This window comes from Citrobacter sp. RHBSTW-00570 (assembly GCF_013739755.1).
Classification (GTDB): Bacteria; Pseudomonadota; Gammaproteobacteria; order Enterobacterales; family Enterobacteriaceae; genus Citrobacter; species Citrobacter braakii.
Genome location: NZ_CP056399.1, coordinates 345,645 through 807,017 on the forward strand (window position 1 = coordinate 345,645; position 461,373 = coordinate 807,017).

Sequence of the window (461,373 nt, forward strand, 5' to 3'; positions counted from 1 at the left end):
CCTGGCGTACCCAGATTTGCTGCCCGGTTTGCACCACATCAGTCACTTTGCGCGGCGTCGGGCCTTGCTGGGTATCCGAGCGGTAAGGACGCGCCCAGCGCATGCCTTCCATCCGTAATGACACTGACGTACCATCCGCTAGCGCGGCAATGGCTTCCTGCGGATTGGCGCTGGTAACAACCGCCGGTAGCAGGGGACCATAAGTCGGTAGCGCTTTCAGCGTATCGGTGATTTTCTTGCTGTCCCAACTGCTTTCGCCCACTTTCCACAGCACGTTCGACGGGCCGCGGTAACCGTGGCGCATGTCGTAATCCATTACGTTGTTACGTACTGCCTGCTGAGCCGCCTGCTGTACTTTGCGCGTAATGGTGGTGGTGATGCGATACCCGTCCTCATAGGCTTTCTCGCCATAACGGTTATACATCTCCTGGCGCACCATCTCAGAGAGATACGGCGCGGAGAAGGCGATTTCCGGCGCGTGGTAGTTGGCGTCAATGGCTTCGCCGCGCGCCTGATCGTACTGGGCCTGCGTGATGTAGTTTTCGCTCAACATACGCGACAGTACGACGTTACGTCGCGCGGTTGCCCTTTCCATCGAATAGAGGGGGTTGAAGGTTGACGGCGCTTTTGGCAGACCGGCAATCACCGCAATTTCACTTAAGCTGAGCTGATCAACCGTCTTACCGAAATAGACCTGCGCGGCAGCACCTACGCCATAAGCGCGATACCCCAGGTAAATCTTGTTCAGATACAGTTCGAGGATCTCATCTTTACTCAGCAGTTGTTCAATGCGGATCGCCAGGAACACTTCTTTGATCTTACGCATCAGCGTACGTTCCGGGCTCAGGAAGAAGTTTCTCGCCAACTGTTGGGTGATGGTGCTGGCCCCTTGTGAGGCATGGCCGGAGAACAGCGCGACGCTGGCAGCACGGAAGATCCCCACCGGGTCTACCCCGTGGTGCTCATAAAAACGACTGTCTTCGGTAGCGATAAAGGCTTTAACCATTACCGGCGGCATCTGATCCAGGGTGACCGGGATTCGACGTTTCTCGCCATATTGCGCGATCAGCTCGCCATCAGCGCTGTAAACCTGCATCGGGATCTGTAAACGCACATCTTTGAGCGTCGCGACGTCAGGTAATTGCGGCTCAATATAGCGATAGAGGCCATAAATCGAGCCTGCTCCCAGCAGGATGCAACATACTGCAAGGATTAATAAATACTTTACGAACTTCACTGGAGATTTCCCATTTAGTGGCATTTGGGCAGTTTATAAACAAACGCGCGGTAGTATAAAGGCAAGCCAGACGCATTGATATACCCGTTAAAGCAACGGGTGATAAGGAGATCATCAGCAATGGCTTTCAATATCTGGAAAATTGGTCTGCATATTCAGCAACATGAAGCGCTGGCTGTCGCCGCAGTTCACGACGCATCCGGGTGGTTTCTCCAGCGCTGGTGGCGTATACCGCTGACGCCTCAGGTTATCGTCGATGGCCATATTCGCGAGCCTGAACAGCTTGTCGCAGCGCTACTGCCGTGGAGCCGGGAGCTTCCTCGCCGACACCATATTCATCTCTCTTTTCCTGCCAACAGGACGTTACAAAAAAAGTACCCTCGTCCGGAAATGATGCTGCGCGAGCCGGAGCAAGCCGCATGGTTATCCGGTTCGATGGCGCGTGAGCTGGATATGGCGCCGGATGCGCTGCATTTTGATTATAGCGAAGACACGTTAAGCCCGGCGTTTAACGTCACTGCCGCGCAAAGCAAAGAGATTTCAGCGCTTCTGACGCTTATCCAAACGTTGAAGGTACAGGTTACGGCGATTACGCCGGATGCCAGCGCGTTACAGCGATTTATACCTTACCTGCCAGAACGTCATCAGTGTCTGGTATGGCGTGATGACACCCAGTGGCTATGGGCGACCCGTTCGGCATGGGGGCGTAAATCAACGGGCGATATTGGCTGTATCGACGAGCTTGCCGCGACATTATCGCTTTCCACGACAGCCATTGCGCTATGCGATCCCAGCGGCTTCGATCCTTTAAGCGTGGTGTCTGTACGCCAGCCGCCAATTCCAACGCAAAGCCATCGCTTCACCATTGCACTGGGACTCGCTATGGGAGTCACATGTTGATGATAGCGACCATCAATCTTCTGCCCTGGCGCCAGACGCGACGTCGCGCCTGCCTACGCTTCTGGAGTGTTTTATTTGGCGCTTCGCTACTGCTTAGTAGCGGCGTGTTGTTGCGCTATTACAGCGTTTTGAGCGTAGAAAACCAGGTCGAATTGTTGTTAGCGGATGCCGAAAAGACGCGGGCCGAGGCTTTAATGGCGCTAAAGCCGCGTGTGCAGCAGCGCCAGCAACGATGGCAACAGGTTCAAGCGCGGAACAAACAGCGTAAGCAGACCCGAAGCTGGCAGCGGGTTTTGCAAGGGTTGGCGGAATTACTGCCAGAGCAGGCGTGGTTAACAAAAATAACCTGGCAGCAGGATACGCTGGAACTGACGGGAAACACGCTGAGCTTTGCCGCGCTGAAGGCGCTGGAAGCGCAATTACGCCAGCTGCCGCTGTTTAAATTGGGTAGCCCTGGCGAAACGCAGCAGGATGCGCAGGGACGCTGGCAATTCCACTATCGACTGATGCGGAGCGGTGCGCATGAAAACGCTTGGTGATAGCTGGTTAGCGCAGTCGCCGCGCTTTCGGCTCATCTGCGGCTGTGGCTGGATGCTGGGACTGCTCATCGTCGTCATGTTATGCCTCAGCTCCACCGCGCAGAAACGGGTTATGCAACAAGAGGCGCTAAATCAGCAACGAGCGGCCATTCAGGCGCAATGGCGAAATTTATATCTGCTGGCGGCATCGCCAGAAGAGCCTGAAGAGACGCTGATTCCGTTCTCCCCACTGCTGTTTCAGACTCCTCTTGCACATCTTATCCACTGGCAACCCTCCGCACAGGGAGGAGAAATGACGCTGAAGCCAGGCTGGGATGCCATCCCGCCGATGTTTGACCAATTGGCGGAGCAAGGGATGAACGTCAGCCGGTTTTCTCTTTACGCAGAAGGTGCAGAGCTGCTGTTAACACTACAACTGGAGCGCCTGAATGATGGTTGAACGCTGGCTGTTGGCGTGCGTAAGCGTACTGATACTCACCGGTATGCGTAATCCCTTCCTGCCGCCGGAGGACCGTTGCCAAATTGCTGAGCTGTCGGCATGGCGCTATCAGGGAATATTGAGCCAGGGCGCACGACCCATTGGCATTGTTCAGGATAGCCAGAAAAAATGGCAGCGGGTTGAGCGAAATGATGTCCTGAAAAACGGTTGGACTGTTACGCAGATAACGGCCCAGAGCGTAACCCTCGACACAGGGAAAAACTGCGAGCCGTCGCAGTGGCAGTGGCAACGACAAGGAGCGATAAATGAAGCGATGGATGGCATGGATAGTACTCGTACTGGTGGTCGGGATTCAGAGCGTACTGGCGGCGAAATCACAAAACGTGACGCTGGTGGTCGATGATGTGCCGGTTGTGCAGGTATTGCAGGCGCTGGCCGAACAGGAAAAGAAAAACCTGGTAGTTTCACCGGATGTCAGCGGTGTGCTGTCACTGCATTTGACGGATGTGCCCTGGAAGCAGGCATTGCAAACGGTGGTGAAAAGCGCCGGGCTGGTATTACGCCAGGAAGGCAACATTCTGCATGTGCATTCTGTTCAATGGCAGAGTGAAAATGCGGCTCGTCAGGACAATGAGCAGGCACGGCTTCAGGCCAGCCTGCCGTTGGAACATCGCAGTATCATTTTGCAATATGCTGATGCCTCCGAGCTGGCAAAAGCCGGAGAAAAGCTGCTCAGCGCCAAAGGAAGCATGACGGTGGATAAACGCACCAACCGCTTACTGCTGCGTGATAATAGCGTTGCGCTTAACGCACTGGAAACGTGGGTGGCGCAAATGGATCTGCCGGTTGCACAAGTCGAACTGGCGGCGCATATCGTGACGATTAATGAAAAAAGCTTGCGTGAGCTGGGGGTGAAGTGGTCGCTGGCTGACGCACAGCAATCGGGGGCGGTGGGGAACGTCACAACGCTTGCCAGCGATCTTTCTGTATCCACAGCCACATCCCGTGTGGGATTTAACATTGGCCGTATTAACGGTCGTTTACTCGAGCTGGAGCTGTCTGCGCTGGAGCAAAAACAGCAGTTGGACATCATCGCCAGTCCACGCTTACTGGCTTCTCACCTGCAACCTGCCAGTATTAAGCAGGGTAGTGAGATCCCTTATCAGGTCTCCAGCGGTGAAAGCGGCGCGACATCCGTCGAGTTCAAGGAAGCTGTATTAGGGATGGAAGTCACGCCCACCGTATTGCAGAAAGGACGAATCAGACTAAAACTGCATATCAGCCAGAATGTTCCCGGGCAGGTGCTACAGCAGGCGGATGGCGAAGTTCTGGCTATTGATAAGCAGGAGATTGAAACTCAGGTCGAGGTAAAAAGCGGCGAGACGATTGCGCTGGGCGGGATTTTTTCACATAAGAATAAATCCGCAGCCGACAGCGTGCCGCTGTTAGGCGACATCCCCTGGCTTGGCTCTCTCTTTCGTCATGATGGTAAAGAAGATGAACGGCGTGAATTAGTGGTTTTTATTACGCCCAGACTGGTTTCAACGCAATAACTTATGCATGAAAAGCCGTTGTTTTTGCACTGAACACGTTTCAGAGATTTGACGTGCGGGTGTATTTAGCATACAAGGAGTACCGATTTGAGTGTCGGTACTTTTCTTTACTTATGCGGCAGTAAATACGCTTTGCCTTTCTGGTGGTGTGTCATAGGCTTATTTGGTGTCATTTGGCTGCGCGATACGTCGCCAGGTCTGATGTTTGCAGGGTAGCATGCCTGCCACGACCAGAAATGCGTAAGGTTTGGTGATTTATTCAGTTGCCAAACCCGCTTGAGTATTGAGATAATTTTCAGTCTGACTCTCGCAATATCTTATGAGGTTTCAGTTCATGTCCTGCTGCGCTGAGTGTCTGCGAAGCGGGTTTACCATTAACGAATAGTCTTAGTAGTACCGAAAAAATGGCAGAGAAACGCAATATCTTTCTGGTTGGGCCTATGGGTGCCGGAAAAAGCACTATTGGGCGCCAGTTAGCTCAACAACTCAATATGGAATTTTACGATTCTGATCAAGAGATTGAGAAACGAACCGGAGCTGATGTGGGCTGGGTCTTCGATGTAGAAGGTGAAGACGGCTTCCGTGATCGCGAAGAAAAAGTCATCAACGAGTTGACGGAAAAACAGGGTATTGTGCTGGCAACTGGCGGTGGCTCTGTTAAATCACGTGAAACACGTAACCGTCTTTCCGCGCGTGGCGTCGTGGTCTATCTTGAAACGACAATTGAAAAACAACTTGCGCGAACTCAACGTGACAAGAAACGCCCGCTGCTGCAGGTAGAATCGCCGCCTCGTGAAGTTCTGGAAGCGTTGGCTGACGAACGCAATCCTCTGTACGAAGAGATTGCTGACGTGACCATTCGCACCGACGATCAGAGCGCAAAAGTCGTAGCAAACCAGATTATTCATATGTTGGAAAGCAACTAATTCTGGCTGAATACACACTCGTCTGCGGGTACAAGTAACTAAGGTGGATGTCGCGTAATGGAGAGGATCACAGTCACTCTCGGGGAACGTAGTTACCCTATCACCATCGCGGCTGGTTTGTTTAATGAGCCAGCTTCATTCTTACCGCTGAAATCGGGCGATCAGGTTATGTTGGTAACCAACGAAACCCTGGCTCCCCTTTATCTCGATAAGGTTCGCGGCGTACTTGAACAGGCGGGTGTTAACGTTGATAGCGTTATCCTTCCCGATGGCGAGCAGTATAAAAGCCTGACGGTTCTGGATACGGTTTTCACTGCGTTACTGCAAAAACCGCACGGTCGTGATACCACGTTAGTCGCACTTGGCGGCGGCGTGATAGGCGATCTGACCGGTTTTGCGGCAGCCAGCTATCAGCGTGGTGTTCGTTTTATTCAAGTCCCGACAACCCTGTTGTCGCAGGTCGACTCCTCCGTTGGCGGCAAAACCGCCGTAAACCATCCCCTCGGTAAAAACATGATTGGCGCGTTTTACCAACCGGCGTCCGTTGTGGTGGATCTCGATTGTCTGAAAACGCTTCCTGCGCGTGAGCTGGCATCGGGGCTGGCGGAAGTGATCAAATACGGCATCATCCTTGACGGTGAATTTTTCAGTTGGCTGGAAGAAAATCTGGATGCGTTATTGCGTCTGGATGGTCCGGCGATGGCGTACTGTATTCGTCGTTGTTGTGAGCTGAAAGCAGAAGTTGTCGCAGCGGACGAGCGTGAAATGGGCTTACGTGCTTTACTGAATCTGGGACACACGTTTGGCCATGCGATCGAAGCTGAAATGGGTTATGGCAATTGGTTACATGGTGAAGCCGTTGCAGCAGGTATGGTAATGGCTGCTCGTACGTCAGAACGTCTTGGACAGTTTACCTCCGCTGATACGCAGCGCATCATTACGCTGCTGCAGCGAGCGGGCTTGCCGGTCAATGGACCGCGTGAAATGTCCAGCGAGGCTTATCTGCCGCACATGCTGCGAGATAAAAAAGTGTTAGCGGGAGAGATTCGTTTAGTGCTTCCGCGGGCTATAGGGAAGAGTGAAGTGCGCGGCGGAGTGTCGCACGAGGTGGTTCTTAACGCTATTGCTGATTGCCAGCCGGCGTAACAACAAGAAAGGTCTGGCTTGCGTTGCGAAACGTAGGTCTTTTAGCTTCAGGTTATGTGCAAAGTCGTAAGCATTAACCTTTGAGTGGGGTGTTAAATGGATGAATTCAAACCAGAAGACGAGCTGAAACCCGATCCCAGCGATCGTCGTACTGGTCGTTCTCGTCAATCGTCTGAACGCGATAATGAGCCGCAAATCAATTTTGATGATGTTGATCTGGATGCTGACGATCGCCGTCCTGCGCGCGCACGTAAAGAGCGTGAAGAAGAACGGGACATTGAAGAAGAGTATGAATCTGATGACGATGATGTGGATGAAGAGCGTGTAGAACGCCGTCCGCGCAAGCGTAAGAAACCCGCCAGCAAGCCTGCCTCTCGTCAGTATATGATGATGGGTGTCGGTGTCCTGGTGCTGTTGCTGCTGATCATCGGTATCGGTTCTGCGCTGAAAGCCCCCTCATCATCTCCCAGTGAGCAGGCTGGATCTGGCGAGAAGAGCATCGATCTTTCTGGCAACAACGCGACGGATCAGGCGAGCACGACTACGCCTGCAACAGGCGCTGAGCAGACCGCTGGCAATACCCAGCAGGATGTTTCCCTACCGCCGATTTCCTCTACCCCAACTCAAGGTCAGACACCTGCGGCAACTGAAGGCCAGCAGCGTGTTGAAGTGCAGGGCGATCTGAACAACGCTCTGACGCAACCGCAAGGCCAGGAGCAGGTTAACAATGTAGTGGTTAACTCTACGCTGCCGACCGAACCGGCGACCGTTGCGCCAGTTCGTAATGGTAATGCTGTGCGCCAGACTGCGAAAACGGAAACGGCTGAACGCCCTGCTGCGACACACCAGGAACGTAAACAGGCCGTTATTGAGCCGAAGAGCAAACCGCAAACTACGGTGAAAGCGACGCAGACAGAGCCGAAACCTGTTGCTCAGGCAAAACCAACTGCAACTGCGCCGACGACTACAACCAAAGCACCTGTGGTTACCGCTACGCCGAAGGCGACCGTTGAGCCGAAAGCAACCGCGACTACAACGCCTGCGCCAACTGCGACGGCAACAACGTCAACACCTGTTGCTGGTGGAGCGAAAAGTGCAGGAAATGTCGGAGCGTTAAAATCTGCGCCGTCCAGCCATTACACGCTGCAGCTCAGCAGTTCTTCTAACTACGACAACCTTAACGGTTGGGCGAAGAAAGAAAACCTGAAAAACTACGTGGTGTATCAGACGACGCGTAACGGTCAACCGTGGTATGTTCTGGTAACAGGCGTGTATGCGTCTAAAGAAGATGCGAAACGTGCAGTGTCTACGCTACCCGCCGATATTCAGGCGAAAAATCCGTGGGCAAAACCGCTGCACCAGGTTCAGGCCGATTTGAAGTAAGATAGGATATGTTCTGCAATGGTTTGCTGTTTCGCCCAATTGCGGGACAAAGACTAAAGCGCAGGATGCTGTCGGAGCTTTCTCCACAGCCGGAGAAGGTGTAATTAGTTAGTCAGCATGAAAAAAAATCGCGCTTTTTTGAAATGGGCAGGGGGAAAATACCCCCTGCTTGATGATATCAAACGGCATTTACCTCAGGGTGAATGCCTGATTGAACCTTTCGTGGGTGCCGGGTCGGTGTTTCTCAACACCGACTTTTCTCGTTATATTCTTGCCGATATCAACAGCGACCTCATCAGTCTCTATAACATCGTGAAGACACGTACCGATGAGTATGTGCAGGCTTCGCGTGAGCTGTTTATGCCTGAAACTAATCAGGCTGAGGTGTACTATCGGTTCAGAGAAGAATTTAATGCCAGTCAGGATCCGTTCCGCCGTGCAGTGCTGTTCTTGTATCTGAACCGCTTTGGTTACAACGGATTGTGCCGTTATAACCTGCGCGGCGAGTTTAATGTACCGTTTGGTCGTTATAAAAAACCTTACTTCCCGGAAGCCGAGTTGTACCATTTTGCTGAAAAAGCGCAGAATGCGGAGTTCCATTGTCTCTCCTATGAAGAGTGCATGGACCGTGCGGATAGCAACTCTGTGGTCTATTGTGACCCGCCTTATGCACCGCTTTCGGCGACGGCAAATTTCACCGCGTATCATACCAACAGCTTTAGCCCAAAAGAGCAGGCACATCTGGCCGAGATGGCAGAAAAGCTGGTCAGTAAGCAGATCCCGGTGTTAATTTCGAACCATGACACGCCCGATACCCGCGAATGGTACCGATCGGCGAAACATTTTCAGGTCAAAGTGCGGCGCAGCATTAGCAGCAATGGCGGCACGCGTAAAAAGGTGAACGAACTGCTGGCACTGTATAAACCAGGAGTTGTAACGCCTGCGAAGAAATAATTCTCAAGGAGAAGCGGATGAAACAGTATTTGATCGCCCCCTCAATTCTGTCGGCTGATTTTGCCCGCCTGGGTGAGGACACCGCGAGAGCGCTGACTGCCGGTGCCGATGTCGTACACTTCGATGTCATGGACAATCACTACGTACCGAACCTGACCATCGGCCCGATGGTACTGAAATCGCTGCGTAAATATGGCATTACTGCCCCGATTGACGTTCATCTGATGGTGAAACCGGTCGATCGTATTGTCCCGGACTTCGCCGCCGCCGGCGCGAGCATCATTACCTTTCACCCGGAAGCCTCCGAGCACGTCGATCGCACTTTACAGCTGATCAAAGAGCATGGCTGTAAAGCGGGCCTGGTGTTTAACCCGGCAACACCGCTGAGCTATCTGGACTACGTCATGGATAAGCTCGATGTGATCCTGCTGATGTCCGTTAACCCAGGCTTTGGCGGGCAATCCTTCATCCCACAAACGCTGGATAAGCTGCGCGAAGTGCGTCGTCGTATTGATGAATCTGGCTACGATATCCGCCTCGAAGTGGACGGCGGCGTCAAGGTGAACAACATTGGTGAAATCGCGGCGGCGGGTGCAGATATGTTTGTCGCAGGCTCTGCTATTTTCGACCAACCAGACTACAAAAAAGTCATTGATGAAATGCGCAATGAACTGGCGAAGGTAAGTCATGGATAAGTTTCAGGATATTCGGGGCGTTGCCTTTGACCTCGACGGTACGCTGGTCGACAGCGCGCCGGGATTAACCGCAGCGGTGGATATGGCGCTGTATGCGCTGGAACTGCCGATTGCCGGTGAAGAACGCGTTATCACCTGGATTGGCAACGGTGCAGATGTACTGATGGAGCGCGCGTTGGCGTGGTCGCGTCAGGAGCGCGCCACACTACGTAAGACAATGGGTAAACCGCCCGTTGATGATGATATCCCAGCCGAAGAACAGGTGCGTATTTTGCGTAAGCTGTTCGACAGATACTACGGCGATGTCGCAGAAGAGGGGACATTCCTGTTCCCTGATGTTGCCGACACGCTGGGCGCGATGCATGCGAAAGGATTGCCGCTGGGTCTGGTGACCAACAAACCAACCCCGTTTGTCGCGCCATTGCTTGAGGCGTTAGATATCGCCAAATACTTTAGCGTGGTCATCGGTGGTGACGACGTGCAGAATAAAAAACCGCATCCGGATCCGCTACTGCTGGTAGCAAGCAAGCTTGGCATCAAGCCTGAGCAATTGCTCTTCGTAGGGGATTCACGTAATGATATTCAGGCGGCAAAAGCTGCTGGCTGTCCGTCCGTTGGTCTGACTTATGGCTACAACTACGGCGAGTCGATCGCGCTGAGCCAACCCGACGTTATTTACGACCGTATTAATGAACTACTGCCCGTTCTCGGGCTTCCGCATAGCGAAAATCAGGAATCAAAAAATGACTAAGCCCATCGTTTTTAGTGGCGCACAGCCCTCAGGTGAATTGACCATTGGCAACTATATGGGTGCGCTGCGTCAGTGGGTGAGCATGCAGGATGACTACCATTGCATCTACTGCATCGTTGACCAACATGCCATCACCGTTCGTCAGGATGCTCAGGAGCTGCGTAAAGCAACGCTCGATACGCTGGCGCTGTATCTGGCATGCGGTATCGATCCTGAAAAAAGCACCATTTTCGTCCAGTCTCATGTACCGGAACACGCACAATTAGGTTGGGCGCTGAACTGCTACACCTATTTCGGCGAGCTGAGCCGTATGACCCAGTTCAAAGATAAATCCGCACGCTATGCGGAGAACATCAACGCCGGTCTGTTTGATTATCCGGTGCTGATGGCGGCAGACATCCTGCTGTATCAGACCAACCAGGTACCGGTTGGCGAAGATCAGAAACAGCATCTGGAACTAAGCCGCGATATCGCCCAGCGCTTCAACGCCCTGTATGGCGACATCTTCAAAGTGCCTGAGCCGTTCATTCCTAAATCCGGTGCGCGCGTGATGTCGCTGCTGGAGCCGACGAAGAAAATGTCCAAGTCGGATGACAACCGCAACAATGTGATCGGCCTGCTGGAAGATCCGAAATCCGTGGTTAAGAAAATCAAACGTGCGATGACCGACTCCGAAGAGCCGCCTGTTGTACGCTACGACGTGCAGAATAAAGCGGGTGTTTCCAACCTGCTGGATATCCTCTCTGCCGTTACCGGCCAGAGCATTCCGGAGCTGGAACAGCACTTTGAAGGCAAGATGTATGGTCATCTGAAAGGTGAAGTCGCAGAGGCCGTTTCCGGCATGCTGACCGAGCTTCAGGAGCGTTATCACCGTTTCCGTAACGATGAAGCTTTCCTGCAGCAGGTGATGAAAGATGGCGCGGAAAAAGCCAGCGCACGCGCGTCTGTTACGCTGAAAGCGGTTTACGAAGCGATTGGTTTTGTCGCCAAGCCGTAATGCGCTCTGCGTTGCTGAAGAAACCGGGTTCTACCCGGTTTTTTTTCGCCTGTTCGCTGGTGAATCTCAAAAAATATGAAGCGCCTCGCCGTTTGCATATTTCCTTATATCAATCAATTTAATGAAGATATAAATATTCAATTTACTGAGAATATAAAATGCGTCGGATATTTATCAAGAGAGAGGAGGGACTGACAACCCTGGCCCGCTACTTGCTCGGCGAGAAGTGCGGTAACGTGTGAATGAGCATTTAACCTATAAATATAAAAACCGGGGATTTCCCGGTTTTTTTGTATTTGCGCAATCGCTTCTGTTACAGATCTGCAGCCGGGCCACAGCCACCAATAATTTTAGAAATAGAAATTGCCGGATGCAGGAAGTAATCGTAGGTGCAGTTATCTTTTTTGTTATCGACATGACCAGTACACGCGGTCAGCGTAGCCAGAACACCAGCAACGATAGTGATTTTTGCAAATTTCAGCATGTTAAAATCCTTGTAAGATATCTATTTTTAAATGGATGAAATCCATTTCTCGGCGGTTAAGATATCAACTAAAATAAACTTAAAGTAGTCCGGATTAGGACATAACAAGTTTTATATAAAATATGCTTTCAATAAATTTAAATGTTTTAAAAATACATTTAATTAATGATTGACGGTCGGGCTACTGAGGCGAGTATATAGCGTGTATCGGTTTTTGATTTATTTCTATCGGAAGATAAATAAATGCCCTGAATATGAACTGTCCAACTTTATGGGGGCAGTCCAACATCAGGGCATTTTTCAGCGTTAAATTAATGGTTCGAGAACCAGTTCAGCTTATCGCGTAGTCCAACCACGCGGCCGACGATAATCAGCGCCGGGCTTTCAACCTGCTGCGCCAGTTCGCCGAGTTGCGAAAGCACCCCGTTAACAACGCGTTGCTTCACGGAGGTACCGTTTTCTACCAGCGCGACAGACATATCGGGTTGCATGCCAAATTCGATCAGTTTTTCCTGGATAGTCGCCGCCTGATTGAGGCCCATGTAGAACACCAGCGTCTGTTTCTCTGCCGCCAGGTTTTCCCAGTCCAGCTCGCCGCCGGTTTTCAGGTGCCCGGTGACCAGACGTACACTCTGGGCGTAATCACGATGGGTCAGTGGAATGCCGGAATAGGCGGAACAACCGGATGCTGCGGTAATACCTGGCACAACGGAGAATGGAATACCGGCATGGCACAGGGTTTCCAGCTCTTCGCCACCACGGCCAAAGATGAACGGGTCGCCACCTTTCAGGCGTACGACGCGTTTGCCCTGTTGCGCTTCACGCAGCAGGATCTGGTTAATTTCTTCCTGCGGTACGCAGTGGTAGCCCGCGCGTTTACCGACGAACACCCGGTCGGCATCGCGGCGTACTAGGTTCATGATGTCGTCGGATACCAGACGGTCATAAACCACGACATCCGCTTGCTGGATCTGCTGTAGACCTTTCAGCGTCAGCAGCCCGGCATCGCCAGGACCGGCGCCAACCAGCACTACTTCGCCTCGATGGTCCAACGGTTCGCTGAGCAACTGCTCGGTGGTTTCCTCGACGGCTTTCTGGTCACTGTTCGCCAGCGACTGCGCCAGGCGGTCATTCACGAACAATTTTTCCCAGAAGCGGCGACGTTCACCCATGCTGGCAAACTGTTCTTTCACTCGGGCGCGTAACTTGCCTGCATATTGCGCGACCTGGCCCAGATGCTGAGGCAGCACAGATTCAAGTCTTTCACGTAGCAGACGGGCAAGCACCGGCGATGTACCGCCGGAGGAGACCGCCACCATCAGCGGCGAGCGGTCGATAATGGAGGGCATGATAAAACTGGCTGCTTTTGGCGCATCGACCACGTTGCAGAAAATACGACGTGATTCTGCGGCGGTGCTGACGCTTTGGTTGACGGCATCGTCATCGGTGGCGGCAATAGCCAGCCAGCAGGTGTCGAGCAGGGACTCGTCGAACGGTCCCTCAACCAGCGTCAGCATGCCTTCATCTGCCCATACGGTGAACTGCGGAATAAACGCCAGCGCATTAACCGTTATACGGGCGCCCGCTTCCAGCAGTAACCGCGCTTTGCGTTCTGCGACATCACCACCGCCGACGATCAAGCAGTCGCGGTCACGTAGTTGACAAAATATAGGCAAATGATCCACGACATTACCCCTTAATTATTGGCAGTAGCCTCTGGCTGGTTGATTTTTGCCGGAGCAGGACGCTCCGATTTTGGCGTAGCATACCAATAACCCAATCCCATGAATACGACACCGGACAAAGTATTACCGAGTGTCACCCACAACAGGTTATGACCAATTCCTGACAGGGTATAGGCTTCGCTGTGGTGACCGAACCAGGAGAGGGCAAACAGCGTCATGTTGGCAACCGAGTGCTCGTAACCGGAAGCGATAAACGCCAGCAGACACCACCAGATAGCGAGGAATTTTGCTGCGCCCTCGGTACGAATTGCCATCCAGATTGCCAGACAAACCAACCAGTTACACAGTGCGCCTTTAAAGAACAGCACCGTTGCTGGCGCGGTAGTTTTTGCCAACGCTACCGAATGGACGATACTGGTATCGACCGGCAGCAGGCTACCGCCGCCCCAACTGTAAAGCAGAGCGACAAACACGGAACCGACCAGGTTACCCAGGCAGGTTTTTGGCAGGATTGCCCACATCTGACCGTGACTGATGGTGCCCGCTTTAACGCCAAGCGTCAGGAACATCGTGTGTCCGGTGAACAGTTCAGAACCGGCGATAATAACCAGCGTTAAGGCAATACCAAAGGTTGCACCCATTACCAGAGGACGTACGGACGGGTCGAGCAGATTACCGAGGGTGAAAATAAGAATGATGCCGAGACCCACATAGGCTCCTGCCATTGCCGAACTGATCCAGAATCCGAGCGGGTTATTAGCCGAGAGGCGTGCGATGCGCGCAGCGTTAGCCGCACACTTATTAATAGTGTCTGTGAACATGTGTTGATTATCCTTGAAGTACAAACAATAAAAAGAAATCGTAACCGTAGGCCGGATAGCGCTACGCTTATCAGGCCTACAAATAAAAGACCTACAAATACGTCAAAAAAGGGGAGGCGTTGCGCCTCCCAAAAAGTTATTAACCGCGCAGTTGCACCGTGCCGTCTTTCACTCGGGCTTCGTAATGTTTCACGGAGAACTGTTCGTCTTCCATGCACAGACCATCGCTTAAGCGAAAGCGCTGTTTTTTCAGCGGGCTGGCGACCCACAATTCGCCCTGATGTTCAGCAATCAGCCCACGAGAAAGCACGCTGGATTCAAAGAACGGGTCGATGTTGCTGATCGCAAACACCTGGTCGCTGTGATACGGGCGGAAAATCGCAACTTGCTCGCTACCTAACAGGGCGCAGACGCCTGTTGCAGGCAGAATGTCATCGATTTTGCAGATGTTTTTCCACTGGCTCATGCGTTTTCCTCCACCAGAGTCACCGGGATACGCTCATAGGGCGTGGCCGGACGATGTTGTTCACGTTCAGGCACAACCTGGACATTTGGATCGCGTTGATCGCTGTTGATAAAGTGTTTGAAGCGAACCTGTGCGGATGGGGTGTTAACCGTCTCTGTCCACTCGCAGACCACCGCTTCACGCAGACGGGCCATCTCTTCTTCCAGGTGCTGGTTCAGCCCCAGTTTGTCGTCGATGATGACCGATTTCAGATATTCGATACCGCCTTCCAGGTTGTCTAACCATGGTGCGGTTCGGGTCAGTTTGTCGGCGGTACGGATGTAGAACATCATGAAACGATCAAGGTATTTGAGCAGCGTTTCGCGGTCGATATCCGCTGCCAGCAGGTCTGCATGACGAGGTTTCATCCCGCCGTTACCGCAAACGTACAAGTTCCAGCCTTTCTCAGTGGCGATGATACCCACGTCTTTGCCTTGAGCTTCCGCACATTCACGGGTACAGCCGGAGACGCCGAATTTCATTTTGTGCGGGGTACGAATGCCTTTGTAGCGGTTTTCCAGCTCCACGCCGAATCCGACGCTATCGCCGACGCCATAACGGCACCAGGTACTGCCTACGCAGGTTTTCGCCATACGCAGGGCTTTGGCGTATGCGTGACCGGTTTCAAAGCCCGCTTCAATCAGCTGACGCCAGATTTCCGGCAGGTCATCTTTTTGCGCGCCGAACAGGCCGATACGCTGAGAACCGGTGATTTTGGTATACAGGTTAAATTCACGCGCGATACGGCCCACGGCCACCAGGCCTTCAGGAGTAATTTCTCCGCCCGCGGAGCGCGGGATCACGGAGTAGGTACCGTCTTTCTGGATGTTCGCCAGGAAGTTGTCGTTAGTGTCCTGCAGCGGCGTGTGCTGTGGTTTGAGGATGTACTCATTCCAGCAGGAGGCCAGCAGGGAACCTACGGTTGGTTTACACACTTCACAGCCGTAGCCTTTCCCGTGTTTTGCCAGCAGCTCTTCGAAGGTTTTAATTCCTTCTACACGGATCAGATGGAACAGTTCCTGACGCGAGTACGGGAAGTGTTCACACAGGTTGTTGTTAACTTCGATCCCCTGTTTCGCCAGTTCAGCGTTCAGGACCTGCGTTACCAACGGGATACACCCGCCGCAGCCGGTACCAGCTTTGGTTTCAGCTTTCAGCGCCGCAACGGTGTGGCAGCCTTTGTTGATAGCGGCGATCAGCATGCCTTTGGTGACGTCGAAGCAGGAGCAAATCTGCGCGCTGTCCGGCAGTTTATCGACACCGATAGACGGCTTACCGCTGCCCGCGTGAGCTGGCAGAATCAGTGAGTCTGGGTTTTCCGGCAGTTCGATGGCGTTCAGTACCAGCTGCAGCAGGTTGCCGTAATCGCTGGTGTCACCGACTAAAACCGCCCCGAGCAGGGTTTTGTTATCTTCGCTAACGATGAGGCGTTTGTAGACTTCTTTGCTTTCGTCGAGATAGACGTAGCTACGGGCGCCCGGCGTGCGCGCATGCGCGTCGCCAATCCCGCCGACGTCAACACCGAGCAGCTTCAGCTTGGCGCTCAGATCCGCGCCTTCAAAGGCGTTTTCGGTTTCGAGAATATGGTCAACGGCAACCTGCGCCATTTTGTAGCCTGGAGCGACCAGACCATACACGCGGTTGTTCCAGCTGGCGCATTCGCCGATGGCATAAATGTCCGGATCAGAAGTCTGGCAGGTATCGTTAATCACAATACCACCGCGCGGCGCAACGTCGAGGCCGCATTGGGTGGCCAGTTTGTCGCGTGGGCGAATACCGGTAGAAAAGACGATGAAATCGACTTCCAGTTCGCTACCGTCGGCAAAACGCATGGTTTTGCGCGCTTCGGTGCCTTCCTGGACGATCTCTTTAGTGTTTTTGCTGGTGTGGACACGCACGCCCATGCTTTCAATTTTGCGACGTAACTGCTCGCCACCCATGTGATCCAGCTGTTCGGCCATCAGCATCGGGGCAAATTCAATCACGTGGGTTTCAACGCCGAGGCTTTTCAGCGCACCGGCGGCTTCCAGGCCCAGCAGGCCACCGCCGACGACGGCACCACGTTTGCTACGGCGCGCGCAAGATTCAATGGCGTTGAGGTCTTCGATGGTGCGGTAAACGAAGCAGTCTTGGGTTTCCGAACCTTTAATCGGTGGGATCCACGGATAAGAGCCTGTCGCCATGATCAGCTTATCGTAATAGACCGTACGACCCGCGCTGGAGTGGATCACCTTCTCCTGGCGGTTGATGGTGATTGCGCGCTCGCCCACTAACACCTTAACGCCATGCTTCTCGTAGAATCCTTCACGCACCAGAGAAAGTTCTTCGGCGGTGTGGTGGGAGAAGTAGGACGACAGGTGGACACGGTCGTACGCTTTGCGGGGTTCTTCACAGAAGACGGTAATATCAAAATTGGCAGCGTCGGATTTATCAAGAAGATCCTCAATAAAGCGATGGCCGACCATACCATTACCGATAATAGCGAGTCTGACTTTGCTCATTTTTGCCTCGATTTCTTTTCTATTACTGCCTACCTTAACGATTCAGCAACCCCGCTTATTGATGCAAATCAAATTCGCCTTTATATACTCCTTAAGAGGTATATAGCTGATTTAACTGCATTTTTATAAGTTACGGAATTAACAGGCTTTTCGTATTTGTATAAATAGCGTACAAATTAAGGGGTTTTTGTAAGAATTGGCCTACAGCATCAGAGAAAGAAGAGGGCGCGGGAATAGGCCGGAGGGCGTCTGCGCCTTATCCGGCCTACAAACAGCTTGTCTTGTAGGCCGGATAAGATGCGTTAGCATCGCCATCCGGCACTCAGATTAATGTGTTGCGGGTGCGTTATGCTGGCGATGACGCGTGACGAACCCAAGAATAAAGCACATCACGAATACGACCGCATACAAGCCGTTAGCCGTCTGCAATGCCGCCAGCGGACCGCTGTGCGCCACGATAGGGCCTGTGACCACGAAGGTGAGCATAGTACCGATGGTGCCACAGGTCAGAACGAAGTTAACCAGTTTAGGTGATGCGACCTTCGTCTGCTGGGAGCCGAGGGTAATGATGGTGGTATAAATCGCGCTGGAGAAGAAGCCCAACGTCAGAATGAACCACGGCATATGCTCCGGCGTACCGGTGATAAACAGATACATCAGGACGGTAGCCACACCCGCCAGTACGGTCAGGATGCGCTGCAAATCGAAGAAACGCAGGATAAAGCTAAATGCCCACATGCCAACCATGTAAGACATCCAGAAGTCGCTGACCAGTTTACCTGCGTCGTTCAGGCTCATGCCCAGACTTTTGGCGTATTCCGGCACCCAGGAGATAAAGCCCAGCTGACCGAGGATGTAGCACAGCGCGGCGATCGCCAGGAACAGCACGCCAATGCCCCATTTTTCTTTTACCACTGGCGCGTCCGGTTGCTGCGCGTGTTTACCCAGCGCCGGGAATTCGCAGCCGAAGGTCAGCAGGAAAATGGCGACGTATACCAGGCCGATGCAGGCATAAACCCAATACCATTCGATGCTGCGCGCTAACAGGAATGCTGCCACCATCGGGAAAATCATGCCGGCCATGCTGAAGAAGGAATCAGTAAACAGCAGGCGGGAACCGCGCTGGCGACCTTCGTACATCTGAGTCACCAGGAACGTACCAATCGACATGGTGATACCGCTCACCAGACCCAGTACAAACATGGCGGCTGAGAACAAGGCCAGGCTATGGCTGAGCATCAGTCCGGCGACCGCCAGAACCATCAGGATAAAGCCAAAGCGCAACTGGGTTTTCAGTGGCACAATTTCCATCAGCCATGCATTCAGAAAAATAGAGATCAGAATGCCGGCATTCAGAAAGGTGAAGGTGTTACTCATACTGGAAACGGGCAAATGGAAGTAATCTGCGATGTTTCCCATCACCATCCCGGTGACAATTACCAACGCGCCTGTCAGGGCGTAGGAGAGAAAGCTAATCCATGTGAGCTTGATGCGATTGCTGTTAGTCATGACTGGCCTGTATAGAAGTGTTAGGCGCATTGACTGCGCCGTGAGCGGGCAGATTTTAGGCGCTTTAGTGATGCATTTAAATGTTTATTGGTAATTACTTGCTACGTTACATTTTTTTATGTGATCTAGATCGCATTGAATCTTGAGGCTATAAGGTTACATTTGTTTCAAGTACGTAAAATTAAGTAAAGGGATGGCCTTGTTCTTGAAGGCTCTTTAGAATCAATTCACTTGCTTCATTTCTGCTCTTGTTAAGGAATTCTCATGCTCAAATCGACTCTGGCGGCTGTTGCAGCTGTTCTCGCTCTTTCTGCTCTTTCTCCCGCAGCACTGGCAGCAAAAGGTGACCCGCATGTCCTGCTGACAACCTCTGCCGGTAACATTGAGCTGGAGCTGAACAGTCAGAAAGCCCCAGTTTCAGTGAAAAACTTTGTCGATTATGTCAACAGCGGTTTCTATAACAACACCACGTTCCACCGCGTGATCCCTGGCTTCATGGTGCAGGGCGGCGGTTTTACCGAGCAGATGCAGCAGAAGAAACCTAACCCGCCAATCAAGAATGAAGCTGATAACGGACTGCGTAATACCCGCGGCACGATTGCCATGGCGCGTACAGCAGATAAAGACAGCGCGACCAGCCAGTTCTTTATCAACATTGCAGACAATGCGTTCCTCGATCACGGCCAGCGCGACTTTGGGTACGCGGTCTTCGGTAAAGTTGTGAAAGGTATGGATGTCGCGGATAAGATCTCTCAGGTGCAGACCCATGATGTTGGTCCTTACCAGAATGTCCCGTCAAAACCGATTGTTATCCTGTCTGCCAAAGTCCTGCCGTAAACGTCTTTTGCGCGGGCAGTTCCTGTCCGCGTTCTTCCCCTTCTCTGCGTAACCTGAAATTGCCGCTTATACTTGTGGCAAGTGTCGGCTCATTCAGGGAGGTCACGTGAAAAAACTCACCGATAAACAAAAGTCCAGACTCTGGGAACAACGGCGAAATGCCAATTTCCAGGCCAGTCGGCGGCTGGAAGGCGTGGATATTCCACGGGTGACTCTGAGCACGGAAGACGCCCTGGCGCGTCTTGAAGAGTTGAGGGGGCACTATGAGCGATAAATTCGGTGATGGACGCGATCCCTATTTGTATCCGGGCTTGAATGTCATGCGTAACCGTCTGGGGATTCATCAGGCGCAGCGCCTGGCGCAGGCGGCGTATGAACTGACGGCGCTGCGTGCGGCCACTATCGAATTAGGCCCGCTTAAACGGGGCTTGCCGCATCTGTGCGCCATTCATCGCCAACTGTATCGGGATATTTTTGACTGGGCGGGACATCTGCGAGAAGTGGATATTTACCAGGGCGATACCCGCTTTTGTCATTTCGCTTATATCGAGAAAGAGGGCAATGCGCTGATGCAGGACCTGGAAGACGAGTCCTGGTTGGTGGGGTTACCGGAAGATAAGTTTGTGGATCGTCTTGCGCACTATTATTGCGAAATCAACATGCTGCATCCGTTTCGTATTGGCAGCGGTCTGGCGCAGCGAATTTTCTTCGAACAGTTAGCGATTCATGCCGGGTATATATTGAGCTGGGATGACATTCCGGTTGAGGAGTGGAACCTGGCTAATCAGAGTGGGGCGATGGGTGACCTGTCTGCGCTTCGGGCGATATTTCGTAAAGTGGTAAGCGAAGCCCCGGAAACTGAGTAGAATAGCGCGGTTCTTATGTACCGGAGCCGCCATGATCCTGCTTATCGATAACTATGATTCTTTTACCTGGAACCTGTACCAATACTTCTGCGAACTGGGCGCTGATGTCCTTGTCAGGCGCAACGATGAACTGACGCTGGCGCAAATCGACGCGCTAAGCCCGCAAAAAATCGTAATATCCCCTGGCCCCTGCACGCCGGATGACGCTGGGATCTCATTGGATGTTATTCGTCATTTCGCGGGCAAGACGCCCCTGCTGGGTGTTTGTCTGGGACATCAGGCTATGGCGCAGGCCTTTGGCGCGACAGTGGTTCGGGCAGCTAAAGTGATGCACGGTAAAACCTCGCCAATTACGCATAACGGGCAGGGTGTTTTTCAGGGGCTCGCCAACCCATTAACGGTGACGCGCTACCATTCTCTGGTGGTTGCCCCCGCGACGCTTCCTGACTGCTTTGAGGTGACGGCCTGGAGTGAAACGCAGGAGATTATGGGCATTCGTCACCGCGAGTGGGATATGGAAGGTGTGCAGTTTCACCCGGAGAGTATTCTCAGCGAGCAGGGGCATCAACTGCTGGCTAATTTCCTCAACCGGTGATTTGTGGTTGCTATTCAGTGATTTTTTATTCATATTTTGTGATTATAATTTCACTAACATTTCTGCTTAACAGGGTGGCAATGACATGGCAACTGAACAAACTGCAATTACGCGCGCGACATTCGATGAAGTGATTCTGCCGATTTATGCACCGGCTGAGTTTATCCCGGTAAAAGGAAAAGGGAGTCGAGTCTGGGATCAACAGGGCAAAGAGTATGTTGATTTCGCGGGCGGCATTGCAGTTACTGCACTAGGGCATTGCCATCCGGCCCTGGTGGAGGCGTTAAAAACCCAGGGTGAAACCCTGTGGCATACCAGCAACGTTTTCACCAACGAACCGGCGTTGCGCCTGGGCCGTAAAATCATTGATGCGACCTTCGCCGAGCGCGTGCTGTTCATGAACTCGGGTACCGAAGCTAACGAAACCGCCTTTAAGCTGGCGCGCCACTATGCCTGCGTGCGCCATAGCCCGTTCAAAACCAAAATCATTGCCTTCCATAATGCGTTTCACGGTCGTTCGCTGTTTACCGTATCCGTCGGCGGGCAGCCGAAATACTCTGACGGCTTTGGACCAAAACCAGCGGATATCATCCATGTACCGTTTAACGATCTGCATGCGGTCAAAGCGGTGATGGACGATCACACCTGTGCGGTGGTGGTTGAGCCTATTCAGGGGGAAGGTGGCGTCACTGCGGCAACGCCGGAATTCCTGCAAGGTTTGCGTGAACTTTGCGACCAACACCAGGCGCTATTGGTATTTGATGAAGTGCAGAGCGGGATGGGCCGTACCGGCGATCTGTTTGCCTATATGCACTACGGCGTGACGCCGGATATCCTCACCAGCGCGAAGGCTCTCGGCGGCGGCTTCCCGGTGAGCGCGGTGCTGACCACCCAAGAGATTGCCTCCGCATTTCACGTGGGTTCGCACGGTTCCACTTATGGTGGCAATCCGCTGGCCTGCGCAGTTGCGGGGGCCGCGTTTGATATCATCAACACGCCGGAAGTGTTGGAAGGTATTCAGGCCAAACGTCAGACGTTTGTCCAGCATTTGCACAAGATTGATCAACAGTTCGACATTTTCAGCGAGATTCGCGGGATGGGGCTGCTGATTGGCGCCGAGCTGAAGCCGCAGTTTAAAGGCCGGGCGCGCGATTTCCTGTATGCCGCCGCGCACGAAGGGGTGATGGTACTCAACGCCGGACCGGACGTGATGCGTTTCGCGCCGTCGCTGGTAGTTGAGCAGGCGGATATCGATGAAGGGATGCAGCGTTTCGCACAAGCGGTAGCGAAAGTCGTTGCCTGATTACCTGTTGCCGGATAAGCACAGCGCATCCGGCAGTCGATCTTAACCTTTCATGTCCCGCAGACGGCGGCTCAGCCAGATTCCGTGGTGCGGTCGCTGACGCCACGCTACCGACGAAATGGTGTGCATGGTGTTCAGATGCCCCAGTATCCGTTGCAGATGCTGCTCAAGGGTGCTTAACGGACCGTGGGATAGCATCTCTGGCGCTTCGAGAATATTCACATCGCCTGAGCTTCCCGGTCCGTCATATTCCAGCCGCTGCTGACAGCGCTGGAGCGCAATTTCACAGGATTCCAGATACCGCTGCGCTAAATCCGGCGTCAGCATTGTGTGTTCCCTTGCCAGTGTGGTCATCGCGTTGATGTGCTCGACGATGAACTGGCTGTGCGTGACCCACAGTTTCATGTCCGCCAGGTAGTGCGAGTTGAATCCTGGCTCCTGCATCGCCTGGTTCAGTGAGTTGAACAACGTGTTATGCGCCTGATTGACCCGCATGCGTTGGTACGCCAGCGGCGTGGCCTGCGGATCGTTGCTGAGGATCAGGCGAATGGCCTCCTGATCGGCTTCTAACGCATCATGGGCGTTCTTACGCAGCAGGCCGCTCTGCCACTGCGGCCACAGCCAGAGTGTACCGCCAAAGGCGATTAAGCAGCCAATAACCGTATCGACAAACCGCGGCACGATAAACTGTTCTCCGTTCAGCGTCAGCAGTTGCAGGGTGTATACCGCCGTGACCGTAAAGCCGACGGTAGCCCAGCCGTAGTTTTTGCGCATGATCAGATAGCTACCCAGGGTAATCAGCAGCATGCCTGCCAGCGTGTAACCTTCCTGAATATGAAAGTGCAGGGTGACCCCGGCAATGACCAGTCCAACGAGCGTTCCTGCTGAACGGTGTAAAATACGTACCCGGGTTGCTCCGTAGCCATTTTGCGTGACGAACAGGATCGTCATCAAAATCCAGTAAGGCTTTGGCAGGTGTAAAGCGCTGCCCATCAGGCTGGCGATACTTAGCATGACACTGATGCGTCCGGCATTACGCAGCGCCGGTGATTTCAACGACAGATAGTTTTTCAGGGCCGGGATCAGCGGCAACCGACGCTGCTTGTCCGCCATTAAATCTCGGGCGTACAGCGGTCGCTGGGTGCGTAGCACGCGGGCAATACGGCTGAAGTGCCAGTAGCAAAATTGTCCCACCGGATTGTCCGGGTGCTGGTTGGCGATTTTCTCCAGCGTGCCAATCTGCTTGTCCATCGAGAAACGGGTCGGCAAGCGGTGATACAAAATATCATCGGCCAGTACCCGAAGGCGTTCGGCGACGGTGCGCGCATTCCAGCGAATCACCTGTTCGGCGTGGCTACGTTCGACCAGCTTTTGCACCTCTTCCGGCTGGTGGAGGCTGACGGAAATATGCTCCTGCAAGTCCAGTGCCTCCTGAAAGGCACGCAGCAGGCGCTTGTAATCGTTGTTGCGATGCGCCGACAGCATATGCATTTGCTGGTAGCACTGGGTAATCAGATCCACCGCTTTCTGCTGGCGAACCAGCAGGGGAGGTAGCGCTTTTTCCGGATCGGCATGCTGGGTCAGCAGGCTGTACTTGGCCTCACAGTAATCGGCTAATTCACGGTACAACAAGCTGAGCGATTCACGGAGCGGCTGCTCGCGCCACATCCAGAACCAGAACCAGTTGAACAGGCCGTACCATAACGTGCCCAGCGCATAGATCAGCAACGGTTCCCAGACGGGCATGTTCCCGACCAGGCTTAGCGTGAAAATCGCGGCGATAAGTGAGGCCGGTAACAGTCGGGCATGCAGAGGGCTTAGCTCGGCGGTTACGCCAAGAATCAGCGTCAGTCCGGTGAGGATAAGCGGCAGCGGTATGGCCTGTGCCAGCAGCACCTGCATGATCAGACTGCAACCGGCAAACAAAGACGCGCCAATAGCTAAACGTTTGAAAAAGCGCTTATGCGGGGTATCAAGGCCGGCAATGTTGCAACAGGCAGGGACCAGGGAGAAGAGGAGCCCCAGATGAAGCTGACCGATGATCAGACCAACAGCCACAGGTAAACATAGCACCAGCGTCTGCCGTAGTGCGTAGTTGATCTCTGGGTGGTATATCAGTCTTCGCCACATCAGTGTAAACAAAAGTGGCGCATCACTGAGTAACGCGCCACTTCGATGGGGTTAACGGGTGCCGTAGACGACGATGGTCTTACCGTGTGCGGAGATCAGGTTTTGATCTTCCAGCATCTTCAGAATACGACCAACGGTCTCACGGGAGCAGCCAACGATCTGGCCGATTTCCTGACGGGTGATTTTAATCTGCATGCCGTCCGGGTGGGTCATCGCATCAGGCTGTTTCGCCAGATTCAGCAGAGTCTGCGCGATACGACCCGTTACGTCGAGGAAGGCAAGGTTGCCGACTTTTTCAGACGTGACCTGCAGGCGACGAGCCATCTGTGAAGACAGGCGCATCAGAATATCCGGGTTGACCTGGATTAATTGGCGAAATTTTTTGTAGGAAATTTCAGCGACTTCACATGCGGTTTTGGCACGTACCCAGGCGCTACGTTCCTGACCTTCTTCGAAGAGGCCTAATTCACCAATAAAATCGCCCTGATTCAGATAAGAAAGGATCATTTCTTTCCCTTCTTCATCTTTGATCAGCACTGCCACTGAGCCTTTAACGATGTAATACAACGTTTCCGCTTTTTCACCCTGGTGAATCAGCGTGCTCTTCGATGGGTACTTATGAATATGGCAATGAGACAAGAACCATTCGAGAGTCGGGTCTGTTTGCGGTTTGCCAAGCACCATGCGCGGTTATCCTCTGTTATAAGCTGTCTCCAGAGCCAGAAAACGACGCTGCCTCTGGGTTTGCAAAAATATGCTTCCCGCTACCTGGGAAAGGGGCTGTCAAAAATTAACTGCAGCCTGTAATGTGATGTCCTCTGCATACATGCAGTACGTCAATGTATTACTGTAGCATCCTGACTGTTTTAGCATAGCTTTCGCCGTGTGTCTCCTGGTGTCTCGCTTCAGCATGACGCAGGTCGCCTTCCGTTGCGAGAATTGTTATGTACGCGTAATCTGTCAGGAAAATTGAAACATTGGAGTTACGAAATATGCAAGCGCGTGTAAAGTGGGTTGAGGGGTTAACCTTCCTCGGTGAGTCCGCCTCTGGTCACCAAATTTTGATGGACGGTAACTCCGGTGATAAAGCGCCGAGCCCGATGGAAATGGTATTAATGGCTGCGGGTGGTTGCAGCGCAATTGATGTGGTTTCGATCCTGCAAAAAGGTCGTCAGGATGTGACCAACTGCGAAGTGAAACTGACCTCAGAGCGTCGTGATGAAGCGCCGCGCCTGTTTACCCACATCAACCTGCATTTCATCGTAACGGGTAACGATCTGAAAGATGCGTCCGTTTCGCGCGCAGTCGATCTCTCTGCGGAAAAATATTGCTCTGTGGCGCTGATGCTGGAAAAGGCGGTGAACATTACCCACTCCTATGAAGTGGTTGCTGCTTCGTGATGTGATGCCTGATGGCGTTTCACTTATCAGGCCTACAGGATATAAACGCGTAGGCCGGATAAGGCATCAGCCGCCATCCGGCAAAATAACACCTTACTCTATCTTTTTGCCTTCCATCAGTCGCTGGACCAGCGGCAGCATAATCAATTCCATTGCCAGACCCATTTTCCCGCCCGGAACAACCAACGTATTGATATGGGAAATGAATGATCCCTGCAGCATGGCCAGTAGCCACGGGAAGTCGATCCCTTCCAGGTTCCGAAAATGAATCACGACAAAGCTTTCATCCAGTGATGGAATACTTTTGGCGGCAAAGGGGTTGGAGGTATCAACGGTCGGTACGCGCTGGAAGTTAATATGCGTACGGGAAAACTGCGGCGTAATGTAATTGATGTAATCGTCCATTGAGCGCACCACCGAGTCCATCACCGCTTCGCGCGAGTGTCCCCGCTCGCTGGTATCGCGGGTCAGCTTCTGAATCCATTCCAGGTTCACGATCGGCACTACGCCAACCAGCAGATCGACATGCCGGGCCACGTTTTGCTGTGGGGTTACGACGCCGCCGTGCAGTCCTTCATAGAACAGGACATCCGTCGGTTCAGGCAGCGGCTGCCAGGGCGTAAATGTACCCGGAACCTGATTCCACGGTACGGCCTCATCGTAAGTGTGCAGATATTTTCGCGACTGACCTTTGCCCGTCTGGCCGTATTCGATGAAGGTTTGCTCCAGCAGACCGAAGTCATTAGCTTCGGGGCCGAAATAGCTGATATGCCGCCCGGCATCGCGCGCTTTGCGAATCGCCATGTCCATTTCCGGACGGGTATAACGATGAAAACTGTCACCTTCCACCTCGGCGGCGCGCAGATTTAACTGCGCGAAAATTTTACGAAACGCGAGGCTGGTGGTGGTGGTCCCCGCGCCGCTGGACCCTGTTACCGCAATCACCGGATGTTTGGCAGACATAACAACTCCATGAATAGGTTGAATTTTTATTATAGTCGGCCGTCGGTTACGGATTACTCGTGAATCTGCTTCCTCGGCATAATGTTGACCGTTTCATGCAGTTCTGACCATACCAGCACGGCTTCACCAGATTGTAGTTGGCGTTTGACGTCGGCGACTTTTTGTTCGAGCGAGCGTTCATGTTCACCATAATCGGTGCCTTCGCGCAAGACAAAGCTTTCAATCAGATTGTCCAGCGCGTCCGGGGAGATGTCTTGCCAGGGGATGATCATGATGATGCCTCCAGATACGTTGTCAGCCAGTCCGGGATTCTGGATTCCAGCCACATCTCAGGACGGCGCACCGTGCCGCCAATGAATCCGACGTGGCCGCCGTGTTCCGTCAGTTGATACTCTACCTGTGAGGGCAGATTTTCCGGTTTAGGGATCACGTGATGATCCATAAACGGATCGTCCTTGGCATGGATAATCAGCGTGGGTTTGGCGATCTGGTTGAGCAACGGCATAGCGCTACACTGACGGTAATAGTCTATAGCATCGGCGAAACCATGGATTTTGGCGGTGATCAGATCGTCAAAATCGCGAATGCGACGCAGAGATTTCAACTGGCCCAGACTCACCGGCAGCGATCCTGGATACGCCTCTAGCTTGCGCGAGGCATTGGCTTTCAACAGGTTTAGCAGGTAGCGCTGATAGACCCGGGAGAATCCCTTGTCCATATGGTAACTACAGGCTTCCAGCACGAAAGGCGCGGAAACGATAACCGCGGCATCAATTGGAATCTCATTACCTTCTTTTGCCAGCAGACAGGCCAGCATGTTTCCACCGAGCGAATAGCCTACCGCCGCGGTCGGCACGCGACCGAACTCACGTGCCAGCCAGTGTAAAAACCAGGTGCCATCTTCTGTCTCACCGGAGTGATAAATACGGTTCAGACGATTGGGTTCGCCGCTGCAGCCGCGAAAATGCATCACCACGCCCAGCCAGCCGCGCTTTTGCGCTGCTTCAATCAAGCCATGTGCGTACGGGCTGTTCAGACTGCCTTCCAGACCGTGAAAAACCACCAGGCGCGGTTTATGTTTCGCCTGTTGCGGATCTTCACTCCATGCCAGATCGACAAAATCACCGTCGGGCAATTCCAGACGCTGCCAGTGGGCGTCGAACTTCACCTTGCGGCGAATTAAACGCGGCAGCATCGTCTGCAGATGGCGGTTACTGATACCGCGCATCGGACGGAATTCTCGAGAATCGTCGGTAGGTGGAGTTATTTCTGTGGACGTGATTTCAACCATAACACCAGAGCAATTAATAATCGGAAAGAATAACTATACCGCGCACAGCGCGTGCGGGTTAGCCAATATGTGATTTTGTCGCGAGTCAGTCAGCAGGCAATCATCGGCTATAGTGCCGGATGGCGGCTTCGCCTTATCCGGCACTCATGATTACTCGGCCAGCATCTGCTCAAGCTGTTCCTGAGCCTCCAGCCAGGCCATCTCGCACTCTTCCAGTCCGGATTTCGCACTGGCCTGCTGCTGCAAGCATGCCGTGAGTTCGGCTTTGCGGCTTTGGTCGTACAGTTCGCTATCGCCGAGTTTTTCTTCCGCCTGTGCCAGCTGTGCGTGCAGTTTCTCCATCTCTTTTTCCAGACGGGTAATCTCTTTACGTAGCGGTTGCGTCAGGGTGCGTAGTTCAGCTTCGCGACGCTTCTGGTCTTTACGTGCCTGGGCGCTGTTAACGCTCTCTTTTGCCGGTTCGTCGCTCTGGTTTTCCTGTTTTTGCACATCGCTCAGCCACTGCTGATAATCCTCAAGATCGCCATCAAACGGCTCGACTTTCTTGTCGTGCACCAGATAGAGGTCATCGGTAGTAGAGCGAATCAGGTGACGGTCGTGCGAGACCACAACCAGTGCGCCTTCGAAATCGATCAGCGCTTCGGTCAGCGCCTGACGCATATCCAAATCCAGGTGGTTGGTCGGTTCATCAAGCAGCAGCAGGTTCGGGCGCTGCCAGACGATCAATGCCAGCACCAGACGCGCTTTTTCACCACCGGAGAAGCGGCGAGTCTCTTCGCTGACTTTATCGCCCTGGAAGCCGAATCCGCCGAGGTAGTCTCGCAGTTTCTGCTCCAGCTCCTGCGGTGCCATGCGCGCCAGGTGCTGAATAGGTGATTCATCGGCGCGTAAAAACTCCAGCTGGTGCTGTGCGAAGTAACCCAGCTTGATGCCTTTTGCCAGGCCAATCTCGCCGCTGATGGGGGCCAGTTCGCCGGCCAGCAGCTTAATCAGCGTAGATTTACCCGCGCCGTTGCGTCCGAGCAGGCCGATGCGAGACCCCGGCACCAGATTCAGTTTGATCGAATCGAGAATGACGCGATCGCCGTAGCCGGCGCTGACCTTTTCCATCTTTAACAGTGGGTTAGGCAGGCTTTCCGGCTCGCGGAAGCTGAAGTGGAACGGGTTGTCCACGTGTGCAGGGGCAATCAGCTCCATGCGTTCCAGCATTTTGATACGGCTCTGCGCCTGCTTTGCTTTGGTGGCTTTGGCGCGGAAACGATCGATATAGCTTTGCAGATGCGCCACGCGCTCCTGCTGGCTTTCGTACATTGCCTGTTGCTGTGCGAGGCGGGTCGCACGCTGGATTTCAAACGCGCTGTAGTTGCCGGTGTACTCGAACATCGTTTGCTGTTCGATATGAATAATTTTATCCACCACCGGGTCGAGGAAGTCGCGGTCGTGGGAGATCAAAATCAGTGTGCCCTGATAGCTTTTCAGCCATCTTTCCAGCCAGATCACCGCGTCGAGATCGAGGTGGTTGGTCGGTTCATCGAGCAGCAGCAGGTCTGAACGGCAAATCAGCGCCTGAGCCAGGTTGAGACGCATACGCCAGCCACCGGAGAAATCGCTGACGGGACGTTCAAGCTGTTCGTTGGAGAAGCCGAGGCCATGCAGCAGGCTGGCGGCGCGTGAGCGCACAGTCCAGGCGTCGATGGCATCCAGCTTGCCATGGACGGTGGCAATGGCGTGTCCATCGTTACGTTCGTTGGCATCGTTCAACTGTGCTTCCAGTTGACGATACTCGCGGTCGCCGTCAATCACATACTCCAACGCCGGCTGTGGCAACGCAGGCGTTTCCTGATTAACCCACGCGAGCTGCCAGTTTCCCGGATAGGTAAATCCTCCGGCGTCGGCGCTGAGTTCATTTTTCAGCAATGCCAGCAGGGTAGATTTACCGCAGCCATTTTTACCTACCAGGCCAACTTTCTGCCCTGGATTAATGGTGGCCGTGGCATTTTCCAGCAAGACGCGCACGCCGCGACGAATTTGTAACGATGAGAAAACAATCATAAGGCGCCGTATGTTCAGACTATGTTAATTTATCATTATGATAATGTAATGTGTGGGCCATTTGCCGCACCGAGGCGCAATGGTAGCCCAAAACGTCGAAAATAGACAAAAGACAAAACCGGGAGGGGGATGATGTTCCAGCCAGCGAAAGTCTTGCTGCTGTATGCCCATCCGGAATCTCAGGACTCGGTCGCGAACCGGGTACTGCTTAAACCGGCTATGCAGCTCAGCAATGTTACCGTGCACGACCTGTACGCGCACTATCCTGACTTTTTTATCGACATTCCGCATGAGCAGGCGCTGCTGCGCGAGCATGATGTGATTGTTTTTCAGCATCCGCTCTACACCTATAGCTGCCCGGCATTGTTAAAGGAGTGGCTTGACCGCGTACTGAGTCGAGGATTTGCCAGCGGCCCCGGGGGGAATCAACTGGCGGGAAAGTACTGGCGGAGCGTTATCACTACCGGAGAGCCGGAAAGCGCCTACCGCTATGACGCGCTAAACCGTTATCCAATGAGCGATGTACTGCGCCCTTTTGAGCTAACGGCCGGTATGTGCCGCATGCACTGGATGAGCCCTATCATTGTCTACTGGGCCAGACGGCAAACGAAACAGGAGCTGGACAGCCATGCGAAAGCGTATGGTGACTGGCTGGCGAATCCGATCCCTGTGGGAGGCCGCTGATGGAAGGTTCTGATTTATTGACTGCCGGCGTGTTGTTCCTCTTCGCGGCGGTGGCTGCCGTTCCTCTGGCCTCAAAACTGGGTATCGGTCCGGTGCTGGGTTACTTGCTGGCGGGGATTGCTATCGGCCCATGGGGATTAGGGTTCATCAGCGATGTGGATGAAATCTTACACTTTTCCGAACTGGGCGTAGTTTTTCTGATGTTCATCATTGGGCTGGAACTTAATCCAGCCAAACTGTGGCAATTGCGGCGTTCAATTTTTGGCGTCGGCGCCGCGCAAGTGATGCTAAGCGCGGTCGTGCTGGCAGGGCTACTGATGCTTACAGCGTTCTCCTGGCAGGCAGCAGTGGTTGGCGGCATTGGTCTGGCGATGTCATCGACTGCTATGGCGCTACAGTTGATGCGCGAAAAAGGCATGAATCGCAGTGAATCCGGACAACTGGGCTTTTCGGTGCTGCTATTTCAGGATCTGGCGGTGATCCCCGCGTTGGCGCTGGTTCCGCTGCTGGCGGGGTCTGCTGACGAACATTTTGACTGGATCAAAGTAGGGATGAAGGTGCTGGCCTTTGCCGGCATGCTGATTGGCGGGCGCTATTTGCTGCGTCCGGTTTTCCGCTTTATTGCGGATTCTGGCGTGCGGGAAGTGTTCACCGCCGCCACGCTGCTGTTAGTGCTGGGTTCTGCTTTATTTATGGATGCGCTGGGTCTATCGATGGCGCTGGGGACCTTTATCGCAGGTGTGCTGCTGGCGGAAAGCGAATACCGACATGAGCTGGAAACGGCAATCGATCCGTTTAAAGGCCTGTTGCTTGGCCTGTTTTTTATCTCCGTAGGTATGTCGCTTAACCTTGGCGTGCTCTATACCCATATTTTGTGGGTGGCGGCGAGCGTGATGGTGCTGGTGGTCGTAAAAATGCTGGTGCTGTATGTACTGGCGCGTCTTAACGGCATGAGAAGCTCAGAACGGATGCAGTTTGCCGGGGTTTTAAGTCAGGGCGGTGAATTCGCTTTCGTGCTGTTTTCAACGGCCTCTTCCCAACGGCTGTTTCAGGGTGACCAAATGGCGCTGTTGTTGGTGACCGTCACGCTGTCGATGATGACCACGCCGCTGGTGATGAAGTTGATTGATAAATGGCTCTCCCGCCAGTTTAACGGCACGGATGAAGAAGATGAAAAACCCTGGGTGGAAGATGATAAACCGCAGGTGATTGTGGTGGGTTTCGGGCGCTTTGGTCAGGTTATTGGTCGTCTGTTGATGGCCAATAAAATGCGTATTACCGTCCTGGAAAGAGATATCAGCGCAGTGAATTTAATGCGCAAATATGGCTATAAGGTCTATTACGGTGATGCCACGCAGGTGGATCTGTTGCGTTCCGCGGGTGCAGAAGCCGCACAGTCTATTGTTATTACCTGTAATGAACCTGAAGACACTATGAAGCTGGTGGCGCTGTGCCAACAGTATTTTCCGCATTTGCATATTCTTGCGCGTGCGCGCGGACGTGTAGAGGCGCATGAGTTATTACAGGCTGGTGTGACGCAGTTTTCCCGCGAAACGTTTTCCAGTGCGCTGGAGTTAGGGCGAAAAACGCTGGTTACGCTAGGGATGCATCCGCACCAGGCTCAGCGCGCTCAGCTGCATTTTCGGCGGCTGGATATGCGCATGTTGCGGGAACTGATCCCCATGCACACGGATACGGTACAAATCTCCCGAGCCAGGGAAGCCCGGCGCGAGCTTGAGGAGATTTTCCAACGAGAGATGCAGCAAGAGCGACGTCAGCTGGATGGCTGGGATGAATTTGAGTAGAGGTAACCATGGCAATTCGTAAACGTTTTATCGCAGGCGCAAAATGTCCCTCCTGCCAGGCGCAGGATACGCTGGCGATGTGGCGCGAAAATAATATCGATATTGTTGAGTGTGTTAAGTGCGGTCATCAGATGCGGGAAGCCGATAAAGAGGCGCGCGAGCACGTTCGCAAAGAAGAGCAAGTGATCGGGATTTTTCATCCGGACTAGCGATATGGCGCAGCTTTTTTTAAGCTAGAGGGTACACGGGTGCAGAATTCCGCTACAATCTGCGCCACTATTCTTTCCATGCTCAGGAGATATCATGAAAGTAGCAAAGGACCTGGTGGTCAGCCTGGCCTATCAGGTACGTACAGAAGACGGTGTGTTGGTTGATGAGTCTCCGGTGAGTGCACCGCTGGACTACCTGCATGGTCACGGTTCCCTGATTTCTGGCCTGGAAACAGCGCTGGACGGTCATGAAGTTGGCGACAAATTCGATGTTGCTGTTGGCGCAAACGACGCATACGGTCAGTACGACGAAAACCTGGTGCAGCGCGTTCCTAAAGACGTCTTCATGGGCGTTGACGAACTGCAGGTTGGCATGCGTTTCCTGGCTGAAACTGACCAGGGTCCAGTACCGGTAGAAATTACCGAAGTGGAAGACGACCACGTTGTGGTTGACGGTAACCACATGCTGGCTGGCCAGAATCTGAAATTCAACGTAGAAGTTGTCGCTATCCGCGAAGCGACCGAAGAAGAGCTGGCTCACGGCCACGTTCACGGTGCGCACGGTCACGACCACGATCATGACCACGGTCATGACGGTTGCTGCGGTGGTCACGGTCACGACCATGGTCACGAGCACGGTGGCGAAGGCTGCTGCGGCGGTGGCGGTAAAGGTAACGGCGGCGGTTGCGGTTGCCACTAATCGTTATACGGCATAAAAAAAAGCGGGAATATCCCGCTTTTTTTATGTCTCAATAATGTGGCGGCGGGGTCTCTTCAGACTGCGACGCGATGTGGGACGGCTGCGTTGCCTTGAGCTTCTCCGTCAATAAACGCAGATGGTCGCGGAGTTTTGCCATTTCCAGTTCATGCGCGGTCACCGTCACGTTGAGCTCTTCAATGGTTATCTCCTGAAATGCCAGGCGACTTTCCAGTTCAGCCAGGCGAGTTTCCATTGTTGTATCCTGCATGATTCACCTCTTTCTTTTTTCTCCGGCAGATCGCGGACTGCGGCGAATTCTACTTAACTTTGCCTGTTTGCACAGCACTCAATCTTCGGTCACGAAACTAATTTAAACAAAAAGAGTCTGAAAAGTGGTGATAATAGGGCGTGCCCGTATGTTGATTTGTTCTGCAACGCTTTATAGTACATTTTTATGTTAGCTAACCTTGGGGTGAGATGCCCCGGCCCTGGAGATATGGATGAAATCACTGTTTAAAGTAACGCTGCTGGCGACCACAATGGCTGTTGCTCTGCATGCCCCGATCACCTTCGCTGCTGACGCTGCGAAACCAGCCGCTACTGCTGACAGCAAAGCAGCATTCAAGAATGACGACCAAAAAGCCGCTTACGCGCTGGGCGCGTCCCTGGGTCGTTATATGGAAAACTCTCTGAAAGAGCAGGAAAAACTGGGCATCAAACTGGATAAAGATCAGCTGATCGCTGGCGTTCAGGATGCGTTTGCAGACAAGAGCAAACTGTCTGACCAGGAAATCGAACAAACTCTGCAGGCGTTTGAAGCACGCGTGAAGAGCTCCGCTCAGGCGAAAATGGAAAAAGACGCGGCTGACAATGAAGCCAAAGGTAAAGTTTACCGCGAGAAATTTGCTAAAGAGAAGGGCGTTAAAACCTCTTCTACTGGCCTGGTCTATAAAGTAGAGAAAGAAGGTACCGGCGCTGCACCGAAAGATAGCGATACCGTGGTAGTCAACTACAAAGGTACGCTGATTGATGGTAAAGAGTTTGATAACTCTTATACCCGCGGTGAGCCGCTCTCTTTCCGTCTTGACGGTGTTATCCCAGGCTGGACCGAAGGCCTGAAAAACATCAAGAAAGGCGGCAAAATCCAGCTGGTTATCCCGCCGGATCTGGCTTACGGCAAAACCGGCGTACCGGGCATTCCGGCTAACTCTACGCTGGTCTTTGATGTTGAACTGTTAGACATCAAACCGGCACCGAAAGCCGATGCGCAGCCAGATGCTGCACCGGCAGCTAAAGCTGCGGACAGCAGCAAAAAGTAAGTAACCAGATACCGCCGCCCACAGGGCGGCGGTTTTTTATTATCGACAGGATATAATTAATACTGGAAAGCGCCTTGTGCGCTGTATTACTTTAGATGCCCCTATAATAGTGATGAGCCTGCCCTGACAACATAACGACAGGCTCCTGAAAAGGAGTGCTTTTTTTCATGTCCAGGTCGCTTTTAACCAACGAAACCAGTGAGCTAGATTTACTGGATCAACGTCCTTTCGATCAAACCGATTTCGATATCCTCAAATCCTACGAAGCGGTTGTGGACGGGTTGGCGATGCTCATTGGTTCCCATTGTGAAATCGTATTGCACTCTTTGCAGGATTTGAAATGCTCGGCCATCCGCATTGCTAACGGTGAACACACGGGCCGCAAAATTGGCTCGCCGATTACTGACCTTGCGTTGCGTATGCTGCATGATATGACGGGTGCGGATAGCAGCGTGTCGAAGTGTTACTTCACACGTGCGAAAAGCGGTGTCTTGATGAAGTCGGTGACGATTGCCATTCGCAACCGTGAGCATCGCGTGATTGGTCTGCTGTGCATCAACATGAACCTTGATGTTCCATTCTCGCAGATAATGAATACCTTTATCCCACCGGAAACCCCGGAAGTGGGTTCTGCCGTTAACTTCGCTTCTTCGGTGGAAGACCTGGTTACCCAAACGTTGGAATTCACGATTGAAGAAGTGAATGCCGATCGTAATGTTTCCAACAATGCCAAGAATCGCCAGATTGTCCTGAATCTGTATGAGAAAGGTATCTTCGATATTAAAGATGCCATTAACCAGGTCGCCGATCGGCTGAACATCTCCAAGCACACGGTTTACCTCTATATTCGTCAGTTCAAAAGCGGCGATTTCCAGGGGCAAGACAAGTAATGCGTTTTGCCATTATGGTGACGGGGCCAGCTTATGGCACGCAGCAGGCGAGCAGCGCGTTGCAATTTGCTCATGCGTTACTCAAAGAAGGGCATGAGCTATGCAGCGTCTTTTTCTATCGTGAAGGTGTGTATAACGCCAACTTCCTGACTTCACCTGCCAGTGATGAATATGATCTGGTGCGGGCCTGGCAACAGCTGAACCAGCAGCATGGCGTGACGCTGAATATCTGCGTAGCTGCGGCGTTGCGTCGCGGCGTCGTTGATGAAACAGAAGCGAAGCGACTGGGACTGGCAGGGGCTAATTTACAATCAGGTTTTAACCTCAGCGGGCTGGGTTCGCTGGCTGAGGCATCCCTGACCTGCGATCGCGTGGTGCAGTTTTAATGAAACGTGTTGCTTTTGTCTTTTCTACCGTGCCGCATGGCAGTTCGTCTGGCCGCGAAGGGTTAGATGCCTTACTGGCGACATCGGCATTAACGGAAGACCTCGGCGTATTCTTTATCGGCGATGGCGTTTTTCAAATCCTCCAGGGACAACAACCGTATGTCGTGCTGGCTCGCGACTATATCGCAACCTTCAAGCTGTTAGGGTTGTACGATATCGATCAATGTTGGCTTTGTGCCGCCTCATTACGCGAGCGAGGCCTCCAACAGGGGGATAATTTTGTGGTCGATGCGACAGCGTTGGAACCGGAAGATTTACGCCGTGAGCTAGGCAACTATGACGTCATTTTAAGGTTTTGAGATACTCATGCTGCACACATTACATCGTTCCGCGTGGCTTACCGATTTCTCCTCTCTTCTTCGCCTGATTGGTAAAGACGATGAACTTTTATTGCTTCAGGATGGCGTGACCGCGGCAATAGAAGGAAGCCGTTTCCTTGAAAGTCTGCAAAATGCCTCCATTAAGGTCTATGTACTGGAAGAAGACATTAAAGCTCGCGGCTTAGGTGGTCAAATTTCAGACAGTGTCGTCAGGGTTAGCTATACTGACTTCGTCAGACTTACGGTGAAGCATCCCAGCCAGATGTCCTGGTAATTGTGGGATCGTTGTATATTTCTTGACACCTTTTCGACACCGACCTAAAATTCTGCGTCCTCATATTGTATGAGGTCGTTTTATTACGTGTTTACGAAGCGAAAGCTACAACCAGGAGCTATTTAATGGCAACAGTTAACCAGCTGGTACGCAAACCACGCGCACGCAAAGTTGCAAAGAGCAACGTGCCTGCACTGGAAGCATGCCCGCAGAAACGTGGCGTATGTACTCGTGTATATACTACCACTCCTAAAAAACCAAACTCCGCACTGCGTAAAGTATGCCGTGTGCGTTTGACTAACGGTTTTGAAGTGACTTCCTACATCGGTGGTGAAGGTCACAACCTGCAGGAGCACTCCGTGATCCTGATCCGTGGCGGTCGTGTAAAAGACCTCCCGGGTGTTCGTTACCACACCGTTCGCGGTGCGCTTGACTGCTCCGGCGTTAAAGACCGTAAGCAATCACGCTCCAAGTATGGCGTGAAACGTCCTAAGGCTTAATGGTTCTCCGTTAAGTAAGGCCAAACGTTTTATATTAATGTCAAACTAAACTCGTAGAGTTTTGGACAATCCTGAATTAACAACGGAGTATTCCCATGCCACGTCGTCGCGTCATTGGTCAGCGTAAAATTCTGCCGGATCCTAAGTTCGGATCAGAGCTGCTGGCTAAATTTGTAAATATCCTGATGGTAGATGGTAAAAAATCTACTGCAGAAACCATCGTATACAGCGCGCTGGAGACCCTGGCTCAGCGTTCTGGTAAAGATGGCCTGGAAGCTTTTGAAGTAGCCCTTGAAAACGTGCGTCCGACTGTCGAAGTTAAGTCTCGCCGCGTTGGTGGTTCTACTTATCAGGTTCCAGTTGAAGTCCGTCCGGTTCGCCGTAATGCCCTGGCAATGCGTTGGATCGTTGAAGCTGCTCGTAAACGCGGTGATAAATCCATGGCTCTGCGCCTGGCGAACGAACTTTCTGATGCTGCAGAAAACAAAGGTACTGCAGTTAAGAAACGTGAAGACGTTCACCGTATGGCAGAAGCCAACAAGGCGTTCGCACACTACCGTTGGTAATCCCTTCGGAGTTTTAGTCACCAGGCGGGCGCTTCTAGTAAGCAGCCCGCTTTGGGCTACTTAAATTGAACGCCTAAAAGATAAACGAGGAATCAAATGGCTCGTACAACACCCATCGCGCGCTACCGTAACATCGGTATCAGTGCGCACATCGACGCCGGTAAAACCACTACTACCGAACGTATTCTGTTCTACACCGGTGTAAACCATAAAATCGGTGAAGTTCATGACGGCGCAGCCACCATGGACTGGATGGAACAGGAGCAGGAGCGTGGTATTACTATCACCTCCGCAGCGACTACTGCATTCTGGTCTGGTATGGCTAAGCAGTATGAACCGCATCGCGTAAACATCATCGACACCCCGGGGCACGTTGACTTCACTATCGAAGTAGAACGTTCCATGCGTGTGCTTGATGGTGCAGTAATGGTTTACTGCGCAGTTGGTGGTGTTCAGCCTCAGTCTGAAACCGTATGGCGTCAGGCAAACAAATATAAAGTTCCACGCATTGCGTTCGTTAACAAAATGGACCGTATGGGTGCGAACTTCCTGAAAGTTGTTGGTCAGATCAAAACCCGTCTGGGCGCGAACCCTGTTCCGCTGCAGTTGGCGATTGGCGCTGAAGAAGCGTTCACCGGTGTTGTTGACCTGGTGAAAATGAAAGCCATCAACTGGAACGAAGAAGATGCAGGCGTAACCTTCACTTATGAAGATATCCCGGCTGACATGCAGGAACTGGCTGAAGAATGGCACCAGAACCTGATCGAGTCCGCTGCGGAAGCTTCAGAAGAGCTGATGGAGAAATACCTGGGTGGTGAAGAACTGACTGAAGAAGAGATCAAAAAAGCTCTGCGTCAGCGCGTTCTGAACAACGAAATCATCCTGGTAACCTGTGGTTCTGCGTTCAAGAACAAAGGTGTTCAGGCGATGCTGGATGCGGTAATTGATTACCTGCCATCCCCAGTCGACGTACCTGCGATCAACGGTATTCTGGACGACGGTAAAGATACTCCGGCTGAGCGTCATGCTAGCGATGAAGAGCCGTTTGCTGCACTGGCATTCAAAATCGCTACCGACCCGTTCGTGGGTAACCTGACCTTCTTCCGCGTGTACTCTGGTGTGGTTAACTCCGGTGACACCATCCTGAACTCAGTGAAAACTGCACGCGAGCGTTTTGGCCGTATCGTACAGATGCACGCTAACAAACGTGAAGAGATCAAAGAAGTTCGCGCGGGCGATATCGCTGCTGCTATCGGTCTGAAAGACGTGACCACTGGTGACACTCTGTGTGACCCGGATCACCCGATCATTCTGGAGCGTATGGAATTCCCTGAGCCGGTAATCTCCATCGCGGTAGAACCGAAAACCAAAGCTGACCAGGAAAAAATGGGTCTGGCTCTGGGCCGTCTGGCTAAAGAAGACCCGTCATTCCGCGTTTGGACTGACGAAGAATCTAACCAGACCATTATCGCCGGTATGGGTGAGCTGCACCTCGACATCATCGTTGACCGTATGAAGCGTGAATTCAACGTTGAAGCGAACGTCGGTAAACCTCAGGTTGCTTACCGTGAAGCGATTCGCGCGAAAGTTACCGATATCGAAGGTAAACACGCTAAGCAGTCTGGTGGTCGCGGTCAGTACGGTCATGTTGTTATCGACATGTACCCGCTGGAGCCGGGTTCAAACCCGAAAGGCTACGAGTTCATCAACGACATCAAAGGTGGTGTAATTCCTGGCGAATACATCCCGGCCGTTGATAAAGGCATCCAGGAACAGCTGAAATCTGGCCCGCTGGCTGGTTACCCGGTTGTTGATCTGGGCGTGCGTCTGCACTTCGGTTCTTACCATGACGTTGACTCCTCTGAGCTGGCGTTTAAACTGGCCGCTTCTATCGCCTTCAAAGATGGCTTTAAGAAAGCGAAACCAGTTCTGCTTGAGCCTATCATGAAGGTTGAAGTAGAGACTCCGGAAGAGAACACCGGTGACGTAATCGGTGACTTGAGCCGCCGTCGTGGTATGCTTCGTGGTCAGGAATCCAACGTCACTGGCGTTGTTATCCATGCTGAAGTTCCGCTGTCTGAAATGTTCGGATATGCAACCCAGCTGCGTTCTCTGACCAAAGGCCGTGCTTCTTACTCCATGGAGTTCCTGAAGTACGACGATGCGCCGAACAACGTTGCTCAGGCCGTTATTGAAGCCCGTGGTAAATAAGCCACAGGATTAAAACCTAAGTCCCGTGCTCTCTCCCCAGGGGAGAGCACTATAGTAAGGAATATAGCCGTGTCTAAAGAAAAATTTGAACGTACAAAACCGCACGTTAACGTCGGCACCATCGGCCACGTTGACCACGGTAAAACTACCCTGACCGCTGCAATCACCACCGTACTGGCTAAAACCTACGGCGGTGCTGCTCGTGCATTCGACCAGATCGATAACGCGCCGGAAGAAAAAGCTCGTGGTATCACCATCAACACCTCTCACGTTGAATATGACACCCCGACTCGCCACTACGCACACGTAGACTGCCCGGGCCACGCCGACTATGTTAAAAACATGATCACCGGTGCTGCGCAGATGGACGGCGCGATCCTGGTTGTTGCTGCGACTGACGGCCCGATGCCGCAGACTCGTGAGCACATCCTGCTGGGTCGTCAGGTAGGCGTTCCGTACATCATCGTGTTCCTGAACAAATGCGACATGGTTGATGACGAAGAGCTGCTGGAACTGGTAGAAATGGAAGTTCGTGAACTTCTGTCTCAGTACGATTTCCCGGGCGACGACACTCCGATCGTTCGTGGTTCTGCTCTGAAAGCGCTGGAAGGCGAAGCAGAGTGGGAAGCGAAAATCATCGAACTGGCTGGCTTCCTGGATTCTTACATCCCAGAACCAGAGCGTGCGATTGACAAGCCGTTCCTGCTGCCTATCGAAGACGTATTCTCCATCTCCGGTCGTGGTACCGTTGTTACCGGTCGTGTAGAGCGCGGTATCATCAAAGTTGGTGAAGAAGTTGAAATCGTTGGTATCAAAGAGACTGCTAAGTCTACCTGTACTGGCGTTGAAATGTTCCGCAAACTGCTGGACGAAGGCCGTGCTGGTGAGAACGTTGGTGTTCTGCTGCGTGGTATCAAACGTGAAGAAATCGAACGTGGTCAGGTACTGGCTAAGCCGGGCTCTATCAAGCCGCACACCAAGTTCGAATCTGAAGTGTACATTCTGTCCAAAGATGAAGGCGGCCGTCATACTCCGTTCTTCAAAGGCTACCGTCCGCAGTTCTACTTCCGTACTACTGACGTGACTGGTACCATCGAACTGCCGGAAGGCGTTGAGATGGTAATGCCGGGCGACAACATCAAAATGGTTGTTACCCTGATCCACCCAATCGCGATGGACGACGGTCTGCGTTTCGCAATCCGTGAAGGCGGCCGTACTGTTGGTGCGGGCGTTGTTGCTAAAGTAATGAGCTAATTATTGATTAATTAGCTTTGAGCTTAAAAAGGGCGCTTCGGCGCCCTTTTTGCTGTCCGCGATTTAGCAGTTGTCATATTTATTCGCATTTTTCATTCATTCTCCCGCTGCGTAAATAGCGTTGTGCTATTGTAATCATAACTATTCTCATTTACACTTTGCGCAGAAATTGAACGGGAGCGATCATGTACGTTTGTTTGTGTAATGCGATAAGTGATAAAAAAATACGTCAGGCTGTTCGCCAGTTTCATCCTCAGTCCTTTCAGCAATTGCGTAAATTTATTCCTGTTGGAAATCAATGCGGTAAGTGTATTCGTGCTGCCCGCGAAGTCATGCAGGATGAATTAACGCAAATGCCAGAATTTAAAGAGATCGCCTAAGTCACACTCTTTTTTTTGACATCCCTGTAGCCCCATCTACGCTCTAAGAGTGGAAGCGGAGGGACTATAAAATGAAAGGTGATGTTAAAATCATAAATTATCTCAATAAACTATTGGGAAATGAGCTTGTCGCAATCAACCAGTATTTTCTCCATGCTCGTATGTTCAAAAACTGGGGACTGACTCGCCTCAATGATGTTGAGTACCATGAATCTATCGATGAGATGAAACACGCTGATAAATATATCGAGCGTATTTTATTCTTAGAAGGGCTCCCAAACTTACAGGATCTTGGTAAGTTGGGTATAGGCGAAGACGTTGAAGAGATGCTGCAATCCGATCTTCGACTCGAACTCGATGGGGCTAAAGATTTACGTGAAGCCATTGCCTATGCCGACAGCGTCCATGACTACGTTAGCCGGGATATGATGATCGAAATCCTTGCTGATGAAGAAGGTCACATTGACTGGCTGGAAACGGAGCTGGATCTGCTCCAGAAGATGGGACTCCAGAACTATCTTCAGGCACAGATTCGCGAAGCGTAGACGCAAACTTTGCAGAGCGGCAGGCCTGCCGCTCCTTTCAGTACCCGATAACACCTGAGCTTTGCGCGCTGAAAATCAACCAGCCTGCCAGTCCAAGCCACGGACCGAACGCAATAAGCGGTATCGACGTCCTTCGGGTAAGGCGTAGGATCAGCCACCAGACAATGCCCAGCAACGATGCAGCGAGTAAAATGGGCGGTAGCGCTGGCCATCCACACCAGGCACCCATCGCCGCCAGTAGCTTAGCGTCACCCAGGCCGATGCCCTCTTTTCCCGCGAGTATTTTGCATCCCCACCAGACCAGCCATAGCGTCAGATAGCCAGCGACAGCGCCGTACAGCGCGTCGGGTAACATCTCTCTGTCGTAAACGCTGTGATATAGCAGACCGAGCCAGAGCAGCGGCTGCGTCAGCACATCCGGCAGCAGGTACGTCCGGAGATCAATTTGCGCCAGGGCGAAAATAAACCAGAACAGCGTCATGATGGCAATCGCATCTGATATTGAAGAGACAAACGCGGCGCTAAGCGCAAAAACACAAGAACACGCCAGTTCAGTCAGTAGGTAACGCCATGAAATGGGCTGCGCGCAGTCCTGGCAACGCCCCCGCTGCCACAGCCAACTGAATAGTGGAATAGTGTTACGCACCGATAGCCTGTGCTGGCAGTGCGGACAGTGCGACGGAGGCCTGGCGATATTCCATGTTTCGCTGTGCCGATGCTCAATCATGATCGGCAGTCGATAAACCACTACATTCATAAAGCTGCCGACTATCAGCCCGACAAATGCCATTGCTGCAATATTAATGAGTTCCGTCATTTCCCCACCGGATAGAGTTCAAGGGCTTCCACCGCAATCTCCCCGGCGACCGGGCGGGCGCTAAACGTGAGTTGCGAAACCTGTATTCCCTCATTTTGTAGGGTATTAAGCCACGCAAATAATGGTTCGGTTTTGACAACGGGAAGCGAGATCGCAAAATGATCGGGAGTGGATGTCACAACGCTGATATTCAGACCTGCCTGCTGCGCGCTATGTTGTATCAGTGCCGGATCGGTCTTTGTGCCCGGTCTACTGGCAACTAATCCGCGACGCTGAATCGCCTCATTTACCCACAGGATCTCACTCCTGAGACGATCATTTTCCTGCCTCTGCTGTGCAATAGCGTTATCCAGGGGCTGAACCACGCCGTACCAGAATCCCGCCAGCAGACAGAAAACGGCGAGGAATATCAGACTGCGTTGCTCTCTGCCGTTTTTTTCGCTCCACCAGCTATTCATATTCATTTGCGCTCCTTCAGGGTCAGCCGGACGCTATCTGTCGTCCCTTCTGGCGGTTGAGTCAGGATAAATTCGTCGTTTGTCTGCACCATAAAGCGGCGAAGATGTTCCGGATCGCGAACGTTGAGCGTCAGGGTAAAAAGGCGTTGTTCGAGCCGGTAGTTGACCTCGCGGATGGTAAGCCCCGGCAATGTGCTTAATCGGGTCTGAAGCTGAGTCAGTAACGTCAGCACATCCGGATAGCGATCCCTCGCGGACGATTCGAAGAAATATTTAAAATTGCTGTTGCGGTTATCACCTGGGAAATAGCGGTTCCACAGGGTGGCACCTTCCGCTGAGAGTGCCTGTTTCTGTTGATGAAGCTGCCAGAGCATCACCCCTTTCAGCCCTGAGAAGAGCGCTATTGCCAGGGCAAATGTTGCTATGGCGGCATATTTCAGCAGACGCGGGGTCGGTTGTGTCGGAGGCAAAGGGCGGAAGCTGCCGTGTAATACGTTAATGTCCTGAATATTATCACCATTGCAGGCGCACACCAGCGGTGGCTGCCAGTCAAGGTATTCGACATAAGCGTGAGGCACAGGAAGCGGGCTGGCGCTGATGATTTTCTGCTCTGTATGGCTGGCAAGTAAATGCATGAGCAGTGCCTCACTCAGCACGCCTGTTTTCCACGTGTCGTAACGGATTAACCATCGCTCATCTTGTTTTAGCAGACTCCAGCTATCCGTGACATACGGCAGCCAGAAACCATCCGGAACGATATACGTCAACGTCACGCCAGCTGTGTGGAAAGTCGTCAATAGATCGTTCAGCGTGGTCCTGGCGATCCCGGCGAGATGGAGCGTGTTTTCTTCTCTGGTGAGAACCGTCCAGTGCAGGCTGTCTGTATCACCGACAACGGCGTCCTCCACCAGCCAGCCCAGCGTTTGTTCACTGATTTTGTAGTTTTCCGTCGGTAATTCGACGCGACGAAAACAGAAATAATCAGGTGACAGGAACAGGCAGGCGTTACCGGCATCCGGCAGGTCGGTCAGCGCGTTCGGCTGGAGGTAATCCGCCTGTTCAACAATAACCGGAGGCTGCGCCTCGTTGGGGCAGCACCATTCCAGTTTTCCCGGCAGCGGACGTAGCAGTAATGTGTCTGGCGTCATTTAGTTCCCTTTAATGGTCGCGCGCCACGCTTTTGCGGGCTGTAATAAACAGAGCCTTTCTTTTGGGATCGTATTCCAACTGGCTGATGGTGCTCCCGGCGCTATCGCCCTGTTCGATAGTCGTTTCAAGTCGGAAGTAACGACTGGTCGCCACCGCAATGCTTTTGAATGTGGACTGCGACAGCTTATGAGCTGGATTATCCTTATCGAATGTCTTTAACAGCGTCTCAATGCTGATTTTTCGTCCTTTGCGCGGGGTATCAAAAAAGCGCTCAATCTCGCGTGGCGGGACAGCATTATTGATCATCGCCGCAAGCAACGGTGCATCCCGGCGCGTCAGGGTGTTGATGTTGATTTTTAGCTCATCATCAGGCAGCGCGCAGAGTAGCGGGGAGATTTGCTGGTAAAGAGAAAGCGTCATCCCTTTGATTTGTTTGAGCTCACTGATTGACCAGATACGTCGTCCGCCAATGGTGTGGGGGTCGTTACTTGTTTGGTAATACTCATTTTCGGCACCGGAGGCGCGTGGGATATCGTCGTTATCGATGTAGTCGGCGATAGCATCAACCAGCGCCTCAGCTTGGGCATTGGTGACGCCAACGTTGTCCAGCAGCGCGAGAAAGACGCTCACGCTGGCGGGCGGCTCTTTCATTCGATCGGTCGGGGCGTTAATCAGCGCATTAATGTTGTAACAGGCCTGCTCGTCAGATATCTGCCAGCTAACAACATCGCCGCTGGCGAGCTGAATACGCTGCGGCTGCGCCCAGAGCTGCTCGTGAGTGAGGTATTTCTCATTATCCCGCAGGTCCTGTTCAAGAATACGCATGGCTTGGCTTTCAGCCAGCTCTGCCAGCCAGTTTTGCTGTAGCCGCATCCGGGTGTAGCTGGTGCGTTTGAGGTTGATCTGGTAGCGCACGGTCATTTCGCTGGCCAGCGCCGCCATAATTGCTAGGATCATCAGCACTACCAGCAGCGCCACGCCCTTTTGCCGGGTCATTGCTGTTCTCCTGGCTGGCGGTTCTCTGGCAACAGCGTCAGACGAGTTATCGTGCCGGAATCAGCAAGTTTGAGAGTGACTTCCATCGCGCCAGGAGATGGAATTTTCGCCGTGTCCGTCCACGCTTTCTCTTTACCGTTGTAATAACGCAACGTGAAGGTGTTCACACCATTGAGCATCGGCTGAGTGATGGCCGGGGTTGTATCTTCCGGGTAGCGCCAGAGCGTGCGGTATAAAGTATGATCCTGCAGATACCACTGAACTCGCTGGATATCGGGCGCGCAGCAGGCGCCAGGATAACTGTTACTGCTGGCTGTCGTCAGCATCAGCGTCTCTTTTTCGCCCTGCAATTGGGTTACTGGCACCCGCTGTCGGATATCTTTATCCAGCAAATTGACAGTACGCACGATAGCGGAAAAACGCTGCTGATGCTTTTTGGTCTGCTCGTTACTGTCAATTGTCGTCGTCAGCATCTGCGCCGTCAGCAGGCTGAGCATGGCGAACAGGGCAATAGCCAGTAAAACTTCCAGCAGGGTAAAGCCGCGCTGTTTCTCAGGGCGGGGACACATTTTGCGGTCCTCCTTGCGGCGAGGGGATAAAGCGCTGCAGGCGGATCTGCTGTTTGTCCTCAAGAGCGACGTCTGCTGTCCAGGTGCTGAGGCCAGAAGCATCGGCGGGTGAGACTGTCAACGACCAGGCCCAGCGGCGTTTACCCATTATGCTGCTGCCCGTGGCGGTTTTAGCGGGGCTCTGCCCGGCCAGTTGATAGGTTTTGAGCACATTATCCGCTACCCAACCGGCAAGCACCTGTTCTTCCATTTTTGCGGTGGCGCTAACCTGACCGTGCAGGCTGTTGAGTAGCGCGAGGGAGCAGGTGGCGAAAATGAATATCGCCAGCAGCACTTCCAGAAGCGTCATTCCTGATTGCCTTTGGCTCATCGGCTTTCGCCTCGGGTGAGCACCAGCGGCAGCCCGCCGGTGCTGGCGAGCGTGAACAGCAGCCTGTTATTTTTACGGCTGCGGATGTGTAGCGTAAACGGCGTAATTTCACCGTCCGGGTGAATCAGAATTTGCGGCGTGCCGACGGATTGCCTGGCGAGCGACGCCGGGAACAGAGCCACCTGCCAGTCATTTTCCCACTTGCCCTCGGTCGCCAGGCGATAGAACTGTGTTGGCGTCTGCCAGCGATTGCCAATCGGTGTGACGATGCGCCAGCCTTGTTCGCGGATCTCAATACCGGTACTGCGGTCCTCCATGGTTGACCAGTCAGCGGCATATTCAGTCAGTGCCGCCAGCTGTTCGGCTGCGGTAATCGCTTTCGCGGTATCATTTTGTCGCCCGTAGGTCATCATCACCAGCGAGGCGCCAAGCGCGATAATCGTCAGCACCAGAATGACTTCCAGTAGCGTGAATCCCTTCTGCCTCATTCCGATTATTTCGCTTTACCCAGTTCCCAGTTAGTAATGTCGTCAGCGGTGCCGGGTTCACCGTCCTGACCTGCGGAGAGAATATCGTAATCGCCGTGTTCACCAGGGCTAACCAGCAGATACTCATTACCCCAGGGATCCTGTGGCAGACGCTTGATATATCCCTTCGCGTTGTAATTTTCCGGGATTGGGCTGGCGGTCGGTTTTTCGACCAGCGCCTTTAACCCCTGTGCCGTCAGCGGATAGCGATAGTTATCCAGTTTGTACATATCCAGCGCATTCTCCAGCGCCACGATGTCGCTGACGGCTTTCTGGTGATCGGCTTTGTCTTTATTGCCCATTAAACTGGGGACGACCAGGCTTGCGAGGATGCCCAAAATAACCAGCACCACCATCATCTCCAGCAGCGTAAATCCTCGCTGCTTATGTGCATCACTATTCACGTTTTATCCTTAACTTACCAATGAGTTGAGTTGCAAAATGGGTTGCAGAACCGAGACGATGATGAACAGCACAATCATCGCCATCGTAATAATCAGCGCGGGTTCAAACAGCGCCAGCGTCAGCGCTATGCGGTTTTGTAGCAGTGTTTCCTGCTGGTCGGCGGCGCGCGCCATTAGCTCGCTGAGCTGGCCGCTTTTTTCCCCGGAGGCAATCATGTAGAGCATCATCGGCGGGAATAGATCGCATTTTTCCAGGGCGAGATGAAAGCCTGAACCCTGGCGCACGCGCTCCGCAGCCTGACCCAGCCGCTGACTAATTTCTCGGTTACCGATGCCTTCGGTTGCCAGCGTCATCCCTTCCAGCAGCGGAACGCCGCTGATATTAAGAATGCTCAGGGTGCGCAAATAACGGGCGCAGTGGATAGCGCGCAGCAGGGCGCGACTGAGTTTGAAATCAAGAAGCCAGCGGTCAAGCAGATGCCGTTTGCCGGGGCGGGTGAGCCAGTGGCGAAACAGGAAAAAGGCAATCAGCAGCAATGCGATTACCCACAATCCGTAGTGGCGCATGGCATCGCTGATTGCCAGCAACACGCGCGTGGACATTGGCAGCGCTTCTTTCATATGCAGAAACTGCTCCACGATTTTGGGCACTACGGTGGTGAGCAGGATAGCGACGACGGCGATCGCCACGCTGGTCAGCAGGGAAGGATAAATCAGTGACTGGATGAGTTTACTGCGTGTTGCCTGTCGTAACTCATTGTAGTCAGCCAGCTTTTCCAGTACACAGCCGAGTTGTCCGCTTTTTTCACCGGCTTTCACCAGCGTGCGGTAAACGGTATCGAAGATCCGCGGCCAGGCGGCCAGCGATTCGGAAAGCGTATGTCCGGCGAGGATCCGTTCGCGCAGGTCGCGTAGCACCAGCCCCAGTTTATTATTTTTGTTCTGCCGACCAATAACGAACAGCGCCTCTTCAAGCGGTAGCGAAGCGTTGGCCAGCGTGGCGAGCTGACGGGTGAACAGCGCCAGTTCACTGCCGCTAAGCCGTAAACGAGGCGTTTTTTTTACCGTCCGTAACAGCGAAATGACCTTTTTCTCATTTAACACCAGCGGGTGCAGACCCTGGGCGCGCAGCGCCTCGCGCGCCTCTTTGCTGCTGGCGGCATCCAGCGTTCCACGGTGAGTCGTGCCGCTGTCATCCATTGCCTGCCACTGATATTTCATCGTGTATCCTCTTGGGCAGAGGTGACGCGCATGACTTCCTCAAGCGTGGTCTCGCCTGCCAGCACGCGCAGCAGGCCGTTCTCCCGCAGGCTCCGGCTTTGCTGGCGCAGGCACTGCTCCAGGGCGTGTTCATCGGCGTCGCGATGGATGATGCTGCGCATAGTTTTATCCACCAGCATAATTTCATGAATCGCCAGTCGCCCCTGATAGCCTGTTCCCCGACATTCGCCGCATCCGCAAGCCTGCCAGATTGTCTGAGCGGTGGGATCGAGCGCGTGCAGGAGGGATTTCTGAGAGTCAGGAATGGGAGCATGCACGCGGCAGGCTGGACAGAGGCGACGCACCAGGCGTTGGGCGATAACGCCGCTTAGCGATGATGAGAGCAGGAACGGTTCGACACCCATATCCCGTAATCGGGTAATTACACCGCAGGCGCTGTTAGTGTGCAGGGTGGAAAGCACCAGGTGTCCGGTGAGCGATGCCTGAACCGCTATCTGCGCGGTTTCGGCGTCACGAATTTCGCCGACCATGACGATGTCCGGATCCTGGCGCAGGATGGCGCGCAGTCCCCTGGCGAAAGACATATCCACCCGGCTGTTTACCTGGGTTTGTCCGACGCCTTCCAGCTCGTACTCGATGGGATCTTCGACGGTCAGGATATTACGCTGGGGGGAATTCAGCTCGGCGAGAATTGCATACAGCGTGGTGCTTTTTCCCGACCCCGTCGGGCCGGTGACGAGAATGATGCCGTGCGGCTGCTGTACTAAACCCTTCAGCCGCAGGCTATCCACCGCCGATAGCCCCATATTCTCCAGCGTCAGGCGCAGACTGTTTTTATCCAGCAGACGCAATACAGCTCTTTCGCCGTACTGCGAGGGCAACGTCGAAACGCGGACGTCAATATTTTTGCGTCCAAGGCGCAGGGAAATACGCCCATCCTGCGGCAGTCGTTTTTCGGCAATATCCAGCCGCGCCATGACTTTGATACGTGAAATCAGCAGCGGCGCCAGTTTTTTAGCGGGCTGAAGGACTGGCTTGAGGACACCATCGATACGAAAACGCACCACCAGCGATTTTTCGAAGGTTTCGATATGCACATCCGACGCGCCTTCCCTCACGGCTTCATGAAGAACCGCGTTGATCAGGCGGATAACCGGTGCGTCGTTTTCATCACTGAGCAGATCGGCGTTGTCGGGTAACTCCTCGCTCAGCGCCGTCAGGTCGATCTCCTGATCGATATCCTGGGCAATCTGCCGGGACTCTCCGGCGCCGTGCTGGAAAAGTTGATCCAGGTGGTCGTCAAATTGTGCTGGCGTCAGGCGGCTGAAGCGCTTGCAGGCAACGCTGGCCTCCAGTACGTTTTCCAGCGGCGTGTCGGTGCGGTAGAACAATTCATCCGCCGCGACCGCGATACCAAATTTTTGCCCCTGCGCGTAATTAAGCAGCAGAGGATGCTGGGGAGGAATGCGCGTCCATAAGTCAGTCATGTTGGATCATTCCCGGAAGGGATTGCGCGATGGCTGGCCGTTGGGCGCGTTGGTCGGCACATCGAAATTCAGCTCTTTAAGCATCGGGCGTTCTTCGTCCTTCACGCCGACCAATCCACTGGATTGCTTATCAATACGCTGCTGCTGTAACTCACGAAATCGGGTGTACTTATCCTTTGAGAGCGAACGATAAACCTCGTCGTCGCGAATAATGGTCGGCCTGATAAAGACCATCAAATTACGCTTCGCATTTTCCGTTGAGGTGTAGCGGAATAGCTGTCCGAGAACAGGGATATCGCCCAGCAGCGGTACTTTGGAAACCTGCTCTTTGCTTGAATCATCCAGCAGGCCACCCAGCACCACGGTTTCGCCGCTTTTGACCAGCACGGCATTCTGGATAGTGCGGGTGTTGAACGTTGGGCCGAGATCGCTGGCGTTACCGGAGGCGGTATCGACGCTCGACACCTCCTGCTCGATCTCCATCAGCACCGCGTCGCCTTCGTTGATTTGCGGTGTGACCTTCAGTTTGGTGCCGACGGTTTTACGTTCGACCGTATTAAAGACGTTGTCGCCAGAGGTCGTTTGCGAGCCGGAAAGCACCGGCACATCCTGGCCGACATTAAACGACGCTTCTTTGTTATCCAGCGTCACAATGCTGGGGGTGGCGAGAATATCGTTTTTGTTGTCGGAGGAGATCGCGGTGAGCAGGACGCTCCAGTCCCCCTCAAAGAAGCCCGTCGCCAGGCCGTTAAAACTGCTTAACGCGCTGGCAATAGGGTTGTCGCTGGTCATCGAACCATTTTTATCAAACTGGCGCGCGCCTCTTGAGGCGTCGAAAATCGGCAGCCCCGTTTTGGTAAACTGCTGACCGCCGACTTTGCTGTTGGCCCACTGCACGCCAAGATTCAGGCCGTTGCCATCCTGGACTTCCACAATGATGGCTTCAACCAGTACCTGTGCGCGGCGAATATCCAGACGAGCGATGACTTTTTCCAGCTCCTGCATGGTGCTCTGGTCTGCGGTAATGACCACCGAGTTGGTTTGTTCATCGGCGTTAATCGAGACATCCCGGGAAGGGGTAGCCACGCTCTGCGAAGACGACTGCTTGTCTTCCGTCAGTTTGGTTGACACGCCGGTCAGCACTTCAACGATTTTAGTGGCTTTGGCGTATTTCAAATAGAACACGCGAGTATTGCCCTGCGTGGTCTGTTCGATATCCAGTTTAGCGATTAAAGATTTCATCCGCTGGCGCACATTGTCCGGCCCGCTGATAAGAAGGGCGTTGGTGCGCTTGTCGGCGACAATTTTAGGCAGCAGGATCTGCGTTGGGTTTTCCTTTGACTCTTCGCGAATCAGGCTGTTAATTACGTCAGATAAATCAACTGCCGAGGCGTAGCGCAGTTTGATAAGCTCACGTTCCTGAGTACCGATAACATCGACCCGTTTCACAACCTCAAGGATGCGATTGACTATATTGGCTTTACCGGTGATCAACAGCGCATTAGAAGGATCATAATGTACGACGTTGCCGATGCCGCCGCTGTCCATCATCTGGCGTAATAGCGGAGCCAGATCGCGTACCGGGACATTTTTCAGCGCCACGACACGGGTGATAAATTCATCGCCGACCGCCGGTTGCGACTGTGCCAATACTTTTCCCGGCGCGGTCTTAAGCGTTGCGGAGCGAACAACCTTCAGCAGGCCGTTATCCAGGGTGATAACCAAGTAGCCGTAGATATCGAGAACGCTGAGAAAAAACTGGTAGTATTCCTCCTCGTTGAAACTGTCAAAGCTGCGAACGGAGATTTTTCCCTGGACGGACGGATCGATCAGAATGGTTTTGCCCATTTGCTTACTGACCGAGGTAATAAACTCCCGGAGATCCGCATCCTGGAAGTTTGCCGAATATTGCGCTGACATGGTTTGAAATGGAAAGGCGCAAAACTGTAGCGCCAGTATCCATGCAGCCGTTTTTTTTATTCCTTTGCGCAATTTTGTCGTCCTTAAGGTTAATCATTCTCAGTAACAGATACATTCACCAACGCTTCCTGACCGTTTCGTATTACGGTGAACTGGGCAGAGTTTAAGGTAACAAATTCCTGTAGTGCCGCTTTTGCTGACGCTTCCAGAGTTAGCGGATGGTTGTTCATTTTGATCGCAATATCGTCTGGCCTGAGTCCGGTTGCTATAAAACGTTTAATCGGACCACGGGCGTTTAATCTGACGCCCTGTAGCGCTTCCTGCTGATAGATAAAGTTGGTAATAATGATGTCGCTGAGGGAATGTGGCGCGCTGTCATGTGGCAGCGATGGTGCCGGCACCCTGGAGGATATATCAGGCTCATCAATAAAAACGATGTGTTGCCGGGTGCCATTGTTATCAATCGTCACGCTATTATTATCAATATCCGTAATTTTTACGTCAGGGAGATCGTCAAGCTTATCTCCGGTACTGTAAAATCTTGCTTTCTCATTAATGGTGATAATAGCCTGTGAACGTGTTTTTAGCGTGCTCGCAATAATGCCATTTAGCTGGAGATTGAGCATTGAATTTTTAATTGAAACATCTTCTTTATTATCAGTCGCGTTTTCCCTACTGTTTTTCGGTAAATTCATTGGCAGCCTGAGGGCAACGGACGTTATTGAGTGACTGGTTTTGTTTTTCGTATTGGTAGAATCAATAAATAATCTATAGGCATATAACGAATGAATAATAAAAATGGCACCGACAAAAAACATAACGCAGTACAGCACATCGTTACGCTTTCTCTTAAATATAAAGGTAAATTGCTTTGCGATAACATCCATTGTTAATAGCATGCCTGTTCTTTTCGGGAGAAGCATGATATAGGCTTACTTTCAGGTTTTCAATTTAATCGTCGGAACATGTCGTTTAATTCAAATATAAAAAATTGATGATATTTACCTGACATATAATGAGTTAAATGCCCGCATCAATTACTGGAACTTATCGATGACTGAACGCGAATTACCGTATGCAATTTACTCTTTTTCGCAACATACCCTTATCAAGAATATCTTTATTCATGAGCTGGGCGCTGGCGATGTGGGCGTATTATGCGGCAAACCGGGGTGTGGTAAATCGACGCTTATTTATCAGTTAGGTAAGAATTTTCCCGGCAGGGTAGTGGTGTTTACCGCCACCGGTTTCTCTGGTTTCTGTCAATTGACACACACGGCGTGTACGCACGGAAAACTCCAGCCAGACTGGCGAGATGTGAGAATTAGCCGTTTCTGGTCAACGCTGATGCCTGCCCTTAGTCCGGCAACGCAACCAATAATAATTGTCATTGATAATGCTGACGCACTCGCCAGACATCTTCCGGCATTTGTCGATAATTTCCGTCATCTGGCGGCTTCATTTGCCGCTGGCGCCAGCTTGCTACTGGTGGGGGGCGAAGCGATCAGGCGTAACCGACGACTTAAACGGCGTGTTACGTTATCGGCGATCATCGCTGCGCCGACGGACGATGAATATCTTGATTTTATGCATCAACAGCAACTGTGTGAGGCGGATGGCGAGCCTGTGCGCATGCGTCATGAATTTGTGCGCAAAGCGGTTCGGGCAGTGCAGGGAAACCTGGCGTTGCTGAGGCGCATCGCCCGGGCGGCGAGAAAAATGGCAACGGACAGGCAAGCGGATGTGTTAACCGCTCAACAGGAAAAATTGTTGCTGGAAACATTTACTCTACGCTCTTGCGTATTGCGCAAGGGAATATTGCCCGGACTTTACGCTGCGCTGGCTTTGACGTTCGGCTGGCTGGCGGTCGATGTTTTTCCCCTTCAACTTCCTGTGCCCGCCGGGTTAACGGTGGCGATGACGCAAAAAAAGGAAAACCTGCCGGATATTGGCGACGCACGGGGAGGATTACGCGATGCCATGCAGCAATTATTCAGCGTCTGGGGATTCGACACAGCGCATGACGAGGCATGGTGTGACCAGGCCGATCGCGCTGAGTTGGTGTGCGAAAGCGGCAAGGAACGTTTAGATAACCTCATCAGGCGCGGGTTGCCGTGGATCGCGCATTTGAATATCGATAAACAACCGGTCTACGGTGTTGTGATGCGTGTATCAGGAAACGAGCTGGATCTTATCATTGATAATAAAACCTGGATCGTCAGTCAGGAGTGGCTGGCGAAGCACTGGCAGGGAAATTATACCCTGATGCTCAATTTAACGCCTGACAGGAAAATGCAGATCGGTGAAAAGAGTCCGGCGGAAACTATCATCTGGTTTGATACGATGCTGAGCCGCGCGCTGGGCGTTCCCGGCGATAAATCAGGCTCATGGACGCCATGGTTAATCGAAAAGGTCAAAGCATTCCAGCAGCGGGAGAATTTGCCTGTGGATGGTAAGCCGGGAAAAGAGACGCTGATAAGGCTACGTCAGAGTCTTGGAGACGCGCCGGTATTAATCAATGAGGCGGCACCTGTGCTAACACATGTGTCATCTAAGGAGCGTGTGTGATGATGCACATCTATCAACCCATTGATGCGAAAACAGTGTTGAGTTGCCGCTGGCGGCAGGCGCTGCGTTCCTGTTGCTGGCTGTTGTGGGTCAGCCTGATGCTAATGTGCGGCTACTACGGACATTATGTCTGGTTGGTGCGCCATCCGACAACCGCCACGCAGGGAGTGCCCGATTCTCAGGCGTATCGACTCTCGGATGTGCATTACATTTTTAAGCGGAAGCCTCTGCCGATACGCATCGATTTACCCACCCAGAACGAAGAGGGTGACAGTATGTTGGAAGAGATACCCTATGATGAAGCGTCCGGGCAGGAAGCGCCGGATGGCGAAGTATTGCGCTCACGTGTGCAACAAGCGCTGAGAGAAATCGATGGCAAATAGCCATAATCACTTGCATCCGTACTGGCTATACGTATAATACGCCAGCCTGTCAAATCTGACGGGTAGTTCGATATGAACTGTGACGGTTTACCGTCAACAACGCTCCCAATCAGGGGGCTACGTAAGAACGGTTACACTCTCCCATCAATCGTAATGGGTTTGAGGAGTAACTATTTCGTCTATAAAATAATTGGAGCTCTGGTCTCATGCAGAACCAAAGAATCCGTATCCGTTTGAAAGCGTTTGATCATCGTCTGATCGATCAATCAACCGCGGAAATCGTCGAGACTGCCAAGCGCACTGGTGCGCAGGTTCGTGGTCCGATCCCGCTGCCGACCCGCAAAGAGCGTTTCACCGTTCTGATCTCCCCGCACGTCAACAAAGACGCGCGTGATCAGTACGAGATCCGTACTCACAAGCGTCTGGTTGACATCGTTGAGCCAACTGAAAAAACCGTTGATGCTCTGATGCGTCTGGACCTGGCTGCCGGTGTAGACGTGCAGATCAGCCTGGGTTAATCAGGTCATCGAGCGATTGAGAGGTTGATACAATGATTGGTTTAGTCGGTAAAAAAGTGGGTATGACCCGCATCTTCACTGAAGATGGCGTATCTATCCCAGTAACCGTTATCGAAGTTGAAGCAAACCGCGTTACTCAGGTTAAAGATCTGGCTAACGATGGCTATCGCGCTGTTCAGGTTACCACCGGTGCTAAAAAAGCTAACCGCGTAACTAAGCCGGAAGCTGGCCACTTTGCTAAAGCTGGCGTAGAAGCTGGCCGCGGCCTGTGGGAGTTCCGCCTGGCAGATGGTGAAGAATACACCGTTGGTCAGAACATTAGCGTTGAACTGTTTGCTGACGTTAAAAAAGTTGACGTAACCGGTACCTCTAAAGGTAAAGGTTTCGCTGGTACCGTTAAGCGCTGGAACTTCCGTACCCAGGACGCTACTCACGGTAACTCCTTGTCCCACCGCGTTCCGGGTTCTATCGGTCAGAACCAGACTCCGGGCAAAGTGTTCAAAGGCAAGAAAATGGCAGGTCAGCTGGGCAACGAACGTGTAACCGTTCAGAGCCTGGACGTAGTACGTGTTGACGCTGAGCGCAACCTGCTGCTGGTTAAAGGTGGTGTTCCGGGTGCGACCGGTTGCGACCTGATCGTTAAACCAGCTGTGAAGGCGTAAGGGGATAGCAATGGAATTAGTATTGAAAGACGCGCAGAGCGCGCTGACTGTTTCCGAAACTACCTTCGGTCGTGATTTCAACGAAGCGCTGGTTCACCAGGTTGTTGTTGCTTATGCAGCTGGTGCTCGTCAGGGTACTCGTGCTCAGAAGACTCGTGCTGAAGTAACTGGTTCAGGCAAAAAGCCGTGGCGCCAGAAAGGTACCGGCCGTGCGCGTTCAGGTTCTATCAAGAGCCCGATCTGGCGTTCAGGTGGCGTGACCTTCGCTGCTCGTCCACAGGACCACAGTCAAAAAGTTAACAAAAAGATGTACCGCGGCGCGCTGAAAAGCATTCTGTCCGAACTGGTACGTCAGGATCGTCTGATCGTTGTCGAATCATTCTCTGTAGAAGCGCCTAAAACTAAGCTGCTGGCACAGAAACTGAAAGACATGGCTCTGGAAGATGTGCTGATCATCACCGGTGAGCTGGACGAAAACCTGTTCCTGGCTGCGCGCAACCTGCACAAGGTTGACGTACGCGATGCAACTGGTATCGACCCGGTTAGCCTGATCGCCTTCGACAAAGTCGTAATGACTGCTGATGCTGTTAAGCAAGTTGAGGAGATGCTGGCATGATTCGTGAAGAACGTCTGCTGAAAGTGCTGCGCGCACCGCACGTTTCTGAAAAAGCGTCTACTGCGATGGAAAAAACTAACACCATCGTTCTCAAAGTTGCTAAAGACGCGACCAAAGCAGAAATCAAAGCTGCTGTGCAGAAACTGTTTGAAGTCGAAGTCGAAGTCGTTAACACCCTGGTAGTTAAAGGGAAAGTTAAACGTCACGGACAGCGTATCGGTCGTCGTAGCGACTGGAAAAAAGCTTACGTCACCCTGAAGGAAGGCCAGAATCTGGACTTCGTCGGCGGCGCTGAGTAAGTCGGAGGAGTAATACAATGGCAGTTGTTAAATGTAAACCGACATCTCCGGGTCGTCGCCACGTTGTTAAAGTGGTCAACCCAGAGCTGCACAAGGGCAAACCTTTTGCTCCGCTGGTTGAAAAAAACAGCAAATCCGGTGGTCGTAACAACAATGGCCGCATCACCACTCGTCACATCGGTGGTGGTCACAAGCAGGCTTATCGTATTGTTGACTTCAAACGCAACAAAGACGGTATCCCGGCAGTTGTTGAACGTCTTGAGTACGATCCGAACCGCTCCGCGAACATCGCGCTGGTTCTGTACAAAGACGGTGAACGCCGTTACATCCTGGCCCCTAAAGGCCTGAAAGCTGGCGACCAGGTTCAATCTGGCGTTGATGCTGCAATCAAAGCAGGTAACACCCTGCCGATGCGCAATATCCCGGTTGGTTCTACCGTTCATAACGTAGAAATGAAACCAGGTAAAGGCGGTCAGCTGGCACGTTCCGCTGGTACTTACGTTCAGATCGTTGCTCGTGATGGTGCTTATGTCACCCTGCGTCTGCGTTCTGGTGAAATGCGTAAAGTCGAAGCAGACTGCCGTGCAACTCTGGGCGAAGTTGGCAATGCTGAGCATATGCTGCGCGTTCTGGGTAAAGCAGGTGCTGCACGCTGGCGTGGTGTTCGTCCTACCGTTCGCGGTACTGCGATGAACCCAGTCGACCACCCACATGGTGGTGGTGAAGGTCGTAACTTTGGTAAGCACCCGGTAACTCCGTGGGGCGTTCAGACCAAAGGTAAGAAGACCCGCAGCAACAAGCGTACTGATAAATTCATCGTACGTCGCCGTAGCAAATAATTTTAGAGGATAAGCCATGCCACGTTCTCTCAAGAAAGGTCCTTTTATTGACCTGCACTTGCTGAAGAAGGTAGAGAAAGCGGTGGAAAGCGGAGACAAGAAGCCCCTGCGCACTTGGTCCCGTCGTTCAACGATCTTTCCTAACATGATCGGTTTGACCATCGCTGTCCATAATGGTCGTCAGCACGTTCCGGTATTTGTTTCCGACGAAATGGTCGGTCACAAACTGGGTGAATTCGCACCGACTCGTACTTATCGCGGCCATGCTGCTGATAAAAAAGCGAAGAAGAAATAAGGTAGGAGGAAGAGATGGAAACTTTAGCTCAACATCGCCATGCTCGTTCTTCTGCTCAGAAGGTTCGCCTTGTTGCAGACCTGATTCGCGGTAAGAAAGTGTCGCAGGCTCTGGATATTCTGACCTACACCAATAAGAAAGCGGCTGTACTGGTCAAGAAAGTCCTGGAATCTGCCATTGCTAACGCTGAACACAACGATGGCGCTGACATTGACGATCTGAAAGTTACGAAAATTTTCGTAGACGAAGGCCCGAGCATGAAGCGCATTATGCCGCGTGCAAAAGGTCGTGCAGATCGCATCCTGAAGCGCACCAGCCACATTACTGTGGTTGTGTCCGATCGCTGAGACTCTGGAGACTAGCAATGGGTCAGAAAGTACATCCTAATGGTATTCGCCTGGGTATTGTAAAACCATGGAACTCAACCTGGTTTGCGAACACCAAAGAATTCGCTGACAACCTGGACAGCGATTTTAAAGTACGTCAGTACCTGACTAAGGAACTGGCTAAAGCGTCTGTATCTCGTATCGTTATCGAGCGTCCGGCTAAGAGCATCCGTGTGACCATTCACACCGCTCGCCCGGGTATCGTTATCGGTAAGAAAGGTGAAGACGTAGAAAAACTGCGCAAAGTCGTAGCGGATATTGCTGGCGTTCCTGCTCAGATCAATATCGCCGAAGTGCGTAAACCTGAACTGGATGCAAAATTGGTTGCTGACAGCATCACTTCTCAGCTGGAACGTCGTGTTATGTTCCGTCGTGCTATGAAGCGTGCTGTACAGAACGCAATGCGTCTGGGCGCTAAAGGTATTAAAGTTGAAGTTAGCGGCCGTCTGGGCGGCGCGGAAATCGCACGTACCGAATGGTACCGCGAAGGTCGCGTACCTCTGCACACACTGCGTGCTGACATCGACTACAACACCTCTGAAGCGCACACCACTTACGGTGTAATCGGCGTTAAAGTGTGGATCTTCAAAGGCGAGATCCTGGGTGGTATGGCTGCTGTTGAACAACCGGAAAAACCGGCTGCGCAACCTAAAAAGCAGCAGCGTAAAGGCCGTAAATAAGGAGCGTCGCTGATGTTACAACCAAAGCGTACAAAATTCCGTAAAATGCACAAAGGCCGTAACCGCGGTCTGGCGCAGGGTACGGATGTTAGCTTCGGCAGCTTCGGTCTGAAAGCTGTTGGCCGTGGTCGTCTGACTGCCCGTCAGATCGAAGCAGCACGTCGTGCTATGACCCGTGCAGTTAAGCGTCAAGGTAAGATCTGGATCCGTGTATTCCCGGACAAACCGATCACTGAAAAGCCGCTGGCAGTGCGTATGGGTAAAGGTAAAGGTAACGTGGAGTATTGGGTTGCCTTGATTCAGCCGGGTAAAGTCCTGTATGAAATGGACGGCGTACCGGAAGAGCTGGCCCGTGAAGCATTCAAGCTGGCAGCAGCGAAACTGCCGATTAAAACCACCTTTGTAACTAAGACGGTGATGTAATGAAAGCAAAAGAGCTGCGTGAGAAGAGTGTTGAAGAGCTGAACACCGAGCTGCTGAATCTGCTGCGTGAGCAGTTCAACCTGCGTATGCAGGCTGCAAGTGGCCAGCTGCAACAGTCTCACCTGTTGAAGCAAGTGCGTCGTGATGTCGCACGCGTTAAGACTTTACTGACTGAGAAGGCGGGTGCGTAATGACCGATAAAATCCGTACTCTGCAAGGTCGCGTTGTTAGCGATAAAATGGAGAAATCCATCGTTGTTGCTATCGAACGTTTTGTGAAACACCCGATCTACGGTAAATTCATTAAGCGTACGACCAAACTGCACGTACATGACGAGAACAACGAATGCGGTACTGGTGACGTGGTTGAAATCCGCGAATGCCGTCCGCTGTCCAAGACTAAGTCTTGGACGCTGGTTCGCGTTGTAGAGAAAGCCGTTCTGTAATACAGTAGGCATTCTCAACGAATAAACGGCTCAGCGATGAGCCGTTTATTTTTTCTACCCATATCGTTGAAGCGGTGTTATAATGCCGCGCCCCCGATATGGGGCTTTTTTAACGACCTGATTTTCGGGTCTCAGTAGTAGTTGACATTAGCGGAGCACTAAAATGATCCAAGAACAGACTATGCTGAACGTCGCCGACAACTCCGGTGCACGTCGCGTAATGTGTATCAAGGTTCTGGGTGGCTCGCACCGTCGCTACGCAGGCGTCGGCGATATCATCAAGATCACCATCAAGGAAGCAATTCCGCGTGGTAAGGTCAAAAAAGGTGATGTGCTGAAGGCGGTAGTGGTGCGCACCAAGAAGGGTGTTCGTCGCCCGGACGGTTCTGTCATTCGCTTCGATGGTAATGCATGCGTTATTTTAAACAATAATAGCGAGCAACCTATCGGTACGCGTATTTTTGGGCCGGTAACTCGTGAACTTCGTAACGAGAAGTTCATGAAAATTATCTCTCTGGCACCAGAAGTACTCTAAGGAGCGAATCATGGCAGCGAAGATCCGTCGTGATGACGAAGTTATCGTGTTAACCGGTAAAGATAAAGGTAAACGCGGTAAAGTTAAGAATGTCCTGTCTTCCGGCAAGGTCATTGTTGAAGGTATCAACCTGGTTAAGAAACATCAGAAGCCGGTTCCGGCCCTGAACCAACCAGGCGGCATTGTAGAGAAAGAAGCAGCTATTCAGATCTCTAACCTTGCTATCTTCAACGCGGCAACCGGCAAGGCTGACCGTGTAGGCTTTAGATTCGAAGACGGCAAAAAAGTCCGTTTCTTTAAATCTAACAGCGAAACTATCAAGTAATTTGGAGTAGTACGATGGCGAAACTGCATGATTACTACAAAGACGAAGTAGTCGCTAAACTCATGACTGAGTTTAACTACAATTCTGTCATGCAAGTCCCTCGGGTCGAGAAGATCACCCTGAACATGGGTGTTGGTGAAGCGATCGCTGACAAGAAACTGCTGGATAACGCAGCAGCTGACCTGACAGCAATCTCCGGTCAAAAACCGCTGATCACCAAAGCACGCAAATCAGTTGCAGGCTTCAAAATCCGTCAGGGCTATCCGATCGGCTGTAAAGTAACTCTGCGTGGCGAACGCATGTGGGAGTTCTTTGAGCGCCTGATCACTATTGCTGTTCCACGTATCCGTGACTTCCGTGGCTTGTCCGCTAAGTCTTTCGACGGTCGTGGTAACTACAGCATGGGTGTCCGTGAGCAGATCATCTTCCCAGAAATCGACTACGATAAAGTCGACCGCGTGCGTGGTTTGGATATTACCATTACCACTACTGCGAAATCTGATGAAGAAGGCCGTGCTCTGCTGGCTGCCTTTGACTTCCCGTTCCGCAAGTAAGGTAGGGTTACTGAATGGCTAAGCAATCAATGAAAGCACGCGAAGTAAAGCGCGTAGCTTTAGCTGATAAGTACTTCGCAAAACGCGCTGAACTGAAAGCTATTATCTCTGATGTGAACGCGACCGACGAAGATCGTTGGAACGCAGTTCTCAAGCTGCAGTCTCTGCCGCGTGATTCCAGCCCGTCCCGTCAGCGTAACCGCTGCCGTCAAACAGGTCGTCCGCATGGCTATGTGGGCAAGTTCGGGTTGAGCCGTATCAAACTGCGTGAAGCCGCTATGCGCGGTGAAGTACCAGGCTTGAAAAAGGCTAGCTGGTAATTACCAATTGAATCACGGGAGTAAAGACAGATGAGCATGCAAGATCCGATCGCGGATATGCTGACCCGTATCCGTAACGGTCAGGCCGCGAATAAAGCTGCGGTCACCATGCCTTCCTCCAAGCTGAAAGTGGCAATTGCCAACGTGCTGAAGGAAGAAGGTTTTATTGAAGATTTTAAAGTTGAAGGCGACACCAAGCCGGAACTGGAACTTACTCTTAAGTATTTCCAGGGTAAAGCTGTTGTAGAAAGCATTCAGCGTGTCAGTCGCCCAGGTCTGCGCATTTATAAGCGTAAAGACGAGCTGCCGAAAGTTATGGCTGGCATGGGTATCGCAGTTGTTTCTACCTCTAAAGGTGTTATGACTGATCGTGCAGCGCGCCAGGCTGGTCTTGGTGGCGAAATTATCTGCTACGTAGCCTAATCGGAGGAAAAAATGTCTCGTGTTGCTAAAGCACCGGTCGTTATTCCTGCCGGCGTTGATGTAAAAATCAACGGTCAGGTTATTACGATCAAAGGTAAAAACGGCGAGCTGACTCGTACTCTCAACGATGCTGTTGCAGTAAATCATGCAGATAATGCACTGACCTTCGGTCCGCGTGATGGTTACGCAGATGGATGGGCTCAGGCTGGTACCGCGCGTGCCCTGCTGAATGCAATGGTTGTCGGTGTTACCGAAGGCTTCACTAAGAAGCTACAGCTGGTTGGTGTAGGTTATCGTGCAGCGGTTAAAGGGAATGTAGTAAACCTGGCTTTAGGTTTCTCTCACCCTGTTGACCATCAGCTGCCTGCGGGTATTACTGCAGAATGTCCGTCTCAGACTGAAATCGTGCTGAAAGGCGCTGATAAACAGCTGATCGGTCAGGTTGCAGCAGATCTGCGCGCCTACCGTCGTCCTGAGCCTTATAAAGGCAAGGGTGTTCGTTACGCCGACGAAGTCGTGCGTACCAAAGAGGCTAAGAAGAAGTAAGGTAACACTATGGATAAGAAATCTGCTCGTATCCGTCGTGCGACCCGCGCACGCCGCAAGCTCCAGGAGCTGGGCGCAACTCGCCTGGTGGTACATCGTACCCCGCGTCATATTTACGCACAGGTAATTGCACCGAACGGTTCTGAAGTTCTGGTAGCTGCTTCTACTGTAGAAAAAGCTATCGCTGAACAATTGAAGTACACCGGTAACAAAGACGCTGCTGCAGCTGTAGGTAAAGCTGTTGCTGAACGCGCTCTGGAAAAAGGCATCAAAGATGTTTCTTTTGACCGTTCCGGGTTCCAATATCATGGTCGTGTCCAGGCACTGGCAGATGCTGCCCGTGAAGCTGGCCTTCAGTTCTAAGGTAGAGGTGTAAGATGGCTCACATCGAAAAACAAGCTGGCGAACTGCAGGAAAAGCTGATCGCGGTTAACCGCGTATCTAAAACCGTTAAAGGTGGTCGTATTTTCTCCTTCACAGCTCTGACTGTAGTTGGTGATGGTAACGGTCGCGTTGGTTTTGGTTACGGTAAAGCGCGTGAAGTTCCAGCAGCGATCCAGAAAGCGATGGAAAAAGCCCGTCGCAATATGATTAACGTCGCGCTGAACCACGGCACCCTGCAGCACCCGGTTAAGGGTACTCACACGGGTTCTCGTGTATTCATGCAGCCGGCTTCCGAAGGTACCGGTATCATCGCCGGTGGTGCAATGCGCGCCGTTCTGGAAGTCGCTGGAGTTCGTAACGTTCTGGCTAAAGCGTATGGTTCTACTAACCCGATTAACGTGGTTCGTGCAACTATCGATGGCCTGGAAAATATGAAATCTCCGGAAATGGTCGCTGCCAAGCGTGGTAAATCCGTTGAAGAAATTCTGGGGAAATAAACCATGGCAAAGACTATTAAAATTACTCAAACCCGCAGTGCAATCGGTCGTCTGCCGAAACATAAGGCAACGCTGCTTGGCCTGGGTCTGCGTCGTATTGGTCACACCGTAGAGCGCGAGGATACTCCTGCTGTTCGTGGTATGGTCAACGCGGTTTCCTTCATGGTTAAAGTTGAGGAGTAAGAGATGCGTTTAAATACTCTGTCTCCGGCCGAAGGCTCTAAAAAAGCGGCTCGCCGCCTGGGTCGTGGTATCGGTTCTGGCCTCGGTAAAACCGGTGGTCGTGGTCACAAAGGTCAGAAGTCTCGTTCTGGCGGTGGCGTACGTCGCGGTTTCGAGGGTGGTCAGATGCCTCTGTACCGTCGTCTGCCGAAATTCGGCTTCACTTCACGTAAAGCAGCGATTACAGCCGAAGTTCGTCTGTCTGATCTGGCTAAAGTTGAAGGCGGTGTTGTAGACCTGAACACGCTGAAAGCAGCTAACATTATCGGTATCCAGATCGAGTTCGCGAAAGTGATTCTGGCTGGTGAAGTCACTACTCCGGTAACTGTTCGTGGCCTGCGTGTTACTAAAGGCGCTCGTGCTGCTATCGAAGCTGCTGGCGGTAAAATCGAGGAATAAGTAGCAGATGGCTAAACAACCGGGATTAGATTTTCAAAGTGCCAAAGGTGGCTTAGGCGAGCTGAAACGCAGACTGCTGTTTGTAATCGGCGCGCTGATTGTGTTCCGTATTGGCTCTTTCATTCCGATCCCTGGTATTGATGCCGCTGTACTTGCCAAACTGCTTGAGCAACAGCGAGGCACCATCATTGAAATGTTTAACATGTTCTCTGGTGGTGCTCTCAGCCGTGCTTCTATCTTTGCTCTGGGGATCATGCCGTATATTTCGGCGTCGATTATTATCCAGCTGCTGACGGTGGTTCATCCAACGCTGGCAGAAATTAAGAAAGAAGGGGAGTCTGGTCGTCGTAAGATCAGCCAGTACACCCGCTACGGTACTCTGGTGCTGGCAATATTCCAGTCGATCGGTATTGCTACCGGTCTGCCGAATATGCCTGGTATGCAGGGCCTGGTAATGAATCCAGGCTTTGCATTCTATTTCACCGCTGTTGTAAGTCTGGTTACAGGGACGATGTTCCTGATGTGGTTGGGCGAACAGATTACTGAACGTGGTATCGGCAACGGTATCTCAATCATTATCTTCGCCGGTATTGTCGCGGGACTCCCGCCAGCCATTGCCCATACTATCGAGCAAGCGCGTCAAGGCGACCTGCACTTCCTCGTGTTGCTGTTGGTTGCAGTATTAGTATTTGCAGTGACGTTCTTTGTTGTATTTGTTGAGCGTGGTCAACGCCGCATTGTGGTAAACTACGCGAAACGTCAGCAAGGTCGTCGTGTCTATGCTGCACAGAGCACACATTTACCGCTGAAAGTGAATATGGCGGGGGTAATCCCGGCAATCTTCGCTTCCAGTATTATTCTGTTCCCAGCGACCATCGCGTCATGGTTCGGGGGCGGGACTGGTTGGAACTGGCTGACAACAATTTCGCTGTATTTGCAGCCTGGGCAACCGCTTTATGTGTTACTCTATGCGTCTGCAATCATATTCTTCTGTTTCTTCTACACGGCGTTGGTTTTCAACCCGCGTGAAACAGCAGATAACCTGAAGAAGTCCGGTGCATTTGTACCAGGAATTCGTCCGGGAGAGCAAACGGCGAAGTATATCGATAAAGTAATGACCCGCCTGACTCTGGTTGGTGCGCTCTACATTACCTTTATCTGCCTGATCCCGGAGTTCATGCGTGATGCAATGAAAGTACCGTTCTACTTCGGTGGGACCTCACTGCTTATCGTTGTTGTCGTGATTATGGACTTTATGGCTCAAGTGCAAACTCTGATGATGTCAAGTCAGTACGAGTCTGCATTGAAGAAGGCGAATCTGAAAGGCTACGGCCGTTAACAGTCGCCCGAGAAGTTACGGAGAGTAAAAATGAAAGTTCGTGCTTCCGTCAAGAAATTATGCCGTAACTGCAAAATCGTTAAGCGTGATGGTGTCATCCGTGTGATTTGCAGTGCCGAGCCGAAGCATAAACAGCGCCAAGGCTGATTTATTCGCATATTTTTCTTGCAAAGTTGGGTTGAGCTGGCTAGATTAGCCAGCCAATCTTTTGTATGTCTGTGCGTTTCCATTTGAGTATCCTGAAAACGGGCTTTTCAGCATGGTGCGTACATATTAAATAGTAGGAGTGCATAGTGGCCCGTATAGCAGGCATTAACATTCCTGATCAGAAACATGCTGTGATCGCATTAACTTCGATCTACGGCGTCGGCAAGACCCGTTCTAAAGCCATTCTGGCTGCCGCGGGTATCGCTGAAGATGTTAAGATCAGTGAGCTGTCTGAAGAACAAATCGACACGCTGCGTGACGAAGTTGCCAAATTTGTCGTTGAAGGTGATCTGCGCCGTGAAGTTAGCATGAGCATCAAGCGCCTTATGGACCTTGGTTGCTATCGCGGTTTGCGTCATCGTCGTGGTCTCCCGGTTCGCGGTCAGCGTACCAAGACCAACGCACGTACCCGTAAGGGTCCGCGCAAACCGATCAAGAAATAATCGGGGTGATTGAATAATGGCAAAGGCACCAATTCGTGCACGTAAACGTGTAAGAAAACAAGTCTCTGACGGCGTGGCTCATATCCATGCTTCTTTTAACAACACCATCGTTACCATTACTGATCGTCAGGGTAACGCACTGGGTTGGGCAACAGCCGGTGGTTCCGGTTTCCGTGGTTCTCGCAAATCCACTCCGTTTGCAGCTCAGGTTGCAGCAGAGCGTTGCGCTGAAGCCGTAAAAGAATACGGTATCAAGAATCTGGAAGTTATGGTCAAAGGACCGGGTCCAGGTCGCGAATCTACTGTTCGTGCTCTGAACGCCGCTGGTTTCCGCATCACTAATATTACTGATGTGACTCCGATCCCTCATAACGGTTGTCGTCCGCCGAAAAAACGTCGCGTATAACGCTGTCGTTTCTAGGATTGTTGGAGAAAGAAAATGGCAAGATATTTGGGTCCTAAGCTCAAGCTGAGCCGTCGTGAGGGCACTGACTTATTCCTTAAGTCTGGCGTTCGCGCGATCGATACCAAGTGTAAAATTGAACAAGCTCCTGGCCAGCACGGTGCGCGTAAACCGCGTCTGTCTGACTATGGTGTGCAGTTGCGTGAAAAGCAAAAAGTTCGCCGTATCTACGGTGTGCTGGAGCGTCAGTTCCGTAACTACTACAAAGAAGCAGCACGTCTGAAAGGCAACACCGGTGAAAACCTGTTGGGTCTGCTGGAAGGTCGTCTGGACAACGTTGTATACCGTATGGGCTTCGGTGCCACTCGTGCAGAAGCACGTCAGCTGGTCAGCCATAAAGCAATTATGGTAAACGGTCGTGTTGTTAACATCGCTTCTTATCAGGTTAGTCCGAATGACGTTGTTAGCATTCGTGAGAAAGCGAAGAAGCAGTCTCGCGTGAAAGCCGCTCTGGAGCTGGCTGAGCAGCGTGAAAAGCCAACCTGGCTGGAAGTTGATGCTGGCAAGATGGAAGGTACGTTCAAGCGTAAGCCGGAGCGTTCTGATCTGTCTGCGGACATTAACGAACACCTGATCGTCGAGCTTTACTCCAAGTAAAGCTTAGTACCAAAGAGAGGACACAATGCAGGGTTCTGTGACAGAGTTTCTAAAACCGCGCCTGGTAGATATCGAGCAAGTGAGTTCGACGCACGCCAAGGTGACCCTTGAGCCTTTAGAGCGTGGCTTTGGCCATACTTTGGGTAACGCACTGCGCCGTATTCTGCTCTCATCGATGCCGGGTTGCGCGGTGACCGAGGTTGAGATTGATGGTGTACTACATGAGTACAGCACCAAAGAAGGCGTTCAGGAAGATATCCTGGAAATCCTGCTCAACCTGAAAGGGCTGGCGGTGAGAGTTCAGGGTAAAGATGACGTTATTCTTACCTTGAATAAATCTGGCATTGGCCCTGTGACTGCAGCCGACATTACCCATGATGGTGATGTCGAAATCGTCAAGCCACAGCACGTGATCTGCCACCTGACCGATGAGAATGCATCTATTAGCATGCGTATCAAAGTTCAGCGCGGTCGTGGTTATGTGCCGGCTTCTACCCGAATTCATTCGGAAGAAGATGAGCGCCCAATCGGCCGTCTGCTGGTCGACGCATGCTACAGCCCTGTAGAGCGTATTGCCTACAATGTTGAAGCAGCGCGTGTAGAACAGCGTACCGACCTGGACAAGCTGGTCATCGAAATGGAAACCAACGGCACAATCGATCCTGAAGAGGCGATTCGTCGTGCGGCAACCATTCTGGCTGAACAACTTGAAGCTTTCGTTGACTTACGTGATGTACGTCAGCCGGAAGTTAAAGAAGAGAAACCAGAATTCGATCCGATCCTGCTGCGCCCTGTTGACGATCTGGAATTGACTGTCCGCTCTGCTAACTGCCTCAAAGCAGAAGCTATCCACTATATCGGTGATCTGGTACAGCGTACTGAGGTTGAGCTTCTTAAGACGCCTAACCTTGGTAAAAAATCTCTTACTGAGATTAAAGACGTGCTGGCTTCCCGTGGACTGTCTCTGGGCATGCGCCTGGAAAACTGGCCACCGGCAAGCATCGCTGACGAGTAACCGGATCACAGGTTAAGGTTTTACTGAGAAGGATAAGGTCATGCGCCATCGTAAGAGTGGTCGTCAACTGAACCGCAACAGCAGCCATCGCCAGGCTATGTTCCGCAATATGGCAGGTTCACTGGTTCGTCATGAAATCATCAAGACGACTCTGCCGAAAGCGAAAGAGCTGCGTCGCGTAGTTGAGCCGCTGATTACTCTTGCCAAGACTGATAGCGTAGCTAATCGTCGTCTGGCATTCGCCCGTACTCGTGATAACGAGATCGTGGCAAAACTGTTTAACGAACTGGGCCCGCGTTTCGCGAGCCGCGCCGGTGGTTACACTCGCATTCTGAAGTGTGGCTTCCGTGCAGGCGACAACGCGCCGATGGCATACATCGAGCTGGTTGATCGTTCAGAGAAAACAGAAGCTGCTGCAGAGTAATCTGTAGTAACGTAAAAAAACCCGCCTCGGCGGGTTTTTTTATATCCGTCATATCCCCACTTACCTACAATATCTGTACTCTTTTTGTTCATCACTGGAGTGTTGTATGTGGTTACTGGACCAGTGGGCAGAGCGCCATATTATTGATGCACAGTCTAAAGGTGAGTTTGATGGTTTGCCTGGTACAGGAGAACCGTTGGTTCTTGATGATGATTCCCACATTCCACCTGAACTTCGAGCCGGATTCCGTTTATTAAAAAATGCTGGATGTCTTCCTGCTGAGCTAGAGCAGCGCAGAGAGGCAATACAGCTGCTTGAAATACTTGCAGGGATCCGCAAAGATGATCCCCATTATCAGGAAGTGAGTCGAAGACTGTCACTACTGGAACTGAAACTTCGGCAAGCTGGACTCAGCACCGAGTTTTTACACGGTGAATACGCAGATAAGCTGCTACAGAAGATCAACGACGAATAGCGGAGATAGCATGTACCGTATTGGTGAATTAGCGAAACTGGCTGACGTGACGCCTGATACTATCCGCTACTATGAAAAGCAGCAGATGATGGAACATGAAATACGTACAGAAGGCGGGTTTCGTCTCTATACGGAAAGCGATCTTCAGCGTCTAAAGTTTATTCGCTATGCCCGTCAGCTTGGTTTCACTCTGGAATCGATCCGCGAACTGCTTTCGATCCGCATCGATCCCGAACACCATACCTGCCAGGAATCAAAAGGGATCGTCCAGGAAAGATTGCAGGAAGTGGAAGCGAGAATAGCTGAGCTTCAGGCGATGCAACGGTCGCTGCAGCGATTGAATGACGCGTGTTGTGGTAAGGCACACAGCAGCGTGTACTGCTCTATCCTTGAAGCACTTGAGCAAGGCGCCAGTGGATCACCATCAGGCTGTTGATTTATTGAACGGTCAGGTCTACACTCGCGGCGTAAATTACGACAACCGGAGGTATTATGAGTCGTTATCAGCACACTAAAGGGCAGATAAAAGATAACGCCATTGAGGCGCTTCTACATGACCCACTGTTCAGGCAGCGCGTTGAGAAAAATAAGAAAGGGAAAGGAAGTTATCTACGTAAAGGTAAACATGGTAACCGGGGTAACTGGGAGGCCAGTGGCAAGAAAGTCATTCACTTTTTTACCACTGGCCTTCTTGTTTCAGTGAGTGCTTAAGAGCGGTTATTCTGTTCTTTCAGCAGGTCACGAATTTCACTCAGCAATACTTCTTCTTTCGATGGCGCCGGCGGTGCTGCTGGCTCTTCCGCTTTTTTACGGTTCAGTTTGTTGATCAGCTTGATTGCCATAAAGATAGCAAACGCAACAATAACGAAATCAAAGATATTCTGAATAAATACACCGTAATGCATAACGACTGCAGGGATATCTCCCTGTGCATCACGTAGTGTTAAAGCAAACTGTTTAAAATCAATTCCACCAATTAACAACCCCAGCGGCGGCATGATGATATCGGCAACCAGTGATGAAACAATCTTCCCAAATGCCGCACCAATAATGACACCCACTGCCAAATCGACAACATTCCCGCGCATCGCGAATTCGCGAAATTCTTTAATAATGCTCATCTTATTCTCCCTATGCAGCTGACGTTTATAAGTTTAACAAATGTTTAGGCAATTTCCATTTATGTATTAACTAAATAGAAATTTATTAAACCATGAAAAATAAAGGGAAATAACTTAGGCGCAGTTTCAGCGCCCAAATTATTACAGGAAGAACGGACTTGGCTGGAATAGTCGCTCGACGTCGGTAATAAACTTTTTATCTGTCAGGAACATAATTACGTGATCGCCCTGTTCAATACGCAGGTTATCATTGGCAATCATCACATCGTTACCACGCACAACGGCGCCAATAATGGTTCCTGGTGGAAGTTTAATTTCATCAATTGAGCGACCCACAACCCGTGACGTCGTTTCATCACCGTGTGCAACGGCTTCAATGGCTTCCGCGACGCCACGGCGCAGTGAAGATACACCAACAATATCCGCTTTACGCACATGACTGAGCAGCGCAGAGATGGTTGCCTGCTGCGGTGAAATCGCAATATCGATCACGCTGCCTTGTACCAGATCGACGTATGCTCTGCGTTGGATCAACACCATCACTTTCTTGGCGCCCATCCGTTTGGCAAGCATCGCCGACATGATATTCGCTTCATCATCGTTGGTTACCGCAATGAACAGATCAACCTGATCGATATGTTCTTCCGCCAGCAGCTCTTGATCCGAGGCATCACCAAAAAAGACGATCGTATTTTGCAGTTTCTCTGCAAGCTCGGATGCGCGCTGTTGATTACGTTCAATCAGTTTGACGCTGTAATCTTTTTCTAGTCGCCGTGCCAGCCCGGCGCCAATATTACCACCGCCCACTAACATAATGCGTTTGTAAGGCTTTTCCAGACGCTGTAATTCGCTCATTACGGCGCGAATATGCTGCGAGGCCGCGATGAAGAAAACTTCATCACCCGCTTCAACAATGGTAGAACCTTGCGGACGGATCGGTCGGTCATGACGGAAAATCGCCGCAACGCGGGTATCGATGTGCGGCATATGCTCACGCATTGTCGACAGCGCATTACCAATCAGCGGCCCACCGTAATAGGCTTTCACCACGGCCAGGCTGACTTTTCCTTCGGCAAAATTCACTACCTGCAATGCGCCCGGATATTCAATCAGGCGATAAATGCTATCGATAACCAGTTGCTCAGGCGCAATCAGGTGATCGATAGGCACCGCATCAGATTGAAATAGCTTGTCCGCATCACGAACGTAATCCGGTGAACGAATACGAGCGATACGATTAGGCGTGTTAAACAGTGAATAAGCTACCTGGCAGGCAACCATATTTGTTTCATCTGAGCTGGTTACGGCAACCAGCATATCGGCATCGTCAGCACCGGCTTCACGTAGAACGCGGGGATGCGAACCATGCCCTTGCACGACACGGAGATCAAACTTGTCCTGCAGGCTACGCAGGCGCTCACCATTGGTATCGACTACCGTGATATCGTTGTTCTCTCCGACCAGGTTTTCAGCCAGCGTACCGCCAACTTGCCCTGCGCCCAGAATGATAATTTTCATCAGTCGCGACCCGTTATCTCATCACTTTTTGATTAGCTTAGCGTAAAAGAAGCCATCACCATCTTCCGCACTCGGTAAATTCTGACGTCCAGGTTTTTCCGGCGTACCAGTGACGCTTAATACCGCATCTGGCGTGCGTGCAAGGAAGGCGGCAATTTGCTGTTGGTTTTCTTCTGGCAGGATAGAGCAGGTTGCATAAACCAGCGTGCCGCCAGGTTTAAGATGTGGCCAGGTTGCATTCAGGATTTCAGCCTGCAACTGGGCAAGTTCAGCAATATCCCGGTCGCGACGCAGCCATTTGATATCCGGATGGCGACGGATCACTCCGGTGGCAGAACACGGAGCGTCCAGCAAAATACGGTCAAACTGTTGTTCACCGCACCACTGCTGTGGATAGCGGCCATCACCCTGTTTTACGGTTGCCTTCATACCCAGACGTTTTAGATTGTCGAAAACGCGCGATAAGCGTTTTTCATCAACATCGACAGCCATTACGTTAGCGTGCGGAGCAACTTCCAGAATGTGAGTGGTTTTGCCCCCCGGCGCACAGCATAGGTCGAGGATCTGTTCACCGTCCTCCGGCAACAGATAATTTATGCATCCTTGAGCGGAAGCATCCTGGACGGTTACCCAGCCTTCATCAAAACCAGGGAGGGCGTGCACAGGAGCTGGCGTTTCCAGACGCACTGCATCCGGGTAATCTGGATGCGGGAAACCGGTTAATCCCGCTTCGGTCAGCAGGTCCAGCCAGGCATCGCGCGTATGATGGTTACGATTGACACGTAACCACATCGGCGGTCGCTGGTTATTGGCTTCAAGAATGGCTTCCCACTGCTGCGGATAAGCGGTCTTAATACGTTTCACCAGCCAGGAGGGGTGTAAGAAACGTAAATCGCTTTGAGAGAATTCAGCCAGTAGCTCTTCTTGACGGCGCTGAAACTGGCGCAGCACGCCGTTGATCAGCCCTTTAAGCTGCGGACGCTTAATAACGACTGCACCTTCTACGGTCTCTGCCAAAGCAGCATGCGGTGGAATACGAGTATGCAGCAGTTGGTAGAAGCCCACCATGATCAGATAGTGAACAGTGCGCTGTTTGCCCGTCATTGGACGTTCCATCAACTGCTGGATCATCCACTCCAGTTGGGAGAGTGTACGCAACACGCCGAAGCAAAGCTCCTGCAACAGTGCTTTGTCTTTATCGGCAACTTTTTGCTGCATGGCGGGCAGCACGTTGCTTAATGATTGTCCCTTTTCGACAACTTGTTCGACGGCCTGGGCCGCCATACTGCGTAAATTAAGATGTTTTTTCATAAGCGCAAAAATAAAAATGCCCGGAGATACCGGGCTTAAAGAGATGAACCGTCATACCAGACGGTTACCGGGTACAAACCATTCCCGGCGCGAATTAAGCAGATCCTGCGCGCTCATGGCTTTTTTACCGGCAGGTTGCAAAGAGACGAGATTCAGGATGCCGTCGCCCGTTGCGACCTGGATACCCTGTTTTGTCGCCTCAAGAATAGTGCCTGGTGCGGCCTGTGTGTTCGCTGTAATAACCGTAGCTTGCCAGACTTTCACTGGCTGGCCGTCGATTTCAAGCCAACTCATTGGCCACGGGTTAAAGGCGCGGATGCAGCGTTCCAACTGAGCGGCTGAAAGCGACCAGTCGATACGGGCCTCTTCTTTGCTGAGTTTTTCTGCATGCGTAACCAGTGATTCATCTTGTACAACGGGTTTTATGGTGCCAGTCGCCAGCTGTTTTAGCGTTTCAATCAGCCCCTGAGGTCCTAAATCTGCCAGCTTATCGTATAACGAACCGCTGGTATCTTCTGCAGTTATCGGGCAGGACAGCTTAAGCAGCATATCACCGGTGTCGAGGCCAACATCCATCTGCATGATGGTCACACCAGTTTCGGCGTCGCCTGCCCACAGTGAGCGCTGGATTGGGGCTGCGCCACGCCAGCGTGGAAGCAGGGAACCGTGAACGTTGATACAACCCAGACGCGGCATTTCCAGTACGGCTTTTGGCAGAATCAGACCATATGCTACCACCACCATCACGTCTGCGCGTAAATCAGCAACCAGCTGCTGGTTTTCCTGAGGACGAAGAGAGACTGGTTGGAAGACCGGTATCCCTTTTTCTTCCGCCAGCACTTTTACCGGGCTGGGCATCAGCTTTTTACCGCGTCCCGCTGGGCGGTCCGGTTGGGTAAACACGCCAACGACGTTATGTCCAGAAGACAACAGCGCGTCGAGATGACGCGCTGCAAAGTCAGGTGTACCCGCAAAAATAATACGTAGTGAGTCTGACACGTTGATTCTTGTCCTTAAGCTCGGGCGTTCAGGCGGTCGAGTTTTTCAACTTTCTGACGAATGCGTTGTTGCTTCAACGGAGACAGATAATCGATAAACAGTTTACCGACCAGGTGATCCATTTCATGTTGAATGCAGATAGCCAGCAGGCCATCGGCTTCCAGTTCAAAAGATTTGCCGTTGCGATCGAGCGCACGAATTTTTACTTTCTCTGCGCGCGGTACTAACGCACGCTGTTCGGGGATAGACAGGCAGCCTTCTTCAATACCTGTTTCGCCGTCTTTTTCCAGCAGCTCTGGGTTAATGAGTACCAACTGCTCGTCGCGATTTTCAGAGACATCAATAACAATGATGCGCTGATGAATATCGACCTGAGTTGCTGCCAGACCGATACCTTCTTCGGCGTACATCGTCTCGAACATATCATCAACGATACGCTGAATTTCTGCATTCACTTCTTCGACCGGTTTTGCGACTTTGCGAAGGCGCTCGTCCGGAATATGTAACACTTGCAAAACTGACATAGTTATCCAGAGTTGTGTTCAGGAGTTGAAAAGATTATTACCTCTATTCTAGACAAAACCCCCTCTGATTGACAGCATCAGTGACCAATCGCAAAGATTGTCAGGACTGCTTGTGGCAGGGGAACAGGGATGACCAAAATCGAAATTTGGCTACGTTTAGCACAAGTGAATGAACTGTATGGTGATGAGATGGTGCGCGTTGCCCACTGGCTCAATACTCAGCCATGTATTAACAACGTGGTACTTCATCATGCTGGGCTCTCCCCCCGCCAGGCTCGGCGCTTTTTAACCTTTCCAGATCAGACGCTGGAAAAAACGCTGCGCTGGCTTGAACAGCCCAATCACCATTTTGTGGTTGCCGACAGCGAGCATTATCCGGCACAGCTCCGTGCAATTGAGGATTATCCTGGGGTGCTTTTTGTGGCAGGAAATCCCATATGCCTTAGCTCGTTTCAGGTTGCCGTCGTCGGTAGCCGACAGCACTCCTGGTATGGCGAACGCTGGGGGCGGCTGTTTTGTGAAAAGCTTGCAGCATGCGGCGTGACGATCACCAGCGGCCTGGCCCGGGGGATTGATGGTGTGGCGCATAATGCTGCGATAAACCGAGAAGGCACGAGTATTGCTGTGCTGGGAAATGGGCTTGAGACCATTCATCCACGACAGCATGTCAGTCTGGCTAAACGACTGATTGAGGCTGGAGGCGCACTGGTGTCTGAGTTCCCATTAGATACGCTTCCTTTGCCGCGCAATTTTCCCCGACGAAATCGCATTATTAGTGGTCTAAGTAAAGGAGTTCTGGTTGTAGAAGCTGCTCAGCGTAGCGGGTCACTGGTCACTGCGCGTTGTGCACTGGAACAAGGGCGGGAGGTTTTTGCGTTGCCTGGACCGATTGGGAGTCCGGGAAGTGAAGGTCCACATTGGCTTATTCAGCAGGGAGCCACGCTTGTGACGGCCCCAGAAGAAATTCTGGAAAATTTGCAATATGGGTTGCAATGGTTGCCAGATGAACCTGAAAAATCAATTTATTCGCCAGATCACGAAGAGGTGGCATTGCCATTTCCGGAGCTCCTGGCTAACGTAGGAGATGAGGTAACACCTGTTGACGTCGTCGCTGAACGTGCCGGCCAACCTGTGCCAGAGGTAGTGGCTCAACTGCTCGAACTGGAGTTAGCAGGATGGATCGCAGCTGTACCCGGCGGCTATGTCCGATTGAGGAGGGCATGCCATGTTCGACGTACTAATGTATTTGTTTGAGACATATATCCATAACGAAGCTGAGCTGCGTGTGGATCAGGACAAACTGGAACGGGATCTTACCGACGCTGGTTTTGATCGTGAAGACATCTACAACGCGTTACTTTGGCTGGAAAAGCTTGCTGATTATCAGGATGGTCTTGCCGAACCTATGCAACTGGCATCCGATCCTCTTTCTATACGTATTTATACCGCAGAAGAGTGCGATCGACTGGATGCAAGCTGTAGAGGGTTCCTGCTATTCCTGGAACAGATTCAGGTGCTAAACCTCGAAACACGAGAAATGGTCATTGAGCGCGTACTCGCGCTGGATACGGCAGAGTTCGATCTGGAAGACCTGAAGTGGGTGATCCTGATGGTGCTTTTCAATATTCCAGGTTGTGAAAATGCCTATCAGCAAATGGAAGAATTACTCTTTGAAGTGAATGAAGGTATGCTGCATTAATCAATCTTCATTCAGTATGAGTTGTTATGGCTAAATCAGCACTGTTTACGGTGCGTAAAAACGAGCCCTGCCCACAATGCGGGGCTGAACTGGTTATTCGTTCCGGGAAACACGGTCCGTTTCTCGGTTGTTCACACTATCCAGAATGCGATTACATCCGTCCGTTGAAATCTTCCGCGGACGGACATATTGTCAAAGTTCTGGAGGGTAAGCTTTGTCCTGCATGTGGCGCCGAGCTGGTGCTGAGACAGGGAAGATTCGGGATGTTTATTGGATGCAGCGATTATCCAACGTGTGAACACACCGAACTTATCGACAAGCCAGATGAAACAGCAATAGTCTGTCCTCAATGCCAGACTGGCCACCTGGTCCAGCGGCGTTCCCGTTATGGCAAAACGTTTTACTCCTGCGATCGCTATCCGGAGTGCCAGTTTGTCATTAACTTCAAACCGTTAGCCGGAGAGTGTCCTGAGTGCCATTATCCGCTACTCATCGAAAAGAAAACCGCGCAGGGTGTGAAGCATTTCTGTGCCAGTAAACAATGTGGAAAGCCGTTCTCGGCGGAATAAAAAAGTGAATAATAACCTGCCCACAGGCCCTATTGCTGCTGCGATAGCGGTTCTGAAACAAGAAAAAGTCATCGCCTATCCAACAGAAGCTGTATTTGGTGTCGGCTGCGATCCCGACAGCGAAACGGCTGTTACCCGTCTGTTGGAGCTAAAACAACGCCCAGTCGATAAAGGCTTAATTTTGATTGCGGCTAATTTTGACCAGCTTAAGCCCTATATTGACGATAGCAGCCTTACTGATGCTCAACGTGAGGCTGTGTTCGCTCGCTGGCCTGGTCCTGTCACCTTCGTTTTCCCTGCGCCTGCGACTACGCCCCGTTGGCTGACAGGTCGTTTTGACTCGCTGGCCGTGCGAGTCACCGATCATCCGCTGGTGGTTGCATTGTGCCAGGCTTATGGCAAACCGTTAGTCTCCACCAGTGCTAATTTGAGTGGCTTACCGCCTTGCAGAACGGTAGAGGAAGTCCGCGCGCAGTTTGGTACAGACTTTCCCGTAGTTGAAGGGGAGACCGGAGGGCGTTTGAATCCTTCGGAGATCCGTGATGCTCTGACCGGTGAACAGTTTCGACAGGGGTAATATGAAAGAAGCCTATGCTGTTTTTGGTAATCCGATAGCGCACAGTAAATCGCCCTTTATTCATCAGCAATTTGCAGAGCAGTTGAAAATTGATCATTCCTATGGACGTGTACTGGCACCTATCAATGATTTTGTGAATGCGCTGAATGCCTTTTTTGCTGAGGGCGGGAAGGGGGCAAATGTCACAGTGCCTTTTAAGGAAGAGGCGTTTGCGCGTGCCGATGAATTAACGGAGCGAGCATCGCTTGCTGGAGCGGTCAACACTCTTAAACGACTCGAGGATGGGCGTTTACTGGGAGATAACACGGATGGTATCGGCTTATTAAGCGATCTTGAACGTTTATCTTTCATTCGTCCCGGATCGCGAGTTCTGTTGATTGGCGCCGGTGGCGCATCCCGTGGGGTTTTATTACCTCTTCTTTCTCTGGATTGTGCGGTAACCATCGTTAACCGTACTGCTTCGCGCGCAGAAGAACTGGCGCAAATCTTCTCCCATACCGGCAGCGTGCAGGCGGTGGGAATGGACGAGCTTGATAATTACAGTTTTGATTTAATTATTAATGCGACATCCAGCGGAATTAGCGGTGAGGTACCTGCCATTCCGACATCGCTTATTCACTCATCTGTCTATTGCTATGACATGTTTTATCAGCAAGGGAATACACCGTTCCTTTCCTGGTGTGCTGAACATGGGGCGAAACAGTATGCCGATGGTCTGGGGATGCTGGTGGGACAAGCAGCGCACGCCGTTTTACTCTGGCATGGTGTATTGCCACAGATTGAGCCCGTCATCAAAAGCATGCAACAGGAAATGTCGGTATGAATCAGGCGATCCAGTTTCCCGATCGAGAAGAATGGCGGACGGATATTAGCGCCGTTGTTTTCCCTGCGTTGGTCCATGGTATGCAGTTAACATGCGCTATATCAGGGGAGACGTTGGCGTCCCGCTTTGGCGGCTGCACGCCTGAACAATGGCTGGAAATCTTTCAACAGCATCGCTGGGACCTGGAAGAAGAGGCCGAAGCATTGATCCAGGACCAGCAGGAAGACTCTCAGGGTTGGGTTTGGTTACTCTGATTTAAATACTCATCTTTCCATTTAACGTAGTTGTTAGCAGAGTATTTTAAGCCTGCTTTCTCTTCGTCACTTAATGGCCGGATCTGTTTAACCGGGCTACCCAGGTACAGATATCCACTCTCCAGGCGTTTGTTTTGCGGCACCAGGCTTCCTGCCCCAATCATAACGTCGTCTTCTACCACTACGCCGTCCAGTAAAATTGATCCCATACCGACCAATACGCGGTTGCCAACGATGCAGCCGTGTAGCATGACTTTATGACCGACCGTCACATCCTCACCCACGATCAATGGATTACCTTGCGGATTAGATGTGGATTTATGTGTGACATGGAGAACGCTGCCGTCCTGAATGTTTGTACGGGCGCCGATTTGTACATAGTTGACGTCGCCACGAATCGCAACCAACGGCCAAATCCCGACGTCATCAGCCAAACGAGTATCACCAATGACGACGCTACTGGTGTCGATCATCACGCGTTTTCCGATCTGTGGGAAAAGATCCTTATAAGGACGTAATACATCAGACATGTTTACCTCAACAAAAATAGAGCAGTAATGAAGACTTTGGTTGGATTATCGAGACTGTGCAAGTGATTTAGCTATCAAAAATCAGCCAAATTGTGCAGGAATATAGCGAAAGGGGTGAAAAACAAGCACTCAGCAAAAAAGATCCAAAAAATACTTGTGCTAAAAAATGGGATCCCTATAATGCGCCTCCATCGACACGGCGGATGTGAATCACTTCACGCAAACAGCCGGTTCGGTTGAAGAGAAAAACCTGAAAATGAGGGTTGACTCTGAAAGAGGAAAGCGTAATATACGCCACCTCGCGACAGAGCGCTAAAGCGCGTCGCAACTGCTCTTTAACAATTTATCAGACAATCTGTGTGGGCACTCGAAGATACGGATTCTTAACGTCGCAAGACGAAAAATGAATACCAAGTCTCTGAGTGAACACGTAATTCATTACGAAGTTTAATTCACGAGCATCAAACTTAAATTGAAGAGTTTGATCATGGCTCAGATTGAACGCTGGCGGCAGGCCTAACACATGCAAGTCGAACGGTAGCACAGAGGAGCTTGCTCCTTGGGTGACGAGTGGCGGACGGGTGAGTAATGTCTGGGAAACTGCCCGATGGAGGGGGATAACTACTGGAAACGGTAGCTAATACCGCATAATGTCGCAAGACCAAAGAGGGGGACCTTCGGGCCTCTTGCCATCGGATGTGCCCAGATGGGATTAGCTAGTAGGTGGGGTAACGGCTCACCTAGGCGACGATCCCTAGCTGGTCTGAGAGGATGACCAGCCACACTGGAACTGAGACACGGTCCAGACTCCTACGGGAGGCAGCAGTGGGGAATATTGCACAATGGGCGCAAGCCTGATGCAGCCATGCCGCGTGTATGAAGAAGGCCTTCGGGTTGTAAAGTACTTTCAGCGAGGAGGAAGGTGTTGTGGTTAATAACCGCAGCAATTGACGTTACTCGCAGAAGAAGCACCGGCTAACTCCGTGCCAGCAGCCGCGGTAATACGGAGGGTGCAAGCGTTAATCGGAATTACTGGGCGTAAAGCGCACGCAGGCGGTCTGTCAAGTCGGATGTGAAATCCCCGGGCTCAACCTGGGAACTGCATCCGAAACTGGCAGGCTAGAGTCTTGTAGAGGGGGGTAGAATTCCAGGTGTAGCGGTGAAATGCGTAGAGATCTGGAGGAATACCGGTGGCGAAGGCGGCCCCCTGGACAAAGACTGACGCTCAGGTGCGAAAGCGTGGGGAGCAAACAGGATTAGATACCCTGGTAGTCCACGCCGTAAACGATGTCGACTTGGAGGTTGTGCCCTTGAGGCGTGGCTTCCGGAGCTAACGCGTTAAGTCGACCGCCTGGGGAGTACGGCCGCAAGGTTAAAACTCAAATGAATTGACGGGGGCCCGCACAAGCGGTGGAGCATGTGGTTTAATTCGATGCAACGCGAAGAACCTTACCTACTCTTGACATCCACGGAACTTGGCAGAGATGCCTTGGTGCCTTCGGGAACCGTGAGACAGGTGCTGCATGGCTGTCGTCAGCTCGTGTTGTGAAATGTTGGGTTAAGTCCCGCAACGAGCGCAACCCTTATCCTTTGTTGCCAGCGATTCGGTCGGGAACTCAAAGGAGACTGCCAGTGATAAACTGGAGGAAGGTGGGGATGACGTCAAGTCATCATGGCCCTTACGAGTAGGGCTACACACGTGCTACAATGGCATATACAAAGAGAAGCGACCTCGCGAGAGCAAGCGGACCTCATAAAGTATGTCGTAGTCCGGATTGGAGTCTGCAACTCGACTCCATGAAGTCGGAATCGCTAGTAATCGTGGATCAGAATGCCACGGTGAATACGTTCCCGGGCCTTGTACACACCGCCCGTCACACCATGGGAGTGGGTTGCAAAAGAAGTAGGTAGCTTAACCTTCGGGAGGGCGCTTACCACTTTGTGATTCATGACTGGGGTGAAGTCGTAACAAGGTAACCGTAGGGGAACCTGCGGTTGGATCACCTCCTTACCTTAAAGAAACGTTCTTTGTAGTGCTCACACAGATTGTCTGATGAAAATTAGCAGTAAGAAAATCTCTGCAGGCTTGTAGCTCAGGTGGTTAGAGCGCACCCCTGATAAGGGTGAGGTCGGTGGTTCAAGTCCACTCAGGCCTACCAAATTCGCCTCCGTGCTGTGTTACGGCGATGCTCGCATACTTCAGTATGCTTCGCACCACCGCGCCTTGCCCGGAAACGAATTAGGGTACAGAGATTAGCATTTACGATGGGGTTATAGCTCAGCTGGGAGAGCGCCTGCCTTGCACGCAGGAGGTCTGCGGTTCGATCCCGCATAGCTCCACCATCCCTTACTGCAAAAACACAAGAAAACTTCAGAGTGTACCTGAAAAGGTTCACTGCGAAGTTTTGCTCTTTAAAAATCTGGATCAAGCTGAAAATTGAAACGACACACTGTTTCATTTCTCCGTAAACAAGAAATGAAAAGCGGTGTGTCCGAGTCTCTCAAATTTTCGCAACACTGAAGTGTTTTACGAAACATCTTCGGGTTGTGAGGTTAAGCGACTAAGCGTACACGGTGGATGCCCTGGCAGTCAGAGGCGATGAAGGACGTGCTAATCTGCGATAAGCGTCGGTAAGGTGATATGAACCGTTATAACCGGCGATTTCCGAATGGGGAAACCCAGTGTGATTCGTCACACTATCATTACGTGAATACATAGCGTAATGAAGCGAACCGGGGGAACTGAAACATCTAAGTACCCCGAGGAAAAGAAATCAACCGAGATTCCCCCAGTAGCGGCGAGCGAACGGGGAGCAGCCCAGAGTCTGAATCAGCATGTGTGGTAGTGGAACGGTCTGGAAAGTCCGGCGATACAGGGTGATAGCCCCGTACACAAAAGTGCATGTGTTGTGAACTCGAAGAGTAGGGCGGGACACGTGGTATCCTGTCTGAATATGGGGGGACCATCCTCCAAGGCTAAATACTCCTGACTGACCGATAGTGAACCAGTACCGTGAGGGAAAGGCGAAAAGAACCCCGGCGAGGGGAGTGAAAAAGAACCTGAAACCGTGTACGTACAAGCAGTGGGAGCCTCTTTATGGGGTGACTGCGTACCTTTTGTATAATGGGTCAGCGACTTATATTCTGTAGCAAGGTTAACCGAATAGGGGAGCCGAAGGGAAACCGAGTCTTAACTGGGCGTTAAGTTGCAGGGTATAGACCCGAAACCCGGTGATCTAGCCATGGGCAGGTTGAAGGTTGGGTAACACTAACTGGAGGACCGAACCGACTAATGTTGAAAAATTAGCGGATGACTTGTGGCTGGGGGTGAAAGGCCAATCAAACCGGGAGATAGCTGGTTCTCCCCGAAAGCTATTTAGGTAGCGCCTCGTGAATTCATCTTCGGGGGTAGAGCACTGTTTCGGCTAGGGGGTCATCCCGACTTACCAACCCGATGCAAACTGCGAATACCGAAGAATGTTATCACGGGAGACACACGGCGGGTGCTAACGTCCGTCGTGAAGAGGGAAACAACCCAGACCGCCAGCTAAGGTCCCAAAGTCATGGTTAAGTGGGAAACGATGTGGGAAGGCACAGACAGCCAGGATGTTGGCTTAGAAGCAGCCATCATTTAAAGAAAGCGTAATAGCTCACTGGTCGAGTCGGCCTGCGCGGAAGATGTAACGGGGCTAAACCATGCACCGAAGCTGCGGCAGCGACACTATGTGTTGTTGGGTAGGGGAGCGTTCTGTAAGCCGTTGAAGGTGGCCTGTGAGGGTTGCTGGAGGTATCAGAAGTGCGAATGCTGACATAAGTAACGATAATGCGGGTGAAAAACCCGCACGCCGGAAGACCAAGGGTTCCTGTCCAACGTTAATCGGGGCAGGGTGAGTCGACCCCTAAGGCGAGGCCGAAAGGCGTAGTCGATGGGAAACAGGTTAATATTCCTGTACTTGGTGTTACTGCGAAGGGGGGACGGAGAAGGCTATGTTAGCCGGGCGACGGTTGTCCCGGTTTAAGCATGTAGGCGGAGATTCCAGGTAAATCCGGAGTCTTGTTAACGCTGAGGTGTGATGACGAGGCACTACGGTGCTGAAGTAACAAATGCCCTGCTTCCAGGAAAAGCCTCTAAGCATCAGGTAACACAAAATCGTACCCCAAACCGACACAGGTGGTCAGGTAGAGAATACCAAGGCGCTTGAGAGAACTCGGGTGAAGGAACTAGGCAAAATGGTGCCGTAACTTCGGGAGAAGGCACGCTGATATGTAGGTGAAGTGATTTACTCATGGAGCTGAAATCAGTCGAAGATACCAGCTGGCTGCAACTGTTTATTAAAAACACAGCACTGTGCAAACACGAAAGTGGACGTATACGGTGTGACGCCTGCCCGGTGCCGGAAGGTTAATTGATGGGGTTATCCGTAAGGAGAAGCTCTTGATCGAAGCCCCGGTAAACGGCGGCCGTAACTATAACGGTCCTAAGGTAGCGAAATTCCTTGTCGGGTAAGTTCCGACCTGCACGAATGGCGTAATGATGGCCAGGCTGTCTCCACCCGAGACTCAGTGAAATTGAACTCGCTGTGAAGATGCAGTGTACCCGCGGCAAGACGGAAAGACCCCGTGAACCTTTACTATAGCTTGACACTGAACACTGGTCCTTGATGTGTAGGATAGGTGGGAGGCTTTGAAGTGTGGACGCCAGTCTGCATGGAGCCAACCTTGAAATACCACCCTTTAATGGCTGGTGTTCTAACGTAGACCCGTAATCCGGGTTGCGGACAGTGTCTGGTGGGTAGTTTGACTGGGGCGGTCTCCTCCTAAAGAGTAACGGAGGAGCACGAAGGTTAGCTAATCCTGGTCGGACATCAGGAGGTTAGTGCAAAGGCATAAGCTAGCTTGACTGCGAGAGTGACGGCTCGAGCAGGTGCGAAAGCAGGTCTTAGTGATCCGGTGGTTCTGAATGGAAGGGCCATCGCTCAACGGATAAAAGGTACTCCGGGGATAACAGGCTGATACCGCCCAAGAGTTCATATCGACGGCGGTGTTTGGCACCTCGATGTCGGCTCATCACATCCTGGGGCTGAAGTAGGTCCCAAGGGTATGGCTGTTCGCCATTTAAAGTGGTACGCGAGCTGGGTTTAGAACGTCGTGAGACAGTTCGGTCCCTATCTGCCGTGGGCGCTGGAGAATTGAGGGGGGCTGCTCCTAGTACGAGAGGACCGGAGTGGACGCATCACTGGTGTTCGGGTTGTCATGCCAATGGCATTGCCCGGTAGCTAAATGCGGAAGAGATAAGTGCTGAAAGCATCTAAGCACGAAACTTGCCCCGAGATGAGTTCTCCCTGACCCTTTAAGGGTCCTGAAGGAACGTTGAAGACGACGACGTTGATAGGTCGGGTGTGTAAGCGTAGCGATACGTTGAGCTAACCGATACTAATGAACCGTGAGGCTTAACCTTACAACGCCGAAGATGTTTTGGCGAAAGAGACATCGAAATTCAGCTTGATTACAGATTACATCGACAGACCTGAGAGGTGTGTTGATAAACAGAATTTGCCTGGCGGCTGTAGCGCGGTGGTCCCACCTGACCCCATGCCGAACTCAGAAGTGAAACGCCGTAGCGCCGATGGTAGTGTGGGGTCTCCCCATGCGAGAGTAGGGAACTGCCAGGCATCAAATTTAGTGTGCTGATATGGCTCAGTTGGTAGAGCGCACCCTTGGTAAGGGTGAGGTCCCCAGTTCGACTCTGGGTATCAGCACCAGTTTTTCGGTTAAAGTTTGGCACTTAGAAAAGAATTTGTCTGGCGGCTGTAGCGCGGTGGTCCCACCTGACCCCATGCCGAACTCAGAAGTGAAACGCCGTAGCGCCGATGGTAGTGTGGGGTCTCCCCATGCGAGAGTAGGGAACTGCCAGACATCAAATAAAAACAAAAGGCCCAGTCTTTCGACTGGGCCTTTTGTTTTATCTGTTAAACGCCAGTGCTGTATCCGGCGCATGGCTTTAATGGATAACCTGCGACAAAAACGCACGCGTGCGTTCAGATTTGGGGTGAGCAAAAAACTCATCCGGTGCTGCCTGTTCAACAATCTCGCCAAGATCCATAAAGATCACCCGGTCGGCCACTGTACGGGCAAAGCCCATTTCATGGGTAACACACAGCATGGTCATGCCTGATTGTGCCAGACCTATCATGGTATCAAGCACTTCTTTTACCATTTCAGGATCCAACGCTGATGTGGGTTCATCGAATAACATGATTTTGGGTTTCATGCACAGTGAGCGTGCAATGGCCACGCGCTGTTGCTGCCCACCAGAGATTTGCCCAGGATACTTATACGCATGTTCAGCAATGCGAACTCGCTCAAGGTAGTGCATTGCCAGAGCTTCAGCCTCTTTTTTCGGCATCTTTTGTACCCAGATTGGTGCCAGCGTGCAGTTTTGCAGGACCGTCAAATGAGGAAAGAGATTAAAGTGCTGAAAAACCATGCCAACTTCTTGTCTGACGCGCTCAATATTGCGGATATCTTCATTGAGTTCGATCCCATCCACCACAATACGTCCTTGCTGATGCTCTTCCAGATGGTTGATACAGCGGATAGTTGTCGATTTACCCGAACCGGAAGGTCCGCATAATACGATGCGTTCTCCCTGCTTTACCTTCAGGTTGATGTTTTTCAGGACGTGAAACTGTCCGTACCATTTGTTGACGTTTTCCAGCGTAATCATCGCGTCGGTAGACGGCATTAATAATTGGCTCATAAATTCCTCAGTGCGGTGTACGCCCGGTGTTAAAACGTTTTTCCAGATGTTGGCTGTAACGCGACATGCTAAAACAGAAGATCCAGTAAATCAGTGCAGCGAAAACATATCCTTCCGTCGACATACCCAACCATGAAGGGTCTACAGTTGCCTGCTGCACGCTACTGAAGAGATCAAACAGGCCGATGATGATGACCAGACTGGTATCCTTAAACAGGGCGATAATCGTGTTAACCAGACCCGGAATAACCAGCTTGAGGGCTTGCGGAAGAATGACCAGCCCTTGCGTTTTCCAGTACCCTAACGCCAGTGATTCAGCGGCTTCATACTGACCTTTTGGTAGGGCCTGTAACCCTCCGCGAACCACTTCTGCGACATACGCCGACTGGAAAAGAATCACGCCGACCAGCGCCCGGATAAGTTTGTCGATACTGGTCCCTTCGGACATAAACAGAGGAAGCATGACCGAGGACATAAAAAGGACGGTAATCAACGGCACACCGCGCCAGAACTCAATGAAAATGACGGATAAAATCCGCACGACTGGCATATGAGACCGACGTCCAAGCGCCAGTAAAATACCCCACGGAAGCGCGCCCGCAATCCCCACGGATGCAATGATAAGCGTCAGTGTTAATCCGCCCCACTGTCGGGTTTCTACGCGCTCAAGTCCGAAAAAACCACCGTACATCAACCACCAGACCACCACGGGATAAACGACGGCCCAGACGGCGATATAGCGGCCACGGTGAGGCATAGATTTCCAGAACATAGGGACGATAGAGGCCAGGCCAATGATCAGGGCCAGATTTACGCGCCAGCGCTGATCGTGGGGATAAAGTCCATACATGAATTGCCCAAAGCGTTCATGAATGAACACCCAGCAAGCCCCTGCTTTGGTGCAGTCTGCGCGGGTTGAACCGACCCAGTTGGCCTGAAAGAATACCCAGTTCAGCAGTGGCGGAAGAAATGACCAAATCAGCCAAATGCACAGCAGCGTGAGCAGGCTATTTGACCAACTGGAGAACAGGTTTTTACGCACCCAGAGTAGACTGCGGCTTGCCGGGTTACTGTTCTGACGCGAGGGGTGAGACAGCAGTGCTTTTGTCATCATGGCTCCTTAGCGCTCAATCAGTGCAATACGGCGGTTATAAATATTCATCAGCAGAGAAATGCTCAGGCTGATGATCAGGTACACCGACATCGTGATAGCAATGGTTTCAATGGCTTGCCCTGTTTGATTGAGTACCGTGCCGGCAAACAGTGAAACCATATCCGGGTAGCCAATAGCGGCCGCAAGAGAGGAGTTTTTGACGATATTCAGATACTGGCTGGTTAATGGGGGAATGATGACGCGCAGCGCCTGTGGGATGATCACCTGGCGCAGTGTCACCGGATTTGGTAGACCCAGTGAGCGTGCTGCTTCATGTTGGCCATAAGGAACGGCCTGGATTCCCGCTCGAATAATTTCTGCAATAAACGCCGAGGTATACACTGAAAGCGCCAGCGTCAGGGCAGCCAGTTCGGGAATAAGCACCATACCGCCACGGAAGTTAAAACCGCGAAGGGCGGGGATATCCCAGTGAAGCGCTGCGCCAAACAGCCACTGTGAGATCATCGGTAAAAGCACGATCAGCGCCAGAGCCGTGGGCCAGGTCCGGCGTAGCTGACCGGTTTTAGTCTGGTGCATTCTGTTGTAGCGAAATAGCCCGATAGTGACGACGATAGTGATAATTACAGCGCCGCAAAAGGCAAAAAATCCTTCTCCCATTTGCGGTGCCGGAATATAGAGCCCCCGGTTACTCAGAAACATCAAGTCCAGCGCGTTAACGGCCTGACGTGGGCCGGGCAGGTTACGTAATACGGCGAAATACCAAAAGAAGATCTGCAGCAGCGGCGGTATATTGCGGAACGTTTCGATGTAGATCGTCGAGAGCTTTCGTAATAACCAGTTATCTGACAGGCGTGCCAGTCCGAGAAAGAAACCAATAATTGATGCGAAAACAATACACAGTGCAGAAACCAATAGCGTATTGAGTAGGCCAACGATAAAGACACGGCCATACGTATCGCCTTGCTCGTAATCGATCAGATGCTGGACAATACCAAATCCGGCGCTGCGATCGAGAAAAGAGAATCCCGAGGTAATACCGCTATTGTTCAGGTTATTTATCGTGTTATGGATGAGATAGACCGCAATGCAGATGACCGCAATGACGGCAAGTATTTGAAATAACCAGGCGCGGACCGCAGGGTTAGAAAAGGATAACGATCCTTTTACGATTGAGCGGCGATGGAACATAAGAAAACCTCGGTAACTATGACTCTGGACTGAGCGCCGCAGTCGCGGCACCCGTTACATCACTACGCATTAGCGCACCGGTGGCGCATATTGAATGCCACCGTTATTCCAGAGGTTGTTCTGTCCACGTTTGATCTTCAGTGGGCTTTCCGATCCCACGTTACGCTCAAAGATCTCCGAGTAGTTACCTACCTGCTTGATAATGTTGTAAGCCCATTTGTTATCAAGCTTCAGATCCTTGCCATAATCCCCTTCTTTGCCTAACAGGTGTGCCATATCCGGCGTTGCAGGATTAGCCGCTTTTTCATCGACGTTTTTCGAGTTAACGCCCATTTCTTCCGCATTCAGCATGGCGAACAGCGTCCAGCGAACAATGGAGAACCACTCATCGTCTCCACGACGTACAACAGGTCCCAGCGGTTCTTTAGAAATAACTTCAGGCAGGACAATCCATTCCGCAGGGTTACTCAGCTTGATTCGCAGGGCGTACAACTGAGACTGGTCGGAAGCCAGCGTGTCGCAGCGTCCAGATTCCAGAGCTTTAGCTGATTCATCCGAGCGGTCAAAAGTGACAGGGGTGTACTTCATGTTGTTGGCTTTAAAGTAGTCAGCCACGTTCAGTTCGGTATCTGTTCCTGCCTGGATACAAACCGTTGCGCCATCCAGCTCTTTAGCACTCTTGAGACCCGCTTTATTGTGGGTAAGAAAACCAATGCCGTCGTAATACGTTACGCCAGTGAAAGACATTCCCATTCCTGCGTCACGAGAGGAGGTCCAGGTGGTATTACGAGAGAGCATGTCGACTTCACCAGATTGTAGTGCGGTAAAGCGTTCTTTGGCGGTGAGCGGGGTATATTTTACTTTGCTATCATCGCCAAATACGGCGGAGGCAACGCCACGACATACGTCGACATCAATACCTGAGAACTTACCGCTTGCATCGGCATAAGAAAAGCCAGGCAACCCGTCACTGATCCCACACTGCACAAAACCTTTTTTCTTTACGGCATCAAGTGTTGCGCCGGCATGTGCCTGATTTGCAACCGCAAGCAACACGCCGGCCGCTGCCAGGCTGGCTATTATCATCTTTTTCATAGAGCATCCTGTGTGGAGGAATTATTGTTATGGAAACGTTCTGAAAACGTCTTTTACCTGTCTGTGGCTATGGCCATACTCTTTTAAGCAAAGGTAGTGCCAGGTTTTTGCGCACGATTATTCGACGCAATATCCAGAGTGTAGACAGGAAAAAATAAATGCAGCGCCCTGAAGTGGTGCAAAATTGAAACGTAAGCCACATTTCGGCGCAAAAAATTTAAAAATCAAACCGGACGCGTGATAACGATTTCGTACGTTAATATTGATGACGTGAGAATAATGAAAAGAAAGGGCGCTGTTACGAAGAACTGAAAAAATGCTAATTTCAAATCGTGGATATGTGAGGCAAATCTATAATAATTTTATTATACGTTGAGTGCTATATACCAACGTTTTGTCTTATATGAAGATTTAATTCTTATTGCAAAAAGCGCGGTACCCACCGCGCTTTTAAGAAGATTTATTTGGTCAGGGCGACTATCCCAAGCGTCAGCCCGGCAACGGCTGCTGCGCCACCGGCGATGGCACCGGCTGTTTCCCAGTTATCCTGCGTGGTGCCTTTCATACAGGTATTGGTATGAACCAGGCGCCCCTGATCGTCGTATACAGGTACGCAAGGAGAATCGTGTGCACAGCCGGCCAGGAATGCGGTAAGCAATGCAACGGATATTAATCTTTTCATGGTGTTACCTCAAAAATAAGCGTTTCGCTAATTGAGCAAAGACAAACGCTAAGCCATCTGCGAACTCGGCGATTATTTTACCACTTCTTAAAAAAATACTGACATGAGGAATAATCTCAATTCATGTGGATTGTAAAAATAATGGATAAAAAGAAAGGTGATTCGCGATTTTTTCAGGAAGGGTTTATTAGAAATAAATGGCTATCTTATTAATAAATAAAGAGGGGCATCTTAGGTGAAAAAGGCGTCCGAAGACGCCTTAATTTTACAAATTAATTGTTGCGCCGACTAAAACGCCGTCTGACGACAACGAAGAAGACGGGGACGAAGAAGATTGCTAACAATGTCGCGGTCAGCATACCTCCCATTACACCTGTACCGACCGCATTCTGTGCCCCGCTACCCGCTCCGTGGCTGATAACCAGAGGCATAACCCCCAGAATAAACGCCAGGGATGTCATCAGGATTGGACGAAGACGCATGCGTGACGCCTCCAGTGTGGCTTCAATCAACCCTTTACCTTCTTTATCCATCAGGTCTTTGGCAAACTCCACGATAAGGATAGCGTTTTTGGCGGAAAGACCGATGGTAGTCAGCAGACCTACCTGGAAGTAAACGTCGTTATTCAGACCGCGTATGGACGCCGCCAGAAGCGCACCGACCACGCCGAGCGGTACAACCAACATGACTGAAAATGGAATAGACCAGCTCTCATACAATGCGGCGAGACACAGGAAGACGACGATTAACGAAATAGCGTATAACGCAGGTGCCTGATTGCCGGAGAGCCGTTCCTGATATGACATCCCCGTCCAGTCATAGCCGATACCGGTTGGCAGCTGTGCTGCCAGGTTTTCCATGAGCGCCATGGCTTCACCGGTGCTTCGACCCGGCGCGGCCTCTCCCAGTATTTCCATTGATGGCATACCGTTGTAACGCTCCAGGCGGGGTGAACCATAAATCCAATGCGACGAACTGAATGCAGAGAATGGCACCATTTCACCATTCCCACTACGTACGTAGAGATTGTTGATGTCGTTGGGTAACATACGGAACGGCGCGTCAGCCTGAACGTATACCTTTTTCACTCGGCCATGATCGATAAAATCGTTCACATAGGTGCCGCCAAGGGCCGTGGAAATCGTTTGGTTTATATCCGACAGACTTACGCCTAACGCCTGGGCTTTTTCCTGATCAATATCCAGCTTAAATTGCGGGGTATCTTCCAGACCGTTAGGGCGCACGCGCACCAGTAAATCTGGATGCTCTCTCACCATACCCAGCAACTGGTTCCGGGCTTTCGTCAGTTCTGTATGACCGAGGTTAGCCTGATCAATTAACTGAAAATCAAAGCCGGTCGCGGTACCCAGTTCAAGGATGGCAGGCATGTTGAACGGGAACACCAGTCCATCTTTAATCTGGCTGAACGCCCTGGTCGCACGTTCGACGATAGCCGTCACGCCGTTTTCATCGCCCGAACGCTCTTCCCATGGTTTGAGGCTAATAAAGACGATACCGGAGTTCTGTCCCTGGCCGCTAAAGCTGAAGCCATTAACGGTGAACACCGATTTTACGTTCGCTTTTTCCTGGTTGAGGTAGTAATTCTGAATCTGATCCAGCACCTGCTGTGTGCGCGTCTGTGTCGCACCGGCAGGAAGTTGCACCATTGTCATAAAGACCCCCTGATCCTCATCGGGCAAGAAGGAGGTAGGGAGGCGTAAAAACAGAACTGCCATTCCGCCGACGATAAGAACATATAGCAACAAGTAGCGTCCGGTTTTGCGCAGAATACCGCTGATACTATTGCTGTAATGCCCGACGCTTTTATCGAACAGGGCGTTAAACCATCCGAAAAAACCGCCTTTCTTTTCAACATGTCCGGCGGAAACGGGTTTTAGCAGCGTTGCGCAAAGCGCTGGCGTAAGAATCAGGGCGACCAGAACAGAAAGCGCCATCGCTGAAACAATGGTCAGAGAGAACTGGCGGTAAATGGCGCCGGTCGAGCCGCCAAAGAACGCCATGGGGATAAATACCGCCGAGAGCACCATCGCGATCCCGACCAGTGCGCCCTGGATCTGGACCATGGATTTCTGCGTCGCCTCTTTGGGCGGCAGTTTCTCTTCCGCCATGACGCGTTCGACGTTTTCTACTACCACGATGGCGTCATCGACCAGCAGGCCGATGGCCAGCACCATTCCGAACATCGTTAGCGTGTTGATGGAGAATCCGAATGCGGCGAGGATCGCGAATGTTCCCAACAGCACGACAGGCACTGCGATAGTTGGAATCAGCGTGGCGCGCAGATTTTGCAGGAACAGGTACATCACCAGGAAGACGAGGATGATGGCTTCAAACAGCGTTTTCACCACCTCGTTAATCGAGATTTTTACAAATGGTGTAGTGTCATAGGGGTAAACCACTTGCAAACCTTGCGGGAAGAAAGGTTGTAACTCAGCCAGCTTTGCTTTGACGCCTGCGGCAGTATCCAGCGCGTTTGCACCGGTCGCCAGCTTAATGCCCAGGCCTGTTGCAGGCTGACCATTAATTTTCGTCACCATGTTATAGTTTTCGCCGCCGAGTTCGATGCGGGCTACATCTCTGAGGTGAACCATTGAGCCATCCTGGCCCACCTTCAGCGTTATGCGACCAAACTCTTCCGGCGTTTTCAGGCGTGTCTGAGCGATAATGGAGGCATTAAGTTGTTGACCCTGGACGGATGGCGCGCCTCCCAGTTGGCCTGCGGCAATCTGATTGTTTTGCGTTCTCAGTTGATTGATAACGTCCAGAGGAGTCAACTGATATTTGTTCATTGCGTTGCTGTCGAGCCAGATGCGCATTGCGTACTGTGCACCAAACATCTGGACATCGCCGACACCTGCTGTTCGGCTTATTGCGTCTTTAACGTTAGACGCCACATAGTCGGAAATATCATCCTGCGTCAGATTGTTATTATCGGAGACAAAACCCGCCACCATCAGGAAACCGCTACTGGATTTCTCGACGCTGATCCCCTGCTGCTGTACTTCCTGTGGCAGTAAGGGCATCGCTAACTGTAATTTGTTTTGCACCTGGACCTGTGCGATATCCGGGTCAGTACCCGACTCGAAAGTCAGAGTAATGGTGACGCTCCCGGAGGAATCGCTGGTGGAGGACATATACATCAGGTTATCGATACCGTTCATATTCTGTTCGATAACCTGCGTAACCGTGTCTTGTACCGTCTGCGCATCCGCACCTGGGTAGGTGGCAGAAATAGCGACCGCAGGAGGTGCAATGGTCGGATACTGTGCAACGGGCAGTTGCATGATTGCCAGAGCCCCTGCCATCATCAGAATGATGGCCAGAACCCAGGCAAAAATAGGGCGATTGATAAAAAAGTTAGCCATGTCCGGTTACCTTATTGCGCAGTTTTTGCGGCTGGAGTTTCGGTATCGGTGGTTGCTTTAACCTTTACGCCGGGACGCGCTTTCTGCAATCCGCTGACGATAACCTTATCGCCAGGCTGTAAGCCCTCGCTGATTAACCACTTATCACCTATCGCCTGAGTAGCAACGACGGTGCGAGCCTCGACCTGACTCTTGTCATTGACAACCATCACCGTTGCATCGCCGCGTGGCGTACGCGTTACCCCTTGTTGGGGAACGAGAATGGCATTCGGCTGGACGCCTTCATCAATACGAGCACGCACAAACATGCCCGGCAGCAGCGTGTGCTGTGGGTTAGGGAATACGGCCCTGAGGGTGATGGATCCGGTACTTTCATCAACGGTGACATCAGAGAACTGCAACGCACCTTTCAGCGGGTACGACTGACCATTTTCCATCACCAGTTCGACGGTACTGCTGGCGCTGTCTTTATGCAGGCTCCCTTGCTCAACGGACTGTTTAAGGCGCATAAAGTCATTACTGGACTGTGTTACGTCGACGTAAATAGGATCAAGTTGTTGCACGGTAGCAAGTTCAGTTGCCTGGCTATTCGTGACTAATGCGCCTTCGGTGACGTTAGATTTACCGATACGTCCGCTAATGGGCGATGTCACTTTGGTGTAGGCCAGGTTTATACGAGCACTTTCGACCGCCGCTTTTGCCGCGATAACGGAGGCATCGGCCTGGCGAGCATCAGCAATGGCCTGATCGTACTCTTGCTGGCTGATGTACTTAGTGCCAACCAGCGGGACATAACGTTTTACCGTTAAATGTGCGATAGCTGCTGCCGCTTCACTCTTTGCCAGTTCGCCTTTGGCGCTGTCGTAGTCGGCCTGGTAAGTCGCAGGATCGATCTGATAAAGCGACTGACCGGCTTCAACATCGCTTCCCTCGGTGAAATTCCGTTTAAGTACAATCCCGCTGACCTGAGGACGGACTTCAGCAATACGAAATGCTGTTGTGCGCCCAGGTAATTCGGTCGTCACGGCTAAAGGCGCCTTTTCGACGACATGGACAGTCACCTGCGGCTCTGCGGGGTGAGCTTGTGTTTCTCCCTGATCGTTACAACCGGCGAGTAATACAGCGGACATGATGATGAATGAGGGCAGGAGTGAAAACCTGGCATTTTTCGTCATTTCTATTCCTTAAAAAACCGAACGCTCGTTATTAACCGGGTAACGCAGAGGCGATAACGCGCACAAGTAAAAATAATGGTTGGCTATCCTACAAATTATTAGCTTGCGATGTAAGCAATACTTATTTATGGGCGCGATACACGGCACGTAAAAACAAAAAAGGATTAATCTTCGGTTGTTTCATTATGGTTTTAATAGTAATGCAATGATGCGCATAAACACATATTGAAATAAGTATTTGGTTGGTGAATATATTGGTGGTTGTTATTTGTTTTGTTTATTCGTGTGCAATATCCATAATTAACTGTTTTAGAACTCGTCTAAATAAACGCTAAGTGATACATTTGTTCCGTTTAGCAAATATTACATAAGAAAGTTAATCATTCTCTACTTTACCTCAGACAGTCGAAACCATGGCCAGAAAAACGAAAGCTGATGCCCTCAAAACACGACAGCACCTGATAGAAACAGCGATTATGCAGTTTGCCGTGCGTGGTGTTAGCAATACGACGTTAAACGACATTGCGGATGCCGCCAGCGTGACGCGGGGGGCGCTCTATTGGCATTTTGAAAATAAGACGCAATTGTTCAATGCGCTATGGTTACAACAACCTTCATTACGCGATCTTATTCAGGATAAACTTATTGGTCGTTGGGGTGATAATCCTTTACAGCGACTGCGTGAAAAGTTTGTGGTGGGATTACAATATATTGCACAGAATCCTCGCCAGCAGGCATTAATGCAAATTTTATATCATAAATGTGAATTTCATAACGATATGATATCAGAACAGACCATTCGCGATAAAATAGGTCTCAGTCATCAAAGCATTCGTGATTCACTGCAAAAATGCGTGGATGAAAATCTGATTGCTACCAGTCTGGATTTAGATGTCATCATCATTATTCTGCACGGTAGCTTTAGCGGAATAATAAAAAACTGGTTAATGAATCCAGTGAGTTATGATTTGTATGGGCAAGCACCAGTATTAGTTGATAACGTATTAAAAATGTTAAGCCCAGATGGCTGTGTAATGCAATTAATGCAGAGTGAAAATCAGCCAGGGTAGTTTTAGCCGCCAGGGCCTGACGGCTGTCGATGTATTTTTCGTCGTGCTATTCGAGGTCGACGCAGTTGACCAGCTTGAGGGGGTTTACAGAATTCATATTCCGGCACTTATCGTGCTCCGTTGTCATCAGCTCTATCCACTGAATGAGCAGCGCATCAAAGAGAAAAACGAAGACCGCAAAAACAACCAGCCACCAATACTTGCGAATCATTACCAAACCCTGTGTATTCATGCCCAAGCGTGCAGGGAATATACACGAAATCTGCAAGCTGAAAAGCAGACTTACAATGCCTTTACTTTGCTGAAAGATCGCCGCTCTTTGCTGTTAATCGACTCTTTTTAGACAGATTTTTTGTCTTCCGCTTTTTCACCTTTGCAAGTTCATTCTCTGAAAAATGCGAACCAATGCTCATTCTTCTGAGCCCCATTTTTACGTACTCGGCATTGATTTCAATCCCGACAAACTTGCGACCTAATTCCACGGCAGTGGCACCGGTAGTGAAGCTACCGGCAAACGGATCCAGCACGCTGTCATCTGGACTGGAGGAAGCCAGAATGATGCGTTCAAGGAGGGCTTTGGGTTTTTGAGTCGGGTGATTTTCGTATTCGTCCATCAGATAACGAACGCGTGGAAACTCCCAGACATTGCCTGGTACTTTTTTCTGGTTGTAAGGTTGGGGCGGGTTCTTTCTGTAATCTATCAGTGCACGTTTAGCGCCCGTTTTGGCTTCAACCAAAATATCATCACGATTAAACGTGTAGTTTTTCTGATCTTTTACCATCATCAGAAGCGGTTCATACATCGAACCAAAGTGATTTTTGGCCTGCACCCCGGAGCTATCGTATGACCACACGATACGGCTCTTGATGGTAAAGAGCTGGCGGCATTTGAGATCGATGTACGGCATGTTCTCCGTACTGTTCATGATGTACATGGTGCCGTGTGATTTGAGAATGCGATGGCACTCGTCAATGCACTCAAACAGCCATGCCAAAAATGCCTCTTCGTCCCAGGATTCCACCATCCCGTCAAAGTCTTTACCGATGTTATAAGGTGGGTCGGCGAAAATGAGATCGACGCTTTCTGACGGCAGCTTTTTCAGTTCGGTCAGAGCATCACCCAGGATTATCTTTTTAGATTCATCGCCAAAATAGACAGGTTCACATCTTGCGTTCATCGCCAAAGCCTCCCGTGTGACGTTAATAAAAAAGGCGCTTCCCCATGCCGAGTAGCGCCTTTTAAAACAAACATTTCGCTGATTAGTATCAGTTCATGCCGTATTTTTTCAGTTTTTTACGCAGCGTACCACGGTTGATGCCCATCATCAGGGCAGCACGGGTCTGGTTACCGCGGGTGTATTGCATCACCATGTCCAACAGGGGCTGTTCTACTTCAGCCAGTACCAGCTCATAGAGATCGTTAACATCCTGACCATTCAATTGAGCAAAATAGTTCTTCAGTGCCTGTTTAACCGAGTCACGCAGGGGCTTTTGAGTTACCTGATCCTGAGAGTTAACGGTAGAAACGGTCAGTACGTCAGAATTTACGCGTTGTTCGAACATAGTTCTGTCAGCTCTTTATTTCTGTTTACGCAAAATTTTCGAAGTATGCCTCCAACGCCACCAGCTGTTCGCTGGAATCTTCAATGGCGTTGAATGTGCGCCGAAACTGGTCATCCGGAGCGTGTTCCTGGAGATACCAGGATACGTGTTTACGCGCAATTCGGTACCCTTTTGCCTGACCATAAAAGTCGTGCAGTTCCCGAACGTGCGCACAAAGCAAGCGCTTCACCTCTGCCAGAGGCAGCGGGGGCAGCAGCTCCCCAGTGTCCAGATAATGCTGGATTTCCCGAAAGATCCAGGGTCTTCCCTGAGCTGCACGTCCTATCATCAGGGCATCCGCCCCCGTATAGTCGAGTACAGCTCTGGCTTTATGCGGGTCAGTAATGTCGCCATTCGCGATAATCGGAATGGAAACTTTCTGCTTAACTGCCCGAATACTGTCGTACTCAGCATCTCCATTGAACAAACAGGCGCGGGTGCGTCCATGAATGGTCAGAGCCTGAATGCCACAGTCTTCAGCCAGTTGGGCAATCTCTACGCAGTTACGGTGTTCCGGAGCCCAGCCGGTGCGAATCTTGAGTGTGACAGGAACGTCCACCGCATTGACGACCTCGGTTAGTATTGATTTCACTAGATCCGGGTACTGCAAGAGGGCTGAACCTGCGAGCTTGCGATTCACTTTTTTAGCCGGACACCCCATATTGATATCAATAATCTGGGCGCCGCTTTCCACGTTAATACGTGCGGCATCGGCCATCTCAACAGGGTCGCTACCGGCAATTTGCACCGTGCGAATTCCTGGCTCATCAACGTGCACCATCCGTAAACGAGACTTGTCACTTTCCCAAACCTGCGGGTTAGAAGACATCATCTCGGATACCGTCAATCCTGCTCCCATCTCATAGCACAGCGTCCTGAATGGTCTGTCAGTTATGCCAGCCATAGGTGCTGCGATCAGGCGATTTCTGAGCTGGTATTGTCCGATGCGCATGAGTTAAGAAATGACCATACTGTGACTGCAAGGCGGCGTATATTACGCATTTTTCGCACGAGATGAAAGGCCAAACTTTGACCAATCCACTGAGGTGGATCAATGAATTGCCGTAAATATGAACGCATGAAAATATTTAATCATATAAATCATTGCATTATAAAGATGTGTCGATTTTATATACACATATAATTTTGCGTAACTTCTCATTTTTTCTTCAGCCGCAGAAGGTGCTGGCAAGATATTCTGCTGAATTAATCAGCAAATTGTCTCGCCATTGTGTGATATCTACCTCATTTTAGTACAGGATCTCGATATCTCCTGAATGGCTGTCGATGATCTTGCGTTCATTTACTGGCTGCGGTGGGCGATTGTTCGCAGGCCCAACAATGTAGTGAAATTTATCCAGTTGTTCGGCGGAAAGGGCAACAGGCGTTTTCAGGACAGTCCAGCTGACGCCTTCAGTACAGGGAGGTGTAGTTAGCGAACCACTATAGCGCCAGTAGGTTTTATCGTCGGGTAAAAGTTGGTTGATATCGACTGGCGAGAAGATGGGCATACTGTTGTCCTCCATGGTTGGAAATGACTCCCACAGATTTTGAATCGCCTGGTTAGGTTCGCCGACGTCAAACATGACCGCCACGATAGTGACGTCTCCGTGTTGGTTTTTGTGGACTAACTGCAACTCCAGCGGATAGGTTTTACCGTTGAAGGTATGTTCGCTCGGGGCGTGAAAATCTAATTGTTTTAGAAAATAAATCTTTCCATCAACTTCAATGGAGTTTGAGGTATAGCTACTCATTGTTGCCTGCAGAGTATGGTTAATGCTCTGAAATCTTGTCGGACCATCAACATATTGCATGTTGAGTGAAGGAAGTCCAAGTTTACGAGTTTTGGCGGTCTGGATATCAATGGGTGATTGATTTATTCCGGTCTGGCACGTTGCATACTCTTTGCTGATTTCTCCCCACTGTGCGGGACCAGATTCTCCGCTATAACCCCATGGCGCGGCCAGCGCGGTCAGTGGCATCAGGTATGCTGTCAGTAAAGTTGTGATAAATAGGTTGAAGCGCATACGTTTACTCAACGAAAATCAATATAAATATTAACAAAATCAATAAATTATTATATCGCTGGAGAACGTCTCAGTATGCTGGTCAATTGTCTGAAAATGGCGTGGTCAGGCAACCACGCCGGAAGGGATTATTTTTTCTGACCGGTAATGCGGCACCACTCTTCTTTCTCGACAACCGGATCGAGCGTAAAGAGTTCGGCATAGGCCTCACAGACGCTTTCCGCCTGGCTGGCAAGAATGCCAGAAAGCCCCAGTAAACCGCCCTCAACGGGCAGTACGCTGATTAACGGTGCCAGTTCACGTAATGGGCCTGCGAGGATGTTTGCGACCACCACGTCGGCTTTCATCGCCTCTGGCTGGTCTTTCGGCAGATAAAGCTCCAGACGCTCAGAAACGCCATTACGCTGGGCGTTATCACGGCTGGCCTGAATTGCTTGCGGATCGATGTCTACGCCGATGGCTTTTGCCGCACCCAGCTTCAGTGCCGCAATGGCAAGAATGCCGGAGCCGCAGCCGAAGTCGATGACGGTTTTGCCGTTAAGATCGAGACCGTCCAGCCATTGCAGACATAGGGAGGTGGTGGGGTGAGTGCCGGTACCAAACGCCAGGCCCGGGTCCAGCATCACGTTGACGGCATTCTCATCCGGGACATCGCGCCAGCTTGGGCAAATCCATAAACGTTCACCAAAGCGCATCGGGTGGAAGTTATCCATCCATTCGCGTTCCCAGTCTTTGTCTTCGAGCTGTTCGATTTTATGCGCGAAGCCTGCACCCAGCAGCGGATGCTGCTCCAGGATGGCAACCACTTCTTTCATGTCTGTTTCTGCATCGAACAAGCCGATAACGTCGGTATCTCCCCACAGGCGAGTCTCGCCCGGCAGAGGCTCAAATACCGGCGTATCATGCGTGTCCTGGAAAGTAATGGAAACGGAGCCCGCTTCCATCAGCGCATCGCTCAACTCTTCAGCGTTGGCACCGGTCGTGTTCAGTTTCAGTTGGATCCATGGCATGGCAAAACTCTTTTATTTATCAGTAGTCAATATGGCGGCTTGCGGGACGGCAGAACCGAAACGGTTGCCGATCAGGAAAGCCAGCAAGCTTATCAGTAACGAGGGCACAATCGGGTGGAAACCCAGGTACTGAATGTTAAATGTAGCGAGTACGGCATAAAGAACGCCGCCGATAATCATCGCGCTCAAAGCGCCCGCCGCGTTTGCCCGTTCCCAGTACAGGCCCAGTACCAGCGGCCACAGGAAGACAGCTTCCAGCCCGCCAAACGCCAGCAGGTTAAGCCAGATAATCATCTCTGGTGGTTTCCAGGCGGCCAGTAGCAGTAACGCGCCGAGCAACAGGGTAATTACTGCCGACATGCGCTTCAGCCGGGTTTCGTTTTTCAGCTGTTCCGGACGCAGGTTCAGGTACAGATCCTTAATGATCGTAGCGGAACTTTGCAGCAATTGGGCATTGATCGTCGACATGATCGCGGCCATGGGGGCCGCGAGGAAGATCCCAGCAGCTACCGGCGGCAACACTTTGACCATTAGCGTAGGGATAACCAGATCCGGCACTGTCAGATCAGGGATCACCGCACGCCCCAACGCACCCGCCAGATGCATACCAAACATCAGGATCGCCACTACGATGGTGCCGATGATAATGCCGCGGTGTACAGCTTTGCTGTCTTTATAAGAGATGCAGCGTACTGCTGTATGCGGCAGCCCAATTACGCCAAAGCACACCAGTACCCAGAATGAGGTCATGAACGTGGGTGACAGAATGTCATCCGCGCCTTGCGGCGAGACCAGTTTAGGGTCGATAGTTTGCAGGGTTACCACCGCATTGCTGAGGCCACCGGCAGCATGAACGACGCCGACCAGCAGAACAATAGTACCAATCAGCATCACCATACCCTGCATGGTGTCGTTCAGTACGCTGGCGCGAAAACCGCCGAACGCCGTATACAATGCGATACTGACGCCAAAAATAAGCAAACCGGTTTCGTAAGGTATACCCGCAGCGGTTTCAAGCAAACGTGCGCCGCCAATAAACTGTACGGTCATTGCTCCGACAAACGCGACCAGCAGGCTAAGGCTTGCCAGCCACACAAGCAGGCGACTCTGGTAGCGGGCAAACAGCATATCGTTGAGGGTAACGGCATTATAACGGCGCGCCAGAATCGCGAATTTCTTACCAAGAATCCCCAGAGAAAGCCAAACGGCGGGCAACTGGATCATCGCCAGCAGCACCCATCCCAGCCCGTATTTGTAAGCGGCGCCAGGACCGCCAATAAACGAGCTGGCGCTAATGTAGGTTGCCGTTAGCGTCATGGCTAATACGACCCCGCCCATCGAGCGGCTGCCGAGGAAATATTCATTCAGGAAAGTGCCGGTCGATCTCTTACGCATGGCGTAAACGGAAAGACCGAAGACCACCAACAGATAGGCGACCAGCGGCAAAATAACTTCAAGCTGCATCGTCATCCTCCAACGGAATGTCGCGATAGATAAACTTCACCATCGCCCAGCACAGCACGATGAAAACCAGCGGCGTTAGCAGGCAGGCCATTTCGAACCAGTGTGGTAAGCCGGTAAAACCGAGCGTGGAATCTGGTAAGTAAGCGGCCACTAACCATGTGGCAAGATATAAAAGGGTCAGCCACAGCGCCCAGCGCGCCTCTTTATGGGCCTGAACAAAACGAGCGTCCATTTTTTGTCCCTTGTGGATAAAGAAAGCGGGGATTGTACCTTATGGCACGTGCGGGAGGGGAGAAAAACAAAAGGCCGGAATTTCCGGCCTTTTCAGTTAACGCACGCTTACTTTTCCTGAAGTCCGAGTTTTTTCTCCAGATAGTGGATATTGGTTCCACCGTGCTGGAAATGCTCGTCATTCATGATGCGGATCTGCAGATCAACGTTGGTTTTGATACCGTCGATGATCAGTTCCTGCAATGCGTTTTTCATACGGGCGATCGCTACGTCGCGGTTTTCGCCATAGCAGATCAGCTTACCGATCATTGAGTCATAGTACGGAGGTACGGTGTAGCCTGCGTAAATATGAGACTCCCAGCGCACACCAAAGCCACCCGGCGCGTGGAAACGCGTGATTTTACCCGGGCTTGGCAGGAAGGTGTTCGGGTCTTCGGCGTTGATACGGCATTCTACCGCATGGCCTTTAACCACAACTTCATCCTGCTTGATGGACAGCGGTTGTCCCGCAGCGATGCGCAGCTGCTCTTTGATCAGGTCAACGCCGGTGATCATTTCGGTTACCGGGTGTTCAACCTGAATACGGGTGTTCATTTCAATGAAGTAGAACTCGCCGTTTTCGAACAGGAACTCGAAAGTACCTGCCCCGCGATAGCCGATATCAACGCACGCTTTGGCGCAACGCTCGCCGATGTAGCGACGCAGTTCCGGAGTAATGCCCGGTGCTGGTGCTTCTTCGACGACTTTTTGGTGACGACGTTGCATGGAGCAGTCACGTTCTGCCAGATAAATCGCGTTACCCTGACCGTCCGCCAGCACCTGAATTTCGATGTGGCGTGGGTTTTCCAGGTACTTCTCCATGTAAACCATGTCGTTGTTGAAAGCCGCTTTCGCTTCCGCTTTGGTCATGGAGATGGATTGTGCCAGTTCGGCATCGCTGCGCACGACGCGCATACCGCGACCGCCGCCGCCGCCGGAGGCTTTGATAATAACTGGATAACCGATGCGCTTCGCATGAGCGCGGTTAGCGTCCATGTCGTCGCCCAGCGGGCCGTCAGAGCCTGGGACTGTCGGTACGCCAGCTTTCTTCATCGCGGTAATTGCGGACACTTTGTCGCCCATCAGGCGGATGGTGTCGGCTTTCGGGCCGATGAAGATAAAGCCGGAACGTTCTACCTGTTCAGCAAAGTTGGCATTCTCAGAGAGGAAGCCATAGCCCGGGTGAATTGCCACTGCGCCGGTGATTTCAGCAGCGCTAATGATAGCCGGGATGTTCAGATAGCTTTTTACGGACGGAGCCGGGCCAATACAGACCGTCTCATCCGCCAGCAATACGTGTTTTAAATCGCGATCCGCGCTTGAATGCACAGCGACAGTCTTGATGCCCAGCTCTTTACAGGCACGCAGAATACGCAGGGCGATCTCACCGCGGTTGGCGATAACAATTTTATCCAACATGTTCGCCTCGTTATTCGATGACGACCAGCGGCTCGTCAAATTCTACCGGTTGACCGCTTTCTACCAGAATCGCTTTCACTACGCCGGATTTGTCGGCTTCGATCTGGTTCATCATTTTCATGGCTTCAACGATGCACAGGGTATCGCCCGCATTCACTTTCTGGCCGATTTCGATGAACGCTTTCGCATCTGGGCTCGGGGTGCGGTAGAACGTACCAACCATTGGGGAGCGTACGATGTGACCACTGATTTCCGCTGCTGCCGGAGCTTCCATACTTGGAGAGGCAGTTTGTGCGACAGCGTTAGACAAAGCTGGCTGCTGCATCACTGGTGCAGCATAAGCCTGTTGCATCATTGGAAAACTTGCAGCTGGCGCCGCACGGCTGATGCGTACAGACTCTTCGCCTTCAGAAATTTCCAGTTCGGAGATGCCTGATTCTTCAACCAGCTCGATCAGTTTTTTAATCTTACGAATATCCATGAGTGGGTTCCGTACTCTTTGTTTAGTGAGATTGTGACAAGCGTTTTACCGCCGTCTGTATAGCATTTTTATAACAGTGAGTGACAAGATGCCACGCATCTCAGGCATTGCACTGGGTGCGGTTGCCATTAAGTGAGATTGCCAGACTTGTTAGTCATTGTGCGGCTATCTTCTGCCATTTTCGGGTAAAAGACAAAATATACCTTCAACATGCGAATGTCACCCTTTCAGCGCTCTAAAAACGCTACCGGGGATAGCAAAGTCGCACATTATAACTATTTCGTAGCAATTGGCAGCTAAATACTGGTCTTATCAGGGAAGATAATCAACCGTTAACATGTAAAGAAAATCGGATCGTCCACATTTTGTAACGCACTGCACATAACGTGAAACTACCGCCACCACTGGCGAAACTTCTTGTAACGGCAGGCTAACAACACCACAGCGAGTGCTGCATAAATAATCGGTTGAGGGGAGATAATTTTTACCGACCACAGATAATGTATGGGTGCCAGGATCGCCACAAGATAGACGAAGTTGTGCAAATACTGCCAATTTTTGCCCAGTTTTCGCTGAGCCGACTGGGTGGAGGTTAACGTGAGGGCGAATAATATGCCCCAACTGGCAATGCCCAGCATCAAATAAGGTCGCGTGATTAATTCCCGTCCTAACAGCGCCAGATTATGAATGCCCAGTTCCAGGAGTGCGTAGCTGGTTAAATGCAACGTTGCCCAGGCGAAACACCATAGCCCTAACAGGCGCCGTGTGCGTATCAATAATGGCTGTTTAGCGTAGCGCGCGAGGGGAGAGACCAGCAAGGTCGCCAGCAAGAATTTCAGAGCTGTCCTACCGGTAAAGTGCTGGATATCTTTGACCGGGTCTGCGCTCAGACCACCGTGATTCACCGCCCAAAATAGCCAGACAAACGGTAAAAAGCCGGCAAGGTGCAGGCAAACTTTCAGCCCGGTAATGTGCTTTGCAGTCAGGCGCACTCAAAAATTCTCCTGCAGGTTAAGACCACGGTACAGCGAAGCGACCTCGTCGGCGTAACCATTAAACAGCAGCGTGGGTTGGCGCTGAACGTCCAGAATACCGCCTGCGCCAATAAAACGCTCAGTGGCCTGGGACCAACGCGGGTGATCGACATGCGGATTCACGTTGGCATAAAATCCATATTCATTGGGGGCGGCCAGATTCCAGGTTGTCGGGGGGCGTTCGCGGGTTAGTTTAATACTCACGATCGACTTAATGCCTTTAAATCCGTATTTCCACGGCACAATTAAGCGAATGGGCGCGCCATTTTGTGGAGGAAGAGCTTTTCCATAAACCCCCACGGTAAGCAGGGTGAGTGGATGCATAGCTTCATCCAGACGCACTCCTTCAACATAGGGATACTTCAGTCCGCCGCCAATAAAGCGATCTTTTTGTCCTGGCATCTCATCCGGCGAGTAGATCGTTTCGAAGGCGACATATTTTGCGTTGCTGGTGGGTTCAACCTGCGCCAGCAGTTTATGTAACGGAAAACCAATCCACGGCACGACCATTGACCAGGCTTCCACACAGCGCATTCGGTAAATCCGTTCTTCCAGTGGGAAACGGGCGGTCAGCGCATAGTGATCGAGGGTGAGTGGTTTTGCCACCTCACCACTGATTTTTAACGTCCACGGATCGGTTTTCAGACTGCCAGCATTGGCTGCCGGATCCGCTTTATCGAGACCGAACTCATAGAAGTTGTTGTAGCCAGAAACTTTATCCGCTGGCGTTAAAGGAAGCGAATTTTGCCAGGCTGCGGGTTTACTGAAATCAAGCGGCTTACCCGCGGGCGCGGGCGGGCGGTCATTCCCCTTAAACCAGCTAAGAAGGTCAGCCTGCGCAGAGAGGGGGAAAGACAACGCGGCGGCGCTGATTCCTAATGCTTTCAGTACCTGGCGGCGTTGCATAAAAAAAGCCGACTCGTCAGTGACGTCGGCTTCTGTAAATGGACGTAATTTCTTCATAACAGACTCCCGGCTTACGCGTCATAACTGACAGGGGACGCGTAGTTAATATGGCAGGGAGTCTGTAGATATGCCGCGAAATTTCGTTAATTAAGTGTAAATTTCTGCGCCAGAGCTTGTTACTTCACCTTCACCAGCGTACGACCTTGCACCTGGTTATTGATGATGGCATCGGCAAACTTCGGCGCATCCGCCAGCGTAATCTCCGTGGCGGCCTGAGCATAGAAAGAGTCCGGTAGATCCTTAACCAGACGCGCCCAGGCTTCTGCCCGGCGTGCCGGCGGGGTCATCACCGAGTCCACCCCTTGCAAACGAACGTTACGCAAAATGAATGGCATCACCGTCGTCGGCAGAGCGAAACCGCCAGCCAGGCCGCAGGCAGCAACGCAGCCACCGTAGTTCATCTGTGCCAGGACTTTTGCCAGAACTTTGTCGCCAACGGTATCAACCGCACCAGCCCACAGCTGTTTTTCCAACGGGCGAGATTCAGCAAATTCATCGCGGCTAAGGATACGGTTAGCGCCCAGGCTCTTCAGGTAGTCGTGAGTGCTTTCGCGACCCGAAACCGCCGCAACCTGATAACCCAGCTTATGCAGTAATGCCACGGCCGTGCTGCCCACGCCGCCGCTGGCGCCGGTGACGACAATCTCACCGTCTTGCGGGCGAATACCTGCATCTTCAAGCGCCATGACGCACAGCATGGCGGTAAAGCCAGCGGTACCGATGACCATGGCTTTACGTCCGTCCAGCCCTTGTGGCAGCGCAACCAGCCAGTCGCCTTTCACGCGTGCGCGTTCGGCCAGTCCACCCCAATGATTTTCACCCACGCCCCAGCCGGTCAGTAAAACTTCCTGACCTGCATGAAAACGGGGATCTTCGCTTGCGCGCACGGTACCGGCGAAATCGATACCAGGAATCATCGGAAAATTGCGAATGATTTTACCCTTGCCGGTGATAGCCAGGGCGTCTTTATAGTTCAGGCTTGACCAGTGGACATCCACCGTCACATCGCCTTCCGGTAGCTGGTTTTCGTCGAGGGGTTGAACGGATGCGAGGGTTTTTCCGTCCTGCTGTTCTAAGATCAAAGCCTGCATAACCTGTCCTCAATTCGTATAGTGGATTGGAAAATTATTAATGAAGACTATACTCGCTAATCAAAACATGATGCCGATTCCGCGCAATAAATTGCCAGATATACCTAATTTGGTAGTATGCCCACACTGTTTGTATAAATGGACGGATTTTGCGTTCAGTTTTGCATTTTCGCGCCGCTTTATCACTTTCATGCCTGTTTCATAACTGTCGGAGTTAACACAAGGATGCGATTAACGACGAAATTTTCAGCTTTTGTGACGCTGCTTACAGGGTTAACGATCTTCGTAACTCTGATCGGTTGCTCGCTGAGTTTCTATAACGCGATTCAATATAAGTTCACCACCCGTGTTCAGGCGGTGGCGACAGCGATTGATACGCACCTTGTCTCCCGCGATGTCGTTGCGCTAACCCCGCAAATCGATGAACTGATGGTTTCGGTTGATATCGTGCGCGTCGAACTGCTACAGGGCGAACACGTGGTGTATGACCACTCCCGAACCAGTAGCTACCGCCCGGCGGGGACGAACAATCTGTATCGTGATGTCACCGTCCCGTTGGTCAAACACCCGGGCATGTCGCTGCGTCTGGTTTATCAGGATCCAATGGGCAACTATTTCCATTCGCTGATGACTACCGCGCCACTCACGTTGGCGATTGCTTTCATTATACTGATGCTCTTTTTGTCTGTGCGCTGGCTTCAGCGTCAGCTTTCAGGTCAAGAGTTGCTGGAGATTCGTTCAACGCGCATTCTTAACGGCGAACGTGGACCGAACGTGCGGGGGACTGTTTATGAATGGCCTGCGCGTACCAGTAGCGCGCTCGATATGCTGCTGACCGAAATTCAAAGTGCCCGCGAGCAACGTAGCCGACTGGATACGCTGATTCGTTCCTATGTGGCGCAGGATACAAAAACCGGGCTAAGCAACCGCCTGTTCTTTGATAACCAACTGGCAACGCTGCTGGAAGATCAGGAAAAAGTGGGATCGCATGGCGTCGTGATGATGGTACGCCTGCCGGACTTTACGCTGCTGCGCGATAGCTGGGGAATTACCCTTGCGGAAGAACAAATTTCAACGCTAATCAATTTGTTGTCGACTTTTATGACGCGCTATCCGGGCGCGTTGCTGGCGCGCTACCACCGTAGCGATTTTGCCATCCTGTTGCCACACCGCACGCTGAAAGAGGCGGAAAGTATTGCCGGGCAATTATTAAAAGCGGTAGATGCGCTTCCGGCTAATAAAATGATCGACCGTGCCGATATGGTTCATATTGGCATTTGTGTTTGCCGCAGCGGTCAGTCGACGGAACAAGTGATGGATCACGCCGAAGCCGCCACGCGGAACTCGGTATTGCAGGGTGGGAACAGTTGGTCGGTCTATGATGACTCACTACCGGAAAAAGGTCGGGGTAACGTACGCTGGCGAACGCTGATCGAACAGATGCTCAGCCGGGGTGGACCAAGAATTTATCAAAAGCCTGCGGTAACCCGTGAAGGACGGGTGCACCACCGGGAGCTGATGTGCCGTATTTTTGATGGCAGCGAAGAGGTTATTTCGGCGGAATATATGCCGATGGTCCTGCAGTTTGGCCTGGCAGAAGAATATGACCGTCTGCAAATCAGCCGTCTGATCTTACTGTTGGGCTACTGGCCGCAGGAAAACCTGGCGATGCAGACAACGGTTGAATCGCTAATTCGCCCACGTTTTCAGCGCTGGCTACGTGATACGCTGATGCAGTGCGAAAAATCATTACGCAAACGCATAATTATTGAACTTGCTGAGGCAGATGTCTGTCAACATATCAGCCGGTTACAGCCCGTCATCAGATTGATGAATGCGCTGGGTGTGCGAATTGCCGTTACGCAGGCGGGTTTAACGCTGGTGAGCACCAGTTGGATCAAAGAGCTTAACGTTGAGTTATTGAAGCTGCATCCAAGCCTGGTGAGGAATATTGATAAGCGAACCGAAAACCAGCTCCTGGTGCAAAGCCTGGTGGAGGCTTGTTCTGGAACACCAACGCAGGTTTACGCCACGGGCGTTCGTTCGCGTAGCGAGTGGCATACGCTGACGGAACGCGGAGTTGCGGGTGGGCAAGGGGATTTTTTTGCCGCATCACAGCCACTTGACACTAACGTGAAAAAATATTCGCAAAGATACTCGGTTTAACCTGCCGTTTAATTCGTTTTCACGTAGAATAACGCGCGCTGTGCCTTCTGGGGGTGTGCTTGTCTGCTCGCCAGGTTGTAACAGCAAACATGCAGGTGAATGACCTTTGACAGGTTGCAAACAAAAGCGAGGAGTGCTGCTGATTTATTCAGCCCTGATGGACTCAGGCCGATTTTGTAACAAAGGAAACGAACTGCACTAATTTTCACCGTAGCAGATGATTTTTGCGCCTTGTCGCTGCTGCGTGTGGTTGGTAAAGTAAGCGGATTTTGTTTTCCGCCCCAGCTTTCAGGATTATCCCTTAGTATGTTGAAAAAATTTCGTGGCATGTTTTCCAATGACCTGTCCATTGACCTGGGTACCGCGAATACCCTTATTTATGTAAAAGGACAAGGCATCGTATTGAATGAGCCTTCTGTTGTGGCCATTCGTCAGGATCGTGCCGGCTCGCCAAAAAGCGTAGCCGCAGTGGGCCATGACGCGAAGCAGATGCTGGGTCGTACACCGGGCAATATCGCTGCCATTCGCCCAATGAAAGACGGCGTTATCGCTGACTTCTTCGTGACTGAAAAAATGCTCCAGCACTTTATCAAACAAGTGCACAGCAATAGCTTCATGCGCCCAAGCCCGCGCGTACTGGTATGTGTACCGGTTGGAGCAACTCAGGTTGAACGCCGCGCGATCCGTGAATCCGCTCAGGGCGCAGGCGCCCGTGAAGTATTCCTGATCGAAGAGCCGATGGCGGCTGCGATCGGGGCGGGTCTGCCAGTTTCTGAAGCAACCGGTTCTATGGTTGTGGATATCGGTGGTGGTACAACTGAAGTTGCCGTTATCTCCCTGAACGGCGTGGTTTACTCCTCTTCTGTACGTATTGGCGGTGACCGCTTCGACGAAGCCATCATTAATTATGTTCGTCGTAACTACGGTTCTCTGATCGGTGAAGCCACCGCAGAACGTATTAAACACGAAATCGGTTCCGCTTATCCGGGCGACGAAGTACGCGAGATCGAAGTTCGCGGCCGTAACCTGGCAGAGGGTGTTCCACGCGGCTTTACCCTGAACTCCAACGAGATTCTGGAAGCCCTGCAGGAACCGCTGACCGGTATCGTGAGTGCGGTGATGGTTGCACTGGAACAGTGTCCGCCAGAACTGGCGTCTGACATCTCCGAACGCGGCATGGTACTGACCGGTGGCGGTGCTCTGCTGCGTAACCTTGACCGTCTGTTAATGGAAGAAACCGGTATTCCAGTTGTTGTTGCTGAAGATCCGCTGACCTGCGTGGCGCGCGGTGGCGGCAAGGCGCTGGAAATGATCGATATGCACGGCGGCGACCTGTTCAGCGAAGAGTAATCGGATGCAGGTAGGGTAGCCCGCGGGTTGCCCTTCCGCTCTGATACGAGAATACGCATAGACTATGAAGCCAATTTTTAGCCGTGGCCCGTCGCTACAGATTCGCCTTATTCTGGCGGTGCTGGTGGCGCTCGGCGTTATTATTGCCGACAGCCGCCTGGGTACGTTTAGTCAAATCCGAACGTACATGGATACCGCCGTCAGTCCTTTCTACTTTATCTCAAATGGTCCTCGTGAATTACTCGACGGCGTTTCGCAAACGCTGGCTTCGCGTGACCAACTCGAACTTGAAAATCGGGCGTTGCGTCAGGAACTGCTGCTGAAAAACAGCGAGCTGCTGATGCTGGGGCAATATAAACAGGAGAACGCGCGTTTGCGTGAGCTGCTGGGATCGCCGCTGCGTCAGGACGAACAAAAGATGGTGACGCAGGTCATCTCGACGGTTAATGACCCTTACAGCGATCAGGTGGTGATCGACAAAGGGAGCGTTAACGGGGTCTACGAAGGTCAGCCGGTTATTAGCGACAAAGGCGTTGTGGGTCAGGTCGTAGCGGTGGCTAAACTGACCAGCCGCGTGCTGCTGATTTGCGATGCGACGCATGCTCTGCCCATTCAGGTACTGCGTAACGATATCCGCGTGATCGCTGCCGGTAACGGCTGCACCGACGATCTTCAGCTCGAACACCTGCCGGCCAACACCGACATTCGCGTTGGCGATGTGCTGGTTACCTCGGGTCTGGGGGGACGTTTCCCTGAAGGCTATCCGGTTGGTGTTGTTTCTTCCGTTAAGCTGGACACTCAGCGCGCTTATACCGTGATTCAGGCACGCCCGACCGCAGGTCTGCAGCGTCTGCGTTATCTGCTGCTGTTGTGGGGCGCCGATCGTAACGGCGCAAATCCGATGACGCCAGAAGAAGTGCACCGCGTTGCCAATGAACGTCTGATGCAAATGATGCCGCAAGTTCTGCCTGCACCAGATGCCATGGGGCCGCCTGCGCCAGTGCCAGCTCCCGCAACAGGCGTGACTCCAGCGCCTGCGGGTACCACGCCGCCACAACCTGCTCCGCGTAAGCCGGGAGGACAGTAAGTGGCAAGCTATCGTAGCCAGGGACGTTGGGTGATTTGGCTCTCGTTCCTTATTGCACTGTTGCTGCAAGTCATGCCCTGGCCGGACGATATTCTGGTTTTCCGGCCAAACTGGGTACTGCTCATCTTGTTGTACTGGATCCTGGCGCTGCCGCATCGCGTAAATGTGGGCACGGGGTTTGTGGTGGGTGCCATACTGGATCTCATCAGCGGCTCCACGCTTGGCGTGCGCGCATTGTCGATGAGTATCATTGCTTATCTGGTCGCGCTGAAATTCCAGCTATTCCGTAACCTCGCGCTCTGGCAACAGGCGCTGGTGGTCATGTTGTTATCACTGGTCGTGGATATTATTGTTTTCTGGGCCGAGTTTTTAGTGATCAATGTCTCTTTCAGACCCGAAGTGTTCTGGAGTAGTGTAGTGAATGGTGTGCTTTGGCCATGGCTATTCTTACTGATGCGTAAAGTCCGTCAGCAGTTTGCGGTGCAATAAGGTTGATATGAATACTCTGTATCTTGCTTCAGGTTCTCCACGTCGTCAGGAGCTGCTCGCTCAGCTTGGTGTTAGGTTTGAACGGCTGGTGCCTGGGATTGAAGAACAGCGACACCCGCAGGAGAGCGCGCAGCAGTATGTTTCGCGTCTGGCACGCGAAAAAGCGCAGGCTGGCGTGGCGCTGGCGCAGCGCGATTTGCCGGTATTGGGTGCGGATACCATTGTTATCCTTAATGGCGAAGTGCTGGAAAAACCACACGACGCCGCCCATGCCGCAGTAATGCTGCGCAAACTGTCGGGCAAAACGCATCAGGTCATGACCGCCGTGGCATTGGCCGACCGCCGGCACAGTCTGGACTGTCTGGTGGTGACGGAAGTGACGTTCAGAGCACTAACCGATGAGGACATCGCGGGCTATATTGCCAGCGGTGAACCAATGGATAAAGCAGGTGCATACGGTATTCAAGGGTTGGGTGGCTGTTTTGTCAGGAAGATCAATGGCAGCTATCACGCCGTAGTCGGCTTACCGCTGGTAGAAACGTATGAGTTGCTGACCAATTTTAACGCACTGCGTGAGAAAAGGGATAAACATGACGGCTGAATTGTTGGTAAACGTAACGCCATCGGAAACTCGGGTGGCTTACATTGATGGCGGTATTCTGCAGGAAATTCATATTGAACGTGAGGCGCGACGCGGAATCGTAGGCAATATCTACAAAGGTCGTGTAAGTCGTGTACTTCCGGGTATGCAGGCGGCTTTTGTAGATATTGGACTGGATAAAGCCGCATTTCTTCACGCTTCAGACATCATGCCGCACACCGAATGCGTGGCGGGTGAAGAACAAAAACAGTTCACCGTGCGCGACATTTCTGAACTGGTGCGCCAGGGCCAGGATCTGATGGTGCAGGTGGTAAAAGATCCGTTGGGTACTAAGGGCGCACGCCTGACGACGGACATCACGCTTCCTTCCCGTTACCTCGTCTTTATGCCAGGTGCTTCGCACGTTGGCGTTTCCCAACGTATCGAAAGCGAAACCGAACGCGAACGCCTGAAAAAAGTGGTGGCGGATTACTGCGATGAACAGGGCGGATTCATCATTCGCACAGCGGCGGAAGGCGTCTGCGAGGAGGATCTAGCCTCAGATGCTGCCTACCTGAAGCGCGTCTGGACTAAAGTCATGGAGCGTAAAAAGCGCCCGCAAACGCGCTACCAGATGTACGGCGAACTGGCGCTGGCGCAGCGCGTGTTGCGTGATTTTGCTGATGCCCAGCTTGACCGGATCCGCGTTGACTCTCGTCTTACTTATGAAGCGTTGCTGGAGTTCACAGCGGAATATATCCCCGAGATGACCAGCAAGCTGGAACATTACAGCGGGCGCCAGCCCATTTTTGATCTCTTTGACGTTGAGAATGAAATCCAGCGCGCGCTGGAACGCAAGGTTGAACTGAAATCCGGCGGCTATCTGATCATCGATCAAACTGAAGCAATGACCACCGTCGATATCAATACCGGAGCGTTTGTTGGGCATCGTAATCTCGACGACACTATCTTTAATACTAATATTGAAGCAACGCAGGCCATTGCTCGTCAGCTGCGTCTGCGTAACCTCGGCGGCATTATCATTATCGATTTTATCGACATGAATAATGAAGATCACCGTCGACGGGTGCTGCACTCTCTGGAACAGGCGCTGAGCAAGGATCGCGTAAAAACCAGCATCAACGGTTTTTCACAGCTGGGCCTGGTGGAGATGACGCGCAAACGCACGCGTGAAAGCGTGGAGCATGTGTTGTGCAACGAGTGTCCGACCTGTCATGGGCGCGGTACGGTGAAAACCGTGGAAACTGTATGCTATGAAATCATGCGCGAAATCGTGCGGGTACACCATGCATATGACTCCGATCGTTTCCTGGTTTATGCATCTCCGGCAGTGGCTGAAACCCTGAAGGGTGAAGAGTCACATGCGTTGGCGGAAGTGGAAATCTTTGTCGGCAAACAGGTTAAAGTACAAGTCGAACCGCTGTATAACCAGGAGCAGTTCGACGTTGTCATGATGTAATCTGGCCTGGTAAACGCCCAATGGCGATACCTTGCAGGCCGGAGAAGGCGTTCACGCCGCCATCCGGCAAGACGGTTTTGTGAGTCACATTTTTTGGTAGACAAGGAGAGGCGCGTGAGGCGATTGCCGGGGATATTACTGCTCACTGGAGCCGCATTCGTTGTCATCGCAGCGCTGCTGGTCAGTGGGCTGCGCCTTGCGCTGCCTCATCTTGATAGCTGGCGTCCGGCCATCCTTGACAAGATTGAATCCGCTACCGGTCTGCCCGTCTCCGCCAGCCAACTTTCCGCTAGCTGGCAAAATTTCGGCCCTACTCTTGAAGCGCGTGATATCCATGCGCAGCTTAAAGATGGCGGTGAATTTTCGGTAAAGCGCGTTACATTAGCGCTGGATGTCTGGCAAAGCTTGCTGCACATGCGCTGGCAGTTTCGCGATCTCACCTTCTGGCAGTTGCAGCTGCGTACCAACACCCCCATCCAGCGCAGCGAAAGCGGTGATGGAATTGAAGCCGGCCACCTGAGCGATCTCTTCCTGCGTCAGTTTGATCATTTCGATCTACGCGACAGCCAGATTAGCTTTTTAACCCTCTCAGGCCAGCGTGCAGAACTGGCGATCCCGCAGCTTACCTGGCTTAACGGTAAAAACCGACATCGCGCTGAAGGCCAGGTCAGTCTCTCCAGTCTGACCGGGCAGCACGGTGTTATGCAGGTTCGAATGGATCTGCGTGACGACAACGGGCTGTTGAATAACGGTCGGATCTGGCTGCAGGCCGACGATATCGACGTCAAGCCGTGGCTGGGTAAATGGATGCAGGATAATGTCGCGTTGCAAACCGCGCGTTTTAGCCTGGAAGCATGGATGACGATCAGAAAAGGTGTCGTTTCCGGCGGCGATGTCTGGCTGAAAAAAGGTGGGGCAAGTTGGCTGGGAGAGAATCGTACGCACACGCTCTCCGTCGATAACTTGACGGCGCACATCAGCCGCGAGCAGTCGGGCTGGCAATTCTCCATTCCCGATACCCGTATCACGATGGATGATAAACCCTGGCCAAGCGGGGCGTTAACGCTGGCCTGGATCCCTGAACAGGAAGTCGGCGGCGAGAATAACAAACGCAGCGACGAGCTACGCATCCGCGCCAGCAATCTGGAGCTGGCCGGGTTAGAAGGGCTGCGTCCGATGGCGGCCAAGTTATCGCCTGCGCTGGGTGATATCTGGCGGGCCACGCAGCCGAGCGGCAAAATAGATGTGCTGGCGCTGGATATCCCGTTACAGGCAACAGAAAAAACTCGCTTCCAGTCCTCGTGGACCAATCTGGCCTGGAAACAGTGGAAGCTGCTGCCAGGGGCAGAACATTTCTCCGGTACGCTCGCGGGCAGCGTTGAAAACGGGGCGCTCACTGCTTCCATGAAGCAAGCTAAAATGCCGTATGAAACCGTCTTTCGCGCACCGCTGGAAATAGAGGATGGCGTAGCGACGCTAAGCTGGCTGAAGAATGATAAAGGTTTCCAGTTAGATGGGCGCAATATTGATGTTAAAGCGAAAGCGGTACACGCACGCGGTGGTTTTCGCTATCTGCAGCCCGCCAATGATGAGCCATGGTTGGGCATTCTGGCAGGTATCAGCACCGACGATGGCTCTCAGGCCTGGCGTTACTTCCCGGAAAACCTGATGGGCAAAGAGCTTGTTGATTACCTCAGCGGCGCTATTCAGGGCGGCGAAGCGGATAACGCCACGTTGGTGTATGGCGGCGACCCGCATCTGTTCCCGTATCTACACAATGAAGGGCAGTTCCAGGTACTGGTGCCGCTTCGCAATGCGAAGTTTGCTTTCCAGCCCGACTGGCCCGCGCTGACTGACCTTAATATTGAACTGAACTTCATTAACGACGGTCTGTGGATGAAGACCGATAGCGTTAATCTGGGCGGTGTGAAGGCCAGTAATCTGACGGCTAACATCCCCGACTATGCCAAAGAAAAACTGCTGATTGATGCCGACATCAACGGGCCGGGCAAGGCGGTTGGACCTTATTTTGATGAGACGCCATTGAAGGATTCACTCGGCGCTACGCTTGAGCAGTTGCAGATTGACGGCGATGTGAATGCTCGCTTACATCTTGATATTCCGCTAGACGGCTCGCTGGTTACCGCCAAAGGTGACGTCAACCTGCGTAATAACAGCCTGTTTATTAAACCGCTCGACAGCACGCTGAAGAATTTGAATGGTAATTTCAGCTTTATCAACGGTGATCTGAAGAGCGAGCCGATGACCGCGAACTGGTTTAATCAGCCGCTGAACGTCGACTTTTCCACGACCGAAGGGGCGAAAGCCTATCAGGTAGCCGTGAATCTGCAAGGTGACTGGCAGCCAAGCCGCATGGGGATTTTACCGGCGCAGGTCAACGACGCGTTGAACGGTAGCATAGCGTGGAATGGCAAGGTAGGAATCGATCTTCCGTATCATGCCGGGCCGACCTACAACGTTGAGTTAAAGGGCGACCTCAAGAATGTAAGTAGTCACTTACCTTCTCCGCTGAATAAGGCGGCCGGTGAGGCGTTGCCGGTGAACGTTAAGGCCAACGGCAATCTGCGCAGCTTTGATCTGACCGGCAACGCTGGCAGCAAGAATCATTTTAATAGCCGCTGGCTACTGAATCAGAAACTGACGCTTGACCGCGCAATCTGGGCGTCGGAAAGCCGCACCGTGCCAGCGTTACCCGATCAGCAAGGCATAGAGCTTAATCTTCCCCCTATGGATGGCGCGCAATGGCTGGCGTTATTCCAGAAAGGCGCTGTGGATAACGTGGGCAGCAACGCTAACTTCCCGCAGCGCATCACGGTGCGTACCCCATCGTTATCCCTGGGCGGTCAACAGTGGAATAATTTGAGTATCGTTTCTGAGCCTGCGAGCAATGGCTCCACCGTGCAGGCGCAGGGCCGTGAAATTAACGCCACGCTGGCTATGCGCAATAATGCGCCGTGGCTGGCCAATATTAAGTATCTTTATTACAACCCAAGCGCGGCAAAACCGTCACAAAATAGTACGCCAGCCTCGCCGTTCTCAGCCATCGACAACGTCAGCTTCCGTGGCTGGCCGGACCTTCAGCTGCGCTGTGCCGAGTGCTGGATGTGGGGACAGAAATACGGGCGCATTGACGCCGATGTAGCGATTAAAGGCGACACGCTGACCTTGAGTAACGGTCTGTTGGATACAGGTTTTGCCAGACTGACCACCGACGGCGTGTGGGTGAATGCGCCGGGCAAGGAGCGAACGTCGCTGAAGGGTAAACTGAGCGGCAATAAAATTGACTCCGCAGCCGGTTTCTTTGGCGTATCAACGCCGATTCGCAATTCTTCATTCAACGTGGAGTATGATCTGCATTGGCGTAATCCGCCGTGGGATCCTGATGTAGCCTCGCTGAATGGTATTTTGCGTACCCGGCTGGGCAAAGGCGAACTTACCGAACTCAGTACCGGACATGCGGGGCAACTGTTACGTCTGCTAAGCTTCGATGCGTTACTGCGTAAACTGCGCTTTGATTTTAGCGACACCTTCAGCGAAGGCTTCTATTTCGACTCGATTCGCAGCACGGCGTGGATCAAAGATGGTGTGATGCATACCGACGACACGCTGGTGGACGGTCTGGAAGCCGACATTGCGATGAAAGGTTCAGTGAACCTGGTACGCCGGGATCTGGACATGGAAGCCATTGTTGCACCAGAAATATCTGCCACCGTAGGCGTTGCCGCCGCGTTTGCCGTCAACCCGATTGTTGGTGCGGCGGTGTTTGCCGCCAGTAAGGTGCTGGGGCCGCTGTGGAGCAAAGTCTCGATTCTGCGCTATCGCATCACTGGTCCGGTCGATAAGCCGCAAATTAACGAAGTTCTGCGTCAGCCGCGCAAAGAAAGCCAGCAATGATTTGACGGGGGCGAGTAATTGCCCCAATCTCAGTACATAGTATTGCCGGATGGCGCAGCGCTTATCCGGCCTACAGCAGCCTAACAACGTAGGCCGGATAAGGCGTTTTTTTCCGCTATCCGGCAGAATTAAATGAGTAATCAAAACGATGAGTCTGAACCTGGTAAGTGAACAATTGCTAGCGGCAAATGGCCTGAAACATCAGGATCTGTTTGCCATCCTGGGCCAACTGGCCGAACGCCGTCTTGATTACGGCGATCTCTATTTTCAGTCGAGCTATCACGAATCCTGGGTTTTAGAAGACCGCATCATTAAAGATGGTTCTTACAATATCGATCAGGGCGTTGGCGTGCGCGCCATCAGCGGCGAGAAAACAGGGTTTGCCTATGCAGACCAGATTAGCCTGTTGGCGCTGGAACAAAGCGCTCATGCCGCGCGTACTATCGTGCGTGACAACGGTGACGGCAAAGTAAAAACGCTGGGGGCCGTGGAGCATCAGGCGCTTTACACCTCGGTTGATCCGTTGCAGAGCATGAGCCGTGAAGAAAAACTCGATATCCTGCGCCGCGTAGACAACGTGGCCCGTGCCACCGACAAACGCGTCCAGGAAGTGACCGCCAGCCTGACCGGTGTTTATGAACTGATCCTGGTGGCCGCGACTGATGGTACGCTGGCCGCTGACGTCCGCCCGCTGGTACGTTTGTCCGTAAGCGTACAGGTCGAAGAGGACGGTAAGCGTGAGCGCGGCGCCAGCGGTGGCGGCGGTCGTTTTGGCTATGACTATTTCCTTGGCGACCTCGATGGTGAAGTCCGTGCCGACGCGTGGGCGAAAGAGGCCGTACGCATGGCGTTAGTCAATCTGTCCGCGGTAGCAGCGCCTGCTGGTACGCTGCCGGTGGTACTCGGCGCTGGTTGGCCTGGCGTTCTGCTGCATGAAGCGGTCGGTCATGGTCTGGAAGGTGATTTTAACCGCCGTGGCACCTCGGTATTCAGTGGTCACATGGGTGAACTGGTGGCATCAGAACTGTGTACCGTTGTGGATGATGGCACAATGGCGGACCGTCGTGGTTCTGTGGCTATCGATGACGAAGGGACACCGGGTCAGTACAACGTGCTGATCGAAAACGGCATTCTGAAAGGCTACATGCAGGACAAACTGAATGCGCGTCTGATGGGCGTAGCGCCAACGGGTAACGGTCGCCGTGAATCTTACGCGCACCTGCCGATGCCGCGTATGACCAACACCTATATGCTGCCGGGGAAATCCACGCCGCAGGAAATCATCGAATCCGTTGAATACGGTATTTATGCGCCTAACTTTGGCGGCGGTCAGGTAGATATCACCTCCGGGAAATTTGTATTCTCGACGTCCGAAGCGTACCTGATTGAAAACGGTAAAGTGACCAAACCGGTGAAAGGCGCAACGCTGATTGGCTCCGGTATCGAAGCGATGCAGCAGATTTCGATGGTGGGTAACGACCTGAAACTGGATAACGGGGTTGGCGTTTGCGGTAAAGAAGGACAGAGCTTGCCGGTGGGCGTGGGCCAGCCGACGCTGAAGGTGGATAACTTGACCGTAGGTGGCACCGCGTAACGACCCGGTCGCCGGATAGCGCTCAGCGTATCCGGCCTGGAATGTGCGTTGGCACTGAATGTAGGCCCGGTAAGCAAAGCGCTACCGGGCTTTTTTATTTCTCTTTGCCCCGGCCGTACATCCCCTGAAACAGCTGCGCCACATCGACAAAATAATCCGTCAGATAGTTAATCACCACCTGGACCTTGAGCGGTAGTTTGTCTTTTTCGGTATACAGCGCATAGACCGGACGTGGATCCGACTGGTAGCGGGGCAGCAGGATCTCCACTTCGCCACGATTGATCTCATTGATCACCCACATCAGCGGCACATAGGCGATGCCCGCGCCTGCGGCCAGCCAGCGCACCAGCGTCATCGGATCGTTAGTCACGAAGCGCCCTTCTGGGATCAGGCGGGTAGAGATCCCCTCCGGAGCGATAAGTTCGAATTCATTATCCGGGCGCACGCTGTATTCCAGCCACGAGTGGTTGCTGAGATCGGCGGGTTTTTCCGGCACGCCAAACTGCGCGAGATAGCTTTTAGCGGCGCAGACCACCATCGGCATGGTTCCCAGGCGACGTGAAAACAGGCTGGAGTCCTGCAACGCGCCGACGCGAATAACCACGTCCAGACCGTCGGCGATTAAATCCGGTGCCGGGATGCCTGTTACCAGATTTACCGTCAATCCTGGATACTCTTTCAGCATCGTTGCGGTCAACCCGGCGAGGACATTTTGTGCCATGGTTGAAGAACAGCCAATGCGCAAGGTGCCGATGGGCGTGTTGTTAAAGGCATAAAGCTGTTCGTGAACATCCTGTGCTTCGTGCAGCATCCGGCGGCAACCCTGATAATAAATTTTACCGGCTTCAGTTAGCCCAATGCTGCGTGTGCTGCGGTTTAGCAGCTTGACCTGTAGCTCATCTTCCAGTTTAGAGACCGTCTGGCTTATCGATGAAACGCTCATTTGTAACTGTCTTGCGGCGGCGGTGAAGGAGCCCAGTTCGACAACTTTGGCAAACACCGACATACGTTTTAATCGTTCCATTGTTCACTCTGACTTAAAAGTGATTTAGATCACATAATATAGATAACAGCATAACAGTTACGTTAATATATTATTATTCAAATAACAGCTATGTCGCTCTCGCCTGGCTCATCCTTGCCCTTCTCTGCGGTGACATACGCTAGAAAATCTATCACCTGCACTCTCTTAAGCTACCAAGGTCAACATGAGTCTGTTTCCCGTTATCGTGGTGTTTGGTCTGTCCTTCCCACCGATTTTTTTCGAATTACTTTTGTCACTGGCGATTTTCTGGCTGGTGCGCCGGGTACTGGTTCCAACTGGCATCTATGATTTTGTCTGGCACCCGGCTCTGTTTAACACCGCGCTGTATTGCTGCCTGTTCTATTTAATAACGCGCCTGTTCGTTTGAGGTTGAAGTGAAAACACTAACAAGAAAACTCTCCCGTACGGCCACGACTCTCGTACTGGTCATTCTGGCCTTCATCGCCATTTTCCGCGCATGGGTGTTCTACACCGAGTCGCCGTGGACGCGAGATGCGCGCTTCAGCGCCGACGTTGTGGCCATAGCCCCGGATGTCGCCGGGCTTATCAATAACGTCAACGTTCATGATAATCAACTGGTGAAGAAAGACCAGGTCCTGTTTACCATCGATCAGCCGCGCTATAAAAAAGCGCTCGAAGAAGCGGAAGCAGACGTCGCCTACTATCAGGTGTTATCGCAGGAAAAACGCCAGGAGGCCAGCCGTCGTAATCGGCTGGGCGTGCAGGCTATGTCTCGTGAAGAGATTGACCAGTCAAACAATGTCCTGCAAACCGTATTACACCAGCTTGCGAAGGCGCAGGCGACCCGCGACCTGGCGAAATTAGATCTGGAACGTACCGTCATTCGCGCGCCAGCAGATGGCTGGGTGACTAACCTGAACGTCTACAGCGGCGAATTTATTACTCGCGGCTCTACGGCGGTGGCGTTGGTCAAACAGCATTCTTTTTATGTGCTGGCCTATATGGAAGAAACCAAGCTGGAAGGCGTCCGCCCTGGGTATCGCGCAGAGATCACCCCGCTGGGCAGTAATCATGTGCTGAAGGGCACCGTTGATAGCGTGGCGGCTGGCGTAACGAATGCCAGCAGCACGCGGGACGCAAAGGGTATGGCGACCATTGATTCCAATCTCGAATGGGTGCGTCTGGCGCAGCGTGTACCGGTGCGAATTCGTCTTGATGAGCAGCAGGGAACCCTGTGGCCTGCGGGGACTACGGCTACCGTCGTCATTACCGGCAAGCAGGATCGCGATGCAAGCCGGGAATCCTTCTTCCGTAAAATGGCGCACCGCCTGCGCGAGTTTGGCTAATCGTGATGGGCATTTTCTCTATTGCCAACCAGCATATCCGCTTTGCGGTGAAACTGGCGTGCGCGATTGTACTGGCGCTGTTCGTTGGCTTTCACTTCCAACTTGAGACCCCGCGCTGGGCGGTGCTGACCGCCGCCATTGTGGCGGCTGGCCCGGCCTTTGCCGCTGGCGGAGAGCCCTATTCTGGTGCTATACGCTATCGCGGCATGCTGCGTATTGTCGGGACATTTATTGGCTGTATTGCTGCACTGATCATTATCATCAGCATGATCCGCGCCCCGTTATTGATGATCCTGGTGTGTTGTATCTGGGCCGGTTTTTGTACCTGGATCTCGTCGCTTGTGAAGATCGAAAACTCCTATGCCTGGGGACTTTCGGGCTATACGGCGCTGATCATCGTCATTACCATCCAGGCTGAACCGCTGCTGACGCCGCAATTTGCGCTCGAACGCTGTAGTGAAATAGTGATGGGGATTGTCTGTGCTATTGTGGCCGATCTGCTCTTTTCGCCCCGTTCGGTGAAACAGGAGATTGATGTCGAACTGGACAGTCTGCTGGTGGCGCAGTATCAGCTTATGCAGCTGTGCATTAAGCACGGTGACAGTGAAGAAGTGGACAAAGCCTGGGGCGATTTAGTCCGGCGTACGGCGGCACTGGAAGGCATGCGAAGTAACCTGAATATGGAGTCCTCACGCTGGGGGCGGGCTAACCGCAGACTCAAAGCATTGAACACGCTGTCACTCACGCTCATCACGCAGTCCTGCGAAACCTATCTTATTCAGAACACTCGGCCCGAACTGATCACTGATACCTTCCGCGAGTTGTTCAATATGCCGGTTGAAACGGTGCAGGATGTTCATAAACAGTTGAAGCGGATGCGGCGGGTGATTGCCTGGACCGGCGAACGCGAAACGCCGATCACGATATATAGTTGGGCAGGCGCCGCGACGCGCTACCTGTTGCTCAAACGCGGTGTACTGAGTAATACCAAAATTAGCGCCACGGAAGAAGAGATCCTGCAAGGTGAGCCAGTAGTGAAGGTGGAGTCTGCCGAGCGCCATCATGCGATGATCAACTTCTGGCGCACCACGCTTTCTTGTGTGCTGGGAACTTTATTCTGGCTGTGGACCGGATGGACCTCCGGCAGCGGCGCAATGGTGATGATTGCGGTTGTCACTTCGCTGGCAATGCGTTTGCCCAACCCGCGCATGGTGGCAATAGACTTTATTTACGGTACGTTGGCGGCGTTACCGCTCGGGGCGCTCTATTTCCTGGTGATTATCCCCAATACGCAACAAAGCATGTTGTTACTGTGCCTGAGCCTGGCGGTGCTGGGGTTCTTTCTGGGTATAGAGGTACAGAAACGACGGCTGGGATCAATGGGGGCGCTGGCCAGCACTATTAATATCATCGTGCTGGATAACCCGATGACCTTCCACTTTAGCCAGTTCCTTGACAGTGCGCTGGGGCAAATTGTTGGCTGCGTGCTGGCATTTATCGTCATTTTGTTGGTGCGCGATAACTCTCGTGACAGAACGGGTCGCGTGTTGCTCAACCAGTTTGTCTCGGCGGCGGTTTCAGCGATGACCACCAACGTGGTACGTCGTAAAGAAAACCATCTCCCGGCGCTTTATCAGCAGCTGTTTTTGCTGATGAACAAATTTCCCGGCGACCTGGCGAAGTTTCGCCTGGCGCTGACGATGATCATTGCGCATCAGCGCCTGCGCGATGCGCCGATACCGGTAAACGAGGAGCTATCCGCGTTCCATCGCCAGCTTCGTCGCACTGCGGATCACGTGATTTCCGCAGGAAACGACGACAAGCGCCGACGCTACTTTAGCCAGCTGCTGGAAGAGCTTGAGATCTATCAGGAGAAATTAATCATTTGGCAAGCGCCACCGCAGGTGACCGAGCCGGTAAAACGACTTAGCGGGATGCTGCACAAATACCAGCATGCGCTGACCAGTAATTAAGAGTTGGAAACCGACGCTAAAAGCGTCGGTTTTTTTATGGCTATACTTACCTGAAAATGCAGGAGGTTCCTGCATATTGATGGTCAGTAGAGTGACTGGCGTCGGGATGGTGGCTATAGATGAACATCTATACTTTTGATTTTGACGAGATAGAAGACCAGGGGGATTTCTACCGTGAGTTTACGCGCGCGTTCGGTCTCGCCCGGGAAAAGGTGGTTGATTTAGATTCTCTGTGGGAGGTGGTTATCGGGGACGTTTTACCGCTGCCGCTGGAGATTGAATTTGTTCATTTGCCGGACAAGTTACGCAGGCGATACGGCGCGCTGATTTTACTGTTCGATGAAGCGGAAGAAGAGCTGGAAGGACAGCTGCGCTTTAACGTTCGTCACTCAATGTAAGGCATAAAAAAGCCCCCGGCAGGCGGGGGCAAGTCGTCGGACTAGACGACGAGGGTTTATTTGTAGAGTTCTGCAGTCGCGTGCCAGTGAGCGCCTTCACGGAGTTCGGTGACGCGATAGCTGCTGGCACCCGCTTTTTCAGCTTTAGCGGCGATAGCCTGACGCATGTCCATTGGTGAGCTACCGATCTGAGATACGGAGATGCTGCCCATGGATTGCAGGTTCTGTGCTTCTTGTGAGTTCACCTGAGTCACTGCGGCGCTTGCACCGAAAGAGAGAACAGAAAGAAGGCTTAAGGTTGCAATAGTTGTTTTGATTTTCATGATATTTACCTCGTCGAATTCTTTTATTGGGGTCTGCGTTTCGTGACCCTCATCACAAAATCAAGTATACACTAATCACTTGATAAATTAATACCACGCTAATTGTTTCTGTGCGGATTAAGTGTTAAGAAAAATATTTTTTATAACCAAACAGAATTAAAAATAGGGTTTTAAACATCGGTTTTATAATAAATTCAATTAAATCATTGAGATATGAATTTTTGCAAAATGTGCGTTTTTAACTCTTCATATTCGCTATGTGAATGACTTTTGACGGTTAAACGCACCATTTGTTAAATCAATGACAGTGGATAATAGAGGGAGGAGGGTGGATATAGAGGTTTTTCCCCGCCGCGAGGCGACGGGGAGGAAGTATTACAGCTCTTGTTCAAACAGTTCCAGAATGGCTTCGTACAAATCTTTTACCGTAAAACCCTTAGCTGGGGTGGTGAAGATGGTATCGTCACCGGCAATTGTACCCAGAATACCTTCCGCTTTACCTAATGAGTCCAGCAGACGTGCAATCAACTGAGCAGCGCCAGGGCTGGTATGAATAACCACAACTGCATCGTTGTAATCGATATCCAATACCAGATTTTTCAGTGGACTGGATGTTGTAGGTACCCCTAACTCTGCCGGCAGGCAGTACACCATTTCCATTTTCGCATTGCGGGTACGCACGGCGCCGAACTTGGTCAGCATGCGAGAAACCTTGGACTGATTGATATTATCAAAGCCCTGATCCTGCAACGCGAGGACGATTTCGCCCTGAGAGCTGAACTTTTCTTCTTTAAGCAGCGCTTTAAACGCCTTTACTAATTCTTCTTGTTTTGCCGAGCTTCGCATAAGTCACCCGTAATATGGCGGTAGAAACAACATTATTGTGCATACAGATGAATTTTTATGCAAACAGTCTGCCTTGTTCAAGGCTGAAATAATGTTATGAAAGAGCGGAATTTTATCAAATTTCGTTATCAAGAAACATGCCTGTGTCACGGCTCGCAAATAAGGTTAAAAGTAAATTAAATGTTATCAAATTGATGTTGTTTTGAGAGGTGGGTAGGGTATATTGTCAGCACCTGTTGGAAAGTTGCTCTACTGTGCGGGTGGTTTTGAATTACGTAACTTAGGTTTTATTTTACGTAAGTTAAATGCATAAAAGCCAAATTTGCGTGACTACGCATTCTTGACGCGTGGTTGTTGTATTCGTTGGATTTGTGAATTAAGGTCGCCGCCGCGGAGCAATAGACACTTTGCTTATCAATATAATAAGGAGTTTAGGATGAAAGTTGCAGTCCTCGGCGCTGCTGGTGGTATCGGTCAGGCGCTAGCATTACTGTTAAAAACCCAACTGCCTTCAGGTTCAGAACTCTCCCTGTACGACATCGCTCCAGTAACGCCTGGCGTGGCCGTTGATTTGAGCCATATCCCTACTGCTGTGAAAATCAAAGGCTTCAGCGGCGAAGACGCTACCCCTGCACTGGAAGGTGCTGATGTGGTACTGATCTCTGCGGGTGTCGCACGTAAACCGGGTATGGATCGTTCCGACCTGTTCAACGTTAACGCCGGTATCGTGAAGAACCTGGTGCAGCAGGTTGCTAAAACCTGCCCGAAAGCATGTATCGGTATTATCACCAACCCGGTGAACACGACCGTTGCTATCGCTGCAGAAGTGCTGAAAAAAGCAGGCGTATACGATAAGAACAAACTGTTTGGCGTGACCACGCTGGACATCATCCGCTCCAACACCTTTGTTGCGGAACTGAAAGACAAGCAGCCTGGTGACGTTGAAGTCCCGGTTATTGGCGGCCACTCTGGCGTGACCATTCTCCCGCTGCTGTCACAAATCCCTGGCGTGAGCTTCACTGAGCAAGAAGCGGCTGACCTGACCAAACGTATCCAGAATGCGGGTACAGAAGTTGTGGAAGCTAAAGCCGGTGGCGGATCTGCAACCCTGTCGATGGGTCAGGCTGCAGCACGTTTCGGCCTGTCACTGGTTCGCGCGCTGAGCGGCGAAAAAGGCGTGGTTGAATGTGCTTACGTTGAAGGCGACGGCCAGTATGCTCGCTTCTTCTCTCAGCCGCTGCTGTTGGGTAAAAACGGCGTAGAAGAACGCCAGTCTATCGGCAAGCTGAGCGCATTTGAGCAGAGCTCGCTGGAAGGTATGCTGGATACGCTGAAGAAAGATATCACCCTGGGTGAAGAGTTCGTTAAATAACGCCTTTATGTAGGCCGGATGGCGGTGTTTAACGCTTTATCCGTCCTACAAATATCGCGAATTTGACGCATAAAAAAACCGGAGCTATCTCCGGTTTTTTTACATCATTTCGTTTGTGATTTAGTTTGTAGCCGGGTATTCCTGAATCGTTACCTGCAGCGTCAACTGCTTGTCATCACGCATCACGACAACAGAGATAACCGAACCAGGGCGAATCTCTGCCACCTGGTCCATGGTCTCCAGCGCAGATACCGCCGGTTTGTTATTGACCGAAATAATCAGATCGTTAACCTGAATTCCTGCCTGCGCTGCCGGACCGTCTGGGGCCACTTCGTTAACTACAATCCCCTGAATTTGATCCATCCCGCCGCCCTGGGCGTGCAGTGGCGCAATTTCGCGACCGCTGATGCCGATGTAGCCACGAATCACGCGCCCGTCACGAATCAGCTTATCCATGATTTTGGTTGCCAACTGAAACGGAATAGCAAAGCCGATCCCTTCCGGGGTTTCGCCATCGTTGCTCTTATCAAATGACAGCGTGTTAATACCCATTAACTCGCCCAGCGAGTTGACCAACGCGCCGCCGGAGTTGCCGTGGTTGATGGAGGCATCCGTTTGCAGGAAGTTTTGCCGTCCAGTCGGGTTCAGGCCAATACGACCGGTGGCGCTGATAATCCCCTGAGTGATGGTTTGCCCAAGGTTGTACGGGTTACCAATAGCGAGGACGACATCGCCGATGTGCGGCACGCGTTTGTTATTAATTGGAATTGTCGGCAGCCCGCCAGTCGCGTTGATTTTCAGCACCGCAAGATCGGTTAACGTATCAGAACCCACTAGCAGCGCTTCGAATACACGCCCATCCTGCAACGCGACGATGATTTGGTCGGCATCATTAATGACGTGCTTATTGGTAATGATATAGCCGCGCTGATCCATGATAACGCCTGAGCCGAGTGTGCGGATCTCAAGCTGGTTATGTGCTGTGCTGTTCATACTACGGTTATAAACGTTAACGACGGCAGGCGCTGCACGGCGAACCGCCGGGTTATAGCTGGCGGGCGTTTCATCTGCACTGTCGAACTGTGGCGCGGTAAGCGTATTTATTTTTCGCAGAGAGGGCATCGCGGCCAGCAGAATAGCGCCGACGATTAAACCAATCGCGACCGAACGTAAAAGCTTCACAAACATGATGGCGGCGTCATTAATAAAGGGAACGGCAGCAGCATATCACGAGTTTACCGGACATCACACGGGGGGCTGATGTCCGGTTGCATGCGTTAACGCAGGAGCAGGTAAATACTCTCGTTACCGCGCACTACCTGCAGAGCAATGATCGACGGTTTCGTTTCCAGCACTTTACGCATTTCGGCGATCGAGTTTACACGATCGCGGTTAACGCCAATGATAACGTCATCTTTATGCAGACCGGCCTGCGCGGCTGGGCTGCTTTTTTCAACGTTATCAATTTTGATGCCTTTGGTGCCGTCTTTAAGCTGACCGTCACTGAGCGTAGCCCCTTGCAACGCAGGAGCAATCATCTCCGCGCTGGCGGACGATGATGTACTGGTATCCAGGGTTACTTCAACCTCCAGCGGTTTACCGTTACGCAGTAGGCCCAGTTTGACTTTGGTCCCTGGTTCGGTTGTCGCTATGCGTGAACGCAGTTCGGCGAAGCTGTTGAGCGGTTTGCCGTTGAGGCTGGTAATGACATCACCAGACTTCACACCTGCTTTTGCGGAGCCAGAGTTAGGCAGAACCTCGCTGACAAACGCGCCGCGCTGCACGTCCAGTTTGAACGCTTTGGCGATATCGGCGGTCATTTCGGTGCCTTTAATTCCCAGCAGACCACGTTTGATTTCACCAAACTGCATCAGTTGCTGCGCCAGCGTACGTGCCATATTGCTCGGGATCGCAAAACCAATACCGATGCTACCGCCGCCGGGGGCCAGAATCGCGGTGTTAATGCCAATCAGCTCACCATTGAGGTTTAGCAACGCGCCGCCGGAGTTACCCCGGTTGATGGAGGCGTCGGTCTGAATAAAGTTTTCCAGACCTTCCAGGTTCAACCCGCTGCGACCCAAAGCTGATACGATGCCGGAGGTGGCCGTTTGCCCCAAACCAAACGGGTTACCCACGGCCACCGCAAAATCACCGACGCGGAGTTTGTCGGAGTCGGCAATGGCAATTTGCGTCAGGTTGCTGGGGTGTTGAATTTGCAGCAGAGCGATATCGCTCTGGTCGTCGCTGCCGATAAGCTTAGCGTCGAACTCACGGCCATCGTTAAGCTGAACGCTGATTTTTTGCGCCTGATTGATGACGTGATTATTGGTCAGGACGTAGCCTTTGGCGGCATCAATGATGACCCCGGAACCCAGCCCTTCAAAAGGTTGTGCAGGTTGATCGGGAAGTTCATCACCAAAAAACTTTTTGAACTCTTCCGGGACTTTCTGCCCCTGAGCGGCGGTGCCTTCGACCCTTACGCTCACCACGGCAGGTAACACTTTCTCCAGCATCGGGGCGAGGCTGGGGAGCGCAGCCTGGCCGGGAACCTGGCCGGGAATCGACGCTGCGGCTGGGAATGGCGCCGAGAGAGTTAACCCGACACTTAACGCTAATGCACTCAACAGCTGGGTTTGTTTTTTCATGGATCCTGCTCTCGTACCTTGAGTAAACGGAAGATGATTCAAAACAGTTTGATGTTATTGAATTTTCGGTTTGGTCACAATGAGGCTAACGACTAAATAATAGCTGGGACAGGAAGAGAAGCGGAGGGCGCAATTGCTGCGCCCAATAAATTTCTTAACGATGTGCAGTTAGTCGCGCTTTGCGCCACTACGCAGCAGGCCAGATGCGCCTTCAGAATAGTCTCGCGGCATCTGAACCGGCGCCTGATCGTTACCCGCTTCGGACTCTGCCAGACGATTACGGAACGGATTATTTTCCGGTGACATACCCGGCAGCAGGTTGCTGGAGCTTTTCGCCATATGCTGGTAGATCTGACGATAATCGTCCGCCATGTTATCCAGCAGTTCAGCGCTGCGGGCAAAGTGGCTCACCAGCTCTTCGCGGTACTCTTCCAGCTCAGCTTTATTTTTTTCCAGTTCGTACTGCAATGCCTGCTGTTGGCGTAATTTACGATTACCAAAACGCATGGCTACAGCACCAATAATGATACCGACGACTAACCCAATTAGCGCATATTCCCAGGTCATGAACATCTCCCGTTGTCTTGTGTTTCCGTAGGGTGTTGGCTTTAGGCTCCATGCCTGCGCCTGATTATGCCACTATAACCGCTAATCCCGTAGAAGTGGAATCCCGTGTTTATATCACGTAATGTAGAACGGCCTTTTTTTCGTCAACCGTGAGCGACGGCACATCGATTCTCAAGGAATAACAATAACATCATGCAAAGCCTTTCCCCGACATCGCGTTACCAGCAAGCCCTCAAAGACGGCAGTCATCAGCCCGACAACGTACAACAAGAAGCAGTGAATCGACTGGAAACAATTTTCCAGGCGCTTTCGACGCCAGCACGTCCTGCGCCGCAGGAGAGCGGACTGATGGCGCGTTTTGGCAAATTGCTGGGAAAGCGTGAGTCACCGACCAACGCGCCAGTGCGTGGTCTGTATATGTGGGGCGGAGTCGGGCGCGGAAAAACGTGGCTGATGGATCTGTTCTTCCATAGCCTGCCGGGCGGGCGTAAACAGCGTTTGCACTTTCACCGTTTTATGCTGCGTGTCCATGAAGAGCTTACGGCCCTGCAGGGGCAGAGTGATCCGCTGGAAATCATTGCCGACCGCTTTAAGGCTGAAACGGACGTGCTGTGCTTTGACGAATTTTTTGTTTCTGACATCACCGACGCCATGCTGCTCGGCGGTCTGATGAAGGCGCTGTTTGCCCGTGGTATTACGCTGGTGGCAACCTCCAATATTCCGCCTGATGAGCTGTATCGCAACGGTTTGCAACGCACGCGTTTTCTTCCTGCCATTGATGCCATCAAACAGCATTGTGACATCATGAATGTCGATGCTGGCGTCGATTATCGTCTGCGCACCTTAACGCAGGCGCATTTGTGGTTGTCACCACTGAATGAGGAAACTCGTCAGCAGATGGATAAGCTGTGGCTGGCATTAGCGGGAACGAAAAGTGAACATGCGCCGACGCTGGAGATCAATCATCGTCCGATGCAGACGCTGGCCGTCGAAAACCAAACGCTGGCGGTGTCGTTCACCACGCTCTGTGTCGATGCGCGTAGTCAGCATGACTACATTGCGCTATCGCGTCTTTTTCATACGGTGCTGTTGTCTGATGTGCCGGTCATGACGACTCTGATGGAGAGCGAAGCGCGGCGTTTTATCGCACTGGTGGATGAGTTCTACGAACGCCACGTTAAGCTAGTGGTCAGTGCGGCCTCACCACTTTATGAAATTTATCAGGGCGAGCGTCTGAAGTTTGAATTTCAGCGTTGTTTGTCGCGTTTGCAGGAGATGCAAAGCGAAGAGTATCTGAAGCGGGAACATTTAGCCGGTTAAACCTGCCGCAAATCACATAAAGGGGTCGATCTTTGACCCTGACTTCTCTATAATCTTGCGACCCCACGTTACGAGAGAGTTTTTTTCCCAAAACTTTCTATGCGCCGGCATAGGCTATTCGAAGGGGTAGGTTTGCTGGACAATGTCGTGTGAACCTCAACTGACAAAACGTTTGGGTGTTCACCAACGTGTAACTTATTTATTTGGGTAAGCTTTTAATGAAAACTTTTACAGCTAAACCAGAAACCGTAAAACGCGACTGGTATGTTGTTGACGCGACCGGTAAAACTCTGGGCCGTCTGGCTTCCGAACTGGCTCTGCGCCTGCGCGGTAAGCACAAAGCGGAATATACTCCGCACGTAGATACCGGTGATTACATCATCGTTCTGAACGCTGACAAAGTTGCTGTAACTGGCAACAAGCGTACTGACAAAGTGTACTATCACCACACCGGTCACATCGGCGGTATCAAACAAGCGACCTTTGAAGAGATGATTGCTCGCCGTCCTGAGCGTGTGCTTGAAATCGCGGTTAAAGGCATGCTGCCAAAAGGCCCGCTGGGTCGTGCTATGTTCCGTAAACTGAAAGTTTACGCTGGCAACGAGCACAACCACGCGGCACAGCAACCGCAAGTTCTTGACATCTAATCGGGATTATAGGCAATGGCTGAAAATCAATACTACGGCACTGGTCGCCGCAAAAGTTCCGCAGCTCGCGTTTTCATCAAACCGGGCAGTGGTAAAATCGTAATCAACCAACGTTCTCTGGAACAGTACTTCGGTCGTGAAACTGCCCGCATGGTAGTTCGTCAGCCGCTGGAACTGGTCGACATGGTTGAGAAACTGGATCTGTACATCACTGTTAAAGGTGGTGGTATCTCTGGTCAGGCTGGTGCGATCCGTCACGGTATCACCCGCGCTCTGATGGAGTACGACGAATCCCTGCGTGGCGAACTGCGTAAAGCTGGCTTCGTTACCCGTGATGCTCGTCAGGTTGAACGTAAGAAAGTCGGTCTGCGTAAAGCACGTCGTCGTCCTCAGTTCTCCAAACGTTAATTGTACTCTGCTTCGGCAGACAACAATTTGCGAAAAAACCCGCTTCGGCGGGTTTTTTTATCGTTACTGCTCTCCGTATAACCACGGTAATCCGCTGATTGCCACCTCTTTTTCCCCATTTCAAGAATCGACTCACCACAAAGGTCACAAAATCTGGTAAACTATCATCCAATTTTCTGCCCAAATGTCCGGTATCGTTCATTTTTTGTTTGTATTTTGAACAGTAATGGCTTTCCCGAATATGGGTGACATCACTTCTGGCTGGCCACTTAGTGGCTGGTAGCAGTAAAAATTCTGAATATACCTGGAGGTTTTCATGGCTGTCGCTGCCAACAAACGTTCGGTAATGACGCTGTTTTCTGGTCCTACTGACATCTATAGCCATCAGGTCCGCATTGTGCTGGCTGAGAAAGGTGTTAGTTTCGAGATTGAGCATGTGGAGAAGGACAATCCACCGCAGGATCTGATCGACCTCAACCCGAATCAGAGCGTACCGACACTGGTGGATCGTGAGCTGACCCTGTGGGAATCTCGCATCATTATGGAATACCTGGATGAGCGCTTCCCGCATCCGCCGCTGATGCCGGTTTACCCGGTTGCGCGTGGTGAAAGCCGCCTGTACATGCAGCGTATTGAAAAAGACTGGTACACGCTGATGAACGTCATCGTGAACGGTTCTGCTTCTGAAGCCGAAGTCGCGCGTAAGCGTCTGCGCGAAGAACTGCTGGCAATTGCACCAGTATTTGGCCAGAAACCTTACTTCCTGAGCGATGAGTTCAGCCTGGTAGACTGCTACCTGGCGCCGCTGCTGTGGCGTTTACCGCAGCTGGGCATTGAATTCAACGGTGCAGGTTCGAAAGAACTGAAAGGGTACATGACTCGCGTCTTTGAACGTGATTCTTTCCTGGCTTCTCTGACTGAGCCTGAACGTGAAATGCGTCTGGGCCGGGGTTAACCTGTATGGATTTGCCACAGCTAACACCACGCCGTCCGTATCTGCTGCGCGCATTCTATGAGTGGTTGTTAGACAACCAGCTTACGCCGCACCTGGTGGTGGATGTGACGCTTCAGGACGTGCAGGTTCCTATGGAATATGCACGTGATGGGCAAATTGTTCTGAATATCGCACCGCGTGCGGTGGGTAACCTGGAACTGGCTAACGATGAAGTGCGCTTTAACGCGCGCTTCGGTGGTGTGCCGCGTCAGGTTTCTGTACCGCTGGCGGCAGTTCTGGCAATTTATGCTCGTGAAAATGGCGCCGGTACTATGTTCGAGCCGGAAGCCGCCTACGACGAAGATGTCGCTAGCTTAAATGATGACGACAACGACGCAACTGGTTTTGAAAGTGAAACGGTCATGTCGGTCATTGATGGCGATAAGCCTGACAATGGCGACGACAACGATCCGGATGACACTCCGCCGCCGCCTCGCGGTGGGCGTCCAGCGCTACGCGTAGTGAAATAAAAAACAGGCCCTTTGGGGCCTGTTCTGTTTTCTGCCTTCGGGATCAGTAAAACAGCGTGATGGTGACTATCATATTGACCACAAATCCCACCGCCATCGGGATGGCCGTACGTTTTACCACCTCAAAGGGCGATACGCCCGCAATACCTGATGTCACCACAATGACCGCTGTAATGGGGGATACCGCCCGGGCCAGCGTAGTAGCAAAATGCATCGGCATAATCATCACTACCGCAGGAATATGTAGTCCGGCTGCTATATCTGGAATCAGGCTGGCAAAAGACATAAACGGCGCGTTACCTGACCCCATGACAATCGCACAGGCGGCAATGACCACGGCCATGATGATCATCACGCCGATACCGCCAAGGCCGGAATGCTCTGCACCTTTTATTACAGCGTCGACAGTCCCGATAGTCGTCAACCCTTTCGCAAAGATCTCACCGGCGACCACCAGCGTGACAACGTTGGCAAACTGGGTTCCCATGCCGTCAAAGAAGGCCTGCACGTCATCCATCGTTTCGCGCAGATTATGTTTATGCAGGAACTCGACAAACATCGTCAGCGTCATGCTCATCAGCATGACCACCACCAGATTCAGCTCTGTTTTCATTAACCCCATATGTGCCAGAGCAAGCGAGCCCAACATCAGAAGCAACGGCATGACGGGTAGAATGGCGTAATAGAGAGGTGGCACGTTTTCCAGCGTCTTTTGTTCAGCGAATCCGTTGCTTTCCGGGAGTGCTTTTTTATCAAACTGCCGCTGAACGAAAAAATGTGCAATAGCGACGGCGACGATAACGCACGATGCGACGGGTAACTGATAGTGAAAGAAGTAGGTAGCGATTTTCATGCCCGCCACCTGCGCGGCAAAAATAGAGTTGGTTTCCAGAATGCCCCATTCAATTGACATTGAAGTGGCAATGACCGCCACCGCGGATAAACGGCTCACGCCAAGACTGACCAGCGTCGGGAACAGCGTCACCATCAGCAGCATGCCTAACCCGGAAGCGCTGGTGATGAACTGCGCCATGATCTGACCAATCACATAGGTGGCGGCAAGAACAACATAGGGTGAGCGGATTAGCTTAAGCGGGCGGCTTAACAGGCTAACCATCGCTCTGCTGGCCCCCATCCTGTCCATATAACGGGCATAACCACCTACTGCCATGATTGATAACCCTAGTCCGGCCGCCCGATTGGAAAGCATACGCAGAATTTCGTTGTAAATATCGACCAGTAGATAGCCGCTGCTCTTGTCGTTAGCGACCAGCGCACCGTAGCCTAGCCAGACGCCGCAGATCATCAGGAAGATCCCCGCGGCTGCCAGCACTACCTGCGGTTTGTAGTTTTTGAGGATCAGGTAACCCATCGTTAATAAAACGATGACAGAGATAATGATGCCGAACATTGTTTCACTCCATGCCAGAGAAGAAGATAAATCCGGTAATAACGCTGTTGTCCAAACGGATGTTATATTTTTTCGGGCGATTTTTATGGAGTGAATATCTTATTTTTAATTCGATGTTTAAATTATTTATCGTTATAAAATAGATGGTTATGATAATTTATCACGTTCATATTCATAAATTTCACGAAGCGAATATGATTGTTTTCAATTAAAGATAAGCTGAATGTTTTAGCGTAACAAAATATCCGGATGCGTTAGACCGCCAATAAGCCCGACAGTCTGATTGACCATCATTTCACCCTGCTTTCGATCCTGTGTTAGGATAAACCCGCTGTTATTTGTCACCACGACTTAGCTGAATGGGCCCTATGAACGCATTTGATTCGCAAGCTGAAGACTCTCCATCCACCATTGGCCGTAGCTTACGCAGCCGCCCGCTGGCGCGTAAAAAACTGTCTGAAATGGTTGAAGAAGAACTGGAGCAGATGATTCGTCGTCGGGAGTTTGGCGAGGGCGAACAGTTACCGTCTGAGCGGGAGCTGATGGCCTTCTTTAACGTGGGCCGTCCTTCTGTACGAGAAGCGCTGGCAGCGTTAAAACGCAAAGGTCTGGTGCAAATCAACAATGGCGAGCGCGCCCGCGTTTCGCGTCCTTCAGCTGATACCATTATCAGCGAGCTGTCCGGTATGGCGAAAGATTTCCTCGCGCATCCCGGCGGCATTGCCCACTTCGAACAGCTGCGACTGTTCTTTGAATCCAGCCTGGTACGATACGCCGCAGAACATGCGACGGATGAGCAAATCGACAGACTGGCGAAAGCACTGGAGATCAACAGCCAGTCGCTCGATGACAATACGCTGTTCATTCGCTCGGACGTTGATTTTCACCGCATACTAGCGGAGATCCCGGGCAATCCCATCTTTATGGCTATCCATGTTGCGCTGTTAGACTGGCTGATTGCCGCCCGTCCGACCGTGGCTGACCAAGAGTTATATGAGCACAATAACGTGAGTTATCAGCAGCATATCGCTATTGTGGACGCGATTCGTCAGCGCGATCCTGAGGAAGCTGACCGCGCACTGCAAGAACATCTCAACAGCGTTTCCGCTACCTGGCACGCCTTCAGCAAAAGTAAAAAATTGCGTAAGTAATCGCGATCCTGACGATCGTTTAGTGAGACAGATCGCACTATAAGCGTTCTGTATTGTATTGCTGCTTATTTGATCTGGTATAACAGGTATAAAGGTATGCAGTCAGACAACACTAATCATCATCAGAGGTAGCTATGGCAAGAGATTTAAAAGGCGTAATGCCAGCGTTGTTAACCCCATTCGATAGCCAACAGCGACTGGACATTGAGAGCCTGCGCCGCCTGGTGCGTTTCAACATTGGGCAAGGGATCGACGGGCTCTATGTCGGTGGGTCTACGGGTGAGGCATTTGTCCAAAACCGCGTTGAGAGAGAGCAGGTACTGGAAATTGTTGCCGAAGAAGCGAAAGGCAAGGTGACGCTGATCGCTCACGTTGGCACAGTGAGTACCGAAGAGAGCCAACAGCTGGCGAGTGCCGCGCATCGCTACGGCTTTGATGCGGTTTCGGCCGTCACACCGTTTTACTATCCGTTCAGTTTTGAAGAGCACTGCGATCACTACCGCGCAATTATTGATTCCGCTGATGGCTTGCCGATGGTGGTCTATAACATCCCGGCGCTGAGCGGCGTAAAACTGACGCTGGATCAAATCAACACGCTGGTGACGTTGCCGGGCGTTGGCGCGCTGAAGCAAACCTCAGGCGATCTCTATCAGATGGAACAGATCCGCCGCGCTCACCCCGATCTGGTGCTTTATAACGGTTATGACGAGATCTTCGCTTCTGGTCTGCTGGCGGGCGCTGATGGCGGTATCGGTAGCACTTACAACATTATGGGATGGCGTTATCAGGGAATTGTGAAAGCGCTCAAAGAAGGCGACATCCGTACGGCGCAAAAGCTGCAAACCGAGTGCAATAAGGTTATCGATCTGCTCATTAAGGTTGGCGTGTTCCGCGGCCTGAAGACGGTATTGCACTATATGGACGTGGTTTCTGTTCCGCTGTGCCGTAAACCATTTGCCCCGGTAGATGAACAATATCTGCCGGAACTGAAAGCGCTGGCCCAGCAATTAATGCTGGAACGCGACTGATCGGACGCCGGATAGCACAATGCTTATCCGGCCTGCAAAAACAAGACTCGTAGGCCGGATAAGGCGAATCCGCCATCCGGCACCACAACGAAAATAAAGATCGTCGGGAGAGTAAAATGAGTACTTCTACCCAGAGCATCCCGTGGTATCGCCATCTCAATCGGGCGCAATGGCGGGCATTTTCCGCCGCCTGGCTGGGATATTTGCTTGATGGTTTTGATTTTGTATTAATCGCCCTTGTGCTGACGGAAGTACAAGGCGAATTCGGACTGACGACGGTGCAGGCGGCCAGTCTGATCTCGGCCGCTTTTATCTCCCGCTGGTTTGGTGGGTTAATGCTGGGAGCGATGGGCGACCGTTATGGACGCCGCCTGGCGATGGTCACCAGTATCATTCTGTTCTCTGTGGGGACGCTGGCCTGCGGCTTCGCGCCGGGCTACACCACCATGTTTATCGCCCGCCTGGTTATCGGTATGGGGATGGCTGGTGAGTACGGCTCCAGCGCAACTTATGTTATTGAAAGCTGGCCCAGGCACCTGCGAAACAAAGCCAGCGGCTTCCTGATTTCCGGCTTCTCTGTAGGCGCAGTGATCGCCGCCCAAGTCTACAGCCTGGTGGTCCCGGTCTGGGGATGGCGCGCGCTGTTCTTCATCGGCATTTTGCCGATTATCTTCGCCCTCTGGCTGCGTAAAAATATTCCGGAAGCGGAAGACTGGAAAGAGAAACACGAAGGCAAAGCGCCGGTACGCACGATGGTGGACATTCTCTACCGGGGCGAACATCGGGTTATCAATATTGTGATGACTCTCGCCGCCGCAACCGCGCTGTGGTTCTGCTTTGCAGGCAACCTGCAAAATGCGGCTATCGTGGCGGTCCTTGGCCTGATATGCGCGTTTATCTTCATTAGTTTTATGGTGCAAAGCAGCGGGAAACGCTGGCCGACGGGCGTCATGCTGATGGTGGTTGTGCTGTTTGCCTTCCTTTACTCGTGGCCGATTCAGGCGCTGCTGCCAACCTATCTGAAAACCGAATTGCTGTATGACCCTTCCACTGTCGCCAGGGTGCTCTTCTTTAGCGGCTTTGGCGCGGCGGTCGGTTGTTGCGTCGGTGGTTTTCTTGGCGACTGGCTGGGCACGCGTAAGGCCTATGTCTGCAGTCTGCTGGCTTCGCAGTTGCTGATTATTCCAGTGTTTGCGATTGGCGGCTCAAACGTCTGGGTACTGGGTTTACTGCTGTTTTTCCAGCAAATGCTCGGTCAGGGGATCTCCGGGATCTTACCCAAACTGATTGGCGGCTATTTCGATACCGACCAGCGTGCGGCGGGTCTGGGCTTCACCTACAACGTGGGTGCACTGGGCGGGGCGCTGGCACCGATCATAGGTGCGCTGATTGCCCAACGACTGGATCTGGGCACCGCGTTGGGATCGCTCTCTTTCGGCCTGACATTTGTGGTGATCCTGCTGATTGGTCTCGATATGCCGTCTCGCGTACAGCGCTGGCTGCGGCCTGAAGCATTGCGTACGCATGATGCCATTGATGGCAAACCGTTTAGCGGGGCCGTGCCGTTCGGCGGTGACAAAAGCACCATGGTGAAATCCAAAAGTTAATCCGTTTGCCCGGTCCTGCACCGGGCAGTAGTCATAAGGGAATAAGCATGTCGTTACTTGAACAACTGGATATCAAGATTGCCGCGAACGGCGGGCTGATTGTCTCCTGCCAGCCTGTTCCTGACAGCCCGTTAGATAAACCGGAAATTGTTGCGGCGATGGCGCTGGCCGCGGAACAGGCTGGCGCGGTGGCGTTACGCATTGAAGGGGTGGAAAACCTGAAAGCGACCAGGGCGGTAGTTTCGGTGCCGATTATCGGCATTTTCAAACGTGACCTTGATGACTCTCCGGTCCGCATCACCGCATATCTGGAGGATGTTGATGCGCTGGCGCAGGCAGGCGCTGACATCATCGCCATCGACGGTACCGATCGCGTACGTCCGGTACCTGTAGAAACCTTACTGGCACGTATTCATCATCACCAACGCCTTGCAATGGCTGACTGTTCGTCCATGGCGGATGGCATGGCCTGCCAGAAACTCGGTGCCGAAATCATTGGCACTACCCTTTCTGGTTATACCACGCCAGAAACGCCCGAAGAACCGGATCTGGCTCTGGTGAAGTCTTTAAGCGACGCGGGTTGTCGGGTGATTGCTGAAGGACGTTACAACACGCCAGCGCAGGCCGCTGAGGCGATGCGTCATGGCGCATGGGCGGTGACAGTCGGCTCAGCCATTACCCGGCTGGAGCACATTTGCCAGTGGTACAACACAGCGCTTAAAAAGGCGGTGCTATGACCACGCTGTCGATTGATATTGGCGGCACCAAACTGGCTGTCGCACTGGTAGACAGCAGCCTGCAAATTCAAGATCGTCATGAATTGCCGACGCCCGCCAGCAAAACACCGGATGCTCTGCGTGCCGCGTTACAAGCACTGGTTGCGCCGCTACAGGGGCAGGCAACGCGGGTGGCGATCGCCTCAACGGGGATTATCCGCGACGGTTCTCTACTGGCGCTGAACCCGCACAACCTCGGCGGGCTGCTGCATTTTCCTCTGGTGCAAACGCTAAAAGATCTCACCGCTTTGCCGACGCTGGCAGTCAATGACGCGCAGGCCGCGGCGTGGGCTGAGTATCATGCGCTTGGCGGAGAGTACCGCGATATGGTGTTTATCACCGTCTCCACCGGTGTAGGCGGCGGGGTGGTAAGTGATGGGAAGCTGCTGACCGGGATTGGCGGTCTGGCCGGGCATCTGGGACATACGCTGGCTGATCCGCATGGGCCGGTGTGCGGTTGCGGGCGTGTGGGTTGTGTCGAGGCGATCGCTTCCGGTCGTGGGATCGCGGCGGCTGCCGAAGGCACGCTTGCTGGATGCGACGCCAAAACCATTTTTAGCCGCGCCGGGCAGGGTGATGAGCAGGCCAGTCGGTTGATCCATCGTTCGGCACGTACTTTGGCAAGGCTTGTCGCCGATGTGAAGGCCACGATCGATTGCCAGATTGTGGTGATTGGCGGCAGCGTGGGGCTGGCAGAAGGGTATCTGGCGCTGGTGGAGAACTATCTGGCACAAGAGCCTTCGGCTTACCACGTAGAGTTACGGGCGGCGCATTACCGTCATGACGCTGGATTACTGGGGGCCGCGCTGTTGGCCCAGGGAGATTGATTATGATGTCAGATGAGTTGCGTTCATTGCCTTCTGCCGGATTACATCCGGTTTTGCAGCAGGCGTTAACGCTGGCTGTTGCGGCGAATCCGCAGGAGAAAACGCCAGGGCGCTACGAGTTGCAGGGCGATAATATTTTTATGAATGTTATGCAATTTGCAACGCAGAGCCCGGAGCAAAAGAAAGCGGAACTGCACAGGGAGTACATTGATATTCAGGTGCTGTTATCTGGTGAAGAACGCATTCTGTTCGGGATGGCTGATTCTGCTCGTCAGTGCGAAGAGATGCACGTTGAGGATGATTATCAGCTGTGTAGCCAGATTGCCGATGAGCAGGCGATGGTACTGAAGCCGGGAAGATTTGTGATTTTTATGCCGGGCGAGCCGCATAAGCCGGGCTGCGTGGTACAGGCTCCGATGGACATCAAAAAGGTGGTGATCAAGGTGCGCGCCAGTTTATTACACACCTGACGATGAGAGTGACGGTGTCGGATGGCAAGGCTTGCGCCATCCGACACCGGATATTACAACCTAGCGCTTAAACGTCACCGCTTCCGGCTGCGTCAGATGCAGCGTCGTTTGGCTCGGCACAGTCTCGGCAATGATTCGCCCGTGACGAATGGAATAACGTGCAGGCGTCTGGCGACGAACCGCGTCAAATCCATTCTCTGCCGGTAAAATCACCAGGTTCGCGGAATTCCCTACGCTCAGACCGTAGTCCTGCAGGTGCAGGGTTTTCGCGCTGTGGGTGGTGATCAGATTCAGGCCATCGTTAATTTGTCCGTATCCCATCAGCTGGCACACATGTAACCCCATGTGCAGTACCTGCAGCATATTCGCGGTGCCCAGTGGATACCACGGATCGAAGACATCATCATGGCCGAAGCAGACGTTGATCTCTGCCTCCAGCATCTCTTTGACGCGTGTGACGCCGCGGCGTTTAGGATACGTGTCAAAGCGCCCTTGCAGGTGAATATTCACCAGTGGATTCGCGACAAAGTTAATGCCGGACATTTTCAACAGGCGGAAAAGACGGGAAGCATACGCGCCGTTATAGGAGTGCATTGCCGTAGTATGGCTGGCGGTCACGCGCTCGCCCATATTGTCGCGATGGGCCAGCGCCGCGACGGTTTCAACAAAGCGTGATTGCTCATCGTCAATTTCGTCACAGTGCACGTCGATAAGTCTGTCGTATTTTTGCGCGAGGGCGAAAATTTTGTGCAACGACTCCACGCCATATTCACGCGTAAATTCAAAGTGGGGGATAGCGCCAATGACGTCGGCCCCCAAACGCACGGCTTCCTCTAATAACGCTTCACCGTTGGGATAAGAAAGAATGCCCTCTTGCGGGAACGCGACAATCTGTAGTTCTACCCACGGAGCGACTTCTTGCTTCACCTCCAGCATGGCTTTCAGCGCGGTCAGCGTTGGGTCGGAAACGTCAACGTGAGTGCGGACATACTGGATGCCGTTGGCCATCTGCCACTTAAGAGTCTGCATGGCGCGCGCTTTGACGTCATCGTGAGTGAGCATTGCCTTACGTTCGGCCCAGCGCTCAATGCCTTCAAATAACGTACCAGACTGGTTCCAGCTCGGCTCCCCCGCGGTTTGCGTGGTATCCAGGTGGATATGTGGCTCTACGAACGGTGGGATTGCCAGGCCACCTTCGGCATCAAGCACTTCCCCCTGCGGCAACGTAACGGCGTCCTGAGCCTCAATTCGGCTGAAGCGTCCGTTTTCAACCGTGAGCTGCCACAATCCTTCGCGTCCCTGTAAACGCGCCTGACGAATGGTGATGTTATTATTCTGCATGGCTGACCTCTGGTGATTTAGCAAGGCTGCGATTGAAAAGTGGGTTCAGCAGGATATAGCTGAATACGCCGCCGAGTACGGCGTTGACGGGCACGATACCGGGAATATAGTGACCGGCGGCAATGCCCAGTGCAACGGACAGGATAGCTATCCAGTTTACGGAAATAAATTGTGCTTTGCTGAAGTCGGCATATCGGCGATGGTTCAGCAGATAGTCGGCGATAATCACTCCACCAATTGGAGGAATCGCTGCCGACAAAAATGTCAGCCAACCGACAAAGTTATTGTAAAGCCACAGTGCGCACAGTGTGCCGATAATACCGTTAGCCACCGACAACGAACGGCTGGAAAGGCCGGTAATATTGGCAAATCCCAAACCTGAAGCGTAGAGCGCATTGTCGTTGGTGGTCCAGATATTCAGGCCGAGAACCACAATTGCGGGCAGCAGCAGGCCCTGAGCAATCATTACGTCAGAGATGTCCGCCTGTCCAACAGCGGCGGCACCCGCAGCGCCGAAGATAAACATCAACGAGTTGCCAAGGAAAAATGCCACCATGGCAATCAGTACCGCACCTTTGGCGTTGCGGCCAAAGCGGACAAAGTCGGCGGTTAACGTGCCTGCGCTGATAAATGAGCCGACCACCAGCGCCAGTGCGGTGGAGAAATTCAGCGGTGTCTGCGGGACTATCGCTTTTAAATGGTCTAAACCGCCGACATCGCTCACCGCCAGCCAGACGGAGTAGCTGCCAAGAACGACGATGGCAGGTACGGCGATGATAGATAAAACGGTCAGCGCCGAGATGCCAAAAAAGATAGTCAGGGTCATCAACAGACCGGAAACCGCAATCAGAATATTGACGTCAATCCCCGTCGCTTTGCCAACCGGGATAGCAAACATGGCCACACCAACGCCAAACCAGCCTACCTGTGTACCGCCTAAGAGCAGTGAGGGAAGCCATGAACCTTTCAAACCAAATGAGTAACGTGCCAGAAGGTGGGTTGAGAGCCCTGTTTTTGCGCCGATAAAACCGAGAAATGCAGTGTAAATACCGAGGAGAAGATTACCGAAGAGAACTGCCAGGAAGAAATCATTATAGGAAAGACCGGTACCGAGTGTGCCACCGGTCCACATACTGGCGGAAAAAAAAGTGAGTCCCAACATGACAAACGTTAGTGGAATCACGCCCTTCCGCGCCGCCAGAGGGACGGGGCCCTGGCTATAATTGTTGTCCTGCGACACAACGCCTCCATGAATTTTGCCCAAAAAATCCGCCGCATAATATACAGTTCTCAGAATAAAGCAAACGTTTCCGTATGTTTTTTTAGTTCTCTTTCACGGTGTTGATAGAGGGGAGGGGGCAGGGGTATTGCGAGGAATCTGGCATCTCATCAGCGTTTGAAGATGAGATGCCAGAAGACGCTTACTTACACTTCCAGGTAGTTCAGGATACCGTCTGCCGCTTTACGACCTTCGGCAATCGCGGTGACTACAAGATCCGAACCACGCACGATGTCGCCACCAGCGAAGATTTTTGGGTTGCTGGTCTGGAAGGCGTTATCGCTGCGTTCCGGAGCAATAATACGGCCCTGAGAATCCAGCTCGACGCTGTGCTCTTTCAGCCACTCCATACTGTGCGGGCGGAATCCAAACGCCAGTACCACCGCATCAGCTGGAACAACGTGCTCGGAACCAGCGACGATCTCCGCGCGGCGACGACCCTTCGCATCCGGTTCGCCCATTTCGGTGCGCGCCATTTTCACGCCGCACACTTTACCGTTGGCATTCACTTCCACGCCTAAAGGCTGGACGTTGAACTGGAACTCGACGCCTTCTTCACGCGCGTTTTTCACCTCGCGTTTGGAACCCGGCATGTTCTCTTCGTCGCGGCGATAGGCGCAGATTACGTGTGCCGCGTTCTGGCGAACCGAGGTCCGCACGCAGTCCATCGCGGTATCGCCACCGCCGAGAACAACGACGCGTTTGCCTTCCATGCTGATGTACGGCTCGTCACTGCTTTCGCCAAATCCCATCAACTGTTTGGTATTGGCGATCAGGAACGGCAGGGCATCAAATACGCCGGAAGCGTCTTCGTTTTCCAGCCCACCGCGCATCGACTGATAGGTACCTACGCCAAGGAACACGGCATCGTAATCCTTCAGCAGATCGTTAAGCTGCACGTCGCGGCCCACTTCCACGTTTAGTTTGAACTCAATACCCATATCGGTGAAGATTTCACGGCGACGGGTCATGACCTCTTTCTCCAGCTTGAACGCCGGGATCCCGAAGGTCAGCAGACCGCCGATTTCCGGGTGGCGGTCAAATACCACCGCCTTCACGCCGTTGCGGGTCAGCACATCAGCACAGGCCAGGCCCGCCGGACCTGCACCGATGATCGCCACGCGCTTGTCCGTCTGGCGAACGCCAGTCATATCCGGACGCCAGCCCATCTCGAACGCTTTATCGTTGATATAGCGCTCGATGTTGCCGATAGTTACCGCACCGAACTCATCGTTTAGCGTGCAGGATCCTTCACAAAGACGATCCTGCGGGCACACTCGGCCACAGACTTCCGGCAGAGTGTTAGTCTGGTGCGACAGTTCTGCCGCTTCAAAAATACGTCCCTCATTCGCCAGCTTAAGCCAGTTCGGGATGTAGTTATGTACCGGGCACTTCCACTCGCAGTACGGGTTGCCGCAGGAAAGACAGCGATCTGCCTGTGCTTTGGCCTGGCCTTCGGAAAACGGCTCGTAGATCTCGATAAATTCGATCTTACGGATCTTCAGCGGTTTCTTCGGTGGATCAACGCGCTGCAGGTCGATAAATTGGTATACGTTCTGACTCATTGCTGCTACCCCTTACTGCGCCTGCACACGCAGCTCTGCTGCGCTACGACTACGGTGACCCAACAGTGCTTTCACATCACTGGATTTCGGTTTTACCAGCGCGAATTTCGCCGAGAATGCTGGCCAGTTCGCCAGGATCTCTTCGCCGTGTGAAGAACCGGTATGTTGTACGTGCTCGGTAATCAGGCCGCGCAGGTGTTCCTCATGAATAGCCAGCGAGTCCACGCTCAGTACTTCTACCAGTTCCGGGTTCACGCGTTTGCGGAATTCACCGTCTTCGTCGAGCACGTAGGCGAATCCGCCGGTCATGCCCGCACCGAAGTTGACGCCGGTTTTGCCGAGAATACACACGATGCCGCCGGTCATATATTCACAGCCGTTGTCGCCAATACCTTCAACCACGGTAATAGCGCCGGAGTTACGCACCGCAAAACGCTCACCCGCACGACCCGCAGCAAACAGGCGGCCACCGGTAGCACCATACAGGCAGGTGTTACCAATGATGCTCGCCTCATGGCTACGGAAAGCAGAGCCAACCGGAGGGCGCACTGCCAGCAGGCCGCCCGCCATGCCTTTACCGACATAGTCGTTGGCATCGCCTGTCAGATACAGCTCCACGCCGCCCGCATTCCACACGCCGAAGCTCTGGCCTGCGGTACCGCTGAAGTGCGCTTTAATCGGGTCAGATGCCAGCCCCTGATCGCCATGCGTCTGAGCGATATAGCCCGACAGCGATGCGCCGACGGAACGGTCGGTGTTGCGTATATCGAACCAGAAGGTTTTGCTCTGGCGCTCGTCGACAAACGGTTTCGCCTGCTGTAACAGCTGGGCGTTCAGCACGCCGTTATCAAACGGCGGATTGTTTTCAGTGCAATGCAGCGCTTTACCTGGATGCGGTTCAGCGGTTTCCAGCAGACGAGACAGCTCCAGTTTCTGCTGCTTGGCGGTAAAACCTTCCAGCTCTTTGAGCAGGTCGGTACGACCAATCAGATCCACCAGACGTTTCACGCCCAGTTGCGCCATCAGCTCGCGGGTTTCGCGGGCGATAAATTCAAAGTAGTTAGTCACTTTGAACGGCAGGCCGTGATAGTGGTTCTTACGCAGTTTGTCATCCTGAGTTGCCACGCCGGTTGCGCAGTTGTTCAGATGGCAAATACGCAGGTATTTACAGCCCAGCGCGACCATGGGGCCGGTGCCGAAACCGAAGCTTTCTGCACCCAAAATTGCCGCTTTAATGATATCGACGCCGGTTTTCAGACCGCCATCGACCTGCAGACGGATCTTGTGACGCAGACCGTTAGCCACCAGCGCCTGCTGGGTTTCCACCAGACCGAGTTCCCACGGGCAGCCCGCATACTTCACGGATGAGAGCGGACTTGCACCGGTACCGCCATCGTAGCCGGCAATGGTAATCAGATCCGCATAGGCTTTCGCCACGCCGGTCGCAATAGTGCCGACGCCCGGTTCGGAAACCAGCTTCACCGAGATCATCGCTTTCGGGTTAACCTGTTTCAGGTCGAAAATCAGCTGCGCTAAGTCCTCGATAGAGTAGATATCGTGGTGCGGCGGCGGGGAGATCAGCGTCACGCCCGGCACCGAATAACGCAGTTTGGCGATGTACGGGGTGACTTTATCACCCGGTAACTGACCGCCTTCGCCCGGCTTCGCGCCTTGAGCGACTTTAATCTGAATGACATCAGCATTGACCAGGTACGCTGGGGTTACGCCAAAGCGACCGGAAGCCACCTGCTTAATGCGCGACACCTTGTTAGTGCCGTAGCGTGCCGGATCTTCGCCGCCTTCACCGGAGTTCGAGTTACCGCCGATGCTGTTCATGGCTTCGGCCAGCGCCTCGTGTGCTTCCGGGCTTAATGCCCCGATAGACATCGCTGCGGTATCAAAGCGTTTAAACAGTTCGGTTGCGGGTTCTACTTCGCTAATGCTTACGGCTTCATCGCCAGGTGTAATCGCCAGCAGATCGCGCAGCGTGGCCGCCGGACGCTCATTGACCAGCTTTGCATATTCCTGATAGTCGCTGTACTCGCCGCTTTGTACTGCCTGTTGCAGCGTGCGCACCACGTCCGGGTTGTAGGCGTGGTATTCGCCGCCGTGAACGTACTTCAGCAAACCGCCCTGGCTGATAGGCTTACGCGCCAGCCAGGCAGGTTTGGAGAGGTTCAGCAGATCCTGCTGGAAGTCGGTAAAACCCGCGCCGCTGATGCGACTGACCACGCCCTGGAAGCATAAAGCCACAACATCATCGTGCAGACCAACGGCTTCAAACAGCTTCGAGCAGCGGTAAGAGGCGATGGTCGAGATGCCCATTTTGGACATGATTTTGTACAGACCCTTGTTGATGCCGTTACGGTAGTTCAGCATCACGGTCCGGTAATCTTTGGCAATCGCTTGAGTGTCGATCAGACGTCCCAGCGTTTCATACGCCAGATACGGATAAATGGCTGTCGCGCCAAAACCGAGCAGAACGGCAAAATGGTGCGGGTCACGGGCGCTGGCGGTTTCAACGATGATGTTGGCATCGCAACGCAGGCTTTGTTCTACCAGACGTGTTTGTACTGCGCCAACGGCCATCGGTGCCGGAACCGGCAAGCGGTTTTTTGCGATATTACGGTCAGAGAGCACCAGCAGCACCGTGCCGTTACGCACCATCTGTTCAGCCTTATCGCACAATGCTTTGACGGTCTCTTCGAGCGTGGTTTCGGTCACGTCGAAGGTGATATCCAGTCGGTCAGCGCGATAATGCTCCTCTTTCATGGTGGTGAGCTGGGTGAAATCGGAGTACAGCAGGATCGGCGACTTAAAGCTCAGACGGTGCGCCTGACCTTCGGCTTCGCAGAAGACGTTCATCTCACGACCGATGCTGGTGGCCAGCGACATGACGTGCGCTTCACGCAGCGGGTCGATCGGCGGGTTGGTGACCTGGGCAAACTGCTGGCGGAAGTAGTCATAAATGATGCGCGGCTGGCTGGAGAGCACGGCAAACGGGGTATCATCACCCATTGAACCGACCGCTTCCTGACCATTTTCACCGAGCACGCGGATAACGGAATCCAGCTCTTCAGCGCTGTAGTTAAACTGTTTCTGGTAGCTGGCGAGGGTGTCATCGTCCAGTTCACGGCTGCCGACCTGATCGTCAGCCAGGTCTTCGAAAGGCACCAGACGGCGGACGTTCTTCTCCATCCACTCTTTGTAGGGGTGGCGGCTTTTCAGATCGTCATCGGTTTCAGCTGAATGCAGAATGCGCCCGCTACGGGTATCGATAACCATCAGCTCCCCAGGGCCGACGCGACCTTTCTCAACCACTTCATCCGGCTGATAATCCCAGATCCCGACTTCAGAAGCGCAGGTAATCAGCTTGTCTTTGGTGATGACGTAGCGCGCCGGACGCAGGCCGTTGCGGTCAAGGTTACAGGCGGCAAAGCGACCGTCGGACATAACGATACCCGCCGGACCATCCCACGGCTCCATGTGCATGGAGTTAAAGTCGAAGAACGCGCGCAGCTCCGGGTCCATATCCGGGTTGTTCTGCCAGGCCGGCGGCACCAGTAAACGCATGGCGCGGATGATATCCATCCCGCCAGCCAGCAGCAGTTCCAGCATGTTATCCATTGAGCTGGAGTCGGAGCCGGTTTCGTTAACGAACGGTGCGGCGTCGTGCAGATCAGGGATCAGCGGCGTCTGGAATTTATAGGTACGGGCGCGTGCCCACTGGCGGTTGCCGGTGATGGTGTTGATTTCACCATTGTGCGCCAGGTAGCGAAACGGTTGCGCCAGCGGCCAGCGTGGTACGGTGTTGGTGGAGAAGCGCTGGTGGAACAGGCAGATGGCCGATTCCAGACGCAGGTCCGCCAGGTCCAGGTAAAAGCGCGGCAGATCCGCCGGCATACACAGACCTTTATAGATATTGACCAGGTTCGACAAGCTACAGACGTAGAAGTCTTTATCTTCCTGGAGGCGTTTTTCGATACGACGGCGCGCGATGAACAGGCGACGCTCCATATCACGCGGACGCCAGCCCGCAGGGGCATTAACAAAAATTTGCTCGATACGAGGCAGGGAGGAGAGCGCAATTTCACCGAGAACACCTTCGTTAGTCGGCACATCGCGCCAGCCGACAATCGACAGGGTCTCCTGCTGTAATTCTTCTTCTACAATGCGACGAGAAGCCGCTGCCAGCTCAGCGTCTTTATTTAAAAAGATCATGCCGACGGCGTAGTTTTTGGCTAAACGCCAGCCGCGCTCTTGCGCTACGATGCGGAAAAAGCGGTCAGGTTTTTGTAACAGCAGGCCGCAACCATCGCCGGTTTTTCCATCGGCAAGAATTGCGCCACGGTGCTGCATGCGGGCCAGTGCGTGTATGGCGGTACGCACTACCTTGTGGCTAGGTTCGCCTTCTATGTGGGCGATCAGGCCGAAACCACAGTTATCCCTCTCAAGGGATTTATCGTACAACATATCAGTGAACCTCCCCAGGCTCTGCGGGATTCCCATCTGGACCGTTGCGCACGGGCACACCAAGAGCATGGCGACGGGGTTTGCGTGTCATACGCTTACCTCGCATTCGCCCTCTTTATCCTTTTCGCACAGGTCAAACAAGTTTGAGGACTTGCTTCAGAGGGAATCTCAATTACTGCATAAATATGATGAGCAGACTGCTCATCCAGAAAGCTTCCAGCGGATTTCCAAGTTATCGGGAATCCACACACAGGTCAAATGGCAATCTTATTTATGCAAAAATGTGCTATTGGGCAATTAACTTTATGAAAATATTGAAATAAAAGGGTTTTATACATTGATATAACCTGAGGAGGATGCCCTGGGAAGTGTGATCTGTCTCACTGTAAGATAGGCCGGATATCTCTCGTCCTCCCTTTGTTTATCGATATACTTGGCATTTTATGCTGGTTTTTAGAGTTTTGGCGTCTTAAAGATACTGTTTTTACGCTGAGAGTATAAGAAGATAAAAAAAACAGCTGGATATAAGGAAAAGTAATTATATTTTTAGTGAATGAAATTTCGATTATTTTGATTTGTTATGCAATAAATAAAGGCTCGCCAGGGCGATTGATCCAGGTCATCGCCGACTGGGGCAAAAAATGGCAGGCTTTGGCCTCTTTTCAAGGCGCGGTCTACCAGATTATGCAGTTACAGAAATTAGTCAATATGTTTGGTGGGGATCTTTCTCGCCGTTATGGGCAAAAGGTTCATAAACTCACGCTGCACGGCGGCTTTAGCTGTCCAAACCGTGATGGCACCATCGGACGCGGCGGATGTTCTTTCTGTAATGTCGCCTCGTTTGCCGATGAAGCACAGCAGCACCATTCAATTGCCGAGCAGCTTGAGCATCAGGCGCAGTTGGTCAATCGCGCCAGACGCTATCTGGCCTATTTCCAGGCTTATACCAGCACCTTCGCGGAAGTACAGGTGCTGCGTTCGATGTATCAACAGGCGGTCAGCCAGGCCAACATCGTCGGGTTATGCGTTGGGACCCGTCCCGACTGCGTGCCGGATGCGGTACTCGATCTGCTTTGTGAGTATAAAGACCTCGGCTATGAGGTATGGCTGGAGCTCGGTCTGCAAACTGCGCATGACAAAACTCTGCACCGGATTAACCGCGGCCATGATTTTGCCTGCTATCAGAACACCACGCGGCTGGCGCGCGAGCGCGGGCTGAAAGTGTGCTCACACCTGATTGTTGGCCTGCCGGGAGAAGGACAGGCAGACTGTCTGCAAACCATGGAACGTGTGGTGGAGACGGGCGTTGACGGTATTAAGCTGCATCCGCTGCATATTGTGAAAGGCAGTACGATGGCAAAGGCCTGGGAAGCTGGACGGCTGAACGGAATTGAACTGGATGACTACACGGTTACCGCCGGGGAGATGATCCGCCATACGCCGCCAGAGGTGATTTATCACCGAATCTCTGCCAGCGCGCGTCGCCCAATGCTGTTGGCTCCGCTATGGTGTGAAAACCGCTGGACCGGGATGGTCGAACTGGATCGCTATCTCAATGCTCATGGTGTTCAAGGCTCTGCGCTTGGCACTCCGTGGATTCAGCCTGGGAGCTAACCATCCGGCAATCTGCGCCTGCTTGCCTGATGACGCTACGCTTATCAGGCCCACGTTGAATCTCTCCTCGGTCATTTCACCGATAACCTCCGCATTTCTTGCACAATCTTCAACGTCACGCTGAGAATTGAGTATTATTGTGCCAAGTTGTCGTGAAGGAACCCTCTATGAAGCAAATCCGTATGCTGGCGCAATATTACGTCGACCTGATGATGAAATTGGGTCTGGTGCGCTTTTCGCTGTTATTGGCGCTGGCGCTGGTCGTGTTGGCGATTGTGGTGCAGATGGCTGTCACCATGGTGCTGCATGGCCAGGTAGAAAGCATTGATGTTATCCGCTCTATCTTTTTTGGTCTGTTAATTACCCCCTGGGCCGTCTATTTTCTGTCAGTGGTGGTGGAGCAACTGGAAGAGTCCCGGCAACGCTTGTCACGACTGGTACAAAAGCTGGAAGAGATGCGCGAGCGCGATCTCAAGCTCAATGTGCAGTTAAAAGATAATATTGCCCAGCTTAATCAGGAAATTGTTGAGCGCGAAAAAGCCGAAGCGGAGCGCCAGGATACGTTCGAGCAGTTGAAGGTTGAAATCAAAGAGCGCGAAGAAGCGCAGATTCAGCTTGAGCAGCAGTCTTCCTTTTTACGCTCTTTCCTTGATGCCTCGCCGGATCTGGTTTTTTATCGTAATGAAGATAAAGAATTTTCTGGCTGTAACCGTGCCATGGAACTGCTGACCGGCAAGAGCGAAAAGCAGTTGGTGAATTTAAAACCGGCTGATGTTTACTCCCCTGAGGCGGCAGAAAAGGTCATTGAAACCGACGAGAAGGTGTTCCGTCATAACGTCTCGCTCACCTACGAACAGTGGCTGGACTATCCTGACGGGCGCAAAGCCTGCTTTGAAATTCGCAAAGTACCTTACTATGACCGCGTAGGTAAGCGGCATGGTCTGATGGGTTTTGGGCGCGATATTACCGAGCGTAAGCGTTATCAGGATGCGTTAGAGCGCGCCAGCCGCGATAAGACCACCTTCATTTCTACCATCAGCCACGAACTGCGCACCCCGCTTAACGGCATTGTCGGCTTAAGCCGGATCCTGCTGGATACGGATCTGACCGCTGAGCAGGAAAAATACCTGAAAACAATCCACGTCTCTGCCGTGACGCTGGGGAATATTTTCAACGATATTATCGACATGGATAAAATGGAGCGACGTAAAGTTCAGCTCGATAACCAGCCGATCGATTTCACCAGCTTTATGGCGGATCTGGAAAACCTCTCTGGCCTGCAGGCGCAGCAAAAAGGGCTGCGTTTTGTACTTGAGCCGACGTTACCACTGCCGCATAAGGTCATTACCGACGGCACGCGTTTGCGCCAGATTCTGTGGAATCTGATCAGCAACGCCGTGAAGTTTACCCAGCAGGGGCAGGTAACCGTGCGGGCGCGCTATGACCAGGGGAATATACTGCATTTCGAAGTTGAAGATTCCGGGATCGGTATTCCGCAGGATGAGCAAGATAAAATCTTCGCCATGTATTATCAGGTGAAGGACAGCAATGGCGGCAAACCGGCAACGGGAACCGGGATTGGTCTGGCCGTATCGAAGCGTCTGGCGAAAAACATGGGCGGTGATATTACGGTCTCCAGCCAGGCTGGCAAAGGCTCCATCTTTACGCTGACCGTGCATGCGCCTGCGGTAGCGGAAGAGATTGAAGACGCCTTTGAAGACGACGACATGCCGCTGCCAGCCCTGAATGTGCTGCTGGTGGAAGATATCGAACTGAACGTTATTGTCGCGCGTTCAGTGCTGGAAAAACTGGGCAACAGCGTGGATGTCGCCATGACCGGGAAAGCCGCGCTGGAAATGTTCACGCCGGGCGAATATGACCTGGTGCTGCTGGATATTCAGCTACCGGATATGACCGGTCTGGATATCTCGCGCGAGCTGACGCAAAAATACGCCCGTGAGGACCTGCCGCCGCTGGTTGCGCTTACCGCCAACGTTCTGAAAGATAAAAAAGAGTATCTGGACGCGGGAATGGACGACGTGCTGAGTAAGCCGCTGTCGGTTCCGGCGTTAACCGCCATGATCAAAAAATACTGGGATACCCGAAACAAAGAGGAGAGCACTGTGACATCTGAAGAGAGCAGTAAATCGCAAGCGCTGTTAGATATTCCTATGTTGGAACAATACCTCGAGCTGGTGGGACCGAAGTTAATAACCGACGGGCTGGCGGTGTTTGAGAAGATGATGCCGGGATATTTGAGCGTGCTGGAGTCCAATCTGACCGCACGGGATAAAAAAGGCGTTGTTGAGGAAGGCCATAAAATTAAAGGCGCGGCAGGTTCCGTGGGGCTGCGCCACCTGCAACAGTTAGGTCAGCAAATCCAGTCGCCAGACCTTCCAGCCTGGGAAGATAATGTTGCTGAATGGATTGAAGAGATGAAGCAGGAGTGGCAGCACGACGTGGCGGTATTGAAGGCCTGGGTGGCGAGCGTGGAAAAAAAATGACCCCGGCTTGACCGGGGTGCGCGAATACTGCGCCAACACCAGGGAAATCGTGGCTGCGCCGTAAATTATTATCATTGTTTACAAGGGCGCAGCCCTAATTTTCAGGCCGCACGCAGTTAAGATAGCAAATCTTAAATAATTTGTTACATGAATCAGTTAAATGTGTGAAGCGTAGCATTTAAATCATAATAACTAATATGTTTCAGCCAGTTGAGAAAGGAGTATCACGATGAAAAAAGTGGGTGTAGTGCTCAGCGGATGCGGCGTGTATGACGGCGCAGAGATCCATGAAACTGTTCTCACGCTTCTGGCGATTGCCCGCAACGGTGCTCAGGCCGTCTGTTTCGCACCGGATAAACAACAAGCGGATGTGATTAATCATCTGACCGGCGAGCCGATGCAGGAAACGCGTAATGTGCTGATTGAAGCCGCCCGTATAACACGCGGTGATATTCGCCCACTTGCTCAGGCAGTCTCAACGGAACTGGATGCGTTGATCGTGCCAGGCGGGTTTGGCGCGGCCAAAAATCTGAGCAATTTTGCCAGCCAGGGCAGTGAGTGCCGGGTTGATAGCGACTTAGCTGCGCTGGCGGTGGCTATGCATCAGGCGGGTAAGCCGCTGGGATTTATGTGCATTGCGCCTGCCATGTTACCTAAAATTTTTGACTTTCCGCTGCGTCTGACCATCGGTACTGATATTGATACGGCAGAGGTGCTGGAAGTGATGGGCGCTGAGCATGTGCCTTGTCCGGTTGATGACATTGTCGTTGATGAAGACAACAAAATCGTCACTACTCCCGCCTATATGCTGGCGCAGGACATCGCTCAGGCCGCGAGTGGTATCGATAAACTGGTATCACGTGTGCTGGTGCTGGCTGAATGAGAAAAGGAGTTACCGCCTTTCTGCGACGTATCTTTCTGCGGGCGGTCGTTGTCCTCGCCGTATTCTGGGGCGGGGGCATCGCACTTTTCAGCGTGATGCCAGTCCCTTTCTCTGCCGTGATGGTCGAGCGGCAACTGAGCGCATGGCTGTCCGGTGATTTCGGTTATGTGGCGCACTCAGACTGGGTGAGCATGGATGAGATCTCACCGTGGATGGGACTGGCGGTGATCGCCGCGGAGGACCAGAAGTTTCCCGAGCACTGGGGATTCGATGTTTCCGCTATAGAGAAAGCGCTGGCGCACAACGAACGTAATGAAAACCGTATTCGCGGGGCGTCGACGTTATCGCAACAGACGGCAAAAAACCTCTTTCTGTGGGATGGACGTAGCTGGGTGCGTAAAGGTCTTGAAGCCGGGCTGACGCTGGGTATGGAAACCGTCTGGAGCAAGAAGCGTATTCTGACCGTTTACCTGAATATTGCTGAGTTTGGTGATGGGGTTTTCGGCGTGGAGGCAGCGGCGCAGCGCTATTTCCATAAGCCAGCCAGTCGGCTGAGTCTGTCTGAAGCGGCCTTGCTGGCGGCGGTATTACCCAATCCTTTGCGTTTTAAAGCGAATGCGCCTTCTGGTTATGTACGTAGCCGTCAGGCGTGGATTATGCGCCAAATGCGCCAGCTAGGCGGTGAGTCGTTTATGCGGGAAAATAAGCTGTATTAACGGGTTTATTGCCGGATACGGTCCGGCCTACGGGAGAGTGACGTTGCCGTGTAGGCCTGATGAGCGCAGCGCTTCAGGTACTCGACTAATCTTCATCAAACCCTGAATTAAACAGGGCAATCACCGCTGCCAGGGCTTCCACTTCCTGTGGACCCGTGGCTTCAACTTCTATCTGACGCCCTTTGGCGGAATCCAGCATCAGCAGAGCGATAACACTGTTTGCCTCGGCTTCCGTTCCTTCATCATTACGCAGCAAAACTTCTGCTTCAAAACCCTGCATCAATTCAAACAGTTTCATGGCTGGGCGAGCATGCATACCCAGCTTATTCGTGATTTCAACGGTTTGCTTCACGGTCATGATTTACGTTTTTCCAGCGTACGATGGCGTGACTGTACGTTTTTACCGCGTGAGCGGAAGTAGTCTGCCAGCTGCTCTGCAATATACACCGAACGGTGTTTCCCGCCGGTACAGCCGATAGCTACGGTGAGGTAGCTGCGGTTGTTGGTCTCCAGCATGGGTAACCATAGCTCAAGATAGCTGCGAGTCTGGTAGATAAAATTGTGTACTTCTGTGTGCCTGTCAAGGAAGGCGGCGACGGGGCGGTCAAGACCGGTCATCGGGCGCAGCTTCGGATCCCAGTGCGGGTTAGGCAGGAAACGCACGTCAAAGACGTAATCCGCATCAATTGGGATACCGTGTTTGAAACCAAAGGATTCGAATACCATCGTCAATTCGCGTTCACGCTTGCCCAGCAGGCGGGTACGCAACATTTCCGCCAGTTCGTGCACGGACATTTCGGAGGTATCCACGATCAGGTCAGCACGAGAGCGCAGAGGCTCCAGCAAATCGCTTTCCTTATCGATAGCGCTCTCCAGAGATAAGTTCTTGCTGGAAAGAGGATGCAGGCGACGCGTGTCGCTGTAGCGGCGAATCAGGGTGTTACGATCGGCGTCAAGGAACAGCAACTGTGGTGAGAAGCCTTCAGGCAGATTGTTCATTGCCTGCTCGAAAATCTCTGGGGACTCAGGCATGTTGCGCACATCAATGCTGACGGCCGCAGAAATCTGGCGATCGGCCAGAGTACGAGCCAGATCGGGCAACAGCACTACGGGAAGGTTATCCACGCAGTAAAAACCCATATCTTCCAGCGCTCGCAGGGCGACAGATTTTCCTGACCCCGAACGACCGCTGACGATCATCAGTACCATGTACTGTTTCTCCTCACAACGACAAAAAAGGATGCCATTGGGTTGTTATGCTTCATCCAGTCCACCTTCGGTGTCCGTGATGATTTGATACAACTCCTGGTCACTCTGTGCTGCGCGCAGGCGGCGGCAGATGGTTTTATCGGCCAGACGTTTGGCGACCAGCGACAACGTATGCAAATGCGTCTTGGTTTGGTCTGCCGGAACCAGCAGGGCGAAAAGCAGATCGACGGGTTGATTATCAATGGCGTCGAAAGCAATTGGCGTTTCAAGTTGCACAAACACGCCAACTGCGCGCATCGTGTCTTCTTCCAGCTTTCCGTGCGGGATAGCAATTCCATTACCGATGCCGGTACTGCCCATTTTTTCACGCGTCAGAATGGCTTCAAATACCACCTGAGAGGGCAAGCTGAGCTGTTTTGCCGCCAGTTCGCTGATGATTTCCAGCGCGCGTTTCTTGCTTTGGCAGTGAACGCCAGCGCGTGTACATTCCTGGTTAAGAACATTGCTCAGTTGTAGAGTCGTATCGTTATTTGTCATAATTTCACCTAAGCGCTAACTGTACAAATGGCCCGTTGTGCTACACAACAGGCCGTCCTGCACCCGCTAACTGCCCGGACAAGTTAGTGCTGTTTCAGTTTATCTTTATGTTTTGTTAACTGCCGAGCCAGTTTATCAATTAAACCGTCAATGGCGGCGTACATATCCTGACCTTCCGCGCTGGCATGAATTTCGCCACCGTTCACATGCAGTGTTGCATCCGAGATATGTGTCACCTTCTCCACTTTCAACACAATATAGACCTGATTAATCCGGTCGAAATATTGTTCTAGCTTGGCGAATTTTGTATTAACAAAATCGCGTAAGGCTTCAGTGATTTCGACGTTGTTTCCAGTGATGTTGAGCTGCATAGTGTCTTCCTTATCGGTTGGGTCAGACCAGCTGTTTGCGCTGGTTCGACGGCGGAATGGATAAAGACTCTCGGTACTTCGCAACAGTGCGGCGTGCCACCATGATACCCTGTTCTGACAGCATAGAGGTTAACTTGCTGTCACTCAGCGGTTTCGCGGGGTTTTCCGCAGCAATTAATTTCTTCACCAGTGCACGTATAGCTGTGGATGAGGCTTCGCCTCCGCCTTCAGTGTTAACGTGACTGGAAAAGAAATACTTCAATTCAAAAATGCCGCGCGGACTGTGCAGATACTTTTGCGTGGTCACTCGGGAAATGGTCGATTCGTGCATCTCGACGGCCTGGGCGATATCCGCCAGCACCATCGGTTTCATAAACTCTTCGCCTTGATCAAAGAAGGCTTGCTGCTGTTCAACGATACAGCGACTGACGCGCAGCAGCGTATCATTGCGACTTTCCAGGCTTTTAATCAGCCACTTTGCATCCTGCAGATTGCTACGAATAAACTGGCTGTCAGCATCGTTGCGCGCGCTGTTGCACATGGCGGCGTAGTGCTGGTTAATCTGCAACCGTGGAATGCTGTCGCCGTTGAGTTCGACCACCCAGCGATCGTTATGCTTACGCACCAGTACATCCGGAATAACGTATTCTGGCTCCCCGGTCTGGATAGACTGCCCAGGTCTGGGGTCCAGGGACTGAATAAGATTGACGGCTTCTTTCAGCACATCTTCTTTCAGCCGGGTTACGCGCATCAGCGTGCGGAAGTCATGGTTGGCTAACAGATCGAGGTGATCGCTGATGATCAGGCGCGCTTCTTCCAGCCACGGCGTGGCTTTATCAAACTGTGAAAGTTGGATCAATAAGCAGTCGCGGAGATCTTTGGCCGCCACGCCCACGGGATCAAAACGCTGAATGCGTTTAAGCACGGCTTCGATTTCGTCCATGCCGACGTCGTCATCGCCCATGCTTTCGAGAATATCGTCCAGGGTTACGGTGAGATAACCGGTTTCGTCTACCGCATCAACAATGGATGTCGCAATTGCGCGATCGGTATCCGAGAACGGGGTCAGCTCCACTTGCCACATCAGGTAATCCTGCAGCGATTGTGTGGTCTCACCCTGATACACAGGCAGTTCGTCGTCGATGTAATCCCCGCTGGTGCCAGAAGGTGTACCGGCGGTGTAAATTTCATCCCAACTGGCGTCAAGTGGCAGCTCCTCTGGCATCTCTTTTTGTTCGAGAGCATCTGCGGTGTCGAGGGATTCGCTGTCCTGTTTTTCCTGGGTATCAATTTCGTCGTGAAGATCGGTTTGCTCGAGCAGTGGGTTACTTTCCAGCGCTTGCTGAAGTTCTTGCTGAAGTTCCAGCGTGGACAGCTGCAACAGACGGATAGCCTGTTGTAGCTGAGGCGTCATCGCCAGTTGTTGGCTAAGCCTGAGTTGCAAACCTTGCTTCATGTTCAGAGTTGTTCTCTCCTGCGGTGACGTGAAGTCTTCTACCCTATCAGAGTCTGAAGTCTTCCCCAAGGTATACGCGTTTAACGTGCTCATCCTGCAGTATTTCTGTTGGCGTGCCATGCGCGATCAGGTGGCCCTGACTCACGATGTAGGCGCGCTCACACACTGCCAGCGTTTCGCGAACGTTATGGTCGGTAATCAGCACCCCAAGCCCGCTGTCGCGCAGATGTTCGATGATCCGTTTGATATCAATAACGGAAATCGGGTCAACACCGGCAAACGGTTCATCCAGCAGGATAAATTTCGGATTCGCGGCCAGTGCGCGGGCGATCTCCACGCGGCGTCGTTCACCACCGGAGAGCGACTGTCCCATGCTGTCACGCAGGTGTTCGATGTGGAACTCTTCCATCAGCTCGTTGGCGCGATCTTCCCGCTGCTCGCTGGTAAGATCGTCACGAATTTGCAGCACCGCCATCAGGTTATCAAACACGCTCAGGCGACGGAAAATAGACGCTTCCTGCGGCAAGTAGCCGATGCCGCGACGCGCGCGCGCATGCAGAGGCAGTAGGCTGATGTCTTCGTCATCAATGATAATGTTGCCCGCATCACGTGGGACAATGCCGACCACCATGTAAAAGGTCGTTGTCTTGCCCGCACCGTTAGGACCGAGCAGACCGACGATCTCCCCGGAGTTGACGGTCAGACTGACATCTTCCACCACACGGCGGCCCTTATAGGCTTTTGCAAGGTTCTTTGCAGTTAATGTTGCCATAACGAATCAGTTACCTTTTTTCTCTGCCGGAGCCTTGTTTTTGTCCTGCAACTGCGACGGTACCAGAACGGTGGTGACGCGTTTGCCTTTATCGCTGAAGGCCTGCATTTTCTGCTCTTTCACCAGATAGGTGATCTTATCGCCTGTGATGTTGCTATCGAGCTGTTCCAGGTAAGCCTTACCGGTGAGAACGACGAAGTCTTTCGCCAGTTCATAATGCATGTGTGAGGCGTGGCCTTTAACCGGTTTACCGTTGTCCTGCATCTGGTAAAAGGTTGCAGGATTACCGTAGCCATCAATGACTTCTTTACCGTCTTCACCGCCAGGGCGGGTCACGACGACTTTATCGGCGTTAATTTTGATGGTGCCCTGAGTCACAATCACGTTGCCAGTAAAGGTCACCACATTGCCTTGCATATCAAGGGACTGCTGGTCCGACTCAATGTGAATCGGCTGCTCGGTATCGCCGGTGACGGCGAATGCCGGGATGCTGGCGGCCAGAAGTGAGCTGGCAAGCACAAGATTAAGGCTGAGTTTGTTTGTTTTGGATTTCATATGAGGTTCTAACCTTTTCAATCAGCTCGGCGTTCTTGCTGCGTAAGTTGCCGCGCATCTTCAGTCCGCTGGAGTTAAATGTTGTGCCATATAACGTGACGAGATCATCGGAAGTGACGTCTTGTGTCACCAGGTTAATCTGTGCGTTATCGGTCGTCATTCTGCGTAGTTGAGAGTCGGGCACCAGGGCGTTGACCTCAACATGGCCGTACAGATATAGCATCCGATCGTTGGTCAATTTGGCTTTATCAGCCTTGATCGTCCAGGTCGGTACTTTATCCTTATCAAATGTGGTTAATACCGGTTGAGTAAACCACGAAACCGCTTGTTCCGAATAATATTCAACGTTTTGCGCGATCAAGTGATAGCTCAGTGCGCCTTCGGGACTATACACAACGGTATCAGTATGTTCGCTCTTATAGGTTGGCTCGTTGTTATTTACGACGACCTCAGCGGTGTCGTCTTTGTCTGCCAGATTAATACCAATCATCACAAGGACAGCCAGCGACAGTAGAATGATAACCCAACGTCTGGTTTTGCTCATATCGATTGCCCTTTGGCCTCGTCCAGTTTGCCCTGCGCCAGGAGTAATAAATCGCAGACTTCACGTACCGCGCCGCGTCCCCCATCGATGCGGGTGACATAATCGGCCCGCGGGATCAGCAAAGGATGAGCATCCGCCACCGCCACGCTTAATCCCACTTGTGTCATCACCGGCCAGTCGATCAGATCATCGCCAACGTACGCAACATTTTCAGGAGCGATCGCCAGTTTGCTAAGGAGATCGTTAAAGGCGACCAGTTTGTCTGACTGCCCCTGATACAAATGCGTGATCCCCAATGTGGCACAGCGATCTTCTACAAGTTTAGCCTTTCGTCCGGTAATAATGGCAACCTCGATACCGGAAGTGAGCGCACAGCGAATTCCGTAACCATCGCGGACGTTAAAAGCCTTCAGCTCTTCACCGTTGTTGCCCATATAAATCAGACCATCAGACAGTACGCCATCCACATCCAGGATCAGCAAACGGATGTTCTCTGCCCGGGTGATAACGTCTGTGCTGACGGGTCCATAACAGGTCGCAAGCGACGCACCTGCTTTACTCATTTTCTTTATCCTTGAGTTTCTTACACTACACCTGCACGCAGCAGATCATGCATATGTAACACACCAAGTAACCGGTCGCCATCAGCAACCATTACCGAGGTGATATGGCGGGACTGCATTAAGTTCAGGGCATCGACGGCAAGAATGCCCGGACGCACGCGAATGCCGCCAGGGGTCATCACATCGGCAATGCCTAACTGGCGAACATCAACGCCCATATCGAAGACGCGACGTAAATCGCCATCGGTGAAAATACCGTCAATCTTCATGTCATCATCGCAAATGACGGTCATGCCGAGATTTTTACGCGTGATCTCAAGTAAGGCGTCACGCAGGCTGGCGCTTTTAGTCACATGCGGGATCTCATCGCCCGTATGCATAATATCGTTAACGCGCAGTAAAAGCTTACGGCCTAGTGCGCCACCGGGATGAGATAACGCAAAATCTTCCGCGGTAAAGCCACGCGCTTTTAATAATGCCACGGCTAGCGCATCGCCCATCACCAGCGTTGCGGTCGTGCTGCTGGTCGGCGCCAGGCCTAACGGGCAAGCTTCCTTAGGCACTTTAACACACAGATGCACATCTGCCGCACGCGCCATGCTGCTTTCCGGACGACCGGTCATGCAGATAAGCGGTACATGAAGACGTTTTAACACCGGGATTAACGCCGCTATCTCATTGGATTCACCGGAGTTAGAGATGGCGATGACTACATCCTGCGGCGAGACCATGCCCAGATCGCCATGTGCGGCTTCGCCTGGATGCACGAAAAATGAGGGGGTGCCGGTGCTGGCAAATGTTGCTGCCATTTTCCGCCCGATATGTCCAGATTTCCCCATCCCCATCACTACAACTTTGCCCGGGCAGCTGAATATTTTCTCGCAGGCGAGAGTAAAATTTTGGTTGATGTACTGATCAAGCTCCGCCAGGCCTTCACGTTCAATTGCCAGGACTTCCTTGCCTGCTTGCTGAAAGTCAAAACCCGGTTGCAACTCTAAGTGCGACATAATGCGTTTCCAGTTATCCAACGAGAAGTGGCGATAACCAATACAGCATCGCCAGCCATATGATAAAACCGCCGGTCAGCAGCGCACCCGCGCCGCGACCAATCTGGCGCGGACGTCGCCAGCAGAGTAGTGCAAAAATTACGCTCACCAGCAGCATGACGCTATAGTCACGGGTGAAGGCCATCGGATTGACTTCCCCCGGCGTAATCAGCGCCGGCAGTCCGAGGACGATAACAATATTAAAAATGTTCGCGCCGATGATGTTGCCGACGGCAATATCGTTTTCGCCTTTACGCAGACCCGCAATTGCCGTTGCCAGCTCCGGCAGGCTGGTACCAATGGCGACCACAGTCAGCCCGATGGTGAGTTCGCTCATGGCGAAGTAGTTCGCCAGTACAGTTGCGTTATCTACCACCATACGCGTTGCCATTGGCATAATAATTAGCGCAATACCCAACCACAAAAAGGCGACCGGTAACCCGCCTTCGCGCGGCAGTTCCGCGATCTGCTCGCGGGTCAGGCTGTCGTTACCTTGTCGCTCAGCCAGACGGGCGATTTTAACAATGAATAACAGCCATAGCACGGCCAGAAGCAGAAGAAAGAAACCATCGCTGCGACTCAATTGCCCGTCATACAGGACCGATGCGGCTAAGATGCTTACCAGCAACATTAGCGGTAATTCACGACGCAGAACATCAGAATGCACGGTAAAAGGATGAATCAGCGCCGACAGGCCTAAAATAAGCAGAATGTTGGTAATGTTAGAGCCGATGGCGGTACCGACGGCTAAATCAAGCTGCCCGTTCATCGATGCGGCAACGGAGACAATTATCTCGGGTAACGATGTACCAATGCTGACCACGGTCATCCCGATGATAATGGGGGGAATACCGAAGTTTCGACATAAAATGGATGCGGCAAATACCAGTCGGTCGGCACCGTAGACCACCAGAAGTAAACCAATTATTAACAGCGCCGTCGCTAAAAGCATCTAAAGTCCTTTCTTCAGGTATACTCGCCGGTCCACTTGAAGGATTTCTGGAAGCCGTCACGAATTCTTAATTTTGACTTTATGCGGCTAAAAAGTAAAACAAATGCCAGCTTTCGCTAACCAGGACAGGTAATAATCTGTAAATATGTTGGGTTCAGGGCTAAATTGAGCGCCAAACTCTTCGATCAACGAGGCAATAGTAAAGGATGAATCAATGGGTCAGTCTGTGGCGAATCTAATCGATATGCGCGATGTCAGCTTTTCCCGAGGCGACCGCTGCATCTTTGATAATATTTCCCTGACGGTGCCGCGTGGTAAGGTGACGGCGATCATGGGGCCATCAGGCATCGGCAAAACTACGCTGTTGCGTCTGATCGGCGGACAAATCTCCCCCGATAAGGGCGAGATCCTGTTTGACGGCGAAAATGTCCCGGCCATGTCCCGTTCGCGTTTATTTACCGTGCGTAAGCGCATGAGCATGCTATTCCAGTCTGGTGCGCTGTTTACTGATATGAATGTGTTTGACAACGTTGCATACCCGTTGCGCGAGCATACAACGCTGCCTGCGCCGCTGCTGAAAAGCACGGTAATGATGAAGCTCGAGGCCGTTGGCCTGCGGGGCGCGGCAAAATTAATGCCTTCTGAATTATCCGGTGGGATGGCGCGTCGTGCCGCGTTAGCACGTGCTATCGCGCTGGAGCCAGACCTTATTATGTTTGATGAGCCGTTCGTCGGCCAGGATCCCATCACCATGGGCGTGCTGGTGAAGCTGATTTCTGAACTGAACAGCGCACTGGGCGTCACCTGCGTGGTGGTTTCCCATGATGTGCCAGAAGTGCTGAGTATTGCGGATTACGCCTATATTATGGCGGACAAAAAAATAGTGGCCTACGGTAGTGCTCAGGCGCTGCAAGAAAATGCCGATCCGCGTGTGCGTCAGTTCCTCGATGGCATTGCCGATGGACCGGTTCCGTTCCGTTACCCGGCGGGCGACTACCACATCGATTTACTCAAAACAGGGAGTTAAGCCACCCATGTTGTTAAATGCGCTGGCATCACTCGGACATCGGGGAATAAAAACCCTCAGGACGTTCGGGCGAGCCGGATTAATGTTGTTCAATGCAGTTGTCGGCAAGCCGGAGTTTCGCAAACATGCGCCGCTGCTGATACGCCAGCTCTATAATGTCGGTGTCTTATCGATGCTGATCATTATTGTTTCTGGCGTGTTCATCGGCATGGTGCTGGGGTTGCAGGGATACCTGGTGCTGACGACCTACAGTGCGGAAACCAGCCTCGGTATGCTGGTGGCGCTGTCATTGCTACGTGAGCTGGGGCCGGTGGTTGCGGCGCTATTGTTTGCCGGGCGGGCCGGATCGGCCTTAACCGCAGAGATTGGCCTGATGCGGGCGACCGAGCAGCTTTCCAGCCTGGAAATGATGGCCGTCGATCCACTGCGCCGAGTGATCTCCCCGCGTTTTTGGGCCGGTGTCATTTCATTGCCGCTGCTGACGATTATATTTGTCGCGGTGGGGATCTGGGGTGGGTCGTTGGTTGGCGTAAGCTGGAAAGGTATTGATGCAGGCTTTTTCTGGTCGGCTATGCAAAATGCCGTCGACTGGCGTCTGGATCTGGTCAACTGCCTGATTAAGAGCGTGGTTTTTGCCATTACGGTCACCTGGATTGCATTGTTCAATGGTTATGATGCTATCCCGACCTCTGCCGGGATTAGCCGGGCAACGACACGCACCGTAGTGCACGCCTCTCTTGCCGTTCTGGGGCTGGATTTTGTGCTGACCGCACTGATGTTTGGGAATTGAGTTCATGCAAACGAAAAAAAATGAAATTTGGGTTGGGTTATTCCTGCTGGTTGCGCTGCTGGCCGCGCTGTTTGTCTGCCTGAAGGCGGCGAACGTCACCTCAATGCGTACTGAACCGACTTATACGATTTATGCGACCTTTGATAATATCGGCGGTCTGAGAGAGCGCTCTCCGGTGCGGATTGGCGGGGTCGTGGTAGGACGCGTATCGGACATCTCGTTAGATCAGAAAACGTACCTGCCGCGCGTGACGCTGGAAATTGAATCGCGTTTTAACCATATTCCTGACACCAGTTCTCTGAGCATCCGTACTTCCGGTCTGTTGGGCGAACAGTATCTGGCATTGAACGTAGGTTTTGAAGATCCTGAGCTGGGAACGTCTATCCTCAAAGATGGCGGTACGATTCAGGACACGAAATCTGCGATGGTGCTGGAAGATATGATTGGTCAGTTCCTTTACAACAGCAACAGTAAAGGTGATGACAATAAGAATTCTGGCGATGCGCCAGCCGCAACTGAAGGCAATAATGAAGCCACTACGCCTGTGGGCGCAACGAAATAATCTCAGGAGAATCGACGTATGTTTAAACGATTGATGATGGTGGCTATGCTGGTGATTGCTCCACTTAGCGCGGCAACCGCAGCGGACCAGACGAACCCGTACAAACTGATGGATGAGGCGGCGCAGAAGACGTTTGACCGTCTGAAGAACGAGCAACCTAAAATCCGTTCCAACCCGGATTACCTGCGTCAGGTGGTCGATCAGGAACTGCTGCCTTACGTGCAGGTTAAGTATGCAGGCGCACTGGTACTGGGCCGCTACTACAAAGATGCGACACCGGCTCAGCGTGACGCCTATTTCGCCGCATTCCGTGAATATCTGAAGCAGGCTTACGGTCAGGCGCTGGCGATGTACCACGGCCAGACCTATCAGATTGCCCCTGAGCAGCCGCTGGGTGATGCGACCATCGTGCCTATCCGCGTAACCATCATCGATCCAAACGGTCGTCCTCCGGTACGTCTGGATTTCCAGTGGCGTAAAAATTCCCAGACGGGTAACTGGCAGGCGTATGACATGATTGCTGAAGGCGTAAGTATGATCACCACCAAACAGAATGAGTGGAGCGACCTGCTGCGTACGAAAGGTATTGATGGCCTGACGGCACAGCTGAAATCTATTTCTCAGCAGAAAATCACGCTGGAAGAGAAAAAATAATGACGCAGTCACTCACCTGGATGCGTGAAGGCGACAAGCTGGTGCTGGTGGGAGAGCTGGATCAGGACGTGTTAAACCCATTATGGGATGCGCGAGTTGAGGCGATGAAAGGGGTATCCTGCATCGACCTGAACCAGATTTCCCGGGTGGATACCGGTGGTCTGGCATTACTGCTGCACCTGATTAATGAGGGCAAGCAGCAGGGGAACAGCGTTTCGCTCGCTGGCGTTAACGATAAAGTGTACACGCTGGCGCAGCTTTACAATTTGCCTGACGACGTTCTTCCGCGTTAATTTTTGTAAGCCGGATAAGGTCTTGTGCCGCCATCCGGCAACTCCTCTGCGGGGGATCTGCCACTAAAGCCTTGTCTGATTTATCAGCGGGGCTTTTTGCTTATTTATGACAGCGCCACTTTGCTCTAAGATGTTGGGCTGTTTTCACTATCTGACGAATGAAGAGCCCATGGAAAATAATGAAATTCAGAGCGTGCTGATGAATGCACTCTCCCTCCAGGAAGTCCACGTTTCTGGCGACGGCAGTCACTTTCAGGTTATTGCCGTGGGTGAGATGTTTGAAGGCATGAGCCGGGTCAAGAAACAGCAATCGGTCTATGGCCCGTTGATGGAGTACATTGCGGACAACCGCATTCATGCCGTGTCGATTAAGGCGTTTACTCCAGCGGAATGGGCGCGCGATCGCAAACTTAACGGTTTTTGAGCTACGGGTGATATGCCGGTAGCGAAGATAAATTCTTAACAGAGAACAGAATAATGGATAAATTTCGTGTTCAGGGGCCAACCAAGCTCCAGGGCGAAGTCACAATTTCAGGCGCTAAAAACGCCGCGCTGCCGATCCTGTTTGCGGCGCTGCTGGCTGAAGAACCTGTAGAGATCCAGAACGTCCCGAAACTGAAGGATGTTGACACCTCAATGAAGCTGCTGAGCCAGTTGGGGGCGAAAGTTGAGCGTAATGGTTCTGTGCACATTGATGCGCGTGACGTGAACGTCTTCTGTGCGCCGTACGATCTGGTCAAAACCATGCGTGCATCCATCTGGGCGCTTGGGCCACTGGTTGCCCGCTTTGGCCAGGGCCAGGTTTCACTGCCGGGCGGCTGCACCATCGGCGCGCGTCCGGTTGACCTGCACATTACTGGTCTGGAGCAGTTAGGCGCGACTATTAAGCTTGAAGAAGGCTATGTGAAAGCGTCCGTTGATGGCCGCCTGAAAGGCGCGCATATCGTCATGGACAAAGTGAGCGTCGGCGCGACGGTCACTATCATGTGCGCAGCAACGCTTGCCGAAGGCACTACCATCATCGAAAACGCCGCGCGTGAGCCGGAGATCGTGGATACCGCGAACTTCCTGATTGCGCTGGGCGCAAAAATCACAGGCCAGGGTACCGATCGTATTACCATCGAAGGCGTTGAGCGCCTCGGCGGCGGTGTGTATCGCGTTCTGCCTGACCGCATCGAAACCGGTACTTTCCTGGTCGCAGCGGCAATTTCTCGCGGCAAAATTATCTGCCGCAATGCACAACCTGACACGCTGGATGCCGTTCTGGCGAAGCTGCGTGATGCGGGAGCGGATATCGAAGTCGGTGACGACTGGATCAGCCTGGACATGCACGGTAAACGTCCGAAAGCGGTCAATGTGCGCACGGCGCCGCACCCGGCGTTCCCTACCGATATGCAGGCCCAGTTCACGTTGCTGAACCTGGTGGCAGAAGGTACGGGCTTCATCACGGAAACCGTGTTTGAGAACCGCTTTATGCACGTGCCTGAGCTGAGCCGTATGGGCGCTCACGCAGAAATCGAAAGCAATACCGTGATTTGCCACGGCGTGGAAACGCTCTCCGGAGCACAGGTTATGGCGACCGATCTGCGCGCATCTGCAAGCCTCGTGCTGGCAGGGTGTATTGCTGAAGGTACGACGGTAGTCGATCGCATTTATCACATCGATCGCGGCTATGAGCGCATCGAAGATAAACTGCGCGCGCTGGGCGCAAACATTGAGCGCGTGAAAGGCGAGTAATCGTCTACGTCTCTTGTAACCCCCAGTTCTGTGAACCGGGGGTTACTACTCATCAGTGTTCATTCAGGATTATGTTTCTCTTTGCGTCCCCTCATCATCCGCGTTCTGTCGATAAACTCATGTGTTTTTGCATCGTGATAGCGTGACGGCCAAATCACCCACGGGTCGGTTCCCAACGATCGGGCGATAATCAACTCACCTTTTGGCCATGGGCGTGTTAACGCATTGGCCAGCGTTGATGAGCTTAATCCATTTTTACGTGATTCAGCGGCCATTGAGGTCCCTTTCTTGCGCAGTCCGGCGATGATATCGGCCGGATGCCAGTCAATCAGCTTGTTTTCCATAAACTCATCTCTCCTTTGGTTATCGACTTATGGTTCCACGATCGGTTGTGGAGATACTATAACGCCCGAAGAACGAATGTTCTAAAATGTTCATGTAAAGTGTGAGTATATTCAGAATATGCCAAATTTATGCGAAGATTGCTGGAGAGGGGGAAGTATTTATTGGAATTTATAAAAGCATCCCGTGCAGGGCACGGGATGATGAAAGATGCCGCAGGGTATTAACGGTCGCGCTGTACGGCGATATGCGCCAGACCAATCAGCGCTTCTCTCCACGGCGTATCAGGCAGTACCTGCAGCGCAGCGATGGCCTTATCAGCCTCTTCTTCTGCACGTTGGCGAGTCCACTCCAGGGAACCACAGGCGTTCATCGCTTCCAGAACAGGCTCCAGAAGGTGACGGCCATTACCCTGCTCAATAGCCTGGCGGATCATTTGTGCTTGTTCAGGGGTGCCGTGGCGCATGGCATGCAGCAGCGGCAGCGTTGGTTTGCCCTCGTTGAGGTCATCACCGACGTTTTTACCCAGTTGCTCACCATCCGCGTTGTAATCCAGCAAATCGTCAATTAACTGGAAAGCAGTACCGAGATAACGGCCATAATCCTGCAACCCTTTCTCTTGTTCTTCGCTGCAACCAGCCAGAATGCCAGAGCATTGGGCAGCCGCTTCAAACAAACGCGCGGTCTTACTGTAGATAACGCGCATATAGTTTTCTTCAGTGATGTCCGGGTCGTTGACGTTCATCAACTGCAAGACTTCACCTTCGGCGATGACGTTGACCGCTTTCGACATGACTTCCAGCACTTTCAGCGAACCGAGGCTGGTCATCATCTGAAAAGCGCGGGTATAGATAAAATCGCCGACCAGCACGCTGGCCGCATTGCCAAACGCCGCATTCGCCGTGGCTTTTCCGCGGCGCATGTCGGACTCATCCACAACATCGTCGTGCAACAGGGTCGCGGTGTGGATAAACTCGATGAGGGCTGCAATCGTAACGTGCGCATTTTCCTGGTAGCCAACTGCACGCGCAGCGAGTACGGCGATCATTGGGCGAATGCGTTTTCCGCCGCCGCTAACGATGTAGTACCCCAGTTGATTGATCAGCTGCACGTCGGAATTGAGCTGTTCAAGGATTGTCGCATTGACCCCCGCCATATCTTGCGCGGTTAACTCATTGATTTTTTCTAAATTCATCGCAAAAGCCGGGCTTCTCGCCCCGATTACCTCACTGTATCGGAAGGTAACGTCGGGTTTAGGGTTATAAATATATGCTGATTGTACTGAAAAAACGCCATAGATAAACGTTACCGTACGTGTTGTGTTTTTTTTCTTCATGTATTGACGTAGCACTTGTCAAAGGCTCGCGTTTTGCGTAATATTCGCGCCCTATTGTGAATATTTATAGCGCACTCTGAATCATCAAAAAGGTGTGCGCGGAAGCGGAGTTTTTTATGTACGCGGTTTTCCAAAGTGGTGGTAAACAACACCGAGTAAGCGAAGGTCAGACCGTTCGCCTGGAAAAGCTGGACATCGCAACTGGCGAATCTGTTGAATTCGCAGAAGTTCTGATGATCGCAAACGGTGAAGAAGTCAAAATCGGCGTTCCTTTCGTTGATGGCGGCGTTATCAAAGCTGAAGTTGTTGCTCACGGTCGTGGCGAGAAAGTTAAAATTGTTAAGTTTCGTCGTCGTAAACACTACCGTAAGCAGCAGGGCCATCGTCAGTGGTTCACTGATGTAAAAATCACTGGCATCAGCGCTTAAGTTAAGGGGAGCAGATTAAATGGCACATAAAAAGGCTGGCGGCTCGACTCGTAACGGTCGCGATTCAGAAGCTAAACGTCTGGGCGTAAAACGCTTCGGCGGTGAAACAGTTCTGGCTGGTAGCATCATCGTTCGTCAACGTGGTACTAAATTCCACGCTGGTTCCAACGTTGGTTGCGGCAAAGACCACACTCTGTTTGCTAAAGCAGACGGTAAAGTGAAATTTGAAGTGAAAGGCCCGAAAAACCGTAAATTCATCAGCATCGTTGCTGAATAAGTTTTTCGCGTCCCGGTAACGGATAAAAGCCCCGCAACACGTTGCGGGGCTTTTTACATTCGACGGCCGGTAAATACGCTCGTCGCGCCGTGATAACCCGGAAACGAGCCCTTGCAGGGAATACGGCATGAAGCAGCAGGCAGGTATTGGTATTCTGTTAGCACTCACAACGGCAGTATGTTGGGGCGCTTTGCCAATAGCGATGAAGCAAGTGCTGGAGGTGATGGAGCCTCCTACCGTGGTGTTCTACCGTTTTTTAATGGCAAACATTGGCCTTGGCGCTATTCTTGCGGTTAAAAAAAAGCTCCCTCCGTTGCGTATTTTTCGCAAAGCGCGTTGGCTGATCCTGTTGGCTATCGCTACCGGTGGGTTGTTCGGTAACTTCATTCTGTTTAGTTCATCCTTGCAATATTTGAGCCCAACGGCTTCGCAGGTTATCGGTCAGCTGTCACCGGTTGGTATGATGATTGCCAGCGTCTTTATCCTAAAAGAAAAGATGCGCGGTACGCAGGTGATTGGCGCCATTATGCTTCTGAGCGGCCTGGTTCTGTTTTTTAATACCAGTCTGATCGAAATTTTTACCCGTCTCACCGATTACACCTGGGGCGTTATCTTTGGTGTTGGTGCGGCGATGGTCTGGGTGAGCTATGGGGTCGCGCAAAAGGTGTTATTGCGCCGCCTGGCATCACCGCAGATCCTGTTTTTACTGTACACTTTATGTACGATTGCGTTGTTGCCGTTGGCTAAACCCGGTGTCATCACGCAGCTCAGTGACTGGCAGCTGGCATGCCTTGTATTCTGCGGCCTGAATACGCTGGTAGGATACGGTGCTCTCGCGGAAGCGATGGCGCGTTGGCAGGCGGCACAGGTGAGCGCCATTATTACGCTCACTCCGCTGTTTACGTTGTTATTTTCAGATTTATTATCACTGGCCTGGCCCGATTTCTTCGCCAGACCGATGCTAAACCTATTAGGTTATCTCGGTGCGTTTATCGTGGTTGCGGGCGCGATGTATTCCGCCATTGGTCATCGAATTTGGGGCGGTTTACGTAAGCATGAAACGGTGGTTTCGCAGCCCCGCTCAGGCGAATGATTTACGGAGAGTAAAATGAAGTTTGTTGATGAAGCATCGATTCTGGTCGTTGCAGGTGATGGCGGTAATGGTTGCGTCAGCTTCCGCCGCGAAAAGTACATCCCAAAAGGCGGTCCGGACGGTGGAGACGGTGGTGATGGTGGTGACGTTTGGCTGGAAGCCGACGAAAACCTGAACACGCTGATCGATTACCGTTTTGAAAAATCATTCCGCGCGGAACGTGGACAGAATGGCGCGAGCCGTGATTGCACCGGCAAGCGTGGTAAAGATGTCACGATTAAAGTGCCTGTAGGTACGCGTGTAATCGATCAGGGCACGGGCGAAACCATGGGCGACATGACCAAACACGGTCAGCGTCTGATGGTCGCTAAAGGCGGCTGGCACGGTCTGGGCAACACCCGTTTCAAATCCTCAGTCAACCGTACTCCGCGTCAGAAAACGATGGGTACACCGGGCGATAAACGCGATCTGATGCTGGAGCTGATGCTGCTGGCGGACGTGGGGATGCTGGGCATGCCAAACGCCGGTAAATCGACGTTTATCCGTGCGGTGTCCGCGGCGAAGCCGAAAGTCGCTGACTATCCGTTCACCACTCTGGTTCCGAGCCTGGGTGTGGTACGTATGGACAACGAAAAGAGCTTCGTGGTTGCCGACATTCCGGGTCTGATTGAAGGCGCGGCTGAAGGCGCAGGCTTGGGTATCCGCTTCCTGAAACACCTGGAACGCTGCCGCGTACTGCTACACCTCATTGATATCGATCCGATTGACGGTTCCGATCCGGTTGAAAATGCCCGTATCATTATTGGCGAGCTTGAGAAATACAGCCAGGATCTGGCGTCTAAACCGCGTTGGTTAGTGTTCAACAAAATTGATTTGCTGGACAAGGCTGAAGCGGAAGAGAAAGCGAAAGCGATCGCCGAAGCGTTAGGCTGGGAAGGTAAATATTACCTGATCTCCGCCGCCAGCCAGTTGGGCGTGAAGGATCTCTGCTGGGATGTGATGACCTTTATCATCGAGAACCCGATTGTTCAGGCTGAAGAAGCGAAACAGCCAGAGAAAGTCGAGTTCATGTGGGATGATTATCACCGCCAGCAGCTCGCTGAAGTCGAAGACGAAGCAGAAGATGACTGGGATGACGATTGGGACGAAGACGACGAAGAAGGCGTTGAGTTCATCTACAAGCGTTAATCACATTAAAAACCCCGGCCATGTTGCCGGGGTTTTGTTTCCAGGTTTCAGAAGGCCGGATTAGGTGCGTTAGCGCTGCCATCCGGCAAACATACTCAGTTATTCTGATAAATATCCTTGTATAACCGGCTCTCGAAGCGGACCAGTGGAATACGGCGATTACGCTGATCAGCTGGCTCTACCGCATAACCAGACAGATACTGCACAAATGCCATGCGCTGACCGCTTGCCGTGGTGATGAAGCCTGCCAGGTTATAGACCCCCTGCAGTGAGCCTGTCTTCGCCGATACTTTGCCATCTACGCCAGCCTGATGCAGACCCGCACGGTATTGCAAAGAGCCGTCATGGCCTGCCAGCGGTAGCATGGTGATAAAGTTCAGCTCGTTATCGTGCTGAGCGATATATTGCAGCACCTGCATCATGGTCGCTGGGGCAATCAGGTTATGGCGCGAGAGACCAGAACCGTCGGCAATAATGGTGTTGCCGATATCAATACCCGCTTGCTGACGCAGAATCTGGCGTACGGCATCAGAACCTGCTCTCCAGGTGCCAGGCACGTTAAATCGTGCATGGCCAATCATACGGAAAACGGTATCGGCAATCATGTTGTCCGATTTTTTCAGCATAATCTTAAGCAGGTCGTGCAGCGGCGCCGACTGCTTACTGGCTACCACGGTCCCCGGCTCGTTGACCAGCGTCTGGCGCAGCAGAGTCCCGCTGTAAGTGATACCGGCTTGTTTTAGCTCATCTTTGATAATCGCCCCGGCATAGCTGGCGCCGTCCTGAATAGCGAATGCCAGCGGCAGCGGATCGGCTCGTTGGGGCAGGCATCCGGTCAACGTAAAGCGGTTGAGATCGCCTGGAACCACGTCCAGTTCACAATATTGCGCTTCGGCAGAGCCACGAGCGAGAGTACGCACCTGACTGAACATGGTGACCGGGTAGTAAGAAGCCACGCGGATAAAGGCGAGATCGTTAGGTTTTTGCGCGCTATAGAGTGAAACCGAGAAACAGTTACGATCGACAATGGCTGCCGCGGGCGGTGCGCTAAAACACTGCGTCATGTCGTTCCAGGGCCAGCCCGGCGCTTTATCATGGCTGGCGAAAATGGAGGTGTCGATCAAGACATTTCCGGCAATTTGCGTCACGCCTGATTTTTTCAGGGTTGCCACCATATTGCGAATATCCTGACGTTTTAGCGTCGGATCGGCACCAAATCGCGCCACTAAGTCACCTTTCAAAACGCCGCCTTCCACGTTGCCTTTAGTCTCAAGCGTGGTGGTAAAACGAAAGTCAGGCCCGAGCTGAATCAATGCCGCCAGCGCGGTGATCACTTTCTGGGTACTGGCCGGCAGCGCCATCTGCTGGCTATGGTAATCAATAGCAGGAGCAGGTGCGCCAACCTTCTGTACCATAAGGGCGAGGTTGGCCCCGGCAGGGAGCTGATTGATATACTCGTCGACGTTCGCAGCCTGAACGCTGAACGCTATACTGGCAGTCAATCCAATGGTAAATCTGGAAAATCGCATAATCTCGCGCTAACAACCTGGAAACAGGCCGTCATACTACGGCGCAACGCCCCAAAAAGTAAACGATGACCCATAGGGAACTCCAGGGTAAAATGATCATCAAATAGAGAATTGTAGCTGACCTGGGACCCTGAGCCCCGGGTCGGTATTTTTTTGCTTCTGACTCTGGCATGGCGTATGCCAGAGTGGGCTTAGCAGCCGGGGTGAGAGCAGCCGCCCCCTACAGGAATGTTCAAGAGGTATAACAAATGCAAGCTATCCCAATGACCTTACGTGGTGCTGAAAAACTGCGCGAAGAGCTGGATTTTCTGAAATCGGTGCGCCGTCCTGAAATCATTGCCGCTATCGCAGATGCGCGCGAGCATGGCGACCTGAAAGAAAATGCAGAGTATCACGCGGCGCGCGAACAGCAGGGTTTCTGCGAAGGGCGCATTAAAGATATCGAAGCTAAACTGTCCAACGCGCAGGTTATCGACGTCACAAAAATGCCGAACAATGGTCGCGTAGTTTTCGGCGCGACGGTTACCGTGCTGAATCTCGATAACGACGAAGAGCAGACCTGGCGTATTGTCGGCGATGATGAAGCCGATTTTAAACAGAACCTGATTTCGGTGAACTCGCCTATTGCTCGTGGCCTGATCGGTAAAGAACAGGATGACGTGGTGGTTATTAAAACGCCGGGCGGTGAAGTTGAATATGAAGTAACGAAGGTAGAATACCTGTAATTCGCATCTTGGTTAAGATGTTGATACATTGTAAAGAAAGGAAAAAGGCCGCATAGCGGCCTTTTATCAACGAAGAGAGCGTGGCATTTTGCTCTCCTGCTAGCGGAAAATCCCGCGTTTTACACAAACTTCGTGTGCAACTTTGGGATATTCTTAGCGTGGCAGCGAGATTTTACGTTCTTTAGTCGGGCGATACAGTACCAGCGTTTTACCGATGACCTGTACATTGCAGGCGCCGGTTTCGCGTACGATAGCTTCCACGATCAAGGTTTTAGTATCGCGATCTTCCGAGGCGATTTTCACCTTGATAAGTTCATGGTGCTCTAACGCTTGTTCAATCTCGGCCAGTACCCCTTCGGTCAAACCATTGTTGCCAAGCATAACTACAGGCTTGAGCGGATGTGCCAGACCTTTCAGGTGCTGTTTTTGTTTAGTACTCAGATTCATCGTATATTTTTGCTTACGTTGGGATTGAAAACGGGTCATTCTACCGCCATCTCCCATATATCGCCAAATAGCTGTGTAGAAATTTACACCATTGGTTACGATGAACTGCCCTTTGGGAATGTGAAATGACAGGTAAAAAGCGTTCTGCCAGCTCGAGTCGCTGGCTTCAGGAACACTTTAGCGATAAATATGTTCAGCAGGCGCAGAAAAAGGGGTTACGTTCCCGTGCCTGGTTTAAACTTGATGAAATACAGCAAAGTGACAAAATTTTTAAACCGGGGATGACGATTGTTGATCTCGGTGCTGCACCCGGTGGCTGGTCGCAATATGCGGTTACGCAGATCGGCAACACTGGCCGCATTATCGCTTGCGATCTTTTACCTATGGATCCAATCGTTGGTGTGGACTTCCTTCAGGGCGACTTTCGTGATGAATTAGTCCTGAAAGCGTTACTTGAGCGCGTAGGTGACAGTAAAGTACAAGTTGTCATGTCTGATATGGCGCCAAATATGTGTGGAACACCGGCGGTGGATATTCCCCGGGCCATGTATCTGGTAGAGCTGGCGCTTGGAATGGCTCGTGATGTATTAGCGCCAGGTGGTAGTTTTGTAGTGAAGGTGTTCCAGGGCGAAGGCTTCGATGAGTATCTAAGAGAGATTCGCTCCCTGTTTACGAAGGTCAAAGTTCGTAAGCCGGACTCTTCTCGCGCCCGTTCGCGTGAAGTGTATATTGTAGCGACCGGGCGTAAACCATAACCGGTAGATTTCAAACGAAAGTTTGAAAGAAACTGGATATAGAGTATCCTGACGCTGTTTTTAACACAGTTGTAATATGAGGTTAATCCCTTGAGTGACATGGCGAAAAACCTAATTCTCTGGCTGGTCATTGCCGTTGTGCTGATGTCAGTATTCCAGAGCTTTGGGCCCAGCGAGTCTAATGGCCGTAAGGTTGATTACTCTACCTTCCTGCAAGAGGTCAATCAGGACCAGGTTCGTGAAGCGAAGATCAACGGACGTGAGATTAACGTTACCAAGAAAGATAGTAACCGTTACACGACCTACATTCCGGTTAACGATCCGAAGCTGCTTGATAACCTGCTGACCAAAAACGTCAAGGTTGTTGGTGAACCGCCTGAAGAGCCGAGCCTGCTGGCTTCTATCTTCATTTCCTGGTTCCCAATGCTGCTGCTGATTGGTGTCTGGATCTTCTTCATGCGTCAAATGCAGGGCGGTGGTGGCAAAGGTGCCATGTCGTTCGGTAAGAGCAAAGCGCGCATGCTGACGGAAGATCAGATCAAAACGACTTTTGCAGACGTTGCTGGTTGCGACGAAGCAAAAGAAGAAGTTGCTGAGCTGGTTGAGTATCTGCGCGAACCGAGCCGTTTCCAGAAGCTGGGCGGTAAAATCCCGAAAGGCGTCCTGATGGTCGGTCCTCCGGGTACGGGTAAAACCCTGCTGGCGAAAGCTATCGCAGGTGAAGCGAAGGTTCCTTTCTTCACCATTTCCGGTTCTGATTTCGTGGAAATGTTCGTGGGTGTCGGTGCATCTCGTGTGCGTGACATGTTCGAACAAGCCAAGAAAGCGGCACCGTGCATCATCTTCATCGATGAAATCGACGCCGTAGGCCGCCAGCGTGGTGCAGGTCTGGGCGGTGGTCACGATGAACGTGAACAGACGCTGAACCAGATGCTGGTTGAGATGGACGGCTTCGAAGGTAACGAAGGCATTATCGTTATCGCGGCAACTAACCGTCCGGACGTTCTCGACCCTGCGCTGCTGCGTCCAGGCCGTTTCGACCGTCAGGTTGTGGTTGGTCTGCCGGATGTCCGCGGTCGTGAACAGATCCTGAAAGTGCATATGCGTCGCGTACCGCTGTCTCCGGATATCGATGCGGCAATCATTGCACGTGGTACGCCTGGCTTCTCCGGTGCAGATCTCGCGAACCTGGTCAACGAAGCGGCGCTGTTTGCAGCTCGTGGCAATAAGCGTGTTGTATCGATGGTTGAATTCGAGAAAGCGAAAGACAAAATCATGATGGGTGCGGAACGTCGCTCCATGGTGATGACGGAAGCGCAGAAAGAATCTACCGCGTATCACGAAGCAGGCCACGCGATTATCGGTCGCCTGGTACCGGAACACGATCCGGTGCACAAAGTGACGATTATCCCGCGCGGTCGTGCGCTGGGTGTGACTTTCTTCCTGCCTGAAGGCGACGCAATCAGCGCCAGCCGCCAGAAACTGGAAAGTCAGATCTCCACGCTGTACGGCGGTCGTCTGGCCGAAGAGATCATCTACGGTGTTGAACATGTTTCTACCGGTGCGTCGAACGACATTAAAGTCGCGACTAACCTGGCGCGTAACATGGTTACTCAGTGGGGCTTCTCCGAGAAACTCGGTCCGTTGCTGTACGCTGAAGAAGAAGGCGAAGTGTTCCTGGGACGTTCTGTGGCGAAAGCTAAACATATGTCCGATGAAACGGCTCGTATTATCGATCAGGAAGTTAAACTTCTGATTGAGCGTAACTATGACCGTGCGCGTCGTCTGCTGAACGAAAACATGGACATTCTGCACTCGATGAAAGATGCGCTCATGAAATATGAGACCATCGATGCGCCGCAGATTGATGATCTGATGGCTCGCCGCGAGGTACGTCCGCCAGCGGGTTGGGAAGAACCGGGTTCTTCTAACAACAACTCTGGCAGCACCGGCAAGCCAAGTGCGCCGCGTCCGGTTGATGAACCGCGTGCGCCGGACTCTGGCACCATGTCAGAGCAACTGGGCGACAAATAAGTTATCGTTGATGATGACCGTGTTTTAATTTAAAACCCTGGGGCTTGCCCCGGGGTTTTTCTTATTTGTATATTCAAGATGTTATCAGGGATAAAACTATGAAACTCTTTGCTCAGGGGTCTTCACTGGATCTCAGCCATCCACACGTCATGGGGATTTTGAACGTCACGCCAGATTCCTTTTCCGATGGTGGTGCGCACAACTCTCTGGTTGAGGCGGTAAAACACGCAAACCTGATGATTAACGCCGGGGCGACTATCATTGATGTGGGTGGTGAATCCACACGTCCAGGCGCGGCCGATGTGAGCGTGGAAGAAGAGTTGCAGCGAGTGATCCCGGTGGTGGAGGCGATTGCTCAACGTTTTGAAGTGTGGATTTCGGTCGATACTTCAAAAGCAGAAGTGATTCGCGAGTGCGCCAGAGTCGGCGCACATATCATTAATGACATTCGCTCACTCTCGGAGCCTGGGGCGCTGGAAGCCGCAGCAGAAACCGGATTACCGGTTTGTCTGATGCATATGCAGGGTCAGCCGAAAACCATGCAGGAAGCACCAAAGTACGAGGATGTTTTTGCTGATGTAAATCGTTACTTTGTTGAACAAATAGCACGCTGCGAGCGGGCTGGAATCACAAAAGATAAATTGTTGCTCGACCCCGGGTTCGGATTCGGTAAAAATCTCACTCACAACTACACATTACTGGCACGTTTGGCTGAGTTTCATCATTTTAATCTGCCATTGCTGGTTGGGATGTCACGAAAATCAATGGTTGGCCAGTTGCTGAATGTGGGGCCATCCGAACGCCTGAGCGGTAGCCTTGCGTGTGCGGTCATTGCCGCAATGCAAGGGGCGCATATCATTCGTGTCCATGACGTCAAAGAAACCGTAGAAGCGATGCGTGTGGTGGAAGCCACATTGTCTGCAAAGGAAAATAAACGCTATGAGTAATCGTAAATATTTTGGCACCGATGGGATCCGTGGTCGCGTAGGCGACGCCCCAATTACCCCTGACTTTGTACTCAAACTGGGTTGGGCTGCAGGAAAAGTGCTGGCACGTCATGGTTCACGTAAAATTATTATCGGCAAAGATACGCGTATTTCCGGCTATATGCTGGAGTCCGCACTGGAAGCGGGTCTGGCTGCCGCCGGACTGTCGGCTTCTTTCACAGGCCCAATGCCAACACCTGCTGTTGCATATCTGACGCGTGCCTTCCGTGCTGAAGCCGGGATTGTTATCTCCGCTTCGCACAACCCGTACTATGACAACGGAATTAAATTCTTCTCCATCGATGGGACCAAACTGCCGGATGCGGTTGAAGAAGCTATCGAAGCCGAAATGGAAAAAGCGATCACCTGCGTGGACTCGGCTGAACTGGGTAAAGCTACCCGCATCGTTGATGCTGCCGGTCGTTATATCGAGTTTTGCAAAGGCACCTTCCCGAATGAATTGAGTCTGAGTGAGCTTAAAATTGTGGTGGATTGCGCTAATGGTGCGACGTACCACATTGCGCCAAATGTACTGCGTGAGCTGGGCGCAAACGTGATTGCTATTGGCTGTGAGCCAAACGGTGTGAATATCAATGAAGAAGTCGGCGCTACCGACGTTCGTGCCCTGCAGGCGCGCGTGATGGCGGAAAAAGCCGATCTGGGTATTGCGCTGGATGGTGACGGCGACCGTGTCATTATGGTTGACCACGAAGGCAATAAGGTCGATGGCGATCAGATCATGTACATCATTGCCCGTGAAGCCCTGCGTCAGGGGCAACTGCGCGGTGGTGCGGTAGGTACGCTGATGAGCAATATGGGCCTCGAGCTGGCGCTGAAACAGCTGGGTATTCCGTTTGCCCGTGCGAAAGTCGGCGACCGCTACGTACTGGAAAAAATGCAGGAAAAAGGCTGGCGTATCGGTGCTGAAAACTCAGGCCATGTGATCCTGCTGGACAAAACCACCACCGGTGACGGTATCGTTGCAGGTCTGCAGGTACTGGCGGCGATGGTGCGTAACCATATGAGTTTGCACGACCTGTGCAGCGGCATGAAAATGTTCCCGCAACTGCTGGTTAACGTACGTTACACCGCAGGTAGCGGCGATCCGCTGGAACATGAAAACGTGAAAGCGGTGATGGCTGAAGTTGAAGCTGCACTGGGCAATCGCGGACGTGTTCTGCTGCGTAAGTCAGGTACTGAACCGTTAATTCGCGTGATGGTTGAAGGTGAAGATGAAGCGCAGGTGACTGAATTCGCTCACCGTATTGCCGATGCCGTCAAAGCGGTGTAATCACTAAAGACAGTGAAAACCGGAGTCTGGGACTCCGGTTTTTTTTTACTGTACGGGAAGCGACTGTTTATGTCGGCGCTGCCAGAAGTAACCACCGATCATTAATATTACAAGGACTGCCAGCCACGGCAGAACCGCCAGCAAATGCCCTGACCGGGCAAAGGTCAGCGCAATCATCAGTAACCAACCGCCCAGCATCGGAATCGCGGTGCGCTTAACAATGTCCACAGGTGAGACGCCTGCAATTCCCGCGATAGCAATGATGACGCCGGCAATGGGGGATAACGTACGACCAATACCCGCCGATATCTGGATAGGCAACATCATGACTGCGATATCGCTACCGATATGACGGCTGATGTCCGGTACCATTGGGGCGAAGGAGAAAAACGCCGCATTTCCGGAGCCCATTAGCGCTGAAATTGCAAAGGTGATAAGGGTCATCAGCAGGATAATAGAGGCGGCGCTGAGGCCAAATTCACCGGAAAGCGACAGCAGCGCATCGACGGCGCCAATAGCTTTCAGTCCGGCTGAAAAGACTTCACCGGCGATAATCAGCGTGACGACGGTGGCAAAAACGCTGCCCATGCTGTCAAAGACTTTTTGTACGCCTGCCATCACCTCGCGCGCCTTACGATGACGGCAATACTCACAAACCAGGGTAATGGCGAGGCTTATCAGTACGGCGGTATCCAGCGTAATTTTGAGCGAACTGAATACTAAATCACTGCACACCAGCATCAACACCAGAGGTAGCATGGGCAGAAAAAGCCAGGCGATCGGTGCTTCAGTTTCATCGGTCGACGTTAATGTCTGCATCTGCTGAGCCACACCGTCACTGCTTTCCCGATGGTCGAAAAAGCGTTGCACAACAATATGTAACAGGGCGATGAACAGAATAACGGGGACGACGATCGGCAACTGATCCTGCACGAAATAGTTCACCACCTCGATGCCTGCGGTTTTGGCGGCGAGAACCGAGTTGCCGGAACCTGGACCAAATTCAACCGCACAGGTACTGGCGATAACGGCGGCAACGGCAGCGCGGCTACAGCCAAGACGGGTCAGCAGCGGGTAGAGCGTCGCCATCAACAGCAGACCCAGCCCGGTGGCGCTGCTGATAAACAGCGACAGGAATTGACCCAGCAACAGCGCCAGCCCCAACAGCAGATACGGTGAGTTCAGGCGTTGCAAAGGGCGAGATGTCACCCGAACCAGCACCTGGCTTGCGCCAATGGCCGACATATATGTAGCGAAACCACCAATCAGCATAATTTGCAGCCCAAGGCCGCCGAGGCGCACGCTCAGGGTATCGCGAATAAACTCGAAGGCATCAAAGGGGCCGAATCCGGTGCTTTTTTTCACCAGGTCACTGAGCGTGGTCATCCCGCTAAAATGCGCGATAAGCAGCAGCACAATCCCGGTCAACAGCAACACTGACTGGGGGTGATATTTTTTGAGGATCAGACGTCCGGCAAAAATGATGGCAATTAGCGCCAGTAATAATGACATTCTTGCCCCCTTACTCGAAGTTGCCAGTAACCAGGCACTCGCCATCCCGCAGCAACGGCTTACCCGCAGCGAACAGATGGGCCAGCGAGAGGTCATCATTGAGTACACAGATATCAGCACGTTCCCCGGCGCAGAGCACGCCGCCGGAAATACCCAACGAGCGCGCAACGTTTGCCGTCAACATCGCGATCGCTTGTGGCACCGGGATCCCCACATCAATCAGACGAGGAAGAAGATTAAGGTTACCTGCGACCGGTGCCGCGCTTAAGCCTTCCACAATACCCTGGGCGTTGAAGCGCGGAACGCTGCCATTACCATCAGAGCTGATCGTGATGCGATCGGCTGGAACCTGGGCTTCCAGAGCGTGGAGGATTGCCTGCTCCTGAGGCATAAAGCGACTACCGCCAGACGTCACGTCGATATGGCCGCCACGATGAGCGAACGCAATCGCCTGTTCGAACAAGGGCGCTGTTCTCGCAACATGGGTCGGTGAAATGTGGTGAATCGGAATGCCTGCATCACACAGCTCAATAAGCTGCGACATCCCTTCCGGCAGATTCCCAAGATGTACATGCAGTAACCCTTTTTTGCCTGCCAGCAGGGAAGCCACGCGGATATCGCTTACTATTCTCAGCAATTCCTGGAAAGAGGGGTAAGAACCACGGTGATCGGCGAGGGCGATTTTGACGCCAAGAATCGCCGGGATGAAGGTCATGTCATCGCGAATGGAGCGCGTAATGGTTGGGCTGGGTACCGCGTAGGCTCCCGTATGCATAAATGCGCGTAATCCCTCAAGGTTGAGAGACTGCATTTTGGCGTAGAGGTCTTTGGGCGAACGAGAAATGGCATCGGTACCTAACACGCCGACAACCGTGGTAATACCTGCCTGAATCAGATCGCGTAGCTTGACGGCTGGCGTTCGGCTGGCAAATCCAGCCTCGCCACCGCCACCGGTAAGATGGACATGTTGATCGATTATGCCTGGGATAACCCATTTGCCATGACAATCGATGACCTCGTCGACGCCATCAAACAGGGAAATATCTTTTTCTACCGCCACAATTCGGTCGGCATGAATGAGCAGGGAGCAGAGGCCTAAATCCTCGGGAGAAAAAACACGGGCATTGGTCAATAAAGTAAACATATCGGTCCTGTCAAACGTCGTGGGTGAGAGTCGGCAGGTGAAAAGGAATATTGTTGTTATGATGCCCACCATAAAGCCATTACTATAACTATGACTATTACCGATTTGGTATTGGAGGATGCGGTTATGGCATGGTGGAGAGTTCAACGTGGATTGTAAGTGGCTGGAAGATTTTCTGGCATTGAGTCAGCATGGAAACTACTCTCAGGCCGCGGCGCAGCGACATATTACTCAACCCGCACTCAGTCGGCGTATAAAGGCGCTGGAAGAGGTGTTAGGGGTGCCGTTGTTTGACCGGACCACGACCCCCGTTACGCTGACACGCTATGGTGAACGCTTTGAACCCTATGCCCGGCACGTCCTCAGTACACTAACAGAGGCGCGCCACGAGCTATCGGCGATGACGCCAGCAACGGACAATACGCTGGTGATGGTTAGCCTGCATACGCTGTCGGTGAATATCCTGCCGGATATGATCAACTATCTGCGACAGAGTGAACCGCAGTTAAATTTTACGGTTAATGCCAGTATTCAGGGGATAGACAACCACTTTAACGCCTTGATAGATCGGCAAATCGATCTGCTGGTGACCTACGATTTACCGTCTTCGCAGCCGGGGCTGGAGATTGCCGGAGGGTTAAAACGTTCACTATGGCGGTATGAGCGATTTATACCGGTTATTTCTGCGCAGTTGGCTAATGCGCTTAACGATCCGCATGCGCCGATCCCATGGCTATGCTATAGCGACTACACCTTTGTCAGACGCATTATTGAGCCAGCTGAACAACGCGTCCGCCCACGTCTGAAAAAAGTGTTTGAGAGTGGTTTAAGCGAAACGATACGAGAAATGGTGCTGCGGCATATGGGAATGGCATGGTTACCCGAATCGATGGTGGCGGAAGAGTTGGTGAACCAGCAAATTATTCACTGCTGGCCAGAAAACGCTGACCTGATTTGTGAAATCCCCGTTGTGGTATGGGCGAATCTTGACGATCAACGCGCCGTCATGCAGAGATGCTGGGAGAAGTTGCTGCGTTTTTGATTGATGTGGCGATTTTTTCCGCAGTTGATACAATGCCAACAAATTGCCCTTGCGAAGGTTATTCGCTTTGGTTAGTATTCACACCCGCTTCAGTGGGAAACAGTAAACATTCCCGCTTTAATGGTCGAAGCATTGTACGCGGCAACTCCGCAAGGAACAGGTTGATTATGCACGAAGCTCTTTTAGTAGTTTTCCTTATTGTGGCAATTGGCCTGGTAGGCTTGATCATGCTGCAGCAAGGCAAAGGCGCTGATATGGGAGCCTCTTTTGGCGCAGGCGCTTCTGGTACTCTGTTTGGTTCAAGTGGTTCTGGTAACTTCATGACCCGCATGACAGCTGTATTGGGAACCTTGTTCTTCATCATCAGTCTGGTGCTGGGTAACATGAACAGCAATAAGACCAATAAAGGAAGTGAGTGGGAAAATCTGAGTGCACCGGCGAAAACCGAGCAAACTCAGCCAGCTGCTCCGGCTCAGCCGACCAGCGATATCCCACGCTAAGTATTCTGTACCGAGGTGGTGGAATTGGTAGACACGCTACCTTGAGGTGGTAGTGCCCTAACGGGCTTGTGGGTTCGAGTCCCATCCTCGGTACCAAATTCCAAAAAAAAGACGCTGCAAAGCGTCTTTTTTTTCGTCTGTCATTTGTGGTAGTTCTGTAGGTCGGATAAGACATTTAGGACGCCATCCGACTATTACAATACCTGATGATGCCAAGCTTATCAGGCCTCAGGGTAACAGAACATCCCTATTTTCTGCGCATAAAAAAGGCCGCTTTCGCGGCCTGAAGATGATGAATATTTACTTCGCCTTGTTTTCCAGATTTTCAACCTGCGGCAGGCCGGTTGTGGAAGAGGCGGTAAGCAGGCCAGACTGCGCATAACCGAACAGCTTCTCGCGGGTATCAGTGATATCCAGATTACGCATGGTCAACTGACCGATACGATCATCCGGAGAGAATACCGAGTCGCCTTTTTCCATCGTCAGACGTTCTGGTTTGTAAGTCAGATTGTCAGACACGGTGTTGAGGATTGAGTAATCATTACCGCGACGCAGTTCCAGCGTCACTTCACCTGTAATCTGGCTGGCAACCCAACGCTGCAGACCGTCACGCAGCATCAGCGCCTGAGAGTCAAACCAGCGGCCCTGATACAACAGACGACCAAGCTGGCGACCGTGCGCGTGATACTGCTCGATGGTGTCTTCGTTGTGAATCCCGGTCAGCAGACGCTCATAGGCGATGTGCAGCAATGCCATCCCCGGAGCTTCGTAGATGCCCCGGCTTTTCGCTTCAATGATACGGTTTTCAATCTGATCGCTCATACCCAGACCGTGACGGCCGCCGATGCGGTTGGCTTCTAGCATCATCTCAACGTCGTCGCTGAAGGTTTTACCGTTCAGCGCTACCGGATGACCCTGCTCGAAACGCACGGTGACTTCTTCTGCCGGGATCTTCACGCTCTCATCCCAGAATTTCACGCCCATAATCGGGTTGACGATTTTGACGCTGGAGTTCAGAAACTCGAGGTCTTTTGCTTCGTGGGTCGCCCCGAGCATATTGGAGTCCGTGGAGTACGCTTTCTCAACGGACATCTTGTAGTCGAAACCACAGGCAATCATAAATTCGGACATCTCATGGCGACCACCGAGTTCATCGATAAAATCGGTATCCAGCCATGGTTTGTAAATCTGCAGTTCGGCGTTGGTCAGCAGACCGTAACGATAGAAACGTTCAATATCGTTACCTTTATAGGTGCTACCGTCACCCCAGATATTTACGCCATCTTCTTTCATGGCCGCAACCAGCATGGTGCCGGTGACAGCACGGCCCAGCGGAGTGGTATTGAAATAGGTCAGTCCGCCAGTGGTGTTGTGGAATGCACCGCACTGAATCGCTGCGATCCCTTCGGCAACCAGTTGCTTACGGCAATCTACCAGGCGAGCATTCTCAGCACCATATTCCATTGCACGGCGAGGAATGGCGTCATAGTCATCCTCATCCGGCTGGCCCAAATTCGCAGTATATGCATATGGGACAGCCCCTTTTTGTCGCATCCACAGCAGTGCTGCACTGGTGTCCAGGCCGCCGGAAAAAGCGATACCAATACGTTGACCTACCGGGAGATGCTTGAGAATCGTCGTCATAAAATAAAACCCTGCTTGATAGACTGGTGAAGAGGTCGGCTTATTATACTAATTGCATTTTTATGCAAAATAAGTGAGTTTTCATTTAATCATCTTTTCTGGATGACAGGAAGAGTTTAGTGATAATTTCGTTAAATAACGGCGCGGGTGACACATTTATCTGGTCGAATATTCGCTGGGCAGCATTCATTGATTTGCATAGTCGTAACAAGGTTGACATACCGCATAGTGAATCAATATACTGTGCGCAGATTTTACGTCCCGTCCTCGGTACCAAATCCCAGCAGTATTTGCATTTTTTACCCAAAACGAGTAAAATTTGCCACGTTTCAGGCGCGGGGTGGAGCAGCCTGGTAGCTCGTCGGGCTCATAACCCGAAGGTCGTCGGTTCAAATCCGGCCCCCGCAACCACTTTCCCTTAGAGTTCTTTTTCAAATATACTGTGAAGACTTAGGCCTTCGTAGCTGGATTTGAAAAAAATTCTTTCGGAAGGTTTTCCGAACCGCAGGTGCGGTTATAGGGTTCAGTTATATAAAGCCCCGATTTATCGGGGTTTTTTGTTATCTGACTACAGAATAACTGGGCTTTAGGCCCTTTTTTTATGTCTTGGGGGTGGGCTTGTCCACATTAGAGCAAAAATTAACAGAGATGATTACAGCGCCAGTTGAAGCCCTGGGCTACGAGTTGGTCGGCATCGAATTTATTCGTGGTCGCACATCCACACTGCGCATCTATATTGATAGTGAAGATGGCATCAATGTTGATGATTGTGCTGATGTGAGCCATCAGGTAAGCGCCGTGATGGATGTCGAAGACCCAATCACCGTTGCCTACAACCTGGAAGTCTCCTCTCCGGGTCTCGACCGTCCTCTGTTCACAGCTGAACACTACGTGCGTTTCCTGGGTGAAGAAGTGACGCTGGTTCTTCGTATGGCGGTACAAAACCGTCGTAAATGGCAGGGCGTTATCAAAGCGGTGGATGGTGAGATGATCACGGTCACAGTCGAAGGTAAAGATGAAGTGTTCGCGCTGAGTAATATCCAGAAGGCGAACCTGGTTCCCCACTTTTAACAGTCTGGATTGAGGTGAAAAGCCCGCGATGAACAAAGAAATTTTGGCTGTTGTTGAAGCCGTATCCAACGAAAAAGCGCTGCCACGCGAGAAAATTTTTGAAGCGCTGGAAAGTGCGCTGGCTACAGCAACAAAGAAAAAATATGAGCAAGAGATCGACGTTCGCGTAGAAATCGATCGTAAAAGCGGTGATTTCGATACCTTCCGTCGTTGGGTAATCGTAGAAGAAGTTACTCAGCCGACCAAAGAAATTACGCTGGAAGCGGCACGCTTCGAAGACGAAAGCCTGAACGTGGGCGAATATGTTGAAGATCAGATTGAATCTGTCACCTTTGACCGTATCACCACCCAGACCGCGAAACAGGTTATCGTACAGAAAGTACGTGAAGCCGAACGCGCAATGGTTGTCGATCAGTTCCGCGAACACGAAGGCGAAATCGTCACCGGTGTGGTGAAGAAAGTTAACCGCGACAACATTTCTCTGGATCTGGGCAGCAATGCTGAAGCCGTGATCCTGCGTGAAGACATGCTGCCGCGTGAAAACTTCCGCCCAGGCGACCGTATTCGTGGCGTTCTTTACTCTGTACGCCCGGAAGCGCGCGGTGCGCAGCTGTTCGTAACCCGTTCCAAACCGGAAATGCTGATAGAGCTGTTCCGCATTGAAGTGCCGGAAATTGGCGAAGAAGTGATCGAAATTAAAGCGGCTGCTCGCGATCCGGGTTCACGTGCGAAAATCGCCGTTAAGACCAACGACAAGCGTATTGATCCGGTCGGCGCCTGTGTGGGTATGCGCGGTGCGCGCGTTCAGGCGGTTTCTACCGAACTGGGCGGCGAGCGTATCGATATCGTCCTGTGGGATGATAATCCGGCGCAGTTCGTGATTAACGCAATGGCGCCAGCAGACGTCGCTTCTATCGTGGTGGATGAAGACAAACACACCATGGATATCGCGGTTGAAGCCGGTAACCTGGCTCAGGCGATTGGACGTAATGGTCAGAACGTCCGCCTGGCTTCACAACTGAGCGGTTGGGAACTCAACGTGATGACCGTTGATGACCTGCAGGCGAAGCATCAGGCTGAAGCACATGCAGCCATTGATACCTTCACCAAATATCTCGATATCGATGAAGATTTCGCGACAGTTCTGGTGGAAGAAGGTTTTGCGACGCTGGAAGAACTGGCCTACGTGCCAATGAAAGAGCTGCTGGAAATTGACGGCCTGGATGAACAGACCGTTGAAGCGCTGCGCGAGCGTGCTAAAAACGCACTGACCACTCTGGCACTGGCCCAGGAAGAAAGTCTCGGTGATAACAAACCGGCTGACGATCTGCTGAATCTGGAAGGATTGGATCGTGAGATGGCTTTCAAACTGGCTGCCCGTGGTGTTTGTACGCTGGAAGATCTCGCTGAACAGGGCATTGATGATCTGGCTGATATCGAAGGGTTGACCGACGAAAAAGCCGGTGAGCTGATTATGGCTGCCCGTAATATTTGCTGGTTCGGCGACGAAGCGTAATAAACTGTAGCAGGAAGGAACAGTATGACAGATGTAACCGTAAAAACGCTGGCTGCAGAGATACAGACCTCCGTGGATCGCCTGGTACAGCAATTTGCTGATGCAGGTATCCCGAAGTCTGCTGACGACTCTGTGTCCGCACAAGAGAAACAAACCTTACTGGCGCATCTGAACCGTGAAAACGGCTCAGCGCCCGATAAGTTGACATTGCAGCGTAAAACGCGCAGTACTCTCAATATTCCAGGTACCGGTGGAAAAAGCAAATCGGTACAAATCGAAGTCCGCAAGACACGCACCTTTGTGAAACGCGATCCGCAAGAGGCTGAACGCCTTGCCGCGGAAGAGCAGGCGCAGCGTGAAGCGGAAGAGCAAGCCCGTCGTGAGGCAGAAGAAGCTGCCAAACGCGAGGCGCAACAAAAAGCCGAACGTGAGGCCGCAGAACAAGCTAAGCGTGAAGCCGCTGATAAAGCGAAACGTGAAGCTGCGGAAAAAGACAAAGTGAGCAATCAACAGACCGACGATATGACTAAAACCGCCCAGGCCGAAAAAGCCCGCCGTGAAAATGAAGCCGCAGAACTGAAGCGTAAAGCGGAAGAAGAAGCACGTCGCAAGCTTGAAGAAGAAGCGCGCCGCGTAGCGGAAGAAGCTCGCCGTATGGCGGAAGAAAACGAGAAGAATGGTGTGAATAACGCTGAACCTGTTGAAGATACCAGCGATTATCACGTCACCACCTCTCAGCATGCTCGCCAGGCAGAAGACGAGAACGATCGCGAAGTAGAAGGCGGTCGTGGTCGTACTCGCAGCACGAAAGCAGCGCGTCCGGCGAAGAAAGGTAACAAACACGCTGAATCTAAAGCTGACCGTGAAGAAGCGCGTGCAGCGGTTCGCGGCGGTAAAGGCGGTAAGCAGCGTAAAGGTTCCGCTCTGCAGCAGGGCTTCCAGAAGCCGGCTCAGGCCGTTAACCGTGACGTTGTGATCGGCGAAACCATCACCGTTGGCGATCTGGCGAACAAGATGGCAGTCAAAGGTTCTCAGGTCATCAAAGCGATGATGAAGCTGGGCGCAATGGCGACCATTAACCAGGTCATCGACCAGGAAACCGCACAGCTGGTTGCCGAAGAGATGGGCCACAAAGTTATCCTGCGTCGTGAAAACGAGCTGGAAGAAGCAGTAATGAGCGACCGTGACACCGGCGCGGCGGCAGAACCGCGCGCACCGGTAGTGACCATCATGGGTCACGTTGACCACGGTAAAACGTCTCTGCTGGACTACATTCGTTCCACGAAAGTTGCCTCTGGCGAAGCGGGCGGCATTACTCAGCACATCGGTGCGTACCATGTTGAAACTGACAACGGTATGATCACCTTCCTGGATACCCCGGGTCACGCCGCGTTTACCTCCATGCGTGCTCGCGGTGCTCAGGCAACGGATATCGTTGTTCTGGTTGTTGCAGCAGATGACGGCGTGATGCCGCAGACTATCGAAGCTATCCAGCACGCGAAAGCGGCAGGTGTGCCGGTAGTGGTTGCAGTTAACAAAATCGATAAACCAGAAGCGGATCCAGATCGCGTTAAAAACGAACTGTCCCAGTACGGCATCATGCCGGAAGATTGGGGCGGCGAGAGCCAGTTCGTCCACGTTTCTGCGAAAGCGGGTACCGGTATTGACGAACTGCTGGATGCTATCCTGCTGCAGGCCGAAGTACTGGAACTGAAAGCTGTGCGTAAAGGTATGGCGAGCGGTGCGGTTATCGAATCCTTCCTGGATAAAGGTCGTGGTCCGGTTGCTACCGTGCTGGTACGTGAAGGTACGCTGAACAAAGGCGACATCGTACTGTGTGGTTTCGAATACGGCCGCGTTCGCGCGATGCGTAACGAACTGGGTCAGGAAGTACTGGAAGCGGGTCCGTCCATTCCGGTGGAAATCCTGGGTCTGTCCGGTGTTCCGGCTGCGGGTGACGAAGTTACCGTTGTTCGTGACGAGAAGAAAGCCCGTGAAGTTGCACTGTACCGTCAGGGCAAATTCCGTGAAGTTAAACTGGCTCGTCAGCAGAAATCTAAACTGGAGAACATGTTCGCCAACATGACCGAAGGCGAAGTTCACGAAGTGAACATCGTTCTGAAGGCCGATGTTCAGGGTTCTGTAGAAGCGATTTCCGACTCTTTACTGAAACTGTCTACCGACGAAGTAAAAGTGAAGATTATCGGTTCTGGCGTAGGTGGTATCACCGAAACCGACGCGACCCTGGCTGCGGCATCCAACGCGATTCTGGTTGGCTTCAACGTCCGTGCTGATGCCTCTGCACGTAAAGTTATCGAATCAGAAAGCCTGGATCTGCGTTACTACTCCGTCATCTATCATCTGATCGACGAAGTGAAAGCAGCGATGAGCGGCATGCTGTCTCCGGAACTGAAACAGCAGATCATTGGTCTGGCTGAAGTTCGTGATGTGTTCAAATCACCGAAATTCGGCGCTATCGCAGGCTGTATGGTTACCGAAGGCACGATTAAACGTCACAACCCAATCCGCGTACTGCGCGACAACGTGGTTATCTATGAAGGCGAGCTGGAATCCCTGCGCCGCTTCAAAGATGACGTCAACGAAGTCCGTAACGGCATGGAATGTGGTATCGGCGTTAAGAACTACAACGACGTTCGCGTTGGCGATATGATCGAAGTGTTCGAGATTATCGAGATCAAACGTACCATCGCATAATCTTCGTCGTCTTTTGGGCCGCAACTGCGTTGGCTGCGCTCGATCACCCCGGTCACATAGTTATCTATGCTCCCGGGGATTTACGAGTTTGCCGCCTTACTGCAAACCAAAATCCTTAGAAGATGATTAAGTGTAGGCTGGGGAAGCGAAGCGCCACCCGGCAAGAAATTTAAAAAGGGGCTTATGGCCCCTTTTTTGTCTTTATTCTGGAGAATTTATTATGGCGAAAGAATTTGGTCGCCCACAGCGTGTCGCGCAGGAGATGCAGAAAGAAATCGCACTCATCCTGCAACGCGAAATCAAAGACCCGCGTGTTGGTATGATGACCACCGTATCGGGTGTTGAGATGTCCCGAGACCTGGCATACGCTAAAGTGTTCGTGACTTTCCTCAACGATCAGGACGAAGCTGCCGTGAAAAACGGCATTAAGGCACTGCAGGAAGCCTCTGGTTTTATCCGCTCTTTGCTGGGTAAAGCAATGCGTCTGCGTATCGTGCCTGAGCTGACCTTCTTCTACGACAATTCGTTAGTTGAAGGGATGCGCATGTCCAACCTGGTGACCAGCGTGGTGAAACATGACGATGAGCGTCGTGTGAACCCAGCGGACGACAGCAAGGAGGACTGATGAGTCGTCCTCGTCGTCGTGGTCGCGACATTCACGGTGTTCTACTGCTGGATAAGCCGCAGGGCATGTCCAGCAATGACGTACTGCAAAAAGTAAAGCGCATCTACAATGCCAACCGCGCGGGACATACCGGCGCGCTGGATCCGCTGGCAACAGGCATGCTGCCTATCTGCCTCGGTGAAGCGACTAAGTTTTCCCAGTATTTGCTGGATTCTGACAAACGCTATCGTGTGGTTGCCCGTCTGGGCCAGCGTACCGACACCTCCGATGCCGATGGGCAAATCGTGCAGGAGCGTCCGGTAACCTTCAGCGCAGAGCAGCTTGCCAGCGCGCTGGAGACTTTCCGCGGCGATATCGAGCAGATTCCGTCAATGTATTCGGCGCTGAAGTACCAGGGTAAAAAGCTGTACGAATATGCGCGTCAGGGCATTGAAGTGCCGCGTGAAGCGCGCCCGATTACCGTCTATGAGCTGCTGTTTATTCGCCACGAAGGTAACGAGCTGGAGCTGGAAGTTCACTGCTCCAAAGGCACTTATATTCGCACCATCGTTGACGATCTCGGTGAGAAGCTGGGCTGCGGCGCGCACGTAACGTATCTGCGTCGTTTGACGGTCAGCAAGTATCCGGTGGATCGTATGGTTACGCTGGAACATCTGCATGAGCTGGTTGAACAGGCCGAACAGCAGAACATTCCGGCGGCGCAGCTGCTTGATCCTTTGTTGATGCCAATGGACAGTCCTGCATCGGACTACCCTGTTGTTAATTTGCCTTTAACATCGTCGGTTTACTTTAAAAATGGTAACCCGGTACGGACGTCAGGTGCGCCGCTTGAAGGGCTGGTGCGCGTGACGGAAGGCGATGACGGCAAGTTTATCGGCATGGGGGAGATGGACGATGAAGGTCGTGTCGCCCCTCGTCGCCTGGTGGTTGAGTATCCTGCATAGCGCTCTCTGTCTTGCGATAAAAGGGCGCTGCGAGTAGAATACTGCCGCTTAACGTCGCGTAAATTGTTTAACAATCTGCGTGGCGTGTACACAAAATCATTCGAGCTGCATCAAGGCGGCAGGTCTGAGGATCCTCAGGAGCTTACTCAGGTAAGTGACCGAGGTGAGCGGACACAGCCAGCGCAGGGTCAGTTTGAAGAAGGCGTGTATACACTGGGATAGCTGAATTAGAGATCGGCATCCTTTCATTCTTAACACTTTGGAGTTTTAAAATGTCTCTAAGTACTGAAGCTACCGCTAAAATCGTTTCTGAGTTTGGTCGTGATGCAAACGACACCGGTTCTACCGATGTTCAGGTTGCTCTGTTGACTGCACAGATTAACCACCTGCAGGGCCACTTTGCAGAGCACAAAAAAGATCACCACAGCCGTCGTGGTCTGCTGCGCATGGTTTCTCAGCGTCGTAAACTGCTCGACTACCTGAAACGTAAAGATGTTGCACGTTACACCGCGCTGATCGAGCGTCTGGGTCTGCGTCGCTAATTCTTTCGAGTTTCAGAAAGAGGGGGCCTTCATGGCCCCTTTTTTCCAGCAGATGGCAGCAATTCGCTGGAAACTAATGTATTGTTGCTATGAATGATCTTCCGTTGCAGAGGTTCGCGCGGCTAATGAGAGGCTTTACTCATGCTTATGGGTTAGGGTTGTCATTAGTCGCGAGGATGCGCAGAAGATCGGGTATTAACGATGGCGCAAAAATGTGCCGTCAAAAAATAGAGAAAGGATATTAATTTGCTTAATCCGATCGTTCGTAAATTCCAGTACGGTCAGCATACCGTTACGCTGGAAACCGGCATGATGGCGCGTCAGGCGACTGCCGCTGTTATGGTTAGCATGGATGACACTGCGGTATTCGTTACCGTTGTTGGCCAGAAAAAAGCGAAACCAGGCCAGGACTTTTTCCCACTGACCGTTAACTATCAGGAGCGTACCTACGCTGCTGGCCGTATCCCGGGTAGCTTCTTCCGTCGTGAAGGCCGTCCGAGTGAAGGCGAAACTCTGATCGCGCGTCTGATTGACCGCCCGGTTCGCCCGCTGTTCCCGGAAGGCTTCGTTAACGAAGTTCAGGTTATCGCGACCGTTGTTTCCGTTAACCCGCAGGTTAACCCGGATATCGTGGCAATGATTGGTGCATCTGCTGCGCTGACTCTGTCTGGTATCCCGTTCAACGGCCCGATCGGTGCTGCACGTGTTGGTTACATCAATGACCAGTACGTACTGAACCCGACTCAGGACGAACTGAAAGAAAGCAAGCTGGACCTGGTTGTTGCTGGTACTGAAGCTGCCGTACTGATGGTTGAATCCGAAGCTGAACTGCTGAGCGAAGACCAGATGCTGGGCGCTGTAGTATTCGGCCACGAACAGCAGCAGGTTGTTATTCAGGCTATCAACGAGCTGGCGAAAGAAGCTGGCAAACCGCGTTGGGACTGGCAGCCAGAAGCCGTCAACGAAGCGCTGAACGCACGCGTTGCCGCACTGGCAGAAGCTCGTCTGAGCGATGCTTACCGTATCACTGACAAACAAGAGCGTTACGCTCAGGTTGACGTGATCAAATCTGAAACCATCGCAACTCTGGTGGCTGAAGACGAAACCCTGGACGCTAACGAACTGGGTGAAATCCTGCACGCTATCGAGAAAAATGTTGTTCGCAGCCGCGTACTGGCAGGCGAGCCGCGTATCGATGGCCGTGAAAAAGATATGATCCGTGGTCTGGACGTGCGTACTGGCGTGCTGCCGCGTACCCACGGTTCCGCACTGTTCACCCGTGGCGAAACTCAGGCGCTGGTTACTGCGACCCTGGGCACCACTCGTGATGCGCAGAACCTTGACGAGCTGATGGGCGAGCGTACTGACAACTTCCTGTTCCACTACAACTTCCCTCCGTACTGCGTAGGTGAAACCGGTATGGTCGGTTCTCCGAAGCGTCGTGAGATTGGTCACGGTCGTCTGGCGAAGCGTGGCGTACTGGCAGTGATGCCGGAACTGGATAAATTCCCGTACACCGTACGTGTAGTTTCTGAAATCACCGAATCTAACGGTTCTTCTTCCATGGCTTCCGTATGTGGTGCTTCTCTGGCGCTGATGGACGCAGGCGTGCCGATCAAAGCTGCCGTTGCGGGTATCGCGATGGGTCTGGTGAAAGAAGGCGACAACTTTGTTGTTCTGTCTGACATCCTGGGCGACGAAGACCACCTGGGCGATATGGACTTCAAAGTGGCGGGTTCCCGCGACGGTATCTCTGCACTGCAGATGGATATCAAAATTGAAGGTATCACCAAAGAGATCATGCAGGTTGCTCTGAACCAGGCTAAAGGTGCGCGTCTGCACATCCTGGGTGTGATGGAACAAGCGATCAACGCACCGCGTGGTGACATTTCTCAGTTCGCTCCGCGTATCCACACCATCAAGATCAGCCCGGACAAGATCAAAGACGTTATCGGTAAAGGCGGTTCTGTTATCCGTGCTCTGACCGAAGAAACCGGCACCACCATTGAAATTGAAGATGATGGTACTGTGAAGATTGCTGCGACCGACGGCGAGAAAGCGAAATATGCTATCCGTCGTATCGAAGAGATCACCGCAGAGATCGAAGTAGGGCGTATCTACAATGGTAAAGTGACCCGTATCGTTGACTTTGGCGCATTCGTTGCTATTGGTGGCGGTAAAGAAGGTCTGGTACACATCTCTCAGATCGCTGACAAACGCGTTGAGAAAGTGACCGATTACCTGCAGATGGGCCAGGAAGTACCGGTCAAAGTTCTGGAAGTTGATCGCCAGGGCCGTGTACGTCTGAGCATTAAAGAAGCAACTGAGCAGTCTCAGCCTGCAGGCGAACCGGAAGCTCCGGCAAGCCAGGGCGAGTAAGGTTGCCATTGCCCTCCGTGAAAGCGGAGGGCTTTTAACCCGGCAGGACGCCTTGTTAGCAACCGGGGAACCTGGACGTTCATTCAATCGTTGTCTTCGGGAGTGGGAAATGAAGCCTTTTTTGCGCTGGTGTTTCGTTGCGACAGCACTCACGCTGGCTGGATGCAGTAATTCCGCCTGGCGTAAGAGTGAAGTCCTCGCAGTACCATTGCAACCGACTTTGCAGCAGGAAGTGATTCTGGCACGTATGGAACAAATTCTTGCCAGTCGGGCTTTAACCGATGACGAACGCGCACAGCTTTTATATGAGCGCGGAGTGTTGTATGATAGTCTCGGTCTGAGGGCACTGGCGCGAAATGATTTTTCACAAGCGCTGGCAATCCGACCAGATATGCCTGAAGTATTCAATTACTTAGGTATATATTTAACGCAGGCAGGCAATTTTGATGCTGCCTATGAAGCGTTTGATTCTGTACTTGAGCTTGATCCAACTTACAACTACGCGCACTTAAATCGCGGTATCGCATTGTATTACGGCGGTCGCGACAAGTTAGCGCAAGATGATCTGCTAGCGTTTTATCAAGACGATCCCAATGATCCTTTCCGTAGTCTGTGGCTTTATCTCGCCGAGCAGAAGCTCGATGAGAAGCAGGCTAAAGAAGCGTTAAAGCAACGCTTTGAGAAATCGGATAAAGAGCAATGGGGATGGAACATTGTCGAGTTCTACCTGGGCAACATTAGCGAAGCAACGCTGATGGAACGCCTAAAGGCGGACGCAACGGATAACACCTCGCTCGCTGAGCATCTCAGTGAAACCAACTTCTATTTAGGTAAGTACTACCTAAGTCTGGGGGATTTGGACAACGCTACGGCATTGTTCAAACTGGCGGTGGCTAACAACGTTCATAACTTTGTTGAGCACCGATACGCATTGTTGGAATTATCGCTCCTGGGCCAGGACCAAGATGACCTGGCAGAATCGGACCAGCAATAGCTGACGTACACATCAGCCCGTAATCTTTTTTGATTGCCATCACCTTCACGGGTGAGGGCGTTGTTGTTCGTTAATACACCTACTTTGAGCCGGTTCACACTTTTCAATGAAAATTGCAGATCAATTTCATGATGAGTTATGTAGACTGGCCGCCATTAATTTTGAGGCACACGTACTACATGGCTGAATTCGAAACCACTTTTGCAGATCTGGGCCTGAAGGCTCCTATCCTTGAAGCCCTTACCGATCTGGGTTACGAAAAACCATCTCCAATCCAGGCAGAGTGCATTCCGCATCTGCTGGGCGGCCGCGATGTTCTGGGTATGGCCCAGACGGGTAGCGGCAAAACTGCAGCGTTCTCTTTACCGCTGCTCAACAATCTTGATCCTGAGCTGAAGGCACCTCAGATTCTGGTGCTGGCACCGACCCGCGAACTGGCGGTTCAGGTTGCAGAAGCCATGACGGATTTCTCTAAACACATGCGCGGCGTGAACGTGGTTGCCCTGTACGGCGGCCAGCGTTATGACGTGCAATTACGTGCCCTGCGTCAGGGACCACAGATCGTTGTCGGTACGCCGGGCCGTCTGCTGGACCACCTGAAGCGCGGTACTCTGGACCTCTCCAAACTGAGCGGTCTGGTACTGGACGAAGCTGATGAAATGCTGCGTATGGGCTTCATCGAAGACGTTGAAACCATCATGGCGCAGATCCCGGAAGGTCATCAGACCGCTCTGTTCTCCGCGACTATGCCGGAAGCGATTCGTCGTATTACCCGCCGCTTTATGAAAGAGCCGCAGGAAGTACGCATTCAGTCCAGCGTAACTACCCGTCCTGACATCAGCCAGAGCTACTGGACCGTCTGGGGCATGCGTAAAAATGAAGCGCTGGTGCGTTTCCTGGAAGCAGAAGACTTTGATGCGGCGATTATCTTCGTTCGTACCAAAAATGCGACCCTGGAAGTGGCAGAAGCGCTGGAGCGTAGCGGTTATAGCAGCGCTGCACTGAACGGCGACATGAACCAGTCCCTGCGTGAGCAGACTCTGGAGCGTCTGAAAGATGGCCGTCTGGATATTCTGATTGCTACCGACGTTGCGGCACGTGGCCTGGACGTTGAGCGTATCAGCCTGGTTGTTAACTACGACATCCCGATGGATTCCGAATCTTACGTTCACCGTATCGGCCGTACCGGTCGTGCGGGCCGTGCGGGTCGTGCGCTGCTGTTCGTTGAGAACCGTGAGCGTCGTCTGCTGCGTAACATCGAACGCACCATGAAGCTGACTATTCCGGAAGTAGAACTGCCGAACGCAGACCTGCTGGGCAAACGCCGTCTGGAAAAATTCGCCGCTAAAGTACAGCAGCAGCTGGAAAGCAGCGATCTGGATCAGTACCGTGCTCTGCTGGCGAAAATGCAGCCGGAAGAAGAACTGGATATCGAAACGCTGGCAGCCGCACTGCTGAAAATGGCTCAGGGCGAACGTCCGCTGATCCTGCCGCCAGATGCGCCGATGCGTCCGAAACGCGAATTTCGCGACCGTGACGATCGTGGTCCGCGTGACCGCAACGATCGTGGCCCGCGTGGTGACCGTAATGACCGTGGTGGTGAAGACCGTCCGCGTCGTGAACGTCGTGACGTTGGCGATATGCAGCTGTACCGCATTGAAGTGGGCCGTGATGACGGTGTTGAAGTCCGTCATATCGTTGGTGCGATTGCTAACGAAGGCGATATCAGCAGCCGTTACATCGGTAACATCAAGCTGTTTGCTTCCCACTCAACCATCGAGCTGCCGAAAGGTATGCCGGGCGACGTGCTGCAGCACTTTACCCGTACTCGCATCCTGAACAAGCCGATGAACATGCAGCTGGTTGGCGATGCAGTTCCGCACACCGGTGGTGAGCGTCGTGGCGGTGGCCGTTTCAGCGGTGAGCGTCGTGAAGGTGGTCGTGGCGAAGGTCGTGGTTTCAGCGGTGAGCGTCGTGAAGGCGGTCGTAGCGAAGGTCGTCGTTTCAGCGGCGAACGTCGTGAAGGCAACCGCGGTCCGCGTCGTGACGATTCTTCTGCTCCGCGTCGTGATGATTCCGCTGGTCGTCGTCGTTTCGGTGGTGATGCGTAATCCATGCGAAATTACGGTTTAATACCGTAAAGTAAAATATACAGCCCCGATCTCAACAATCGGGGCTTTTTTTATTTCATTTGTACTCGTGTACTGGTACAGTGCAGCACATTGAAATGTAGTCACAATATAAATGACTGGAGAGATGGCTAAATGGCAACACTAACCACCACCCAAACGTCACCTTCGCTGCTTGGCGGCGTGGTGATCATCGGCGGCACCATTATTGGCGCAGGGATGTTTTCTCTGCCAGTGGTCATGTCCGGGGCGTGGTTCTTCTGGTCAATGGCGGCGCTGATCTTCACCTGGTTTTGCATGCTGCACTCTGGGCTGATGATCCTGGAAGCTAACCTCAATTACCGCATTGGTTCCAGCTTTGACACCATCACGAAAGATCTGCTGGGCAAAGGCTGGAACGTTGTGAACGGCATCTCGATTGCTTTCGTTCTCTATATCCTTACCTATGCGTATATCTCGGCGAGTGGTTCGATCCTGCATCACACCTTCTCGGAGATGTCGCTGAACGTTCCGGCGCGTGCGGCGGGTCTTGGTTTTGCGCTGCTGGTGGCGTTCGTGGTGTGGTTAAGCACCAAAGCGGTTAGCCGCATGACGGCGATTGTGCTGGGCGCGAAGGTGATTACTTTTTTCCTGACCTTCGGCAGTCTGCTGGGGCATGTTACGCCTACGACGCTGTTTAACGTGGCGCAGAGCAACGCTTCGTATACGCCGTACCTGCTGATGACGTTACCGTTCTGCCTGGCCTCATTCGGCTATCACGGCAACGTCCCGAGCCTGATGAAGTATTACGGCAAAGATCCGAAGACCATCGTTAAGTGCCTGGTGTACGGCACGCTGCTGGCGCTGGTGCTGTATACCGTATGGTTGCTGGGGACGATGGGTAACATCCCGCGTCCGGAATTTATCGGTATTGCGCAGCAGGGCGGTAACATTGATGTGCTGGTACAGGCGCTGAGCGGCGTGCTGAACAGCCGCAGTCTGGATCTGCTGCTGGTGGTGTTCTCCAACTTTGCGGTGGCGAGTTCATTCCTCGGCGTCACGCTCGGTCTGTTTGACTATTTGGCGGATCTGTTTGGTTTTGATGACTCGGCAATGGGACGTTTTAAAACGGCATTGCTGACGTTTGTCCCGCCGATTGTCGGTGGCCTGCTGTGGCCGAACGGTTTCCTGTACGCCATTGGCTATGCAGGGCTTGCCGCGACCATCTGGGCCGCCATTGTTCCGGCGCTGCTGGCCCGTAAATCTCGCGAGCGTTTCGGCAGCCCGAAATTCCGTGTCTGGGGCGGCAAGCCGATGATTGCGCTGATCCTGGTATTCGGTATCGGCAACGCGGTTATCCATATTCTGTCGAGCGTGAATTTGTTGCCTGTGTACCAGTAACCTTTTAGTGCCGGATGGCGGTTGCGCCTTATCCGGCCTATACGATCTCGTAAGCCCGGTAAGCGAAGCGCCACCGGGCAAAACAACGATTACCCCACCAACTCTTCTTTCACCTGCATCGCCAGGTCAAACGAATGTAGACGTGCCTGATGATCAAAAATCTGGCCGTTAACCATAATTTCATCGGCCTGGGTTTCACGCAAAATGGCGTCGAGACCGTGTCGCACTTTCGCCTTATCACCAACCAGCGACATGCTCAGCGCCTGTTGTACGCCGTACTGCTCGGAAGCGGACCACAGCTGATGCATATTCTCTACCGGTGGCGGTAGCTGGCCGGTTTCGCCACGACGCAGTTTCACAAACGCCTGCTGCATTGAGGTGAAAAGAAATTCGGCATCGCGGTTGCTGTCGGCGGCAATGATGTTGATGCACACCATCGCATACGGCTTTGCCAGCCGTGCTGAGGGCTTGAACTGGGTGCGATACAGATGCAGCGCCTGATGCAACATATCCGGAGCAAAGTGCGAGGCGAAGGCAAATGGCAGGCCGAGCTGGGCTGCCAGCTGTGCGCTGTACAGGCTGGAGCCTAATAACCAGACCGGGATCTGCTCGCCGTAGCCGGGAACCGGGCGTACATGAGGATTTGGATCGCGGGCGTCGAACCAGTCCACCAGTTCAGCTACGTCGCGCGGGAAGTTATCGATATCACCACTCATATGGCGGCGCAACGCGCGCATGGTCGGTTGGTCGCTACCCGGCGCGCGGCCAAGCCCGAGATCGATTCGTCCCGGATACAGCGTATTCAGGGTCCCGAACTGCTCGGCGATCACCAGCGGCGAATGGTTGGGCAGCATAACGCCGCCAGAACCAAGATGCAGCGTGGTGGTATTGGCCGCCAGATAGCCAATCAGCACAGAGGTCGCCGCGCTGGCGATGCCGGTCATGTTGTGATGTTCTGCCAGCCAGTAGCGGTGGTAGCCGCGCTTTTCGGCCAGTCGAGCGAGATCAAGCGAGTGTGTGAAGGCCTCTTTTGCCGAAGATCCTTCAGGGATCGGCGCCAGATCCAGCACCGAGAACGGAATAGTTTTGTCAGTCATAACGGCTCACTTTGTTACCGGTTAATCTTTTAATACTGCATTAAAGATTAGCGAATGTTGTTAACAAAGTGAGCTATTAATCACGGCTGTAGTTCAAGACCTGCCAGTCGCTTCCAGTAGCCGTTGCAGTCGCTGTGGGCAGCAAGCGGTAATGGGGCAGTGCCATTTTCATTGGCGCGGAAGGCATCGAGCATGGCGAACGTGTCGCTGCCTGAAGGGGACAGACGCACAATATCAACCAGACCCTGCATCGATGTCAGCTCGTTGCCGAGGTTGTAAACATAGCCGCTCATAGTCTGGATGCCGTTGAGGACAAAGACCTGCTGATTCTCCTGCGACAGCACATCGCGCCCATTCGGGTATTTGATGCAGCAGGTTTCACACTCGTCTTTTGGACGGTCTTCAGAGCGTGCGGTAAAGCAGCGGGCAGAGTACGCCAGCGGCAGATGCCCGTAGCTCAGTACCTCTACTTCAAACTGATTTCGAATACCCAGCTCTTCACACTGGTTGAGCAGATTGACCAGCCAGTCACGGGACAGTTCTACCGGCATACACCAGCGCACCATGCCCTGCCTGAGCAGCAAACGCAGGGTTACCGCGTTGTAGCAGTTGAGTGCATGCCCGGCGACAAACGGCAGCTTACGCTCGGCACACATGTTTACCACGCCGAGATCGCTGGCTTCCAGCAGGAAGTCGCCGTTTTCGACATAGCGCTTCAGTTCTCCCAGCTCAGAGGAGGCCTGCACCAGCGCCAGCGTTGACAGCACCACCTGTTTACCGCTGCCAGCGAGCGATTTCGCCATATCGATCCAGTCGCCCACTTTGGTGGCGCGGCGTTTACTGCACACCGCTTCGCCAAGGTAGATAACGTCGGCCTGGCTGGTGGCGGCCTGCTGATAAAAATCTTCCAGCGTTTCTTTCGGCCAGTACCACAGCACCGGCCCTAAGGAATATTTCATTGCTTCTCTCACTGCCATTTACGGTGATACGCGCCAAGCGTGGTCTGCGTGCCTTCGGACATTGAACCGAGCGTTTCCATCCACGCGGCCTGTGGGGCGTAGTTTTGCGGGTCGGCCATACAGCGGTCGATCGCCTGGCGCCACACTTTCGCCACCTGGCTGACGTAGGCCGGGCTACGCTGACGCCCTTCGATTTTCACCGAGGCAATATTGGCCGCCAGCAGTTCTGGCAGCAGCTCCAGCGTATTCAGGCTGGTGGGTTCTTCCAGCGCATGATAGCGCTCGCCATCAACCAGATAGCGGCCTTTACACAGCGTCGGATAACCGGCGTTTTCTCCGTCCTGATAGCGGTCGATCAGCACTTCATTAAGACGGGATTCCAGCCCTTGTTGGGTCTGCTGCCAGCGAACAAAACGGGCAGGAGAGCAGGCGCCAACCGTATTAGGAGACTCGCCCGTCAGATAGGATGAAAGATAGCAGCGACCTTCCGCCATAATGCACAGACTGCCAAAGGCGAACACTTCCAGGGGAACTGGCGTGACGCGAGCGAGCTGCTTCACCTGGTGAATAGACAGTACGCGCGGCAGTACCACGCGGGCGGCATCAAAGTTGCGATGATAGAAATTAATCGCCTCTTCATTGGTTGCAGATGCCTGAACAGAGACATGACGCTCAATATGCGGGTAGCGCTCTGCGGCATACTCAAGCATGGCGAGGTCGGCGAGGATCAGCGCATCCGCACCCAGTTGCGCCGCCATATCTACGGCACGTTGCCAGCGAGCGTAACCATCCGGATGCGCAAAGGTGTTAATCGCGATGTGCAGCTTACGGCGGTGCTGATGGACAAAACTCACCGCTTCCTGCAATTTTTTCTCGGTAAAATTAAGGCCGGCGAAATGACGGGCGTTGGTATCATCTTTCAGCCCGATGTAGACCGCATCAGCGCCGTTCTCGATGGCCGCCTTAAGCGCCGGGAGGTTTCCGGCAGGGCAGAGCAGCTCCATAATTTATCCTGAACGTTGCGCCGTAAAGGGCGCAGAAATGTTAACGAAGAGGGATTTTAGTTAACCTTGCTGAGACAATTTTTGATTTGAGGCAGTTAAAGTCGTATTGGTGATACCAATAAGAGGTAACAATTTCGTAGCGAATTGTTGATTTATGCCGCTATGTCGTTTATTTGATATGGCAAAATAGCAGGATAATTGAAACAGGGAGTAAAGCTCGTGTTGGATAAACTGCGTTCACGCTTAGTACATTTTGGTCCTTCTCTGATGAGTGTACCGGTTAAACTGACGCCCTTTGCGCTGAAGCGCCAGGTTCTGGAGCAGGTCCTGAGCTGGCAGTTTAGTCAGGCGCTGGCCGATGGGGAGCTGGAGTTTCTCGACGGTCGCTGGCTGAGCATTCATGTGCGTGACATTGGCCTTAAATGGTATACCTCTGTTGAGAACGATAAACTTATCGTCAGCCAGAATGCAGAGGCGGATGTGAGTTTTAGCGCGGATGCCAGCGATCTCCTGATGATCGCGGCGCGTAAGCAGGATCCGGATACGCTGTTCTTCCAGCGTCGCCTGGTGATTGAAGGTGATACAGAATTAGGGCTGTATGTAAAAAATCTGATGGACGCCATCGAACTGGATCAGATGCCTAAAGCGTTGCGCGTCATGCTGATGCAGTTGGCGGATTTTGTTGAAGCGGGAATGAAAACGTCGCCAGAAACCAAACAGACTTCGGTAGGTGAGCCATGCTGATTCGAGTTGAAATTCCCATTGATGCCCCAGGTATTGATGCATTGCTGCGTCGTTCATTTGAGAGCGATGCGGAAGCGAAATTAGTGCACGACCTGCGTGAAGACGGTTTCATAACGCTGGGTCTGGTTGCTACCGATGACGAAGGTCAGGTAGTGGGTTACGTCGCGTTCAGCCCTGTCGATGTCCAGGGCGAAGACCTGCAATGGGTCGGCATGGCGCCGCTCGCGGTGGATGAAAACTACCGTGGGCAGGGTCTGGCGCGTCAGTTGGTCTATGAAGGACTCGATTCCCTGAACGAGTTTGGTTACGCCGCGGTGGTTACGCTGGGCGATCCGGCGCTGTACAGCCGCTTTGGTTTTGAGCTGGCTGCCCATCATGACCTGCGTTGCCGCTGGCCGGGTACCGAAAGCGCGTTCCAGGTTCATCGCCTGGCGGACGATGCGCTGGAGGGTGTGACGGGCCTTGTGGAATACCACGACTACTTCAATCGTTTTTAAGCGCCGGGGGTTTGCAGGCTGCTCAGTAGTGCCTCAAGCCCTTCGCCTTCAACAAGGCGCTCTTTCTGCCGCTTTGTAAGCTGTTTGACGCGATATTCTAAGCGCAGGGCCAGCGAACGGTCGCCGACCTGAGCCGCAAATGCCAACGTGAGTTCTCCCTTTCCGCGCAGCGCCTTCGCGCCTTTCCCACTTTGATGCTGCTTATAGCGGCGCTGCACATCGGTGGTTATTCCGGTGTATAAGGCGTTGTCCGCAGTACGGATCAGGTACAGATACCAGGGTGTCATTGTCACCATCGACGTTATAATTTTCAGGCCTACAGTATAAAAGAGAACAGAAATGGAAACACTGACTGCGGTGACCCGCTGGCTGGCAAAGCAGCACGTCGTGACCTGGTGTGTACATCATGACGGTGAATTATGGTGCGCCAATGCGTTTTACCTGTTTGATGCGCAGAAGATGGTGTTCTATGTGCTGACCGAAGAGAAAACGCGCCATGCGCAGATGTCCGGGCCGCGCGCGCCGATTGCCGGCACGGTAAATGGTCAGCCCAAAACGGTCGCCCTGATTCGCGGCGTACAGTTTAAAGGGGAAATCCGGCGTCTTGAAGGGCAGGAGAGTGAAGCCGCGCGTAACGCCTACAACCGCCGTTTCCCGGTCGCCAGAATGCTGCCAGCGCCCGTATGGGAGATTCGACTGGATGAAGTCAAATTCACGGACAACACGCTGGGCTTTGGCAAAAAAATGCACTGGCAACGTGATCTATAGTTAATAGAGTGATTAAAGAGTCAGGGGAAGATTAGCGATGAGTCAGGTGTTAATAACAGGCGCAACGGGGCTGGTAGGCGGAAATTTGCTGCGTATGCTGCTCAATGAACCCCGGGTCAATGCCATCACGGCGCCGACACGTCGACCGCTGGCTGATACGGCTGGCGTCTATAATCCCTATGATCCGCAGCTAACCGATGCGCTGGCGCAGGTCACCGATCCGGTAGATATTGTCTTTTGTTGTCTGGGAACCACCCGGCGAGAAGCGGGTAGCAAAGAAGCGTTTATCCATGCTGACTATACGCTGGTGGTGGACACGGCCCTGACGGGGCGTCGGTTGGGCGCTCAGCATATGCTGGTGGTCAGTTCGATGGGTGCCAATGCCAATTCACCGTTTTTTTATAACCGGGTGAAAGGGGAAATGGAGCAGGCGCTGATCGCGCAAAATTGGCCGCGGCTGACGATTGTTCGGCCTTCAATGTTACTCGGAGAACGGGATAAACAGCGGGCGAATGAAAGGTTTTTAGCGCCGTTATTTCGGCTGCTGCCGGGGAACTGGAAGTCGATTGAGGCGCGTGATGTAGCCCGGGCTATGCTGGCGGAGGCACTGGCACCTGGACATGAAGGCGTTTCGATCCTGACCTCTTCCGAACTGCGCGAAAGAGCCAAATAAAATGCCGGAGAGGACGCTCTGGCGTCCCCATCCGGCATTTGTAGCAGTCTTACTTAATAAACGTAAAAGCCGTCGTGACGCGTTTCACGCCGCTTACCCGGCTGGCGATGTCTGCCGCAGCCTTCGCTTCACGTTCAGTCACCAGACCCAACAGGAACACTTCCCCGTTTTCGGTGGTGACTTTCACGTTAGAGGATTTCACCTGATCGCTGGTCAGCAACTGGGAACGTACTTTAGTGGTTATCCAGGTATCGTTAGACGCATCGCCCAGGCCGATTGGCTGACCCTGACGGATCTCATTAAAGACCTCAGTGGTACCTTCTACACCCATCGCAATCTGTTTTGCCCGCGCAGACAGTTCGCTATTTGGCGACTGACCGACCAGCAGCACTTTACCCTGATACGCGCTCACGTTGATACGCGCCTCTTTCTTGATCTGGGCATCTTTCGACAACGCGGTATTGACGCGTAATTCCAGGGTTCCGTCATCTACCTGGGTGCCTACACTGCGAGGATCCGTCGCGGCTTTGGTGCCGACAGCAGCAGTTCCGACAACGGCGGCAGCGACACAGCCTTGCAGCAGCAGGGCAGCGATAATCACAGCAAGCGGCGAAAATGCCTTCATGTGTACTCCTTAATCATCCTGGTGAGGGAAAAGCGTGTTATCGATGAGATCGCAAAGGCAGTTGACCGTCAGCATATGCATTTCCTGAACGCGGGCGCTGTGGTGTGAAGGGATACGGATTTCAACATCCTGCGGCCCCAGTAACCCGGCCAGCTCCCCTCCGTCATACCCGGTCAGTGCGACAATAGTCATGTCGCGTGTCACGGCGGCTTCAACGGCTTTTACGATATCGCGGCTATTACCACGCGTAGAGATTGCCAGCAGAACATCACCTGCATGTCCCAGCGCACGGACTTGTTTTGCATAAACTTCGTCGTGCAGGCGATCGTTGGCAATCGCAGTTAAGACCACATTATCAGTATTTAGTGCAATCGCAGGTAAACTTGGGCGCTCTGTTTCAAAACGATTGATCATGCTGGCAGCAAAATGCTGTGCGTTGGCAGCGGACGTCCCATTACCACAACAGAGAATTTTGTTGCCATTGAGCAGGGACTGAACCAGCGTCATGGCTGCACGGGAGATCGCATCCGGAAGTGCTTCAGCCGCAGCTATCTGAGTTTGAATGCTTTCTGTAAAGCAGACTTTAATTCTATCTAACACGCTAATCCTTAAGAACCAGGCTCTGAATCTTCAACTATGAGCGGTCGTTGAACGCGTCCTTAAACCACTCAACATCATTTCCGGTGAAGGCTAACACATCGAACCGGCAATCCACAGTATCAAAACTTCCATTGTGGCGCGCAAGCCACAAGCGGGCAGTCTGTAATAATTTGTGTTGTTTGCTCCGGGTCACACTCGCCGCTGCACCGCCAAACTGGGCTGAGCGCCGATAGCGAACCTCAACAAATACGGTGGTGTTGCCTTCACGCATTATCAGGTCGATTTCGCCGCCACGCTCATGCACGTTGGCGGCGATAAAATGCAGTCCCTTGCTCTGCAGCCAGTCACGCGCGGTGGATTCCCACGCGTCACCGGTCTGTTTACTCGTTAACTGGCGGGGACGACTTGTCCTTGCTGGTATTTGAGCCATGATAACTTCCTGTTAATCACACAATCCTGCGTTGCGGTTAAGGCTCCGGTGTTGCCGTTAATTTCGAAACCCTGCACCTGACGCATCTGCGAGAAGTGGTTGGCAAGCGACCAGGCATCGACGCCCATCGCGTACATACGTGCCAGCGAGTAGTCGTTACGAACCGCGCCCAGCGCCTGCTGCATGAGAGGGGCGTTAGCGCCTGCCAGCATCGGAATTTCGCTGTACTGCAAGCCTTCCATCTCCAGACGGAAATCCGGGCCGGCAGTTCCCTGCGCGCTACGGGAGCTGGCGTACAGCGTGGCACCGCTCTGGCTACCGTTGCGCATGGCGATCATCGGCTTTATAAATGCAATTTCTTCCGGCGTTGCCAGAATATATACGGCATCAACACGACCGCTGCCGCCGGTGATTTGCGCATCGGTAGGTGCTGCCGGAATGGTCAGACCGCCAATCGTCACGCCAGGCTGCGCGGGTACAGAAGAGGCCACCGGGCTGCCCGTCAGGGAAATCCCCGAGCCGCCGTTGACGCCCATTTTCAGCTCAGCGGTGGAGCCGAACTTCTGCTGCAGCACCACGCCGCCACCCAGTTTTTGCCACTCCTGTGCAAAGGCGTTGGCAACGCGATCGCCTAACGAACTCCGCGGGATCAACAACAGCGGCGTCTGCTTTCCTTGATCGCGTATGTGGCGTGCTGCGTCGCGCGCTTCATCTTCTGGCGACAGAGCGAAGTAGCAGACGTTCGGCAGGTTTTTCACCGACTCCGGCTGATTAAGCGCCAGGACGTTTAATGGCGTGTTGCTTTTCATCAGCTCTTCAACATTGTTCTTCAACAGTGGGCCAACCACGATGCTGGCGCCATCCTGCTGAACCTGAGTCAGGATCTGATTCAGCGGTTGTGATGACGTGTCGTAGATTTTCAGCTCCGCGGACGGATTCGCTGGTGCGCTGGCGGTTGTTGGCTGCGCAGGCGCTGTTGGTTGTGGGGCTGTAGCTTCTGGCTGTGCTGGCGTCTCGTTGGTCAGATCGCTTACTGACGCCTGAGCCGGGCTGGCAACACCGTCAGTCGTTTGCGGCTGTTCCGTGGTCGTCGCAGCCGCTGTATCCGCAGCAGGCGCGGCAACAGCAGGGGCCGCTACGGGTTGAGTACCCATATTTTTCGCAGCTTCAAAGCCTTGCTGAATAGTACGGCCAAATACAGCGGCCTGACCGTTCAGCGGCAGCAGCAGAGCAATTTTGCTGGTGGAAGCGGGTTTAAAGCTCTGCACGTTAACCAACTGCGTTGGCAACAGTTTTGCCCCCGGGTTTTGTGGATAACGTTTCTGCCAGTCAGCAATACCGGCTTTCATCATGTCTGGATCGTTACGGTTATCGAACCAGACGCGCTGGAGATCTAACCAGCCTTGCAGCACGTTTTCATCCGCATTGATGACCAGCGTCTGCGCTTGCTCCTGGGTCATGGATGACAGAGCCTGCCAGGTGGCATCCATGTTTTTCTGCTTAGCGTTCGCGGCCAGCAGCGGTTCCTGGGCGATCAGGGCGCGCAGTAGCGTCAGCGATGGACGACCCTGGTTGACGTCGATTTGCGCCTGCCAGTATCTCGCCTGCTGGTTTTGATCAAAATCGGCGGGGGTTAGCTTATCCAGCAGGGCCTGTGCGCCAGCGACATCTTTCTGCGCGAGCTTAATTTCGACGGCCAGCAGTGACTGCTCACGACGCTGGGTATCGCTTAGCTTCTGTGGTAGCTGGTTGAACAGCTCGAAAGCCTGCTGGCTCTTGCCTTCTTTCAGCAGTGCACGAATGGCGAGTAATTGCCAGTTGGTCTTGCTATCATCTGAGCTTTGCTGCATTTGTTGCAGATAAAAGCCGGAATCAGCCTGCGCAGTGCCCTGCATATGGGCTGCACTCTGGTCTGGCGCCTGGGTGCCACAGCCTGCGAAAATCAGTGCAGCCAGAATGACTGGTAGCGCGCGTGCGGCTTTCAAACGAGAAAATGTTGAGGGTACCATACTGTATCCAGTGATATTTTTTTACTCAATGCTCAATATTAAATCGGCAATACGGACGACACAATGAAACAACACGAATCGGCGGATAATTCTCAAGGCCAACTCTTTATTGTACCTACTCCTATAGGAAATTTGGCTGATATTACCCAACGAGCGCTCGAAGTTTTACAAGCCGTTGATTTGATTGCCGCTGAAGACACTCGTCATACAGGACTCTTGTTACAACACTTCGCGATTAACGCGCGTTTGTTCGCTTTACATGATCACAACGAGCAGCAAAAGGCCGAAACGCTGGTGGCGAAGCTTAAAGAAGGGCAAAACATTGCGCTGGTTTCCGATGCCGGAACGCCGCTGATTAACGATCCTGGCTACCATCTGGTACGGACCTGTCGCGAAGCAGGGATCCGCGTTGTTCCCCTGCCAGGCCCTTGCGCGGCGATTGCTGCCCTGAGCGCTGCAGGTCTGCCTTCAGACCGCTTTTGCTATGAAGGTTTTCTGCCTGCCAAATCGAAAGGGCGTCGTGATGCGATGAAAGCCATTGAGGCTGAACCGCGTACGCTTATTTTTTATGAATCCACCCACCGTTTGCTGGATAGCCTGGAAGACATGGTTGCCGTCTGGGGCGAATCCCGCTACGTGGTGTTGGCGCGTGAGTTGACCAAAACCTGGGAAACCATTCACGGTGCGCCGGTCGGCGAACTGCTGGCGTGGGTCAAGGAAGATGAAAACCGTCGTAAAGGCGAAATGGTGCTGATTGTCGAAGGACACAAAGCGCAAGAAGACGACCTTCCGGCTGATGCGCTGCGTACGTTGGCCTTATTGCAGGCAGAGCTGCCGCTGAAAAAGGCCGCCGCACTGGCCGCTGAGATCCACGGCGTGAAGAAGAATGCGCTGTATAAGTACGCGCTGGAACAGCAGGGGGAGTAACAGTGAGCACCTACCAACCACCTTTCGTCATCACTCCATTGATCCTCAATCAAGTCATTGAAATTGGGGAGTTGATGGGGAATTGGGCGGCGATGGCTGGTAGGGCATCTCCTCTTTTGCGCAAAGAGAATCGTATTCGCACTATTCAGGCCTCTTTAGCGATTGAGCATAATTCGTTGACTACGGAACAAGTCACCGCTCTGATGGAGGGGAAACGTATTCTGGCTCCGGCTAAAGATATACAGGAAGTCAGAAATGCGATTCTGGCCTATGAAAAAATGTCAGAGTGGAAAAGTGAAAGACTCTCCGATCTTTTACAGGCACATCAAATCCTGATGATGGGGCTTGTCGATAACCCGGGTCAATTGCGATCCGGCAATGTCGGTGTTTACAGGGAGAAACAGCTTATCCATATGGCCCCACCGGCGTCACAAGTTCTTCGATTGATGAATGACCTACTGGGCTGGTTAAAAACGACAGAGCTCCACCCACTGATTGCTGGTGCTATTTTCCATTATGAATTTGAATTCATTCATCCTTTTGCCGACGGCAATGGACGGATGGGCCGGTTGTGGCAGACATTAATCCTCCGTGAGTGGCGATCGGAATTGGCGTGGTTACCAGTAGAGACACTGATCCACTACCAACAGGATCGCTACTACCAGGTGTTAGGGCAGTGCGATCGGCAAAGTAGCTGCACGCCATTTATAGAATTTATCCTTGAAAACATCATCTCTGCTTTGCAAGAGGGATTGGGGAAATCATCAGCCCTGTCGGAAGAAATGTCGGAAGAAATGTCGGAAGAAATGTCGGAAGAAATGTCGGAAGAAATGTCGGAAGAAATGTCGGAAGAAATGTCGCCTGATTTACTGGATATTGAAAAACGCATACTACAAATCTTGTCGAATCAGCCAGGCAGATCCGCCAAAAGTATCGCTGATGAGTGTGAAATCTCAGCCCGAACTGTAGAACGCTATCTGAAAGCGTTGCAGCTAAAAGGCAAACTGCAACGCGTTGGCGCGACGAAAGGGGGGCTATGGAGGGTAATTTAAACGACCAGCAGTTCAACCCCTGTTTTGGCCAGCGCTGATTTATCCTGTTTGCTGATACTGTCGTCGGTTATTACGCAGTTAATCTTCTCCATTGGAAGTACCTGATTAAAACCTCGTCGGTTAAATTTTGTTGCATCCAGTACGGCAATAACCTTATGTGCCGCAGCAGCCATCACGCTACTAATCGAATAGCCTTCGTTGAATGTCGTTATACCATTAGTGGCATCAATCCCGTCGGCGCCAACGAACATCAGGTCTGCGCTTATCCCTTGAAGGGAACGTTCAGCGATAGTGCCATGCATTGAATGAGTTTTGTGACGCACCGTGCCGCCGCAGACGACCAGCGTAATGTCTTTGTTTTCCGATAACGTAAACGCAGCGGGCAGGCTATTGGTAATAACTGTGATATTACTTTTTCGGTTTAGCGCCTCAGCGATCAGTAAGGTCGTGCTTCCGCTATCCAGAATCACGGTCATTCCTTCCTCGACCATTGCCGTTGCAGCCTGAGCGATCCGCTTTTTGGGATCGCTGGCAAGCTGATACCGATCTTCTAATAATACTTCCTGATTGTCACCTTCAGCCAGATGGCTTCCTGGTTTTGCCGCACCGCCATGAAAACGGGTGACCAGACCCTTCTCTTCTAATAACCGCAGGTCGGCGCGAATGGTTACTTCAGAAATACCAAAGGTATTCGAAAGATCCATTACCAGTACGCTACCTTGCGTATTAATCAGGTCGACAATTTTATTCCTTCTCTCAAATGAGTTCATATTGATTTGCCTGATAATTTGACTGCCACTAGTTTAATCGAAGGATTGCGAAAGGTGAACGCTAAATTTCGAAAGTAAATGTGAGCCAGCGCAGGTTGCTGGCTCGTTGGGTCAGGAGTGTTTGAGCAGAATTTTCCCCTGCATCGGCGCGCCATTGAGTGACTTGACTGCGCTGGCAAAGCTGTCGGCATCACCACTGTGGGCAATTAACGGCTCAAGCTGTAAGCGTTTCTCCGTGAGTAAACGGGCAGCGGTTTCCCACTCTTCTCCAGGCCATGGGCTGGAATAGTTCATCCAACTGCCAAGGATGGTTAACTCTTTACGCAATATTTGCCCAAAAACACCTGAAGCTAGCGCCAGATCGTGATGCAGCGTACCGACTAATGCCAGTTGAGCGCGAGGTCCGGCAATTTCGATCGACAGAGTAACAGTTTGTGGGGTTCCCGCAGTCTCCAGGATGAGTTGGTCAAATTGAATGTTCTCCAGACCGGAGTGGATCTCGGTCGCACTCATCTCCCGACTGTTAAACACATAGGTTGCACCCAGTTCTTTTGCTAACGCCAGCTTCTGCGGGTTGATATCAATCGCCGTGATGCTTTTTGCGCCGAGTTCGCGAGCACATTGCATTGCCAGTAAACCGATAGTACCTGCACCAACGATGATCACGTTTTTGCCTTCGCATCCCTGAGCGAGGTGAAAAGCATGCAGGCCAACGGTAATGGGCTCAATGAATGCGCCATCATCAATCGGCATTTCTGAAGGCAGGCGGAACAGGTTGGCGCGTTTTACCACCACATATTCTGCATTGCCGCCTTCGCTGCGCGATCCGACAAACTGATATTGCTTACACAATGAGAAATATCCACGCTCGCACTGAGGACAGTGGAAGCAGGGGAGCAGCGGTACGCAGGCAACGGCATCTCCGGGTTGTAGATCGGTTACGCCCGCGCCGTAAGACTCAACATAGCCACTGAACTCATGCCCAAGTGTGATTGGATAATAGTGAGCGCCATGATTGAAGACTCGGGGAATATCTGAGCCGCAAAGCCCTGAACTGACCACCTTGACCAGTACATCTTCATCAGTTTGTAGTTGTGGTATGGGACGTTCTTCAACGCGTACGTCGCCCTCAGCGTGAATAACCACTGATTTCATAAGTGTCTCCAGAAAAGTGAAGGGGAGCAAATGCTCCCCAGAAATTAAGATGCGGTCTGGCTTTCTGTTATGGCTGCCGCTTTTTCAGCCGCCACGAAATTACGCGCCCGACGCCAGGTCAGCAGTACACCCAACAGGTAAATAGCACCGATAATGATGAAACCCACCACGTTCTGCCAGGTGAAGAGCTGGATTAGCAGCCAGGTGATTGGGGAACCGCCCTGGTCCATTGAAGCCACCATGCCACCGGCTTTCAATGCGCCCGCATTGGCGGCTAGCTGGGTATGTAAACCAATGGTTTGCGTGGCTATCCACAGGGTGATACCCATGATGATGACGCCGGAGATCAGCGTGCGGAAAAGGTTTCCCTGATGAACGGCTACCGCCATGGCGACAAAGAAACCAATGGTCGCGAGATCGCCGAATGGCAGAACCTGGTTTCCTGGTACCAGAACGGCAATCAGAATGGTCAGCGGGATAAAGATAAGACTGGCGGAAACCACTGACGTATGGCCGAGCAGTAGCGCAGGATCCAGGCCAATCAAGAACTCTTGGCCACCAAATTTTGCCTGCAGGCGCTTGCGAGCATGCTTTGCAATGGGAGTGAGTCCATCCATAATCGGTTTAATGACGCGCGGCATGAGCAACATAACGGCAGCTGTTTTCACCGCCAGTTGGAGCACTGCTTTAACGTCATACCCTGCCAGCATGCCGATCACTAACCCCATCACAAAACCGACGGTCACGGGCTCGCCGAAGGGGCCGAAGCGTTTTTGTACATCGTCCGCACTGAAATGAATGCGGTTCAGACCTGGGATTTTTTCAATGATCGTATCAACCAGGACCGCTATCGGGCCCAGATATGCCGAGGAACCATGTGGAATGGCGATGCCTTCCAGACCAAAAAAGTCGCGCGTGTCTTTGGCAAACCAGTCTCCCAGTTTGTAGACGAAGGCGGCATGAACAACCACACCGAGGATGCCCAACCAGTATGAACCGGTCGCCAGATGCAACATGGCGCCGGTAAACGTCATATGCCAGATATTCCAGATGTCGACATTCACCACACGGGTCATGCGGGTAACCAGCATCAGGATATTCACCCCAATGGCGACAGGAATCGCAATTAACGCAATTTGCGAAGCCCAGGTCATCGGTGATGAACCAGGCCAGCCGACATCGATGACGTGCAGGTTAATTTGAAACTGTTCTGCCATTGCTTTTGCGGCAGGTCCAATAGAGTCCAGCATCAGGCCGATTACCAGGCCGATGCCGACAAACCCAATCCCGATATGCAGACCAGATTTGAAACAATCCCCGAGCTTCATTCCCAGCAATTTTGAGAAGATGATGATCACTAACGGCAGCATAACCGTTGGACCTAAATCGAGGATATAACGCATTATTTCGCTAAACATGGCGTTACCCCACGAGGATGGTCAGGATTTTTTGCTGCAATGCTTCGATACCCACGCCTGAGACAAAAGGCATGCCGTGAACCACCGGGATATCGCCAAATGTACGGTCAACGCGAGCCGTGGTACAAATGAGGTCTGCGCCGTCCATATAGGTTTCGATTTCTGTTACACGACACTGAACCAGGTCGAGTTGTATATTGTTGGCTTCACAGAGTTCTTTAATTTCTTCTGCAGCCATTGTTGAAGTTGCTACAGCACCGCCACAGGCCACAATTACTTTACGTTTCATAGGGTATTCCTTTTATTATCAGTTTTTTATCAAATCTGGGCACAGAGCTCAGACTCAAGGATTTTTTCCCGAAAGAGCATTGCCAGTTCTGCATCGGGCGCATTCAGTAATGCTTCAATGGTGTTCGGGTTTTGTAGCTCACTAAACAGACGACGCAGGAGCTTCAGTTGTGCCGTCGGGTTCTCAACGATTAAGGCGATAATTAAAGAGACGGCGATCTCTTCATCATCATCCGCTTGTTGAAAGTTGACCGGTGTATCCGGGCGAATCAGATAGATAGCAGGAGATTTAGCATGGACAGCTTCACAATGTGGAATCGCAACGGCATGACGTTCCAGCGCTATTCCAGTTGGAAAGGTTGCTTCACGCTCAATCAGGGCCTGCGGGTAACTTTCGTGCACGACCCCTTTGGCCAGCATCTCCTCCCCAATATGTGTCAGCGCATGCTGACACGAGCTAAAGTTAATTCCTGTTCGGACAAAAAGTTGGCTCATATATTCTCCTGATTTCAGGCAAGTGCTGGTGCGCAACCAAAGCGATAGGCGCGCAGAACGTCCTGAATTTTGTCGATAATCAGATTGTGTGGCGTCGCGGTTAACGTTCCTTCAGACAGACGCTCAAATTGCACGGGCATAAATTGGCTAATTAGCCCCAGTGGTAAAGCGACGTCATTAAGATTGGTTATTAATTTCTCTACGCTTTGACGAATGCGGGGATGCGGCCAGTAGTAACGAATACGGTCGGAGAGACTGAAGTGAATATCAACCATCGCCTGACTCCAGGTTGGGCGATAGTATTTTTTCCAGTAGTCCGGTTCATTCAACATAACTTCGTCAATCACTTCCAATACCCGGCTTCTTTGCTCCGGAGATACCAGTTCATTTTCCATTTGCGCAAGGGCAAAAATAGCTTCACGCAGAGCGAAGGTGAGTGCTGGACCCACTTTCAAAATCGCATAGTGATCGCGTACCAGCGCACGGTATGCCTGGCGGGTTTGATAATCTGTGGAATGCGCTTCGTAGACCATTGGGGTCTCTTTGATCCAGGCGGAAAGCGCTTTTGCAGCTTGTGGCTGATAGTGAATAATTTGAGTGTGATCGAATTCGACGCCGGGCTGGACCACAATGGCGATTACGCGCGTTAACGCTTCTTCAAGCCCTAATGCACTGAAGGCAACCTGATGGGTTTCCAGTGTCCGGGCGGCATCTTCTTCACGTGTGACATGAACGCTACCGATGGTGGTGGCTTCTCCACCAGGTACGGGAACTTCAGTGCCAATCACGTAAGTCAGTTGGCGTTTCTGTTCTTCGGTTGCTGTTGATTCTGCTGCCTGGCAAAGTATGGCTGCTCGCTGAGCAACAACCATCGGGTCTAGCGGTGTCGGATCGTCAGCGCAGGACATTGAAGCATCAAGATGGATTTTGCTGAATCCTGCGGCGACGTAAGCTTTAATCAAGGCTACGGATTTCTCCATCGCTTCTGCCGCTACTTCATTTTGCCAGCAGTTAGGGCCGAGGTGATCGCCCCCCAGGATCAGTCTTTCTCGAGGGAAGCCAATTTCTTGTGCGATGCCATAGACAAAATCACGGAAATCGGCGGGTTTCATCCCGGTATAGCCACCAAACTGATTAACCTGATTAGACGTTGCTTCGATCAGAACTTTACTGTCCGTATTGAGATCAAAGCGTAATGCGGATTCAATGACCAACGGATGTGCTGAACAAACAGAACAAATACCTAAATGTTCACCTGCTTTATGACGAGAGATTATTTCTTTCACTTCTATCTCCGATATCTTTTGTTTATCTTCATAATATTTTTGGATTGAAGGCAAAGGGTAAAAGCAGCTTTCGTGATCCAGCTTTAAAACAGACCTTTGCCAGAATTCATACAATTCATATTAATCAGTTACTTATAGTTTTCCTTCGCAACCGCAGTCGGCAATGACTTTACGTACCACTTCTTTCATGGCGGCTTTTGCTGGCATCATGTAATGCCGTGGGTCATTCGCATTGGTATTTGTACTCAGATAGGTTTTGAGTGCGCCAGAAAAGGCGATTTTGAGTTCGGTAGCGACGTTGACTTTGCAGATCCCTAAAGAGATGGCACGCTTAATATCATGTGCTGGCAGGCCGGATGCGCCATGTAGAACCAGTGGAATATCAACGGACTGACGAATTTCTGTTAGCCGTTCAAAATCCAGTTTAGGTTCAGTGCTATACAGTCCATGAGCTGTGCCAATCGCGACCGCCAGTGAGTCGATACCGGTTTTTTCCACGAACTCCCGAGCCTGTTCTGGGTGGGTATAAAGCGCATCTTTTCCGTCCACGATTAGGTCATCTTCTTGTCCACCCAACCGTCCGAGCTCAGCTTCAACGCTAACGTCATAGCGGTGGCAGTAATCCGTTACGTGTTTAACTAACGCAATGTTGTCGACAAACGGCAGATGGGAACCATCGATCATGACGGAGCGAATACCTGTAGCGACTTTCTCTTCAATATCGGTGGCGCTTTCATGGTGATCGAGATGGATGGCGAGAGGATGGTTCCAGCATCTTGCCAGTTCACTGGCGATTGCAACGATATTACCGACACCGGCATAGCTAAAAGTGCCAGGCGTGCCGGCGACGATCAACGGAGAGCGTAGTTCGGCTGCTGTTTCCACGACAACCTGTAAGGTCTCCAGGTTGTGAATGTTAAACGCCGGTACGGCATAGCCTTCTCGCTGTGCCTTCTTCAGCATCATTTTGCTTGAGATGATAAACATACTTCCTCCGAAGTCTTTCGATTGCTTTCTTCGAAATAAAGTATAGGGTTTCGTAACGTTTTTTTGTGATTTCGATCTGATAAATGAAAGTTTCGAAAGAAAAGGGAGGGTTGCGAAAGTATATGGCAAAAAAAAAAGCATGCCCGAAGGCATGCTCATGAAGAAAAAACGTGGATAATCAGGTCACTGGCGCCGGGTTAAACACCGCCAGTTGGTTATGCAGTCCCCATTGATCCGAGAAGGTTTTCTTACGCCCGCTGGCGACGTCGAGAATAAACTCGAACAGTTTCAGACCCACGTCTTCAATGGTTTCTTCCCCGGTGGCGATGGTGCCTGCGTTGATGTCCATCAGGTCAAACCAACGGTTGGCCAGCTCGGTACGGGTCGCCATTTTTATCACCGGCACGGCCATCAGGCCGTACGGCGTACCGCGACCGGTGGTGAACACCTGCACGGTGATCCCGGAAGCGACCTGCTGCGTACCGCAGACAAAATCGCTGGCGGGTGTAGCCGCGTAAATCAGGCCACGTTTGGTTGGGCGTTGGCCCGGCGACAAGACTTCGACAATCGCGCTCTTGCCAGACTTGGCAATAGAACCCAGCGCTTTTTCCACCACGTTTGCCAGACCGCCTTTCTTGTTGCCAGGAGAAGGGTTGGCGCTGCGATCCGTTTTGCCCATATCAAGGTAGTTATCGTACCAGGCCATCTCTTCAAGCAGGCGTTTACCTACTTCTTCGTTAATCGCACGTGGGGTCAGAAGATGGATGGCATCGCGCACTTCGGTAACCTCAGAGAACATTACGGTGGCGCCGCAGCGTACTAACAGGTCGGAGGCATAACCGACCGCCGGGTTGGCCGTCACGCCTGAAAACGCATCACTGCCGCCGCACTGCATGCCGACCACCAGTTCTGACGCCGGGCAGGTTTCACGCTGGCGTTGATTGAGTTTTGCCAGATGGCGTTCGGCCACCTGCAAAATATCGGCAACCATCGATTGAAAGCCAACGTGTTTTTCATCCTGCAGGCTGACGATGCTGGCGCTGTCGACCGGAATACTTTTCACATCGTGCGTGCCTTCCAGCAGGCGCTCTGGCTGCAGTTTTTCGCAGCCGAGGCCAATGACCATCACTTCACCGCCAAAGTTCGGGTTTAGCGCAATATTGTGAATGGTACGAATCGGCACGATGGCGGCTGGGGCATTAATCGCCACGCCGCAGCCGTACAGGTGATTGAGTCCGACCACGCCGTCAACGTTCGGGTATTTGGGCAGCAGATCGCGCTCAATGATTTTCACCACATAATCCACCACGCCCGCCACGCAGTGCACGCTGGTGGAAATACCGAGCAGATTCTTGGTGCCGACACTACCGTCTGCATTGCGATAACCTTCGAAGGTGTAACCCTCAAGAGGCGGCAGCGGCTCTGGCACTTTGGTTGCCAGCGGCAGCGTCTCCAACGGAGGGGCCTTGGGTAGCTCAACCATTGATTCATCAATCCAACTGCCGCGTGGGATATCGCGAACGGCATAGCCTATCACTTCGCCATAACGCACGATTTCGCCGCGAACAGGAATATCCAAGAGCGCCACTTTATGTCCCTGAGGAATATGTTCAATGAGTTCCAGTCCGTCTGGAAAACGCGTCCCAGCTTTCAGACCATTGTCATTGACAATTATCGCCACATTATCTGTTTCGTGAACTTTAATATAAAACGCCGTTGGCGATTCTTGTCTGATTTCGATGTCGGCCATTGTCCAGTATTCTCCAACAAGGTGGTGATAATAGTGTGGATATTTATATTTTGAATCTAATTATAAGTAATAAAGATTCGGTATCGTGAAATAAGAATGTCAGGAGTTTATCGCCAAGAATGTGATGATGATCACTTAAACTCAGCAAGGCCGCCCCACCAGGGGTAGCAATACGTAAATGTGTGCATTAGCGCCCATACATGTGTGCATATGCCCAAAACATTATTTTAATGACGCATGTTTAATGAGCGCTTGCACAATGATTAACATGGCGCTGCTGATTATACTAAATCACGGTTTCATAGCGTCTGATAAATTATTATGCGTTCTTATTATCAGTAATTTATCACCAGGAATATCTACCCAATAATAATAAAAATTTAATGTACCCGAGGTAATTAGAATGATTCTGGATACAGTTGTCGAGAAAAAGAAAGGCACGCACACCCGTTACTTAATATTGCTGATAATATTTATCGTTACAGCCGTTAACTATGCGGACCGTGCAACGCTGTCAATTGCCGGCACGGAAGTGGCGAAAGAGTTACAGCTCAGTGCCATCTCAATGGGGTACATTTTCTCCGCTTTCGGCTGGGCTTACCTGTTAATGCAAATCCCCGGCGGCTGGCTGCTGGATAAGTTCGGTTCAAAGAAAGTCTATACCTACAGCCTGTTCTTCTGGTCGCTGTTTACCTTCCTGCAGGGCTTTGTCGACATGTTCCCGCTGGCCTGGGCGGGTATTTCAATGTTCATCATGCGCTTTATGCTGGGCTTCTCGGAAGCGCCGTCCTTCCCGGCGAATGCCCGGATCGTGGCGGCCTGGTTCCCGACGAAAGAGCGCGGTACGGCGTCCGCAATTTTTAACTCCGCACAGTATTTCTCTCTGGCGCTGTTTTCGCCGCTGCTGGGCTGGCTGACCTTCGCCTGGGGCTGGGAACACGTCTTTACCGTGATGGGCGTGATTGGTTTTGTGCTCACCGGGCTGTGGGTAAAGTTTATTCATAACCCAACCGATCACCCGCGTATGTCGCAAGAAGAGCTGAAGTTTATCTCTGAAAACGGCGCGGTCGTGGATATGGACCATAAAAAGCCGGGTGATGTGAAGTCAGGCGGTCCTAAATTGCATTATATCAAGCAGTTGCTCACTAACCGTATGATGCTCGGCGTGTTCTTCGGACAGTATTTTATTAACACAATTACCTGGTTTTTCCTCACCTGGTTCCCGATTTACCTGGTACAGGAAAAAGGCATGTCGATCCTGAAAGTGGGCCTGGTGGCTTCGATTCCTGCGCTGTGCGGATTTGCCGGTGGCGTACTCGGCGGCGTGTTCTCTGATTATCTGATTAAACGTGGCTTCAGCATCACTCTGGCACGTAAGCTGCCGATTGTGCTCGGAATGCTGCTCGCCTCGACCATTATTCTGTGTAACTACACCGATAACACCACCCTGGTGGTGGCGCTGATGGCGCTGGCGTTCTTCGGTAAAGGCTTCGGGGCGCTGGGGTGGCCGGTGATTTCCGATACTGCGCCGAAAGAGATTGTCGGTCTGTGCGGTGGGGTATTTAACGTATTTGGCAATGTGGCTTCCATCGTCACCCCGCTGGTGATTGGGTATCTGGTGAGCGAGCTGCACTCATTTAATGCTGCGCTGATGTTTGTAGGGTGCTCGGCGCTGATGGCAATGGTTTGCTACCTGTTTATTGTCGGTGACATTAAACGTATGGAATTGCAGAAATAAACAAAGGTGTAAGCGATGAATAACACGATTTTTCCGAATAAGTTTAAAGCGGCTCTCGCGGCGCAACAGATTCAGATTGGCTGCTGGTCTGCATTAGCCAGCCCAATCAGTACCGAAGTTTTAGGCCTGGCGGGTTTTGACTGGCTGGTGCTGGACGGCGAACACGCGCCGAACGACATATCGACGTTTATCCCGCAATTGATGGCGCTGAAAGGCAGCACCAGCGCGCCGGTAGTGCGCGTACCGACCAACGAGCCGGTAATTATCAAACGCCTGCTGGATATCGGATTTTACAACTTCCTGATCCCGTTCGTGGAGACGGAAGAAGAGGCGGTGAACGCCGTGGCGTCGACCCGCTATCCGCCGGAAGGTATTCGCGGCGTGTCCGTATCCCATCGCGCCAATATGTTTGGCACCGTACCGGACTACTTTGCGCAGTCGAATAAGAACATCACCATCATCGTGCAGATCGAAAGTCAGCAGGGCGTTGATAACGTTGACGCAATCGCGGCGACAGAAGGCGTCGACGGGGTCTTCGTCGGCCCAAGCGATCTGGCTGCGGCGTTAGGCCACCTCGGCAATGCGTCACACCCTGATGTGCAGAAAGCTATCCAGCACATTTTTGCCCGCGCGAAAGCACACGGCAAACCAAGCGGCATTCTGGCCCCGGTAGAGGCGGATGCGCGTCGTTATCTGGAGTGGGGCGCGACGTTTGTTGCCGTTGGCAGCGATCTTGGCGTGTTCCGTTCAGCCACGCAAAAATTGGCTGATTCTTTTAAGAAATAACCACCCTCGACAGTAGAGAGAGATAAAGACATGACAATGAAAGTTGGTTTTATTGGCCTCGGTATTATGGGTAAACCAATGAGTAAAAACCTCCTCAAGGCAGGTTACTCGCTGGTGGTTGCTGACCGTAACCCGGAATCCATTGCGGAAGTGATTGCCGCAGGCGCAGAAACCGCCGCCACGGCGAAAGATATTGCCGAGCAGTGCGATGTGATCATCACCATGCTGCCGAATTCTCCGCATGTGAAAGAAGTGGCGCTGGGAGAGGGCGGCATTATTGAAGGGGCGAAACCGGGGACAGTGCTGATCGACATGAGCTCCATCGCGCCGTTAGCCAGCCGTGAAATCAGCGACGCGCTGAAAGCGAAAGGCGTGGATATGCTGGACGCGCCAGTAAGCGGCGGCGAACCGAAAGCTATCGACGGTACTCTGTCGGTGATGGTTGGCGGTGATAAAGCGATTTTTGACAAATATTATGATCTGATGAAAGCGATGGCAGGTTCCGTGGTACATACCGGTGACATCGGCGCGGGTAACGTCACCAAGCTGGCGAATCAGGTGATTGTGGCGCTGAACATTGCGGCGATGTCGGAAGCGCTGACGCTGGCGACCAAAGCGGGCGTAAACCCGGATCTGGTGTATCAGGCGATTCGTGGTGGGCTGGCGGGAAGCACCGTACTGGATGCGAAAGCGCCAATGGTTATGGACAGAAACTTTAAGCCGGGTTTCCGTATCGACCTGCATATTAAAGATCTGGCGAACGCGCTGGATACCTCTCATGACGTTGGCGCTCAGTTACCGCTGACTGCTGCAGTCATGGAGATGATGCAGGCGCTACGCGCTGATGGGCTGGGCACCGCCGATCATAGCGCACTCGCATGCTACTACGAAAAACTGGCGAAAGTGGAAGTCACTCGCTAACAAGAAGGGCGCGGATGCGCGCCCTGTATTTCTTGCCTTGCGCGGCACTGTCAGGCTACATAACTATGAAAATCGTAATTGCCCCAGACTCTTATAAAGAAAGCCTTTCTGCCACCGAGGTAGCTCAGGCAATAGAAAAAGGATTTCGGGAAATTTTCCCCGATGCGCAATATGTTTCTGTCCCGGTTGCCGATGGCGGTGAAGGAACGGTCGAAGCCATGATTGCCGCTACGCAGGGGAGTGAACATTCAGCGTGGGTGACAGGGCCGCTGGGCGAAAAAGTGAATGCCTGCTGGGGCATGTCTGGAGATGGTAAAACCGCGTTTATCGAAATGGCGGCAGCCAGCGGTCTGGCGTTAGTTCCTCCTGAAAAGCGTAACCCGTTAGTCACCACGTCGCGCGGCACCGGGGAGTTGATTTTGCAGGCGCTGGATAGCGGTGCGCAGAGCATCATTATTGGTATTGGCGGCAGTGCGACCAACGACGGCGGCGCGGGTATGGTGCAGGCGCTGGGGGCGAAACTCTGCGACGCCAACGGGACAGAGATTGGCAACGGTGGTGGAAGCCTGGAGAGTCTGAACACCATCGATATAACGGGCCTGGATCCGCGCTTAAAAACCTGCTCAATTCGCGTGGCCTGCGATGTGACCAATCCACTTACCGGCGATACTGGCGCTTCGCGCATTTTTGGCCCGCAGAAAGGGGCGACGGAAGAACGCATTATCGAACTGGACCGCAATCTGTCTCACTATGCCGACATCATTAAAAAATCGCTGCGGGTTGATGTGAAAGACGTTCCTGGCTCAGGTGCGGCAGGCGGAATGGGCGCCGCGTTAATGGCTTTTTTAGGTGCGGAGCTGCGCAGTGGTATTGAGATTGTGACCCAGGCGCTCAATCTGGAAGAGCATATTCATGACTGTACGCTGGTGGTGACCGGAGAAGGGCGGATTGACAGCCAGAGCATTCACGGCAAAGTGCCGGTGGGTGTGGCGAATGTCGCGAAGAAGTACCACAAGCCGGTAATTGGTATTGGCGGCAGCCTGACGCGCGATGTGGAGGTGGTGCATCAATATGGTATCGATGCGGTGTTTAGCGTATTAACCACCATCAGCACGCTGGAAGAGGCCTTTCGTGGGGCATTTGATAATATTTATCGCGCTTCAAGAAACATCGCCGCCACGTTGGCGATAGGAATGCGCAGTGCGGGGTGACAATGCCCCGCAAACCCTCTATACTTCGCGCCGAAGCTGACCAGACAGTCGCCGCTTCGTCGTCGTCCTCTTCGGGGGAGACGGGCGGAGGGGAGGAAAGTCCGGGCTCCATAGGGCAGGGTGCCAGGTAACGCCTGGGGGGGAAACCCACGACCAGTGCAACAGAGAGCAAACCGCCGATGGCCCACGCAAGTGGGATCAGGTAAGGGTGAAAGGGTGCGGTAAGAGCGCACCGCGCGGCTGGTAACAGTCCGTGGCACGGTAAACTCCACCCGGAGCAAGGCCAAATAGGGGTTCACAAGGTACGGCCCGTACTGAACCCGGGTAGGCTGCTTGAGCCAGTGAGCGATTGCTGGCCTAGATGAATGACTGTCCACGACAGAACCCGGCTTATCGGTCAGCTTCACCTCTTTATAAAACCCCGCTTCGGCGGGGTTTTTGCTTTCTGGGCTGCGATTCAGCCAGCAGAGCAAGGTTTATATTTTCCCGTCTCTACTCAGTAATGAGCCAACCTGATAACAGCAAGGAAATAAATCAAGAAAATAAATAATGAAAGGTTATGCCGCAATGCTTTGTGGATTGTTGGTGGCCTTCAAAGCCAGAGCCGGGCATGTAGCTATGAACAACCCGGAGCAGGCAATCATGGCTAATGGACAGACCCCATATGTGTAGAGCAACAGTATTTGTACGTTTAACTACATCACTAAGTCGAAAGAATGCCTATACAGCAAAATCTTTTATACTTCGCAAACTGAATAAAATTGCATAAAACATCCATTTTATGGATGTATCAAAACGCAGTTTCACTTTAACTGAAAAATACTTTCGACTAATGATCGTTATTTGTACAATTCCCTCTCAGCAATTTCTCCATAGTAAATAGAGGGATTTATGACCAGAGCGCTGGTAAGGCTAGGAGACAAGACCACGAGCGGTGGAGAGGTTATTTCCGCTTCCTCAACGATTATTGAAGACAGGAATATTGCGCTAAGTGGCGATATGGCCTGGTGTCCGAAAGAAACCTGCAATGGACCATTTCAGATAAATGGTACGGCATACTACTTTGCGGAAAACAAACCCTGCGTTGCCACTGGTGATCAGGTGTTGTGTAACTGCAAAAACAATCAGGTAATGGGCACGACAACACTCTGGGTAGAAGACAGCCCTGGCGATCCTTTCGAAGAGCACCAAAAGCGGGCGGCAGAATGGCCCATTAACCAAGCGATTGCCGCTGCGGCAGCCTCAAGTGCATTACCTGTTTTTGCTAAATCCTGTCTGCGGGGAGAAGGTTGTACCGACGCAGGAACAGATCAGGAATCCGTTGATAATTTTGGGCATGCTGGCTACTACCGGGCGCTGCCCCAACCGAAAGAAACTGGATCGGAACCCGTCCAGCACGCGCAGGCAGCAAAGAAGCATAAACCCGCCGAACCGACCTCACCACCAGAAGATAATCACCCGTGGTATAAGCGCCTTTTCAGCTCCCCGGATGCCCCTAAAGCGGCAGCGACCGCAGGGATGGCAACAGCAAGAGCCGCGACGACAGCAGGGGTCACCACTGATGTTGCAATTGAGGCTGGATATGCAGCATTGCAAAAAATCGGGGGAAATCTTTCTGCTGCTGGCCGTTGGATAGTCCCCAACCCCACCACCGTTTTTCTGTTTGGCATATTCTACTCGCCAAAACTCAACAGCGGCGAACAGGACTACATCGATAAAATGCGGCTTGAGCAGGCCGCACGGAATAAAGGAGATGTTCCAACGCGCGTTCGCTTTCGCTGGGAAGCAGAGCAAAACGGGATGATAAGGGCGAAAGGTTTTCATGTCAGCGCCGGAGGTGGGCAGGACAAAGTTCCGGTTCGAATGCTTCAGAAGAACAGCACCACCGGGAACTATGAGTTCTGGGAGGATGGCGCAAGTAAGCCAACGATTGTTTGGACACCAGACGATCCTGGGTATGAATCTCCTTCTAATACCGGGAATCGGGACAATGTATACATCCCTCCGAGTGTGCTGGTTTACCCTGAAAGTGAAATCAACAGCCCGTGGTCAACGGAAACGCCAGCATCGGGAGAACGCCCATTCAGGGATTATATTCTGGTACACCCTGCCGGGACGTTTGACCCGATTTATGTTTATCTGAATGCAGATCATAAGTATCACGTGGCTCCACGTGGTACACCGCCATTACCCGCATTTCCGGACGCTAAAACGGCGAAGAAAAGAACACCAGTAAAAGGTGGGGGAACGTTACGTTCAAGATGGAAGGATTCTAAAGGGCGTATTTTTGAGTGGGATTCACAGCACGGTACAGTTGAAATGTATGATCGCTCAGGTCGTAACCATCTCGGGGAATTTGATCCTGTATCAGGGGAGCAGACGAAACCAGCAGATCCAACAAGAAGGGTAGAAAAATGACAATTATTTATACTGTTGATGCATTTGATCGTGTAGATGAGCTACTTATTTTTGAGGTTGAAGTGCCTAAAGAAAAACTTCCTGAAGTTAGCCACGTTATGGAGTGGAGTGAAGAAGACTATAACGACTTTGTTGCTGGGCTTGGGGGATGGAATCTAACCGAACAAAAAGTTAGAGCCATTGAAAGGATTTTAGGTAAAGAATTCTACCAGGACGATCTTGACTACCAGATTTCAGGTGGCGAGGTTTGAAAATGATGGATCTGGTACACTCTTGCCCTTGCTGTGGACAATATGAATTTCCCGAAGAAGGGAGCTATGAGATTTGCCCCGTTTGCACATGGGAAGATGATTCTATTCAAACAGAAGAGCCTGACTACAAAGGGGGAGCAAATGTTATGAGTTTGAACGAAGCGCGTGAAGCATTCAGACAAGGCCGAAAAGTAAGTTAACATTGCCTTGAGCATGAATATGTAGATTCCATCGGCTGGGCTTTAGTCTGGACAGTTTCAGCAGTTGCCCTTGCAAGGCAAAAATTATTCCGCAAATAATGGTGCAAACCTACGAAACACGCAGAGGGGCTGGAACCAGAACATCGAACACAGCAATGGGTGCAGTTGTTCCGAGTGCATCCTCCCCGTCATCTTCCGCCATTGTTGCGCCATTGCCTGTTGCTGTTTACGCGAAATCCTGTCTTCGTGGTGAAGGCTGCACCGATGCTGGTACAGAGCAAGAGCGACTCGATAATTTTGGTCATGCAGGCTATTACCGTGCTGCGCCTCAGACAGAACATACAAAGGAAGAGCCTGTTCAGCACGCGCAGGTAGCAAAGAAACACAAACCAGACGAACCAACCCCACCACTGGAAGATAACTGCCCCTGGTACAAACGTCTCATCAACTCACCGGACACAACCAAAGCCGCAGCGGCGGCAGGAATAGCGACAACGACCGGGATAACTACGGGTGCAACGACCGAAGCCGGATATGCAGCATTGCAAAAAATCGGGGGAAATCTTTCTGCTGCTGGCCGTTGGATAGTCCCCAACCCCACCACCGTTTTTCTGTTTGGCATATTCTACTCGCCAAAACTCAACAGCGGCGAACAGGACTACATCGATAAAATGCGGCTTGAGCAGGCCGCACGGAATAAAGAAGATGTTCCAACGCGCGTTCGCTTTCGCTGGGAAGCAGAGCAAAACGGGACGATAAGGCCGAAAGGTTTTCATGTCAGCGCCGGAGGTGGGCAGGACAAAGTTCCGGTTCGAATGCTTCAGAAGAACAGCACCACCGGGAACTATGAGTTCTGGGAGGATGGCGCAAGTAAGCCAACGATTGTTTGGACACCAGACGATCCTGGGTATGAATCTCCTTCCAATACCGGGAATCGGGACAATGTATACGTCCCTCCGAGTGTGCTGGTTTACCCTGAAAGTGAAATCAACAGCCCGTGGTCAACGGAAACGCCGGCACCGGGAGAACGCCCATTCAGGGATTATATTCTGGTACACCCTGCCGGGACGTTTGACCCGATTTATGTTTATATTCGCAATCTGCCAGGGCAAGTGTAAGCGTGCAGTGAGAACCGTATTGACGAAGTGAAGCTGGTCAGGCAGGCAGAGTAACCCGCCACGGGAGCAGAGCACCCACCCGGTTCACAGGCCAGTCGGCGATGACATCAAGTACATAATGCAGATAGCGTTCCGGATCCACGCCGTTTAATTTGCACGTCCCGATAAGACTGTACAGTGACGCACCGCGCTCACCACCATGATCCGAGCCGAAGAACAGCCAGTTTTTTCTCCCCAGACTGACCCGTCGTAGGGCGTTTTCGGCAATGTTATTATCCACCTCCACCCAGCCATCTTCTGCATAGCGGATCAGCGCCGGCCACTGGTTCAGCGCATACCCGAACGCCTTCGCCAGTTCTGAGTGCCTTGAGAGGGTTTTCTGTTTCTCCCGCAGCCACCCCTCCAGTGACGCCAGCAGCGGCAGCACTTTTTGGTGCCGGACTGCCTGCCGTTCCTCTGCTCTTTTACCTCTGATCTCCGACTCGATGGCATACAGCTCGCCGATCCGTTTCAGCGCCTCCTCCGTCAGGACTGACGGGGTACGGACGTGAACATCGTGGATTTTTCGGCGGGCATGGGCCCAGCACGCGGCTTCCTTTATATGGCCGTCGCGGTAGAGCTCGTTGAACCCGGCGTAGGCATCAGCCTGCAGTACGCCACTGAAGCCTGCAAGATGGGTCTGAGGGTGGATACCTTTTCTGTCCGGGCTGTAAGCGAACCACACTGCGGGGGCCAGCGCTGATCCGGCGTTGCGGTCGTCTCGAACGTACGTCCATAAGCGCCCGGTCTTCGTCTTCTTATTGCCCGGCAACAGCACCGGGACAGGCGTATCGTCAGCATGGAGTTTGCCGTCGGTCAGGACATAGTGCTGAAGGGCTTCATCCAGCGGTGCCAGCAGACGACAACACGCATCCACCCAGCCCGACAGTACAGAACGACTCAACACTACACCCTGGCGGGCATAGATCTCCGACTGGCGATACAGCGGTGTGTGCTCTGCATACTTTGAGGTCAGCACTCGGGCCAGCAGCCCCGGTCCGGCGATCCCCCGTTCGATGGGGCGCGAAGGAGCCGGGGCCTGAACGATGCGATCGCACCGACGGCAGGCATGCTTTTCACGGACTGTCCGGATAACCCGGAAGGCGCTGCGCATCAGCTCCAGCTGTTCGGCGGCATCCTCACCCAGGTAACTCAGCGAACCACCGCACTCCGGGCAACACGGCTCAGTCGGCAGCAGCCGCTTCTCATCCCGTGGGAGTGACTCAGGGAACGGTTTGCGGGTGCGGGTCTGACGCAGCGGGCGCTGCACTGCCGGGTCATCCACCCGGCCGGTCAGCGTATCGCTTTCCTGCTGCAGCAGGTTCAGGTCAGCTTCCATTTGCGCGATACGGCGGGATACCTTTTCGGAACGACTGCCGAAGTTCATCCGGCGCAGCTTATCCAGTTGCGCCTGCAGATGGTCTATTTCGCGTTCCCGGTTGCTCAGCTTTTCCTGCAGGGCGTGGATCAACGCTTCCTGTTCGGCCAGGCGCTGTTTCAGCAGAAGGATGTCGTCAGAAGAGGTATCGTTCATAAGCCTGTATTTTACCAGGCTTATTCTGCGACAACCAGGATAAAGAGCGCTACAACATGGTCAGGGATGTCAGTAACCGCTTTGGCTGTCGCCAGTCGATACCTTCCATCAGCATCGCCAGTTGCGCCGGCGTCAGGAACACTTTGCCATCGCGGGCTGAGGGCCAGGCGAAGCGACCACGTTCCAGTCGCTTTGTCAGCAGGCACAGACCATCGCCGGTGGACCAGAGCAGTTTTACCTGACTGCCGCTGCGTCCCCGGAAGATGAAGACGTGGCCGGACATCGGGTCATCTTTCAGCGCGGTCTGCACCTTTGCGGCGAGGCCATTGAAGCCGTTGCGCATATCGGTGATACCGGCAACCAGCCAGATTTTTGTGCCTGCGGGAAGATTTATCATACCGGCCCCCGCATCAGTTCGCGCAGGACAGTGCTCATGAGTTCAGCAGAGGGATGAGTCAGTGTTATTTCTCCTCCCCGACATTTTATGTGGCAGGTAGCGGGAGGAGAGCAGGATGGTAGTTCGAAGGTTGGGAGAGAAGAGCCCGCCTGAAGCTGCACGGGTATCAGGGCAGGAAGCGACGATGAGTTTTTTCGGGGCCGACAGACCCGCCCTTCACGCTGCCAGAGCCTTATCCATTTAAAGAGCAGGTTATCATTGACGTCATGTTTCCGGGCCAGTGCGGCAATACTGCCTTCTTCTTCAAGAGCCAGCCTGACCAGTTCCATTTTGAATTCAGGGGAATAGTGTTTCCGGGGAAGTCTTTCTTTAGCGCGCATGAGGTGTCCACCTGCAAAATAAGTGGGTGCTTAAGTTACAGGATCCTGGATTCGGGACCAGACGGTACTCAGACGACGCTTACGGGCAAGTCACAGGCAAGGGGCAAAAGATTTCTGGCACCTGGTTAGCTGATGCGGGTCAGGGCAACGGCTCGCCTATCCCGTCTCAGATTGCTGATAAACTGCGTGGACGCACCTTTTCCAATTTTGACGACTTCAGGCAGGCTTTCTGGCTGGAGGTTTCAAAAGATCCAGGACTGAGCCGACAATTTAGGTCTAATAACTTGACACATATCCAGAAAGGAAACTCCCCATTTACCAGGGAACAAGATTCTGTCGGAGGCCGAGAGCGTTACGAGTTGCACCATATCACCCCGATAAGCCAAGGAGGTGAAGTGTACAATGTAGATAACATGGGAGTAACTACGTCAAAACGCCATATTGAAATTCATTCATCAGCTAAAGGGGAATAAAGTGTTTGATCAGAAATCCATTTCAGACTACACGGAAAGCGAGTTTTTAGAATTAGTGCGTAAAATTTGCTTAGCCGATACTGAAACTGAGGAGGAAGGAAACAAGCTGGTAAGAGAATTCAGAAGGTTGGCTGAGCACCCCGCTGGATCTGACCTTATCTTCTACCCTGAAGACGGGCAGGATGATAGCCCCGAGGGCGTAGTCCAACAGGTCAAAATGTGGCGCAAAGCCAATGGCAAGCCCGGTTTTCGCGATGAGTAAATTCTGATTGTGAGTGGAGTGGCTGGGCTTTGTCCTGGCCTTTCTTTGGTCTGATAACCTGCTTAATTTGTCTCCCAAAGAGTGATATGTATCACCTTCAAATACCGGTAATCAAGACCACCTATACGTCCCTCCGAACGTGTTGGCTTACCCTGAAAGTGAAATCAACAGCCCGTGGTCAACGGAAACGCCAGCACCGGGAGAACGCCCATTCAGGGATTATATTCTGGTACACCCTGCCGGGACGTTTGACCCGATTTATGTTTATATTCGCAATCTGCCAGGGCAAGTCACAGGCAAGGGGCAAAAGATTTCTGGCACCTGGTTAGCTGATGCGGGTCAGGGTAACGGTTCGCCTATCCCGTCTCAGATTGCTGACAAACTGCGTGGACGCACCTTTTCCAATTTTGACGACTTCAGGCAGGCTCTCTGGCTGGAGGTCAGCAAAGACCCTGAACTTTCAAAGCAATTTGATCCACGTAACTTAGCTACGATGAAAAATGGTCGATCCGCCTACGCAAGAAAACCCGATAGCATCGGGCAAAGGGTCAAGTATGAACTTCATCATATCGAAGAGATCAGAAATAGTGGTGCAGTTTATGACGTAGATAATTTGGGTGTCACTACACCAAAGCGGCACATCGAAATTCACCAAGGAAAATAAAATGGTAACGCATAAAGACATCACTGATTTTACTGAAGCTGAGTTCCTCAGTTTTGTTGAAGATATTTGTAACGATACCTATCCATCTGAAAAGGCCCATATGGCTGCTGTAGCAGAGTTTGAGCGGCTTTCTGAACATCCGTCAGGTTCTGATTTGATATATTACCCAGAAGAAGGGAAAGGCGGTCCGGTCGCGGTTGTTCAAGAAATCAAAGAGTGGCGTAAAGCCAATGGCAAGCCCGGTTTTCGCGATGAGTAAATCCTGATTGTGAGTGAATGGCTGGGCTTTGTCCTGGCCTTTCTTTGTTGTAGTTGGTTCACCACGAATCAGGCCTTTATTTCCCATTCATCTCATCGTTATTTGACCTTTATTTACGCGCTGAACTTCTTTTATCTAAGGCAATGTCTTGCGGGATATTTCATTTTTTGTGATGACTAGCACAAAACGCTGCGCGATACGTTTTTATCGAGAATAATCGAACGCAATCGATCGCCATCACAAAATTACTGGCTGATAAATTGTACAAAACTACTGTTAATGCAATGTTGCATGTGATGATTATTTGTATGTTTTGGTTTAAATATTAATAAATGCAATGTTTCTTTACAAACAAATAAGGCTAAAAAACGTGATGCATAACGTTATTTGACCACTATAAACGATAAAATATAATTATATTTGATAAGTTGCTTATTAAATTTAAGCGCTGTTTTGCCTGGTAATTACTCTGTAATTGATTGAAATATAGCCTTTCGTGGTTTTAAGAAATAGCAGGAGAAATGGTGTTGTTATAGCCATAAAAAATCGTTATCCCCCCATCTTTTTTTGATTAAAGTCAGGATAAAGTGAGATCGATATTTCATATCTATATGATTATTAAGTGATTTCAATTTAAATAATAGTCTTACAAAATGTAAGTCAAGGGGATTTGTGAGTGGTAGCACATATCCTCGTTCGCTTAATTTGGTACACTTCCTGCCGTCAACAAAGTAATTAGCGCAGGTCGATATGAATACTATTACACTCCCTAAAACACAGCACTTAGTGGTCTTTCAGGAAGTCATTAGAAGTGGTTCTATCGGCTCAGCTGCAAAAGAATTAGGTTTAACTCAACCGGCTGTCAGCAAAATCATTAATGATGTAGAAGCTTATTTCGGTATTGAGTTAGTCGTACGCAAAAATACTGGTGTGACATTAACTCAGGCAGGTCAGGTTATGCTCTCATGGTCTGAATCTATTACCCGTGAAATGAAGAACATGGTTGATGAGATGAACAGCATGACGAGCAATGCGGTCGTTGATGTGTCGTTTGGCTTTCCTTCACTGATTGCCTTCACCATCATGTCCGGCATGATTAAAAAATTCAAAGAAGTGTTCCCGAAAGCGCAGGTTTCCATGTATGAAGCTCAGCTCTCCTCGTTCTTACCTGCGATTCGTGACGGGCGTCTGGACTTCGCGATCGGTACGCTGAGTGATGAGATGAAACTGCACGATCTGCATGTTGAACCGCTCTTTGAGTCAGACTTCATCCTGGTTGCCAGCAAGTCCCGAACATGCACCGGCATCACCTCGCTGAGCGCGTTGAAAAACGAACAGTGGGTGTTGCCACAAACGAATATGGGGTACTACAGTGAACTTCTAACCACGTTACAAAATAATGGCATCAGCAGTGAAAACATCGTTAAAACAGACTCCGTCGTTACGATTTATAATCTTGTTCTCAATGCTGATTTCTTAACAGTAATTCCCTGCGATATGACCACACCATTTGGCTCAAACCAGTTTATTACTATCCCGGTAGAAGAAACCTTACCCGTCGCGCGTTATGCCGCCGTATGGTCGAAAAATTATCGAATTAAAAAAGCAGCATCTATTTTGGTGGAATTAGCCAAAGAGTATTCATCATATAATTGTCGGAGACGAAGGCAATTAATTGAAATTGATTAAAGATTGAATTTGTTTTAACACGAAATCAACGCCATCTGTCTATATCTGACAATGGTCATGGCTATCTATTTACTTTAATACCCTAGTAAGAGGTTCTAATGCACATTACATACGATCTCCCAGTTGCAATTGAAGATATCCTCGAAGCGAAAAAAAGACTGGCGGGGAAAATTTATAAAACGGGAATGCCTCGCTCTAACTATTTTAGTGAACGTTGCAAAGGGGAAATTTTCCTCAAGTTTGAAAATATGCAGCGTACCGGTTCATTTAAAATCCGTGGTGCGTTTAACAAGCTCAGTTCATTAACCGAAGCTGAAAGATGTAAGGGCGTGGTGGCTTGCTCTGCAGGTAACCATGCGCAAGGGGTTTCTCTCTCCTGCGCCATGCTCGGAATCGACGGCAAAGTGGTCATGCCGAAAGGCGCGCCGAAGTCTAAAGTTGCTGCAACCTGCGATTATTCCGCAGAGGTTGTGCTGCACGGCGACAACTTCAACGACACCATCGCTAAGGTTAGCGAGATTGTGGAAACTGAAGGCCGTATCTTTATTCCTCCATATGATGACCCGAAAGTGATTGCTGGTCAGGGCACTATTGGTCTGGAAATTCTGGAAGATCTGTACGATGTCGATAACGTGATTGTGCCAATTGGCGGTGGCGGACTGATTGCTGGTATTGCAGTGGCAATTAAATCTATTAACCCGACTATTAAAATTATTGGCGTACAGTCTGAAAATGTTCATGGCATGGCGGCTTCTTTCCACGCTGGAGAAATAACCACGCACCGAACGACCGGCACCCTGGCGGATGGTTGTGACGTTTCCCGCCCGGGTACTTTAACGTATGAAATTGTTCGTGAGTTGGTGGATGACATTGTCCTGGTCAGCGAAGATGAAATTCGCAACAGCATGGTGGCATTAATTCAGCGAAATAAAGTTGTGACTGAAGGTGCCGGCGCGCTGGCTTGCGCAGCATTATTAAGCGGGAAATTAGATAGCTATATCCAGAACAGAAAAACAGTCAGCATTATTTCTGGCGGTAATATCGACCTTTCTCGTGTATCTCAAATTACTGGTTTAGTTGACGCTTAATATACTTCGTTGAGGATAGGATATGAGTACTACTGATAGCATTGTATCCAGCCAGACAAAACAGTCGTCCTGGCGCAAATCGGACACCACCTGGACACTGGGTTTATTTGGTACAGCCATCGGCGCCGGGGTGCTGTTCTTCCCTATCCGCGCAGGTTTTGGCGGACTGATCCCCATTCTGATAATGCTGGTGTTAGCATACCCCATCGCCTTCTATTGCCACCGTGCGCTGGCACGCCTGTGTCTTTCCGGTTCTAACCCTTCCGGTAACATCACAGAAACGGTTGAAGAGCACTTTGGTAAAACGGGCGGCGTGGTTATCACGTTCCTCTACTTCTTTGCGATTTGTCCGCTGCTGTGGATTTATGGCGTCACCATTACCAACACCTTTATGACCTTTTGGGAAAACCAGTTGCAGATGCCAGCGTTAAACCGTGGCTTCGTGGCACTGTTCCTGCTGCTGCTGATGGCATTCGTCATCTGGTTTGGTAAGGATCTGATGGTTAAAGTGATGAGCTACCTGGTATGGCCGTTTATTGCCAGCCTGGTGCTGATCTCTCTGTCTCTGATTCCTTACTGGAACTCTGCGGTTATCGATCAGGTTGATCTCAGCAATATTGCTCTGACTGGCCATGACGGCATCCTGGTTACCGTGTGGCTGGGTATTTCCATCATGGTGTTCTCTTTCAACTTCTCACCTATCGTTTCTTCCTTCGTGGTCTCTAAACGTGAAGAGTATGAGAAAGATTACGGTCGCGAATTTACCGAACAGAAATGTTCAAAAATCATCTCTCGCGCCAGTATGCTGATGGTTGCCGTGGTGATGTTCTTTGCCTTTAGCTGCCTGTTCACGCTCTCTCCGGCAAACATGGCGGATGCGAAAGCGCAGAACATTCCAGTACTGTCTTACCTGGCGAACCACTTCGCTTCACTGTCCGGTTCGAAGTCCACCTTCGCGACCGTTCTGGAGTACGGCGCTTCAATCATCGCACTGGTTGCTATCTTCAAATCTTTCTTCGGCCACTACCTGGGCACGCTGGAAGGTCTGAACGGTCTGGTGCTGAAGTTTGGTTACAAAGGCGATAAAACTAAGGTTTCCGCTGGCAAACTTAATACCATCAGCATGATCTTCATCATGGGCTCCACCTGGGTTGTGGCTTACGCCAACCCGAACATCCTGGACCTGATTGAAGCAATGGGCGCGCCGATTATTGCCTCTCTGCTCTGCCTGCTGCCGATGTATGCCATCCGTAAAGCGCCGTCACTGGCGAAATACCGTGGCCGTCTGGATAACGTGTTTGTTACCGTGATTGGTCTGCTGACTATCCTGAACATTGTCTACAAACTGTTTTAATCCTTAAGCTCAGGATGAGCGGAGTAGTGAAATGAATGAGTTTCCGGTAGTACTGGTTATTAACTGTGGTTCGTCTTCCATTAAATTCTCAGTGCTGGATGCAGCGAACTGTGAAGTTTTAATGGCGGGAATCGCGGACGGTATTAACTCTGAAAATGCGTTCATAGCAATTAATGGAGGAGAGCCAGCTAAGCTGGCTCACCACAGCTACGAAGACGCATTAAAAGCAATCGCCGTTGAACTGGAAAAACGTAATTTAATGGACAGCGTGGCCTTAATTGGCCACCGCATTGCCCACGGTGGAAATATCTTTACCGAATCAGCAATTATTACTGACGACGTTATCGATAATATTCGCCGGGTATCGCCTTTAGCTCCGTTACATAATTATGCGAACCTCAGTGGGATTGAATCCGCACAGCACCTTTTCCCAGGCGTGCAGCAGGTTGCGGTATTTGATACCAGCTTCCACCAGACGATGGCCCCAGAGGCCTATCTTTACGGTCTACCGTGGAAATATTTTGAGGAGTTAGGCGTTCGTCGTTATGGCTTCCACGGCACGTCGCACCGCTATGTATCTCAGCGAGCGCATGAGCTTCTTGAGCTGCAGAGTGATGACTCCGGTCTGGTTGTGGCTCACCTGGGGAACGGCGCGTCAATCTGCGCGGTGCGTAACGGGCAGAGCGTTGATACCTCAATGGGCATGACGCCGTTGGAAGGGTTGATGATGGGCACACGCAGCGGTGACGTCGATTTCGGCGCCATGGCGTGGATTGCCAGCGAAACCAACCAGACGCTGAGCGACCTTGAGCGCGTTGTGAATAAAGAGTCCGGTTTACTGGGTATTTCCTGTTTGTCCTCTGACTTACGTACGTTAGAAAAAGCCTGGCACGAGGGACATGAGCGTGCGCAGTTGGCGATTAAAACGTTTGTGCATCGTATCGCGCGCCATATCGCCGGACATGCCGCTTCGCTGCATCGTCTTGATGGGATTATTTTCACCGGTGGAATAGGTGAGAACTCGGTATTAATTCGTCGTCTGGTTATCGAGCATCTCGCCGTTTTAGGGGTGAATATCGACAGCGAGATGAATAGCCTGCCAAATTCCCATGGCGAAAGAATTATCTCTAATAAAGATGCTCGTGTTATTTGTGCGGTTATTCCCACAAATGAAGAGAAAATGATTGCGCGTGATGCCATTGCGTTAGGCAAAATTAATATACCAGTAGAATTTGCATAATTAATTTTCAGCAGAGAGATTATTTTTCATGAAGGTAAATATCGATACCAGCGATATGCTGTATGCCGAAGCCTGGAATGGCTTTAAAGGTACGGACTGGAAAGAAGAAATTAATGTCCGTGATTTTATTCAGCACAACTATACGCCTTATGAAGGGGATGAATCTTTCCTCGCCGAAGCAACGCCAGCGACCACTGCATTGTGGGAAAAAGTCATGGCGGGCATCCGTATTGAAAACTCGACGCACGCGCCGGTTGATTTCGATACCAATATTGCCACCACGATAACCGCACATGATGCGGGTTATATTGAACAAGAACTGGAAAAAATCGTTGGTCTGCAAACGGATAAGCCGCTCAAGCGCGCTCTGCATCCGTTTGGCGGCATCAACATGATCAAAAGCTCTTTTGATGCTTATGGTCGTGAGATGGATGCTGATTTTGAATACCAGTTTACTGAACTGCGTAAAACCCATAACCAGGGCGTATTCGACGCCTACTCTCCGGATATGCTGCGCTGCCGTAAATCCGGCGTGCTGACCGGTCTGCCGGACGGCTATGGCCGTGGTCGTATCATCGGCGACTATCGCCGAGTCGCGCTGTACGGTATCCGCTACCTGGTACGCGAGCGTGAACTGCAGTTTGCCGATCTCCAGTCGAACCTGGAGTGGGGCCAGAATCTTGAAGCCACGATTCGCCTGCGCGAAGAACTGTCTGAGCACCGTCGCGCCCTGCTGCAGATGCAGGAAATGGCAGCGAAGTACGGCTGCGATATCTCCCGCCCGGCGCGTAATGCGCAGGAAGCGGTGCAGTGGGTTTACTTTGCTTACCTGGCTGCGGTGAAATCTCAGAACGGCGGCGCAATGTCGCTGGGCCGTACCGCATCGTTCCTCGACATCTACATTGAGCGCGATTTCAAAGCGGGAATTTTAAACGAGCAGCAGGCGCAGGAGCTGATCGACCACTTCATTATGAAGATCCGTATGGTGCGCTTCCTGCGCACGCCGGAATTCGACACCCTGTTCTCAGGCGACCCTATCTGGGCGACTGAAGTTATCGGCGGCATGGGGCTGGATGGTCGCACGCTGGTGACGAAAAACTCGTTCCGCTACCTGCATACGCTGCACACCATGGGACCGGCGCCTGAGCCGAACCTGACGGTGCTGTGGTCTGAAGCACTGCCGATTGCCTTCAAAAAGTACGCCGCCCAGGTGTCTATCATCACCTCGTCTTTGCAGTATGAAAACGACGATTTGATGCGTGCCGACTTTGACAGCGATGACTATGCCATTGCCTGCTGCGTAAGCCCGATGGTTATCGGCAAACAAATGCAGTTCTTCGGTGCGCGTGCCAACCTCGCCAAAACGTTGCTGTACGCAATCAACGGCGGCGTGGATGAGAAGCTGAAAATTCAGGTTGGGCCGAAAACGGCACCGCTGATGGATGACGTGCTGGATTACGATACGGTGATGGAGAGCCTGGACCACTTTATGGACTGGCTGGCCGTGCAGTACATCAGCGCGCTGAACATCATCCACTATATGCACGACAAGTACAGCTATGAAGCTTCGCTGATGGCGCTGCACGATCGTGATGTCTATCGCACGATGGCTTGTGGTATGGCGGGTCTGTCCGTGGCGGCGGATTCTCTGTCGGCTATCAAATACGCCCGCGTGAAACCGATTCGTGATGAAAACGGTCTGGCTGTCGATTTCGAAATCGAAGGCGACTATCCGCAATACGGCAACAACGACGAGCGAGTAGACAGCATTGCCTGCGACCTGGTCGAACGCTTCATGAAGAAAATTAAAGTGTTGCCAACCTACCGTAACGCGGTGCCGACGCAGTCCATCCTGACCATCACCTCCAACGTGGTGTACGGACAGAAAACCGGTAACACACCGGACGGACGTCGCGCAGGTACGCCGTTTGCACCAGGGGCTAACCCGATGCACGGTCGCGATCGTAAAGGCGCGGTTGCGTCGTTAACCTCGGTGGCCAAACTGCCGTTTACCTATGCCAAAGACGGCATCTCGTACACCTTCTCCATTGTGCCGGCTGCACTGGGCAAAGAAGATGGGGTGCGTAAAACCAACCTGGTTGGTCTGCTGGACGGTTACTTCCACCATGAAGCGCATGTGGAAGGTGGGCAGCATCTGAACGTTAACGTTATGAACCGTGAAATGTTGATGGATGCCATTGAGCACCCGGAAAACTATCCAAACCTGACGATCCGCGTGTCTGGCTATGCGGTGCGCTTCAACGCGTTGACCCGTGAACAGCAGCAGGATGTTATTTCACGTACTTTCACCCAGGCGCTCTGACGCCGGAGGGATTATGAGAAAAGTTATTGCAACCGAATGTGCGCCAGGGGCGATTGGGCCTTACGTACAGGGGGTGGATCTGGGCAGCATGGTGTTGACGTCAGGTCAAATCCCGGTGTGTCCACAGACCGGTGAAGTGGCAGAAAACGTGGCCGATCAGGCACGTCAAAGCTTGGAAAACGTGAAAGCGATCGTCGAGTCCGCAGGTTTGAAAGTGAGCGATATCGTGAAGACTACCGTTTTCGTATCCGACCTGAACGACTTCGCCACCATTAACCAGGTGTACCAGCAGTTCTTTGATGAGCATCAGGCTATCTACCCCACGCGCAGTTGCGTACAGGTCGCCCGCTTACCAAAGGATGTGAAGCTGGAGATTGAAGCCATCGCCGTACGTGGCGACACGCTGTAATCCCTTGCGGGGCGATCTCAGGATCGCCCCAATCCTTAATGAGTGTGAAACCTGGTCTTCACTGAACGGCAATCCGAGGGTGTGGATATGATTAGCGCATTCGATATTTTCAAGATTGGCATTGGACCTTCCAGCTCCCATACCGTGGGGCCAATGAACGCAGGTAAAAGCTTTATCGATTTGTTGGTCAGCAGCGGAGAACTCCGCAGAACCACGCATATTGTGGTCGATCTTTACGGATCGCTTTCCCTGACCGGGAAAGGTCATGCGACAGATGTCGCGATCATGATGGGGCTGGCCGGTAACAGTCCGCAAAACGTTAATATAGACTCAATCGCTGGTTTTACTCAGGAAGTGGCCCGTACCGGACGTTTGCCGGTTGCTGAGGGCACGCATGTTGTCGATTTCTCTCCAGATGAAAATATTCTCTTTCATACCGAAACGCTGCCGCGCCATGAAAATGGCATGCGTATCACCGCGTGGAACGGCACCGAGAGGCTATTAAGCAAAACTTATTACTCCGTCGGCGGTGGTTTTATCATTGAAGAGGAGCAATTTGGGCAGGTGCATGATGTTGAAGCACACGTGCCCTACAATTTTCATTCCGCCAGCGAACTGCTGAAACTGTGCGAGCGCAATGGGCTGTCTGTTTCCGGCTTGATGATGCAAAACGAGCTGGCGATGCGCAGCAAAGAGGAAATCGATGCTGGCTTTGCCGCCATTTGGGACGTCATGCACGCCGGGATTGAGCGCGGCATGAACACCGAAGGCGTCCTGCCGGGGCCGCTTAACGTTCCGCGTCGCGCCGTGGCATTACGTCGGTTGCTGGTTTCCAGCGATAATCTGTCCAGCGACCCGATGAACGTTATTGACTGGATCAACATGTTCGCGCTGGCCGTGAGCGAAGAAAACGCCGCCGGGTGCCGGGTTGTGACGGCGCCGACCAACGGTGCATGTGGGATTATTCCCGCCGTATTGGCCTATTACGACAAGTTTCGCCGTCCGGTGAATGCGAACTCCATTGCCCGCTATTTGCTGGCCGCGGGGGCGATAGGCGCGCTGTATAAGATGAACGCCTCTATTTCTGGTGCTGAGGTGGGCTGCCAGGGTGAGATTGGCGTAGCCTGTTCAATGGCGGCTGCCGGTCTGACGGAACTGCTGGGCGGTAGCCCGTCGCAGGTCTGCATTGCAGCGGAAATCGCCATGGAGCATAACCTGGGGCTGACCTGCGATCCGGTAGCCGGACAGGTGCAAATACCGTGCATTGAACGTAATGCGATCAACGCAGTAAAAGCCGTCAACGCCGCGCGTATGGCGCTACGTCGAACGTCAGAACCACGCGTTTCGCTCGATAAAGTGATCGAGACCATGTATGAAACGGGCAAAGATATGAACGACAAATACCGTGAAACCTCACGCGGTGGGTTGGCAATTAAAGTGGTTTGTACCTGAGGTGTAAAGCCGTGCCTGGTAAGCGCAGCGCTATCCAGCAATAAATTAATCAATATGGCATGATAAAAAAAGGTGCACGTTAGTGCGCCTTTTTTGTTGTGATCTGCTTCAAATATAGAAATTCAATTCTTTATATGGAAATAAAAGAGAAAATATTTCTTAACTTTTAGAAATTACAGGGGTTTGTTTGTGAAGTTTTTCTCTGATCCTGCGCGTATGATTTCCTCATTACTCCAATAGCTCACCTGCACCGTAGTACTGCGTATCGCATTGAGGCAGTACGAAAAAAATATAAAAACCTCTACCTACACATTGAGCGGAAAATTATGGAAACGGCAACGAATAACAGCGTAATACTCGACGCATCTGCTCCGGCACGTCGGGCGGGAATGACCGAAAGTGAATGGCGCGAAGCCATTAAATTCGACAGCATGGACACCGGCTGGGTCATTATGAGTATCGGTATGGCAATTGGTGCGGGGATTGTTTTTCTTCCCGTCCAGGTGGGTTTGATGGGGCTGTGGGTGTTTTTGCTCTCCTCTATCATCGGTTACCCAGCCATGTATCTGTTCCAGCGTCTGTTTATTAATACGCTGGCTGAGTCCCCAGAGTGTAAAGACTACCCGAGCGTAATCAGCGGCTATCTGGGTAAGAACTGGGGCATCCTGTTAGGTGCGTTGTATTTTGTGATGCTGGTTATCTGGATGTTCGTCTATTCCACCGCCATCACCAACGATAGCGCCTCCTACCTGCATACTTTTGGTGTTACTGAAGGGTTACTGTCCGACAGCCCGTTCTATGGCCTGGTGCTGATTTGCATCCTGGTGGCTATCTCGTCCCGCGGGGAAAAACTGCTGTTTAAAATCTCCACCGGTATGGTACTGACCAAGTTGCTGGTGGTGGCGGCGCTTGGCGTGTCGATGGTTGGGATGTGGCATTTATATAACGTAGGTTCACTGCCGCCGATGGCACTGTTGATCAAAAACGCGATTATCACGCTGCCGTTTACCCTGACCTCGATTCTGTTTATTCAGACCTTAAGCCCGATGGTTATCTCCTATCGTTCTCGCAATAAATCCATTGAAGTGGCACGCCATAAAGCCCTGCGAGCCATGAATATTGCGTTCGGTATTCTGTTTGTGACCGTCTTTTTCTACGCCGTTTCCTTCACGCTGGCGATGGGCCATGACGAAGCGGTTAAAGCTTATGAGCAGAACATTTCCGCTCTGGCGATTGCCGCGCAGTTTATCAGCGGCGCGGGTGCTGGCTGGGTGAAAATCGTCAGCGTTATTCTGAACATCTTTGCCGTAATGACCGCTTTCTTCGGCGTTTACTTAGGGTTCCGTGAAGCCACTCAAGGGATCGTGATGAACGTGCTGCGCCGCAAAATGCCAGCCGAGAAAATCAATGAGACCCTGGTTCAGCGCGGCATTATGGTTTTCGCTATCCTGCTGGCGTGGGGAGCCATTGTGCTCAATGCGCCGGTACTGAGCTTCACTTCTATTTGTAGCCCTATCTTCGGCATGGTGGGATGTCTGATCCCGGCCTGGTTGGTCTACAAAGTTCCTGCACTGCACAAATACAAAGGCGCTTCCCTGTATCTGATTATTGTCACGGGCCTGCTGCTGTGCGTTTCTCCGTTCCTGGCATTTTCCTGAGATATCTGAGCAAAGGTTGTTGTTATGTTTGAGACTACATTGAATCCATTATGGGATAGTTTTATCCGCGCGGTGCAGGAAGAAGTTAAGCCTGCGCTGGGCTGCACGGAACCTATCTCTCTGGCTCTGGCGGCAGCGGTCGCCTCCTCTGAGCTGGACGGCGCGGTTGAACGCATTGATGCGTGGGTCTCACCGAACCTCATGAAAAACGGCATGGGCGTTACCGTGCCGGGTACCGGAATGGTTGGGCTGCCTGTCGCGGCGGCACTGGGTGCGCTGGGGGGAAATGCCCACGCCGGTTTAGAGGTACTGAAAGACGCCTCGCCTCAAGCGATTGCCGATGCGAAAGCGATGCTTACCGCCGGGAAGGTCGCGGTGATGCTGCAGGAGCCATGCGAGGACATTCTTTTCTCCCGTGCGAAGGTTTATAGCGCTGAAGGATGGGCGTGCGTGACGATTGTTGGTGGTCATACCAACATTGTGCACATTGAGACCAATAAGGGCGTGGTGTTCACGACAGAACAGAACGCTCAGGAAGAGGAGCAGGAGTCACCGTTGGCGGTATTGTCTCACACATCGCTGGAAGAGATTCTGGCGTTCGTGAACGCGGTACCGTTTGAGTCAATCCGCTTTATTCTCGATGCGGCGAAACTGAACGGTGCGCTGTCCCAGGAAGGGCTGCGCGGTAACTGGGGCTTGCACATCGGAACCACGCTTGAGAAGCAGTGCGCGCGTGGCTTGCTGGCGAACGATCTCTCCACCTCTATTCTGATCCGCACCAGTGCGGCATCGGATGCGCGAATGGGCGGGGCGACGCTTCCGGCAATGAGCAACTCGGGCTCCGGTAATCAGGGGATTACCGCGACCGTTCCGGTAATGGTGGTGGCTGAGCACTTTGGTGCGGATGAAGAAAAACTGGCGCGTGCGCTGATGTTGTCTCACCTGAGCGCTATCTACATCCATCATCAGCTTCCGCGTTTGTCTGCATTGTGTGCGGCAACCACGGCGGCGATGGGCGCCGCGGCGGGGATGGCGTGGATCGTTGATGGTCGCTACAACACCATCGCGATGGCAATCAGCAGCATGATTGGCGACGTGAGCGGAATGATTTGCGATGGCGCCTCAAACAGCTGCGCGATGAAAGTTTCAACCAGCGCATCTGCGGCGTGGAAAGCGGTGCTGATGGCGCTGGATGATACCGCTGTGACCGGCAATGAAGGGATTGTGGCGCACAACGTGGAGCAATCTATCACGAACCTGTGTGCGCTGGCGTGTCGCTCGATGCAGGAAACCGACAAGCAGATCATTGAGATCATGGCCAGTAAGGCACATTAATCTGCAGGCCGGGTAAGGCGGAATCGCCCCCGGCATAACTCTAAGCCGCCTTTTCAGGCGGCTTCTTCGTCTTCCAGCCGTAGCTCGGCATCCGCCACAATCGCTTCCAGCTCTGTCAGCATTTCTTCATAGCCGAAGGTCACAGTATCCTGTTTTTTCGGCTCAACCTGCGGCTGGCGTTTTTTTGATGATTTCTTGCTCAATAGTCGTACTCCATTGTTTTCCCTGACTATACGGGCAAATCTATCAGCAAAGCGCGCAGCGCGGTATCGGCGACTAGCGTTATGTTAGTTTCATCACGAATAAATGCGCCATCGCCGCAGGTGAGCGCTTCCTTTTCGGCGCCAGATGTCACCGCATGGAATCTGCCGTGGATCGACTGTAAGTAAGCCCGCGGCCCATGTAACTGAAAACTCAGCGATTCACCTTGTTGCAGTTCAACGTGGTGCACCCATACCTGTTGACGCAGATGCAGGCTGCCTTGTTCTCCATCCGGCGAGGCGAGCAACTGATGCTTACCGGCACTCAGCGTGGCTTTCTGTACGCAGGCGTTTTCGCGCTGCGGGCAGGCATCCAGCCAGAGCTGCATTCGGGTTAACGGTTTATCTTTGCTGATATTGTGTTCGCTGTAGCTAATTCCCGGCTGTGTGGCGAGCAGTAAAACTTCTCCTGCCTTGGCCTGGATATGGTTACCTTCACTGTCGCGATACTCCGCTTCCCCTTCGAGGATCAGATTGACGATATCCACCTTCGGATAGGTACGTGGCTGGAAAGAGGCTCCCGGTGCCAGAACTTCCTGGTTCAGAACACGCAGCGAGGCATAACCCAGCAGTTTAGGATCAAAATAGTGCCCAAAGGAGAAGGTATAACGGGCCTGCAGCCAGCCGTAATCTGCTTGCCCGCATTGTTTGGCTGTACGGGTAGTAATCATAGTTCTTGACCTCTCTTTACTTCCTTTTATGTTAAATGGCTAGACGCTGCATTGTTAGCCAGATATTCTGCCCGGTATGTTCAAATTTCCTGAATGAGAACGAGATGGCCAAAGAAAGGGCTTTAACGCTTGAGGCGTTACGCGTCATGGACGCAATAGACCGGCGTGGCAGCTTTGCCGCCGCAGCGGACGAACTGGGGCGCGTTCCTTCCGCGCTCAGCTATACCATGCAGAAGCTGGAGGAAGAGCTGGACGTCGTGTTGTTCGACCGTTCAGGTCATCGCACAAAATTCACCAACGTCGGGCGTATGCTGCTGGAACGTGGGCGTGTACTGCTGGAAGCTGCGGATAAGCTGACTACCGATGCCGAAGCGCTGGCTCGCGGTTGGGAAACGCATCTGACCATCGTCACCGAAGCGCTGGTGCCGACGGCGGCGTTTTTCCCGCTGATCGACAGACTTGCCGGGAAGGCCAATACCCAGCTTTCCGTTATTACCGAAGTTCTGGCCGGGGCGTGGGAGCGTCTGGAGCAGGGGCGGGCGGATATCGTGATTGCGCCGGATATGCATTTTCGCTCATCTTCGGAAATCAACTCGCGCAAGCTGTACTCGCTGATGAACGTATATGTGGCGGCCCCGGATCATCCAATTCATCAGGAGCCGGAACCGTTATCGGAAGTCACCCGCGTGAAGTACCGTGGAATCGCGGTGGCGGACACGGCCCGCGAACGTCCGGTGCTGACGGTTCAACTGCTGGATAAACAGCCGCGTCTGACGGTGAGTTCGATAGAAGATAAACGCCAGGCGCTGTTGGCCGGCCTTGGCGTGGCGACGATGCCATACCCGCTGGTGGAAGAGGACATTGCGGCGGGTCGGTTGCGTGTGGTTAGCCCGGAATCGACAAGCGAAATTGATATTATTATGGCCTGGCGTCGAGACAGCATGGGCGAAGCGAAATCCTGGTGTTTGCGGGAAATTCCCAAGCTGTTTGCGGGTAAATAGCAGGGCTGTTACGCCGGATACGGTGCAAATGCACCTTATCCGGCCGACAAGATGGTGTATTACATCAGGACAGTTGTTTGGGGTCAGCGCCGAAGCGGTTGCTCCCCTGAGTCCCATTTTGACAGTTGAAAATGATGATTACCAACCAGCCTACGATCGGGATCAGCAGCACCAGTAGCCACCAGGCCGAGCGGTCGGTGTCATGTAAACGCCGGAACTGCACCGCCCACCACGGGATAAAGACCAGAACCCCATAAATCGTCGTTAATATGCCTTCCCCTCCGGCGCGTTCCCAGCCAAGCATTCTGTCCAGAATGCCCAGCACGAACGTAAAGATGATGTTGACCAGCACAAACATCCAGTATTCTTTACGACGCGCGCGGCCCCCAAAACCAAAGTAGTTCTTTAATACGTTTAAATACCAATCCATTTTTGCCTCGTTCTGTATTCAATTACTTGTTTTTAAAGCAATCAAAATAAGAATAGCCGTGAATGGAATACTGGTAAATATTTGCTGTATTAATTATTTGGCCCCCAAAGGGGACCCGTGTAAATCAGGCAAAACGGTCATCACGCCCGTGGGGTTCGTTGAGGTCCTGCCACGGTCCGACAGAAATAATGCCGGTCGGGTTAATGGTTTTGTGGCTACGGAAGTAGTGATTGCGGATGTGATCGAAATTAACGGTCTCCGCAATGCCTGGCATCTGGTAGATATCGCGCAGGAAACCGTACAGGTTCAGATAGTCGCTAATCCGGTGTTTGTCGCACTTGAAGTGCGTCACATACACAGGATCAAAGCGCACCAGCGTGGTCCACAGGCGAATATCGGCCTCTGTTAACTGGTCCCCGGTCAGGTAGCGATGTTGCCCAAGGATCTGCTCCAGTCGCGCCAGAGATTGAAAGACTTTTTCTACGGCGTCGTCGTAGGCTTCCTGACTGGTGGCAAATCCGGCTTTATACACGCCGTTATTGACGTTGTCATAAATCCAGCCGTTGAGCTCGTCGATTTTAGTTTGCAGAGCGGGTGGATAGTAATCCCCGGCTTTCGCGCCCAGCGCATCAAACGCAGTGTTAAACATACGGATGATATCTGCAGATTCGTTGCTGACAATGGTGTGGTTCTTTTTGTCCCACAGCACCGGAACGGTCACCCGACCGCTGTAGTGCGGATCGGCGTGTAAATAGAGTTGATAAAGAAATTCGTGCTGATACAGGGTATCGCCGGTTGCCGCCGGGAAGTTATCGTCAAAGGTCCAGCCGTTTTCCAGCATCAGCGGATGCACAACGGAAACGGAAATAAACGGTTCCAGCCCTTTGAGTTTACGCAAGATCAGCGTGCGATGCGCCCACGGACAGGCCAGAGAAACGTAGAGATGATAGCGGTCTTTTTCGGCGGCGAAACCCCCTTCACCCGTTGGACCCGGTGCGCCATCCGCGGTGAGCCAGTTACGGAAAGCTGATGCAGAGCGTTGAAATTTTCCCCCGGTTGATTTGGTGTCATACCAGGTGTCATGCCATACGCCGTCAATGAGTTGTCCCATGATTTTCGCCTCCTCAGATAGCAAAAGCGAGGAGATGTCTCCTCGCTTTTTGATGCGTTTAGTATAGCTCGCTTACCATTTTTTATTCAGTACACGGTCGATGCTGAATGCGCCCGGACCGGTGATAGCCAGCAGCAGGAAGCCGCCTGCGATGGTCAGGTTTTTCATAAACATCAGAGAGTTCACACCTTCCGCAAAGTTGCTGTGGAAGAGGAACGCCGTCAGCAGCGTGAAGCCCGCGGTGAACAGCGCAGTAGTACGGGTCAGGAAACCAAACAGGATGGCCAGACCGCCGCCAAACTCAAGCAGGATAACCAGCGGTAACATAAACCCTGGGACGCCCATGGCTTCCATGTACTGTTGGGTACCCGCATATCCGGTGATTTTTCCCCAACCTGCGGTAATAAACAGGATTGGCATCAGAATGCGCGCTACCAGTACACCAACATCTTCTAATTTCTTCATCATACTCTCCAGGAAACCACTCAGGCGGCTTATTGTGTTTTTTTGTGCAACGACGTCGCAGAGTGCGTCGTTGCTGTCGATGGAGAGAATCATAAACGCGGCTAATGACAATTGTTAGCAAGGAAAACTGTCAGAAATTTTCAAAAAATTTGAGGTTAGGGGAAGGAGAGGTGATCAGCCGCGCAGTTGCTGTTGTCTGATGGTCGATTTAACCAGACGCCAGATGCTCCACACGCTAAAGCCGCGTTTAGCCCAGCGTACCAGCAGATTCGGGTTACGAATGGTGCGAACCGCCATAATACTGCTTCCGACCAACACCCAGCCACGCAGGTTCAGCAGCGTCTTCCAGCCACGATCGTAAACTTCGGTGGCTTCAAGCCAGTCGCGGCGAGTGGCAGACAGATCCAGCCTTTGCTGCTGGATCTGTCCAAGCAGTTGCGCCTTACGTTGTTGACGTTCGACTTTACTGCTCATTATGCATCATCCTCCAGGGCCTGCCTGTCGTTAGCGAGTTCATTGCGCGTATGGCGTAGCAGCGTTGTTTTACGCGCTTTACTCAGCGTCCATAGCCCGCCGATAAGCGCTAAAAGCAACAGCACAACGGTGGTGGCAATCATGGCGTTAAGGCGATACTGCGGGTCTATGGCCCAGATGATAAGCACCATCAGGCTCATCAGACCAAACGCCGCGAACAGCATGGTCAGCCCAAGCATCAGCAGGATCTGGATGAGATTGGCTTTTTCCTCTTCCAGCTCAACGACGGCCAGCCGCAGCCGCGTCTCTACGATCTCAACGAGAATCGTCAGGATCCGCTGTCCAATACCCAGTACGCCTTTGCCTGGACCTTGTGCGTGTTGAGAGTCTGCCATTATTAACGGCGCGACAGCAGTACACCAAGCACCACACCGACTGCTGCGCCAATGCCGACGCCTGTCCATGGGTTTTCGCGTACGTAGTTATCGGCTTTTGCCGCGGCCTCACGGGTCTGTTTGGCAATCACATCGCTGGTTTCGCTCAGACGATGGCGGCTCTCGCGTAACGCATGTTCGGCTTTACTGCGAATTTTACTCATCTCTTCCTTCGACTTATCGCCAGAGGAGCTAAGTACTTCTTCAAGCGTATCCGCAAGAGATTTCAGCTCAGCGCGCAGGTTTTCCGTAGCATTATCTTTCGACATAGTTTTCTCCAGTTGAGTGGCTAGTTACCGTACTTAGTAATCGCGTGTCTCGAGTTCTTTCAGCTCTTGCTGAGCTTCAGCAAGCTTATGTTCGCGCTTGGCTATCTTATCCGCATCGCCTTTTTGCTTCGCCTCGGCCAAATCACGTTGACGCTCGGCTATCTCATTTTTCTGCTCGGCGATTTTTTTCTGATGGTCGGCGCGCAGTTTGCTGTCAGTACAATTTGCCCGAACTTCGCTCAGCGCTTTGTTCAGACCATTGATGCGGTTTTGATTGTTGTGCTTTTCGGCATAGCTTATCTCCCGCTGAATATCTTGTTCTTTTTCCTGACAGAGGGTGGAGGCGTAACTGCCGGCACTGAGAGCGAAAAGACTAATTGCTAAAGCGATGCGGTATTTCATTCTTGAACCTTCCATTGTGATTCGACCTTGTGGCTTTGGCCGATGCTCCAGAATAATAAAGCAATGGGTCATAAACCCAGTTTATTAATCATAGGCGCTAAATGATGAAATCACCAAAGTGAGTGATCTAATTCAGATTCCTGGAGATTAACCAAAACGGTGCGGGGTATCACGTAAGCGGGATAACCACTGTACCGCCTGATTATCATCATCCTGCTGAGCAATAACGAAACCGTGCGGTAACGTTCGGTCCAGCACGACCTTTGCGGCTGCGCTTTGCGCGCTGGAATCAAAGGTGATCAGCAGCGCGTCATTTTGCGGAGTAATGCTTTTAAAGCGAATGCCGTTGGCGTCCAGGTGATGCCAGATAGAGAAGCCATCAGGCATGGTGGCTCCCTGGTTTACAGCACGAATGGCAAGCGTTGACTCCTGCTGGCGGATGACCGACCAGGTCAGGAGCAGCGCGCCGATAAACAGCATAAAAGTAGTCGTCCAGGCCAGTCGTCGGAGTGTTATGCATGATTTCAGCATAATTTACCCTCGGTTCCCGTATTTCTTTTTCCAAAGCACAACCAGTGAACCTGCCAGACCAAACACCAGTAACACCACGGGAAGCAGCATCAGACAAGACATCAGCTGATCTTCATATTTGAGAAACACTGGCGTTTTGCCCAGCAGATAGCCAAGCGTTGTGAGAATCAGAACCCAAAGCAGTCCGCTCATCCAGTTAAAGAACTGAAAGCGCGCATTGTTCAGACCGGACAATCCTGCGATGGTCGGCAGTAATGTTCTGACAAACGCGATAAAGCGACCGACCAGCAGGGCAGACAAGCCATGCTTATGGAACAGATGATGTGCGCGCTGATGGTAGTGCGCGGGTAGATGAGACAGCCAGTTTTGAACGGTGCGGGTATTTCCCAGCCATCTCCCCTGGATATAGCTGAGCCAGCAACCCAGGCTGGCCGCGGTGGTGAGCAGCAGTACCGTTTGCGGAAAACCCATCGCGCCTTTAGCGATAAGTACGCCGACCAGTACCAGTAGACTGTCGCCAGGTAAAAAGGCTGCTGGCAGCAGTCCATTTTCCAGAAACAAAATGGTAAACAGTACGAAATAGAGCATGCCAATCATGGAGGGATTGGCCAGCGTTTCAAAATCCTGAGCCCATAAAGCATTCAGTAATTGAGTCAGTAGTTCCATTCAATATTCCTGGAGAATCGGTTGTCGTCATGCCGGTATTCTGGAGTTTGTAACGCCGCAATTTTATTGGTGTTTTTTACATGGATCGCGGTCTGACACAAATTCACGGCCTGAACTATTCCCTGTAAAGTTGTGAAGTAAGCAAGCTCTCAAACACAAAAATTCAAATAACAACTAATTGTAACAAAGGTCAACGTAGTCCGTTATAGAAATTACGGGTGTTGTCCTGTGATTTTGCTTATCGCAATGGAGGGAGGCGAGAGGATTTACACAGGCTGACACTTTATACCTAATGCTTACCAAGCGTCAGAAACAGGCGCTTTGTCGCGCCTGCATCGTTAAGATTGTTTATTTTGCGCCGTTAGCTGCCGTATCGAGATGAATGACGGGATTATCGGTAAAAAGATAACGGTCTGCGTTGAATTCAAAATCATCGCTGGTTTCGTTAAACAGCATCTGCTTTGTGTTCTCAAGATGCTGCCACATCGCCAGTTTGGCGGCGTGTGGATCTTTGCGAATCAGCGCCCGCAGGATCTGGTCATGGTCGTCGCACCAGTTATCTATCGTGCGCAGGTCGATGTGGTCGTGCAGCTTCTTCCAGTAGGGGTTGTGAATACGCTGAGTCCACATTTTTTCAACAATCGCGGCCAGGGCAGAGTTCTGTGTTGCCAGCGCGACCTGCACATGGAACTGGAGATCCCACTCGGAGTCACGAAAGCTTTTTTCGTTACGCGACTTCTCCTGAATTTCCATCAGTTTCATGATGTCCTGTTTGGTCACCTGGGTGGCGGCAAACTCAGCAATGTTGCTTTCTATGAGCTGGCGAGCCTGGAGCAGCTCAAACGGACCGTAGCTGGCGAACTCCAGACTTTCATCTGGTGCGACATAGTGTTTGGGTTGGTTTGAAATGACGTGGATCCCCGATCCTTTACGTACTTCAACGTAGCCCTCAACCTCGAGCATGATAATCGCTTCACGAACCACGGTGCGGCTGACATTTTTTTCATCGGCGATAAAGCGCTCGGCGGGGAGTTTGTCACCCACCAGGTAGACACCCTGCTCAATGCGTTCTTTCAGATCAGCGGCAAGTTGTTGGTACAAACGTCGTGGTTCGGTGATTTCCATATGCGCTCCAAGCATGATACGGCAGACTCTATTTGTTATACCACTTTTGCGATTACGGCTCCACTCGCGGCGATAAAAAAGCCGCCAGATGACTGGCGGCTTAGCATTACATAACCTTGTTAAATCGTGTCTGGTTAACTTTGCGCAGCGGGATCGCCAGTTTGCGAAGCTGACTCTACCTCGCTGGCCGATTTGTTCTGCAATACCGTCCAGATGACTAACGCGCCGAGCAGGTCGAATACCGCCAGTACGGCGAACAGCGGGCTGAAGCCGATGGTGTCAGCCAGCGCGCCAACGACCAGCGCAAACAGCGTACTTGCAAGCCATGCGGACATACCGGTCAGACCGTTCGCGGTTGCCACTTCATTACGACCAAATACGTCAGAAGAGAGCGTGATCAGCGCACCGGACAGCGCCTGGTGAGCAAAGCCGCCGACGCACAGTAGGGCGATAGCAATGTACGGGCTGGTGAACAGACCGATCATCCCTGGGCCAATCATCAGCAATGCGCCCATGGTGACGACCATTTTACGGGAAACGATCAGGTTAACGCCGAACCAGCGCTGGAACAGCGGCGGTAAGTAACCCCCTACGATACAACCCAGGTCAGCAAACAGCATCGGCATCCAGGCAAACATCGCAATCTCTTTCAGGTTAAAGCCGTAGACTTTAAACATGAACAGCGGGATCCAGGCGTTGAAGGTACCCCAGGCCGGCTCTGCCAGGAAACGCGGCAGCGCGATGCCCCAGAACTGGCGGTTACGCAGGATCTGACCGAGAGACATTTTCTTGGCGGTGCTGTTTTTATGCTGTGATTCCTGACCATTCAGAATGTAATCACGTTCTTCATCAGACAGTTTTTTCTGGTCGCGTGGGTGTTTGTAAAATACTAACCAGCACATGGCCCAGATAAAGCTCAGGGCACCGGAAATAATGAATGCCATCTGCCAGCTGTGCATGACGATAGCCCAGACGACCAGCGGCGGAGCAATCATCGCGCCGATAGAGGAACCGACGTTAAAGTAACCCACGGCGATTGAACGTTCTTTTGCCGGGAACCATTCAGAACTGGCTTTCAGACCCGCAGGGATCATCGCAGCTTCAGCGGCACCGACTGCGCCTCGCGCCAGCGCCAGTCCACCCCAGCTACCAGCCAGTGCGGTCGCGCCACAGAAGACGGCCCACAGAACGGCGAACATCGCGTAACCAATTTTTGTGCCGAGCACATCGAGCACATAGCCGGCAACGGGTTGCATTACGGTGTAAGCAGCAGAATACGCTGCGATGATATAGGAATACTGTTGGGTGGAGATGTGTAACTCTTCCATCAGAGTTGGCGCAGCTGCCGCCACAGTGTTACGTGTCAGATAACCCAGCACGGTGCCAAGCGTCACCAGTGCGATCATGTACCAACGTAACCCTTTAATTTTACGCATGTAAAACCTCATCGTTTTGTTATGTCCGCGAACGAGCGGTCATCTTCCAGTTCAGGGAGGAGGATGTTCTTTTACGAGGGGGTAACCGAAAAAAAGCCGGTACTCCCCGAACTCTGCCATGTCAATATTTGTGCTAATTCGGTTTCCGTACCGGTTAATCCGATGGTGATACATCGGTAATTTGCATTCCGTCGGCTTATGTATCGCGACGGCAAAAAGATAACTTGTCATACAGCTTTAAAAGGTGAGTGCCATCACAAAAGTGTGAATCTTCGTGTGGTCATTATTTCGATTCAGCAAAGCCAGTGCTGGTGCGGCCTGGCGCGAGGTTTACCTCTTTGAGAGTAATTTTTTTGTCGCCATTTGTTGATCTAACTCACGAAAATATCTTCAGTGTATGGGAATTGGTGTGATAACTTTGTCAACATCAAAACATAAGCAATCTGACGCACTCGCTGAGAGGAAGACGATAATGACCCCGTTTATGACTGAAGATTTCCTGTTGGACACCGAATTTGCCCGCCGTCTGTATCATGATTACGCCAAAGACCAGCCAATCTTCGACTACCACTGCCATTTGCCACCGCAACAAATCGCGGAAAACTACCGTTTTAATAACCTGTATGACATCTGGCTGAAGGGTGACCACTACAAGTGGCGTGCGATGCGTACTAACGGCGTCGCTGAGCGCCTGTGTACCGGCGATGCCTCCGATCGCGAGAAGTTTGACGCCTGGGCCGCCACTGTTCCGCACACAATCGGTAACCCGCTGTACCATTGGACCCACCTCGAATTACGTCGCCCGTTTGGTATTACAGGTAAGCTGCTGTCTCCGGCAACGGCTGACGAAATCTGGAACCAGTGCAATGAACTGCTGGCGCAGGACAAATTCTCCGCACGCGGCATCATGCAGCAGATGAACGTGAAAATGGTCGGTACCACCGATGACCCGATCGACTCTCTGGAGCATCACGCGGCCGTTGCTAAAGACGCAAGCTTTGATGTGAAAGTGCTGCCGAGCTGGCGTCCGGATAAAGCCTTTAACATTGAGCAGGCGACCTTTAATGACTATATGGCGAAGCTCGGTGAGGTGTCTGACACGGATATCCGCCGCTTCAGCGACCTGCAAGCTGCGCTGACCAAACGTCTGGATCACTTTGCGGCTCACGGCTGTAAAGTCTCTGACCACGCGCTGGACGTGGTGCTGTTTGCTGAATCTAACGAATCTAAACTGGATAGCATTCTGGCACGCCGCCTGGCGGGTGAAACGCTGAGCGAGCATGAAGTTGCCCAGTTTAAAACCGCGGTGCTGGTGTTCCTCGGTGCGGAATACGCGCGTCGTGAATGGGTACAGCAGTACCACATCGGCGCGCTGCGTAATAACAACCTGCGTCAGTTCAAACTGTTGGGTGCGGATGTCGGCTTCGACTCCATCAACGATCGCCCGATGGCCGAAGAGCTGTCCAAACTGCTGAGCAAGCAGAACGAACAGAACCTGCTGCCGAAAACCATTCTCTACTGCCTGAACCCGCGCGATAACGAAGTGCTGGGCACCATGATCGGCAACTTCCAGGGCGAAGGTATGCCGGGCAAGATGCAGTTCGGTTCCGGCTGGTGGTTCAACGATCAGAAAGACGGTATGGAACGTCAGATGACGCAGCTGGCCCAGCTCGGTCTGCTGAGCCGTTTCGTCGGCATGCTGACCGATAGCCGTAGCTTCCTTTCATATACGCGCCATGAATACTTCCGTCGCATCCTGTGCCAGATGATTGGCCGTTGGGTTGCTGCAGGTGAAGCGCCGGCAGATATCCAGCTGTTGGGTGAAATGGTCAGAAATATTTGCTTCAACAATGCGCGTGATTATTTCGGCATTGAACTGAACTAAGGCCTGGGTGAAGGTATGCAATACATCAAGATCCATACGCTGGATAACGTCGCGGTAGCGCTCGCTGATTTGGCTGAAGGAACCGAAGTCACCGTTGATGGGCAAGCGGTAATCCTGCGCCAAGCGGTTTCTCGTGGCCATAAATTCGCTTTATGCGATATTGCGCAAGGCGAAAACGTCATTAAATACGGTTTGCCAATCGGTCATACGTTGGTGGACGTGGCGGCGGGTGAGCATATTCATGCTCACAACACGCGCACGAATCTGAGCGACCTGGACACGTATAGCTACCACCCTGATTTTCAGGCAGAGCTTGTTCAACCCGCCGATCGCGATGTACAGATCTATCGTCGCGCCAACGGCGAGGTCGGCGTGCGCAACGAACTGTGGATCCTGCCGACGGTCGGCTGCGTCAACGCTATGGCGCGTCAGATGCAGAACCGCTTTCTGAAAGAGACCAACGACGCCGAGGGTATCGACGGCGTGCATCTTTTCAGTCACACCTACGGCTGTTCACAGCTGGGTGACGACCACATCAACACCCGTACCATGCTGCAAAATATGGTGCGCCACCCGAATGCGGGTGCGGTGCTGGTGGTCGGCCTGGGCTGTGAAAACAACCAGGTTGATGCCTTCCGCGAAACTTTAGGCGAGTACGATCCTGAGCGTGTTCACTTTATGGTCTGCCAACATCAGGAAGACGAAGTGGAAGCGGGGATTGAACATCTCCATCAGTTGTACAACGTGATGCGTAACGATAAGCGTGAGCCGGGTAAGCTGGGCGAGCTGAAGTTTGGTCTGGAATGCGGCGGCTCTGACGGCCTGTCCGGTATTACCGCCAACCCGATGCTGGGGCGTTTTTCCGACTACGTGATTGCCAACGGCGGCACCACCGTGCTGACTGAAGTACCGGAAATGTTCGGTGCCGAGCAGCTGCTGATGGACCACTGCCGTGACGAAGAAACCTTCGGCAAGCTGGTGACCATGGTCAATGACTTTAAGCAGTACTTCATTGCTCACGACCAGCCGATTTACGAGAATCCATCGCCGGGCAACAAAGCGGGCGGGATCACCACGCTGGAAGATAAATCTCTGGGTTGCACGCAAAAAGCGGGCTCCAGCCAGGTGGTGGATGTACTGCGCTACGGCGAACGCCTGAAGACACACGGCCTGAACTTACTGAGCGCGCCGGGTAACGATGCGGTTGCTACCAGTGCCCTCGCGGGCGCGGGCTGTCATATGGTGCTGTTCAGCACCGGCCGCGGTACGCCGTACGGCGGTTTTGTGCCGACGGTGAAAATTGCGACCAACAGCGAGCTGGCGGCCAAGAAAAAACACTGGATCGATTTTGACGCCGGACAGCTGATCCACGGTAAAGCGATGCCTCAGCTGCTGAGCGAGTTTGTCGATACGATCGTTGAGTTCGCCAATGGCAAGCAAACTTGCAACGAGCGCAACGATTTCCGGGAACTGGCTATCTTTAAAAGCGGCGTAACATTGTAATTACCCTTCATCTTTCGCGTGACAGCCGCGTTGGCTGCGTCCATTCACCCCGGTCACTTACTCCAGTAAGCTCCCGGGGATGTCTGAACTTACCGCCTTGCGGTAGCACGAAATCTATTGGGTAATCGAAATGGAGTGGATTTTAAAAACGGCGTTTCATAATATGGGGCGCCGTTTGTTTTTGCGTTTCCTCACAAGGATCTCCCATGACCGCGTATTGGCTGGCCCAGGGCGTAGGTGTCATCGCCTTTTTGATCGGCATTACCACCTTTTTCAATCGAGATGAGCGCCGGTTCCGGCTGCAACTCGCCGTCTACAGCGCCACCATTGGCGTGCATTTTTTTCTGATGGGCGCCTGGCCTGCGGGAATGAGTGCAGAGCTAAACACCATCCGCACACTCGTCTCGATGCATACCCGCAAACTATGGGTAATGACCGTTTTTATTATCCTCACCCTGGTTCTCGGGCTGGCGAAATTACAGCATGCGATGGAGCTGTTGCCGATTATTGGCACGCTGGCCAGCACTTGGGCGCTGTTTCGCTGCCAGGGGCTGACCGTGCGCTGCGTAATGTGGTGCGCAACCGCCTGTTGGGTTATCCATAATTTCTGGTTGGGATCGATTGGTGGGACGATGATCGAAGGTAGTTTTCTGGTGATGAACGGCCTGAACATTATTCGCTTCCGGCGGATGCAAAAACGCGGAATTGATCCATTCAAAATTGAAAAAAGCGTACAAGAAGAGAACCCCTCCGTCCGGTGACAGAGGGGCAGAGATTAGCCGCGCAGGGCGTTATTTGCCAGACGTTCGTCTTCAGCCTGGCAGGCCGCAGCGGTAAACAGGACGTCTGTAGAAGAGTTCAGCGCCGTTTCACAGGAATCCTGCAATACGCCGATGATAAAGCCAACGGCAACGACCTGCATGGCGATGTCATTCGGGATACCGAACATATTACATGCCAGTGGGATCAGCAGCAGAGAACCGCCCGCCACGCCCGATGCGCCGCAGGCGCACAGCGACGCCACCACGCTCAGTAACAGCGCCGTCGGTAAATCGACCGGAATACCCAACGTATTTACCGCCGCCAGCGTCAACACGGTAATGGTGATCGCCGCGCCAGCCATATTGATGGTAGCTCCCAGCGGGATAGACACCGAATAGGTATCACGATCCAGGTTCAGCTTCTCACACAGCGCCATATTCACCGGAATGTTTGCCGCGGAGCTGCGGGTAAAGAAGGCGTATACGCCGCTTTCACGCAGACAGGCCAGCACTAACGGATATGGGTTGCGGCGAATTTTCCAGAATACCAGCAGCGGGTTGACCACCAACGCTACCAGCAGCATACAGCCTACCAGCACGGTCAGCAGATGTGCGTAGCCCCAAAGCGTGGCGAAACCGGTGGTTGCCAGCGTGGAGGAGACCAGGCCGAAGATACCGATCGGCGCGAAACGAATCACCAGCTTCACCATAAAGGTAACAGCGTTGGACATATCGTTGACCAGATTTTTGGTCGTTTCATTACCGTGACGCAGCGCAAAGCCCAGACCGACGGCCCAAACCAGGATGCCGATGTAGTTGGCGTTAAGCAGTGCATCAATTGGGTTAGAAACCATGCTCATTAGCAGACCACGCATCACTTCGATAATGCCGGACGGCGGTACGATATCGCTGGCGCTGCTGGAAAGATGCAGTGTCGATGGGAAGGCGAAGCTGAAGACAACGGCCGCTAACGCTGCGGAAAATGTTCCGAGCAGGTAGAGGAACAGGATTGGGCGGATATTGGTTTTTTGCCCGTGCTGGTGGTTGGCGATAGAAGCCATTACCAGCATCAGAACCAGAATTGGTGCGACGGCTTTTAACGCGCCGACGAACAGAGTACCCAGTAAACCAACGGCTTCTGCCGCAGGTTTTGACACCAGTGCCAGTAAAATCCCCAGAACCAAACCGATCAAAATTTGTTTAACCAGGCTCCCTTGCGCCAAGCGCGAGAATAGCCCCGATGAACGTTGCGTAGTCATGTAGTAATCCTTTCATTGTGTTGTTGCCCTGCCTTTGTGCGTTCTGTAGACGCATCTTTCAGGATGAGGCAAATGTTTGCATGGCTGAGTATAAGGAAAGAACGGGGTTCTGGAAGCGAAATATCCTGGATTTCGCGTTGAGATCATATTTTATAACTTTGAGTTAACATTATTTTGACATGATAAACAAAAAGCCCGACGCACGCAGTGTGCTGTCGGGCTTTTCAGCTAGCAGATGAAACTTACTGTATTTGCTGCTTTTTATCGTGCTGGTGGTTGACCCAGGCGTTCACAATCAGCGTCACAAACAGAATGCCAAATACCACGCCTAACGAGATAGCGATCGGGATATGGTAGAAATCGACGATCAGCATCTTAATACCGATAAACACCAGAATGACCGACAAACCGTACTTCAGCATGGAGAAACGCTCCGCCACGCCCGCCAGCAGGAAGTACATTGCGCGCAGACCCAAAATAGCAAACAGGTTTGAGGTCAGCACGATGAACGGGTCGGTAGTGACGGCAAAGATAGCCGGAATACTGTCGACGGCGAAAATGACGTCGCTCAGTTCAACCAGAATCAACACCAGCATCAGCGGCGTAACAAACAGCAGGCCGTTTTTACGCACGAAGAATTTTTCATCTTCGATGGTATCGGTCATGCGCAAATGACCGCGCAGCCAGCGTACTAACGGTCTGTCGCCAATACCGGAAGCATCTTCTTTCGCCAGCGCCATTTTTACGCCGGTAAACAGCAGGAATGCACCGAACACGTACAACAGCCACTCAAATTGGGTGATAAGCCAACTGCCGGCGAAGATCATGATCGTACGCAGAACAATGGCTCCCAGCACGCCATACACCAGTACCCGACGCTGCAACGCAGGCGGTACGGAGAAGTAGCTGAACAGCATCAACCAGACAAAGACGTTATCTACTGCCAGCGATTTTTCGATCAAATAGCCGGTAAGGAACGCCAGTGCCTGTGGGTCGGCAACGGCGCGGCCCTGGGTTTGTGCCAGGTACCACCAGAAGACGGCGTTAAACAGTAACGACAGCGTTACCCAAACGATTGACCAGGCCGCAGCCTGCTTCATCGACATCGTATGCGCGCCACGACGACCCTGCAACAGCAGGTCGATGGCCAGCATAATTACCACCACGACAGCGAAGCCACCCCATAACAACGGTGTGCCGACAGTATTCATTGTATTTCCCCATGCATAAAAAAAACGGCCAACGCCGAATGACGTTAGCCGCTGCTTTTTATGCATAGACCTTGCCATTCGGCAAGGTCTCACTTACAACAACAAAGGAATACGATGGCGTATTCCTTTGTTATCGCTCGGCGACCGGATGTGGTTTTTCACACATCGTAATGACGATCAACCGACAACGAAGTTACTCCCCTTTGCGGGTTACAAAATATTACAGGCCATGCATTCAGTCAATGGCCTGCAACATTCGTTTTACATACCTTTACGCAGTCAGCGATGTTACCGCTTCATCTGCCGGGAAAATCACGCCGGTCTGGCGGCGAATCTCTGTTTGCAGTTTGGCGGTGATACGGCTGACGGCCAGTGCGGGGTGATCCACTTCGCCGGATTCAACCAAATGAGCAAAAGCCTCTGCCTCATACAGCATAGTATTGATGTGCTGAGGCGTCGTCAGATCCTGGGTTTTCCCCCCGCGAGGAACGAAGCACACTTTCTGACACTCGGAGATATGCTCGATCACCAGCGATCCCTGCTCGCCCTGAATTTCACTGGCTAACACCGAGTCGCTTACTTTTGAGTGCTGGAGTGTGACGCTGAAATCACCGTAATTCATCACCACCACGCCGTGGGCATCTACGCCGCTTTCCAGCAGACTGGCGCTGGCCTGAACGCTTTGCGGTTCACCCCACAGCGCAACCGCTGAGGCCAGGCAGTAAAAACCGATATCCATGATCGAGCCATTTGAGAACGCCGGATTAAACGTGTTCGGATTTTCACCGTCCAGATAGCGCTGGTAACGCGAGGAGTACTGGCAGTAATTAATAAACGCTTTCCTGATTCTTCCGACTTTGGGTAGAGATTGCTGCAACAGCAGGAAGTTAGGCAAGCTGGCGGTCTTAAACGCTTCAAACAGCACGACCTGATTTTCGCGCGCGCAGGCGATAGCGGCTTCGGCTTGCGCCAGGTTTGAGGCCAGCGGCTTTTCGCAAATAACATGCTTTTTGTGCCGCAAAAAAAGCTCGGTCTGCGGGAAGTGCAGGGAGTTTGGACTGGCGATGTAGACGGCGTCGATCGCCTCGCTTTGCGCCATCGCTTCCAGTGAGGTAAACAGATGCTCGACGGGGTAATCGTTGGCGAAGGTCTGCGCCTGTTCAAGGCTCCGGGAATAGACCGCGGTTAACTTATATTTGCCGGTTTCATGGGCGGCATCGACAAACTGGCGGGTGATCCAGTTTGTGCCAATTACTGCGAAACGTATCATAATGGCCTTCAGGCTGCGAAAAGGGATCCTTTCGTCAATTTAGCATGCCCTGAAGACAAAGCCAGTGCGCAACTACGCAGTTTGCTTTAACGATTGTTGCGTTAACCACAGGCGGGTATCGAACTCCAGTTGATGATACTGAGGCTCCATATGACAGCACAGCTGGTAAAACGCTTTGTCGTGCTCTTTTTCTTTCAGATGCGCCAGTTCATGAACGACGATCATGCGTAAAAAAGGTTCAGGGGCATTGCGAAACACGGTGGCAACGCGGATCTCCGCTTTGGCTTTTAGCTTACCGCCCTGCACGCGAGATACGGCGGTATGCAGCCCCAGCGCATTCTTCAGAACGTGTATCTTGCTGTCATACATGACTTTATTCAGCGGCGGGGCATTACGCAGGAACTGATTTTTCAGATCCTGAGTATATTGCCAGAGCGCTTTGTCGGTCGCGAAATCATGCGTCCCCGGATAGCGCTTCTCCAGCACTGCGCCCAGACGCTGTTCAGCAATCAGCGTTCTCACCTGAGAAAGCAAATGTTCCGGGTAGCCCTGGAGATAAGTTAGTTGGTTCATCTTTGCCCATGCCAATCATAAAAAGTGTATACTCACGCACCCTTTTCAGGGATACGCCGAAATTTTACCATTCAGGAGGGCCGATGAGCCACATAGACAACGGTTTCCGTTCGCTGTCACTTAAACGTTTCCCGGAAACGGATGACGTTAACCCGCTGCTGGCGTGGGAAGCGGCAGATGAATATCTGCTGCAACAGCTGGACGATACCGAGATTAGCGGCCCGGTGCTAATCCTGAATGATACCTTTGGCGCGCTGGGCTGTGCGCTGGCGCAACATTCGCCGTACAGCATCGGCGATTCTTATCTCAGCGAGCTTGCCACACGCGAGAACCTGCGTCACAACGATATTGCCGAGTCGAGCATCAAGTTCCTCGACAGTACGGCTGACTACCCGCAGGCGCCGGGCGTGGTGCTGATTAAGCTGCCAAAAACCATGGCGCTGCTGGAGCAGCAACTGCGCGCGCTGCGCGAAGTGGTAACGCCGCAAACGCGTATCATCGCCGGGGCAAAAGCGCGTGATGTGCATACTTCGACGCTGGAGCTGTTTGAAAAAGTATTGGGTCCAACCACCACGACGCTGGCGTGGAAAAAAGCCCGTTTAATCAACTGTACGTTCAGCAAACCTGAGCTGGCCGCTGCCTCGCAAACGCTAAGCTGGAAGCTGGAAGGTACCGAATGGACTATCCATAACCACGCCAACGTCTTCTCCCGTACCGGACTGGATATCGGCGCGCGCTTTTTTATCGAGCATCTGCCGGAAAACCTCGAAGGGGAGATTGTTGACCTCGGCTGTGGTAACGGCGTCATCGGTATGACGCTGCTGGCGAAGAACCCGGAAGCCAGCGTGGTATTTGTTGATGAATCGCCGATGGCGGTGGCTTCAAGCCGCTTGAACGTGGAAAGTAACATGCCTGAAGCGCTGGATCGCTGTGAGTTTATGATCAACAACGCGCTGTCGGGCGTCGAACCGTTCCGCTTTAACGCCGTGCTGTGTAACCCACCGTTCCACCAGAAGCACGCGCTGACGGATAACATTGCCTGGGAGATGTTCCACCACGCTCGTCGCTGCCTGAAAATCAACGGTGAGCTGTACATTGTGGCTAACCGTCACCTTGACTACTTCCACAAGCTGAAGAAGATTTTCGGCAACTGCGTGACCATCGCCACCAATAATAAATTCGTGGTACTGAAAGCGGTCAAAACCGGTCGCCGCCGCTAATCGTGTGTGCCGGATGGCGGCGTGACCGCCTTATCCGGCCTACGAAATACATACTGTTAAATTTCCAGCGCCAGCATCGTCCCTTGCGCAATAGCGCGTCGGGCATCCAGCTCCATCGCCACATCGCAGCCGCCGATCAGATGCACCGTTTTACCCGCCGCGTGGAGCGGATCGACCAGCTCACGGCGCGGCTCTTGTCCGGCGCAAATCACCACGTTATCCACGTTAAAGATCACCGGTTCGCCGTTCAGCACAACGTGTAAGCCATCATCATCAATTTTCTGATAGCTAACTGCCGGGATCATTTTCACGCCGCGTGAGAGCAGGGTGGCGCGATGGATCCAGCCCGTCGTTTTCCCTAAACCTTGTCCCGGTTTGCTGGCTTTGCGCTGCAACATCACTATCTGGCGCGGGCTGCGGGATAAGTGCGGGCCTTCCAGGCGTAAGCCGCCAGGCTGTTGCAGGCTGGTGTCGATCCCCCATTCCACGCAGAATTCCGCAATGTTTTGGCTGGTGGGCTCACCGGGCTGGCTCAAATACATGGCGGTATCAAAACCTATCCCGCCGCAGCCAACGATCGCCACGCGTTTGCCCACCGGCGTTTTATCGCGCAGGACGTCAAGATAGCTCAGTACTTTAGGGTGGTCGATCCCCTCGATCGGTGGCATGCGAGGCTCGATCCCGCTGGCAAGGATCACTTCATCGAAGGGGTACAGATCGCGTGCGCTGACAAAGTGATTCAGCTTCAGCGACACGCCAGTCACATCGATCATCCGGCGGTAGTAGCGCAGGGTTTCATAAAATTCTTCTTTGCCGGGGATCTGCTTAGCGATATTAAACTGCCCGCCAATCTCGCTATGCGCGTCAAACAATGTCACGTGATGACCGCGTGCGGCGGCATTAATGGCGAAGGCGAGGCCTGCAGGACCTGCTCCGACAACCGCCAGATTTTTCGGCACAGTGGCGGCAACGATCGGCATTTTGGTCTCATGGCAGGCGCGCGGATTCACCAGGCAAGAGGTGACTTTGCCGACGAAGATCTGATCCAGGCAGGCCTGGTTACAGCCGATACAGGTATTGATCTCATCCGCTCGCCCGGTTTGCGCTTTTGACAGCAGTTCGGCATCGGCGAGGAACGGACGGGCCATCGACACCATATCGGCATCGCCACGGGCCAGAATGTCATCGGCGACTTGAGGATCGTTAATGCGGTTGGTGGTGACCAGTGGGATCGTCACATGCCCTTTCAGCTTACGAGTCACCCAACTAAACGCGCCGCGCGGCACCGGGGTGGCGATAGTGGGAATACGCGCCTCATGCCAGCCAATACCGGTGTTAATAATGGTCGCCCCTGCGGCTTCTATCGCTTGCGCCAGCTGGACGGTTTCGTCGAAGGTTCCGCCATTTTCCACCAGATCGAGCATCGACAGGCGGAAGATAATAATAAAGTCATTTCCGGCACGCTGGCGTACCGCGCGCACCACTTCCACGGCAAAACGCATGCGGTTGGCATACTCGCCGCCCCATTCGTCATTGCGCTGATTGGTGCGCAGAGTCAGGAATTCGTTGATGAGATAGCCTTCCGAGCCCATCACTTCGACGCCATCATAGCCCGCTTCCCGCGCCAGTTGAGCGCAGTGGGCGAAATCTTCAATCAACTGCAGCACCTCATCGTGCGTCAGCTCATGCGGCGTAAAGCGGTTGATTGGCGCCTGAATGGCAGAAGGTGCCACCAGATGCGGCTGGTAGCTGTAACGCCCGGTATGCAGGATTTGCAGGGCGATTTTGCCGCCTTCGTCATGCACGGCGTCGGTAATGACGCGATGATGTGCAAGCTGGCTGGTGTCGTTCAGCATCGCGCCGCCTTCCATCCCCACGCCGGAAAGCGCAGGCGCAATACCTCCGCTCACAATTAACGCTACGCCGTGACGGGCGCGTTCGGCGTAGAACGCGGCCAGCCGTTCTGCACCGTCGGGATACTCCTCCAGCCCGGTATGCATTGAACCCATCAGCACGCGGTTTTTAAGCGTGGTGAAGCCTAAATCGAGCGGGGCGAACAGCGACGGATAGCTCATAAAGGTGTCCAGTATGTAAAATTATTGTTATGTGGTCGGATGAGTTAATAATTTAGCCGTCGCCGCGTAAAAGGGAAAAGGGGAATGCCGTGATTGTGATGGGATTCAAAAAATGCCCCTGCGGACGCAAGGGCAAGTGGGTCAGAACGCCAGTCGTTTACCCAGACCGTCAAAGAGATGCAGGTGCGACTCTTGTACGGTGAGCGTAAGTGGTGTATCCGGCATGAAGCTAAGCTGTTGAAAAGACTTCAGGCACACGGGGTGGCCGGCTAAATCCAACCACACCAGCGTGGAGTCGCCCTGTAATTCACACAGCCGGGTACGACCTTGCAATGTGAAATCCCCGGTCTGCTGGTACTGCATATGCTCCGGGCGGATGGCGACAAACAGCTTGTCCCCGTCGCTAACGCCTGCTGGCTGACGGGTGAGGCGGAAGACAAGGTTATCGGCGATATGCAGCGCGCCTTCGCGCCATACCGCTGGCAGAACATTGATTTTCGGCGTGCCGATAAACTCAGCGACAAACAGGTTTGCCGGGGTGTTATACAGCTCCAGCGGCGTGCCCACCTGCTCAATTTTTCCCTTGTAAAGCACCACGATGCGATCGGCCAGCGTCATCGCCTCCACCTGATCGTGCGTTACATAGATCATGGTGTTTTTCAGGGTGTTATGCAGTTGCTGGATCTCCTGGCGCATCCCGACCCGCAACGCGGCATCCAGGTTAGACAGCGGTTCATCAAACAGAAACAGTTCCGGTTGCTGGACAATAGAACGCCCGATCGCCACACGTTGGCGCTGCCCGCCGGACAGATTCTGCGGCAGCCTGTCCAGCATCTCTTCCAGCTTCAGCATGCTGGCGGCGTGAGCGACCCGCTTATCAATCTCGGCGGCGGGCGTGTTGATATTACGTAAACCGAATGACAGATTTTCCCTGACGGTCATATGCGGGTAGAGGGCGTAGGACTGAAACACCATCGACAGGTTGCGTTTGCCCGCCGCAAGTTTGGTAACCTCTTTTCCCCCCATCACCAGTTTACCGCCGTCGGGGATTTCCAGTCCGGCGATGATCCGCAGCAGCGTGGATTTCCCGCATCCGGAAGGGCCAACCAGCACAATGAACTCCCCGGAGGCGATCTCCAGCGACAGATTTTCAATGATGGTGTTCTTGCCCCAGGCTTTATGAATATTACTCAGGCTTAGCGCGGTCATAACCTCTCCTTGTCAGAATCCCAGGCTGCAATCAGCGTTAAAAGTTCATCGGTTTTGCGCGCCAGCAGTGCCGTATCCGCGCGGGTTTCCACGTTCAGGCGCAGCAGCGGCTCGGTGTTGGAGGCGCGTAAGTTGAAGCGCCAGTCAACGAAGTCGATGCTCAACCCATCGCAATCGTCACGCAGGCCGCCGGCTTGCAGATAGTGAGCGGCGATGGATTGCATGACAGATTGCGGATCGGCCACCGTCAGATTGATTTCGCCGGAAACCGGAAAGCGCACCTGGGCGTGTTCGATATACGCCGACAGCGGACGGCTGTCGCTGCCGATAATTTGCAGCAGCAATACCAGTGGGATCATCCCGCTGTCGCAATAGCCAAAATCGCGGAAGTAGTGGTGGCCGCTCATTTCTCCGCCGTAGACCGCGTCCTCTTCGCGCATCCGCGCTTTGATAAAGGCATGCCCGGTTTTGCTGATGACCGGGATTCCGCCGCAGCGAGTTACAACGTCCAGCGTATTCCACGTCAGGCGCGGGTCGAGAATGATGTGACTGCCTATGGAGCGTTGCAGGAAGTGCTCGGCGAACAGGCCAACCAGGTAGTAGCTCTCAATAAAGCGGCCACACTCATCAAAGAAGAAGCAGCGATCGAAATCGCCGTCCCAGGCGATGCCGAAATCAGCCTGATTCTCGATAACCGCCTGCTGGGTGATGAGGCGGTTTTCCGTCAGCATCGGATTCGGCACGCCCGCCGGGAAATGACCGTCCGGCTGATGGTGCAGTCGAATAAACTCAATCTGAACGCCCGCACGGGCTAGTCCGTCGGCGATCGCGTCAAGCGCAGGCCCGGCGGTGCCATGTCCGGCGTTGGTCACAATACGTAGCGGGCGAGTCGGCGGATGCTGAAGGAAGCGCAGCAGGCAGGCAATCCAGGCGGGGCGATTATCATAAGGGATGAGGCTGCCACGATGGACAATCGGAGCAAAGTCATTGCGCTCCGCCAGCGCTTTTATCTCCAGCAGGCCGTTGTCGTTACTGATCGGACGCGCCTCTTCGCGCACCAGTTTCATACCATTGTACTGCGCCGGGTTATGGCTGGCGGTAATCTGAATGCCGCCGTCGGCACGCAGTTCCCGGGTGGCGAAATAGATCTCTTCGGTGCCTGACAGACCAATGTCGATAACATCCACGCCGCTGGAAATCAGCCCGTCGGTCACGGCGGATTTTAACGATTCCGAGCTAAGGCGAATGTCGGCGCCGATCACTACCCGGCGCGGATGGCGCCAGGCGGCGTAAGCGCGACCGATGCGAAAGGCGATATCCGGCGTCAGGTTGACGCCAACCTCACCGCGAATGTCGTAGGCTTTAAAACAGGTTAGTTCATCCATAATCTACTCTTCTGTAATTAATGAGTCAGGCTGACTCCCGAATGATGAGCTGGTAAGGCAATTCATAGTGGGTCACCGGTCCTCTGGTGAGCAGCAATTTGACGGCCATTTCCCCTTTCTTTTCCGCGTCTTGCGCGATGGTGGTCAGGCGTATTCCCGCCACCTCAACGGCGAGATTATCGAAACCGGTAACGGCAACCCGCTGCGGAACCGCCAGCTGCTGCCGTTGGCAGTAGTGGATCGCGCCGACGGCGAAGCGATCGGAAAGGCAGATAAGCGCAGTGATCTCCGGATGGGTTTCCAGTAACGCTTTGGCCGCCTGTTCGCCGTGTTCTTCATCGTGTCGGGTTTGATACAGCCAGCACGTATCAAGGGCGAAGCCGCGCTGCTGGAAAACCTCCCGGCAGGCATTCACGCGGGAGAGCATCAGCAGGTTGTCGCCGGTGACGGGGGCGGTCAGATCGCACATTCCCTGCGCGGAGGGCTGTGACGGAAAGGCGATGATGCCGAAATGTCGATGACCTTTATCGGCCAGATAGCGGGCAATATCGCGCATGGCGCAGGCGTTATCGATGGAGACGCTGCTGTGGTCGGGAAACTGAAAATCGAGCGTGACCACCGGACGCCCATGAGCCAGCGCGTGCTGGATCATGGCCGCATTGTTATGCGTGGCGTTGAGAATATAGCCATCAACCAGGGTGTTGAGCGGCGTCTGTTGCCGCTTACGCAAAGGGATCAAGACCAGATTGACGTTTTGTTCTTCACACTGGACGGCGATCCCCCGCATCAGCGCAATGTCGTGGGGATCGATAAACACGTAACTCATAGAGTCGTTGAATATCACGCCGATGGTGTCAGATTTGCCGGTACGCAGCGCGCGCGCCAGCTTGTCTGGTCCCTGAAAGCCAAGCTCGCTGGCGTATTGCAAAATTCGCTGGCGCAGCTCCGGAGATAATTTTTCCGGATTATTCCATGCGTTCGACACCGTGGTATGGGAAATACCCATAATCTTGGCCAATGATTTTATCGTAATACGTTTCTTATCTTTATTATCATTAACGTTTATTTTCATGTTTAATATATTTGTTGGGTTTATATATTGGTGTGAATTATTTATTTCTATCGTCCATTGCGTTGAACGTTGATGCAAAGTTTAACGTTAAACAAAAATCGTTTTGTGATTTGTTTAACGTTAAACATAAAAAGGGGGTGTTAATTTACGCTCCATTCAATAGCTGGGTAGCGGTAAATCAATACTTATTGAAAGTAAATGGAGAATTATCGTGAGAATTGTAATATTAGCTAAATTAACAGCCTGTGTACTATTCGCGTTTTGTATTTCTGGCTGCGGTCCGGATGATAAAAAATCCGCAGAGACAGCAAAAACGCCAATTAAAATGTGGGTGGCACCAAACGAAAATGAAGAAGCCTTCTGGAATACTATGGTTAAAGAATGGAATAAAGACCCGGCGCATACCCCGGTCGAATTTACGCCCATTCCTGCCGCCAGCAGTTCTGAAGAGGCAATAATGAACGCGCTGGCTTCCGGCACGGAACCCGATATTTCCAGTAATATCTTTATCGGTTTTGCCAGCCAGTTGGTGGAAATTGGTCAGCTTGAAGACCTGTCTAAAATGAGTGGTTTTAATGAACTCGTTAATAACCGACAGATGGGCAAAATTATTCCTGCCTGGCAATTAAACGGCGAGCAACACGTTCTGCCAATCTATATTAATCCTATCGTCTGGTGGTGGCGGGGCGATTTACTCAAGCAGTATGGTTTTGATCATGTTCCGACTCGTTATGATGAGCTTTATCAGCTGGCAGAGCGCCGGGCGGCGGATAATAACGGCTATGTTATTCAGATGACCGCCGGGAAAAACTGGTGGGAACGCTGGTTCGATTTTATTCCGCTTTATTATGCGCAAAACGGTGGTAAACCTTACCTCGCAGGTCATCAGGCGACGTTTGCCGATCCTGCCGGACAGGCGGTACTGACCTTTATGGGGAAAGTCTTTAACAGCAAGTGGAGCAGCTACGACTTCACCGCCGCCGACGATCCGTTAGCGACCGGGCAGGTGCTGGCATCCGCGCGCGGTCCGTGGGATATCGCTCGCTATCACAAGCAGTATCCGGAGATCCTCAAAACGCTGCAAATTGGGCCGATGCTCACCGAGAAAGGCGACGCGCACCCGTATACGTTCGGCGACAGCAAAGGGGTGGTGATCTTCAGTTCCAGCAAGCGCAAAGCGCAGGCGTGGGCGTTTATTCAGTGGGTCTTTAACAACGCCGAGCACGACCGGAGCTGGCTGGAGCTGACCGGTATGCCGCCAGCACGCAGTGATTTAATGAGTAATCCGCTGTTTGTGAATTACTTTGAGAAAAACCCGCTGGAGAAGGCGATCGCTTCTTACGTGGACGTCGCGCTGCCGCCAGCGGCCACTACGCAAACCACGGAGATTCAGCGCAGCATGACGCAGATGCTGGAGCAGGTCATTTTCAACCACGCCGATCCGGCAGCCACCCTCGATAAATCCGCGCAGGAAATTAACACGTTGCTGGCGAAATAAGGGGAAAAAATGGCTGGATATGAATCCCGCACCGGAGGCCTGCTGGCCTCCACGTGGATCGGTTATTCGTTGCTGTTCTGGTTTTATCCGCTGTGCTGGCTGGTCGTGCTTAGCGTGACGAACTGGCAATTTATTGGCACGCCGACGTTTAGCGGATTACAGAATATCATTGGCGTGTTTCATGACGCGTTATTCTGGCAGTCGATGTGGAACGTGTGCCGTTTTTTAATGTGGTATATCCCGATTGTCTTTCTTGCCTCGCTGCTGTTTGCCGCGGGATTACGAAAAATTAAGTACGGGAAAAGTTTTATTGCCCTGAGCTTTTTACTGGCGAATATCTCTTCGGGGGTGGCCTATTCCATTGTCTTTGCAAAACTGTTCAGCGAATACGGGCCGGTCAATCAATTTTTACAGGCCAGTTTCGGCATCTCTGTGCCCTGGTTTACCAACCCTGACTGCGCCATGTTATCCATTGCGTTAATTGTTACCTGGAAATTCGTCGGTTATTACGGGCTGATTCTCTATTCCGGGATGGTGGCGATCCCCGCGGATATTTACAGCGCGGCGCAGTTGGATAAAACCGGGAAGTTTAAGCAAAGTTGGGCGATTACCCTGCCGATGATGAACGCGCAAATCGTGATGGTGATGGTGCTGGCGATTACCGTGGCGTTCAGCATCTTTACCGAGCCGTATCTTATCACCGGCGGTGGACCGCTCAACAGCACCACCAGTCCGATGGTAGTGATGTATGAAGTGGCGTTCCAGAAAATGAAGCCAACCTGGGCGGCGACCATGTCGATTATCGTTGCGGCATGCAGTTTCCTCGCCATCTGGGTCTTCCGCAAAGTATTCGAAAAACATATCGAGATTGTGTGAATGAAGAAACTGACTCCCTTAACGCTGCTCATTCACGCCGTGATGTTTTTGCTGGCGCTCACCTGGCTTTATCCTTTTATCTGGATGGTGATCTCCTCGTTGAAACCGACGGCGCAAATCTACACGACCGGGCTGTTTTCCGGTCATCTGACGCTGGAGAATTACGCTTTTCTGTTCGATAACAGCAACCGGGCGGACAAACCTTTTTTGCGCACCCTGGTTAACTCGCTGTTCGTGTCGCTCACCATTACCGTCTGCGTCACGCTGACCTCAATGCTGGTGGGATATGCCGTCGCGAAAACCGAGTTTCGCGGCAAAAATGCGTTTCGCAACCTGTTGATTGTGCAGATGGTTTTCCCGGTCTTTATGTTCATCATTCCACAGTTTGTCCTGATGCGTGAACTGGGGCTGATCAACAGCTACGGGGCGATGATCCTGCCGTATGCGATGAGCGCCTGGGGCATTTTTATGGTTTCGCAGAGCTTTAAAGGCACGCCGAATGATTACCTGTATGCCGCAAGGCTCGATCACGCCAGCCTGTGGGGGATCTTGCGGCATGTGATGATGCCGCTGAATAAATCTATTCTGGCGATTGTCGCACTGTTCACCTTTTCCAGCTCATGGGACAACTTCCTCTGGCCGCTGATCGTGATGCGCGAAGTGGACAAAATGCCGTTTTCGGTGCTGCTCGCCACCTTCAGCAAATCCTATGGCATCTACCTGGGACCGGTGCTGGCGGGGTCGGTGGTGCAGATGCTGCCAATCGTTGTCCTGTTTATTCTGTTCAGAAAATACTTCCTCGAAGGCATGTCGTTATCACTGAAATAAGGAACGTGACGGTGAAAAAGCAACCGTGGTGGCAGGCGTGTACCTGTTATCAAATTTATCTGCCTTCGTTTTGCGACGGCAATAACGACGGGCTGGGCGATTTTCCGGGCCTGATTTCCCGGCTGGATTATTTGCAGGCGCTGGGCATCGGCGCGGTGTGGATCACGCCGTTTTATCCCTCTCCGCTGGTGGATAACGGCTACGATATCAGCGATTACTGCGCCGTTGACGCCCGTTTCGGCACTCTCGACGATTTTCGCCGGGTGGTTGACGGCTGCCACGCCAGAGGCATTCGGGTGATTATCGATCTGGTGGTCAATCACGTCTCCTCAGAACATCCCTGGTTTTGCGATGCGTGGAATAATCCGGACAGCCGCTATCGTGATTATTTCCTTTTTCGCCGCCAGCCGAATAACTGGCGTTCTTTCTTTTCCGGCAGCGCGTGGACCGCTGAGCCTGACACCGGTGAATTTTATTACCATAAATTCGCGCCCGGCCAGGTGGATCTCAACTGGGCCAACCCCGCGGTGGAACAGGAAATTTACCGGGTAGTGGATTTCTGGGTTACGCAGGGGGTGGACGGCTTTCGCTTTGACGTCATCAACTTTCTTACTACCGACGGCATTGGGCCTGATAACCCGGAAGAGAACGGCGAGCAGCGCCATGAATTTGACGTTAATCAGCCGCGACTCCCGGAGACGCTGCAACGGCTGTGTGCCCATGTTCGGGCGCAGGGTGACTATTTCCTGATTGGCGAAATCGGCAGCGAAGACCCTGACGTGCTCAGCCGCTATCAAAGCCCGCAGCTGATGGACGTGGTGTTTAATTTCAATATCGGTAGCCAGAAAAACTTTGATGTTTCCCGTCTTTTCAGCCAGTTAAAAACCACGCTGGCTGCGCAGTCGGGTTTACCGACGCTGTTTTTCTCCAGCCATGATATGTCGCGGATGCTCAGCCGCTTTGGCGAAAACGAGCGCGATACCGGGCGGGCGCTGGCGGTGTTGGCGCTTCAGCTAACGGTGAGCGGCGTGCCGTTTATCTTCCAGGGAGAAGAGCTGGGGGTGACCGACTACCGTCCGCAAACGGCAGAGCAGCTTTTTGATATTCAGGGAAAAACCCATTACCGCACCGCCCTTGCCGCAGGCAGCAGCCCACAGCAGGCACTGGCGCTGGCTATTGAACATTCGCGGGATGGTTCGCGTGCGCCGCTGCCCTAGCGCGACGCCCCCTTTGGCGGATTTTCCTCCGTCGTGCCGTGGATGCCCGTCGGCGGCGATATCGCCCTGATTAACGCGGAGCGCCAGCAGCAGGATGAGACATCGTTCTGGCATCAGTACCGACGGCTGATCGCCCTGCGCCACCGCGTTGCGGCGCTGCATCAGGGACAGCAGGACTCGCTCGACCTCACTGACGAATGCGTCTGGTTTACCCGTTCGACGGCGGCGGAGCAGGTCTGGGTCGCCATCAACTTTGGTGCGCCCGTTCGCAATCCGTGGCAGGAGATTGAGGCTGAAGTGCTGTACGGGGAGGACGCGCAATGGATTGGCAAGAATCAATGTTTGATCAAAAGGAGAGTACATGGACAGGCACAGTAAAAACCCGTTGATTACCCCGGCGGACGTGACGCCTTCACTGCCCGGCAGGAAGGTCGATTGTGTTTTCAATGCTGGCGTAACGGAGTGTGACGGAGAGATCGTTCTGCTGCTGCGGGTGGCGGAAAGCGTGATCAATTCCGACCCGCAGCAGCGTGTCGTACCGCTGTTGGAAAAAACCGATGCGGGCTGGGTACAGGCCACCGCAAGTTTCGATCGTCGCGATGAGCGCTATGATTTCAGCGATCCGCGGGTGATCGTGCTGAAAAGCGATCCGGCGCAGGTGTGGCTGACCTCCATGTCGCATCTGCGTCTGGCGCGCAGTCGCGACGGGGTGAACTTCCGGATTGACAGCCAGCCGTTTATCATCGCCGATACGCAATATGAAGAGTTCGGCTGCGAAGATGCGCGGATCACCCGCATCGATGATACCGCGTACATCAACTACTCGGCGGTGTCGTCGCTGGGGATCTCTACCGCGTTGGCGGTGACCAAAGATTTTGTCACGGTGGAGAAAAAAGGGTTGATCCTCTGCCCGGACAACCGCGACGTCTGCTTTTTCCCGGAAAAGATCGCCGGTAAATATCACGCCCTGACCCGTCCGGCCCCGTGCCACTTCGGTCATGCGGAAATCTGGATCTGCGAGTCGCCGGATATGTTGCACTGGGGCAACCATCGCCACCTGCTGGGACGGTCCGGCGATGCCTGGGACTGCCGTAAATCAGGCGGCGGCGCGCCGGTATTAAAAACCGATCGCGGCTGGCTGGAGATCTACCACGGTGTGGATGCCGATCAGCGCTACTGCCTCGGCGCGCTGCTGCTGGATCTCAACGATCCGACCCAAATTCTGGCGAAATCACCGGTGCCGTTGCTGGAGCCAGATGCGCCCTACGAGCGCGAAGGCTTCTTCGGCAATGTGGTGTTCACCTGTGGGGCGCTGATCCGCGATGAGACGCTGCACGTCTGGTATGGCGCCGCCGATGAGTGTGTGGCGCTGGCGACAATGCCGCTGGACAAACTGTGGCGGCATCTGGGGGTTGAATAAATGCCGCAGAGCGTCCTGGGTTGCTAAACCTCCTTCTGGCAGGGGGGCGATTCACACGTTGCGGCCGCTGGTGGACGAATCTTTGCTACAAATAATGAAAGTACACAACAGAAGAGCAGGGCAATAAATGCCCTGCAAGTCTGTATATTTAATTTCACATTGTATTTCAGGTGAGCAAGAAAACAGACAGCTCTAATCGTTATTGATATTTTAATTAATATCTGACGCGGGAGCCGCCTCAATAGCTTTTTCTTCTTTGGTTAGCCCTTTGATGTATTTACTGTATTTCCACCAGGCAAAACCGAGAAAAATAACAATCCCCCCGACGTTATAGAAAATAATGGTCATGATGTTACCGCCGGTCGGGAAGGTCGAGGCAATAAACCCGATGGTGAAAAGGACAATCAGCATCGATACCACAATAATGCCGGTTTTTTGCGAACCCATACGGAAGTCGCGCGGTAAGTGGTCCAGTTTTGCGCGCAGATTCAGGTAAGCCAGCATAATAAACAGCGGCGGCAGCATCGATGCGGCGGCGGTCATGTTGATGATGGTGTTCATTAAATCCTGCACGGTATTGGAGCCGAGCGTTGGGATAATCATCAGCGGGATAACAATCAGGAACTGAATCCAGGCTGCGCGGGCCGGAACGCCGTTTTCATTCAGTTCGACGGTTTTTTTACCGAAAATTCCCGCCGGAATTTCAGAGAAGAAAATTTTCACCGGCGTTGCGGTCCACATCAGCAGAGAGCCGAACATCGCGGTAAAGGAGACCAGGCCGACAAAGCGGTTAACGATCAGTTCCGGCAGGCCAAAGTATGCCGCCAGGCCGTGGAATACCTGTACCGAACCACCGGTAAATTTCAGCTCTTTGCTGCTCACGAAGACGTTGATCAGTACCGAGGAGATGGAATAGAGCACGCCAATAAAAATCCCGGCAATGATAATAACCTTCACGAACGATTTGGACCCGCCCTTGACGTCGTTGACGTACACTGCCACCGACTCCGCACCGCCTGCCGCCATAAAGATCCAGGTGGTGATACCGAGGAAGGCCCAGTTAAAATTCGGGATCATTGCGTCTACGGTGATAGGGTCAGCAGGCTGTACGCCGCCAACCAGCGCAGTACCCGCCAGCAGGATGTAGGACAGGGTCAGCAGCAGCATCAATGTGGAGGTGACCGAAGTAATTGGTCCTAACATTTTTGCGCCGTTGGTCGAAACCCAGGTGGAGAAGGCAAACAGCACCATACTTAACACAGTGGTTGCGAACGGCGTCAGAATGTATTCGTAGCCTAAAAAAGCATATGAGGCGTAGGCGATAACACGGGGTAACAGCGAGGTAAAAAAGAACAGGTTAACGAACCAATAGGTATAGGCGGTAATAAATGCCCAACGTCCGCCCAGCGAACTTTTCACCCATGCATAGACACCGGCTTCGGAGTTTTTATTCAGCGAAACAAATTCAGCGATGATTAAGCAGAACGGAATAAAGTAGAAGATCGTCGCGAGGAAAAACATCGGTGCGGATGCCAGACCCAGCTCAATATTATTGTTGATAACGTTATTAAAACTATAAACCGCGGCAAAGGTGAGTGAAAGTAAGCCGAACTTGCCGATGGTATTACGTTTGGTATCAGACATAGCACATCTCCGATTCCTGATTATTATAGGGTACTGGCGGCGCAACGTCGGCGCCGCCTGTGTTTTTATTTATTATGAAAATAACCATCTTCGATGGTGACTTTGAGTACGACTTTTTTCACTGCGTTATTACAAATAAAACGATAGGCTTCATGGTTGTCACAAATAACCATTTGTCCTTCGCGCACTTCTACGGTTTTTCCACAGCCTTTCAGATATTCGCGATCGGTTTCATCGCGATAATATTCAACCACCTGGAGATCCTCTTTGGCGGCATACTCTATTTTTTGCTGTCCTTGCAGGTAGTAATGGATTTCAAAATAACGACGATAACCGGTAAACAGTGCATCGGTCGCGGAGTCTGTCTCCACGCGATAGCTCAGGGAATCACCGATAGAGTGGGCGACGCCTGGTTGAATATTATCAATATTTTCAATCGCTTCGACGCAGCGCTGCCACTTCTTCCCGGATGCGTAAATTTGTTGGAACTGCGCTAAGTTGTCGATGATCCTCATTTTGTATTCTCACTGTGCAAATTCGTGGAAAAGAACCCGGTACCAAAGACGCGGCTGGCGGCGGTTTGAGCGCTAGATTCGCTACCGGAAACCGGCAACAACGTGAAGCCGTAGCTGAACGAACGGAACCAGACGCGCCAGGAATCAAGCACCTCGCTTCCCCACGAGTTGGAGCCTAAGCCCAGCACCTGGTGGTCCAGATTCAGGGTGATGTCATCGCTGCGCTGCAGCGCATTACAGTGCTGTGCGGCAAAGATATTTTCTGACGTATAGCGCCAGGCGCTCAGGTTGACAGGGCGCTGCGGAACCACCAGCAGACCGTTGCCGTGGCGGTTGGTTAGCGTTGCCCAGCGCACGTCCTGACGATTGCCGTTGTTTTGCGGGAACGGATAGTTTTCGAACATCTCATCCACGCTGCTGCGCCAGATATCGATGATGTTGGCCTGCTGGCTATCGGCATAGTTTTCACCGGGACCACGTCCGTAATACGCCACCTGCCCCAAATCGCCGTTGATGCCCATCGTGAAGCCGATGCACGGAATAATGTCCCGGTACTCGCCGTAAGGCTGGCCGGAAAGCTCCACGTTCAACTGACCGTCTGCGGCAATCCGCCAGCGGTAGGTACAGCGCATACCGAAATCAAATACCGGCGGGGCGATAATCGTCTGGCTGGTTATCAACAGCGCGTCATCGGTTTGCTCAATGGCAAAATCGCGCAGATGTTCCTGCATAATCTGTAAATGATTTGGTTGCCAAAGGCCTTCGAACTCTTGTTTGTGGTTATCAATGGTTGGTTTGAAGAAATTAATCTTCGGCTCGCGGGTAATCAGCTCCTCACCGTTAACGGTCCAGCTAATGGGCTTACCGTTCAGTTTTGAGAAGGTCAGATGGAAGTTATAACCGCGTATGGTGCAGCTCTGACGGCTGTCTTCCAGCGTCAGAGGGGTAGCGTTTTTCAGGCTAAACGGTACGGCAGCCGCCGTTCTGGCCTTCAGCGGGAACTGATAAGTCGCGATGTGGTGCCCGGATTCGCTGTATAACGTGCGGGAATCTTTCGTCACGATGACGTTGAGGAACGCTTCGCGCGCATCCAGCTCCGGCAGTGTGCATTGCACGAGAGTATCGCTGTTAGGAGGGACGTCGCGCAGTTTTATCTGCTGAGCAGAAAGCGTATCTCCCTCGGCGCGAACCTCAATATGCAAGGTGTAGTCGTCAAGCGTGGTAAACCACAGTTTGTTTTCTACCCGTAGCTCGCCGCGAGCCAGATCCTGTGCGCGTACTTTTACTGGCGCAATCACCTGCTTGTACTCCTGCAGACCCGGCCCCGGGGTTTGATCGGAATAAATCAGGCCATCAAGGCAGAAGTTGTAGTTGTTCGGATAGTCGCCGTAGTCGCCGCCATATTTGTACCAGACGTTGCCGTCGTCATCTTTGGCCTGAATCCCGTGATCGCACCACTCCCAGACATAGTGTCCCTGAATGCAGTCATGCTGATAAAAGACGTTCTGATATTCCGTCAACCCGCCGGGACCGTTGCCCATGGCGTGAGCATATTCGCAGATGATGCGCGGCTTAGGATGTGGATATTCGCCAAACTCATTCATCAGCGGCACACGGGTGTACATGGTGGAGATGATATCCACCACTTCGGCGTCACGGTCTTCTTCGTAATGGATCAGACGCGTGTCATCCAGCGCTTTCGCGGCGTGATACATGGCGCGGATGTTACAGCCGTATCCGGATTCGTTGCCGAGCGACCAGATGACGATCGACGGGTGGTTTTTTTGTGCATGGATGTGGCGCACGATGCGCTCAACGTAGACGTTTTCCCACAGCGGATCGTCGGTTATCCGGCTGATATCGCCGATATTGGCGAAGCCGTGAGATTCAACGTCGGTTTCGGCCATCACGAACAGACCGTAGATATCGCACAATTCATAGAAGCGCGGATCGTTCGGGTAATGGGCGGTACGCACGGAATTGATGTTGTGCTGCTTCATTAACAGCAGATCTTTTTCAACGCGATCCATGCCAACCGCACGGCCTTTTAGATGATCGTTGTCGTGGCGGTTAACGCCATGCAGCATCACGTAGCGGTTATTGATGTAAAACAGACCGTCGCGAACTTTGATATCGCGGAATCCGACCCGCTGTGGCACGACCTCAAGGAGATTGCCGTTGGCATCTTTCAGCGTCATCACCAGATGATAAAGATACGGCGATTCCGCTGACCACTGCTGCGGCGCGCTAACCTTGAAATTAAAAGCGGTGCGGGTGTGTTGATCCACTGCCAGATTGTTAATCACGCCGCTATGCAGCGCCTGCTCACCGTCAAACAAGGTGTATTCGAGCGACGCCATCGCTGGCGTGGCAGCCAGGTTTTCCAGCGCAATGTCGCAGGTGAGGGTGGCGTCGCGATAGTCATCATCGAACTCGGTGCGAACGGTAAAATCCTGAATATGGGTCGCCTCTTTGCCTACCAGATAGACGTCGCGGAAAATTCCCGCCGACCACCACATGTCCTGGTCTTCAACGTAAGTGGAATCAGCCCATTGCATTACGCGAACGCACAGCAGGTTGTCACCGGTCTTCACCACCGCGCTGATATCAAATTCAGCCGTCAGGCGGCTGCCTTTGCTGAAACCGACGTACTGACCATTCACGTAAACTTCGAAGTAGGTTTCTACGCCATCAAATTTAATCAGCGTTTGTTTGCCCTGCCAGCCTTCGCTGAGGGAGAAAATGCGCTGGTAGGCTCCGGTGGGGTTATTGGTCGGAACGTAGGGGACATCAATCGGGAAAGGAAAACCTTCGTCGGTATACTGCAGTTTGCCGTGTCCTTCCATCTGCCACATGCCTGGGACGGTGATGCTGCTCCAGTCATTCATCAACTGCGACGTAAAGATTTCCGGCACCTGCAGCGGATGCTCAAAGAACTGAAAATTCCACTGACCGCTTAGCAACTGAAAGAGGCTGCTGGTTTCGCGGGCAAACGAGCGAGCCTGCGCAACGGAGTCATAAGAGAAAAAATATGCGCGTGGCGCCAGTCGATTTTCGTGGGTGAGCTGAATGTTTTCCCAGCGATTCATAAGGCCTCCCGGTGGAGAAAAATCGGAACCATTCATTGTAATGGTGAGTAAGTGTAATTGATGGTGATTTTAGTAAAAGTTTTACTAAAATATAGCGAGTAAGGTGATTTACTTTAACTGGATCACGAAAATAATGGGGGCGCAGAAAATAATGCATGACAATGCGGGCCCGGCATCAGAAGAAACCGGGCGTGTTTACTGGGGATTTTAGCGGGTGGTGCCGCGCAGTTTCAGCTTGCTGGGAACAAAAACCAGCAGAGGAAGCGCACGCCCATCGCGGGCTTTCTCAAACAGCAGGTTGACGCCCTGACTGCCCATCATTTCTGAATGGATGCGAACGGTGGAAAGCGGAGGAAAGGTGAAGCGCGCTGTCGGGATATCATTAACGCTAATTAGCGAAATGTCCTGCGGAATGTTCAGGCCACGCTCGTGAATGGCGCGCAGAACGCCAATAGCAATCGAGTCTGAAGCCACAAACAGGGCACCGGGATAGTCGGCTTTCGCCAGCATTTTTTTGGCCAGTTCATACCCTGATGAACTGGAGAAACCGCCGCGATAGATGTCCTGTTCAGAAACGACCTGCTGCAGACGACCGTATTCGACAAACGCGGCTTCACGGATATCTGCCTTGCCGGGTTCGTCTTCACCGCCGATGAAGCCAATGCGAGTGACGCCCTGGGCGATGAAGTAGTCGATGCTCTCTTTACTGATGCGGGCCAGATCGATATCGACGGCGTCATATTCGCTGCCGGGTTCATGGAAATCGATAAAGCAGATGTTGTCAGTAAGCGCTGTTGCCGCATTACGCAAAGCCGGAGAAGGCTTGCCGACAATAAGAATGCCGGTAATGTTTTTGCTCTCCGGCAGCCCACTGTGCTCATAGCAGTTGGTCAGTTCGATCCCCAGCTTCTCACACTGGGTTTCTATTCCGTGACGGATCGCGAGATAGTAAGGATCGTTGATTTCCAAATCCTGCTGGTAGCTGTAGAGCGCCAGAATATGCTGGGGGCCGAGCGCGCTGGTCTGGTTTTTACGAGCACTGCTGGTTTTGTACTCCAGTTTTTCCGCGATCTCCAGAATGCGATGCTTGGTCTCTTCTTTTACATTCAGCGTGGGGTCATCATTTAAAACCCGGGACACTGTCGCCAGGGACACGCCAGCTTCGATTGCGATGTCTTTAAGTGTTGCCATGTTTGCCTTTTCCCTGAGTTACCTGCGCATTGTAAATGAAGTGCTTATCTATTCATCTGTTTTCAGTAAAAAAAGTACGTTTAATTGACATGCCTGGGGTAAAACTGGGCTTTCAGAGTGTGATGACTACGTCATTTTCCCGCTTTTGAGAACCATGCCAAGAAAATAATTTGCTAGTATTTAGTAAAATTTTACCAAAGGAGAACACAATGGATACCGTCGCATTTGCTGATTTTGCCCGAATGGAAATACGTGTTGGAAAAATCGCACAGGTAAAGCGCCATGACAATGCTGATAAGCTGTATATCGTGCAGGTGGATGTGGGAGAGCGTACGCTGCAAACCGTGACCAGCCTGGTGCCTTATTACAGCGAAGAGGAATTGATGGGGAAAACGGTGGTGGTGCTGTGTAATCTGCAAAAGGCCAAAATGCGCGGGGAAACGTCAGAATGCATGTTGCTCTGCGCTGAGACGGACGATGGCAGCGAAAGCGTGCTGCTGACGCCAGAACGCCTTATGCCTGCGGGTGTGCGGATTGTTTAAGTTGTGCTAATTGCCGGATGGCCGCTACGCTTTTATCCAACCTACATTTGATCCCGTAAGCCTGAGATGCGCAGCGCCATCCGACCTGTATTACACCTGCTCCACGCTCACCCGTAATGCTGCCAGGGCTTTGCGCGTCGATCGCAATACCAGATCGCATTGCTCGATCGTTAACGTTAACGGCGGTTCGATACGGATCGTCTTTGCATTGTTTAGCGTGCCGGCAACCAGTACCCGCTGGCGGAACATCTCACTGGCAAAGTTGTAGCCGATTTCATTATCGACAAACTCAATTGCCATCAGCATGCCTTTACCGCGTACATCATGCACCAGGTCTGGGTACTCCCGCGCAAGCTGGCGGAAACCATCCAGCAACATATCGCCTTTCTGCTCCGCCTGAGCCGGTAAATTTTGCTCCAGCAGGACGTTAATGGTGGCTAACGCAGCCGCACAAGCGAGCGGGTTGCCGCCAAACGTGGTGGTATGCAAGAAGGGATTGTCGAACAGGACGGAAAACACCTCTTCGGTGGCAATGGTTGCGCCAATTGGCATCACGCCGCCGCCCAGCGCTTTGGCCAGACACATAATGTCGGGCTGCACGTTTTCGTGCTCGCAGGCGAACATTTTGCCGGTACGACCCATGCCGGTCTGCACTTCATCAAGGATCATCAGCGCGCCAAACTCATCGCAAAGTTTACGCACGGCGGGCAAATACCCTTGCGGTGGCAGGATCACGCCCCCTTCACCCTGGATAGGTTCGAGGATCACGGCTGCGACGTCGTCACCAGTCTTTTTACACTCGCTGAGCATGGTGCGCATCGCGTTAATATCGCCAAACGGTACATGGCGGAAACCTGGCAGCAGCGGCATAAAGGGTTTGCGGAAGGTTGATTTAGCCGTGGCGGACAGTGCTCCCAATGATTTGCCGTGGAATGCGCCGCTGGTGGCAATGAACGTAAATTTACCGCGCGGCGATTGATACGCTTTCGCCAGCTTCAGAGCGGCTTCAACCGACTCGGTCCCGCTGTTACAGAAAAAACTGTATTTCAGTTTACCTGGCGCCAGCGCGGCGAGGGTTTTTGCCAGCATGGCCCGCAGAGGGTCAAGTAACTCCTGGCTGTGCAGAGGTTGTTTCGCGAGTTGATTCTGTACGGCGGAAACCACGACTGGATTACGGTGCCCCACGTTGAAAATTCCAAATCCACCCAGGCAATCGACGAACTCCTGCCCCTGGGTGTCGACAAGCGTATTCAGGCTTCCCGCTTGCCACTCTACGGCTCCGTAATCCCCGCCTGCAGTTACAGATTTTCGATACTCTAAGAACCCCGGATTGACATGCTCCTTGAAGTATTCAATCACCTCTCGGTTTAATGATTTCATTTCCTCATGATCAAGCGTGCGCTTTTCGATGAGATTCAGTGCGTGTGCGCTGCAGGCCAGGGCCGATGCGCTGGAAGGTAACCTGTTCAAAATATGCTCCCGGAGCTCGCGTATCACATGATACTGATTTAAGTATTGCAGTGATTGCGCCATTCCGGCGCGCTTAGCAAAAATCGGGATAAACACCAGGAAACATCTCATTCACGCAACATTTAATGCTGATGTTTAACATTTGCTGGCATTTTGCCCAGGTTAAGACCGCGAAAACAGATCGGAAAAGCACTTTTCTGCGCTAAAAGTGAGCAATATTTGCACTGTGACGGTGCGTTGGTAGAAGTGCAGTTGAATAGTTACTGAATGAAAGTATTTTAAATCAATGGATTAGAATGCGTACAGATTTTGAGGTTTAATCGCAAATTGCGATCTAAATCAAATTTAACAACTAAAGATAAAAAAATTATCGCCGAAATAACATAAGCCGAAAGAGTTAACAACCAGATAACCTGCACAGGACGCAATCATGTCTTCTCATCCCTACGTTAGTCAGCAAAATACACCGCTGGATGATGATATCACCCTCATGTCGACCACCGATTTACAAAGCTATATCACCCACGCGAACGATACTTTTGTCCAGGTCAGTGGCTATCAACTGAATGAATTGCTTGATAAGCCGCACAATCTGGTTCGTCATCCGGATATGCCAAAAGCGGCGTTTGCGGATATGTGGTACACCCTGAAACAGGGCGAGCCATGGAGCGGGATTGTGAAAAACCGGCGTAAGAATGGCGATCACTACTGGGTAAGGGCCAATGCGGTGCCGATGGTACGGGAAGGTCGTGTCACCGGATATATGTCGATTCGTACCCGGGCCACTGACGAGGAGATTGCGGCGGTAGAGCCTTTATATAAAGCGCTGAATGAAGGGCGTTGCAACCGACGTATCCATAAAGGACTGGTGGTACGCAAAGGCTGGCTGGGTAAACTCCCGGCGCTGCCGATTCGCTGGCGAGTGCGCAGCGTAATGGCAATTATGTTTATCGTACTGGCGGCCGCATTGCAGCAAATGGGCGCCGAATGGCCGTTACTGCTGATAAGCGCGCTGGTGATGATGCTGGGAACGGCTATTTTCGAATGGCAGATTGTGCGTCCTATTGAGAATGTCGCTCGTCAGGCGCTAAAAGTGGCGACCGGTGAACGAAACAGCGTGTCGCATCTTAACCGCAGTGATGAACTGGGCCTGATGCTGCGAGCGGTTGGGCAACTGGGGCTAATGTGCCGTTGGCTCATCCATGATGTCTCCAGTCAGGTGAGCTGTGTGCGCAGCGACAGCGAAACGCTGGCGAAAGGCAGCGATGATTTAAACAAGCATACGCAGCAGACCGTAGAGAACGTGCAGGAAACGGTGACCACCATGAATCAGATGGCGGCATCGGTGAAGCAAAACTCAGAGACCGCCGCCGCGGCCGACAAGCTCTCCATTGCAGCCAGCAGCGCGGCGACGCACGGCGGCGAGGCGATGGATACCGTCATCAAAACTATGGACGATATCGCCAACAGCACCCAGCGGATCGGCACCATTACCACGCTGATTAACGATATTGCTTTCCAGACTAATATTCTGGCCCTGAACGCCGCTGTTGAAGCCGCACGGGCGGGTGAGCAGGGGAAAGGGTTCGCCGTGGTGGCGGGAGAAGTGCGTCATCTTGCCAGCCGCAGCGCCAGTGCAGCCAATGATATCCGCAAGCTGATTGATGCCAGCGCCGATAAGGTGCAGTCCGGATCTGACCAGGTTCACGCCGCAGGGCGCACGATGGATGATATTGTGGCGCAGGTGCAAAACGTGACGCAGTTGATCGCCCAAATCAGTCACTCAACGCTGGAACAGTCAGATGGTCTTTCGAGCCTGACTCGCGCAGTGAATGAATTAAGCAACATTACGCAGAAAAACGCCGAACTGGTTGAAGAGAGCGCCCAGATTTCCGCGATGGTGAAACATCGCGCTGGTCGTCTGGAAGATGCGGTTACGGTGCTGCATTAATATTAACGATAAAGGCGGAACGCAGGGTGACCGCGTTCCGCCTGCTCTGTAGATTAATCCAGTTGAGTAATATCCAGCGCAGCGCGATCGATAATACCGATGATTTTTTTGATCTGCGCATCGCTGGTATCACCATGATTGACCCGTAGGTCCAGCACGGTTTTGAAGTTCTCCAGCGCGCGTTTCATCTGCGGGTTCTTGCGTAATTCAAAACCCACGCAGCGGGCTTTAATACGTTCGTGGATATGTTCCAGATGCTCACGGTTTTCATCCAGCCACTGCTGGCCCTGGGTTGTGATCGCAATCTGTTTACGCCCGCCTTCCTCGTCGCTGATAGTGATCAGCTCTTGATCCTGCAAGAAATCCAGCGTCGGATAGACGACGCCCGGGCTCGGGGTATAGTTGCCCTGAGTCAGGGTTTCAATCGCTTTAATCAGCTCATAGCCGTGGCTGGCGTCGCGGGTCAGGATATCCAGAATGACCAGGCGTAATTCTCCGTGACCGAAGAAGCGCTGGCGACGACCGCCGCCGCGACCGTGGCGGTGTCCACAACCCTGTTCGTGGTGATGTTCTTTGTTGCAGCCTTCATGGCGATGTTCTTCACCTTTGCAGCAACCTGCATGGTGTTCGTTGTGGCGGCCTTCGTGGTGATGTCCTTCACCCTTGCAGCAGCCTTCGTGTTGGTGCTCTGTATGCTTGCAGCAACCTTCATGATGGTTTTGCATCATCGTCTCCTGATGTGTTTTAGATATATCTAATTTATATCTAAATATTGTTTTGGTGCAAGGATATAAAATTTTTTTTATTTAACTTGGTGATTTTTATCTTTTTTAAAGGCGTGCGTTAGTCAGTTAATCAGAAGTCGACTATATCAAAAAAGTGCTTGCAATCTTGCTGATTAGCAATCATTATCATTTAAAAATTAATTTAGATATATCGTATTATCTTTCCGAAGGCGAAAAAATGACAAAAAACACCTCACGCTACCCGCAGCGCGTTCGCAATGAACTGCGTTTTCGGGAACTTACTGTCCTGCGCGTCGAACGTATTAGCGCGGGATTTCAGCGCATTGTACTGGGCGGTGACGCTCTGGATGGTTTTAGCTCACACGGCTTTGATGACCATACCAAGGTCTTTTTCCCTGAACCGGGCAGCCACTTTGTGCCGCCGGTTGTCACCGATGAAGGTATTGTCTGGGCTGACGGCGTGCGTCCGATATCCCGTGATTACACGCCGTTGTATGACGAAGCACGCCATGAGCTGGCACTGGATTTCTATATTCATGACGGTGGCGTGGCAAGTACGTGGGCGATGAATGCCCGCGAGGGTGACAAGCTGACGGTAGGCGGACCGCGCGGTTCTTTGGTGGTGCCAGAAGACTACGCGTATCAGGTTTACGTGTGTGATGAATCGGGAATGCCTGCGCTGCGCCGACGCCTGGAGTCGCTCAGCCGTTTAGCGGTACGTCCGAACGTCACGGCGCTGGTAAGTGTGCAGGATGCCGCGTACCAGGACTATTTTGCTCATCTCGACGGATTTACTATTCAGTGGTTTATCGGCCATGACGAACAGGCGGTGAATGAACACTTATCGCAGCTAAGCGTACCTGCAGATGATTACTACATCTGGATTACCGGCGAAGGTAAGGTGGTCAAAAACCTGAGTGCTCGCTTTGAAAGCGAGGCGTTCTATCAGCAACTTGTTCGCGCAGCGGCTTACTGGCATCAGCGTCGTTAATCAGTAATTAGATGGCGGCACGCCAAACGCCTGGCGGAATGCGTAGCTAAATGCCGCGGTGCTTGAATACCCTACGTCGAGCGCCACGGCGGTCACGCTTTTATTTTTCTTCAGCATTAATACGGATTCCAGAATACGCATTTTTTGCTTCCAGACGCTGAAAGGCAATCCGGTTTCTTTTTTGAAATGGCGTGAAAAGGTACGGGCAGACATACCCAGATGCTGCGCCCAGTATTCAACCGAATGCTCCAGCGCCGGGGATTCTTGTATTGTTCGGCAAACTTTGGTTAATTCGCGATCCTGCGGCCAGGGTAATACAAAAGCGACTTCCGGAAGCTGCAGAATAATGTCGACCAGGACGCTAACCAGCTTGCCCTCTTTTGACTGGCTATCATAATGGCCCGAAATTAAATTCGTGGCGTAATGAATAAACTCTCTGGCGAAATCACTGATAGCCACCACTTTACATTCATTGATGCTCTCTTCAAGAAAGCTCGGTTTAATATCCAGATTCTCTAAATACACATCATCCAATGCCCAAACCGCATGCTCCGTATTATTCGGGATCCAGATGCCATAATGCGCCGGGATTATCCAGCACTTGCCGGCAACATCAATACGCATACTGCCTTTGCGGGCGAAATGAAACTGCATAAAAGAGTGTGAATGCTGTGGAACATGATGATTGGCTTCCAGGACATAAGAGCGAAAGTAAACATCCTGCGGCAGTTCCGTCATGGAGTTATCCGGGAAGGAGTTCCACTGTTTTTGCACGAGAGTTTCCATAAATAGATCGTCAATGCTCCCGATGGTGTGTCCGCTGCTCGATAGATCTTGTCCGCGGATCATAATACATACACTCTTTTTTCCATAATAATCTTGCGTAAGAATTTTTAGCCCACCTTTGGTAAATACCATGAACTCGCTTTGTTCAGATGCTGTCATCGTCAATGAAACAAATGATAACTGGACCCGAATGGGAAAAGAGCTGCTTTCGCAAGCGGATATCAGGATTAATGGCACCCGTGCCTGGGACATTCAACTTCATCATGCCGGTTTCTTTAAACGGGTACTGCAACAAGGCTCGTTAGGGCTTGGCGAAAGCTATATGGAAGGCTGGTGGGACTGCGAGCGGCTCGATATTCTGTTCTGCAAAATCCTGAAAGCAAAACTTGACCAGCAGATGCCGGGTAACCTGAAAGATATTTTACGTATTGCCAGCGCACGCCTGTTTAATTTGCAGTCGCGGAGCCGCGCGTGGATTGTCGGCAAAGAACATTATGATATTGGTAACGATCTCTTTGCGCTGATGCTTGATCCGCATATGCAATATTCCTGCGCTTACTGGAAAGATGCGACCACATTAGACGATGCGCAAAATGCTAAATTAAAAATGATCTGTGAGAAGCTACAACTTAAACCGGGCATGCGTTTACTCGATATTGGTTGTGGCTGGGGTGGGCTGGCGGAATATGCGGCGCGTCATTATGGCGTGGCGGTGGAAGGCGTCACCATTTCCAAAGAGCAGCAAAAAATGGCGCAGCAGCGCTGTGAAGGACTGGACGTTAACATTCTGCTGCAGGATTATCGCGACCTCGATAAACACTACGATCGCATTGTCTCCGTGGGGATGTTTGAACATGTCGGGCCAAAAAACTACGACACCTATTTCAGCATCGCCGACCGTTGTTTAAAACCGGACGGACTGTTCCTGCTACATACCATTGGTAGCAATAAAAAAGGGATGAGCGTCGATCCGTGGATCAATAAATACATTTTCCCGAACGGCTGCTTACCGGCGATCTCCCATATTGCCGAAGCCAGCGAATCACGGTTTGTGATGGAAGACTGGCATAACTTTGGCAGCGATTACGATAAAACGCTGATGGCGTGGCACGAGCGCTTTAATCAAGCATGGCCGGAGCTGTCATCACGTTATTCCGCCACCTTCAGAAGAATGTTTAACTACTATTTATGCGCCTGCGCCGGGGCTTTCCGCGCCAGAGATATTGAACTTTGGCAGGTGCTGTTTAGTCGCGGCGTAGAGGGCGGGATCCGCGTTTATCGTTAACGTTCTGCCTGATAAGCGAAGCGCCATCAGGCAGTAAATACCTGAGAAGCGCTCCTTGTTACATCTTAGCCCAGCTCACTCTCCGCTAGCGCTTTAAACACCATCGCTACGGCGTGCGCGCCGGGGTCCATGTTTCCGAGCAGGCTTTCGCTGCTCAGATACGATGCGCGACCCGCATTGGCTTTGCTCGACAAACAGGTTCGTTCGGCTCCCGCTTGCGCGGCGTCGAATGCGGCCTGCAGATTTTTCGGCTGTGTGAGCAGCGAGGTCAGGGCTGGTTGCAGCGCATCAATCATCGTGCGATCGCCTTCGTCTGCGCCGCCGTAGAACTTCATCTGCGCCAGCCCCGTATTTAGCGCTTCGACAACGTTAGCGCCCTGTTCCAGTTTCTGCCCGGCGGCGGTAAAGAAGATTGACATCAGCACACCGCTGGAACCGCCCATCACCACAGTCAGACGTTCGCCAATCAGCGCGAACAGCGTGGCAAGGTTATCCAGCGGCAGCTGCTGGCGATGCTGCAGGCTGGCAATTTCACGCGCGCCGGCGGCAAAGGTCGAACCGGTATCGCCATCGCCGACTTTGGCGTCCAGCGCATTCAGATGAGTCTCCAGATCGGAAAGGGTTGCGGTGACCAGCTCCACAACCCCGGCCACCAGGACGTTTGCCGAAGGCTGGAATTCCACGCGGGCGCTACGCTGAGATGACGCTACACAGGTGATTTCACGCGGTGGGACCGGCGTCGGCCAGTTGCTGGTTTCCACTTCGGTGAGCAGTGCTTTTTCGATGCTCTCTTCCAGCACGATGGCCGTCAGTGAGAAGCCTTTCATATCCAGCGCGGTGACCAGCGAGGCCGGGCCAATTAGCCAGTCGATACGCGAGTGCAGCGGGCTGCTGGCGAGTTCGCGGGTGATGATGGCCATTTCGGCCACGGAAACGCCGCCAAGATTATTAATCATCACCGCCAGACGACCGGTTTCAGGCAGGGCGGCCAGCAGTTTATCCACCATCAGGTTTACCACTTGCGCACTGTTTTGGGTGTCGATAACCGATGCGCCTGGTTCGCCGTGAATGCCCATACCCAGCTCCGCATGACCCGGATGATGACGAGGGGCTGCGTCGGTTTCTTGCGGCAGATGACAGCTGGAAAGCGCTACGCCCAGGCTAAAGGTGTTGCTGGCTGCGTACTGCGCTTCACGCAGGACGGTGGCGAGGTTATAGCCGCGTTCGGCAAAATAGCCTGCGATTTTATGCACCAGGATAGTTCCCGCAATGCCACGTGGGTGTTTGTTATCCGGCAGGGAGATGTCGTCGCCGACAATCAGCATTTCAACGTTATAGCCAAGGCGACGCGCCTTCTCGGCGGCGAGACCGAAATTAAGACGGTCACCGGTGTAGTTTTTCACAATCAACAAACAGCCAGCCTCACCGGTCACCGCCTGAATGGCGGTCAGTACTGCATCCACGCTCGGGGAGGCGAAAACATCGCCGCAGACCGCAGCGGTTAGCATGCCTTTACCGATAAACCCAACGTGCGCGGGTTCGTGTCCCGAACCGCCGCCGGAAATGACCGCTACGTTATTTTTATTAAGGTCACGACGGACTACGATGCGAATGGCCGGATCGCTTTCCAGACGCGCCAGGTTATTCCATGGGCTGGCGATAATCGCCCCGTCGATGACGTCGCTCACGAGATGGGTGCGTTGGTTAAAAAAGAATTGAGACATAACGGCTCCTCGAGGTTGAGTGAAAGACAAACCCCCGAATGTAGGATCATGGTGCGGAGGCAATGAAGAGATTCTGGCGAAGTCAGCGTGGAAAAAAACAACGCTAAAATGAGTTTCATTACGGAACGTTGATGCTGTTTTTTGTTCCGAAATGAAACTTAAAAAAGCTGGGAATGATCATAATGCGAGCTCGCTCGACTTTTTTCTCCTGCGATCAGCGCCGCTCATACGGCGCAGCCAGCCTTTTTTTGCCGGTTTTAATATAACTGCATGAGTAAAAGAGGAACTGAGCTTCGTGTTTGCCGGAGATTTGGGGGTAAATGTACGGATCGGGATCGCAAACCTTATCATTTTTGTGGATAAGCGTTCCAGAATGGAACGTGCGTCGTTTTTATCTGTTTCATATCAGAACAAAATGACGAAAGATTTTTTTGTTCACGCCTCGCCATACAGTTATTGCATCGCTCCGGTACCTCCTGTTTTTGCCGACAGCAACAGGCCAAACAGGTTAACGCCAGGGCTCACCATGTAAAAACATGTACTTATTTGAGGATGAAAGGAATGCTAAAAGTTATTCAATCTCCAGCCAAATATCTCCAGGGCCCTGACGCTTCCACCTTATTTGGTCAATACGCTAAAAATCTGGCGGACAGCTTTTTCGTGATTGCGGATGACTTCGTGATGAAGCTGGCGGGAGAGAAGGTTCTCAATGGCCTGCACAGCCACGACATTAGCTGCCACGCGGAACGCTTCAACGGTGAATGCAGCCATATTGAAATTAATCGCCTGATTGCCATTCTGAAACAGCACGGTTGCCGCGGCGTGGTTGGGATTGGCGGCGGGAAAACGTTGGATACCGCCAAAGCGATTGGTTACTACCAGAAGCTACCGGTGGTGGTGATCCCGACTATCGCCTCTACCGATGCGCCAACCAGCGCGCTGTCGGTTATCTATACCGAAGCCGGTGAGTTTGAAGAGTATCTGATCTACCCGAAAAACCCGGATATGGTGGTGATGGACACCGCAATCATTGCCAAAGCGCCGGTACGCCTGCTGGTGGCCGGGATGGGCGATGCGCTCTCAACCTGGTTTGAAGCGAAAGCCTGTTATGACGCCAGAGCGACCAGCATGGCGGGCGGACAGTCCACCGTAGCGGCGCTGAGCCTGGCGCGCCTGTGCTATGATACCCTGCTGGCGGAAGGCGAAAAGGCACGCTTTGCCGCGCAGGCTGGCGTGGTGACTGATGCGCTGGAGCGTATTGTCGAAGCGAACACTTACCTCAGCGGCATCGGCTTTGAAAGCAGCGGTCTTGCAGGGGCGCATGCTATCCACAACGGTTTTACGATTCTGGAAGAGTGTCACCATTTGTACCACGGTGAAAAAGTCGCCTTTGGTACGCTGGCGCAGCTGGTGCTGCAAAACAGCCCGATGGAAGAGATCGAAACCGTGCTGAATTTCTGTCAGAAAGTAGGCCTGCCGGTAACGTTAGCGGAAATGGGCGTGAAAGACGACATTGACGGCAAGATCATGGCCGTGGCCAAAGCGACCTGCGCGGAAGGTGAAACCATCCACAATATGCCGTTCCCGGTGACGCCTGAGAGCGTACATGCCGCGATACTGACGGCAGACCTGCTGGGACAGCAGTGGCTGGCGCGTTAATCAGTCGTCGGTAAGTTTTTATCCGGCATCTTCTCCCCCCTCTGACAGTCTCTGCCGGAGGGGTTGTCTATGGTAAAACAGCGGAAAGGGATATGACGACGCACACTCAGGACATTGGGAAGGAAGTCTCTTCGGTCATTGCCCAGTCATGGCATCGTTGCAGCAAGTTTATGCAGCGGGAAACCTGGCAGGCGCCGCATCAGGCGCAGGGCCTGACCTTTGAGTCGATCTGTCGTCGCAAAACAGCGCTGCTGACGATTGCTCAGGCCGCGCTGGAAGATGCCTGGGAGTTTATGGACGGCCGTCCGTGCGCGCTGTTAATTCTGGATGAATCAGCTTGTATTCTCAGCCGTTGCGGCGATCCGCAGACGGTGGAGCAACTGGCGGAGCTCGGTTTTCGCGACGGCAGTTACTGTGCGGAAAGCATTATTGGCAGCTGCGCGTTGTCGCTGGCGACGATGCCGGGGCAACCGACAAAAACCTCTGGCGATCAACACTTTAAACAGGCGTTGCATCCGTGGTCGTTCTGCTCTACGCCAGTATTCGATAACCATGGTCGACTGTTTGGCTCCATCTCGCTGTGCTGTCTGGTAGAGCATGAGTGCGTTTCTGATTTATCCCTGACGCTGGCGATTGCCAGAGAAGTCGGCAACTCATTGCTGACTGACAGCCTGCTGGCTGAATCCAACCGCCATCTGAACCAGATGTACGGGCTGCTGGAGAGTATGGATGATGGCGTGATGGCCTGGAACGAACAGGGCGTATTGCAGTTCCTCAATGCGCGCGCGGCTCTGCTTTTGCATCTCGACGCGCAGGCCAGCCAGGGGAAGAATATTAACGACCTGCTCAATCTCCCCATGCTGCTGCGTCGGGCGATCAAACATGCCCGCGGCCTGAATCATGTCGAAGTCACCTTTGAAAGCCAGCACCAGTTTGTTGATGCCGTCATCACCCTGAAACCGATTGTTGAAGAGCAGGGCAACAGCTTTATCCTGCTGCTGCATCCGGTGGAGCAAATGCGTCAACTGATGACCAGCCAGCTCGGCAAGGTGAGCCACACCTTTGAGCAGATGTCGACAGACGATCCAGAAACCCGACGTTTGATCCACTTTGGTCGTCAGGCGGCGAGGGGAAGTTTCCCGATCCTGCTGTGCGGGGAAGAGGGCGTCGGTAAAGAGCTACTGAGTCAGGCCATTCACAATGAAAGCGAACGCGCCAGCGGGCCGTATATCGCCGTGAACTGCCAGCTGTATGCCAACAGCGTACTGGGGCAGGATTTTATGGGCAGTGCGCCCACTGATGATGAAAACGGGCGGCTAAGCCGTCTTGAACTGGCGAACGGCGGCACGCTGTTTCTGGAAAAAATTGAATATCTGGCGCCGGAGTTACAATCCGCGTTGCTGCAGGTGATTAAGCAGGGCGTTTTAACCCGCCTGGATGCCCGGCGGCTGATTCCGGTGGATGTCAAAGTGATCGCTACCACCACGGTTGATCTCGCGAATCTGGTGGAGCAAAACCGCTTTAGCCGTCAGTTGTATTACGCGCTGCACTCTTTTGAGATCGTTATCCCGCCGCTGCGGGCGCGGCGTAACAGTATTCCATCGCTGATTTATACGCGGTTGAATAGCCTGAAAAAACGCTTTTCATCCAGCCTGAAGATCGACGACGACGCATTGGCACAGCTGGTGGCCTATTCGTGGCCGGGTAATGATTTTGAGCTGAACAGCATTATTGAAAACATCGCCATCAGCAGTGATAACGGCCATATTCGGCTGAGCAATCTGCCGGATTATCTGTTTGCCGAACGCCCTGGTCTGGAGACGGCATCTTCACTGCTGCCCGCCAGCCTGACCTTTACCGCCATCGAGAAAGAGGCGATTATCCATGCCGCCCGCGTGACCAGTGGGCGTGTTCAGGAGATGTCGCAACTGCTGAATATTGGTCGCACCACCTTGTGGCGTAAGATGAAGCAGTACGACATTGATGCCAGCCAGTTTAAGCGCAAACATCTGGAGTAGTTTCTTCGATTCTGGCCATCGAGAACAGCGCATCCGACAGCCGGTTGATATAACGCCTGGCCTCATCGCGTAACGTCAGCGTTCTGCCCATCGCGATGAGGATCCGCTCCAGCCGACGCGTCAGGGTTCGCGCAACGTGCAGCTGTGCCGATGCCAGATTTTTCCCCGGAATAACAAATTCTTTGAGCGGGCCGCTTTGCGCCATATTGCGGTCAATAAGCTGCTCCAGCGCCTGAATATCCTCTTCGCCAATACGCTGTTTTAAGCGTGTGAGTCCTTTCTGATCGCTGGCGAGTTCCGCCCCCAGTACGAACAGCATCTTCTGCATAGCGTGCAATTCCTGGCGTAGCTCGGCCTGGCGCGTGCTGGCATAGCAGACGCCAAGCTGGGAAATCAGTTCATCCACCGTGCCGTAGGCCTCAACGCGGATGTCGTCTTTATCGATACGGCTGCCGCCAAACAGCGCGGTCGTGCCGTTATCGCCGGTTCGGGTATAGATGCGGTACATTTATTTTATCTCGCTGAGAGGAAGAACTTTAACCAGTTGACCGGCATTGGCGCCGAGCGTGCGGATCTGTGCTGTCCCGACGCGGGTATGCCCGCAGACCAGCGCCCGATCCTCGGGCAACTGGGCATGGGTTAAGGCAATATCACCGGTGGCGTTGAGACCGAGACCCACGCGCAGCGTCGAACTTTTGGCCGCCAGTTTGCCGAGCGCCAGCGCGCAGTCATGATCGTCGCAACAGATTGCCCGGCAGGGAACGCCTTGCTCTTCCAGCCCCCAACACAGCTCATCAAGCACGCGAGTACCCTGCCAGCGTGAGTGATAAAACAGATGTACACCCGGTGATGAAAGTGACATTGCGCCCCCTGCGTTATCAGAATGCCTGACGGAAGAACTCGGCAATTTCTTTCTCGTTCCCTTTGCGCGGGTTGGAGAAGGCGTTGCCGTCCTTCAGCGCCATTTCCGCCATATACGGGAAATCGGCTTCTTTGACGCCCAGATCGCGCAGATGCTGCGGAATACCGATGTCGGCGGAGAGGCGGGCAATAGCATGAATGGCCAGCTCGGCGGCATCCATGGTGGAGAGTCCGTCCGTGTTCTCGCCCATAAACTCTGCGATGTCGGCAAATTTTTCCGGGTTAGCGATCAGGTTATAGCGCGCTACGTGCGGCAGCAGTACGGCATTCGCCACGCCGTGCGGCATGTCGTAAAGACCGCCAAGCTGATGCGCCATCGCGTGAACGTAGCCGAGGTTGGCGTTGTTGAAGGCCATACCCGCCAGCAGGGAGGCGTAGGCCATGTTCTCGCGAGCTTTCAGGTTGCTGCCCAGCGCCACGGCCTGACGCAAGTTACGGGCGATCAGGCGGATCGCCTGGATAGCGGCAGCGTCGGTGACCGGGTTGGCATCTTTGGAAATGTAGGCTTCCACGGCGTGGGTCAGGGCGTCCATCCCGGTGGCCGCAGTCAGTGGGGCTGGCTTGCCGAGCATCAGCAGCGGATCGTTAATGGAGACCGACGGCAGGTTGCGCCAGCTGACAATCACAAACTTCACTTTGGTTTTGGTATTGGTCAGCACGCAGTGGCGGGTGACTTCGCTGGCGGTCCCGGCAGTGGTATTCACCGCAACGATCGGCGGCAGCGGGTTGGTCAGGGTTTCAATCCCGGCATAGCTGTAGAGATCCCCTTCGTGAGTCGCGGCGATACCGATGCCTTTACCGCAGTCATGCGGGCTACCGCCGCCAACGGTAACGATGATGTCGCAATGCTCTTTCCGAAAGACCTCCAGGCCGTCGCGCACGTTGGTGTCTTTGGGGTTTGGCTCAACGCCGTCAAAAACCACGACGTCAATACCGGCTTCACGCAGATGTGTGAGGGTTTTATCTACCGCGCCGTCTTTAATCGCCCGCAGACCTTTATCAGTGACCAGCAGCGCTTTTTTACCGCCCAACAGTTTGCAGCGTTCGCCGACCACGGAAATAGCATTGGGGCCAAAGAAGTTCACATTTGGCACCAGGTAATCAAACATACGATAGCTCATAATATACCTTCTTAGATTTAAATTATAATTCAGAGAAACAATTCAATGCGGTTTCTGCTAATAATCTGTCTTGTTCGACGGTACCGCCACTTACGCCAACGGCACCGATTAATTCGCCGTTTAATATGACAGGTAAACCGCCGCCAAAAATAACAATTCGTTGTTGATTGGTGAGCTGCAAGCCATATAGAGAGGCACCTGGTTGTACCGCATCGGTAATTTCATGGGTACCCTGTCGCAGGCAGCAGGCGGTATAAGCTTTATTAAGAGAGATATCACAGCTGGTGACAAACGCGTCGTCCATACGTTGCATTAGCAGCGTGTTCCCGCCGTGATCCACCACGGAAAACACCACCGGAACGTTGATTTCAAGCGCTTTAGCCTCGACGGCCTGCGCCATTTTCTTTGCAGCCGCCAGCGTAATGGTGGCGATTTGTTGGCTCTTATTCACAGTCTCTCCTGAAAAGGTTGTAGGGCTGAGGTCACGAAAATATCGCGCAACAGCTATTTTTATCATTGGCTTTATCTTATTTTCTCGCCCCGCGTTATTAAGTCAATAGGGTGGGAATTTCAAAAATATTACGTTCAGTTTCCTGTTGCGGTGTTTATTGATAATGATCATTTAACCTCGTCACAATTCGCGGTGAATATTCCTGAGCCGCGTTTCAATATGAAACGATGGTTTTTTATTACGTGCCAAATTGGAACGAAATTAATTTTATTTTTTTATTGTCCTGCTCATTTAGAGTTCGGCTATTGCTGATGAAAGGCGAATGCCGGGTGTTGTGTCCCCGGCAATACGGCCCGGCGTCCCTATTTTTTATCTTTTGAGTCCATAAACTATGAGAAGATCAAAACGATTCGAAGTGCTTGCCCAGCGGCCTGTAAATCAGGATGGGCTAATTGGCGAATGGCCTGAAGAGGGGCTGATCGCAATGGAAAGCCCTTACGATCCGGCTTCGTCGGTGAAGGTGGAAAATGGTCGTATTGTTGAGCTGGACGGCAAGAGCCGCGCCGAGTTCGACATGATTGACCGGTTCATTGCCGATTACGCGATTAACGTGCCCGAGGCCGAGCGCGCCATGCAGCTCGACGCGCTGGAGATCGCCAGAATGCTGGTGGATATCCACGTCAGTCGGGAAGAGATCATTGCCATTACGACTGCCATCACCCCGGCGAAAGCGGTGGAGGTGATGGCGCAAATGAACGTGGTGGAGATGATGATGGCGCTGCAAAAAATGCGCGCCAGACGCACCCCATCCAATCAGTGCCACGTGACCAACCTGAAAGATAACCCGGTACAGATTGCTGCCGACGCTGCTGAAGCGGGGATCCGTGGCTTTTCCGAACAGGAAACAACGGTCGGGATCGCCCGCTATGCGCCGTTTAACGCCCTGGCGCTGCTGGTGGGGTCCCAATGCGGTCGCCCCGGCGTGCTGACGCAATGCTCCGTTGAAGAGGCCACGGAGCTGGAACTGGGAATGCGCGGGCTAACCAGCTACGCCGAAACGGTGTCGGTATATGGCACGGAGTCGGTGTTTACCGATGGCGATGATACGCCGTGGTCAAAAGCGTTTCTTGCCTCGGCGTATGCTTCTCGTGGTCTGAAGATGCGCTACACCTCCGGCACCGGTTCGGAAGCGCTGATGGGCTATTCCGAAAGTAAATCGATGCTTTATCTGGAGTCGCGTTGCATTTTTATCACCAAAGGCGCGGGCGTACAGGGGTTACAAAACGGTGCGGTCAGCTGTATCGGCATGACCGGCGCTGTGCCGTCGGGGATTCGCGCGGTGCTGGCGGAAAACCTGATTGCCTCGATGCTCGACCTTGAAGTGGCCTCCGCCAATGACCAGACCTTTTCCCACTCCGATATTCGTCGTACTGCCCGCACCCTGATGCAGATGCTGCCGGGCACCGACTTTATCTTCTCCGGCTATAGCGCGGTACCGAACTACGACAACATGTTTGCCGGGTCGAACTTCGACGCTGAAGACTTCGATGATTACAACATTCTGCAACGCGATCTGATGGTTGATGGGGGCCTGCGTCCGGTCACGGAAGAGGAGACAATCGCCATTCGCAATAAGGCCGCGCGCGCCATTCAGGCGGTGTTCCGCGAACTGGGCCTGCCGCTGATTAGCGATGAAGAGGTGGAGGCCGCCACTTACGCTCACGGCAGCAAAGATATGCCCGCGCGCAATGTGGTGGAAGATTTGGCTGCCGTGGAAGAGATGATGAAACGCAATATCACCGGGCTGGATATCGTCGGCGCGTTGAGTTCCAGCGGCTTCGAAGACATCGCCAGCAATATCCTCAACATGCTGAGGCAGCGTGTTACTGGTGATTACCTGCAAACGTCGGCCATTCTGGATCGTCAGTTCGACGTCGTCAGCGCCGTTAATGACATCAACGACTATCAGGGACCCGGCACCGGCTATCGCATCTCTGCCGAACGTTGGGCGGAAATTAAAAATATTGCGGGCGTGGTTCAGCCCGGCTCGATCGAATAAGGCGGTACACAGTGGAATGCACAACTGAACGTAAGCCGGTTTTCACCTTACAGGTGAGCGAAGGCGAGGCGGCTAAAGTGGACGAACGCGTGGATGAAGTCGTGATAGGCGTCGGCCCGGCCTTTGATAAGTATCAGCACAAAACACTGATTGATATGCCGCACAAAGCGATTTTGAAAGAGCTGGTTGCCGGCATTGAAGAAGAGGGGCTGCATGCACGGGTGGTGAGGATTCTGCGCACTTCTGATGTTTCATTTATGGCATGGGATGCGGCAAATCTCAGCGGTTCTGGCATCGGGATTGGTATCCAGTCGAAAGGAACCACGGTGATTCATCAGCGCGATCTGCTGCCTCTGAGCAACCTTGAGCTGTTCTCTCAGGCTCCGCTGCTGACGCTGGAAACCTATCGCCAGATTGGTAAAAACGCCGCGCGCTATGCACGTAAAGAGTCGCCTTCGCCAGTGCCAGTGGTTAATGACCAGATGGTACGCCCCAAATTTATGGCCAAGGCCGCGCTGTTTCATATCAAAGAGACCAAACACGTGGTGCAGGATGCTGCGCCTGTCACGCTGCATATTGCACTCGTAAGGGAATGACCATGAACGACAACATCATGACCGCGCAGGATTATCCATTAGCGACTCGCTGCCCGGAGAAAATCCAGACTCCTACCGGCAAACCGCTAACCGAGATTACCCTTGAGAATGTGCTGGCGGGTCGCGTAGGTCCGCAGGATGTGCGTATTTCTCAGCAAACGCTGGAGTACCAGGCGCAGATTGCCGAACAGATGCAGCGTCACGCCGTGGCGCGTAATTTCCGTCGTGCGGCGGAGCTTATAGCAATCCCGGATGCCCGTATTCTTGAAATTTATAACGCGCTGCGGCCGTTTCGTTCTTCATTCGCCGAGCTTCAGGCCATTGCCGATGAACTGGAACATACCTGGCATGCCACGGTGAACGCCGGGTTTGTCCGCGAGTCGGCAGAGGTGTATCTGCAGAGAAACAAGCTGCGTAAAGGCAGCCAGTGACGGAGGTTGTATGCCGTTAATTGCAGGGATTGATATCGGCAACGCCACCACCGAAGTGGCGTTGGCGCAGCATGGCCGGTTTATCGCCAGCGGAATTGTCGCCACGACCGGTATGAAAGGTACACGGGACAATATTGCCGGGGTGGTGGCCTCCCTGCAGCAGGCGCTGAATAACACCCCGTGGTCGCTTCAGGACGTGGCGAAAATCTGCATCAACGAGGCGGCACCGGTGATTGGCGATGTGGCGATGGAAACCATCACTGAAACCATCATTACCGAATCAACAATGATTGGGCATAACCCGCAAACGCCCGGCGGCGTTGGCGTGGGAATGGGAACCACCATCGCCGTGGAGAAGCTGGCGGCGTTGAGTGAAGATCGGTTTGCCCAGGGCTGGATCCCGCTGGTCGGTGAGGAGAGGGATTTCCTCGAGGCGGTTTGGTATATCAATGAGGCGCTGGATCGCGGGGTCAACGTGGTGGCGGCGATCCTGAAAAAAGATGATGGCGTGCTGGTGAACAATCGTCTGCGTCGAACAATGCCGGTGGTAGATGAAGTCACCCTGCTGGAGAAGGTGCCGGAAGGTGTGCTGGCGGCGGTGGAAGTGGCGGCCCCAGGACAGGTGGTGCGTGTGCTGTCGAATCCTTACGGCATCGCGACCTTCTTTACCCTGACGCCCGAGGAAACGCAAACCATCGTCCCCATCGCCAGGGCGCTAATTGGCAACCGTTCCGCCGTGGTGCTGAAAACCCCGCAGGGTGATGTGCGCTCAAGGGTGATCCCGGCGGGTAAGATCTTTATCCGCGGCGAAAAGCGTGGTGGTGAAGCCGACGTAGCGCAAGGCGCACAGGCCATTATGCAGGCGATGAGCACCTGTGCGCCCGTGTGCGATATTCGTGGTGAAGCAGGTACGCATGCAGGCGGCATGCTGGAGCGGGTGCGTAAAGTGATGGCCTCGCTGACCGGTCACGACATGAACGCGGTGTATATTCAGGATCTGTTGGCGGTGGATACGTTTATTCCCCGCAAGGTGCAGGGCGGTATTGCCGGGGAGTGTTCAATGGAGAACGCCGTAGGCATTGCGGCGATGGTGAAATCCGATCGCTTACAGATGCAGGCCATCGCCAGTGAGCTGAGCGCCCGTTTAAACATCCCGGTTGAAGTCGGCGGAGTGGAGGCCAACATGGCTGTCGCCGGTGCGTTAACAACGCCCGGATGTGCTGCACCGCTGGCGATCCTCGATTTAGGCGCAGGCTCCACCGATGCCGCCATTATCAATAGCGATGGCGTTGTGAAAGCGGTCCATCTGGCTGGCGCGGGGAATATGGTCAGCCTGTTGATTCAAACCGAGCTGGGCTTAAGCGACCAGTTTTTGGCGGAGGAAATTAAAAAATACCCGCTGGCAAAAGTGGAGAGCCTGTTCAGCATTCGCCACGAGAACGGCGCGGTGGAGTTTTTTCGCGAACCGCTCAGTCCGTCAGTGTTTGCCAAAGTCGTTTATCTGAAAGACGGCGAGCTGATCCCCGTAGATAACCAGACCTCGCTGGAAAAAATTCGGTTGGTGCGCCGACAGGCCAAAGAGAAAGTTTTTGTGACCAACTGCCTGCGCGCTTTACGCCAGGTGTCACCCGGCGGCTCTATTCGCGATATGACTTTTGTGGTGCTGGTGGGCGGCTCCTCGCTGGATTTCGAAATCCCGCAGATGATCACCGACGCGCTGGCGCATTACGGCGTGGTTGCCGGACAGGGCAACATCCGTGGTACCGAAGGGCCGCGTAATGCGGTAGCGACCGGGCTGGTTTTGGCCGGGATAGCGAATTAATCGTGCAGAAAACAGCCGCCGCAAGCGTTTAGCTGCGGGGTAAATCAAATAAAGGTGATGTTCTCTTTGATATCCCGGCGGAGTTGGGTACATAGTATAAATGTGTCTCTCACGTGGTTAATTTTAAGGATAAGAGCATGCCAACAGCAATTGAGAAAGCATTGGATTTTATTGGTGGTATGAACACTTCGGCGTCAGTACCCCATTCAATGGATGAAAGTACCGCTAAGGGAATCTTAAAGTATTTGCATGACTTAGGTGTGCCAGCAAGCCCAGAAGCTGTGATGGCACGGGGTGAGCAGGAGGGATGGAATCCCGAGTTCACGAAAAAAGTGGCCGGATGGGCAGAAAAAGTGGCCTCCGGTAACCGCATCCTTATCAAGAACCCAGAGTATTTTTCAACTTATATGCAGGAGCAGCTCAAAGAGCTAGTTTGAGCTGACTATCGAATCAAACTCTAACGGACGTTTCCATCTCTGGATGGCAACGTCCAGAGGGGGACTGTGACCAGCTTGTTGCTGGACAGAGGCATCCCATAATATATCTTCAGGCCCCGCCTGCCGTATTCTTCCCGGCTCTCATTTCACATTTTAGTGCGAACAGATATTGATTTGTTCCAGCAGGAATCCTTTTGGCTCGCGCCAACAGCTACGGAAGAACCCCCAAAAAAAAGGACCTGCGATTTCTCGCAAGTCCTTGAATCTTGGTGGCCCCTGCTGGACTTGAACCAGCGACCAAGCGATTATGAGTCATAAAATTGGCATGTTTTTAATTGTTCGTCATTGTCTCTATTTGTATTTTTAATTGTCTATAATCAATCAGTTATGAAGTTATTTTTGTTTCTGATTGGTTCTCTCATTTCCCCATTGTACTATCCTTACCTGACCCGTTACCTGACCCGAAATGGGCATCGGGTCAGGTAACGCATATTCTTAGAAAGGTAAACTTATGGCCGCTAATCTTACCGAGACTGCTATACGTGGATTGAAGACAAAAAGCACGGCGTACTACGTGTGGAGCAACAGCGCTCAACGTGGTACTGGCAGGCTTGGCGTTAAGGTTCAGCCTTCAGGCAGCAAAGTTTTTTATTTCCGTTACTACGTTGAGAAAGGGAAGAAAGAAAAGTTCATCCAGTTGGGCATCTGGCCTGAGATGAAACTGGTGACGGCCAATGAGCTGGCGAAAAAGTATGGTGCCTGGCTTGTTGAAGGAAAAGAGCCCCAGCAAGAGCTTGAGCAACAGCGCCTGGCCGAACAGCACATCATGCAGATCCATCGTTCTCAAGGATCGTTTGAAGAACTGGTGCATGGTTACGTTAATAAGATGAAGCTCGACAATAAGCGGACCTGGGCCGATGTACTGAAGCGTCTTGAAAAAGAGTGCTATTCAGTCATTCCTCGCGAGACCAAAGCGAAAGATGTCACGCCCTTACAGATCAAAACCATCCTCTCAGGCATTATCCAGCGTGATGCGGTGGTCCATGCAAACCGAATTCGTTCCTATCTGATGGCGGCATTCAACTATGGGCTTAAAGCCGATAACGATCCGATGAATACCAGCGTGGGTATCACGTTTGGTCTTGAAGTTAACCCGGTCTCGGCCATACCGAAACAGTCTTCGGCGGAAAAAGTGGGTGATACATGGTTAACGCTGGAAGAGTTGCGTGTTGTCATGGAACAGTTCGTCGAGGCCACCAACGTTGGGCCGCTGATGCAGCATCTGATTCGCTTCTGTGTTTATGCTGGTGGGCAGCGTCCGTTTGAAATGATTGCCAGCCAGTGGAGTGCTATTGATTGGCAACAAAAGACGTTGCTGGTCATAGCCGATGTATCGAAAAACAAGCGTGAGCATCTGATCCCGCTGACTGAATCGGCACTACAGGAATTAGCCTCAGTTAAAGAGCTGACTAAGGAAAGTAACAGTCCCTATATCTTTCCGTTATCAACGAACGGTGAGCGCCCAGTGCGCACGGATAGTCTGGCGCGTTCCATCATGTATTTTCGGGCCTTTAATCCTGAGTTTAAAGTTTTCACGGCGCGAGATTTACGCCGTACCTGTAAAACGCTGATGGGGGAGGCGGGGATCAGCAAAGAGATCCGCGACCGTATCCAGAATCACGCTTTGAATGACGTCAGCTCGAAACACTATGATCGTTATGATTACTTGCCTGAAAAGCGCAGGGCGCTTGAGATCTGGGAAGATAGGGTCAACAACTATCAGCGACAGCAGGAAAACAACGTTGTGAACTTGTTTGGACGGAGGTAAGAGCTTGGCAAAATATGAGCTTAATTCAGCAGAAGAGCGGTATCAACCGGGCTCTGGAGACCTGGTGCTGGCTAATAAGTTAGGGATCACAGATGAAGAGGAAATGGAGGCGCTGGAATCTGGCCTGCTGCTGATGCTTTATGAACAGCTATTTATCGAAGGCCAGCCGCCAGCGGCGCTGGCTTTTGAGCATATCAGTGGCTGGCATCGTCAATGGCTGGGGAATGTATACGACTGGGCGGGGAGATTGCGTAATGCCAACTTAACCAAGGACGGTTTCCAGTTTGCCGCTGCCGACAGAATTCCACTGCTTCTGGATGGTTTCGAGAGGCAATTTCTATCCAGGTCTGGTGAGCTGAAATCTCTGGCTCGTCCAGAGCTGGTTCGTTATCTGGCTGAATGTCATGTGGAATTTATTTTGATCCATCCATTCAGAGAAGGTAACGGGCGTCTGTCACGGCTTCTTTGCGATGTGCTGGCTGTGTTGGCGGGGAAGGGCTTACTGGACTATAGCCTGTGGGATGAGCACAAGGCATTTTACTTCAGGGCAATACAGGCAGGTGTCTCAGGAAACTACAGCCCTATGATGCAATTGGTGAACGATACCTTGCCAGACTAGCGGGCGAGACCCACGGCTTTCGCCTGCGCCTGATTTTTTTTGAGTTGCTGCTCAATTTTTTGCACAGAAACACCGGTTTCTATCGCAGTCGAACTGGCAACAGTACGATAGATTTGAGTTTTAGTGATCTGGCTGTGTACTGTTTTTTTTGTCATTTTGAAGCCCTCGTTTTGCTGCACTGATTCTAGTTCGGAAGGGAACTGCCCGCAAGGCTGTTATCAGTTAGGAGAAAGTTGTGAATACCGGCACTACTCGTAGAGTAGTACCGTGCTTCTCTTCGCTTGAAATGATGAAAATTCTGTCCTTTCGTTAAATATTTTTTAAATTTATCGCTCCATTTTGATACAATGCCTTGTAAAATATAAGGTTAATGTATTGGTGGTGATAAATGCAAAACAATTCCAATTCCAATTCCAATTCCAATTCCAATTTTTTCGATGCTACTGATCTTTTTAAAATTCCTGAGCAGCTGAATATCCCTGATGGTTTATGTAGTGCTGGTGACTTCTCTAAAAAATTTCATGTGAGACTGGAGGATATCATTTCCACATGGCTGGACAATAAAATTAACTTGTATGTTAATCTTCGTTCAGAATACTGTCGAATCAATCGTTATGCTAATAAAGAAGAACACCGCTACGATACTTTTGACATCAGTGTTGGTAGAGACTTCTATCAACATGAAAAAAGCCCACAGGCTGCCACAAGGAGTTTCATACCTTGCGCTCAATCTGAAATAAAAGAGGATACAAATTTCAATAGGAGTAGTTTTTATAAATATGTTTACAATGGATATGCTAGTGGCTTTTGGCGACTGCAGCCTACCAACACCACTCACTTGGTAAAAGATAATTACAATCTTAAAAATGCTAATGAATTGTGGGATGAAATTCCAGAAGAGGTTAAAGTTTTTGGTCGGGATGATAAGGATTATTTAATTTTTGATAAAAATATCTTTGTCTCTCATGAATGCTTGTATATTGATAACTTTGGGTGCCAAGAATTATCCCGATTTTTTACAATTAAAGAAAATGAAATTCATGAAGTGGAAGGTTATTATATACAAAGCTTTATTGTTTTAATGTTGCTTAAAATAAGTTTTTCAGAAAAAGATGGTAAAATTAATCGTTTAAACGCAGCTGATATATTGAATGTGGTGAGGAATGACTGTCATATATCCTTAAAGGATGTTAGCGATAAAAGTATATCTAGATGGGTTAACGACTCTTTAATAGAAGAGGGACAGTTATCTTTAGCTGTTGAGGATGGTCGCCTTTCTACAGTAAAGGATAATGTTATATATTTGCTTATTAAATACGGTCATGCAAATCGTACATCAAAAGAATTGGCTAATTTATTGAGCAAGGAGGGGGACGGCTATCAATTACAGCAGAGCATTACATCGTCGCAATTAGTGAACTATATTGATGCTCTTGTTCTCAAGTATGCATCACTTCATTTTAAATAAATATCTCAATAAGGTTCTCAATAGACATTAGCTTAATGGGGACCCATCTTCTTTAAATTTTGATTTGAATCGTACAAACTGCCTCTGTCGAAACGAAGGAGGCAGTATGAGTACAACATCTAACATTCCAACCCCTGAACAACGGCAGCAAATTCTGCATGTCTACGGTGAGAAAGGTGACCGTCTGGTCCGGGAAAAAGAGCGCCAGTATATCACTTCGATTTCTCGCTCGACAGCCTGGAAGCTCGAAAAGGCTGGCAAGTTTCCCCAACGTAAATCACTTGGGGCGAAGTCGTGTGGCTGGTTGCTTAGTGATCTTTTGTACTGGATAAATGAAAGATAGTCATCAAAAATTTATTAGAACAACATTAATTATTTCTAAAAGTGAGGCACGATGAATGTATGTCTAAGATAAATAGATCTAAACAAGATCAAGAGCTCTGTCTTGAATTTCAGATACTACCTACTTTTGTGCAACGGTTAATAAGCTACATACATTACAAAACAGGAGCTCGCGCTGAACTTATTTTAATCGTATTACTTGGGGTAATGGCATTTTCCTGCCAGGATAAATTTGATGTTCAGATTAAAAACGGGAGAACATTTACATCACTTTATCTCCTTTTATTAGCACGTTCAGGTAGCAGGAAATCAACAGTATTCAAAGCACTGATGGAAACAATCCATCAAATGGAAAAGGAACTGAAGAATATCTTTCTGGAAAAGGAAAAACTTTATGAACTGAAAAAATTATCTTGGGATACGGAATTAAAAGAACTTAAAAAGCAATTTAGCAAAGCTGTTCGCCAGAAGGTTAATGTAGCTGAAACACGCGAAGCACTGGAGGAATGTCAGAAAAGTGGACCGGTAGCACCCGTAAGAAAGTATCTGACTAAAAATGATTCGACAAGCGAGGGACTTAAAAAGACATTAGCTCTGGGATCTCCGTCATTAATGCTCGGTTCTGATGAAGCAGGAGGGGTGTTTGACAGTAGCCTTTTTCGCGATATATCAGTACTCAACTCTCTTTGGGGAGAAGGGAGAATCTCAGACAGTAGAGCATCTCGTGACAGCTACGATGTTGATGATGTCCGGCTGACCATATTGCTTTTACTGCAACCTACATTATTTAACGACTTTATAAACAAGCAAGGAAAAAAGTTAAGAAATTCAGGGTTCTTAGCCCGTTTATTATTAATCGATCTTGAGCAAATACCTGAATTGTGCGATATCCCTGATGCCTGTTCATGGTCTGATGAGCCAGGGCTTGATGGTTTTTTATCTATTCTCGTTAAGCATTTACAAGACGGGATAGAGCGTAGAGAAAAAAATGAAGAACGTATCTGTATTACTTTATCTGAAGAGGCGAGAGCGTTATGGGATACACACAACAAACGAATCAGGGAACTCATGCAACCAGGAGAGGAGTTGCATCACTATGATGATGTTGGTTCCAGAATTATGGAGCAAGTTACGAGAATTGCAGCAGTAATACAAATGTTTATTACACCCGAATCATCAATAATTACTAAGGATACTTTTCTATCAGCAGTTAAAATAAGCGAATGGTGTACTACTCATTTAATTTTAAAAGTAGACGCTAACAGAAAACCTAGCGAGAAAGAAAAATTGTTATTTTGGCTTGAGGAACATGTTATCACTAATAAGTCCTTCGACTTCAGGAGGCATAGCATTCGTAGAGATGGCCCAAATTCTCTTAGGAACATAGAGCACCTGATACCCGTTTTAAAGGAACTTGAAAAAGATGGTAAGGTACAGTTATTTAAAGAGGATGGAATTGACTATGTTAAATTTACTGGTTCAGAAGCGAAATCTAGTGATTTGGCTAAAGCATTAAACATACCGTTAATTTCATCCGGATCTATTGGCTTTAATAAGTTGCCAAATAATAAATAACTTCAGAGTAGCTAAAGTCTTTCTGGAAAATATTTTTTTGTTCTAAAGTTCAATAACCATGCGGCATCAACTTAAATTACTAGGGAGGTCAATTCATGATTTTAAGGTGGTATATGTAATATACCTTAATTAAGGTTCCATACCTAATTATTAATTATCAACAGTAACTCCCCTGCAGGAGTTACAGCCAACATCACATGGGTAGCATGAGGGCTACCCATTATCCAAAGATTATTATTTACATACTTAAGGATTATTATGGAATCACAATATTCACTTACCAATGAAGAAATCCATGACTTGGTAGAAATAGCCTCCAGAAAGTATAGATCACCCATTGACCTAAATATTCTCAACCCACTGCTTAACATGGTCTACGGCACACTGATGAAGAATAACCGAATACTAGGTATTCGTACTGACTCGAGATTCGCTCAGTCCCATGTACCAGGAGAGCCTGATCTACCAATATGCTTCCAGCGGGATGATGAGCAGGCAATCACTCGCTTCTACGAGTCACTGAAAAGCCAGTTACGAGCAGATCATAACCGGTCCAGAAGACCGGGAGATCCGACATTACCATCTTATGGATGGTGCAGGGAACGCGATACAAGCGTACACCCACATTATCACCTTGTGTTGTTGTTCAATGCAGACGTCTATGGGTACCTGGGGAATTACCAGGACCCCGATGCTGACAATATGGCTACCCGAATACAGAAAGCCTGGTGCAGTGCTTTAGGGCTTGATTACCCAGATTACGCAGCATTAACTGAATTTCCACCAAATACTGTTTACAGGTTTAGCAGATTTGATGCACTGGATCGTAACCCAGTCTACTGGAATTTCCTGGTTCGACTGGCGTATTTGGCCAAAACCAGAACTAAGGATGTCCACAGCGGTTACCGCAACTTTGGCACCAGCCAGTGCCTAGGTTACATAACTCGTTGAGTGTAAGAGACAATCCGATCATGGTCACATTGTAGGCAGATTCCGTTAAGGAATCTTTGAATCGTACATCGATCCCCTGCTACAACCTGCTACATGTAGCAGCTGTAGCAGGGCACTAACGATGAATCTGCGGACTTGTTCTATGAGATTCGCTCTTCCTAGTACTGCTTCAAACCTCCAACTGGGCTATCAGTGAATCAGGTTCTACATCGACGTTCAGATTGATGCGTGACCGTTAAGTTCCTGACGAGCATCAAGTCCACCTAGAGTCCGCATTGGCTAAAATGGCAAAGAAAATTTTAAAGGGAATGAAAGGAATGCAATTTATAGCTAACGGCCCCGACATCCCCGAGTCACTCCTAGAGGCGCATGAAGAGGGGCGAGTGGTGTTTTTTTGTGGTGCAGGTATTTCCTATCCCGCATGTCTGCCTGGGTTTAAGGGTTTGGTGGAGCAAATTTATCGGCTGAACGGGACTGAACCTTCAGCCATTGAGCAAGAGGTCTTCAAACGCGGACAATACGACGCCACACTGGACCTTCTTGAACGCCGACTACCTGGGCAGCGCTTAGCCGTTCGCCGCGCACTTACTGAAGCGCTGAAACCAAAGCTACGTCGTAAGGGGGCCACCGATACACAGGCAGCGTTATTACGATTGGCTCGCGATCGCGAAGGCTCACTGCGGTTGGTTACAACTAACTTCGACCGCATTTTTCACGTTGCAGGCAAACGAACGAATCAAACTTTCCAATCGTACTCGGCGCCAATGTTGCCTATTCCTAAGAATAGCCGATGGAACGGACTCGTCTTTTTGCACGGACTGCTACCCGAAAAAATGGATGAAACCGCCCTGAATCGTCTAGTAATCACCAGCGGTGATTTCGGATTGGCTTACCTAACAGAGCGTTGGGCTGCCCGCTTCGTTAGCGAACTATTCCGTAACTACGTAGTTTGCTTCGTGGGCTACAGTATTAACGATCCTGTTCTACGTTACATGATGGATGCACTAGCAGCCGACCGAATGCAGGGGGAAGCATCACCACAGGCCTGGGCTCTGGGCGATTGTGAGCCAGGGCAAGAGCACCAAAAGACTATAGAATGGGAAGCCAAGGGGGTCACACCCATTCTTTACAGTGTACCTGCTGGTAGCTATGACCATTCAGCTTTGCACCAGACTCTTATTGCTTGGTCAGACACATACCGCGACGGAGTGCAGGGTAAAGAAGCTATCGTCGTTAAACACGCACGGGCTTTACCACATGAAAGCACGCAACAAGACAACTTCGTCGGGCGGATGCTCTGGGCTTTATCGGATAAATCAGGTTTACCGGCGAAACTGTTCGCTGGATTCAATCCTGTTCCTGCTCTGGACTGGTTATTAAATGCTTTTGCGCAAGATCAATTTGGGCATGGAGATTTAACCCGTTTTGGAGTACAGCCCAAAGATGAAGTGGACACTAAGTTACGCTTCAGCTTAATTCGACGACCTGCGCCCTATCACCGTGCTCCACAGATGCTTATTGCCTCTGGTGGCGCTACGAGCAGCGAATGGGATGATGTTATGCTCCAATTGGCCCGCTGGCTCGTGCGCCATTTGGATGACCCTAGACTAATCATCTGGATTGCGGAACGCGGTGGACAGGTACACGACCGTTGGTCGTGGGAAATTACCCATGAACTGGATCGCTTAGCTTCTTTGGAGTCTGAAGGCAAAATTTCTGAATTGAATGAAATACGCTTGCATGCGCCTAAAGCGATTCCAGGTCCTCTGATGCGCATCTTGTGGCACCTACTGCTAAGTGGTCGAGTGAAATCACCATGGCCTTCTCATGATCTTTATCGTTGGAAGGGGCGCCTTAAGCGGGAAGGTTTGACAACCTTATTGCGTTTGGAGTTTAGGGGGTTACTCGCACCCAAGATTATATTGAAGAAGCCCTTTCACTGGACCGAAGATACGAACAATGCAGACGAACCAACACGGATTAAACAATTGGTGGACTGGGAACTTGCATTGTCAGCTAATCACGTGCGTTCAGCATTAAAAGACTTGGCCGCCGAGAGTTTCAAACCTTTCCTACCATTACTGCAAGAAGATTTACAGCAGCTATTACGTGATACGTTGGATCTATTGAATGTACTTGGTGAGGATAATGATCAGAGTGACCGATCACACTGGGATCTTCCATCAATCACACCACATTGGCAGAACCGCGGGTTCCGTGACTGGATAATTTTGATCGAGTTGCTGCGTGATGCATGGCTGGCTATTCACGAGAATGATAGTGTCCGTGCGATACGAATAGCGCAGAACTGGTTCTCTCTGCCTTATCCTACTTTCAAACGGCTAGCCTTTTTTGCCGCCAGCCAGGATAGTGCCATTCCGCCTAAGGAATGGGTTGATTGGCTATTGGTCGATGAAGCATGGTGGCTTTGGTCTACAGATACAGGACGGGAGGTATTCAGGCTACTCGTTTTGCAGGGACATCATTTGACCGGGTCGGCACAAGAACGCCTTGAAGTAGCGATTTTGGCAGGGCCACCGCGCGAAATGTACCGTGATGAACTTGAGGAAGATCGGTGGCAAGGTCTGGTGGCTCGGTCTGTGTGGTTACATCTGGCTAAACTAAAGTCATCAGGTCTAATTCTTGGAGAATCTGCTGCTACGCGATTAGTAGAAATATCCAATATATACCCGCAATGGCAATTGGCAGCTAACGAGCGTGACGAATTCTCACACTGGATGAGTGGTACTGGTGACCCGGATTATGAGGACAGTCGAGAGGTGGATATTGCTCCTCGTAGGCGACAAGACCTAGTGCAATGGCTAACAAAGCCAACACCAGAAAGACAATCTTATTACGAAGATACCTGGCGTGACGTTTGCCGCACACGCTTTTTTCATAGTTTGTACGCATTGTGCGATCTGGCACAAAATAACGTTTGGCCGGCGGACCGATGGCGTGAGGCTTTGCAGACTTGGGCCGAAGAAGAGGCTGTATTGCGCTCTTGGCGATATGCCTCGCGGTTGGTGATAACTATGCCTGATAACCTGCTTCATGAGATTGCACAAAGCTTAACTTGGTGGATGGAAGCAGTATCAAAGTCGATCAATAGTGATGAGAGCATGCTGCTGAAGCTTTGCCATCGAGTTCTGGCACTACCAATCGAAGTAGGTTCAGGTGCCCAAATCATCCATAATGGAGTCGAAACTTATGATGTCGTTGGCACTGCGATTAACCACCCCATTGGACATGTCACTCAAGTACTAATCAACCAGTGGTTCGAACTAAACCCTAACGATAATGATATGCTTCCTTCTTACCTCAAGCCTATATTCACCTCTTTGTGTGATGTAGAGGTTGAACGATTCCGCCATGGCCGCGTACTGCTTGGCTCACGGCTGATTGCTTTTTTCCGTGTAGATCGCCCTTGGACCGAAAAGCATCTTTTACCATTGTTTGACTGGAGCAATCCAGTAGAAGCAAAAGCTGTATGGGAAGGATTTCTATGGTCCCCACGTTTGTATCAGCCGCTGATGACTGCTTTTAAGTCACAGTTCCTGGATAGTGCAAACAACTACATAAACCTTGGTGAACACAGACAGCAATTCGCCGCTTTCCTCACCTATGCAGCATTGGACCCGACAGAGGGTTATACAGTAGAAGAGTTTAGAAATGCGATTGGAGTGCTTCCACCAGAAGGCTTGGAAGAGTCCGCACTAGCACTATCTCAGGAGCTTGAAGGCGCTGCTGAACAATGCGAAGACTACTGGCGGAATCGTGTGCAGCCATTCTGGCTAAAGATCTGGCCTAAATCTCGCGACCTGGCTACTCCACTAATCTCCGAATCATTGACTCGTTTAGTTATTGCTGCTCGGGGTGAATTCTCGGCAGCGTTGACACAAGTTCTGGACTGGTTGAAACCCATTGAACATCCGCACTATGTCGTACACAAACTGCACGAGTCAGGTTTGTGCAATCAATACCCTGCGGAGGCATTGCTGCTTTTAAGTATCATAATCACTGATGAAAAGTGGATGCCAGAGGAGTTAGGCCAATGCTTAGATGAGATTGTGCAAACCTCGCCACAGCTTGCACACGACGTAAAATATCAGCGGCTAATAAATAACTTAAGAAAGCGCGGCATTTAGTACTGGTGAGGGGAACACTTTGAAATCGGAAAAGTTCTATGCAGACTGCACTTAATGCGGTGGCATTTGACAGACCACTCATTCCAGAACGACAAAAAAAGATAGCATTACTTTCTTTTCGATTTGTACATCAAAGAGTAAGGGAAGCAAGGATGTCTGAACCAGCACATGAATTAATCGGGGCAAATGATTTTGAAAAGTGGCTGAATGAACGTAACAGTTGGCTTCAGACAGCTGCCAAACAGCTCATCGACAATAAACGTTTGCCGAGTGAGGTTGAACTCGCTGAGCTGGTTCGACTCTGCAAACTGGAAGCTGCCAAACAGAATGACCCAAGGTTCATGAAGGTAGTACCTGGCGCATTTTCGGCTGGATTGGTACAGCGAGTTGTACGAGTTGAAGAGGTAAGCCAAGTATTCGGTGTCAATGCCATCAAACCTGGGGCATCCTTACCTTTTGGGGCTGGCAGTTTAGCTGTAATCTATGGGCAGAATGGTTCAGGAAAAAGTAGTTTTTCTCGCCTACTCAAACAACTCTGCGGATCACGTTCAAAGGATGAAATCCGCCCGAATGTATTCAGTAACGAAGAGCATAAATGCAGCACTCAATGTCGAATCACTGTTGATGGTAAACCCGTAGAAATCACTTGGCAGGCTGGGGCTGAGGCTCATGCTATGCTCAAGTATGCCCAAGTATTTGATTCGAAGACTGCTACTCAATATATGGGCCGAACAGAATCAAGTTACGAACCGAGTAGCATGCGTTTCATCTCTTTGCTCATTCAGATCTCAGGAATGGTTTCTGAACAATTAGGTCGGGAGAAGGAAAAGCTCGTCAGTGCTCTTCCAGTTTTCCCAAATGACCTTGCGGAAACCGCCGAAAATACTTGGTTCTGCTCTCTTAAAGCCTCAGTCAGCGCTGAGAAAATTGAGGCATTTTGCCAATATGGAAATGATTTCGAAGATGAGCGTATCAAAGGTGAAGCTCTGTTAGCAGAGAAAGACATCAAGGGTCGCTTGGTTGCAATTGGTAAGGAAACTATTGCATTAGAAAGCATTAAGCAAGCCATGAAACTGTTGAAGGAGAGCCTAACGGACGGAAAAGCAGAGGAGTTGTTTAAGGCAAAAGAATTGGCTGTTGCAGCGAGAAAGGCGGCCAATATAGTTGCGCAACAGGTGTTCGCAACAGCTCCTCTACTAGGCGTTGGTGAAACTGCTTGGAAACAAATGTGGGATCAAGCGCGAAACTATTCTATTGCTCATGCTTACCATGGCCGCGATTTTCCCGTTACTACTGGGGGGGCGCATTGTGTGCTCTGCCAGCAGGAACTTACGGAGGAAGGCTCGGCTCGACTCAAAAGTTTCGAGGCTTTCATTACGGCTGGTCTTGAGACCACGGCAAAACATGCAGAAGCCACTAGTGCGGCACTGATTGCGAATGTAGTCCAGATGCCTTCAATAGAGGATTGGATTGCGCGACTGCTTCATTTGAAGTTTGATGAAAACTTTGCCCGTGCGTCTTATGACTCGTTAATGGCAAGACACTTACAGTTTGCGGGGTGTGCTGCCGTAGGTGCTATCTCAACATTTGATTGGGCGCTTATCGATCAGGCAATAGAAAAACGTGCTGCTGACTTAATTGCTGAGAAGATTAGCCTGACACAGTTGCAACAAGATGGGCAGCGTCAGCAATTAGAGAAGCGAGTTAAGCAACTCAAGGCACTCCAGTGGTTATTTCAAAACAAGATGGCAATTCTTGCTGAGCGTGAGCGCTTAGTTACAGTGGATTTGCTGGATAAAGCTACTAGACTGACAGCCAGCAATTCGTTGACTACTAAGCGCACCGAACTTGGGAGAACCGAGCTTGATGCTGGATATCAGACGCGTTTTGTTGCGGAGTTAAAGGCTCTTGGAGGGCGGCGCTTGCCAGTTGTACCACAGAGCAAATCTCAAGGAAAAGGAATAATAACGTTTGGACTCACCCTTGTCGGTGCTCGGGCTGGCTTCACTCCTGATGTCATACTCAGTGAAGGCGAAGCCCGCATAGTCGCATTAGCAGCATTCTTGGCTGATACTACCGGTTCGAACCAATTGGCACCTTTCATCTTTGATGACCCGATTTCATCTTTAGATCAGGACTTTGAAGAGCGTGTTGTTGCCAGACTTGTCGAATTGGCGAAAACCCGACAAGTCATAATCTTCACTCACCGACTATCATTGGTTTCTATCATAGAGGCTGTGATCAAGAAGCATAGTGAGAATCCGGATAATGAGAAAATAATCCACACCGTGCAGTCACTTAGACGTTTGGATAAAATTTCAGGGATCATAGCGCAACACAGTTTACGAGATGCCAAGCCTGACAAAGCCCTTAATGCGGTCAGGGATCACGTCATTCCGAAACTCAAAAAATATCAAGCCGAGGCTGATGCCGATGCTTATGACCTTACAGTGAAGAGTGCCTGTAGTGATTTTCGGATAATCCTGGAACGAACAGTAGAATTCGTCCTTTTGAATGACGTAGTTGTTCGTTTTAGACGTGACGTTATGACTAAAGGTAAACTGAGGGGTATTGCCAAGGTAATAGCAGAAGACTGTGACCTTATTGACATGCTGATGACTAAGTATTCTGTTTACGAGCACTCGCAAGCAGATGAATTGCCGTTGGTTCCTGTTGAACTTGATGAGTTCGAAAGAGATGTGTTGACGCTCATTGCTTGGATGAATGAGTTTAAAGCTCGAATTAGTTAAGATGAAACTAGCGAGCGGTTCTCAATGAAGGGGCACTTCTCGCTCTTAGCGACAGGATAGCGCTGCCACTGCCAGTTTTGTACCTGAAACTGGCTTCTTGGGTGCCCCGGTAGACATTCCTGGCCCATAGTAAGCTTTGTAATGAACTGAAATGCTTGAAAAGATATTTGTGTTAATATCTTCATGGATTAAAAATATCAGGTAAGAATATGGAATTGTTAGATTATAGTAAATTAATGATTTTTATATTATTTGTTATCCCAGGTTTTATAAGCCTGAAGATATACGAAATTTTACAACCATCGATAAAAAGAGAATCCTCAAAATTAGTTATTGATGCAGTCGCTTATAGCTGTATAAATTATGCAGCGTGGGGCATTCCGCTGTATTACATGATTACCACCAAGGTCTTATCGTTAAACAGCCTATTTTTTTATATTTATCTTTTCTTATTGCTCATTATTTTTCCTATAATAAATCCCATCGCGTTAAATAAATTAAGAAAATGCAGGTTCATTTCAGGTAAACTACCTCACCCCACGGGGCGTCCCTGGGATTATTTTTTCAGTTTAAAACAATCTTGCTGGGTCATAGTCACGATGAAAGATGGCTCTCAAGTTGCTGGAGCTTATAAAAACAACGCATTTGCTTCAAGTTGTCCTGAACCCGAACAAATATATCTAAGTGAACATTGGGTGCTAAATAGCGATGGTGGGTTTGAAAGACCCAGAAATGACACGTTAGGAATAATTATTCTCTCAAGTGAAATTAAAACACTAGAGTTTTTTAAGATGTAACATCTAGAAGGCGATTAAAATAATGACTGAAAAATTTAAAGATAATAGAGAAAGAAATGATGACCGCAACTATGGTTATCAGCCGCAACGCCGTGACAACGATGATGAAAGGAATGTTAATGGAGGGTACCAGCCGCCATCATCAGACACGACTGAAAATCCTCCCCCAAAGAAACCTTAAATTACCTAATGCCCCCGAATTTAAGGGGGCTCTTTCTATTTTCTAGCCACAACTCGATATTATCATGGATTAATTAGCATTGAAAAATCCCTGATAATCATCATACAGTTCATTCGCAAGAGCAAAACTTCTTGCCTCACTAAGCTTTGCTTTTGCTATGTTATATTGTTTCCTACTTTCTTTATCTTTACATTCAGGAGGCTGATTCAAACTGATACCCATCGCAGAAAACTCAGACATCAGAGCTCGTAATTTATCTTCTGCAACCTGTCTCTGTATTATTAGTGAGGCATTCTGCGCATTAGTATTTAGCTCAGCACTTAATATATCATAATTTTTTTTGAGTTCATTCAATTCATTAAGTCTTTTTTCATAACTCTCTTTTTCGTTTTTTACGAAAATCTCTTGCTTAAAAATATATTTCTCTCTTTTTAAAAGCTCTTCTTCCTTATTGTTTTTGATCGCATAAAATTCTTTAATCTGATGATCTAGTTCATTTTTTTTGTCGTACAAATCAACGTATTGATTAATTAGAAAAGCCCCTGCTGCGGCACAGGTGATAATAACGGCGACCCAAGCGGCCAGATTTTTACGAATCATCAGAGATAATTCTTCTAGATTCATTGTTTACTCTCCTTCATTGTCATAGCCCGATGTATTTATAATAATTTGAAGTATTCTACTTCAAATCAATAAAACTGATCCATATTCGCTGTAATGAGACGTCCAAGATGCCAAGTAAATTAAACATGAAGTGTAATGCAGAGAAACAAGCCCCCTCGAAGAGGGTCAGGAGCTTAAACTAACCGCCAATGAAGTTCGCGTGGTCAGTACAGCGGAGGAAGACGCAAGCCGACACTACCGGATCTTATTCGTCTCTTGTGTGCTTTTGCGAGATAAATGGTACGTTATCGAATGACCCAACCCAATGGGCGCTAAACGCACAATCACATCAGCGTTTTGGAGCAAGAATCTTTGCGTTTGCATTTCCAGCGGTATGAAGGCTGATAGCAAAACTGCTTAGGGCTTTACGTGCCGTCATGAGTGTTATCATTGATAACGTTAATTAGAATTCCTGAAAGCAAAAATCCCGCTCAGGTTTCCCTACGGCGGACATTGCAAGCATTCCTGTATTTTAATAAATAGAATACAAATCACGTCAGCGTGGTCATGGAAACATAAAGCCTCTGTCTAAACAGCTTCTTTATATTTTCAGCATTGTCTGGTAGCCCTTCATTTAAGCTATTCTACAAATCGCAGACTTGCCCCTCCCTGCATTACTCAGAGTAAACTGTCTCGACTTTAATATATTGATGTTGTGAGCTTTAATGGTGTCAAGAACATCATACCGAGAAAAGGCTCGTATTCTGAAGAAAGGGCAACGAGCCTGATATGCTAAGTTAACCTAGCGATCAAGAAGAGTTGTGAAAAGATCTCGAAGATCGCGGTCATTAAAAGTCTCCTGTTCATACTTATTCGACGACAGAAAGCTCGGAGAAGAGGCGCGACTGCTATGGTCTTCAATTTCGCCTATGCGCTCCTCGATAGCTGAGATAGCACTATTCAACACAGCATCCGAAACACCGAAACGCGGAGCGAACTTTTTCAGGGCATCGATCCGATCCGACAGAGAAGACTCGCTATCATCCTCGCAAATGCGGCTGGTATTCTCCTCGAACTCTTCGAGCACAGCCATCTGCAATGCTCGAGTAATGCTGGCGGGCAGCCCATTAACCGCATCCACCGCATCAACAAGCGTGGAGAGAATATCACTTGAGCTCCAGTGTATTGCATCTGTAAGTCCCTTTTCGAGGAGCTCTAATAATTCGGCTTCATAAATAAACTGTCGCCGATAGCCCTTTCCACCTCGTCGGGAAAAGAATTCGATCAGTGTCTCTCCATCCGACCATGCACTGAAGCCCTGCTGTGGATTGCGAGCAATCGCTATAATGCTGTCGGCAAACCGTCGTTCGTTCGTGAGCTGCCAAAAATCCATTAGCATTCGGAGCCTCTTGGAGTTTGCTGCGTCGTTGTATTCGAGTGAGCGAGCATCACCAGCTTTCGGACGCCAGTGCGGACGCGTTTCGATCATCTCCAGCATGCCAACGAAGGCTATGGCTATCTTAGTTTGAGCGGCCTCACTGAGCTCGAGCTGATGTACAAAGCTCCACAGGTTTAACAGCCAATCAATTGAGGCTGCCGTGGAAACAAGGCGAATAAGGAGCTCCGCGTCTCGAAGGTAAATTGAGAGATAGTCTTTGAGCGAAGGATTGATAAAAGAGACAAATGGACCGCTAATATTGACAATTTTAACGAAGCTACCTTCCAGAATGTGAAGGGTTTCTTCGAAATCCTTGGGCCCGTGAGCCAGACCGTATGCCTTGCATAACGCTGTATGCAGAGTATCGAAAGATGAACGAAGAGTGGCGAGAGAAACTCCGTATTCGGTGAGGAAAAACATTGCTATCAAGAGATGCCTACACCGATGATCAATATGCGTACGGAAGGCCGTGTCCCAAATCTGGCTAGGATTATTCAAGGCCTCGATAAAGGCTGTGGGATAGTTGGCTATTTCGATATTATTGATGTGTAGTGTATCGGTCATGGCCTCGATGATGCGTGGATTATAGTTCTTATGATCAACAATTTCTGCGAGCGTATTGCTATCCAAAAGTGCCTGGATGTGCAATAGCGGTGTCTTTGACACTAGCAGATGATTATAGAGGATCCGCGCTTTGATCCGTCGTGTATAGATGCCAACATCGAGTACGTACTTCGTCACATCGAGACGCTGATCGCTAAGATATTCGGAGACTCTCCGGGCTTCCTCAAATATGTAACCCCTTGTTGTCAGGATAAAACGAGCGTTTGGTGAGCGGCGCACTCGATTCATGAACCGCATCAAATCAGAATCCTTATGCGCCAAAGCTAGCCTGTCAAGTGCGACCTTTCCCAAGAAGTCATCGAAGAGAAAGACCTGCTTTTTATTATCGCTAATGGCAGCAAAGCCGTCCTCCAGACTGCGGATGGGGACTAGCTCCCATTGCTCGTTCAGGTAGGTGTAGCAAAGCATTTCGGCCAGTGTCGTTTTACCTACGCCCGGTGGCCCAGAGATGATAAGAAGCCCGTGCTTCTCTAAAGTTACGAATGACTCGCCGAAGCTGGGGTTTGATGCGAAAACGCGAACTTTCTTTTCGATCTCTTCCTGTGTGAATGCCGCAAAAGTATGGGCTGCCGCGCGTATGATCCGCTCCAAAACCCCCGCGCCCGAGAGCCACAATTTAATATGTGATTTGAGAATCTCTGGGTACTTACGGAGAAGGCCGTTGATGTCCTCTGGACCAAAAATATCCGCCTCGGACTTCAAGCTCGGACCGATAATAGGGGCGAGCTTGCTCTTGCTGGCCGGACTAAGCTTACAAGAGGTCGCTAGAATATAGCGTATAGGAGCCAGCATATTGATCGATATACGCTCACGCCTCATGGTGGCTATCAGTTTACTGACCTGCGAACCTTCATAATGCTTTGCCTGTAGGATAACGTTCCCGCTGGTATGCGAATGCCGACCGTCAGCGCCACCATCAGGTCCCGCGCAGAATGCCTCGAAGCGAAACCCCTCTTCTTTTCCGATGAGGTCAAGAACGAGATCTTCAAAGTCCGCCGATGAGAGATTTCTGAAGTTAAAACTCATACGGTGACACCGTTTGCAATATTGGTGTATCTGCTAGCACCGATAAAAATACACTCTCCTGATGAAATGCTGACGGCCATTCTTTCGATTGCCAAAAAAACAACATTGGCAATACCAGTCTTGAACTAATGTCGGCAGTACCCGACCCCAATAAGGGGTCTATGAGCTCTGTTTTTTCCATCGGTTATAAACCTCCTTACACAGGTTGAAGACCTTCAGGCCTTCTTCCATGATGTTAATCATAGAGACTTGCACAGGACGAGCATAAATATTCCAGCTTTATGCGATAATTTTTCGTCCTGATACTGCCTTGCATTTACTAGCTTTGTGTCATCCAGTAACGGAAAATTAGCTATGTAAACAGCGGGATGAATTAGCAGGCAGCTTTGTACGAAAACCGCCCAACCATACTTAAGCATGTACCATTAAAGGTGCTTCCTCACTCATCAGACGGTACGGATTTTAAGGTCAGCAATCAGGAATACTACAGCAACCTCCCGGTGGTCGATGCTGTAGGTCGCTAAATATCCACTTGTCTCAAAATCAGGGGGAGTCAATGCCTCGCAACTACGGTATGAGAGCGTTGGTAAAATATCATGCTGGAGCATGCTCCTGACATATTCAAGGAGGGGTTTTACATCCTTTGCGTACGAGTAAATAACGTGGAAATAGATGTCGCAAGTCCCGTATGCCAACAGCTTGTCAAAATGGCTCTTGATGTTTGTCCGATCTAGCCCTTTACAAACGAGCGCCTCATAGACAGATATTTCCTGCCCAGACACACGGATGACTGCATCTCTTTCGCCGGGAGTTCCGTTTACCGTTGTTCCACCGAGAGATTGGTCAGCAACATCCCACTTAGCTAATGCGAGAGATGCGCTCAAAATCTCGCGTACTGCACTATTAAGATCATTTTCAATCCTTGCTTCATCCGCTGGATTTTTCCTATCGCGCAGCATTCCTGCCATACGCTGAAGTGAAGCAACCGCTCTGGATACTTCTCGTATAAGATACCCACGGAAACCCATCCCTGGTGGGCCAAGAATGTCTCCGACCAAAGACATAGGGAGCTGAGCAAGCTGCTGTAGTGCGGCACGGATGGATGAAATAGAGTCAACAGCAACCGATGCAGAAGCGCCCCTGGAAGCGATGTTACCTGCTTGTAGGTCCTCCTTAAGAACAATAAGACGTTTGTCGTTTTCAAATTCTTTAATGGCTGAATCAAGAATTGCTATTGCCTCCTCTTGATACCCCATCTCGTATTTTGCAAGTACGACAACCATTTCTAACTCGGAGCTTCGCACTTCACTGCGACGTTTAACTACGCTTTCTAGGGCCGCCGCCGGTCTTTGTAAGGCGAATAAGAGATGCGCGCGATTAGCAAGCAATGTATTACTTGCAAGCTCTTTATTTGAAGTAATAACGCTGTTAATTTCTCCAAGCAGGCGCTCTCCGGCTACCTTATCCGCCCCGCTCAGCGAATGAAGAGTGGGTCCAATAATCTGTTGAATAGCCACAGCAAAATAGTTATCCCTGTATGTCGTGCTTGCCCCTGGTTGTGAGGAAAGTCGCTGCAACTCAGCCCGGGAGCTGACAAGATCGCCACTAGGCCTCAAAAGCTGGGACGTCGCTTTGTAAAAGTCCAGTTGATCATTGGCTTGCCGCATTGTCGCCGGATTAAGCGTCGTGGGGACTGTAGCGCTATCCAGCGCATCCCATTTCTCCTCTTTCAAAAAAAGTTGTAACTCCAAAGCAAAGAGGGCAAGCCAGTACTGTTGTGGCGCGCTGCTTAAGTTCTCCCTAACATCCTCCAGATGTTCCCGGGCGAGCTGATATTCTCCGGCAATCAACAAGGTTTCTATACGGTGGTGTAGCTCGGGCCACGACCAGAACACAGATGCTTCATCTGGCTTGAGTTGCTGTAATCTTGCTCTAATACCCAGCTTTGCAGTTGCGGGCAGGAACTGACATAGCTCGGCGAGAAGAACGGGATCGTCGGATAGCGCGAATGCCTGCAATAACTCATCCTGATTGTTTTTGTCTAGTTTACGCCACGCAGAGGCAAGATCCTGCGCTGGGGACCCAGTTTCCCGACCCAGATAGGTTATGGGGCTATATCTGTCCGTCAGGGCACCGATTCTCCCTTTTTGATCATGCTCGATAACACCGCGAGAAATCAGTGTCTTGAGAACGTCGCTGAGGACTGAAGGTATCTTTTCGTAAGGCCATCCCGATACAGCACGTGCGAGCAGGCGCACGTGAGTCCTCATTGTTCGGGCAACAGAGGCGCGGACCGAAAGTGCCTCATCGCTTGGAGCAGCAAGAATAAGTGCCATAGAATCAAATGGAATCAGAAATGCATTACGATCAGACTCAGCTTGTGCACACGCAGACGCAACAAGATGCCCGGCCATATCTGCCGATAACTCTGAAGCATCTGTCCAGTCCAGATGCTGCTTGCGTGCAAACTCTGAGTAGAGAGCAATAACAGGCGCCATTGCATCCTCAGTGGCTAGTGGAAGACTATTAATCCCATCAAGTACACCGGAAAAACACGCCCGGGGTATATTATCCTCATAGGCGACCAGATCCGCCAAGTAGCGTAATAACTCAGACTGAACGTGTTCATCATGTCTGGCAAATATCCCAAAAAGCAGACGACCGACGTGCCGTCTGGGATCAGCAATTACCCGCCCCATGCCCGTATTACCGGTATAACACCAGGTAATCAATGACGCGCACTCCTCAAGGCTTATCGAATTCGCATTTAAATGATAAGCAATGACTGACAGAGAATCCTGCACCGCAAACGTTTTGGTCTGAGCTTCACGTCCTCTGTTAAGTACATTGTTGCTGCCTGTCCTTGACTGCCACTCGACAGTCCATCTGGCAGCCAGGCAGGCCGTGGGTGGGTATAAAAGCATATCCACCAGCAGCCCGGGATCGGCATTGACACGGAAATGGAGTTGCAACATCGCCATTGGATGATTCACCGCGAAAGACAGAATTGCTTCAGCTGCAGCCAGGATGCCAGTCCCGATATCGGTCTTTTCAAGTTCAGAACACAGAAGACTAAACGCAAAGTTGACCGTAGTGGGACCGTGCCGTTGCGCCATAAGTCGTTCCATCATTACGGACTCACCTTCACGACTTGCAAGCCAGTCGGCCCTCGCCACACTGGTAATGGGTGGCATCTTTGGCACTCGGCCTGCGAAGCGCAACTTTTCTGCTGGGATCACATACGTCTTTTGCAGTACGTCTACATAACGAGCAAGATCACATTCCCACTTGCCCCACAGCGTCTGACGAGACAGAGCACGGTGCGCCGCTTCATGACAAAAGCGCTGTTGTGAGGGTGTCCACTGGCTGTCCCACGTCCCGTAACCTTCAATGGCATGACACCATGCAGTCCACTCGAGGAAAGCGAAGTCCACTGCGTCGTCATTAGTCTCTTTTAATGATGATAATGTATCGCCCCTGATTTCTTCCGACACAGATTCCGGCAGTAAAGCCATTACATTTTCTGGTTGAACAGCGCCGGTAGGGCAAAGCCGTTCCCATAACCGGCTAAGAAACCATTCAGGGCTTTCAACCGGAATATGCTGTTCGAGACAAAACTCAGCACGAATTTTTTCTGCGAGTGCAAGAACCTCCACAGGCTGCAGCTCAGTTTTTGCAATAAGCCGGGGCTTGCTGAGATTCTCAAGAAAAATTTTTGTACTCGGACTTGGGTAACTGATGAGAGAAAGCGTTCCCATCGGGGCTCCCTGCATGATCCAGCGACCACCATCAAAGAAAACCCAACCCTGACTGACGAGTTCGTCGAAAACCGGACCGCTATCAGCCTTCCGTTCTTCCGATTCATCCCAGCTTTTTGCCAGATCTTTCGCTTCACCGGGATACTCAAAACGAAAATGTTCGCACAGGCTGAGCAACTCCACCCCATTCATTTTTTCTCCCGACCCAGGAGCCGCGCGGGAGTAGCAGGGGGTGGGCAACCAGCGCATGAACATCTGCTTAAGCTCCTGGCGTACAGCTAACGGCGTAAACATACCTTTCATCGGGAGTACTTCTTCAAATCCTTCCACAATATTTTTCCTTGAAAACCAAGCTCATATTCTCATGCAACAAGTTACTCGAATGCAGTCAACTCACTTTGAACACAATCAATTCAACATTAGAAAGGCAATTAGAATCAGGCTCAAAAGCCCTTAGATTAACTTTATACACTAAAAATGATAACGGCTTAGAACCAAAGCACTTTACTGTGGCGTTGGTCCTTTAGAATGGCCCCATGTCCGAAGACCATACTTCTCTGTAGAGATTATTAACATGTCTCTACCGCTGCTTTTTGTTCAAAGAAGACACCAATATTTTAAAAATAGTTAGATATATATCATTTCACTGAATACACACCTTAACGAGAGAGCCCTTTTGTTCTCTCGTTAAGCTTTATTTTTCAGAGGAATAGTGATGAATAATTCTGAAGGTCTGCAGCCTCTGCAGAACTCTTTATCGGGCCTTCCACAATGGATGTCTGAGCGCATTCTGCAGCAGATAAACCAGCTTACTCACTATGAACCAGTGATTGGCATTATGGGCAAAACTGGCTCGGGCAAGAGCAGCTTATGTAATGCCCTGTTTTCAGGTGAGATTTCACCCGTCAGCGATGTGACCGCCTGCACACGTGAACCCTTACGCTTTCGCCTGCAGGTGGAAAAGCGCTTTATGACACTGGTGGATTTACCCGGCATAGGGGAGTCTGAGCGGCGGGATACAGAGTACGCCGCACTGTACCGCGAACAACTCCCCCGGCTCGATCTGGTGTTATGGCTCATTAAAGCCGATGATCGGGCGCTGGCGGTGGATGAGCATTTTTACCGTAAGGTAATTGGTGAGGCATATCGGCATAAGATGTTATTTGTTATCAGCCAGTCGGATAAGGTCGAACCCACCAGCAGTGGCAATAAATTATCTACTGAACAGAAACAAAACATCAGCCGCAAAATCTGCCTATTGCATGAACTGTTCCAGCCAGTAAACCCGGTCTGCGCGGTGTCAGTTCGTCTGCAATGGGGGCTTCGGGTGATGGCTGAACGGATGATTCGTTGCCTGCCACGGGAGGCCAGTAGTCCGGTGACAGTACAGCTTAGAGCTCCACTTCGCACCGATGCCGTTAATAAAAAAGCCCGTGACGATTTTGGTGAAACGGTCGGCTCGGTGTTGGACACGATAAGCAGCTTGCCCCAGATACCGGCCCCGGTTCGGACAATTATCCAGGCTGTACGTGACACCGTGGTATCGGTCGCTCGTGCTGTCTGGAGTTTTTTCTTCTGAATACTTAACCCCTTACTACTTAACCCCTTACTCGTTGTTTCCTTAGCCCTGCCGCGACTATGCGACAGGGCTTTTTTGTCTTTATTTACCCATCCTTAGGAGTCTGTTTATGACCCGTCTGGCTTCGCGCTTTGGCGCAGCAAATCTTATTCGTCGTGATCGTCCGCTAACCCGTGAAGAGTTGTATCGCGTGGTACCAAGTGTGTTCAGTGAGGACAAACACAAGTCACGTAGTGAAAAATACACCTACATACCCACCATATCCCTGCTGGACAGTCTGCAGCGCGAAGGCTTTCAGCCCTTCTTTGCCTGCCAGACTCGAGTGAGAGACCCTGGTCGCCGCGAGCATACAAAGCACATGCTGCGTCTGCGTAGGGAGGGGCAAATTACCGGCAAACAGGTCCCGGAAATTATTCTGCTCAATTCTCACGACGGCTCCAGCTCGTATCAGATGTTGCCGGGATTATTCCGCGCGGTATGCCAGAACGGACTCGTCTGCGGTGAGTCGTTTGGCGAGGTACGGGTGCCGCACAAAGGAGATGTCGTGAGTCAGGTGATTGAGGGAGCGTATGAAGTACTGGGGATCTTTGACCGTGTGGAAGAAAAACGTGATGCCATGCAGTCGCTGATACTGCCCCCGCCTGCACAACAGGCTCTAGCACAGGCTGCACTGACGTACCGTTTCGGTGAGGACCACCAGCCGGTGACAGCACCTCAGATACTCTCCCCACGCCGCTGGCAGGATGAGAGCAATGATCTGTGGACCATATACCAGCGTATTCAGGAGAACCTGATTAAGGGCGGGCTCAGTGGGCGGAGTGCAAAAGGCGTGCGAACACATACCCGCGCCGTACGCGGTATCGACGGAGATGTGAAGCTTAACCGTGCGCTGTGGGTGATGGCGGAAGCCATGCTAAGTGGGTTCCGCCCTGTGTGAGTTCACATTTCACCTCTGGCATGGTTATGAAAATGTGAATAAATGACACACCCTGTCATTTCGGGCGCACAGAACTTGCCAGTTAAATCATCCGAAATCCGCGCAGGCCTGATAATCACAGGCTTCATGCGCTTTCCAAATTAATTCAAGTCGTGGACATATCCTGTCAACCCTCTCCTTTAGAATCTTATTTCTTTCAGTTAGTTAACAATGCGGAGGAACATCCATGCCACTGACAGAGCGCCGCTACGACAGGCTGGCGGTCAGGCTGTCGCTGATTATCAGCCGTCTTGTGGCGGGTGAAACGTTAGAGATGCAAAAACTGGCGACCGAGTTTGATGTGTCGGTCCGCACCCTGTACCGGGATTTTCGCGAACGACTGATGTATCTGGACCTCGAATGTCATCAGGGATGCTATCGCCTGCGGACCTGCACCGGTCCGCAGGGTGAACTGGATGTGCTGACTTTTGCATACCGGGCCGGGCTGGCCGGTATTTTTCCAGGGCTGGACCGGCGTCTGGCGGGCGCACTACTGGCATCGGATGGAACCCCCTGCCTAGTGTGGCAGTCACCACAGCCGATAACGGCCACCAGCCCGCTGGTATTTTATCGGCTGGTCAGCGCAATCACCGGCAGTCAGCGCGTATTGCTGCTTGCTGATGGTGAACGCTGTGACGGACTGGCCCCGTACCGTCTGATATCCATCGACGGTTGCTGGTATCTCACTGGTGAACTGAACGGACATATCACCGTGCATGCCCTCACAGCCATTCATGCAGTGACAATCCTGAACACTCCCTTCACTCCGCGTAAACGTCTCAGCCAGTTAACCTCGCAGGCAGACTTTATCCGGGCGCTTCCGCACTTCCGCTGTATCCGGCAGGTACTGTCACTGTCCTCTCATGACGGAGAGTCCGGTGAGGTCCTGGCTTAACAGGCATTATTGATAAGGAAAGACAATGAACTGGCATTACGAGAAAAATGGGGTACGTCACGACAATGTGACCGAAGATGATATCACCGGCCTGATTGTGCGCGGTGAACTGACGGCAACCACGCTGGTATGGCGACAGGGCATGACGGAATGGCAACCGGTCTCCGCCACGCCGCTTGCAGCAGTTCTGCAGCAAAGTAACATCCCGCCCGCACTGCCGGGGCACCGTATTCCGGGCGGTGTGGTGTGGACGCTGGCATTTGCTCCCTTCATTGGCTACGCGCTGGAGTTGTGGACGGCAGGGCTGAACGGGATGGCGTTTGAGGAAGCGTATGAGGCCGTCTCGGGCGGGCAGTACTGGTTTATCACGCTGCTGCTCAATATCGCATTGGGGTATCTCGATGAGCGACGTCTGCGTAAGGCCGGAGTGGACACCACCACGTTCGGCAAACTGGCCTGGCTGGTACCGTTCTATCTGTGGCGACGGGCGAAAGCCCTCAGGCAGAAACCGGCTTACTTCTGGGTATGGCTGGTGATGTTAATTCTGACGGTGATGGCCTGAACCATCACCTGCGGATATCGACCCCTTTGAGGAATAACATAATGAAAACACTGCTTAAGATACTGAGCATTACAGGCAGCCTGCTGCTCTGCACAGGCGTTCAGGCACAATCTTACAACCGGACGCTACCTGCGGTAGTTAATGACAACGACGGGAATATTTTCTGGTGTGATGCCCATCGTCAGGTCATGGGGAAGTGTGAAGCCATGTTCGCTGACCGTAAGGGCGGTATGGTTACGGTGCGTTCAGCACCTTTTAAAGACTGCGAAGGCGGCCTGTGGGGCTGGATAACTATCATGCACAACGATGTGTCGAAGGGATTCACCATTACTCCGGACAAGAAATTCGGTCTCACCGTAAAAGACCTGTGCCGTCCGGGCACGGTAGTGACCTTTAAGCCTAACCAGAAAAAGCCTGAATATGACGACCTGGTGGCACTTTACCAGGGCAAAGAGCTGTTTCGCTACCGGCGCTTCTGATAACACCTGATATCAACCTCTCTTATTTTGCCCGACAGCGGGCTGGATTAATTCAGGAAGAAGACCATGCTGAAAATAATGACCTCTGCTGTACCCGCCCTCATTCTGTCACTTGCCGCCTTCAGTGCCGGTGCCGCTCAGCTTCCGGCAAGCCTGATGGATAAGGACAATCCCGGCCAGGAGTACTGGTGCCAGGGAAACGACATCAACACCTCCATGTGCTCACTGACCGGCATCAGCGACGACCATAAATTTGCCCTGATTCAGGACCTGCCGGGCCCGGCCTGTGAAGACTTAAGCTTCGGGGTTATCGACCTAGTGCGCCAGACCGGTGTCAACATTACTTACGACGGTGGTGACTGTAAGGGCGATGTACAGGCCGAGTTTGTGCGCGGCACAAAAGATAATGCCTTGTATGTGAAAATTGTCCGGGGCAGTAAAACCCTGCAGCTGTATAAGGTACAAACCGGTTACTGATAATCATCCCACACCTGCATACACCCACAGCCCCTGACGCGTCTGCGTCAGGGGCTTTTGCTTTTAAGGTACACCCAATGTCTGAATCTCATATGTTGCCATCGGGACAGTTCACCCGGCAGCAGGCCGAAGCGGTTACCCGCCGGTATCAAAATATCGCTATTGAAGACGACCAGGGTAGCCACTTCCGCCTGGTGGTTCGTGACTCTGAAGGTCGAATGGTCTGGCGGGCGTGGAGCTTTGAAACGGATACCGGTGAAGGACTTAACCGCTATATCCGGCAATACGGCATCCTCAGAGCATCCTCCTGTTGACCACACCCATTCATCATCCCTGCATGTCCTTTATTTCCCATACGCCAGCCATCGTCGCTGGCGTTTTTAATGACGGAGAATATCCATGACGACACAAACACAATACGAATTGATGTCCGCTAATGAACCTCAATTTGACCTTACTGCAACACCAGTACCTGACGAACAACGTCTCGATTTCTGGCCGCTGTACTTTGGCGCTATCCCGCAGTGGATAACGCTGGAACCCCGTATTTTCGCCTGGATGGAGCGCTTCTGTGATGAGTACAGCGGTGGTATCTGGTCCTTTTACACACTCAGTAATGGCGGCGCGTTTATGGCCCCTGATGCTGACGGTTGTGATAAATGGCATCTGTTCAACGGCATGAACGGTAATGGTGCGGATATGAGTGCTGAAGCCGCAGGTATCGCGGTCTGCCTGATTGAATACAGCTATCACGCCTGCCGCACCGAATGCGATGCCATGACGGAGCATTATTACCGCCTGCGGGATTACGCCCTGCAGCATCCTGAGGCCCACGCCATTCTGCGCATCATCGACTGACCGGAGGAACAATGAATGAAACAGCTTTCCTTGTTACCCGGCGAGATGACGCCAGAGGACCGGCGTCTCATTCAGCGGGCGCTCAGGGCACTGGACCGGCATCTGTATGAGCCCGGCGTGGCCTTCACCTCCTCACATGCTGTCCGTGAATGGCTGCGACTGCATATGGCCGCACTTGAGCGGGAAGAGTTCCGGGTGTTGTACCTGGACAACCAGAATCAGTTGATTGCCCATGAAACGCTCTTCACTGGCACGATTAATCGTACTGAAGTCCATCCCCGGGAAGTGGTCAAACGTGCTCTGCACTTCAATGCCGCAGCAGTAATACTCGCGCACAATCATCCCTCTGGTGAGACACCCCCCAGCCAGGCCGACAAAACCCTCACGCAGCGACTGGTACAGGTGCTTCAGCTGGTGGATATCCGCGTCCCTGACCACTTGATTGTCGGCGGCAGGCAAGTCTATTCGTTCGCAGAACACGGTCTGCTGTGAGGTATGACATGAAAATTATCAGTAAACGCCGGGCAATGACGATATACCGCCAGCATCCGCAGTCCCGGATCTTTCGCTACTGCAGTGGAAAATATCAGTGGCACGGTAGCGTCTGTCATTACACCGGCAGGGACGTTCCGGATATCGCAGGTGTCCTCGCGGTATACGCCGAACGCCGCCAGGACCGCAATGGACCGTATACCTGCCTGATGAGCATCACCCTGAGCTGACAATAAAAGGAGAGCCGCCATGACCCACATCATCTGGGGCCTGCAGCGGGCTATCACGCCGCGCCTGGGAGCCCGTCTGGTGCAGGAGGGGAACCGGATGCATTATCTGGCTGACCGGGCCAGCATCACCGGCAAGTTCAGTGACGCCGAATGCCGGAAGCTGGATGAAACATTCCCGCACTTTATCCGCCAGATGGAATCGATGCTGACCACCGGTGAACTCAGCCCCCATCATGCCCACTGCGTCACCCTGTATCACAACGGTTTTACCTGCGAAGCCGACACCCTTGGCAGTTGCGGCTACATATACATCGCCATTTACCTCACTCAGCGTTAATTACCTTCACGAGAGCAAATATGAAAACTTTACCTGCAACAACTCAGCGGGCGGTGAAGCACTGCCTGTCACCCGTGGCTGTCTGGCAAATGTTACTGACACGTTTGCTGGAACAGCACTATGGCCTGACACTGAATGACACGCCATTCAGTGATGAAACTGTGATTAAGGAACATATCGATGCCGGTATCTCTTTAGCCGATGCCGTTAATTTTCTGGTGGAAAAATACGAACTGGTTCGCATCGATCGTAAGGGGTTTAGCTGGCAAGAACAGTCGCCTTTTATTACTGCTGTAGATATTCTAAAAGCCAGACGGGCTATGAGGGAAATGAGAACTTAAGTAGTGTCAGTTTTCTTTCCGCAACCCACCTCTTTACTGAGCAAAAAGGGGTGAAAAAATTTTTAGGCACCTATATAGGCACCAAAGAAAAGTTGAATTAGAAGTTAGCTAATTTATTTCAATGAATTACAGCACCAATTCAGACTCCGCCAGCCCACCAAAATCCTTTGTTGATGGTCACCAGAGCCTGATACGAAGTCCTGAAAGCCCGCACGGTGTAAGCCTGTGGGCTTTTTTGTACCCGCAACTTACCGCCCCCCCCTCTAAAACCTCTTTTTCAACTCTTACAACACCTAACTGCCCAGCAGTGAAAACAGCAAAAACACTTACATCGTATCACCCCACCACACTTGACACTGGATAAAAACACAGTATAAATACACCCAGGTTACCTAACTAAAGGATGATAGAAACATGTTCGTCGAGCTCGTTTATGACAAACGTAATTTTGAAGGTCTTCCCGGCGCAAAAGAAACTATTCTCAATGAATTAACAAAACGAGTGCATCGCATTTTCCCAGATGCAGACGTACGCGTTAAACCAATGATGACGCTGCCCGGTATCAACACTGATGCCAGCAAACATGAGAAAGAGCAAATTAGCCGCGCCGTTCAGGAGATGTTTGAAGAAGCAGAAATGTGGCTGACAGAAGATTAATGTGCGTGCACCGCACCGCTCCGTTATTCACGGTGGGAAACTAACTTCTGCGACAGCCCTTCAGAAACGCCATGATTCAATTACAGTTTATTCCTAAAGCCTCATCAGAATGTCTGTGTCATGCTTTCTCATGCTCACAAACTGATGAGGATTTTTAATGAAAACTACAATAATTGCACTTTCTGCTCTTCTGCTGGCTTCTCCTGTTTTTGCCGCGACCACACACGCTACAGATGAAACGGTTGCTGCCGCACAGGCCAATGCCAATACGGCAAAAGAGAAATTGCATCAGGCCCAAAACCAGGGTGAAGAACTGAAGCTGAAGTCTAAGCACGCAGCGGAAGGCAAAAGTGACAGCGTAGGCAGCCAGGTCAGCGAAGGCGCGCAGAGAAACTGGAATAAAGCCAAAGAGGGAACCGAAAAAGGGTGGGATGCCACCAAAGAAGGAACCCAGAAAGGCTGGAATAAAACCAAAGAGACCTCCCAAAAAGGGTGGGATGCCACTAAAAAAGGCGCTCAGGAAGGCTGGGATAAAACCAAGGCCGGTGCTGAGTCACTTGAGAAGAAAGCCAGCGAATAATTCGTTTATTTTCAATGAAAAAGCCGGATGGAAACATCCGGCTTTTTTTATCTTTAGCGCCCCCGCTACCCCTTTTCATCCTCTCCCCCTACCACCACGCTATATATTGACATATACAGCGATTACTCTCATGATAATCATCACACAAATAACAATAGCTGTTCCCCTCATGCGTAGATGGTAGCTCCGTTACCACCAGTCTTTCTGTTAACAAATTGAATTTAAATATGTTTAATCATAAAAAAATACCTTTAGCCACGGGGTTGCTTGCCTTTTCGTGTCTGGCCATCAGCAAAGCAGGCTATGCTGACGACACCATGGTCGTTTCCGCCAACCCAACTGCCGACAGCAGCTCACAGGAAACACCGGCGGCTGAAAAACAGGCCACCCTCGGCAATCTGGGTAAACGGGCATTGATTGACGTTCCCTGGTCGGTGCAAACCCTGTCTGCCCCGCTTATCAGTCAGCAGCAGCTGAAAAGCGTCAAAGATGTCTATCGCTATATGCCGTCGGTGCAAGGCGACGGCGTGCGTCCACAAACGCGCGGGATGCAGGGTAGCGTGGTACAAAACCAAATGATTGACGGTCTGAACGCCGTCTCCACCACCGAATACGCCGCCGAGCAGTTTCAAAGCGTGGAAGTATTAAGCGGCCTGGCCGGTTCATTGTATGGGCCCGCAAATCCGGCCGGGATGTTTAACCTGGTCTCAAAACGCCCGACGGATACCCCGTTACATCGGCTTACCGTTGGCGGCAGTACCGGCAACGGTACGTTGACCGCGCTGGATTTTGGCGGCCCAATCGATGCAGGAGACCGAGTCAAATACCGCCTCAACCTACTCAACGATGAAGGCCACGGCTACACCAGTGGCAGCCATAAACGCCGCCAGTTGGCGAGTCTGGGGCTGGATTTCCAGCTCACCGATAAAACGGTGCTGGAGAGTAATTTCAGCTACTACCACTATTATGAAAAAGGGATGCCCGGATCGTTTGCGCTGGCAAAAGGCGTGCACTTCCCCTCTCCGCTTGACCCAACAAAATCGAAATATGGTCAGAGCTATGCCGGGAACGATGATGAAACTACTACGGCTAGCCTGCATCTGAAGCACGATTTCGACGGTAACTGGCTACTTGATGTTGGCGTGTTGCGCCAGATTGCCGACCGTGAATCCACAACGGTGACCAATATGCTGACCGATAACCACGGCAACTACACCACCACCACCGCTAACTCCGCCGCCAGCCGTTTTACCATCAATAGCTATATGGCAAACCTGACAGGCAGCGTCGATACCGGTTGGCTAAGCCACGATATCAGCGCTGGTGTCCGTGGCTTTGTATGGAAGAACTACAACCCGGTTAACGGCGGCACATTTACACTGGGTAAATCCTCGCTTGACGATAGTCCAGTTTATCCACGTCCGCCGTATCCTGATTTTAACACCCGCTATCAGTCCGCAACGACCACTCAGCATGCCTTCCTGCTGAGCGATACGCTGCATTTCAGCCCGCAATGGAGCCTGCTGCTGTCCGGAAGCGAAAACCTGTTTACCGTCAGCAATTACAACAAAACAGGCAAGCAGACCAGCGATAACAAAGACAGCGGCGCCAGCGGTTCCGCCAGTCTGATGTACAAGCCCGTCGACAACGTGACGCTGTATACGACCTGGGCCGACAGCATGCAGCAGGGCGATACCGCACCTGCGGGCGCGAGTAACGCAGGTCAGGTGCTCAACCCGTATCGCAGCCAGCAAATTGAGGTCGGCGCAAAATATGCGCCAATAAACGATTTGCTACTCTCCGCTGCCTTGTTCCAGGCAAAGCGTCCATTCGCTTATACCAACGAAGACGGTAACTTCGCTGAGGACGGAACCCAGAAAAATCGTGGGCTAGAGTTGATGGCGGACGGTCACGCTACCCGGAATTTACGTTTATTCGGTGGCGCCACCTGGCTGAATCCCCGTCTGCACGATACCAGTACTGCCAGTGCTAACGGTAAACAAGTGGTAGGTCTACCGCGCTTCACCGCCAGTATGTTGGCAGTCTATAGCATTGAACAACTGCCGGGGGTCGATGTGGATACCAACGTGCGCTACGTAGGTCGTCGCGCCACCGATAACGCCAATGACAGCTGGGTTGGCAGCTATACCACCGTAGATGTTGGCGGCAGTTATGCCACGCGGATCTCTAACACGCCGGTGACCTTCCGACTGGATGTCACTAACCTGGCTAACCGCCACTACTGGACAAACGTGGTGCCGGGCGCGCTAACCGGTTATACCGGCGCGGGCAACGCCAGCGCTCAGCTTGGCGCGCCACGTCAGGCCCAGCTTTCCATGCAGATTGATTTTTAAGGAGCCAATATAATGAAGCGTCGCCATGCGTGGTTACTCTGCGCGTGGCTGGCCTTCCCCGCCCTGGCCACGCGCCAGGTGGTGGATGATGCTAGCCACACTGTCACCGTTCCCGACAAGGTTAATGCCATTGCCGACGGCTGGTTCGCGCACCATTCGGTACTCATGACGTTGGGGGCAGGAAGTCAAATTGTCGCCACCGTTAACCATCCCGAAAGTCAGCCATGGATGTTTAAAATTACGCCAACGTTACATCAAGCGTTGCAGGTTCGCGGCACCACCTTTAACCCCGAAAGCCTGCTGGCGAAGCGGGTGGATGTTGTCTTTACCTCAAAAGGTAACGATAAAGCCGAAGGCTATCGCCAGGCGGGGCTACCCACGCTTGAAATGGCCTTTACCGACTACCCATCACTGATGAAGTCAGTGACCACCACCGCTGACGTTTTGGGAACGGCCGATGCGCGTGGACGCGCAAAAGCCTACAACCAGTATCTACAGTCGGCGCTGGATGATGTTCAGCGCAAAACGCAAAATCTGACCAGCGCACAGCGTCCGCGCGTCCTGCATATTCAGTCATTGAAACCGCTAAAAGTTGATGGCAGCCATACGTTGATAGACACCTGGATTAAGCTCGCAGGCGGGGAAAATGCCGCGGTAGAGATCAAGGGAAACATGAAAGAGGTTTCACCGGAGCAGGTGCTCGCCTGGCAACCCGATATCATTATTCTCGGCGCACACAGCGGCACGCTGGCTGACTCCCCCTACGCTGAGCTGTTCTCAGGGCTTAAGGCGGTGAAAAACGGTATGGTGCTACAGAATCCAGCGGGCGTTTTCCCATGGGATCGTTACGGTACCGAAAGCGCATTGCAGATCCAGTGGGCCGCGAAAATGCTGCATCCGCAACGTTTCAAAGGCGTGGATATCGCCAAAATCACACAGGATTTTTACCAGCGATTTTTTGATTACTCACTGACGGTAGATGAAGCACAGCGTATTTTACACGCCCTGCCGCCGGCTGACTGATGGTGCCACGCGTTAACCCTGGGGGGGTAAAATGGAGTAGACTGACGGGCAGCATAACTCGTCTGACACTCCGGTTGTCACGCCCTAAAAAGCGTGGTTCGCCCTAAAGGAATGATAAAATGACCGCCGAAAACGTCTCTCCTAAAGCGGCCCTTGCTCTCGTTGAGCAAGGCGCCACCTTAATTGATATTCGCGATGCCGATGAATACGCTCGCGAGCATATTCCAGCGGCCCGCTTGTTTCCGCTAAGTGCGATGGAACAGGGAGCGACGCTTCAGGCAACGGTGGATTCCGTCGTCATCTTTCACTGCCAGTCGGGAAACCGCACCCGCAACAATCTGTCGCGGCTGATTGCGGCCGCCGCGCCAGCGCAGATAAAAATTGTCGACGGTGGCATTGATGCCTGGCGACAGGCGGGACTGACAACCGTGAAGGATACCTCACAACCTCTACCCCTTATGCGTCAGGTACAGATTGCTGCTGGCGTGCTAATTTTACTGGGCGTCGTGCTTGGCTACAGCGTATCTAACGCGTTTTTCCTGTTAAGCGGGTTCGTGGGTGCCGGTTTGACCTTTGCGGGCATCACCGGTTTTTGCGGTATGGCGCGACTGCTTGCCATCATGCCGTGGAATCGACGCTAATGCTGCCAGCCATTTATCGACATCCCTGCTAAGGTATTAATGCACTGAATAACAAAGGAGCACGTAAATGTTTGCACCTGGCGATCTGGTTCAACCGAAAATGGGTGGGCCAAAATTGAAAGTCATTGAAGCACATGAAGATAGCATTGTGGCCGTGCAGGCTAGCGATGAACACGGTAAGCAGTACACGCTGAAAAACGTGGATGTTGCACCGTATCAGGAAGACGGTGATTTTGGCGTCTGCTGATTTCGCCCGGCGGTGGGCCAGACTCACCGCCCCTCAAAGTGAATGAATACCCATAAATAACGCATACTTTATAAATCGTTTAATTGGAATTTAATTCTAATTATCACGCACAAACCCGGTCAAAAAATCCAAATGTGATAAAAATCACAATAAAAAACGCCCCGCCAATCTTTCTCGAAAAAAACACCACAACACATCTTTTTTCACCAATCCGAAACAAAATCCAACTCAATGATTTATATAAAAAAATAAACGCATGAAAACAAAAATAGCGCGGCGAACATCATTCGTTCACAAACAGAGTATTTTATTGACAAAAACGCATTAAATAAAAATCTTTCACTAGTTGTTTGTTTTAATCCAGATGGATAATCTATACACGTCAATTAAACCAACCCAAAACGCCAGAAAACACACTTATCTTTGTGTTAACCGTTCATTTTCGAGGAGCATACCGATGTTCTCTGCGCAGTCACGCCTGCGTCATGCGGCAGCAGACACTTTCGCCATGGTGGTCTACTGTTCCGTCGTGAACATGATGATTGAAATTTTTCTCTCAGGAATGACCTTTGAACAGTCACTTTCATCCCGTCTGGTCGCTATCCCAGTCAACATTATTATTGCCTGGCCATACGGTACCTATCGTGACTTCATCATGCGGCAAGCTGGGCGCATCAGCCCTGCAAGTTGGATGAAACGGTTAGCCGATCCCGTAGCCTATGTGACCTTCCAGTCTCCGGTATACGTGCTGATTCTGCTGAGCGTTGGGGCTGACTGGCACCAGATTGTGGCAGCAGTCAGTTCTAATGCGGTGATTTCACTGGTGATGGGGGCCGCTTACGGCTACTTCCTCGATTTTTGTCGCCGCCTGTTCCGTGTTGCACAGTACACGCAGGTAAAAGCCTGATCGAATTGAAATAAATGACTGGCCAGGCCAGTCATTTATTTATGCGTTCTCGCCAAATAGTCCATCTAAAAAACGCTCCAGCGCCAGCCTTGAACTGAAGCCGTGCGGAATTCCGTAATGCTGCTCAATCGCCCCACCAAGATACAGTGGGAATTGTTCATAGTGATCGCAGGCTTTTATGTCAGAAGCCGGGTCAGCATATTTAAAGCTGCGTTCTTTCAGGGCCGGGTGAATGATAAGCGCAGTACGCCCCATTCTTGCTTCGCGGTTAACGTAAACATAGTTTTCACCACGGCGATAGCCGTAGGCCTTCGCGGTTACCGCATCCATGGTAAAGCCCGCCTTTTCAAGAACGCGCGCCACCTCGTCAGGTCGTAAATACATATTTTATCCTCGTCATCTTTTACTGCATCGCCACCTTACCGTAATCAGTATTCGCCTCGCTTTCAGATAATTCCACAAACACATAAATTAACGGCAAATTATCCCGGATGTCCTACACTTAACGTTCCATCAAAATTCGTGGAGGCTATAATGTTTAAGTCACTAAATCGCAATGACGCTGATGACGAAGTTCAGGATATTCAGAGTGACGTCAGTCAATTAGCCGACAGCCTTGAGGATGTTCTAAAGAGCTGGGCCAGCGATAATAAAGATGAAGTAGAGACCGCACGTCGCAAAGCAAAAACATTGCTGAGTGAAACGCGCGCCCGCATAAACGGCCGCAGCCGTCTACATCAAAGCGTGCATGATGTCGCCGACACGGCAGACAGCTATATTCACGATAAACCGTGGCAAAGTGTGAGCGCTGCCGCGGCAGTGGGGATATTTGTTGGCATATTATTAGGATGCCGTCGATAATATAACCACAATGATGTAGATAATAAAAACGCGTCTGCCCCGGATTATGCCAATAATCCGGGGCTTTATTTTATGGCAGCCCTGAGTGCTGAAACCTGCGTATCCGCCATAGCTCGAGTCATGATATTGGTGAAGCTCATAATAAGCCCAGCCGGACCTTCGCTGCCCAGACGCCAGTCATTTACCGCCTGCACAGCCAACCCAGCACGCCTTGCGCTTAGTGCCATTGCTCGATCGTTACCGTTTACCGCCACCAGCAGTTGGATACCGCCCAATTGTTCCACCACCTGAAAACCGTGCGCCACCAACGCGTCTTCAAGCCAGCGACGACGTTGGGCATAATGGACTCGCATTTTCTTCAGGTGCCGCCAGAAATGTCCCTCGCGCATAAAGTCTGCCAGCGTTTGTTGCATAATCAGCGGCACCGGACACGCCAGATGCTGCGCCTGTTGGCGAAACGTCTCCACGAGTGGCAAGGGAACCACCAGCCAGGCGGTACGCAGCGCCGGAAACAGCGATTTACTGAACGTACCCGCATAGAGAACCCGTTGCGGTGCATCCAGGCTTTTCAGCGGCGGCAGCGGTTTTCCCTGGTAGCGGAATTCGCTGTCATAGTCATCTTCAATAATCCACGCTTTATGATGGGCCGCCCAATCAAGCAACTGTCGACGTCTGGGGAGCGACAGAGCCGCGCCGGTAGGGCTTTGGTGAGCAGGCGTCAGCAACGCAAAGCGCGCCTCTCTGTCTTGCTGGATAGCCCACTCGACGTCCATACCCTGTGCATCAACCGGCACCGGGCATAGCGTTACCCCTTCTTGCTCAATCACCGGGCGGATCAACGGAAAACCCGGGTCCTCCACCCACATTGACTCACCACGCCCGCCGAGTGACCGAAGGATAAGGCTGATAGACGCTGCGTAACCAGAAGTGATAAACACCTGTTCAGCCTGACACTCAATACTGCGCGACAAGCGTAAATATTCGACCAGCGCCTGGCGCAAGGTCATTTCGCCGCAAACATCGCCAAGGGCAAGATCGTATCGGGTTTGTGTACGCAGTCGCCGCCCCATCACTCTCGCCCACAGTCCACGGGGAAAGAGATCCAGTGCGGGTAATCCTAACTGAAAAGGTTGCGGCCGGGGTTGCTCTCCCCCAAAGCCAAGCGGCTGTGCGTCCACGGAAGGTAGCGTTAAGTGATCGCTTACAAACGTCCCCGCTTGTCCCCGCCGCTCAAGCCAACCCTGCGCCACCAATTCGCCGTAAGCATTCTCGACCGTAACACGGGAAACACCCAGCTCCTGCGCATACATCCGACTCGAAGGTAAGCGCTTGCCGGAATTCAGTTCTCCTTGCTCAATCGCCGCCTTAAGTTGCCGGGCGATCTGCTGATAACGCGGTATGCTTTCTGATTTCATGGTCTTATTTATTACGCTCAATATGGCTATCTTTTTAAGACCATTATAGTGCTATTTTGGTTTCATCTTGAACGAGGAGTGACATCATGACTGTATTACGCCAACCCTATAGTGAACTGAGCCCAGCCGTGTATGCGGGGCTGGTTCAAGCGAGTATCGCGCTGGAAAAAAGTTCGCTGGAACGCACGCTGCTTGAACTGCTTTATTTACGGGTTTCACAGATTAACGGCTGTGCGTTTTGCCTTGAGATGCACAGCCAGGCGCTGCGTAAATCTGGCGTTGAACAAATTAAGTTGGATGCGCTGGCAGGCTGGCGAGTGAGCAATCACTTCAGCGAAGCTGAGCGTGCGGCGCTGGCATGGGCTGAAGATCTGACGCATGTTGCTGAGAATCATGCCGAAGACCACGTTTATCAGCCGTTGCTGGCACACTTCAGCGCTGAACAGATAAGTGATATGACCTTTGCCATCAGTTTGATGAATGCCTTTAATCGTCTGGCGGTCGGTATGCGTATGTAACCTATCCTGGCCCGTAAATAATGACGATTTACGGGCATATTGACGTTCTCATTATTCGGTAATGACTCCAACTTATTGATAGTGTTTTATGTTCAGATAATGCCCGATGACTTTGTCATGCAGCTCCACCGATTTTGAGAACGACAGCGACTTCCGTCCCAGCCGTGCCAGGTGCTGCCTCAGATTCAGGTTATGCCGCTCAATTCGCTGCGTATATCGCTTGCTGATTACGTGCAGCTTTCCCTTCAGGCGGGATTCATACAGCGGCCAGCCATCCGTCATCCATATCACCACGTCAAAGGGTGACAGCAGGCTCATAAGACGCCCCAGCGTCGCCATAGTGCGTTCACCGAATACGTGCGCAACAACCGTCTTCCGGAGCCTGTCATACGCGTAAAACAGCCAGCGCTGGCGCGATTTAGCCCCGACATAGCCCCACTGTTCGTCCATTTCCGCGCAGACGATGACGTCACTGCCCGGCTGTATGCGCGAGGTTACCGACTGCGGCCTGAGTTTTTTAAGTGACGTAAAATCGTGTTGAGGCCAACGCCCATAATGCTGGCGGTTGCCCGGCATCCAACGCCATTCATGGCCATATCAATGATTTTCTGGTGCGTACCGGGTTGAGAAGAGGTGTAAGTGAACTGCAGTTGCCATGTTTTACGGCAGTGAGAGCAGAGATAGCGCTGATGTCCGGCGGCGCTTTTGCCGTTACGCACCACCCCGTCAGTAGCTGAACAGGAGGGACAGCTGATAGAAACAGAAGCCACTGGAGCACCTCAAAAACACCATCATACACTAAATCAGTAAGTTGGCAGCATCACCCGCCAAACTTATCGTAATAGGCCATCACTGCACACATAAAGAGATTTTTAATATACATATCCCCTTTGCGTGAACTGCCAGCGTAACGGGTATGTTTTTTTAAGAAATTGCCAAGCAGCGCGTTGTCACCTTCAAATAGGGTGTGATGCAGGGATTTATAGTGCTGGATATACTCAAAAAAGCGCTTTCCGTTAATTATTAACTGATTAACCTGAAACGGATAAGGTTTATTCTGCTTGTCCCACTTCCTGATAGGGTCATTATTGTAGTGCTCAACCGCAAAATCTAGGGCGAGCAGGGACTGCAGATAGTGGTAATCAGAAGTGGAGAGGTTGACGCCTTTGAACACCTCAAGATTGTGGCGGCTGAACTGCACGCCATAATCGCCATCCAGCCATCGGCGCAGGCGGAACAAATACTCGCCCATAATGAGGTGAAGGTTAGTGGATTCATCATCCGGACTGACTCCTTGCTCCCACAGGCTAACGTGGTGTAGTCGTTCCGCTTGCTCTGTAGCATCCATCATTTCGCGCAAATGGTATGCCTTTAGCAAGTCATGGGGCGCGAGGGCCTTCCCCCTAGCATTTTGCGAGTCGAAAAACTGAAAGGCTTCGCTCAAATCATCGAGTGTCACTTCGATTAGTTCACACTTGTCACACACGAAGTGAAGGAGTGTTTTGCGTTCGTTATAATTGAGTCCCACAAGGCGGTTCTCAATGACTTTGGCATTGTTCTCAAGGTTATTGATGCTAACCCTTGAAGCAAAAGATTGTTCCAACAGGGGCGTTGAAAACTCACCACTCTGATCGAGCACTGAGCAAAGCAAGGTTAAGGTCAGAAGGCGCTGCTGACCATCAACGATATCGAGCTCACCTGCATAAGCTGGCTTTAATTTATCCCTGTGCAACACCACAGTCCCAAGGCGGTAGCTCTGATTATTTCGGTGGGTTAACACATCATCAATTAGTTGATTGACGTGTTTTTGTTGCCACTTGTAGGGGCGCTGGTATGACGGTATAGCGAGGCGCTGCTCTAGCAGCATCCGCGTTTTTTTTACCTGATAGGATACAGTTCCCATGACTACAATGCCTGCTCAACAATCGCATTTGCTGGTTGGAGTTGGGTATTCTGGTTGGCTCCTTGACAAGTTTTTCGCGTATCCCTGAGGATCATTAGCTCATTTCCTTTTTGTTTTAGGCGGATTCAAGTCCGAAGATAAACGTTAAGCCGCCCATTATCGTCATGCTAATATTGCCGATGACTGCATGTTCCTCAGACACTGGTTCAGTCTGCTGCTTCGCGCGCTCAGATAAGCTAATCGTAGCTAAGCATCTTACCTCAAAGCATTACACGGCCGTTCTCAGATGAGAACTAACGCCGTATTACAAACGCAAACAATAGATGCCGGATGAAAGCTCAGATGTGGCCATGTGTATAGGTGGCAATTTGTGTACGCCATAATCTCCCCACCACATGACCAATCCTTTGTATCTTACTTCACCACTTCCATCAGCTTACCGAAGCTATCCACTACGTCATACTTCACGTTTTCTGGAGCAAACTTATTATTGATCTCATCGAAGAACTTACGGGCACATTTTATCTTGGTGGCTTCGATAGGCCGTAAATCCAGTGACGACATCGAGCCCTTGGTCTCAGCAACGAAATACACATGCTTGACCGAGCCTTCTTTAAAGGAAATGGCCCAGTCGGGGTTGTAATCGCCGACTGGGGTTGGGATCAGAAAACCACGTGGTAACTTGGCATATACCACCACATCCTTGCTGGTATCCAACTCTTCGACGAACTTGCGCTCAATCGCAGAGTCGGTAAGCACGTAATCATAGATGTGATTTTGCAATTTATTCCCAGCCTTACTGAGATCCTGTTTGCTCTGACCCGTGGTAAAGATGTCCAAATCAAACTTGTCTTCTAGCGTGTCATAAGCCAGATGCTCGATGATGACATTGGCCTTTTGTTCGTTGACCAAGCGAATGGCTTCGGCGATGAAGCTTTCCGGGTTACTCTTGAATTGTGCGAAGATGTCAGCATTAAGGCCTTTTAGAATTTCGGCAACGGTTCGTCTTGTAAGCAAAGTCCCCTCTGCTAACTTGCCAATCAGATCGTACTGCACAGCGGAGTGGATGGAGGCGTTGTGCGATTCTGTTTCGGTAACTTTCAACTCGAAGGCATTACCCTTTTTGAGGTCATCGTAAGTTGCCGTATCAGCCTGTTCGCCACGGTGAATAGTGTATTGCAACGGCGTCACTCGCAACCCAGCATTCTTGTCATTGAGCGCCTTGATCGCATTGTTCACTAGCTCAACATCATCAAACAACACGTTGTAAGTAGCCTTGCGATTGATTCGCCCCCACAGCGCCTTGAATTCCTGCTTTTCAAAGTTGGCGTTGGTCTGCAGTCTTTTGGGCTTGCGACCATCGTCTATCTGCATGAGTTGGCTTTCGCTGAATACGCTATCAATCAGCTGGAATATCTGCTCTGCATAGGGCTGCAGTTCATCCGGCAATGCCTCCAGCGTGCCGTCTTTCTTAGCTTGATGGTACTTCTCCGTGATATTGCGTTTCTTATCGACGTAGCCGTTCTGGATCAGATAAAACTCGATGTCCGTGGCCTGGTCGTCCGATACCGTAATCGGGCCTTCCTTCGTGTTCAGCATCTTGCCCGTGAAGTAGGCCTTGTCCGCCACACGCGGACGAGCTGACAAGGACTCGCTAATGTCCTTCTGCAAGGCGGTCACGAAGTCCTTGTAACTTTCGCTGGCCACGACTGTCAGTACGTTAATGTCATGAACAATGGACGGGTGATCCATGCGATCACCATTTTGATTAACGGACAAACGCAGGCCGCGCCCGACCTCTTGGCGGCGTGAAATGGTGTTATCACTATGCTTGAGCATGCAGATAACAAACACGTTCGGGTTATCCCAGCCCTCACGCAAGGCCGAGTGTGAGAAGATAAAACGCACCGGCTCAGCTAGTGATAATAACCGTTCCTTGTCTTTGAGGATCAGATCATAAGCATCTACATCATCCGACAAGCCCGCATTTTCACCGCGCGCAGCGACCTTGGGATCGGTAAGGCGCTTGCTCTTCTTGTCGATGGAAAAGTAGCCGCTGTGCGTCTTATCGGCCGCAATGCGGCGTAGATATTTAGCATAAGGGGCATCCCCCTCCATAAACCCATTATCAAAGGCTTCTTGAAGATGCTTAGCGTACTCCTCTTCAAAGATTTTTGCGTACTCGCCTTTTTCATCGGCAGCAGAGTAGTCCCGGTATCGGGCTACTTCGTCGATAAAGAACAACGATAGGACCTTCACCCCTTTATCGAAGAGCTCCATCTCCTTGTCAAAGTGCGCCTTGATCGTCTCACGGATCTGAATACGGCGCAGCGCTATCTCGGAAATATCACCAGTCGCATCACCCACCGTCAGCTCTTCGCCATTGGTAAAGCTCAAGGTGTCCGTATTGGCATTTATGTCCGATACCACAAACCCATCGCGGTATTGATCCAGCTCGTTCGATAGCACAAACAGATTGTCACCTTTGCCCAGCTTGCGGGTGACGCGCTTGATGTTGCCACCGCTGAGTTTCTGTTCGAACTCCACAACCGCGACTGGCGGTTTTTTGTTTGAGATTTCGATGGCTTGTAAATAGAAATAGGCATTGGTTCCCGCCAGTCCCTTCACCGAGATCCCGCGCACCTCAATCTTCTTCACCAGCTTCTGGTTGTAGGCATCAAGCGCATCCAGGCGGTGGATCTTGTTGTGTGTGGTCTTGTGGGTAGCGGAATAGCGCAACACCATCAGCGGTTTGAAATTTGCGAGGGAATCCAGCGTCTTGCTCCCCTCCATCCGCTGTGGCTCATCGAGGATCAAGATGGGCCGGTTTGCGCTGATCACATCGATCGGGCGACGTGACTGAAAATCATCGAGCGCTTCGTAGATGCGGCGATTATCTTTGCCGGTGGCGTTAAACGCTTGTACGTTGATCACCATGACATTGATACCGGCATCGGAAGAAAAACTCTCAAGATGGTGTAGCTGCTTAGAGTTGTAAATAAAGAAGCGCGCCTTCTTGTGGTAGGTCTCCTGAAAGTGCTCAGCCGTGATTTCCAACGACTTGACCACGCCTTCGCGGATAGCAATGCTCGGTACCACTATGACGAACTTGCTCCAGCCGTACTGTTTGTTCAGCTCGAAGATTGTTTTGATGTAGCAGTAGGTCTTGCCCGTACCTGTTTCCATCTCGATATCAAGATTTAACTTGGCGACCTCAGTCTTAACCAAGTCCTTCGACAACGGCAGGTTTTGCTGACGCTGGGCCAGTTGGATGTTCTCCCGTAAGGTATCCTCACTGAGGGTTAGCTCAGCATTTTTAAAACCGGTATCTAGCGCAAACAGATCACCCATGCCGTTTTTGGTATTACCAGGGTCAAGGCGATAGCTCATGGCTGCATTAGAGGCCGGTGGCTGCCCCTGAAAAATATCTACGACCGCCTGCACGGCGGCAGCCTGATAGGGCTGATGTTTGAATTTAAGCTTCATCGCACGCCCCCTTAGATACATTTCACTTCGGTGACGGGCGACAAGAGCTTGAAAATCTGCTCAACGTTGATCTTGACCGCGCTGTTCTTGTAGCCCGCGTCGCGGAACACCACACGCAGTGGCTGACGCTTGGCCAGTTCCTTCACAAAGGCTTCGTCAATGCTGCCACTGGCGTCGAAGCAGGCGGCAAGCACATTCCCATCGACAAAGAACACGTCCTTACCTTGAATGGACTGCTTGGCAATGGGCAACGCCAGATCGACACCCCAATCCAGCATTACTTGGAACAGCAGATCCTCAGGTGTGCGGTCGGGCTTGATGTTGTCAACGAAGAGATCGAACTTGGCATTGTCAAGCGCGTCAGGCGAGTAATAAACGTCGGCCATGTTGGAAGACTCGATCTTCAGCACTCTGAAGCCTAGATCCAGCTGGCTCGTGCTGGATTGCTGACGCAGCTCCATTGCTACATTGCGCACCCGCTTCAAACCCATTTCAAATATCGAGGCCATTGCCGGTTCCGGCGTAGGGAGTGGCTCGGCAATCTGAACGGCAATGAATCGTCGATTGCCGCCGTCCTCGGCGTTTTGTTTGATAACGGCATGGGCTGTCGTAGCGCTTCCGCTAAAGAAGTCCAAAACAATGTCGTCACTACTTGGGCTCGTCGCAAGTTGCAGGATTCTCTGCAGTAGCTCAACTGGTTTTACTGAGTTAAGAACATTTTCCGTCTCTTCGAATTGAACATATTTAAGCAACGTCTTTTTCGCATCCTGCGTATGGCCCACCTCTTTGTAAAACCAAAGGGTTTGTGGTGTTTTACCTTGTTTGACTTCAGTTAAAAATCGCTTTAGGCGGGGCATGTTGTCACCATCAGCACCCCACCAAATTCGATTATCCACATCAAGCTTCTTGAAATTTGATTCGCTCACTCTCCAATAGCTTCCCTTCGGTGGCCCTTCGATAACGCGGCCAGAGGGGCACTTAACGGAATAGAGTCCTGCATCGTATCTGTTGCGCGCGGTAAGGTTGTCGGATTGCCAGACGCCACGAGGATCATTGTCAGGATTCTTGTACCTAGCAATCATGTCGTCAGTTTGTGGCAGAAGATTGGGGCTCCAACTGTCGCCATTCTTCGCATAAACCAGAACGTAGTCGTGATCTTCCGAGAACCATCGTGCGCTGTTCTTTGGAGAGAAAACTTTCTGCCATATAACTTGCGCAACGAAGTTCTCATCACCAAATACTTCGCTAGCTACTTTGCGCAGGTTGTCCACCTCGTTATCGTCGATAGACATAAAAATGACGCCATCATCCTTCAGCAGATTACGAGCCAATCGAAGACGTGCGTAGATCATGCTTAGCCAGTCAGAATGATAGCGCCCATTGGCTTCAGTGTTAGCCACAAGTTTTCCGCCGGTTTGATTCACCTGGCCAGAGGCCAATTGGTAACCCTCGACATCTGCGCTGTAGTCGTCGTCATAGATGAAGTCGCGCCCTGTATTGTACGGCGGGTCGATGTAGATCATCTTGACCTTGCCAAGATAGGTCTCCTGCAGCAACTTAAGCGCATCGAGGTTATCGCCTTCGATGAACAAGTTCTTCGTGGTGTCGAAGTCCACGCTTTCATCGCGGAAGGGGCGTAGCGTCTTGGCAATCGGTGCGTTGGCTGTGAGCAGTGCCTCGCGCTTGCCTGGCCAGTTCAGGTGGTAGCGTTCCTGTGGACCCTCCACAATCGACTCGGCTAATTCCTGCCGTAGCTGGTCAAAATCCACCGCCAGTTTCACACTGCCGTCTTCGCCCTTGGCTTCAGTGACGCAGCCTGGAAACAGATCACGAAGGCGGGCGATGTTGTCTTGCGTGAGATTGGGTGAATGCATTTTTAGCTTTTCCATGTTCTTTTCCTCTGGTCGCTATGCTTTTTATGGAAAAGGCATAGCGACTCACAATTCGAATTCGTATTTGTAGGTTCAGTCGCCTTGTTGCCAGTCCTGGCAAAAGTGCGGGCGCAGACTTTCGATGGCGGAGGGCAAGCAGCCCTGGCAGGTCACACCCAAGTAGGTGGCCGCCCGGGTAGTGCCGACGTACAGGTATTTGTCGAATAGCGCCGGATGCAGCGTGGCGAGCTGGTCAATGCTGACAAAGAACACCGCCTCGAACTCCAGGCCTTTGATGTGCTGTATGTCGAATACGCGCACGTTGCTTTCCTGCCCCACAGCCTGGCCCTCTCGGCAAGCGATGACCTGGATATTGTGCTCCGCCAAGGCTGTGTTGAGTGCTTCGGCAACCGGAGCAACGTCGTCCTCGGTGTTCACAAAAATAGCGGTGGATGGCAACTGACCGACAAATCGCTCAATCTCGCGAATGCGATCCGCCAGCCAACCGACAATGGTTTCTGCGTTGGTCGCGTGCTCCAGCAAGGCGGGTGCAACACCCATGCTGTCCATATGCGCAGGCAAGCTGGCGTTTTGCTCGGTGCCACCGACAGCGCGGATCATGGCGCGAGCCAGATCGTTCAGTTGCTTACTCTGCCGATAAGAGACCGTAATCTCCTTAATATCAAAATCCTCAAAGATCCACTTCAAGTCGTCGACAGAGCGTGCGCCCCAGGTGGTCAGGCGTTGATTAAAGTCACCACAGGCAAAGAATGAACGCAGTCTTGGATGCGCCAGCGCCGCCATGCTCGCAAGCTGGATGGGCGAAAAGTCTGTGGCTTCATCCACCAGGATCTGGTTGCAGTAATGCCCCAGTATGGGCTGGAGTGATGACCAGGCGGGACTATCAATGTCGCGCTGAACGTTGGGCCGACTGAGCAGGCTGCCTGCGGCGCGCAAGATCGCGAGCAGTACGATGTCCAACTCCAAGGGATGGATGTCGCGCGCCTCAAAGTCTTCGTGGCGATACCAGATGTTTGCCGGTTGGCGTTCGCGCCTGAATGCACGGTAGCGCTTCGGGATGCCGTCGAGGTAGCGCTTCACCGGATTAACGAAGCGGCGTGCACTGGCCTGCACCAGAAGGCTTGCACCCACTTCAACGCGATCCGCTTCTGTCAGCCCTCGCTCTCCCAACCACTCGATGATTTTGCCATTGCGAGAGGCTTTGCTGACTGTGCGCTTGGATGCTGCTGCCCGGGCTTGGGCGCGTACCGCTTGCATGTAGGCATTGAGCGCGGCGGCACGGCCTGTACGGGGTGCGGTGGCATCTTCTTCTTCATCGGCATCCGGGTCATCCTGGTCGTCTACATCAGCCGCTTGCGCCTGTTGCAGGTTATCGATCATGTGGGCCAACTCATCCAGAAAACCTCGGTTGCGGTTGAGTTGCAGGTTGAGTGCGGCTTTGATCTTGATGTCCGAGCCTTCCTTCAGGTTGCTGACGAGTACCTGCACTTTGGCTATCTCCACCGCCAGCGAACCAAACATTGTCGCCAGTGCGCCATCGGCCGCCCGAGACAAGATGTTTTGCAAGCGTGTGCTGAGACTAAGGACTTCGGGAATTTTGGCATCGTGGAGTTGGGTTGCGGCTTCACGCAGCTCCTGCACATAGGCCTTCTGCTGGTATTCGTTGAAATCGTCGAACCATTGAATGGGGCACTCTAATGCGGCATCGGTCAGGCTGGTCAGTCCGTCTTTTAGAACAAAAGTACCGCCACCGGAAGCCCTTCTGAGGACGCCGAATACGTTTCGGGCCAGCTCGCGTCGATAGTCTTGCCACGTTCTGATGCGCAGATCCGAGGCGGGAACACCTTCACGCGCAAATGCCTCCTTGAGGTATTGCTTGAGCAATTCCGTGGGCGTGAACATCAACCAGCTGTTGGCGTGCACAATGCCTTGAGCTGAGGCGATTGTTTCAACCAGACGTTGTTCGCCTTCATCCAGGTAGGCGGTGTCGAGTTTTTGGCCGAGGCGGCGGATCAGAGTGGTCGTCTTGCCTGTACCCGGCGGGCCCAAGATCAAAAGACGATTGTCGATAGGGCGACGGAAAATCTCATCTTGATATTGATCGAGAATGGGCTGATCACGTAGTCCCATCTTTGTAATAACGCTGCGGCGAATACCGTCGATGATGTTGGCCTTGACTAACTCCTCGGCCAGCAATTGGCCAATAATGTCTTCAGTGACTTCTTCTCCCGCAACCACGGTCAGCAGCGCACGCAGCGACTCGATGGTGAACGGCCCAAAATGCTCGGCTTCAACGACGGTGTCTCGAGAGTCCCACCCATCTGCAAGCGCATTGGGCCGAAGTAGAGCCCGCTCAAGAACCTCAACGACGGTTCCATTGGGGAGCGTGAACTCTGCGCCAATTGCCAACGAGGCCAAACGTCCAACCGGCGCACGGTAACTAGACAAATTGGGAAAGCCTGATACCGGCATCGTGCGGCAGATGTAGTAGATTTTTTCATCTCCCTCTTCATCGCTCACCACAACGCGGGCGATGGCAGGCTCTGTCACTAGTACCTGATAGCTTTCGCGGTTCGCCTGGCTGATCTTATCCAGCCTTTGGATGGCTGAACTGGACGTCATTGTGTTGATGTTTGCCAGCGCATCTGAACCAAGTGTCCGCCCATCGTTGAGCTTGCCCCTAGCGGTTTTAGCGATCCTTTCGAGTTCCGCCAATGCTTCACCGGCGATCTGCTCGATGTGTATCCTTGACTCATCATTCAAGCTCTGTGTCATGCACTCTCACTCCCGGTCAATTCTTCAAGTTCTTTTTTAAGCTGCCGCAAATGCGCGTTGATCTCTACTTTGCGGTTGAATTGCTTTTCTTTGGCAAGTCTACTGGCAGCTTTCTCAACCTCACGCTGCTTGGCTTCAACCAGTTCGACGCGTACGACCAAGTCAGCGAGACTTTCTCGTGGGCGCGCAGGCGTGGGGATTAGGCGGTGAAGCGTCTGCTCATACAAGCCGCCCAGGTCGAGTGCTAAAGGCATGGCGGCGCGCTCACAGTCACTCGGCAACCAGCCTGTCGTAAAGTAGTCACTCATGACCCAACGGCTGGCGTCTGACTCATTCGGTCGTTTGTATGCAGCGATCACCTTTGTTCGGCCATCAAAGCTCAGCTCGAAGATGATGGGAAACTGCACCGCGCCATCGATGCAACGCAAAACGTCCAGATTCAGCTCCGATGTCTTGAGCTGGATTGAGAAAATCTGAAGCTCTGGTACTCCCGGCCTGGCGGGCAGGTTGATCGTTTCCGGAGCCAACTTGTATTGCCAGACGATTTGCTCCACCTGCTCGACGAACAAATCCTTCAGTCTTGTATTGGCGCCGCTGTGTTCGTAGATCTTATTCTTTGGCAGGGTACGACCAAAGACAGCCTGCTTCGGATAGTTGATGAACGCGGTATTCGACTCAAATCGCGCAGACTGACTCATCCGGCCTCCTGAATCACGATGAAGGTAATCAGTTCGAAGTCGTCCAGTCCGACGATAGTATTGACCAACGCGGTGGTCTTTCCGCTGCAGAAGAGGCTGTCCAGATCCTTCTCTTCCTTCACCTCGATCATTGAGCGGATGGCCTTGCCAAGCAGGTCCGAATACATCTGCATCTTGCGGCCATCGGCCGTTTCCTTATTGAACAGGAGACAGGCATCTGTAATAGGCTGGGCTTGTCCCTTGCAGCAGGTGCGAACCAGATCCAGCAAACGTTTGACTTCGGTGTGATCGTGAATGACTTCCCCCTCGCGATTAATATAGACGAGGTAATAAGGGTGCAGGCGGTTGTGCTGACTGACGTTGACGCTTGGATTCCGGTTGCGTAGCGTGAAGATCACACCCGGGCGTAGGCCCATCTCCGGCTTGGCAGGCACTACGGCGTGCATCCCGCTTGGCACGTTGCTCAATTCGCCATTGACCTTCACATAGTTGAGCAAGTCCATTCGGAAGTCATTGAGCCCGAGATCAGTAATCGACACTCCGGTTTTCAGGTCTTCCAGCTCAATCACTTCCTCTTGCAAACGTCGCAATTGCTCTTTGCGATAAGACACATCGTTGGCTTGGGCGCTCAGCACATTGTCGTCACCGGTGGCTGTGACATCGGCAATCATCATTCGGCTCTCAACCCGTTCCTTCAGGTTGATGTATTCGTCGAGCGAGATGTCTGGCCAGTAGTTAACCAGTTGGATGCTGCTGTTGGGTGAGCCGATGCGATCCACACGGCCGAAGCGCTGGATGATGCGCACGGGATTCCAGTGGATGTCGTAGTTGATGAGGTAGTCGCAGTCCTGCAGGTTCTGGCCTTCAGAGATACAATCGGTGCCGATCAACAAATCTATCTCTGCCGCCTCATTTGGTAGCACGATCGCTTTCTCCTTCGAGTGTGGCGAGAAGAGGGTGAGCAGTTCCTGGAAGTCATAGTTCTTCTTGAGCGTGCTCTTCGGCGCCCCTTTGCCGGTGACTTTCGCACTGTGCAAGGTCTGTGTGGCCAGCAATTCCGGAGCCAAATTGGCATACAGATAGTCAGCGGTGTCGGCGAAGGCGGTGAAGATCAGCACCTTTTTGTTGCCAGGATTCAGCGGTGCTGCGATCTTCTCCAGAACCAGTGTCTTGAGATGCTGCAGTTTGGCATCATCGGCTGCCGTGATCTTGTTCATCGACGTCAGCAAGGCATCAATGATTTCCAGATCGACCTTCAGCTCGTGCTCCCAAGAAGGCAAGTCCATATCGGCGAGGCTGATTTTGACCTTGCCACCGATCTCACTGTCGCCATTGCTTGGCAGGTCGTCGTCCACGTCGAGGTTTTCTAACTGGTCGGTCAGGTCATTGATTCTGCTGTCAATGCCACTGAGGCCGCCAGTCTCATTGAAAGTGCTGATCTTGGCCAGCGTATTAGTGTGGTTTGCGCGCAGGGACTTGAGCGTCAAGCGGAAAGACTCAATCGAGCTTTCCAGGCGCTTGAGCAGGTTGGTCGTCATCAATGCCTGCAAACTCTTTTCACGGTCGATTTGTTTAAGCTTGCCTTTCCCTGCAACCTGAGTGTCATACATCTCCTCGTACTTCTTGAGCCGACTGGGCAGGATGTAGCTGATCGGGGCGTAAACAGCGAGCTTGAGTAAAGACAGCTGCTCGAAAATTTCGTTGAAGCTCATCACATCCGTTCTCTGTGTGAGCGGGCTGTGGAACGACAAGGGTTTGCGGCGCTCAGGGAATTGGCCGATTTCCTTGGTATCATAGAAGGTCTGAATATGCTTGCGCGAACGTGCGATGGTGACGCTGTCGAGCAATTCGAAGAAGTCGAAATCCAACGAATCCAGGATGGCCCGCGCTGTGCGCTCTTCCGATGGAAGCTTTGCCCACGCATTGAAGCTGGCCTGCGCACTACGGAAAATGTCCTCTACCGTCTTGCCGGTGCGCAGCTTCTTGCTGAGGTTTTCGGAGTCGCCTTCGTAGGCCAGTGCCAGTTGGTTGCGCAGGTCGTTGAAGCGGTTGTTCACCGGGGTGGCCGAAAGCATCAATACCTTGGTTTTCACTCCCTCCTTGATAACCTTGTTCATCAGCTTCTGGTAGCGGGTTTCCTTGTCCTTATAGGCGTCATTGTTGCGGAAGTTGTGCGACTCGTCGATGACGACAAGGTCGTAGTTGCCCCAGTTGATACGATTCAGCGGTGTGCCGAACGACTCACCGCTCGTACGGCTGAGGTCGGTATGACAAAGCACGTCGTAGTTGAACCGGTCGCGAGCAAATATGTTGGTCTTGAGGTTGCGGCTGTAGTTCAGCCAGTTGTCCGCCAGCTTCTTAGGGCATAAAACCAAAACTGACTTGTTGCGCAGTTCGTAATACTTTACCACGGCCAGCGCGGTAAAAGTCTTTCCCAAACCCACGCTGTCGGCCAAGATGCAGCCGCTGTAGCTTTCAAGTTTGTTGATGATCCCGGTAGCAGCATCTTTCTGGTAATTGAAGAGTTTGTTCCAGATGAGCGTGTCTTGATAGCCCGTGCGGTCGTTCGGCAGGACATCCTCGTTGATGTCGTCCAGAAACTCATTGAAGATATTGTAGAGCATCAGGAAGTAGATGCTCTCTGGCGAGTTTTCCTGGTAGACGGATGCAATTTGATCGCAGATCTGCGCCGTTACATCCTCCAGCTTCTCGGGGTCCTGCCAGATCTGGTTAAACAGACTGAGGTAGGTCGCCGTAAATGTCGGCTCGTCCATCCTGTTGACGAAGTTGGAGACAGCGTTGCCCTGCTGGTAGCCGAGATCGACGGCGGTAAAGCCGTGCAGTGGCATGTAGGCAGTATCTGCGGCAGCAGCCTGAATGCAAGTAAACTGCTGCATCGGTGCCTTGCTGCGATTGGACTTGAATGTTGCCTTGCGCCGCATCCAGTCCGCGCACTCTTTTGCAATTGCGCGCTGGGTCAGTTTGTTACGCAACTGAATTTCGAACTCACTCCCGTACAAGCTCCGTTCGCGGTCAGCCTTCGGTATGTGGAATTCTCTGCGTTCCTTGCGAATCTTGTCGGTAACCTCGTTAGCGGTAAACGTCGGCGAGGTAAAGATGAATTGCAGCTCGTCGATTTTTTCCAGCTCTGCTTTGAGCGCTTCGAACGCGTACATCGAAAAGCAGGAAGCGGCGATCTTCAGGCGAGCACCAGGTTTGAGCGTCTGCTTTAGGTCGTCTCCGAGCAGGCGGTTGATATTGTCGATCAGTTCCATTAATAGTCAGCCTTCTTAGTGGCGCTATAGCCTGGTGCCAGTAAGGCATTTTTTACGCCGTAAATTGCGAGATGATCTTTGAGCCATAACCGGTACTCCGGTCCACGAAGGCAATGATCGGGTGAGCAGTCTACCCGCCAGCGCTGCAACATATAGCCCACCACCGCAGCGCGAACGCGCATTCTGATCGAACCATCTGTCATCCCGTAGTCCATCTTGATAATATCGGGCCGCTCAACGCTCGGGTGCGGCACTAAATCTAGCTCGACGATGCGCGTCCACTGGATGTCGTTATCCTGCCGTTCGTTGTCCTGTGGCTCCTCGTCGAGCAATGTTGGTACTTCGATGCGGGTGACGACGAAATCCCGAAACTCTCTACTCTTGCGATCAAAGGCCCGGACGTGCCAGCGCAGGCCGGTATCAACCAAGGCAAAGGGCACAATTACCCGCTCGGACTCGCCGCCGCTCATCGAGTGGTAGCGGATGGCGACAGGTCGCTTGGCGTGGATGGCTCGGCAAATCGCTGCTAACACATCCATCTTGGGGATGCACAGGGCTGCGGGGGATTCACATGGTAGCAGCGCCTGCATTGAGCCGTTCACGCCATCGCCAAAGCCGAAAGCTAGCGCAGACAGAACACGCTGCGATACGTGTTTGAACAACGGGGAAAACGCCTGCCCGATGCGATAGATCTTGTTGCTACCATCGAAGGTGATGTTATGCGGCACGATTTCCCGGTACAAAGCCAAATCGCGTGTCGCCCCTGCTGGAGCCACGCCGAAGCGCTCAATCAGATCTGGGCGACCGATCTCACCGAAGAAGTAGAGCCGAAAATCGATGTAGGCCAGCCGCTCTCGCTGGGCCACACTCAAGTCCTCAAGCCGCTTAGAAGGGGAGCTAGGCATAAATCATCACTATAGGGAAAAAATGATATTTAATACGGTAATCCATAAAGTGCCATGATTATAATCAAATTGATGACAATCAGCATTAATACTTATGTAACAGCAAGAATTTATGTCTTGAATGTAGGCAGTCATCGTATGGGTTGATGTTTCTATACCGTTAAATTGATGCCATCCAACTATAAAACCTTGCTGCCCAAGGCCCTATAGCCCCCTCAGGCAATTTGCCCTTATCCACTATTTTGGTATTGGGATGAGGGATACCAGAATAACCTAACGACTCAGGGACCGGGATCACAGGCGGCTGTGGCTCGTCGCTTACCTTAATTCAAATTATTTTCAGATAGATATCATTCTTCTGAACATACCCGATTAACGGCGGAATCTCACGATTCTGCCGTTTTTGTATTATTTTTCAGAGGAGTAGTAATGAACAATTCTGAAGGTTTGAAGTCGTTTCACCAATCGCTTTCTGGTCTGCCACAGTGGGCATCAGAGCGGATTCTGCAGCAAATAAACCAGTTAACCGACTACGAGCCAGTGATCGGCATTCTGGGTAAAACCGGCGCGGGAAAGAGTAGCCTTTGCAATGCCTTGTTTGTCGGCGAAGTATCGCCGGTCAGCGATGTGGCGGCCTGCACCCGTGAACCTTTACGCTTTCGTCTGCTGGTTGGCGACCGCCATATGACGCTGGTGGACCTGCCCGGTGTGGGCGAAAGTGGCGCTCGCGATAACGAATATGCTGCGCTGTATCGCGAACAGCTTCCCCGGCTTGACCTGGTGCTGTGGCTGATTAAGGCCGATGACCGGGCGCTGGCAGTGGATGAACACTTTTATCATCAAGTGATTGGGGAGGCATACCGGCATAAGGTGCTGTTTGTTATCAGCCAGTCGGATAAGGTCGAGCCCACCAGCGGTGGGGGGCCATTGTCCAAAGAGCAGAAGCAGAATATCAGCCGTAAAATCTGTCTGCTGCATGAGCTGTTCCAGCCCGTACATCCAGTGTGTGCCGTGTCGGTCCGTCTTCAGTGGGGACTGCGGGTGATGGCCGAGCGAATGATTAAGTGCCTGCCACGTGAGGCCACCAGCCCGGTGGTGTCGCAACTCCAGCCTTCCTTTCGCACGACGGTAGTCCGGGAACAGGCGCGTAGCGATTTTGGTGAAACCGTCGGTGCTGCACTCGATAGCATCAGTGCCTTTCCCCTGATACCCGCCCCGGTGCGGGCCGTCATTCAGGCCGTGCGCACCACCGTGGTGTCAGTGGCCCGTGCCGTCTGGGATTTCTTCTTCTGAGTATTTAACCCATCCCTGTTATTTCCCTAACCCTGTCGCCGATGCGACGGGGATTTCTTTTATTTGTTTTCCCATTATGAGGAGTCTGCTTATGACCCGTCTGGCTTCGCGCTTTGGCGCAGCAAACCTTATCCGTCGCGACCGCCCGTTAACCCGTGAGGAGCTGTTTCGCGTGGTGCCCAGTGTGTTCAGCGAGGACAAACATGAATCCCGCAGTGAGCGTTATACCTATATACCTACCATCTCCCTGCTCGACAGCTTACAGCGAGAAGGCTTCCAGCCATTCTTTGCCTGTCAGACCCGGGTACGTGACCCGGGTCGTCGTGAACATACGAAACACATGCTGCGCCTTCGTCGGGAGGGGCAGATTACCGGTAAGCAGGTGCCGGAAATCATTTTGCTGAATTCACATGATGGCACCAGTTCGTACCAGATGTTGCCGGGACTATTTCGCGCAGTTTGTCAGAACGGGCTCGTCTGTGGTGAGTCGTTTGGCGAGGTGCGGGTGCCGCACAAGGGGGACGTGGTGAGTCAGGTAATTGAAGGCGCGTATGAGGTACTGGGCATTTTTGACCGTGTGGAGGAGAAGCGGGATGCGATGCAGTCGTTGCTGTTGCAGCCTCCTGCGCAACAGGCACTGGCACAGGCTGCACTGACGTACCGGTTCGGGGAGGACCACCAGCCGGTTGCGCCGTCACAGGTGCTCTCCCCGCGCCGCTGGCAGGATGAGAGTAACGACCTGTGGACCACGTACCAGCGTATTCAGGAGAACCTGATTAAGGGCGGTCTCAGTGGGCGTAACGCCAAAGGAGGACGGTCACATACCCGTGCCGTTCGTGGTATTGACGGGGACGTGAAACTTAACCGGGCACTATGGGTGATGGCGGAAGCCCTGCTCAGTGGTTTTCAGCCTGCGTGAGTTCACACTTTGCATCAAATAACATTACAGCAATGTTAATAAATGACACTTCCTGTCATTTCTGGCGGGGATTTTTGCTGGTTAATTCACCGGAAAATGGCGCAGGCCTGACAGATACAGGCTTCAGGCCTTCCTCAAAATAGCCGCTCCCGCAGACATATCCTGTCAACCCCCTCCTTTAAAATCGCATGCCTTTCAACCGGTTAACCTTCACGGAGAATACATCATGCCACTGGCAGAGCGCCGCTACGACAGACTGGCGGTCAGGCTGTCGCTGATTATCAGCCGCCTCGTGGCGGGTGAAACGCTGAACATGCAAAAGCTCGCGACCGAGTTTGACGTGTCAGTCCGCACCCTCTACAGAGACTTTCGTGAACGGCTGATTTATCTGGATCTCGAATGCCATCAGGGCTGCTATCGCCTACGGACAGGGGCCGGGCCGCAGGGCGAGCTGGATGTCCTGACGTTTGCCCACCGTACCGGCATCGCCGGCCTCTTTCCGGGGCTGGACCGTCGGCTGGTGAGCCTGCTGCTGAACTGCGAAGGTGCCCCCTGCCTGACCGGAGATGCGGTTTCTGTGGGCTCACCTGCGACCCAGCTGTCCTTTTACCGGCTGGTACAGGCTATTACCACCTGCCAGCGCGTCACGTTGCTGACTGACGGAAATCGTTGCGAAAGACTGGCCCCTTACAGGCTGATTGCCCAGCAGAGCCACTGGTACCTGGTTGCGGAGCATCACGACCGTCCGGTGGTGTTTTCGCTCAGTGATATTCACCTTGTGCAGCCCCTCACTGAGAGTTTTAAACGCAACGAGCGCTTTTACCGACTGACAGAAGATTTAAGTTTTATCCGAGCACTGCCGCATTTTCAGTTTATTCAACAGGCAATCACCAACATAACTACAACCTAAAGGAAATCAGCTTCTTGCCGATACCCTTTTAGGGGAAATTCTACACACAACAAGGTATTTATGATGAAGCGAAACCTGAACACCAGCTACCGGCTGGTATGGAACGAAGTTTTGGGAGCATTTGTTGTTGTCTCAGAGCTGGCAAAAGCCAAAGGAAAGCGCAGTACTGCCGTTCTGGCGCTGGCGGTTGCCGGACTGGTGGCAAGTCCTGCCGCACTGGCTGACGATGCGCCGGGAAACACCCGTACGGTAGCGGCCGGTGAGGTAGTCAATGGTGCGGTGATCGGCAATCACGACTCACAGATCGTTTTCGGTAAGACAAACAACACAGTCATCAACACAGGCCTGGAGTTCGGTGCTGATAATGATGACAACAGCGGTGGTCAGTGGGTACAGACGGGGGGCGTGGCAAACCAGACCACCATTAATAATAGCGGGCTGCAGGGTGTACTGGCTGGCGGCAGCGCCACAGACACCACAGTCAACAGCGGTGGTGGTCAGAGCGTGCATGGTCAAGCTTCAGATACCACGCTTGACGGTGGTACACAGTGGGTACACAGCGGCGGTATTACCTCCGGCACGATCATTAATAAAGACGGGGCTCAGCTGGTAAAAGCTGGAGCGCAGGCTACCGGTAGTGTGGTGAATACCGGAGCACAGGGTGGTCCCGATGCAGAGAACAACGACGGGCAGTGGGTTGCCGGTACCGCAACTGATACCACCATTAATAACGATGGTCGTCAGATTATTGCTGCTGGTGGTCTCACTACCGGTACAGTGATTAAAGCGGGCGGCGACCAGAGTGTGCACGGCTCGGCAAATACGACCCGCCTGGATGGCGGTAATCAGTACGTACATGCCGGTGCATCCGCAACTGACACAGTAATCAATGCGGGAGGGTGGCAGGTGGTGAAAAGCGGTGCGACAGCCGACAACACTACCGTCAACACAGACGGCAAACTGCAGGTGAGTGCCGGAGGCAATGCCACGAACGTTACCCAGAATACCGGTGGCGCGCTGGTGACGAACACCAGTGCCACCGTTTCCGGGACCAACAGTCTGGGTAACTTCAGCGTCGATGCCGCGACTGCCAGTGCCACTAACGTGTTGCTGGAAAATGGCGGGCGTCTTGATGTGCTGGGTAACGGCAGCGCCGATACCACCACGGTTAATCAGGGCGGTATTCTGGCAGTCTCCTCCGGCGGTAAGGCGCAGAACATCGTGATACATGACGGCGGCGTACTGATTGCCGATACCGGCGCAACGGTCAGCGGCACAAACACCTCTGGCGCATTCGGCATTGACGGCGCAACCGGCAAAGCCAGCAACCTGCGTCTGGATAACGGCAGTCAGTTCACGGTACTGGGTAACGGCAGTGCGGATAACACCACGGTGGGGGCAGGCAGCACACTGAATGTGGCACAGGGCGGAACGCTCACCGGTACCACCTCATTTGGCGACGGTGCATCGCTGACGGGGAATGCCACCAATAGCGGACAACTGTACTTTAACAACGGTAACGCCGCTATCAATGGTTCGGTGAGCGGTGATGGTCAGTTACTCAAGGAGGGTACAGGCACCCTGACGGTCAGCAACGGCACGCTGTCCCAGTCACAGGTAAACCTGAAGCAGGGTGCACTGGCCCTGAACAATGCCATCATCAACAGCGACATCATTGCGCAGTCCGGTACGCAGGTCCGCCTGACCGGCAACTCCGTGATGAACGGGGCGATTGACCCGACTGACGTCACCCTCGACAGCGGTGCCCGCTGGAATATTCAGCGTGGTGCAGCAGTGAAATCGGTGCTCGACAAGCTGGACAATGCCGGAACCATCAGTTTTGCGCCCGCACCGGCAAACAGTCCGTTTGTCCCTGAAACGCTGACGGTCACGAATCTGACAGGACGCAACGGCACCATTAATCTGTCCATTCGTCTTGATGACCCGACCTTCCCGACCGACAGGCTGGTCATTGACGGCGGGCAGGCAACCGGTAAAACCTGGCTGAATTTCACCAATACCGGTGATGCAGGGCTGGGCCTGGCGACAACCGGTAACGGTATCAAAGTGGTGGAGGCGATTAACGGGGCCACCACCGAAGCCGGGGCTTTTGCGCTGGGCCGCAAACTGCAGGCCGGGGCATACAACTACACCCTGAGTCACGGCAGTGCCGATGAAAACTGGTATCTCTCCAGCGAAGCCGGCTACCGTGCCGAAGTGGCACTGTACTCATCTTTGTTTGCCCAGAGCATGGATTATGACCGTGCGCTGGCCGGGACATACAGCCAGCGCAGCAGTGCGGTGAATGACCAGGGATTCTGGGGGCGTATTCAGGGCGGGCATACCGGGCATGACGGTAACGGCGGCATTGCCCAGGGCGACACCCCGGAAAGCAGTGGCAGCTATGGCTTTATTCAGCTCGGCGGAGACCTGTTCAAACACGACACCGGTACGCTTTCGCTGACCAGTGGACTCTATGGCGCGGCAGGCCAGTCGTCGGTGGATGTGAAAAACGATGACCGCTCTGCGGCAGGCTCCGTGCGTGACACGGTGTACAGCCTCGGCGGGTATCTGACAGCCGTTCAGGATGCCAGCGGGCTGTGGGCCGATGTGGTGGCACAGGGCTCCCGTCACAGCCTGAAGGCAAGCTCAGCGGATAACCGTTTTGAAACTGACGGCACCGGCTGGCTGGCCTCTGTGGAAACCGGTCTGCCGTTTAACATCAGTCAGGGACTGGTGCTGGAGCCACAGCTGCAGTACGTCTGGCAGGGCCTGTCTCTGGATAACGGGCATGACAACGGCGGTTACGTGAACTTTGGTGACGGTAGTGCGCAGCATGTCCGCGCCGGGCTTCGTTTCGGCAGTTCGTCTGAAATGGACTTCGGTCAGGGTACCTCCACGGTTGCGGGTTTGACTGACAGCATGAAGCACAGCACAAGCGAAATGCCGATGAACTGGTGGGTGCGTCCGTCGGTTATCCGCACTTTCAGTTCAGACGGCGATATGAGCATGGGCACTGCGACTGCAGGCAGCAATGTCAGCTTCACCCCGTCTCAGGATGGTACCTCGCTTGACCTGCAGGCGGGTATTGAAGCGCGTGTCCGCCAGAACGTGACGCTGGGTGTACAGGGCGGTTATACCCGCAGCGTCAGCGGCAACAGTGCTGCTGGCTACAACGGTCAGGCAACGCTGAAAGTCGCTTTCTGATAACGCATCTGTCCCATTTACGGGGCATCACATAACCACTCTAGGCCCCTGTTGTTCTCGCAGCAGGGGCCTTTTGCATTCAATCGCAACACCGTTTTCTCTCTTTAGACTCACCCGCTTTATCCCGATTTTTATCAACTACATCACGCCAGCCCCTAGCGGCTGGCTTTTCTATTACGGAGCAACTCCATGACCACACAAACTGATACAGCCCACTCGCCGATGAGTGATTCACACATGTCTACCCTCATTACGGCCAGCCTGGTACCCGATGAACAGCGCCTGGGTTTCTGGCCGCTGCACTTCGGGCGTATCCCGCAGTGGATTTTTATCGAGACCCGTATCTTTGGCTGGATGGACCGCTTCTGTGAAGACTACAGCGGCGGTATCTGGCATTTCCACATACTCAGCAACGGTGGCGCGTTTATGGCCCCCGAAGCTGACATTGATGAGAAATGGAGGCTGCTCAACAACATGAATGGCAATGGCGCAGAAATGAGTGCGGAAGCCGCAGGCATTGCCGTGTGTCTGATTGAGTACAGCCATCACGCCTGTCGTACGGAGTGCGATGCCATGACAGAGCATTATTTCCGACTGCGTGATTACGCCCTACAGCACCCTGAATCCCATGCCATTTTTGCCATCATTGATTAAGGAGTTTTGCTATGGAGAAACAACTGACTCTCTTTACACCGGAACTGCCATTGACCTCGCTGCGCACCATCAAACGAGCCCTGAGTCTGCTTGACCAGCACCTGCGCGAACCGGGTGTGGCGTTTACTTCCACGCAGGCTGCTCGCGACTGGCTCAGGCTGAAGATGGGAACCCTTGAGCGCGAAGAGTTTGTCGTGCTGTACCTCAATAACCAGAACCAGCTGCTTGCCCACGAAATGCTTTTTACCGGCACCCTCAGTCACACTGAAGTTCATCCCCGCGAGGTGGTGAAACGCGCCCTGTACTTTAACGCGGCAGCAGTGATATTTGCCCATAACCACCCATCCGGGGAGGTGAATCCAAGTCAGGCAGACAAAGCCATTACCCAGCGACTGGTACAGGCGTTGATGCTGGTGGAGATCCGGGTGCCCGACCACCTGATTGTCGGCGGCAGGCAGATATTCTCCTTCGCCGAACATGGTCTGCTGTGAGGGGGAAGGGTCAGTGAAAATCATCAGCAAGCGTCAGGCGATGGCGATATACCGCCAGCATCCTCAGTCCAGGTTGTTTCGCTTCTGTACCGGCAAATATAAGTGGTCCGGCAGTATCTGCCACTATGCCGGTCGGGAGGTACAGGACATCAACGGTGTGCTGGCCGTATTTGCTGAACGCCGTCAGGACCGTAACGGTCCCTATGTCGTATTGCGCAGCGTTACCCTGAATTAATTCACATTTAAGGAAGGCTAAAATTGTCGAATAAAATACCGCCTGTAAACCACAATATCGCCGAACCCTGGTGGGGGCTTAAACGCGATATCACACCCTGTTTTGGCGCTCGCCTGGTGCAGGAGGGCAACCGGCTGCACTATCTCGCCGACCGCGCCAGTATCACCGGGCAGTTCAGCGACGCGGATTTACGCCATCTGGACCAGGCATTTCCGCTGCTGCTCAAACAGCTTGAACTGATGCTCACCAGCGGTGAACTCAATCCCCGCCATCAGCACGGCGTCACGCTCTACGCAAAAGGGCTGACCTGCAACGCGGATACACTCGGCAGTTGCGGATATGTCTATATAGCGATTTACCCGACACCTGCAACAACAGAATAAACCTCCCGGCATTTTTGCTTCATTTAACTAACCAATAAAGGTTTCCATTATGCAAACACAACCTGTTCCCCCGACACAGGAGGCTTCACCACGCCCGTCACCAGTGGAGATCTGGCTCCGCCTTTTGAGTCACCTGCTGGACCGTCACTACGGTCTGACGTTAAACGACACGCCATTTTGCAATGATGGTGTGATCCAGGAGCATATCGACGCCGGTATCTCACTGTGCGACGCGGTGAATTTTATCGTGGAGAAATACGCCCTGATACGCACCGATCGTCACGGTTTCAGCGCAGAAACACAGTCCCCACTCATCAGCAGTATTGATATCCTTCGCGCCCGTAAGGCCTGTGGACTGATGGCACGCAATGGCTACAGACTGGTGACCGATATCACCACCGGCAAATACAGCGAGGTGACTCGATGAAACTCTCCATGACCGTGGAAGCCGATGCCGTCACTATGCAGGCCCTCAACATGGGGCGGATCGCTGTTGATATCGACGGTATTGAACTGGCCGACCTGATTGATGTGGTCTGTGATAACGGTTATTCGCTTCGCGTTGCTGACGAACCTGGGAGGCTGGTTGTGGAAGATCCACTCCCGTCTGCCGCCCGGCTGAACGGCATTCAGTGCAGTACCGCCCATATCTCCGAAGCTGACAACAACCTGCTGTTCACTCTTTCGCATCAGCATGAAGACTTTGGCGAAAGCGAATGGATTACGTACACCGGCTCCGGCTATTTGTTGCGTCTGGATGCGTGGTCGTTTCCGGTATTACGGCTTAAACATCTCGGTCTGTCGAAAGCCTGTCGTCGCCTGGTGGTGACCCTTATGCGTCACTACTCTGTTGGTATTGTTCACCTTGATGCCTTTGGTGAGGTATTGCCGGGCTTTGACATTTTCGACTGGTAATCCAACCTCAATCACCACAAGGTTTCACATGCCGGAATTAACCACCGAAGCGGCTCTCAACATTCTGATTGGCTGGCTGCAGGACAACATCGATTGTGGCAGCGAAATTATCTTCGATAACGACGAAGACAATACCGATTCAGCAGTGCTGTTACCCTGGATTGAACGTACGCTTCAGGACGTTCGCGATCTCCACCATCTTCAGCTTTTGCAACAGGCCAGTACAGATTAACCACCGAACCGTACTCATCACTTACTCATAAGCGCCAGCCCTCACCGGCTGGCGTTTTGCTTTATATAAAGGAAATGACTGATGTCAGAACTTACTCTCACCGGACCCGAAGTGTTAACCGGCCACACCGACATAATTTGCTCCACCAGCATTGAGCGCATCATCACCGGACGTAATGCCGCACTGGCGCAGATTGAAGCGCTCATTCAGCAACTCGACGATATCTCAATACTGACCCGCAGTATCGGGGGAAAAACCGCTCTGGACTGGGCTATGAAGCAGGACTTCCGCTGTGGCTGCTGGTTGATAGAAAAAAGAGAAACGGCGATGAAAGCCATTACACGCAATCTTGATCGCGGTATATGGCGGGATTTAATGAAAAAGTCGGGCATGCTTTCCATCATGGACGCACAGGCCCGTGATCAGTGGTACAACAGCCTGGAAAAGGAGGATATTCCGGTGGTCAGCGAAGCGAATATCCTGAGCACGTTTGAGCAACTGCATCTCAACAAAATAGATGTCTTCGAACGTGGGGTCATCAACGTCTTCAAAGGGCTATCGTGGGATTACAAAACCAATAGTCCCTGCAGCTTTGGTAAAAAGATCATCGTCAACAATCTGGTGGCGCATAGCCGCTGGGGCTTTAGCTTAAACTGGGGCTGGCGGCGGGATCAATTAGCGGACCTGGAACGAATGCTGTTTCTGCTTGATGGTAAACCGATACCCGACAACCGTGGCGATGTTACTACTCGATTGATGGAGCATATTCGGGACAACCCTTCGAAGGATATTTACGAAGATGATTTCTTCAGTATCCGTTACTTTCAGAAGGGAACAGTACACATCACTTTTAAACGGATCGACCTGACAGAAAAGATGAATGATATCGTGGCGAAGCACTATCCGGGGATGCTGGCAGCGAGATGAAGAGGGCAGGGAGGTAATTCCTTACCTGACCCATTACCTGACCCGATTCGTATAAAACGAAAAAGGAGTCAGACGATTTCTCATCTAACTCCTTGTTTTATTTGGTGGCCCCTACTGGACTTGAACCAGTGACCAAGCGATTATGAGTCGCCTGCTCTAACCACTGAGCTAAGGGGCCGTGGCGGTGGATTATAAAGTAACTCCGCGTTGCAATCCAGACATAAGCGTACGGATGCTGTTTTTATAAACAATGTATTTTCAGTCCGTTATACTTGTTCCTCTGATGTATTGATGGGAGTAATTATGGTTAAGGACATACTGGCGCCGGGGCTGCGGGTGGTGTTTTGCGGCATCAATCCGGGGTTGTCTTCCGCAGGTACAGGATTCCCCTTTGCACATCCCGCTAATCGCTTCTGGAAGGTCATCCATCAGGCGGGATTTACCGATCGCCAGCTCAAACCCGAAGAGGCACAACACTTGCTGGACTTCCGTTGCGGCGTGACTAAATTTGTCGACAGACCGACGGTGCAAGCCAATGAAGTGAAGCTACAGGAGATGCGTAACGGCGGCCGTAAGCTCATTGAGAAAATAGAGGAGTATCAGCCTGCTGCACTCGCAATCCTTGGGAAGCAGGCATTTGAGCAGGGCCTCAGCCAGCGTGGGGCACAGTGGGGAAAACAAACGCTGACTATTGGCGCGACGAAAATATGGGTTTTGCCGAATCCCAGCGGATTAAGCCGGATTACGCTGGATAAACTGGTGGAGGCGTATCAGGAAGTGAATGACGCCCTGGCCAGGCGGGGACTATAAAGAAAAACGCCACCTTGCGGTGGCGTTTATGCTTATGCGGCGAGATTAATCGTCGAGGAAGCTACGCAGCACTTCAGAGCGGCTCGGGTGGCGCAGTTTACGCAGCGCTTTCGCTTCGATCTGACGGATACGTTCGCGGGTAACGTCGAACTGTTTACCGACTTCTTCCAGCGTGTGGTCGGTATTCATATCGATACCGAAACGCATACGCAGAACTTTTGCTTCACGGGCGGTCAGGCCAGCCAGAACGTCGTGCGTTGCGGCACGCAGGCTCTCGGTGGTAGCAGAATCCAGCGGCAGCTCGAGGGTGGTATCCTCGATGAAATCACCCAGATGCGAATCTTCATCGTCGCCGATCGGCGTTTCCATGGAGATAGGCTCTTTAGCGATCTTCAGCACTTTACGGATCTTGTCTTCCGGCATCAGCATGCGTTCAGCCAGCTCTTCCGGCGTCGGCTCGCGGCCCATCTCTTGCAGCATCTGACGGGAGATACGGTTGAGCTTGTTGATGGTCTCAATCATATGTACCGGGATACGGATGGTACGTGCCTGATCCGCGATCGAGCGGGTGATCGCCTGACGGATCCACCAGGTTGCATAGGTAGAGAACTTGTAACCACGACGGTATTCAAACTTATCAACCGCTTTCATCAGACCGATGTTACCTTCCTGAATCAAATCCAGGAACTGCAGACCACGGTTGGTGTATTTCTTGGCGATAGAGATAACCAGACGTAAGTTCGCTTCAACCATCTCTTTTTTCGCACGGCGGGCTTTCGCTTCACCGATGGACATGCGACGGTTGATGTCTTTAACCTGCTCGATGGTCAGGCCGGTTTCTTCTTCAATCTGCTGCAGTTTCTGCAGTCCGCGGTGAACATCATCTGCCACGTCGTGCAGTTTTTCAGACCACGGTTTGTTCATCGCGATTGCCGCGTTGAACCAGGTTTCGCTGGTTTCGTTGCCAGTGAACAGGGTGATGAAGTTTTTCTTCGGCATTTTGCACTGCTCAACGCAGAGCTTCATGATCAGACGTTCCTGAGTACGCACGCGGTCCATCATGACGCGCATGCTGTTTACCAGGTAGTCGAACTGCTTCGGTACCAGGCGGAACTGTTTGAACACTTCAGACAGCTTCTGAATTTCTTCCTGCGCGGCAGCATGGCTGCGGCCTTTCGCTTTGATGGTGTCGCGAGTGATTTCGTACTGAGTACGCAGTTCACCGAATTTTTCACGCGCTAATTCAGGGTCGATGCTGTTGTCGTCATCGCTGCTGTCGTCGTCATCTTCTTCATCTTCGTCTGCATCGTCATCCATCTCTTCCTGAGAGAGCTCAGAACCGACGTGTGTCGCCGTTGGCGCCATGTCTTCTTCCGCGTTCGGATCGACAAAGCCGGTGATCAGATCGGAAAGACGCGCTTCTTCAGCTTCTACACGATCGTATTGCTCAAGCAGGTAGGTGATGGCTTCCGGGTATTCGGCAACGGAGCATTGAACCTGGTTAATCCCGTCTTCGATGCGTTTAGCGATGTCGATTTCGCCTTCACGGGTTAACAGTTCAACGGTACCCATTTCACGCATGTACATGCGGACCGGGTCAGTTGTACGACCGATTTCGGACTCAACGCTGGACAGAACCTGGGCAGCCGCTTCTTCCGCGTCTTCATCGGTGCTGTTGGAGGTTTCAGCAAGCAGCAGATCATCGGCATCAGGTGCTTCTTCCATCACCTGAATACCCATGTCATTGATCATTTGGATGATGTCTTCGATTTGATCTGAATCGACGATATCTTCCGGCAGATGGTCATTGACCTCGGCATAGGTCAGATAGCCTTGCTCCTTACCACGTTGGACAAGTAGCTTCAGCTGTGACTGCGGGTTTTGCTCCATAAGACGGTATCCACACTTAATTCGTTTGATTGGTGTTGGGCGGTAAAACCGCCAACGGCAAAACGAGGGCATACTTATATTTTGCCGCTGCCTCTCCGTGCGGCTGTCGGGGGCTTCCCGAGCGATATTCGGCAGTTAAGCCGTTAAATACTTTTGTCTTTCTGTTATTTCTTGGCCAGTTCCTGGTTCAGCGTCCAGAGTTCCCGGCGTTCTTCGCTGCTTAAACCGTGTGTGCGCTCACGAGCTATCAACTCTTCCTGGCGCAGCTCAAGCATCGAATCAAACATATGGTTGAGTGAGTCGGTGAAGGTTTTTTCTGCGATATCTTTATCTGCTATATCGTCCCACATCGACAGTTTTTCAAGGGTCGCAGCATCATTTGTGCCACGATAGTGTTCTAAAAGTTGTCCGGTGGTCAGACCTGGCTGAGCCAGACAAGTGTTGACCAGTTCTCTGAATAAGCCAAGTCCAGGCAGTTTATTGCTATCCAGTGCGCCTAACGGCGGAACCAGCGGGGCGAGACCCGGGTTCTGTACCAGCAACCCTATAAGTATACGCATGGTCGTACGTTTTAGCTGTGGAACAGGGCGGGAAGCCCCATTTTCTGCCAGTTTTGGCATTAAACGTTCAAGCTGGCTGTCATCAAGAATGCCGAGCTTGTTTCCCAACTCCTGTCGCAGATAAATGCGTAACGTTTCTCCTGGTACCTGAGTAATCAGCGGTAATGCCAGCGTGCTGAGCTGTGCGCGTCCGTCTGGGGTACTCAAATCCACCTGCGGCAACAGGCTGTTAAATAAAAACGCGGAGAGTGGTAGCGCCTGCTCCATCCGGGCTTCAAAGGCCTCTTTCCCTTCTTTACGCACCAGCGTATCGGGGTCTTCGCCGTCAGGTAAAAACATAAAGCGTAGCTGGCGTCCGTCTGTCATATAGGGCAGTGCGGTTTCCAGCGCGCGCCATGCTGCGTCGCGTCCGGCACGGTCACCGTCGTAACAGCAAATTACGTTGTTCGTCGCGCGGAACAACAACTGGATGTGATCGGCGGTGGTTGACGTCCCAAGGGATGCCACTGCGTAGTTAATGCCGTATTGCGCCAGCGCCACCACATCCATATAGCCTTCTACCACTAACAGGCGCTGCGGATCGGCGTTATCCTGCTGGGCTTCATAAAGGCCATACAGCTGGCGACCTTTATGGAAAATATCGGTTTCCGGGGAGTTGAGATACTTCGGCAGGGCATCGCCCAGCACGCGTCCACCAAAACCAATGACTCGACCACGTTTGTCGCGGATGGGGAACATCACCCGTTCGCGGAAGCGATCGTAACTGCGTCCCTGATCGTTGGTGACCAACATTCCCGCATCGACCAGCGATTTACGATTCTCAGCATTGCCGCCAAACCGTTTCAGGACGTTGTCCCAGCCGGGGGGCGCAAAACCAATAGCAAAACGGGTGATCACGTCGCTACTTAATCCTCGCTTTTCCAGGTACTGGCGCGCGGGGGTAGCGGCGGGTTGCATCAAAGACTGTTGATAAAAAGTGTTCAGGCCGTCCATCAATTGATAAAGGCTTTGCCGTTGATGGCGCTCTATCTGACTAGGGCCACTGCCTGCTTCATAGGGCACTTCAAGGTTGTGCATTGCGGCCAGTTCTTCGACGGTTTCCACAAACTCGAGCTTGTCGTAGTTCATGAGAAAGTCGACGGCGTTGCCATGTGCGCCACACCCAAAGCAGTGATAAAACTGTTTCTCACCGTTTACGGTGAAAGAGGGGGTTTTTTCGTTATGGAACGGACAGCACGCGTGATAATTTTTGCCCTGCTTCTTCAGCTTTACCCGCGCGTCGATGAGATCGACAATGTCGGTTCTTGCCAGCAGGTCATTTATAAATACGCGTGGAATTCGTCCAGCCATATGCCCCGTTTATTTTTTTATGACTTATATACACAAAATCATTCAAGATGCTTCAATACGGCAAGGGAGCGAATCCTCAGGAGCGTACATCAGTACGTGACTGGAGGGAACGACTGCAGCCAACGCAGAGGCAGCTTGAATGATGACGCGTATAAACGAAAACAAGCCGCGCATTCCTTCCGGAAGCACGGCCTTACAACTACAACTCTGTCTGAATTGAGAGCCTTGGCTCTCAATGGATTAGTACAGACGAGTACGGCGTGCGTTTTCGCGAGCCAGTTTCTTCGCGTGACGTTTCACAGCAGAAGCTTTAGCGCGCTTACGTTCAGTAGTCGGTTTTTCATAGAACTCACGACGACGAACTTCCGCCAGAACACCTGCTTTTTCGCATGAACGCTTGAAGCGACGCAGTGCTACGTCGAACGGCTCGTTTTCACGTACTTTAATTACCGGCATGTAACTCTCACCTTTATAAATTCGGTTTGCCGCTGGCATCAACGCCAGCTTATTTCAAAATGGTGCGGAATTTTACTGCAATTGCTGCTGCTTTGTAAAGCACCGACGCGATTTTGAAAGGGACTTTTATAAGGATAAGGAGTATACACGAGCGGAACTCCTGGGGCGAACAAAGTTTTACATCAACCCGCATTGGTCCTACACTGCGCGGTAATAGAGCGAGGTAAAACAAGTCATGCGTGTACTGGGTATTGAAACATCCTGCGATGAAACCGGCATCGCCATTTACGACGATGAAAAAGGTCTTTTAGCCAACCAATTGTATAGTCAGGTGAAATTACACGCTGACTACGGCGGCGTAGTGCCAGAACTGGCCTCGCGCGATCACGTACGTAAAACCGTACCGCTGATCCAGGCCGCGCTGAAAGAAGCGGGACTGACGGCAAAAGAGATTGATGCGGTGGCGTATACCGCAGGTCCTGGTCTGGTTGGCGCGCTGCTGGTCGGCGCAACCGTAGGACGTTCGCTGGCGTTCGCCTGGGGCGTACCGGCAATTCCTGTACACCATATGGAAGGGCATCTGCTGGCACCGATGCTGGAAGATAATCCCCCTGCTTTCCCGTTCGTTGCGCTGCTGGTTTCCGGCGGTCACACGCAACTGATCAGCGTCACCGGTATTGGGCAGTATGAATTGCTGGGTGAATCGATAGATGATGCCGCTGGTGAAGCGTTCGATAAAACGGCCAAGCTGCTGGGGCTGGATTATCCTGGCGGCCCAATGCTGTCAAAGCTTGCATCGCAAGGCGTTGAAAAACGCTTTGTCTTCCCGCGCCCGATGACCGACCGTCCGGGTCTGGATTTCAGCTTCTCCGGCCTGAAAACTTTCGCCGCGAATACCATTCGTAATAACGAAAATGACGATCAGACGCGTGCAGATATCGCCCGTGCGTTTGAAGATGCTGTGGTTGATACGCTGATGATCAAGTGTAAACGCGCGCTGGATCAAACCGGTTTTAAACGTCTGGTGATGGCGGGGGGCGTGAGCGCTAACCGTACGCTGCGTGCAAAACTGGCCGAGATGATGCAAAAGCGTCGTGGCGAAGTGTTTTACGCGCGTCCGGAATTTTGCACCGATAACGGGGCGATGATCGCCTACGCGGGCATGGTGCGTTTTAAAGCGGGTGCAACGGCGGATCTTGGCGTGACCGTGCGTCCTCGCTGGCCGCTGGCGGAATTACCGGCGGCATAAGCACATAATATTGTAGGCCCGGTAAGCGTAGCGCCACCGGGCAATACTCTACTCCCGCAGCATCCCTTTCTCTTCCAGAAACGCGATAATTTTTTCCAGACCTTCTCCGGATTTTAAATTACTAAACGTCCACGGACGCTCGCCGCGCATGCGTAGGGTATCGCGCTCCATCACCTCCAGCGAGGCGCCCACGTAAGGGGCCAGATCGGTTTTATTGATCACCAGAAAATCAGATTTGGTGATCCCCGGGCCACCCTTACGCGGGATCTTCTCACCTTCGGCAACGTCGATCACATAGATCGTCAGATCCGCTAATTCCGGGCTGAAGGTGGCGCTCAGGTTATCGCCGCCGCTTTCCACAAAAATCAGATCCAGATTGCCGAATTTCTCGCTCAGCGCCTCTACGGCGGCCAGATTCATCGACGCATCTTCACGGATAGCGGTATGCGGGCAACCGCCGGTTTCCACGCCGACGATCCTGTCTGGCTCCAGTGCGCCAGCCTCGGTGAGAATGCGCTGATCTTCTTTGGTATAGATATCGTTGGTCACCACCGCCAGTTGATAGCTGCTGCGCATGGATTTGCATAACGCTTCCAGCAGCGCCGTTTTGCCGGAGCCAACCGGGCCGCCAACGCCCACGCGCAGGGGATGCTTGTTGTTACTCATTTTTTCTCCTCAGGAGCGGAATAATCGGGAATATTGGGTTTCATGCCGGGCAGATGCGATGGCCGCCAACGGCGTTGCTGAGCCGAGGCTGGCGTCAGGACACGCCAGCGCCTGTGCCAGACCTTGCGCATACCGATTGCAGAGCGCAATGATCAAACGCTGGGCCGCCTGCTGCCCAAAAGGGACCAGTTTGACGCCAGCCATCACTGCGCTCTCAATCCAGCTGTAGCCGAGGCTTAATGCCAGCTCCGTCAGGGGGATTTTCCAGCGCACGCCCAGCCAGGCCATACCGCAGAGTTGGCTGTCGACAAAGAGCGCGCGCCACTCCCGCGAGCAATCTGCTTCCCAGTCGGTGACCAGCCGCGTAAACGCCGCGCCCCGACTGCGTTCTTCATCCCGTAGTTCGCGGGTTTCCCGACAGGCCAACAGGTAAGCGATCCAGCGGCGTGCTGCAGCGAGATCGTCCTGCTCGCAGGCGCGATACAGTCTCGCCAGTAGCGGTAGGTCGACGGTAAAGAAGTTCTGCTCCATCTGCTGGATTTGCCAGTCAGAGAAGTCATCGGCGCTTTTCACCCAGCCGATTTCAACCGCCCACTCCAGACCCTGGGACCAGGTAAACGACCCCACCGGGAGAGCGCTGCTGGCGAGCTGCATCAGACGCAGCTGTTGGATGTTATGCATCAGTGCGCATGGGCGTGATGATGCCCGTGTGATTCACTGGCATAAGCGCCTGCTTCCGGTTCAAACGGTAGTTGAGCAAACGTCACCTCCAGGCTGAACTGGCGCAACATGGCGTCCAGCACATGATCGTGATGGTAGCGCAACTCATCCGGCAGAATTTGCAGCGGAACGTGGCGATTGCCGAGGTGATAACAGGCTTTGGCGAGCAGGAAAGGATCGGCGCAGCGCACCACGGAAACTGACTCCGGCGCGGCGATCACTTCGATCACCTCGCTGCCATCTTCGGTGGTCAGCAGGTCACCACTGCGTAACAGCAAACCGCGCGGAAGCATTAGCCCGGCTTCGCGACCGTCGTTCAACGTCACTCTGGCACGGCTTTTTACTCGAATATCAATGGGTAGCGTGACGCTTGCGGTGACGCGGTGGGCGTGGTCAAGGCGTTGGGTCAGGTAGATCATCGTCACTCCTCAAAACAGGAAATAGCGTTGCGCCATCGGCAAAACGTCTGCCGGTTCGCTGGTGATTAGTTCGCCATCAATGCGCACCTCATAAGTCTGAGCATCGACGGTAATATTGGGTTGCAGGCCGTTGTGGATCATGTCGGCCTTTTTCACCGTCCGACAGCCTTTGACGACGGCGATGGCGCTTTGCAAATTGAGCTGCTGCGGGATGTTTTGCGCGTTAGCGGCCTGCGAAATAAAGGTCAGCCGAGTACGATGCCGCGCCGCGCCAAGTGCGCCGAACATCATGCGGTAATGCACCGGCTGCGGGGTGGGGATCGAGGCGTTGATATCGCCCATCGGCGCACAGGCGATCATCCCGCCCTTTACGATCGTCGCTGGTTTTACGCCAAAAAAGGCTGGGGACCACAGCACCAGATCGGCCAGTTTGCCAGGCTCAACGGAGCCAACTTCGTGGGCGATGCCGTGGGTTAGCGCCGGGTTGATCGTGTATTTGGCGACGTAGCGTTTAACGCGCTGGTTGTCGTTGTCGCCTGTTTCTTCTGCCAGCGGACCACGCTGAACCTTCATGCGGTGCGACACCTGCCAGGTGCGCAGGATCACTTCGCCCACGCGCCCCATCGCCTGTGAATCGGACGAGGTCAGGGAAAACGCGCCAATGTCATGCAGCACATCTTCGGCAGCGATCGTTTCCCGGCGAATGCGTGATTCGGCAAAGGCCACGTCTTCGGCGATATCCGGATCGAGGTGGTGGCAAACCATCAGCATGTCGAGATGCTCGTCGATGGTGTTGACGGTATAGGGCAGCGTCGGGTTAGTGGAGGAGGGCAGAATATTTGGATGCGCGCAGGCGGTGATGATATCCGGCGCATGGCCGCCGCCCGCGCCTTCGGTGTGGAAAGTATGAATGGTGCGATCGCCAATCGCCGCCAGCGTATCTTCAACGAAACCGGACTCATTGAGCGTATCGCTGTGCAGCGCCACCTGGATATCCATCTCCTCTGCCACTTCCAGGGAACAGTTGATGGCGGCTGGCGTAGCGCCCCAATCTTCATGGATTTTCAGGCCAATGGCGCCCGCGGTGATTTGCTCGCGCAGGGCGTCAGGGTTTGAGCCGTTGCCTTTACCCAGCAAACCGATGTTAACCGGCAAGGCGTCTGCCGCCTGCAGCATGCGCGCGATGTACCACGGACCCGGCGTGCAGGTGGTGGCGTTAGTTCCTGCTGCCGGGCCGGTGCCGCCGCCGATCATCGTCGTTACGCCGGAAACCAGCGCCTCCTGTGCCTGCTGTGGGCAGATCCAGTGAATATGCGTATCCACGCCGCCCGCGGTGACGATCTTGCCTTCCCCGGCGATGACTTCAGTTCCCACGCCTATCGGGATCGTGACGTCGGGCTGAATATCGGGATTACCCGCTTTGCCGATGGCGAAGATCCTGGCGTCCTTGATGCCGATATCCGCTTTCACGATCCCCCAGTGATCGACGATCAGGGCGTTGGTTATCACCAGATCCACACACGCTTGCGCGCGCATTTGTCCCTGACCCATGCCGTCGCGGATCACTTTCCCGCCGCCGAATTTGACCTCTTCGCCGTAGGTGGTGAAGTCTTTTTCCACCTCAATCCACAGGTCGGTATCAGCCAGACGTACCTTATCGCCGGTGGTTGGGCCAAACATGTCGGCGTACGCCTGCCGTGAAATTTCACTCATCATTTGCCTCCAGTGCGCCCATCACTTCGCTGCGAAAACCCACGATCCTTTGTGCGCCAGCGACGCGCACCAGTTCGACTTCGCGTTTTTGTCCCGGCTCAAAACGTACCGCCGTACCCGCAGGAATGTTTAGACGAAAGCCGCGTGCAGCACGCCTGTCAAAGCGCAGCGCCGGGTTCACCTCGGAAAAGTGATAGTGCGAGCCCACCTGGATGGGTCTGTCGCCATGATTTTCCACCACGATCGTACAGGTTTCTCGCCCCTGATTGAGCGCGATATTGCCTTTGGCTATCTGATATTCACCAGGGATCATTGCCGCTCCTTAAACGATCGGGTTGTGGACGGTGACCAGCTTTGATCCGTCCGGAAACGTCGCTTCAACCTGAATATCTGGGATCATCTCCGGAACGCCTTCCATCACCTGATCGCGGCGCAGGACGTGACGCCCGTCTTCCATCAGCGAGGCCACGGTTTGACCATCGCGTGCCCCTTCCATGATGAAAGCGCTAATTAGCGCCACCGATTCCGGATAGTTCAGCTTCAGCCCGCGGGCCAGGCGACGTTCTGCCACCAGCGCGGCGGTAAACAGCAACAGCTTGTCTTTTTCTCTGGGGGTCAGTTCCATACGGGGTCTCTTAGGTTTGCCAGATTCGCGGTAGTACGGGCGGTTTGTGTGTCAAAAGCGGGCGCAGAAATTGCCAGATGTCACGCATAACGCGCTGAACAATCAGGTTGTCGTCGGCAAGAAAGCGGATCGTCAGCAGTGAGTCGTTAAGCGTTGCCCCGGCGTAATCGCCAAGCGGCGTCAGCCGCTCGCGCGTGCCTTCCAGCATGTTTTCAGTGGCCGGATAACACAGCAACGTGCCGACCCAGGGATGGTGCGCGACGCCGCTCAGCTCCCCCTTCTGCAACTGCAAGCGCTCTATCAGCAGCGGCTGCCCATTTCGCCACACTTCCAGACGGTTTTGCAGCGTGCCGTGGCTGAAGGACTCCTGCATAACCGGTCGCCCAAGGCACAGCAGATCCCAGGCCAGCAGTCGGCTCTCCGACGCGATGTGAAAGACGGACTGGATAGTGGCGTTGGCGCCAGGAAAGAGGATCGTATCCTGGGGGAGCCACTCCAGCGTGGCGTGCGGCGCGAGCGTGAAATGTTGGCGCAGCAACGCCTGCGGCCCACCGCTGCGATAAAACTTTCCCGCGCCGGGCTGGGTGATTAACGCATGGCTGTTTTCGTTGAGAGTTACGGCAATGTGTAGTTCATCCCCGCCGACGATCCCCGCGGGTGGATGAAGCAAATAGAGGTGGCAGACGTCCTCTTCCGGGTAAAACGGGCGCTGAACCGTCAATGGACCATGATGACGCGCCGAGGCGAGCACCGTGTTGTGCCCAGTGCGGGTGAAATGCAGATCCAGTTCGGCCTGCCAGCCCCGTGTGAGTGTCTCGTGCGCAACCGTGTCCAGAGCGTTTCCCTTATCAGCATGAGGGTGTTTGCATACAAAAAAGTATGCCTCAGCACATCGGGAAATCGATCATATGAGAAGCTTATGGATGAAGGGGCGACAATATGCCGCCCCAATGGGGTTTTACAGTAAAACGAGGGGCATCCAGACCAGACCGGTAATCACTAGTAGCACAAGGAAAATCAGGCCAAAAATAGCACCGAGTCGCCAGTAATCCACCGTCGGCAAATAGCCGCTGCCGTAGTAGATAGGGCTAGGACCGGTGGCATACGGAGTCAGAATGCTGCCGAGACCAATGGCTGCGCCGACCATCAGGCAGAAGACCGGGAGTGGGATTTCCGGCATCGCCAGCGCGGCGGCAATCATCATCGGTGCTAGGGCGGAGGTATACGCCGTGGCGCTGGCAAAGAAGTAGCGCAGCAAATAGAACACCACAATGAGCGCCACCATCACCATCATCGGCGAATAGCCGCTCAACCCGTTTGCCAGCAGCTTGCCGAACCAGGTAATAAAACCGGTGTTATTGAGCCCGGTCGCCAGCGTTATCAGCGAGGCCAGCCAGAAAAAGACGTTCCACGCGGCTTTATTACTGACGATGTCATCCCAGCTAATGATGCGCAGTACCAGCATCAACGCCACTACGCTGTATCCGACCATCGCAGCGTCAATGTAATCGCCGCCGAAGATCCACAGCACCAGTGCGCCGACCATCAGCACCAACATCTTTTTCTCGCGTGCGCAGAGCGGTCCCATTGCTTTTAGCTCTGTATCCGCCCAGCGCGGAACCTGATCGCCGGATTTCAGCACCGGTGGATACAACACGTACGCCAGCCAGGGCACAATCAGCACCAGTAAAATACTCAGCGGCAGCATGCCTAAGAACCAGTCGCCCCAGCTCAGCGCCGTGTGGGACGCGCCTTTCATCAGGCCGATTAACAGCAGGTTCGGCGCCATCGCCGTTAAGAAAATGGCGCTGGTGACGCAGTCGGCGACAATGCCCATCCACATAATGTACGAGCCAATGGAGCGAGAACTGGCGCTATTGGGCTGCGAGTTATACAGCGGCGGCAGGTTGCGGATAATCGGGTAGATTATTCCGGCCCCGCGCGCGGAGTTGGATGGCGTGACGGGAGCGAGGATAAGTTCAGAGAACATCACCGCATAGCCAAGAAATAGCGTCCGGTGCCCCATCTTTTTCACCAGCATCAGCGCGATACGTCGACCGAGCCCGGTTTTCTCATAGCCGGTACCAAACATAAAGGCCGCGAAGATAAGCCAGATTACCGAGTTTGAAAAACCTGATACCGCCCATGACAGCGATTTGGCGGTAAATTTAAAACCGTCCTGCGCGAGTTGCTCCGGGCTGAACAGCAGCCACGGTGAAAGGACGGCGATGATCGAAATGCCAATCATCGCTACCACCGCGCCCGGTACAGGTTCCAGAATAAGGCCCACAATCACACCGGTAAAGACGGCAAAATAGAGCCAGGTGTGGTTCTCAAGACCGTTGGGGACGGGCAGTACAGCAATAATGGCGATGACCACCAGCGGAGCCAGGTATCGCCACCAACCAGCTAAAGGTGCCATTGTTGTATCCCTACGAAAAGGGAGAGGCGCAGCGCCTCTCCGGGAGGGTTATTTGATGTAGTGCACGTGCTCGCAGATTTCATCGACGATAGGATCGCGACGTTCAGCGAACAGCTTTTTGTTTTCGGCGATCAGGTTATTGCCGTGGGTATCGATGGAAACGATCAGCGGGCCGAACTCTTTCACCCGACATACCCACAGGGATTCCGGCATGCCAAGTTCGGTCCAGTGTACCTCTTCGATCTCTTCAACCTGGGTTGCCGCCACGACCGCACAACCTGCCGGGAAGATTACGTGCAGCGCTTTAAACTGTTTGCAGCCTGCTTCCGTTAGCGGTCCCATGCCGCCCTTGCCGACCACCAGTTTGACGCCCGTCTGCTCGATAAAGTCTTTCTCAAACGCTTCCATACGCATGCTGGTGGTTGGGCCAACGGAGACCATCTCCCATTTTTCACCGTTCTTACGTACGATGGGCCCCGCGTGGAAAATGGCTTTGCCGTTCAGGTCATAAGGAATCGGGCGCTTCAGTTCGATCAGGCGGCGGTGACACACGTCACGACAGGTCACCAGCGTACCGGTCAGGTAGATGACATCGCCAACGCGAATGTCGGCCAGATCTTCGGCTTTGATCGGGGTTGTGAGGATCTTTTTCATAACGCGCTCCGGGTGTGAGACAGGTTTTCGAAGGAGAGGTCAGCATGAACCAACAGCGTGCCGCGACGGTGTGCCCAGCAGCCGGTAGAAACGGCAACGCCGATAGTCGACGGATGGCGTGCGGCGGATTCGATATGCACGCCCATCACCGAGCTATTCCCGGTCAACCCTTGCGGGCCAATGCCCAGACGGTTCAGCCCTTCTTCAAGACGCAGTTCCAGTTCGGCCGCTTTTGGATTCGGATGACGTGATCCGATAGGACGTAGCACCGCTTTACGAGAAAGGACGGCGGCGGTTTCCACGGAGGTGGCAATACCTACGCCCACCAGCACCGGCGGGCAAGCGTTGACTGCCAACGTGGAGATATTTTCGAAGACAAATTTCACCACGCCCTCGTAGCCTTCAGAAGGCATTAACACTTTTGAACGTCCCGGCAGCGTACAACCGCCGCCTGCCATGTAGACTTCGATTTCCGCGTCGTCGTTATCAGGGATGATGTCCCAGGTGACCCACGGCACACCGGTACCGGTATTTTTGCCGGTATTCACTTCGTCAAAAATCTCGACCGCGTTATGGCGCAGCGGCGCTTTTACCGTGGCGTCTTCAACGGCCTGTTTCAGGATGCTTTGCAGTTCGCCCAGCAGCGGAAAACGGGAGCCGACCTTCACAAAGAACATAATCTCGCCGGTGTCCTGACAGGCCGGACGGTTCAGGTCGATAGCTTTCTGCATGTTGTCAAACATGGTGTGGTAGATGATTTTACCCATCGGCGAAGTTTCGCCTTCACGCAGCTGTGTTAATTTATCTACGACGTCGTCAGGCATGCGGGTAGAAATCATGGCGGTAAAATCGGCGACAATGTTTGTCAGCGTAGTTATCGCATTTTGGTTATTTTGATTGCTCATCTTGTTAACTCCAGTTCTTTTATTTATCTGGAAATAAATTCTCCGCCACAAACTACCACTAAAAATGTGGGTTTATATTATTTGCCACTGTGAATATCCAATTAACAGATCGTGAATGATGTTCAGATAAGCAATAAAAATTGCGCAAAGGCAGGGTTTAATACGCATGAGGGAATTACACTGCGGTTAACAACTTTACGGATATACCTATCATGCTGAACACGTATCCCCTCGCGAAAGACCTGCAGGTCCTGGTTGAAATTGTTCATAGCGGCAGCTTCAGTGCCGCCGCCGCGGCGCTGGGCCAAACACCCGCGTTTGTGACGAAACGCATTCAGATCCTTGAGTCCACGCTGGGGACGACGCTGCTAAGCCGCTCCGCGCGCGGCGTGATACTCACGGAGAGTGGTCAACGTTGTTATGAACATGCGCAGGCTATTCTTGCGGGCTATCAGCATCTGGTCGATGACGTCACGCAACTCAAAACGCGCCCGGCAGGGATGATTCGTATCGGCTGTAGCTTTGGCTTTGGGCGCAGTTATATTGCACCGGCTATTACCGAACTGATGCATAGCTATCCTGAATTACAGGTGCATTTTGAACTTTATGATCGGCAAATTGATTTGGCGCAGGATAATATCGATTTGGATATTCGTATTAATGACGAGATTCCGGATTATTATATTGCGCATTTGTTAACGAAAAATAGAAGAATATTATGTGCAGCGCCGACGTATTTACAAAAATACGGTGAGCCGACAACGCTGCAGGAATTAAGTCGTCATGATTGCCTGGTCACTAAAGAACGCGATATGACCCACGGGGTGTGGGAGCTGGATAACGGCCAGGAGAAAAAGTCGGTCAAGGTGGCGGGACATCTTTCCTCTAACAGCGGCGAGATTGTGTTGCAGTGGGCGCTACAGGGAAAAGGGATTATGCTGCGTTCCGAATGGGACCTGCAGCCGTTTCTGGCAAGCGGTGAACTGGTGCGCGTGCTGCCGGACTATGCGCAAAGCGCCAATATCTGGGCGGTTTATCAGGAGCCGCTGTATCGCAGCGTGAAGCTTCGGGTGTGCGTGGAGTTTCTGGCGACGTGGTGCCAGAACCGATTAGGCAAACCGGTAGAGGGGTATCACATTCCCCACGCCGGATAAGACGCTGTTGCGTCGCTATCCGACATTAAAATCACTCTGGGTCTCTTTCGCGTTTTTTCTTCAGCTTGGTCCAGATCTTTGGCTCCTGACGACGCCACAGACGCTGAATGTTGTCATGGTGGCGTAACAGAATTAAGCACGACAGCATGGACACCGGGAAAGTGAACTGGGGATTGAACCACCAGACGTAAAAGGGGGCGATCAGCGCGCTGACGATAGCGCCTAATGATGAATAGCCGCTTAATAAGACGGTCAGCAGCCAGGTTCCGGCCATCACGCCGGTTAAGTCCCAACCAATCGGCGCAATTGCGCCAAAGGCGGTGGCAACGCCTTTCCCACCTTTAAAGCCGAAGAAGACCGGCCAAATGTGACCCAGACAGGCGGCGATCGCGATCAATCCCAGCCAGAAGGGGCTAATGCCTAGCACATAGGCACCCCAGACGGGTAACATACCTTTCAGGACGTCGAAAATTAGCACCGCGACGGCGGCTCCTTTGCCACCGATGCGCAATACGTTTGTCGCGCCCGGATTCCCAGATCCGCTGTCACGCGGGTCCGGTAATCCAGCAAGGCGGCATACCAGAATAGCACTGGAAATTGAGCCACAGAGGTACGCGAAGATAATCATTCCAGGCGCGATTGCACTCATAAGCTGTTCCGTTTTGAAAATGTCGTGTAAAACGCTACTTCTGTGGATAATACGCATATTTCGCCGGAAGTGGTATCCGGGTTAGCCAAAAAGCAGGCAGGTCGTGATGGATATTGTATTTATAGAGCAACTTTCTGTAATCACCACTATTGGTGTTTACGACTGGGAACAAACGATCGAACAACAGTTGGTGTTCGATATCGAAATGGCGTGGGACAACCGTAAATCGGCTAAAAGCGATGATGTGGCTGATTGCCTGAGCTATGCTGATATTGCTCAAACGGTTGTTAATCATGTGGAAGGCGGGCGCTTTGCGCTGGTCGAACGCGTGGCGGAAGAAGTGGCGGATCTGCTGCTGAGCCGTTTTAATTCTCCATGGGTGCGGATCAAACTCAGTAAACCTGGCGCGGTTGCCCGTGCGGCGAACGTCGGGGTTATCATTGAGCGTGGCAATAATCTGAAAGAAAATAATTAACTTAATAATATCTAAACCAAACGGGTATAAAAGGGTCTTTATGTCGGCTCGTTTTCGCCGTGGTTTCTCTATCTAGAGGTTCATTAATGAGTGATATGCACTCGCTGCTGGTGGCGGCAATTTTGGGTGTGGTCGAAGGATTGACGGAGTTTTTACCCGTTTCCAGTACCGGCCATATGATTATTGTTGGCCACTTGTTGGGTTTTGAGGGTGACACCGCAAAAACATTTGAGGTGGTAATCCAGTTGGGCTCTATCCTGGCGGTCGTGGTGATGTTCTGGCGACGCCTGTTTGGCCTGATTGGCATTCACTTCGGTAAGGTCCCACATGAAGGCACTGGCAAAGGTCGGCTGACGCTGGGCCATATCCTGTTGGGGATGGTTCCTGCCGTCGTACTGGGACTGATTTTCCACGACATCATCAAATCGCTGTTTAACCCGATCAACGTGATGTATGCGCTGGTGGTAGGGGGCGTGCTGCTGATTGCCGCAGAATGCCTGAAGCCGAAAGAGCCGCGTGCGCCGGGTCTGGATGATATGACTTATCGCCAGGCGTTTATGATTGGCTGTTTCCAGTGTCTGGCGCTGTGGCCGGGTTTTTCTCGTTCCGGGGCGACGATTTCTGGCGGTATGCTGATGGGAGTAAGCCGTTACGCGGCCTCCGAATTCTCCTTCCTGCTGGCCGTGCCGATGATGATGGGCGCAACGGCGCTGGATCTCTACAAAAGCTGGACGTTCCTCAGCGCATCAGATATTCCGATGTTTGCAGTTGGTTTCGTGACGGCGTTTATCGTGGCGTTGGTGGCGATCAAAACCTTCCTACAGCTGATTAAGCGCATCTCGTTTATTCCGTTTGCGATTTACCGCTTTATTGTGGCGGCTGCCGTTTACGTCGTGTTCTTCTGATTTTACTAGCTTGCCGGATAGCGGCGTTAACGCTTATCCGGCAATGCACTGTCTACGCTTTCGGGCAACGTTGTTCTTTCCAGTCGGCTACCGCCGCGATACGACGCCGGGTCAGTTCCTCGCGAATAGCCTGACCTTTGAATCCCGCCTCAACGACGTCTTTCGTTGGTACCGCCTGCGCAACCTGCCAGGCTTCACGCAACAGCCTGCCTTGCGGATAATCCGCCGCTTCAAAACCGGTTCGCCCACGCACGTCGGCCTCGCTGGTCAGGGCGATTTGCTCCACGCGCTGCGGTTTGCGCCAGGCATCGATGGAATCAAACAGCTTAACGATGGTTTTCGGCTGCAGGATCGGGAAGGTATGAATGAGGTCGTGGAACTCGGCTACCAGTTTGGCTAAATCACGGATGTCATTCGGCACGCGCAGGCGTTGGCACAGTTGCTCGACCAGCTTCACGCCAGCCGGACCGTGACCGTGGTGGCGTGGCCACAGCGCTTTTGGCGTCAATGCCTTGCCAAGATCGTGGCACAGCGTGGCGAAACGCACGTCGACCTCCGGACTTAACATGGCCGCCATCGACAGCGTCATCAGCGTGTGAATACCGGTATCAATTTCCGGGTGCCATTGCGCGGGCGCGGGAACGCCAAACAGGGCATCTACTTCCGGAAACAGGACATGCAGTGCGCCGCAGTCGCGCAGGACCTGAAAAAAAACCTGTGGGTTACGGGTGGTTAAAGCACCTTCTGTTTCTTTCCACACTCGCTCTGGCGTCAGGTGCTCCAGTTCCCCTGCGGCGTTCATATCGCGCATCAGCGTCATGGTTTCTTCAGCGATACGAAAACCGAGGTGCGCATAGCGGGCAGCAAAGCGCGCCACGCGCAGCACGCGCAATGGATCTTCGCTAAAGGCGGGGGACACATGGCGTAGCAGACGGTTTTCCAGATCGTCGCGTCCGTTATACGGATCGATAATCTCGCCGTCGTCATCGCGGGCCATTGCGTTGATGGTCAGATCGCGACGCTGAAGATCGGCCTCCAGCGTCACATCCGGCGCGGCGTAGCAGGTGAATCCGGTATACCCCGAGCCTGATTTGCGTTCGGTACGCGCCAACGCATACTCTTCCCGGGTTTGCGGATGCAGAAACACGGGAAAATCTCGGCCTACCTGCTGGTAGCCCGCGTCAAGCATCTCTTGCGGCGTGGCGCCGACAACAACCCAATCTTTATCTTTAATCGGTAGCCCTAATAACGCATCCCGAACAGCACCACCGACCAGATAAATCTTCACGCCACTTTCCTTTTGAAATTATGATCCCTTAATCATATGTCAGTGTGGCGGAGAAGGCGATTCAGTTCATCCAGCGATCTTTGCGTTTACGGCTGGGGATCATGTGTGGCAGAACCAGGCCGAGCAGCAAACCAAGACCCAGCACGCCGCCACCGTACATAAACCACTGCATGATGATGGTGCGCTGTTTGTCATCAAGCTGAAGGTTGGCTGCGCTGACCTTCTTTTGCGCCACGATAAGCTCGTTCCTCAGCTTCTGGTTTTCTTGTTTCAGCCCGTCGATTACGCTGTCGCTTTGCGACACTTTTTGCTGCATATCGGCGGTGCGCTGATTCCACGTGGTGTCGATATTATTGAGCTTATCGGTCAAGGTCTTAACCTGGTTTTCCAGATCGGGAACGCGGGTACGCAGGCTCGGCGTACTGTTCAGCTCTTTCAGTGGGATCCAGGCGGTACGTCCGGTGCTGTCTTTCACCTGGGCGTAGTTGGTGTTGGCATCGGTCTGTAATAGCGTGACTTCCTCGCCGGCGTTAACCGTACCCACGAGGCGATAATTATCTCCCGGACCGCTGCGGACCCAGGTGTTCAGTTCGTCAGAAACATAGCGCTTTTCTTCGGCATGAGAGACTGCAGTGGCGCTAAGTGCGAGTAAAGTTAATCCAATCAGGCGTAATTTTGGCATCAGGCTGTCGTTATTGTCATAGAAAGTGGAACGATAGTAGTGGCATCAGTGTCTCTACGCAAAGCATTCGACATCAATCGGAATCATCTGTGTCCTTTTTGCCACCACTCGAAACTTTTACGCCCGTCAAATTGCTCGTTGCATGGCAATTTGGCGCAAAATACTATCTACTGACCATAAAGAACGAGCTTAGTTCGCAGTCAGTTTTCTCAACTGTGACATAACCCATAAGTACAAGACCATGGCCCAGGAAATCGAATTAAAATTTATCGTCAATAGTGACGCTGTAGATGCGCTACGTGAACGTCTGAATACGCTGGGGGGAGAGCATCATGCGCCCAGCCAGTTGCTGAATATCTACTACGAAACGCCCGATGCGTGGCTGCGTGGTCACGATATGGGGCTGCGTATTCGCGGTGAGAACGGTCATTACGAAATGACCATGAAAATTGCCGGACGAGTGACGGGCGGCCTGCATCAGCGGCCGGAGTTTAACGTTGCGCTAAACGCGCCAGAGTTGGATCTCACCCTGTTTCCAACGGAAGTCTGGCCTGATGGCGAACTGCCCGCTGAACTTGCCTCTCAGGTACAGCCGCTCTTCAGCACCGATTTTTACCGTGAGAAATGGCACCTTGATATCGACGGTAGCCGCATTGAAATGGCCCTCGATCTCGGGGAAGTGAAAGCGGGCGAGTTGGCTGAACCTATCTGTGAGCTTGAACTGGAGCTGTTAAGCGGCGATACCCGTGCGGTATTGAAGCTGGCAAACCAACTGGTATCGCAAACCGGTTTACGCCAGGGCAGCCTGAGTAAAGCGGCGCGCGGCTATCATCTGGCTCAGGGGAATGCACCGCGTGAACTCAAACCGACGCGCATTTTGAAGGTTCCGGCAAAAGCGAGTATTGAGCAAGGGTTGGAAGCGGCGCTGGAGCTGGCATTATCACAGTGGCAGTACCATGAAGAGCTGTGGGTGCGCGGCGTCAAAGGGGCGAAAGCCGAGGTGCTGGCTGCGATGGGCCTGGTGCGTCACATTCTGATGCTGTTTGGCGGTAATGTGCCGCGAAAAGCGAGTGCTCACTTACGTGATTTGCTGACCCAGTCGGAAGCGATCATTGCGTCTGACGTTTCTGCCGTTTCCGCGGTTTACAGCACGCAAACGGCGATGGCCAAGCTGGCGCTGACCGAATGGCTGGTGACCAAAGGGTGGCAGCCGTTCCTTGATGCGAAGGCGCAGGGTAAAATAGCCGACTCCTTTAAGCGTTTCTCAGATACCCATCTCTCGCGCCATGCCGCTGAACTGAAAACAGCTTTTGCTCAGCCGCTGGGCGATCAGTACGCCGATCAACTTCCGCGCCTGACGCGCAATATTGATAGCATGCTGATGCTGGCGGGATACTACGACGAAAAGGTCGCATCGGAATGGATCGCCACCTGGCAGGGTTTACGTCACGCCATTGCGGCCAACCAATACATTGAAATTGAACACTTCCGCAACGAGGCGATTGCTTTAGAACCGTTCTGGCTGCACAGCGGAAAACGATAATCAGGGTGAGGCCGGGATGCCTGATGGCGCTGCGCTTATCAGGCCTACGCGATGGGCGGAAGCGTCATGCAGGCTGGATAAGGCAACATGCCGCTGCCCGGTACTATTCAAAGGATAATCCATAAATGAAGCAGCTCTCTTCACCGTTACAGCATTACTGGCCGACCGTTGTTGCGCGGCTGCCAGCAGCAATATCTGAGTCCTCGCTTAGCATTCAGGCGAAGTCAGTGCTTACATTCAGTGATTTTTTTCGCGATAGCATTATTGCCCATCCCGAATGGCTGGTCGAACTGGAGAGCACGCCACCCGGGGCGGATGAATGGCAACACTATGCTGATTGGTTACAGCAAGCATTGGTCGACGTTAGCGACGAAAACACGCTGATGCGTGAGCTGCGCCTGTTTCGCCGTCGCATCATGGTGCGTATCGCCTGGGCGCAGACGCTGTCGCTGGTGACGGAAGAGAGTATCTTGCAGCAGCTAAGCCATTTGGCTGAAACGTTGATCGTCGCCGCGCGTGACTGGTTATACGCCGCCTGCTGTCGTGAATGGGGTACGCCCTGTAATCCACAAGGTGTTGCGCAACCGCTGCTGATTTTAGGCATGGGGAAACTGGGCGGCGGCGAACTGAATTTTTCCTCTGATATCGATCTAATTTTTGCCTGGCCGGAGCACGGCAGTACGCAGGGTGGACGTCGCGAGCTGGATAACGCGCAGTTCTTTACCCGTATGGGCCAGCGGCTCATCAAAGTGCTGGACCAGCCCACAATGGATGGATTTGTCTATCGGGTGGATATGCGTTTACGCCCGTTTGGCGACAGCGGCCCGCTGGTGCTGAGCTTCTCCGCGCTGGAAGATTATTACCAGGAACAAGGGCGCGACTGGGAACGCTATGCGATGGTCAAGGCCCGCATTATGGGCGATTCCGACGGTACTTACGTCAGTGAGCTTCGCGCTATGCTGCGGCCTTTTGTTTTCCGCCGCTATATTGATTTCAGCGTGATCCAGTCTCTGCGTAACATGAAAGGAATGATTGCCCGCGAAGTGCGCCGCCGTGGTCTGAAAGACAACATTAAGTTGGGCGCGGGCGGTATTCGTGAAATCGAATTTATCGTGCAGGTATTCCAGCTTATTCGCGGTGGGCGCGAGCCGTCATTGCAATCCCGCTCGCTGTTACCCACGCTCAGCGCCATCAATGCGTTGCACCTGCTGTCAGACACCGACGCGGAACAACTGCGCGCAGCCTATCTCTATTTACGTCGTCTGGAGAACCTGCTGCAAAGTATCAATGATGAGCAGACCCAGACGTTGCCTGGCGATGAACTGAATCGCGCGCGGCTGGCGTGGGGGATGAACGTCGATGACTGGCAGCAGCTAACCGATGTGCTGGCCAGTCATATGGACAACGTGCGCCGGGTGTTTAACGAGTTGATTGGCGATGACGAAGCAGAAACCCAGGAAGAGTCGCTCTCAGAACAGTGGCGTGAACTGTGGCAGGACGCATTACAGGAAGATGACACCTCGCCGGTGCTGACGCATCTGGCGGATGACGATCGCCGGCGCGTGCTGTCTCTGATCGCCGATTTTCGCAAAGAGCTGGATAAACGCACCATTGGCCCACGCGGACGCCAGGTGCTGGATCACTTAATGCCACATCTGCTGAGCGATGTCTGTTCGCGTGACGACGCCTCAGTCCCACTGTCGCGCATCACACCGCTGCTGGTAGGCATTGTGACCCGTACGACCTATCTGGAGCTGCTGAGCGAATTCCCCGGAGCGCTTAAGCATCTGATTTCGTTATGTGCCGCTTCGCCGATGATCGCCAGCCAGCTGGCGCGGTATCCGCTGTTGCTCGATGAACTGCTGGATCCGAACACCCTGTATCAACCCACCGCGACGGATGCCTACCGTGATGAACTGCGCCAGTATTTGCTGCGCGTGCCGGAAGATGACGAAGAGCAGCAGTTGGAAGCGCTGCGTCAGTTTAAGCAAACGCAGCTGTTGCGCATTGCCGCGGCAGATATCGCTGGTACGCTGCCGGTGATGAAGGTGAGCGACCACTTAACCTGGCTGGCGGAAGCTATTATTGATGCGGTAGTCCAGCAGGCGTGGATGCAGATGGTCGCTCGCTACGGGCAACCCACTCATCTTGACGGGCGCGAGGGGCGCGGTTTTGCCGTCGTCGGGTATGGCAAACTGGGCGGCTGGGAGCTGGGCTACAGTTCGGATCTTGATTTGATCTTCCTGCATGACTGTCCTATGGACGTGATGACGGATGGTGAGCGTGAGATTGACGGGCGACAGTTCTATTTGCGTCTGTCGCAGCGCATTATGCACCTTTTCAGCACCCGCACCTCATCCGGTATTTTGTATGAAGTGGATGCGCGGTTGCGTCCGTCCGGCGCGGCGGGAATGCTGGTGACCTCAACCGAGGCTTTCGCTGATTACCAGCGCAACGAAGCCTGGACGTGGGAGCATCAAGCGCTGGTGCGCGCTCGAGTGGTGTACGGCGACCCACGGTTGACCTCTCAGTTTGATGCGATTCGTCGCGATATCATGACCCTCGTCCGCGATGCGAAAACCTTGCAGACCGATGTGCGCGAAATGCGTGAGAAAATGCGTGCCCATTTGGGCAATAAGCATCGCGATCGTTTTGATATTAAAGCGGATGAAGGCGGCATCACCGACATTGAGTTTATTACGCAATACCTGGTGCTGCGCTATGCGCATGAAAAACCGAAGCTGACGCGCTGGTCGGATAACGTGCGCATTCTGGAGTTACTGGCGCAAAACGACATTATGGATGAGCAGGAAGCGCTGGCGCTTACCCGTGCTTATACGACGCTGCGCGATGAACTTCATCATCTTGCATTGCAGGAACTTCCGGGCCATGTGGCACCGGAGCACTTCGACGCTGAACGTACGCTGGTGCGTGACAGCTGGCAGAAGTGGCTGGTTGCCGAGTGAAGTGTGCTATTATCGCGCGCAAATTTTAAGACCCTCAGAGAATCTCTCAGGAGACAGGAATGAAAGTAACGCTGCCAGAGTTTGAACGTGCAGGAGTCATGGTTGTCGGTGATGTGATGCTAGATCGCTACTGGTACGGTCCTACCAGCCGTATTTCACCTGAAGCGCCGGTTCCGGTGGTGAAGGTTGATACCATTGAAGAACGTCCCGGTGGCGCAGCAAACGTGGCGATGAACATTGCCTCTCTGGGAGCGAATTCGCGTCTGGTTGGCCTGACTGGGATTGACGACGCGGCGCGTGCGCTGAGCAAAACGCTGGCGGATGTGAACGTAAAATGTGACTTCGTTTCTGTGCCAACTCATCCGACGATCACCAAACTGCGCGTGCTTTCCCGCAACCAGCAACTGATTCGCCTGGATTTCGAAGAAGGTTTTGAAGGCGTGGATCCGCAGCCACTGCATGAGCGTATTAACCAGGCTCTGGGCTCCATTGGCGCTTTGGTGCTCTCCGATTACGCCAAAGGCGCGCTGGCAAGCGTGCAGCAGATGATTGCTCTGGCGCGTAAGGCTGGGGTGCCGGTGCTTATCGATCCGAAAGGGACCGATTTTGAACGCTATCGTGGCGCAACGCTGCTGACGCCGAATTTGTCTGAATTTGAAGCGGTGGCCGGTAAGTGCAAAAGCGAAGATGAACTGGTTGAGCGCGGCATGAAAGTGATTGCAGATTTCGACCTTTCCGCGCTGCTGATCACGCGTTCCGAACAGGGTATGACGCTGCTGCAACCGGGCAAATCGCCACTGCATATGCCGACGCAGGCGCAGGAAGTGTATGACGTGACGGGTGCGGGCGATACGGTGATCGGCGTGCTGGCAGCGACGCTGGCGGCGGGGAACACTCTGGAAGAGGCGTGCTATTTTGCTAATGCCGCAGCGGGTGTTGTCGTCGGTAAACTGGGGACTTCCACCGTTTCCCCGATTGAACTGGAAAACGCCGTGCGCGGTCGGGCTGACACTGGCTTTGGCGTGATGAGCGAGTCTGAGCTGAAACAGGCCGTAGCCAGCGCCCGCAAGCGCGGTGAGAAAGTGGTGATGACCAACGGCGTGTTCGACATCCTGCATGCGGGCCACGTTTCCTATCTGGCGAATGCGCGCAAGCTGGGCGATCGTCTGATCGTGGCGGTAAACAGCGATGCTTCGACCAAACGTCTGAAAGGCGAAACGCGTCCGGTCAACCCGCTGGAACAGCGCATGATCGTGCTGGGCGCGCTGGAAGCCGTCGACTGGGTGGTCTCTTTTGAAGAAGACACACCACAGCGTCTGATTGCCGGCATCCTGCCGGATCTGCTGGTAAAAGGCGGCGACTATAAGCCGGAAGATATTGCGGGCAGCAAAGAAGTGTGGGCGAACGGCGGAGAAGTGCTGGTGCTGAACTTTGAAGATGGCTGCTCAACGACCAATATCATCAAGAAGATCCAAAAAGACAGCGATAAATAACAAATGCTGGAAACGTATCGAACTTTTGGATTCGATACGTTTCTTGCTATTGATGCTGCTGTTTTCTTCAACCCAGAGTAAAGGAATAAGGGGAGAGGGGATTTCTCCCCCCGATTTACTTTTACATGACGTTACAATAAGCGTGCGTCACGCTGACCTTAAATCCGACCCCTCTTAGATTTCGTGGGAAACTGTGAACCAGCGCAGTGGTTTTGCGCACAATATGTACAGAATAACTTCGCATCCAGGGAAATACTGAAATTAGAAAAAGCATATGGCCTTAACAGATATTCAATAACTGGAGGGTATGCTCATGAACAGCAATATGTATTCAATGAACAATTTCGATTTCCTGGCCCGTAGTTTTGCTAGGATGCAAGCTGAGGGCCATCCCGTAGATATCCAGGCGATAACTGGGAATATGGATGAAGAACATCGTAGCTGGTTTTGCAAACGCTATGCGCTGTACTGCCAGCAGGCGACGGAGGCCAGGAAGCTAGAACTGGAACACTAACAGAAAAAACGGGCCTTGCGGCCCGTTGTCGTTTTTACTCTTGCGGATCGACTGACGGGATCGCGGGAGCAGGCTTAACTTCTGCCATTTTTTCACGCGATTCCAGCTCAGTCAGACGTTGCTCAAGCAGCGCCAGCTTTTCACGGGTACGCAGCAAAACCTGAGTCTGTACATCAAACTCTTCACGGCTTACCAGATCCAGACGGGTCAGCTGTGACTGCAGCGTTTGACGAATTTTCTTCTCGACGTCTTCGCCAAACTCGCGGATCCCTTTCGGCATCGACTCGTGAACCTGACGAGCAATCTGCTCAATTTTTTTCGGGTCAATCATTGTGGTTTCCCTGAACTGGTACGTGTTGTTGCCTATTGTAGTGCGAACTGGCACAGGCATAAACCAGAATTGTGTGAAGCTAAGACGAGCAAAGGCGTTGATGAAGGTAATCAATAGCGTTATAGTTAACCCGCTTATTCTCAGGGCGGGGCGAAATTCCCCACCGGCGGTAAATCAACTCAGGTTGAAAGCCCGCGAGCGCTTTGGGTGCAAACTCAAAGGTCAGCAGATCCGGTGTAATTCCGGGGCCGACGGTTAGAGTCCGGATGGGAGAGAGTAACGATCCAGTCGGGCATGGACCCGCTCACGTTATTTTTTTGCCGCTTATACGGTACTCCTAAGACTGCCCTGATTCTGGTAACCATAATTTTAGTGAGGTTTTTTTACCATGAATCAGACGCTACTTTCCTCTTTTGGTACGCCTTTCGAACGTGTTGAACTTGCGCTGTCTGCGCTGCGTGAAGGACGCGGTGTGATGGTGCTTGACGACGAAGATCGTGAAAACGAAGGCGATATGATTTTCCCGGCAGAAACCATGACTGTTGAACAGATGGCTCTGACCATCCGTCACGGCAGCGGTATTGTATGCCTGTGCATCACTGAAGACCGACGCAAACAGCTCGATCTGCCAATGATGGTGGAAAATAACACCAGCGCTTACGGTACCGGTTTTACCGTGACCATTGAAGCCGCAGAAGGCGTGACTACCGGCGTTTCCGCTGCGGACCGTGTTACTACGGTGCGTGCGGCAATTCAGGATGGCGCTAAACCTTCCGATCTTAACCGTCCGGGGCACGTTTTCCCGCTGCGTGCTCAGGCAGGTGGCGTGTTGACCCGCGGTGGTCACACTGAAGCAACCATCGACCTGATGACGCTGGCAGGGTTTAAACCGGCAGGCGTGCTGTGCGAACTGACCAATGACGATGGCACCATGGCGCGTGCGCCAGAATGTATCGAATTTGCCGGCAAGCATAATATGGCGGTAGTTACTATCGAAGACCTGGTGGCTTATCGTCAGGCGCATGAGCGCAAAGCCAGCTAATCGCAAATTACCACGTTAGTCGCGGTAAGCATAAAAAACCGAAGCCATCTTCCAGGCTTCGGTTTTTTTGTTTCTTGCTCCGATTATTTGGTTCTCACCCGCTGTAATGCCCATGCGCCGCTCATAATGACGAGCAACAGTAAGCACAAACTAAAGGCCAACAAACAGGCCTGCGCCATGTTCATAAAATGCCAAGGCGGGATCAGATACCAGCCTTCTGACTGCTGGTACAGATCGACAAACCACTTTTGCGTACTGCTGAGCGCCACGCCGTCGGGAACAATGGGAGCGTCATAGCCGCAATCTCCTGTGGGTTTAAACCACTCCGGTGCCCAGTTGGCCAGAGGCAAATTAAAAGGGAATGTCGGATCGGTGGAGCATCCCTGTACGCCAAACAGCGAATCCGGGTCCGGGTTATGTACAGCATAATGAATGCCGTTAAGTTTGATGGAGAACTTAATGCCCAGGATGCTGCCGTAAAATGCCGCGATACAACCGATGAGCTTCAGAACAACATTTTTGGGGTTGATTGCCGCAATCAATCCGCCAAAAACCATCACCAGCATGGCAAAGCGAATGTAGACACATTGTTCGCAGGGGGCCATGTAGAGATAGATTTGGAAGAACGAATGCGCCAGAATAATCAATCCACCTATTGCGCAAGCCATCAACAGCCACAGAAAGCGCTGTTCCTGCCATCTCACCAGGGTATCAACCGGTGTATTACATAAGTCTCGCCACGATCCTTTTATGAAAGCCATAGCCGGGTCCCTGTTTATTTTTTCGCGAGCTCTCTGACAAGCTCAGCCATGGAATCAATAGATTTGATATTTTTGGTGTAGATCAGGTATTTACCATTGACGACGTAAGCCGGAACGCCCTGGATTTTGGCGACATCATATGCTGCTTTCCATTTCTCCAGCGTTTGCTGGACGGCTGGATCCTTCAATGCCGCGTCAAAATCAGCCTGGCTCATGCCCGCTGCATCCAACCCTGTTTTGATGAATGAGGCGGGATCTTTACCCTCTGACCAGCGCTCTTTCTTATCGTGGTAGGCGGCGTAATAAGCGAACTTGGCTTTTTTAAACTGTGATTTGGCGTCAAACAATGAAATACCTGCAGCCATGTCCCTGGCAATCATTACGGCAAAGATTTCGCTGGCCTGTTTACCGTATTCCCCTTTGGTTTCCAGATGAAACGGAGTGAAAGTAACGACATCGGCGACTTTGTCTGACACGGGCCCTGTCACGGCTTTATCATATTTGTAGCAAAATGGGCAGGCGTAACTGAATACTTTGATCAACGTCTTATCGGCGTTGGGAATTGGTTTTTCCAGAACCATATAATCAGTGCCTTCAGTAAACGCTGATGCTGCAAACGGTGAGGCAAGCGCGGCGGTTAATACCACGCTTTTAAATAATGAAGTGATCCATTTAGATGACATAATTAATCCTTAATCTAATGTAATTATTTAAACATTTGGCGTGGATGAACCAGCAATGCACGGTAGTGAGTTTGATTTGGCTTATCGGACAGGACATTAATTTCGACTTTGACTTCTTTTGTTTTGTAGTCAATTTCGTTGATTTTGCCGATGGTTGGCTGTCCAACGTCAAATAAATTAATCGAACCACCAAAGCCAAACATGGTGTCGCGATCTTTTTGATATTCGATAACCGAGGTGATAGGGCTATAAAAATCATAACCGCGCTCTTTTCCGTACTCCCAAATTTGCTGGACGGTCCCTTTTTTCTCGTCAATTTTATATTCTACGAAACGGGAGTATTTCATTGTTGGTAACGCCGGTTGTTCGAGTCCACGGCCATCGCCGTTGTCAAAAATGGTAAGCGTTCCTTTGCTGGAGAGCCATGCGGTGTGTTGAGTGTAGGTAAAATCGAAATCGGTATTCTCGCACTTGCCATTTTCATCACATTTCAGTGCGTTGCCTTTATCATCAACCGGTTTTAACAGCTTGCTTGCCAGCGCCTTATTCCAGCCTTTAGACGGTGCAAGGATCCACTTAACCTGTTTATCGCGACCGATTTTGACAACCCCTTGATGGCGGGAAGAGATAATGATGGCGTCGTCTTTGGCGTCAAAGGCGATGGAGTTAACGTGCGCCCAGTTACGACCCGCACCCACGCCGAGGGCATCACCGTAGGGGGTATCTGGCTCCAGTTTTGCCTGCTGGCCGGCATGAGCGAGGTCCACGTTGACGCATACCGCGCCCGCATCCAACGCACCCAGCAGTGCATCACGCATCGGATCGAGAATTTTTGTCAGATCCCACACGTCAACAACACGACCGGATTTGTCGACTTCAATAATCTGGTCGCGGATAGTTTGTACGTGAATGCCATCTTCCTTACGATAATCACGTTTACCCACGCGAAGCAGTACGGTGCCGTTCACCGTTTCGACGGACTCATGCGATGCGTCGAGGAATCCGCGCGGCAGCTTATGGTCGGCCAGAATCTGGCCCATCATATCGAACTCATACCAGTGCTGGCCCTGTACGGCGGTGAAGGTGCCGCGCGGTGTCTCCCGTATCCCCATCAGGTAACCGCGCTTGTTGATATCCATGTCATGACCGTCATAGAAAGTGTCCTGATCCAGCCACCAACGATATTCGCCTTCCGTATCAACGACAAAGGTAAAGGGTGCGATATCAAAGGGTAATGCGCCACCGGCCGGACCTGCATCCAGGATACCGGCATTTTTATCTTTTTCACCATGCCAGTGGAATTCTGCGCCCTGCGCGGTAAAGGTGTGGGTATTCACCAGATAGAGACGGTCTTCAAAGCCAGGTGCGACCTTAATAACGTTTGTTTGCTGTAAATCGGAAATAGAACGGTTATCCATGTAGTGATTAACGATGGCAGATGTTTGCACCACGTAATCTTCCTTGATGGCCTTGCCATTTTCTTTATATTCAACAGTGACCTTATTAGCGAACTTTTGATAAAGGCCAAAAATAGGAACCCCATCGTAGGTGGCGAGGGATTCTTTGCCGACGGCATAGGTAATTGGGACTCCTTTTTCACCTTTACCATGAACGGTAACTTTAACATCCGAAATAACGTGACTATCTAATTCAACCAGTGCGGTAAGAGGGGCGTTTCCGTATGGGTCAACGATTATCGCACCCAATTTTCCTGCGGGCTGGGCTGGTTGGAAACCAGCGGCAAATGAATTACCTGCGACAAAGCCAAACGTCAGTGCAAGCGTTCCGGCTAGAAGTGTTTTTCGGTACTGTGTAAACATGGATATATCTCCTTATATTATCTTTAGATATAACAGTGCTGAATATATTATGTTTTTACGATGTGAATATAATAAAAAATGGTATTGCCGATGCTACTTTTATGGTGAATATATTAATATTGATGAGGTGTATTATTTTGCAGGCGCTAATTTTTATTATTTTTTGGATGGTATGAGTGCGTTATTTTAAGGGCAATATTTATTATTGCGCAGTGTGATCTTGTCGACATTGTTTTATTTTTTATAACGGTGTTAACTATTTGTATAGCTGCTGGTTTATATGATCGAAATCATATATTTGTTTCTGGAATATGCCACTATAGGAGTATGTCAGAATAAGGTTGTGTAAAATTTTAACGTTAAATGTTTAATGATGTTAAATTTTAAGGGTAAAAGAATGTTTATCGCCTGGTACTGGATTGTATTAATTGCACTCGTTGCAGTTGGTTATTATTGCCATATGAAGCGTTATTGTCGGGCATTTCGGCAAGACCGGGATGCATTACTCGAGGCGCGAAACAAACTCTTTCGTCGTTCTGGCGAAGATAACAGCGCGGTTAAGGAACAGGAATAGTCCTTCACGTTCTGCTATGGATGAGCGGATGCTGTAAATTAGCAGGGTGGCATCCGCCCTCTGAATTAGCCGATCCCCATGGACTGGAGGATGACAAGACTTAACCCCATCACCGACATTCCACAAAGTACCCCATAGCTGGGATTATTATTCGGGTCGATCTCTTTTGCCAACGGCATTAGCTCATCGACGGACAGCGCCACCATAATTCCTGCGACTGCTGCCATTATTGCCGCCATCACCACCGGCGAGATCAGGCTCCCCAGAATTAACCACGCCAGTACGCCACCCAGGATTTCCGCCATGCCCGAGATCCCGGCCCAGAATATCGCCGTCCGTTTGGAGCCCGTGGCTGCATAGACTGGACCCGCAACGGCTAATCCTTCAGGAATATTGTGTAATGCGACGGCAAGGGCAATACCAAAGCCTAGCTCGAGGTTGCTGCTGGCGGTAACAAACGTCGCTATCCCTTCCGGGAAGTTGTGCAGGCTAATGCCGAGCGTTAATAAAATCGCGGTACGTTTAATGGAGCCGGGCAGAGGCCGCGTGGTTTTCTGTACCAGATCCTGAGGGTGCGCGTGCGGCAATAGGCGGTCCAGGCCAAAGTATCCCAGTAAGCCAACGATAAACATTCCGTAGCCCAATACCGGCGACATACCTTCAGCAGCCAGTGCGGCTGGGAGCATCTCCATCAGTGAGATCAGTAACATAATCCCTGCGGCGAAGCCTAACGAAAAGGCGAGTACGCGGTTGGAGGGTTTTTGCCCTAACACGCCGAGAAATGCGCCGATAAACGTGGCGGCGCCTGCCAGTAAAGTCAGAAGTAAAGGTACTGACATCGACAAATAAAACTCCTTATCAATCTGCTGTCCGGGTTGGATCGTCAAAATAACTGATGATCTTCATCATGGTTATCTGAGTTCTTCATCAGCCGAATAAGCGTATTGTGGTGGTATCAAAATGACTCCCTCAGTAAGGATATCATCATGTCTTCAACTCGTATGCCAGCATTGTTTTTGGGCCACGGTAGCCCGATGAATGTTCTGGAAGATAACGTTTATACCCGCGCCTGGCAGCAACTGGGGGAAACGTTGCCGCGCCCGAAAGCCATTGTGGTGGTCTCGGCGCATTGGTTCACTCGTGGCACGGGCGTGACGGCGATGGAAGCGCCTAAAACAATCCACGATTTTGGCGGTTTTCCGCAGGCGCTGTATGACACCCATTACCCGGCTCCTGGATCACCGGAACTGGCGCAGCATCTGGTTGACTTGCTGGCCCCAGTACCCGTTACCTTAGACAAAGAGGCGTGGGGTTTTGACCACGGTTCATGGGGCGTGCTGATCAAGATGTACCCGCATGCGGATATTCCGATGGTGCAGCTGAGCATTGACAGTACCAAACCTGCGGCCTGGCATTTTGAAATTGGCCGCAAGCTGGCGGCACTGCGTGATGAGGGCATTATGCTGGTAGCCAGCGGTAACGTGGTGCATAACCTGCGCACAGTGCGTTGGCACGGTGAGAACACGCCATATCCGTGGGCGACTTCATTCAACGAATATGTTAAAGCAAACCTGACATGGCAGGGACCGGTTGAACAGCACCCGCTGGTGAACTATCTCGATCATGAAGGGGGATCGTTATCGAACCCGACACCGGATCACTATCTGCCGCTGCTGTACGTATTAGGTGCCTGGGACGGCAAAGAGCCGGTGACTATTCCTGTTGACGGGATTGAGATGGGAAGTTTGAGTATGTTGTCGGTGCAGGTCGGATGATAAATGCCCGATGGCGCTGCGCTTATCGAGCCTACAGTTCATGCTGTAGGCCGGGTAAGACGCAGCCACCACCCGGCACTCTCAGTCATTCGACAAAAATATGCGGATAGAAACGCGAGAGATCCTGCGTGATCAACGCGCGGTCTTCGCGAATGCCAATGCCAGCTGGTTGATCGTTGATTAGCCAGCTGCCGATCAACATATAGCTGTCGCCAAACTTCGGTAGCTGATGGAATTGCTGCACGATCATACCTTCTTCGCCGTACGGCCCTTCCACTGCTTCGATCGTTTTACCGTTTTCGATAATTGAAACGTTCGCGCCTTCACGTGAGAAGATCGGCTTTACGACGAATTTATCCATCTGAGGATAGTCATCTTCGGCGAAATACGCAGGCAGCAGATTCGGATGATCCGGGAACATTTCCCACAACAGCGGTAATAACGCTTTGTTGGAGATGATGCTCTTCCAGGCTGGTTCCAGCCAGCGAACGCCAGCGTCTTCCAGCTTAGTGGAGAACATTTCGCGCAGCATGAATTCCCACGGATAGAGCTTGAACAGGTTAGCAATGACCTGATCCTGCATATCCGTGAACTGACCTTTTTCACCAAGACCAATATCTTCGACATAGAGGAATTCAGTGGCGATTTCAGCTTCTGCAGCGCAATCCTGCAGATACTGGATCGTTCCGCGATCTTCCACCGTATCGCGACAACAGGTCAGATGTAGCAACTGAAAACCATACTGCTCACGCAGCTCGGCGAAACGCTCGATCAGCTTTTCCTGCAGACTGTTGAATTGATCGCTGCCTTCCGGCAGGTTGCCTGCATTGAGTTGGTCTTCCAGCCAGATCCACTGGAAAAACGCAGCTTCGTACAGAGAGGTTGGCGTATCGGCGTTGTTTTCTAACAGCTTAGGCTCGCCCGTGCCGTCCCACGCCAGATCGAGACGCGAATAGAGCGACGGCTGCTGTGTCAGCCAGGACTGGCGGACAAAGCCCCAGGTATGCTTCGGAATGCGAAACTTGGTCATCAGCTCATCGCTGGCGATGACCCTTTCCACCACTTTGAGACACATTTGATGCAGCTCTGCGGTGACCTCTTCCAGCTTTTCGACCTGAGCAAGCGTGAGCTTATAATACGCATCCTCACACCAGTACGGCTCGCCGTACATAGTGTGAAAGTTGAAACCGTATTCGGTGGCTTTATCGCGCCAGTCCGGGCGCTCAACAATACTGACTCTTTCCATGACGATCAGCCGCCCATTGAACGAGTGGTAGTACCGCTTGCGCTACGCTGCATGGTGCTCTGTTTAGCCACAGATTCGCCAAATCCACCGCGGGTTACGGTAGAGGTGGTAGCCGGTTTCGGCGCCATGGCGGTTTTCGGTACGGTCATGGTGCGACCTGGCGTTGCGGCGCCGTAGTTTTTACCGCCGGCATCCGTATATTTGCCGTATGCCGGGCTGGCCGGATTTTTCGAGCTGAACAGCGGCTGCTGAGCGCCCATACCGCCACCCATCATGCGGCCCATCATATAGCCTGCCATCAGCGGCATCCAGAAGCTGCCGCTGCTTTGATTCTGCGCCTGAGCCTGACCTTCACCGGTCGGCGCCATGCCCGCTTGTGCAGGTGCCTGTTGGCACTGGCCTTCGCCGAATTCAGCGATACAGTCTTCGCGAGTGGCGTATTTTGGCGCGGTGCGTTCAGCTTCTTTCAGCGCATTGTTAAACGCAGTGGTACATTCGGCGCTTTTACCCGGATTAGCTGCAGAGCAGTCGTCCGCGTTCTGATAAAGCGAAACCGTTTCGTCACTCTTTTCACAGCCCGCGAGCATAAAAACAGCGGTAACTGCCAGAGCGACAGGAGTCAGGTGGCGCGCGCTCCAGCTTTTGCGGAACGAGGCGTGATGTATAGATTTTGTCCGTTTCATTTATGTCTTCCAGGACCCAGTGGTAACTCTGCTCAGAATAGAGGATGACTGGTCGAAATTGAAGCGGGAAGAGGCGAGAATGCGGAAGAAGGGGTGGATCTTTACGTTGCCTTACGTTCAGACGGGGCCGAAGCCCCGTCATCAGCATCAGTTACGGAACGGGTTGTTACCGTTGCTGCTGGTTGAACGTGCAGCCGTTGGTTGAGCCGCAGGCATATTGCCGTTGCTGTTAAAGTCATTCACAGCGGCATCTTGCTGCGGATTTTGCGGCGCGACGCTATCCGGAGAAGTCGGGATCGGTTTACCCAGCGTATTGTTCAGCGCCACCAGATCCTGCTCGTTCAGCGTACCGAGTGCAGATTTGACGTTAAGCTGGTTGATAAGATAGGTATAACGCGCATTCGCCAGTTGCTGCTTGGCGTTGTACAGCGTGGTGGTGGCATCCAACACATCCACGATGGTACGGGTACCTACGGAATAGCCTGCTTCCATCGCATCTAAAGAGCTTTGGGCAGAGACAACCGCTTGTTTGTACGCGTTAATGCTACTGATAGAAGCATTAATGTTGTTGAACGAAGAACGCACGGTTTGCACCACGCTACGGTGTGCGCTTTCCAGTTGTTCGCTCGCGCCAACAAAGTTGTACTGCGCTTGTTTCACCTGCGAGTTAACCATCCCGCCCTGGTACAGCGGCAGCGAGAAGTTCAGACCGATTTTGTTCTGGCCCATGTTGCTGTCGTCATACTGGGAGGTGTTGGTTTTCGACCCGTTGTAGGAGGTGTCAGAAACGCCGGTAGAGGCGGTCAAACCCAGCGTCGGTAAGTGACCATCCTGCGCCAGACGAATCTGTTCACGCGCCAGATCCTGGCTCAAACGCGCCTGCAATAATGAGAGGTTGCGGTTTTCTGCTTCTTTCAGCAGCGCGTTCACCGCCTGCGGTTTGTTGGTTTTAAAGCCATCAACGTTCAGCGAAGCCAGTTCCGGGTAGTAGTTACCGGTCACCTGGCGCAGCTGTTCTACCGCGTTGTCGAGATTGTTACGCGCGGTAACTTCGTTCGCCAGTACGGTATCGTATTGTGAACGGGCGTTCTGTACGTCAGTGATGGCGACCAGGCCCACGTTAAAACGCTGTGTGGTCTGATCTAACTGACGATAGACCGCATCTTTCTGTGCCTGAGTGTAAGACAGCACGTCAATCGCGTTCAGTACGTTAAAATAAGCGGTAGCGGTATTCAGGATCAGCGTTTGCTGATCGGTCTGATACGTTACGTCCTGGATGCCTGCTGCTTTTTCTTGCAGCGTCAGGGCACGCCATTTAGACATGTCGAACAGCGTCTGAGTCAATTGTAATGACGCGCTGGTTGCGTTGGAGTTGACGCCATTTGCATCACGGTAGCCATTGCTGTAGGTGTAATCGGCACCTAAACCTAGTTGCGGCAGTAATGGGCTACGCGCTTCGTTAATTTTTTCGAATGCAGCATCGCGATCGGCGGCGGATTTACGCAATTCCGGGTTGCTCAGGCGTGCTTGCTGATAAACCTGCATCAGGTTTTCTGCCTGGCTCAAAGTAGTGAACCCCGACAGGCTCAGGCCGATAAGGATGGGGAGCAATTTCTTCATTTGCATTCCTTGTTGTGAAGCAGTATTTAGCGCTGATCAAATTGTAAAAATATTTGCTGATTCTAGCAGAATCCGCCACTTCAAAAAGTTGGCGTTACGTGCCATACGGCGTTAATTTGCATCAATTTAACACAAGGGCGTTCAAACATCAGTCAAACGACCTTGAAATTCACATTTTAATCACTATTGGTTTCAGGACAGCACAATGCGTAAACCAGACAACTTGCCAATGACTTTCACTAAAAATGATGTAGAAATTATTGCACGAGAAACGCTATACCGCGGTTTTTTTTCACTGGATCTTTATCGGTTCCGCCATCGCCTGTTTAACGGCGGTATGAGTGGTGAGGTAAAGCGCGAAATTTTTGAGCGCGGACACGCGGCAGTCTTGCTACCCTTTGACCCTGAGCGGGACGAAGTTGTTCTGGTCGAGCAGATCCGTATCGCAGCGTTTGATACCAGCGAAAGTCCGTGGCTCCTGGAAATGGTGGCCGGAATGATTGAAGAGGGCGAAACCGTTGAGGAAGTGGCTCGTCGTGAAGCGATGGAAGAGGCCGGGCTGGAAGTTAAACGTACCAAGCCCGTTCTGAGCTATCTGGCAAGCCCTGGCGGCACCAGTGAGCGCCTGTCTATTTTAGTTGGCGAAGTGGACGCCACGACCGCGAGCGGGATCCACGGTCTGGCTGATGAAAACGAAGATATTCGTGTTCATGTGGTGAGCCGGGAGCAGGCTTATCAATGGGTTGAAGAGGGGAAAATCGACAACGCGGCTTCTGTCATCGCCTTGCAATGGTTACAGCTGCACTATCAAGAGTTAAAAACTGAGTGGAAAAAATGAAGCGTTACACACCTGACTTCCCTGAAATGATGCGCCTGTGCGAAACCAACTATTCGCAATTGCGCCGCCTGCTGCCACGTAATGATGCAGCCGGTGAAACAGTGAGCTATCAGGTCGCAAACGCACAATATCGGTTAACGATCGTTGAATCGACCCGATACACTACGCTTGTCGCGATCGAACAAACGGCACCCGCGGTCACTTACTGGAGCCTGCCGTCATTGACAGTCCGCCTGTATCATGACGCGAGGGTGGCCGAAGTGTGTTCGAGTCAGCAGATCTTTCGCTTCAAAGCGCGGTATGATTATCCAAATAAAAAGTTGCATCAACGCGACGAAAAGCATCAAATTAATCAGTTTCTGGCCGACTGGTTACGGTACTGTTTAGCACATGGAGCGATGGCGATTCCGGTTTATTAGCGTCGTGAAACCTAAGGACACCATTTGGAAAGCCTGTTAACCCTTCCTTTGGCTGGTGAGGCCAGAGTCAGGATCTTACAAATTACAGACACTCACCTGTTTGCCGAAAAGCATGAAACGCTGCTGGGTGTAAACACCTGGGACAGCTATCAATCCGTACTGGATGCAATACATGCAGAGTCGCCTGAATACGATCTGATCGTCGCGACTGGTGATTTGGCGCAGGACCAATCCGCTGCGGCCTATCAGCATTTTGCTGAGGGCATCGCAAGCTTTCGTGCGCCCTGCGTTTGGCTACCGGGCAATCACGATTTTCAGCCGGCAATGTACAGCGCGCTACAGGACGCGGGGATTTCACCCGCTAAACGCGTCTTTATTGGTGAACAGTGGCAAATCCTGTTGCTGGACAGCCAGGTGTTCGGCGTTCCCCACGGTGAATTAAGCGAATTTCAGCTCGAATGGCTGGAACGTAAACTTGCCGATGCGCCTGAGCGCAATACTTTGCTGCTTCTGCATCATCATCCTCTGCCAGCAGGTTGTAGCTGGCTCGATCAGCATAGCCTGCGTAATGCCGCAGAGCTGGATAACGTGCTGGTGAATTATCCTCGTGCCAAGTATTTGTTGTGTGGGCATATTCATCAGGAACTGGATTTGGACTGGAACGGACGCCGCCTGCTGGCGACGCCGTCGACCTGTGTGCAGTTTAAGCCACACTGTTCCAACTTCACGTTAGATACCATCAGCCCCGGCTGGCGGACGCTGGAGCTTTTTGCTGACGGGACGTTGCAGACGCAGGTACGCCGTCTGCAGGGTAATCGGTTCCACCCTGATACCGCTTCAGAAGGCTACTGATGTCTACGCTTCTTTATCTTCACGGATTTAATAGTTCTCCTCGTTCGGCGAAGGCATGTTTGCTGAAAAACTGGCTGGCGGAGCATCATCCGCACGTTGAGATGATCGTACCCCAGTTGCCACCGTATCCGGCCCAGGCCGCAGAGATGCTGGAATCGATCATTCTCGAACATGGCGGAGAGTCGCTGGGAATTGTCGGTTCCTCACTAGGAGGCTATTACGCCACCTGGCTGTCGCAATGTTTTATGCTGCCCGCGGTGGTGGTGAACCCTGCTGTCCGACCTTATGAACTGCTGGTCGACTATCTCGGTCAAAACGAGAACCCCTACACGGGGCAGCAATATGTGCTAGAGTCACGCCATATTTACGATCTTAAAGTCATGCAGATTGACCCGCTGGAAGCGCCGGATTTGATCTGGCTGCTTCAACAAACGGGCGATGAAGTGTTGGACTACCGCCAGGCGGTGGCGTATTACGCCTCCTGCCGCCAGACAGTTATTGAGGGCGGAAACCACGCATTCACGGGCTTCGAAGATTATTTCAACCCGATTGTCGATTTCCTTGGACTGCACAGTTTCTGACGATCAATTCGAATTGCTTATTTAAACCATGACGCAAACTTATAACGCTGATGCCATTGAGGTACTCACTGGGCTTGAGCCGGTACGCCGTCGCCCGGGGATGTACACCGATACAACCCGTCCGAACCATCTTGGACAGGAAGTGATTGATAACAGTGTGGATGAAGCACTGGCGGGCCACGCAAAACGCGTGGACGTGATTTTACATGCCGACCAGTCTCTGGAAGTTATTGATGATGGCCGCGGCATGCCGGTAGACATTCACCCTGAAGAGGGCGTTCCGGCGGTAGAGCTGATCCTCTGTCGTCTGCACGCAGGCGGTAAGTTCTCCAACAAAAACTATCAGTTCTCTGGTGGTTTACATGGGGTGGGGATCTCCGTGGTCAACGCCCTGTCGAAGCGTGTGGAAGTGAATGTGCGCCGCGACGGGCAGGTGTACAACATCGCGTTTGAGAACGGCGATAAGGTGCAAGATTTACAGGTTGTCGGTACCTGCGGTAAACGCAATACCGGAACCAGCGTGCACTTCTGGCCGGATGAAAGCTTCTTTGACAGCCCGCGTTTTTCCGTTTCGCGCTTAACGCACGTACTGAAAGCCAAAGCTGTGCTGTGCCCAGGCGTTGAGATCACCTTTAAGGATGAGGTCAATAACAGTGAACAGCGCTGGTGCTACCAGGATGGCCTGAATGACTATCTGAGCGAAGCGGTAAATGGCCTGCCGACGCTGCCGGAAAAACCGTTTATCGGTAATTTCAGCGGTGAAACAGAAACTGTGGACTGGGCGCTGCTCTGGCTGCCGGAAGGCGGCGAGCTGCTGACTGAAAGCTATGTGAACCTGATCCCAACCATGCAGGGCGGTACGCACGTTAACGGCCTGCGTCAGGGTCTGCTGGATGCAATGCGCGAGTTCTGTGAATACCGCAATATTCTGCCGCGCGGCGTGAAGCTGTCGGCGGAAGATATCTGGGATCGCTGTGCTTACGTGCTGTCAGTAAAAATGCAGGATCCGCAGTTTGCCGGACAAACCAAAGAGCGTCTCTCTTCGCGGCAGTGCGCGGCATTCGTCTCTGGCGTGGTGAAAGATGCTTTCAGCCTGTGGCTGAACCAGAACGTGCAATCAGCCGAACTGCTGGCTGAGATGGCGATTTCCAGCGCCCAGCGTCGTCTGCGGGCCGCGAAAAAAGTAGTGCGCAAGAAGTTGACCAGCGGTCCGGCGTTGCCGGGGAAACTGGCGGACTGTACCGCACAGGATCTTAATCGCACCGAACTGTTCCTCGTCGAAGGTGACTCGGCGGGCGGATCGGCTAAACAGGCGCGCGATCGTGAATATCAGGCGATCATGCCGCTGAAAGGTAAGATCCTCAACACCTGGGAAGTCTCTTCCGATGAAGTGTTGGCTTCGCAGGAAGTTCACGATATTTCGGTGGCGATCGGCATCGATCCGGACAGTGATGATCTGAGCCAGCTGCGCTACGGTAAGATCTGTATTCTGGCGGATGCGGACTCCGATGGTTTGCACATCGCCACGCTGCTGTGCGCGCTGTTTGTGAAACACTTCCGTACGCTGGTGAAACACGGTCACGTCTATGTGGCGCTGCCGCCGTTATACCGTATCGACCTCGGTAAAGAGGTGTATTACGCGCTGACGGAAGAAGAGAAAGCGGGCGTGCTGGAGCAGTTAAAACGCAAGAAAGGCAAGCCGAACGTGCAGCGCTTTAAAGGTCTGGGTGAAATGAACCCGATGCAGCTGCGTGAAACTACGCTGGATCCGAATACCCGCCGCCTGGTGCAGCTCATCATCGATGACGAAGACGATCAGCGTACCAACGCAATGATGGATATGCTGCTGGCCAAGAAGCGTTCTGAAGATCGCCGTAACTGGTTGCAGGAGAAAGGCGACCTGGCGGATCTCGAAGGGTAATTGACCGTGAATGCCTGGTGGCGCTGGGCTTACCAGGCCTGAGGATTGCAATATAAGCCGGATACGTTTGTTTATGGCGTTATCCGGCAAATCGACAATCTTAAATGCCAGACTCCAGAATACGAATACTCATGTCCAGCACGTCGCCTTTCACGGCTTCGCTATAGGCTTTCATATGCGGTGTCTGCAAATGCGCTTCAAGATGCGCAATGCTTTCCCACTGTTCAACCATCACGATTGAGTCCGGGGCTGTGGTCTGAAAACTGACGCCAGCAGCATGATCGACCATCGGCGCGTAGCCGTGGCAGCCTTCTTCTTTCAATACGGTTGGAACGATTTTAGCGAATTGATCCAGTACCGCCTGGCGGTGATGTTGACCTGGACGTGTACGGATTTCTGCAATAACGGTAAGCATGGTTAACTCCTTCTAATTCCAGGTTACCAGTTAACCAAAAATTTCGTTCAGATGCTTGCGATATTCTGCGATATAACGCGGGACGTCCGGCATTTTAATCACGTCATTGGTGATAAAGGTCGGCAGCGCTTCCATTCCCAGGAACTGGTTTGCTTTATGGAACGGGAGATAAACGCCATCAACGCCAACGCCATGGAAGAACTGATCTTTTTCAGTAAAAGCTTCCATCGGTGCGTTCCAGGTCAGTGACAGCATGTATTTTTTGCCCTGAATCAGCCCACCGGAGCCGTATTTTTTAGACGCATCTGAACGCGTGCGACCATCGCTGGCGTACAGCGTACCGTGACCTTCGGTAAACACGTCATCAATGTATTTTTTCACGGTCCACGGCGCACCCATCCACCAGCCAGGCATTTGCCAGATAACCACATCGGCCCAGACGAAGTTCTGTACTTCATCAGAAATGTCATAGTCGCTGTCGGCGCGCACGATTTTAACATCATGCCCGAGGTCGCGCAGAAGGCCATCCGCGACCTCGGTCAGGGTGTCGTTTAACTGACCGTTGGAGTGGGCGAATTTTTTCGCACCATTGATAATCAGAATGTTGCTCATTTTGTGTCCTCAGGGAAATACGTTTGAAGACGATTTTACCCCTACCAGCGACGCGGTGAAATTAGCAAAATGTGCAAAGTCTTTTGCTATTTGAGCAATAATAACGCAATTACCAACTGACCTTCGCTTCAAAGCCACCTTGCGGAGCGTTGCCAAACGAGGCTGACATTCCATGCAATATTGCGATACGGCGGACAATCGATAGGCCGAGACCGCTGCCAGTCACGCTTTGTCCCGGTGGACGATAAAAGCGTTCCCCGATGTGCGTAAGGACCTCTGGCGCAACGCCAGGACCATTATCCTTGACGCTAAAATTACGGGCGTTGAGCGTCACTTCCACAATGCTACCCCGCGGGCTGTAGCGGATCGCATTATCCAGCAGATTTCGTACCATCAGGCTCAGCAACAGCGGCTGTCCTGTGCGCATGATGTTGTGCGCGTTAATCTGCAAACGCACGTCGATGTGCGCCTGCTGGGCTGGATGGTAGATATCCATCACCGCGGATTGCAAAAGCTCCTCCAGCGAGATTTCCGCCACATCCTGAAGATTGTCGAGGGAGTCGAGGCGTGAAAGCGTCAGTAACTGATCGACCAGTCGGGTGGCGCGTTCAATTCCCGCATGCAACTGTACCAGCGCTTTTTCCCGCGTTTGCGGGTCGTCGTCTGACAGTTGCACCACTTCTGTTTGTACTTTCAGCGCGGTCAACGGGCTGCGCAGCTCGTGGGCAGCATCAGAAGTGAAACGCCGTTCGCGAACCATCATGGAATGGGTGCGAGTAAACAATTGATTGAGCGATTCAACCAACGGGCGTACTTCGCTTGGCACACCTTTCGGATCGAGCGGCTCTTCCGATTCCGGTGAGCGCCAGCGCAGAGCCTGCGCCAGTTTTTTTAGCGGCCTGAGTTCACGGCTAATCATGACCACCAGGATTAGCAACATCAGCGGCAGCGCAATCAACCACGGTGTTAACTGGGCGGTGACGATCGACAGCGCCATATCCTCTCGATACTCCCACTCCTGGCCTACCACAATGCGGTATTTGCCGTCAGCGGAATTCAGCCACAGAAAACGCCATGCGTCGTTGTCCCCCTTGAGTTGGCCATCGGTAAAGCCTTCGCGGGTGTAGCTGTAGGGAATGTCCTGGCCGTTGTCGCCATCGTGCAATACCATTTTGCCGTTGATGGTGAAGATGGCAAACGTCAGCGCGTCGTCATCAATATGGCCGTGCTTGAGCTTCTTCGGCGTGCGAGCCATATTGCTTGAGGTGGTGACGTCGCTGATATCCAACGTGCTAAGCCGCTTGGCGAACAACATCAGTTGGGTATCAAACAGCTCATCGACATTGTCGGTGGTCTGCTTCCAGGCTACAAAGCTGGAAACGGCCCAGGTTGCTGATGCCAGAATCAGAAAAATAAGCGTTAGCCTGACGCGCAGGCTGAGGCGTTGTGTGAGTTTCATGCGTCACCCAGGGTGTAGCCAATGCCATGCACGGTACGGATAAAGTCGCTGCCGAGCTTACGGCGTAAGTGATGGACGTGTACTTCAATCGCATTGCTGGAGACGTTTTCGTCCCAGGTATACAGTTTTTCTTGAATCAGTTTGCGGGGCAGGACGCGACCCTTATTGCGCATCAGCAGCTCCAGTAGAGCGAACTCTTTGGGTTTGAGAGACAAAGGCTCATCTGCCGACGTGGCAACCAGCGCGCCGGGATCAAGCGTCACCTGGCCATGGCGCAATATGTTGCTCGCCTGGCCGCTGGCACGGCGCACCAGAGCCTCCAGCCTGGCGGCAACTTCGATCAGCGCAAAGGGTTTGCACAGATAGTCATCCGCGCCGAGACGCAGACCCTCAACGCGTTCCGCCAGCGCGTCGCGAGCGGTCAGAATCAGCACTGGCTCCTGCTTCCCGTTGGCTCGCCATTCGCGCAAGATCTCCCGTCCGTCGATGCCTGGCAGCGTCAGGTCGAGGATCACCGCATCATAAGGGGCGCTGTAGAGCGCTTCTTTCCCCTGGCGACCCTCGGTAAACCAGTCGATGCTGAAACCCATTTTACTCAGACCTGTTTTCAGGCCGTCGCCGATCAATGTGTCATCTTCGATCAGTAAAATACGCATATGTTCTTCCCTGCAGCCGCTCTCATTAGCGTCAGTAAACCTTGTGACTACAGCCTCTGTACAGCAAAAAAAGTATCTTTTTTTGCCTTAAGAACTTGTTAAGGATTAACTTATTTAATAGTCGTAAACCAAAATGAAAGGGAGACATGACGATGAAAAAATTAGCTGCAATGGTTGCCGTAATGGCACTGTGTTCCGCACCTGTTCTGGCAGCGCAGCAGGGCGGTTTCTCTGGACCGACAACCACCACGCAAAGCCAAAATGGCGGATTTGTCGGCCCGAATGGTAGCAGCGCGACGGTAGAAAGCGCCAAATCACTGCGTGATGACACTTGGGTTACCCTGCGCGGGAACATCGTTGAGCGTATTTCCGACGACCTGTATGTGTTTAAAGATGCGACCGGCATGGTGAATGTGGATATCGACCACAAGCGCTGGAACGGCGTAACCGTCACACCGCAGGATGTGGTTGAAATCCAGGGTGAAGTGGATAAAGACTGGAACTCCGTTGAAATCGACGTGAAACAGATTACCAAAGTTGCCAAATAATCCCCATCAGGGCCGCACTCGTGGCCCTTTTCTTTGTGACTCAACACGCCAGATAGGGTAGTATCTGCGGCAATATTGCCCTTCAATAGAGGGGTACAAAGTTGAGGAACCACGATTAATGAGCGATATGGCAGAGCGCCTGGCGCTGCATGAATTCACGGAAACCGCCTATCTGAACTACTCCATGTACGTCATCATGGACAGGGCGTTGCCGTTTATTGGCGATGGTTTGAAACCCGTTCAGCGTCGCATCGTGTACGCGATGTCCGAACTGGGGCTGAATGCCAGCGCCAAATTTAAAAAATCCGCCCGTACCGTCGGTGACGTACTGGGTAAATACCACCCACACGGCGACAGCGCTTGTTATGAAGCGATGGTGCTGATGGCGCAGCCGTTCTCTTACCGTTATCCGCTGGTCGACGGGCAGGGGAACTGGGGGGCGCCGGACGATCCGAAATCCTTCGCGGCGATGCGTTATACCGAATCCCGCCTGTCTAAATATGCGGAAGTTCTGCTGGGTGAACTTGGACAGGGAACGTCGGACTGGGTGCCAAACTTCGACGGCACCATGCAGGAACCGAAGATGCTGCCTGCGCGTCTGCCAAATATTCTGTTGAACGGCACGACCGGTATTGCCGTTGGTATGGCGACGGACATTCCGCCACACAACCTGCGTGAAGTGGCGAAAGCGGCGATTACCCTGATTGAGCAGCCGAAAACGACGCTGGATCAGTTGCTGGACATCGTGCAGGGGCCGGATTACCCGACCGAAGCGGAGATCATTACCTCGCGGGCAGAGATTCGTAAGATTTACGAAAACGGACGTGGCTCCGTACGTATGCGCGCGGTATGGACGAAAGAAGATGGCGCGGTGGTGATTTCCGCACTGCCGCATCAGGTTTCCGGGGCAAAAGTGCTGGAGCAGATCGCCGCTCAAATGCGCAATAAAAAGCTTCCGATGGTAGACGACCTGCGCGACGAATCGGATCACGAAAACCCGACCCGTCTGGTGATTGTCCCGCGCTCCAATCGTGTGGATATGGAGCAGGTGATGAACCACCTGTTTGCCACCACCGATCTGGAAAAAAGCTACCGCATCAATCTGAATATGATCGGTCTTGATGGTCGTCCGGCGGTGAAAAATCTGCTGGAGATCCTCACCGAATGGCTGGCGTTTCGCCGCGATACCGTACGTCGTCGCCTGAACTATCGTCTGGAAAAAGTGCTTAAACGCTTGCATATCCTTGAAGGTTTGCTGGTGGCGTTCCTCAACATTGACGAAGTGATCGAAATTATTCGTCATGAGGATGAACCTAAGCCCGAGCTGATGTCGCGGTTTGGCATTTCTGAAACCCAGGCTGAAGCCATTCTTGAGCTGAAATTGCGCCACCTTGCCAAACTCGAAGAGATGAAAATCCGCGGCGAGCAGGATGAGCTGGCGAAAGAGCGCGATCAGCTGCAAGGCATTCTGGCTTCCGAGCGTAAAATGAGTAACCTGCTGAAGAAAGAGCTGCAGGCTGATGCCGAGGCCTATGGCGACGAACGCCGCTCTCCGCTGCAGGAACGTGAAGAAGCGAAGGCGATGAGCGAGCACGACATGCTGCCGTCAGAGCCAGTGACCATTGTGCTGTCTCAGAGTGGTTGGGTGCGTAGCGCGAAAGGCCACGACATTGATGCGCCGGGATTAAGCTATAAAGCGGGCGATAGCTTTAAGTCTGCGGTGAAGGGTAAGAGCAACCAACCGGTGGTGTTCGTGGACTCGACCGGACGCAGCTACGCCATCGACCCGATTACGCTGCCGTCGGCGCGTGGACAGGGTGAACCGCTGACCGGGAAGCTCACGCTGCCGCCGGGCGCGACGGTTGAGCACATGCTGATGGAAGGCGACGATCAGAAACTGCTGATGGCATCCGATGCGGGTTACGGTTTTGTCTGCACCTTCAACGACCTGGTAGCTCGTAACCGTGCTGGTAAGGCATTGATTACGCTGCCAGAAAATTCGCGCGTTATGCCGCCGGTTGTGATTGAAGATGAAACCGATATGCTGCTGGCAATCACCCAGGCTGGTCGCATGTTGATGTTCCCGGTAAGCGATTTGCCGCAATTGTCAAAAGGCAAAGGGAACAAGATTATCAATATCCCTTCAGCGGAAGCGGCGAAAGGTGAAGATGGCCTGGCGCAGCTCTACGTGCTGCCGCCACAAAGCACGCTGACTATCCACGTTGGTAAGCGCAAAATTAAACTGCGTCCTGAAGAGTTGCAGAAAGTGACCGGCGAGCGTGGCCGTCGCGGTACGCTAATGCGTGGTCTGCAGCGTATCGATCGCATTGACATTGACTCGCCTCGACGCGCCAGTCACGGCGACAGCGAAGAATAACGCTACCGTCCGGCTCTCCCTGTTTTAGCCCGGGGAGAGCCAAGGTTAAAAATTCCCGTGAAACCGTTGTTTATTCGTGCGTTGCGATTAACAATACGCTTTTCCAGAGAGCCGCCCTTAACAAAGCCCTAACCTGATACTGCGTGATGAATCAGGTGACGTAAAATGCCAGGCTCTTAGGCCTCAGAGGTTGTTATGCTATATATTTTTCGTTTAATCATTACTGTTATTTACTGCGTTCTGGTCTGTATTTTCGGTTGCATATACTGTCTGTTCAGCCCACGAAATCCAAAACACGTCGCAACGTTCGGTCATATGTTTGGCCGCCTGGCTCCCCTTTATGGCCTTAAGGTTGAGTGCCGCATGCCGGCAGACGCGCAGAACTATGGTAATGCTATCTATATTTGTAATCATCAGAACAACTATGACATGGTTACCGCTGCGAATATCGTTCAGCCGCCGACGGTGACAGTCGGCAAAAAAAGCCTGTTGTGGATCCCATTCTTCGGGCTGCTGTACTGGTTAACCGGCAACCTGCTGATTGACAGAAACAACCGTACCAAAGCGCACAGCACCATTGCGGCGGTGGTGAATCATTTCAAAAAACGTCGTATTTCTATCTGGATGTTCCCGGAAGGAACGCGTAGCCGTGGTCGCGGTCTGTTGCCGTTTAAAACCGGCGCGTTTCATGCGGCGATTGCGGCGGGTGTCCCGGTTATTCCGGTGTGCGTTTCAACCACCTCGAACAAGATAAAATTAAACAGACTCAATAATGGTCTGGCGATTGTCGAGATGTTGCCGCCGGTAGATATTAGCCACTTTGGGAAAGATCAGGTTCGTGAACTGGCAGCGCATTGCCGTACGCTGATGGAACAAAAAATCGCAGAACTCGATAAAGAAGTTGCTGAGCGGGAAGCCGCCGGTAAGGTTTAATCCGCGCAATTCGGGTTTGTTACAGGAAAAGATTTCCTGCGTGTTAATCGCCAGTTTTTCATGGAGTTTATATGTCATTCAGTCGGCGTCAGTTCATTCAGGCATCGGGGATCGCACTGTGTGCAGGTGCTGTTCCGCTGAAGGCTAATGCTGCCGGTCAGCAACAACCGTTACCCGTACCTCCGCTGCTGGAGTCCCGTCGGGGGCAGCCGTTATTTATGACGCTGCAACGCGCCCACTGGTCCTTCACGCAAGGCACGCGCGCACCTGTCTGGGGGATTAACGGTCGCTACCTGGGACCGACGATCCGCGTCTGGAAAGGGGATGACGTCAAACTTATCTACAGCAACCGTCTGACTGAAAATGTCTCGATGACTGTCGCTGGATTACAGGTGCCAGGCCCGCTGATGGGCGGCCCGGCGCGCATGATGTCCCCTAATGCAGACTGGGCACCTGTGCTGCCGATTCGTCAGAATGCCGCTACGCTGTGGTATCACGCCAATACGCCAAATCGTACTGCCCAGCAGGTTTATAACGGTCTTGCCGGGATGTGGCTGATTGAAGATGAAGTGAGTAAATCACTGTCTATTCCCAACCACTACGGCGTGGATGATTTTCCGATCATTATCCAGGACAAGCGTCTGGACAACTTTGGTACGCCGGAGTACAGCGAACCCGGCAGCGGTGGTTTTGTCGGTGATACGCTGCTGGTCAACGGGGCGCAAAGCCCGTATGTCGAAGTCTCTCGCGGCTGGGTGCGTTTGCGTTTGCTGAACGCTTCAAACTCGCGTCGTTACCAGTTGCAAATGAGCGATGGCCGCGCGCTGCATGTGATTTCCAGCGATCAGGGCTTTTTACCTGCGCCCGTTTCGGTGAAGCAGCTCTCGCTGGCGCCTGGCGAGCGCCGTGAGATCCTGGTGGATATGACTAACGGAAATGAGGTCTCTATCACCTGTGGTGAGGCGGCCAGCATTGTCGACAGGATCCGCGGATTCTTTGAGCCTTCCAGTATTCTCATCTCCACGCTGGTATTGACGCTGCGCCCGACCGGTCTCCTGCCGCTGGTGACCGACAGTCTGCCAATGCGCCTGCTGCCAACGGAAATCCTCAGTGGTTCACCGATTCGCAGCCGTGATATCAGTCTGGATGACGATCCCGGCATCAACGGTCAGCTGTGGGACGTCAACCGCATGGATATTACCGCTCAGCAGGGCTCCTGGGAGCGCTGGACGGTACGAGCGGATATGCCTCAGTCTTTCCATATCGAAGGCGTCTCGTTCCTGATCCGTAATGTGAATGGCGCAATGCCGTTCCCGGAAGACCGGGGCTGGAAAGATACCGTCTGGGTCGACGGCCAGGTTGAATTACTGGTCTACTACGGACAACCTTCCTGGGCTCATTTCCCGTTCTACTTTAACAGTCAGACGCTGGAAATGGCGGATCGTGGCTCGATCGGACAGATGTTGGTGAACCCGGCGCCGTAATGCGCCGGAGTTTCCGTTACGCCCGCCAGAACATGCGCGAGAACAGGATCAGTATGGGGTAAATCTCCAGACGCCCCATGATCATGGCCGCGCACATCAGAAGTTTTGCCTCCTCGTTTAAGGTGCCAAACGTCGTTGCGGTGATGCCAAATCCCAGCCCCATGTTATTGATGCAGGCGGCAACGGTGGCGAAAGAGGAGAAGAGATCGTAGCCCATCAGATTGAGCGCCCAGATAAAAAAGCTGGTAAATAAAACGTAGAGAAAGAAAAAGCTCCATACCGAACGCACTACTCGGTCGCTTACCACGTTATTGCCCACTTTGATATTCAGCAGGGCGCGAGGATGCGCGAGCTGATGTAACTCCTGACGGCATTGCTTGAACATAATCAAAAAACGCAGCACCTTAATCCCCCCGCAGGTCGAGCCGACACAACCGCCGAAGAAACTGGCGCTGAGCAGCATGAAGATCGTGTGCGAAGGCCACTGCGCATAATCCGCCGTCGACAGGCCATTATCTGTCAGCATGGAGCTGGCCAGAAAAAAGGCATGCACCAGGCTGTCCGTTATCCCGTACATACCCGCCCGCCAGACCTGCCAGGTGGCGATCAGGGTGACAACCAGCGCAATAAGCAGAAAGAAACGCAGCTCGGCATTACGACGAAAGGGCTTAAAGGTACGTTTCACAATAGCTACGTACCAGAGGGTGAAGTTAAACGCAGATAGCAGTGAAAACAGTCCGGCGACTAACTCAATAGCGTGGCTGTTATAAAACCCGATGCTCTCACTACGGGTGGAAAATCCGCCGAGAGAGACCGTCGACAGCCCGTGGCATAAGGCATCGAAAAACGACATCCCGGCAATCCAGTAGGCCAGAGTACAAATAAGGCCGAGAATGACGTAGGTCAGCCACAGCGTACGAGCGGTATCAGCAAGCCTTGGCGTGAGGCGTTCTTCTTTAAAGGGACCTGGCATTTCAGACTGATACAGCTTCATACCACCAATACCCAGCAGGGGTAATACCGCCACGGCAAGGACAATAACCCCCAGGCCGCCAATAAAATTGAGCTGAGCCCGATAATACAGATACGATTTCGGCAAGGCGCTGACGTCGTCAATTACCGTAGCGCCAGTGGTGGTTATCCCGGAAACCCCTTCGAACAGGGCATCGGCAAAGGAGAGATTTAAGCCATCGTCCATCCACATCGGCATGGCGCTGATAAACGAAAACAGCAGCCAGAACAGGACGATAATGACGAAGCCATCCCGGGTTCGTAGTTGAATTCCTGCATGTTTGGTTGCCAGCCACGCTCCACCGCCGAGGGTAAAGAACGTCATAAATGTGCTGAAAAAAGCGAAAAAGCTCCGCTCTTTATTTAACAGAGCAATGGTCATCGGCGGCAGCATGGAGAAGCTGTAGAGAAGAACCAGAAATCCGCACAGGTGAACAACTACCCGTAACTGGGAAATATGCAGTGAATCGTTGAGTCGCAATGAAAAATCCCCCGCCGAAAAAGAGTTATCTCAGCTGGCCGGCATGGTGTTAATTATGAATGATAAAAATGGGCGTCGTAAAATTTAACAATTTAAATCACTTTCTACTTGTCCGACTCAGACTCCACTTCATTTCTTGCCGACATACAGCGTATAATCCCCGGCCTTTGATTATTTTTTTACCATTTTTGGAAGCACTATGAGCGCAATATCCCTGATCCAGCCGGACAGAGACCTTTTCTCCTGGCCGCAGTACTGGGCTGCCTGTTTTGGCCCGGCACCATTTTTGCCGATGTCACGTGACGAAATGGACCAACTTGGCTGGGATAGCTGCGACATCATTCTGGTTACCGGCGATGCATACGTCGATCATCCCAGCTTTGGCATGGCAATTTGCGGCCGTATGCTGGAAGCGCAGGGCTTTCGTGTTGGGATTATCGCCCAGCCGGAGTGGAACAACAAAGACGATTTTATGCGTTTGGGTAAACCGAACCTGTTCTTTGGTGTAACCGCAGGCAACATGGATTCGATGATCAACCGTTATACCGCCGATCGCCGACTGCGCCATGACGATGCTTATACGCCAGACAACGTGGCGGGCAAACGCCCGGACCGCGCGACGCTGGTCTATACCCAGCGCTGTAAGGAAGCATGGAAAGATGTGCCGGTTATTCTCGGCGGTATTGAGGCCAGCCTGCGCCGTACCGCGCACTACGACTACTGGTCTGATACCGTTCGTCGCTCCGTGCTGGTGGATTCAAAAGCCGACATGCTGATGTTCGGTAACGGCGAACGTCCGCTGGTGGAAGTGGCGCATCGTCTGGCGATGGGTGAAACTATCGATCAGATCCGCGACGTGCGTAACACCGCGATTATGGTTAAAGAAGCGCTGCCGGGCTGGAGTGGGGTGGATTCCACGCGTCTCGACACGCCGGGCAAAATTGACCCGATCCCGCATCCATACGGCGAGGATCTGCCGTGTGCCGACAACAAACCTGTCGCCCCGAAAAAGCAGGAAGCGAAAGCGGTAACCGTACAGCCGCCGCGCCCGAAACCGTGGGAAAAAACCTACGTGCTGCTGCCGTCCTTCGAAAAAGTGAAGGGCGATAAAGTGCTGTATGCACATGCGTCGCGTATCCTGCACCACGAAACCAACCCCGGCTGTGCGCGCGCGCTGATGCAAAAGCATGGCGATCGCTACATCTGGATCAACCCGCCAGCCATTCCGCTCTCTACCGAAGAAATGGACAGTGTCTTTGCGCTGCCGTACAAGCGCGTGCCGCATCCGGCGTATGGCGACAGCCGCATTCCGGCCTATGAGATGATCCGTTTCTCGATCAACATTATGCGTGGCTGTTTTGGCGGCTGCTCGTTCTGTTCGATCACCGAGCACGAAGGCCGCATTATCCAGAGCCGCTCTGAAGACTCGATCATCAATGAAATCGAAGCTATTCGCGACACCGTTCCGGGCTTTACCGGCGTGATTTCCGATCTCGGCGGCCCAACGGCGAATATGTATATGCTGCGCTGTAAGTCACCGCGTGCGGAGCAAACCTGCCGTCGTTTGTCATGCGTCTACCCGGATATCTGTCCGCATATGGATACCAACCACGAGCCGACGATTAACCTCTATCGCCGTGCGCGTGATTTGAAAGGCATTAAAAAGATCCTTATCGCTTCAGGTGTGCGCTATGACATCGCGGTCGAAGATCCGCGCTATATCAAAGAGCTGGCGACCCACCACGTGGGCGGTTATCTGAAGATTGCGCCAGAGCATACTGAAGAAGGCCCGCTGTCGAAGATGATGAAGCCGGGGATGGGCAGCTACGATCGCTTTAAGGAATTGTTCGACACCTACTCTAAACAGGCCGGTAAAGAGCAGTACCTGATCCCGTACTTTATTTCTGCGCATCCTGGGACGCGTGACGAGGATATGGTGAATCTGGCGCTGTGGCTGAAGCAACGTCGTTTCCGTCTGGATCAGGTGCAGAACTTCTATCCTTCACCATTGGCGAACTCCACAACCATGTATTACACCGGGAAAAACCCGCTGGGTAAAATTGGTTACAAGAGTGAAGACGTGGTGGTGCCGAAAGGTGATAAACAGCGTCGTCTGCATAAAGCGCTGCTGCGTTACCACGACCCAGCCAACTGGCCGTTAATCCGCCAGGCGCTGGAAGATATGGGGAAAAAGCATCTGATCGGTGGTCGTCGCGAATGTCTGGTTCCGGCGCCTACGCTGGAAGAGATGCGCGAAGCGCGTCGCCAGAACCGTCATACCCGTCCGGCGTTGACCAAGCACACGCCTGTGGCGCATCAGCGCCAGACGCCTGCCGCGAACAAAAAACGTGGGAAAGTAGCAGGGCGCTAATCTGTCTTGCCCGGGAGTGAAATGTTTACCGGGCCTGAAAGACCGTCGGCCGGATAAGGTGCTTGTACCGCCATCTGGCAGAAGTGCTCAGTATGTATGCCTCACGAATTCTGGCCGCTAATGCGGCCAGTTTTGCATCATCCGCCCGTTCACGATCGTGTGACGACAGATATCCTTCATACTGCTCGAAAAATTGGTTCTGCTGCGATTCAATCGGCTTCCAGTGGGGCAGAACGCATGGGACTCAATTAGCTGTGCACGTGGTCTACGCCGAAATTCAAATCAGTAAAGGCCCGACGAGATGTCGGGCAGGAGAGAAGGGGTTAACCGCCGAACTGGTCCGGGTCTGGTCCCAGACGTTTGCCCTGATCGAGCTTTGCGATTTCGCCTAATTCATCTTTATCCAGGCGGAAGTCCCAGACGTTAAAGTTTTCTGCGATACGCGCAGGGGTGACTGATTTCGGAATAACCACCAGGCCGCTATCCAGATGCCAGCGGATGACAATCTGCGCCGGTGATTTGCCATATTTCTCCGCGAGATCGCGAATGATCTTTTGATCAAAAACGTCTTTGCCGCCCTGCGCCAGCGGGCTCCAGGATTCGGTCTGGATTTTATGCGTTGCGTTCCAGGCGTGCAGTTGGCGCTGTTGCATAAGCGGATGAAGTTCTATCTGGTTAATCACCGGTGGTACGCCGGTTTCATCCATCAGTCGCTGGAGATGATTGATCTGAAAGTTACACACGCCGATGCTCTTAATCAGCCCTTCTTTTTGCAGATCGATCATGCTTTCCCACGCTTCAACGTAGTGGTCGATCGCCGGAACTGGCCAGTGCATCAGATAAAGATCAAGGTAATCGAGCTGGAGTTTCTCCATGCTTTCGAGCAAGGCTTCCCGAGGGCGTTTCTGGTCATCATTCCATAGCTTGGTGGTGATGAATAACTCTTCCCGCGGTACGCCCGCATCGCGTATTGCTTTGCCGACACCTTCTTCGTTTTTGTACGCCGCAGCGGTATCAATTGAGCGATACCCCACTTCCAGCGCTTTATGAATGGCAGTGATGACCTCTTCGTTACTTGCCTTCCAGACCCCCAGGCCCAGCTGCGGCATGACGTTACCATCCTGTAGTTTAATAATGGTTGGACCGGTCATAATTCCTCCCCTGAATTGAGTTTACCGAGGCAAGCCCCGGTAAGTTAGGTGTGACTTAAGTCTGGCCTATCCTCGTCATACTTCAAGCTGCATATGCGTTGGCTTTATTACGCGGCCCATCCATGAGCCTCGCCCTTTCAGGTCCGCTGCAAGCAGCGTTCAAATCTGCTCCCGGCAGGTTTGTCGTTTCACCCCCAGTCACTGACTTATGTAAGCTCCTGGGGATTCTCTCCTTTGCCGCCTTTATGCAACTCGAAATATTTAGAATATAAATACCCAAAAATGAAAGGCGGAGGTGAAAAAACCTTAGCGGGCAGCTTCGTAAATCCGACGGCTGACCTCGAGCGTAATGTCCTGATGTTCGCCCAGTTTCGTACCGCCGTGCGCTTGCAGTTTTTCCAGTAGCGCTGGGATGGAGCTACCGTCCAGACCGTAGTCAGACAGACGAGTCGGTACGCCCATTTGTTCGAAGAAAGCGCGGGTTGCGGCAATAGCGGCGTCGATGCGTTGGTCATCGGAACCTTCAGTGATATTCCAGATACGCTCTGCGTATTGCAACAGTTTGGCACGTTTGGTATCGCGTTTTTCATTCCACAGCGCTGGCAGAACGATCGCCAATGTTTGAGCATGATCCAGACCGTGCATTGCGGTCAGTTCGTGGCCCAGCATATGTGTTGCCCAGTCTTGTGGTACGCCTGCGCCAATCAGACCGTTCAGCGCCTGGGTTGCCGCCCACATAACGTTCGCACGCACGTTGTAATTTTCCGGCTCCTGCAATGCTTTCGGGCCTTCTTCTACCAGCGTAAGCAGAATACCTTCAGCAAAGCGATCCTGAATTTTCCCGTCAACCGGATAAGTCACATACTGCTCAACGGTATGTACGAAGGCATCTACGACGCCGTTCGCAACCTGACGCGGCGGCAGGGTATAGGTGTAAACCGGATCCAGCACGGCGAATACCGGCTGCACAAATGGGGTCATAAAGGCCAGCTTATCGCCGGTGGTTTTACGCGAAATGACCGCGCCGGAGTTAGATTCAGAGCCGGTTGCTGGCAGGGTTAATACGGAGCCCATCGGGATAGCGCTTGTTACGTCGTTGCCGTGGGTTTCCAGAATGCGCCATGGATCGATGCCGTCAGCGTATTGTGCCGCAGCCGCGATGAATTTGGTGCCATCCAGCACCGAACCGCCGCCTACCGCCAGCAGGAACGTCACTTTCTCATCACGCACGATTTTTACCGCGTTCATCAGCGTTTCATACGACGGGTTCGGCTCAATACCGCCAAACTCCAGCACGTCCAGGCCTTTCAGCGCATCCTGAACCTGTGCCAGGACACCGGTTTTTTTCACGCTACCGCCGCCATAGGTAACCAATACGCGAGCATCCTGAGGGATTTGATCGCGCAGCTCAGCAATCGCACCTTTACCAAACAGAATGCGGGTTGGGGTATGGAGATTAAAGTTGTTCATTGCTCGTTCCCTTATGTGGGTAAAAAAGAGGGCAGGAGAGTGTCTGCCGGATGATGAACATTGTGGTCGTCAGCCGCGCTGCTCTCAATGCTCATTTCTGCCGATGTCTTGCCCATTTCTACAGACTGCTGGAGAAAACGGATAAATCTGCGCATTATGTCAGGGTTGCAAACCGATGATGAAATGGTGCTCTATGAACCGTGATGAGATCTGCCTCCTGCTGACAGATAAAATTAAGCAGCTGAAAAACAATGAAAATAAACTCAGCGAACTGCTGCCAGATGTCCGCCTACTGCACGGCACTGAGCCGGCAGCGCGTACACCGGTAATGTATCAGCCAGGAATCATATTTCTCTTTTCGGGACATAAAATTGGTTATATCAATGAACGTGTATTTCGTTATGACGCCAACGAATACCTGTTGCTAACCGTACCGCTACCCTTTGAATGTGAAACGTATGCAACGCCGGAGGTTCCCCTGGCCGGTATCTACCTGAATGTCGATATTCTGCAATTGCAGGAGCTGTTGATGGACATTGGGGAAGATGAGCTGTTCCAGCCCGCCATGGCGGCCAGCGGGATCAACTCCGCGACGCTTTCTGACGAAATTCTTTGCGCCGCTGAGCGCCTGCTGGATGTGATGGAGCGACCGCTGGATGCGCGTATTCTGGGGAAACAGATTATTCGCGAGATCCTCTACCATGTGCTGACCGGGCCGCGCGGCGGCGCATTACTGGCGCTGGTCAGTCGCCAGACGCATTTCAGTTTGATAAGCCGGGTGCTGAAGCGCATTGAAACCAAATACACCGAAAATCTCAATGTCGAACAGCTGGCGGCAGAAGCGAACATGAGCGTGTCGGCGTTTCATCATAATTTTAAAGCGGTGACCAGTACGTCGCCGCTGCAATACCTGAAGAGCTATCGTCTGCATAAAGCACGGATGATGATGATCCACGACGGGATGAAGGCCAGTGCGGCTGCCATGCGCGTCGGCTATGAGAGCGCATCGCAATTCAGTCGGGAATTCAAACGTTTCTTTGGCGTAACGCCGGGGGAGGATGCAGCCAGAATTCGAATGATGCAGGGGAGTTAAACTTGCTCAGCGCTGGCCTGATAAGCGAAACGTCATCAGGCGAAAATGCCGGGGGAACCCCGGCCTACGGTTAATACTCAGGCGCTACAGTATTTTTTTTTAATCACGACAAACAGGGTTCCTAACAGACCCGCGGTTAACAGGGCAATCGGCAGGATCATTAAAAAGGTCATCACCTGGTCTTCATGGCGTTTGACGAACGGGATCATGCTCAGCGCATAGCCAAAGCCGGTGACGACGGTGACCCACAGCAGACCGCTCAGCCAGTTAAAAAACTGGAACCGACGGTTTGGCAGGCCCGAAATTCCCGCCATTGTTGGCAGCAAGGTACGAACGAATGCCAGGAAACGCCCAGCCAGCAGTGCCATCAGCCCGTGTTGGTCAAACATGCAGGTAGCGCGCTGATGATATTTATCAGGTAATTGCGCCAGCCAGCCTTTTACCGTCCGCGTGTTGCCCAGCCAGCGTCCCTGAATGTAGCTCAGCCAGCAGCCCAGACTGGCTGCGGCAGTCAGAATAGCTATGGTAGGTATAAAACTCATCACGTCCTGAGCGATCAGCGCCCCTGCCAGCAATAACAGGCTGTCTCCGGGTAAAAAGGAGGCAGGCAGCAGGCCATTTTCTAAAAACAGTGTGGCGAACATTACGAAGTACACCACGCTCACAACGTGCGGATCCGCCAACGCGGCAAAATCGTGTTGCCAAAGCGCGGAGACAATATCTTGAATGACTACCATGGACTTTCCTGTGGAACAGCGTTTATGTGTGGATTGTACTCCTGAATTGTCCGGGATGCCTTGATCCCGGACGCAACAATTGCAGACTTTTCCACCAGAAGTGTCTGCATATATGTCCATCTATGGCAATTTTACTCGATTCGGGCAAATCCTGCGGCCAAATCGGCAATCAGATCGTCAACATTCTCTAAACCGATATGCAAACGGATGAGCGTTCCGCTGAAGTCCACCTCGCCTTGCGGACGGATTGCCGCAATGTGTTCCGGCTGATTAGCGAGAATCAGCGACTCAAAACCGCCCCAGGAGTAGGCCATGCTGAACAGGCTGAAGTGGTCCAGATACGCAGCCAGCTCTTCATGATTTAGTTTCTTATTCAATACAAATGAGAATAGTCCGCTGCTGCCGGTGAAATCACGCTTCCAGAATTCGTGGCCTTTACTGCCGGGCAGCGCGGGGTGATTCACGCGGGCGACCTGCGGATGACTGGCCAGCCACTCGGCGACCTTTAAGCTGCTTTCATGATGTTGGCGCAGGCGAACGCTTAGCGTACGCAGTCCGCGGCTGGTCATATAGGCGGTATCGGCGTCCAGCATTTGCCCCATCAGATAGGCATTTTCGCGCAGTTGATCCCAGCAACGGGCATTAGCTACCGCAGTGCCGACCATGGCGTCGGAATGGCCAATCAGATATTTGGTGCCAGCCTGAATAGAAATATCGATGCCAAAATCCAGCGCTTTGAACAGCACCCCGGCAGCCCAGGTGTTATCAATTATGATGATCGCATCCGGCGCGACGCTTCTGACGGCGGCAACAATAGCAGGGACATCATGTACTTCCATGGTGACAGAGCCGGGAGATTCCAGAAATACGACTTTAGTGTTCGGCTGTATGTGCTTCACAATATCGGCACCAACCAGCGGATCGAACCATCCGGTGGACACGCCGAGTTTGCCGAGAATTTTGGTGCAGAAATCCTGGCTGGGTTCATAGGCGGTGTTGGTCATCAGCACATGATCCCCTTGTTCCACAAAGGCGAGGATAGTGTTGGCAACGGCCGCCGCGCCGCAGGGGAACAACGCGCAACCCGCGCCGCCTTCCAGTTCACACATTGCCTCCTGCAGGGAAAAATGCGTCAAGGTTCCGCGACGTCCATAGAAAAGCGCACCGTTAGCACGGTTGTGCGTAGCCTGCTTTTTGGCCTCTACGGTGTCAAACACTAGCGAAGAAGCGCGCTGGATCACGCTATTTACCGCGCCCAGCGTGTACTTTTTACTGCGTCCTGCGTGAACGAGTTTGGTTTCAAGTTGCTTATCTGCCATGTCGTCTTACCTGTTTTTATACGTCTGGATGTCTAAACTACCATGAATCAAAGATGACGCATCCTGCAGAACGGTCATACAGTAGAAAATAATCTCAAAATGCTTCTGGTGACTTTTTTACTGCGTAAGCGCAAGGAAAAGAAACCAAAGGTGCGGCAATATGTAAATAGTAATGAGAACGACTATCAATTCGACGTCGTTTTGATATCATTACGCTCAGATTTTGTGATTTGCGTCCTGGAGATACAGAGTGGGTAATAATTTGATGCAGACGGATCTTTCCGTCTGGGGTATGTATCAGCACGCCGATATCGTGGTTAAGTGCGTGATGATTGGGCTGATTTTGGCATCAGTGGTCACCTGGGCTATCTTCTTTAGTAAGAGCCTTGAGTTCTTTACTCAGAAACGCCGCCTTAAGCGTGAACAGCAACTGCTGGCGGACGCCCGCTCTTTAGACCAGGCAAATGAGATTGCTGCAGGATTCGATGGCAAAAGCCTGGGCGCACAGTTGATTTACGAAGCGCAGAACGAACTGGAATTGTCAGAAGGCAGCGACGACAACGAAGGTATTAAAGAGCGTACCGGCTTCCGTCTGGAGCGTCGTGTGGCGGCGGTAGGTCGTCATATGGGACGTGGTAACGGCTACCTGGCCACCATCGGGGCTATCTCTCCATTTGTGGGTCTGTTCGGTACCGTATGGGGCATCATGAATAGCTTCATCGGGATTGCACAAACCCAAACGACCAACCTGGCCGTTGTTGCGCCGGGTATCGCAGAAGCACTGTTAGCGACGGCGATCGGTCTGGTCGCGGCAATTCCTGCGGTCGTTATCTACAACATTTTCGCACGTCAGATTGGCAGCTATAAAGCGATGCTGGGCGATGTCGCGGCACAGGTACTGTTGCTGCAAAGTCGCGATCTGGACCTGAACGCTAGCGCTTCTGCCCATCCGGTACGTGCTGCGCAGAAATTACGTGTAGGATAATGTTCCATGGCAATGAGCTTTAATGAAAACCTGGACGATAACGGTGAAATGCATGAAATCAACGTGACGCCGTTCATCGATGTTATGTTGGTTTTATTGATCATCTTTATGGTGGCCGCACCGTTGGCAACGGTGGATGTGAAGGTGAATCTCCCGGCTTCCACCAGCACGCCGCAGCCGCGTCCGGAAAAACCGGTTTACCTGTCTGTTAAAGCCGATAAGAGTATGTTTATTGGCAACAATCAGGTGACGGATGACACCATGATTAGCGAATTAAATACGCTGACCGATGGGAAGAAAGACACCACGATTTTCTTCCGTGCGGATAAAACCGTCGATTATGAAACCATGATGAAAGTTATGGATACGCTGCATCAGGCGGGTTTCCTGAAGATTGGTCTGGTCGGTGAAGAGACCGTGAAAGCGAAGTAATCCTGATTGCCGGGTAATGGTTGTTGCCTTACCCGGCCTTCCTCTCCTGATTCAGCTCTCCCCACACGCCCTTATCTGTCCTCATCCAGTGCGACTGCCGTTATCCTGGTGGGTTCGTAGTTCCCTTCAGACAGTTTACGCGTCAGGCGTAAGGTGGCTGTTTCTCGCTTGAGTATATGCTGGTATGTGCTCTCCAGCCGGGCCATGATTTTGTCCCGTAGTTCTGGTTGCTGCTCCATAATGGCTTCAATCGCGGCGCCATAGATCTCTTCTTTAGCCTGTAGCGCATAAATTTCGCGACGATTTTGCCATTTCATCCGCACTAGCGCGGCGGGAATAGAGACCATCTCCTGGGCAACGCTTTCCAACGTCGCATTTTTATTGGCAATCAATACGGCCAAATTTTGCTTTAAGACAAACTCATCGCTTTTATGGTCATCTAAAGCCAAATAAACATTATTATCCTCAACATCTTTCATTTTATTTCTCTTCCAGAGAATAAAAAATAGGATCGCTGGTCTCACGCGTAATTAAATTAAGCCAAATTTTATTGCCCTGTTCATTTACGCTGGCTGTTTTTGTCGATAAAATTTTACTTAATTCTTGAGCGTTAATGTCGCCTTCCGCTTGTAGTGAATTGAGCAGGCGAGTGAAGGACTCAATTTTCGCGGCACGAAACAGGCGCTCTTTTAAATGGCGATCGCACTCTTCAAATAACATATTGCGCGCCTGGCCGTTAGCTGTAGAGCTAATCAAAATATCGGGTTCGTAATCGCTTAATGTTCTCTTTCCCTGAGTCAAATTTTCACTATTATCTGTGGGACTGGTATTAGTAGATGAGCTGGATAAGTGAAAACGAGAGGGAACAAGATGCTCGGGAAGCATGTTGAAATATCCTTTGATGCCAATGATATGTTGTTCTAAATAAACCAGGCTGCGTTGACAATAGCATGGCGTAATTTTAAAATCAAAAAAAATGGAGCCAGTATATGAACAGTATATTTTATTCTGTTATTACCCTGCTATTGCTTACCTGCGGGGTACTTTTGTTGATGCGCAGTGCAAATAAAAACCGATATGCAGAAAATGGGCACTCTGAAAACCAGCCGGAAATGCTGAGTAAAGAAGAGGGGGAAGATCATTTTTCGGTACTGATGAATTCGATTACCCCAGTATGGTATTGGCGCGTTAATCACGAATATATCGATTTTATCCACTCAACGATCAAGCGGATGACAATGGTGGAGCTAAATGAGACGCCAGGGTTATTTGATGCACAGCGGCGTTGTAGCGATCTCAACTCTGCGGTGTATAAATATTACGACAATATAAAAAAGCGCTGTCTGAGCGGTGAGAAAGTCCCGCATGCCGATCTGGATGTGCTTAACTTACGCCAGTGCTTCAGGGAGTTCAGTTTGGAGGCTTATCCTGCGCTTGTCGCGCTGGTGTGGCCGGAATTTCAACGTCCAGAGATCAAAGCGGAAGAGGTGTGAAGGGATTAGCTGGCCCTGTTACGTGCCGGGGAGGCTAACGCCGCTTCCCGGCACAGAGTTACAAACGGCTATTTGTCAGATGAGGCCTGCCACAGGTTCAGCTTACCATCCGCGACATGTTTATCGATCTGCGCCAGTTCTTCGGCGCTGAACGTCAGGTTAGACAACGCCTGAACGTTCTCCTCCAGTTGCTCCGGTCGGCTGGCGCCAATTAATACCGACGTCACCCGGTTGTCTTTCAGCAGCCAGCTTAAGGCCATTTGCGCCATCGACTGTCCGCGCTGTTGCGCCATTTCATTGAGCAAACGCAGGCTGTTAAGGTTTTCTTCCGTCAGCATATTTTCCGTCAGCCCACGAACTTTTTTCCCTTCACGCTGCATGCGTGAACCTTCCGGAATGCCGTTGAGGTATTTCCCCGTCAGCAGCCCCTGGGCCAGCGGCGTAAATGCGATGCAGCCCATGCCGTTGGATTCCAGCGTATCCAGCAGACCGCTGCTGTCTACCCAACGGTTAAGCAGGTTGTAAGAAGGCTGGTGGATCAGCAGCGGAATTTTCCATTCCCGCATCAGCTCGGCCATTTTCTGCGTACGCTCCGGGGAATAGGATGAGATGCCGACATACAGTGCTTTACCGCTTTGCACCGCATGGGCCAGCGCTGAGGCGGTCTCTTCCATTGGCGTATTTTCGTCAACGCGGTGAGAGTAGAAGATATCGACATAGTCGAGGCCCATGCGTTTCAGGCTCTGGTCGAGGCTGGCGAGCAGGTATTTGCGCGAACCGCCAGAACCGTATGGCCCTGGCCACATGTCATAGCCTGCTTTGGTGGAGATGATCAGTTCATCACGATAGTGTGCAAAATCCTCGCGCAGTAATCGGCCAAAATTCTCTTCTGCGCTGCCCGGAGGCGGCCCGTAGTTATTGGCTAAATCAAAATGCGTGATGCCTAAATCAAATGCTTTACGCAGCAGAGCGCGCTGTGAATCCAGCGCCTGAACGTGCCCAAAACTGTGCCACAAACCCAGTGATAGCGCGGGTAAACGTAAACCGCTGCGCCCACAGTAGCGATAGAGCATCTGCTCGTAACGTTCAGGATTGGCAAACCAGTCCATGAGATCTCCTTAGTGCAGGTGAATTTCGAAACAACGTTTCTATTCTAGCGGGTTCATGGTGAATATCCCGTTCACCAGGTCACACTGGAATGAAAAACTGGGCAAAAACAGACCACTGTGCTTTGCTTAAAAAAACATCGATCCGGAGTGCTGCCATGCCGCGTCTAACTGCCAAAGACTTTCCGCAAGAATTACTCGACTACTATGACTATTACGCTCATGGCAAAATAACGAAACGCGAGTTTCTCAATCTTGCTGCGAAATATGCTGTCGGCGGTATGACGGCGCTGGCATTATTCAATGTATTGAAACCCAATTATGCCCTCGCAACGCAGGTGGAGTTCACCGATCCTGATATCCTGGCGGAATACATGACTTATCCTTCACCTGAAGGGCATGGTGATGTGCGTGGGTATCTGGTTAAACCTGCGAAAGCGACGGGGAAAGTTCCGGCGGTAGTGGTGGTGCATGAGAATCGTGGGCTGAATCCGTATATTGAGGATGTGGCACGGCGGGTGGCGAAGGCGGGCTATATTGCACTCGCGCCTGATGGATTAAGTTCAGTAGGGGGCTATCCTGGCAATGATGATAAAGGTCGGGAGTTGCAGCAGCAGGTTGACCCCGTAAAGCTGATGAACGACTTCTTTGCCGCCATTGAATTTATGCAGCGTTATTCAGGCGCGACGGGAAAGGTGGGTATCACCGGATTTTGCTACGGTGGCGGCGTATCGAATGCCGCAGCCGTTGCTTTTCCTGAACTGGCCTGCGCAGTGCCTTTTTATGGGCGTCAGGTTCCTGCATCAGATGTCCCTAAAATAAAAGCGCCTTTATTACTGCACTATGCGCAATTAGATACCCGAATTAATGAGGGATGGCCTGCCTATGAAGCGGCGCTCAAAGCCAATAAGAAAGTCTATGAAGCATATATCTATCCCGGCGTTAATCATGGTTTTCATAATGACTCGACACCGCGTTATGATATTGCTGCCGCTGATTTGGCCTGGGAGCGTACTCTTGCATGGTTTAACAAATATTTACGATAGAAAACAAGGGATTATATAATGCTTCAGGTTAATTATCTGAATAGTAATGCTAGCTAATTTCATTAGCATTCATGTTGATATAGTGTAAATAATATTGGATGTACTTAAGAAAGTAAAAAAATAAAGAATGCATTATATCTTCTCTGTTGCCTGCCGATAACAAGGATAAGTATCGCCTGATGGCGAATTCCTCATCAACGGCAAGGAAATTATTATGCGTTTGCTGAAAAACTTCACTATTCGTATTGTCATGTTGGCAATACTGGGACTTTTTTGCCTGCTCTGGTCGGGCGTGGGTTTATTCAGTCTTCATTCTTTATCAAAAATATCTGAAGGCAATGATATTGACCGTCATCTTGTCCATCAGATGACGGTGCTCAGTCAGGGGAACGATCAGTATTTTCGCTTCGTAACGCGCTTAAGTCGCGCCATGGATGTCAAAATGAGCGGCGGAACGCCTGATTTTGCACCAGCGCAGCAGTCCCTGGAGAATATGAGCAAAAAACTCCAGGAGATGAAAACGTTGTCTCCGGGGCCTATGGATCCGGACGTTGCCGCGGCGGTACTGACGAAGTGGCAGGCGCTGTTGGATAACGGGGTGATTCCGCAAATGCAACTGGCGCAGCAGGGCACGCTTACGGCCTTTGCGGAGCATGCCAGCACCGTTACGCCAGCGCTGAGCCGTGAATTTGGCGCCAGTGCCGAACGTTTTAACGCCACGGCAGGTAAGCGGCTTGATACCACGCGCGTCATGGTTGATGGCAAAACGTCTATCATCCGGACGCTAATTATTACCGCCGTGATCCTCGGTATTGCTCTCCTGTTCTTCACAGATCGTTACCTCGTCGCCATGATGGTGAAACCCCTGGGACGTATCCGCCAGCAGTTCCAGCAGATTGCTCAGGGCGATCTCAGCCATCCAATCGAAGATTTTGGCCGTAACTGCGTGGGCCAACTGGTGCCGTTATTGTGCGCGATGCAGGACAGCCTGCGCGAAGCCGTCAGTACAATTCGCTCAGGTAGTGACAACATCTGGCGAGGGGCTACGGAAATTTCCACCGGCAATAACGATCTCTCATCGCGTACTGAGGAGCAGGCTGCGGCGCTGGAAGAGACCGCTGCCAGCATGGAGCAACTGACCGCAACGGTAAAACTGAACGCCGAAAATGCGCGTGAAGCCAGCCAGCTTGCCGATACGGCGACAGAGACGGCAGGTAAAGGGAGCAGCCTGGTTTCAGAAGTGGTTGAGACGATGGACGGCATTGCCGCCAGCTCTAAACAGATCGCGGAAATTACGTCTGTTATTAATAGTATTGCCTTCCAGACCAATATTCTGGCGCTGAACGCGGCAGTTGAAGCTGCCAGAGCAGGTGAGCAGGGGCGTGGTTTTGCCGTTGTTGCCGGTGAGGTGCGTAACCTTGCCAGCCGTAGCGCCGGGGCGGCGAAAGAGATTGAGACGCTGATTGGCGAATCGTCGCGTCGCGTCGATCAGGGCGCTCGACTGGTTAAAGAGACGGGATTAACCATGGAGGCGATTCTGCGCGGAGCCACCGAAGTGACCGTTATCATGAAGCAAATTGCTTCTGCCTCAGAAGAACAGAATAAGGGCATTTCGCAGGTGAGCGTGGCGATCACGCAGATGGACAGCGTAACGCAACAGAACGCCGCGCTGGTAGAGCAAGTTTCCGCCGCAGCTGTGGCGCTTGAACGGCAAACGGAAGAGCTGCAACGCTCGGTACAACAGTTCCGCCTTTCAGCAAACGATGTGCAGTACGCCGCCGCCAGCACCGCTTCCCCTTCAGCAGACAGCAAAACGTCTGCGGCCGCTAAAAAGGATGAATGGGTGTCCTTTTAAGCGGGCATAAAAAAGTACGTGATACCTCTGGTCTTTGCTTAAAAAATCGCTATATAATTTATTATATAGCGATTGGAGGTTATGCATGAACAACCATTTTGGAAAAGGCTTGATGGCCGGATTAAACGCGTCAAGTGCGGATAGCGCACGCACGGCGGCCAATTTTTGTGCTGATTATAAACGCGGTTTTGTGCTGGGATTTTCTCATCGAATGTTTGAAAAAACGGGCGATCGACAGCTCAGCGCGTGGGAAGCGGGGATCCTCACGCGTCGCTATGGGCTGGATAAAGAGATGGTTATGGATTTCTTTAAAGAGAACCAGTCCAGTACAACAATTCGTTTTTTCATGGCTGGCTATCGTCTCGAAGCTTGATCCGAAAGGGGTATTATCTTGCTTTAATTAATTACACTATTGACCTACGCCTTCGTTTTGTTGCTCCGCCGAAGTATTATAATGCACATAACCATATAAAAAGTGTGGTAAATGGCGCGCCGATCGCAATATGCAACATGCGAAAGGTGCAAAATAAAAGCCAGGTCTTCGCAACGGAATAACTATAAAATGACTGGAGATAACTCTCTCATCAATTCGAACGGCATCAATCGCCGTGATTTCATGAAGCTTTGTGCAGCACTGGCCGCTACCATGGGGCTCAGTAGCAAAGCCGCCGCAGAAATGGCCGAATCAGTTTCTCGTCCTCAGCGTCCACCGGTTATCTGGATTGGTGCGCAGGAGTGTACGGGTTGTACTGAATCGCTACTTCGCGCGACACACCCTACAGTGGAAAACCTCGTTCTGGAGACAATCTCTCTGGAATACCATGAGGTACTCTCTGCCGCCTTCGGCCACCAGGTCGAAGAGAATAAACATAACGCTCTGGAGAAGTACAAAGGGCAATATGTTTTGGTTGTAGATGGTTCTATCCCACTGAAAGACAATGGTATTTACTGCATGGTTGCCGGTGAGCCGATCGTAGATCACATCCGCCGGGCCGCAGAAGGCGCTGCCGCTATCATTGCCATCGGCTCTTGTGCCGCGTGGGGTGGTGTCGCTGCTGCTGGCGTTAACCCAACGGGTGCCGTCGGCTTGCAGGAAGTTCTGCCAGGCAAAACCATCATCAACATCCCCGGCTGTCCTCCGAACCCGCACAACTTCCTTGCAACGGTCGCGCATATCATCACTTACGGTAAGCCGCCGAAGCTGGATACCAAAAACCGTCCGACATTTGCCTATGGTCGTTTGATTCACGAACACTGCGAACGTCGCCCGCACTTCGATGCAGGTCGTTTTGCTAAAGAGTTTGGCGATGAAGGTCACCGTGAAGGATGGTGCCTCTACCATCTGGGCTGTAAAGGACCAGAAACCTACGGCAACTGCTCAACGCTGCAATTCTGCGATGTTGGCGGCGTGTGGCCGGTGGCTATCGGTCACCCTTGCTACGGCTGTAACGAAGAAGGTGTCGGTTTCCATAAAGGTATTCACCAGCTTGCTCATGTGGAAAACCAAACACCGCGTTCCGAGAAACCTGACGTCAATATGAAAGAAGGCGGCAATATTTCTGCCGGGGCGATTGGGCTGCTTGGTGGCGTAGTAGGACTGGTTGCCGGTGTCAGCGTGATGGCGGTTCGTGAACTGGGGCGTCAGCAGAAGAAAGATAACGCTGACTCACGGGGAGAATAACCGTGAACAGACGTAACTTTATTAAAGCAGCCTCCAGCGGGGCATTGCTGTTGGGCGCTGCGCCGTCCATCAGCCATGCGGCTGCAGAAAACCGTCCGCCGATCCCTGGTTCTCTTGGGATGCTCTATGACTCGACGCTGTGCGTAGGCTGCCAGGCCTGTGTCACCAAGTGTCAGGATATCAACTTCCCGGCGCGTAACCCGGAAGGCGAGCAGACCTGGTCGAACAACGACAAACTGTCACCGTATACCAATAACATCATCCAGGTGTGGCGTAGCGGAACAGGCGTTAACAAAGACCAGGAAGAAAACGGCTACGCATACATTAAGAAGCAGTGCATGCACTGTGTCGATCCGAACTGCGTCTCCGTTTGCCCGGTCTCCGCGCTGAAGAAAGATCCGAAAACTGGCATCGTCCACTATGACAAAGATGTCTGCACGGGCTGTCGTTACTGCATGGTCGCCTGCCCGTACAATGTGCCTAAGTATGACTACAACAACCCGTTTGGTGCGCTTCACAAATGTGAACTGTGTAACCAGAAAGGTGTTGAGCGTCTGGATAAAGGCGGTTTACCGGGTTGTGTTGAAGTGTGCCCTGCTGGTGCGGTGATTTTTGGTACGCGTGAAGAGCTGATGGCTGAGGCGAAAAAACGTCTCGCGCTGAAGCCTGGCAGCGAATACCACTATCCGCGTCAGACGGTGAAAGCAGGCGATACCTATCTGCATACGGTACCGAAGTATTACCCCCATCTGTACGGCGAGAAAGAGGGTGGTGGCACACAGGTTATGGTACTGACGGGCGTTCCTTACGAGGATTTGGATCTGCCGAAACTGGATGATCTTTCAACCGGTGCGCGTTCCGAACATGTTCAACATTCCTTGTACAAGGGCATGATATTACCCCTGGCTGCGCTGGCGGGCTTAACCGTGCTGGTTCGTCGTAACACGAAAAACGACCATCACGATGGAGGAGACGATCATGAGTCATGATCCTAAACCGCTGGGCGGAAAAATAATCAGCAAACCGGTCATTATTTTTGGGCCGCTTATCGTCCTGTGTATGCTCCTGATCGTGAAACGTCTGGTCTTCGGATTGGGCTCAGTCTCCGATCTGAACGGCGGTTTCCCATGGGGTGTATGGATCGCGTTTGACCTGCTGATTGGTACCGGCTTCGCGTGCGGTGGCTGGGCTCTGGCGTGGGCGGTGTATGTTTTCAACAGAGGACAATACCATCCACTGGTACGTCCGGCGCTGCTGGCGAGCCTGTTTGGCTACTCGCTGGGTGGTCTGTCGATCACCATTGACGTCGGTCGTTACTGGAACCTGCCGTATTTCTACATTCCGGGCCACTTCAACGTGAACTCGGTACTGTTCGAAACGGCGGTCTGTATGACCATCTATATCGGCATCATGGCGCTGGAATTTGCTCCGGCTCTGTTTGAACGTCTGGGGTGGAAAGTCTCTCTCAAACGTTTGAATAAAGTGATGTTCTTTATTATTGCCCTTGGCGCACTGCTGCCAACTATGCACCAGTCTTCAATGGGTTCATTGATGATTTCTGCGGGCTATAAGGTGCATCCGCTATGGCAAGCTTATGAAATGTTGCCGCTTTTCTCCGTATTAACCGCTTTTATTATGGGCTTCTCGATCGTCATCTTCGAAGGCTCGTTGGTACAAGCCGGGCTGAAAGGTAATGGTCCGGACGAGAAAAGTTTGTTCATCAAGCTGACGAATACCATCAGCGTACTGTTGGCGATTTTCGTGGTTCTGCGCTTTGGCGAACTGATCTATCGCGACAAGCTGTCCTATGCGTTCTCAGGCGATCTTTACTCCCTGATGTTCTGGATTGAAGTCGTGCTGATGGTCTTCCCGCTGGTGGTGCTGCGCGTCACTAAGCTGCGTAACGACTCGCGCATGCTGTATCTGTCTGCGCTGAGCGCATTGCTGGGTTGTGCGACATGGCGTCTGTCCTATTCGCTGGTGGCGTTCAATCCTGGTGGTGGCTACCACTACTTCCCGACCTGGGAAGAACTGTTGATTTCTATTGGTTTTGTGGCTATTGAGATTTGTGCATACATCGTACTCATTCGTCTACTGCCGATACTTCCTCCTTTAAAACAAAACGATCAAAATCGTCATGAGGCGAGCAAAGCATGAGCCAGAGAATTACTATTGATCCGGTAACCCGTATTGAGGGTCATTTACGCATCGACTGCGAAATCGAAAATGGCGTGGTATCTAAAGCATGGGCTTCCGGTACCATGTGGCGCGGCATGGAAGAGATCGTGAAAAACCGCGATCCGCGCGATGCCTGGATGATTGTGCAGCGTATCTGTGGCGTTTGTACTACCACTCACGCTATCTCTTCCGTTCGTGCAGCAGAAAGCGCGCTGAATATTGATGTTCCGGTGAACGCACAGTATATCCGTAACATCATTCTGGCCGCGCACACTACGCATGACCACATTGTTCACTTCTATCAGCTCTCTGCGCTGGACTGGGTGGATATCACCTCTGCACTGAAAGCAGATCCAGCGAAAGCGTCTGCCATGCTGAACGGCGTGTCCTCCTGGCACCTGAACAGCGCAGAAGAGTTCACTAAGGTTCAGAACAAGATCAAAGACCTTGTTGCCAGCGGTCAGTTAGGCATTTTTGCCAACGGTTGCTGGGGTCACCCGGCAATGCAACTGCCGCCAGAAGTGAACCTGATTGCGGTCGCTCACTACCTGCAGGCGCTGGAATGCCAGCGTGATGCTAACCGTGTTGTGGCGCTGTTGGGCGGTAAAACGCCGCACATTCAGAACCTGGCGGTAGGCGGGGTTGCTAACCCAATTAACCTCGACGGCCTTGGCGTGCTGAACCTTGAGCGCCTGATGTATATCAAGTCCTTTATCGATAAGCTGAGCGACTTCGTTGAGCAGGTTTACAAGGTTGATACCGCGGTGATTGCTGCGTTCTACCCTGAGTGGCTGGAACGTGGTCAAGGTGCGGTTAACTATCTGAGCGCACCGGAATTCCCGACTGACGGTAAAAACGGCAGCTTCCTGTTCCCGGGTGGTTACATCACCAATGAAGATCTGTCGACCTATCGTCCGATCACCTCTCACTCCGATGAGTACCTGATCAAAGGGATTCAGGAGAGTGCGAAACACGCGTGGTACAAAGACGAAGCGCCGCAGGCTCCGTGGGAAGGCACAACGGTTCCTGATTACACCGGTTGGTCAGATGACGGCAAGTACTCCTGGGTTAAAGCACCGACCTTCTACGGTAAAACGGTTGAAGTGGGTCCGTTGGCCAACATGCTGTGTAAACTGGCTGCCAAACGCGAGTCTACCCATGCCAAGCTGAATGAAATCATCGCGATTTACACCAAGCTGACCGGTAAAACTATCGAAGTGTCACAGCTGCACTCTACGTTGGGCCGTATTATTGGCCGTACCGTTCACTGCTGTGAACTGCAGAACGTTCTGCAGGATCAGTACAACGCGCTGATTGTGAACATCGGCAAAGGCGACCACACCACCTTCGTGAAACCGGATATCCCGGCAACGGGTGAATTTAAAGGTGTCGGTTTCCTCGAAGCGCCGCGCGGTATGCTGTCTCACTGGATGGTGATCAAAGATGGCATTATCAGCAACTACCAGGCGGTAGTACCGTCTACCTGGAACTCTGGCCCACGTAACTTTAATGATGAAGTGGGACCGTATGAGCGCTCGCTGGTAGGTACGCCGATTGCCGATCCAAACAAACCGCTGGAAGTGGTTCGTACCATTCACTCCTTCGACCCTTGTATGTCATGTGCGGTGCATGTGGTGGACGTTGATGGGAACGAAGTGGTCTCAGTTAAGGTTCTGTAATGCGGATATTAGTCTTAGGGGTCGGCAATATTTTGCTGACCGACGAAGCCATCGGGGTACGTATCGTTGAAGCATTAGAACAACGGTACGTCCTGCCAGACTTTGTTGATGTTCTGGACGGTGGTACGGCTGGGATGGAGCTTCTCGGTGATATGGCGAACAGAGATCATCTGATCATTGCTGACGCCATTGTGTCGAAGAAAAACACGCCAGGAACGATGATGGTCCTGCGGGATGAAGAGATCCCGGCGCTGTTTACCAACAAAATCTCACCGCACCAGCTTGGTCTGGCCGACGTATTGTCGGCCCTGCGTTTCACCGGCGAGTTTCCGAAAAAGCTGACGTTAGTCGGTGTTATTCCGGAATCGCTGGAGCCGCATATCGGACTAACGCCAACGGTTGAAGCGATGATTGAACCTGCGCTTGAGCAGGTTCTTGCCGCGCTTCGCGAATCAGGTGTTGAAGCGATCCCGCGGGAGGCGGCTCATGTCTGAGGAGTTTGTCGGTTTTCAGACGGCCCCGAAGATGCAAATTCAGGCAGCGTTTGAAGAGGTTGCCCGGCGTTCAATGCACGATCTCTCTTTCCTGCATCCGAACATGCCGGTATATGTCTCTGAATTTACGCTGTTTGAAGGACAGTGGACGGGGTGTGTTATCACGCCCTGGATGCTCAGCGCACTGATTTTCCCCGGACCGGACCAGATCTGGCCGGTGCGTAAAGTCAGCGAAAAAATCGGACTGCGTCTGCCGTATGGCGAGATGACCTTTACCGTTGGTGAACTGGAGGGCGTATCGCAATACCTTTCCTGCTCACTGATGTCGCCGCTTTCGCACAGTATGTCGGCGCAAGAAGGCATGCGTCTGACTGACGATTGCGCGCGAATGCTGTTATCGCTGCCGGTTAGCGATCCGAATGCGCCGCAGCTTAATCGCCGCGCGTTGCTGCTGGGTCGTCGGAACTGCGAAAATGCATGAGCTGTCCCTTTGTCAGAGCGCGGTTGAGATTGTTCAACAGCAGGCAGAGCAGCACGGTGTCAAACGTGTAACCGGTGTTTGGCTGGAAATCGGGGCGCTCTCCTGCGTTGAAGAGAGCGCCGTTCGTTTCAGTTTCGACATCGTCTGTCAGGGGACGCTGGCTCAGGGTTGTGAGCTGCATATTGATTACAAGCCAGCCCTGGCATGGTGCTGGGATTGCAGTCAGGTTGTGGAAATCACCCAGCATGATGCGCAGTGTCCACAATGTCAGGGCGATCGCCTGCGGGTTGATGCTGGCGATTCACTGAAAGTGAAAAGTATTGAAGTCGAATAACCCATAGGTTGCTATGGGGCGGAGTCAGATATGTGTATTGGAGTCCCTGGTCAGGTTCTGGCCGTTGGTGAAGATATTCACCAGCTTGCGCAGGTTGAAGTGTGCGGCATCAAACGTGATGTCAATATTGCCCTGATTTGTGAAGGTGATACAGCTGAGCTGGTCGGGCAATGGGTGCTGGTGCACGTAGGGTTCGCCATGAGCATCATTGATGAAGATGAAGCTAAAGCCACGTTAGACGCACTTCGCCGCATGGAGTACGACGTCACCAGCGCGTGACAAATCCTGAATGAAATTGCCGGATAGCGGTTGCCATCCGGCAATTTATTTTAGTTCTGGCGCTTATCTTCGGTATGGGTATCGAAGTCGCTGGCGTCATGGCGTTCATGAAGCTGCTCGTTCAGCGGTCCGTTAGTGCGGTTTACAATACGACCACGCTTAACCGCCGGACGCGCTGCAATCTCTTTTGCCCAGCGTTGTACGTGCTTGTAGCTTCCTGCGTCAAGGAACTCTGCTGCGTCGTAGACGTTGCCCAGAACCACATTGCCAAACCATGGCCAGACCGCCATATCGGCAATGGTGTATTCATCTCCGGCCACAAACTGATGTTGCGCCAATTGTTTATCCAGCACGTCGAGTAAGCGCTTGGCTTCCATGGTGAAGCGATTGATAGCGTACTCAATTTTTACCGGAGCATAGTTATAGAAGTGGCCAAAGCCTCCGCCGAGGAACGGTGCTGCGCCTTGTAACCAGAACAACCAGTTCAGCGTTTCGGTGCGTTTTGCCAAATCCTGCGGCAGGAAATAACCATATTTTTCCGCCAGATAGAGCAGGATTGCGCCAGATTCGAATACGCGAACCGGTGGGTTTTGCGAGTGATCGCGTAGCGCCGGTATCTTCGAGTTCGGATTCACCTCAACAAAGCCGCTGGAAAACTGATCGCCATCGCCAATGCGGATAATCCAGGCATCGTATTCCGCGCCCTTCACCCCCTGCGCCAGCAACTCCTCCAGCATGATCGTCACTTTCTGCCCGTTTGGCGTACCCAGCGAATAGAGCTGCAGCGGATGTTTGCCAACCGGCAGCGTTTTCTCGTGGGTGGCTCCGGAAACCGGGCGGTTGATATTGGCGAATGCGCCCCCGTTCGATTTTTCCCACGTCCAGACTTTCGCGGGCTGATAGGTATTGTCTGACATATTGACCTGCCTTCTGAGTGGTTGTGTTGATGCAGTGTAGCAGTTAGGTAGAACTCAATTTAACAGATTGGAACTTTATGTCGCTTTGTGCTGAAAGGGGAAGATAAATCTAACCCGTTCATTGTACCCGCTCCGTACTCCATGAAGAGGAAATCAATGTTGGACGGAAATTGCTACCGTATTCGCCATTAAAAATTGGCGGTGAATAAGCAGTAATAATGAAAAATGGTGTTCCAGGAGTAAGCGGTTATCAGGGCCCGGCGGGTGGGTGGGGCGCGGTAAAAGCCGTCACTGCTTCGGTGTTTTCGCAAAAGGCTGTCGCCCGCGACATTATCGCGATGTTCAAAATGAACCAGGTGAAAGGGTTCGACTGTCCGGGCTGTGCGTGGCCGGACCCAGGGCACCGTGCGCCAATGGAGCTGTGCGAAAATGGCGTTAAGGCGGTCTCCTGGGAGACAACCAGTAAAAAAGCGTCACCGGAATTTTTCAGCCGTCACCCGGTTTCCACACTCTGGCACTACAGCGATTATGAGCTGGAAAATATCGGTCGTTTGACGCATCCGATGAAATACGATGCAGCATCAGATACCTGGCAGGCGGTGGATTGGGATATCGCCTTCCAGGAGATAGGCGAGCGTCTGCGCAGCTATGATTCACCCCAGCAGGTTGAGTTTTACACCTCCGGCAGAACGTCAAATGAAGCGGCGTTCCTGTATCAGCTTTTTGCCCGTGAATATGGCAGCAGCAACTTTCCTGATTGCTCAAACATGTGCCACGGACCGACCAGCGCAGGGCTAACGCCGGCCATTGGCCTTGGAAAAGGGACCGTTGAACTTGACGATTTTGACCATTGCGATCTGGTGATTTGTATCGGGCATAACCCTGGCACTAATCATCCACGTATGCTGACCACCTTACGCGACGTTGCCAAATGCGGGGCTAAAATTATCTCTATCAATCCGCTGAACGAAAGGGGGCTTGAGCGCTTTAGTTTCCCGCAAAGCCCGAAAGAGATGTTCACCGGTCAGTCGACGCAACTGAGCAACGACTACTACCAGGTAAAAATGGGCGGTGACGCCTCGCTGCTCAAAGGCATCATGAAGGCGCTGATCGAAATGGATGAAGCGCGGATCTTACTGGATCAGCAACCGACACTCGATCATGCGTTTATCGATGAGCATACCGCTGGATATGCAGCGTTGTATGATGACTTACGTCAGCATAACTGGGCGGAGCTGGAACAGGACTCGGGCCTGACGCGCAGTCAGATGGAAGACCTGGCACACAGCTACAGTAAATCTCGTGCCACTATTATTTGTTATGGTCTGGGCATCACCCAGCATAAAAACGGTACTGAGAACGTCCAGCAACTGGTAAACCTGCTGCTGCTGAAAGGCAATATGGGTAAGCCTGGGGCGGGGATCTGCCCGTTGCGCGGTCATTCTAACGTGCAGGGCGACCGTTCCGTGGGGATCAACGAAGCGGCATCCGAAGATTTCCTGCAACGCCTTGAGACGCATTTTTCTATCCGTGTGCCGCGTACACATGGCCGCTCCAGCGTGGAGAGTATTCGGGCCATCGAACGGGGAGAGGCAAAAGCGCTCATTTGCATGGGTGGCAATCTGGCGGTGGCGATGCCGCAGCCGCAGCGTACCTTTGCGGCGATGAAAAATTTGGATCTGCAGGTCCATGTTGCGACCAAGCTGAACAGATCGCATTTGCTGCTGGCAAAGCATAATTATCTGCTGCCTGCATTAGGTCGAACGGAGCGCGACATTCAGGCGACGGGGATCCAGTCGGTGACCGTCGAAGACTCGATGTCGATGGTCCATGCTTCCTGCGGCGCGCTGAAGCCAGCTTCCCGCTGGTTAAAATCGGAGCCCGCGATTGTGGCGGGCATGGCACACGCAACTCTGCCGCTTTCGCCGATCAACTGGGAAGCGTTAACAGGGGACTACGCGCTGATCCGTGACGCCATTGAAGCCGTGATCCCGGCGTTCCACGATTACAATGCCCGTATTGCCGAGCCGGGCGGATTTCGTATGGATACGCCCGCTTCGCGCCGTGAATGGCGAACGGCGAATGGTAAAGCCAACTTTATCGTCAGCCATCAGCGGGCGGTAGAGCGAGAAAATCAGCCTGCCGATGCACTGGTTCTGGCGACGCTGCGCAGCCACGATCAATACAACACCACTATTTATGGTATGAACGATCGCTACCGTGGCATTACCGGTCGTCGGGATGTGGTGTTTTTAAGCGCTGAAGAAGCGGCGACTCGCGATCTGAGCCAGGGAGATGTGGTCAACGTTCAGGCGCTGGACGACCGCGGCCAGCCCTGTGCGGATCGCATTATGTGCGGCTTGACGGTGGTGATTTACAACATGGCGGTGGGCTCAATAGGCGCTTATCTGCCAGAAGCGAATGTCCTGCTTTCGCTGGATGCGGTGGACACACAAAGTTTGACTCCGGCGTATAAAAGCGTACCGGTCACCCTGACAAAAACGTAGTTCCTGCTGTGAATTTTTCGCCTCTGAGCGCCAGCCGCTGCGTTGAGGTGTATGATGATGTTGACCTCTGTCCGGTTAGTGTCGCAGAGCAGGCAATCAGAGCGAAAAATTCACGCCAACCTGCTCAGGCTGTATTGTTTTGAGGTAAGGTGCATGAGCAAAGGAACGACCAGTCAGGATGCCCCATTCGGGACATTATTGGGCTACGCCCCAGGCGGCGTAGCAATCTACTCTTCAGATTACAGCTCCCTCGACCCACGGGACTACGACGATGATGCGGCATTTCGCAGCTATATCGACGACGAATACATGGGCCACAAATGGCAGTGCGTAGAGTTCGCACGCCGCTTTCTCTTCCTTAATTATGGCGTGGTTTTCACCGATGTGGGCATGGCCTGGGAGATCTTTTCCTTACGCTTTCTACGCGAAGTGGTGAATGACAATATCCTGCCGTTACAGGCATTTCCGAATGGTTCACCCCGCGCGCCGGTAGCCGGTGCTCTGCTTATCTGGCAAAAAGGCGGTGAGTTTAACGATACCGGCCATGTGGCGGTCGTCACCCAGTTGCTGGAAAACAAAATCCGTATTGCCGAACAGAACGTGCTCCATACGCCGTTGCCTCCCGGACAGCAGTGGACCCGCGAACTGGAGATGGTGGTTGAAAACGGTTGTTACACCTTGCGTGATACCTTTGACGACACCACCATCCTTGGCTGGATGATCCAGACCGATGATACCCGTGACAGCCTGCCGCAGCCGGAGATCGCCAACGACTCGTTGAGAATTGGCGGCGCGCGACTGGAAGATAACGGGCAGTTTGACGGTAAATGGCTTGATGAACAGGATCCGCTGCAGAAAGCCTACGTGCTGGCGAACGGCCACGTTATTAATCAGGATCCGCATCAGTACTTCACCATTACCGAGAGTGCAGAGCAGGAGCTGATCAAAGCCACCAACGAGCTGCACCTGATGTATCTGCACGCGACCGACAAAGTGCTGAAAGATGACAACCTGCTGGCGCTGTTCGATATCCCGAAAATCCTCTGGCCGCGTCTGCGCCTTTCCTGGCAGCGTCGTCGGCATCATATGATTACAGGACGTATGGATTTCTGTATGGATGAACGCGGACTGAAGGTGTATGAGTACAACGCCGATTCCGCATCGTGCCATACCGAAGCTGGTTTGATCCTCGAAAGATGGGCCGAGCAGGGCTATACAGGACAGGGACACAACCCAGCTGAAGGATTGATCAACGAACTGGCGGGGGCCTGGAAGCACAGCCGCGCGCGTCCTTTTGTCCACATCATGCAGGATAAAGATATAGAGGAAAACTACCACGCTCAGTTTATGCAGCAGGCGCTACGTCAGGCCGGGTTTGACAGTAAAATTCTGCGTGGCCTCGATGAGCTACGTTGGGATGACGCCGGTCAGCTGATTGACGGGGACGGTCGTCTGGTGAACTGCGTCTGGAAAACCTGGGCGTGGGAAACCGCGATTGAGCAGGTGCGAGAGGTCAGTGAAACGGAGTACGCCGCGGTACCAATTCGTACCGGGCATACGAATCAGGAAGTGCGTTTAATCGACGTGTTGCTGCGCCCGGAAGTGCTGGTCTTTGAACCTCTGTGGACGGTGATCCCTGGTAATAAAGCGATTCTGCCGATCCTGTGGCAACTGTTCCCACACCACCGCTATCTGCTTGATACTGATTTCACTGTTAATGAAGAGCTGGCGCAAACCGGTTATGCAGTGAAACCTATTGCAGGACGTTGTGGCAGCAACATCGATCTGGTGAGCCATCAGGAAGAGTTACTGGATAAAACCAGCGGTAAGTTTGCCGAGCAGAAGAACATTTATCAGCAGCTTTGGTGTCTGCCAAAAATTGCTGGTAAATATATTCAGGTTTGTACCTTCACCGTAGGCGGTAACTATGGGGGGACCTGCCTGCGCGGCGATGAGTCGCTGGTGATTAAAAAAGAGAGCGATATCGAGCCGCTGATTGTAGTGAAGGAAGAGTAATCTTTTTGCGAGTGCTTGATTGAAATGCGAAAAGCCGGAGTATATCTCCTAATGCTTGTCAGTTTAGCTTTTGATGGCAACCGTAATGCATAGCGTTGCGGTTTCTTTTTCACTGCCCGGGGATAATGTTTCACCCTTCCCACGGGCAGGAAAAAACTCTCCGCCATATCCAGTATCTCATTATGTAGTGGCACACTGCCCATCACTGCACCCTGATGCCATAGACGCGTCCTCGGAAACAGACAACGACTCATTCAATAACGCCCCGATTTCTGCTCCCAGCGCGAGGTCGTCTACCTGACCAAAATATTGCTGGCGTAGGTATCCCTGCTGATCAATTAACGTCAACGTAGGTGTACCGCGCATAGCGTAGGACAGCATGGTCTGGGGGACATCATTGTCAGGAGACGGCATATCCACCCCGACGGGGAAAGGGATGCGGTATTCTGATAGAAAGGTTTCCAGTGCCTGTGCGGTCATTACCTCATGATGCTCAAAAACCGTATGTAGGCCAATAACGGCCACTTTATCCGGTGGAAAAGTGGCATACACACGTGAAACCTGCGGCAGTCCATGGGAAACACAGCCAGGACACAGCATCTGAAATGATTCCATTACCACGACCTTGCCGCGTAATGATTCCAAGGTTATCGGCTGTGATGTATTAAACCAGCGTTCAATTGTCAATGTTGGTGCTCGCGGATGGCGAATGATATTCATGTTAACTCCAGAACCCGCACTGTGGTGCGGGTTAATTTCCGTTACTGGTTTACTTTCCCCGGCAGCGTCAGCTTGCCAGAGGCCACTTTAAATACATCCTCGACGCAAAGTAGCGGCGCATGAACGGATGCATTAACTCGTAGCCCGGCAGTTACGCCATCAAACTGGCTGGCAGTGACCACGCCAATATTATCGAACGGAACTTTCACTTCTACAGTTTCACCTGTCAGCGTAGGATTCCAGCCCGGACTGTCCAACAGTACCGGCAAGCCAGGCCAGGTTTTTGGCAGCCGGGGTTTTTGTCCCTCAGGAATATCAACTACGGCCAGTGCGCCAGGCCCGCAGACCTCGTTAGGCTTCAGCACCACCCAGTGGGTATGCCACAGATCGCCATCATTGTTGCGGTTACCATCGCCATTTTCATCATACAGCGGCGTATCATCCAGATCAGGATGGGATGTTACCGCCAGCGCCAGGATACAGGCCTTATGTTCAAATCCCACTTCATACGGATCGATCGTTGTCGGCCAGACATAAGAGAAAATTTCCGTTCCCGCCAGCTTACCTGTTACTGCAGGCTTACTTTTACCTGCCTTGCCGGAAACTGCCATATGGAAGGTGGCAACATTCCCTTCGGTAGTGACTTTAGTGTGCACAATATCAAACTCAGCCAATACAGCCTTGTCGGTGCTGGTTTTAATACCGCCCTGATGAGGCTCATTGCCATGTGCACCGGCAGAGGTGGCGATAGCCATTGCTAATACAATCGCAATACGTTTCATTTTTATCCTTAAAGCAGATCTTTAATAAACGCACCAAAGTTGATGTGAAGCGGGATACCGCCATCCAGTACCAGGGCTGGAACAGATTGCACACCAGCTTCGATGGCCTCATTCAGTCGCGTTTTATCATTTCCGAGATGAACGATTTCTACCGTGTATTGAGCGGGATCCAGTGCCAGTGCGATTTGGTGTTCTGCATCTACGCATACCGGGCAACCTGCATGAAAGAAAACGGCTGTTTTACTCATGATGACTTTCCTTGTGTAATATCAAATGGTATCGAATCGATACCATTTGATATTACACACACACTGAAAATATTGTCAATATGGTTTTGAATCGATACTATTGATGACAGTAAATCCCCATCGTTAGAAAGTCTGGACGTTTGCTTATCCAGCACGTATCCCGGCAAGCAGAGGCAGGTAACTGTGACACTCTTTGATATTCTTGAACGCCTGGTGAGCCTGCAAATGGGCAGCTTTTATCGCCATCCGCAACTGAAAGGACTCCCCACAACATGGGTTCAGATTCTTTTCTATTTAACGCGATGCAATGGTTATTCCAATACGCCCGCTGCAACAACGGAATACCTCGGGCTGACTAAAGGCACGGTATCGCAGTCCCTGAATAAACTAGAGCGTGAAGGCTGGATTAGAAGAGAAAATGACGGCAAGGATAAACGGGTTGTCCATCTGGTTCTGACATCCAAAGCGAGTGAAGTGATGCATACCATCATGCAGGAGACACTGCAGGAGCCTTGGGATTCATTAGCTTTTTCTGAGGAACAACTGAAAACAGTTTTTCTGGCCCATCTGCGGAGTATGCAGAAAAATCAGGGGGCCAGAATGTTTGGTGAGTGCCGTTTTTGCCGGTTTCATCAGTCGATAAATGGGCATCCCTGGTGTGGTCTAACAGAAGAGCCAATTCCCATGGAAAGCACCACATTAATTTGTCGTGAATTTGAGGAACCGGAAAATAGTTGCAGCGTTAGCGATCAGAACGAGAGAAAGGGCTAGATACTGGCTTTTGAACGGGTAAAGTGCGGACATAAAAAAATCCATAAAATGGTATGCACATTCTCTGGATTTTGTAGTGGAACACTGAATTTGGCCACCTGAATAGAGGTGATATGCTCACTCTGCCACGTGTTCGGGGTTCATCGCAGCAGTTAACCCCCCTGAAAAACCAGACGGCAGACGGGCTGTATTACGCCGTCAGGTTCTGGCGTTGCATAACATCAACCATGTTTTGCTGGCGCAAGAAGTATCGTGACCATGGCAACGCTGAGAGGCTTCCGGATGAGGGCAAGCTGATTGCACCGATTGAATTTCTTGTGACTGGCGATTTGTCATCGTGTATGGCGGTTTTCCATGTCCGTGCACTCCTGGCCGTCATGCTGAAGCCTGACAGGAGCGCCATACAGCCCTGACATTAAATGAAACGCTCTCTTTCGGGACATAAAACCGATTATGTTCCTGATGCTTTCCTTATGGCTATTGCAGTGTTTCCCACATGAAGCAAGGCTATGACTTACTGCCCCCTTTGATTTCTTTCTGATCTAAAACCATTTCCTTGAAAGCGCATTGGTGTTTTTAACTTTCTTATATTGATGTAGATCAATTCAAGATCCATTTATCAATAATTATCCGTTCATTTTAACTACTGCGACATAAATGTTTGTTTTGTGTGTTGGTAATAGTCCATTTTACTGACATTTCAGCACTATTCACTATTAACATTTAGAGGAAAATTCCTAAGAATTTACTTAAAATAGATTAAAGATCTGTAAGTTTGATCTATTGTCGATCATTGTTCTATTATCGCATGTAGAGAACTTTCGTTTGAAAGATGCACGCAGCGATAAACCGAGGGATGATGAGATGGCTGATAGTTTCCAGAATGAAGTGCCAAAGGCACGTATTAATCTAAAGCTTGACCTGCATACAGGGGGAGCCAGCAAGAAAACTGAGCTCCCTATGAAATTACTGGTGGCGGGTGACTTCAGTAATGGTCAGGAATCTGCACCACTGTCTGAGCGCAAAAAAGTTAACTTGAACAAAAATAATTTCGACTCAGTTCTTTCCGAATATTCCCCAAAAGTCAATCTGACCGTTAAAAACACGCTCGCCAGTGATGGTAGCGAAGACAATATCAGTCTGATATTCCAGAGCATGAAAGATTTCACCCCGGAGCAGGTTTCCCGACAGATCCCTCAGCTGAAGGCAATGCTTTCCATGCGTAACCTGCTTCGCGATTTAAAAGCGAACCTGCTGGACAATCAGGCTTTCCGAAAGGAGCTGGAAAAAATTCTGCTCGACCCGGCGTTAAGCGCAGAACTCCGCTCAGAGCTGTCTGCTCTGGCACCTAAACAGCCATAACGGTCACGATGATTTAACGGATTAAAAAGGAAGATGCTGATGTCTGTAAAAAATGAGAATGCGACTGGTGGCGAAAGCGTGGTGCTGGAACGTCCTGTTGCGGGCGGGGTTTATGCGTCCCTGTTTGAAAAAATCAACCTGAACCCGGTCTCTGAGCTGAGTGCGCTGGATATCTGGCAGGACGCGCAGGCGATGTCGGATGCGACTGCGGATGAGCGTCTAACGGCGGGGATGCAGGTATTTCTCGAATGCCTGACGAAAGCGGGCTCAAAAGTTGAAAAACTCGATAAAAACCTCATTGACCACCATATCGCAGAGCTGGACTACCAGATTAGCCGTCAGCTGGATGCGGTAATGCATAGCGAAGAATTCCAGGCTGTGGAGAGCCTGTGGCGCGGCGTGAAATCCCTGGTCGACAAAACTGATTTCCGTCAGAACGTGAAGGTTGAACTGCTGGATATGTCCAAAGAAGACCTGCGTCAGGACTTCGAAGACAGCCCGGAAATCATCCAGAGTGGACTGTATAAACATACATACATTGATGAGTATGACACCCCGGGCGGTGAACCGATTGCCGCGCTGATTTCCGCTTACGAGTTTGATGCGTCTGCGCAGGATGTCGCTCTGCTGCGCAATATTTCAAAAGTGTCTGCCGCAGCGCATATGCCGTTTATCGGCTCTGCCGGCCCGAAATTTTTCCTCAAGGATTCAATGGAGGAAGTGGCGGCCATCAAAGATATTGGTAACTACTTTGACCGTGCGGAGTACATCAAGTGGAAATCCTTCCGCGAGACGGACGATGCCCGCTATATCGGTCTGGTGATGCCGCGTGTACTGGGTCGTCTGCCTTATGGTCCGGACACCGTGCCAGTGCGCAGCTTCAACTATGTGGAAGAAGTGAAAGGTCCGGATCACGACAAATACCTGTGGACTAACGCCTCGTTTGCTTTTGCGTCTAACATGGTTCGCAGCTTCATCAACAACGGCTGGTGTGTGCAAATCCGTGGCCCACAGGCCGGTGGTGCCGTGCAGGATCTGCCTATTCATCTGTACGATCTGGGCACCGGCAATCAGGTCAAGATCCCGTCAGAAGTGATGATCCCGGAAACCCGCGAATTTGAATTCGCCAATCTGGGCTTCATTCCGCTGTCGTACTACAAGAACCGCGACTACAGCTGCTTCTTCTCCGCCAACTCCACCCAAAAGCCAGCGATTTACGACACCGCGGATGCGACCGCCAACAGCCGTATCAATGCCCGTCTGCCGTACATTTTCCTGCTGTCGCGTATTGCACACTACCTGAAGCTTATCCAGCGCGAAAACATCGGCACCACCAAAGACCGTCGTCTGCTGGAGCTTGAGCTCAACACCTGGGTGCGCAGTCTGGTGACCGAAATGACCGATCCGGGCGACGAGCTGCAGGCCTCTCACCCACTGCGTGATGCAAAAGTGGTGGTGGAAGACATCGAAGACAACCCGGGCTTCTTCCGCGTGAAGCTGTACGCCGTACCGCACTTCCAGGTCGAAGGGATGGACGTCAACCTGTCACTGGTTTCCCAGATGCCGAAAGCCAAGTCATAAGCTAAGGCAGGAAGCCAATGAAAACGGAACAACCGTTATGGGGCAGGGGCGTTATGGTCTCTCCCCAGCACTTCCAGCAACAGGCCGCATACGCGGCCTGGTCTGCGGAATGCATTGCCCGACTGGGCCTCTCCCATCCCTGGGGGATGATTGATGCCACTTTCGAACCGGATGCACTGAAACTGGGCCGCCTGCAGGCCCGTCATCTGCACATCCGTTTTCCCGACGGCACGCTTATCGACACGGATAATGCCGACTCCCTGCCGCCGGTGCTGGCGCTTGAGGGCGAATCACAGGAAGTGGCGGTGGTTCTGGCGCTTCCGCTACTGCGGGCAAATGGCGGCAACTGTCTTAAACCCGATGAGGTGGCCGAGCGCCCTGTGCGTTATCGCCAGCGCTGGCGGGATGTCCGTAACGCCTTTGGGGACGATACCCGCCAGATTGCGGTGATGCAGCCCGAGCTGACGTTGCGTTTCGCCCATCAGAACAACAGTGATTACCTGACCTGTCCGGTCGCCCGTCTACAGCAGGATTCACAGGGGAGCTGGGCACTCGATGAAACCTTTCTTCCGCCACTGCTGGCTCTGCAGGGCAGCCGCTGGCTGGTGACCCAGCTGGAACAGCTGATGATGCAACTGCGTGCCCGTCTGAGTCGCCTGATGGACATGCGTCGTGAAAGTAACGAGCGCATGGCCGATTTTGCCGTGGCTGACGTGTCTCTGTTCTGGTTGCTCAATGCCCTGAACAGCGCAGAACCCGTGCTCGGACAGTTTCAGCGACACCCGCAAAGTCCGCCGGAGCGTCTGTATCCGGAGCTGGCAAGGCTCGCGGGCAGTCTGCTGACCTTCTCGCTGGAACACCAAGTGAGTGCTATTCCTGTCTGGCAGCATGAGCAACTGAATAACGTCTTCCCGCCGCTCTTTGACCTACTGGGTGACCTGCTGGAAGCCAGCCTGCCGTCGCGGGTGGTAGCGATTGAGCTTGAGCATGATGCCCGGCTTCACTTCTGGCAGGCCCGTCTGCATGACCCACGCCTGCGCGAAGGGGCGGATTACTATCTCTCCGTGCGTTCACCGATACCGGTGGCACAGCTGCAGGAACAGTTCCCGCGCCAGTGCAAGGTCGGCAGTCCGGATCATGTCAGGAGTATCGTCAATTCATCACGGGTGGGTGTGCCCCTGATGCCCCTGCGTCATGTGCCGGCCGCCATCCCACTGCGTCTGGAAAACCAGTATTTCAGCCTCGATGTCTCTCATCCTCTGGCCAGCGAAATGCTTCAGGGCGGCACCTGTATGTTTTACGTTCCGGGCATGCTCGGCGAGCCTGAACTTGAACTCTTTGCGGTACTGAGAACATGAGTGAGCCTAAACGCAGCGCTGCTGCGTCCATTGATATTGATGCCCTGCTGCAGGACTCCTGGTTGCAGGTGATCAGCCTGCGTCACGGTCCGAAGTTTCAGGATGGAGAAGGGCGCATGTTGTGGGAGCGCTGCATTGCTGATGTCGAACGCGTGCAGCGTGAGCTGAAAGCGAGCGAACTCGATGAAGCCAGCTGTCAGCATATTCTCACTGCACAGTGTGCGCTGCTTGATGAAGCCGTCAAAGGTCGCGGTGTGGAGGATGATGCCTGCCTGCAGTGGTATGACATTCCTCTGCAGGGGCACTTCCTTGGCACCATGGATGCCGGTGATACGCTGTGCGATCGGATGCGCGATGTGCTGCGTGAACCGGCGCCCGACCACGCTGTTGTGACCTGCTTCCAGCGGGTCATGATGCTGGGGTTTCTCGGCAGTTTCCGCTCGCTGAACGATCCGGAGCGCCAGAAACTCGTCAACGCGCTCAGTGAACATGTCACGCCGTTCAGCTATCCGCAGGCTCACCCGATACTGGCAGAAAGCCGTACCGGACGAGGAATGGGTGGTTGGCTGGCGTCATGGCCCGTGCGTATCGGCCTGAGCGTGATGGTAGTCGCCGCACTCTGGTGGGGACTGGATCACTGGTTGGATCAGACGCTGCTGACCCTGCTACCGGGAGCCGTGAAATGAGTCCTGAACAACAGCGCGGGCTTGCGTTATGGGCCGCCCTGCTGAGTGCAGTGGTCTGCCTGGGTTTCCTGCCGGTGTCCCGACTGGTTTCTGTGCTTGTTCTGTTGGCGATGCTGGGGCTTATCCTGGCGTTCTGGTATGTCGCCAGTCGTCGTGTGGAGCATGACGTCACCCTGCGTCTGGATGACCTCCCGGAAGCCACTTATCGTCAGCCCGTGGTGTTGGTCTGTGGCGATCTGCCGCTGGCATGTATGCAGCAGTCACCGGTGCTCACTGTCACGCAGGGATGCTGGATCCGCGTGGAGGATCATCAGGATCTGGAGCAGGCAGCCCGCCAGGTACTGTGTTTGCGACCTGACTGGGGTCGCCAGCTGTCGGTGATGGTCAGCGTCTGTCCACAGAAACACGCCGACAGCGAGCGCCTTACCAGTCGTCTGCTGGCCCTGCGCTGGCAAATCAGCCAGTTGCGTAAAGAAACCGGGCATTCCGTGCCGCTGGTTCTGAATGGTCAGGTTGGCAGTGCGATGACGAATGATCTGCTCTGGCAGGCGGCTATCCCGGGGGAAGGGGTGAGGGTCTGGCGTGAATCTTCAGCGCCGAGTTCAATCGCTACATGGGTCACCACCGGTGGGTCGCCTGCGATGCAGCAACAGGTGTTGATGAACAGCCTGATGAGCTGGTTCCATCAGCACGTCAAAGCTGTCTTTATGGATAAGAACCCCGACGTTCCTGTCATTGAGCCTGTCGCGGTGCTGTGGGGAATGGGACCGATCCTTGCCGGAAGTCTGGCCACATCTGCCTGGACTGCGTGGCTTTCCCGTCACACTGCGATGCAGCAGGTAGCGGGCTGGCAGCCGGTAGGAACGGACAGTACGGTTATCTCCCCCTTCCCGGATTTTATCCTGCCACTGCTGCCCGAAGGGCGAGGCCTGACGCCGCGTGGGCGAGCCTTCCGTTGTGCGCTCGGGATTTTCACGCTGGCGGCCATTGCTGCGCTGCTCAGTAGTGGCTGGAACAATCGCCAGCTGCTGCAGCGTGTGAGCTTCGATATTGCCCGCTATGACCGTATCCCGATGCATGATTTCGGACCCAAAGCCGATGCTGTTGCTGTCCTGCGTGACGATGCGGCAGAGCTGAATGACCAGGCTCGTAATGGCGTACCGATGCGGATGGGGCTCGGTCTGTATCAGGGGGAGCGTCTGCGAATGCCTGTGCTGGATGCGATCCGTTCCTGGGTGCCTCCACCTCCGCCGTCTGAACCACAGCCGAAATCCAAACCGGTACCGAAAATTGTCCGCCTCGACAGCATGTCGCTGTTCGATTCCGGTAAATCCGACCTCAAGCCGGGCTCCACCAAAATGCTGGTGACCTCCCTGGTTGGCATCAAAGCTAAACCGGGCTGGCTGATTGTGGTGTCAGGTCATACCGACAACACCGGCAATCCAAAACTGAACCAGACGCTTTCACTTCAGCGTGCCGAAGCGGTACGCAACTGGATGCGTGACACCGGCGATGTGCCGGAGAGCTGTTTTGCGGTGCAGGGCTATGGCGAAAGCCGCCCGATCGCAACGAACGACACCCCGGAAGGGCGCGCACTTAACCGTCGTGTCGAAATCAGTCTGGTACCGCAGGCCGATGCCTGTCAGATACCGGGCAATCCCCAGGCGTCATCGGATGATGGCGCAGATAAAACTGTAATGGAGTAAATCACATGGCAATTCCTGTTTATCTTTGGCTGAAAGACGACGGCGGCGCGGACATTAAAGGTTCTGTGGACGTTCAGGATCGTGAAGGCAGCATCGAAGTTGTCGCTCAGGAGCATAACCTGTACATCCCGACCGATAACAACACCGGCAAGCTGACCGGTACCCGTATCCACACCCCGTTCCTGTTCACCAAGGAAATCGACTCGTCCAGCCCGTATCTGTACAAGGCGGTGACTACCGGTCAGACCCTCAAGTCTGCGGAATTCAGGTGGTACAAAATCAACGACGCGGGCCAGGAAGTGGAGTACTTCAACACCAAACTGGAAAACGTGAAAGTGGTGAAAGTGAATCCTGAAATGTATGACATCAAGGATCCTTCTAAAGAGAAGCACAACCACCTTGAGCGCATTGAACTGCGCTACGAAAAAATCACCTGGACCTACAAAGACGGCAACATCATTCATTCCGATTCCTGGAACGAACGCGCCACCGCGTAAGCCTGATGCGGACGGGGTTTCCTGTCCGCATTTTTTTGCTGAGAGCCTGTCTGAAACGGGTTTTCAGCAAAGAAACCACAAACTGCCAGCCTGACCGTATGCGCTTTGGTCCCCTTCACGGAAAACAGCGATGGGCGGTAGCGTGTCCAGGAACCGACAAAGAGAGAGATTCATGGAAAATCCAGCCATCCTGTTGCGACGTCTGAACCCTTACTGTGCCCGTGCGATGGAAGGGGCGGCTTCGCTCTGTCAGACCCGCGCCCATGCGGAAATTTTGCCGGAGCACTGGCTGCTGAAGCTGCTCGAACAGGGGGAAGGTGACCTGACGGTGCTGGCACGCCGCTACGAGTGGGATATGGATGCACTGTGGCAGGATTTGCTCGGCTGGCTGGATAATCAACCGCGTTCGGTTCGCAGCCGCCCGCAGTTGTCCGCAGATATTCAGAAACTGCTGCAGGAAGCCTGGATGCAGGCCTCACTTGCCGGAGAGGAAAGTATCCGAAGCCAACACCTGCTGATGGCGCTGACGGAAAATCCACGACTTGCTCACTGCGACGGCCTGTGGCCATTGCTGACGCTGGGGCAGAGGCAACTGGAACGCCTGCGCCCGCTGCTCGACGCGCAGTCCGATGAACGCCCGGACGTGCAGCAGGAAGCAGAGCTGGCGCAGAGCCATGGTGGAGAAGTGGAGTTCGTCGGGCGCCCTGTCGGCGCGAATGTAAAAGAGGGGGAACTGACCCCGGCGCTGCAGAACGCGCTGGATAAATTCACGCTCGACGTCACTGCCAAAGCGAAAGAGGGCAAGATTGACCCGGTGTTCGGCCGTGACACGGAAATCCGCCAGATGGTAGACATTCTCTCGCGGCGTCGCAAAAACAATCCGATCCTGGTCGGTGAACCGGGTGTCGGCAAAACCGCGCTGGTGGAAGGCCTGGCATTACGCATCGCCGAAGGTAACGTTCCGGAAAGCCTGAAAACCGTGGTACTGCGTACCCTCGACCTCGGCCTGCTGCAGGCGGGGGCCGGTGTGAAAGGTGAATTTGAACAACGTCTGAAAAATGTGATTGATGCGGTGCAGCATTCGCCGGTGCCCATTCTGCTGTTTATCGATGAAGCACACACCATTATCGGCGCGGGCAACCAGGCGGGCGGTGCGGATGCGGCCAACCTGCTGAAACCGGCACTGGCCCGCGGTGAACTGCGCACCATCGCCGCCACTACCTGGTCTGAATACAAACAATATTTTGAACGTGATGCGGCTCTTGAGCGCCGCTTCCAGATGGTGAAAGTCGACGAGCCGGATGACGATACGGCCTGCCTGATGCTGCGTGGCCTGAAATCCCGTTATGCCGAACACCATGGCGTGCATATTACTGACGATGCGGTACGCGCCGCCGTCACGCTGTCCCGTCGTTACCTGACCGGACGCCAGCTACCGGACAAGGCCGTCGATTTACTCGATACGGCCAGCGCCCGCGTGCGCATGAGCCTCGACACCGTGCCGGAGCCGCTGACCCGTATTCGCGCGCTGATGACCTCGCTGGACATAGAGAAGCAGGCGCTGCTGGAAGATATCGCAGTCGGCAATCAGAGCCACGGCGAACGCCTGACCGCCATTGAGCAGGAAGAGAAGGACCTTATCGCTGAACTTGACGAACTGGAAGCCCGGTACGGCGAGGAGCTGAAACTCACCGAACAACTGCTGGAAAGCCGCCAGGACATCTCCCGTCAGAGTGAGATGCACGCGCTGCAACAGGCGCTGAACGGCATACAGCACAGCAACCCGCTGCTGTCGGTGGATGTGGACGTCCGCACCGTCGCCAATGTGATTGCCGACTGGACCGGTGTGCCGCTCTCTTCCCTGATGAAAGACGAGCAGACTGAGCTGCTGACCCTGGAAAATGAAATCAGCAAACGCGTGGTGGGTCAGGACGTGGCACTCAACGCTATCGCCCAGCGCTTGCGCGCGGCGAAGACCGGGCTGACGTCAGAGAATGGTCCGCAGGGTGTGTTCCTGCTGGTCGGTCCAAGTGGCGTCGGCAAAACTGAAACCGCACTGGCGCTGGCGGATGTGCTGTACGGTGGCGAGAAGTCACTCATCACCATCAACCTGTCCGAGTACCAGGAGCCGCACACGGTGTCCCAACTGAAAGGCTCGCCGCCGGGCTACGTCGGCTACGGTCAGGGCGGCATTCTGACCGAAGCGGTCCGCAAGCGTCCGTACAGCGTGGTGCTGCTCGATGAAGTGGAAAAGGCGCACCGCGACGTGATGAACCTGTTCTACCAGGTCTTCGACCGTGGCTTTATGCGCGACGGCGAAGGGCGCGAAATCGACTTCCGCAACACGGTTATTCTGATGACCTCGAACCTCGGCAGCGACCACATCATGCAGTTGCTGGACGAACAGCCGGAGGCCAGCGAAGGCGACCTGCACGAACTGCTGCGCCCGACTCTGCGTGACCACTTCCAGCCTGCGCTGCTGGCCCGCTTCCAGACGGTAATTTACCGTCCGCTGAATAAGGCCGCCATGCGCACCATAGTGGAAATGAAGCTGGCGCAGGTGAGCAAACGCCTCAACCGTCACTACGGCCTGACCACGAATATTGAAGAGAGTCTCTACGACGCGCTGACCGCCGCCTGCCTGCTGCCGGATACCGGGGCGCGTAACGTCGACAGTCTGCTCAATCAACAAATTCTGCCGGTGCTGAGCCAGCAGTTGCTGACCCACATGGCTGCGAAACAGAAACCACAGTCGCTATGCCTTAGCTGGAGTGAGGAAGAGGGTATCGGGCTGGAGTTTGACCGTACACAAGGAGTGCACGCATGAGCAACAATCCCCCGATCAGATTCAGCCACAACCATCACCAGCTGGCGGTGAAGGGCTGCTCAGCAGAGCTCGATGTGCTGGCGTTTGAAGGCGATGAAGCCCTGAGCTTGCCGTTCAGCTACCGGATTGAGTTCACCAGCGCTGATCATGCCATCAGCAAAGAAATGATGCTGATGAAAGCGGCCTCCCTGACGCTGCAGGCCCCGGTAGACCAGGGTTACGGCATCAAAATGCAACAGGCCGTGCGCACCCTTCAGGGAGTGGTGAGCGGCTTTGAACGCCTCAACACCTCAAAGGATGAAACCCATTATGCCCTGACGCTCCAGCCACGCCTGGCGCTGCTTGACCGTTCACATCAGAACGCCATTTATCAGGACATGTCGGTCCCACAAATCGTGGAAAAAATTCTGCGCGAGCGTCACAACATGCGCGGTCAGGATTTTCTGTTCTCATTCTCAAAAGAGTACCCGCGTCGTGAGCAGGTGATGCAGTACGGCGAGGATGACCTGCACTTTATTACCCGTCTGTTGGGTGAGGTGGGCATCTGGTTCCGGTTTACTACTGATACGCGCCTGAACATCGACGTGGTGGAGTTTTATGACGGTCAACAGGGGTATGAAAAAGGCCTGACGCTGCCATCGGTTCCGCCATCAGGACAGCATTCAAAAGGCGTGGACTCGGTCTGGGGCATGGAGAGCCATCATAACGTGGTGCAGAAGCAGGTCAGCACCCGTGATTACAACTACCGTCAGGCGACGGATGACATGAACACCCGGGTCGATGCGACCCGCGGGGATGCCACCACCTACGGTGATGCCTATCACTACGCTGATAACTATCTGACACCAGGTAGTACCTACGACCGCAATCCGGCCCCGGAGTCCGGGGCGTTTTATGCCCGCATTCGTCATGAGCGCTACCTGAATGGTCAGACGCAGACCCGCGCCATCACCAGCTGCCCGACCCTCTCTCCTGGGCAGGTGCTGAAAGTCACCGGCGGGTACGAAGTGGCAGAGGTGTTTGCTCAGGGCGTGGTCGTCACAGCGATGCACAGCCATGCGCGCCGTGATGAAGACTTCGGCGTCAGGTTCGACGGTATCCCGGACAGCACTGATTTTAGTTTCCGCCCTGAGCCTGGCTCACGCCCGGTGATGGCCGGCACATTGCCGGCCCGCGTCACCAGCACCACCGAGAACGACACCTACGGCCATATCGACAAAGAGGGCCGTTACCGCGTCAATATGCTGTTTGACCGTGACAACTGGGAAACCGGATTCGAGAGCCTGTGGGTACGACAGTCCCGCCCTTATGCGGGTGATACCTACGGCCTGCACCTGCCGCTGCTGGCGGGCACCGAAGTGGCGATTGGCTTTGAGGACGGTAACCCGGACAGACCGTACATCTCCGGTGTGCTGCACGACTCGGCCCACCCGGACCACGTCACCATCCAGAACTATAAACGTAACGTCCTGCGTACCCCTAAAAACAATAAACTCCGCCTGGATGACTCGGAAAATCAGGAACATATCAAGCTGTCGACCGAGTACGGCGGCAAGAGCCAGATTAGCCTCGGACATCTCGTGGATAGTGAGAGAAAGAAGCGTGGTGAAGGTGCCGAGTTGCGAACTGATGAGTGGGTGGCTGTTCGCGGTGGAAAAGGATTACTGCTGACAACGCAGGCTCAGCCTGGAGCTATAGATCAACAGTTGAGTATGGATGAAATTAAGCGGCAGCTGTCTGACGCACTGTCACTGGCGAACTCCCTGTCAGATTTGTTGCAGACTGCGCAGATCGAAGGGCTGGATAACAGCACGCAGCAGCAATTTCTGCAGCAGAATGTAGAT

453 protein-coding genes, 6 tRNA genes, 4 rRNA genes, 1 other RNA gene, 4 pseudogenes and 1 riboswitch (2 of these 469 running past the window's edge) are annotated in these 461,373 nt (G+C 52.3%); of the genes and pseudogenes, 280 read left to right on the plus strand and 188 right to left on the minus strand.

Features of this window, described 5'->3' with window-relative positions; all coding sequences use genetic code 11:
- Window positions 1-1,237: the start of a peptidoglycan glycosyltransferase/peptidoglycan DD-transpeptidase MrcA gene (gene mrcA, locus HV237_RS01560; RefSeq protein ID WP_047358164.1), read on the minus strand. Its footprint begins 1,316 nt before the window's first position; 1,237 of the gene's 2,553 nt are visible here — the first part of the coding sequence; it begins with the start codon at window positions 1,235-1,237; its stop codon lies off the left edge, out of view.
- Between the two features lie 120 nt (window positions 1,238-1,357).
- Between mrcA and HV237_RS01565 the strand changes: the two genes are divergently transcribed.
- The 13 genes and pseudogenes from HV237_RS01565 to HV237_RS26095 form a co-directional block, all read left to right on the plus strand.
- Window positions 1,358-2,137 carry a hypothetical protein gene (locus HV237_RS01565; RefSeq protein WP_047358163.1) on the plus strand — a complete coding sequence of 260 codons (780 nt, stop codon included), beginning with the start codon at window positions 1,358-1,360 and terminating at the stop codon, window positions 2,135-2,137.
- Window positions 2,137-2,676 (plus strand): PilN domain-containing protein, encoded by a 540-nt coding sequence (locus tag HV237_RS01570; protein WP_047358212.1) that lies wholly within the window; start codon window positions 2,137-2,139, stop codon window positions 2,674-2,676. Before HV237_RS01565 ends, HV237_RS01570 begins: the two co-directional genes overlap by 1 nt.
- Entirely contained in the window at window positions 2,660-3,115 is a 456-nt protein-coding gene (locus HV237_RS01575) for a hypothetical protein (protein ID WP_047358162.1), read from the plus strand. Before HV237_RS01570 ends, HV237_RS01575 begins: the two co-directional genes overlap by 17 nt.
- Window positions 3,105-3,518, plus strand: a complete 414-nt coding sequence (locus HV237_RS01580) for a HofP DNA utilization family protein (RefSeq protein WP_016154790.1) — start codon at window positions 3,105-3,107, stop codon at window positions 3,516-3,518. Before HV237_RS01575 ends, HV237_RS01580 begins: the two co-directional genes overlap by 11 nt.
- On the plus strand, window positions 3,421-4,668 hold the full coding sequence (gene hofQ, locus HV237_RS01585) for a DNA uptake porin HofQ (protein ID WP_016157631.1): 1,248 nt from the start codon (window positions 3,421-3,423) through the stop codon (window positions 4,666-4,668). Before HV237_RS01580 ends, hofQ begins: the two co-directional genes overlap by 98 nt.
- A gap of 404 nt (window positions 4,669-5,072) precedes the next feature.
- The gene (aroK, locus tag HV237_RS01590) at window positions 5,073-5,594 is read left to right on the plus strand and encodes a shikimate kinase AroK (protein ID WP_003023552.1); all 522 of its coding nucleotides are present in this window, start codon (window positions 5,073-5,075) and stop codon (window positions 5,592-5,594) included.
- A gap of 57 nt (window positions 5,595-5,651) precedes the next feature.
- Complete coding sequence (gene aroB, locus HV237_RS01595; RefSeq protein ID WP_047358161.1) at window positions 5,652-6,740, plus strand: 3-dehydroquinate synthase; 1,089 nt, start codon at window positions 5,652-5,654, stop codon at window positions 6,738-6,740.
- A 96-nt stretch (window positions 6,741-6,836) separates the two neighbouring features.
- Window positions 6,837-8,123, plus strand: coding sequence for a cell division protein DamX (gene damX / locus HV237_RS01600; protein ID WP_016157630.1), 1,287 nt, complete (start codon window positions 6,837-6,839; stop codon window positions 8,121-8,123).
- 117 nt (window positions 8,124-8,240) lie between these two features.
- Window positions 8,241-9,077 (plus strand): adenine-specific DNA-methyltransferase, encoded by an 837-nt coding sequence (gene dam, locus HV237_RS01605; RefSeq protein WP_016154786.1) that lies wholly within the window; start codon window positions 8,241-8,243, stop codon window positions 9,075-9,077.
- A gap of 17 nt (window positions 9,078-9,094) precedes the next feature.
- Window positions 9,095-9,772 (plus strand): ribulose-phosphate 3-epimerase, encoded by a 678-nt coding sequence (gene rpe, locus HV237_RS01610; protein ID WP_003023561.1) that lies wholly within the window; start codon window positions 9,095-9,097, stop codon window positions 9,770-9,772.
- Window positions 9,765-10,523, plus strand: a complete 759-nt coding sequence (gene gph, locus HV237_RS01615; RefSeq protein ID WP_016154785.1) for a phosphoglycolate phosphatase — start codon at window positions 9,765-9,767, stop codon at window positions 10,521-10,523. The genes rpe and gph overlap by 8 nt, the downstream gene beginning before the upstream one ends.
- Window positions 10,516-11,520 (plus strand): tryptophan--tRNA ligase, encoded by a 1,005-nt coding sequence (gene trpS, locus HV237_RS01620; RefSeq protein ID WP_047358160.1) that lies wholly within the window; start codon window positions 10,516-10,518, stop codon window positions 11,518-11,520. The genes gph and trpS overlap by 8 nt, the downstream gene beginning before the upstream one ends.
- Window positions 11,521-11,678: 158 nt before the next feature.
- A pseudogene (locus HV237_RS26095) lies at window positions 11,679-11,756 on the plus strand (hypothetical protein); the annotation flags it as partial.
- 77 nt (window positions 11,757-11,833) lie between these two features.
- Here HV237_RS26095 and HV237_RS01625 read toward each other — a convergent pair.
- The 6 genes from HV237_RS01625 to tsgA all read right to left on the minus strand — a co-directional run bounded on the left by HV237_RS01625 (window position 11,834) and on the right by tsgA (window position 19,025).
- The gene (locus tag HV237_RS01625; protein WP_016154783.1) at window positions 11,834-12,004 is read right to left on the minus strand and encodes a YhfL family protein; all 171 of its coding nucleotides are present in this window, start codon (window positions 12,002-12,004) and stop codon (window positions 11,834-11,836) included.
- A gap of 311 nt (window positions 12,005-12,315) precedes the next feature.
- Window positions 12,316-13,689, minus strand: coding sequence for a siroheme synthase CysG (gene cysG / locus HV237_RS01630; RefSeq protein WP_016157628.1), 1,374 nt, complete (start codon window positions 13,687-13,689; stop codon window positions 12,316-12,318).
- 11 nt (window positions 13,690-13,700) lie between these two features.
- On the minus strand, window positions 13,701-14,510 hold the full coding sequence (gene nirC / locus HV237_RS01635; protein ID WP_047358159.1) for a nitrite transporter NirC: 810 nt from the start codon (window positions 14,508-14,510) through the stop codon (window positions 13,701-13,703).
- 139 nt (window positions 14,511-14,649) lie between these two features.
- A complete protein-coding gene (gene nirD, locus HV237_RS01640) occupies window positions 14,650-14,976 on the minus strand; it encodes a nitrite reductase small subunit NirD (protein ID WP_016154780.1) in 327 nt (108 codons plus the stop codon).
- Complete coding sequence (gene nirB, locus HV237_RS01645) at window positions 14,973-17,516, minus strand: NADPH-nitrite reductase large subunit (RefSeq protein ID WP_016154779.1); 2,544 nt, start codon at window positions 17,514-17,516, stop codon at window positions 14,973-14,975. Before nirB ends, nirD begins: the two co-directional genes overlap by 4 nt.
- Window positions 17,517-17,843: 327 nt before the next feature.
- Window positions 17,844-19,025 (minus strand): MFS transporter TsgA, encoded by a 1,182-nt coding sequence (gene tsgA, locus HV237_RS01650; RefSeq protein WP_016154778.1) that lies wholly within the window; start codon window positions 19,023-19,025, stop codon window positions 17,844-17,846.
- Window positions 19,026-19,289: 264 nt separating this feature from the next.
- On the opposite strand from tsgA, the gene ppiA reads away from it, so the two are divergent.
- The 5 genes from ppiA (at window position 19,290) to HV237_RS01675 (ending at window position 22,626) form a co-directional block, all read left to right on the plus strand.
- Window positions 19,290-19,862 carry a peptidylprolyl isomerase A gene (ppiA, locus tag HV237_RS01655; protein ID WP_019078158.1) on the plus strand — a complete coding sequence of 191 codons (573 nt, stop codon included), beginning with the start codon at window positions 19,290-19,292 and terminating at the stop codon, window positions 19,860-19,862.
- A gap of 106 nt (window positions 19,863-19,968) precedes the next feature.
- Entirely contained in the window at window positions 19,969-20,136 is a 168-nt protein-coding gene (locus HV237_RS01660) for a YhfG family protein (RefSeq protein WP_016157626.1), read from the plus strand.
- The gene (locus tag HV237_RS01665) at window positions 20,126-20,728 is read left to right on the plus strand and encodes a putative adenosine monophosphate-protein transferase Fic (RefSeq protein WP_019078159.1); all 603 of its coding nucleotides are present in this window, start codon (window positions 20,126-20,128) and stop codon (window positions 20,726-20,728) included. Before HV237_RS01660 ends, HV237_RS01665 begins: the two co-directional genes overlap by 11 nt.
- A gap of 31 nt (window positions 20,729-20,759) precedes the next feature.
- On the plus strand, window positions 20,760-21,323 hold the full coding sequence (pabA, locus tag HV237_RS01670) for an aminodeoxychorismate synthase component 2 (RefSeq protein ID WP_016154776.1): 564 nt from the start codon (window positions 20,760-20,762) through the stop codon (window positions 21,321-21,323).
- Between the two features lie 85 nt (window positions 21,324-21,408).
- Window positions 21,409-22,626, plus strand: coding sequence for an aspartate aminotransferase family protein (locus tag HV237_RS01675; protein WP_047358158.1), 1,218 nt, complete (start codon window positions 21,409-21,411; stop codon window positions 22,624-22,626).
- Between the two features lie 42 nt (window positions 22,627-22,668).
- Here the strand turns inward: HV237_RS01675 and HV237_RS01680 are convergent, their stop codons facing one another.
- Together HV237_RS01680 and crp are read right to left on the minus strand one after the other, a co-directional pair.
- Window positions 22,669-24,756 carry a YccS/YhfK family putative transporter gene (locus HV237_RS01680; protein WP_047358157.1) on the minus strand — a complete coding sequence of 696 codons (2,088 nt, stop codon included), beginning with the start codon at window positions 24,754-24,756 and terminating at the stop codon, window positions 22,669-22,671.
- Window positions 24,757-24,807: 51 nt separating this feature from the next.
- Window positions 24,808-25,440: a cAMP-activated global transcriptional regulator CRP gene (crp, locus tag HV237_RS01685; protein WP_000242758.1), complete on the minus strand. Its 633-nt coding sequence runs from the start codon at window positions 25,438-25,440 to the stop codon at window positions 24,808-24,810.
- Between the two features lie 308 nt (window positions 25,441-25,748).
- On the opposite strand from crp, the gene HV237_RS01690 reads away from it, so the two are divergent.
- Window positions 25,749-26,156 (plus strand): OsmC family protein, encoded by a 408-nt coding sequence (locus HV237_RS01690; RefSeq protein ID WP_016154773.1) that lies wholly within the window; start codon window positions 25,749-25,751, stop codon window positions 26,154-26,156.
- A gap of 93 nt (window positions 26,157-26,249) precedes the next feature.
- Here HV237_RS01690 and HV237_RS01695 read toward each other — a convergent pair whose 3' ends face one another.
- The 4 genes from HV237_RS01695 to HV237_RS01710 all read right to left on the minus strand — a co-directional run bounded on the left by HV237_RS01695 (window position 26,250) and on the right by HV237_RS01710 (window position 30,462).
- Entirely contained in the window at window positions 26,250-27,119 is an 870-nt protein-coding gene (locus HV237_RS01695) for a phosphoribulokinase (RefSeq protein ID WP_003827751.1), read from the minus strand.
- A 53-nt stretch (window positions 27,120-27,172) separates the two neighbouring features.
- A complete protein-coding gene (locus HV237_RS01700; RefSeq protein ID WP_003023615.1) occupies window positions 27,173-27,391 on the minus strand; it encodes a YheU family protein in 219 nt (72 codons plus the stop codon).
- Window positions 27,388-28,410 carry a hydrolase gene (locus tag HV237_RS01705; protein WP_047358156.1) on the minus strand — a complete coding sequence of 341 codons (1,023 nt, stop codon included), beginning with the start codon at window positions 28,408-28,410 and terminating at the stop codon, window positions 27,388-27,390. Before HV237_RS01705 ends, HV237_RS01700 begins: the two co-directional genes overlap by 4 nt.
- A 150-nt stretch (window positions 28,411-28,560) precedes the next feature.
- Window positions 28,561-30,462 (minus strand): ABC transporter ATP-binding protein, encoded by a 1,902-nt coding sequence (locus HV237_RS01710; RefSeq protein WP_047358155.1) that lies wholly within the window; start codon window positions 30,460-30,462, stop codon window positions 28,561-28,563.
- Between the two features lie 132 nt (window positions 30,463-30,594).
- Between HV237_RS01710 and kefG the strand changes: the two genes are divergently transcribed.
- The 4 genes from kefG to slyD all read left to right on the plus strand — a co-directional run bounded on the left by kefG (window position 30,595) and on the right by slyD (window position 33,860).
- The gene (gene kefG / locus HV237_RS01715) at window positions 30,595-31,146 is read left to right on the plus strand and encodes a glutathione-regulated potassium-efflux system ancillary protein KefG (RefSeq protein WP_003023629.1); all 552 of its coding nucleotides are present in this window, start codon (window positions 30,595-30,597) and stop codon (window positions 31,144-31,146) included.
- Complete coding sequence (gene kefB / locus HV237_RS01720; RefSeq protein WP_047358154.1) at window positions 31,146-32,951, plus strand: glutathione-regulated potassium-efflux system protein KefB; 1,806 nt, start codon at window positions 31,146-31,148, stop codon at window positions 32,949-32,951. Before kefG ends, kefB begins: the two co-directional genes overlap by 1 nt.
- Window positions 32,952-32,959: 8 nt before the next feature.
- Window positions 32,960-33,160: a YheV family putative zinc ribbon protein gene (locus HV237_RS01725; protein WP_016154768.1), complete on the plus strand. Its 201-nt coding sequence runs from the start codon at window positions 32,960-32,962 to the stop codon at window positions 33,158-33,160.
- A gap of 94 nt (window positions 33,161-33,254) precedes the next feature.
- Window positions 33,255-33,860 carry a peptidylprolyl isomerase gene (gene slyD, locus HV237_RS01730; protein ID WP_003023634.1) on the plus strand — a complete coding sequence of 202 codons (606 nt, stop codon included), beginning with the start codon at window positions 33,255-33,257 and terminating at the stop codon, window positions 33,858-33,860.
- Window positions 33,861-33,909: 49 nt separating this feature from the next.
- Here the strand turns inward: slyD and HV237_RS01735 are convergent, their stop codons facing one another.
- A complete protein-coding gene (locus HV237_RS01735) occupies window positions 33,910-34,128 on the minus strand; it encodes a protein SlyX (RefSeq protein WP_003023639.1) in 219 nt (72 codons plus the stop codon).
- 232 nt (window positions 34,129-34,360) lie between these two features.
- On the opposite strand from HV237_RS01735, the gene fkpA reads away from it, so the two are divergent.
- The 11 genes from fkpA (at window position 34,361) to bfr (ending at window position 42,565) form a co-directional block, all read left to right on the plus strand.
- Window positions 34,361-35,179 carry an FKBP-type peptidyl-prolyl cis-trans isomerase gene (gene fkpA, locus HV237_RS01740; protein ID WP_016154767.1) on the plus strand — a complete coding sequence of 273 codons (819 nt, stop codon included), beginning with the start codon at window positions 34,361-34,363 and terminating at the stop codon, window positions 35,177-35,179.
- A 167-nt stretch (window positions 35,180-35,346) separates the two neighbouring features.
- Entirely contained in the window at window positions 35,347-36,069 is a 723-nt protein-coding gene (locus tag HV237_RS01745; protein ID WP_003023643.1) for a transcriptional regulator, read from the plus strand.
- A complete protein-coding gene (tusD, locus tag HV237_RS01750; RefSeq protein ID WP_016154766.1) occupies window positions 36,069-36,455 on the plus strand; it encodes a sulfurtransferase complex subunit TusD in 387 nt (128 codons plus the stop codon). The genes HV237_RS01745 and tusD overlap by 1 nt, the downstream gene beginning before the upstream one ends.
- Entirely contained in the window at window positions 36,455-36,814 is a 360-nt protein-coding gene (gene tusC / locus HV237_RS01755) for a sulfurtransferase complex subunit TusC (protein ID WP_047358153.1), read from the plus strand. The genes tusD and tusC overlap by 1 nt, the downstream gene beginning before the upstream one ends.
- Before the next feature lie 7 nt (window positions 36,815-36,821).
- Window positions 36,822-37,109 carry a sulfurtransferase complex subunit TusB gene (gene tusB, locus HV237_RS01760; protein ID WP_016154764.1) on the plus strand — a complete coding sequence of 96 codons (288 nt, stop codon included), beginning with the start codon at window positions 36,822-36,824 and terminating at the stop codon, window positions 37,107-37,109.
- 125 nt (window positions 37,110-37,234) lie between these two features.
- The gene (gene rpsL, locus HV237_RS01765) at window positions 37,235-37,609 is read left to right on the plus strand and encodes a 30S ribosomal protein S12 (protein WP_003023654.1); all 375 of its coding nucleotides are present in this window, start codon (window positions 37,235-37,237) and stop codon (window positions 37,607-37,609) included.
- A 95-nt stretch (window positions 37,610-37,704) separates the two neighbouring features.
- Window positions 37,705-38,175, plus strand: a complete 471-nt coding sequence (rpsG, locus tag HV237_RS01770) for a 30S ribosomal protein S7 (protein ID WP_016154763.1) — start codon at window positions 37,705-37,707, stop codon at window positions 38,173-38,175.
- Window positions 38,176-38,271: 96 nt separating this feature from the next.
- Window positions 38,272-40,386, plus strand: a complete 2,115-nt coding sequence (gene fusA / locus HV237_RS01775) for an elongation factor G (protein ID WP_016154762.1) — start codon at window positions 38,272-38,274, stop codon at window positions 40,384-40,386.
- 69 nt (window positions 40,387-40,455) lie between these two features.
- A complete protein-coding gene (gene tuf / locus HV237_RS01780; RefSeq protein WP_003031109.1) occupies window positions 40,456-41,640 on the plus strand; it encodes an elongation factor Tu in 1,185 nt (394 codons plus the stop codon).
- A gap of 185 nt (window positions 41,641-41,825) precedes the next feature.
- Window positions 41,826-42,020 carry a bacterioferritin-associated ferredoxin gene (gene bfd / locus HV237_RS01785; RefSeq protein ID WP_003031111.1) on the plus strand — a complete coding sequence of 65 codons (195 nt, stop codon included), beginning with the start codon at window positions 41,826-41,828 and terminating at the stop codon, window positions 42,018-42,020.
- A gap of 71 nt (window positions 42,021-42,091) precedes the next feature.
- On the plus strand, window positions 42,092-42,565 hold the full coding sequence (gene bfr, locus HV237_RS01790) for a bacterioferritin (RefSeq protein WP_016154761.1): 474 nt from the start codon (window positions 42,092-42,094) through the stop codon (window positions 42,563-42,565).
- A gap of 37 nt (window positions 42,566-42,602) precedes the next feature.
- Here bfr and HV237_RS01795 read toward each other — a convergent pair whose 3' ends face one another.
- Genes HV237_RS01795 through gspC form a run of 12 tightly spaced genes read right to left on the minus strand, consistent with a single transcriptional unit; the run spans window position 42,603 to window position 53,370 of the window.
- Window positions 42,603-43,382 carry an A24 family peptidase gene (locus tag HV237_RS01795; RefSeq protein ID WP_047358906.1) on the minus strand — a complete coding sequence of 260 codons (780 nt, stop codon included), beginning with the start codon at window positions 43,380-43,382 and terminating at the stop codon, window positions 42,603-42,605.
- Window positions 43,379-43,846: a type II secretion system protein M gene (locus HV237_RS01800; protein WP_046274617.1), complete on the minus strand. Its 468-nt coding sequence runs from the start codon at window positions 43,844-43,846 to the stop codon at window positions 43,379-43,381. The genes HV237_RS01795 and HV237_RS01800 overlap by 4 nt, the downstream gene beginning before the upstream one ends.
- The gene (gspL, locus tag HV237_RS01805) at window positions 43,843-44,988 is read right to left on the minus strand and encodes a type II secretion system protein GspL (protein ID WP_047358907.1); all 1,146 of its coding nucleotides are present in this window, start codon (window positions 44,986-44,988) and stop codon (window positions 43,843-43,845) included. Before gspL ends, HV237_RS01800 begins: the two co-directional genes overlap by 4 nt.
- Window positions 44,989-44,998: 10 nt before the next feature.
- Window positions 44,999-45,985, minus strand: coding sequence for a type II secretion system minor pseudopilin GspK (gene gspK, locus HV237_RS01810; RefSeq protein WP_047358908.1), 987 nt, complete (start codon window positions 45,983-45,985; stop codon window positions 44,999-45,001).
- A complete protein-coding gene (gene gspJ, locus HV237_RS01815; RefSeq protein ID WP_047358909.1) occupies window positions 45,982-46,554 on the minus strand; it encodes a type II secretion system minor pseudopilin GspJ in 573 nt (190 codons plus the stop codon). Before gspJ ends, gspK begins: the two co-directional genes overlap by 4 nt.
- On the minus strand, window positions 46,538-46,924 hold the full coding sequence (gene gspI / locus HV237_RS01820; protein ID WP_016154755.1) for a type II secretion system minor pseudopilin GspI: 387 nt from the start codon (window positions 46,922-46,924) through the stop codon (window positions 46,538-46,540). The genes gspJ and gspI overlap by 17 nt, the downstream gene beginning before the upstream one ends.
- Window positions 46,921-47,412: a type II secretion system minor pseudopilin GspH gene (gene gspH / locus HV237_RS01825; protein WP_047358910.1), complete on the minus strand. Its 492-nt coding sequence runs from the start codon at window positions 47,410-47,412 to the stop codon at window positions 46,921-46,923. The genes gspI and gspH overlap by 4 nt, the downstream gene beginning before the upstream one ends.
- A gap of 5 nt (window positions 47,413-47,417) precedes the next feature.
- Window positions 47,418-47,810, minus strand: coding sequence for a type II secretion system major pseudopilin GspG (gspG, locus tag HV237_RS01830; protein WP_047358922.1), 393 nt, complete (start codon window positions 47,808-47,810; stop codon window positions 47,418-47,420).
- A 54-nt stretch (window positions 47,811-47,864) separates the two neighbouring features.
- Window positions 47,865-49,076 carry a type II secretion system inner membrane protein GspF gene (gspF, locus tag HV237_RS01835; protein ID WP_047358911.1) on the minus strand — a complete coding sequence of 404 codons (1,212 nt, stop codon included), beginning with the start codon at window positions 49,074-49,076 and terminating at the stop codon, window positions 47,865-47,867.
- Window positions 49,073-50,563 carry a type II secretion system ATPase GspE gene (gene gspE, locus HV237_RS01840; protein ID WP_181541667.1) on the minus strand — a complete coding sequence of 497 codons (1,491 nt, stop codon included), beginning with the start codon at window positions 50,561-50,563 and terminating at the stop codon, window positions 49,073-49,075. Before gspE ends, gspF begins: the two co-directional genes overlap by 4 nt.
- 6 nt (window positions 50,564-50,569) lie before the next feature.
- Complete coding sequence (gene gspD / locus HV237_RS01845; RefSeq protein WP_240489690.1) at window positions 50,570-52,522, minus strand: type II secretion system secretin GspD; 1,953 nt, start codon at window positions 52,520-52,522, stop codon at window positions 50,570-50,572.
- A gap of 50 nt (window positions 52,523-52,572) precedes the next feature.
- A complete protein-coding gene (gspC, locus tag HV237_RS01850; RefSeq protein WP_047358914.1) occupies window positions 52,573-53,370 on the minus strand; it encodes a type II secretion system protein GspC in 798 nt (265 codons plus the stop codon).
- A gap of 166 nt (window positions 53,371-53,536) precedes the next feature.
- Between gspC and HV237_RS01855 the strand changes: the two genes are divergently transcribed.
- From HV237_RS01855 to arfA, 33 genes are all read left to right on the plus strand, one after another.
- Window positions 53,537-55,051 (plus strand): peptidoglycan-binding protein, encoded by a 1,515-nt coding sequence (locus HV237_RS01855; RefSeq protein ID WP_047358915.1) that lies wholly within the window; start codon window positions 53,537-53,539, stop codon window positions 55,049-55,051.
- Window positions 55,051-55,434, plus strand: a complete 384-nt coding sequence (locus tag HV237_RS01860; RefSeq protein WP_047358916.1) for a hypothetical protein — start codon at window positions 55,051-55,053, stop codon at window positions 55,432-55,434. Before HV237_RS01855 ends, HV237_RS01860 begins: the two co-directional genes overlap by 1 nt.
- 206 nt (window positions 55,435-55,640) lie before the next feature.
- Window positions 55,641-55,952: a 30S ribosomal protein S10 gene (gene rpsJ, locus HV237_RS01865; protein ID WP_001181005.1), complete on the plus strand. Its 312-nt coding sequence runs from the start codon at window positions 55,641-55,643 to the stop codon at window positions 55,950-55,952.
- Window positions 55,953-55,984: 32 nt separating this feature from the next.
- Window positions 55,985-56,614 carry a 50S ribosomal protein L3 gene (gene rplC / locus HV237_RS01870; RefSeq protein ID WP_003031117.1) on the plus strand — a complete coding sequence of 210 codons (630 nt, stop codon included), beginning with the start codon at window positions 55,985-55,987 and terminating at the stop codon, window positions 56,612-56,614.
- A gap of 10 nt (window positions 56,615-56,624) precedes the next feature.
- On the plus strand, window positions 56,625-57,230 hold the full coding sequence (rplD, locus tag HV237_RS01875; protein ID WP_003031119.1) for a 50S ribosomal protein L4: 606 nt from the start codon (window positions 56,625-56,627) through the stop codon (window positions 57,228-57,230).
- Window positions 57,227-57,529 (plus strand): 50S ribosomal protein L23, encoded by a 303-nt coding sequence (rplW, locus tag HV237_RS01880; protein ID WP_000617546.1) that lies wholly within the window; start codon window positions 57,227-57,229, stop codon window positions 57,527-57,529. The genes rplD and rplW overlap by 4 nt, the downstream gene beginning before the upstream one ends.
- Window positions 57,530-57,546: 17 nt before the next feature.
- Window positions 57,547-58,368: a 50S ribosomal protein L2 gene (rplB, locus tag HV237_RS01885; protein WP_016154746.1), complete on the plus strand. Its 822-nt coding sequence runs from the start codon at window positions 57,547-57,549 to the stop codon at window positions 58,366-58,368.
- Window positions 58,369-58,384: 16 nt separating this feature from the next.
- Entirely contained in the window at window positions 58,385-58,663 is a 279-nt protein-coding gene (rpsS, locus tag HV237_RS01890) for a 30S ribosomal protein S19 (RefSeq protein WP_001138115.1), read from the plus strand.
- 14 nt (window positions 58,664-58,677) lie between these two features.
- The gene (rplV, locus tag HV237_RS01895; protein WP_000448832.1) at window positions 58,678-59,010 is read left to right on the plus strand and encodes a 50S ribosomal protein L22; all 333 of its coding nucleotides are present in this window, start codon (window positions 58,678-58,680) and stop codon (window positions 59,008-59,010) included.
- A 17-nt stretch (window positions 59,011-59,027) separates the two neighbouring features.
- A complete protein-coding gene (gene rpsC, locus HV237_RS01900; protein ID WP_000529945.1) occupies window positions 59,028-59,729 on the plus strand; it encodes a 30S ribosomal protein S3 in 702 nt (233 codons plus the stop codon).
- A gap of 12 nt (window positions 59,730-59,741) precedes the next feature.
- Entirely contained in the window at window positions 59,742-60,152 is a 411-nt protein-coding gene (rplP, locus tag HV237_RS01905) for a 50S ribosomal protein L16 (RefSeq protein ID WP_000941212.1), read from the plus strand.
- Window positions 60,152-60,343, plus strand: coding sequence for a 50S ribosomal protein L29 (gene rpmC / locus HV237_RS01910; RefSeq protein WP_000644742.1), 192 nt, complete (start codon window positions 60,152-60,154; stop codon window positions 60,341-60,343). Before rplP ends, rpmC begins: the two co-directional genes overlap by 1 nt.
- Window positions 60,343-60,597: a 30S ribosomal protein S17 gene (rpsQ, locus tag HV237_RS01915; protein WP_003031120.1), complete on the plus strand. Its 255-nt coding sequence runs from the start codon at window positions 60,343-60,345 to the stop codon at window positions 60,595-60,597. Before rpmC ends, rpsQ begins: the two co-directional genes overlap by 1 nt.
- Window positions 60,598-60,760: 163 nt before the next feature.
- On the plus strand, window positions 60,761-61,132 hold the full coding sequence (rplN, locus tag HV237_RS01920; protein WP_000613954.1) for a 50S ribosomal protein L14: 372 nt from the start codon (window positions 60,761-60,763) through the stop codon (window positions 61,130-61,132).
- Between the two features lie 10 nt (window positions 61,133-61,142).
- Window positions 61,143-61,457, plus strand: a complete 315-nt coding sequence (gene rplX / locus HV237_RS01925) for a 50S ribosomal protein L24 (RefSeq protein WP_003031122.1) — start codon at window positions 61,143-61,145, stop codon at window positions 61,455-61,457.
- Between the two features lie 14 nt (window positions 61,458-61,471).
- Complete coding sequence (gene rplE / locus HV237_RS01930) at window positions 61,472-62,011, plus strand: 50S ribosomal protein L5 (protein WP_003031123.1); 540 nt, start codon at window positions 61,472-61,474, stop codon at window positions 62,009-62,011.
- A gap of 14 nt (window positions 62,012-62,025) precedes the next feature.
- Window positions 62,026-62,331, plus strand: a complete 306-nt coding sequence (rpsN, locus tag HV237_RS01935) for a 30S ribosomal protein S14 (protein WP_003031125.1) — start codon at window positions 62,026-62,028, stop codon at window positions 62,329-62,331.
- A 30-nt stretch (window positions 62,332-62,361) separates the two neighbouring features.
- A complete protein-coding gene (rpsH, locus tag HV237_RS01940) occupies window positions 62,362-62,754 on the plus strand; it encodes a 30S ribosomal protein S8 (protein WP_003031127.1) in 393 nt (130 codons plus the stop codon).
- Between the two features lie 12 nt (window positions 62,755-62,766).
- Entirely contained in the window at window positions 62,767-63,300 is a 534-nt protein-coding gene (gene rplF / locus HV237_RS01945) for a 50S ribosomal protein L6 (protein WP_003031129.1), read from the plus strand.
- Between the two features lie 9 nt (window positions 63,301-63,309).
- Window positions 63,310-63,663, plus strand: coding sequence for a 50S ribosomal protein L18 (gene rplR, locus HV237_RS01950; protein ID WP_000358960.1), 354 nt, complete (start codon window positions 63,310-63,312; stop codon window positions 63,661-63,663).
- A gap of 14 nt (window positions 63,664-63,677) precedes the next feature.
- Window positions 63,678-64,181 carry a 30S ribosomal protein S5 gene (gene rpsE / locus HV237_RS01955; protein WP_003031131.1) on the plus strand — a complete coding sequence of 168 codons (504 nt, stop codon included), beginning with the start codon at window positions 63,678-63,680 and terminating at the stop codon, window positions 64,179-64,181.
- A gap of 3 nt (window positions 64,182-64,184) precedes the next feature.
- A complete protein-coding gene (gene rpmD / locus HV237_RS01960) occupies window positions 64,185-64,364 on the plus strand; it encodes a 50S ribosomal protein L30 (RefSeq protein ID WP_001140434.1) in 180 nt (59 codons plus the stop codon).
- Window positions 64,365-64,367: 3 nt separating this feature from the next.
- Window positions 64,368-64,802, plus strand: coding sequence for a 50S ribosomal protein L15 (rplO, locus tag HV237_RS01965; protein WP_003031132.1), 435 nt, complete (start codon window positions 64,368-64,370; stop codon window positions 64,800-64,802).
- 7 nt (window positions 64,803-64,809) lie between these two features.
- Window positions 64,810-66,141, plus strand: coding sequence for a preprotein translocase subunit SecY (gene secY / locus HV237_RS01970; protein ID WP_001118864.1), 1,332 nt, complete (start codon window positions 64,810-64,812; stop codon window positions 66,139-66,141).
- 30 nt (window positions 66,142-66,171) lie between these two features.
- Complete coding sequence (gene rpmJ, locus HV237_RS01975) at window positions 66,172-66,288, plus strand: 50S ribosomal protein L36 (protein WP_000868187.1); 117 nt, start codon at window positions 66,172-66,174, stop codon at window positions 66,286-66,288.
- A gap of 146 nt (window positions 66,289-66,434) precedes the next feature.
- Entirely contained in the window at window positions 66,435-66,791 is a 357-nt protein-coding gene (gene rpsM, locus HV237_RS01980) for a 30S ribosomal protein S13 (protein ID WP_003031135.1), read from the plus strand.
- 16 nt (window positions 66,792-66,807) lie between these two features.
- On the plus strand, window positions 66,808-67,197 hold the full coding sequence (gene rpsK, locus HV237_RS01985) for a 30S ribosomal protein S11 (RefSeq protein ID WP_003031137.1): 390 nt from the start codon (window positions 66,808-66,810) through the stop codon (window positions 67,195-67,197).
- 33 nt (window positions 67,198-67,230) lie between these two features.
- On the plus strand, window positions 67,231-67,851 hold the full coding sequence (rpsD, locus tag HV237_RS01990; RefSeq protein WP_003031138.1) for a 30S ribosomal protein S4: 621 nt from the start codon (window positions 67,231-67,233) through the stop codon (window positions 67,849-67,851).
- A gap of 25 nt (window positions 67,852-67,876) precedes the next feature.
- Window positions 67,877-68,866, plus strand: a complete 990-nt coding sequence (gene rpoA, locus HV237_RS01995; RefSeq protein WP_003031139.1) for a DNA-directed RNA polymerase subunit alpha — start codon at window positions 67,877-67,879, stop codon at window positions 68,864-68,866.
- Between the two features lie 40 nt (window positions 68,867-68,906).
- Window positions 68,907-69,290: a 50S ribosomal protein L17 gene (gene rplQ, locus HV237_RS02000; RefSeq protein WP_001216370.1), complete on the plus strand. Its 384-nt coding sequence runs from the start codon at window positions 68,907-68,909 to the stop codon at window positions 69,288-69,290.
- Between the two features lie 106 nt (window positions 69,291-69,396).
- Window positions 69,397-69,765: a DUF1992 domain-containing protein gene (locus HV237_RS02005; protein WP_047358917.1), complete on the plus strand. Its 369-nt coding sequence runs from the start codon at window positions 69,397-69,399 to the stop codon at window positions 69,763-69,765.
- Between the two features lie 10 nt (window positions 69,766-69,775).
- Window positions 69,776-70,201 carry a Zn(2+)-responsive transcriptional regulator gene (zntR, locus tag HV237_RS02010; protein WP_016154744.1) on the plus strand — a complete coding sequence of 142 codons (426 nt, stop codon included), beginning with the start codon at window positions 69,776-69,778 and terminating at the stop codon, window positions 70,199-70,201.
- 56 nt (window positions 70,202-70,257) lie between these two features.
- A complete protein-coding gene (arfA, locus tag HV237_RS02015; protein WP_016157605.1) occupies window positions 70,258-70,476 on the plus strand; it encodes an alternative ribosome-rescue factor ArfA in 219 nt (72 codons plus the stop codon).
- Here the strand turns inward: arfA and mscL are convergent.
- The 5 genes from mscL to def form a co-directional block, all read right to left on the minus strand.
- Window positions 70,473-70,886, minus strand: a complete 414-nt coding sequence (gene mscL, locus HV237_RS02020) for a large-conductance mechanosensitive channel protein MscL (RefSeq protein ID WP_016154742.1) — start codon at window positions 70,884-70,886, stop codon at window positions 70,473-70,475. The genes arfA and mscL overlap by 4 nt on opposite strands.
- Before the next feature lie 141 nt (window positions 70,887-71,027).
- The gene (gene trkA / locus HV237_RS02025) at window positions 71,028-72,404 is read right to left on the minus strand and encodes a Trk system potassium transporter TrkA (RefSeq protein WP_003031153.1); all 1,377 of its coding nucleotides are present in this window, start codon (window positions 72,402-72,404) and stop codon (window positions 71,028-71,030) included.
- 21 nt (window positions 72,405-72,425) lie between these two features.
- Window positions 72,426-73,715, minus strand: a complete 1,290-nt coding sequence (gene rsmB / locus HV237_RS02030; RefSeq protein WP_016154741.1) for a 16S rRNA (cytosine(967)-C(5))-methyltransferase RsmB — start codon at window positions 73,713-73,715, stop codon at window positions 72,426-72,428.
- 51 nt (window positions 73,716-73,766) lie between these two features.
- Entirely contained in the window at window positions 73,767-74,714 is a 948-nt protein-coding gene (fmt, locus tag HV237_RS02035; RefSeq protein ID WP_016154740.1) for a methionyl-tRNA formyltransferase, read from the minus strand.
- Window positions 74,715-74,728: 14 nt separating this feature from the next.
- Complete coding sequence (gene def, locus HV237_RS02040; protein ID WP_003031159.1) at window positions 74,729-75,238, minus strand: peptide deformylase; 510 nt, start codon at window positions 75,236-75,238, stop codon at window positions 74,729-74,731.
- Between the two features lie 129 nt (window positions 75,239-75,367).
- Between def and dprA the strand changes: the two genes are divergently transcribed.
- From dprA to HV237_RS02070, 6 genes are read left to right on the plus strand one after another with little or no spacing between them, the layout of a single operon-like run.
- On the plus strand, window positions 75,368-76,492 hold the full coding sequence (gene dprA / locus HV237_RS02045) for a DNA-protecting protein DprA (protein ID WP_047358918.1): 1,125 nt from the start codon (window positions 75,368-75,370) through the stop codon (window positions 76,490-76,492).
- Window positions 76,464-76,937, plus strand: coding sequence for a DUF494 family protein Smg (smg, locus tag HV237_RS02050; protein ID WP_003031162.1), 474 nt, complete (start codon window positions 76,464-76,466; stop codon window positions 76,935-76,937). Before dprA ends, smg begins: the two co-directional genes overlap by 29 nt.
- A 26-nt stretch (window positions 76,938-76,963) precedes the next feature.
- Window positions 76,964-77,506, plus strand: coding sequence for a type I DNA topoisomerase (locus HV237_RS02055; protein ID WP_016154737.1), 543 nt, complete (start codon window positions 76,964-76,966; stop codon window positions 77,504-77,506).
- Window positions 77,507-77,510: 4 nt separating this feature from the next.
- Window positions 77,511-78,083, plus strand: a complete 573-nt coding sequence (gene tsaC / locus HV237_RS02060) for an L-threonylcarbamoyladenylate synthase type 1 TsaC (RefSeq protein ID WP_047358919.1) — start codon at window positions 77,511-77,513, stop codon at window positions 78,081-78,083.
- Between the two features lies 1 nt (window position 78,084).
- On the plus strand, window positions 78,085-78,906 hold the full coding sequence (aroE, locus tag HV237_RS02065; protein WP_047358920.1) for a shikimate dehydrogenase: 822 nt from the start codon (window positions 78,085-78,087) through the stop codon (window positions 78,904-78,906).
- Entirely contained in the window at window positions 78,903-79,160 is a 258-nt protein-coding gene (locus tag HV237_RS02070; RefSeq protein ID WP_047358921.1) for a DUF1488 domain-containing protein, read from the plus strand. The genes aroE and HV237_RS02070 overlap by 4 nt, the downstream gene beginning before the upstream one ends.
- Here the strand turns inward: HV237_RS02070 and HV237_RS02075 are convergent.
- Window positions 79,136-79,690, minus strand: a complete 555-nt coding sequence (locus tag HV237_RS02075; RefSeq protein ID WP_016154733.1) for a gamma carbonic anhydrase family protein — start codon at window positions 79,688-79,690, stop codon at window positions 79,136-79,138. The genes HV237_RS02070 and HV237_RS02075 overlap by 25 nt on opposite strands.
- Before the next feature lie 469 nt (window positions 79,691-80,159).
- On the opposite strand from HV237_RS02075, the gene HV237_RS02080 reads away from it, so the two are divergent.
- The 7 genes from HV237_RS02080 to rrf (HV237_RS02110) all read left to right on the plus strand — a co-directional run bounded on the left by HV237_RS02080 (window position 80,160) and on the right by rrf (HV237_RS02110) (window position 85,606).
- A 16S ribosomal RNA gene (locus HV237_RS02080) occupies window positions 80,160-81,701 on the plus strand.
- A 71-nt stretch (window positions 81,702-81,772) separates the two neighbouring features.
- A tRNA-Ile gene (locus HV237_RS02085) sits at window positions 81,773-81,849 on the plus strand.
- 108 nt (window positions 81,850-81,957) lie between these two features.
- Window positions 81,958-82,033: transfer RNA gene (locus HV237_RS02090), tRNA-Ala, on the plus strand.
- 208 nt (window positions 82,034-82,241) lie between these two features.
- Window positions 82,242-85,148, plus strand: a 23S ribosomal RNA gene (locus tag HV237_RS02095).
- A gap of 98 nt (window positions 85,149-85,246) precedes the next feature.
- Window positions 85,247-85,362 (plus strand): 5S ribosomal RNA (rrf, locus tag HV237_RS02100).
- A gap of 14 nt (window positions 85,363-85,376) precedes the next feature.
- Window positions 85,377-85,452 (plus strand) — tRNA-Thr (locus HV237_RS02105).
- A gap of 38 nt (window positions 85,453-85,490) precedes the next feature.
- A 5S ribosomal RNA gene (rrf, locus tag HV237_RS02110) occupies window positions 85,491-85,606 on the plus strand.
- The 16S, 23S and 5S rRNA genes sit together here with 3 tRNA genes alongside, the layout of an rRNA operon.
- Before the next feature lie 85 nt (window positions 85,607-85,691).
- On the opposite strand, the gene HV237_RS02115 is transcribed toward rrf (HV237_RS02110), so the two are convergent.
- From HV237_RS02115 to HV237_RS02145, 7 genes are all read right to left on the minus strand, one after another.
- Entirely contained in the window at window positions 85,692-86,450 is a 759-nt protein-coding gene (locus HV237_RS02115; RefSeq protein ID WP_047359099.1) for an amino acid ABC transporter ATP-binding protein, read from the minus strand.
- A gap of 7 nt (window positions 86,451-86,457) precedes the next feature.
- Complete coding sequence (locus tag HV237_RS02120) at window positions 86,458-87,561, minus strand: amino acid ABC transporter permease (protein WP_047359098.1); 1,104 nt, start codon at window positions 87,559-87,561, stop codon at window positions 86,458-86,460.
- Window positions 87,562-87,570: 9 nt separating this feature from the next.
- Window positions 87,571-88,752, minus strand: a complete 1,182-nt coding sequence (locus tag HV237_RS02125) for an amino acid ABC transporter permease (RefSeq protein WP_047359097.1) — start codon at window positions 88,750-88,752, stop codon at window positions 87,571-87,573.
- A gap of 69 nt (window positions 88,753-88,821) precedes the next feature.
- Entirely contained in the window at window positions 88,822-89,847 is a 1,026-nt protein-coding gene (locus HV237_RS02130; protein ID WP_003025295.1) for an amino acid ABC transporter substrate-binding protein, read from the minus strand.
- Between the two features lie 460 nt (window positions 89,848-90,307).
- On the minus strand, window positions 90,308-90,529 hold the full coding sequence (locus HV237_RS02135) for a lipoprotein (RefSeq protein WP_003025292.1): 222 nt from the start codon (window positions 90,527-90,529) through the stop codon (window positions 90,308-90,310).
- Window positions 90,530-90,801: 272 nt separating this feature from the next.
- Entirely contained in the window at window positions 90,802-93,915 is a 3,114-nt protein-coding gene (locus tag HV237_RS02140; RefSeq protein WP_094169265.1) for an efflux RND transporter permease subunit, read from the minus strand.
- Between the two features lie 11 nt (window positions 93,916-93,926).
- Window positions 93,927-95,090, minus strand: coding sequence for an efflux RND transporter periplasmic adaptor subunit (locus HV237_RS02145; protein WP_046275049.1), 1,164 nt, complete (start codon window positions 95,088-95,090; stop codon window positions 93,927-93,929).
- A 413-nt stretch (window positions 95,091-95,503) separates the two neighbouring features.
- Between HV237_RS02145 and envR the strand changes: the two genes are divergently transcribed.
- Entirely contained in the window at window positions 95,504-96,160 is a 657-nt protein-coding gene (gene envR / locus HV237_RS02150; RefSeq protein ID WP_047359095.1) for an acrEF/envCD operon transcriptional regulator, read from the plus strand.
- A gap of 46 nt (window positions 96,161-96,206) precedes the next feature.
- Here envR and HV237_RS02155 read toward each other — a convergent pair whose 3' ends face one another.
- The 13 genes from HV237_RS02155 to HV237_RS02215 form a co-directional block, all read right to left on the minus strand.
- A complete protein-coding gene (locus HV237_RS02155) occupies window positions 96,207-96,371 on the minus strand; it encodes a DUF2556 family protein (RefSeq protein ID WP_003025279.1) in 165 nt (54 codons plus the stop codon).
- A gap of 82 nt (window positions 96,372-96,453) precedes the next feature.
- Window positions 96,454-97,338: an adenine-specific DNA-methyltransferase gene (gene yhdJ, locus HV237_RS02160; protein ID WP_016157595.1), complete on the minus strand. Its 885-nt coding sequence runs from the start codon at window positions 97,336-97,338 to the stop codon at window positions 96,454-96,456.
- A gap of 88 nt (window positions 97,339-97,426) precedes the next feature.
- A complete protein-coding gene (fis, locus tag HV237_RS02165) occupies window positions 97,427-97,723 on the minus strand; it encodes a DNA-binding transcriptional regulator Fis (RefSeq protein ID WP_000462905.1) in 297 nt (98 codons plus the stop codon).
- A gap of 25 nt (window positions 97,724-97,748) precedes the next feature.
- Window positions 97,749-98,714: a tRNA dihydrouridine synthase DusB gene (gene dusB / locus HV237_RS02170; RefSeq protein WP_047359094.1), complete on the minus strand. Its 966-nt coding sequence runs from the start codon at window positions 98,712-98,714 to the stop codon at window positions 97,749-97,751.
- A 298-nt stretch (window positions 98,715-99,012) separates the two neighbouring features.
- On the minus strand, window positions 99,013-99,789 hold the full coding sequence (locus tag HV237_RS02175; protein WP_053389873.1) for a carbonic anhydrase family protein: 777 nt from the start codon (window positions 99,787-99,789) through the stop codon (window positions 99,013-99,015).
- Between the two features lie 128 nt (window positions 99,790-99,917).
- A complete protein-coding gene (prmA, locus tag HV237_RS02180; RefSeq protein ID WP_046275075.1) occupies window positions 99,918-100,799 on the minus strand; it encodes a 50S ribosomal protein L11 methyltransferase in 882 nt (293 codons plus the stop codon).
- A gap of 12 nt (window positions 100,800-100,811) precedes the next feature.
- Window positions 100,812-102,263: a sodium/pantothenate symporter gene (gene panF, locus HV237_RS02185; protein WP_016157593.1), complete on the minus strand. Its 1,452-nt coding sequence runs from the start codon at window positions 102,261-102,263 to the stop codon at window positions 100,812-100,814.
- Window positions 102,253-102,495 (minus strand): YhdT family protein, encoded by a 243-nt coding sequence (locus tag HV237_RS02190; RefSeq protein WP_016154721.1) that lies wholly within the window; start codon window positions 102,493-102,495, stop codon window positions 102,253-102,255. Before HV237_RS02190 ends, panF begins: the two co-directional genes overlap by 11 nt.
- A 107-nt stretch (window positions 102,496-102,602) precedes the next feature.
- Entirely contained in the window at window positions 102,603-103,952 is a 1,350-nt protein-coding gene (gene accC, locus HV237_RS02195) for an acetyl-CoA carboxylase biotin carboxylase subunit (RefSeq protein WP_003828838.1), read from the minus strand.
- Window positions 103,953-103,962: 10 nt separating this feature from the next.
- Window positions 103,963-104,433 carry an acetyl-CoA carboxylase biotin carboxyl carrier protein gene (gene accB / locus HV237_RS02200; RefSeq protein WP_003025210.1) on the minus strand — a complete coding sequence of 157 codons (471 nt, stop codon included), beginning with the start codon at window positions 104,431-104,433 and terminating at the stop codon, window positions 103,963-103,965.
- A gap of 392 nt (window positions 104,434-104,825) precedes the next feature.
- Window positions 104,826-105,425 (minus strand): protein-methionine-sulfoxide reductase heme-binding subunit MsrQ, encoded by a 600-nt coding sequence (gene msrQ / locus HV237_RS02205; protein ID WP_016157592.1) that lies wholly within the window; start codon window positions 105,423-105,425, stop codon window positions 104,826-104,828.
- The gene (msrP, locus tag HV237_RS02210) at window positions 105,426-106,430 is read right to left on the minus strand and encodes a protein-methionine-sulfoxide reductase catalytic subunit MsrP (RefSeq protein ID WP_181541669.1); all 1,005 of its coding nucleotides are present in this window, start codon (window positions 106,428-106,430) and stop codon (window positions 105,426-105,428) included.
- Between the two features lie 119 nt (window positions 106,431-106,549).
- Window positions 106,550-107,524 carry an MDR family oxidoreductase gene (locus HV237_RS02215; RefSeq protein WP_047358541.1) on the minus strand — a complete coding sequence of 325 codons (975 nt, stop codon included), beginning with the start codon at window positions 107,522-107,524 and terminating at the stop codon, window positions 106,550-106,552.
- 225 nt (window positions 107,525-107,749) lie between these two features.
- Between HV237_RS02215 and csrD the strand changes: the two genes are divergently transcribed.
- From csrD to tldD, 8 genes are all read left to right on the plus strand, one after another.
- Complete coding sequence (gene csrD, locus HV237_RS02220; RefSeq protein WP_016154717.1) at window positions 107,750-109,690, plus strand: RNase E specificity factor CsrD; 1,941 nt, start codon at window positions 107,750-107,752, stop codon at window positions 109,688-109,690.
- A gap of 306 nt (window positions 109,691-109,996) precedes the next feature.
- Window positions 109,997-111,040, plus strand: coding sequence for a rod shape-determining protein MreB (gene mreB / locus HV237_RS02225; protein WP_000913396.1), 1,044 nt, complete (start codon window positions 109,997-109,999; stop codon window positions 111,038-111,040).
- Window positions 111,041-111,104: 64 nt separating this feature from the next.
- Window positions 111,105-112,127: a rod shape-determining protein MreC gene (mreC, locus tag HV237_RS02230; RefSeq protein WP_016154716.1), complete on the plus strand. Its 1,023-nt coding sequence runs from the start codon at window positions 111,105-111,107 to the stop codon at window positions 112,125-112,127.
- The gene (gene mreD / locus HV237_RS02235) at window positions 112,128-112,616 is read left to right on the plus strand and encodes a rod shape-determining protein MreD (RefSeq protein WP_003025196.1); all 489 of its coding nucleotides are present in this window, start codon (window positions 112,128-112,130) and stop codon (window positions 112,614-112,616) included.
- Window positions 112,617-112,623: 7 nt separating this feature from the next.
- Window positions 112,624-113,217 carry a nucleoside triphosphate pyrophosphatase gene (locus HV237_RS02240; protein WP_047358540.1) on the plus strand — a complete coding sequence of 198 codons (594 nt, stop codon included), beginning with the start codon at window positions 112,624-112,626 and terminating at the stop codon, window positions 113,215-113,217.
- Complete coding sequence (rng, locus tag HV237_RS02245) at window positions 113,207-114,676, plus strand: ribonuclease G (protein ID WP_003828822.1); 1,470 nt, start codon at window positions 113,207-113,209, stop codon at window positions 114,674-114,676. Before HV237_RS02240 ends, rng begins: the two co-directional genes overlap by 11 nt.
- 114 nt (window positions 114,677-114,790) lie before the next feature.
- Window positions 114,791-118,591: an AsmA2 domain-containing protein YhdP gene (gene yhdP, locus HV237_RS02250; RefSeq protein WP_047358539.1), complete on the plus strand. Its 3,801-nt coding sequence runs from the start codon at window positions 114,791-114,793 to the stop codon at window positions 118,589-118,591.
- A gap of 148 nt (window positions 118,592-118,739) precedes the next feature.
- Entirely contained in the window at window positions 118,740-120,185 is a 1,446-nt protein-coding gene (tldD, locus tag HV237_RS02255; protein WP_019077799.1) for a metalloprotease TldD, read from the plus strand.
- Window positions 120,186-120,279: 94 nt separating this feature from the next.
- On the opposite strand, the gene aaeR is transcribed toward tldD, so the two are convergent.
- On the minus strand, window positions 120,280-121,209 hold the full coding sequence (gene aaeR, locus HV237_RS02260; protein ID WP_016157586.1) for an HTH-type transcriptional activator AaeR: 930 nt from the start codon (window positions 121,207-121,209) through the stop codon (window positions 120,280-120,282).
- Window positions 121,210-121,393: 184 nt separating this feature from the next.
- Between aaeR and aaeX the strand changes: the two genes are divergently transcribed.
- The 4 genes from aaeX (at window position 121,394) to HV237_RS02280 (ending at window position 124,908) form a co-directional block, all read left to right on the plus strand.
- Window positions 121,394-121,597 carry a p-hydroxybenzoic acid efflux pump operon protein AaeX gene (gene aaeX / locus HV237_RS02265; protein WP_003025177.1) on the plus strand — a complete coding sequence of 68 codons (204 nt, stop codon included), beginning with the start codon at window positions 121,394-121,396 and terminating at the stop codon, window positions 121,595-121,597.
- A gap of 7 nt (window positions 121,598-121,604) precedes the next feature.
- The gene (gene aaeA / locus HV237_RS02270; RefSeq protein WP_047358538.1) at window positions 121,605-122,537 is read left to right on the plus strand and encodes a p-hydroxybenzoic acid efflux pump subunit AaeA; all 933 of its coding nucleotides are present in this window, start codon (window positions 121,605-121,607) and stop codon (window positions 122,535-122,537) included.
- 5 nt (window positions 122,538-122,542) lie between these two features.
- Entirely contained in the window at window positions 122,543-124,510 is a 1,968-nt protein-coding gene (gene aaeB / locus HV237_RS02275) for a p-hydroxybenzoic acid efflux pump subunit AaeB (protein WP_047358537.1), read from the plus strand.
- A 119-nt stretch (window positions 124,511-124,629) separates the two neighbouring features.
- Window positions 124,630-124,908: a barnase inhibitor gene (locus HV237_RS02280; RefSeq protein ID WP_016154709.1), complete on the plus strand. Its 279-nt coding sequence runs from the start codon at window positions 124,630-124,632 to the stop codon at window positions 124,906-124,908.
- Window positions 124,909-124,964: 56 nt separating this feature from the next.
- Here HV237_RS02280 and yhcN read toward each other — a convergent pair whose 3' ends face one another.
- Both yhcN and argR read right to left on the minus strand, forming a co-directional pair.
- Window positions 124,965-125,231: a peroxide/acid stress response protein YhcN gene (gene yhcN / locus HV237_RS02285; protein ID WP_003025165.1), complete on the minus strand. Its 267-nt coding sequence runs from the start codon at window positions 125,229-125,231 to the stop codon at window positions 124,965-124,967.
- A 375-nt stretch (window positions 125,232-125,606) separates the two neighbouring features.
- Window positions 125,607-126,077: a transcriptional regulator ArgR gene (gene argR, locus HV237_RS02290; RefSeq protein ID WP_003025162.1), complete on the minus strand. Its 471-nt coding sequence runs from the start codon at window positions 126,075-126,077 to the stop codon at window positions 125,607-125,609.
- A 436-nt stretch (window positions 126,078-126,513) separates the two neighbouring features.
- Between argR and mdh the strand changes: the two genes are divergently transcribed.
- The gene (mdh, locus tag HV237_RS02295; RefSeq protein WP_047358536.1) at window positions 126,514-127,449 is read left to right on the plus strand and encodes a malate dehydrogenase; all 936 of its coding nucleotides are present in this window, start codon (window positions 126,514-126,516) and stop codon (window positions 127,447-127,449) included.
- Window positions 127,450-127,569: 120 nt separating this feature from the next.
- Here mdh and degS read toward each other — a convergent pair whose 3' ends face one another.
- The 3 genes from degS to zapG form a co-directional block, all read right to left on the minus strand.
- Complete coding sequence (degS, locus tag HV237_RS02300; RefSeq protein WP_003025154.1) at window positions 127,570-128,637, minus strand: outer membrane-stress sensor serine endopeptidase DegS; 1,068 nt, start codon at window positions 128,635-128,637, stop codon at window positions 127,570-127,572.
- An 89-nt stretch (window positions 128,638-128,726) separates the two neighbouring features.
- The gene (gene degQ, locus HV237_RS02305) at window positions 128,727-130,094 is read right to left on the minus strand and encodes a serine endoprotease DegQ (RefSeq protein WP_046276025.1); all 1,368 of its coding nucleotides are present in this window, start codon (window positions 130,092-130,094) and stop codon (window positions 128,727-128,729) included.
- A gap of 168 nt (window positions 130,095-130,262) precedes the next feature.
- Window positions 130,263-130,661 (minus strand): Z-ring associated protein ZapG, encoded by a 399-nt coding sequence (gene zapG / locus HV237_RS02310; protein ID WP_003025147.1) that lies wholly within the window; start codon window positions 130,659-130,661, stop codon window positions 130,263-130,265.
- Window positions 130,662-130,853: 192 nt separating this feature from the next.
- Here zapG and zapE point away from each other — a divergent pair, with 192 nt between their 5' ends.
- The 5 genes from zapE to sspB all read left to right on the plus strand — a co-directional run bounded on the left by zapE (window position 130,854) and on the right by sspB (window position 134,500).
- Complete coding sequence (zapE, locus tag HV237_RS02315; RefSeq protein WP_047358535.1) at window positions 130,854-131,981, plus strand: cell division protein ZapE; 1,128 nt, start codon at window positions 130,854-130,856, stop codon at window positions 131,979-131,981.
- 218 nt (window positions 131,982-132,199) lie between these two features.
- The gene (gene rplM, locus HV237_RS02320) at window positions 132,200-132,628 is read left to right on the plus strand and encodes a 50S ribosomal protein L13 (RefSeq protein ID WP_003025141.1); all 429 of its coding nucleotides are present in this window, start codon (window positions 132,200-132,202) and stop codon (window positions 132,626-132,628) included.
- A gap of 15 nt (window positions 132,629-132,643) precedes the next feature.
- A complete protein-coding gene (rpsI, locus tag HV237_RS02325; RefSeq protein WP_003025138.1) occupies window positions 132,644-133,036 on the plus strand; it encodes a 30S ribosomal protein S9 in 393 nt (130 codons plus the stop codon).
- Between the two features lie 316 nt (window positions 133,037-133,352).
- The gene (gene sspA, locus HV237_RS02330; protein ID WP_003025132.1) at window positions 133,353-133,991 is read left to right on the plus strand and encodes a stringent starvation protein SspA; all 639 of its coding nucleotides are present in this window, start codon (window positions 133,353-133,355) and stop codon (window positions 133,989-133,991) included.
- A gap of 5 nt (window positions 133,992-133,996) precedes the next feature.
- The gene (gene sspB, locus HV237_RS02335; protein WP_047358534.1) at window positions 133,997-134,500 is read left to right on the plus strand and encodes a ClpXP protease specificity-enhancing factor; all 504 of its coding nucleotides are present in this window, start codon (window positions 133,997-133,999) and stop codon (window positions 134,498-134,500) included.
- A gap of 43 nt (window positions 134,501-134,543) precedes the next feature.
- On the opposite strand, the gene dcuC (HV237_RS02340) is transcribed toward sspB, so the two are convergent.
- Entirely contained in the window at window positions 134,544-135,911 is a 1,368-nt protein-coding gene (gene dcuC, locus HV237_RS02340; protein ID WP_047358533.1) for an anaerobic C4-dicarboxylate transporter DcuC, read from the minus strand.
- Between the two features lie 359 nt (window positions 135,912-136,270).
- On the opposite strand from dcuC (HV237_RS02340), the gene nanR reads away from it, so the two are divergent.
- From nanR to nanQ, 6 genes are all read left to right on the plus strand, one after another.
- Window positions 136,271-137,062, plus strand: a complete 792-nt coding sequence (gene nanR / locus HV237_RS02345; RefSeq protein WP_047358532.1) for a transcriptional regulator NanR — start codon at window positions 136,271-136,273, stop codon at window positions 137,060-137,062.
- Between the two features lie 134 nt (window positions 137,063-137,196).
- Window positions 137,197-138,090, plus strand: coding sequence for an N-acetylneuraminate lyase (gene nanA / locus HV237_RS02350; protein ID WP_016157581.1), 894 nt, complete (start codon window positions 137,197-137,199; stop codon window positions 138,088-138,090).
- A 116-nt stretch (window positions 138,091-138,206) separates the two neighbouring features.
- Window positions 138,207-139,697 (plus strand): sialic acid transporter NanT, encoded by a 1,491-nt coding sequence (gene nanT / locus HV237_RS02355; RefSeq protein WP_016154702.1) that lies wholly within the window; start codon window positions 138,207-138,209, stop codon window positions 139,695-139,697.
- Window positions 139,698-139,744: 47 nt separating this feature from the next.
- Window positions 139,745-140,434: an N-acetylmannosamine-6-phosphate 2-epimerase gene (locus HV237_RS02360; RefSeq protein WP_047358531.1), complete on the plus strand. Its 690-nt coding sequence runs from the start codon at window positions 139,745-139,747 to the stop codon at window positions 140,432-140,434.
- Window positions 140,431-141,300, plus strand: coding sequence for an N-acetylmannosamine kinase (gene nanK, locus HV237_RS02365; protein ID WP_047358530.1), 870 nt, complete (start codon window positions 140,431-140,433; stop codon window positions 141,298-141,300). The genes HV237_RS02360 and nanK overlap by 4 nt, the downstream gene beginning before the upstream one ends.
- A 2-nt stretch (window positions 141,301-141,302) precedes the next feature.
- A complete protein-coding gene (nanQ, locus tag HV237_RS02370) occupies window positions 141,303-141,770 on the plus strand; it encodes an N-acetylneuraminate anomerase (RefSeq protein ID WP_047358529.1) in 468 nt (155 codons plus the stop codon).
- Between the two features lie 60 nt (window positions 141,771-141,830).
- Here nanQ and HV237_RS02375 read toward each other — a convergent pair whose 3' ends face one another.
- The 4 genes from HV237_RS02375 to gltB all read right to left on the minus strand — a co-directional run bounded on the left by HV237_RS02375 (window position 141,831) and on the right by gltB (window position 150,428).
- Entirely contained in the window at window positions 141,831-143,111 is a 1,281-nt protein-coding gene (locus tag HV237_RS02375) for a cytosine deaminase (protein ID WP_047358528.1), read from the minus strand.
- Entirely contained in the window at window positions 143,101-144,351 is a 1,251-nt protein-coding gene (gene codB, locus HV237_RS02380) for a cytosine permease (RefSeq protein ID WP_047358527.1), read from the minus strand. Before codB ends, HV237_RS02375 begins: the two co-directional genes overlap by 11 nt.
- A 185-nt stretch (window positions 144,352-144,536) precedes the next feature.
- Window positions 144,537-145,955: a glutamate synthase small subunit gene (locus HV237_RS02385; RefSeq protein WP_047358526.1), complete on the minus strand. Its 1,419-nt coding sequence runs from the start codon at window positions 145,953-145,955 to the stop codon at window positions 144,537-144,539.
- Window positions 145,956-145,967: 12 nt separating this feature from the next.
- A complete protein-coding gene (gene gltB / locus HV237_RS02390) occupies window positions 145,968-150,428 on the minus strand; it encodes a glutamate synthase large subunit (protein WP_135107964.1) in 4,461 nt (1,486 codons plus the stop codon).
- A 684-nt stretch (window positions 150,429-151,112) separates the two neighbouring features.
- Between gltB and HV237_RS02395 the strand changes: the two genes are divergently transcribed.
- From HV237_RS02395 to mtgA, 4 genes are all read left to right on the plus strand, one after another.
- Window positions 151,113-152,042, plus strand: a complete 930-nt coding sequence (locus tag HV237_RS02395; protein WP_135107965.1) for a TIGR01212 family radical SAM protein — start codon at window positions 151,113-151,115, stop codon at window positions 152,040-152,042.
- Between the two features lie 167 nt (window positions 152,043-152,209).
- Window positions 152,210-154,546: an aerobic respiration two-component sensor histidine kinase ArcB gene (gene arcB / locus HV237_RS02400; protein ID WP_016154693.1), complete on the plus strand. Its 2,337-nt coding sequence runs from the start codon at window positions 152,210-152,212 to the stop codon at window positions 154,544-154,546.
- Between the two features lie 229 nt (window positions 154,547-154,775).
- Entirely contained in the window at window positions 154,776-155,429 is a 654-nt protein-coding gene (gene elbB / locus HV237_RS02405; protein ID WP_047358524.1) for an isoprenoid biosynthesis glyoxalase ElbB, read from the plus strand.
- Window positions 155,426-156,145: a monofunctional biosynthetic peptidoglycan transglycosylase gene (mtgA, locus tag HV237_RS02410; RefSeq protein ID WP_016157575.1), complete on the plus strand. Its 720-nt coding sequence runs from the start codon at window positions 155,426-155,428 to the stop codon at window positions 156,143-156,145. Before elbB ends, mtgA begins: the two co-directional genes overlap by 4 nt.
- An 85-nt stretch (window positions 156,146-156,230) precedes the next feature.
- On the opposite strand, the gene npr is transcribed toward mtgA, so the two are convergent.
- The 11 genes from npr to HV237_RS02465 all read right to left on the minus strand — a co-directional run bounded on the left by npr (window position 156,231) and on the right by HV237_RS02465 (window position 164,150).
- Window positions 156,231-156,503: a PTS phosphocarrier protein NPr gene (gene npr, locus HV237_RS02415; RefSeq protein WP_003828770.1), complete on the minus strand. Its 273-nt coding sequence runs from the start codon at window positions 156,501-156,503 to the stop codon at window positions 156,231-156,233.
- Complete coding sequence (gene rapZ / locus HV237_RS02420) at window positions 156,500-157,354, minus strand: RNase adapter RapZ (RefSeq protein WP_003025085.1); 855 nt, start codon at window positions 157,352-157,354, stop codon at window positions 156,500-156,502. The genes npr and rapZ overlap by 4 nt, the downstream gene beginning before the upstream one ends.
- 45 nt (window positions 157,355-157,399) lie before the next feature.
- Window positions 157,400-157,891, minus strand: a complete 492-nt coding sequence (gene ptsN / locus HV237_RS02425; protein ID WP_016154690.1) for a PTS IIA-like nitrogen regulatory protein PtsN — start codon at window positions 157,889-157,891, stop codon at window positions 157,400-157,402.
- 83 nt (window positions 157,892-157,974) lie between these two features.
- The gene (gene hpf, locus HV237_RS02430) at window positions 157,975-158,262 is read right to left on the minus strand and encodes a ribosome hibernation promoting factor (protein WP_003025078.1); all 288 of its coding nucleotides are present in this window, start codon (window positions 158,260-158,262) and stop codon (window positions 157,975-157,977) included.
- A 22-nt stretch (window positions 158,263-158,284) separates the two neighbouring features.
- Window positions 158,285-159,718 (minus strand): RNA polymerase factor sigma-54, encoded by a 1,434-nt coding sequence (rpoN, locus tag HV237_RS02435; protein ID WP_016154689.1) that lies wholly within the window; start codon window positions 159,716-159,718, stop codon window positions 158,285-158,287.
- A 46-nt stretch (window positions 159,719-159,764) separates the two neighbouring features.
- Window positions 159,765-160,490, minus strand: coding sequence for an LPS export ABC transporter ATP-binding protein (gene lptB, locus HV237_RS02440; RefSeq protein WP_003025073.1), 726 nt, complete (start codon window positions 160,488-160,490; stop codon window positions 159,765-159,767).
- 6 nt (window positions 160,491-160,496) lie between these two features.
- On the minus strand, window positions 160,497-161,045 hold the full coding sequence (lptA, locus tag HV237_RS02445; RefSeq protein ID WP_047358523.1) for a lipopolysaccharide ABC transporter substrate-binding protein LptA: 549 nt from the start codon (window positions 161,043-161,045) through the stop codon (window positions 160,497-160,499).
- A complete protein-coding gene (gene lptC, locus HV237_RS02450; protein ID WP_047358522.1) occupies window positions 161,014-161,589 on the minus strand; it encodes an LPS export ABC transporter periplasmic protein LptC in 576 nt (191 codons plus the stop codon). Before lptC ends, lptA begins: the two co-directional genes overlap by 32 nt.
- Window positions 161,586-162,152: a 3-deoxy-manno-octulosonate-8-phosphatase KdsC gene (kdsC, locus tag HV237_RS02455; RefSeq protein ID WP_047358521.1), complete on the minus strand. Its 567-nt coding sequence runs from the start codon at window positions 162,150-162,152 to the stop codon at window positions 161,586-161,588. Before kdsC ends, lptC begins: the two co-directional genes overlap by 4 nt.
- 20 nt (window positions 162,153-162,172) lie before the next feature.
- Complete coding sequence (gene kdsD / locus HV237_RS02460) at window positions 162,173-163,159, minus strand: arabinose-5-phosphate isomerase KdsD (protein WP_016154685.1); 987 nt, start codon at window positions 163,157-163,159, stop codon at window positions 162,173-162,175.
- 13 nt (window positions 163,160-163,172) lie between these two features.
- The gene (locus HV237_RS02465; protein ID WP_016154684.1) at window positions 163,173-164,150 is read right to left on the minus strand and encodes a calcium/sodium antiporter; all 978 of its coding nucleotides are present in this window, start codon (window positions 164,148-164,150) and stop codon (window positions 163,173-163,175) included.
- Window positions 164,151-164,364: 214 nt separating this feature from the next.
- Here HV237_RS02465 and mlaF point away from each other — a divergent pair, with 214 nt between their 5' ends.
- The 7 genes from mlaF to murA all read left to right on the plus strand — a co-directional run bounded on the left by mlaF (window position 164,365) and on the right by murA (window position 169,213).
- Window positions 164,365-165,177, plus strand: a complete 813-nt coding sequence (gene mlaF, locus HV237_RS02470) for a phospholipid ABC transporter ATP-binding protein MlaF (RefSeq protein WP_016154683.1) — start codon at window positions 164,365-164,367, stop codon at window positions 165,175-165,177.
- 7 nt (window positions 165,178-165,184) lie between these two features.
- Entirely contained in the window at window positions 165,185-165,967 is a 783-nt protein-coding gene (gene mlaE / locus HV237_RS02475; protein WP_003025053.1) for a lipid asymmetry maintenance ABC transporter permease subunit MlaE, read from the plus strand.
- A 4-nt stretch (window positions 165,968-165,971) separates the two neighbouring features.
- Window positions 165,972-166,529 (plus strand): outer membrane lipid asymmetry maintenance protein MlaD, encoded by a 558-nt coding sequence (mlaD, locus tag HV237_RS02480; protein WP_047358545.1) that lies wholly within the window; start codon window positions 165,972-165,974, stop codon window positions 166,527-166,529.
- A gap of 18 nt (window positions 166,530-166,547) precedes the next feature.
- Window positions 166,548-167,183, plus strand: coding sequence for a phospholipid-binding protein MlaC (mlaC, locus tag HV237_RS02485; protein ID WP_016154681.1), 636 nt, complete (start codon window positions 166,548-166,550; stop codon window positions 167,181-167,183).
- Window positions 167,183-167,476, plus strand: a complete 294-nt coding sequence (mlaB, locus tag HV237_RS02490; protein ID WP_016154680.1) for a lipid asymmetry maintenance protein MlaB — start codon at window positions 167,183-167,185, stop codon at window positions 167,474-167,476. The genes mlaC and mlaB overlap by 1 nt, the downstream gene beginning before the upstream one ends.
- 169 nt (window positions 167,477-167,645) lie before the next feature.
- The gene (gene ibaG / locus HV237_RS02495; RefSeq protein WP_003025040.1) at window positions 167,646-167,900 is read left to right on the plus strand and encodes a BolA family iron metabolism protein IbaG; all 255 of its coding nucleotides are present in this window, start codon (window positions 167,646-167,648) and stop codon (window positions 167,898-167,900) included.
- 53 nt (window positions 167,901-167,953) lie between these two features.
- Complete coding sequence (gene murA, locus HV237_RS02500) at window positions 167,954-169,213, plus strand: UDP-N-acetylglucosamine 1-carboxyvinyltransferase (protein WP_003839949.1); 1,260 nt, start codon at window positions 167,954-167,956, stop codon at window positions 169,211-169,213.
- A 59-nt stretch (window positions 169,214-169,272) separates the two neighbouring features.
- Here murA and sfsB read toward each other — a convergent pair whose 3' ends face one another.
- Together sfsB and ispB are read right to left on the minus strand one after the other, a co-directional pair.
- The gene (gene sfsB, locus HV237_RS02505) at window positions 169,273-169,557 is read right to left on the minus strand and encodes a DNA-binding transcriptional regulator SfsB (RefSeq protein ID WP_046276013.1); all 285 of its coding nucleotides are present in this window, start codon (window positions 169,555-169,557) and stop codon (window positions 169,273-169,275) included.
- Between the two features lie 221 nt (window positions 169,558-169,778).
- Window positions 169,779-170,750: an octaprenyl diphosphate synthase gene (gene ispB, locus HV237_RS02510; protein WP_019077785.1), complete on the minus strand. Its 972-nt coding sequence runs from the start codon at window positions 170,748-170,750 to the stop codon at window positions 169,779-169,781.
- A 257-nt stretch (window positions 170,751-171,007) separates the two neighbouring features.
- Here ispB and rplU point away from each other — a divergent pair, with 257 nt between their 5' ends.
- The 4 genes from rplU to cgtA all read left to right on the plus strand — a co-directional run bounded on the left by rplU (window position 171,008) and on the right by cgtA (window position 173,877).
- On the plus strand, window positions 171,008-171,319 hold the full coding sequence (rplU, locus tag HV237_RS02515) for a 50S ribosomal protein L21 (RefSeq protein ID WP_003025032.1): 312 nt from the start codon (window positions 171,008-171,010) through the stop codon (window positions 171,317-171,319).
- A gap of 19 nt (window positions 171,320-171,338) precedes the next feature.
- Window positions 171,339-171,596, plus strand: a complete 258-nt coding sequence (rpmA, locus tag HV237_RS02520; protein ID WP_003025030.1) for a 50S ribosomal protein L27 — start codon at window positions 171,339-171,341, stop codon at window positions 171,594-171,596.
- A 127-nt stretch (window positions 171,597-171,723) separates the two neighbouring features.
- Window positions 171,724-172,689, plus strand: a complete 966-nt coding sequence (locus tag HV237_RS02525) for a DMT family transporter (protein WP_047358520.1) — start codon at window positions 171,724-171,726, stop codon at window positions 172,687-172,689.
- 15 nt (window positions 172,690-172,704) lie between these two features.
- Window positions 172,705-173,877, plus strand: coding sequence for an Obg family GTPase CgtA (gene cgtA / locus HV237_RS02530; RefSeq protein WP_016154676.1), 1,173 nt, complete (start codon window positions 172,705-172,707; stop codon window positions 173,875-173,877).
- Window positions 173,878-173,972: 95 nt separating this feature from the next.
- On the opposite strand, the gene dacB is transcribed toward cgtA, so the two are convergent.
- Window positions 173,973-175,406: a serine-type D-Ala-D-Ala carboxypeptidase gene (gene dacB / locus HV237_RS02535; RefSeq protein ID WP_016157571.1), complete on the minus strand. Its 1,434-nt coding sequence runs from the start codon at window positions 175,404-175,406 to the stop codon at window positions 173,973-173,975.
- A 248-nt stretch (window positions 175,407-175,654) separates the two neighbouring features.
- On the opposite strand from dacB, the gene greA reads away from it, so the two are divergent.
- On the plus strand, window positions 175,655-176,131 hold the full coding sequence (greA, locus tag HV237_RS02540; protein WP_016154674.1) for a transcription elongation factor GreA: 477 nt from the start codon (window positions 175,655-175,657) through the stop codon (window positions 176,129-176,131).
- A 153-nt stretch (window positions 176,132-176,284) separates the two neighbouring features.
- On the opposite strand, the gene yhbY is transcribed toward greA, so the two are convergent.
- Complete coding sequence (yhbY, locus tag HV237_RS02545; protein ID WP_003025016.1) at window positions 176,285-176,578, minus strand: ribosome assembly RNA-binding protein YhbY; 294 nt, start codon at window positions 176,576-176,578, stop codon at window positions 176,285-176,287.
- A gap of 125 nt (window positions 176,579-176,703) precedes the next feature.
- On the opposite strand from yhbY, the gene rlmE reads away from it, so the two are divergent.
- The 4 genes from rlmE to glmM all read left to right on the plus strand — a co-directional run bounded on the left by rlmE (window position 176,704) and on the right by glmM (window position 181,644).
- A complete protein-coding gene (gene rlmE, locus HV237_RS02550) occupies window positions 176,704-177,333 on the plus strand; it encodes a 23S rRNA (uridine(2552)-2'-O)-methyltransferase RlmE (protein ID WP_003025015.1) in 630 nt (209 codons plus the stop codon).
- 99 nt (window positions 177,334-177,432) lie between these two features.
- Window positions 177,433-179,367 carry an ATP-dependent zinc metalloprotease FtsH gene (gene ftsH, locus HV237_RS02555; RefSeq protein ID WP_019077783.1) on the plus strand — a complete coding sequence of 645 codons (1,935 nt, stop codon included), beginning with the start codon at window positions 177,433-177,435 and terminating at the stop codon, window positions 179,365-179,367.
- A 98-nt stretch (window positions 179,368-179,465) separates the two neighbouring features.
- On the plus strand, window positions 179,466-180,314 hold the full coding sequence (gene folP, locus HV237_RS02560) for a dihydropteroate synthase (RefSeq protein ID WP_016154672.1): 849 nt from the start codon (window positions 179,466-179,468) through the stop codon (window positions 180,312-180,314).
- Window positions 180,307-181,644: a phosphoglucosamine mutase gene (glmM, locus tag HV237_RS02565; RefSeq protein WP_016157569.1), complete on the plus strand. Its 1,338-nt coding sequence runs from the start codon at window positions 180,307-180,309 to the stop codon at window positions 181,642-181,644. Before folP ends, glmM begins: the two co-directional genes overlap by 8 nt.
- Window positions 181,645-181,689: 45 nt before the next feature.
- On the opposite strand, the gene dcuC (HV237_RS02570) is transcribed toward glmM, so the two are convergent.
- Window positions 181,690-183,156 carry a C4-dicarboxylate transporter DcuC gene (gene dcuC, locus HV237_RS02570; protein ID WP_016157568.1) on the minus strand — a complete coding sequence of 489 codons (1,467 nt, stop codon included), beginning with the start codon at window positions 183,154-183,156 and terminating at the stop codon, window positions 181,690-181,692.
- A gap of 10 nt (window positions 183,157-183,166) precedes the next feature.
- Window positions 183,167-184,300: a beta-aspartyl-peptidase gene (gene iadA, locus HV237_RS02575; protein ID WP_016154669.1), complete on the minus strand. Its 1,134-nt coding sequence runs from the start codon at window positions 184,298-184,300 to the stop codon at window positions 183,167-183,169.
- Window positions 184,301-184,448: 148 nt separating this feature from the next.
- Between iadA and HV237_RS02580 the strand changes: the two genes are divergently transcribed.
- From HV237_RS02580 to HV237_RS02590, 3 genes are all read left to right on the plus strand, one after another.
- Window positions 184,449-185,342 carry a LysR family transcriptional regulator gene (locus HV237_RS02580; RefSeq protein WP_047358519.1) on the plus strand — a complete coding sequence of 298 codons (894 nt, stop codon included), beginning with the start codon at window positions 184,449-184,451 and terminating at the stop codon, window positions 185,340-185,342.
- Between the two features lie 167 nt (window positions 185,343-185,509).
- Window positions 185,510-185,842, plus strand: coding sequence for a preprotein translocase subunit SecG (secG, locus tag HV237_RS02585; protein ID WP_003025000.1), 333 nt, complete (start codon window positions 185,510-185,512; stop codon window positions 185,840-185,842).
- A 9-nt stretch (window positions 185,843-185,851) separates the two neighbouring features.
- A tRNA-Leu gene (locus HV237_RS02590) sits at window positions 185,852-185,938 on the plus strand.
- A gap of 204 nt (window positions 185,939-186,142) precedes the next feature.
- Here HV237_RS02590 and argG read toward each other — a convergent pair.
- Complete coding sequence (argG, locus tag HV237_RS02595) at window positions 186,143-187,486, minus strand: argininosuccinate synthase (RefSeq protein WP_003024998.1); 1,344 nt, start codon at window positions 187,484-187,486, stop codon at window positions 186,143-186,145.
- Window positions 187,487-187,820: 334 nt separating this feature from the next.
- Here argG and HV237_RS02600 point away from each other — a divergent pair.
- The 12 genes from HV237_RS02600 (at window position 187,821) to mtr (ending at window position 201,781) form a co-directional block, all read left to right on the plus strand.
- Window positions 187,821-187,897: transfer RNA gene (locus HV237_RS02600), tRNA-Met, on the plus strand.
- Window positions 187,898-188,104: 207 nt separating this feature from the next.
- Window positions 188,105-188,557, plus strand: coding sequence for a ribosome maturation factor RimP (rimP, locus tag HV237_RS02605; RefSeq protein ID WP_003024996.1), 453 nt, complete (start codon window positions 188,105-188,107; stop codon window positions 188,555-188,557).
- A 28-nt stretch (window positions 188,558-188,585) separates the two neighbouring features.
- Window positions 188,586-190,073 carry a transcription termination factor NusA gene (gene nusA, locus HV237_RS02610; RefSeq protein WP_003024992.1) on the plus strand — a complete coding sequence of 496 codons (1,488 nt, stop codon included), beginning with the start codon at window positions 188,586-188,588 and terminating at the stop codon, window positions 190,071-190,073.
- 24 nt (window positions 190,074-190,097) lie between these two features.
- Window positions 190,098-192,788, plus strand: a complete 2,691-nt coding sequence (gene infB / locus HV237_RS02615) for a translation initiation factor IF-2 (RefSeq protein ID WP_016154667.1) — start codon at window positions 190,098-190,100, stop codon at window positions 192,786-192,788.
- Window positions 192,789-193,008: 220 nt separating this feature from the next.
- Window positions 193,009-193,413 carry a 30S ribosome-binding factor RbfA gene (gene rbfA, locus HV237_RS02620; protein WP_003024988.1) on the plus strand — a complete coding sequence of 135 codons (405 nt, stop codon included), beginning with the start codon at window positions 193,009-193,011 and terminating at the stop codon, window positions 193,411-193,413.
- Complete coding sequence (gene truB, locus HV237_RS02625; RefSeq protein ID WP_047358518.1) at window positions 193,413-194,357, plus strand: tRNA pseudouridine(55) synthase TruB; 945 nt, start codon at window positions 193,413-193,415, stop codon at window positions 194,355-194,357. The genes rbfA and truB overlap by 1 nt, the downstream gene beginning before the upstream one ends.
- Window positions 194,358-194,629: 272 nt before the next feature.
- Window positions 194,630-194,899 carry a 30S ribosomal protein S15 gene (rpsO, locus tag HV237_RS02630; protein WP_000059465.1) on the plus strand — a complete coding sequence of 90 codons (270 nt, stop codon included), beginning with the start codon at window positions 194,630-194,632 and terminating at the stop codon, window positions 194,897-194,899.
- A 246-nt stretch (window positions 194,900-195,145) separates the two neighbouring features.
- On the plus strand, window positions 195,146-197,278 hold the full coding sequence (gene pnp / locus HV237_RS02635; protein ID WP_008785911.1) for a polyribonucleotide nucleotidyltransferase: 2,133 nt from the start codon (window positions 195,146-195,148) through the stop codon (window positions 197,276-197,278).
- Between the two features lie 109 nt (window positions 197,279-197,387).
- Window positions 197,388-198,272, plus strand: a complete 885-nt coding sequence (nlpI, locus tag HV237_RS02640) for a lipoprotein NlpI (protein ID WP_003024982.1) — start codon at window positions 197,388-197,390, stop codon at window positions 198,270-198,272.
- Window positions 198,273-198,378: 106 nt separating this feature from the next.
- Window positions 198,379-198,459, plus strand: a complete 81-nt coding sequence (yrbN, locus tag HV237_RS02645; protein WP_010723222.1) for a protein YrbN — start codon at window positions 198,379-198,381, stop codon at window positions 198,457-198,459.
- Window positions 198,452-200,383, plus strand: a complete 1,932-nt coding sequence (locus HV237_RS02650; protein ID WP_016157565.1) for a DEAD/DEAH family ATP-dependent RNA helicase — start codon at window positions 198,452-198,454, stop codon at window positions 200,381-200,383. The genes yrbN and HV237_RS02650 overlap by 8 nt, the downstream gene beginning before the upstream one ends.
- 153 nt (window positions 200,384-200,536) lie before the next feature.
- A complete protein-coding gene (mtr, locus tag HV237_RS02655; RefSeq protein ID WP_016154664.1) occupies window positions 200,537-201,781 on the plus strand; it encodes a tryptophan permease in 1,245 nt (414 codons plus the stop codon).
- 89 nt (window positions 201,782-201,870) lie between these two features.
- On the opposite strand, the gene HV237_RS02660 is transcribed toward mtr, so the two are convergent.
- From HV237_RS02660 to HV237_RS02670, 3 genes are all read right to left on the minus strand, one after another.
- Window positions 201,871-202,878 (minus strand): LLM class flavin-dependent oxidoreductase, encoded by a 1,008-nt coding sequence (locus HV237_RS02660; RefSeq protein ID WP_016154663.1) that lies wholly within the window; start codon window positions 202,876-202,878, stop codon window positions 201,871-201,873.
- Window positions 202,879-202,958: 80 nt separating this feature from the next.
- Window positions 202,959-203,837, minus strand: coding sequence for a U32 family peptidase (locus tag HV237_RS02665; RefSeq protein WP_019077776.1), 879 nt, complete (start codon window positions 203,835-203,837; stop codon window positions 202,959-202,961).
- A gap of 8 nt (window positions 203,838-203,845) precedes the next feature.
- A complete protein-coding gene (locus HV237_RS02670) occupies window positions 203,846-204,841 on the minus strand; it encodes a peptidase U32 family protein (RefSeq protein WP_047358517.1) in 996 nt (331 codons plus the stop codon).
- Window positions 204,842-205,060: 219 nt separating this feature from the next.
- Here HV237_RS02670 and HV237_RS02675 point away from each other — a divergent pair, with 219 nt between their 5' ends.
- On the plus strand, window positions 205,061-205,585 hold the full coding sequence (locus HV237_RS02675) for an SCP2 domain-containing protein (protein ID WP_016154660.1): 525 nt from the start codon (window positions 205,061-205,063) through the stop codon (window positions 205,583-205,585).
- Complete coding sequence (locus HV237_RS02680; protein ID WP_016157563.1) at window positions 205,579-206,082, plus strand: N-acetyltransferase; 504 nt, start codon at window positions 205,579-205,581, stop codon at window positions 206,080-206,082. The genes HV237_RS02675 and HV237_RS02680 overlap by 7 nt, the downstream gene beginning before the upstream one ends.
- On the opposite strand, the pseudogene HV237_RS02685 reads toward HV237_RS02680, so the two are convergent.
- A pseudogene (locus HV237_RS02685) lies at window positions 206,069-206,378 on the minus strand (GIY-YIG nuclease family protein). The gene HV237_RS02680 and the pseudogene HV237_RS02685 overlap by 14 nt on opposite strands.
- A 43-nt stretch (window positions 206,379-206,421) precedes the next feature.
- Here HV237_RS02685 and HV237_RS02690 point away from each other — a divergent pair.
- The gene (locus HV237_RS02690) at window positions 206,422-206,850 is read left to right on the plus strand and encodes a YhbP family protein (RefSeq protein ID WP_016157562.1); all 429 of its coding nucleotides are present in this window, start codon (window positions 206,422-206,424) and stop codon (window positions 206,848-206,850) included.
- Window positions 206,851-206,887: 37 nt separating this feature from the next.
- Window positions 206,888-207,523, plus strand: coding sequence for an NAD(P)H-binding protein (locus HV237_RS02695; RefSeq protein WP_016154656.1), 636 nt, complete (start codon window positions 206,888-206,890; stop codon window positions 207,521-207,523).
- 49 nt (window positions 207,524-207,572) lie between these two features.
- On the opposite strand, the gene dolP is transcribed toward HV237_RS02695, so the two are convergent.
- The 4 genes from dolP to HV237_RS02715 are packed head-to-tail and all read right to left on the minus strand — an operon-like array spanning window position 207,573 to window position 211,187.
- A complete protein-coding gene (gene dolP / locus HV237_RS02700; RefSeq protein WP_003024954.1) occupies window positions 207,573-208,148 on the minus strand; it encodes a division/outer membrane stress-associated lipid-binding lipoprotein in 576 nt (191 codons plus the stop codon).
- A 9-nt stretch (window positions 208,149-208,157) separates the two neighbouring features.
- Entirely contained in the window at window positions 208,158-208,748 is a 591-nt protein-coding gene (diaA, locus tag HV237_RS02705) for a DnaA initiator-associating protein DiaA (RefSeq protein WP_003024948.1), read from the minus strand.
- 34 nt (window positions 208,749-208,782) lie between these two features.
- Window positions 208,783-209,178, minus strand: a complete 396-nt coding sequence (locus HV237_RS02710; RefSeq protein ID WP_019077774.1) for a YraN family protein — start codon at window positions 209,176-209,178, stop codon at window positions 208,783-208,785.
- Window positions 209,136-211,187 carry a penicillin-binding protein activator gene (locus HV237_RS02715; RefSeq protein WP_047358516.1) on the minus strand — a complete coding sequence of 684 codons (2,052 nt, stop codon included), beginning with the start codon at window positions 211,185-211,187 and terminating at the stop codon, window positions 209,136-209,138. Before HV237_RS02715 ends, HV237_RS02710 begins: the two co-directional genes overlap by 43 nt.
- Window positions 211,188-211,250: 63 nt before the next feature.
- Here HV237_RS02715 and rsmI point away from each other — a divergent pair, with 63 nt between their 5' ends.
- Window positions 211,251-212,114: a 16S rRNA (cytidine(1402)-2'-O)-methyltransferase gene (gene rsmI, locus HV237_RS02720; protein ID WP_016154652.1), complete on the plus strand. Its 864-nt coding sequence runs from the start codon at window positions 211,251-211,253 to the stop codon at window positions 212,112-212,114.
- 2 nt (window positions 212,115-212,116) lie between these two features.
- Window positions 212,117-213,166 carry a Fic family protein gene (locus HV237_RS02725; protein WP_169329731.1) on the plus strand — a complete coding sequence of 350 codons (1,050 nt, stop codon included), beginning with the start codon at window positions 212,117-212,119 and terminating at the stop codon, window positions 213,164-213,166.
- Here HV237_RS02725 and HV237_RS02730 read toward each other — a convergent pair.
- The 8 genes from HV237_RS02730 to garD form a co-directional block, all read right to left on the minus strand.
- On the minus strand, window positions 213,163-213,936 hold the full coding sequence (locus HV237_RS02730) for a DeoR/GlpR family DNA-binding transcription regulator (RefSeq protein ID WP_003828620.1): 774 nt from the start codon (window positions 213,934-213,936) through the stop codon (window positions 213,163-213,165). The two genes, HV237_RS02725 and HV237_RS02730, sit on opposite strands and share 4 nt — an antisense overlap.
- A 111-nt stretch (window positions 213,937-214,047) precedes the next feature.
- Complete coding sequence (gatD, locus tag HV237_RS02735) at window positions 214,048-215,091, minus strand: galactitol-1-phosphate 5-dehydrogenase (protein ID WP_047358514.1); 1,044 nt, start codon at window positions 215,089-215,091, stop codon at window positions 214,048-214,050.
- Between the two features lie 44 nt (window positions 215,092-215,135).
- Window positions 215,136-216,509, minus strand: coding sequence for a PTS galactitol transporter subunit IIC (locus tag HV237_RS02740; RefSeq protein ID WP_016154648.1), 1,374 nt, complete (start codon window positions 216,507-216,509; stop codon window positions 215,136-215,138).
- Window positions 216,510-216,513: 4 nt separating this feature from the next.
- The gene (gene gatB / locus HV237_RS02745; protein ID WP_003828616.1) at window positions 216,514-216,798 is read right to left on the minus strand and encodes a PTS galactitol transporter subunit IIB; all 285 of its coding nucleotides are present in this window, start codon (window positions 216,796-216,798) and stop codon (window positions 216,514-216,516) included.
- A 29-nt stretch (window positions 216,799-216,827) separates the two neighbouring features.
- Window positions 216,828-217,292 (minus strand): PTS galactitol transporter subunit IIA, encoded by a 465-nt coding sequence (gene gatA, locus HV237_RS02750; protein WP_019077770.1) that lies wholly within the window; start codon window positions 217,290-217,292, stop codon window positions 216,828-216,830.
- Between the two features lie 14 nt (window positions 217,293-217,306).
- The gene (gene gatZ, locus HV237_RS02755) at window positions 217,307-218,578 is read right to left on the minus strand and encodes a tagatose-bisphosphate aldolase subunit GatZ (protein ID WP_016154646.1); all 1,272 of its coding nucleotides are present in this window, start codon (window positions 218,576-218,578) and stop codon (window positions 217,307-217,309) included.
- Between the two features lie 132 nt (window positions 218,579-218,710).
- A complete protein-coding gene (locus HV237_RS02760; RefSeq protein WP_047358513.1) occupies window positions 218,711-219,565 on the minus strand; it encodes a tagatose bisphosphate family class II aldolase in 855 nt (284 codons plus the stop codon).
- A gap of 178 nt (window positions 219,566-219,743) precedes the next feature.
- Window positions 219,744-221,315, minus strand: coding sequence for a galactarate dehydratase (gene garD, locus HV237_RS02765; RefSeq protein WP_016154637.1), 1,572 nt, complete (start codon window positions 221,313-221,315; stop codon window positions 219,744-219,746).
- 403 nt (window positions 221,316-221,718) lie between these two features.
- On the opposite strand from garD, the gene garP reads away from it, so the two are divergent.
- The 9 genes from garP (at window position 221,719) to HV237_RS02810 (ending at window position 229,958) form a co-directional block, all read left to right on the plus strand.
- On the plus strand, window positions 221,719-223,053 hold the full coding sequence (gene garP / locus HV237_RS02770) for a galactarate/glucarate/glycerate transporter GarP (RefSeq protein WP_003024898.1): 1,335 nt from the start codon (window positions 221,719-221,721) through the stop codon (window positions 223,051-223,053).
- 15 nt (window positions 223,054-223,068) lie between these two features.
- Entirely contained in the window at window positions 223,069-223,839 is a 771-nt protein-coding gene (gene garL / locus HV237_RS02775) for a 2-dehydro-3-deoxyglucarate aldolase (RefSeq protein ID WP_016157546.1), read from the plus strand.
- Window positions 223,840-223,869: 30 nt separating this feature from the next.
- Window positions 223,870-224,760, plus strand: coding sequence for a 2-hydroxy-3-oxopropionate reductase (gene garR / locus HV237_RS02780; protein ID WP_047358512.1), 891 nt, complete (start codon window positions 223,870-223,872; stop codon window positions 224,758-224,760).
- 65 nt (window positions 224,761-224,825) lie between these two features.
- On the plus strand, window positions 224,826-225,971 hold the full coding sequence (garK, locus tag HV237_RS02785) for a glycerate 2-kinase (RefSeq protein WP_047358544.1): 1,146 nt from the start codon (window positions 224,826-224,828) through the stop codon (window positions 225,969-225,971).
- A gap of 32 nt (window positions 225,972-226,003) precedes the next feature.
- Window positions 226,004-226,380, plus strand: an RNA gene (gene rnpB, locus HV237_RS02790) — RNase P RNA component class A.
- Between the two features lie 482 nt (window positions 226,381-226,862).
- Window positions 226,863-228,389 (plus strand): S-type pyocin domain-containing protein, encoded by a 1,527-nt coding sequence (locus HV237_RS02795; RefSeq protein ID WP_047358511.1) that lies wholly within the window; start codon window positions 226,863-226,865, stop codon window positions 228,387-228,389.
- Window positions 228,386-228,640, plus strand: coding sequence for a pyocin S6 family toxin immunity protein (locus HV237_RS02800; RefSeq protein ID WP_047358510.1), 255 nt, complete (start codon window positions 228,386-228,388; stop codon window positions 228,638-228,640). Before HV237_RS02795 ends, HV237_RS02800 begins: the two co-directional genes overlap by 4 nt.
- 5 nt (window positions 228,641-228,645) lie before the next feature.
- Window positions 228,646-228,840: a CPCC family cysteine-rich protein gene (locus tag HV237_RS02805; protein ID WP_072058777.1), complete on the plus strand. Its 195-nt coding sequence runs from the start codon at window positions 228,646-228,648 to the stop codon at window positions 228,838-228,840.
- Between the two features lie 155 nt (window positions 228,841-228,995).
- Entirely contained in the window at window positions 228,996-229,958 is a 963-nt protein-coding gene (locus HV237_RS02810) for an S-type pyocin domain-containing protein (protein ID WP_052951273.1), read from the plus strand.
- Window positions 229,959-229,995: 37 nt separating this feature from the next.
- On the opposite strand, the gene HV237_RS02815 is transcribed toward HV237_RS02810, so the two are convergent.
- Window positions 229,996-231,531 carry an IS66 family transposase gene (locus tag HV237_RS02815; protein ID WP_001000409.1) on the minus strand — a complete coding sequence of 512 codons (1,536 nt, stop codon included), beginning with the start codon at window positions 231,529-231,531 and terminating at the stop codon, window positions 229,996-229,998.
- 49 nt (window positions 231,532-231,580) lie between these two features.
- Window positions 231,581-231,928, minus strand: coding sequence for an IS66 family insertion sequence element accessory protein TnpB (gene tnpB, locus HV237_RS02820; RefSeq protein WP_000609174.1), 348 nt, complete (start codon window positions 231,926-231,928; stop codon window positions 231,581-231,583).
- Between the two features lie 406 nt (window positions 231,929-232,334).
- Between tnpB and HV237_RS26340 the strand changes: the two genes are divergently transcribed.
- From HV237_RS26340 to HV237_RS02885, 13 genes are all read left to right on the plus strand, one after another.
- Window positions 232,335-232,781 (plus strand): HNH endonuclease signature motif containing protein, encoded by a 447-nt coding sequence (locus HV237_RS26340; RefSeq protein WP_047358959.1) that lies wholly within the window; start codon window positions 232,335-232,337, stop codon window positions 232,779-232,781.
- Between the two features lies 1 nt (window position 232,782).
- Window positions 232,783-233,043 (plus strand): bacteriocin immunity protein, encoded by a 261-nt coding sequence (locus HV237_RS02830; RefSeq protein ID WP_047358948.1) that lies wholly within the window; start codon window positions 232,783-232,785, stop codon window positions 233,041-233,043.
- A 142-nt stretch (window positions 233,044-233,185) separates the two neighbouring features.
- Entirely contained in the window at window positions 233,186-233,707 is a 522-nt protein-coding gene (locus tag HV237_RS02835; protein WP_135107977.1) for an HNH endonuclease signature motif containing protein, read from the plus strand.
- A gap of 1 nt (window position 233,708) precedes the next feature.
- Entirely contained in the window at window positions 233,709-233,966 is a 258-nt protein-coding gene (locus HV237_RS02840) for a bacteriocin immunity protein (protein ID WP_047358949.1), read from the plus strand.
- Between the two features lie 750 nt (window positions 233,967-234,716).
- A complete protein-coding gene (tdcA, locus tag HV237_RS02845; RefSeq protein ID WP_003828596.1) occupies window positions 234,717-235,655 on the plus strand; it encodes a transcriptional regulator TdcA in 939 nt (312 codons plus the stop codon).
- Between the two features lie 98 nt (window positions 235,656-235,753).
- Complete coding sequence (gene tdcB, locus HV237_RS02850; protein WP_003828594.1) at window positions 235,754-236,743, plus strand: bifunctional threonine ammonia-lyase/L-serine ammonia-lyase TdcB; 990 nt, start codon at window positions 235,754-235,756, stop codon at window positions 236,741-236,743.
- A 22-nt stretch (window positions 236,744-236,765) separates the two neighbouring features.
- Window positions 236,766-238,097 carry a threonine/serine transporter TdcC gene (gene tdcC / locus HV237_RS02855; RefSeq protein ID WP_016154633.1) on the plus strand — a complete coding sequence of 444 codons (1,332 nt, stop codon included), beginning with the start codon at window positions 236,766-236,768 and terminating at the stop codon, window positions 238,095-238,097.
- A gap of 31 nt (window positions 238,098-238,128) precedes the next feature.
- Window positions 238,129-239,337: a propionate kinase gene (gene tdcD, locus HV237_RS02860; RefSeq protein WP_047358950.1), complete on the plus strand. Its 1,209-nt coding sequence runs from the start codon at window positions 238,129-238,131 to the stop codon at window positions 239,335-239,337.
- A 28-nt stretch (window positions 239,338-239,365) separates the two neighbouring features.
- A complete protein-coding gene (gene pflB, locus HV237_RS02865) occupies window positions 239,366-241,660 on the plus strand; it encodes a formate C-acetyltransferase (protein ID WP_016154631.1) in 2,295 nt (764 codons plus the stop codon).
- 13 nt (window positions 241,661-241,673) lie between these two features.
- A complete protein-coding gene (locus HV237_RS02870; protein ID WP_016157544.1) occupies window positions 241,674-242,069 on the plus strand; it encodes an enamine/imine deaminase in 396 nt (131 codons plus the stop codon).
- Between the two features lie 87 nt (window positions 242,070-242,156).
- Window positions 242,157-243,521 (plus strand): L-serine ammonia-lyase, encoded by a 1,365-nt coding sequence (gene tdcG / locus HV237_RS02875; protein WP_047358951.1) that lies wholly within the window; start codon window positions 242,157-242,159, stop codon window positions 243,519-243,521.
- A gap of 326 nt (window positions 243,522-243,847) precedes the next feature.
- Window positions 243,848-245,179, plus strand: a complete 1,332-nt coding sequence (locus HV237_RS02880) for an amino acid permease (RefSeq protein WP_016157542.1) — start codon at window positions 243,848-243,850, stop codon at window positions 245,177-245,179.
- A gap of 24 nt (window positions 245,180-245,203) precedes the next feature.
- Window positions 245,204-246,514 carry a serine dehydratase subunit alpha family protein gene (locus HV237_RS02885; RefSeq protein ID WP_016154627.1) on the plus strand — a complete coding sequence of 437 codons (1,311 nt, stop codon included), beginning with the start codon at window positions 245,204-245,206 and terminating at the stop codon, window positions 246,512-246,514.
- Window positions 246,515-246,567: 53 nt separating this feature from the next.
- Here HV237_RS02885 and HV237_RS02890 read toward each other — a convergent pair whose 3' ends face one another.
- Together HV237_RS02890 and HV237_RS02895 are read right to left on the minus strand one after the other, a co-directional pair.
- On the minus strand, window positions 246,568-246,717 hold the full coding sequence (locus HV237_RS02890) for a hypothetical protein (RefSeq protein WP_016157540.1): 150 nt from the start codon (window positions 246,715-246,717) through the stop codon (window positions 246,568-246,570).
- A gap of 26 nt (window positions 246,718-246,743) precedes the next feature.
- Window positions 246,744-247,445: a pirin family protein gene (locus HV237_RS02895; RefSeq protein ID WP_016157539.1), complete on the minus strand. Its 702-nt coding sequence runs from the start codon at window positions 247,443-247,445 to the stop codon at window positions 246,744-246,746.
- Between the two features lie 104 nt (window positions 247,446-247,549).
- Between HV237_RS02895 and yhaJ the strand changes: the two genes are divergently transcribed.
- Window positions 247,550-248,446, plus strand: a complete 897-nt coding sequence (gene yhaJ / locus HV237_RS02900) for a DNA-binding transcriptional regulator YhaJ (protein WP_016154624.1) — start codon at window positions 247,550-247,552, stop codon at window positions 248,444-248,446.
- Window positions 248,447-248,510: 64 nt separating this feature from the next.
- Here yhaJ and HV237_RS02905 read toward each other — a convergent pair whose 3' ends face one another.
- From HV237_RS02905 to HV237_RS02955, 11 genes are all read right to left on the minus strand, one after another.
- Window positions 248,511-248,876 (minus strand): DUF805 domain-containing protein, encoded by a 366-nt coding sequence (locus tag HV237_RS02905; protein WP_016154623.1) that lies wholly within the window; start codon window positions 248,874-248,876, stop codon window positions 248,511-248,513.
- Window positions 248,877-249,000: 124 nt separating this feature from the next.
- Window positions 249,001-249,987: a glutathionyl-hydroquinone reductase YqjG gene (yqjG, locus tag HV237_RS02910; protein ID WP_016154622.1), complete on the minus strand. Its 987-nt coding sequence runs from the start codon at window positions 249,985-249,987 to the stop codon at window positions 249,001-249,003.
- A 72-nt stretch (window positions 249,988-250,059) separates the two neighbouring features.
- Window positions 250,060-250,452 carry a DoxX family protein gene (locus HV237_RS02915; protein WP_003024847.1) on the minus strand — a complete coding sequence of 131 codons (393 nt, stop codon included), beginning with the start codon at window positions 250,450-250,452 and terminating at the stop codon, window positions 250,060-250,062.
- A gap of 174 nt (window positions 250,453-250,626) precedes the next feature.
- Complete coding sequence (locus HV237_RS02920) at window positions 250,627-250,926, minus strand: YqjK-like family protein (RefSeq protein ID WP_003024845.1); 300 nt, start codon at window positions 250,924-250,926, stop codon at window positions 250,627-250,629.
- A complete protein-coding gene (locus tag HV237_RS02925) occupies window positions 250,926-251,321 on the minus strand; it encodes a phage holin family protein (protein ID WP_016157537.1) in 396 nt (131 codons plus the stop codon). Before HV237_RS02925 ends, HV237_RS02920 begins: the two co-directional genes overlap by 1 nt.
- Window positions 251,322-251,323: 2 nt before the next feature.
- Window positions 251,324-251,629 carry a YqjD family protein gene (locus tag HV237_RS02930; protein ID WP_003024832.1) on the minus strand — a complete coding sequence of 102 codons (306 nt, stop codon included), beginning with the start codon at window positions 251,627-251,629 and terminating at the stop codon, window positions 251,324-251,326.
- A 33-nt stretch (window positions 251,630-251,662) separates the two neighbouring features.
- A complete protein-coding gene (locus tag HV237_RS02935) occupies window positions 251,663-252,031 on the minus strand; it encodes a DUF1090 domain-containing protein (RefSeq protein ID WP_016154619.1) in 369 nt (122 codons plus the stop codon).
- Between the two features lie 147 nt (window positions 252,032-252,178).
- Window positions 252,179-252,547 carry an EnvZ/OmpR regulon moderator MzrA gene (gene mzrA, locus HV237_RS02940; protein WP_029139667.1) on the minus strand — a complete coding sequence of 123 codons (369 nt, stop codon included), beginning with the start codon at window positions 252,545-252,547 and terminating at the stop codon, window positions 252,179-252,181.
- Window positions 252,548-252,565: 18 nt separating this feature from the next.
- The gene (yqjA, locus tag HV237_RS02945) at window positions 252,566-253,228 is read right to left on the minus strand and encodes a DedA family general envelope maintenance protein YqjA (RefSeq protein ID WP_003024820.1); all 663 of its coding nucleotides are present in this window, start codon (window positions 253,226-253,228) and stop codon (window positions 252,566-252,568) included.
- Between the two features lie 348 nt (window positions 253,229-253,576).
- Window positions 253,577-254,353, minus strand: coding sequence for a transcriptional regulator ExuR (gene exuR, locus HV237_RS02950; protein ID WP_046274732.1), 777 nt, complete (start codon window positions 254,351-254,353; stop codon window positions 253,577-253,579).
- Window positions 254,354-254,487: 134 nt separating this feature from the next.
- Window positions 254,488-255,789: an MFS transporter gene (locus tag HV237_RS02955; protein WP_016154616.1), complete on the minus strand. Its 1,302-nt coding sequence runs from the start codon at window positions 255,787-255,789 to the stop codon at window positions 254,488-254,490.
- A gap of 472 nt (window positions 255,790-256,261) precedes the next feature.
- On the opposite strand from HV237_RS02955, the gene uxaC reads away from it, so the two are divergent.
- The 3 genes from uxaC to HV237_RS02970 all read left to right on the plus strand — a co-directional run bounded on the left by uxaC (window position 256,262) and on the right by HV237_RS02970 (window position 259,938).
- The gene (gene uxaC, locus HV237_RS02960; RefSeq protein WP_047358952.1) at window positions 256,262-257,674 is read left to right on the plus strand and encodes a glucuronate isomerase; all 1,413 of its coding nucleotides are present in this window, start codon (window positions 256,262-256,264) and stop codon (window positions 257,672-257,674) included.
- 15 nt (window positions 257,675-257,689) lie between these two features.
- On the plus strand, window positions 257,690-259,177 hold the full coding sequence (locus tag HV237_RS02965) for an altronate dehydratase family protein (RefSeq protein ID WP_016157534.1): 1,488 nt from the start codon (window positions 257,690-257,692) through the stop codon (window positions 259,175-259,177).
- 206 nt (window positions 259,178-259,383) lie between these two features.
- Window positions 259,384-259,938: a YgjV family protein gene (locus HV237_RS02970; protein ID WP_016154613.1), complete on the plus strand. Its 555-nt coding sequence runs from the start codon at window positions 259,384-259,386 to the stop codon at window positions 259,936-259,938.
- Between the two features lie 14 nt (window positions 259,939-259,952).
- Here HV237_RS02970 and sstT read toward each other — a convergent pair whose 3' ends face one another.
- The 4 genes from sstT to HV237_RS02990 form a co-directional block, all read right to left on the minus strand.
- Window positions 259,953-261,197, minus strand: coding sequence for a serine/threonine transporter SstT (gene sstT, locus HV237_RS02975; protein WP_016154612.1), 1,245 nt, complete (start codon window positions 261,195-261,197; stop codon window positions 259,953-259,955).
- A 242-nt stretch (window positions 261,198-261,439) separates the two neighbouring features.
- The gene (locus HV237_RS02980) at window positions 261,440-262,408 is read right to left on the minus strand and encodes a TerC family protein (protein WP_016154611.1); all 969 of its coding nucleotides are present in this window, start codon (window positions 262,406-262,408) and stop codon (window positions 261,440-261,442) included.
- 271 nt (window positions 262,409-262,679) lie between these two features.
- On the minus strand, window positions 262,680-263,678 hold the full coding sequence (locus HV237_RS02985) for a Gfo/Idh/MocA family oxidoreductase (protein WP_016154610.1): 999 nt from the start codon (window positions 263,676-263,678) through the stop codon (window positions 262,680-262,682).
- Between the two features lie 72 nt (window positions 263,679-263,750).
- Window positions 263,751-264,251 (minus strand): M48 family metallopeptidase, encoded by a 501-nt coding sequence (locus HV237_RS02990; RefSeq protein WP_016154609.1) that lies wholly within the window; start codon window positions 264,249-264,251, stop codon window positions 263,751-263,753.
- 83 nt (window positions 264,252-264,334) lie between these two features.
- Here HV237_RS02990 and rlmG point away from each other — a divergent pair, with 83 nt between their 5' ends.
- Window positions 264,335-265,471, plus strand: coding sequence for a 23S rRNA (guanine(1835)-N(2))-methyltransferase RlmG (gene rlmG, locus HV237_RS02995; protein ID WP_047358953.1), 1,137 nt, complete (start codon window positions 264,335-264,337; stop codon window positions 265,469-265,471).
- Between the two features lie 56 nt (window positions 265,472-265,527).
- On the opposite strand, the gene HV237_RS03000 is transcribed toward rlmG, so the two are convergent.
- The 4 genes from HV237_RS03000 to HV237_RS03015 form a co-directional block, all read right to left on the minus strand.
- The gene (locus HV237_RS03000) at window positions 265,528-267,546 is read right to left on the minus strand and encodes an NADPH-dependent 2,4-dienoyl-CoA reductase (RefSeq protein WP_016157531.1); all 2,019 of its coding nucleotides are present in this window, start codon (window positions 267,544-267,546) and stop codon (window positions 265,528-265,530) included.
- A 141-nt stretch (window positions 267,547-267,687) separates the two neighbouring features.
- The gene (gene ugpC, locus HV237_RS03005; RefSeq protein ID WP_047358954.1) at window positions 267,688-268,755 is read right to left on the minus strand and encodes a sn-glycerol-3-phosphate ABC transporter ATP-binding protein UgpC; all 1,068 of its coding nucleotides are present in this window, start codon (window positions 268,753-268,755) and stop codon (window positions 267,688-267,690) included.
- Window positions 268,752-270,140 carry a phosphomannomutase/phosphoglucomutase gene (locus HV237_RS03010; RefSeq protein WP_047358955.1) on the minus strand — a complete coding sequence of 463 codons (1,389 nt, stop codon included), beginning with the start codon at window positions 270,138-270,140 and terminating at the stop codon, window positions 268,752-268,754. Before HV237_RS03010 ends, ugpC begins: the two co-directional genes overlap by 4 nt.
- 25 nt (window positions 270,141-270,165) lie before the next feature.
- Window positions 270,166-271,212 carry a LacI family DNA-binding transcriptional regulator gene (locus HV237_RS03015; RefSeq protein ID WP_016154604.1) on the minus strand — a complete coding sequence of 349 codons (1,047 nt, stop codon included), beginning with the start codon at window positions 271,210-271,212 and terminating at the stop codon, window positions 270,166-270,168.
- 211 nt (window positions 271,213-271,423) lie between these two features.
- Here HV237_RS03015 and HV237_RS03020 point away from each other — a divergent pair, with 211 nt between their 5' ends.
- The 5 genes and pseudogenes from HV237_RS03020 to HV237_RS03040 all read left to right on the plus strand — a co-directional run bounded on the left by HV237_RS03020 (window position 271,424) and on the right by HV237_RS03040 (window position 277,051).
- The gene (locus HV237_RS03020) at window positions 271,424-272,710 is read left to right on the plus strand and encodes an ABC transporter substrate-binding protein (RefSeq protein ID WP_047358956.1); all 1,287 of its coding nucleotides are present in this window, start codon (window positions 271,424-271,426) and stop codon (window positions 272,708-272,710) included.
- 9 nt (window positions 272,711-272,719) lie between these two features.
- Entirely contained in the window at window positions 272,720-273,586 is an 867-nt protein-coding gene (locus tag HV237_RS03025) for a sugar ABC transporter permease (RefSeq protein ID WP_016154602.1), read from the plus strand.
- On the plus strand, window positions 273,587-274,414 hold the full coding sequence (locus HV237_RS03030) for a carbohydrate ABC transporter permease (protein WP_016154601.1): 828 nt from the start codon (window positions 273,587-273,589) through the stop codon (window positions 274,412-274,414).
- An 11-nt stretch (window positions 274,415-274,425) separates the two neighbouring features.
- A pseudogene (locus HV237_RS03035) lies at window positions 274,426-276,009 on the plus strand (alpha-glucosidase).
- Window positions 275,993-277,051: a glycoside hydrolase family 130 protein gene (locus HV237_RS03040; protein WP_047358957.1), complete on the plus strand. Its 1,059-nt coding sequence runs from the start codon at window positions 275,993-275,995 to the stop codon at window positions 277,049-277,051. Before HV237_RS03035 ends, HV237_RS03040 begins: the two are co-directional and overlap by 17 nt.
- A gap of 210 nt (window positions 277,052-277,261) precedes the next feature.
- On the opposite strand, the gene HV237_RS03045 is transcribed toward HV237_RS03040, so the two are convergent.
- The 4 genes from HV237_RS03045 to ebgR form a co-directional block, all read right to left on the minus strand.
- Entirely contained in the window at window positions 277,262-278,695 is a 1,434-nt protein-coding gene (locus HV237_RS03045; protein ID WP_016154598.1) for an amino acid permease, read from the minus strand.
- Between the two features lie 65 nt (window positions 278,696-278,760).
- Window positions 278,761-279,210 carry a beta-galactosidase subunit beta gene (locus HV237_RS03050; RefSeq protein ID WP_047358669.1) on the minus strand — a complete coding sequence of 150 codons (450 nt, stop codon included), beginning with the start codon at window positions 279,208-279,210 and terminating at the stop codon, window positions 278,761-278,763.
- Entirely contained in the window at window positions 279,207-282,299 is a 3,093-nt protein-coding gene (gene ebgA, locus HV237_RS03055) for a beta-galactosidase subunit alpha (protein WP_047358668.1), read from the minus strand. The genes HV237_RS03050 and ebgA overlap by 4 nt, the downstream gene beginning before the upstream one ends.
- Window positions 282,300-282,506: 207 nt before the next feature.
- Window positions 282,507-283,490 (minus strand): transcriptional regulator EbgR, encoded by a 984-nt coding sequence (gene ebgR, locus HV237_RS03060; protein ID WP_019077746.1) that lies wholly within the window; start codon window positions 283,488-283,490, stop codon window positions 282,507-282,509.
- A gap of 209 nt (window positions 283,491-283,699) precedes the next feature.
- Between ebgR and HV237_RS03065 the strand changes: the two genes are divergently transcribed.
- Window positions 283,700-284,032 (plus strand): tRNA-binding protein, encoded by a 333-nt coding sequence (locus HV237_RS03065; RefSeq protein WP_016157522.1) that lies wholly within the window; start codon window positions 283,700-283,702, stop codon window positions 284,030-284,032.
- Window positions 284,033-284,122: 90 nt separating this feature from the next.
- On the opposite strand, the gene ygjG is transcribed toward HV237_RS03065, so the two are convergent.
- Entirely contained in the window at window positions 284,123-285,502 is a 1,380-nt protein-coding gene (gene ygjG, locus HV237_RS03070; protein WP_049259762.1) for a putrescine aminotransferase, read from the minus strand.
- 430 nt (window positions 285,503-285,932) lie between these two features.
- Here ygjG and HV237_RS03075 point away from each other — a divergent pair, with 430 nt between their 5' ends.
- The gene (locus HV237_RS03075) at window positions 285,933-287,453 is read left to right on the plus strand and encodes a PAS domain-containing methyl-accepting chemotaxis protein (protein WP_016154592.1); all 1,521 of its coding nucleotides are present in this window, start codon (window positions 285,933-285,935) and stop codon (window positions 287,451-287,453) included.
- A 53-nt stretch (window positions 287,454-287,506) separates the two neighbouring features.
- Here the strand turns inward: HV237_RS03075 and HV237_RS03080 are convergent, their stop codons facing one another.
- Window positions 287,507-288,181: a PadR family transcriptional regulator gene (locus tag HV237_RS03080; protein WP_167593145.1), complete on the minus strand. Its 675-nt coding sequence runs from the start codon at window positions 288,179-288,181 to the stop codon at window positions 287,507-287,509.
- 235 nt (window positions 288,182-288,416) lie between these two features.
- Between HV237_RS03080 and HV237_RS03085 the strand changes: the two genes are divergently transcribed.
- Entirely contained in the window at window positions 288,417-289,190 is a 774-nt protein-coding gene (locus tag HV237_RS03085) for a siderophore-interacting protein (protein ID WP_181541671.1), read from the plus strand.
- Here HV237_RS03085 and HV237_RS03090 read toward each other — a convergent pair whose 3' ends face one another.
- Window positions 289,191-290,039, minus strand: coding sequence for a helix-turn-helix transcriptional regulator (locus HV237_RS03090; RefSeq protein ID WP_047358672.1), 849 nt, complete (start codon window positions 290,037-290,039; stop codon window positions 289,191-289,193).
- 67 nt (window positions 290,040-290,106) lie between these two features.
- On the opposite strand from HV237_RS03090, the gene cfa reads away from it, so the two are divergent.
- Complete coding sequence (gene cfa, locus HV237_RS03095; protein ID WP_047358666.1) at window positions 290,107-291,261, plus strand: cyclopropane fatty acyl phospholipid synthase; 1,155 nt, start codon at window positions 290,107-290,109, stop codon at window positions 291,259-291,261.
- Between the two features lie 65 nt (window positions 291,262-291,326).
- Here the strand turns inward: cfa and HV237_RS03100 are convergent, their stop codons facing one another.
- A complete protein-coding gene (locus HV237_RS03100; protein ID WP_047358665.1) occupies window positions 291,327-292,985 on the minus strand; it encodes a glycerone kinase in 1,659 nt (552 codons plus the stop codon).
- Window positions 292,986-293,546: 561 nt separating this feature from the next.
- Here HV237_RS03100 and HV237_RS03105 point away from each other — a divergent pair.
- A complete protein-coding gene (locus HV237_RS03105; protein ID WP_016154586.1) occupies window positions 293,547-294,644 on the plus strand; it encodes a glycerol dehydrogenase in 1,098 nt (365 codons plus the stop codon).
- Window positions 294,645-294,736: 92 nt separating this feature from the next.
- A complete protein-coding gene (gene dhaR, locus HV237_RS03110; RefSeq protein WP_016154585.1) occupies window positions 294,737-296,662 on the plus strand; it encodes a dihydroxyacetone kinase operon transcriptional regulator DhaR in 1,926 nt (641 codons plus the stop codon).
- On the opposite strand, the gene HV237_RS03115 is transcribed toward dhaR, so the two are convergent.
- The 4 genes from HV237_RS03115 to HV237_RS03130 are packed head-to-tail and all read right to left on the minus strand — an operon-like array spanning window position 296,640 to window position 299,155.
- Window positions 296,640-297,170, minus strand: a complete 531-nt coding sequence (locus HV237_RS03115; protein ID WP_016157513.1) for a cob(I)yrinic acid a,c-diamide adenosyltransferase — start codon at window positions 297,168-297,170, stop codon at window positions 296,640-296,642. The genes dhaR and HV237_RS03115 overlap by 23 nt on opposite strands.
- On the minus strand, window positions 297,171-297,524 hold the full coding sequence (locus HV237_RS03120) for a glycerol dehydratase reactivase beta/small subunit family protein (RefSeq protein WP_046276246.1): 354 nt from the start codon (window positions 297,522-297,524) through the stop codon (window positions 297,171-297,173).
- Between the two features lie 16 nt (window positions 297,525-297,540).
- Window positions 297,541-298,704: a 1,3-propanediol dehydrogenase gene (gene dhaT, locus HV237_RS03125; RefSeq protein WP_181541673.1), complete on the minus strand. Its 1,164-nt coding sequence runs from the start codon at window positions 298,702-298,704 to the stop codon at window positions 297,541-297,543.
- A gap of 22 nt (window positions 298,705-298,726) precedes the next feature.
- On the minus strand, window positions 298,727-299,155 hold the full coding sequence (locus HV237_RS03130) for a heme-binding protein (protein ID WP_047358664.1): 429 nt from the start codon (window positions 299,153-299,155) through the stop codon (window positions 298,727-298,729).
- Between the two features lie 391 nt (window positions 299,156-299,546).
- Between HV237_RS03130 and HV237_RS03135 the strand changes: the two genes are divergently transcribed.
- From HV237_RS03135 to HV237_RS03165, 7 genes are all read left to right on the plus strand, one after another.
- Entirely contained in the window at window positions 299,547-301,214 is a 1,668-nt protein-coding gene (locus HV237_RS03135) for a propanediol/glycerol family dehydratase large subunit (protein ID WP_016154580.1), read from the plus strand.
- An 11-nt stretch (window positions 301,215-301,225) separates the two neighbouring features.
- A complete protein-coding gene (locus HV237_RS03140; protein ID WP_047358663.1) occupies window positions 301,226-301,810 on the plus strand; it encodes a propanediol/glycerol family dehydratase medium subunit in 585 nt (194 codons plus the stop codon).
- Between the two features lie 2 nt (window positions 301,811-301,812).
- Window positions 301,813-302,241 (plus strand): diol dehydratase small subunit, encoded by a 429-nt coding sequence (locus HV237_RS03145; RefSeq protein ID WP_047358662.1) that lies wholly within the window; start codon window positions 301,813-301,815, stop codon window positions 302,239-302,241.
- A 10-nt stretch (window positions 302,242-302,251) separates the two neighbouring features.
- Window positions 302,252-304,063 (plus strand): diol dehydratase reactivase subunit alpha, encoded by a 1,812-nt coding sequence (locus HV237_RS03150; protein WP_047358661.1) that lies wholly within the window; start codon window positions 302,252-302,254, stop codon window positions 304,061-304,063.
- 113 nt (window positions 304,064-304,176) lie between these two features.
- Window positions 304,177-304,500 (plus strand): DUF1889 family protein, encoded by a 324-nt coding sequence (locus HV237_RS03155; protein WP_071524484.1) that lies wholly within the window; start codon window positions 304,177-304,179, stop codon window positions 304,498-304,500.
- A gap of 511 nt (window positions 304,501-305,011) precedes the next feature.
- Window positions 305,012-306,328, plus strand: a complete 1,317-nt coding sequence (locus HV237_RS03160) for a site-specific integrase (protein WP_181541674.1) — start codon at window positions 305,012-305,014, stop codon at window positions 306,326-306,328.
- 4 nt (window positions 306,329-306,332) lie between these two features.
- A complete protein-coding gene (locus HV237_RS03165; protein ID WP_181541676.1) occupies window positions 306,333-306,947 on the plus strand; it encodes a Fic family protein in 615 nt (204 codons plus the stop codon).
- Here HV237_RS03165 and HV237_RS03170 read toward each other — a convergent pair.
- Window positions 306,944-307,102, minus strand: coding sequence for a hypothetical protein (locus HV237_RS03170; protein WP_181218211.1), 159 nt, complete (start codon window positions 307,100-307,102; stop codon window positions 306,944-306,946). The genes HV237_RS03165 and HV237_RS03170 overlap by 4 nt on opposite strands.
- Before the next feature lie 233 nt (window positions 307,103-307,335).
- Between HV237_RS03170 and HV237_RS03175 the strand changes: the two genes are divergently transcribed.
- From HV237_RS03175 to HV237_RS03210, 8 genes are all read left to right on the plus strand, one after another.
- Window positions 307,336-308,415 (plus strand): hypothetical protein, encoded by a 1,080-nt coding sequence (locus tag HV237_RS03175; RefSeq protein WP_059444733.1) that lies wholly within the window; start codon window positions 307,336-307,338, stop codon window positions 308,413-308,415.
- Between the two features lie 106 nt (window positions 308,416-308,521).
- Window positions 308,522-308,758 (plus strand): AlpA family phage regulatory protein, encoded by a 237-nt coding sequence (locus tag HV237_RS03180; RefSeq protein WP_048218657.1) that lies wholly within the window; start codon window positions 308,522-308,524, stop codon window positions 308,756-308,758.
- A gap of 59 nt (window positions 308,759-308,817) precedes the next feature.
- Window positions 308,818-310,332: a YfjI family protein gene (locus tag HV237_RS03185; RefSeq protein WP_181541678.1), complete on the plus strand. Its 1,515-nt coding sequence runs from the start codon at window positions 308,818-308,820 to the stop codon at window positions 310,330-310,332.
- Between the two features lie 258 nt (window positions 310,333-310,590).
- Window positions 310,591-311,283, plus strand: a complete 693-nt coding sequence (locus HV237_RS03190; RefSeq protein ID WP_181541679.1) for an inovirus Gp2 family protein — start codon at window positions 310,591-310,593, stop codon at window positions 311,281-311,283.
- Between the two features lie 284 nt (window positions 311,284-311,567).
- Window positions 311,568-315,431 (plus strand): anti-phage defense-associated sirtuin Dsr1, encoded by a 3,864-nt coding sequence (gene dsr1, locus HV237_RS03195; RefSeq protein ID WP_249415297.1) that lies wholly within the window; start codon window positions 311,568-311,570, stop codon window positions 315,429-315,431.
- A gap of 152 nt (window positions 315,432-315,583) precedes the next feature.
- Entirely contained in the window at window positions 315,584-318,181 is a 2,598-nt protein-coding gene (locus HV237_RS03200) for an AAA family ATPase (protein WP_181541682.1), read from the plus strand.
- A gap of 209 nt (window positions 318,182-318,390) precedes the next feature.
- Window positions 318,391-318,978, plus strand: a complete 588-nt coding sequence (locus HV237_RS03205) for a DUF6338 family protein (protein ID WP_181541683.1) — start codon at window positions 318,391-318,393, stop codon at window positions 318,976-318,978.
- Window positions 318,979-319,000: 22 nt separating this feature from the next.
- The gene (locus HV237_RS03210; RefSeq protein WP_156518184.1) at window positions 319,001-319,159 is read left to right on the plus strand and encodes a hypothetical protein; all 159 of its coding nucleotides are present in this window, start codon (window positions 319,001-319,003) and stop codon (window positions 319,157-319,159) included.
- A gap of 69 nt (window positions 319,160-319,228) precedes the next feature.
- Here the strand turns inward: HV237_RS03210 and HV237_RS03215 are convergent, their stop codons facing one another.
- The 3 genes from HV237_RS03215 to HV237_RS03225 form a co-directional block, all read right to left on the minus strand.
- On the minus strand, window positions 319,229-319,783 hold the full coding sequence (locus tag HV237_RS03215; protein ID WP_181541685.1) for a hypothetical protein: 555 nt from the start codon (window positions 319,781-319,783) through the stop codon (window positions 319,229-319,231).
- A 781-nt stretch (window positions 319,784-320,564) separates the two neighbouring features.
- Window positions 320,565-322,850, minus strand: a complete 2,286-nt coding sequence (locus HV237_RS03220; RefSeq protein WP_181541686.1) for a restriction endonuclease — start codon at window positions 322,848-322,850, stop codon at window positions 320,565-320,567.
- A gap of 446 nt (window positions 322,851-323,296) precedes the next feature.
- Window positions 323,297-326,938, minus strand: a complete 3,642-nt coding sequence (locus tag HV237_RS03225) for a hypothetical protein (protein ID WP_181541688.1) — start codon at window positions 326,936-326,938, stop codon at window positions 323,297-323,299.
- A gap of 385 nt (window positions 326,939-327,323) precedes the next feature.
- Between HV237_RS03225 and HV237_RS03230 the strand changes: the two genes are divergently transcribed.
- The 19 genes from HV237_RS03230 to HV237_RS03320 all read left to right on the plus strand — a co-directional run bounded on the left by HV237_RS03230 (window position 327,324) and on the right by HV237_RS03320 (window position 340,243).
- Window positions 327,324-328,187 (plus strand): GTPase family protein, encoded by an 864-nt coding sequence (locus tag HV237_RS03230; protein ID WP_181541690.1) that lies wholly within the window; start codon window positions 327,324-327,326, stop codon window positions 328,185-328,187.
- A 109-nt stretch (window positions 328,188-328,296) separates the two neighbouring features.
- Window positions 328,297-329,124, plus strand: a complete 828-nt coding sequence (locus HV237_RS03235) for a DUF932 domain-containing protein (RefSeq protein WP_181541692.1) — start codon at window positions 328,297-328,299, stop codon at window positions 329,122-329,124.
- Window positions 329,125-329,350: 226 nt separating this feature from the next.
- Window positions 329,351-330,058: a transcriptional regulator gene (locus HV237_RS03240; protein WP_181541693.1), complete on the plus strand. Its 708-nt coding sequence runs from the start codon at window positions 329,351-329,353 to the stop codon at window positions 330,056-330,058.
- Window positions 330,059-330,083: 25 nt separating this feature from the next.
- Window positions 330,084-330,620, plus strand: a complete 537-nt coding sequence (locus HV237_RS03245; protein ID WP_181541695.1) for a DUF4339 domain-containing protein — start codon at window positions 330,084-330,086, stop codon at window positions 330,618-330,620.
- A 41-nt stretch (window positions 330,621-330,661) separates the two neighbouring features.
- Complete coding sequence (locus HV237_RS03250; RefSeq protein ID WP_050150434.1) at window positions 330,662-331,099, plus strand: hypothetical protein; 438 nt, start codon at window positions 330,662-330,664, stop codon at window positions 331,097-331,099.
- A gap of 66 nt (window positions 331,100-331,165) precedes the next feature.
- Window positions 331,166-331,576 (plus strand): hypothetical protein, encoded by a 411-nt coding sequence (locus HV237_RS03255; RefSeq protein WP_181541697.1) that lies wholly within the window; start codon window positions 331,166-331,168, stop codon window positions 331,574-331,576.
- Between the two features lie 77 nt (window positions 331,577-331,653).
- Window positions 331,654-331,890 (plus strand): DUF905 domain-containing protein, encoded by a 237-nt coding sequence (locus HV237_RS03260; protein ID WP_181541699.1) that lies wholly within the window; start codon window positions 331,654-331,656, stop codon window positions 331,888-331,890.
- Window positions 331,891-331,975: 85 nt separating this feature from the next.
- Window positions 331,976-332,434 (plus strand): antirestriction protein, encoded by a 459-nt coding sequence (locus tag HV237_RS03265; RefSeq protein ID WP_181541701.1) that lies wholly within the window; start codon window positions 331,976-331,978, stop codon window positions 332,432-332,434.
- A 15-nt stretch (window positions 332,435-332,449) separates the two neighbouring features.
- A complete protein-coding gene (locus tag HV237_RS03270) occupies window positions 332,450-332,926 on the plus strand; it encodes a RadC family protein (protein ID WP_181541703.1) in 477 nt (158 codons plus the stop codon).
- Between the two features lie 8 nt (window positions 332,927-332,934).
- Window positions 332,935-333,156, plus strand: coding sequence for a DUF987 domain-containing protein (locus tag HV237_RS03275; RefSeq protein ID WP_181541705.1), 222 nt, complete (start codon window positions 332,935-332,937; stop codon window positions 333,154-333,156).
- 19 nt (window positions 333,157-333,175) lie between these two features.
- The gene (locus HV237_RS03280; RefSeq protein WP_181541706.1) at window positions 333,176-333,493 is read left to right on the plus strand and encodes a type IV toxin-antitoxin system YeeU family antitoxin; all 318 of its coding nucleotides are present in this window, start codon (window positions 333,176-333,178) and stop codon (window positions 333,491-333,493) included.
- Between the two features lie 20 nt (window positions 333,494-333,513).
- Window positions 333,514-333,834 carry a TA system toxin CbtA family protein gene (locus HV237_RS03285; protein WP_181541707.1) on the plus strand — a complete coding sequence of 107 codons (321 nt, stop codon included), beginning with the start codon at window positions 333,514-333,516 and terminating at the stop codon, window positions 333,832-333,834.
- Window positions 333,835-334,248: 414 nt separating this feature from the next.
- Window positions 334,249-334,491, plus strand: a complete 243-nt coding sequence (locus tag HV237_RS03290; RefSeq protein WP_153742334.1) for a DinI family protein — start codon at window positions 334,249-334,251, stop codon at window positions 334,489-334,491.
- Between the two features lie 157 nt (window positions 334,492-334,648).
- Window positions 334,649-335,071, plus strand: a complete 423-nt coding sequence (locus tag HV237_RS03295) for a hypothetical protein (RefSeq protein ID WP_153742333.1) — start codon at window positions 334,649-334,651, stop codon at window positions 335,069-335,071.
- A gap of 227 nt (window positions 335,072-335,298) precedes the next feature.
- Entirely contained in the window at window positions 335,299-337,425 is a 2,127-nt protein-coding gene (locus HV237_RS03300) for a TonB-dependent siderophore receptor (protein WP_181541709.1), read from the plus strand.
- Between the two features lie 12 nt (window positions 337,426-337,437).
- Window positions 337,438-338,448 carry an ABC transporter substrate-binding protein gene (locus tag HV237_RS03305; RefSeq protein WP_181541711.1) on the plus strand — a complete coding sequence of 337 codons (1,011 nt, stop codon included), beginning with the start codon at window positions 337,438-337,440 and terminating at the stop codon, window positions 338,446-338,448.
- A gap of 119 nt (window positions 338,449-338,567) precedes the next feature.
- Entirely contained in the window at window positions 338,568-339,089 is a 522-nt protein-coding gene (locus HV237_RS03310) for a rhodanese family protein (protein WP_181541713.1), read from the plus strand.
- Window positions 339,090-339,156: 67 nt separating this feature from the next.
- Entirely contained in the window at window positions 339,157-339,336 is a 180-nt protein-coding gene (locus HV237_RS03315) for a hypothetical protein (protein WP_062779526.1), read from the plus strand.
- 457 nt (window positions 339,337-339,793) lie between these two features.
- A complete protein-coding gene (locus tag HV237_RS03320; RefSeq protein ID WP_181541714.1) occupies window positions 339,794-340,243 on the plus strand; it encodes an L-alanine exporter AlaE in 450 nt (149 codons plus the stop codon).
- 39 nt (window positions 340,244-340,282) lie between these two features.
- On the opposite strand, the gene HV237_RS03325 is transcribed toward HV237_RS03320, so the two are convergent.
- Window positions 340,283-340,627, minus strand: coding sequence for a DUF2002 family protein (locus HV237_RS03325; protein WP_153742328.1), 345 nt, complete (start codon window positions 340,625-340,627; stop codon window positions 340,283-340,285).
- Between the two features lie 150 nt (window positions 340,628-340,777).
- Here HV237_RS03325 and HV237_RS03330 point away from each other — a divergent pair, with 150 nt between their 5' ends.
- A complete protein-coding gene (locus HV237_RS03330; protein ID WP_181541716.1) occupies window positions 340,778-341,104 on the plus strand; it encodes a DUF883 family protein in 327 nt (108 codons plus the stop codon).
- 65 nt (window positions 341,105-341,169) lie between these two features.
- Here HV237_RS03330 and HV237_RS03335 read toward each other — a convergent pair whose 3' ends face one another.
- Window positions 341,170-342,504, minus strand: coding sequence for a PLP-dependent aminotransferase family protein (locus HV237_RS03335; protein WP_181541833.1), 1,335 nt, complete (start codon window positions 342,502-342,504; stop codon window positions 341,170-341,172).
- A gap of 101 nt (window positions 342,505-342,605) precedes the next feature.
- Between HV237_RS03335 and HV237_RS03340 the strand changes: the two genes are divergently transcribed.
- Window positions 342,606-343,037 (plus strand): carboxymuconolactone decarboxylase family protein, encoded by a 432-nt coding sequence (locus HV237_RS03340; protein WP_062779518.1) that lies wholly within the window; start codon window positions 342,606-342,608, stop codon window positions 343,035-343,037.
- 72 nt (window positions 343,038-343,109) lie between these two features.
- Here the strand turns inward: HV237_RS03340 and HV237_RS03345 are convergent.
- The 8 genes from HV237_RS03345 to HV237_RS03380 all read right to left on the minus strand — a co-directional run bounded on the left by HV237_RS03345 (window position 343,110) and on the right by HV237_RS03380 (window position 357,971).
- Window positions 343,110-343,807 (minus strand): IS1 family transposase gene (locus HV237_RS03345; protein ID WP_249415298.1). Its coding sequence is split into 2 segments (ribosomal slippage): window positions 343,110-343,558 and window positions 343,558-343,807, totalling 699 coding nucleotides; the frame shifts between segments, so codons are not numbered across the junction.
- A gap of 50 nt (window positions 343,808-343,857) precedes the next feature.
- Window positions 343,858-344,940: a DUF262 domain-containing protein gene (locus HV237_RS03350; protein ID WP_249415299.1), complete on the minus strand. Its 1,083-nt coding sequence runs from the start codon at window positions 344,938-344,940 to the stop codon at window positions 343,858-343,860.
- A gap of 414 nt (window positions 344,941-345,354) precedes the next feature.
- Window positions 345,355-348,426 (minus strand): DEAD/DEAH box helicase family protein, encoded by a 3,072-nt coding sequence (locus tag HV237_RS03355; RefSeq protein WP_181541718.1) that lies wholly within the window; start codon window positions 348,424-348,426, stop codon window positions 345,355-345,357.
- An 11-nt stretch (window positions 348,427-348,437) separates the two neighbouring features.
- Window positions 348,438-350,315 (minus strand): site-specific DNA-methyltransferase, encoded by a 1,878-nt coding sequence (locus HV237_RS03360; RefSeq protein ID WP_004714543.1) that lies wholly within the window; start codon window positions 350,313-350,315, stop codon window positions 348,438-348,440.
- Window positions 350,316-350,390: 75 nt separating this feature from the next.
- On the minus strand, window positions 350,391-353,093 hold the full coding sequence (locus HV237_RS26100) for an ATP-binding domain-containing protein (RefSeq protein WP_181541720.1): 2,703 nt from the start codon (window positions 353,091-353,093) through the stop codon (window positions 350,391-350,393).
- Complete coding sequence (locus HV237_RS03370; RefSeq protein WP_181541721.1) at window positions 353,090-353,791, minus strand: DUF4391 domain-containing protein; 702 nt, start codon at window positions 353,789-353,791, stop codon at window positions 353,090-353,092. The genes HV237_RS26100 and HV237_RS03370 overlap by 4 nt, the downstream gene beginning before the upstream one ends.
- Window positions 353,788-357,066, minus strand: coding sequence for a helicase-related protein (locus HV237_RS03375; RefSeq protein ID WP_181541723.1), 3,279 nt, complete (start codon window positions 357,064-357,066; stop codon window positions 353,788-353,790). The genes HV237_RS03370 and HV237_RS03375 overlap by 4 nt, the downstream gene beginning before the upstream one ends.
- Window positions 357,066-357,971 carry a WYL domain-containing protein gene (locus HV237_RS03380; protein ID WP_049015599.1) on the minus strand — a complete coding sequence of 302 codons (906 nt, stop codon included), beginning with the start codon at window positions 357,969-357,971 and terminating at the stop codon, window positions 357,066-357,068. The genes HV237_RS03375 and HV237_RS03380 overlap by 1 nt, the downstream gene beginning before the upstream one ends.
- A gap of 429 nt (window positions 357,972-358,400) precedes the next feature.
- Here HV237_RS03380 and HV237_RS03385 point away from each other — a divergent pair, with 429 nt between their 5' ends.
- From HV237_RS03385 to HV237_RS03440, 12 genes are all read left to right on the plus strand, one after another.
- The gene (locus tag HV237_RS03385; RefSeq protein ID WP_181541724.1) at window positions 358,401-359,264 is read left to right on the plus strand and encodes a GTPase family protein; all 864 of its coding nucleotides are present in this window, start codon (window positions 358,401-358,403) and stop codon (window positions 359,262-359,264) included.
- 91 nt (window positions 359,265-359,355) lie between these two features.
- Window positions 359,356-360,183: a DUF932 domain-containing protein gene (locus HV237_RS03390; protein ID WP_049015603.1), complete on the plus strand. Its 828-nt coding sequence runs from the start codon at window positions 359,356-359,358 to the stop codon at window positions 360,181-360,183.
- 226 nt (window positions 360,184-360,409) lie between these two features.
- The gene (locus tag HV237_RS03395) at window positions 360,410-361,093 is read left to right on the plus strand and encodes a WYL domain-containing protein (protein WP_181541726.1); all 684 of its coding nucleotides are present in this window, start codon (window positions 360,410-360,412) and stop codon (window positions 361,091-361,093) included.
- A gap of 63 nt (window positions 361,094-361,156) precedes the next feature.
- Window positions 361,157-364,300 carry an AIDA repeat-containing protein gene (locus tag HV237_RS03400; RefSeq protein WP_220132867.1) on the plus strand — a complete coding sequence of 1,048 codons (3,144 nt, stop codon included), beginning with the start codon at window positions 361,157-361,159 and terminating at the stop codon, window positions 364,298-364,300.
- A gap of 222 nt (window positions 364,301-364,522) precedes the next feature.
- Window positions 364,523-364,954: an antirestriction protein gene (locus tag HV237_RS03405; protein WP_088903392.1), complete on the plus strand. Its 432-nt coding sequence runs from the start codon at window positions 364,523-364,525 to the stop codon at window positions 364,952-364,954.
- Window positions 364,955-364,965: 11 nt separating this feature from the next.
- A complete protein-coding gene (radC, locus tag HV237_RS03410) occupies window positions 364,966-365,445 on the plus strand; it encodes a DNA repair protein RadC (protein WP_025798999.1) in 480 nt (159 codons plus the stop codon).
- A gap of 13 nt (window positions 365,446-365,458) precedes the next feature.
- The gene (locus tag HV237_RS03415) at window positions 365,459-365,680 is read left to right on the plus strand and encodes a DUF987 domain-containing protein (RefSeq protein ID WP_045888217.1); all 222 of its coding nucleotides are present in this window, start codon (window positions 365,459-365,461) and stop codon (window positions 365,678-365,680) included.
- 23 nt (window positions 365,681-365,703) lie between these two features.
- Window positions 365,704-366,063, plus strand: coding sequence for a type IV toxin-antitoxin system YeeU family antitoxin (locus HV237_RS03420; protein ID WP_025799001.1), 360 nt, complete (start codon window positions 365,704-365,706; stop codon window positions 366,061-366,063).
- Between the two features lie 49 nt (window positions 366,064-366,112).
- Window positions 366,113-366,490: a TA system toxin CbtA family protein gene (locus HV237_RS03425; protein ID WP_025799003.1), complete on the plus strand. Its 378-nt coding sequence runs from the start codon at window positions 366,113-366,115 to the stop codon at window positions 366,488-366,490.
- Window positions 366,487-366,978, plus strand: a complete 492-nt coding sequence (locus tag HV237_RS03430; RefSeq protein WP_045888216.1) for a DUF5983 family protein — start codon at window positions 366,487-366,489, stop codon at window positions 366,976-366,978. Before HV237_RS03425 ends, HV237_RS03430 begins: the two co-directional genes overlap by 4 nt.
- A 28-nt stretch (window positions 366,979-367,006) precedes the next feature.
- Complete coding sequence (locus tag HV237_RS03435; RefSeq protein ID WP_025799007.1) at window positions 367,007-367,210, plus strand: DUF957 domain-containing protein; 204 nt, start codon at window positions 367,007-367,009, stop codon at window positions 367,208-367,210.
- Window positions 367,211-367,291: 81 nt separating this feature from the next.
- On the plus strand, window positions 367,292-368,137 hold the full coding sequence (locus tag HV237_RS03440; RefSeq protein WP_025799009.1) for a DUF4942 domain-containing protein: 846 nt from the start codon (window positions 367,292-367,294) through the stop codon (window positions 368,135-368,137).
- 102 nt (window positions 368,138-368,239) lie between these two features.
- On the opposite strand, the gene HV237_RS03445 is transcribed toward HV237_RS03440, so the two are convergent.
- Window positions 368,240-368,315, minus strand: a tRNA-Ile gene (locus HV237_RS03445).
- A gap of 125 nt (window positions 368,316-368,440) precedes the next feature.
- Between HV237_RS03445 and mug the strand changes: the two genes are divergently transcribed.
- Window positions 368,441-368,947: a G/U mismatch-specific DNA glycosylase gene (gene mug / locus HV237_RS03450; RefSeq protein ID WP_047358660.1), complete on the plus strand. Its 507-nt coding sequence runs from the start codon at window positions 368,441-368,443 to the stop codon at window positions 368,945-368,947.
- A 45-nt stretch (window positions 368,948-368,992) separates the two neighbouring features.
- On the opposite strand, the gene rpoD is transcribed toward mug, so the two are convergent.
- The 3 genes from rpoD to rpsU form a co-directional block, all read right to left on the minus strand.
- Complete coding sequence (gene rpoD / locus HV237_RS03455) at window positions 368,993-370,837, minus strand: RNA polymerase sigma factor RpoD (protein WP_016154549.1); 1,845 nt, start codon at window positions 370,835-370,837, stop codon at window positions 368,993-368,995.
- Window positions 370,838-371,001: 164 nt separating this feature from the next.
- Window positions 371,002-372,747, minus strand: a complete 1,746-nt coding sequence (gene dnaG / locus HV237_RS03460; RefSeq protein ID WP_003828467.1) for a DNA primase — start codon at window positions 372,745-372,747, stop codon at window positions 371,002-371,004.
- 240 nt (window positions 372,748-372,987) lie between these two features.
- Window positions 372,988-373,203 (minus strand): 30S ribosomal protein S21, encoded by a 216-nt coding sequence (rpsU, locus tag HV237_RS03465; RefSeq protein WP_001144069.1) that lies wholly within the window; start codon window positions 373,201-373,203, stop codon window positions 372,988-372,990.
- 235 nt (window positions 373,204-373,438) lie between these two features.
- On the opposite strand from rpsU, the gene tsaD reads away from it, so the two are divergent.
- Window positions 373,439-374,452 carry a tRNA (adenosine(37)-N6)-threonylcarbamoyltransferase complex transferase subunit TsaD gene (gene tsaD, locus HV237_RS03470; protein ID WP_003024694.1) on the plus strand — a complete coding sequence of 338 codons (1,014 nt, stop codon included), beginning with the start codon at window positions 373,439-373,441 and terminating at the stop codon, window positions 374,450-374,452.
- Between the two features lie 48 nt (window positions 374,453-374,500).
- Here the strand turns inward: tsaD and ureG are convergent, their stop codons facing one another.
- The 10 genes from ureG to ttdA form a co-directional block, all read right to left on the minus strand.
- The gene (gene ureG / locus HV237_RS03475; protein WP_016154547.1) at window positions 374,501-375,118 is read right to left on the minus strand and encodes an urease accessory protein UreG; all 618 of its coding nucleotides are present in this window, start codon (window positions 375,116-375,118) and stop codon (window positions 374,501-374,503) included.
- Window positions 375,119-375,127: 9 nt separating this feature from the next.
- Window positions 375,128-375,799: an urease accessory protein UreF gene (locus HV237_RS03480; RefSeq protein WP_047358659.1), complete on the minus strand. Its 672-nt coding sequence runs from the start codon at window positions 375,797-375,799 to the stop codon at window positions 375,128-375,130.
- The gene (gene ureE, locus HV237_RS03485) at window positions 375,799-376,257 is read right to left on the minus strand and encodes an urease accessory protein UreE (protein WP_016157501.1); all 459 of its coding nucleotides are present in this window, start codon (window positions 376,255-376,257) and stop codon (window positions 375,799-375,801) included. Before ureE ends, HV237_RS03480 begins: the two co-directional genes overlap by 1 nt.
- Before the next feature lie 9 nt (window positions 376,258-376,266).
- The gene (gene ureC, locus HV237_RS03490) at window positions 376,267-377,970 is read right to left on the minus strand and encodes an urease subunit alpha (protein ID WP_047358658.1); all 1,704 of its coding nucleotides are present in this window, start codon (window positions 377,968-377,970) and stop codon (window positions 376,267-376,269) included.
- Entirely contained in the window at window positions 377,963-378,283 is a 321-nt protein-coding gene (locus HV237_RS03495) for an urease subunit beta (RefSeq protein WP_016154543.1), read from the minus strand. The genes ureC and HV237_RS03495 overlap by 8 nt, the downstream gene beginning before the upstream one ends.
- Window positions 378,284-378,292: 9 nt before the next feature.
- Window positions 378,293-378,595 (minus strand): urease subunit gamma, encoded by a 303-nt coding sequence (locus tag HV237_RS03500; RefSeq protein ID WP_016154542.1) that lies wholly within the window; start codon window positions 378,593-378,595, stop codon window positions 378,293-378,295.
- Between the two features lie 10 nt (window positions 378,596-378,605).
- Window positions 378,606-379,430 carry an urease accessory protein UreD gene (locus tag HV237_RS03505; RefSeq protein WP_200011998.1) on the minus strand — a complete coding sequence of 275 codons (825 nt, stop codon included), beginning with the start codon at window positions 379,428-379,430 and terminating at the stop codon, window positions 378,606-378,608.
- Window positions 379,431-379,553: 123 nt separating this feature from the next.
- Window positions 379,554-381,017: an anion permease gene (locus HV237_RS03510; protein WP_046276256.1), complete on the minus strand. Its 1,464-nt coding sequence runs from the start codon at window positions 381,015-381,017 to the stop codon at window positions 379,554-379,556.
- A gap of 48 nt (window positions 381,018-381,065) precedes the next feature.
- Complete coding sequence (gene ttdB, locus HV237_RS03515) at window positions 381,066-381,671, minus strand: L(+)-tartrate dehydratase subunit beta (RefSeq protein WP_016154539.1); 606 nt, start codon at window positions 381,669-381,671, stop codon at window positions 381,066-381,068.
- Window positions 381,668-382,576: a L(+)-tartrate dehydratase subunit alpha gene (gene ttdA, locus HV237_RS03520; protein ID WP_047358656.1), complete on the minus strand. Its 909-nt coding sequence runs from the start codon at window positions 382,574-382,576 to the stop codon at window positions 381,668-381,670. Before ttdA ends, ttdB begins: the two co-directional genes overlap by 4 nt.
- Before the next feature lie 212 nt (window positions 382,577-382,788).
- Between ttdA and HV237_RS03525 the strand changes: the two genes are divergently transcribed.
- Window positions 382,789-383,730 (plus strand): LysR family transcriptional regulator, encoded by a 942-nt coding sequence (locus HV237_RS03525; protein ID WP_047358655.1) that lies wholly within the window; start codon window positions 382,789-382,791, stop codon window positions 383,728-383,730.
- Window positions 383,731-383,761: 31 nt separating this feature from the next.
- Here the strand turns inward: HV237_RS03525 and plsY are convergent, their stop codons facing one another.
- The gene (gene plsY / locus HV237_RS03530) at window positions 383,762-384,379 is read right to left on the minus strand and encodes a glycerol-3-phosphate 1-O-acyltransferase PlsY (protein WP_047358671.1); all 618 of its coding nucleotides are present in this window, start codon (window positions 384,377-384,379) and stop codon (window positions 383,762-383,764) included.
- Window positions 384,380-384,485: 106 nt separating this feature from the next.
- Here plsY and folB point away from each other — a divergent pair, with 106 nt between their 5' ends.
- Both folB and bacA read left to right on the plus strand, forming a co-directional pair.
- The gene (folB, locus tag HV237_RS03535) at window positions 384,486-384,854 is read left to right on the plus strand and encodes a bifunctional dihydroneopterin aldolase/7,8-dihydroneopterin epimerase (RefSeq protein WP_003828442.1); all 369 of its coding nucleotides are present in this window, start codon (window positions 384,486-384,488) and stop codon (window positions 384,852-384,854) included.
- An 86-nt stretch (window positions 384,855-384,940) separates the two neighbouring features.
- The gene (gene bacA / locus HV237_RS03540) at window positions 384,941-385,759 is read left to right on the plus strand and encodes an undecaprenyl-diphosphate phosphatase (RefSeq protein WP_016154535.1); all 819 of its coding nucleotides are present in this window, start codon (window positions 384,941-384,943) and stop codon (window positions 385,757-385,759) included.
- Window positions 385,760-385,811: 52 nt separating this feature from the next.
- Here bacA and HV237_RS03545 read toward each other — a convergent pair whose 3' ends face one another.
- Both HV237_RS03545 and HV237_RS03550 read right to left on the minus strand, forming a co-directional pair.
- Window positions 385,812-387,047 carry a multifunctional CCA addition/repair protein gene (locus HV237_RS03545; RefSeq protein ID WP_047358654.1) on the minus strand — a complete coding sequence of 412 codons (1,236 nt, stop codon included), beginning with the start codon at window positions 387,045-387,047 and terminating at the stop codon, window positions 385,812-385,814.
- A gap of 61 nt (window positions 387,048-387,108) precedes the next feature.
- Window positions 387,109-387,729, minus strand: coding sequence for a TIGR04211 family SH3 domain-containing protein (locus tag HV237_RS03550; RefSeq protein WP_016154533.1), 621 nt, complete (start codon window positions 387,727-387,729; stop codon window positions 387,109-387,111).
- A 241-nt stretch (window positions 387,730-387,970) separates the two neighbouring features.
- Here HV237_RS03550 and HV237_RS03555 point away from each other — a divergent pair, with 241 nt between their 5' ends.
- The 4 genes from HV237_RS03555 to glgS all read left to right on the plus strand — a co-directional run bounded on the left by HV237_RS03555 (window position 387,971) and on the right by glgS (window position 394,245).
- Complete coding sequence (locus HV237_RS03555; protein WP_047358653.1) at window positions 387,971-389,272, plus strand: inorganic triphosphatase; 1,302 nt, start codon at window positions 387,971-387,973, stop codon at window positions 389,270-389,272.
- Between the two features lie 125 nt (window positions 389,273-389,397).
- Entirely contained in the window at window positions 389,398-392,238 is a 2,841-nt protein-coding gene (glnE, locus tag HV237_RS03560) for a bifunctional [glutamate--ammonia ligase]-adenylyl-L-tyrosine phosphorylase/[glutamate--ammonia-ligase] adenylyltransferase (RefSeq protein ID WP_047358652.1), read from the plus strand.
- Between the two features lie 59 nt (window positions 392,239-392,297).
- Window positions 392,298-393,731, plus strand: coding sequence for a bifunctional D-glycero-beta-D-manno-heptose-7-phosphate kinase/D-glycero-beta-D-manno-heptose 1-phosphate adenylyltransferase HldE (gene hldE / locus HV237_RS03565; RefSeq protein ID WP_016154530.1), 1,434 nt, complete (start codon window positions 392,298-392,300; stop codon window positions 393,729-393,731).
- 307 nt (window positions 393,732-394,038) lie between these two features.
- On the plus strand, window positions 394,039-394,245 hold the full coding sequence (glgS, locus tag HV237_RS03570; RefSeq protein WP_019077704.1) for a cell surface composition regulator GlgS: 207 nt from the start codon (window positions 394,039-394,041) through the stop codon (window positions 394,243-394,245).
- A gap of 34 nt (window positions 394,246-394,279) precedes the next feature.
- Here glgS and ubiK read toward each other — a convergent pair whose 3' ends face one another.
- Window positions 394,280-394,576 carry a ubiquinone biosynthesis accessory factor UbiK gene (ubiK, locus tag HV237_RS03575; RefSeq protein WP_047358651.1) on the minus strand — a complete coding sequence of 99 codons (297 nt, stop codon included), beginning with the start codon at window positions 394,574-394,576 and terminating at the stop codon, window positions 394,280-394,282.
- A 132-nt stretch (window positions 394,577-394,708) separates the two neighbouring features.
- Window positions 394,709-394,858, plus strand: a riboswitch (FMN riboswitch).
- A 106-nt stretch (window positions 394,859-394,964) separates the two neighbouring features.
- Between ubiK and ribB the strand changes: the two genes are divergently transcribed.
- Window positions 394,965-395,618, plus strand: coding sequence for a 3,4-dihydroxy-2-butanone-4-phosphate synthase (gene ribB, locus HV237_RS03580; RefSeq protein ID WP_016154529.1), 654 nt, complete (start codon window positions 394,965-394,967; stop codon window positions 395,616-395,618).
- 83 nt (window positions 395,619-395,701) lie between these two features.
- Here ribB and dsbI read toward each other — a convergent pair whose 3' ends face one another.
- From dsbI to HV237_RS03595, 3 genes are read right to left on the minus strand one after another with little or no spacing between them, the layout of a single operon-like run.
- Complete coding sequence (gene dsbI, locus HV237_RS03585) at window positions 395,702-396,379, minus strand: protein-disulfide oxidoreductase DsbI (protein WP_047358650.1); 678 nt, start codon at window positions 396,377-396,379, stop codon at window positions 395,702-395,704.
- A 14-nt stretch (window positions 396,380-396,393) separates the two neighbouring features.
- On the minus strand, window positions 396,394-397,062 hold the full coding sequence (locus HV237_RS03590) for a thiol:disulfide interchange protein DsbA/DsbL (protein WP_019077701.1): 669 nt from the start codon (window positions 397,060-397,062) through the stop codon (window positions 396,394-396,396).
- Window positions 397,063-397,085: 23 nt separating this feature from the next.
- Window positions 397,086-398,882: an aryl-sulfate sulfotransferase gene (locus HV237_RS03595; RefSeq protein WP_047358649.1), complete on the minus strand. Its 1,797-nt coding sequence runs from the start codon at window positions 398,880-398,882 to the stop codon at window positions 397,086-397,088.
- A gap of 397 nt (window positions 398,883-399,279) precedes the next feature.
- On the opposite strand from HV237_RS03595, the gene HV237_RS03600 reads away from it, so the two are divergent.
- Window positions 399,280-399,456 (plus strand): hypothetical protein, encoded by a 177-nt coding sequence (locus HV237_RS03600; RefSeq protein ID WP_016154525.1) that lies wholly within the window; start codon window positions 399,280-399,282, stop codon window positions 399,454-399,456.
- Window positions 399,457-399,521: 65 nt separating this feature from the next.
- Here HV237_RS03600 and zupT read toward each other — a convergent pair whose 3' ends face one another.
- Window positions 399,522-400,295 carry a zinc transporter ZupT gene (zupT, locus tag HV237_RS03605; protein ID WP_016157488.1) on the minus strand — a complete coding sequence of 258 codons (774 nt, stop codon included), beginning with the start codon at window positions 400,293-400,295 and terminating at the stop codon, window positions 399,522-399,524.
- A gap of 147 nt (window positions 400,296-400,442) precedes the next feature.
- On the opposite strand from zupT, the gene ygiD reads away from it, so the two are divergent.
- Window positions 400,443-401,231, plus strand: a complete 789-nt coding sequence (gene ygiD / locus HV237_RS03610; RefSeq protein ID WP_047358648.1) for a 4,5-DOPA dioxygenase extradiol — start codon at window positions 400,443-400,445, stop codon at window positions 401,229-401,231.
- Window positions 401,232-401,316: 85 nt separating this feature from the next.
- Here ygiD and HV237_RS03615 read toward each other — a convergent pair whose 3' ends face one another.
- From HV237_RS03615 to tolC, 3 genes are all read right to left on the minus strand, one after another.
- Window positions 401,317-402,477, minus strand: coding sequence for a glutathionylspermidine synthase family protein (locus tag HV237_RS03615; RefSeq protein WP_019077698.1), 1,161 nt, complete (start codon window positions 402,475-402,477; stop codon window positions 401,317-401,319).
- Window positions 402,478-402,482: 5 nt separating this feature from the next.
- The gene (locus tag HV237_RS03620; RefSeq protein WP_016154521.1) at window positions 402,483-403,160 is read right to left on the minus strand and encodes a DUF1190 family protein; all 678 of its coding nucleotides are present in this window, start codon (window positions 403,158-403,160) and stop codon (window positions 402,483-402,485) included.
- Between the two features lie 147 nt (window positions 403,161-403,307).
- Window positions 403,308-404,786 carry an outer membrane channel protein TolC gene (tolC, locus tag HV237_RS03625; RefSeq protein ID WP_094168678.1) on the minus strand — a complete coding sequence of 493 codons (1,479 nt, stop codon included), beginning with the start codon at window positions 404,784-404,786 and terminating at the stop codon, window positions 403,308-403,310.
- 199 nt (window positions 404,787-404,985) lie between these two features.
- Between tolC and nudF the strand changes: the two genes are divergently transcribed.
- From nudF to parE, 5 genes are read left to right on the plus strand one after another with little or no spacing between them, the layout of a single operon-like run.
- Window positions 404,986-405,618 carry an ADP-ribose diphosphatase gene (gene nudF, locus HV237_RS03630; protein WP_019077696.1) on the plus strand — a complete coding sequence of 211 codons (633 nt, stop codon included), beginning with the start codon at window positions 404,986-404,988 and terminating at the stop codon, window positions 405,616-405,618.
- Complete coding sequence (locus tag HV237_RS03635) at window positions 405,615-406,037, plus strand: DUF1249 family protein (protein WP_003024582.1); 423 nt, start codon at window positions 405,615-405,617, stop codon at window positions 406,035-406,037. Before nudF ends, HV237_RS03635 begins: the two co-directional genes overlap by 4 nt.
- 24 nt (window positions 406,038-406,061) lie before the next feature.
- Window positions 406,062-406,889, plus strand: a complete 828-nt coding sequence (gene cpdA / locus HV237_RS03640) for a 3',5'-cyclic-AMP phosphodiesterase (RefSeq protein WP_016154517.1) — start codon at window positions 406,062-406,064, stop codon at window positions 406,887-406,889.
- Window positions 406,889-407,470, plus strand: coding sequence for an esterase YqiA (gene yqiA, locus HV237_RS03645; protein ID WP_003024575.1), 582 nt, complete (start codon window positions 406,889-406,891; stop codon window positions 407,468-407,470). Before cpdA ends, yqiA begins: the two co-directional genes overlap by 1 nt.
- Before the next feature lie 28 nt (window positions 407,471-407,498).
- A complete protein-coding gene (parE, locus tag HV237_RS03650) occupies window positions 407,499-409,391 on the plus strand; it encodes a DNA topoisomerase IV subunit B (RefSeq protein ID WP_003024571.1) in 1,893 nt (630 codons plus the stop codon).
- Between the two features lie 100 nt (window positions 409,392-409,491).
- Here the strand turns inward: parE and HV237_RS03655 are convergent, their stop codons facing one another.
- The 4 genes from HV237_RS03655 to qseB all read right to left on the minus strand — a co-directional run bounded on the left by HV237_RS03655 (window position 409,492) and on the right by qseB (window position 412,533).
- Window positions 409,492-409,806: a putative quinol monooxygenase gene (locus HV237_RS03655; protein ID WP_016154515.1), complete on the minus strand. Its 315-nt coding sequence runs from the start codon at window positions 409,804-409,806 to the stop codon at window positions 409,492-409,494.
- Between the two features lie 30 nt (window positions 409,807-409,836).
- Window positions 409,837-410,418, minus strand: coding sequence for an NAD(P)H-dependent oxidoreductase (locus HV237_RS03660; protein WP_047358646.1), 582 nt, complete (start codon window positions 410,416-410,418; stop codon window positions 409,837-409,839).
- A gap of 109 nt (window positions 410,419-410,527) precedes the next feature.
- Entirely contained in the window at window positions 410,528-411,877 is a 1,350-nt protein-coding gene (gene qseC / locus HV237_RS03665; protein WP_047358645.1) for a quorum sensing histidine kinase QseC, read from the minus strand.
- Window positions 411,874-412,533 carry a quorum sensing response regulator transcription factor QseB gene (gene qseB / locus HV237_RS03670; protein ID WP_047358644.1) on the minus strand — a complete coding sequence of 220 codons (660 nt, stop codon included), beginning with the start codon at window positions 412,531-412,533 and terminating at the stop codon, window positions 411,874-411,876. Before qseB ends, qseC begins: the two co-directional genes overlap by 4 nt.
- 152 nt (window positions 412,534-412,685) lie before the next feature.
- Here qseB and HV237_RS03675 point away from each other — a divergent pair, with 152 nt between their 5' ends.
- The 4 genes from HV237_RS03675 to ftsP all read left to right on the plus strand — a co-directional run bounded on the left by HV237_RS03675 (window position 412,686) and on the right by ftsP (window position 417,875).
- Window positions 412,686-413,081: a YgiW/YdeI family stress tolerance OB fold protein gene (locus tag HV237_RS03675; RefSeq protein ID WP_047358643.1), complete on the plus strand. Its 396-nt coding sequence runs from the start codon at window positions 412,686-412,688 to the stop codon at window positions 413,079-413,081.
- 118 nt (window positions 413,082-413,199) lie between these two features.
- Window positions 413,200-415,458 (plus strand): DNA topoisomerase IV subunit A, encoded by a 2,259-nt coding sequence (gene parC / locus HV237_RS03680; protein ID WP_016157479.1) that lies wholly within the window; start codon window positions 413,200-413,202, stop codon window positions 415,456-415,458.
- Window positions 415,459-415,653: 195 nt separating this feature from the next.
- Complete coding sequence (gene plsC / locus HV237_RS03685; protein ID WP_016154509.1) at window positions 415,654-416,391, plus strand: 1-acylglycerol-3-phosphate O-acyltransferase; 738 nt, start codon at window positions 415,654-415,656, stop codon at window positions 416,389-416,391.
- A gap of 71 nt (window positions 416,392-416,462) precedes the next feature.
- Complete coding sequence (gene ftsP / locus HV237_RS03690; RefSeq protein ID WP_016154508.1) at window positions 416,463-417,875, plus strand: cell division protein FtsP; 1,413 nt, start codon at window positions 416,463-416,465, stop codon at window positions 417,873-417,875.
- Window positions 417,876-417,891: 16 nt separating this feature from the next.
- Here ftsP and HV237_RS03695 read toward each other — a convergent pair whose 3' ends face one another.
- Window positions 417,892-419,367 carry a TrkH family potassium uptake protein gene (locus HV237_RS03695; RefSeq protein ID WP_047358642.1) on the minus strand — a complete coding sequence of 492 codons (1,476 nt, stop codon included), beginning with the start codon at window positions 419,365-419,367 and terminating at the stop codon, window positions 417,892-417,894.
- A 199-nt stretch (window positions 419,368-419,566) separates the two neighbouring features.
- Here HV237_RS03695 and HV237_RS03700 point away from each other — a divergent pair, with 199 nt between their 5' ends.
- A complete protein-coding gene (locus tag HV237_RS03700; RefSeq protein WP_003024532.1) occupies window positions 419,567-421,738 on the plus strand; it encodes a YgiQ family radical SAM protein in 2,172 nt (723 codons plus the stop codon).
- 97 nt (window positions 421,739-421,835) lie between these two features.
- Here HV237_RS03700 and HV237_RS03705 read toward each other — a convergent pair.
- The 3 genes and pseudogenes from HV237_RS03705 to yqhD form a co-directional block, all read right to left on the minus strand.
- Window positions 421,836-422,047, minus strand: a pseudogene (locus tag HV237_RS03705) (hypothetical protein); the annotation flags it as partial.
- A gap of 14 nt (window positions 422,048-422,061) precedes the next feature.
- Window positions 422,062-422,889: a 2,5-didehydrogluconate reductase DkgA gene (dkgA, locus tag HV237_RS03710; protein WP_016154506.1), complete on the minus strand. Its 828-nt coding sequence runs from the start codon at window positions 422,887-422,889 to the stop codon at window positions 422,062-422,064.
- A gap of 306 nt (window positions 422,890-423,195) precedes the next feature.
- Window positions 423,196-424,359, minus strand: a complete 1,164-nt coding sequence (yqhD, locus tag HV237_RS03715; protein WP_003838168.1) for an alcohol dehydrogenase — start codon at window positions 424,357-424,359, stop codon at window positions 423,196-423,198.
- Between the two features lie 193 nt (window positions 424,360-424,552).
- On the opposite strand from yqhD, the gene HV237_RS03720 reads away from it, so the two are divergent.
- Window positions 424,553-425,452 (plus strand): AraC family transcriptional regulator, encoded by a 900-nt coding sequence (locus HV237_RS03720; protein ID WP_029139662.1) that lies wholly within the window; start codon window positions 424,553-424,555, stop codon window positions 425,450-425,452.
- A 77-nt stretch (window positions 425,453-425,529) separates the two neighbouring features.
- Here the strand turns inward: HV237_RS03720 and yghB are convergent, their stop codons facing one another.
- Window positions 425,530-426,189, minus strand: a complete 660-nt coding sequence (gene yghB / locus HV237_RS03725; RefSeq protein WP_016154504.1) for a DedA family general envelope maintenance protein YghB — start codon at window positions 426,187-426,189, stop codon at window positions 425,530-425,532.
- A 131-nt stretch (window positions 426,190-426,320) separates the two neighbouring features.
- Window positions 426,321-427,508, minus strand: a complete 1,188-nt coding sequence (gene metC, locus HV237_RS03730) for a cystathionine beta-lyase (protein ID WP_016157474.1) — start codon at window positions 427,506-427,508, stop codon at window positions 426,321-426,323.
- Between the two features lie 250 nt (window positions 427,509-427,758).
- On the opposite strand from metC, the gene exbB reads away from it, so the two are divergent.
- Together exbB and exbD are read left to right on the plus strand one after the other, a co-directional pair.
- Window positions 427,759-428,493: a tol-pal system-associated acyl-CoA thioesterase gene (gene exbB, locus HV237_RS03735; protein WP_016154502.1), complete on the plus strand. Its 735-nt coding sequence runs from the start codon at window positions 427,759-427,761 to the stop codon at window positions 428,491-428,493.
- A gap of 6 nt (window positions 428,494-428,499) precedes the next feature.
- A complete protein-coding gene (gene exbD / locus HV237_RS03740) occupies window positions 428,500-428,925 on the plus strand; it encodes a TonB system transport protein ExbD (RefSeq protein WP_016154501.1) in 426 nt (141 codons plus the stop codon).
- 71 nt (window positions 428,926-428,996) lie between these two features.
- Here the strand turns inward: exbD and HV237_RS03745 are convergent, their stop codons facing one another.
- Together HV237_RS03745 and HV237_RS03750 are read right to left on the minus strand one after the other, a co-directional pair.
- A complete protein-coding gene (locus HV237_RS03745; protein ID WP_016154500.1) occupies window positions 428,997-429,404 on the minus strand; it encodes a hypothetical protein in 408 nt (135 codons plus the stop codon).
- 1 nt (window position 429,405) lies between these two features.
- Window positions 429,406-429,810 (minus strand): hypothetical protein, encoded by a 405-nt coding sequence (locus HV237_RS03750; protein ID WP_046276175.1) that lies wholly within the window; start codon window positions 429,808-429,810, stop codon window positions 429,406-429,408.
- Window positions 429,811-429,914: 104 nt separating this feature from the next.
- On the opposite strand from HV237_RS03750, the gene HV237_RS03755 reads away from it, so the two are divergent.
- Window positions 429,915-430,418, plus strand: a complete 504-nt coding sequence (locus HV237_RS03755; RefSeq protein WP_016154498.1) for a hypothetical protein — start codon at window positions 429,915-429,917, stop codon at window positions 430,416-430,418.
- 68 nt (window positions 430,419-430,486) lie between these two features.
- Here the strand turns inward: HV237_RS03755 and HV237_RS03760 are convergent, their stop codons facing one another.
- Window positions 430,487-431,527, minus strand: coding sequence for an aldo/keto reductase (locus HV237_RS03760; RefSeq protein ID WP_046276176.1), 1,041 nt, complete (start codon window positions 431,525-431,527; stop codon window positions 430,487-430,489).
- 155 nt (window positions 431,528-431,682) lie between these two features.
- Here HV237_RS03760 and yghX point away from each other — a divergent pair, with 155 nt between their 5' ends.
- From yghX to hybG, 11 genes are all read left to right on the plus strand, one after another.
- Entirely contained in the window at window positions 431,683-432,570 is an 888-nt protein-coding gene (gene yghX, locus HV237_RS03765) for a YghX family hydrolase (RefSeq protein WP_047358641.1), read from the plus strand.
- A gap of 214 nt (window positions 432,571-432,784) precedes the next feature.
- Window positions 432,785-434,425 carry a methyl-accepting chemotaxis protein gene (locus tag HV237_RS03770; protein ID WP_047358640.1) on the plus strand — a complete coding sequence of 547 codons (1,641 nt, stop codon included), beginning with the start codon at window positions 432,785-432,787 and terminating at the stop codon, window positions 434,423-434,425.
- 85 nt (window positions 434,426-434,510) lie between these two features.
- The gene (locus HV237_RS03775) at window positions 434,511-434,798 is read left to right on the plus strand and encodes a DUF2623 family protein (protein WP_047358639.1); all 288 of its coding nucleotides are present in this window, start codon (window positions 434,511-434,513) and stop codon (window positions 434,796-434,798) included.
- Window positions 434,799-434,987: 189 nt separating this feature from the next.
- A complete protein-coding gene (gene hybO, locus HV237_RS03780) occupies window positions 434,988-436,106 on the plus strand; it encodes a hydrogenase 2 small subunit (protein WP_016154493.1) in 1,119 nt (372 codons plus the stop codon).
- Window positions 436,107-436,108: 2 nt separating this feature from the next.
- Entirely contained in the window at window positions 436,109-437,095 is a 987-nt protein-coding gene (gene hybA / locus HV237_RS03785) for a hydrogenase 2 operon protein HybA (RefSeq protein ID WP_003828357.1), read from the plus strand.
- A complete protein-coding gene (gene hybB, locus HV237_RS03790) occupies window positions 437,085-438,263 on the plus strand; it encodes a Ni/Fe-hydrogenase cytochrome b subunit (RefSeq protein ID WP_016154492.1) in 1,179 nt (392 codons plus the stop codon). The genes hybA and hybB overlap by 11 nt, the downstream gene beginning before the upstream one ends.
- Window positions 438,260-439,963 carry a hydrogenase 2 large subunit gene (gene hybC / locus HV237_RS03795; protein ID WP_003024476.1) on the plus strand — a complete coding sequence of 568 codons (1,704 nt, stop codon included), beginning with the start codon at window positions 438,260-438,262 and terminating at the stop codon, window positions 439,961-439,963. Before hybB ends, hybC begins: the two co-directional genes overlap by 4 nt.
- Window positions 439,963-440,457 carry a HyaD/HybD family hydrogenase maturation endopeptidase gene (locus tag HV237_RS03800; RefSeq protein WP_016157468.1) on the plus strand — a complete coding sequence of 165 codons (495 nt, stop codon included), beginning with the start codon at window positions 439,963-439,965 and terminating at the stop codon, window positions 440,455-440,457. The genes hybC and HV237_RS03800 overlap by 1 nt, the downstream gene beginning before the upstream one ends.
- Window positions 440,450-440,938 carry a hydrogenase-2 assembly chaperone gene (gene hybE, locus HV237_RS03805; protein WP_016154490.1) on the plus strand — a complete coding sequence of 163 codons (489 nt, stop codon included), beginning with the start codon at window positions 440,450-440,452 and terminating at the stop codon, window positions 440,936-440,938. The genes HV237_RS03800 and hybE overlap by 8 nt, the downstream gene beginning before the upstream one ends.
- Window positions 440,931-441,272 (plus strand): hydrogenase maturation nickel metallochaperone HypA, encoded by a 342-nt coding sequence (hypA, locus tag HV237_RS03810; protein ID WP_047358638.1) that lies wholly within the window; start codon window positions 440,931-440,933, stop codon window positions 441,270-441,272. The genes hybE and hypA overlap by 8 nt, the downstream gene beginning before the upstream one ends.
- A gap of 30 nt (window positions 441,273-441,302) precedes the next feature.
- Complete coding sequence (gene hybG, locus HV237_RS03815) at window positions 441,303-441,551, plus strand: hydrogenase maturation factor HybG (protein ID WP_003024459.1); 249 nt, start codon at window positions 441,303-441,305, stop codon at window positions 441,549-441,551.
- A gap of 50 nt (window positions 441,552-441,601) precedes the next feature.
- Here the strand turns inward: hybG and yghU are convergent, their stop codons facing one another.
- On the minus strand, window positions 441,602-442,468 hold the full coding sequence (gene yghU, locus HV237_RS03820; RefSeq protein WP_047358637.1) for a glutathione-dependent disulfide-bond oxidoreductase: 867 nt from the start codon (window positions 442,466-442,468) through the stop codon (window positions 441,602-441,604).
- A gap of 218 nt (window positions 442,469-442,686) precedes the next feature.
- On the opposite strand from yghU, the gene HV237_RS03825 reads away from it, so the two are divergent.
- Window positions 442,687-444,975 carry an FdhF/YdeP family oxidoreductase gene (locus HV237_RS03825; RefSeq protein ID WP_047358636.1) on the plus strand — a complete coding sequence of 763 codons (2,289 nt, stop codon included), beginning with the start codon at window positions 442,687-442,689 and terminating at the stop codon, window positions 444,973-444,975.
- A 153-nt stretch (window positions 444,976-445,128) separates the two neighbouring features.
- Entirely contained in the window at window positions 445,129-446,991 is a 1,863-nt protein-coding gene (gene gss / locus HV237_RS03830) for a bifunctional glutathionylspermidine amidase/synthase (RefSeq protein WP_047358635.1), read from the plus strand.
- A 180-nt stretch (window positions 446,992-447,171) separates the two neighbouring features.
- On the opposite strand, the gene HV237_RS03835 is transcribed toward gss, so the two are convergent.
- From HV237_RS03835 to HV237_RS03845, 3 genes are read right to left on the minus strand one after another with little or no spacing between them, the layout of a single operon-like run.
- Window positions 447,172-447,711 (minus strand): redoxin domain-containing protein, encoded by a 540-nt coding sequence (locus HV237_RS03835; protein ID WP_046276180.1) that lies wholly within the window; start codon window positions 447,709-447,711, stop codon window positions 447,172-447,174.
- 41 nt (window positions 447,712-447,752) lie between these two features.
- Window positions 447,753-448,493, minus strand: coding sequence for a hypothetical protein (locus HV237_RS03840; protein WP_047358634.1), 741 nt, complete (start codon window positions 448,491-448,493; stop codon window positions 447,753-447,755).
- A gap of 8 nt (window positions 448,494-448,501) precedes the next feature.
- A complete protein-coding gene (locus HV237_RS03845) occupies window positions 448,502-448,741 on the minus strand; it encodes a hypothetical protein (protein ID WP_016154483.1) in 240 nt (79 codons plus the stop codon).
- 183 nt (window positions 448,742-448,924) lie between these two features.
- Here HV237_RS03845 and HV237_RS03850 point away from each other — a divergent pair, with 183 nt between their 5' ends.
- The 9 genes from HV237_RS03850 to vgrG form a co-directional block, all read left to right on the plus strand.
- A complete protein-coding gene (locus HV237_RS03850; protein ID WP_047358633.1) occupies window positions 448,925-449,512 on the plus strand; it encodes a MarR family winged helix-turn-helix transcriptional regulator in 588 nt (195 codons plus the stop codon).
- A gap of 864 nt (window positions 449,513-450,376) precedes the next feature.
- Window positions 450,377-450,874: a type VI secretion system contractile sheath small subunit gene (gene tssB / locus HV237_RS03855; RefSeq protein ID WP_047358631.1), complete on the plus strand. Its 498-nt coding sequence runs from the start codon at window positions 450,377-450,379 to the stop codon at window positions 450,872-450,874.
- 33 nt (window positions 450,875-450,907) lie between these two features.
- Window positions 450,908-452,455 (plus strand): type VI secretion system contractile sheath large subunit, encoded by a 1,548-nt coding sequence (tssC, locus tag HV237_RS03860; RefSeq protein WP_047358630.1) that lies wholly within the window; start codon window positions 450,908-450,910, stop codon window positions 452,453-452,455.
- Window positions 452,456-452,472: 17 nt separating this feature from the next.
- Window positions 452,473-453,813: a type VI secretion system baseplate subunit TssK gene (gene tssK / locus HV237_RS03865; protein WP_047358629.1), complete on the plus strand. Its 1,341-nt coding sequence runs from the start codon at window positions 452,473-452,475 to the stop codon at window positions 453,811-453,813.
- Complete coding sequence (gene tssL / locus HV237_RS03870; protein ID WP_047358628.1) at window positions 453,810-454,499, plus strand: type VI secretion system protein TssL, short form; 690 nt, start codon at window positions 453,810-453,812, stop codon at window positions 454,497-454,499. The genes tssK and tssL overlap by 4 nt, the downstream gene beginning before the upstream one ends.
- Window positions 454,496-456,205, plus strand: coding sequence for an OmpA family protein (locus tag HV237_RS03875; RefSeq protein WP_047358627.1), 1,710 nt, complete (start codon window positions 454,496-454,498; stop codon window positions 456,203-456,205). Before tssL ends, HV237_RS03875 begins: the two co-directional genes overlap by 4 nt.
- A 5-nt stretch (window positions 456,206-456,210) precedes the next feature.
- A complete protein-coding gene (gene hcp, locus HV237_RS03880) occupies window positions 456,211-456,702 on the plus strand; it encodes a type VI secretion system effector Hcp (protein ID WP_033758542.1) in 492 nt (163 codons plus the stop codon).
- Between the two features lie 172 nt (window positions 456,703-456,874).
- A complete protein-coding gene (gene tssH, locus HV237_RS03885; RefSeq protein ID WP_047358626.1) occupies window positions 456,875-459,529 on the plus strand; it encodes a type VI secretion system ATPase TssH in 2,655 nt (884 codons plus the stop codon).
- Window positions 459,526-461,373: the 5' portion of a type VI secretion system Vgr family protein gene (gene vgrG, locus HV237_RS03890; protein WP_047358625.1), read on the plus strand. 525 nt of this gene lie beyond the right edge of the window; 1,848 of the gene's 2,373 nt are visible here — the first part of the coding sequence; its start codon is at window positions 459,526-459,528; its stop codon lies off the right edge, out of view. Before tssH ends, vgrG begins: the two co-directional genes overlap by 4 nt.

Bases quoted from the DNA above. Each gene is read 5' to 3' on its own strand.
- ugpC (WP_047358954.1), bottom strand. From the start codon at position 268,755: ATGACCGCGCTAAGCCTGAGTAATATTCATAAAGCCTGGGGCAAGAAC.
- HV237_RS02920 (WP_003024845.1), bottom strand. From the start codon at position 250,926: ATGAGCAGTAAAGTCGAACGTCAACAACGTAAGGCGCAACTGCTTGGA.
- HV237_RS01665 (WP_019078159.1), top strand. From the start codon at position 20,126: ATGAGCGATAAATTCGGTGATGGACGCGATCCCTATTTGTATCCGGGC.
- bacA (WP_016154535.1), top strand. From the start codon at position 384,941: ATGAGTGATATGCACTCGCTGCTGGTGGCGGCAATTTTGGGTGTGGTC.
- HV237_RS03120 (WP_046276246.1), bottom strand. From the start codon at position 297,524: ATGTCACTTTCATCACCGGGTGTACATCTGTTTTATCACTCACGCTGG.
- rplC (WP_003031117.1), top strand. From the start codon at position 55,985: ATGATTGGTTTAGTCGGTAAAAAAGTGGGTATGACCCGCATCTTCACT.
- ispB (WP_019077785.1), bottom strand. From the start codon at position 170,750: ATGAATTTAGAAAAAATCAATGAGTTAACCGCGCAAGATATGGCGGGG.
- gspL (WP_047358907.1), bottom strand. From the start codon at position 44,988: ATGACGCCAGACACATTACTGCTACGTCCGCTGCCGGGAAAACTGGAA.
- HV237_RS03135 (WP_016154580.1), top strand. From the start codon at position 299,547: ATGAGAAGATCAAAACGATTCGAAGTGCTTGCCCAGCGGCCTGTAAAT.
- HV237_RS03355 (WP_181541718.1), bottom strand. From the start codon at position 348,426: ATGAAGCTTAAATTCAAACATCAGCCCTATCAGGCTGCCGCCGTGCAG.
- iadA (WP_016154669.1), bottom strand. From the start codon at position 184,300: ATGTTTACTTTATTGACCAATGCCCGTGTTTTTTCTCCCGAGGATTTA.
- HV237_RS03775 (WP_047358639.1), top strand. From the start codon at position 434,511: ATGAACAACCATTTTGGAAAAGGCTTGATGGCCGGATTAAACGCGTCA.
- HV237_RS03010 (WP_047358955.1), bottom strand. From the start codon at position 270,140: ATGGATGAACTAACCTGTTTTAAAGCCTACGACATTCGCGGTGAGGTT.
- yhdJ (WP_016157595.1), bottom strand. From the start codon at position 97,338: ATGAACGCAAGATGTGAACCTGTCTATTTTGGCGATGAATCTAAAAAG.
- HV237_RS02930 (WP_003024832.1), bottom strand. From the start codon at position 251,629: ATGTCGAAAGATAATGCTACGGAAAACCTGCGCGCTGAGCTGAAATCT.
- HV237_RS03500 (WP_016154542.1), bottom strand. From the start codon at position 378,595: ATGGAACTGACCCCCAGAGAAAAAGACAAGCTGTTGCTGTTTACCGCC.
- HV237_RS02650 (WP_016157565.1), top strand. From the start codon at position 198,452: ATGGCTGAATTCGAAACCACTTTTGCAGATCTGGGCCTGAAGGCTCCT.
- rbfA (WP_003024988.1), top strand. From the start codon at position 193,009: ATGGCGAAAGAATTTGGTCGCCCACAGCGTGTCGCGCAGGAGATGCAG.
- HV237_RS03720 (WP_029139662.1), top strand. From the start codon at position 424,553: ATGAACCGTGATGAGATCTGCCTCCTGCTGACAGATAAAATTAAGCAG.
- dhaR (WP_016154585.1), top strand. From the start codon at position 294,737: ATGACGACGCACACTCAGGACATTGGGAAGGAAGTCTCTTCGGTCATT.
- HV237_RS02955 (WP_016154616.1), bottom strand. From the start codon at position 255,789: ATGCGTAAAATTAAAGGGTTACGTTGGTACATGATCGCACTGGTGACG.
- secY (WP_001118864.1), top strand. From the start codon at position 64,810: ATGGCTAAACAACCGGGATTAGATTTTCAAAGTGCCAAAGGTGGCTTA.
- HV237_RS02665 (WP_019077776.1), bottom strand. From the start codon at position 203,837: ATGAAATATTCCTTAGGGCCGGTGCTGTGGTACTGGCCGAAAGAAACG.
- rpsO (WP_000059465.1), top strand. From the start codon at position 194,630: ATGTCTCTAAGTACTGAAGCTACCGCTAAAATCGTTTCTGAGTTTGGT.
- rplF (WP_003031129.1), top strand. From the start codon at position 62,767: ATGTCTCGTGTTGCTAAAGCACCGGTCGTTATTCCTGCCGGCGTTGAT.
- HV237_RS03800 (WP_016157468.1), top strand. From the start codon at position 439,963: ATGCGGATATTAGTCTTAGGGGTCGGCAATATTTTGCTGACCGACGAA.
- HV237_RS03425 (WP_025799003.1), top strand. From the start codon at position 366,113: ATGCAAACACAACCTGTTCCCCCGACACAGGAGGCTTCACCACGCCCG.
- HV237_RS03395 (WP_181541726.1), top strand. From the start codon at position 360,410: ATGCCACTGGCAGAGCGCCGCTACGACAGACTGGCGGTCAGGCTGTCG.
- HV237_RS02710 (WP_019077774.1), bottom strand. From the start codon at position 209,178: ATGGCTCAAATACCAGCAAGGACAAGTCGTCCCCGCCAGTTAACGAGT.
- tldD (WP_019077799.1), top strand. From the start codon at position 118,740: ATGAGTCTGAACCTGGTAAGTGAACAATTGCTAGCGGCAAATGGCCTG.
- HV237_RS03065 (WP_016157522.1), top strand. From the start codon at position 283,700: ATGGATACCGTCGCATTTGCTGATTTTGCCCGAATGGAAATACGTGTT.
- HV237_RS03310 (WP_181541713.1), top strand. From the start codon at position 338,568: ATGACCGCCGAAAACGTCTCTCCTAAAGCGGCCCTTGCTCTCGTTGAG.
- zupT (WP_016157488.1), bottom strand. From the start codon at position 400,295: ATGTCAGTACCTTTACTTCTGACTTTACTGGCAGGCGCCGCCACGTTT.
- HV237_RS03615 (WP_019077698.1), bottom strand. From the start codon at position 402,477: ATGGAAAGAGTCAGTATTGTTGAGCGCCCGGACTGGCGCGATAAAGCC.
- HV237_RS02130 (WP_003025295.1), bottom strand. From the start codon at position 89,847: ATGAAAAAGATGATAATAGCCAGCCTGGCAGCGGCCGGCGTGTTGCTT.
- HV237_RS02800 (WP_047358510.1), top strand. From the start codon at position 228,386: ATGACAATTATTTATACTGTTGATGCATTTGATCGTGTAGATGAGCTA.
- ftsP (WP_016154508.1), top strand. From the start codon at position 416,463: ATGTCATTCAGTCGGCGTCAGTTCATTCAGGCATCGGGGATCGCACTG.
- cfa (WP_047358666.1), top strand. From the start codon at position 290,107: ATGAACTCGCTTTGTTCAGATGCTGTCATCGTCAATGAAACAAATGAT.
- HV237_RS02375 (WP_047358528.1), bottom strand. From the start codon at position 143,111: ATGCAGAATAATAACATCACCATTCGTCAGGCGCGTTTACAGGGACGC.
- HV237_RS01695 (WP_003827751.1), bottom strand. From the start codon at position 27,119: ATGTCTGCCAAACATCCGGTGATTGCGGTAACAGGGTCCAGCGGCGCG.
- HV237_RS03750 (WP_046276175.1), bottom strand. From the start codon at position 429,810: ATGCTTCCCGAGCATCTTGTTCCCTCTCGTTTTCACTTATCCAGCTCA.
- HV237_RS03170 (WP_181218211.1), bottom strand. From the start codon at position 307,102: ATGACAAAAAAAACAGTACACAGCCAGATCACTAAAACTCAAATCTAT.
- yhaJ (WP_016154624.1), top strand. From the start codon at position 247,550: ATGGCCAAAGAAAGGGCTTTAACGCTTGAGGCGTTACGCGTCATGGAC.
- HV237_RS03185 (WP_181541678.1), top strand. From the start codon at position 308,818: ATGTCTAAGATAAATAGATCTAAACAAGATCAAGAGCTCTGTCTTGAA.
- HV237_RS02140 (WP_094169265.1), bottom strand. From the start codon at position 93,915: ATGGCTAACTTTTTTATCAATCGCCCTATTTTTGCCTGGGTTCTGGCC.
- hcp (WP_033758542.1), top strand. From the start codon at position 456,211: ATGGCAATTCCTGTTTATCTTTGGCTGAAAGACGACGGCGGCGCGGAC.
- glmM (WP_016157569.1), top strand. From the start codon at position 180,307: ATGAGTAATCGTAAATATTTTGGCACCGATGGGATCCGTGGTCGCGTA.
- HV237_RS03330 (WP_181541716.1), top strand. From the start codon at position 340,778: ATGTTTAAGTCACTAAATCGCAATGACGCTGATGACGAAGTTCAGGAT.
- tdcC (WP_016154633.1), top strand. From the start codon at position 236,766: ATGAGTACTACTGATAGCATTGTATCCAGCCAGACAAAACAGTCGTCC.
- dprA (WP_047358918.1), top strand. From the start codon at position 75,368: ATGACCAAAATCGAAATTTGGCTACGTTTAGCACAAGTGAATGAACTG.
- pflB (WP_016154631.1), top strand. From the start codon at position 239,366: ATGAAGGTAAATATCGATACCAGCGATATGCTGTATGCCGAAGCCTGG.
- sspB (WP_047358534.1), top strand. From the start codon at position 133,997: ATGGATTTGCCACAGCTAACACCACGCCGTCCGTATCTGCTGCGCGCA.
- HV237_RS03235 (WP_181541692.1), top strand. From the start codon at position 328,297: ATGACCCGTCTGGCTTCGCGCTTTGGCGCAGCAAATCTTATTCGTCGT.
- gltB (WP_135107964.1), bottom strand. From the start codon at position 150,428: ATGTTGTACGATAAATCCCTTGAGAGGGATAACTGTGGTTTCGGCCTG.
- fis (WP_000462905.1), bottom strand. From the start codon at position 97,723: ATGTTCGAACAACGCGTAAATTCTGACGTACTGACCGTTTCTACCGTT.
- HV237_RS01565 (WP_047358163.1), top strand. From the start codon at position 1,358: ATGGCTTTCAATATCTGGAAAATTGGTCTGCATATTCAGCAACATGAA.
- HV237_RS02125 (WP_047359097.1), bottom strand. From the start codon at position 88,752: ATGTTCCATCGCCGCTCAATCGTAAAAGGATCGTTATCCTTTTCTAAC.
- ureC (WP_047358658.1), bottom strand. From the start codon at position 377,970: ATGAGTGAAATTTCACGGCAGGCGTACGCCGACATGTTTGGCCCAACC.
- fkpA (WP_016154767.1), top strand. From the start codon at position 34,361: ATGAAATCACTGTTTAAAGTAACGCTGCTGGCGACCACAATGGCTGTT.
- HV237_RS03180 (WP_048218657.1), top strand. From the start codon at position 308,522: ATGAGTACAACATCTAACATTCCAACCCCTGAACAACGGCAGCAAATT.
- arfA (WP_016157605.1), top strand. From the start codon at position 70,258: ATGAGTCGTTATCAGCACACTAAAGGGCAGATAAAAGATAACGCCATT.
- HV237_RS03320 (WP_181541714.1), top strand. From the start codon at position 339,794: ATGTTCTCTGCGCAGTCACGCCTGCGTCATGCGGCAGCAGACACTTTC.
- tssH (WP_047358626.1), top strand. From the start codon at position 456,875: ATGGAAAATCCAGCCATCCTGTTGCGACGTCTGAACCCTTACTGTGCC.
- mlaD (WP_047358545.1), top strand. From the start codon at position 165,972: ATGCAAACGAAAAAAAATGAAATTTGGGTTGGGTTATTCCTGCTGGTT.
- HV237_RS02840 (WP_047358949.1), top strand. From the start codon at position 233,709: ATGGTAACGCATAAAGACATCACTGATTTTACTGAAGCTGAGTTCCTC.
- tusB (WP_016154764.1), top strand. From the start codon at position 36,822: ATGCTGCACACATTACATCGTTCCGCGTGGCTTACCGATTTCTCCTCT.
- HV237_RS03745 (WP_016154500.1), bottom strand. From the start codon at position 429,404: ATGAAAGATGTTGAGGATAATAATGTTTATTTGGCTTTAGATGACCAT.
- tdcG (WP_047358951.1), top strand. From the start codon at position 242,157: ATGATTAGCGCATTCGATATTTTCAAGATTGGCATTGGACCTTCCAGC.
- HV237_RS03230 (WP_181541690.1), top strand. From the start codon at position 327,324: ATGAATAATTCTGAAGGTCTGCAGCCTCTGCAGAACTCTTTATCGGGC.
- nlpI (WP_003024982.1), top strand. From the start codon at position 197,388: ATGAAGCCTTTTTTGCGCTGGTGTTTCGTTGCGACAGCACTCACGCTG.
- greA (WP_016154674.1), top strand. From the start codon at position 175,655: ATGCAAGCTATCCCAATGACCTTACGTGGTGCTGAAAAACTGCGCGAA.
- dnaG (WP_003828467.1), bottom strand. From the start codon at position 372,747: ATGGCTGGACGAATTCCACGCGTATTTATAAATGACCTGCTGGCAAGA.
- HV237_RS03700 (WP_003024532.1), top strand. From the start codon at position 419,567: ATGAGCGCAATATCCCTGATCCAGCCGGACAGAGACCTTTTCTCCTGG.
- HV237_RS02805 (WP_072058777.1), top strand. From the start codon at position 228,646: ATGGATCTGGTACACTCTTGCCCTTGCTGTGGACAATATGAATTTCCC.
- HV237_RS03150 (WP_047358661.1), top strand. From the start codon at position 302,252: ATGCCGTTAATTGCAGGGATTGATATCGGCAACGCCACCACCGAAGTG.
- lptA (WP_047358523.1), bottom strand. From the start codon at position 161,045: ATGAAATCCAAAACAAACAAACTCAGCCTTAATCTTGTGCTTGCCAGC.
- yqiA (WP_003024575.1), top strand. From the start codon at position 406,889: ATGTCTACGCTTCTTTATCTTCACGGATTTAATAGTTCTCCTCGTTCG.
- mreB (WP_000913396.1), top strand. From the start codon at position 109,997: ATGTTGAAAAAATTTCGTGGCATGTTTTCCAATGACCTGTCCATTGAC.
- HV237_RS03260 (WP_181541699.1), top strand. From the start codon at position 331,654: ATGTCTGAATCTCATATGTTGCCATCGGGACAGTTCACCCGGCAGCAG.
- lptB (WP_003025073.1), bottom strand. From the start codon at position 160,490: ATGGCAACATTAACTGCAAAGAACCTTGCAAAAGCCTATAAGGGCCGC.
- rsmB (WP_016154741.1), bottom strand. From the start codon at position 73,715: ATGAAAAAACATCTTAATTTACGCAGTATGGCGGCCCAGGCCGTCGAA.
- gspJ (WP_047358909.1), bottom strand. From the start codon at position 46,554: ATGTGTCCCCGCCCTGAGAAACAGCGCGGCTTTACCCTGCTGGAAGTT.
- yghX (WP_047358641.1), top strand. From the start codon at position 431,683: ATGCCGCGTCTAACTGCCAAAGACTTTCCGCAAGAATTACTCGACTAC.
- HV237_RS03325 (WP_153742328.1), bottom strand. From the start codon at position 340,627: ATGTATTTACGACCTGACGAGGTGGCGCGCGTTCTTGAAAAGGCGGGC.
- mreC (WP_016154716.1), top strand. From the start codon at position 111,105: ATGAAGCCAATTTTTAGCCGTGGCCCGTCGCTACAGATTCGCCTTATT.
- HV237_RS03390 (WP_049015603.1), top strand. From the start codon at position 359,356: ATGACCCGTCTGGCTTCGCGCTTTGGCGCAGCAAACCTTATCCGTCGC.
- mlaF (WP_016154683.1), top strand. From the start codon at position 164,365: ATGGGTCAGTCTGTGGCGAATCTAATCGATATGCGCGATGTCAGCTTT.
- garR (WP_047358512.1), top strand. From the start codon at position 223,870: ATGACAATGAAAGTTGGTTTTATTGGCCTCGGTATTATGGGTAAACCA.
- HV237_RS03145 (WP_047358662.1), top strand. From the start codon at position 301,813: ATGAACGACAACATCATGACCGCGCAGGATTATCCATTAGCGACTCGC.
- HV237_RS02965 (WP_016157534.1), top strand. From the start codon at position 257,690: ATGCAATACATCAAGATCCATACGCTGGATAACGTCGCGGTAGCGCTC.
- HV237_RS02690 (WP_016157562.1), top strand. From the start codon at position 206,422: ATGGAAACACTGACTGCGGTGACCCGCTGGCTGGCAAAGCAGCACGTC.
- dusB (WP_047359094.1), bottom strand. From the start codon at position 98,714: ATGCGCATCGGACAATACCAGCTCAGAAATCGCCTGATCGCAGCACCT.
- HV237_RS03755 (WP_016154498.1), top strand. From the start codon at position 429,915: ATGAACAGTATATTTTATTCTGTTATTACCCTGCTATTGCTTACCTGC.
- HV237_RS03050 (WP_047358669.1), bottom strand. From the start codon at position 279,210: ATGAGGATCATCGACAACTTAGCGCAGTTCCAACAAATTTACGCATCC.
- nirC (WP_047358159.1), bottom strand. From the start codon at position 14,510: ATGTTCACAGACACTATTAATAAGTGTGCGGCTAACGCTGCGCGCATC.
- rpe (WP_003023561.1), top strand. From the start codon at position 9,095: ATGAAACAGTATTTGATCGCCCCCTCAATTCTGTCGGCTGATTTTGCC.
- parE (WP_003024571.1), top strand. From the start codon at position 407,499: ATGACGCAAACTTATAACGCTGATGCCATTGAGGTACTCACTGGGCTT.
- garP (WP_003024898.1), top strand. From the start codon at position 221,719: ATGATTCTGGATACAGTTGTCGAGAAAAAGAAAGGCACGCACACCCGT.
- rpsD (WP_003031138.1), top strand. From the start codon at position 67,231: ATGGCAAGATATTTGGGTCCTAAGCTCAAGCTGAGCCGTCGTGAGGGC.
- HV237_RS03385 (WP_181541724.1), top strand. From the start codon at position 358,401: ATGAACAATTCTGAAGGTTTGAAGTCGTTTCACCAATCGCTTTCTGGT.
- kdsC (WP_047358521.1), bottom strand. From the start codon at position 162,152: ATGAGTAAAGCAGGTGCGTCGCTTGCGACCTGTTATGGACCCGTCAGC.
- HV237_RS03430 (WP_045888216.1), top strand. From the start codon at position 366,487: ATGAAACTCTCCATGACCGTGGAAGCCGATGCCGTCACTATGCAGGCC.
- HV237_RS03595 (WP_047358649.1), bottom strand. From the start codon at position 398,882: ATGTTTACACAGTACCGAAAAACACTTCTAGCCGGAACGCTTGCACTG.
- def (WP_003031159.1), bottom strand. From the start codon at position 75,238: ATGTCAGTTTTGCAAGTGTTACATATTCCGGACGAGCGCCTTCGCAAA.
- HV237_RS03400 (WP_220132867.1), top strand. From the start codon at position 361,157: ATGAAGCGAAACCTGAACACCAGCTACCGGCTGGTATGGAACGAAGTT.
- accB (WP_003025210.1), bottom strand. From the start codon at position 104,433: ATGGATATTCGTAAGATTAAAAAACTGATCGAGCTGGTTGAAGAATCA.
- HV237_RS03045 (WP_016154598.1), bottom strand. From the start codon at position 278,695: ATGTCTGATACCAAACGTAATACCATCGGCAAGTTCGGCTTACTTTCA.
- rplE (WP_003031123.1), top strand. From the start codon at position 61,472: ATGGCGAAACTGCATGATTACTACAAAGACGAAGTAGTCGCTAAACTC.
- nanK (WP_047358530.1), top strand. From the start codon at position 140,431: ATGACCACGCTGTCGATTGATATTGGCGGCACCAAACTGGCTGTCGCA.
- HV237_RS03295 (WP_153742333.1), top strand. From the start codon at position 334,649: ATGAAAACTACAATAATTGCACTTTCTGCTCTTCTGCTGGCTTCTCCT.
- hybO (WP_016154493.1), top strand. From the start codon at position 434,988: ATGACTGGAGATAACTCTCTCATCAATTCGAACGGCATCAATCGCCGT.
- HV237_RS03240 (WP_181541693.1), top strand. From the start codon at position 329,351: ATGCCACTGACAGAGCGCCGCTACGACAGGCTGGCGGTCAGGCTGTCG.
- rpsL (WP_003023654.1), top strand. From the start codon at position 37,235: ATGGCAACAGTTAACCAGCTGGTACGCAAACCACGCGCACGCAAAGTT.
- fusA (WP_016154762.1), top strand. From the start codon at position 38,272: ATGGCTCGTACAACACCCATCGCGCGCTACCGTAACATCGGTATCAGT.
- gspI (WP_016154755.1), bottom strand. From the start codon at position 46,924: ATGAGCCAAAGGCAATCAGGAATGACGCTTCTGGAAGTGCTGCTGGCG.
- rapZ (WP_003025085.1), bottom strand. From the start codon at position 157,354: ATGGTACTGATGATCGTCAGCGGTCGTTCGGGGTCAGGAAAATCTGTC.
- HV237_RS03210 (WP_156518184.1), top strand. From the start codon at position 319,001: ATGACTGAAAAATTTAAAGATAATAGAGAAAGAAATGATGACCGCAAC.
- HV237_RS03215 (WP_181541685.1), bottom strand. From the start codon at position 319,783: ATGAATCTAGAAGAATTATCTCTGATGATTCGTAAAAATCTGGCCGCT.
- HV237_RS02915 (WP_003024847.1), bottom strand. From the start codon at position 250,452: ATGAAGAAATTAGAAGATGTTGGTGTACTGGTAGCGCGCATTCTGATG.
- HV237_RS03160 (WP_181541674.1), top strand. From the start codon at position 305,012: ATGGCCGCTAATCTTACCGAGACTGCTATACGTGGATTGAAGACAAAA.
- garL (WP_016157546.1), top strand. From the start codon at position 223,069: ATGAATAACACGATTTTTCCGAATAAGTTTAAAGCGGCTCTCGCGGCG.
- tnpB (WP_000609174.1), bottom strand. From the start codon at position 231,928: ATGATAAATCTTCCCGCAGGCACAAAAATCTGGCTGGTTGCCGGTATC.
- rpsC (WP_000529945.1), top strand. From the start codon at position 59,028: ATGGGTCAGAAAGTACATCCTAATGGTATTCGCCTGGGTATTGTAAAA.
- kdsD (WP_016154685.1), bottom strand. From the start codon at position 163,159: ATGTCGCACTTAGAGTTGCAACCGGGTTTTGACTTTCAGCAAGCAGGC.
- HV237_RS02660 (WP_016154663.1), bottom strand. From the start codon at position 202,878: ATGACTGACAAAACTATTCCGTTCTCGGTGCTGGATCTGGCGCCGATC.
- tssB (WP_047358631.1), top strand. From the start codon at position 450,377: ATGGCTGATAGTTTCCAGAATGAAGTGCCAAAGGCACGTATTAATCTA.
- ftsH (WP_019077783.1), top strand. From the start codon at position 177,433: ATGGCGAAAAACCTAATTCTCTGGCTGGTCATTGCCGTTGTGCTGATG.
- mlaC (WP_016154681.1), top strand. From the start codon at position 166,548: ATGTTTAAACGATTGATGATGGTGGCTATGCTGGTGATTGCTCCACTT.
- trkA (WP_003031153.1), bottom strand. From the start codon at position 72,404: ATGAAAATTATCATTCTGGGCGCAGGGCAAGTTGGCGGTACGCTGGCT.
- plsY (WP_047358671.1), bottom strand. From the start codon at position 384,379: ATGAGTGCAATCGCGCCTGGAATGATTATCTTCGCGTACCTCTGTGGC.
- mdh (WP_047358536.1), top strand. From the start codon at position 126,514: ATGAAAGTTGCAGTCCTCGGCGCTGCTGGTGGTATCGGTCAGGCGCTA.
- kefG (WP_003023629.1), top strand. From the start codon at position 30,595: ATGTTCCAGCCAGCGAAAGTCTTGCTGCTGTATGCCCATCCGGAATCT.
- damX (WP_016157630.1), top strand. From the start codon at position 6,837: ATGGATGAATTCAAACCAGAAGACGAGCTGAAACCCGATCCCAGCGAT.
- glnE (WP_047358652.1), top strand. From the start codon at position 389,398: ATGAAGCAGCTCTCTTCACCGTTACAGCATTACTGGCCGACCGTTGTT.
- panF (WP_016157593.1), bottom strand. From the start codon at position 102,263: ATGCAGCTTGAAGTTATTTTGCCGCTGGTCGCCTATCTGTTGGTGGTC.
- ttdB (WP_016154539.1), bottom strand. From the start codon at position 381,671: ATGAAAAAGATCCTCACAACCCCGATCAAAGCCGAAGATCTGGCCGAC.
- dsbI (WP_047358650.1), bottom strand. From the start codon at position 396,379: ATGGCTTTCATAAAAGGATCGTGGCGAGACTTATGTAATACACCGGTT.
- glgS (WP_019077704.1), top strand. From the start codon at position 394,039: ATGCTCATGAACAGCAATATGTATTCAATGAACAATTTCGATTTCCTG.
- dkgA (WP_016154506.1), bottom strand. From the start codon at position 422,889: ATGACCGGTCCAACCATTATTAAACTACAGGATGGTAACGTCATGCCG.
- HV237_RS02385 (WP_047358526.1), bottom strand. From the start codon at position 145,955: ATGAGTCAGAACGTATACCAATTTATCGACCTGCAGCGCGTTGATCCA.
- HV237_RS03525 (WP_047358655.1), top strand. From the start codon at position 382,789: ATGCTGAACACGTATCCCCTCGCGAAAGACCTGCAGGTCCTGGTTGAA.
- HV237_RS02740 (WP_016154648.1), bottom strand. From the start codon at position 216,509: ATGTTTAGCGAAATAATGCGTTATATCCTCGATTTAGGTCCAACGGTT.
- HV237_RS03655 (WP_016154515.1), bottom strand. From the start codon at position 409,806: ATGCTTACCGTTATTGCAGAAATCCGTACACGTCCAGGTCAACATCAC.
- hybE (WP_016154490.1), top strand. From the start codon at position 440,450: ATGTCTGAGGAGTTTGTCGGTTTTCAGACGGCCCCGAAGATGCAAATT.
- radC (WP_025798999.1), top strand. From the start codon at position 364,966: ATGGAGAAACAACTGACTCTCTTTACACCGGAACTGCCATTGACCTCG.
- rplP (WP_000941212.1), top strand. From the start codon at position 59,742: ATGTTACAACCAAAGCGTACAAAATTCCGTAAAATGCACAAAGGCCGT.
- ibaG (WP_003025040.1), top strand. From the start codon at position 167,646: ATGGAAAATAATGAAATTCAGAGCGTGCTGATGAATGCACTCTCCCTC.
- HV237_RS02925 (WP_016157537.1), bottom strand. From the start codon at position 251,321: ATGGCAGACTCTCAACACGCACAAGGTCCAGGCAAAGGCGTACTGGGT.
- HV237_RS03100 (WP_047358665.1), bottom strand. From the start codon at position 292,985: ATGTCTCAATTCTTTTTTAACCAACGCACCCATCTCGTGAGCGACGTC.
- HV237_RS02970 (WP_016154613.1), top strand. From the start codon at position 259,384: ATGACCGCGTATTGGCTGGCCCAGGGCGTAGGTGTCATCGCCTTTTTG.
- ppiA (WP_019078158.1), top strand. From the start codon at position 19,290: ATGCTCAAATCGACTCTGGCGGCTGTTGCAGCTGTTCTCGCTCTTTCT.
- HV237_RS03405 (WP_088903392.1), top strand. From the start codon at position 364,523: ATGAGTGATTCACACATGTCTACCCTCATTACGGCCAGCCTGGTACCC.
- gatD (WP_047358514.1), bottom strand. From the start codon at position 215,091: ATGAAATCAGTGGTTATTCACGCTGAGGGCGACGTACGCGTTGAAGAA.
- nanQ (WP_047358529.1), top strand. From the start codon at position 141,303: ATGATGTCAGATGAGTTGCGTTCATTGCCTTCTGCCGGATTACATCCG.
- HV237_RS03590 (WP_019077701.1), bottom strand. From the start codon at position 397,062: ATGTCATCTAAATGGATCACTTCATTATTTAAAAGCGTGGTATTAACC.
- rpsH (WP_003031127.1), top strand. From the start codon at position 62,362: ATGAGCATGCAAGATCCGATCGCGGATATGCTGACCCGTATCCGTAAC.
- degS (WP_003025154.1), bottom strand. From the start codon at position 128,637: ATGTTTGTGAAGCTTTTACGTTCGGTCGCGATTGGTTTAATCGTCGGC.
- tsaD (WP_003024694.1), top strand. From the start codon at position 373,439: ATGCGTGTACTGGGTATTGAAACATCCTGCGATGAAACCGGCATCGCC.
- rplW (WP_000617546.1), top strand. From the start codon at position 57,227: ATGATTCGTGAAGAACGTCTGCTGAAAGTGCTGCGCGCACCGCACGTT.
- HV237_RS03175 (WP_059444733.1), top strand. From the start codon at position 307,336: ATGCAAAACAATTCCAATTCCAATTCCAATTCCAATTCCAATTTTTTC.
- infB (WP_016154667.1), top strand. From the start codon at position 190,098: ATGACAGATGTAACCGTAAAAACGCTGGCTGCAGAGATACAGACCTCC.
- yrbN (WP_010723222.1), top strand. From the start codon at position 198,379: ATGAAAATTGCAGATCAATTTCATGATGAGTTATGTAGACTGGCCGCC.
- exuR (WP_046274732.1), bottom strand. From the start codon at position 254,353: ATGGAAATCACCGAACCACGACGTTTGTACCAACAACTTGCCGCTGAT.
- HV237_RS03440 (WP_025799009.1), top strand. From the start codon at position 367,292: ATGTCAGAACTTACTCTCACCGGACCCGAAGTGTTAACCGGCCACACC.
- HV237_RS02175 (WP_053389873.1), bottom strand. From the start codon at position 99,789: ATGCGCTTCAACCTATTTATCACAACTTTACTGACAGCATACCTGATG.
- smg (WP_003031162.1), top strand. From the start codon at position 76,464: ATGTTCGACGTACTAATGTATTTGTTTGAGACATATATCCATAACGAA.
- tssL (WP_047358628.1), top strand. From the start codon at position 453,810: ATGAGTGAGCCTAAACGCAGCGCTGCTGCGTCCATTGATATTGATGCC.
- HV237_RS02075 (WP_016154733.1), bottom strand. From the start codon at position 79,690: ATGTCTGATGTATTACGTCCTTATAAGGATCTTTTCCCACAGATCGGA.
- HV237_RS03205 (WP_181541683.1), top strand. From the start codon at position 318,391: ATGGAATTGTTAGATTATAGTAAATTAATGATTTTTATATTATTTGTT.
- HV237_RS02990 (WP_016154609.1), bottom strand. From the start codon at position 264,251: ATGAACCAACTAACTTATCTCCAGGGCTACCCGGAACATTTGCTTTCT.
- gspH (WP_047358910.1), bottom strand. From the start codon at position 47,412: ATGAGGCAGAAGGGATTCACGCTACTGGAAGTCATTCTGGTGCTGACG.
- metC (WP_016157474.1), bottom strand. From the start codon at position 427,508: ATGGCAGATAAGCAACTTGAAACCAAACTCGTTCACGCAGGACGCAGT.
- lptC (WP_047358522.1), bottom strand. From the start codon at position 161,589: ATGAGCAAAACCAGACGTTGGGTTATCATTCTACTGTCGCTGGCTGTC.
- ureE (WP_016157501.1), bottom strand. From the start codon at position 376,257: ATGATCTACCTGACCCAACGCCTTGACCACGCCCACCGCGTCACCGCA.
- HV237_RS03030 (WP_016154601.1), top strand. From the start codon at position 273,587: ATGAAGAAACTGACTCCCTTAACGCTGCTCATTCACGCCGTGATGTTT.
- rpoN (WP_016154689.1), bottom strand. From the start codon at position 159,718: ATGAAGCAAGGTTTGCAACTCAGGCTTAGCCAACAACTGGCGATGACG.
- exbD (WP_016154501.1), top strand. From the start codon at position 428,500: ATGGCAATGAGCTTTAATGAAAACCTGGACGATAACGGTGAAATGCAT.
- HV237_RS03080 (WP_167593145.1), bottom strand. From the start codon at position 288,181: ATGATGCAAAACCATCATGAAGGTTGCTGCAAGCATACAGAGCACCAA.
- HV237_RS03285 (WP_181541707.1), top strand. From the start codon at position 333,514: ATGAAAACTTTACCTGCAACAACTCAGCGGGCGGTGAAGCACTGCCTG.
- garK (WP_047358544.1), top strand. From the start codon at position 224,826: ATGAAAATCGTAATTGCCCCAGACTCTTATAAAGAAAGCCTTTCTGCC.
- HV237_RS01860 (WP_047358916.1), top strand. From the start codon at position 55,051: ATGATGCACATCTATCAACCCATTGATGCGAAAACAGTGTTGAGTTGC.
- HV237_RS02525 (WP_047358520.1), top strand. From the start codon at position 171,724: ATGAAGCAGCAGGCAGGTATTGGTATTCTGTTAGCACTCACAACGGCA.
- dam (WP_016154786.1), top strand. From the start codon at position 8,241: ATGAAAAAAAATCGCGCTTTTTTGAAATGGGCAGGGGGAAAATACCCC.
- slyD (WP_003023634.1), top strand. From the start codon at position 33,255: ATGAAAGTAGCAAAGGACCTGGTGGTCAGCCTGGCCTATCAGGTACGT.
- secG (WP_003025000.1), top strand. From the start codon at position 185,510: ATGCACGAAGCTCTTTTAGTAGTTTTCCTTATTGTGGCAATTGGCCTG.
- HV237_RS03840 (WP_047358634.1), bottom strand. From the start codon at position 448,493: ATGAAACGTATTGCGATTGTATTAGCAATGGCTATCGCCACCTCTGCC.
- HV237_RS01710 (WP_047358155.1), bottom strand. From the start codon at position 30,462: ATGATTGTTTTCTCATCGTTACAAATTCGTCGCGGCGTGCGCGTCTTG.
- HV237_RS03380 (WP_049015599.1), bottom strand. From the start codon at position 357,971: ATGCCTAGCTCCCCTTCTAAGCGGCTTGAGGACTTGAGTGTGGCCCAG.
- HV237_RS03300 (WP_181541709.1), top strand. From the start codon at position 335,299: ATGTTTAATCATAAAAAAATACCTTTAGCCACGGGGTTGCTTGCCTTT.
- rplM (WP_003025141.1), top strand. From the start codon at position 132,200: ATGAAAACTTTTACAGCTAAACCAGAAACCGTAAAACGCGACTGGTAT.
- nanA (WP_016157581.1), top strand. From the start codon at position 137,197: ATGGCAAGAGATTTAAAAGGCGTAATGCCAGCGTTGTTAACCCCATTC.
- aaeX (WP_003025177.1), top strand. From the start codon at position 121,394: ATGAGTCTGTTTCCCGTTATCGTGGTGTTTGGTCTGTCCTTCCCACCG.
- hybC (WP_003024476.1), top strand. From the start codon at position 438,260: ATGAGCCAGAGAATTACTATTGATCCGGTAACCCGTATTGAGGGTCAT.
- accC (WP_003828838.1), bottom strand. From the start codon at position 103,952: ATGTTGGATAAAATTGTTATCGCCAACCGCGGTGAGATCGCCCTGCGT.
- rpmA (WP_003025030.1), top strand. From the start codon at position 171,339: ATGGCACATAAAAAGGCTGGCGGCTCGACTCGTAACGGTCGCGATTCA.
- pabA (WP_016154776.1), top strand. From the start codon at position 20,760: ATGATCCTGCTTATCGATAACTATGATTCTTTTACCTGGAACCTGTAC.
- parC (WP_016157479.1), top strand. From the start codon at position 413,200: ATGAGCGATATGGCAGAGCGCCTGGCGCTGCATGAATTCACGGAAACC.
- rpmC (WP_000644742.1), top strand. From the start codon at position 60,152: ATGAAAGCAAAAGAGCTGCGTGAGAAGAGTGTTGAAGAGCTGAACACC.
- plsC (WP_016154509.1), top strand. From the start codon at position 415,654: ATGCTATATATTTTTCGTTTAATCATTACTGTTATTTACTGCGTTCTG.
- rpsU (WP_001144069.1), bottom strand. From the start codon at position 373,203: ATGCCGGTAATTAAAGTACGTGAAAACGAGCCGTTCGACGTAGCACTG.
- HV237_RS03190 (WP_181541679.1), top strand. From the start codon at position 310,591: ATGGAATCACAATATTCACTTACCAATGAAGAAATCCATGACTTGGTA.
- nanR (WP_047358532.1), top strand. From the start codon at position 136,271: ATGGGCCCTATGAACGCATTTGATTCGCAAGCTGAAGACTCTCCATCC.
- folP (WP_016154672.1), top strand. From the start codon at position 179,466: ATGAAACTCTTTGCTCAGGGGTCTTCACTGGATCTCAGCCATCCACAC.
- rpsK (WP_003031137.1), top strand. From the start codon at position 66,808: ATGGCAAAGGCACCAATTCGTGCACGTAAACGTGTAAGAAAACAAGTC.
- degQ (WP_046276025.1), bottom strand. From the start codon at position 130,094: ATGAAAAAACAAACCCAGCTGTTGAGTGCATTAGCGTTAAGTGTCGGG.
- csrD (WP_016154717.1), top strand. From the start codon at position 107,750: ATGCGATTAACGACGAAATTTTCAGCTTTTGTGACGCTGCTTACAGGG.
- nirB (WP_016154779.1), bottom strand. From the start codon at position 17,516: ATGAGCAAAGTCAGACTCGCTATTATCGGTAATGGTATGGTCGGCCAT.
- tusC (WP_047358153.1), top strand. From the start codon at position 36,455: ATGAAACGTGTTGCTTTTGTCTTTTCTACCGTGCCGCATGGCAGTTCG.
- HV237_RS02905 (WP_016154623.1), bottom strand. From the start codon at position 248,876: ATGGATTGGTATTTAAACGTATTAAAGAACTACTTTGGTTTTGGGGGC.
- ptsN (WP_016154690.1), bottom strand. From the start codon at position 157,891: ATGACAAATAACGATACGACTCTACAACTGAGCAATGTTCTTAACCAG.
- mug (WP_047358660.1), top strand. From the start codon at position 368,441: ATGGTTAAGGACATACTGGCGCCGGGGCTGCGGGTGGTGTTTTGCGGC.
- arcB (WP_016154693.1), top strand. From the start codon at position 152,210: ATGAAGCAAATCCGTATGCTGGCGCAATATTACGTCGACCTGATGATG.
- tssK (WP_047358629.1), top strand. From the start codon at position 452,473: ATGAAAACGGAACAACCGTTATGGGGCAGGGGCGTTATGGTCTCTCCC.
- dacB (WP_016157571.1), bottom strand. From the start codon at position 175,406: ATGCGATTTTCCAGATTTACCATTGGATTGACTGCCAGTATAGCGTTC.
- rlmE (WP_003025015.1), top strand. From the start codon at position 176,704: ATGACAGGTAAAAAGCGTTCTGCCAGCTCGAGTCGCTGGCTTCAGGAA.
- rplU (WP_003025032.1), top strand. From the start codon at position 171,008: ATGTACGCGGTTTTCCAAAGTGGTGGTAAACAACACCGAGTAAGCGAA.
- HV237_RS03280 (WP_181541706.1), top strand. From the start codon at position 333,176: ATGACCCACATCATCTGGGGCCTGCAGCGGGCTATCACGCCGCGCCTG.
- HV237_RS02120 (WP_047359098.1), bottom strand. From the start codon at position 87,561: ATGACAAAAGCACTGCTGTCTCACCCCTCGCGTCAGAACAGTAACCCG.
- tolC (WP_094168678.1), bottom strand. From the start codon at position 404,786: ATGCAAATGAAGAAATTGCTCCCCATCCTTATCGGCCTGAGCCTGTCG.
- HV237_RS03360 (WP_004714543.1), bottom strand. From the start codon at position 350,315: ATGGAAAAGCTAAAAATGCATTCACCCAATCTCACGCAAGACAACATC.
- HV237_RS02465 (WP_016154684.1), bottom strand. From the start codon at position 164,150: ATGCTTTTAGCGACGGCGCTGTTAATAATTGGTTTACTTCTGGTGGTC.
- sstT (WP_016154612.1), bottom strand. From the start codon at position 261,197: ATGACTACGCAACGTTCATCGGGGCTATTCTCGCGCTTGGCGCAAGGG.
- HV237_RS26100 (WP_181541720.1), bottom strand. From the start codon at position 353,093: ATGACACAGAGCTTGAATGATGAGTCAAGGATACACATCGAGCAGATC.
- rpmD (WP_001140434.1), top strand. From the start codon at position 64,185: ATGGCAAAGACTATTAAAATTACTCAAACCCGCAGTGCAATCGGTCGT.
- rpsE (WP_003031131.1), top strand. From the start codon at position 63,678: ATGGCTCACATCGAAAAACAAGCTGGCGAACTGCAGGAAAAGCTGATC.
- aaeR (WP_016157586.1), bottom strand. From the start codon at position 121,209: ATGGAACGATTAAAACGTATGTCGGTGTTTGCCAAAGTTGTCGAACTG.
- rpoD (WP_016154549.1), bottom strand. From the start codon at position 370,837: ATGGAGCAAAACCCGCAGTCACAGCTGAAGCTACTTGTCCAACGTGGT.
- aroE (WP_047358920.1), top strand. From the start codon at position 78,085: ATGAAAGAAGCCTATGCTGTTTTTGGTAATCCGATAGCGCACAGTAAA.
- zapE (WP_047358535.1), top strand. From the start codon at position 130,854: ATGCAAAGCCTTTCCCCGACATCGCGTTACCAGCAAGCCCTCAAAGAC.
- yghU (WP_047358637.1), bottom strand. From the start codon at position 442,468: ATGTCAGACAATACCTATCAGCCCGCGAAAGTCTGGACGTGGGAAAAA.
- bfr (WP_016154761.1), top strand. From the start codon at position 42,092: ATGAAAGGTGATGTTAAAATCATAAATTATCTCAATAAACTATTGGGA.
- ureG (WP_016154547.1), bottom strand. From the start codon at position 375,118: ATGAGTAACAACAAGCATCCCCTGCGCGTGGGCGTTGGCGGCCCGGTT.
- hldE (WP_016154530.1), top strand. From the start codon at position 392,298: ATGAAAGTAACGCTGCCAGAGTTTGAACGTGCAGGAGTCATGGTTGTC.
- rpsJ (WP_001181005.1), top strand. From the start codon at position 55,641: ATGCAGAACCAAAGAATCCGTATCCGTTTGAAAGCGTTTGATCATCGT.
- ubiK (WP_047358651.1), bottom strand. From the start codon at position 394,576: ATGATTGACCCGAAAAAAATTGAGCAGATTGCTCGTCAGGTTCACGAG.
- HV237_RS03085 (WP_181541671.1), top strand. From the start codon at position 288,417: ATGACAAAAAACACCTCACGCTACCCGCAGCGCGTTCGCAATGAACTG.
- HV237_RS03510 (WP_046276256.1), bottom strand. From the start codon at position 381,017: ATGGCACCTTTAGCTGGTTGGTGGCGATACCTGGCTCCGCTGGTGGTC.
- trpS (WP_047358160.1), top strand. From the start codon at position 10,516: ATGACTAAGCCCATCGTTTTTAGTGGCGCACAGCCCTCAGGTGAATTG.
- hybG (WP_003024459.1), top strand. From the start codon at position 441,303: ATGTGTATTGGAGTCCCTGGTCAGGTTCTGGCCGTTGGTGAAGATATT.
- tdcB (WP_003828594.1), top strand. From the start codon at position 235,754: ATGCACATTACATACGATCTCCCAGTTGCAATTGAAGATATCCTCGAA.
- garD (WP_016154637.1), bottom strand. From the start codon at position 221,315: ATGGCCGACATCGAAATCAGACAAGAATCGCCAACGGCGTTTTATATT.
- HV237_RS03265 (WP_181541701.1), top strand. From the start codon at position 331,976: ATGACGACACAAACACAATACGAATTGATGTCCGCTAATGAACCTCAA.
- uxaC (WP_047358952.1), top strand. From the start codon at position 256,262: ATGACCCCGTTTATGACTGAAGATTTCCTGTTGGACACCGAATTTGCC.
- HV237_RS03600 (WP_016154525.1), top strand. From the start codon at position 399,280: ATGTTTATCGCCTGGTACTGGATTGTATTAATTGCACTCGTTGCAGTT.
- rsmI (WP_016154652.1), top strand. From the start codon at position 211,251: ATGAAACAACACGAATCGGCGGATAATTCTCAAGGCCAACTCTTTATT.
- HV237_RS01795 (WP_047358906.1), bottom strand. From the start codon at position 43,382: ATGACGGAACTCATTAATATTGCAGCAATGGCATTTGTCGGGCTGATA.
- yqhD (WP_003838168.1), bottom strand. From the start codon at position 424,359: ATGAACAACTTTAATCTCCATACCCCAACCCGCATTCTGTTTGGTAAA.
- HV237_RS02155 (WP_003025279.1), bottom strand. From the start codon at position 96,371: ATGATTCGCAAGTATTGGTGGCTGGTTGTTTTTGCGGTCTTCGTTTTT.
- HV237_RS02695 (WP_016154656.1), top strand. From the start codon at position 206,888: ATGAGTCAGGTGTTAATAACAGGCGCAACGGGGCTGGTAGGCGGAAAT.
- dcuC (WP_047358533.1), bottom strand. From the start codon at position 135,911: ATGTTCGGCATCATTATCTCTGTCATCGTTTTATTAACGATGGGTTAC.
- HV237_RS02670 (WP_047358517.1), bottom strand. From the start codon at position 204,841: ATGGAGCTGCTCTGCCCTGCCGGAAACCTCCCGGCGCTTAAGGCGGCC.
- HV237_RS03200 (WP_181541682.1), top strand. From the start codon at position 315,584: ATGTCTGAACCAGCACATGAATTAATCGGGGCAAATGATTTTGAAAAG.
- yhbY (WP_003025016.1), bottom strand. From the start codon at position 176,578: ATGAATCTGAGTACTAAACAAAAACAGCACCTGAAAGGTCTGGCACAT.
- sfsB (WP_046276013.1), bottom strand. From the start codon at position 169,557: ATGGAAAACAAGCTGATTGACTGGCATCCGGCCGATATCATCGCCGGA.
- ygiD (WP_047358648.1), top strand. From the start codon at position 400,443: ATGTCTTCAACTCGTATGCCAGCATTGTTTTTGGGCCACGGTAGCCCG.
- HV237_RS03675 (WP_047358643.1), top strand. From the start codon at position 412,686: ATGAAAAAATTAGCTGCAATGGTTGCCGTAATGGCACTGTGTTCCGCA.
- gatB (WP_003828616.1), bottom strand. From the start codon at position 216,798: ATGAAACGTAAAGTAATTGTGGCCTGTGGCGGTGCTGTAGCAACTTCA.
- argR (WP_003025162.1), bottom strand. From the start codon at position 126,077: ATGCGAAGCTCGGCAAAACAAGAAGAATTAGTAAAGGCGTTTAAAGCG.
- hypA (WP_047358638.1), top strand. From the start codon at position 440,931: ATGCATGAGCTGTCCCTTTGTCAGAGCGCGGTTGAGATTGTTCAACAG.
- bfd (WP_003031111.1), top strand. From the start codon at position 41,826: ATGTACGTTTGTTTGTGTAATGCGATAAGTGATAAAAAAATACGTCAG.
- zntR (WP_016154744.1), top strand. From the start codon at position 69,776: ATGTACCGTATTGGTGAATTAGCGAAACTGGCTGACGTGACGCCTGAT.
- msrP (WP_181541669.1), bottom strand. From the start codon at position 106,430: ATGAAGAAATTACGTCCATTTACAGAAGCCGACGTCACTGACGAGTCG.
- rplO (WP_003031132.1), top strand. From the start codon at position 64,368: ATGCGTTTAAATACTCTGTCTCCGGCCGAAGGCTCTAAAAAAGCGGCT.
- HV237_RS03245 (WP_181541695.1), top strand. From the start codon at position 330,084: ATGAACTGGCATTACGAGAAAAATGGGGTACGTCACGACAATGTGACC.
- elbB (WP_047358524.1), top strand. From the start codon at position 154,776: ATGAAAAAAGTGGGTGTAGTGCTCAGCGGATGCGGCGTGTATGACGGC.
- dolP (WP_003024954.1), bottom strand. From the start codon at position 208,148: ATGAAGGCATTTTCGCCGCTTGCTGTGATTATCGCTGCCCTGCTGCTG.
- HV237_RS01725 (WP_016154768.1), top strand. From the start codon at position 32,960: ATGGCAATTCGTAAACGTTTTATCGCAGGCGCAAAATGTCCCTCCTGC.
- HV237_RS03315 (WP_062779526.1), top strand. From the start codon at position 339,157: ATGTTTGCACCTGGCGATCTGGTTCAACCGAAAATGGGTGGGCCAAAA.
- gatA (WP_019077770.1), bottom strand. From the start codon at position 217,292: ATGAGCCAACTTTTTGTCCGAACAGGAATTAACTTTAGCTCGTGTCAG.
- rng (WP_003828822.1), top strand. From the start codon at position 113,207: ATGACGGCTGAATTGTTGGTAAACGTAACGCCATCGGAAACTCGGGTG.
- mtr (WP_016154664.1), top strand. From the start codon at position 200,537: ATGGCAACACTAACCACCACCCAAACGTCACCTTCGCTGCTTGGCGGC.
- tusD (WP_016154766.1), top strand. From the start codon at position 36,069: ATGCGTTTTGCCATTATGGTGACGGGGCCAGCTTATGGCACGCAGCAG.
- HV237_RS02730 (WP_003828620.1), bottom strand. From the start codon at position 213,936: ATGAACTCATTTGAGAGAAGGAATAAAATTGTCGACCTGATTAATACG.
- yhcN (WP_003025165.1), bottom strand. From the start codon at position 125,231: ATGAAAATCAAAACAACTATTGCAACCTTAAGCCTTCTTTCTGTTCTC.
- rplN (WP_000613954.1), top strand. From the start codon at position 60,761: ATGATCCAAGAACAGACTATGCTGAACGTCGCCGACAACTCCGGTGCA.
- tsgA (WP_016154778.1), bottom strand. From the start codon at position 19,025: ATGACTAACAGCAATCGCATCAAGCTCACATGGATTAGCTTTCTCTCC.
- kefB (WP_047358154.1), top strand. From the start codon at position 31,146: ATGGAAGGTTCTGATTTATTGACTGCCGGCGTGTTGTTCCTCTTCGCG.
- HV237_RS02810 (WP_052951273.1), top strand. From the start codon at position 228,996: ATGGGTGCAGTTGTTCCGAGTGCATCCTCCCCGTCATCTTCCGCCATT.
- HV237_RS03435 (WP_025799007.1), top strand. From the start codon at position 367,007: ATGCCGGAATTAACCACCGAAGCGGCTCTCAACATTCTGATTGGCTGG.
- yghB (WP_016154504.1), bottom strand. From the start codon at position 426,189: ATGGTAGTCATTCAAGATATTGTCTCCGCGCTTTGGCAACACGATTTT.
- HV237_RS01800 (WP_046274617.1), bottom strand. From the start codon at position 43,846: ATGAATATGAATAGCTGGTGGAGCGAAAAAAACGGCAGAGAGCAACGC.
- HV237_RS03845 (WP_016154483.1), bottom strand. From the start codon at position 448,741: ATGAGTAAAACAGCCGTTTTCTTTCATGCAGGTTGCCCGGTATGCGTA.
- HV237_RS03340 (WP_062779518.1), top strand. From the start codon at position 342,606: ATGACTGTATTACGCCAACCCTATAGTGAACTGAGCCCAGCCGTGTAT.
- HV237_RS03115 (WP_016157513.1), bottom strand. From the start codon at position 297,170: ATGTACCGCATCTATACCCGAACCGGCGATAACGGCACGACCGCGCTG.
- HV237_RS02815 (WP_001000409.1), bottom strand. From the start codon at position 231,531: ATGAACGATACCTCTTCTGACGACATCCTTCTGCTGAAACAGCGCCTG.
- HV237_RS03480 (WP_047358659.1), bottom strand. From the start codon at position 375,799: ATGCATAACATCCAACAGCTGCGTCTGATGCAGCTCGCCAGCAGCGCT.
- HV237_RS02895 (WP_016157539.1), bottom strand. From the start codon at position 247,445: ATGATTACTACCCGTACAGCCAAACAATGCGGGCAAGCAGATTACGGC.
- gspF (WP_047358911.1), bottom strand. From the start codon at position 49,076: ATGAAATATCAGTGGCAGGCAATGGATGACAGCGGCACGACTCACCGT.
- HV237_RS02680 (WP_016157563.1), top strand. From the start codon at position 205,579: ATGCTGATTCGAGTTGAAATTCCCATTGATGCCCCAGGTATTGATGCA.
- HV237_RS02880 (WP_016157542.1), top strand. From the start codon at position 243,848: ATGGAAACGGCAACGAATAACAGCGTAATACTCGACGCATCTGCTCCG.
- qseC (WP_047358645.1), bottom strand. From the start codon at position 411,877: ATGAAACTCACACAACGCCTCAGCCTGCGCGTCAGGCTAACGCTTATT.
- HV237_RS02395 (WP_135107965.1), top strand. From the start codon at position 151,113: ATGCAGTTACAGAAATTAGTCAATATGTTTGGTGGGGATCTTTCTCGC.
- HV237_RS01680 (WP_047358157.1), bottom strand. From the start codon at position 24,756: ATGTGGCGAAGACTGATATACCACCCAGAGATCAACTACGCACTACGG.
- HV237_RS02055 (WP_016154737.1), top strand. From the start codon at position 76,964: ATGGCTAAATCAGCACTGTTTACGGTGCGTAAAAACGAGCCCTGCCCA.
- HV237_RS03620 (WP_016154521.1), bottom strand. From the start codon at position 403,160: ATGAAACGGACAAAATCTATACATCACGCCTCGTTCCGCAAAAGCTGG.
- HV237_RS02240 (WP_047358540.1), top strand. From the start codon at position 112,624: ATGAATACTCTGTATCTTGCTTCAGGTTCTCCACGTCGTCAGGAGCTG.
- rplD (WP_003031119.1), top strand. From the start codon at position 56,625: ATGGAATTAGTATTGAAAGACGCGCAGAGCGCGCTGACTGTTTCCGAA.
- HV237_RS01700 (WP_003023615.1), bottom strand. From the start codon at position 27,391: ATGATCATCCCCTGGCAAGACATCTCCCCGGACGCGCTGGACAATCTG.
- gph (WP_016154785.1), top strand. From the start codon at position 9,765: ATGGATAAGTTTCAGGATATTCGGGGCGTTGCCTTTGACCTCGACGGT.
- dcuC (WP_016157568.1), bottom strand. From the start codon at position 183,156: ATGTCATTATTACTGGCGCTAATTGCCATCATTTTTGCCGGACGTCTG.
- gspK (WP_047358908.1), bottom strand. From the start codon at position 45,985: ATGACCCGGCAAAAGGGCGTGGCGCTGCTGGTAGTGCTGATGATCCTA.
- zapG (WP_003025147.1), bottom strand. From the start codon at position 130,661: ATGACCTGGGAATATGCGCTAATTGGGTTAGTCGTCGGTATCATTATT.
- HV237_RS02005 (WP_047358917.1), top strand. From the start codon at position 69,397: ATGTGGTTACTGGACCAGTGGGCAGAGCGCCATATTATTGATGCACAG.
- HV237_RS03375 (WP_181541723.1), bottom strand. From the start codon at position 357,066: ATGGAACTGATCGACAATATCAACCGCCTGCTCGGAGACGACCTAAAG.
- HV237_RS03000 (WP_016157531.1), bottom strand. From the start codon at position 267,546: ATGAGCTATCCGTCGCTGTTCGCCCCGCTCGATTTAGGCTTCACCACG.
- crp (WP_000242758.1), bottom strand. From the start codon at position 25,440: ATGGTGCTTGGCAAACCGCAAACAGACCCGACTCTCGAATGGTTCTTG.
- nusA (WP_003024992.1), top strand. From the start codon at position 188,586: ATGAACAAAGAAATTTTGGCTGTTGTTGAAGCCGTATCCAACGAAAAA.
- dsr1 (WP_249415297.1), top strand. From the start codon at position 311,568: ATGGCAAAGAAAATTTTAAAGGGAATGAAAGGAATGCAATTTATAGCT.
- gspC (WP_047358914.1), bottom strand. From the start codon at position 53,370: ATGGATGTTATCGCAAAGCAATTTACCTTTATATTTAAGAGAAAGCGT.
- HV237_RS03660 (WP_047358646.1), bottom strand. From the start codon at position 410,418: ATGAGCAACATTCTGATTATCAATGGTGCGAAAAAATTCGCCCACTCC.
- rpmJ (WP_000868187.1), top strand. From the start codon at position 66,172: ATGAAAGTTCGTGCTTCCGTCAAGAAATTATGCCGTAACTGCAAAATC.
- HV237_RS03495 (WP_016154543.1), bottom strand. From the start codon at position 378,283: ATGATCCCTGGTGAATATCAGATAGCCAAAGGCAATATCGCGCTCAAT.
- HV237_RS02145 (WP_046275049.1), bottom strand. From the start codon at position 95,090: ATGACGAAAAATGCCAGGTTTTCACTCCTGCCCTCATTCATCATCATG.
- sspA (WP_003025132.1), top strand. From the start codon at position 133,353: ATGGCTGTCGCTGCCAACAAACGTTCGGTAATGACGCTGTTTTCTGGT.
- ribB (WP_016154529.1), top strand. From the start codon at position 394,965: ATGAATCAGACGCTACTTTCCTCTTTTGGTACGCCTTTCGAACGTGTT.
- HV237_RS02070 (WP_047358921.1), top strand. From the start codon at position 78,903: ATGAATCAGGCGATCCAGTTTCCCGATCGAGAAGAATGGCGGACGGAT.
- HV237_RS03220 (WP_181541686.1), bottom strand. From the start codon at position 322,850: ATGAGTTTTAACTTCAGAAATCTCTCATCGGCGGACTTTGAAGATCTC.
- mlaE (WP_003025053.1), top strand. From the start codon at position 165,185: ATGTTGTTAAATGCGCTGGCATCACTCGGACATCGGGGAATAAAAACC.
- rpoA (WP_003031139.1), top strand. From the start codon at position 67,877: ATGCAGGGTTCTGTGACAGAGTTTCTAAAACCGCGCCTGGTAGATATC.
- mscL (WP_016154742.1), bottom strand. From the start codon at position 70,886: ATGAGCATTATTAAAGAATTTCGCGAATTCGCGATGCGCGGGAATGTT.
- qseB (WP_047358644.1), bottom strand. From the start codon at position 412,533: ATGCGTATTTTACTGATCGAAGATGACACATTGATCGGCGACGGCCTG.
- HV237_RS03350 (WP_249415299.1), bottom strand. From the start codon at position 344,940: ATGGGAACTGTATCCTATCAGGTAAAAAAAACGCGGATGCTGCTAGAG.
- HV237_RS02795 (WP_047358511.1), top strand. From the start codon at position 226,863: ATGACCAGAGCGCTGGTAAGGCTAGGAGACAAGACCACGAGCGGTGGA.
- rpsI (WP_003025138.1), top strand. From the start codon at position 132,644: ATGGCTGAAAATCAATACTACGGCACTGGTCGCCGCAAAAGTTCCGCA.
- rplQ (WP_001216370.1), top strand. From the start codon at position 68,907: ATGCGCCATCGTAAGAGTGGTCGTCAACTGAACCGCAACAGCAGCCAT.
- HV237_RS03015 (WP_016154604.1), bottom strand. From the start codon at position 271,212: ATGAAAATAAACGTTAATGATAATAAAGATAAGAAACGTATTACGATA.
- hpf (WP_003025078.1), bottom strand. From the start codon at position 158,262: ATGCAGCTCAACATCACTGGAAACAACGTCGAAATCACTGAAGCCTTA.
- gss (WP_047358635.1), top strand. From the start codon at position 445,129: ATGAGCAAAGGAACGACCAGTCAGGATGCCCCATTCGGGACATTATTG.
- HV237_RS03105 (WP_016154586.1), top strand. From the start codon at position 293,547: ATGCTAAAAGTTATTCAATCTCCAGCCAAATATCTCCAGGGCCCTGAC.
- rpsS (WP_001138115.1), top strand. From the start codon at position 58,385: ATGCCACGTTCTCTCAAGAAAGGTCCTTTTATTGACCTGCACTTGCTG.
- rpsG (WP_016154763.1), top strand. From the start codon at position 37,705: ATGCCACGTCGTCGCGTCATTGGTCAGCGTAAAATTCTGCCGGATCCT.
- aaeB (WP_047358537.1), top strand. From the start codon at position 122,543: ATGGGCATTTTCTCTATTGCCAACCAGCATATCCGCTTTGCGGTGAAA.
- HV237_RS02715 (WP_047358516.1), bottom strand. From the start codon at position 211,187: ATGGTACCCTCAACATTTTCTCGTTTGAAAGCCGCACGCGCGCTACCA.
- HV237_RS03090 (WP_047358672.1), bottom strand. From the start codon at position 290,039: ATGATCCGCGGACAAGATCTATCGAGCAGCGGACACACCATCGGGAGC.
- HV237_RS02935 (WP_016154619.1), bottom strand. From the start codon at position 252,031: ATGAAATACCGCATCGCTTTAGCAATTAGTCTTTTCGCTCTCAGTGCC.
- HV237_RS02870 (WP_016157544.1), top strand. From the start codon at position 241,674: ATGAGAAAAGTTATTGCAACCGAATGTGCGCCAGGGGCGATTGGGCCT.
- rplV (WP_000448832.1), top strand. From the start codon at position 58,678: ATGGAAACTTTAGCTCAACATCGCCATGCTCGTTCTTCTGCTCAGAAG.
- npr (WP_003828770.1), bottom strand. From the start codon at position 156,503: ATGACCGTGAAGCAAACCGTTGAAATCACGAATAAGCTGGGTATGCAT.
- folB (WP_003828442.1), top strand. From the start codon at position 384,486: ATGGATATTGTATTTATAGAGCAACTTTCTGTAATCACCACTATTGGT.
- truB (WP_047358518.1), top strand. From the start codon at position 193,413: ATGAGTCGTCCTCGTCGTCGTGGTCGCGACATTCACGGTGTTCTACTG.
- HV237_RS02115 (WP_047359099.1), bottom strand. From the start codon at position 86,450: ATGAGCCAATTATTAATGCCGTCTACCGACGCGATGATTACGCTGGAA.
- HV237_RS02985 (WP_016154610.1), bottom strand. From the start codon at position 263,678: ATGATACGTTTCGCAGTAATTGGCACAAACTGGATCACCCGCCAGTTT.
- murA (WP_003839949.1), top strand. From the start codon at position 167,954: ATGGATAAATTTCGTGTTCAGGGGCCAACCAAGCTCCAGGGCGAAGTC.
- HV237_RS03250 (WP_050150434.1), top strand. From the start codon at position 330,662: ATGAAAACACTGCTTAAGATACTGAGCATTACAGGCAGCCTGCTGCTC.
- rpsN (WP_003031125.1), top strand. From the start codon at position 62,026: ATGGCTAAGCAATCAATGAAAGCACGCGAAGTAAAGCGCGTAGCTTTA.
- HV237_RS03305 (WP_181541711.1), top strand. From the start codon at position 337,438: ATGAAGCGTCGCCATGCGTGGTTACTCTGCGCGTGGCTGGCCTTCCCC.
- argG (WP_003024998.1), bottom strand. From the start codon at position 187,486: ATGACGACGATTCTCAAGCATCTCCCGGTAGGTCAACGTATTGGTATC.
- hybB (WP_016154492.1), top strand. From the start codon at position 437,085: ATGAGTCATGATCCTAAACCGCTGGGCGGAAAAATAATCAGCAAACCG.
- HV237_RS03555 (WP_047358653.1), top strand. From the start codon at position 387,971: ATGGCCCAGGAAATCGAATTAAAATTTATCGTCAATAGTGACGCTGTA.
- gspE (WP_181541667.1), bottom strand. From the start codon at position 50,563: ATGACTGACTTATGGACGCGCATTCCTCCCCAGCATCCTCTGCTGCTT.
- HV237_RS03025 (WP_016154602.1), top strand. From the start codon at position 272,720: ATGGCTGGATATGAATCCCGCACCGGAGGCCTGCTGGCCTCCACGTGG.
- HV237_RS03550 (WP_016154533.1), bottom strand. From the start codon at position 387,729: ATGCCAAAATTACGCCTGATTGGATTAACTTTACTCGCACTTAGCGCC.
- HV237_RS03075 (WP_016154592.1), top strand. From the start codon at position 285,933: ATGTCTTCTCATCCCTACGTTAGTCAGCAAAATACACCGCTGGATGAT.
- HV237_RS01690 (WP_016154773.1), top strand. From the start codon at position 25,749: ATGCAAGCGCGTGTAAAGTGGGTTGAGGGGTTAACCTTCCTCGGTGAG.
- HV237_RS02280 (WP_016154709.1), top strand. From the start codon at position 124,630: ATGAACATCTATACTTTTGATTTTGACGAGATAGAAGACCAGGGGGAT.
- HV237_RS03760 (WP_046276176.1), bottom strand. From the start codon at position 431,527: ATGGACTGGTTTGCCAATCCTGAACGTTACGAGCAGATGCTCTATCGC.
- rplR (WP_000358960.1), top strand. From the start codon at position 63,310: ATGGATAAGAAATCTGCTCGTATCCGTCGTGCGACCCGCGCACGCCGC.
- tdcD (WP_047358950.1), top strand. From the start codon at position 238,129: ATGAATGAGTTTCCGGTAGTACTGGTTATTAACTGTGGTTCGTCTTCC.
- HV237_RS02885 (WP_016154627.1), top strand. From the start codon at position 245,204: ATGTTTGAGACTACATTGAATCCATTATGGGATAGTTTTATCCGCGCG.
- gspG (WP_047358922.1), bottom strand. From the start codon at position 47,810: ATGATGGTGGTGCTGGTTATTTTGGGCATCCTCGCAAGCCTGGTCGTC.
- ttdA (WP_047358656.1), bottom strand. From the start codon at position 382,576: ATGAGCAATCAAAATAACCAAAATGCGATAACTACGCTGACAAACATT.
- HV237_RS03275 (WP_181541705.1), top strand. From the start codon at position 332,935: ATGAAAATTATCAGTAAACGCCGGGCAATGACGATATACCGCCAGCAT.
- HV237_RS01580 (WP_016154790.1), top strand. From the start codon at position 3,105: ATGATGGTTGAACGCTGGCTGTTGGCGTGCGTAAGCGTACTGATACTC.
- aroB (WP_047358161.1), top strand. From the start codon at position 5,652: ATGGAGAGGATCACAGTCACTCTCGGGGAACGTAGTTACCCTATCACC.
- prmA (WP_046275075.1), bottom strand. From the start codon at position 100,799: ATGCCATGGATCCAACTGAAACTGAACACGACCGGTGCCAACGCTGAA.
- ebgA (WP_047358668.1), bottom strand. From the start codon at position 282,299: ATGAATCGCTGGGAAAACATTCAGCTCACCCACGAAAATCGACTGGCG.
- HV237_RS03290 (WP_153742334.1), top strand. From the start codon at position 334,249: ATGTTCGTCGAGCTCGTTTATGACAAACGTAATTTTGAAGGTCTTCCC.
- tdcA (WP_003828596.1), top strand. From the start codon at position 234,717: ATGAATACTATTACACTCCCTAAAACACAGCACTTAGTGGTCTTTCAG.
- ebgR (WP_019077746.1), bottom strand. From the start codon at position 283,490: ATGGCAACACTTAAAGACATCGCAATCGAAGCTGGCGTGTCCCTGGCG.
- cgtA (WP_016154676.1), top strand. From the start codon at position 172,705: ATGAAGTTTGTTGATGAAGCATCGATTCTGGTCGTTGCAGGTGATGGC.
- HV237_RS01745 (WP_003023643.1), top strand. From the start codon at position 35,347: ATGTCCAGGTCGCTTTTAACCAACGAAACCAGTGAGCTAGATTTACTG.
- HV237_RS01705 (WP_047358156.1), bottom strand. From the start codon at position 28,410: ATGGTTGAAATCACGTCCACAGAAATAACTCCACCTACCGACGATTCT.
- yqjG (WP_016154622.1), bottom strand. From the start codon at position 249,987: ATGGGACAACTCATTGACGGCGTATGGCATGACACCTGGTATGACACC.
- HV237_RS01575 (WP_047358162.1), top strand. From the start codon at position 2,660: ATGAAAACGCTTGGTGATAGCTGGTTAGCGCAGTCGCCGCGCTTTCGG.
- HV237_RS01855 (WP_047358915.1), top strand. From the start codon at position 53,537: ATGACTGAACGCGAATTACCGTATGCAATTTACTCTTTTTCGCAACAT.
- rplX (WP_003031122.1), top strand. From the start codon at position 61,143: ATGGCAGCGAAGATCCGTCGTGATGACGAAGTTATCGTGTTAACCGGT.
- HV237_RS01570 (WP_047358212.1), top strand. From the start codon at position 2,137: ATGATAGCGACCATCAATCTTCTGCCCTGGCGCCAGACGCGACGTCGC.
- HV237_RS03040 (WP_047358957.1), top strand. From the start codon at position 275,993: ATGGACAGGCACAGTAAAAACCCGTTGATTACCCCGGCGGACGTGACG.
- HV237_RS02190 (WP_016154721.1), bottom strand. From the start codon at position 102,495: ATGGACGCTCGTTTTGTTCAGGCCCATAAAGAGGCGCGCTGGGCGCTG.
- rpsQ (WP_003031120.1), top strand. From the start codon at position 60,343: ATGACCGATAAAATCCGTACTCTGCAAGGTCGCGTTGTTAGCGATAAA.
- HV237_RS02980 (WP_016154611.1), bottom strand. From the start codon at position 262,408: ATGAATACTGTCGGCACACCGTTGTTATGGGGTGGCTTCGCTGTCGTG.
- aroK (WP_003023552.1), top strand. From the start codon at position 5,073: ATGGCAGAGAAACGCAATATCTTTCTGGTTGGGCCTATGGGTGCCGGA.
- HV237_RS01675 (WP_047358158.1), top strand. From the start codon at position 21,409: ATGGCAACTGAACAAACTGCAATTACGCGCGCGACATTCGATGAAGTG.
- HV237_RS01735 (WP_003023639.1), bottom strand. From the start codon at position 34,128: ATGCAGGATACAACAATGGAAACTCGCCTGGCTGAACTGGAAAGTCGC.
- mtgA (WP_016157575.1), top strand. From the start codon at position 155,426: ATGAGAAAAGGAGTTACCGCCTTTCTGCGACGTATCTTTCTGCGGGCG.
- yqjA (WP_003024820.1), bottom strand. From the start codon at position 253,228: ATGGAACTACTGACTCAATTACTGAATGCTTTATGGGCTCAGGATTTT.
- HV237_RS02215 (WP_047358541.1), bottom strand. From the start codon at position 107,524: ATGCAGGCTTTGATCTTAGAACAGCAGGACGGAAAAACCCTCGCATCC.
- HV237_RS03635 (WP_003024582.1), top strand. From the start codon at position 405,615: ATGAAGCGTTACACACCTGACTTCCCTGAAATGATGCGCCTGTGCGAA.
- HV237_RS02360 (WP_047358531.1), top strand. From the start codon at position 139,745: ATGTCGTTACTTGAACAACTGGATATCAAGATTGCCGCGAACGGCGGG.
- HV237_RS02760 (WP_047358513.1), bottom strand. From the start codon at position 219,565: ATGTTTATCATCTCAAGCAAAATGATGCTGAAGAAGGCACAGCGAGAA.
- dhaT (WP_181541673.1), bottom strand. From the start codon at position 298,704: ATGAGCTATCGTATGTTTGATTACCTGGTGCCAAATGTGAACTTCTTT.
- hofQ (WP_016157631.1), top strand. From the start codon at position 3,421: ATGAAGCGATGGATGGCATGGATAGTACTCGTACTGGTGGTCGGGATT.
- nirD (WP_016154780.1), bottom strand. From the start codon at position 14,976: ATGAGCCAGTGGAAAAACATCTGCAAAATCGATGACATTCTGCCTGCA.
- HV237_RS03270 (WP_181541703.1), top strand. From the start codon at position 332,450: ATGAAACAGCTTTCCTTGTTACCCGGCGAGATGACGCCAGAGGACCGG.
- nudF (WP_019077696.1), top strand. From the start codon at position 404,986: ATGCGTAAACCAGACAACTTGCCAATGACTTTCACTAAAAATGATGTA.
- envR (WP_047359095.1), top strand. From the start codon at position 95,504: ATGGCCAGAAAAACGAAAGCTGATGCCCTCAAAACACGACAGCACCTG.
- HV237_RS03875 (WP_047358627.1), top strand. From the start codon at position 454,496: ATGAGTCCTGAACAACAGCGCGGGCTTGCGTTATGGGCCGCCCTGCTG.
- HV237_RS03770 (WP_047358640.1), top strand. From the start codon at position 432,785: ATGCGTTTGCTGAAAAACTTCACTATTCGTATTGTCATGTTGGCAATA.
- HV237_RS02135 (WP_003025292.1), bottom strand. From the start codon at position 90,529: ATGAAAAGATTAATATCCGTTGCATTGCTTACCGCATTCCTGGCCGGC.
- HV237_RS03825 (WP_047358636.1), top strand. From the start codon at position 442,687: ATGAAAAATGGTGTTCCAGGAGTAAGCGGTTATCAGGGCCCGGCGGGT.
- rplB (WP_016154746.1), top strand. From the start codon at position 57,547: ATGGCAGTTGTTAAATGTAAACCGACATCTCCGGGTCGTCGCCACGTT.
- rlmG (WP_047358953.1), top strand. From the start codon at position 264,335: ATGAGCCACATAGACAACGGTTTCCGTTCGCTGTCACTTAAACGTTTC.
- HV237_RS03255 (WP_181541697.1), top strand. From the start codon at position 331,166: ATGCTGAAAATAATGACCTCTGCTGTACCCGCCCTCATTCTGTCACTT.
- HV237_RS03835 (WP_046276180.1), bottom strand. From the start codon at position 447,711: ATGAATATCATTCGCCATCCGCGAGCACCAACATTGACAATTGAACGC.
- nanT (WP_016154702.1), top strand. From the start codon at position 138,207: ATGAGTACTTCTACCCAGAGCATCCCGTGGTATCGCCATCTCAATCGG.
- HV237_RS03370 (WP_181541721.1), bottom strand. From the start codon at position 353,791: ATGAGTCAGTCTGCGCGATTTGAGTCGAATACCGCGTTCATCAACTAT.
- mlaB (WP_016154680.1), top strand. From the start codon at position 167,183: ATGACGCAGTCACTCACCTGGATGCGTGAAGGCGACAAGCTGGTGCTG.
- HV237_RS01625 (WP_016154783.1), bottom strand. From the start codon at position 12,004: ATGCTGAAATTTGCAAAAATCACTATCGTTGCTGGTGTTCTGGCTACG.
- tssC (WP_047358630.1), top strand. From the start codon at position 450,908: ATGCTGATGTCTGTAAAAAATGAGAATGCGACTGGTGGCGAAAGCGTG.